At 64.8% G+C, this 347,583-nt stretch carries 368 protein-coding genes, 2 tRNA genes, 6 pseudogenes and 2 riboswitches; of the genes and pseudogenes, 215 read left to right on the top strand and 161 right to left on the bottom strand.

Annotated elements, in window-relative coordinates; all coding sequences use genetic code 11:
* Window positions 1-241: 241 nt before the first annotated feature.
* From ACWGPT_RS11340 to ACWGPT_RS11300, 9 genes are all read left to right on the top strand, one after another.
* Window positions 242-373, top strand: a complete 132-nt coding sequence (locus tag ACWGPT_RS11340; RefSeq protein ID WP_452605697.1) for a hypothetical protein — start codon at window positions 242-244, stop codon at window positions 371-373.
* Window positions 373-1,032 carry a hypothetical protein gene (locus ACWGPT_RS11335; RefSeq protein ID WP_452605696.1) on the top strand — a complete coding sequence of 220 codons (660 nt, stop codon included), beginning with the start codon at window positions 373-375 and terminating at the stop codon, window positions 1,030-1,032. Before ACWGPT_RS11340 ends, ACWGPT_RS11335 begins: the two co-directional genes overlap by 1 nt.
* 142 nt (window positions 1,033-1,174) lie before the next feature.
* On the top strand, window positions 1,175-1,489 hold the full coding sequence (locus ACWGPT_RS11330) for a hypothetical protein (RefSeq protein WP_452605695.1): 315 nt from the start codon (window positions 1,175-1,177) through the stop codon (window positions 1,487-1,489).
* Window positions 1,490-2,351: 862 nt separating this feature from the next.
* Entirely contained in the window at window positions 2,352-3,197 is an 846-nt protein-coding gene (locus ACWGPT_RS11325) for an SH3-like domain-containing protein (RefSeq protein WP_452605694.1), read from the top strand.
* A 32-nt stretch (window positions 3,198-3,229) separates the two neighbouring features.
* Window positions 3,230-3,991 carry a thiocyanate hydrolase subunit gamma gene (gene scnC / locus ACWGPT_RS11320; protein ID WP_452605693.1) on the top strand — a complete coding sequence of 254 codons (762 nt, stop codon included), beginning with the start codon at window positions 3,230-3,232 and terminating at the stop codon, window positions 3,989-3,991.
* A complete protein-coding gene (locus ACWGPT_RS11315) occupies window positions 3,988-4,365 on the top strand; it encodes a hypothetical protein (protein ID WP_452605692.1) in 378 nt (125 codons plus the stop codon). The genes scnC and ACWGPT_RS11315 overlap by 4 nt, the downstream gene beginning before the upstream one ends.
* A 71-nt stretch (window positions 4,366-4,436) precedes the next feature.
* A complete protein-coding gene (locus ACWGPT_RS11310) occupies window positions 4,437-4,619 on the top strand; it encodes a CbtB domain-containing protein (protein WP_452605691.1) in 183 nt (60 codons plus the stop codon).
* A 13-nt stretch (window positions 4,620-4,632) separates the two neighbouring features.
* Window positions 4,633-5,358 (top strand): CbtA family protein, encoded by a 726-nt coding sequence (locus tag ACWGPT_RS11305; protein WP_452605690.1) that lies wholly within the window; start codon window positions 4,633-4,635, stop codon window positions 5,356-5,358.
* A gap of 200 nt (window positions 5,359-5,558) precedes the next feature.
* Entirely contained in the window at window positions 5,559-5,861 is a 303-nt protein-coding gene (locus ACWGPT_RS11300) for a DUF1488 family protein (protein WP_452605689.1), read from the top strand.
* A gap of 79 nt (window positions 5,862-5,940) precedes the next feature.
* On the opposite strand, the gene clcA is transcribed toward ACWGPT_RS11300, so the two are convergent.
* Both clcA and ACWGPT_RS11290 read right to left on the bottom strand, forming a co-directional pair.
* Window positions 5,941-7,377, bottom strand: coding sequence for a H(+)/Cl(-) exchange transporter ClcA (gene clcA / locus ACWGPT_RS11295; protein ID WP_452605688.1), 1,437 nt, complete (start codon window positions 7,375-7,377; stop codon window positions 5,941-5,943).
* A 71-nt stretch (window positions 7,378-7,448) separates the two neighbouring features.
* Window positions 7,449-7,547 carry a DUF2776 family protein gene (locus ACWGPT_RS11290; protein ID WP_452605713.1) on the bottom strand — a complete coding sequence of 33 codons (99 nt, stop codon included), beginning with the start codon at window positions 7,545-7,547 and terminating at the stop codon, window positions 7,449-7,451.
* Between the two features lie 242 nt (window positions 7,548-7,789).
* Here ACWGPT_RS11290 and ACWGPT_RS11285 point away from each other — a divergent pair, with 242 nt between their 5' ends.
* The 18 genes and pseudogenes from ACWGPT_RS11285 to ACWGPT_RS11200 all read left to right on the top strand — a co-directional run bounded on the left by ACWGPT_RS11285 (window position 7,790) and on the right by ACWGPT_RS11200 (window position 24,136).
* The gene (locus tag ACWGPT_RS11285) at window positions 7,790-8,101 is read left to right on the top strand and encodes a hypothetical protein (RefSeq protein ID WP_452605687.1); all 312 of its coding nucleotides are present in this window, start codon (window positions 7,790-7,792) and stop codon (window positions 8,099-8,101) included.
* A 306-nt stretch (window positions 8,102-8,407) separates the two neighbouring features.
* A complete protein-coding gene (locus ACWGPT_RS11280) occupies window positions 8,408-9,220 on the top strand; it encodes a sulfite exporter TauE/SafE family protein (RefSeq protein ID WP_452605686.1) in 813 nt (270 codons plus the stop codon).
* Window positions 9,221-9,353: 133 nt separating this feature from the next.
* Window positions 9,354-10,022: a tyrosine-type recombinase/integrase gene (locus ACWGPT_RS11275; protein ID WP_452605712.1), complete on the top strand. Its 669-nt coding sequence runs from the start codon at window positions 9,354-9,356 to the stop codon at window positions 10,020-10,022.
* Window positions 10,023-10,238: 216 nt separating this feature from the next.
* Window positions 10,239-11,618: pseudogene (locus ACWGPT_RS11270) on the top strand (transposase).
* A gap of 371 nt (window positions 11,619-11,989) precedes the next feature.
* A complete protein-coding gene (locus ACWGPT_RS11265; protein ID WP_452605685.1) occupies window positions 11,990-12,232 on the top strand; it encodes a hypothetical protein in 243 nt (80 codons plus the stop codon).
* A 9-nt stretch (window positions 12,233-12,241) separates the two neighbouring features.
* On the top strand, window positions 12,242-12,958 hold the full coding sequence (locus tag ACWGPT_RS11260) for a branched-chain amino acid ABC transporter permease (RefSeq protein ID WP_452605711.1): 717 nt from the start codon (window positions 12,242-12,244) through the stop codon (window positions 12,956-12,958).
* Window positions 12,959-12,968: 10 nt separating this feature from the next.
* On the top strand, window positions 12,969-13,847 hold the full coding sequence (locus ACWGPT_RS11255) for a branched-chain amino acid ABC transporter permease (RefSeq protein WP_452605684.1): 879 nt from the start codon (window positions 12,969-12,971) through the stop codon (window positions 13,845-13,847).
* On the top strand, window positions 13,844-14,542 hold the full coding sequence (locus ACWGPT_RS11250; protein WP_452605683.1) for an ABC transporter ATP-binding protein: 699 nt from the start codon (window positions 13,844-13,846) through the stop codon (window positions 14,540-14,542). The genes ACWGPT_RS11255 and ACWGPT_RS11250 overlap by 4 nt, the downstream gene beginning before the upstream one ends.
* Before the next feature lies 1 nt (window position 14,543).
* Window positions 14,544-15,284 (top strand): ABC transporter ATP-binding protein, encoded by a 741-nt coding sequence (locus ACWGPT_RS11245; protein WP_452605682.1) that lies wholly within the window; start codon window positions 14,544-14,546, stop codon window positions 15,282-15,284.
* A gap of 85 nt (window positions 15,285-15,369) precedes the next feature.
* Window positions 15,370-16,650 carry an amidase gene (locus ACWGPT_RS11240; protein ID WP_452605681.1) on the top strand — a complete coding sequence of 427 codons (1,281 nt, stop codon included), beginning with the start codon at window positions 15,370-15,372 and terminating at the stop codon, window positions 16,648-16,650.
* Window positions 16,644-18,119 (top strand): class I adenylate-forming enzyme family protein, encoded by a 1,476-nt coding sequence (locus ACWGPT_RS11235; protein ID WP_452605680.1) that lies wholly within the window; start codon window positions 16,644-16,646, stop codon window positions 18,117-18,119. The genes ACWGPT_RS11240 and ACWGPT_RS11235 overlap by 7 nt, the downstream gene beginning before the upstream one ends.
* Window positions 18,116-19,285, top strand: a complete 1,170-nt coding sequence (locus ACWGPT_RS11230; RefSeq protein ID WP_452605679.1) for a thiolase family protein — start codon at window positions 18,116-18,118, stop codon at window positions 19,283-19,285. Before ACWGPT_RS11235 ends, ACWGPT_RS11230 begins: the two co-directional genes overlap by 4 nt.
* Window positions 19,286-19,314: 29 nt before the next feature.
* Complete coding sequence (locus ACWGPT_RS11225; protein WP_452605678.1) at window positions 19,315-20,520, top strand: amino acid ABC transporter substrate-binding protein; 1,206 nt, start codon at window positions 19,315-19,317, stop codon at window positions 20,518-20,520.
* 15 nt (window positions 20,521-20,535) lie between these two features.
* Entirely contained in the window at window positions 20,536-21,351 is an 816-nt protein-coding gene (locus tag ACWGPT_RS11220) for an IclR family transcriptional regulator (RefSeq protein ID WP_452605677.1), read from the top strand.
* On the top strand, window positions 21,348-22,139 hold the full coding sequence (locus ACWGPT_RS11215; protein WP_452605676.1) for an SDR family NAD(P)-dependent oxidoreductase: 792 nt from the start codon (window positions 21,348-21,350) through the stop codon (window positions 22,137-22,139). Before ACWGPT_RS11220 ends, ACWGPT_RS11215 begins: the two co-directional genes overlap by 4 nt.
* A gap of 32 nt (window positions 22,140-22,171) precedes the next feature.
* Entirely contained in the window at window positions 22,172-23,065 is an 894-nt protein-coding gene (locus ACWGPT_RS11210) for an NAD(P)-dependent oxidoreductase (protein ID WP_452605675.1), read from the top strand.
* Between the two features lie 10 nt (window positions 23,066-23,075).
* Entirely contained in the window at window positions 23,076-23,657 is a 582-nt protein-coding gene (locus ACWGPT_RS11205) for an amino acid synthesis family protein (RefSeq protein ID WP_452605674.1), read from the top strand.
* A 248-nt stretch (window positions 23,658-23,905) separates the two neighbouring features.
* Complete coding sequence (locus ACWGPT_RS11200; RefSeq protein ID WP_452605673.1) at window positions 23,906-24,136, top strand: hypothetical protein; 231 nt, start codon at window positions 23,906-23,908, stop codon at window positions 24,134-24,136.
* A gap of 212 nt (window positions 24,137-24,348) precedes the next feature.
* On the opposite strand, the gene ACWGPT_RS11195 is transcribed toward ACWGPT_RS11200, so the two are convergent.
* Entirely contained in the window at window positions 24,349-25,572 is a 1,224-nt protein-coding gene (locus tag ACWGPT_RS11195; protein WP_452605672.1) for an NADP-dependent isocitrate dehydrogenase, read from the bottom strand.
* A 40-nt stretch (window positions 25,573-25,612) separates the two neighbouring features.
* Window positions 25,613-26,287 (bottom strand): FadR/GntR family transcriptional regulator, encoded by a 675-nt coding sequence (locus ACWGPT_RS11190; protein ID WP_452605671.1) that lies wholly within the window; start codon window positions 26,285-26,287, stop codon window positions 25,613-25,615.
* A gap of 265 nt (window positions 26,288-26,552) precedes the next feature.
* Between ACWGPT_RS11190 and ACWGPT_RS11185 the strand changes: the two genes are divergently transcribed.
* The 6 genes from ACWGPT_RS11185 (at window position 26,553) to ACWGPT_RS11160 (ending at window position 31,594) form a co-directional block, all read left to right on the top strand.
* Window positions 26,553-27,542 (top strand): ABC transporter substrate-binding protein, encoded by a 990-nt coding sequence (locus ACWGPT_RS11185; RefSeq protein ID WP_452605670.1) that lies wholly within the window; start codon window positions 26,553-26,555, stop codon window positions 27,540-27,542.
* A 1-nt stretch (window position 27,543) separates the two neighbouring features.
* On the top strand, window positions 27,544-28,389 hold the full coding sequence (locus tag ACWGPT_RS11180; RefSeq protein WP_452605669.1) for an ABC transporter permease: 846 nt from the start codon (window positions 27,544-27,546) through the stop codon (window positions 28,387-28,389).
* A gap of 1 nt (window position 28,390) precedes the next feature.
* The gene (locus ACWGPT_RS11175; protein WP_452605668.1) at window positions 28,391-29,197 is read left to right on the top strand and encodes an ABC transporter ATP-binding protein; all 807 of its coding nucleotides are present in this window, start codon (window positions 28,391-28,393) and stop codon (window positions 29,195-29,197) included.
* 6 nt (window positions 29,198-29,203) lie between these two features.
* Window positions 29,204-29,956, top strand: a complete 753-nt coding sequence (locus ACWGPT_RS11170; RefSeq protein WP_452605667.1) for an ABC transporter permease — start codon at window positions 29,204-29,206, stop codon at window positions 29,954-29,956.
* Window positions 29,956-30,663 carry a fumarylacetoacetate hydrolase family protein gene (locus ACWGPT_RS11165; RefSeq protein WP_452605666.1) on the top strand — a complete coding sequence of 236 codons (708 nt, stop codon included), beginning with the start codon at window positions 29,956-29,958 and terminating at the stop codon, window positions 30,661-30,663. The genes ACWGPT_RS11170 and ACWGPT_RS11165 overlap by 1 nt, the downstream gene beginning before the upstream one ends.
* A gap of 97 nt (window positions 30,664-30,760) precedes the next feature.
* On the top strand, window positions 30,761-31,594 hold the full coding sequence (locus ACWGPT_RS11160) for a sulfite exporter TauE/SafE family protein (RefSeq protein ID WP_452605665.1): 834 nt from the start codon (window positions 30,761-30,763) through the stop codon (window positions 31,592-31,594).
* A gap of 72 nt (window positions 31,595-31,666) precedes the next feature.
* Here the strand turns inward: ACWGPT_RS11160 and ACWGPT_RS11155 are convergent, their stop codons facing one another.
* From ACWGPT_RS11155 to ACWGPT_RS11140, 4 genes are all read right to left on the bottom strand, one after another.
* Entirely contained in the window at window positions 31,667-32,122 is a 456-nt protein-coding gene (locus ACWGPT_RS11155) for an FCD domain-containing protein (protein ID WP_452605664.1), read from the bottom strand.
* Between the two features lie 338 nt (window positions 32,123-32,460).
* Window positions 32,461-33,363 (bottom strand): LysR family transcriptional regulator, encoded by a 903-nt coding sequence (locus ACWGPT_RS11150; RefSeq protein WP_452605663.1) that lies wholly within the window; start codon window positions 33,361-33,363, stop codon window positions 32,461-32,463.
* Between the two features lie 3 nt (window positions 33,364-33,366).
* Complete coding sequence (locus ACWGPT_RS11145) at window positions 33,367-33,534, bottom strand: hypothetical protein (RefSeq protein ID WP_452605662.1); 168 nt, start codon at window positions 33,532-33,534, stop codon at window positions 33,367-33,369.
* Window positions 33,528-34,202, bottom strand: coding sequence for an acyl-CoA thioesterase (locus ACWGPT_RS11140; protein ID WP_452605661.1), 675 nt, complete (start codon window positions 34,200-34,202; stop codon window positions 33,528-33,530). Before ACWGPT_RS11140 ends, ACWGPT_RS11145 begins: the two co-directional genes overlap by 7 nt.
* A gap of 98 nt (window positions 34,203-34,300) precedes the next feature.
* Window positions 34,301-34,504: riboswitch (cobalamin riboswitch) on the bottom strand.
* Window positions 34,505-34,780: 276 nt separating this feature from the next.
* Here ACWGPT_RS11140 and ACWGPT_RS11135 point away from each other — a divergent pair.
* The 10 genes from ACWGPT_RS11135 to nikR all read left to right on the top strand — a co-directional run bounded on the left by ACWGPT_RS11135 (window position 34,781) and on the right by nikR (window position 42,910).
* On the top strand, window positions 34,781-35,764 hold the full coding sequence (locus tag ACWGPT_RS11135; RefSeq protein ID WP_452605660.1) for a DUF1852 domain-containing protein: 984 nt from the start codon (window positions 34,781-34,783) through the stop codon (window positions 35,762-35,764).
* A 26-nt stretch (window positions 35,765-35,790) separates the two neighbouring features.
* Window positions 35,791-36,819 carry a methionine synthase gene (locus ACWGPT_RS11130; RefSeq protein WP_452605659.1) on the top strand — a complete coding sequence of 343 codons (1,029 nt, stop codon included), beginning with the start codon at window positions 35,791-35,793 and terminating at the stop codon, window positions 36,817-36,819.
* Window positions 36,820-36,844: 25 nt separating this feature from the next.
* On the top strand, window positions 36,845-37,351 hold the full coding sequence (locus ACWGPT_RS11125) for a flavin reductase (protein ID WP_452605658.1): 507 nt from the start codon (window positions 36,845-36,847) through the stop codon (window positions 37,349-37,351).
* Between the two features lie 187 nt (window positions 37,352-37,538).
* Window positions 37,539-38,747, top strand: a complete 1,209-nt coding sequence (locus ACWGPT_RS11120; RefSeq protein ID WP_452605657.1) for an ABC transporter substrate-binding protein — start codon at window positions 37,539-37,541, stop codon at window positions 38,745-38,747.
* Window positions 38,748-38,750: 3 nt separating this feature from the next.
* On the top strand, window positions 38,751-39,113 hold the full coding sequence (locus ACWGPT_RS11115; RefSeq protein WP_452605656.1) for a hypothetical protein: 363 nt from the start codon (window positions 38,751-38,753) through the stop codon (window positions 39,111-39,113).
* A gap of 9 nt (window positions 39,114-39,122) precedes the next feature.
* Window positions 39,123-40,127, top strand: a complete 1,005-nt coding sequence (locus ACWGPT_RS11110) for an ABC transporter permease (protein ID WP_452605655.1) — start codon at window positions 39,123-39,125, stop codon at window positions 40,125-40,127.
* Window positions 40,124-40,981 (top strand): ABC transporter permease, encoded by an 858-nt coding sequence (locus tag ACWGPT_RS11105; protein ID WP_452605654.1) that lies wholly within the window; start codon window positions 40,124-40,126, stop codon window positions 40,979-40,981. The genes ACWGPT_RS11110 and ACWGPT_RS11105 overlap by 4 nt, the downstream gene beginning before the upstream one ends.
* Window positions 40,978-41,775, top strand: coding sequence for an ATP-binding cassette domain-containing protein (locus ACWGPT_RS11100; protein WP_452605653.1), 798 nt, complete (start codon window positions 40,978-40,980; stop codon window positions 41,773-41,775). The genes ACWGPT_RS11105 and ACWGPT_RS11100 overlap by 4 nt, the downstream gene beginning before the upstream one ends.
* Window positions 41,772-42,365 carry an ABC transporter ATP-binding protein gene (locus tag ACWGPT_RS11095; RefSeq protein WP_452605652.1) on the top strand — a complete coding sequence of 198 codons (594 nt, stop codon included), beginning with the start codon at window positions 41,772-41,774 and terminating at the stop codon, window positions 42,363-42,365. Before ACWGPT_RS11100 ends, ACWGPT_RS11095 begins: the two co-directional genes overlap by 4 nt.
* Window positions 42,366-42,484: 119 nt before the next feature.
* Window positions 42,485-42,910 carry a nickel-responsive transcriptional regulator NikR gene (gene nikR / locus ACWGPT_RS11090; RefSeq protein WP_452605710.1) on the top strand — a complete coding sequence of 142 codons (426 nt, stop codon included), beginning with the start codon at window positions 42,485-42,487 and terminating at the stop codon, window positions 42,908-42,910.
* Between the two features lie 236 nt (window positions 42,911-43,146).
* Here the strand turns inward: nikR and pdxA are convergent, their stop codons facing one another.
* The 9 genes from pdxA to ACWGPT_RS11045 all read right to left on the bottom strand — a co-directional run bounded on the left by pdxA (window position 43,147) and on the right by ACWGPT_RS11045 (window position 53,675).
* Complete coding sequence (gene pdxA / locus ACWGPT_RS11085; protein WP_452605651.1) at window positions 43,147-44,103, bottom strand: 4-hydroxythreonine-4-phosphate dehydrogenase PdxA; 957 nt, start codon at window positions 44,101-44,103, stop codon at window positions 43,147-43,149.
* Window positions 44,104-44,431: 328 nt separating this feature from the next.
* The gene (locus tag ACWGPT_RS11080; RefSeq protein WP_452605650.1) at window positions 44,432-44,851 is read right to left on the bottom strand and encodes a Rid family hydrolase; all 420 of its coding nucleotides are present in this window, start codon (window positions 44,849-44,851) and stop codon (window positions 44,432-44,434) included.
* A 74-nt stretch (window positions 44,852-44,925) separates the two neighbouring features.
* Window positions 44,926-46,383 (bottom strand): aldehyde dehydrogenase, encoded by a 1,458-nt coding sequence (aldA, locus tag ACWGPT_RS11075; RefSeq protein ID WP_452605649.1) that lies wholly within the window; start codon window positions 46,381-46,383, stop codon window positions 44,926-44,928.
* A 61-nt stretch (window positions 46,384-46,444) separates the two neighbouring features.
* Window positions 46,445-47,149, bottom strand: coding sequence for an SDR family NAD(P)-dependent oxidoreductase (locus ACWGPT_RS11070; protein WP_452605648.1), 705 nt, complete (start codon window positions 47,147-47,149; stop codon window positions 46,445-46,447).
* A gap of 2 nt (window positions 47,150-47,151) precedes the next feature.
* Window positions 47,152-48,477 carry an NAD(P)/FAD-dependent oxidoreductase gene (locus ACWGPT_RS11065; protein ID WP_452605647.1) on the bottom strand — a complete coding sequence of 442 codons (1,326 nt, stop codon included), beginning with the start codon at window positions 48,475-48,477 and terminating at the stop codon, window positions 47,152-47,154.
* Between the two features lie 33 nt (window positions 48,478-48,510).
* A complete protein-coding gene (locus tag ACWGPT_RS11060) occupies window positions 48,511-50,334 on the bottom strand; it encodes an ABC transporter ATP-binding protein (protein ID WP_452605646.1) in 1,824 nt (607 codons plus the stop codon).
* A gap of 25 nt (window positions 50,335-50,359) precedes the next feature.
* A complete protein-coding gene (locus ACWGPT_RS11055; protein WP_452605645.1) occupies window positions 50,360-51,169 on the bottom strand; it encodes an ABC transporter permease in 810 nt (269 codons plus the stop codon).
* On the bottom strand, window positions 51,166-52,101 hold the full coding sequence (locus ACWGPT_RS11050; protein WP_452605644.1) for an ABC transporter permease: 936 nt from the start codon (window positions 52,099-52,101) through the stop codon (window positions 51,166-51,168). The genes ACWGPT_RS11055 and ACWGPT_RS11050 overlap by 4 nt, the downstream gene beginning before the upstream one ends.
* A gap of 77 nt (window positions 52,102-52,178) precedes the next feature.
* Window positions 52,179-53,675: an ABC transporter substrate-binding protein gene (locus ACWGPT_RS11045; RefSeq protein ID WP_452605643.1), complete on the bottom strand. Its 1,497-nt coding sequence runs from the start codon at window positions 53,673-53,675 to the stop codon at window positions 52,179-52,181.
* 399 nt (window positions 53,676-54,074) lie between these two features.
* On the opposite strand from ACWGPT_RS11045, the gene ACWGPT_RS11040 reads away from it, so the two are divergent.
* The 3 genes from ACWGPT_RS11040 to ACWGPT_RS11030 all read left to right on the top strand — a co-directional run bounded on the left by ACWGPT_RS11040 (window position 54,075) and on the right by ACWGPT_RS11030 (window position 58,576).
* Complete coding sequence (locus ACWGPT_RS11040; RefSeq protein ID WP_452605642.1) at window positions 54,075-56,126, top strand: hydantoinase/oxoprolinase family protein; 2,052 nt, start codon at window positions 54,075-54,077, stop codon at window positions 56,124-56,126.
* On the top strand, window positions 56,126-57,742 hold the full coding sequence (locus tag ACWGPT_RS11035; RefSeq protein WP_452605641.1) for a hydantoinase B/oxoprolinase family protein: 1,617 nt from the start codon (window positions 56,126-56,128) through the stop codon (window positions 57,740-57,742). Before ACWGPT_RS11040 ends, ACWGPT_RS11035 begins: the two co-directional genes overlap by 1 nt.
* Before the next feature lie 72 nt (window positions 57,743-57,814).
* Entirely contained in the window at window positions 57,815-58,576 is a 762-nt protein-coding gene (locus ACWGPT_RS11030; protein ID WP_452605640.1) for an IclR family transcriptional regulator, read from the top strand.
* A 107-nt stretch (window positions 58,577-58,683) separates the two neighbouring features.
* On the opposite strand, the gene ACWGPT_RS11025 is transcribed toward ACWGPT_RS11030, so the two are convergent.
* On the bottom strand, window positions 58,684-59,574 hold the full coding sequence (locus ACWGPT_RS11025) for a helix-turn-helix domain-containing protein (RefSeq protein WP_452605639.1): 891 nt from the start codon (window positions 59,572-59,574) through the stop codon (window positions 58,684-58,686).
* A 329-nt stretch (window positions 59,575-59,903) separates the two neighbouring features.
* Here ACWGPT_RS11025 and ACWGPT_RS11020 point away from each other — a divergent pair, with 329 nt between their 5' ends.
* Window positions 59,904-60,371, top strand: a complete 468-nt coding sequence (locus ACWGPT_RS11020; protein WP_452605638.1) for a cupin domain-containing protein — start codon at window positions 59,904-59,906, stop codon at window positions 60,369-60,371.
* Window positions 60,372-60,514: 143 nt separating this feature from the next.
* Window positions 60,515-61,312 carry a class I SAM-dependent methyltransferase gene (locus tag ACWGPT_RS11015; protein ID WP_452605637.1) on the top strand — a complete coding sequence of 266 codons (798 nt, stop codon included), beginning with the start codon at window positions 60,515-60,517 and terminating at the stop codon, window positions 61,310-61,312.
* Between the two features lie 120 nt (window positions 61,313-61,432).
* Here ACWGPT_RS11015 and ACWGPT_RS11010 read toward each other — a convergent pair whose 3' ends face one another.
* The 4 genes from ACWGPT_RS11010 to ACWGPT_RS10995 all read right to left on the bottom strand — a co-directional run bounded on the left by ACWGPT_RS11010 (window position 61,433) and on the right by ACWGPT_RS10995 (window position 65,214).
* A complete protein-coding gene (locus tag ACWGPT_RS11010) occupies window positions 61,433-62,779 on the bottom strand; it encodes a UDP-glucose dehydrogenase family protein (RefSeq protein ID WP_452605636.1) in 1,347 nt (448 codons plus the stop codon).
* Complete coding sequence (locus ACWGPT_RS11005; protein ID WP_452605635.1) at window positions 62,776-63,756, bottom strand: UDP-glucuronic acid decarboxylase family protein; 981 nt, start codon at window positions 63,754-63,756, stop codon at window positions 62,776-62,778. Before ACWGPT_RS11005 ends, ACWGPT_RS11010 begins: the two co-directional genes overlap by 4 nt.
* Before the next feature lie 38 nt (window positions 63,757-63,794).
* A complete protein-coding gene (locus tag ACWGPT_RS11000; RefSeq protein WP_452605634.1) occupies window positions 63,795-64,511 on the bottom strand; it encodes a sugar transferase in 717 nt (238 codons plus the stop codon).
* Between the two features lie 562 nt (window positions 64,512-65,073).
* The gene (locus ACWGPT_RS10995) at window positions 65,074-65,214 is read right to left on the bottom strand and encodes a hypothetical protein (RefSeq protein ID WP_452605633.1); all 141 of its coding nucleotides are present in this window, start codon (window positions 65,212-65,214) and stop codon (window positions 65,074-65,076) included.
* 235 nt (window positions 65,215-65,449) lie between these two features.
* Here ACWGPT_RS10995 and ACWGPT_RS10990 point away from each other — a divergent pair, with 235 nt between their 5' ends.
* Both ACWGPT_RS10990 and ACWGPT_RS10985 read left to right on the top strand, forming a co-directional pair.
* Window positions 65,450-66,154: a GntR family transcriptional regulator gene (locus tag ACWGPT_RS10990; RefSeq protein ID WP_452605632.1), complete on the top strand. Its 705-nt coding sequence runs from the start codon at window positions 65,450-65,452 to the stop codon at window positions 66,152-66,154.
* 113 nt (window positions 66,155-66,267) lie between these two features.
* Window positions 66,268-67,230 (top strand): dihydrodipicolinate synthase family protein, encoded by a 963-nt coding sequence (locus tag ACWGPT_RS10985; protein ID WP_452605631.1) that lies wholly within the window; start codon window positions 66,268-66,270, stop codon window positions 67,228-67,230.
* A gap of 99 nt (window positions 67,231-67,329) precedes the next feature.
* Here ACWGPT_RS10985 and ACWGPT_RS10980 read toward each other — a convergent pair whose 3' ends face one another.
* Window positions 67,330-68,364, bottom strand: coding sequence for an Ldh family oxidoreductase (locus tag ACWGPT_RS10980; RefSeq protein ID WP_452605630.1), 1,035 nt, complete (start codon window positions 68,362-68,364; stop codon window positions 67,330-67,332).
* Window positions 68,365-68,513: 149 nt separating this feature from the next.
* On the opposite strand from ACWGPT_RS10980, the gene ACWGPT_RS10975 reads away from it, so the two are divergent.
* Window positions 68,514-69,515: a 4-hydroxyproline epimerase gene (locus tag ACWGPT_RS10975; RefSeq protein ID WP_452605629.1), complete on the top strand. Its 1,002-nt coding sequence runs from the start codon at window positions 68,514-68,516 to the stop codon at window positions 69,513-69,515.
* On the top strand, window positions 69,512-71,206 hold the full coding sequence (gene lhpI, locus ACWGPT_RS10970) for a cis-3-hydroxy-L-proline dehydratase (protein ID WP_452605628.1): 1,695 nt from the start codon (window positions 69,512-69,514) through the stop codon (window positions 71,204-71,206). Before ACWGPT_RS10975 ends, lhpI begins: the two co-directional genes overlap by 4 nt.
* A 23-nt stretch (window positions 71,207-71,229) precedes the next feature.
* Here lhpI and ACWGPT_RS10965 read toward each other — a convergent pair whose 3' ends face one another.
* Complete coding sequence (locus ACWGPT_RS10965) at window positions 71,230-72,141, bottom strand: transglycosylase SLT domain-containing protein (protein WP_452605627.1); 912 nt, start codon at window positions 72,139-72,141, stop codon at window positions 71,230-71,232.
* A 144-nt stretch (window positions 72,142-72,285) separates the two neighbouring features.
* Complete coding sequence (locus tag ACWGPT_RS10960; protein WP_452605626.1) at window positions 72,286-72,642, bottom strand: hypothetical protein; 357 nt, start codon at window positions 72,640-72,642, stop codon at window positions 72,286-72,288.
* 227 nt (window positions 72,643-72,869) lie between these two features.
* On the opposite strand from ACWGPT_RS10960, the gene ACWGPT_RS10955 reads away from it, so the two are divergent.
* A tRNA-Pro gene (locus tag ACWGPT_RS10955) sits at window positions 72,870-72,946 on the top strand.
* 104 nt (window positions 72,947-73,050) lie between these two features.
* Here the strand turns inward: ACWGPT_RS10955 and ACWGPT_RS10950 are convergent.
* The gene (locus ACWGPT_RS10950) at window positions 73,051-73,257 is read right to left on the bottom strand and encodes a hypothetical protein (RefSeq protein ID WP_452605625.1); all 207 of its coding nucleotides are present in this window, start codon (window positions 73,255-73,257) and stop codon (window positions 73,051-73,053) included.
* A 142-nt stretch (window positions 73,258-73,399) separates the two neighbouring features.
* Between ACWGPT_RS10950 and ACWGPT_RS10945 the strand changes: the two genes are divergently transcribed.
* The 6 genes from ACWGPT_RS10945 (at window position 73,400) to ACWGPT_RS10920 (ending at window position 78,931) form a co-directional block, all read left to right on the top strand.
* The gene (locus ACWGPT_RS10945) at window positions 73,400-73,879 is read left to right on the top strand and encodes a hypothetical protein (RefSeq protein WP_452605624.1); all 480 of its coding nucleotides are present in this window, start codon (window positions 73,400-73,402) and stop codon (window positions 73,877-73,879) included.
* 234 nt (window positions 73,880-74,113) lie between these two features.
* Window positions 74,114-74,327: riboswitch (cobalamin riboswitch) on the top strand.
* Between the two features lie 247 nt (window positions 74,328-74,574).
* Window positions 74,575-74,796 (top strand): glutaredoxin-like protein NrdH, encoded by a 222-nt coding sequence (gene nrdH / locus ACWGPT_RS10940; protein WP_452605623.1) that lies wholly within the window; start codon window positions 74,575-74,577, stop codon window positions 74,794-74,796.
* A 10-nt stretch (window positions 74,797-74,806) separates the two neighbouring features.
* Window positions 74,807-75,205, top strand: coding sequence for a class Ib ribonucleoside-diphosphate reductase assembly flavoprotein NrdI (gene nrdI / locus ACWGPT_RS10935; protein ID WP_452605622.1), 399 nt, complete (start codon window positions 74,807-74,809; stop codon window positions 75,203-75,205).
* Entirely contained in the window at window positions 75,193-77,346 is a 2,154-nt protein-coding gene (gene nrdE / locus ACWGPT_RS10930) for a class 1b ribonucleoside-diphosphate reductase subunit alpha (protein ID WP_452605621.1), read from the top strand. Before nrdI ends, nrdE begins: the two co-directional genes overlap by 13 nt.
* Before the next feature lie 98 nt (window positions 77,347-77,444).
* Complete coding sequence (gene nrdF, locus ACWGPT_RS10925; RefSeq protein WP_452605620.1) at window positions 77,445-78,434, top strand: class 1b ribonucleoside-diphosphate reductase subunit beta; 990 nt, start codon at window positions 77,445-77,447, stop codon at window positions 78,432-78,434.
* A gap of 140 nt (window positions 78,435-78,574) precedes the next feature.
* Entirely contained in the window at window positions 78,575-78,931 is a 357-nt protein-coding gene (locus ACWGPT_RS10920; RefSeq protein WP_452605619.1) for a hypothetical protein, read from the top strand.
* Between the two features lie 125 nt (window positions 78,932-79,056).
* Here ACWGPT_RS10920 and ACWGPT_RS10915 read toward each other — a convergent pair whose 3' ends face one another.
* From ACWGPT_RS10915 to ACWGPT_RS10905, 3 genes are all read right to left on the bottom strand, one after another.
* Complete coding sequence (locus tag ACWGPT_RS10915) at window positions 79,057-80,346, bottom strand: rhodanese-like domain-containing protein (protein ID WP_452605618.1); 1,290 nt, start codon at window positions 80,344-80,346, stop codon at window positions 79,057-79,059.
* Window positions 80,347-80,467: 121 nt separating this feature from the next.
* A complete protein-coding gene (locus ACWGPT_RS10910; protein ID WP_452605617.1) occupies window positions 80,468-81,187 on the bottom strand; it encodes a cytochrome c biogenesis CcdA family protein in 720 nt (239 codons plus the stop codon).
* Window positions 81,184-81,606 (bottom strand): TlpA family protein disulfide reductase, encoded by a 423-nt coding sequence (locus ACWGPT_RS10905; protein WP_452605616.1) that lies wholly within the window; start codon window positions 81,604-81,606, stop codon window positions 81,184-81,186. The genes ACWGPT_RS10910 and ACWGPT_RS10905 overlap by 4 nt, the downstream gene beginning before the upstream one ends.
* A 194-nt stretch (window positions 81,607-81,800) precedes the next feature.
* Here ACWGPT_RS10905 and ACWGPT_RS10900 point away from each other — a divergent pair, with 194 nt between their 5' ends.
* From ACWGPT_RS10900 to ACWGPT_RS10870, 7 genes and pseudogenes are all read left to right on the top strand, one after another.
* Window positions 81,801-83,012: a YeeE/YedE family protein gene (locus ACWGPT_RS10900; RefSeq protein WP_452605615.1), complete on the top strand. Its 1,212-nt coding sequence runs from the start codon at window positions 81,801-81,803 to the stop codon at window positions 83,010-83,012.
* On the top strand, window positions 83,009-83,281 hold the full coding sequence (locus ACWGPT_RS10895; RefSeq protein ID WP_452605614.1) for a hypothetical protein: 273 nt from the start codon (window positions 83,009-83,011) through the stop codon (window positions 83,279-83,281). The genes ACWGPT_RS10900 and ACWGPT_RS10895 overlap by 4 nt, the downstream gene beginning before the upstream one ends.
* A complete protein-coding gene (locus tag ACWGPT_RS10890; RefSeq protein ID WP_452605613.1) occupies window positions 83,281-83,859 on the top strand; it encodes a DUF6969 family protein in 579 nt (192 codons plus the stop codon). The genes ACWGPT_RS10895 and ACWGPT_RS10890 overlap by 1 nt, the downstream gene beginning before the upstream one ends.
* Window positions 83,860-83,968: 109 nt before the next feature.
* A complete protein-coding gene (locus ACWGPT_RS10885; protein WP_452605612.1) occupies window positions 83,969-85,870 on the top strand; it encodes a heavy metal translocating P-type ATPase in 1,902 nt (633 codons plus the stop codon).
* A 3-nt stretch (window positions 85,871-85,873) separates the two neighbouring features.
* Window positions 85,874-86,296, top strand: a complete 423-nt coding sequence (gene arsC / locus ACWGPT_RS10880; protein ID WP_452605611.1) for an arsenate reductase (glutaredoxin) — start codon at window positions 85,874-85,876, stop codon at window positions 86,294-86,296.
* Between the two features lie 162 nt (window positions 86,297-86,458).
* Window positions 86,459-87,724 (top strand): arsenite efflux MFS transporter ArsK, encoded by a 1,266-nt coding sequence (arsK, locus tag ACWGPT_RS10875; RefSeq protein ID WP_452605610.1) that lies wholly within the window; start codon window positions 86,459-86,461, stop codon window positions 87,722-87,724.
* 5 nt (window positions 87,725-87,729) lie between these two features.
* A pseudogene (locus ACWGPT_RS10870) lies at window positions 87,730-87,933 on the top strand (sel1 repeat family protein); the annotation flags it as partial.
* 24 nt (window positions 87,934-87,957) lie between these two features.
* On the opposite strand, the gene ACWGPT_RS10865 reads toward ACWGPT_RS10870, so the two are convergent.
* The 6 genes from ACWGPT_RS10865 to blh all read right to left on the bottom strand — a co-directional run bounded on the left by ACWGPT_RS10865 (window position 87,958) and on the right by blh (window position 92,382).
* A complete protein-coding gene (locus tag ACWGPT_RS10865) occupies window positions 87,958-88,956 on the bottom strand; it encodes an NAD(P)-dependent oxidoreductase (RefSeq protein ID WP_452605609.1) in 999 nt (332 codons plus the stop codon).
* A gap of 175 nt (window positions 88,957-89,131) precedes the next feature.
* On the bottom strand, window positions 89,132-89,908 hold the full coding sequence (locus ACWGPT_RS10860; protein ID WP_452605608.1) for a sulfite exporter TauE/SafE family protein: 777 nt from the start codon (window positions 89,906-89,908) through the stop codon (window positions 89,132-89,134).
* 2 nt (window positions 89,909-89,910) lie between these two features.
* Window positions 89,911-90,342 (bottom strand): DUF6691 family protein, encoded by a 432-nt coding sequence (locus ACWGPT_RS10855; protein ID WP_452605607.1) that lies wholly within the window; start codon window positions 90,340-90,342, stop codon window positions 89,911-89,913.
* The gene (locus ACWGPT_RS10850; RefSeq protein ID WP_452605606.1) at window positions 90,339-90,749 is read right to left on the bottom strand and encodes a YeeE/YedE family protein; all 411 of its coding nucleotides are present in this window, start codon (window positions 90,747-90,749) and stop codon (window positions 90,339-90,341) included. Before ACWGPT_RS10850 ends, ACWGPT_RS10855 begins: the two co-directional genes overlap by 4 nt.
* The gene (gene bigR / locus ACWGPT_RS10845) at window positions 90,746-91,087 is read right to left on the bottom strand and encodes a sulfite-sensing transcriptional repressor BigR (protein ID WP_452605605.1); all 342 of its coding nucleotides are present in this window, start codon (window positions 91,085-91,087) and stop codon (window positions 90,746-90,748) included. Before bigR ends, ACWGPT_RS10850 begins: the two co-directional genes overlap by 4 nt.
* Complete coding sequence (gene blh / locus ACWGPT_RS10840) at window positions 91,084-92,382, bottom strand: bifunctional sulfur transferase/dioxygenase Blh (protein ID WP_452605604.1); 1,299 nt, start codon at window positions 92,380-92,382, stop codon at window positions 91,084-91,086. The genes bigR and blh overlap by 4 nt, the downstream gene beginning before the upstream one ends.
* 276 nt (window positions 92,383-92,658) lie before the next feature.
* Between blh and ftsH the strand changes: the two genes are divergently transcribed.
* A complete protein-coding gene (gene ftsH, locus ACWGPT_RS10835) occupies window positions 92,659-94,518 on the top strand; it encodes an ATP-dependent zinc metalloprotease FtsH (protein WP_452605603.1) in 1,860 nt (619 codons plus the stop codon).
* A 51-nt stretch (window positions 94,519-94,569) separates the two neighbouring features.
* On the opposite strand, the gene ACWGPT_RS10830 is transcribed toward ftsH, so the two are convergent.
* A complete protein-coding gene (locus tag ACWGPT_RS10830) occupies window positions 94,570-94,776 on the bottom strand; it encodes a hypothetical protein (protein ID WP_452605602.1) in 207 nt (68 codons plus the stop codon).
* A gap of 335 nt (window positions 94,777-95,111) precedes the next feature.
* Between ACWGPT_RS10830 and ACWGPT_RS10825 the strand changes: the two genes are divergently transcribed.
* From ACWGPT_RS10825 to cysN, 3 genes are read left to right on the top strand one after another with little or no spacing between them, the layout of a single operon-like run.
* On the top strand, window positions 95,112-95,873 hold the full coding sequence (locus tag ACWGPT_RS10825; protein ID WP_452605601.1) for a phosphoadenylyl-sulfate reductase: 762 nt from the start codon (window positions 95,112-95,114) through the stop codon (window positions 95,871-95,873).
* A gap of 30 nt (window positions 95,874-95,903) precedes the next feature.
* Complete coding sequence (gene cysD, locus ACWGPT_RS10820) at window positions 95,904-96,857, top strand: sulfate adenylyltransferase subunit CysD (protein ID WP_452605600.1); 954 nt, start codon at window positions 95,904-95,906, stop codon at window positions 96,855-96,857.
* 1 nt (window position 96,858) lies between these two features.
* Window positions 96,859-98,346 (top strand): sulfate adenylyltransferase subunit CysN, encoded by a 1,488-nt coding sequence (gene cysN / locus ACWGPT_RS10815; RefSeq protein ID WP_452605599.1) that lies wholly within the window; start codon window positions 96,859-96,861, stop codon window positions 98,344-98,346.
* 17 nt (window positions 98,347-98,363) lie between these two features.
* Here the strand turns inward: cysN and ACWGPT_RS10810 are convergent, their stop codons facing one another.
* A complete protein-coding gene (locus ACWGPT_RS10810) occupies window positions 98,364-99,392 on the bottom strand; it encodes a LacI family DNA-binding transcriptional regulator (RefSeq protein WP_452605598.1) in 1,029 nt (342 codons plus the stop codon).
* Between the two features lie 219 nt (window positions 99,393-99,611).
* Here ACWGPT_RS10810 and ACWGPT_RS10805 point away from each other — a divergent pair, with 219 nt between their 5' ends.
* Window positions 99,612-99,995 carry a DUF6152 family protein gene (locus ACWGPT_RS10805; RefSeq protein ID WP_452605597.1) on the top strand — a complete coding sequence of 128 codons (384 nt, stop codon included), beginning with the start codon at window positions 99,612-99,614 and terminating at the stop codon, window positions 99,993-99,995.
* Window positions 99,996-100,015: 20 nt separating this feature from the next.
* Complete coding sequence (locus ACWGPT_RS10800; protein WP_452605596.1) at window positions 100,016-100,489, top strand: DUF2214 domain-containing protein; 474 nt, start codon at window positions 100,016-100,018, stop codon at window positions 100,487-100,489.
* Between the two features lie 6 nt (window positions 100,490-100,495).
* On the opposite strand, the gene betA is transcribed toward ACWGPT_RS10800, so the two are convergent.
* From betA to betI, 3 genes are read right to left on the bottom strand one after another with little or no spacing between them, the layout of a single operon-like run.
* Window positions 100,496-102,145 carry a choline dehydrogenase gene (betA, locus tag ACWGPT_RS10795; RefSeq protein WP_452605709.1) on the bottom strand — a complete coding sequence of 550 codons (1,650 nt, stop codon included), beginning with the start codon at window positions 102,143-102,145 and terminating at the stop codon, window positions 100,496-100,498.
* A gap of 29 nt (window positions 102,146-102,174) precedes the next feature.
* Entirely contained in the window at window positions 102,175-103,638 is a 1,464-nt protein-coding gene (gene betB, locus ACWGPT_RS10790) for a betaine-aldehyde dehydrogenase (protein ID WP_452605595.1), read from the bottom strand.
* Window positions 103,639-103,677: 39 nt separating this feature from the next.
* Complete coding sequence (gene betI, locus ACWGPT_RS10785) at window positions 103,678-104,277, bottom strand: transcriptional regulator BetI (protein WP_452605594.1); 600 nt, start codon at window positions 104,275-104,277, stop codon at window positions 103,678-103,680.
* Between the two features lie 185 nt (window positions 104,278-104,462).
* Between betI and ACWGPT_RS10780 the strand changes: the two genes are divergently transcribed.
* Complete coding sequence (locus ACWGPT_RS10780; RefSeq protein ID WP_452605593.1) at window positions 104,463-105,467, top strand: NAD(P)H-quinone oxidoreductase; 1,005 nt, start codon at window positions 104,463-104,465, stop codon at window positions 105,465-105,467.
* A 481-nt stretch (window positions 105,468-105,948) separates the two neighbouring features.
* Window positions 105,949-106,095 (top strand): DUF1127 domain-containing protein, encoded by a 147-nt coding sequence (locus ACWGPT_RS10775; RefSeq protein ID WP_452605592.1) that lies wholly within the window; start codon window positions 105,949-105,951, stop codon window positions 106,093-106,095.
* A gap of 67 nt (window positions 106,096-106,162) precedes the next feature.
* On the opposite strand, the gene ACWGPT_RS10770 is transcribed toward ACWGPT_RS10775, so the two are convergent.
* Window positions 106,163-106,900, bottom strand: a complete 738-nt coding sequence (locus ACWGPT_RS10770; protein WP_452605591.1) for a DUF3750 domain-containing protein — start codon at window positions 106,898-106,900, stop codon at window positions 106,163-106,165.
* A gap of 71 nt (window positions 106,901-106,971) precedes the next feature.
* Between ACWGPT_RS10770 and ACWGPT_RS10765 the strand changes: the two genes are divergently transcribed.
* The gene (locus ACWGPT_RS10765) at window positions 106,972-107,979 is read left to right on the top strand and encodes an asparaginase (protein ID WP_452605590.1); all 1,008 of its coding nucleotides are present in this window, start codon (window positions 106,972-106,974) and stop codon (window positions 107,977-107,979) included.
* A 94-nt stretch (window positions 107,980-108,073) separates the two neighbouring features.
* A complete protein-coding gene (locus ACWGPT_RS10760; protein ID WP_452605589.1) occupies window positions 108,074-108,700 on the top strand; it encodes a glutathione S-transferase family protein in 627 nt (208 codons plus the stop codon).
* Between the two features lie 2 nt (window positions 108,701-108,702).
* Here the strand turns inward: ACWGPT_RS10760 and ACWGPT_RS10755 are convergent, their stop codons facing one another.
* Window positions 108,703-108,909: a hypothetical protein gene (locus tag ACWGPT_RS10755; protein ID WP_452605588.1), complete on the bottom strand. Its 207-nt coding sequence runs from the start codon at window positions 108,907-108,909 to the stop codon at window positions 108,703-108,705.
* A 100-nt stretch (window positions 108,910-109,009) separates the two neighbouring features.
* Here ACWGPT_RS10755 and ACWGPT_RS10750 point away from each other — a divergent pair, with 100 nt between their 5' ends.
* Window positions 109,010-109,942, top strand: coding sequence for a LysR substrate-binding domain-containing protein (locus tag ACWGPT_RS10750; protein WP_452605587.1), 933 nt, complete (start codon window positions 109,010-109,012; stop codon window positions 109,940-109,942).
* On the opposite strand, the gene ACWGPT_RS10745 is transcribed toward ACWGPT_RS10750, so the two are convergent.
* Both ACWGPT_RS10745 and ACWGPT_RS10740 read right to left on the bottom strand, forming a co-directional pair.
* Entirely contained in the window at window positions 109,902-110,561 is a 660-nt protein-coding gene (locus ACWGPT_RS10745) for a glutathione S-transferase family protein (RefSeq protein ID WP_452605585.1), read from the bottom strand. The genes ACWGPT_RS10750 and ACWGPT_RS10745 overlap by 41 nt on opposite strands.
* Before the next feature lie 94 nt (window positions 110,562-110,655).
* Window positions 110,656-112,065 (bottom strand): TIGR03808 family TAT-translocated repetitive protein, encoded by a 1,410-nt coding sequence (locus ACWGPT_RS10740; protein WP_452605584.1) that lies wholly within the window; start codon window positions 112,063-112,065, stop codon window positions 110,656-110,658.
* A gap of 142 nt (window positions 112,066-112,207) precedes the next feature.
* On the opposite strand from ACWGPT_RS10740, the gene ACWGPT_RS10735 reads away from it, so the two are divergent.
* Genes ACWGPT_RS10735 through ACWGPT_RS10725 form a run of 3 tightly spaced genes read left to right on the top strand, consistent with a single transcriptional unit; the run spans window position 112,208 to window position 116,410 of the window.
* A complete protein-coding gene (locus tag ACWGPT_RS10735; RefSeq protein ID WP_452605583.1) occupies window positions 112,208-113,713 on the top strand; it encodes a diguanylate cyclase domain-containing protein in 1,506 nt (501 codons plus the stop codon).
* A gap of 55 nt (window positions 113,714-113,768) precedes the next feature.
* On the top strand, window positions 113,769-114,779 hold the full coding sequence (locus ACWGPT_RS10730) for a ligase-associated DNA damage response exonuclease (protein WP_452605582.1): 1,011 nt from the start codon (window positions 113,769-113,771) through the stop codon (window positions 114,777-114,779).
* Complete coding sequence (locus tag ACWGPT_RS10725; RefSeq protein WP_452605581.1) at window positions 114,779-116,410, top strand: cisplatin damage response ATP-dependent DNA ligase; 1,632 nt, start codon at window positions 114,779-114,781, stop codon at window positions 116,408-116,410. Before ACWGPT_RS10730 ends, ACWGPT_RS10725 begins: the two co-directional genes overlap by 1 nt.
* A gap of 80 nt (window positions 116,411-116,490) precedes the next feature.
* Here the strand turns inward: ACWGPT_RS10725 and ACWGPT_RS10720 are convergent, their stop codons facing one another.
* Window positions 116,491-118,449 (bottom strand): methyl-accepting chemotaxis protein, encoded by a 1,959-nt coding sequence (locus ACWGPT_RS10720; protein WP_452605580.1) that lies wholly within the window; start codon window positions 118,447-118,449, stop codon window positions 116,491-116,493.
* Between the two features lie 282 nt (window positions 118,450-118,731).
* Here ACWGPT_RS10720 and ACWGPT_RS10715 point away from each other — a divergent pair, with 282 nt between their 5' ends.
* Together ACWGPT_RS10715 and ACWGPT_RS10710 are read left to right on the top strand one after the other, a co-directional pair.
* A complete protein-coding gene (locus ACWGPT_RS10715) occupies window positions 118,732-119,562 on the top strand; it encodes a L,D-transpeptidase (RefSeq protein WP_452605579.1) in 831 nt (276 codons plus the stop codon).
* 147 nt (window positions 119,563-119,709) lie between these two features.
* A complete protein-coding gene (locus tag ACWGPT_RS10710; RefSeq protein ID WP_452605578.1) occupies window positions 119,710-120,435 on the top strand; it encodes a L,D-transpeptidase in 726 nt (241 codons plus the stop codon).
* A gap of 12 nt (window positions 120,436-120,447) precedes the next feature.
* Here ACWGPT_RS10710 and ACWGPT_RS10705 read toward each other — a convergent pair whose 3' ends face one another.
* Window positions 120,448-120,915, bottom strand: a complete 468-nt coding sequence (locus ACWGPT_RS10705) for a MarR family winged helix-turn-helix transcriptional regulator (protein WP_452605577.1) — start codon at window positions 120,913-120,915, stop codon at window positions 120,448-120,450.
* Window positions 120,916-121,057: 142 nt separating this feature from the next.
* Here ACWGPT_RS10705 and ACWGPT_RS10700 point away from each other — a divergent pair, with 142 nt between their 5' ends.
* The 3 genes from ACWGPT_RS10700 (at window position 121,058) to ACWGPT_RS10690 (ending at window position 122,670) form a co-directional block, all read left to right on the top strand.
* Window positions 121,058-121,480 (top strand): organic hydroperoxide resistance protein, encoded by a 423-nt coding sequence (locus ACWGPT_RS10700; protein WP_452605576.1) that lies wholly within the window; start codon window positions 121,058-121,060, stop codon window positions 121,478-121,480.
* An 82-nt stretch (window positions 121,481-121,562) separates the two neighbouring features.
* Window positions 121,563-121,949: an MbcA/ParS/Xre antitoxin family protein gene (locus ACWGPT_RS10695; protein ID WP_452605575.1), complete on the top strand. Its 387-nt coding sequence runs from the start codon at window positions 121,563-121,565 to the stop codon at window positions 121,947-121,949.
* Window positions 121,909-122,670, top strand: a complete 762-nt coding sequence (locus ACWGPT_RS10690; protein ID WP_452605574.1) for an RES family NAD+ phosphorylase — start codon at window positions 121,909-121,911, stop codon at window positions 122,668-122,670. Before ACWGPT_RS10695 ends, ACWGPT_RS10690 begins: the two co-directional genes overlap by 41 nt.
* Here ACWGPT_RS10690 and ACWGPT_RS10685 read toward each other — a convergent pair.
* Window positions 122,663-123,106, bottom strand: coding sequence for a MarR family winged helix-turn-helix transcriptional regulator (locus ACWGPT_RS10685; protein WP_452605573.1), 444 nt, complete (start codon window positions 123,104-123,106; stop codon window positions 122,663-122,665). The two genes, ACWGPT_RS10690 and ACWGPT_RS10685, sit on opposite strands and share 8 nt — an antisense overlap.
* A gap of 51 nt (window positions 123,107-123,157) precedes the next feature.
* On the opposite strand from ACWGPT_RS10685, the gene ACWGPT_RS10680 reads away from it, so the two are divergent.
* The 8 genes from ACWGPT_RS10680 (at window position 123,158) to ACWGPT_RS10645 (ending at window position 127,920) form a co-directional block, all read left to right on the top strand.
* Window positions 123,158-123,904, top strand: coding sequence for a DUF899 domain-containing protein (locus ACWGPT_RS10680; protein WP_452605572.1), 747 nt, complete (start codon window positions 123,158-123,160; stop codon window positions 123,902-123,904).
* 46 nt (window positions 123,905-123,950) lie between these two features.
* Window positions 123,951-124,418 (top strand): DUF1579 domain-containing protein, encoded by a 468-nt coding sequence (locus ACWGPT_RS10675; RefSeq protein ID WP_452605708.1) that lies wholly within the window; start codon window positions 123,951-123,953, stop codon window positions 124,416-124,418.
* Between the two features lie 49 nt (window positions 124,419-124,467).
* Window positions 124,468-125,280 carry a VOC family protein gene (locus ACWGPT_RS10670; protein ID WP_452605571.1) on the top strand — a complete coding sequence of 271 codons (813 nt, stop codon included), beginning with the start codon at window positions 124,468-124,470 and terminating at the stop codon, window positions 125,278-125,280.
* A 143-nt stretch (window positions 125,281-125,423) separates the two neighbouring features.
* Window positions 125,424-125,753, top strand: a complete 330-nt coding sequence (locus tag ACWGPT_RS10665) for a hypothetical protein (RefSeq protein ID WP_452605570.1) — start codon at window positions 125,424-125,426, stop codon at window positions 125,751-125,753.
* A gap of 95 nt (window positions 125,754-125,848) precedes the next feature.
* On the top strand, window positions 125,849-126,088 hold the full coding sequence (locus ACWGPT_RS10660) for a hypothetical protein (RefSeq protein ID WP_452605569.1): 240 nt from the start codon (window positions 125,849-125,851) through the stop codon (window positions 126,086-126,088).
* A gap of 66 nt (window positions 126,089-126,154) precedes the next feature.
* Window positions 126,155-126,679, top strand: coding sequence for a sigma-70 family RNA polymerase sigma factor (locus ACWGPT_RS10655; RefSeq protein ID WP_452605568.1), 525 nt, complete (start codon window positions 126,155-126,157; stop codon window positions 126,677-126,679).
* A 57-nt stretch (window positions 126,680-126,736) separates the two neighbouring features.
* Entirely contained in the window at window positions 126,737-127,537 is an 801-nt protein-coding gene (locus ACWGPT_RS10650) for a potassium channel family protein (RefSeq protein WP_452605567.1), read from the top strand.
* Window positions 127,538-127,617: 80 nt separating this feature from the next.
* On the top strand, window positions 127,618-127,920 hold the full coding sequence (locus ACWGPT_RS10645) for an alkylphosphonate utilization protein (protein ID WP_452605566.1): 303 nt from the start codon (window positions 127,618-127,620) through the stop codon (window positions 127,918-127,920).
* A 41-nt stretch (window positions 127,921-127,961) separates the two neighbouring features.
* Here ACWGPT_RS10645 and ACWGPT_RS10640 read toward each other — a convergent pair whose 3' ends face one another.
* The gene (locus tag ACWGPT_RS10640) at window positions 127,962-129,509 is read right to left on the bottom strand and encodes a helicase HerA-like C-terminal domain-containing protein (protein WP_452605565.1); all 1,548 of its coding nucleotides are present in this window, start codon (window positions 129,507-129,509) and stop codon (window positions 127,962-127,964) included.
* Between the two features lie 100 nt (window positions 129,510-129,609).
* On the opposite strand from ACWGPT_RS10640, the gene ACWGPT_RS10635 reads away from it, so the two are divergent.
* Complete coding sequence (locus ACWGPT_RS10635) at window positions 129,610-130,590, top strand: YihY/virulence factor BrkB family protein (RefSeq protein ID WP_452605564.1); 981 nt, start codon at window positions 129,610-129,612, stop codon at window positions 130,588-130,590.
* Between the two features lie 130 nt (window positions 130,591-130,720).
* A complete protein-coding gene (locus ACWGPT_RS10630) occupies window positions 130,721-131,110 on the top strand; it encodes a hypothetical protein (RefSeq protein WP_452605563.1) in 390 nt (129 codons plus the stop codon).
* A gap of 61 nt (window positions 131,111-131,171) precedes the next feature.
* Here ACWGPT_RS10630 and ACWGPT_RS10625 read toward each other — a convergent pair whose 3' ends face one another.
* On the bottom strand, window positions 131,172-131,996 hold the full coding sequence (locus tag ACWGPT_RS10625; RefSeq protein WP_452605562.1) for an aldo/keto reductase: 825 nt from the start codon (window positions 131,994-131,996) through the stop codon (window positions 131,172-131,174).
* A 203-nt stretch (window positions 131,997-132,199) separates the two neighbouring features.
* Between ACWGPT_RS10625 and ACWGPT_RS10620 the strand changes: the two genes are divergently transcribed.
* The gene (locus ACWGPT_RS10620; RefSeq protein ID WP_452605561.1) at window positions 132,200-132,586 is read left to right on the top strand and encodes a hypothetical protein; all 387 of its coding nucleotides are present in this window, start codon (window positions 132,200-132,202) and stop codon (window positions 132,584-132,586) included.
* A 21-nt stretch (window positions 132,587-132,607) separates the two neighbouring features.
* On the opposite strand, the gene ACWGPT_RS10615 is transcribed toward ACWGPT_RS10620, so the two are convergent.
* On the bottom strand, window positions 132,608-134,074 hold the full coding sequence (locus tag ACWGPT_RS10615; protein WP_452605560.1) for a phospholipase D-like domain-containing protein: 1,467 nt from the start codon (window positions 134,072-134,074) through the stop codon (window positions 132,608-132,610).
* Between the two features lie 106 nt (window positions 134,075-134,180).
* Here ACWGPT_RS10615 and ACWGPT_RS10610 point away from each other — a divergent pair, with 106 nt between their 5' ends.
* The 3 genes from ACWGPT_RS10610 (at window position 134,181) to ACWGPT_RS10600 (ending at window position 135,720) form a co-directional block, all read left to right on the top strand.
* Entirely contained in the window at window positions 134,181-134,339 is a 159-nt protein-coding gene (locus ACWGPT_RS10610) for a hypothetical protein (RefSeq protein WP_452605559.1), read from the top strand.
* 151 nt (window positions 134,340-134,490) lie between these two features.
* Entirely contained in the window at window positions 134,491-134,649 is a 159-nt protein-coding gene (locus ACWGPT_RS10605; protein WP_452605558.1) for a hypothetical protein, read from the top strand.
* 192 nt (window positions 134,650-134,841) lie between these two features.
* Window positions 134,842-135,720: a branched-chain amino acid aminotransferase gene (locus tag ACWGPT_RS10600; RefSeq protein ID WP_452605557.1), complete on the top strand. Its 879-nt coding sequence runs from the start codon at window positions 134,842-134,844 to the stop codon at window positions 135,718-135,720.
* A gap of 37 nt (window positions 135,721-135,757) precedes the next feature.
* Here ACWGPT_RS10600 and ACWGPT_RS10595 read toward each other — a convergent pair whose 3' ends face one another.
* A complete protein-coding gene (locus ACWGPT_RS10595) occupies window positions 135,758-136,519 on the bottom strand; it encodes a sulfite exporter TauE/SafE family protein (RefSeq protein WP_452605556.1) in 762 nt (253 codons plus the stop codon).
* Between the two features lie 82 nt (window positions 136,520-136,601).
* Entirely contained in the window at window positions 136,602-136,925 is a 324-nt protein-coding gene (locus ACWGPT_RS10590) for a hypothetical protein (RefSeq protein WP_452605555.1), read from the bottom strand.
* Window positions 136,926-137,092: 167 nt separating this feature from the next.
* Between ACWGPT_RS10590 and ACWGPT_RS10585 the strand changes: the two genes are divergently transcribed.
* Window positions 137,093-137,695, top strand: a complete 603-nt coding sequence (locus ACWGPT_RS10585) for a superoxide dismutase (RefSeq protein WP_452605554.1) — start codon at window positions 137,093-137,095, stop codon at window positions 137,693-137,695.
* A gap of 58 nt (window positions 137,696-137,753) precedes the next feature.
* On the opposite strand, the gene ACWGPT_RS10580 is transcribed toward ACWGPT_RS10585, so the two are convergent.
* Entirely contained in the window at window positions 137,754-138,188 is a 435-nt protein-coding gene (locus tag ACWGPT_RS10580; protein ID WP_452605553.1) for a DUF2799 domain-containing protein, read from the bottom strand.
* A 237-nt stretch (window positions 138,189-138,425) separates the two neighbouring features.
* Window positions 138,426-139,169, bottom strand: a complete 744-nt coding sequence (locus ACWGPT_RS10575) for a helix-turn-helix transcriptional regulator (protein WP_452605552.1) — start codon at window positions 139,167-139,169, stop codon at window positions 138,426-138,428.
* A gap of 124 nt (window positions 139,170-139,293) precedes the next feature.
* Between ACWGPT_RS10575 and ACWGPT_RS10570 the strand changes: the two genes are divergently transcribed.
* A complete protein-coding gene (locus ACWGPT_RS10570; RefSeq protein ID WP_452605551.1) occupies window positions 139,294-139,923 on the top strand; it encodes a LysE family translocator in 630 nt (209 codons plus the stop codon).
* On the opposite strand, the gene ACWGPT_RS10565 is transcribed toward ACWGPT_RS10570, so the two are convergent.
* Window positions 139,898-141,106, bottom strand: coding sequence for a glycosyltransferase family 87 protein (locus tag ACWGPT_RS10565; protein ID WP_452605550.1), 1,209 nt, complete (start codon window positions 141,104-141,106; stop codon window positions 139,898-139,900). The two genes, ACWGPT_RS10570 and ACWGPT_RS10565, sit on opposite strands and share 26 nt — an antisense overlap.
* A 197-nt stretch (window positions 141,107-141,303) precedes the next feature.
* Here ACWGPT_RS10565 and ACWGPT_RS10560 point away from each other — a divergent pair, with 197 nt between their 5' ends.
* From ACWGPT_RS10560 to ACWGPT_RS10540, 5 genes are all read left to right on the top strand, one after another.
* On the top strand, window positions 141,304-141,744 hold the full coding sequence (locus tag ACWGPT_RS10560) for a c-type cytochrome (RefSeq protein WP_452605549.1): 441 nt from the start codon (window positions 141,304-141,306) through the stop codon (window positions 141,742-141,744).
* A 170-nt stretch (window positions 141,745-141,914) separates the two neighbouring features.
* Window positions 141,915-142,367, top strand: a complete 453-nt coding sequence (locus tag ACWGPT_RS10555; RefSeq protein WP_452605548.1) for a c-type cytochrome — start codon at window positions 141,915-141,917, stop codon at window positions 142,365-142,367.
* A gap of 69 nt (window positions 142,368-142,436) precedes the next feature.
* The gene (locus tag ACWGPT_RS10550) at window positions 142,437-143,354 is read left to right on the top strand and encodes a c-type cytochrome (protein ID WP_452605547.1); all 918 of its coding nucleotides are present in this window, start codon (window positions 142,437-142,439) and stop codon (window positions 143,352-143,354) included.
* A 205-nt stretch (window positions 143,355-143,559) separates the two neighbouring features.
* A complete protein-coding gene (locus ACWGPT_RS10545; RefSeq protein ID WP_452605546.1) occupies window positions 143,560-146,211 on the top strand; it encodes a cation-transporting P-type ATPase in 2,652 nt (883 codons plus the stop codon).
* A 77-nt stretch (window positions 146,212-146,288) separates the two neighbouring features.
* Window positions 146,289-147,272, top strand: coding sequence for a cation diffusion facilitator family transporter (locus ACWGPT_RS10540; RefSeq protein ID WP_452605545.1), 984 nt, complete (start codon window positions 146,289-146,291; stop codon window positions 147,270-147,272).
* On the opposite strand, the gene ACWGPT_RS10535 is transcribed toward ACWGPT_RS10540, so the two are convergent.
* Window positions 147,166-147,864 carry a DJ-1/PfpI family protein gene (locus ACWGPT_RS10535; RefSeq protein ID WP_452605544.1) on the bottom strand — a complete coding sequence of 233 codons (699 nt, stop codon included), beginning with the start codon at window positions 147,862-147,864 and terminating at the stop codon, window positions 147,166-147,168. The two genes, ACWGPT_RS10540 and ACWGPT_RS10535, sit on opposite strands and share 107 nt — an antisense overlap.
* Before the next feature lie 19 nt (window positions 147,865-147,883).
* Entirely contained in the window at window positions 147,884-148,372 is a 489-nt protein-coding gene (locus tag ACWGPT_RS10530; protein WP_452605543.1) for an N-acetyltransferase family protein, read from the bottom strand.
* A 259-nt stretch (window positions 148,373-148,631) separates the two neighbouring features.
* Here ACWGPT_RS10530 and ACWGPT_RS10525 point away from each other — a divergent pair, with 259 nt between their 5' ends.
* Together ACWGPT_RS10525 and ACWGPT_RS10520 are read left to right on the top strand one after the other, a co-directional pair.
* Window positions 148,632-148,907, top strand: coding sequence for a type II toxin-antitoxin system ParD family antitoxin (locus ACWGPT_RS10525; RefSeq protein WP_452605542.1), 276 nt, complete (start codon window positions 148,632-148,634; stop codon window positions 148,905-148,907).
* Window positions 148,904-149,233 carry a type II toxin-antitoxin system RelE/ParE family toxin gene (locus tag ACWGPT_RS10520; RefSeq protein ID WP_452605541.1) on the top strand — a complete coding sequence of 110 codons (330 nt, stop codon included), beginning with the start codon at window positions 148,904-148,906 and terminating at the stop codon, window positions 149,231-149,233. The genes ACWGPT_RS10525 and ACWGPT_RS10520 overlap by 4 nt, the downstream gene beginning before the upstream one ends.
* Window positions 149,234-149,258: 25 nt before the next feature.
* Here the strand turns inward: ACWGPT_RS10520 and ACWGPT_RS10515 are convergent, their stop codons facing one another.
* Window positions 149,259-149,672, bottom strand: a complete 414-nt coding sequence (locus ACWGPT_RS10515; RefSeq protein WP_452605540.1) for a MerR family transcriptional regulator — start codon at window positions 149,670-149,672, stop codon at window positions 149,259-149,261.
* An 85-nt stretch (window positions 149,673-149,757) separates the two neighbouring features.
* Between ACWGPT_RS10515 and ACWGPT_RS10510 the strand changes: the two genes are divergently transcribed.
* Window positions 149,758-150,510, top strand: coding sequence for a cation transporter (locus ACWGPT_RS10510; protein WP_452605539.1), 753 nt, complete (start codon window positions 149,758-149,760; stop codon window positions 150,508-150,510).
* Between the two features lie 54 nt (window positions 150,511-150,564).
* On the opposite strand, the gene ACWGPT_RS10505 is transcribed toward ACWGPT_RS10510, so the two are convergent.
* From ACWGPT_RS10505 to ACWGPT_RS10490, 4 genes are all read right to left on the bottom strand, one after another.
* On the bottom strand, window positions 150,565-150,855 hold the full coding sequence (locus ACWGPT_RS10505) for a hypothetical protein (protein ID WP_452605538.1): 291 nt from the start codon (window positions 150,853-150,855) through the stop codon (window positions 150,565-150,567).
* A gap of 204 nt (window positions 150,856-151,059) precedes the next feature.
* Entirely contained in the window at window positions 151,060-153,180 is a 2,121-nt protein-coding gene (locus ACWGPT_RS10500) for a S9 family peptidase (RefSeq protein WP_452605537.1), read from the bottom strand.
* Window positions 153,181-153,469: 289 nt separating this feature from the next.
* A complete protein-coding gene (locus ACWGPT_RS10495) occupies window positions 153,470-154,630 on the bottom strand; it encodes an AI-2E family transporter (RefSeq protein ID WP_452605536.1) in 1,161 nt (386 codons plus the stop codon).
* 56 nt (window positions 154,631-154,686) lie between these two features.
* Window positions 154,687-155,547 (bottom strand): VOC family protein, encoded by an 861-nt coding sequence (locus ACWGPT_RS10490; RefSeq protein ID WP_452605535.1) that lies wholly within the window; start codon window positions 155,545-155,547, stop codon window positions 154,687-154,689.
* Window positions 155,548-155,745: 198 nt separating this feature from the next.
* Here ACWGPT_RS10490 and ACWGPT_RS10485 point away from each other — a divergent pair, with 198 nt between their 5' ends.
* From ACWGPT_RS10485 to ACWGPT_RS10470, 4 genes are all read left to right on the top strand, one after another.
* The gene (locus ACWGPT_RS10485) at window positions 155,746-156,156 is read left to right on the top strand and encodes a universal stress protein (RefSeq protein WP_452605534.1); all 411 of its coding nucleotides are present in this window, start codon (window positions 155,746-155,748) and stop codon (window positions 156,154-156,156) included.
* Between the two features lie 36 nt (window positions 156,157-156,192).
* Complete coding sequence (locus ACWGPT_RS10480) at window positions 156,193-156,513, top strand: TraR/DksA family transcriptional regulator (protein WP_452605533.1); 321 nt, start codon at window positions 156,193-156,195, stop codon at window positions 156,511-156,513.
* Window positions 156,514-156,600: 87 nt separating this feature from the next.
* Complete coding sequence (trhA, locus tag ACWGPT_RS10475) at window positions 156,601-157,269, top strand: PAQR family membrane homeostasis protein TrhA (RefSeq protein WP_452605532.1); 669 nt, start codon at window positions 156,601-156,603, stop codon at window positions 157,267-157,269.
* Window positions 157,270-157,421: 152 nt separating this feature from the next.
* The gene (locus ACWGPT_RS10470) at window positions 157,422-157,922 is read left to right on the top strand and encodes an N-acetyltransferase family protein (RefSeq protein WP_452605531.1); all 501 of its coding nucleotides are present in this window, start codon (window positions 157,422-157,424) and stop codon (window positions 157,920-157,922) included.
* On the opposite strand, the gene ACWGPT_RS10465 is transcribed toward ACWGPT_RS10470, so the two are convergent.
* Window positions 157,919-158,080, bottom strand: coding sequence for a hypothetical protein (locus ACWGPT_RS10465; RefSeq protein ID WP_452605530.1), 162 nt, complete (start codon window positions 158,078-158,080; stop codon window positions 157,919-157,921). The two genes, ACWGPT_RS10470 and ACWGPT_RS10465, sit on opposite strands and share 4 nt — an antisense overlap.
* Window positions 158,081-158,259: 179 nt before the next feature.
* Here ACWGPT_RS10465 and corA point away from each other — a divergent pair, with 179 nt between their 5' ends.
* Together corA and ACWGPT_RS10455 are read left to right on the top strand one after the other, a co-directional pair.
* Complete coding sequence (gene corA, locus ACWGPT_RS10460; RefSeq protein WP_452605529.1) at window positions 158,260-159,225, top strand: magnesium/cobalt transporter CorA; 966 nt, start codon at window positions 158,260-158,262, stop codon at window positions 159,223-159,225.
* A gap of 86 nt (window positions 159,226-159,311) precedes the next feature.
* The gene (locus tag ACWGPT_RS10455; RefSeq protein WP_452605528.1) at window positions 159,312-159,662 is read left to right on the top strand and encodes an ethanolamine utilization protein; all 351 of its coding nucleotides are present in this window, start codon (window positions 159,312-159,314) and stop codon (window positions 159,660-159,662) included.
* 74 nt (window positions 159,663-159,736) lie between these two features.
* Here ACWGPT_RS10455 and ACWGPT_RS10450 read toward each other — a convergent pair whose 3' ends face one another.
* Together ACWGPT_RS10450 and msrB are read right to left on the bottom strand one after the other, a co-directional pair.
* The gene (locus tag ACWGPT_RS10450) at window positions 159,737-160,366 is read right to left on the bottom strand and encodes a LysE family transporter (RefSeq protein ID WP_452605527.1); all 630 of its coding nucleotides are present in this window, start codon (window positions 160,364-160,366) and stop codon (window positions 159,737-159,739) included.
* A gap of 80 nt (window positions 160,367-160,446) precedes the next feature.
* Entirely contained in the window at window positions 160,447-160,857 is a 411-nt protein-coding gene (gene msrB / locus ACWGPT_RS10445; RefSeq protein ID WP_452605526.1) for a peptide-methionine (R)-S-oxide reductase MsrB, read from the bottom strand.
* Between the two features lie 163 nt (window positions 160,858-161,020).
* Between msrB and ACWGPT_RS10440 the strand changes: the two genes are divergently transcribed.
* From ACWGPT_RS10440 to ACWGPT_RS10395, 10 genes and pseudogenes are all read left to right on the top strand, one after another.
* Window positions 161,021-163,396: a putative monovalent cation/H+ antiporter subunit A gene (locus ACWGPT_RS10440; RefSeq protein WP_452605525.1), complete on the top strand. Its 2,376-nt coding sequence runs from the start codon at window positions 161,021-161,023 to the stop codon at window positions 163,394-163,396.
* Window positions 163,393-163,812 carry a Na+/H+ antiporter subunit B gene (locus ACWGPT_RS10435; protein ID WP_452605524.1) on the top strand — a complete coding sequence of 140 codons (420 nt, stop codon included), beginning with the start codon at window positions 163,393-163,395 and terminating at the stop codon, window positions 163,810-163,812. Before ACWGPT_RS10440 ends, ACWGPT_RS10435 begins: the two co-directional genes overlap by 4 nt.
* A complete protein-coding gene (locus ACWGPT_RS10430; RefSeq protein WP_452605523.1) occupies window positions 163,812-164,189 on the top strand; it encodes a Na+/H+ antiporter subunit C in 378 nt (125 codons plus the stop codon). Before ACWGPT_RS10435 ends, ACWGPT_RS10430 begins: the two co-directional genes overlap by 1 nt.
* Before the next feature lie 17 nt (window positions 164,190-164,206).
* Window positions 164,207-165,775, top strand: a complete 1,569-nt coding sequence (locus ACWGPT_RS10425) for a Na+/H+ antiporter subunit D (RefSeq protein WP_452605522.1) — start codon at window positions 164,207-164,209, stop codon at window positions 165,773-165,775.
* Window positions 165,772-166,248, top strand: a complete 477-nt coding sequence (locus ACWGPT_RS10420) for a Na+/H+ antiporter subunit E (protein WP_452605521.1) — start codon at window positions 165,772-165,774, stop codon at window positions 166,246-166,248. The genes ACWGPT_RS10425 and ACWGPT_RS10420 overlap by 4 nt, the downstream gene beginning before the upstream one ends.
* Window positions 166,245-166,514: pseudogene (locus ACWGPT_RS10415) on the top strand (cation:proton antiporter); the annotation flags it as partial. The gene ACWGPT_RS10420 and the pseudogene ACWGPT_RS10415, both read left to right, overlap by 4 nt.
* Window positions 166,515-166,930: 416 nt before the next feature.
* Window positions 166,931-167,272 (top strand): monovalent cation/H(+) antiporter subunit G, encoded by a 342-nt coding sequence (mnhG, locus tag ACWGPT_RS10410; RefSeq protein WP_452605520.1) that lies wholly within the window; start codon window positions 166,931-166,933, stop codon window positions 167,270-167,272.
* Window positions 167,273-167,666: 394 nt separating this feature from the next.
* Window positions 167,667-168,095, top strand: a complete 429-nt coding sequence (locus ACWGPT_RS10405; RefSeq protein ID WP_452605519.1) for a MucR family transcriptional regulator — start codon at window positions 167,667-167,669, stop codon at window positions 168,093-168,095.
* 223 nt (window positions 168,096-168,318) lie between these two features.
* The gene (locus tag ACWGPT_RS10400; RefSeq protein ID WP_452605518.1) at window positions 168,319-168,756 is read left to right on the top strand and encodes a helix-turn-helix domain-containing protein; all 438 of its coding nucleotides are present in this window, start codon (window positions 168,319-168,321) and stop codon (window positions 168,754-168,756) included.
* On the top strand, window positions 168,753-169,553 hold the full coding sequence (locus ACWGPT_RS10395; RefSeq protein ID WP_452605517.1) for a DUF6456 domain-containing protein: 801 nt from the start codon (window positions 168,753-168,755) through the stop codon (window positions 169,551-169,553). Before ACWGPT_RS10400 ends, ACWGPT_RS10395 begins: the two co-directional genes overlap by 4 nt.
* Before the next feature lie 4 nt (window positions 169,554-169,557).
* On the opposite strand, the gene ACWGPT_RS10390 is transcribed toward ACWGPT_RS10395, so the two are convergent.
* Together ACWGPT_RS10390 and ACWGPT_RS10385 are read right to left on the bottom strand one after the other, a co-directional pair.
* On the bottom strand, window positions 169,558-169,980 hold the full coding sequence (locus tag ACWGPT_RS10390) for a SufE family protein (RefSeq protein ID WP_452605516.1): 423 nt from the start codon (window positions 169,978-169,980) through the stop codon (window positions 169,558-169,560).
* Window positions 169,981-170,179: 199 nt separating this feature from the next.
* Window positions 170,180-170,620, bottom strand: a complete 441-nt coding sequence (locus ACWGPT_RS10385) for a DUF5330 domain-containing protein (protein ID WP_452605515.1) — start codon at window positions 170,618-170,620, stop codon at window positions 170,180-170,182.
* Window positions 170,621-171,073: 453 nt separating this feature from the next.
* On the opposite strand from ACWGPT_RS10385, the gene ACWGPT_RS10380 reads away from it, so the two are divergent.
* The 3 genes from ACWGPT_RS10380 (at window position 171,074) to ACWGPT_RS10370 (ending at window position 174,014) form a co-directional block, all read left to right on the top strand.
* Window positions 171,074-172,633: a sensor histidine kinase gene (locus ACWGPT_RS10380; RefSeq protein ID WP_452605514.1), complete on the top strand. Its 1,560-nt coding sequence runs from the start codon at window positions 171,074-171,076 to the stop codon at window positions 172,631-172,633.
* Window positions 172,602-173,600: a peptidoglycan-binding domain-containing protein gene (locus ACWGPT_RS10375; protein ID WP_452605513.1), complete on the top strand. Its 999-nt coding sequence runs from the start codon at window positions 172,602-172,604 to the stop codon at window positions 173,598-173,600. Before ACWGPT_RS10380 ends, ACWGPT_RS10375 begins: the two co-directional genes overlap by 32 nt.
* A gap of 66 nt (window positions 173,601-173,666) precedes the next feature.
* A complete protein-coding gene (locus tag ACWGPT_RS10370) occupies window positions 173,667-174,014 on the top strand; it encodes a DUF1491 family protein (RefSeq protein ID WP_452605512.1) in 348 nt (115 codons plus the stop codon).
* Window positions 174,015-174,044: 30 nt separating this feature from the next.
* On the opposite strand, the gene ACWGPT_RS10365 is transcribed toward ACWGPT_RS10370, so the two are convergent.
* Window positions 174,045-175,061, bottom strand: coding sequence for a DUF2336 domain-containing protein (locus ACWGPT_RS10365; protein WP_452605511.1), 1,017 nt, complete (start codon window positions 175,059-175,061; stop codon window positions 174,045-174,047).
* A gap of 484 nt (window positions 175,062-175,545) precedes the next feature.
* Here ACWGPT_RS10365 and ACWGPT_RS10360 point away from each other — a divergent pair, with 484 nt between their 5' ends.
* Window positions 175,546-175,734 (top strand): hypothetical protein, encoded by a 189-nt coding sequence (locus tag ACWGPT_RS10360; RefSeq protein WP_452605510.1) that lies wholly within the window; start codon window positions 175,546-175,548, stop codon window positions 175,732-175,734.
* A gap of 27 nt (window positions 175,735-175,761) precedes the next feature.
* Here ACWGPT_RS10360 and ACWGPT_RS10355 read toward each other — a convergent pair whose 3' ends face one another.
* The 3 genes from ACWGPT_RS10355 to ACWGPT_RS10345 form a co-directional block, all read right to left on the bottom strand.
* Window positions 175,762-176,325: a DUF1254 domain-containing protein gene (locus ACWGPT_RS10355; RefSeq protein ID WP_452605509.1), complete on the bottom strand. Its 564-nt coding sequence runs from the start codon at window positions 176,323-176,325 to the stop codon at window positions 175,762-175,764.
* Entirely contained in the window at window positions 176,318-176,905 is a 588-nt protein-coding gene (locus ACWGPT_RS10350; RefSeq protein ID WP_452605508.1) for a DUF1214 domain-containing protein, read from the bottom strand. Before ACWGPT_RS10350 ends, ACWGPT_RS10355 begins: the two co-directional genes overlap by 8 nt.
* A gap of 67 nt (window positions 176,906-176,972) precedes the next feature.
* Window positions 176,973-179,177, bottom strand: coding sequence for a transglycosylase domain-containing protein (locus ACWGPT_RS10345; protein WP_452605507.1), 2,205 nt, complete (start codon window positions 179,175-179,177; stop codon window positions 176,973-176,975).
* A gap of 170 nt (window positions 179,178-179,347) precedes the next feature.
* Between ACWGPT_RS10345 and ACWGPT_RS10340 the strand changes: the two genes are divergently transcribed.
* From ACWGPT_RS10340 to ACWGPT_RS10325, 4 genes are all read left to right on the top strand, one after another.
* Window positions 179,348-179,812 carry a YcgN family cysteine cluster protein gene (locus ACWGPT_RS10340; RefSeq protein WP_452605506.1) on the top strand — a complete coding sequence of 155 codons (465 nt, stop codon included), beginning with the start codon at window positions 179,348-179,350 and terminating at the stop codon, window positions 179,810-179,812.
* Between the two features lie 200 nt (window positions 179,813-180,012).
* Window positions 180,013-182,430: a heavy metal translocating P-type ATPase gene (locus ACWGPT_RS10335; protein WP_452605505.1), complete on the top strand. Its 2,418-nt coding sequence runs from the start codon at window positions 180,013-180,015 to the stop codon at window positions 182,428-182,430.
* On the top strand, window positions 182,427-182,849 hold the full coding sequence (gene cueR / locus ACWGPT_RS10330; RefSeq protein WP_452605504.1) for a Cu(I)-responsive transcriptional regulator: 423 nt from the start codon (window positions 182,427-182,429) through the stop codon (window positions 182,847-182,849). Before ACWGPT_RS10335 ends, cueR begins: the two co-directional genes overlap by 4 nt.
* 57 nt (window positions 182,850-182,906) lie before the next feature.
* Window positions 182,907-183,101, top strand: a complete 195-nt coding sequence (locus ACWGPT_RS10325) for a heavy-metal-associated domain-containing protein (RefSeq protein ID WP_452605503.1) — start codon at window positions 182,907-182,909, stop codon at window positions 183,099-183,101.
* Window positions 183,102-183,166: 65 nt separating this feature from the next.
* Here the strand turns inward: ACWGPT_RS10325 and ACWGPT_RS10320 are convergent, their stop codons facing one another.
* Window positions 183,167-183,571, bottom strand: a complete 405-nt coding sequence (locus ACWGPT_RS10320) for a response regulator (RefSeq protein ID WP_452605502.1) — start codon at window positions 183,569-183,571, stop codon at window positions 183,167-183,169.
* A gap of 335 nt (window positions 183,572-183,906) precedes the next feature.
* On the opposite strand from ACWGPT_RS10320, the gene ACWGPT_RS10315 reads away from it, so the two are divergent.
* Entirely contained in the window at window positions 183,907-184,623 is a 717-nt protein-coding gene (locus tag ACWGPT_RS10315) for a Crp/Fnr family transcriptional regulator (RefSeq protein WP_452605501.1), read from the top strand.
* Window positions 184,624-184,691: 68 nt separating this feature from the next.
* Window positions 184,692-184,940, top strand: coding sequence for a DUF6894 family protein (locus ACWGPT_RS10310; protein WP_452605500.1), 249 nt, complete (start codon window positions 184,692-184,694; stop codon window positions 184,938-184,940).
* Here the strand turns inward: ACWGPT_RS10310 and ACWGPT_RS10305 are convergent.
* On the bottom strand, window positions 184,937-185,650 hold the full coding sequence (locus ACWGPT_RS10305) for a Crp/Fnr family transcriptional regulator (RefSeq protein WP_452605499.1): 714 nt from the start codon (window positions 185,648-185,650) through the stop codon (window positions 184,937-184,939). The two genes, ACWGPT_RS10310 and ACWGPT_RS10305, sit on opposite strands and share 4 nt — an antisense overlap.
* Before the next feature lie 365 nt (window positions 185,651-186,015).
* Here ACWGPT_RS10305 and ACWGPT_RS10300 point away from each other — a divergent pair, with 365 nt between their 5' ends.
* Both ACWGPT_RS10300 and ACWGPT_RS10295 read left to right on the top strand, forming a co-directional pair.
* Window positions 186,016-186,207 carry a hypothetical protein gene (locus ACWGPT_RS10300; protein ID WP_452605498.1) on the top strand — a complete coding sequence of 64 codons (192 nt, stop codon included), beginning with the start codon at window positions 186,016-186,018 and terminating at the stop codon, window positions 186,205-186,207.
* A 103-nt stretch (window positions 186,208-186,310) separates the two neighbouring features.
* Window positions 186,311-186,595: an acylphosphatase gene (locus ACWGPT_RS10295; RefSeq protein WP_452605497.1), complete on the top strand. Its 285-nt coding sequence runs from the start codon at window positions 186,311-186,313 to the stop codon at window positions 186,593-186,595.
* Window positions 186,596-186,713: 118 nt separating this feature from the next.
* Here ACWGPT_RS10295 and ACWGPT_RS10290 read toward each other — a convergent pair whose 3' ends face one another.
* On the bottom strand, window positions 186,714-187,343 hold the full coding sequence (locus ACWGPT_RS10290; RefSeq protein WP_452605707.1) for an outer membrane protein: 630 nt from the start codon (window positions 187,341-187,343) through the stop codon (window positions 186,714-186,716).
* Window positions 187,344-187,651: 308 nt separating this feature from the next.
* On the opposite strand from ACWGPT_RS10290, the gene ACWGPT_RS10285 reads away from it, so the two are divergent.
* Entirely contained in the window at window positions 187,652-189,223 is a 1,572-nt protein-coding gene (locus tag ACWGPT_RS10285) for a protein adenylyltransferase SelO (protein WP_452605706.1), read from the top strand.
* On the opposite strand, the gene ACWGPT_RS10280 is transcribed toward ACWGPT_RS10285, so the two are convergent.
* From ACWGPT_RS10280 to ACWGPT_RS10270, 3 genes are all read right to left on the bottom strand, one after another.
* Window positions 189,224-189,856: a carboxymuconolactone decarboxylase family protein gene (locus ACWGPT_RS10280; RefSeq protein ID WP_452605496.1), complete on the bottom strand. Its 633-nt coding sequence runs from the start codon at window positions 189,854-189,856 to the stop codon at window positions 189,224-189,226.
* Window positions 189,857-189,948: 92 nt separating this feature from the next.
* Window positions 189,949-191,268 carry a solute carrier family 23 protein gene (locus tag ACWGPT_RS10275; protein ID WP_452605495.1) on the bottom strand — a complete coding sequence of 440 codons (1,320 nt, stop codon included), beginning with the start codon at window positions 191,266-191,268 and terminating at the stop codon, window positions 189,949-189,951.
* A gap of 185 nt (window positions 191,269-191,453) precedes the next feature.
* A complete protein-coding gene (locus ACWGPT_RS10270; RefSeq protein ID WP_452605494.1) occupies window positions 191,454-192,359 on the bottom strand; it encodes a dihydrodipicolinate synthase family protein in 906 nt (301 codons plus the stop codon).
* Window positions 192,360-192,535: 176 nt separating this feature from the next.
* On the opposite strand from ACWGPT_RS10270, the gene ACWGPT_RS10265 reads away from it, so the two are divergent.
* Window positions 192,536-193,018 carry a VOC family protein gene (locus ACWGPT_RS10265; RefSeq protein WP_452605493.1) on the top strand — a complete coding sequence of 161 codons (483 nt, stop codon included), beginning with the start codon at window positions 192,536-192,538 and terminating at the stop codon, window positions 193,016-193,018.
* Window positions 193,019-193,027: 9 nt separating this feature from the next.
* Here the strand turns inward: ACWGPT_RS10265 and ACWGPT_RS10260 are convergent, their stop codons facing one another.
* Complete coding sequence (locus tag ACWGPT_RS10260) at window positions 193,028-194,011, bottom strand: cupin domain-containing protein (protein WP_452605492.1); 984 nt, start codon at window positions 194,009-194,011, stop codon at window positions 193,028-193,030.
* 97 nt (window positions 194,012-194,108) lie between these two features.
* On the opposite strand from ACWGPT_RS10260, the gene ACWGPT_RS10255 reads away from it, so the two are divergent.
* Window positions 194,109-194,852, top strand: a complete 744-nt coding sequence (locus ACWGPT_RS10255; RefSeq protein ID WP_452605491.1) for an SDR family oxidoreductase — start codon at window positions 194,109-194,111, stop codon at window positions 194,850-194,852.
* A gap of 237 nt (window positions 194,853-195,089) precedes the next feature.
* Here ACWGPT_RS10255 and ACWGPT_RS10250 read toward each other — a convergent pair whose 3' ends face one another.
* The 5 genes from ACWGPT_RS10250 to ACWGPT_RS10230 all read right to left on the bottom strand — a co-directional run bounded on the left by ACWGPT_RS10250 (window position 195,090) and on the right by ACWGPT_RS10230 (window position 200,417).
* Entirely contained in the window at window positions 195,090-195,356 is a 267-nt protein-coding gene (locus ACWGPT_RS10250; protein WP_452605490.1) for a hypothetical protein, read from the bottom strand.
* Window positions 195,357-195,475: 119 nt separating this feature from the next.
* Window positions 195,476-196,618, bottom strand: coding sequence for a catalase family protein (locus ACWGPT_RS10245; RefSeq protein WP_452605489.1), 1,143 nt, complete (start codon window positions 196,616-196,618; stop codon window positions 195,476-195,478).
* Complete coding sequence (locus ACWGPT_RS10240) at window positions 196,615-198,867, bottom strand: xanthine dehydrogenase family protein molybdopterin-binding subunit (RefSeq protein ID WP_452605488.1); 2,253 nt, start codon at window positions 198,865-198,867, stop codon at window positions 196,615-196,617. The genes ACWGPT_RS10245 and ACWGPT_RS10240 overlap by 4 nt, the downstream gene beginning before the upstream one ends.
* A gap of 12 nt (window positions 198,868-198,879) precedes the next feature.
* Window positions 198,880-199,899, bottom strand: a complete 1,020-nt coding sequence (locus ACWGPT_RS10235; protein ID WP_452605487.1) for an FAD binding domain-containing protein — start codon at window positions 199,897-199,899, stop codon at window positions 198,880-198,882.
* Window positions 199,896-200,417 carry a (2Fe-2S)-binding protein gene (locus ACWGPT_RS10230; RefSeq protein WP_452605486.1) on the bottom strand — a complete coding sequence of 174 codons (522 nt, stop codon included), beginning with the start codon at window positions 200,415-200,417 and terminating at the stop codon, window positions 199,896-199,898. The genes ACWGPT_RS10235 and ACWGPT_RS10230 overlap by 4 nt, the downstream gene beginning before the upstream one ends.
* Window positions 200,418-200,691: 274 nt before the next feature.
* Here ACWGPT_RS10230 and ACWGPT_RS10225 point away from each other — a divergent pair, with 274 nt between their 5' ends.
* Complete coding sequence (locus tag ACWGPT_RS10225) at window positions 200,692-200,928, top strand: DUF2798 domain-containing protein (RefSeq protein WP_452605485.1); 237 nt, start codon at window positions 200,692-200,694, stop codon at window positions 200,926-200,928.
* Between the two features lie 175 nt (window positions 200,929-201,103).
* Window positions 201,104-201,337, top strand: a complete 234-nt coding sequence (locus ACWGPT_RS10220; protein ID WP_452605484.1) for a hypothetical protein — start codon at window positions 201,104-201,106, stop codon at window positions 201,335-201,337.
* A gap of 25 nt (window positions 201,338-201,362) precedes the next feature.
* Here ACWGPT_RS10220 and glsA read toward each other — a convergent pair whose 3' ends face one another.
* Window positions 201,363-202,343: a glutaminase A gene (gene glsA / locus ACWGPT_RS10215; RefSeq protein ID WP_452605483.1), complete on the bottom strand. Its 981-nt coding sequence runs from the start codon at window positions 202,341-202,343 to the stop codon at window positions 201,363-201,365.
* A gap of 105 nt (window positions 202,344-202,448) precedes the next feature.
* A complete protein-coding gene (locus ACWGPT_RS10210; protein WP_452605482.1) occupies window positions 202,449-202,736 on the bottom strand; it encodes a DUF3892 domain-containing protein in 288 nt (95 codons plus the stop codon).
* 512 nt (window positions 202,737-203,248) lie between these two features.
* Here ACWGPT_RS10210 and ACWGPT_RS10205 point away from each other — a divergent pair.
* Together ACWGPT_RS10205 and ACWGPT_RS10200 are read left to right on the top strand one after the other, a co-directional pair.
* Window positions 203,249-204,007 (top strand): hypothetical protein, encoded by a 759-nt coding sequence (locus ACWGPT_RS10205; protein WP_452605481.1) that lies wholly within the window; start codon window positions 203,249-203,251, stop codon window positions 204,005-204,007.
* A 244-nt stretch (window positions 204,008-204,251) separates the two neighbouring features.
* Window positions 204,252-205,526: a DNA-packaging protein gene (locus ACWGPT_RS10200; protein WP_452605705.1), complete on the top strand. Its 1,275-nt coding sequence runs from the start codon at window positions 204,252-204,254 to the stop codon at window positions 205,524-205,526.
* A 1-nt stretch (window position 205,527) separates the two neighbouring features.
* Here ACWGPT_RS10200 and ACWGPT_RS10195 read toward each other — a convergent pair whose 3' ends face one another.
* A complete protein-coding gene (locus tag ACWGPT_RS10195; protein ID WP_452605480.1) occupies window positions 205,528-205,662 on the bottom strand; it encodes a hypothetical protein in 135 nt (44 codons plus the stop codon).
* 202 nt (window positions 205,663-205,864) lie between these two features.
* On the opposite strand from ACWGPT_RS10195, the gene ACWGPT_RS10190 reads away from it, so the two are divergent.
* The 14 genes and pseudogenes from ACWGPT_RS10190 to ACWGPT_RS10125 all read left to right on the top strand — a co-directional run bounded on the left by ACWGPT_RS10190 (window position 205,865) and on the right by ACWGPT_RS10125 (window position 214,071).
* The gene (locus ACWGPT_RS10190) at window positions 205,865-206,512 is read left to right on the top strand and encodes a hypothetical protein (RefSeq protein WP_452605479.1); all 648 of its coding nucleotides are present in this window, start codon (window positions 205,865-205,867) and stop codon (window positions 206,510-206,512) included.
* A gap of 20 nt (window positions 206,513-206,532) precedes the next feature.
* Window positions 206,533-207,723: a phage portal protein gene (locus tag ACWGPT_RS10185; RefSeq protein ID WP_452605478.1), complete on the top strand. Its 1,191-nt coding sequence runs from the start codon at window positions 206,533-206,535 to the stop codon at window positions 207,721-207,723.
* Window positions 207,724-207,790: 67 nt separating this feature from the next.
* The gene (locus tag ACWGPT_RS10180) at window positions 207,791-208,069 is read left to right on the top strand and encodes a CopG family ribbon-helix-helix protein (RefSeq protein WP_452605476.1); all 279 of its coding nucleotides are present in this window, start codon (window positions 207,791-207,793) and stop codon (window positions 208,067-208,069) included.
* Window positions 208,066-208,377: a type II toxin-antitoxin system RelE/ParE family toxin gene (locus tag ACWGPT_RS10175; protein WP_452605475.1), complete on the top strand. Its 312-nt coding sequence runs from the start codon at window positions 208,066-208,068 to the stop codon at window positions 208,375-208,377. Before ACWGPT_RS10180 ends, ACWGPT_RS10175 begins: the two co-directional genes overlap by 4 nt.
* A gap of 288 nt (window positions 208,378-208,665) precedes the next feature.
* The gene (locus tag ACWGPT_RS10170) at window positions 208,666-208,983 is read left to right on the top strand and encodes a DUF6107 family protein (protein WP_452605474.1); all 318 of its coding nucleotides are present in this window, start codon (window positions 208,666-208,668) and stop codon (window positions 208,981-208,983) included.
* Between the two features lie 49 nt (window positions 208,984-209,032).
* Window positions 209,033-209,641, top strand: a complete 609-nt coding sequence (locus ACWGPT_RS10165; RefSeq protein ID WP_452605473.1) for an HK97 family phage prohead protease — start codon at window positions 209,033-209,035, stop codon at window positions 209,639-209,641.
* A gap of 5 nt (window positions 209,642-209,646) precedes the next feature.
* A pseudogene (locus ACWGPT_RS10160) lies at window positions 209,647-210,902 on the top strand (phage major capsid protein).
* Between the two features lie 501 nt (window positions 210,903-211,403).
* On the top strand, window positions 211,404-211,973 hold the full coding sequence (locus ACWGPT_RS10155; RefSeq protein ID WP_452605472.1) for a head-tail connector protein: 570 nt from the start codon (window positions 211,404-211,406) through the stop codon (window positions 211,971-211,973).
* Window positions 211,973-212,308 (top strand): phage head closure protein, encoded by a 336-nt coding sequence (locus tag ACWGPT_RS10150; RefSeq protein ID WP_452605471.1) that lies wholly within the window; start codon window positions 211,973-211,975, stop codon window positions 212,306-212,308. The genes ACWGPT_RS10155 and ACWGPT_RS10150 overlap by 1 nt, the downstream gene beginning before the upstream one ends.
* A complete protein-coding gene (locus ACWGPT_RS10145) occupies window positions 212,305-212,718 on the top strand; it encodes a DUF3168 domain-containing protein (RefSeq protein WP_452605470.1) in 414 nt (137 codons plus the stop codon). The genes ACWGPT_RS10150 and ACWGPT_RS10145 overlap by 4 nt, the downstream gene beginning before the upstream one ends.
* Window positions 212,719-212,758: 40 nt before the next feature.
* Entirely contained in the window at window positions 212,759-213,166 is a 408-nt protein-coding gene (locus ACWGPT_RS10140) for a phage major tail protein, TP901-1 family (protein ID WP_452605469.1), read from the top strand.
* The gene (locus ACWGPT_RS10135) at window positions 213,166-213,546 is read left to right on the top strand and encodes a gene transfer agent family protein (RefSeq protein WP_452605468.1); all 381 of its coding nucleotides are present in this window, start codon (window positions 213,166-213,168) and stop codon (window positions 213,544-213,546) included. The genes ACWGPT_RS10140 and ACWGPT_RS10135 overlap by 1 nt, the downstream gene beginning before the upstream one ends.
* The gene (locus ACWGPT_RS10130) at window positions 213,543-213,758 is read left to right on the top strand and encodes a rcc01693 family protein (protein WP_452605467.1); all 216 of its coding nucleotides are present in this window, start codon (window positions 213,543-213,545) and stop codon (window positions 213,756-213,758) included. The genes ACWGPT_RS10135 and ACWGPT_RS10130 overlap by 4 nt, the downstream gene beginning before the upstream one ends.
* On the top strand, window positions 213,748-214,071 hold the full coding sequence (locus tag ACWGPT_RS10125) for a rcc01693 family protein (protein ID WP_452605466.1): 324 nt from the start codon (window positions 213,748-213,750) through the stop codon (window positions 214,069-214,071). Before ACWGPT_RS10130 ends, ACWGPT_RS10125 begins: the two co-directional genes overlap by 11 nt.
* Window positions 214,072-214,140: 69 nt before the next feature.
* On the opposite strand, the gene ACWGPT_RS10120 is transcribed toward ACWGPT_RS10125, so the two are convergent.
* The 3 genes from ACWGPT_RS10120 to ACWGPT_RS10110 all read right to left on the bottom strand — a co-directional run bounded on the left by ACWGPT_RS10120 (window position 214,141) and on the right by ACWGPT_RS10110 (window position 215,705).
* Window positions 214,141-214,482 (bottom strand): hypothetical protein, encoded by a 342-nt coding sequence (locus tag ACWGPT_RS10120; protein WP_452605465.1) that lies wholly within the window; start codon window positions 214,480-214,482, stop codon window positions 214,141-214,143.
* A gap of 80 nt (window positions 214,483-214,562) precedes the next feature.
* Complete coding sequence (locus ACWGPT_RS10115) at window positions 214,563-215,051, bottom strand: alpha/beta hydrolase family protein (protein WP_452605464.1); 489 nt, start codon at window positions 215,049-215,051, stop codon at window positions 214,563-214,565.
* Between the two features lie 261 nt (window positions 215,052-215,312).
* Window positions 215,313-215,705 (bottom strand): RidA family protein, encoded by a 393-nt coding sequence (locus tag ACWGPT_RS10110; RefSeq protein ID WP_452605463.1) that lies wholly within the window; start codon window positions 215,703-215,705, stop codon window positions 215,313-215,315.
* Between the two features lie 384 nt (window positions 215,706-216,089).
* On the opposite strand from ACWGPT_RS10110, the gene ACWGPT_RS10105 reads away from it, so the two are divergent.
* From ACWGPT_RS10105 to ACWGPT_RS10015, 19 genes and pseudogenes are all read left to right on the top strand, one after another.
* Window positions 216,090-216,785 carry a proteasome protein gene (locus ACWGPT_RS10105; RefSeq protein WP_452605462.1) on the top strand — a complete coding sequence of 232 codons (696 nt, stop codon included), beginning with the start codon at window positions 216,090-216,092 and terminating at the stop codon, window positions 216,783-216,785.
* Window positions 216,786-216,950: 165 nt separating this feature from the next.
* The gene (locus ACWGPT_RS10100) at window positions 216,951-217,487 is read left to right on the top strand and encodes a phage tail tape measure protein (RefSeq protein WP_452605461.1); all 537 of its coding nucleotides are present in this window, start codon (window positions 216,951-216,953) and stop codon (window positions 217,485-217,487) included.
* A 168-nt stretch (window positions 217,488-217,655) separates the two neighbouring features.
* A pseudogene (locus ACWGPT_RS10095) lies at window positions 217,656-218,293 on the top strand (phage distal tail protein, Rcc01695 family).
* Window positions 218,290-219,177, top strand: coding sequence for a DUF2163 domain-containing protein (locus ACWGPT_RS10090; protein ID WP_452605460.1), 888 nt, complete (start codon window positions 218,290-218,292; stop codon window positions 219,175-219,177). The pseudogene ACWGPT_RS10095 and the gene ACWGPT_RS10090 overlap by 4 nt, the downstream one beginning before the upstream one ends.
* Window positions 219,174-219,641, top strand: coding sequence for an NlpC/P60 family protein (locus ACWGPT_RS10085; RefSeq protein ID WP_452605459.1), 468 nt, complete (start codon window positions 219,174-219,176; stop codon window positions 219,639-219,641). The genes ACWGPT_RS10090 and ACWGPT_RS10085 overlap by 4 nt, the downstream gene beginning before the upstream one ends.
* A gap of 563 nt (window positions 219,642-220,204) precedes the next feature.
* Window positions 220,205-223,999, top strand: coding sequence for a baseplate multidomain protein megatron (locus ACWGPT_RS10080; protein WP_452605458.1), 3,795 nt, complete (start codon window positions 220,205-220,207; stop codon window positions 223,997-223,999).
* 141 nt (window positions 224,000-224,140) lie between these two features.
* On the top strand, window positions 224,141-224,953 hold the full coding sequence (locus tag ACWGPT_RS10075) for a class I SAM-dependent methyltransferase (protein ID WP_452605457.1): 813 nt from the start codon (window positions 224,141-224,143) through the stop codon (window positions 224,951-224,953).
* A gap of 158 nt (window positions 224,954-225,111) precedes the next feature.
* Entirely contained in the window at window positions 225,112-225,372 is a 261-nt protein-coding gene (locus ACWGPT_RS10070) for a hypothetical protein (protein ID WP_452605456.1), read from the top strand.
* 58 nt (window positions 225,373-225,430) lie between these two features.
* Entirely contained in the window at window positions 225,431-226,102 is a 672-nt protein-coding gene (locus ACWGPT_RS10065) for a response regulator transcription factor (protein WP_452605455.1), read from the top strand.
* Window positions 226,103-226,106: 4 nt separating this feature from the next.
* The gene (locus tag ACWGPT_RS10060; protein WP_452605454.1) at window positions 226,107-227,513 is read left to right on the top strand and encodes an ATP-binding protein; all 1,407 of its coding nucleotides are present in this window, start codon (window positions 226,107-226,109) and stop codon (window positions 227,511-227,513) included.
* 97 nt (window positions 227,514-227,610) lie between these two features.
* Window positions 227,611-228,030, top strand: coding sequence for a hypothetical protein (locus ACWGPT_RS10055; RefSeq protein ID WP_452605453.1), 420 nt, complete (start codon window positions 227,611-227,613; stop codon window positions 228,028-228,030).
* Window positions 228,031-228,170: 140 nt separating this feature from the next.
* Window positions 228,171-229,310: a c-type cytochrome biogenesis protein CcmI gene (gene ccmI, locus ACWGPT_RS10050; protein WP_452605452.1), complete on the top strand. Its 1,140-nt coding sequence runs from the start codon at window positions 228,171-228,173 to the stop codon at window positions 229,308-229,310.
* A complete protein-coding gene (gene ccmE, locus ACWGPT_RS10045; protein ID WP_452605451.1) occupies window positions 229,307-229,762 on the top strand; it encodes a cytochrome c maturation protein CcmE in 456 nt (151 codons plus the stop codon). The genes ccmI and ccmE overlap by 4 nt, the downstream gene beginning before the upstream one ends.
* Window positions 229,759-231,747 carry a heme lyase CcmF/NrfE family subunit gene (locus ACWGPT_RS10040; RefSeq protein WP_452605450.1) on the top strand — a complete coding sequence of 663 codons (1,989 nt, stop codon included), beginning with the start codon at window positions 229,759-229,761 and terminating at the stop codon, window positions 231,745-231,747. The genes ccmE and ACWGPT_RS10040 overlap by 4 nt, the downstream gene beginning before the upstream one ends.
* On the top strand, window positions 231,744-232,202 hold the full coding sequence (locus ACWGPT_RS10035; RefSeq protein ID WP_452605449.1) for a cytochrome c-type biogenesis protein: 459 nt from the start codon (window positions 231,744-231,746) through the stop codon (window positions 232,200-232,202). The genes ACWGPT_RS10040 and ACWGPT_RS10035 overlap by 4 nt, the downstream gene beginning before the upstream one ends.
* 130 nt (window positions 232,203-232,332) lie before the next feature.
* Window positions 232,333-233,880, top strand: a complete 1,548-nt coding sequence (locus tag ACWGPT_RS10030) for a Do family serine endopeptidase (RefSeq protein WP_452605448.1) — start codon at window positions 232,333-232,335, stop codon at window positions 233,878-233,880.
* A gap of 89 nt (window positions 233,881-233,969) precedes the next feature.
* Window positions 233,970-234,725: a response regulator transcription factor gene (locus tag ACWGPT_RS10025; RefSeq protein WP_452605447.1), complete on the top strand. Its 756-nt coding sequence runs from the start codon at window positions 233,970-233,972 to the stop codon at window positions 234,723-234,725.
* 25 nt (window positions 234,726-234,750) lie between these two features.
* Entirely contained in the window at window positions 234,751-236,142 is a 1,392-nt protein-coding gene (locus ACWGPT_RS10020) for a sensor histidine kinase (RefSeq protein ID WP_452605704.1), read from the top strand.
* A 25-nt stretch (window positions 236,143-236,167) separates the two neighbouring features.
* The gene (locus tag ACWGPT_RS10015; RefSeq protein WP_452605446.1) at window positions 236,168-239,116 is read left to right on the top strand and encodes a bifunctional [glutamine synthetase] adenylyltransferase/[glutamine synthetase]-adenylyl-L-tyrosine phosphorylase; all 2,949 of its coding nucleotides are present in this window, start codon (window positions 236,168-236,170) and stop codon (window positions 239,114-239,116) included.
* Here ACWGPT_RS10015 and ACWGPT_RS10010 read toward each other — a convergent pair.
* Window positions 239,109-241,448: a PAS domain-containing sensor histidine kinase gene (locus ACWGPT_RS10010; protein WP_452605703.1), complete on the bottom strand. Its 2,340-nt coding sequence runs from the start codon at window positions 241,446-241,448 to the stop codon at window positions 239,109-239,111. The two genes, ACWGPT_RS10015 and ACWGPT_RS10010, sit on opposite strands and share 8 nt — an antisense overlap.
* 162 nt (window positions 241,449-241,610) lie before the next feature.
* A complete protein-coding gene (pepN, locus tag ACWGPT_RS10005) occupies window positions 241,611-244,259 on the bottom strand; it encodes an aminopeptidase N (RefSeq protein ID WP_452605445.1) in 2,649 nt (882 codons plus the stop codon).
* A 403-nt stretch (window positions 244,260-244,662) separates the two neighbouring features.
* On the opposite strand from pepN, the gene ACWGPT_RS10000 reads away from it, so the two are divergent.
* A complete protein-coding gene (locus ACWGPT_RS10000; protein WP_452605444.1) occupies window positions 244,663-245,601 on the top strand; it encodes a DMT family transporter in 939 nt (312 codons plus the stop codon).
* Window positions 245,602-245,608: 7 nt separating this feature from the next.
* On the opposite strand, the gene ACWGPT_RS09995 is transcribed toward ACWGPT_RS10000, so the two are convergent.
* From ACWGPT_RS09995 to ACWGPT_RS09975, 5 genes and pseudogenes are all read right to left on the bottom strand, one after another.
* The gene (locus tag ACWGPT_RS09995; RefSeq protein WP_452605443.1) at window positions 245,609-245,761 is read right to left on the bottom strand and encodes a hypothetical protein; all 153 of its coding nucleotides are present in this window, start codon (window positions 245,759-245,761) and stop codon (window positions 245,609-245,611) included.
* A 23-nt stretch (window positions 245,762-245,784) separates the two neighbouring features.
* Window positions 245,785-245,973: a hypothetical protein gene (locus ACWGPT_RS09990; RefSeq protein ID WP_452605442.1), complete on the bottom strand. Its 189-nt coding sequence runs from the start codon at window positions 245,971-245,973 to the stop codon at window positions 245,785-245,787.
* A 152-nt stretch (window positions 245,974-246,125) separates the two neighbouring features.
* Entirely contained in the window at window positions 246,126-246,980 is an 855-nt protein-coding gene (locus tag ACWGPT_RS09985; RefSeq protein ID WP_452605441.1) for a uracil-DNA glycosylase, read from the bottom strand.
* A 38-nt stretch (window positions 246,981-247,018) separates the two neighbouring features.
* Window positions 247,019-248,312 (bottom strand): annotated as a pseudogene (locus tag ACWGPT_RS09980) (Hsp70 family protein).
* A gap of 141 nt (window positions 248,313-248,453) precedes the next feature.
* Window positions 248,454-249,338, bottom strand: coding sequence for a LysR substrate-binding domain-containing protein (locus tag ACWGPT_RS09975; RefSeq protein ID WP_452605440.1), 885 nt, complete (start codon window positions 249,336-249,338; stop codon window positions 248,454-248,456).
* Window positions 249,339-249,440: 102 nt separating this feature from the next.
* Here ACWGPT_RS09975 and blaOXA point away from each other — a divergent pair, with 102 nt between their 5' ends.
* Window positions 249,441-250,265, top strand: coding sequence for a class D beta-lactamase (gene blaOXA, locus ACWGPT_RS09970; protein ID WP_452605439.1), 825 nt, complete (start codon window positions 249,441-249,443; stop codon window positions 250,263-250,265).
* A 15-nt stretch (window positions 250,266-250,280) separates the two neighbouring features.
* Here the strand turns inward: blaOXA and ACWGPT_RS09965 are convergent, their stop codons facing one another.
* From ACWGPT_RS09965 to ACWGPT_RS09955, 3 genes are all read right to left on the bottom strand, one after another.
* Window positions 250,281-250,469 carry a hypothetical protein gene (locus ACWGPT_RS09965; protein ID WP_452605714.1) on the bottom strand — a complete coding sequence of 63 codons (189 nt, stop codon included), beginning with the start codon at window positions 250,467-250,469 and terminating at the stop codon, window positions 250,281-250,283.
* Window positions 250,470-250,495: 26 nt separating this feature from the next.
* The gene (locus ACWGPT_RS09960) at window positions 250,496-250,750 is read right to left on the bottom strand and encodes a hypothetical protein (RefSeq protein WP_452605438.1); all 255 of its coding nucleotides are present in this window, start codon (window positions 250,748-250,750) and stop codon (window positions 250,496-250,498) included.
* A gap of 138 nt (window positions 250,751-250,888) precedes the next feature.
* Window positions 250,889-251,677, bottom strand: a complete 789-nt coding sequence (locus tag ACWGPT_RS09955) for an SDR family oxidoreductase (protein ID WP_452605437.1) — start codon at window positions 251,675-251,677, stop codon at window positions 250,889-250,891.
* Window positions 251,678-251,871: 194 nt separating this feature from the next.
* Between ACWGPT_RS09955 and ACWGPT_RS09950 the strand changes: the two genes are divergently transcribed.
* The gene (locus ACWGPT_RS09950) at window positions 251,872-253,986 is read left to right on the top strand and encodes a DEAD/DEAH box helicase (RefSeq protein ID WP_452605436.1); all 2,115 of its coding nucleotides are present in this window, start codon (window positions 251,872-251,874) and stop codon (window positions 253,984-253,986) included.
* Between the two features lie 9 nt (window positions 253,987-253,995).
* On the opposite strand, the gene ACWGPT_RS09945 is transcribed toward ACWGPT_RS09950, so the two are convergent.
* Complete coding sequence (locus ACWGPT_RS09945; protein ID WP_452605435.1) at window positions 253,996-255,405, bottom strand: FAD-binding oxidoreductase; 1,410 nt, start codon at window positions 255,403-255,405, stop codon at window positions 253,996-253,998.
* Window positions 255,406-255,662: 257 nt separating this feature from the next.
* Here ACWGPT_RS09945 and ACWGPT_RS09940 point away from each other — a divergent pair, with 257 nt between their 5' ends.
* Window positions 255,663-257,327 carry an electron transfer flavoprotein-ubiquinone oxidoreductase gene (locus ACWGPT_RS09940; protein WP_452605434.1) on the top strand — a complete coding sequence of 555 codons (1,665 nt, stop codon included), beginning with the start codon at window positions 255,663-255,665 and terminating at the stop codon, window positions 257,325-257,327.
* A gap of 777 nt (window positions 257,328-258,104) precedes the next feature.
* Window positions 258,105-258,722, top strand: coding sequence for a L,D-transpeptidase (locus tag ACWGPT_RS09935; protein WP_452605432.1), 618 nt, complete (start codon window positions 258,105-258,107; stop codon window positions 258,720-258,722).
* Window positions 258,723-258,788: 66 nt separating this feature from the next.
* Here the strand turns inward: ACWGPT_RS09935 and ACWGPT_RS09930 are convergent, their stop codons facing one another.
* Complete coding sequence (locus ACWGPT_RS09930; protein ID WP_452605431.1) at window positions 258,789-259,805, bottom strand: zinc-binding alcohol dehydrogenase family protein; 1,017 nt, start codon at window positions 259,803-259,805, stop codon at window positions 258,789-258,791.
* A gap of 208 nt (window positions 259,806-260,013) precedes the next feature.
* Between ACWGPT_RS09930 and ACWGPT_RS09925 the strand changes: the two genes are divergently transcribed.
* Complete coding sequence (locus tag ACWGPT_RS09925) at window positions 260,014-260,982, top strand: diacylglycerol/lipid kinase family protein (protein WP_452605430.1); 969 nt, start codon at window positions 260,014-260,016, stop codon at window positions 260,980-260,982.
* 4 nt (window positions 260,983-260,986) lie between these two features.
* Here the strand turns inward: ACWGPT_RS09925 and ACWGPT_RS09920 are convergent, their stop codons facing one another.
* Window positions 260,987-262,318, bottom strand: coding sequence for a glutamine synthetase family protein (locus ACWGPT_RS09920; RefSeq protein WP_452605429.1), 1,332 nt, complete (start codon window positions 262,316-262,318; stop codon window positions 260,987-260,989).
* Window positions 262,319-262,402: 84 nt separating this feature from the next.
* Here ACWGPT_RS09920 and ACWGPT_RS09915 point away from each other — a divergent pair, with 84 nt between their 5' ends.
* The gene (locus ACWGPT_RS09915) at window positions 262,403-263,770 is read left to right on the top strand and encodes an aspartate aminotransferase family protein (protein ID WP_452605428.1); all 1,368 of its coding nucleotides are present in this window, start codon (window positions 262,403-262,405) and stop codon (window positions 263,768-263,770) included.
* A gap of 67 nt (window positions 263,771-263,837) precedes the next feature.
* Here ACWGPT_RS09915 and ACWGPT_RS09910 read toward each other — a convergent pair whose 3' ends face one another.
* The 9 genes from ACWGPT_RS09910 to ACWGPT_RS09870 form a co-directional block, all read right to left on the bottom strand.
* A complete protein-coding gene (locus tag ACWGPT_RS09910; protein ID WP_452605427.1) occupies window positions 263,838-265,340 on the bottom strand; it encodes an AMP nucleosidase in 1,503 nt (500 codons plus the stop codon).
* A gap of 57 nt (window positions 265,341-265,397) precedes the next feature.
* Entirely contained in the window at window positions 265,398-265,595 is a 198-nt protein-coding gene (locus ACWGPT_RS09905) for a hypothetical protein (RefSeq protein WP_452605426.1), read from the bottom strand.
* Complete coding sequence (locus ACWGPT_RS09900; RefSeq protein ID WP_452605425.1) at window positions 265,592-265,759, bottom strand: hypothetical protein; 168 nt, start codon at window positions 265,757-265,759, stop codon at window positions 265,592-265,594. The genes ACWGPT_RS09905 and ACWGPT_RS09900 overlap by 4 nt, the downstream gene beginning before the upstream one ends.
* 199 nt (window positions 265,760-265,958) lie before the next feature.
* Window positions 265,959-266,225 (bottom strand): hypothetical protein, encoded by a 267-nt coding sequence (locus tag ACWGPT_RS09895; protein ID WP_452605424.1) that lies wholly within the window; start codon window positions 266,223-266,225, stop codon window positions 265,959-265,961.
* Window positions 266,226-266,580: 355 nt separating this feature from the next.
* Window positions 266,581-266,820: a hypothetical protein gene (locus tag ACWGPT_RS09890; protein WP_452605423.1), complete on the bottom strand. Its 240-nt coding sequence runs from the start codon at window positions 266,818-266,820 to the stop codon at window positions 266,581-266,583.
* A gap of 76 nt (window positions 266,821-266,896) precedes the next feature.
* Window positions 266,897-267,136 (bottom strand): hypothetical protein, encoded by a 240-nt coding sequence (locus tag ACWGPT_RS09885; protein WP_452605422.1) that lies wholly within the window; start codon window positions 267,134-267,136, stop codon window positions 266,897-266,899.
* 91 nt (window positions 267,137-267,227) lie between these two features.
* Complete coding sequence (locus ACWGPT_RS09880; RefSeq protein ID WP_452605421.1) at window positions 267,228-267,464, bottom strand: hypothetical protein; 237 nt, start codon at window positions 267,462-267,464, stop codon at window positions 267,228-267,230.
* Window positions 267,465-267,550: 86 nt separating this feature from the next.
* Complete coding sequence (locus tag ACWGPT_RS09875; protein ID WP_452605420.1) at window positions 267,551-267,796, bottom strand: hypothetical protein; 246 nt, start codon at window positions 267,794-267,796, stop codon at window positions 267,551-267,553.
* Window positions 267,797-268,273: 477 nt separating this feature from the next.
* Entirely contained in the window at window positions 268,274-268,609 is a 336-nt protein-coding gene (locus ACWGPT_RS09870; protein WP_452605419.1) for a DUF2147 domain-containing protein, read from the bottom strand.
* Window positions 268,610-269,106: 497 nt separating this feature from the next.
* On the opposite strand from ACWGPT_RS09870, the gene ACWGPT_RS09865 reads away from it, so the two are divergent.
* Complete coding sequence (locus tag ACWGPT_RS09865; RefSeq protein ID WP_452605418.1) at window positions 269,107-269,373, top strand: sel1 repeat family protein; 267 nt, start codon at window positions 269,107-269,109, stop codon at window positions 269,371-269,373.
* Window positions 269,374-269,410: 37 nt separating this feature from the next.
* Here the strand turns inward: ACWGPT_RS09865 and ACWGPT_RS09860 are convergent, their stop codons facing one another.
* The 3 genes from ACWGPT_RS09860 to ACWGPT_RS09850 form a co-directional block, all read right to left on the bottom strand.
* On the bottom strand, window positions 269,411-270,520 hold the full coding sequence (locus tag ACWGPT_RS09860; protein WP_452605417.1) for a pyridoxal phosphate-dependent aminotransferase: 1,110 nt from the start codon (window positions 270,518-270,520) through the stop codon (window positions 269,411-269,413).
* A 71-nt stretch (window positions 270,521-270,591) separates the two neighbouring features.
* Window positions 270,592-271,452 (bottom strand): LysR family transcriptional regulator, encoded by an 861-nt coding sequence (locus tag ACWGPT_RS09855; RefSeq protein ID WP_452605416.1) that lies wholly within the window; start codon window positions 271,450-271,452, stop codon window positions 270,592-270,594.
* Window positions 271,453-271,780: 328 nt separating this feature from the next.
* Window positions 271,781-272,131: a hypothetical protein gene (locus tag ACWGPT_RS09850; RefSeq protein ID WP_452605415.1), complete on the bottom strand. Its 351-nt coding sequence runs from the start codon at window positions 272,129-272,131 to the stop codon at window positions 271,781-271,783.
* A gap of 215 nt (window positions 272,132-272,346) precedes the next feature.
* Here ACWGPT_RS09850 and ACWGPT_RS09845 point away from each other — a divergent pair, with 215 nt between their 5' ends.
* From ACWGPT_RS09845 to ACWGPT_RS09835, 3 genes are all read left to right on the top strand, one after another.
* Entirely contained in the window at window positions 272,347-273,564 is a 1,218-nt protein-coding gene (locus ACWGPT_RS09845; RefSeq protein ID WP_452605414.1) for an NAD(P)/FAD-dependent oxidoreductase, read from the top strand.
* Between the two features lie 10 nt (window positions 273,565-273,574).
* Entirely contained in the window at window positions 273,575-274,378 is an 804-nt protein-coding gene (locus ACWGPT_RS09840; protein WP_452605413.1) for an aldolase/citrate lyase family protein, read from the top strand.
* Between the two features lie 101 nt (window positions 274,379-274,479).
* A tRNA-Ser gene (locus ACWGPT_RS09835) sits at window positions 274,480-274,570 on the top strand.
* Window positions 274,571-274,712: 142 nt separating this feature from the next.
* On the opposite strand, the gene ACWGPT_RS09830 is transcribed toward ACWGPT_RS09835, so the two are convergent.
* The gene (locus ACWGPT_RS09830; RefSeq protein WP_452605412.1) at window positions 274,713-275,813 is read right to left on the bottom strand and encodes an FAD-dependent monooxygenase; all 1,101 of its coding nucleotides are present in this window, start codon (window positions 275,811-275,813) and stop codon (window positions 274,713-274,715) included.
* 341 nt (window positions 275,814-276,154) lie between these two features.
* On the bottom strand, window positions 276,155-277,039 hold the full coding sequence (locus tag ACWGPT_RS09825; RefSeq protein ID WP_452605411.1) for an alpha/beta fold hydrolase: 885 nt from the start codon (window positions 277,037-277,039) through the stop codon (window positions 276,155-276,157).
* A 281-nt stretch (window positions 277,040-277,320) separates the two neighbouring features.
* Between ACWGPT_RS09825 and ACWGPT_RS09820 the strand changes: the two genes are divergently transcribed.
* Entirely contained in the window at window positions 277,321-278,181 is an 861-nt protein-coding gene (locus ACWGPT_RS09820) for an SDR family NAD(P)-dependent oxidoreductase (protein WP_452605410.1), read from the top strand.
* A gap of 83 nt (window positions 278,182-278,264) precedes the next feature.
* On the opposite strand, the gene ACWGPT_RS09815 is transcribed toward ACWGPT_RS09820, so the two are convergent.
* The 4 genes from ACWGPT_RS09815 to ACWGPT_RS09800 form a co-directional block, all read right to left on the bottom strand.
* On the bottom strand, window positions 278,265-279,086 hold the full coding sequence (locus tag ACWGPT_RS09815) for an SDR family oxidoreductase (protein WP_452605409.1): 822 nt from the start codon (window positions 279,084-279,086) through the stop codon (window positions 278,265-278,267).
* Between the two features lie 278 nt (window positions 279,087-279,364).
* Window positions 279,365-280,102, bottom strand: coding sequence for an NYN domain-containing protein (locus ACWGPT_RS09810; protein WP_452605408.1), 738 nt, complete (start codon window positions 280,100-280,102; stop codon window positions 279,365-279,367).
* A 130-nt stretch (window positions 280,103-280,232) separates the two neighbouring features.
* Window positions 280,233-280,508 (bottom strand): hypothetical protein, encoded by a 276-nt coding sequence (locus ACWGPT_RS09805; RefSeq protein ID WP_452605407.1) that lies wholly within the window; start codon window positions 280,506-280,508, stop codon window positions 280,233-280,235.
* 253 nt (window positions 280,509-280,761) lie between these two features.
* Entirely contained in the window at window positions 280,762-281,217 is a 456-nt protein-coding gene (locus ACWGPT_RS09800) for a hypothetical protein (protein ID WP_452605406.1), read from the bottom strand.
* Between the two features lie 535 nt (window positions 281,218-281,752).
* On the opposite strand from ACWGPT_RS09800, the gene ACWGPT_RS09795 reads away from it, so the two are divergent.
* Together ACWGPT_RS09795 and ACWGPT_RS09790 are read left to right on the top strand one after the other, a co-directional pair.
* Entirely contained in the window at window positions 281,753-282,817 is a 1,065-nt protein-coding gene (locus ACWGPT_RS09795; protein ID WP_452605405.1) for a porin, read from the top strand.
* Window positions 282,818-282,986: 169 nt separating this feature from the next.
* Window positions 282,987-284,018, top strand: coding sequence for a porin (locus tag ACWGPT_RS09790; protein ID WP_452605404.1), 1,032 nt, complete (start codon window positions 282,987-282,989; stop codon window positions 284,016-284,018).
* Window positions 284,019-284,108: 90 nt separating this feature from the next.
* On the opposite strand, the gene ACWGPT_RS09785 is transcribed toward ACWGPT_RS09790, so the two are convergent.
* Window positions 284,109-286,214 (bottom strand): lytic transglycosylase domain-containing protein, encoded by a 2,106-nt coding sequence (locus tag ACWGPT_RS09785; RefSeq protein WP_452605403.1) that lies wholly within the window; start codon window positions 286,212-286,214, stop codon window positions 284,109-284,111.
* 225 nt (window positions 286,215-286,439) lie between these two features.
* Here ACWGPT_RS09785 and dapA point away from each other — a divergent pair, with 225 nt between their 5' ends.
* The 3 genes from dapA to ACWGPT_RS09770 all read left to right on the top strand — a co-directional run bounded on the left by dapA (window position 286,440) and on the right by ACWGPT_RS09770 (window position 288,997).
* Entirely contained in the window at window positions 286,440-287,324 is an 885-nt protein-coding gene (gene dapA, locus ACWGPT_RS09780) for a 4-hydroxy-tetrahydrodipicolinate synthase (protein ID WP_452605402.1), read from the top strand.
* 102 nt (window positions 287,325-287,426) lie between these two features.
* Window positions 287,427-287,903, top strand: coding sequence for an SsrA-binding protein SmpB (gene smpB, locus ACWGPT_RS09775; protein ID WP_452605401.1), 477 nt, complete (start codon window positions 287,427-287,429; stop codon window positions 287,901-287,903).
* Window positions 287,904-288,028: 125 nt separating this feature from the next.
* Window positions 288,029-288,997, top strand: a complete 969-nt coding sequence (locus ACWGPT_RS09770) for a lysylphosphatidylglycerol synthase transmembrane domain-containing protein (protein WP_452605400.1) — start codon at window positions 288,029-288,031, stop codon at window positions 288,995-288,997.
* Between the two features lie 9 nt (window positions 288,998-289,006).
* Here ACWGPT_RS09770 and ACWGPT_RS09765 read toward each other — a convergent pair whose 3' ends face one another.
* A complete protein-coding gene (locus ACWGPT_RS09765) occupies window positions 289,007-289,582 on the bottom strand; it encodes a LabA-like NYN domain-containing protein (protein WP_452605399.1) in 576 nt (191 codons plus the stop codon).
* Between the two features lie 285 nt (window positions 289,583-289,867).
* On the opposite strand from ACWGPT_RS09765, the gene rpoZ reads away from it, so the two are divergent.
* The 7 genes from rpoZ (at window position 289,868) to era (ending at window position 295,909) form a co-directional block, all read left to right on the top strand.
* On the top strand, window positions 289,868-290,281 hold the full coding sequence (rpoZ, locus tag ACWGPT_RS09760) for a DNA-directed RNA polymerase subunit omega (RefSeq protein ID WP_452605398.1): 414 nt from the start codon (window positions 289,868-289,870) through the stop codon (window positions 290,279-290,281).
* Between the two features lie 103 nt (window positions 290,282-290,384).
* A complete protein-coding gene (locus ACWGPT_RS09755; protein ID WP_452605397.1) occupies window positions 290,385-292,598 on the top strand; it encodes a RelA/SpoT family protein in 2,214 nt (737 codons plus the stop codon).
* A gap of 120 nt (window positions 292,599-292,718) precedes the next feature.
* The gene (locus ACWGPT_RS09750) at window positions 292,719-292,871 is read left to right on the top strand and encodes a DUF3563 family protein (RefSeq protein ID WP_452605396.1); all 153 of its coding nucleotides are present in this window, start codon (window positions 292,719-292,721) and stop codon (window positions 292,869-292,871) included.
* A 146-nt stretch (window positions 292,872-293,017) separates the two neighbouring features.
* A complete protein-coding gene (acpS, locus tag ACWGPT_RS09745; protein WP_452605395.1) occupies window positions 293,018-293,422 on the top strand; it encodes a holo-ACP synthase in 405 nt (134 codons plus the stop codon).
* Between the two features lie 76 nt (window positions 293,423-293,498).
* Complete coding sequence (lepB, locus tag ACWGPT_RS09740; RefSeq protein ID WP_452605394.1) at window positions 293,499-294,245, top strand: signal peptidase I; 747 nt, start codon at window positions 293,499-293,501, stop codon at window positions 294,243-294,245.
* Window positions 294,246-294,962 (top strand): ribonuclease III, encoded by a 717-nt coding sequence (gene rnc / locus ACWGPT_RS09735; protein WP_452605393.1) that lies wholly within the window; start codon window positions 294,246-294,248, stop codon window positions 294,960-294,962. It abuts the gene before it with no gap.
* An 8-nt stretch (window positions 294,963-294,970) separates the two neighbouring features.
* The gene (gene era / locus ACWGPT_RS09730; RefSeq protein WP_452605392.1) at window positions 294,971-295,909 is read left to right on the top strand and encodes a GTPase Era; all 939 of its coding nucleotides are present in this window, start codon (window positions 294,971-294,973) and stop codon (window positions 295,907-295,909) included.
* Window positions 295,910-295,915: 6 nt separating this feature from the next.
* Here era and ACWGPT_RS09725 read toward each other — a convergent pair whose 3' ends face one another.
* Window positions 295,916-296,287, bottom strand: coding sequence for a hypothetical protein (locus tag ACWGPT_RS09725; RefSeq protein WP_452605391.1), 372 nt, complete (start codon window positions 296,285-296,287; stop codon window positions 295,916-295,918).
* A 149-nt stretch (window positions 296,288-296,436) separates the two neighbouring features.
* On the opposite strand from ACWGPT_RS09725, the gene recO reads away from it, so the two are divergent.
* The gene (gene recO, locus ACWGPT_RS09720) at window positions 296,437-297,189 is read left to right on the top strand and encodes a DNA repair protein RecO (protein ID WP_452605390.1); all 753 of its coding nucleotides are present in this window, start codon (window positions 296,437-296,439) and stop codon (window positions 297,187-297,189) included.
* On the opposite strand, the gene ACWGPT_RS09715 is transcribed toward recO, so the two are convergent.
* From ACWGPT_RS09715 to ACWGPT_RS09695, 5 genes are all read right to left on the bottom strand, one after another.
* Window positions 297,190-298,419, bottom strand: coding sequence for an MFS transporter (locus tag ACWGPT_RS09715; RefSeq protein WP_452605389.1), 1,230 nt, complete (start codon window positions 298,417-298,419; stop codon window positions 297,190-297,192). It lies immediately after the preceding gene.
* 100 nt (window positions 298,420-298,519) lie between these two features.
* Complete coding sequence (locus ACWGPT_RS09710) at window positions 298,520-299,416, bottom strand: DMT family transporter (protein WP_452605388.1); 897 nt, start codon at window positions 299,414-299,416, stop codon at window positions 298,520-298,522.
* Between the two features lie 124 nt (window positions 299,417-299,540).
* Entirely contained in the window at window positions 299,541-300,389 is an 849-nt protein-coding gene (locus ACWGPT_RS09705) for an MOSC domain-containing protein (protein WP_452605387.1), read from the bottom strand.
* 9 nt (window positions 300,390-300,398) lie between these two features.
* Window positions 300,399-301,049 carry an HD domain-containing protein gene (locus ACWGPT_RS09700; protein ID WP_452605386.1) on the bottom strand — a complete coding sequence of 217 codons (651 nt, stop codon included), beginning with the start codon at window positions 301,047-301,049 and terminating at the stop codon, window positions 300,399-300,401.
* Window positions 301,046-303,748, bottom strand: a complete 2,703-nt coding sequence (locus ACWGPT_RS09695) for a DUF2339 domain-containing protein (RefSeq protein WP_452605385.1) — start codon at window positions 303,746-303,748, stop codon at window positions 301,046-301,048. The genes ACWGPT_RS09700 and ACWGPT_RS09695 overlap by 4 nt, the downstream gene beginning before the upstream one ends.
* 251 nt (window positions 303,749-303,999) lie before the next feature.
* Here ACWGPT_RS09695 and ACWGPT_RS09690 point away from each other — a divergent pair, with 251 nt between their 5' ends.
* From ACWGPT_RS09690 to ACWGPT_RS09680, 3 genes are all read left to right on the top strand, one after another.
* A complete protein-coding gene (locus ACWGPT_RS09690; RefSeq protein WP_452605384.1) occupies window positions 304,000-305,031 on the top strand; it encodes an ABC transporter substrate-binding protein in 1,032 nt (343 codons plus the stop codon).
* 111 nt (window positions 305,032-305,142) lie between these two features.
* Window positions 305,143-305,931, top strand: coding sequence for an ABC transporter ATP-binding protein (locus ACWGPT_RS09685; protein WP_452605383.1), 789 nt, complete (start codon window positions 305,143-305,145; stop codon window positions 305,929-305,931).
* Window positions 305,928-306,746, top strand: coding sequence for an ABC transporter permease (locus ACWGPT_RS09680; protein ID WP_452605382.1), 819 nt, complete (start codon window positions 305,928-305,930; stop codon window positions 306,744-306,746). The genes ACWGPT_RS09685 and ACWGPT_RS09680 overlap by 4 nt, the downstream gene beginning before the upstream one ends.
* Before the next feature lie 54 nt (window positions 306,747-306,800).
* Here ACWGPT_RS09680 and ACWGPT_RS09675 read toward each other — a convergent pair whose 3' ends face one another.
* The 8 genes from ACWGPT_RS09675 to ACWGPT_RS09640 all read right to left on the bottom strand — a co-directional run bounded on the left by ACWGPT_RS09675 (window position 306,801) and on the right by ACWGPT_RS09640 (window position 311,856).
* A complete protein-coding gene (locus ACWGPT_RS09675) occupies window positions 306,801-307,694 on the bottom strand; it encodes a mechanosensitive ion channel family protein (protein WP_452605381.1) in 894 nt (297 codons plus the stop codon).
* A gap of 126 nt (window positions 307,695-307,820) precedes the next feature.
* A complete protein-coding gene (locus ACWGPT_RS09670) occupies window positions 307,821-308,342 on the bottom strand; it encodes a tyrosine phosphatase family protein (RefSeq protein WP_452605380.1) in 522 nt (173 codons plus the stop codon).
* Window positions 308,339-308,917 carry an HD domain-containing protein gene (locus ACWGPT_RS09665; protein ID WP_452605702.1) on the bottom strand — a complete coding sequence of 193 codons (579 nt, stop codon included), beginning with the start codon at window positions 308,915-308,917 and terminating at the stop codon, window positions 308,339-308,341. The genes ACWGPT_RS09670 and ACWGPT_RS09665 overlap by 4 nt, the downstream gene beginning before the upstream one ends.
* Before the next feature lie 29 nt (window positions 308,918-308,946).
* A complete protein-coding gene (ygfZ, locus tag ACWGPT_RS09660) occupies window positions 308,947-309,789 on the bottom strand; it encodes a CAF17-like 4Fe-4S cluster assembly/insertion protein YgfZ (protein ID WP_452605379.1) in 843 nt (280 codons plus the stop codon).
* A gap of 75 nt (window positions 309,790-309,864) precedes the next feature.
* Complete coding sequence (locus ACWGPT_RS09655; protein ID WP_452605701.1) at window positions 309,865-310,596, bottom strand: hypothetical protein; 732 nt, start codon at window positions 310,594-310,596, stop codon at window positions 309,865-309,867.
* Between the two features lie 22 nt (window positions 310,597-310,618).
* The gene (locus ACWGPT_RS09650) at window positions 310,619-310,876 is read right to left on the bottom strand and encodes a hypothetical protein (protein WP_452605700.1); all 258 of its coding nucleotides are present in this window, start codon (window positions 310,874-310,876) and stop codon (window positions 310,619-310,621) included.
* A gap of 101 nt (window positions 310,877-310,977) precedes the next feature.
* Window positions 310,978-311,397, bottom strand: a complete 420-nt coding sequence (locus ACWGPT_RS09645) for a TIGR02301 family protein (RefSeq protein WP_452605699.1) — start codon at window positions 311,395-311,397, stop codon at window positions 310,978-310,980.
* A gap of 33 nt (window positions 311,398-311,430) precedes the next feature.
* The gene (locus tag ACWGPT_RS09640; RefSeq protein WP_452605378.1) at window positions 311,431-311,856 is read right to left on the bottom strand and encodes an NUDIX hydrolase; all 426 of its coding nucleotides are present in this window, start codon (window positions 311,854-311,856) and stop codon (window positions 311,431-311,433) included.
* A gap of 73 nt (window positions 311,857-311,929) precedes the next feature.
* Here ACWGPT_RS09640 and ACWGPT_RS09635 point away from each other — a divergent pair, with 73 nt between their 5' ends.
* From ACWGPT_RS09635 to ACWGPT_RS09625, 3 genes are read left to right on the top strand one after another with little or no spacing between them, the layout of a single operon-like run.
* Complete coding sequence (locus ACWGPT_RS09635; RefSeq protein WP_452605377.1) at window positions 311,930-312,253, top strand: YnfA family protein; 324 nt, start codon at window positions 311,930-311,932, stop codon at window positions 312,251-312,253.
* 42 nt (window positions 312,254-312,295) lie between these two features.
* Complete coding sequence (locus ACWGPT_RS09630; protein WP_452605376.1) at window positions 312,296-313,051, top strand: SOS response-associated peptidase; 756 nt, start codon at window positions 312,296-312,298, stop codon at window positions 313,049-313,051.
* A gap of 28 nt (window positions 313,052-313,079) precedes the next feature.
* Window positions 313,080-313,691 carry a LysE/ArgO family amino acid transporter gene (locus ACWGPT_RS09625; protein ID WP_452605375.1) on the top strand — a complete coding sequence of 204 codons (612 nt, stop codon included), beginning with the start codon at window positions 313,080-313,082 and terminating at the stop codon, window positions 313,689-313,691.
* 7 nt (window positions 313,692-313,698) lie between these two features.
* Here ACWGPT_RS09625 and ACWGPT_RS09620 read toward each other — a convergent pair whose 3' ends face one another.
* The 6 genes from ACWGPT_RS09620 to ACWGPT_RS09595 all read right to left on the bottom strand — a co-directional run bounded on the left by ACWGPT_RS09620 (window position 313,699) and on the right by ACWGPT_RS09595 (window position 319,546).
* Window positions 313,699-313,830 carry a hypothetical protein gene (locus tag ACWGPT_RS09620; RefSeq protein ID WP_452605374.1) on the bottom strand — a complete coding sequence of 44 codons (132 nt, stop codon included), beginning with the start codon at window positions 313,828-313,830 and terminating at the stop codon, window positions 313,699-313,701.
* A 147-nt stretch (window positions 313,831-313,977) separates the two neighbouring features.
* Window positions 313,978-314,799, bottom strand: coding sequence for a CDP-diacylglycerol--serine O-phosphatidyltransferase (pssA, locus tag ACWGPT_RS09615; protein ID WP_452605373.1), 822 nt, complete (start codon window positions 314,797-314,799; stop codon window positions 313,978-313,980).
* 16 nt (window positions 314,800-314,815) lie between these two features.
* Entirely contained in the window at window positions 314,816-315,514 is a 699-nt protein-coding gene (locus ACWGPT_RS09610; RefSeq protein WP_452605698.1) for a phosphatidylserine decarboxylase, read from the bottom strand.
* A gap of 106 nt (window positions 315,515-315,620) precedes the next feature.
* Entirely contained in the window at window positions 315,621-315,749 is a 129-nt protein-coding gene (locus ACWGPT_RS09605; protein ID WP_452605372.1) for a hypothetical protein, read from the bottom strand.
* A gap of 12 nt (window positions 315,750-315,761) precedes the next feature.
* Window positions 315,762-317,651, bottom strand: a complete 1,890-nt coding sequence (locus tag ACWGPT_RS09600) for an ABCB family ABC transporter ATP-binding protein/permease (protein ID WP_452605371.1) — start codon at window positions 317,649-317,651, stop codon at window positions 315,762-315,764.
* A 143-nt stretch (window positions 317,652-317,794) separates the two neighbouring features.
* Window positions 317,795-319,546, bottom strand: coding sequence for an Ig-like domain-containing protein (locus tag ACWGPT_RS09595; protein ID WP_452605370.1), 1,752 nt, complete (start codon window positions 319,544-319,546; stop codon window positions 317,795-317,797).
* Between the two features lie 156 nt (window positions 319,547-319,702).
* Here ACWGPT_RS09595 and ACWGPT_RS09590 point away from each other — a divergent pair, with 156 nt between their 5' ends.
* A complete protein-coding gene (locus ACWGPT_RS09590) occupies window positions 319,703-320,311 on the top strand; it encodes an LOG family protein (protein ID WP_452605369.1) in 609 nt (202 codons plus the stop codon).
* Window positions 320,312-320,339: 28 nt separating this feature from the next.
* On the opposite strand, the gene rarD is transcribed toward ACWGPT_RS09590, so the two are convergent.
* Window positions 320,340-321,251 (bottom strand): EamA family transporter RarD, encoded by a 912-nt coding sequence (gene rarD, locus ACWGPT_RS09585; protein WP_452605368.1) that lies wholly within the window; start codon window positions 321,249-321,251, stop codon window positions 320,340-320,342.
* A 135-nt stretch (window positions 321,252-321,386) separates the two neighbouring features.
* Here rarD and ACWGPT_RS09580 point away from each other — a divergent pair, with 135 nt between their 5' ends.
* A complete protein-coding gene (locus tag ACWGPT_RS09580; protein ID WP_452605367.1) occupies window positions 321,387-322,262 on the top strand; it encodes a protein-L-isoaspartate O-methyltransferase family protein in 876 nt (291 codons plus the stop codon).
* On the opposite strand, the gene cimA is transcribed toward ACWGPT_RS09580, so the two are convergent.
* The 12 genes from cimA to ftrA form a co-directional block, all read right to left on the bottom strand.
* Window positions 322,263-323,879 carry a citramalate synthase gene (gene cimA, locus ACWGPT_RS09575; RefSeq protein ID WP_452605366.1) on the bottom strand — a complete coding sequence of 539 codons (1,617 nt, stop codon included), beginning with the start codon at window positions 323,877-323,879 and terminating at the stop codon, window positions 322,263-322,265.
* A gap of 38 nt (window positions 323,880-323,917) precedes the next feature.
* Window positions 323,918-324,889: a prolyl aminopeptidase gene (gene pip, locus ACWGPT_RS09570; protein ID WP_452605365.1), complete on the bottom strand. Its 972-nt coding sequence runs from the start codon at window positions 324,887-324,889 to the stop codon at window positions 323,918-323,920.
* A 10-nt stretch (window positions 324,890-324,899) separates the two neighbouring features.
* The gene (locus ACWGPT_RS09565) at window positions 324,900-325,580 is read right to left on the bottom strand and encodes a hypothetical protein (RefSeq protein WP_452605364.1); all 681 of its coding nucleotides are present in this window, start codon (window positions 325,578-325,580) and stop codon (window positions 324,900-324,902) included.
* Between the two features lie 235 nt (window positions 325,581-325,815).
* Window positions 325,816-326,298: a GFA family protein gene (locus ACWGPT_RS09560; protein WP_452605363.1), complete on the bottom strand. Its 483-nt coding sequence runs from the start codon at window positions 326,296-326,298 to the stop codon at window positions 325,816-325,818.
* On the bottom strand, window positions 326,295-326,777 hold the full coding sequence (locus tag ACWGPT_RS09555) for a GFA family protein (protein ID WP_452605362.1): 483 nt from the start codon (window positions 326,775-326,777) through the stop codon (window positions 326,295-326,297). The genes ACWGPT_RS09560 and ACWGPT_RS09555 overlap by 4 nt, the downstream gene beginning before the upstream one ends.
* Window positions 326,774-328,159, bottom strand: coding sequence for a cysteine--tRNA ligase (gene cysS, locus ACWGPT_RS09550; protein WP_452605361.1), 1,386 nt, complete (start codon window positions 328,157-328,159; stop codon window positions 326,774-326,776). The genes ACWGPT_RS09555 and cysS overlap by 4 nt, the downstream gene beginning before the upstream one ends.
* A 218-nt stretch (window positions 328,160-328,377) precedes the next feature.
* On the bottom strand, window positions 328,378-329,118 hold the full coding sequence (locus ACWGPT_RS09545; RefSeq protein ID WP_452605360.1) for an SDR family NAD(P)-dependent oxidoreductase: 741 nt from the start codon (window positions 329,116-329,118) through the stop codon (window positions 328,378-328,380).
* Window positions 329,119-329,215: 97 nt separating this feature from the next.
* The gene (gene purF, locus ACWGPT_RS09540; RefSeq protein WP_452605359.1) at window positions 329,216-330,718 is read right to left on the bottom strand and encodes an amidophosphoribosyltransferase; all 1,503 of its coding nucleotides are present in this window, start codon (window positions 330,716-330,718) and stop codon (window positions 329,216-329,218) included.
* A 134-nt stretch (window positions 330,719-330,852) separates the two neighbouring features.
* A complete protein-coding gene (locus ACWGPT_RS09535) occupies window positions 330,853-331,455 on the bottom strand; it encodes a CvpA family protein (protein WP_452605358.1) in 603 nt (200 codons plus the stop codon).
* 84 nt (window positions 331,456-331,539) lie between these two features.
* The gene (radA, locus tag ACWGPT_RS09530) at window positions 331,540-332,943 is read right to left on the bottom strand and encodes a DNA repair protein RadA (RefSeq protein ID WP_452605357.1); all 1,404 of its coding nucleotides are present in this window, start codon (window positions 332,941-332,943) and stop codon (window positions 331,540-331,542) included.
* A gap of 89 nt (window positions 332,944-333,032) precedes the next feature.
* Window positions 333,033-334,193 carry an alanine racemase gene (alr, locus tag ACWGPT_RS09525; RefSeq protein ID WP_452605356.1) on the bottom strand — a complete coding sequence of 387 codons (1,161 nt, stop codon included), beginning with the start codon at window positions 334,191-334,193 and terminating at the stop codon, window positions 333,033-333,035.
* A 183-nt stretch (window positions 334,194-334,376) separates the two neighbouring features.
* Window positions 334,377-335,390 (bottom strand): transcriptional regulator FtrA, encoded by a 1,014-nt coding sequence (ftrA, locus tag ACWGPT_RS09520; protein ID WP_452605355.1) that lies wholly within the window; start codon window positions 335,388-335,390, stop codon window positions 334,377-334,379.
* 86 nt (window positions 335,391-335,476) lie between these two features.
* Between ftrA and ACWGPT_RS09515 the strand changes: the two genes are divergently transcribed.
* Entirely contained in the window at window positions 335,477-335,872 is a 396-nt protein-coding gene (locus tag ACWGPT_RS09515) for a rhodanese-like domain-containing protein (protein WP_452605354.1), read from the top strand.
* A gap of 40 nt (window positions 335,873-335,912) precedes the next feature.
* Here the strand turns inward: ACWGPT_RS09515 and ACWGPT_RS09510 are convergent, their stop codons facing one another.
* From ACWGPT_RS09510 to ACWGPT_RS09485, 6 genes are all read right to left on the bottom strand, one after another.
* A complete protein-coding gene (locus ACWGPT_RS09510) occupies window positions 335,913-336,569 on the bottom strand; it encodes an amino acid ABC transporter permease (RefSeq protein WP_452605353.1) in 657 nt (218 codons plus the stop codon).
* Window positions 336,566-337,237 carry an amino acid ABC transporter permease gene (locus ACWGPT_RS09505; RefSeq protein ID WP_452605352.1) on the bottom strand — a complete coding sequence of 224 codons (672 nt, stop codon included), beginning with the start codon at window positions 337,235-337,237 and terminating at the stop codon, window positions 336,566-336,568. Before ACWGPT_RS09505 ends, ACWGPT_RS09510 begins: the two co-directional genes overlap by 4 nt.
* A gap of 58 nt (window positions 337,238-337,295) precedes the next feature.
* Window positions 337,296-338,093 carry a transporter substrate-binding domain-containing protein gene (locus ACWGPT_RS09500; protein WP_452605351.1) on the bottom strand — a complete coding sequence of 266 codons (798 nt, stop codon included), beginning with the start codon at window positions 338,091-338,093 and terminating at the stop codon, window positions 337,296-337,298.
* 150 nt (window positions 338,094-338,243) lie between these two features.
* Entirely contained in the window at window positions 338,244-339,746 is a 1,503-nt protein-coding gene (locus tag ACWGPT_RS09495; RefSeq protein WP_452605350.1) for a replicative DNA helicase, read from the bottom strand.
* A gap of 216 nt (window positions 339,747-339,962) precedes the next feature.
* A complete protein-coding gene (locus tag ACWGPT_RS09490) occupies window positions 339,963-342,011 on the bottom strand; it encodes a TRAP transporter permease (RefSeq protein WP_452605349.1) in 2,049 nt (682 codons plus the stop codon).
* Window positions 342,012-342,095: 84 nt separating this feature from the next.
* Window positions 342,096-343,070, bottom strand: coding sequence for a TAXI family TRAP transporter solute-binding subunit (locus ACWGPT_RS09485; RefSeq protein ID WP_452605348.1), 975 nt, complete (start codon window positions 343,068-343,070; stop codon window positions 342,096-342,098).
* A 282-nt stretch (window positions 343,071-343,352) separates the two neighbouring features.
* Between ACWGPT_RS09485 and ugpB the strand changes: the two genes are divergently transcribed.
* From ugpB to ACWGPT_RS09465, 4 genes are all read left to right on the top strand, one after another.
* Window positions 343,353-344,663, top strand: coding sequence for a sn-glycerol-3-phosphate ABC transporter substrate-binding protein UgpB (ugpB, locus tag ACWGPT_RS09480; protein WP_452605346.1), 1,311 nt, complete (start codon window positions 343,353-343,355; stop codon window positions 344,661-344,663).
* A gap of 68 nt (window positions 344,664-344,731) precedes the next feature.
* Complete coding sequence (gene ugpA / locus ACWGPT_RS09475; protein ID WP_452605345.1) at window positions 344,732-345,613, top strand: sn-glycerol-3-phosphate ABC transporter permease UgpA; 882 nt, start codon at window positions 344,732-344,734, stop codon at window positions 345,611-345,613.
* Between the two features lie 9 nt (window positions 345,614-345,622).
* The gene (gene ugpE / locus ACWGPT_RS09470) at window positions 345,623-346,471 is read left to right on the top strand and encodes a sn-glycerol-3-phosphate ABC transporter permease UgpE (RefSeq protein WP_452605344.1); all 849 of its coding nucleotides are present in this window, start codon (window positions 345,623-345,625) and stop codon (window positions 346,469-346,471) included.
* Complete coding sequence (locus tag ACWGPT_RS09465) at window positions 346,471-347,526, top strand: sn-glycerol-3-phosphate import ATP-binding protein UgpC (protein WP_452605343.1); 1,056 nt, start codon at window positions 346,471-346,473, stop codon at window positions 347,524-347,526. Before ugpE ends, ACWGPT_RS09465 begins: the two co-directional genes overlap by 1 nt.
* Window positions 347,527-347,583: the final 57 nt, after the last annotated feature.

The following is a 347,583-nucleotide window of genomic DNA, read 5'->3' as shown; positions in this document are numbered from 1 at the left end:
CCCCGGCCAGCGCCGGGCAGGCCAAGCGCTGATCGTCTGTAGGAGGGGTCAATATTGGACGCCGATAAGGGGTCAATATTCCGCGCCGATTGACAGGTGCCGGACATGACGGTCGTCGACACCCTCAGCGAAGAGGCAACGGCGCCGCGTCCGCAGGCGAAGCCTGAAGCACCTCGTCGGCCAGTCCCGCCGACACCTGCCGTGACCACCGAAGTTCAGCATGAAGAGGGAGACACCACAGATGCCTGACAAGACCAGAAAGGCCGGCGCGGTAGCGCCGGCCACCAAAAAGAATACCAGCGAAGTCAAACAGAAACGGCGCCCGAAAAACCTGCCCTTCGCCGCCGCACCGCCAAAGAAAGGGAAGCGCTGATGCCTGTTGTGGCAGAGCTGCTTCAGCGGACCCGCACACAGCCCTCCGAGGTGATGGAGCATCTCGGGGCGTTCGAGCGCATGGAACTGGTTGCCCGCCCACTGGTACGCGGCACCGATGTTGCGCTGGCCATCCGAGGCCGTTCGGCAGATCTGTTCCATGAGCCCATGCCGGAGGACCACCAGGTCGCCCTGCTGACAGAGGTGCAGCATTATCTGCGAACAATCCTGACCGAACTCGGAAAGGTAGACGACGGTGTCATTCTCACCGGTCGCTGGGCAAACCTCGATAGCTGTCGCACTGGTGGCCGCGCCATCTACACGCCATTCCACCCCGACGGCCGTGGCGGCTACATCGGCCGTCCGGTGGATGGTCATCGCTGGACCGTAGCAAGCATGATGGTGCTGCGTTCGAGCAGTGTCACGCTGCAGTCGCAAGACATCCTTTCCAAGCTCGGTGACCGGACGGAGCGGTTGGTCGAGAAGGCCAACGCGGCAAACTACTTCGCAGACGGAATTCCAGTCGTCGAGGGGGTGCATTGGCACTTCAGGAACCAGTCCACGACGGACGCTCCGCCGATCTTCCAGACGATGTCGCAGAGGCACGATTGGCAGAGGCGGCTTCGGGCTTCTCCCGTTCCGGATCCCGGATGGAGGTGAGGGCGATGGCAGCCAGAGCTTTCGCTCTAGGCCGGCCGCGAACGATCAGGCTTACGTCCGCCAACTTGGCGCAGGGAGAACCGGATGCGGAAATCATTTCCGCATTCAGCATGGAACACCAGCCGCCTCAGAGGAAAGACACATGACCCGGAAATCAAAGAAGCAGCGCAATGCAGAGCAGGCTATCCGTCAGCGGCTTGTGCGAGAGGCAGCGCGGGAGAAGCGGCGCCCGACGAGAGATGACATCGCTCGGATGTTTTTCTGGAAAGTAATTTACGACGCACACTGCAACGGCGAGAATGGGCGCACTCTGATCAGCAAGCTAGCCGACAAGATCGTTGACGGGTTGGAGATCCAAGGCTTCGATGCTCAGGAAGGCTATGACGTCTATGATCAACTCGTTCGGAAATACTCTAACGGTGTCTTTCCGTTTCGTATCAAGCGGCATCTCAACTGAGAGCCCGAATAGTGGGTACAGTGTGAGCCGGTTGGGCCTATATGCCTCAGAGAGACCTATGGAACCGTTCTGCACGAGTGGACAGATCGCCTGTCTGACATGCAACTCGGACACTTTACGGGTAACCTGGGCCCCAATCCCCCAACCTACTCCCCACGACCAGTTTTTGCGATCGGCGCCAGGGGGAGTGGCACAAGGTTTCACCCCAGAGGCGTCACCAAGTGCTAATATCCACATGCGCTCGATGCTCGGTGAGGTGCGTTTGCCAATGACGGCTTAGCGCCTCAGTCCGGCCGTTCGACCGACACTCGGGAATTCCTCAAAGCCGACATTGCTTATGGCGTATCCGCCGGATTTTGGTCGACCCAACCTCCACGCCGAATCAATTAATCTGAATATCCCCTAAGTTCGTGGACGCCTTCCTCCCTATGGCTGATGCGCGAAAACCTTCATGGCAAAGCCAATTAAGCTCGGGGCCGTTCATCTCACCTGTCCAATCGGCCCAGGTCGAACCGCCGATGGAGCGTGTTGCCTATCGAATGCCGGGACCTGATAAAGGCCGAATTGTCCTCTGGTCCTAAGACGAGGGTTCAAACGCGCAACCCGTCGGCCAGCCCATATTGCCTGGATTAAGGAGGTTGTGATGTGGGCGCGATGACCGAACGGCCCTTCTCTTTTCTCACGCGCGCTCGAGCGAACGGTCGCCTATCTTACGTCATGTCCTAGAAATTGATCCCACGCAACGCGGCCTCCCTCCTCCTGCAGTAGAACCGTTCGGACTGCACCGAGCAGGGTGGAAGCCGATGTTGCGGCTGATGCAGAGCCTCCCTCTCGCGACTCCACAAACAAAGGAGAAAGCGTGATGCCATCGCCGAAAGAAACACGGAAGATTTACGACACCGGCTCCCATTTGATGCCTGCGATCCATCAAGCTCAAGATTGGCCCTACGAGGTCCCCCATACGCTGTACGAGGCGTATATATGGCCAACACACGATGTCGGGGGGCAGCCTTACGCGCCGCAAATATTCGAGGAAAAAGAGGACGAGGAGTGGGAGAACAACGTCTACATCACCTGCGAAGTCCTGGGTTTCAGGGGCATGTGGAACGCTGAAGAGAGGCGTAGGATCTACGCCAACGACATTGGCATGACCCTCTATTACGGCTTCCCGTACAACGCACGTTGGATTTGGGGCGCCGCGAAAATGCTCGTCGACAAGAAGTATATTTCGCTGCTCGAACTGCAGGGGAAGATCGGTGAGATCAGGGAAAGACTGGGAGTAAATTCCAGCCGCCGCGGTCACGCTCCGTCAAACATCAACCACGGCTCTCCTGCCAACATTCACACCAAGACTGGTAAGCCCACATCCGGCCAATACATTGACTATGGGCCAAAGCCACCGTGGGAACCCACCAGTGGAATCCAGCCCGGTCGCTTCAAGGTTGGCGACCGTGTTCGGGTGAAAGACCTGCCGGCGATCTTCTACACCCGCACCCAGATGTATGTCCGGAACATGACCGGGACGATCGCTGCCCTGACATATCCGGACCTGGTTCCCGCCGACGAGGCATGGGAGCGGTACGACGCCCCTCAGGAGCAATATTACATCGTTCGGTTCCAGCAGAAGGATCTTTGGGCCGAATACCCATTTGAGAACGATACCCTCCAGAGCGAGTATCCGGACATGTGGCTCGAAGCCGCAGACTGACCGAGGATTGGACCTAGCCATAGGAGCAGAAAATGGCAAATCCACATAACCACGACGGCCATGACCATTCGGAAGACGGCGGCCACGACCATTCGGCGGCGCCGATGGTCGATGAGATCTCCGACTTCGAAATCCTTGAACTGGCCGTTCGTGAGTTGGCAATCGAAAAAGGCCTGTTCACCGCCGAAGATCACAGGGCGTTCTCCGAGTGGAACGACGCGAGAACGCCGGCCGCAGGGTCGCGACTGGTGGCAAAGGCGTGGACTGACCCGGAATACAAGGCTCGGGTATTCGCCGATCCCCTCGCTGCCAGCAAGGAGATCGGCGTCGACTGGAGCGAGCCGTCCGGCTTCGGGACCACAAGCGACTACATGCACCTGACCGTACTCGAAGATACGCCGAAGCTGCATCATGTGATCGTGTGCACTCTGTGCTCATGTTATCCGCGGCCGATACTCGGGCACTCGCCGTATTGGTATCGCGCGCCCAACTACCGTCGCAGAATCGTCCGGTGGCCGCGCGAGGTGCTTGCGGAGTTCGGACTGATCATCCCGCCCGAGGTCGAACTGCGGGTGGAGGACTCCAACGCAAAGAGCCGCTTCATGGTCCTACCCGTAAGGCCCGAGGGTACCGAGGGCTGGACGGAGGAACAACTCGCTGAAATCGTCACCCGCGACACCATGATCGGCATTGCCCTGCCGAAGCCCGGCAGGACAACGGACGGTCCTCGGCCGATCCACAAGGCCAGCCGGCCGGTCCATAGCGGTGGCAGGCCAAGGGAGGCCGCGTTATGAGCAGCAACGTCGGTATCCCGGATCGGGCCGAAGGGCAGTATGTCGACCTTCGTCGCATCGGGTTGCTGGAGGCCATCCAGAACGAGGATCAAACCTGGGAAAAGCTTGCACCGCGTTGGTGCGTCACCAATCCAGAGCCGCCATGGAAGGTGTGCCTTGATGCAACTTGCGACGCTCTGTCAGCGGGCGGCGCTCTTGACTCACTTGAGCGGCGACACGCTGAGGATGAGCTTGAGACAATGTACAGCGAAATTCCGAATCCGGAACGTCAGCTTGTGGCATTGGCTCATATCATGCTCAGCCGAGGCCTCATGACCGAGGAGGAACTCGCCCGCCAGATGGAGGCCGTCCGGGCCCGGCTCGAAGCCGTCTAGGAGAATTTGAGGAAGACGATCAGCCACAAAGTCCTCGGGTGTAGGACAAAGGATAAGTAAAGGAAGAAGCCATGAATACTCATCAGACAACGCTGCCAGTCCAGTCGTCGGCAACATCTTCTCGCTTCATCCAGATTTGTTTCGCCGCCTTCCTTGGCCTTTTCGTCATTGGCGGCGCCGGACTATCGCAGATCGACGCGATCCATAACGCCGCGCATGATGTGCGGCACTCGCTCGGCTTCCCCTGCCACTGAGGATTTTTGCGCGATGTCAGTCTTTCGTAATATTGTCTTCATCGCCGCGCTCGCAGGACTCGTGGCGGGTCTCGCGATGACCGCCATGCAATATGCCGGCACCGTTCCGCTAATTCTCAAGGCTGAAACGTTCGAGGGCGCTGCGCCGGCTCACAATCACGCTTCTCATGATAATGCCGCCGCACAGGATACAGCGGCTGCCTCTCCCTCGCACGATCACGACGAAGAAGGCTGGGCTCCCGCGGATGGCCTCGAGCGCTCCGCCTTTACGGCATTCGCCAATATTGTGACCGCTATGGGATTCGCGCTGCTGCTCGTAGCCCTATCGGAACTGAAGGGCGGCATGACCGGCTGGCGCCAGGGCGTGTTTTGGGGCTTGGCAGGCTTCGTCGTGTTCACGCTTGCTCCGGGTCTTGGCCTTCCGCCCGAACTCCCGGCTATGCCTGCTGCAGATTTGGGCCTACGCCAGATGTGGTGGGGTGCTACAGCTGTCGCCACCGGCATCGGCCTTGCTCTCCTTGTCTTCAAACAGTCGTTGCCGCTCGCCATTCTCGCCGTCGCATTCCTCGTTGCCCCGCACCTTGTGGGCGCGCCTCAGCCGGAAAGTTTTGCGTCTCCGGTTCCGCACTCATTGGCACAGGCTTTCATTGTCATGGCCTCCGTAACCAGCTTCGTTTTCTGGGTGGTACTCGGCGGCGTCGCCGGATTCGCGCGCTCGCGCGTGCAAGAGTTTGAATGACGAAAGGCGTTTCGCGCTTGCTTACCGGGCTTTGCACAGCGTCCGCCAAGGGCGCTGTTCTGTCTTGGGCTGCACGCCCCCCCCCTCGCCAAGGACCCGCGGCACGAGGTCCGCGTAGTGGGTCAAATTACGGGAAGTCGGTGCTGCCGAGGATGAAAGTCGGATATGATCCTCGGCTCCCCTCCTGAATAAGGCGAGCAATGACCGTAGGAGTCCACTCGATCACCGAGGGTGTTATGACGGCCAATGAAATGACGTGGCGGCATGACGTCGACGCTTTAGTGTTCCGGCCGGACTGGCATGAGGGCGACTGCTTCGTCCACCGACTAGCCCTTCGCACAATGAGCGGGGAGTCGGATCAGGAAGCCTGCGAGGCGTATTTTCGCGTCCATAGGGAAGTGTTTGAACGAGCTGCCCGATCCAAGATCCAACGCGCTGGCCTGGCACCGGAACAGAATTTCCATCTAACCAGTCGGGATGTCAGGCGTGCGCTCACCGAGTAAAGGTGGCGTGCAAAGCGCCGTCCATCGTGGCTGTTTGGGCTTCGAGGAAAGAGAGTTTCATCCCCACATGTCCAGAAGCTCAGTCGTGGCGTGAAGCATTTCCCTCATGGGGTTCCACGGATGCTCCGCCCGCGCTCAGGAGGCGTTCGCGCAAGGAATCGTAGATCGGCGCGCTGCCAAAGAGGGTCGGGATCACCATGGCAATAGCGCATGCCGCCAGCATGGGAAGCACGAGCGTGACACTGCCCGTCATCTCGGCCGTCAGTATGATCCCGGTCAGCGGCGCCCTCACGATGCCGGTGAAAAGCGCAGCCATGCCGACGATGGCGAAGCTTTCCGGCTGAATGCCGCTGCCGGGGAATATTGCCTCAACGACAAGGCCGAAGAAGAGGCCGCTCTGCGCGCCAAGCACCAACATAGGCGCGAACAGGCCTCCGGGTGTGCCTGCGGCATAGGATGCGGTGCTTAGTACTAGTCGGATGGCGTACAAGATAGGCAGCATCGTGAGGGTGCCGGCCCCGGTCAGCACGCCTTGGGTGATAGCGTCTCCCCCACCCACGATTGCCGGTGCAAACCATGCAAGCGCTCCGACGGCCGCGCCAATCACGCCGGCGCGCAGTTCCACCGGGACGCGGGACAGCCGGTCAGCGATGGCGAGCGCCCCAAGCAGCATGGAGTTGTATAAGACAGCAAGCAGGCCGGCAATTACGCCAAGCAGAAAGAACAGCGGCTGGGTGATAGTGGCGACGGAGGACTCCGACACGTTGAAATCGGGGGCGTCACCGAGAAGCAGCCGGGAAACGCCAATCGCCGTGACGGATGCAGTGAGTGCGGCAACGGCGATCCGAATTTCAAATCTTTTGTAGAGCTCTTCGAGTACAAAGATCGCACCCGCCAGTGGCGCGTTGAAGGCGGTGGCGAGGCCAGCCCCGGCCCCGGCCGCGATGAGTGCTCGATGGTCGGGCCAGCTTCTCCTGCTCAATTCGGACATAAAGTGGCCGGCACTGGCGCCCATCTGGACGCTCGGGCCCTCTCGTCCCAGCGCCAGGCCCGAACCGATAGCAAGGACGCCGCCGACAAACTTGATCGGTATCAGGATCATGAAGGCGGCTGGTCTCAGACGCTGATCCAGCGCTGCTTCCACGTTGGGGATCCCGCTGCCAGCTGCCGAAGGGGCAAAGCGTCTGACCAGCCATGCCGCGAAGGCGACCAAGATCGCCGCCCCGATGACGACCGTGGGGAGACCCGCAGTGCCGAGACCATGGGCCCTGTCGATCAGGGCACTTCGCCATATGTCGGCGTGAACGAGCAGCAAGCGGAACAGTCCGCCCAGCAGCCCCGCGAATACCCCTGTGATTAATGCCAAGGATACGAGGGCCAGGAAATGACCACTCCCGTCAGTCGTATAAGTGGACTTCTCTTGTGAGTGGTTCATGGACTCAACTAGGTTGAAGACCGCAATCGAGTAATAAACGCTTTCCGCCCGAATTGTTCCCCGAGCAGCCCGGATGGCCAAGATGCTAGACCCGACGCGATGGCGGTCCCTCCCGCAACGGCTGAACTCGCTGGGCCGTAACCGCTCCAAGGTCAGAACCGGAATGAGCGGGGCCCTTTCGCTAGCGGGAATCCCCGCCGCCAAACCGAAGCGAGCAACCACACCTTCGAGCAGATGCCGAAGCAGTTCATCTCGAGCCCCATCGAGTGGCAGCGACGGAACCAATTCTGCAACGGCGTCTCGGTGCGAACCTGTCCGCGCCTGCTTTACCCGGCCGCAGCGGAGCAAGGTGTTGCCGTCCGAATTCCAGGAAATCAAAATTGATCACGAGCAACGCTCAGTCCCCCCTCCTGCTGTAGCATCGGACGCATACCCCACCCCGTTGCATGGGGTGCCGGACGTCCACGGGGCTTACTGAGAGAGGAGTTGGAATATGGCGGAATTTGAAAAGAGACTGGCTTGCGTGATCAAATCCGATGGATCGATCGCTCGCGGCTATATGATCGACAAGTGCGAACTCAAGGGCGAGAACGAGTACACTATTACCTGGAAGATCCCTCTCCAGGGTGAGGCCAAGACCAATTTCGCGGCCACGATCGGCAGCGCCATGGAAGAGGACGTCCAGCCTGGCTTTATCACCGTCGGACTTACCCAAGATCCAAGTCAGATGCGGGTACACACATACGACGTGGCCGGCAAGCCTGCGCGTCGTTCATTCCATATTGCATGCTTCAGAGACCAGTGAGCGCTATGACGGGCGTGCGAGGGCCGGAGGGATCCGGCTCGTCCGCTCCCTTCCTAAGGATACATGACTAAAAGCCTGGCTTAAGCCGACGCGACATCCCGTCCTGCTTTTGACCGCCGCAACCTCCTTGATGACCCGGCTTCCGGACCCGGATTATGTAACGATCAAGGTTTTCAAAAGAACACTGACCGCAGAGTGCGGTACGAGCACAAGGACGGCGTGTCCGCCACCACTGGCCGCACGACCAGTCTCCATCATCACCTCGACCAACACGTACTCGGGGAAGGGCAGAGGGAATACCGCGCTATGGATGACCTCCTGCTCCGCATTCTCATTTTTGCTGCTGTCGGTCTGGTGTCCGGCTTCTTCGCGGGGCTGTTCGGTATCGGCGGAGGCACCATCCGCATGCCGATCTTCATCTATTTGTTTCCGTGGCTCGGCGTTGCCCACGCCGTGATGATGCATGTGGCCACCGCGACCTCAATGGCGCTCGTCATACCGAGCGCGATCTCTTCGACCCGCAAGCATTATAAACTAGGCGATCTCGACCTTGGAATATTCAAGACCTGGGCGCTTGGCCTGGTTTTCGGCGTCGCCATCGGTTCGATCCTGCTGCCGTTCGTTTCCACTGGAATTCTCCAGACCCTGTTCTCGATCTATATACTTCTGGTGGGGTTCTATATCGCGCTCAATCATGGCCGCTTTTATTTCGGTCAGAAGCCGCCGGAGGGTGTCAGGATGGCTGGCATCTCCTCGGTTGTCGGCGTCATCGCCGCAATGACCGGCACCGCCGGTGGCACGGTAGCAACACCGATCCTCTCGGCCTTCAACATGCAGCTGGAACGTGCGATGGCGATTTCGGCCGCTACCGGTCTGATCACTGGCACGGGGGGCACAATCGGATCTATCATCAGCGGCTGGAACGCGAAGGATCTGCCTTCCTACTCGCTTGGCTATGTCGACGTTGTCATCTTCCTTGTGATGGTGCCGACCGTCATGATTGCCGCGCCGATTGGCGTGAGGATCGGCCACAAGATGAACGAGCGGACATTGCAGCTCACCTACGCGCTTCTGCTCATCGTCATTGGCATTGATCTTCTGCGGCGTCTCTACGTCTGATCAGTCTGGCGGAGTCCGAAATGAACCTCGGTCAGATCGATCCCAACCCACGTCGGGCAAGCAGGCGGGGTGGAAGATTAAGGCGGTGGAAGCCGTCTCGTACCCAGTGCAGAGCGGGGAAATCGATCCCGCTATGCCCCGCTGTACATCTGCGCGCCTACACTGCCAGCAATCATGCGTTCTGCCTGATCCTACCGCACTCGGTGGGCCGGCTTGGAACGCCGGTCGCCAGGTAGGCGTCAAGAAACCCCTGAAGCAGCGCCAGATTTGGGCAATTCGCTTCTTCTTGGATCGAGAAGGACGAATGAGAGATCGTGCGCTGTTCGATCTCGCCATCGATAGCAAGCTCCGCGGCTGCGATCTGGTTAAGATGAAGATCGGGACCCTCGTCACGGGCAAGGACATTCGAACTCGTGCCATGGTCGTGCAGCAGAAAACTGGACGTCCTGTCCAGTTCGAGATTACGAGCGAGGTAAGGGCAAGCCTGCTTGCCTGGCTTCGGCGGAGAGGAGGTACAGTTGATGACTATGCCTTTCCCAGTCGAATTGATCCTGCCGAACATCTCAGCACTCGCCAGTACGCCAGGCTAGTCGATGAGTGGGTCACTGCGATCGGGCTTTGTCGGGAAGGCTACGGCACGCACTCGCTTCGACGCACAAAAGCTGCGATGATCTACAAGGCCACGGGCAACCTGCGTGCAATCCAGATCCTGCTTGGACACACCAAGATCGAGAACACCGTCAAGTACTTGGGGGTCGACATAGAGGACGCGCTGGAACTGGCAGAGCATACAGAGATCTGAAAAATGCGCGGCCTCGCGCCGAGCGGGGCCGCCCCTCTCAGAAGCAGCTATGCGCCTCCATGTCGGCCATGGAAGCCTTCGTAGTGCTTTCCCGGAAGCGGACATAGCTCAGGCGAGGTGAAGTCGCCTCTGCGCCGATGCCGTTGAAAAACTCGGCGTTGTCGGTGCTGCGTTGTCATGATTCAAGCGCCGCGTTGATTTGCGGAGGATTGAGTGATGATGGGATGTCAGGCAGTTCCGGCGCAGCTCTTCTACGACTTCTGCCTTTGATGATCACGTTCCTGCAGATCACCTGCTGCGCGGGATGACCGACATCTCGAACTGGACAGGGTTCGAGCGCAGTTGAAGCCTTTCTACAGCACCACCGGTCGCCCTCGATTGATCCAGAACTGATGATGCGGATGCTGATCATCGGCTATTCCATGGGTATCCGCTCGGAGCGGCGGCTCTGCGACGAGGTCCACCTTAATCTCGCCTATCGCTGGTTCTGCCCCCTCGGACTGGATGGCAAGGTTCCTGATCATTCCAGCTTCTCGAAGAACCGTCATGGCCGGTTCCGTCAGAGCGACATCCTGCGGCATATGTTTGAGACAGTGGTGGAGCGATGTCTTGCGCAAGGGCTGGTTGGTGCGGAAGGATTTGCTGTCGATGCCAGCTTGATCGCAGCGGATGCCAATAAGCATCGCTCAATACCGGGAGCGGAGTGGGAGGCCAAAGAAGACGCTGGTCGTTCAGTGCAGGAATATCTGGCTGTTCTCGATGATGCGGCTTTCGGGGTTGCCTCGCCAGTGACGCCGAAGTTCATCTCTCCGTCCGATCCGGCCGCTCAGTGGACAGGTGCCCACAAAGGCCATGCCTTCTTCGCCTATGCTACCAACTAACTGATCGACACAGACTACGGTGTTATACTCGACGTCGAGGCGACACGAGCAATCCGGCAGGCGGAGGTCGGAGTATCTCGCACGATGCTCGACCGAACGAAGAACCGCTTCGGCCTGCGATCTGGTTATCTGGCGGCAGACAGTGCCTACGGTTCCGCAGACAATCTTGCCTGGCTGGTCAAGGAGAAGAACATCGCGCCGCACATTCCGGTCTTCGATAAGTCGAAGTGGACGGACGGCACCTTCTCCCGCTCAGACTTCTCATGGGAGGCCGAGAATGACCGCTACATCTGCCCGGCGGGTAAGGAGCTGAAGCAGTTCCATCGCACTTATGCGACACCAAGATCAGGGATCACCGCCGAAGGAACGCGGCTTTACCGTGCCAGTAAAAGGGGACTGTGATCGCTGCGACCTGAAGCTTCGCTGCTGCCCGAACACACCGATGCGCAAAGTGCCGCGCGATCTCAACGAAGATCCCCGTGATGTTGCCCGAGCAATAGCCGCAACACCGGAATACGTGCAGTCACGGCATCGCCGAAAGAAGGTCGAGATGCTCTTTGCTCACCTCAAGCGCATTCTCCAGATGGCGCGCCTGAGACTGCGAGGTCCATGCGGTCCCCGTGATGAATTCCTGCTTCCAGCGACCGCCCAAAACCTCAGGAGGCTTGCCAAGCTGAGGCCACTGCGAACACCGCAAGGCACTATCGCCGCCTGACGGCGGCGGAGATGAAACCCTGCGCCGAGGCGCGGGGATCAAAAACGCATAACCCTCATTCCAAAAGGCAAAAGCGGCAGGACGAGCGGCAAATCAGCCGACTTTTTCAACGATATCCGCCACTTGCGGGCATTGCATCTGGGTAGAATGGTAGCGTTAGCGAACCGATTACGGCAAGCGTTGCTGCAGGGTATGCCGTCATTGGCCTGATCAATCTGAGCGGCTTTTACCGGCGTGGGCGCTTAGCGCGGTGCGGATTGCATTTCATCCCGCAGTTCTTTCCCACCGAGACAACCTCGACTGCGCGTTTCGAATTTAGAGCTTGATCAACATATTTTTTGAAATAGCCTCTACCGCTAGGGAGTGTTGACATGCCGAAATTCACCAATGATCAGGCAGAGCGTCGAGGCAATCGAGGGGTCTTGCTTGCCTATGCTGTTGTACTGACTGCAGGGACCGCCTGTCTTTCCGTCATCCCGGTCCTGACCGGTTCTTACTCGTTTTATTTCTATCTGCTGATGTGGATCGCGCTGGCGGCCGGCATCAACATCATGGCGGGCTTTACCGGTTACGTCGCCTTTGGCTATGTCGCGTTTTTCGGGCTTGGTTCGTAGTCGACGGCCATTCTCACCGGAAAGCTTGGGTTGCCGCTGGTGCTTGCGCTTTTTGGCGCGCTGGCGGTCGGCCTCACGGCAAGTCTGATGTTTTCGCGCATTCTCTCATTGCGCGGCATTTATTTTTCCATGGTCACGCTGGCGATCGCGGTGATCTGCCGCGCCCTGATTTCGATCGCGCCGACGGATTTCGCCGGTGGCGCCCACGGGTTAAGCCTGGTTTCCTCGATCAATCCACGTCTCGCCTACTACGCTATGCTGGGTATCGCGCTTGCGACGGTAGCGATCGCATTCTGGATCCGCCTATCCCGTTTCGGAAATCATCTCGCCGCAATGCGCGACGATTTGGAGGCGGCACAGGTGGCGGGCCTGAACGTCAAGCGGCTGCGGCTCTACGCCTGGATGATTTCGGCCGGCGTCGCCTCGCTCGTCGGCGGGGTGGAGGCATGGTATTCGAGCGTGATCGACCCGGAATCCGCCTTCAATCTTCTGACCAGTACCAAGGCGATCATTTTCGCAGCCTTCGGAGGCTTCGGTACGGCCATCGGTCCGGTGGTCGGCGCCGTGCTGATGTTCAGCGTCGATAACTATATCTGGGAACGCTATCCCAGCCTGAACAATCTGGCTCTCGGTGTCGTCATCGTAGCGCTGATGGTCTTCTTCCCGAAGGGCATCGTTGGAACCATCGCCATGCGCTGGCAGCGCGTGCGCAAGTGGCTGATTTGAGGGGGCGTACATGACCGGATTGCTTCTCCAGACAATTCTGAACGGCCTTATCATCGGCATGATCTACGGCATCATCGGATGCAGCCTCGCCATCATATACGGCACGATGAAGATCGTGAACTTCGCTCATGGCGAGTTTGTGATCAGCGGCAGCTACCTGACCTATGTCGTCCTGACGGTGTTCGCTCTTCCGATGGTATTCGCCGCGCCTGCCGTCATCCTGGTATTCGGCGTCGTCGGCGCTGCGGTCTACTTCCTGATCGTGCCGCGGCTGATGAAGAACGACGATTACGAACTGCCGTCCTTCCTCGCCATGTATGGCGTATCGCTCATCATAGGCTCGCTGCTTCTGCTGTTCTTCGAAGCGGATACGCGCTCTATCGATCTCGGCTTCACGCCAGCCTATGTGAAATTCGCAGGGCTGATCGTGCCGAAGGCGCGCCTCGTTGCATTGGCGTTCGGTATCGTGCTGATCGTGCTGATCTGGTGGATCCTGTACCGGACAATCTATGGCAAGGCGTTGCGCGCCACGATCATGAACCGTCCGGCCATGGCCGTAATCGGTCTACCCTACAAGCGGGTCACGGCGATCGCGTTTACCGTCTCCATCATCCTCGCGGGACTGACCGGCATCCTGACGGCTTTGGTCTTCCCCGCCTTCAATCCCTCGGGCGGAATGGAACTGACGCTGATCGCCTTCGTGGTGATCGTGATCGGAGGTCTGTCCAACCCCGTCGGGGCGATTCTCGGCGGCGTCCTTTTCGGACTGGTGGAGCAGTTGACCATCCTCTACGGCGGGCAGACGCTGGCCCAGATCATCAGCTATCTCGCGCTAATCGTGGTCGTTTACGTGCTGCCGCACGGCATAGCGGGAGGTCGCAGCGAATGAGCGAAGGGCTGAAAGTCAACAATATCCGTAAGGCATTCGGCGGGCTGGTGGCGCTCAACGGCGTCAGCTTCTCCGCGAAGCCCGGCACGATCACCGGCATCATCGGTGTGAACGGAGCCGGAAAGAGTACTCTTCTGAACTGCCTCTGCGGGCTCTACGCGGTTTCGTCGGGAGAGATCCTGCTGAACGGACGGGCTATCCACAATATGCCTGCCGACAGGGTGACGAGGCTGGGCGTGGGGCGCACTTTCCAGGTTCCGCGGCTGTTCAAGTCGCTGACCCTGACCGACAACATCGCCATCGGCGAAACGGGTCCGACCCGCCACGAAGAGATCGACCGTCTTCTGGAGCAGGTCCATCTCTACCGGCTACGGGACAACATGGCGAACGAGCTGTCCGGTGGACAGAAGAAGCTGATCGAGTTGTTGCGCATCCAGTATCATGATGCCGGACTCATCCTGTTGGACGAGCCATTCGCGGGCGTCCATCCCGACCTGATCAGGGTGTTTCTGGACCTGATCAAGGGGTTCCGCGAAGCCGGCAAGACCGTGCTGCTGATCAGCCACGATCTCACCTCGATCTACGAACTCAGCGATAACATCATCGCACTAAATCAGGGTGAGATCATCGCCGAGGGCGACGCCGGGGTCATCCAGAACTCGACGGCTGTCGTCGAGGCCTATCTGGGGGAGTGACATGACCGACACCATGCTTGAACTGCGTAATGTCAACGTCTCCTATTCGGGCGATATCACCATCCTGAAGGACTTGACGATAAAGGCCCAGAAGGGCCGCATCACCGGCGTGATCGGCCCGAACGGAGCGGGCAAGTCCACGGCGTTGAAGACCATGTACAGGATGCTGAATGTCGCCGCGGGAGACCTGCTCTATCAGGGCGAGACCATCACCCGCATCGACCAAACGGAATTGATCCGCCGCGGCATTGCCTTCGTCCCACAGAATCACAGCATTTTCGGCGGCTTGAGCGTTCGCGACAATCTCGTTCTCGGCGCGTGGAGCATCCGCCGCGACAAGGCGCGCATCCGGACGGCTATCGACCGCATTTATGAAATCTTTCCGATGCTGGCAGAAAAGGACAATGCCGCGGCCGGGACCTTGTCCGGCGGGCAGCAGCGGTTCCTGGAAATCGGCCGTTCGCTGATGACCGATCCACAGGTGATCCTGTTCGACGAGCCCAGCGCGATGATCGCCCCGAAATATTCAAAGCAGATCTATCAGTTCCTGACGTTAATGCGTGATCGCGGCAAGACGATCCTCCTGGTCGATCAGAACGTACGCCAGTGCGTCAACGTCGCGGACCATCTCTACGTACTGGAGCTTGGACGCAACAGGATCGACTGCCCCACTGCTGCGATGAACGGAAATGCGGAGATGACCGACCTCATCTCCGGTTGGATTGCGCACAAGGTAGACTGATAGAACCATGTCATGTCAGCAAAAAACACCGACGGCTCTTGAGGTTTCCGGAGCGATCCAGGCGCATAGGCAGAGCGTATCCGACGTGGTGGATATCTATCTGGCGCGTATCGAAATTGAAAACGGGTTCCATCATGCGTTCAAGTCGGTCTTTGCCGACGACGCCCGCCGTCAGGCGCGCGTTCTGGACGAGGAGCTTGCCGCCGGCAAATGGCGCGGCCCGTTGCATGGTGTTCCGGTCGCGGTGAAGGACAATATCGATATCGCGGGCCGGAAAACCACGGCAGGCTCGCTAGCGCGTGAGGTGACCGCGGCCATAGCAGATGCACCGGTGATCGAACGTCTGCGCGCCGCCGGCGCCGTCATCATCGGCCAGACCCATATGGTCGAATTCGCCTTTGGCGGTTGGGGCACCAACAGCGCCATGGGAACGCCGCGCAACCCGCTGGATCGGCTGCATCACCGTGTGCCGGGCGGATCATCCAGCGGTTCGGCGGTTGCCGTCGCGGCCGATCTTGCGCCGCTTGCTCTCGGCACAGACACCGGTGGCTCGGTTCGTATCCCTTCGGCAATGACCGGCCTGGTCGGGTTCAAGCCAAGCTGGGGACTGACGCCCGATGAAGGGCTGACGACGCTTTGCCGCCGGTTCGACGTGATCGGCCCGATGGCGCGCAATGTGGAGGACTGCTGGGCATTGTTCGACGTGATGACGGCGGCGTCCGGATCGGAAGCCCGCAAGCTCCCGGTTCTGGATCGGCCGCTGCGCATCGGCATCGCAGACCCGGTCGCATACGGCAGCTATTCGATGCGTGTGCTGACAGCCTTTTACGAGGTTTGCGATCTTCTGTCCCGCAGTGGCCTTCATCTGGCACCGTTTACCCTCCCGGTCGACGTCAGTGAGGTACTGGCCCGGACCGGCTGCCTGATCGGCCATGAAGCCGTGCGGGAATTCGGCGCAACATTGTCCTCCACGCCTGACGCGCTGGATCGGGGCGCCCATTACCGCCTCAGTGACGCCCGGCGCTTCACGCCGGACGATTACGAAAGGGAATGGGGCATTCGCAACCAGCGCTGTGCCGAGATGCTGCAGGCGATGACCAGCTTCGACGCCCTTCTTTTCCCGACCGTGCCGGTTTTGCCGCCACGTCTGGACGAAATCATCGAGCGCGCCATGCCGCTTGGCGATCTGACACGCGTTGTCAACTATCTCGACCTCTGCGCCATGGCTCTGCCCACCCAGCATACGCCGGAAGGCTTGCGCCACTCGTTGCAGGTGATCGGCCGCAAAGGCGGCGACAATCTGATCTTTGCGCTCTCGGCGGAGATAGAGCGCATTGTCGCCGACGCGGAAGGAGAGGTTTGTTGACCCCCATTTGCGATCTGCTCAAGAACTGCCGCAAGTACGGCGACCGGCCGGCATTGACCATCGGCGACCGGCATCTCTCCTATGCCGACCTTGGCGATGCGATTGCCGAACAGGCGCGACAACTTGCATCTCGGATGCAGCCCGGCGACCGGCTGGCGCTTCTCTGCTCGAATTCCCTAGAGTTCGTCACCCTGTCGCTCGCGGCCGAATCAATCGGCGTCATCCGGGTGCCGTTGAACATCAAATCGACTGCTGCCGAGATTGCCATGCTGCTGGAAGATTGCGATCCGGCGCTCGTGGTTTTCGAAGAGGAGACGCGAGCGCTCCTGTCGGAATCGCCCTCGGCAAAAGCGATGCCGGCAGTCGAGCTTTGCCGGTCCAGCCTCTCCGCGCCGCCGCCGGCCCCTCCGGCTGCAATGGAACGCTGCTCCATAACCTATACGTCCGGCTCGACCGGCAGGCCAAAGGGCGTGGTGCTCACCCATTCGAACTGGCATTATGTCTTCGTCAATATGCTGATCGACCGCGAGATTGGGTCGACGGATACGATCGCCTTCATCGGACCATTGACGCACGCGGGCTGGAGCTATCTGTATGCGGGGCTTCTCCGTGGCGCGCAGGCGGTGGTGTTCGCCGCCGGTGATGTCGAAAGCATGCTCGCGCATGCGATGAAGCAGGAAATCCATATTGTCACATGCGTTCCGACGACGCTTTCGCGTATCGTCGCGCAAACGGAGCCGGGGCATCCCTTGCGCCGTAGCCTGAAATGGATCGGCGTCGGCGGTGCGCCGACCAGTCCGGCGCTTCTTGAACGGGCAATGGAAGCGTTCGGTCGCCGTATCGTGCTGAATTTCGGCCAAACCGAAGCGATGATGACCTGCGCCTTCTACGACTTTGCCCGCGAGCCCGACCGCCGCGACGCTGCCGGCTTCATCGGTCGTCCCTATGTCTTCTCGGATATCGCGATCGCCGGAACGGACGGACAGCCGCTGCCGCTCGGTGAGGTCGGTGAGATCTGCGTTCGCGGAGCTCATACGATGCTGGAATATTGGGGCCAGCCCCAACTGACGGCAACGACTTATCGAGACGGTTATATTCTGACCGGCGATCTCGGTGTCGAGGAAGAGCCGGGTCTCTTCCGCATTGTCGGCCGTGCCAAGGAAGTCATCATATCGGGCGGCTTCAACATCTATCCACAGGAAGTCGAATCTGCCGTCGCCGCGCTGGAAAGCGTGGAGGAAGTCGCGGTGTTGGGCATGCCCTGTGAGGAGTGGGGGGAGAAGGTCGTGTGCTTCTTCTCGACCACGCACGGTCGGCCGATCAGCGCCGAAGTCTTGAAGTCGGCGGTGAAGCCGCGGCTCGGCATCAAGACGCCGAAGGTCTTTCATCACATGCCGGTCCTGCCGAAGGCGGGGACGGGCAAGATCGACAAGAAGGCGCTGAAACTGTGGGCGGAGGAAAAGCGATGACGCGCGTTTTCGTTACTGCCATGGCGCGTACGCCATTCGGCAAGTTCCGCGGCATGCTTTCAGGCTCGGATTCGATCGATCTCGGAGCGGCACTACTGAACGAACTCGTCCGCCGCGATGGCGGCGGTCAGGCGGTGGATGTCGTCTTTGGCGGTTCTGGTCTCCTCGCTGGAAACTACCTGACCAGCCTCCGCCAGATGCTGATTCGTTCGAGCCTCCCCAACAACACCGTTTCGCTCGCTGTGGATCGCGCCTGCTGCACCGGGATGACGGCCGTCTCGGCGGGCTTCTCGCACATCAAGGCAGGCGGCGGCGTAAAGGCCATGATTGCCGGCGTCGAGAGCCTTTCAACGACGCCGGTGCTGATGTCGCGCGGTAACGATCGCCGCATCGCCAGCATGACCGCCACGGATCCATTGCTGCTTTCGGGCCTTGTGTCGCCGAAGACCATCGCCCAGTACACGTCCGAAGAGGCGCTGAAATACGGCGTTTCACGAGAGATGCAGGATGACTGGGCGTTTGGCAGCCACCAGAAATATTTCGAGGGGCTAGGCCGCGGCATTCACGAAGGACAGTTGTTCGCACTGCCGCATCTGGCCCTGCCCAATCTGCGAGACGAAGGGCCGCGTTCGAATTCGGATCGGGCGAAACTGGCGCAACTGCCCACCGTAAACGGCAGCAGCACGATCACTGCCGGCAATGCGCCGGGACTTTCGGACGGCGCTGCCGGCATGGTTCTGATGGAGGAGGCGGCCATGACGAGCGATGGCATCGACCCTCTGTGCGAAATCCTCGACTGGATACAGGTCGCCGGCGACATTCAAGAGGGCACGTCGGTGCCGCAGCAGGCCCTATCGCGCCTTATACGGCGCAACGAGCTCAAGCTGGAAGACATTGCGCTGTTCGAAATCAACGAGGCGTTTGCCGCCACACCCTTGGTCAGCATGCGTCTTCTCGCCAAGGATCTCGGCGTCGATGAAACGGCCTTGCATTCCAGAACAAATCTCTATGGCGGCTCCGTGGCGATCGGCCACCCGCTTGGAGCGTCGGGCGTCAGGGTGGTGATGCAGGCGATATCTATCCTTCGCCAACGCGGCGGGGGCCTGGCGCTTTGCGCCATATGCGGGGGGTTCGGTCAGGGTGAAGCGGTCCTGATCAGGGTCTGACCCAAACAACAAGCAACGGGAGAACGAAAATGGCAGGAAAACATCTTTTTGGTATGGCGGCTCTGGCCGCCTCACTGGTAGGCCTCAGCGTACAGGCGCAGGACGCCGAGCCGCTCAAGGTCGGCATCACCGTATCAAACAGCGGCGCGTTCATGCTGGCCTCGCAATCGGGCGAGCGCGGCGTTCGTATCTGGGTCGATGACGTCAACCGCCGCGGCGGCCTCGATTTCGACGGCCAGAAGCGCAAGGTGGAACTCGTCGAGCTTGACGATCGCAGCGACAAGCAGATGGTGCCGCGCGTCTACGAAACGTTGATCTCGGACAACGATGTAGACGTTCTCATCGCTCCCTTCGGATCGACATTGACCAGCGTGGCTGCCACCGTGGCGGAGCGCAACGACAAGTTCATGATCTCGTGGTCGGCTTCGTCGGACGGCATCTACGAGCAGGGCTTGAAGAATATCGTGTCCGCTGTCGTGCCGTCGTCCCTGATCCCCGGCACCAACCTGCGCCTGCTCAAGGACGCCGGCGTCAAGAAGATCGCCATCGTCTATGTCGATGAGGCCTTCCCCGCCAGCCTTGCCGAAGCGGCCAACGAAGAAGCCGTCAAGATGGGCTTCGAGGTGGTCATGAACGAGACCTATCAGAAGGGCACCAAAGACTTCTCGGTCATCTTGCAGAAGGCCAAGGCCCTTGGCGCCGAAGCGTTTTATCCGCACAGCTACGAGGTCGACAGCATCCTGATGGTCAGGCAGATGAACGAACTCGATATCAAGTTCGACAACGTCTACATGATGTACGGATCGACGCCTCAGTTCATGGAACTGGGCAAGGCGGCTGAATACATCACCAGCCATACCCAGTATGATCCGGCCGTGACCTGGGCCATTACCGATGGTCTTCAGAACGACGTCTTCGTCGCGCGCTACAAGGAACTCTTCCCGACGGTGTCCTATTCGGAAGACTTCCAGACCGTGCTTGCTTATGGAGCCGGCGTTGCGCTGGAACGCTTGCTCGGCGAAGCGAACTCGACGGAGCCTGCGAAGCTAAAACAGGCGGCGCTCGACCTCAGCGGCAAGATCACCACCATCAGCGGCAAGTTCGCTATCGACGAAACGGGAAAGCAGGTCGGCATGGAAGCCGTTGTGCTACAGAACCAGCCGGGTAAGGGTCTCGTTCCTGTCGCCCCGCCGGAAGTGGCTAGCGAAAAGCTGATCTATCCGATCCCGCAATAAGCCGGAGCAAGGCCTATGGCCGTGAACAAACCCTCTCAATTTTCGGCGGTCAACAAGGGAGCGGCGCGTTATGCGCTGCTCCTCGATTGTCTGGCGGATCACTATCCAGGCATGCTGAGCCTTGCCGAGATAGGTCGGCTGACCAACCTGCCGAAGCCTACCGCGTTTCGCCTGATGAAAGCGCTGCAGGAGGTGGGCTTCGTCTCTTACGATACAGAGCAGGAGGTCTATGTGCTCGGCGGCAAGATGATGGAACTTGGCGCCAAGGCGCTCGCCCAGAATTTTGCCGTGATCGCGCGGCCGTCGCTGATACGCATAGCCGACGAGACCCGCGACACCGCTTTCGGTGTGCTGGCCGAAAACGATCATATGCAATGCCTGGTGCGGATCACTGGGACCTATCCGCTACGAACTCTTTCGCTGGATGTCGGAGATATCTGGCCGCTTGGCATCGGCGCGGCTGGCATGGCGTTACTGGCGGCACATGACGACGATTTCATTGAACGATACCTGGAAAGTCACCTGTCGCTGGTCGCCAATTTTTCGCCGCTGACCGCGGAAACGGCGCGGGAACGGGTAAGGCGCACGCGCGACGAGGGTTATGCCATGAGCGAGGGCGAGTTGCTTTCCGGCATGTCGGCAATGGGGGTGGCGATCCGATTTCCGGGAACGGGAAGACCGATGGGCGCGATCAGCGTCGCCGCTCTTTCGGCAAGGCTGGACAAGCCAAGGCGTTTGGAGGTTGCCGGGTTGTTGCAGCGCGAGGCGAAGGTGATCACCAGCACGCTATCTTCGCGGGGATCGGCTGTTACAGAGGAAGACGGACGTTGAGGATCGATCTTTCAGGCAGACATGCGCTCGTGATCGGCGGCGGTGTGATCGACGGGGGCAATGGAATAGGGCAGGCGATTTGCTGTAGTTTCGCCGCCTGCGGTGCGTCTGTCATCGTTGCGGATCGCAATGTGGAAGCCGCCGAGGTAACCTGGAAGCGCATTCGCGACGCCGGCGGCCGGGCCGAGGTCATGGTGCTGGACGTCACCGATACGGCGGCGACCGAGGCCTCGATTGCGGACCGGGCGATCGATGTCCTTCATTATAATGTCGGGATCGGCTTCGCTTCCGAGACCCAATCGCTGCAATCCGACCGGTTTACTTCCGTGCTCGACGCCAATCTCGTTGGATTGCACAGCGCGGTTCGTGCGGTCCTGCCCGGGATGCGAGAGCGTCGCAGGGGCGTGATGCTTGCGACCAGCTCGGTCTGGGCGCATCGGCATCTCGGATATCCGCATAGTTTCTACGCCGCCTCTAAGGCCGGCATGGAGCATTTCATCCGGCTGATCGCCCAGGAGAACGCGCCCTTTGGCATCCGTGCGAACTCGATCGCGCCGGGCTTCATCGATACGCCGCGTATCCGGCAGAACCTGGCCCGGTCGTATGGCGAGAGTAGTTTTGACGAAATCATCGCTCGCCGCGCCGGGCAAGTCCCTCTTGGACGTCTCGGCAAGCCCGAGGAGGTCGCATCCATGGCGGCCTTTCTAGCCTCCGACCTTGCTGCTTATGTTACCGGCGGCGCCTTTCCGGTCGACGGCGGCCTGATTGGCGCGGCGATCGCATCCTGAAAAACAACGGCGACAAATCAAGGGAGAGAGAGATGAGGATCGGTTTCCTTGGGGCGGGCAAGATGGGACTTCCGATTTGCTGGAATATCGCGCGCAAGCTGGAACAGTCCGTTCTCGTACATGATTTGCAGCCGCCGAATTTGCCGCCCGAAGCGCAGGCCGCCGAGCATCTCCTGCGCTTTGCAGCGGACATGGCCGAGCTGAAGGACTGCGATGTTGTCGTACTGTGCCTGCCCGACAGCAAAGCCGTTTCGACGGTGGTCGAGGGACGAGAAGAGAAGCCGGGCCTGATTGACATCCTGCGGCCTGGCTGCTCGATCGTCGACAGCGGCTCCTCGATACCTTCGGAGACGCTTCGTCTGGCGGAGTGCCTCGCCGATCGCGGAATCACGCTGAACGATGCCCCGGTATCGGGCGGTCTCGCGCGGGCCTGGAAGGCGGAATTGACCGTCATGGCCGGCGGCGTCGCCGACGATAATCCGGTCCTGCCGGTACTGGAGGCGTTTGCGAGCAAGATCGTCCGTTTGGAAAACGTCGGGGATGGCCATGTGATGAAAGCCGCCAACAACTACCTTCTGGCGGCCAATATCGTAAGCTTTGCCGAAGCCTTGCGCTTCGCCCGCACGGCCGGCATTTCTTTCGAGAAGTTTGGCGAAGTGGTGAACAGTTCGAGCGGCGCCAGCTATGTTTCGGCCAACAAGCTGGAAACGGTGCGGCGCAACGATGACAGCGTCAGCTTCACCTCGGCGCTCATAGCCAAGGACGTGCGCAACTTCATCGATAGCTGCGATCGCCTGGGGCTCTCGCTGCCGATGGTCGGCCATGTTCTGGAAGCTTGGGAGACCGCCATCGAAGCCGTGGGCGGCGAGGTCGACAGCATGAAAATCTATCACAGTATCGGCCATGGCAGGCCCACCGGAACTTGAGGAGAATACCATGTCGCTTGTCCATATCCGCAAGAAAAGCCTGACAATCGAGACCATCTATCACGAAATGGGGCCGGCGCCGGCTGTTCCGTTGAAGATGGCCGCCGCCTGCGCAGTCGTCGCCAATCCCTATGCTGGGACCTATTGCGAAGACCTGCTCCCCTTCATGGCAGAACTGCGCGGTCTCGGACATGAACTAGCCATAGACCTCCTCGATGCACTTGGTGGCAAGGACCAGGTGGAAGTTTACTCCAAAGCGGCTATCGTTGGACTGAACGGGGAAATGGAGCACGGCGCGGTATGGCATGAGGCTGGCGGATGGGCCATGCGGGAAGTTTTAGCCCAGCCGAAGGCAATCGTTCCGGCCAACAAGGCCGTCGCTCAAGCAGGATATCGCATCATGGTGCCGGTGCATTATATGCACGCTTGCTACGTCCGCAGTCATTTCAACAGCATGGAAATAGGCATACAGGACGCGCCCAAGCCGAATGAGATTCTCTTCGCGCTGGTGATGGGAACAGGCGGGCGCCTTAATCCGAGACTCGGTGGGCTAGCACTGGAAAGGGTGAAAGGCGAGGATGGTCAGCGTTAGCAAAAAAAGCCACTAGCTTGAACCAGTCACAACGTCGCGCACCGATTTGAGAGGGGCAGGGCCGGAACCTTGTCGCACGGTGGGATGATTTCGATGCGGCAGCTCCCCACCTTAGATTGCGACTTCGGGTTTGCGCCTCCATACCAGTCTTTAAAGCAGCGCGGCTGACTACCCAGAAGCTGCCATTTGTCTGTCGGTGAGACAGGCGACAAAATCGGTCTGTACAGCCTGGTATATCTAAGGGAGTGGTGGATGCGCATCTTGCCGATCTGATGGTTCTTCTGGACGTCGCCCAACGCCGACCCTTCGGTTGTCTCAAGAACGAGAAGCTCACCGTCAGCTTCTATGGGGCCGTGACAGACGGTACAGATCGGCTGCGTGATGCGGCAGGTGCTGACGCTGCGGAGATTCTCTCTAATCGCGTCAACACAGACTGTGCAACCTTCTTCGGCAGCGTCCGGGCGCTATTTGGCCTGTGATCATGCTGAGGTTACTCCGCCTTGCTTAGCGAGGCGGAGTAATGCAAAAGCAAAATCATGATCGGCCTTGAAAATCCCATGCACAATTCGACCTATGCTGCTGATACGAGCTGGCGGATGTCTGGGTGTTGTGCGCCCGGAGGCGCAATGAATTACCGCAAAGGGCCGACGCCGTCATGGCGCTAAAGCGCCACAAGCGGTCATGAGACAGGCTACGCGGCTGCCTCAAGGAAGGTCGCGCGGAGGTTGTCGTTAATCTTCTCAAGGAAGGCGGTCGTCGAGAGCCACGGCTGGTCGGGACCGATGAGAAGGGCGAGGTCCTTCGTCATGAAGCCGGATTCGACCGTCTCGATGCAGACGCGCTCGAGCGTCGAGGAGAACCGCGCAAGGGCGGCATTGTCGTCGAGCTTCGCACGGTGTGCGAGGCCGCGGGTCCAGGCGAAGATCGACGCGATCGAGTTGGTCGAGGTCTCCTGGCCCTTCTGGTGCTGGCGGTAGTGGCGGGTCACCGTGCCGTGGGCGGCTTCGGCTTCCACCGTCTGGCCGTCCGGCGTCATCAGGACCGAGGTCATCAGGCCGAGCGAGCCGAAGCCCTGCGCGACGATGTCGGACTGGACGTCGCCGTCATAGTTCTTGCAGGCCCAGACGTAGCCGCCGGACCACTTCAGGGCTGCCGCGACCATGTCGTCGATCAGGCGGTGCTCGTACCAGATCTTCTTGGCTTCGTACTGTTCCTTGAACTCGGCGTCGTAGATCTCCTGGAAGATATCCTTGAAGCGGCCGTCATAGGCCTTCAGGATGGTGTTCTTCGTGGAGAGGTAGCAGGGAACGCCGCGCATCAGGGCGTAGTTCAGCGAAGCGCGGGCGAAGTCGCGGATCGAATCGTCGAGGTTGTACATCGCCATCGCGACGCCGGCCGACGGAGCGTCGAACACGTCGTGCTCGATCGTCTGGCCGTCCTCGCCGACGAACTTGATCGTCAGCTTGCCCTTGCCGGGGAACTTGAAGTCGGTGGCGCGGTACTGGTCGCCGAAGGCGTGGCGGCCGACGATGATCGGCTGCGTCCAGCCCGGGACGAGGCGCGGCACGTTCTTCATGATGATCGGCTCGCGGAAGATCACGCCGCCGAGGATGTTGCGGATCGTGCCGTTCGGGCTCTTCCACATCTTCTTGAGGCCGAATTCCTCGACGCGGCCTTCGTCGGCGGTAATCGTCGCGCACTTGATGCCGACGCCATGCTTCTTGATCGCATGGGCAGCGTCGATCGTGATCTGGTCGTCGGTCTCGTCGCGCTTCTGGATGCTCAGATCAAAGTATTTGAGATCGATGTCCAGATAGGGGTGGATCAGCTTGTCCTTGATGAATTGCCAGATGATACGGGTCATCTCGTCGCCATCGAGTTCGACGACCGGATTGGCGACCTTGATCTTATGCATGTAGTCCTCCCAATGGTGACGGCCCTCCGCCGCCACGTGTTCAGCGCATGTCGCGCATGTGGCTTTCGACGCTGCGAAGATGACGCCGCATCGCGTCGGCTGCAGCTGCGCCGTCGCGATCCGCGATCGCTTCGACGATCTGTTCGTGTTCGGCAAAGCTGTGATGGTCCGCGGGCGGGCGAACGGGGGTCTGGCGCAACCTGCCCCAGGTGACGGCCCGACGCACGGCATTCAGCGTGTCAAGGAGCCCAAGCAGCAGTGAGTTCTGCGAGGCCTCACCGATCGTACGGTGCAGGCGGTTGTCCCATTGCTCATATTGCCGCCATGTCGGTGCCTGCTGTGCCTTGATCATGCAGTTGCGGATCTCGGCAATCTGAGCGCCCGTCGCATTGAGGGCAGCACAGCGCGTTACCTCGGGTTCGAATGCAATTCGTGCTCCCATAACCTCAAGCGGATTGGTGCGCTGGACCATGGCGTGGATGTCGGCAACCGTATCGATAGGGCGGTCACCAACGAAGGTACCCTTGCCGACATGTCGCCAAACCGTGCCTTCCGCCTGCAAGGTCGCGAGCGCCTTGCGCAGTACGGCGCGGCCGACATCCAGCGATTGAGCCAGCTCCCGCTCCGGCGGGAGGCGCCCATCGTCCGGTAGCTCTGCGGTGGCAAGGAAGCCCTTAAGCTTAGCCAGCACTTCCATTTCCAAGTTCTGATCCATTTCGAAACCAATATCTCAATTGGTTGATGGATAGCTGGCATGTGTTGCGGTGTCAATACGCGGGCGTGTTCTTGTTGGGAGGAGTGTCTGCATACGATAACGCCAGGGTATTAATGTCTATTTTTGAGGAGAGCGAGTGGATTCCGCCTTCTTCCGCCTCCGCCCAACGGAGGCGAAAGAAGAAATTGGTTGACAGAAAGCTGAGTTAATAGATGATTGGTTTGTAATTGGGTTCTGGGGAGGGCCCAATAAAGGGAGGAACGAAATGAATATGTTTGCCAGGAAGATCCGGGCGTCGGTGTCTGTCGCCGCCCTCTGCTTTGCTGTTGCTGTGCCAGGCTTCGCCTGGGCAGATCCCATGCGCGTCGCCTTCGGCGACATCGCAACGGTGGAATCGCTTCATCTCCTTGCGGCCTTCGAGCGCGCCAAGGAAAACGGCGTCGATGTCCAGATCACCTATCTGAAGAGTGAGGATATTGCAGCACAGGCAGTCGTCAGCGGCCAGGCCGATATCGGCGTGGGAGCGCCATATGCCCTGCTTCAGAAGGTGAAGGCGCCGATCCGCATCTTCATGCAGTTGAGCAAGCTGCAGTTCTATCCGGTGGTCAATACCGAATTCTACAAGGAGTGGAAGGATCTTGATGGCCAGGAGGTCGCGGTCCATTCGCGTGGATCCGGCACCGAGGCGATCATGCAACTGATGGCCGGCAAGAACGGCATCAAGTATTCCAGCATAGCTTACGTTCCAGGCGCTGAAGTGCGCACGGGTGCACTGCTGCAGGGTAACGTGAAGGCGACGATCGTGGACTCGTCTGGAAAGCGCGTGCTGGAGGATAAGGCGCCCGGCAAGTTCGCGTTCCTGCCGCTCGGCGAGGTCGCCGCAACGGATGAGGCGCTCTTTGCAAACACGGACTATCTTGCCGCCAATACCAAGGACGTGGAGATACTCATCGAGGCGATCCTAACAACTTGGCGGGAAGTGGCTGCGGATCCGAAGTCGGTCGCGGCGCTGAAGGAAAAGTACAATCTTCTTCCCGACGCCACACCCGAAATGGTCGCCGATATCGAGCCATATTTCACGGAGGCCGCGCCGAACATGCCGCTCAATGGAGGGGGTGAAGATGCTGCGCGCGATGACTTCGATTTCTACACGATTTCCGGGGCGCTTGAAGGGGAAGCAAAGGACCTGAAGGTGGAAGACTTCTGGGACCTTACGGCGCTCAACAATGTGCTCTCGAGGGTCGGTACGAAGTAAGATGCAGATGTCAATTTCGCCAGCAAAAATCGATAACGGGATCGGAGCCTCGCAAGAGGTTCCACCCACCACCGCCGAGATGATCCGGAAATTCGCCGACGAGCGGCGGTCGTTCTGGATTGTCGTATCGCTCGCAGTACTCTTCGCTTCCTGGGAGATCGCGGGACGGATCCCGATCAGCTTCGCGTTTCCGACCTTTCTCGAAACCCTTTCTGCCTTCGGCGAGATGGTTGCGGACGGCAGCATGCACCGGGCCTACTTCCTGACACTGCAGCCGCTGGTCCTCGGTGTCGTGATTTCGGCGGCCGTCGGGATCGGTCTCGGCGTCGCAATGGGGCTTTCCGACAAAGCGGAGTGGCTGCTGGCACCTGTGTTCATCGTCCTCCAGGCAGCTCCGATGGCTGCGCTTGTTCCGCTTGTCACCTTCGTCTACGGGATCGGCCTGACGGCGAAGACGCTCGCGGTCATCATGCTGGCCCTGCCGGTCATCGTGCTGAATTCCTACAAGGCTGTGCGGCACGTTAATCCCTCGCTGGTGGACATGTGCCGCTCCTTCCAGGGCTCGCGCATGCAGCAGATCTTCAAGATCATCATTCCCGACGCATCTCCTGTTCTGTTTGCTGGCCTTCGCCTCGGCATCGCCGCAGGGTTCATCGGCGTTATGCTGGCAGAACTGCTGATTACGCCTACTGGTATCGGCGACCTCATCACCTACCACCGTTCGGTTGCCAACTATGCGCACATGTATGCGGCAGTTGCTTCGATCATTGCTGTCTCGACATTGACGCTTGCGGGCCTGCAATACGTGGAAATCCATCTGCTGCGTCCTGAGAAGAGGAGAAAGTGACATGGCCAATCCTGCTTTGGCACGTAGCGGCAGCGTGACTTCCGCCACCAGTAACGATGCGGTCGTTCAAGTCCGCGAGATCTGCAAGAACTACGGCGACGTCGAAGCGCTCCGCGGCATCAATCTCGAATTCGAGCGTGGCAAGCTCACGACGCTGCTGGGCCCTTCAGGTTGCGGAAAAACAACACTGCTCAAGATCATCGCCGGCCTCGTCCCCGCTACCTCCGGTGAAATCCGCGTGAATGGACGTGTCGTGACAGGCCCCGGCCCGGAACGGGCCTTCGTCTTCCAGGATTTCGCGTTGATGCCCTGGGCGACCGTAATTCGCAATGTCCGCTTCGGCCTCGAACTGAAGGGTGTGCCGGCAGCGGAGCGAGACCGGACGGCTCGACGTTATATCGAGCAGGTGGGGCTTTCGGGTTTCGAGCAGAAGTACCCGCATGAACTCTCCGGCGGCATGCGCCAGCGCGTGGGGATTGCCCGAGCCTTCGCGGTAAATGCCGACGTGCTTCTGCTGGATGAGCCCTTCTCCGCTGTCGATGAGCAGAATCGCCGTAAGTTCCAGGAGGATCTGCTGCGTCTGGTCGAGCTCGAGAAGAAGACGTTCATCTTCGTGACTCACTCCATCGAAGAGGCAGTCTATGTCTCGGACCGGATCGTTCTCCTGTCTCCTCGGCCGGGCCGCGTTTCCCAAGTTATCGATCCGATGATCGATCGCAGTGCTTCCCCGGATGATATTCGCCGCGATGCCAGCTACCTCGACGTAGTTGAGGAGATCTGGCAGGGGTTGCGGCAATATGCGGAGTGATGCGCCATGACCTTATTCGGCACACGCATTCCCATGATGGCGTCTCTGCTTTTCTGGTTGCTTGTCTGGGAAATCGTCGGGCAACTCGACGTCATGTTCCTAATCCCACCGTTCACCTCCATCGTCAGCGCGGGATTCGGACTTATCCAAACCGGCTCCTGGCAAAGCGCATCGATGATTACGCTGCGCTCTTTCCTGTACGGCATGGCCCTTGCAATCGTCGTTGGCGTGCCGCTTGGGGTCCTCATGGGACGCTTCAAGGTTATCGACAACATCTTCGGCCTGTGGGTGAACATGTTCGTCAGCGCTCCGCTGTCGGCGCTGGTGCCCATTCTTATGATCCTGTTCGGAATGGGAGAGACGACGGTCGTCGTTACCGTGTTCCTGTTCGCCGTCTGGATTATCGTTCTGGATGCACGAGCCGGGGTCATGCAGGTCCCGACATCGCTCATCGAGATGGGGCGCAGTTACGGCGCATCCCGATGGACCATCTTCACCAAGATTATCCTTCTCTCAGCGCTGCCAGAAATACTGGCCGGCATCCGGATCGGTCTAATCCGAGGTGTCAAGGGGGTGGTCATCGGCCAGATCCTGGTCTCCATCATCGGCTATGGAGAGCTTTTCGAACTCTACTCGAGAAGCTTCGACATGGAGCGGTTCTGGGCTCTTACCATGCTTCTCTTCGCGGCAGCTATGCTGTTGTCCGCCGGAGTCGAATACTTTGAAAAACGCATCGAATACTACGCAGGAGCGCGATAATGAACGAAATGCCTCAACTCAAGAACTACGTCATCAAGCCGGCGCCGGTGCCGACGCTGGCGGTCGCGGGAAGCGATGCGCTCTTCCCCATCCACCGCATCTACTGCGTCGGCCGCAACTTCGCCGACCATGCCATCGAGATGGGCCATGATCCCAACAAGGAGCCGCCCTTCTTCTTCCAGAAGAACCCGGACACCGTTGTTCCGCTAGGCCAGGACTTTCCCTACCCGACGGAAACCAGCGACGTTCATCATGAGATCGAGCTGGTCGTGGGACTGCAGAAGGGCGGCACCAACATCCCGGTCGAGAAAGCACTCGACCACGTCTACGGCTATGCCGTCGGCCTCGACATGACCCGCCGCGATCTGCAGGGAGAGGCAAAGAAGCTTGGACGCCCGTGGGAAACCGGCAAGGCGTTTGAGGCATCGGCGCCGTGCGGGCCCCTGCATCCTGTCAGCGAGGTCGGGCATCCGACGGAAGGGGAGGTCTGGCTGAAGGTGAATGGTGAGACGCGCCAGAACGGCGACCTCAACCAGATGATCTGGAAGGTGCCTGAGATGATTTCCTACCTGTCGCGCCTGTTCGAACTGAAGGCAGGCGACCTGATCTTTGCGGGAACCCCAGCGGGCGTTGGCGCGGTCGTCAAGGGCGACGAAATGGTAGGCTACGTGGCCGGCGTCGGCGAGATCCGCTTCCGGGTCAGCTGACCGCGCGGGCGCACATCCAATGGACAGGGTGCGCTTCGCACACCCTGTCCCTCAAAGAGCCCTTTCGGGCACCATCACCTCATTTTCCGGACACGCCATGCCCGCATCGATCATGCTGCTGACTTCGTTTGCCCTCGTCCTCGGTTTGGTGGGATGCGTGTCCGGCTTTCTGGCCGGCCTCCTGGGGATCGGCGGCGGGATTGTCGTCGTGCCGGTCCTCTACCATGTGCTTGCGGCATTCGATGTCGACGTGGCCCTGCGCGCGCACATAGCCGTTGGGACATCGCTGGCAACGATCATCCCCACATCGGTTCAGTCCATCCGCGCTCACAAGGCGAAGGGGGCGGTCGATACGGAGCTTCTGAAGCTCTGGGGCCCATTCGTCGGCCTTGGCGTCCTTTGCGGCGTTGTGGTCGCAGGTTATGCCTCTGGGTCGCTGCTGACTGCCGTCTTCGGGGTCGTTGCAGCATTGGTGGCGCTCTACATGCTGTTCACACGTGAAGGCTGGCATCCGGTCAAGGGGCTACCCGGCCGTCCCGGGCAGGCAGGCATGGCGACGGCTATAGGCACAATCTCGACGCTCATGGGGATCGGCGGCGGCACCTTGACGGTTCCCACGCTGAGCATCTTCAGCTACCCCGTCAGAAGGGCCGTCGGCACCGCCTCGGTGATCGGACTGATCATCGCGGTGCCCGGGACGGTTGGCTACATCTTGAATGGCTGGGGCAGGGCCGGCCTGCCCGCGTTCTCGCTGGGTTATGTGAATCTGGGAGGGATGATCGCCATCGTCGTGACCAGCATGTGGTTCGCTCCACTGGGTGCTCGCACCGCGCATTCGATCGAGCCACGCATTCTGCGCATCCTCTTCGGCGCCTTCCTCACGGTCACGGCCACCAAGATGTTGTTCGATAGCTACCGCCTGTTGTTCTAGGAGTACGGACTTTGAGTGGTACATGCGGATTGATGTCCCTAGATTTCTCTCGGTTGACGGGGCCGGCAGTGACTACGACCGTGATTCGGCCGAGCTGAGCGTGGAGCGGAACCGCATTTTTGAGCGCTCGACGTGGCGGAAAAACGCCTCCTGCGCGTGTTCGCGATTGCCGGAGGCGAGCGCATCGACCATTTCGCGGTGCTCGCGGTTAGAGACCGATAGACCGCCTGCCTGGACAAGGCCGCGGGCACGCGCAAGGTGCAGCTTGTTGACGAAAACCCTTGTATTCCCTGACCAGTGTGTTGTTGCCGGTGGAGGTGACGAGATAGTCGTGGAATGCCAAGTTGACGGGATATTAATCGTCGAAGTTCTTGCTGGCCGCGATCTCGTCCATCTGGTCGAGGAAACACTGAGCTTGGCCAGCATCTGATCGTTGACGAGATCGGCGAGCAGGCGTCCGGCAAGGCCGAAGATCGCCGCACGGACGTCGTAGATTTCAAGTGCCTCCGCTGGCGAACCCGAGCGCACAAAGACGCCGCGGTCGCGGATGCTCTTGACGAGGCCCTTGGCCTGGAGGCTCCGTGTCGCCTCCCGCGGGGGCCCACGGGCTGGTGCCGAAGCGGGTCGAAATCTGGATCTCGTTCAGCCCATCCAATACAAGAAGCTGCTCCAGCGCGCCATTGATCGAGAGAGATAAAAATATGTCCGGACTGTCGTTCCAGGATGTAGTACAGGATTGTCGTACAACAACATCAAGTGAGCGCGATATCCAAGCTTCTTCAAGGGCTTGAAAACGGCAGAAACCTTAGCTGGGAATCCAGGCGCCCCAGCCAAGACTTCCTTTCCAGGCCAGCAATCCAGGTCCTTCACGCTGCCGTCTGGTCAGGCCGGGATCTGCGGGATGTCTCGAGGAAGCCGGCTATGAAATCGACGGTGTCGTCGCCATCCCGCAAGCCGAGATGGATGCTTTTCTGGATGCCGGTCTTACCCATCCGGACCGGGCGGACCCCAAGTGCGGCCGCTTCCCGATGCACAAGCCAGTTCGGAACAGCGCTGACCCCGCGGCCTGCCCCCACGAGTTGAAGCATCATTTCGGTGGTTTCGACACTGCGGTGATGGCGGGGGCGGGAATTGGCGGGCACCAGAAACTGCGTGAAGACATCCAGCCGCTCCGCCGGTACCGGATAGGTAAACAGCGTCTCCTCCACGAGGTCCGCGGGCTCGGCATGGCGTTTTTGCGCCAGCGGATGATCGGCCGGAACGGCGAGCACAAGTTCGTAGTCGAACACCGGCAGGTAATGGATGCCGGGTGCCTCGATCGGATCCGGCGTGATCAGAATGTCGATCTCGTATCCGCTCACCGCCGCCACACCGCCGAATGCGAACGATGTCGTCAGGTCGAGGTCAACGTCCGGCCAGTCGAGGAGATAGGGTCTCGTGACGCCCATCAGCCATTGATGACAGGGATGGCATTCCATGCCGATCTTGAGGAAGCCGCGCTTGCCGCGGCGATAATCCGACAGGACACCCTCGGCCCTTTCGATCTGCGGGAGAACACGTTGCGCCAGCCTCACGATGTAGCGGCCGGCCTCGGTGAGGCGGAGGTTGCGGCCATCCTTCTCCCACATGGCGACGCCACAGCGTTCCTCCAGCTTGCGGATCGTGTGGCTGAGCGCGGACTGGGACACGTTCAGCCGCTCGGCCGCAGCAGTCAGGCTGCCCAGGCGATCGACTTCGTGCAAGATCGACAGATGTTGCCTGTCCAGCATGGTCTACACGCCCCTCTTGCCGCTCGGCAGAACGTCTGCCGGGGAGATGTCGCGAACCGGGACGGGCCGATGATCTTCGGCGACCGCCACCATGGTGAAATGTCCGGTGGCAGTGATATGCCTCTCGCCGGTGAGGAGGTTTTCGGACCAGAGCTTCGTTTCGATCAGCATCGACTGCGGCCCACGCGCTCGACACGCGCTTCCGCCTCGACGATTTCACCGATCTCGATTGCCCTGGCGAAATCGATGCGTTCTGACGAGGCGAGGACCACCAGCTTACCGCAGTAGCGGGACGCGACGACGAAGGCTGCCTTGGTCATGTAGGCGATTGCCTCGCCCCCGAACATCCGGCCGACGCTGTTCGCCTGATCCGGAAATACGATCTCGACCATGGCAACGCCATCGCTCCTGCGGGACGCCTCCTCAGGAGGCAGTTCGGGCAAGACACGGTGCCTGGCGTCTTCGCCCTCGGGTATGGCGACCATGTTGAAAATGCCGCGTGTACAGGTGTGCCGCTGCCGACCGACAATGGTTTCCGCCACCATCTCGACCTCGACGGTCAACGAGCGACGACCGGCCTTGATAGGTCTTGCCGTGAAAACGACGATGTGCCCCATGCGGGCCGGCTGCCTGAAATCGATACGCTCGCAGGACGCGGTCACGAAAGGCATCCGTCCGAACCGGGTCGCCGCGATGAAGGCTACCCGATCCATGAGGGCGAGCCCGGCTCCCCCGAAGAGGGTGCCGTGATGGTTGGTATCGCCGGGGAAAACGATGTCGACGAGACAGGTGCTCGATCCCGGCCGGGCAGGAATTGTTTCGGGGGAAATCTCGGTCATGGGCCCTGCCATCGCGTTGCGGCCGGGCGATGGGATGACGCAGAGACGACGGCACGGGAGGCCTGTCGCGAAAGCGGCACTCCGGGACACCCCGCCCGTGGACGTTATCTATCGCGGCAGGTCTCCTGGCTTGCGGGTCTTCGCTCCGGTCCGTCTTCCCGAGGCATGGCCTCAGTGACTTGGATGGACTTTCGCTCGCCGCTTACAGTTGCGGGGGCAGCTTCGGCCTCAGGCAGAGCCTTCACCGAATTCCCTCTTAGCTCCGGACTTTCGCCCGCAGAACCACGATGACGCACCAATGTCGCATGTCGCCTAAGCGGTCAAGGCGTCTCCGTTCGACATGGCACGCGGGGATGTGCGGGGTTCTTCGCGCTTCCGCCGTTTCTCAGGCTGGCGGAGAGGCTTCGATGTTCATGTCCAATGATGAACACGGCTCATGCTTGGGTGAGAGAATACCAATTTTTCCCGATCAACGGCTCAGGCATACAGCAGGCCCGGCTCTCGACGACCGGGAGCATTGAACTGCTGACCGATGGAACCGATGAGGTTCGATCTCGGAACGAGGACGCCAGATCGCGATGAGCCAGGACTTCACCTTCATCATTAAGAGCATCCCGTTCGATGAGGATTACTGCCCGTCGGAGAATACCCGGATTACGACCAACTTCGCCAATCTGGCCCGAGGCGAGAACCGGAAGGACAATCTCCGCAATGCCCTGCGAATGATCGACAACCGGTTCAACGCGCTCGCGCACCAGAATAATCCGAAGGGCGATCGTTATACCGTAGAACTCGAAATCGTTTCCGTCGGAATGGTCGTCGAAGCTGGGGCCCGGAGCGATCCGTTCCCTCTCATCGAAATCCTGAAGACGACGATCCGCGACCGGAAAACCGGCGAACGGATCGAGGGCATCGTCGGAAACAACCTCTCCTCCTATGTCCGGGATTATGACTTCAGCGTCGTTCTGCCTGAGCACAACAAGGGGCGGCCCGCTTTCGATACGCCAGAGGATTTCGGCGAACTGCACGGAAAGCTGTTCAAATGTTTCCTGAATTCGGAAGCCTACAAGGAGCAGTTCAGCAAGCCGCCGGTCATATGCCTGAGCGCCTCGTGCAGCAGGACATATCACCGCACGGAAAACCAGCACCCCGTGCTGGGGGCCGAGTACGTCCAGAACGAATTCTCGTCGACCGACCAGTACTTCGCAAAAATGGGACTGAAGGTGCGGTTCTTCATGCCGCCGAACAGCGTTGCGCCTCTTGCATTCTATTTTGCCGGCGATCTGCTCGCGGACTACACCGATCTCGAACTTATCAGCACCATCAGCACGATGGAGACGTTTCAGAAGATCTACCGCCCCGAGATCTACAACGCAAATTCTGCGGCAGCAGCCTGCTACCAGCCAAGCCTCAAGCATCAGGACTATTCAGTGACCCGGATCGTCTATGATCGCGAAGAGCGTAGCCGGCTGGCCTTCGAGCAGGCAAGATTTGCCGAAGAGAAATTCATCAAGCCATACAGGGCCGTTCTCGAGCAGTGGTCTGCAAACTACGCCCTCTGACGAACCGAAAACACAAGGTGCCTATCATGAAGACATTGTTGCCCACGTCGACCGCCGGCAGCTTGCCGAAACCCTCCTGGCTCGCGCCGCCCGAGAGGCTCTGGTCACCCTGGAAGCTGCGGGACGAAGAACTGATCGAAGGCAAGCGTGATGCCCTGCGCCTGGCGCTCGACGATCAGCGACAGGCAGGTATCGATATCGTCAGCGATGGCGAGCAGACCCGCCAGCATTTTGTCACGACATTCATCGAACACCTCGCCGGCGTCGATTTTGAAAAACGTCAGACCGTCAGGATTCGCAATCGGTACGATGCGAGTGTTCCAACGGTCGTTGGCGCAGTGTCGCGGCAGAAACCGGTTTTTGTCGAAGACGCCAAATTTCTACGCCAGCAGACGACGCGGCCGATCAAATGGGCCCTGCCGGGTCCTATGACCATGATCGACACGCTCTATGACGCGCACTACGGGAGCCGGGAAAAGCTCGCCTGGGAATTCGCAGCAATTCTCAATGAGGAGGCCCGGGAACTGGAAGCCGCCGGCGTCGACATCATCCAGTTCGATGAACCGGCCTTCAATGTCTTCTTTGACGATGTCAATGATTGGGGTGTTGCAACCCTGGAAAGGGCGATCGAAGGCCTGAAGTGCGAAACCGCCGTGCATATCTGCTACGGATACGGCGTCAAGGCAAATACCGACTGGAAGAAGACCCTTGGGTCGGAATGGCGGCAATACGAGGAGTCCTTCCCGAAGCTGCAGCAGTCCGGTATCGACCTGATCTCGCTGGAATGCCACAACTCGCATGTCCCCATCGATCTGATCGAACTCCTTCGCGGGAAGAAGGTGATGGTGGGCGCCATCGACGTGGCAAGCGATACAATCGAGACGCCGGAAGAAGTTGCCGAAACGCTTCGCAAAGCCCTTCAGTTCGTCGATGCCGACAAGCTCTATCCCTGCACCAACTGCGGTATGGCCCCCCTGTCTCGCCAGGTCGCCAGAGGCAAGCTTGCTGCTCTGGGAGCAGGTGCCGAAATTGTCCGTCGAGAGCTTTCGGCCTAGGCGCGGCCCGCGGCGGGAGGCCGACGTGAATATAGCGAACGACCGATTTGAAGCCGTGGACAAAGCCACGTTTCGCAACGGCATGTCGCGTCTCGGGTCGGCGGTGAATGTCGTTACTACCATATGCGGTGGCCGACGTTTCGGTTTCACGGCTTCGGCGGTGTGCAGCGTCAGCGACACACCGCCGACGCTTCTCGTCTGCATCAATCGTGGAAGCTCCTGTTTTCGTGCGTTCGAGAAAACCCGTCATTTCGGCGTCAACACGTTGATGCCGGGGCAGGAGGACATATCGGATGCTTTTGGCGGAAGGACGGTCTTGCAGGACAGGTTCGAGCTTGGCGAATGGGGCTGCGGCACTACCGGCATCCCGATCCTCTCGAACGCATCGGTGAGCTTTGAATGCGAGGTCACCAATTCCATCGACGAGGCGACCCACCGCATCTTCTTCGGACGCGTCATTGAAATGCGTGAGAACGAAAATCAGGCAGCGCTGCTTTATTGCATGCGGCGCTACCTCGGCCATCCGCGATGACGCCGTTCGTGGTCCCTGACGACATCGCACTTGGCCAAGCGGTGGCGAGGCCTTTCCATGCCTGAGTCGGAGCGTTTTAGAGAAGCGGGAGCGGGCGAATGTGCAGAATTGATTGTAAGCATTTCTCCGAAAGACATCATACCGTAACGTATCTCCGGAACACCATTGATCGTGGAGTATTCGGATCATGCTTGCACGGAAGCTCTCGATTATTGCAGGTGTTTCTGCCCTGTGCTTGACGGGGCCGCAGGTTCTGGCGGCCGGCAAAAGTGAGCTGATACTGGCTATCGGCGGTGAGCCGGATACCGGATATGATCCGTTGTTCGGCTGGGGTCGCTACGGCCATCCCCTCTTTCAGTCGACGCTTCTCGTGCGCGACGCCGGTCTGGCGACGAAACCCGACCTTGCATCCGAGTGGACGCTCTCGGATGACAAACTAACCTGGACCATATCCATCCGTGACGACGTGAAATTTTCAGACGGTACCTCCCTGACTGCGAAGGATGTCGCATTCACGTTCGAGCGGGCAGCCAAGGCCGGAGGACCCCTCGATCTCACCGAGATGGCGTCGGTCGAGGCAGTTGACGACAAGACCGTGGTCATCAGGCTCAAGCGGCCATGGATCACCTTCGCGGATAATTTCTACTCGTTGGGCATCGTACCCGCCGGGAAATACAGCCCAGGATACGCACGTGACCCGCTCGGGTCCGGTCCATATAGACTCGTCTCCTGGACACAGGGCGAGCAACTGATCGTGGAGGCAAATCCGCACTATTACGGAAGGAAACCGCCCTTCACCCGTCTCACCTTCCTGTTTGCCGGCGAGGACACGAGCCTGGCCGCCGCCGGGGCCGGCGAGGTCGACATGGTCTCCGTCCCGGCAACGCTCGCCGATGCCGTTCCCGAAGGCTTCAGGCCGGTGGTGGTCGATTCCGTCGACAATCGGGGGATTCATTTTCCCATGGTCCCGAAGGGCGCAAGGATGGACGCTGACGGAAATCCCGTCGGCAACGACGTGACGGCCGATCTTGCCGTCCGCAGGGCCATCAATCTCGGCATCGACCGCCAAAAGATCGTCGATGTGGCGCTCCAGGGACACGGCACGCAGGCCTTCGGACCCGCGGACGGGTTGCCCTGGTCGAACCCCGAGGCTGCGGTGACGTTCGATCTTGCGGCAGCGAAGGCAATGCTCGACCAGGCCGGCTGGATACCTGGTCCGGACGGCATTCGCGAAAAAGGCGGAACACGAGCGGCTTTTCCCATCAACTATTCCGCCTCCGATTCCACCCGGCAGGCGATTGCGATCGTGGTGTCCGAGCTGCTGCGGCCGCTCGGCATCGAAGGCAGGCCGAACGGCACGACGTGGGAGGTCATCGACCGCGTGATGCATACCTAACCCGTGGTCTTCGGATGGGGAAGCCACAGCCCGGTCGAATTGTACAGCCTCTACCAAAGCGGGCGGGCAGGCGTCGAATATTACAATCCGGGCTTCTTCTCCAATCCGGTCGTCGACCAGTACTTCGACGAAGCGCAGCGCGCCCCCAGCCTCGAAGCATCCTATCCCGACTGGCAGAAGGCGGAGTGGGACGGTGCCACCGGCTTCGGCCCCAAGGGGGAAGCCGGGTGGGCCTGGCTGGTCAATCTCGATCACATCTACTTCGTCAGCAAATGCCTCGACGTCGGAGACCCCCAGGTCGAACCGCATGGCCATGGATGGCCGATCACGGCCGGCATCCAGGATTGGACCTGGACCTGTAACTGAGGAACGGCAATGCTTTCCTGGAAGGCTTTCGCCATCACCCGGCTCGTCCGCCTTGTCCTTGTACTGGCGGGCGTGGCGGCTGTTGCGTTCATCCTCGCGAAACTCTCGCCGGTCGATCCGATCAATGCCTATCTTGGACCCGATATCGCCCGCGTCGGACCCGAGCAGCGGGCGCTGATCGCGCAGAAATGGGGATTGGACCAGCCGGCAGGTATCCAGTTCCTCAAATGGCTGACGGCATTGCTGAGGGGCGACCTCGGCTGGAGCGTGACCTATAATGCGCCGGTTGCCGATATCATCTCCGAGCGTTTTCAGTCCTCCCTGATTCTCATGGGGCTCGCCTGGGCGTTCTCCGGGATCATCGGTTTCTCCCTCGGCATATGGGCCGGCGCCCACCCGGGAAGCTGGAGTGATCGCGTAATCCGCCTGTATTCCTACGTGCTGGCCGCCACGCCGACATTCTGGATCGCCATCCTGCTTCTGATCGTCTTCTCCGTTGGGCTTCGGTGGACGCCCGTTTGCTGTGCCACGCCGATCGGCGTGCTGCCGGAAAACGTCACGCTGCTGCAACGGCTGCATCATCTTCTGCTGCCGCTGCTGGCGCTCTCGATCCTCGGGATTGCGCAGATTGCGCTTCATACGCGCGTCAAGATGATCGAGATCATGCAGTCCGACTTCGTACTCTATGCCCGTGCCCAAGGGGCCGGGCCGCTGGACATCATCCTGCGCCATGGCGTGAGGAATGCTGCCTTGCCGGCGATAACGGTTCTCTTCGCCTCTCTTGGCGAGCTTTTCGGAGGCTCGATACTGGCGGAAACCGTGTTTTCCTACCCCGGGCTCGGAAGCGCAACGATCGAAGCCGGGATTCGCGGTGACGTGCCCCTGCTTCTTGCCATCGCGATCATGACGACCCTTCTCGTCTCGGTCGGCAATACGATCGCCGATGTTCTCTATCGCGTGGCAGACCCGCGCATTTCAGCCCTGAACCGTGCGCGGCAGGAGATGCTCACATGACGATGGCAATTGAAAAACCCGCTGTTGCGGTCCCGTCGATCAACAATGCGGGGATGGTGGTGATCGGCGCGGGGATCGCGACGCTTCTGCTTGCGGCGATCGTGCTGGCGGCCCGGCTTACGGGACCGGATGGGCTCACCAGCAACTTTTCCGCACGGCTCCAGCCGCCGTCCTGGCTGCACCCGTTCGGCACGGACATGCTCGGACGCGACATGCTCGTGAGAACGGTGAAGGGGCTGGCGCTGAGCTTCCAGGTCGGAATGGTCGCCGCCGGGATTTCGGCGGTGATTGCGACCTGCCTGGCAGTCGTCGCAGCAAGCGGTTATCGGCTGGCCGACGCAATCGTCTCCTTCCTCGTCGACATGACCATGGGATTGCCGCACCTGGTGCTCCTGATCCTGATTTCCTTCGCACTCGGGGGAGGGACGGGAGCCGTGATCGTTGCGGTCGCCATAACCCATTGGCCACGACTGACGCGCGTCCTGCGGGCCGAAATCCTGCAGCTTCAGAATGCCGAGTACGTGACCGTTTCCCGCAATTTCGGAAAGTCCCGCTGGTTCATCGCGCGGCATCATTTCCTGCCGCATCTCGTTCCCCAGATGATCGTCGGCTTCGTCCTGCTTTTCCCGCACGCCATCCTGCACGAGGCGGGTCTGACGTTCCTCGGCTTCGGAATAGAACCCAGCAAGCCTGCGATCGGCATCCTTCTGTCGGAATCGATGCGGTCCCTCACGGCGGGCAACTGGTGGCTCGGACTGTTTCCGGGACTGATGCTTCTCGTTGCTGTCCTCTGCTTCGATTTTGTCGGCAACGGGCTGAGGACGCTGACCGACCCGAGGGGAAGCCAGCAATGAGTCTTCTCGAGATAGAGGGGCTAAGCGTCTCGTTCCGTCGCTATCGGAGTCCGGTTCGCCAGGTCGGCGTCAAATGCGTGAGCGACATTTCTCTGGATGTGTATCCGGGCGAGGTTCTGGCCCTGTTCGGCGCATCCGGCGCGGGTAAAAGCCTGCTGGCCCACGCCGTCATGGGGCTCTTGCCGCAAAATGCCATTGTCGGCGGTGTCATGCGCTTTGAAGGACGTCTCCTCGACCGCAAGGAGCAGGCGAGAATGGCCGGCAGCCGCATCGCTCTCATCCCCCAATCCGTCAGCCATCTCGATCCGCTCGCGACCGTCGGGCAGCAGCTGCGTTGGGCCGCCCGCCGCGCGCGCCGTCCGATGGCCTCGGCAGGGGACATGCAACGGACACTGGCCCGGTTCGATCTTGAGCCCGGCGTGTCACGGGCCTTTCCGCACATGCTGTCGGGTGGCATGGCGCGACGTATCATGCTGGCGATGACGACGGTTTGCCAGGCCGATCTCATCATCGCCGATGAGCCCAGCAACGGACTGGATGCGGAAAACACGGCGATCGTCTTCCGCTGGCTGAAGTCATTTGCCGAGGCGGGGAAATCGGTGATCGTGATATCCCACGATCTTGCCGCGACCCTGCAGATCGCGGACCGGGTGATCATCCTGCGGGATGGATATGTCGCCGCCCACGAGCATGCGGACGCGTTTGACGGAGATGGCAAGAGGCTTCTGGCACCCTATGCCCGCTCGGTCTGGAAGGCGTTGCCCCAGAACGGTTTTGCGGAAGTCGAGGCATGAAGCTTGCGGCATCATCGGTGGGTTTCAGCTTCAACGGACAGTCGCCCGTTCTGGAGGGCGTGGATATCGAGATTGACGGCGGCGAGATCGTCGGGCTGACGGGAAAATCAGGTCGGGGAAAATCCACGCTCGGAAAGATACTGGCCCGTCATCTTTTCCCCACAGCGGGCAAAGTTCTGATCGACGGTGCTCCCTACGGCGGGCAGGGGTTCAACCCCGTGCAACTCGTGCATCAGACGGCGGTCTTTGCGGCAAACCCGCGTTGGAAGGTGGGAAGGATCGTCTCGGAGGCATGCACCCCGGACGAAGGCATGTGCCGGACCCTGGGAATCCGCGGGGAATGGCTGGACCATTATCCGCATGAACTGTCAGGCGGAGAATTGCAGCGCGTCGCGCTCCTTCGATCACTTACGCCGAAGACCCGTTTTCTTATCGCCGACGAAGTCACCTCAATGCTCGATCCGATCGCCCAGCGCGAGGTCTGGCGTGCGCTCATCCGGATTTGCGCCGAGCGGAACATCGGCATCCTCGCCATCAGTCATGATCTGGCTCTTCTGGAAAAGGTGGCGTCCAGGACAGTATGGCTGTAGCTGGGAGAGTGGCCGGCGGGGTCCGTATCTACCAGGGTACGGTCGACGATCGGCTGGTCTGGACAATGAAATCTCTGATCCCAAGTATTGATTCAGTGCGGGAAGCGGAAGGCAGTTCAGTGCACCGGATCACGATCACCATTGATGATGACCTCATGGCCGAACTGGATCGGATGATTGAGGTGAAGGGATATCAGAACCGCTCAGAGGCGATCCGCGATCTCGCACGCGCGGGACTTCAGCAGGCCTCGCTTGAGGAGGGAGAGTTGGACTGGTGCGTCGGCGTCCTGAGTTACACCTACGATCACACCGCCCGCGACCTCGCCAAGAGGCTCACGAATGCCCATCACGATCACCACGACATGTCGGTCGCAAGCATCCATGTACACCTTGATCATCAACGGTGCCTGGAGGTCAGTATCCTGAAGGGGAAGACAGATGATGTGCGGCATTTTGCCGATCACATGAAAGCGGAACGGCGCGTGACGCACGGGACCCTGACTGTGCTGCCCCTCAAGGGAACTCCGTCCCTCGACGTCAAGTAATGGTTGTGCCGTAAACTCGCTAGGTTTGCAGGGGCATCCGAAGCATATCCGTCACTTGAACCTACAACAGTAGGACCGTCCGGCAGAATAGACCGGAGAGCTTCCCTTTTCAGGCAAGCAATCCAGGCCTCCCGGCAGAGGCGGCCATGTCCCGCCCCATATGCAGGGTCGGCATGGCATCGATTCTGCACGTCTTCCAAGGCTGTCGGCCCGAGGCGCGTGGCATAAGAAGAGGATCAATCCTGCTCGGAGCGCCCGGCTACCAGCTTGCGGGCATATGCGATGGCGGATTTCATGTTGCCGTGATTGGCAATCCCCTTGCCGGCGATGTCGAAGGCGGTGCCGTGGTCGACCGAGGTGCGGTCGATCGGCAGTTCTACGGACACGTTGACCGCCGTATCGAAGGCGACGAGCTTGATCGGGATATGGCCCTGGTCGTGATACTGGGCGACGACGAGATCGAAGGCACCGGAATAGGCGCGGTGGAAGACGGTGTCGGCGGAGATCGGGCCATGGACGTCGATACCCTCGGCGCGGGCGGCCGCGACGGCCGGGGCGATCTGGTCGTCGTCTTCGGTGCCGAAGAGGCCGTTCTCGCCGCAATGCGGGTTGATCCCGGCGACCGCGATGCGCGGCCTTTCGTAGCCGATCCGTTTCAAGTGGTCGTTGCCGGCCTTGATGGTCGCCAGAACACGCTCGGTGGTCGCCCGGCGGATTGCGTCCTGCAGCGAGACGTGGGTCGATACATGGATGACCTTCAGGCGCTCCGATGCAAGTAGCATGTAGGCTGCCTTGGAACCCGTCAGGCTGCGCAGCATGCCGGTATGGCCGTCGTAGTGATGGCCCGCGAGGTTCAGTGCTTCCTTGTTGATCGGAGCCGTGACGATGCAGCCGATCGTTCCGGCCTCGGCATCGCGTACCGCCCTTTCGATGAAGCGAAAGGCCGCGTCGCCGGCGACCGGGCTCAGCGTGCCCCAGGGCAGGGGGGCGCCTTTTACCTCGATGTCGACGACGTGAGGAGCGAGGTCCAGGTCGAGCCCGAGCGCCTTGCGCGCCGCTTCGAGCGTCGGCAGGTTTCCGTAGATACGCGTTGCGGCGCGATCCTCGGGCGACATTTCGGCCAGGGCCCGGACCGAGATCTCGGGACCGACGCCGCAGGGATCGCCCATGGTGATGCCGATAATGCCGCTCATGTCATTCTCCGTTCTTCGACGCTTCCTGGCCAGTGCAGGACGGCGCTGCGATGGCCGCGGGCGATGCCTGCTCCACAGGCCCGGACAGGCATGTTCTGGCGCAGTTCGTCAACCGGCTCCTTGCAAAGCGGGCTCGTCCGCAGAGATCAGGCGGGCCGATGTCGCTTCTGATCAAATCCCGCCGGAGAGGAGACCGGCGGGTGTGGTTGCCGAGGACCGGCCCACACCCGGCAGTTGGCTGGCAAGCAGGTACTATCCGACACCTGCCTGGATCGTCTTTGACCAGACGAGGCACTGTCGGACGACCGTCAGTGCCTCGTCGCCGAGATCAGGCGAGCGAGATCGCTTCGCGTTCCCAACCGTCGTTGCGGGCACCCTTGTAGGCCGTGACTTCAACCTCGACGAGGTAGATTTCCGAAGCCAGGGTGCCGGCGGTGATGGTCACGACCGGGTCGATGCCGCGGAAAACCTCGCCCCAGTGGTCGAGCAGTTCCGGATGGTGCTGGCGGTTCGGGATGTAGATGCGTGCGCGCACGACATCCTGGAGATCGGCACCTGCAGCCTGCAGGGCCTTCTGGATGTTGTGGATGGTCATCTTCATCTGCTCGAGCGGGTCGCTTGGCATTTCCTTGGTGGCATGGTTGCGCCCAGCCGTGTTGGAGACGAGCACCCAGTCGCCGATAACGATGGCGCGGCTGTAGGAATACTTCTCTTCATAGGCGGAACTGGACTTGATCTTCTTCAGCATTGTTCTCTCTTGCTTGGGGTGGGAAGGGGCGCCAGCGGCTGGCCGTCGGCGCGGATCTCTTCGCGGTCGAACGCCTAGCCGGCGATGTAGACCACATGGGTCTCGGTGAACTCGTAGAGGCCGTGCTTGCCATCGGCGCCGCCGATGCCGGACTTCCGGCGGCCGGCATGAAAGCCCTGCATCGCCTCGAAGTTCTCACGGTTGATGTAGGTTTCACCGAACTTCAGCTCGCGCGAGGCCTTCAGCGCTGCCGACAGGTCCCGGGTGTAGATGGAAGACGTCAGGCCGTATTCGGAGTCGTTCGCAAGCGCGATCGCCTCATCGAGGCTGTCGACCGCCTGCACGGGCAGCACCGGTCCGAACGTCTCGCGGCGCATGATGTCCATGTCGGCAGTTGCATCGACCAGCAGCGTCGGCTCGTAATGAAAGCCCTGACGGCCCTCCGCCTTCTTGCCTCCGGTGATGACGCGGGCGCCCTGCGTTCGGGCGAGATCCACGGCGGCAGCCACCTTATCGAGGCCTGCCTGGTTGATGAGAGGACCCATCTCGAGCTCGGTCTCGACGGACGGATCGCCGTAGCGGGTCGCCTTGAATAATGAGGCCAGCTTCTCGACGAGCGCATCATGTACTTCGCGCTCGACATAGACGCGCTCGGCGCAGTTGCAGACTTGCCCCGTGTTGATGACGCGCGAATCGTAGATTGCCTTGGCCGCGAGATCGAGATCGGCATCCTTCAGGACGATGGCCGGAGCCTTGCCGCCGAGTTCCAGATTGACGCGGGTGAGGTTCTTGCCGGCAAGCTGCATGATATGGGAGCCGGTGCCGACTGATCCGGTGAAGGTGATGAGGTCGACGCCGGGGTGAGCCGCAAGCGCCTCGCCGGTTGTGCGGCCACGGCCGCCGACGAGATTGAACACGCCTTTCGGGAGACCGCATTCTGCGGCAAGCTCGGCGAAGATGAAGGCGTTGACGGGCGTTTCTTCGCTGGGCTTGATGACGATGGTGTTGCCGGTGACGAGGGCCGGAGCCAGCTTGCGGGCGATCAGGAAGAAGGGGAAGTTCCACGGCAGGATGCCTGCCACCACGCCGACCGGCTTGCGCAGCAGCAGCATGGTCTCGTTCGGCCGGTCGCTGGTGAGCACCTCGCCCTCGATGCGGCGCGCCCACTCGGCCATGTAGTCCAGGTAATCGGCGGTGAAATCGGCCTCGACCTGGGCAAGCCCGCGAACCTTGCCCTGCTCCTGGACGATGATGTCGGCGAGGTCGGTACGGTGTTCGCGCAGTTTTGCAGCGATCTTGCGCAGGTAGCCGGCACGCTCGATGGCCGGCAGGCGCTCCCAGTCCGCCTGGGCGGCGCGGGCGGCAGCAACCGCACGATCGACTTCGGCAGCATCGCTTTCCGGAATCCGCGCGATGACCTGGGTGGTCGCCGGGTTCATGACATCGATCAGGTCGCCCTTGGGATCGACGAAGCTTCCGTCGATATAGGCGCGATAGGCGCGATCCGGAGAGACGAAAGGATTGTTGGCCATGTTAACTCCTCCATGGACCGGGAAGAGCCTCTTCCCGGCGTTAGCCTTTTAGATCGAAGTGTTAGAGCGAGGGCTCGAGCGAGCAGTTGATGGCAAACTCCGCCACCACTGCTTCATTCGGCAGGTCCAGGATCATCGACACGATGCGCGCGATGTCCTCCGGCTGCGTCATGTCTTCGGGTGGCATCGTCGTCAGCGCGGTCGCCATCTCGGTGGCGACGAAACCCGGGCAGACGGCGGTGGCGCGAATACCCTTCTCGAAGCCTTCATGCCGGATGCCATGGGTCAGTGCGACGGCGGCAAACTTCGACATCGCGTAACTGCCAGACGCGGCTGTCTTGACACGCTTGCCGGAGAGCGACGCGAGAATGACGACGCGTCCGCGCTTGCTGGCCGCCAGCGGCTCCCATGCCGCCTTGACCAGCCGGCGCGGGGCGAGGACGTTGATCTCCATCATCTCGCGGATTTCATCGTCACTGGCGTCGAGCGCGCTCTTGCCGGCAGAGATGCCGGCGCTGGCGACGATCGCGTCGATGCGGCCAAACCTTTCCATGGCGCTGGCGACCCAGGCCGCCTCCGCTCCGGCATCGGCGGCTTCGTAATGCTGGCAGTGGATGCGATCCGGGGCCAATGCCCCCGCCCAGTCGGGCAAGGCCCCGCCACGAATCCCGAGCGACAGCGACCAGCCCTCGGCGAGCAGCTTCTGCCCGATGGCAGCGCCTATCCCCCGGCGACCGCCGGAAATGAGTGCGACCCGTGCTGACATGATCACCCTTTCGAGGCGTATTTCGGCCGCAAGCGGCTGATGTCGAAGACTTTGGCATCGACCTTGGTGGTCGATCCGGTGACGAGGTCCGCCATCAATTCCCCTGCGGCCGGGCCGATACCGAAGCCGTGGCCGGAAAAGCCCGACGCGAGATAGAAGCCGGGTACCGGGTGAAGGGGGCTGATAACCGGGATCGCGTCGGGGGTCGCATCGATAACGCCCGCCCATTCGTGAACCACGCGCGCATTGGCGAAGGCCGGGAAGTTGCGTGAGATGTTGCGGAGTGCCTTCGCGGTGAAGCCCGCATCCGGCTTGGGGTCCATCGTGCGGCATGCCTCGAACGGGGTTTTCTCGGCACCCGTCCAGCGGCGTTTCGTCATCAGTTCCTGGAAGAACGTCGCGTTGAACTGCAGGCTGAGCTCGCGCCATGTCGTGAGATAGGTCGGGGCGAATTCAAACAGCAGCCGGAAATGATCCGGCGTGATAGGGGCAAGGTTCTTGTTGCGGACTGCGATAGTGAAGCTGCCGTCCAGCCGCTGGCGATAGGCGAAGTCACCCGCACCGACAGGCATGTTCGTAACGCCCTGGACATTGTCGACCTGCGTTACCGGCCCAATCACTTTCAACTGAGGAAAATCGAAACCCATGTTGCCGGCAAACAGGCGGGACCAGATGCCGCCCGCCAGGACGACCGCCTGGCACCTGATCTCGCCACGCTCGGTGATGACGGAGCTTACGGCGCCGGCAGCGGTCTCCACCGTGCGGACGGCGCAATTGGTGAGGATCCTTGCACCTTTCTCCCTTGCATACTCGGCCATGGCTGGAACGGCGATCCATGGCTCGGCGCGACCGTCACTGCCGGTATGCAGTACGCCGAGAAGCTTCCCATGGTTTCCGGGGATCTTCTCTTCGATCTCGGCCGAGCTGAGCATGCGGGCATCGAGGCCGTGTCGTTTGCCGATCTGCTCCCACTCCAGCCACCCTTTCAGGTCACGTCTGGTGTAGGAGAGGTAGCTGATGCCGGTGCGGCGCCAGCCGGTATCGCGGCCGATGCGCTCGTTGAGACGCGACCACATGTCGACCGAATGGATGCACAGCGGCAATTCCCGTTCGTCGCGGCCCATCTGGCGCGTCCAGCCCCAGTTTCGGCTCGACTGCTCGCCAGCGATCACGCCCTTCTCGCAGAGCGCTACCGAAATGTCGCGCTCGGCAAGCTCCATCGCGGTGGTCACCCCGATGATGCCACCACCGATGACCACGACATCGACTTTCTCGGGTAATTCCGGATCGCCCTGGAACGGTTTCACGGGAATTGAAAGGCTGCTCATGATGAAACTCTTTGTTGGGCTGCAGCGACGGGATCAGGCCCACTCGGGCCCGGGGACTTGGACGAAGTGTCCGGGCGAGGCCTCGATGTAATCCCGCTCGGGCGGCTGGTAGTCGCGGGGGCGAACGGGGCTGTTCAGTTCCAGCACCGGCGGCGGGTTGCGTTGGCCGCGCAGCGAAGGATCGGGCACCGGTACCGCGCTCAGCAATCGCTTCGTATAGGGATGCGCCGGATTGCCGAAGATCGCCGCGCGTGGACCGATCTCGACGATCTCTCCGAGATACATCACGGCGACCGTGTGGCTGATGCGCTCGACCACCGCCATGTCGTGGCTGATGAAAAGGAAGCCCAGGCCCATTTCCTGTTGAAGGTCCATCATCAGGTTGACGATCTGGGTCTTCATCGTCACGTCGAGCGCGGAAACGGCCTCGTCGGCGACGATGACGCTCGGCTTCATCACCAGCGCACGGGCGACGCAGATGCGCTGGCGCTGGCCGCCCGAGAACTCGTGCGGGTATCGGCTCGCCATCTCTGCCTTGAGCCCGACCCGTTCGAGCAGGGAAGCGGCAATCACCTGCTCCTCCTCACGAGTGGCAAGTCCATGGATTCGAAGCGGCTCGGTGATCGCCTCGCCGACCCGAAGGCGTGGGTTCAGGCTTGCATAGGGATCCTGGAAGATCATCTGGATCTCCCTGGCCCGGTCGGGAGCGCTGATCGAGCGCAGCTCGCGGCCGTTCAGCTTCACGCTACCGCTCTGGTAGTCGTAGAGGCCGGTAATGACGCGACCTGTTGTAGACTTGCCGCAGCCGGATTCTCCGACGATCGACAATGTCTCGCCGCGCCGCAGCGTCAGCGTCACGTTCTCGACCGCATGAACGCGGGAGATCACCCGCTTCAGGACCGGCGATGGCTGGTCGAAGCGTTTGGTCGCCCCCTCGACCTCAAGCAACGGGGGCTCATCCGGCCGCAACGTGTCCGGGCGTTCGGGCGCCGGTGTCATCTTCCCGCTGGCCAGGTCGAAGCTGGCATAGGGGAGCGGAGCAGGAGCGTCGTTCATCGAGCCGAGCTTGGGCACCGCCGCAAGCAGGGCGCGGGTATAGGTCTTGGCCGGCCTGTCGAAGATCTGGAGAGTGCTGCCGGTCTCGATGACGTCGCCGTGATACATGACGAGGGTTCGGTCGGCGACTTCGGCGACAACGCCCATGTCGTGGGTGATGAAAATCACCCCCATGCCCGTCTCCGCCTGCAACTCCTTGATCAGTTCGATGACCTGGGCCTGTATCGTAACGTCCAGCGCCGTCGTCGGCTCGTCTGCGATCAGCAGGTCCGGCTTGCAGGCAAGGGCCGCGGCAATCATGACGCGCTGGCGCATTCCGCCCGAAAACTGGTGCGGAAACTCGTTGAAGCGCGTTCTTGCCGAGGGGATGCGCACGCGCTCCATCATGGCCAAGGCCTCCTCCTTGGCTTCTGCGCGGCTTACCTTGCGGTGGACGCTGATGGCTTCGGCGATCTGTGCGCCGATGGTCATCACCGGGTTCAGCGACGTCATCGGTTCCTGGAAGATCATGGAAATCCGGTCGCCGCGAACCTTCTCCATCTGCTGTTCGGTGAGGTCGAACAGGTTCTGGCCGCGGAATATCGCTTCGCCGCTCACTCTGGTGACATCGGCCGGCAACAGCCGCGTCAGCGCAAGCGACGTCACGGATTTTCCGGATCCCGATTCCCCGACGATCGCCACGGTCTCGCCGGCGGATACCGAGAAGTTGACATCGCGGACGACATTGCGCCAGTCGCCGCCGCTGTTGAAGGACACGGCAAGGTCCGACACCTGCAGCAGTTCAGAACCCACATTCGTCATAGTCGTTACCTCCTGTGGGGACATGTCAGTTTTGGCTGCGACGCGGGTCGAGCAGGTGGCGCAGGTGGTCGCAGAAGGCGTTCAACAGTACGATCACGATCGTCAGCAGCAGGCAGGGCGCCAGCAGAAGCCAAGGCTCGTCAATGAACGTCGCACGTGCCGCCCCGACCATCATTCCGAGCGAAGGTTCGGGTGGAAGGACCCCCAGGCCGAGATAGGAAAGCCCCGATTCAAGCACCACCGACATGGCGACCACGAAGCTGAACTGGACGAACAGCGGTCCGGCGATGGCGGGAAGGATGGTGCGCCACAGGATGTGCTGCGTCGAAGCGCCCATAAGGCGGACGGCGTCGACATAGTCCATCGTGCGAACCGTCATGACCGAAGCATGGGCTACACGCGTGAAGCTCGGGACGAATACGAGCGCGAGCACCGGCACCAGTGTCTGCGGACCCGCCCCGTAGAGCGTCGCCGCCAACATGGCGAGCAGCAGCGGCGGGAAGCACAGGATCACGTCCATTACGCGCAGCGACAAAGCCTCGGAGAAGCCCCGCACATAGCCTGCTGCGACGCCGATCGCAGTTCCGATGGCAGCTGCGAGCAAGGCAGCAGAGCCGGAGATCAGGATCGCCGACCGCAGCGCGAAGAGGAGCCGGGAGAAGACGTCGCGTCCATATTCGTCCTGGCCGAACCAATGCCGTGCCGACGGCCCCGCAAAGCGGTTGGCGACGTCCATAGCCAGCGGATCGTGCAGCGGCAGGACCGGCGCCAGCAATGCACCGACGACCAGGATGCTCAGCAGTATTGCCGAAGGGGTAGAGAAGATCTGTTTCATTTGCGCACCCGCGGATCAGTCAGGCCGTAGATGATGTCGACCAGCAGGTTCAGACCGATGTAGCAGGCTGCAACGACGACAATGACGCCGGTCACGACGGGGTAGTCTCGCGCGTTGACGCCGCTGACCAGCATTCCGGAGAGGCCGGGCCAGTTGAAGACGGTCTCGACGAGCACCGTTCCGGCAAGAAGGCCGCCGAGCTGCAGCGCGAAGACGGTGATGACCGGCATCAATGCGTTGCGCAGCGCATGACGGATAACCACCCGGCGGGCCGGAACGCCCTTGGCGCGGGCGGTGCGGATGAAGTCGAGCGGCAGGACCTCCAGCATCGAGGCCCGCGTGATACGGAATACCACGGCGGAGAGGCCGATCGCGATTGTCGCCGCCGGCATGATCAGTAGCAGCATGTGCTTCGCGGGATCGCGACTGAAGGGGACAAAGCCGCCGGCCGGAAGCCAGCCGAGGAACTGCGCGAACAGGATGACCATCAACGTGCCGAGAACGAAGACGGGAACCGACTGCGCGGTCCCTGCGACGAGCATCGCGCCGCGACTGAAAAGGCTCTTTGGCGCGCGCGCGGCAAGGACACCGGCGGGCAGTCCGATGAGCAGGCTGATGATCGCAGCCGCGCCGATCAGCTCCAGGGTTCTCGGCAGACGCCGGGAAACCTCGGTCGCGACGGGGCTGTAATCGACGATGGATGTGCCGAGGTCGAAGCGCAGGAGCTCGGTCATCTTGTCGATATACTGTTCATGCAGCGGTCGGTTCAGACCGAGCTGATCACGGACCATGGCCACCATCGCCGGATCCGGCGCAGCGCCGTCCTGTGCCAGCAGCAGTTCGACCGGGTCACCGGGAACGAAGTGGATCGACAAGAATACGAGTGAAACCACGATCCAGAGCATGATCAAGCTCTGGACAATGCGGCGCATGAACCATCCCATGCAGCAGTCCCTTATGCGTTGTGCACTAGGAGGAAGACCCGGCGATGCCGGGTCTCGTGTGAATGTTAGCCGAGGCTGATCTGGTCGAAGTTGGTCGCCGAGTAAACCGAGATCTGGTCGGGCAGCAGCGGCAGCTTTTGAACGGACGCGCTCGTCGCGTAGCCCTGCGCGCGGTAGGCAACGCCGCAGATCGCCGTGTTGTCCAGCACCAGCTGGTCCGCCTGCCTGTAGATCTCGACGCGCTTCTCGTCGTCGAGTTCGGACCGCCCTGCCTGATAGAGTTCAGTCAGGCCCTCGATCTCGAAGTTGCGGCTTCGCAGATAGGTCGGCGTCAGGGACGGATCGACGATGGAATGCGTCGCATCCGGATCAATGATGTCGAGGGCGTTGCCCTGTACGGCGAAATCACCGATGCCGTTGTTGCCCATGGTGATCCGGGTTGCCCAGTCAGGCAGGACGAGGTTCACCTTGATACCGATCTCGGCGAGCTGGCTCTGGATGAGGACGGCCGTGTCGCGGTGCATGGAATACTGCGACGTCGCGAGCAGAGTGACCTCGAAGCCGTTCTCGTGGCCGGCTTCCTTCATGAGAGCCTTCGACCGTTCCGGATCGTAGCCCCAGAATTTCGCCTGGTCCTCATTGTGAAAGGCGGTGCCGGATGCCCGCGGCAGGCCATTCATCGGGGCGCCGAAGCCGAAGAAGACCGACTTGACGAACTCCTCGCGTCGAAGGCCGAAGGCCACAGCCTGGCGGAGGCGAGCGTCTGCGAAGGGGCCGCTTCCGTTGAAGCTGAGATACATGAAGGGACCTGCGTCCTTCTTGAACAGCTTGAGCGCGGGATTGGCGTCGATAGTGGCCATTGCCGACCATGGCACGTAGTCCACCAGATCGACGTCGCCGGCCGTCACGGCGGCGACCCGCGCGCTCTCGTCGGCATAGGCCGTCACGGAAATGCCGGCGAGCGGCGGTTGACCCTTGAAGTAGTGCTCGCTTGGCTCCAGTTCGATGCCGACACCCTTCTCGGCGTAGACGATCTTGTAAGGCCCGGCGCCGATGCCCTGCGGCTCGACATCGGTCGACCCCGCCTTGAGGATGGTGAAGAAGGGAAAAGCCATCAACGCGGGAATGGTCGCAACCGGTCCGTCGGTACGCAGGCGGAAGGTCCGGTCGTCTACGATCTCGACATCCTTCACCACCTTGAGCGCGTCGTACATGTAGGCGCCCGACTGTTCCTTCGCGATTTCCTCGAAGTTCCACTTCACGTCTGCAGAGGTCACGGGGCTGCCGTCGTGGAACTTCACGTCGCGCAGCTTGAACTCCCAAGCGTCGTCTTCCACTGCCGACCAGCTCTCGACAAGCTCGCCCACCAGATTGCCCTGGTCATCGTAATTTATGAGGTTGCGGTTCACCAAAGAGAACAGCAAATGGCCGGACCACCCGATGTTCACCCACGGCCGGAAATGCGGGGGGTAGGTCGAGAGCCCGATCCGCAATGTCTGCGTGCCCTGAGCGGCTGCAAATCGTCCGCCGAGCAGCGTCGCCGCGCCCATCGCAGTCGCCATTTGAAGCAGGTTTCGTCTGGAAAGATGCATCGTGTAACCCTCTGAAATTTAGCGGCTGAGCTCGAGAACTTGCCGCATTTTTGATGGTTGCTGGTTGCTGCTGCAACTGGTGCTGACGTTAAGAACCGACTCCGGCGCCGGTCAAGTCAATTCCCATAGTCGTTATTATTTTTCGCTATTGTTCCTATTATAGGTCAGTGAGGGGGTGGAGATGCAAATTTGAGCGACATATTTCAGCAAAAACGGACATAAAATCCGATAAACGGAATAAAATTCATTTCTTATTGCAATAGAACGAATAAGATTGACACCAGACATTTCCTTGGCAGGTTTTAGTCGTGAACGGGACGCTCAAGGGCGGACCTCTCGACAACAACTCGACATCCTTGAGGGAACAGCATGGCCTGGCGTATCGGCGTAGACTCTGGCGGCACTTTTACAGACGTATGCCTCTTCAATGACCTCACCGGCGAAGTAAGGATCTGGAAGGTCTCTTCGACGCCTGACGACCCTTCGCGCGGGATCACCCAGGGCGTTACCGATGGCCTCGAGAATGTGGGGGCAACGGCTGCCGACGTCGGTTTCCTGGGCCACGGCACCACCGTCGCAACGAATGCCCTGATCCAGGGGCGCGGCGTGAAAACCGGCCTCATCACGACGGAAGGCTTCCGGGATCTGCTCGAGATCGGCCGTCAGAAACGCCCTGATCTCTACGACCTTCAGGCCGACAAGCCGGAAACGCTGGTGACGCGCGACCTGCGTATCGGGGTAGCCGAGCGCCTGACCCATGAGGGCAAGGTCGAGGAAGCACTGGATGAAGACGCATTTCGCCAGGCTGTCCGTGAACTGAAGGCGCAGGACGTCAAGTCCATCGCCGTTTCCTTTCTCTACAGCTTTCTCAATGATGTTCACGAGCGCCGGGCGGCGGAGATCATCCGCGAGGAATTCCCGGAAGCTTTCGCGGCCATCTCGTCGGCGATCGCGCCGGAGTTTCGCGAGTATGAGCGGCTTTCGACCACCGTCGTCAACGCCTATCTCGGTCCAGTCATGCAAGGCTATGTCCGGGCGCTGAAGGGCAAGCTGCAGGAGATCGGTTTCAAGGCCGCGCCGCAGTTGACCCAGTCGAACGGTGGCGTCATTGCTTTCGACACGGCCGCCGACAACCCCGTCCGGACCGTCCTTTCGGGACCATCGACGGGTGTCGTCGCCGCGCAGGCCATCGGCCAGATGACCGGCATCGAAAACCTGATCACCTTCGACATGGGCGGCACCAGCTCGGACGTCGCGCTGCTGTCGCAGGGCCGTTGCCGCGTGGTCAACGAAGCCATCGTTCATGGCTATCCGCTCAAGGTGCCGATGCTCGACATTCACACGGTGGGTGCCGGTGGCGGGTCGATCGCCTATGTCGACAATGGCGGCCTGCTCAAGGTAGGTCCGCGCTCTGCCGGCGCGAACCCGGGCCCTGCCTGCTATTGCCTCGGCAACACCGAGCCGACCGTAACGGACGCCAACGTCGTTCTCCAGACGCAGAACCCGGAATACCTGCTCAACGGCCGCATGAAGATCGACCGCGAGCTCTCGGTCGCGGCGGTGAAGACGCTTGCCGACAAGCTTGGGCTCGGCGTGCTGGAAGCGGCAAACGGCATCCTCGAGATCGTCATCGCCAACATGGCAAAGGCCATCCGCGTGATTTCGGTCCAGCGCGGCCATGACCCTCGGGATTATACGCTCGTCGCCTTCGGTGGCGCAGGCCCGGTCCAGGCCGCCCGCCTCGCACGCGAGCTTGGGATGTCGCGCGTCCTCATCCCCCGGACACCGGGTGTGCTTTGTGCCCTCGGTCTGCTGATGACGGACCTGCGCAGCGACTTCTCGACGACGAGCCTCATCCAGCTCGACAAGGTTGTCGAAGGCGATCTCGCCGCGATCTATGACGACCTGGCTGCCCGCGCGACGGAATGGTTCGACCTGGAGCAGATCGCATCTTCCGCCCGCAGGATCGAGCGCAGCGTCGACGTGCGCTATGCCGGCCAGAACTACGAGATCAACGTCCCGGTCCCGGATGGAGCGATCACGCGCGACACCTTCAAGGCGATCGAGGAAGGATTTGCCGCGGCTCACCGGCAGCTTTACGGCTTCGTAGCTGAGGGCGAGGCGATCCAGCTGGTCACGTTCCGCGTCGCCGCGAGCGGCCTGGTGCCGAAGGCTGAATTCCAGCCGCAGCCGATCGAGGGCCTCGATTCGTCTGCAGCCGTCACCGGCAGCCGCCCCGTCTGGATGGCAGAGGTCGGCGATTTCATCGAAACGAAGCTCTACAACCGCGACCTGCTGCGTCCAGGCAATGTCGTGGAAGGTCCTGCCATCATCGACCAGATGGATTCCACCACCGTTGTACCGCCGGGGCAGTCGGCAACCGTCGATGCCTATTTCAACCTCATCCTCGAGGCGAAGTGATGAACCAGATCATTCCCGTTCCCGCGTCAAGCAAGCTGAACCCGATCACGGTGGAGGTCATCAGTTCGGCCTTTGCCTCCACCGTGGAGGAAATGGGGGAGGCGCTGGTTCGTGCCTCCTATTCCACCAACATCAAGGAGCGCCGCGACTGCTCGACGGCACTGTTCGATGCCAAGGGCCGCATGCTGTGCCAGGCAGAGCACATCCCGATGCATCTGGGCAGCTTCATCGGCTTCGTCCCCTATATCCTGCAGCATGTGGATATGTCGACGATTGCGGCCGGTGACATCTTCATCGGCAATGATGCCTACGAGGGTGGCGGCACCCACCTGCCGGACATCGTCCTGGCGGAGCCGATCTTCTTCGAGGGACAGCTGGTTGGCTGGGCGATCAACACGGCGCACCACTCCGATTTTGCCGACCGTGGCCATGCCCACATCTATCAGGAAGGCCTGCGGATTCCGCCGGTCCGCCTCTACCGCAAGGGTGAACTGCAGGAGGACATCCAGAAACTGTTCCTCCTGAACTGCCAGGTCCCGCACGAGCGTGTTTCGGACTTGCGGGCTCAGGTCGCGGCGAACCGCCTTGGCGTGTTGCGACTGCAGGAACTGTGCCGCAAATACGGGACGGACACCGTTCTGGCGGCTGGCGATGAGCTCATGGACTATGCCGAGCGGAAGATGCGTGCGGGCATCGCCCAGATCCCGGATGGCGTCTACAAGTTCTCCGATATCTTCGACAGTGAAGCCCTGCCGGAGCCGATGAACCTGTCGGTGACGATCGAGGTGAGGGGGGACGAGATCTCGCTCGATTTCGTCAGCCCGCCGCAGGTTCGCGCCGGTCTCAACGTTGTTTATACCGCGCTGCTCGCAACCGTCTATTACGCGGTAAAGACCGTCGTCGATCCGACTGTCCTGCCGAATGCCGGCCTGGCGCGTCCCATCACCGTCACGGCCGAGGAAGGCACGCTGCTACGCTGCTCGCATCCGGCCGCTGTCGATGGCCGCATCACCGCCTGCCAGCGCGTCGTTGACCTGATCCACGGCGCCTTCGCTCAGGTGGTCCCGCATCGCGTCACCGCAGCTTCCAACGGCGCGGTCAGCGTCGCCCATTTTGACGGCCGCCGCGATGATGGCTCCATATGGGTCTACCTCGAAACGATCGGTGGCGGGTTCGGCGCCCGCTACAACAAGGACGGTCTCGATGGTGTTCATTGCCACATGACCAATACCTCCAACCTTCCGGTCGAGGCGCTGGAAAACGAGTATCCGATAACGCTCCGTCGCTATGAACTGGTCGATGGGTCGGGCGGTGACGGCGAGTTCATCGGCGGAATGGGCCTGCGTCGCGTCTATCGCGCAGAAAAGAAGTGCCGCGTCGTGGTGATGGGTGCACGCCTCCAGTCCAGGCCCTGGGGGCTTGAAGGCGGCAAGCCGGGTGCGTCGGGATACTTCACCCTCAACGGCGAGCGTTCCGGTTTCGAGCGGGACGCGGTGGAGTTGCAGCCCGGCGACGTGCTCGAGATCGTGACACCGGGCGCCGGTGGCTATGGAGAGCCGGCGAGACGCGCCCCCGCACGTCGGGAGCAGGACCGTCGCGAGAAAAGATTTGCCTAACCGGTCGTGAGATAGGAAATACTCCGCCTGCGAAAGCGGGCGGAGTATTTCGTTGATGGAGGGCTGCATTTCTTGGCGAGACAATCTTCTTCCAATGCCGGGCGCGCGGCAGAGTTGTTGATCATGCTGTCCCAGGCCGGATCCAAGGGAATGTCGCTTGGCGAACTTGCCGAGTTGATCGGCGAAGCACGCTCCAGCGTCCATCGGGCCTTGGTCGCCTTGGCGGATTACGGCCTCGTCGTCCAGAGTGGCAACCGTGGCCGCTATCGACTTGGACCCGGTGCCTATGGACTTGCCCTGCGGACTCCCTCGGTCAACGAGGTCGTCGATTTCTACAGACCTGCGCTGATCGAGATCACCGGGCAAACGCTGCTGTCGACCTTTCTCATGATGCGCAGCGGCCTCGACATGATCTGCGTGGATTCGCAGGTGGGGCAGATCGTTGCCCAGCCTCTCGTCTCGGGGATCGGCGGAAGGATCCCGCTGGGCGCCGGGGTGTCCGGCTCCTGCATCCTGGGCATGATGGAGGAGCGCGCTCGAGCACGCTGCATCGAGCAGCTATCTGAAAAATTTCCCGAGTGGGATGTGTCGCTCGACAAGATACAGGCGGAGATCGCCTGCCTTCACAGCCGGGGCTATGTTGCGAGCTACCGCAGCAACCGCGGCATCGAGACGCTGACCCTCGCTCTACCCCTGATCAACGAGAACTGGAGCGGGCTTGAAGTTGCGCTGTCCGTTCTGGCGCCGCCGAACATGCTGGACGAGAAGGCGCAAGAGAAGATGGTTCGTGACATGTGGGACTGCATTCGCAGGAACGGCTCTCCCTCCAAGTAGGGAGTAACAGCTCACGATTTGAAGAACGGCGTGGGACCGACCACAGTAAGACACCATCGGGCAATCCAGGCGCCCCAGCCGAGACCTCATGAGATCCGGGCCTCGGCCTAACGCGTCGCCCGCCGGTATGCGCCGGGGGTCTGGCCCGTGACGGACTTGAAGACGCGGGTGAAATGGCTCTGGTCGGCAAAGCCGCTTTGAAGGGCGACCTCGGCGAGCGGCAGCCTTTTGTCGGCAAGCAGCCCGAGTGCCATGTCGATCCGCCGCGCCTGCAGCCAGGCATGCGGCGTCCACCCCGTAGACGTCTTGAAGGCCCGCGAGAAATGGGAGGTGGATAGGCCGCAGGCCTCCGCGACGTCAGGGAGCGAGGTGCGACCGTCGAGGTCGGCCGCGAGGATCTCCTGCGCCCTTCGAAGCTGCCAGGGTGCAAGTGTGCCGCGGCGCAGAAGGCCCCGCCGCATCCCGCCATACTGTTCAGCGACATGCGTTGCCGCCGCCAGGATGAGGTGGTCCAGGAACGGCTGCGTGGCGTGCCGGCGAGCATCGATCGCCGCGACCAGCAGGGGCGTGAGCTGGCGGAAAACCGGATCGTCCGGGGTCCAGCCCGTCCATCCGCCCCCGACCACCAGGCCCGCGACGGGCACCGCTCCGACATCACGTGCCAGATCGTCCAGCGCCTCCTTGGGCAGGTGGAGATGCAGGCTGTCGAGCTCGGAGTTGAAGATCGCCTTGCAATCCGTCCTCAGGTTCAGGAGACCCAGCGTCCCTTCCCGTGTCGGAGGCATCCGGATGTGGCGGCCGCCGGCCCAGAAATCATGCGCCGGGTGGTCCCTCAGCTGCAGGACGAGGAGATCGGCATCCTGGGCGGGTGCTTCCGCCTGCGTGCTTCGCGGCTCCAGGAGCCGATGCCGCGACACGCCGATCCAGGAGCGTCGCGTACGTGTGCCGACCGCCCCATGTTTCTCCACCGAGGGATCATGCAGGATCTGCCTGTCCATGCGTCACAACTCCCGGCCAACGTTGAGGGCGGAGGACGTCCGGGCGTCGCCCCGCCTTTTGCCTCATGCTTCATACAGGTCAGGAACCGGGTGAATTCATGGCGGCGGCGCGCAGCGGGAAATGTCGTCCAGGCCATGGAGCGGTCGGCCTCATGACAGTGCGGGCGCGCACCGGACCGGTGCTCAGTCGTCGCTTCACGCGACGGAAACGATGCCATTGCAGCAAGATCCGACAAGGGGCGGCAAGATCATCCAATCGGTGACCATCGCCTTCGGATAGCTCAGGGGCACCGGCACGTGACGCCGGCATCCAAGGCAGAGGACCGATCATGACACCTTCCGCGATCGCCCGCGGCTATTACCGCGCCCGTGCAGATAATTCCTGGATGGATCCGTTTCCCGGAGAGCGGGTTGCGTTTCACGCGACCGGCAGGGAAACCGGCGGGAAGTTCGCCTGCGGCGAGGCACTGCTCGAGCCAGGTGCCGGACAGCCCTTGCACATCCATCACAACATCGACGAACTGCTTTACGTCCTCGAGGGCGAGATCGATTTCTTCCTCGAGGGTGAGCGCTTTCGAAGCGGGCCGGGAGGCGTGCTCTTCATCCCGCAAGGCAATATCCACGCTTTCCGCAATCTCGGTGAAACCCGGGCCCGCATGCTGGGCATTTTCAGCCCGCCCCACCTCGACGGCATGTTCGAGGCGATGCTGGGACAGCCGATTGAGGCGTTCCCCGCGATTGCGGAGGGGTTCGGTGTCGAGTTCGTCGGACCGATGATCGAGCCGACAACGCCGTAACCTGGATGGCCGTGGATCGCTCCGCTGTCGGCCTGATCCTTTCGCGTATCGAAATCCCGCTATTTCGGAGAGGCGTGTATGGATTCCTCCGCGTATCGTATAGAAAGAGGTACGTACATCAGAGTGAGCGAGGCGAGCCAGTCATGGAAAATGCACAGGTCGACTTCAGCCGGATCGGTCTTTACGAGCGGATGGGCGAGCGCACGACGCAGCCTTTCGCGCTCCAGGTTCTTGATGAACTGGGTCCCCTCGCGGGTCGCTCGATCATCGATGTCGCCGCGGGGACAGGGGGCCTTGCGGTGGTCGCATCGGAGCGGGGTGCTTCTGTCCTGGCGATCGACCTCATGCCGGCGATGGTCGAACGCACGGGCGAACGCCTGAAGGCGTTCGGGAATTCGCGCGCCGAGATAATGGATTTTCTCGCGCTTCAGGTTGCCGATGCAAGCTTCGACGCGGCAATATCGAATTTCGGGATTCTCGCCTATCCCACCTGGAAGGATGGGCTCGAGGAGATGGTTCGCGTCGTCAAGCCGGGCGGTCGCATCCTGCTCACCATGTGGACGCAGGAGGACGATTGTTCGCCGGCGCATGTCCTTCATCGCGTCTTCCGCCAGCTCTTCCCGGGGAGGGCGCTGTGGCCCCCGGGCCTCTTTCCGGTTTTCTCCCGCCAACTCCTGGAAGAAAGCTTGCGGGAGGCTGGCTGCACCAACGTCAGCGTCCGCGAAACAGAGGCCGAATGGACGCCGATATCGTCGGGCGACGTGGTGCAGGAATGCGATCCGATGTTCAGGAGCTTCCCCGGCTATGCGAGCCTCGGTGACGACGAGATGCTCGACCTGCAGGGCCACCTGAGGAGGGCATTCCAGGGCTACGCATCCTCCGACGGCACCATTCGCCTGCCCACCCGCGCTTTCCTGGTGGTCGCGACAAGGCAGGGCTGATCGACGAGCCGGCGTTGCGGGCTCGATCTTGCCAGACCGCGCCGATCCTGCCGGCACCCCGGTTGGAAATCGACGTCGCAGCCAGGGCATTCCTTCCGGAATGACCGAGGCGGTCGAGCGTCACTCCGCCGCGAGCAGCTGCTTTTCCCGGCGCGGACCGGTCGAACTCCTGCCGACGCAGCAATAGCTGAAGCCGGCATCGATGACCGCATCCTCCGACATGATGTTGCGAAGGTCGATCATCAGCGGCTCCGTCATGACCGCCTTGAGGTGCCCGAGATCCAGCTCCCTGAACTGCGGCCATTCGGTCAGGATCACGACCGCGTCGGCGCCCGTTGCCGTGTCCAGAGCATCACTGCAGAAGGAGACGTTGGTGAGCAGCCTCGACGCATTGTCCATCGCTTCCGGATCGTGGGCGCGAACCGTCGCGCCGAAATCCTGGAGGGCCTGGATGATCGGGATGGAGGGGGAATCCCGCATGTCGTCCGTATGGGCCTTGAAGGCGAGACCGAGGACCGCGATCGTCTTGCCGCGCACCGAACCGCCGCAGGCGTCCAGCACACGCAGCGACATCGCCCGCTTGCGGTTGTCGTTCACCTGTATGACGGTTTCGACCGTGCGTAACTGCACCCGGTAGTCCCGCGCCGTCTTCGAGATGGCGAGCGTGTCCTTCGGGAAGCACGAGCCGCCATAGCCGGGGCCGGCATTGAGGAACTTGCCGCCGATGCGGCTGTCCAGTCCCACTCCGTGGGCGACATGGCGGACATCGCCGCCCACGGCCTCGCAGAGATCGGAGATTTCGTTGATGAAGGTGATCTTCATCGCGAGGAACGCGTTGGCCGCATACTTGATCAGTTCGGCGGAGCGGCGCGACGTATGGAGGATGGTGGCGCCGCCAAGTCGATCGACCTCGTAGATGTCGGACACGACCTTGCGGGCCCACTCGTTCTCGCTGCCGATGACGATCCGGTCGGGACGGAGGAAGTCGTCGATGGCAACGCCTTCGCGAAGGAATTCCGGATTGGAAACCACCGAGAACCGGAAGGGCCGGCGGGCGGCGAGAAGGATGTTCTCGACCTCGTCCCCGGTTCCGACCGGTACGGTGGATTTGTTGACGACCACGAGGTCTCCGGTGGCCTTCTCCGCGATGGCATGGGCAACCGCATGGACATATTTCATGTCGGCGTGCCCGTCGGTCGCCCGCGGCGGCGTGCCCACCGCGATGAACGCGGCATCGGCCCCCTTGAGGGCGGATTCCAGGTCGTCCGTGAAGGAGAGACGGTCGCTCTCGATGTTCTGCGACACCAGGTCGTCGAGGCCCGGTTCGTAGATCGGCACGACGCCCTGGCGAAGCTTCTCGATCTTGCTCCGGTCGCTATCGACACACACCACGCTGTGGCCGATGTCTGCGAAGCAGGTGCCCGCCACCAGGCCGACATAGCCGGATCCGACGATCACGATCCTCATGCGCTTGCCTCCAGGCGGGATTTGCCTTCCATGCCCGACGCATCGGCATCCAGGTCGCTGAAATAGGCGATCGTCCTGAGGACACCCTCTCTCAGCTGAACGGTAGGCTCCCAGCCGAGAACTTCCTTGGCCCTCGAAATATCCGGGCGGCGCTGGGTGGGGTCGTCCTGGGGCAGGGGCAGCGACACGAGACGGGATTTCGATCCGGTCAGCTCGAGCACGAGTTCCGCAAGCTGCTTCACGGTGAATTCGTTCGGATTGCCGATATTGACCGGGAAGGTGACGTGGTCGGGCGCATTCATCAGCCGGATGATGCCCTCGACGAGGTCATCCCGGTAGCAGAAGGAACGTGTCTGGCTTCCGTCGCCATAGACGGTCAGGTTGTCGCCGCGAAGGGCCTGGACGATGAAATTCGACACCACCCGGCCGTCGTCCGGGTTCATGCCGGGACCGTAGGTGTTGAAGATGCGTACGACGCGGATCTTGGTGCCGTGCTGGCGGTGAAAGTCGTAGAAAAGCGTCTCGGCGGCGCGCTTGCCCTCGTCATAACAGGCCCGGATGCCCGTCGGATTGACGTTGCCCCAGTAGGATTCCGTCTGCGGATGCACCAGCGGGTCGCCATAGATCTCCGAAGTGGAGGCCTGCAGGATCTTGGCGTCGTACTTGCGCGCCAGTCCCAGCATGTTCAGCGCACCCTGGAAGCTGATCTTCATCGTGCGGATCGGGTCCGCCTGGTAGTGGGGCGGAGAAGCCGGGCAGGCGAAGTTGTAGATCTCGTCGACCGCAATGTCGATCGGATCGCACAGGTCCCACTCCACCAGCTTGAACCGGGGATTGGCGAGAAACGGGGCGATGTTGCTTCGTGATCCGGTGTAGAAATTGTCGAGGCAAATAACCTCATGCCCGCTGTCCAGCATCCGTGCGCAGATATGCGCGCCCAGAAAGCCGGCGCCACCGGTGACCAGTATTCTCTTCATTATGCGTCCTTGGTCTAAAATGACGATGTTTCGAGAAACTACAGGCCGGTTCCGCCGCGAATCTCGGAAAGTAGTGTCCAGTAGATAATTTTTAAGTCCAGCCATAGGCTGAAGTTTTCGACATAATGAATATCTGCGGCGATGCGCGCCCTGGCCTTGGCCGGGCGGGTGGTCGGGCCGCGCAATCCCCTTGCCTGCGCCAGACCGGTGATCCCGGGCCTCATCACATGGCGTTCGTGGTAGTTCGCAACGAGGTTCTCGTAGATCACGCCCGCTGCAAGCATGCCGAGCGGATGGCAGCGCGGGCCGACAAGCGACATGTCGCCTTTCACAACGTTGAACAGTTGCGGGAGTTCGTCGATATTGGTCCGGCGAATGAAGCGCCCGATCCGGGTGATGCGGGGATCGCGCTCGATCGTCTGGTTCACGCCCGTGGGGTCGCAGTGTTCAAGCCGCATGGACCGGAACTTGAGGACGTGGACCACCTTGCAATCCTTCCCCCATCGCGCTTGGCGGAAGAAGACCGGGCCGGGGCTCTCCAGCTTGATCAGCGCAGCCACCGCGAGCAGGAGCGGCAGCAGGACAATCAGGGCGACAAGCGATACGGCGATATCCATCGCCCTCTTGGCGCCAAGTTCCAGTGATCGCGCACGAAATTCGGTTCTGGGCAGTATTGCGGAGGGGGAATCTGGGTCTGCGGCGGCATACTGCTCGAAGTGCGCCACGGGCACTCCCAAGGATAAACTTGCTTTCATGACCCAGCACTCATGGAAAGTTAACTAACTGTTAATCTAACTTAGTCCTCGCTGCATTGCAAACAGAACATCTGCAAGCTTGCTGATCTGGTTAATGCAAGTCGCTTCTTTTCTTGTCTTCGCGGCTCTAGGGCTCGTAAAAATGCTTGTTGGGCGTCTGTTTTGCTTTTTCAAAGGCCGGAAAGTCGATGACGCCAAGTGTCGGTGGGCCGCTTGTCAGGCGAAATTCAGCGGCCGTCCGAGCGGAAATCGCCGTCAGCCACGGTCCCGGATCGTCCATTCATGGTGCGCTGCAGCAAAGCTGCATCTTGCGGAATGGATATGTTCGGATGCCAAGCATCATCATTCCATTTTAAAGCAGAAGTATGTCAGCGCCGGCTTTATTTGTGCGATCGACGCCGGTCGATACCGGAACAGATCTTCGGCAGCGCCATCGCGAAGGCCGGCGCGGGTTCTTGGCTAGGGGAGTATTTCTTGAAGCTCACGCCGTTGCTTGAGCAGTATCCGTTGTCCCGGCAGGCTTCATCGACCGGAAACGCGAAGGAGCCGCTGGACGGGATCTCTAGTCTACGCTCGCCGTCGTGACCGGGTCGAGGCCGGGGCCGAAGTTTCCGTAGAGAGCGACGGACGCATAGATGATGATCGCCCACATCGACAGGGAGAGGGCCAAAGCGAATAGCAGATTGTTCAGACGCCGCGACATGGGTCCATCCTTCCGATAGGACCATCATCCGGGGATGACGTTGTGCTGCGGTGAATTTCTATGGTTAACCATCGTCATGCTTGAGAAAGCCTGAACGACTGCCTCGTCCGGAGACACTCCGGCCACTGTCCGGGCATAGCGCGTCGTCGCTTGCGCCTCTTCCGGCATGTCGAGGGCATCCGGTTGCTCGCGGCACGAGGAAATGTATTTTGCGTGTCGACAAGAAGGATCTCCCATGGCTGACCCCGCATCTCCCCCTGCCTCCCGCCGCAAACGGGGCTCCGGCGCAAAAATGGTCTACGACCTGCTGCGCGACGAAATCCTCGACCTGAAGCTCGCGCCGGGCAGCCCGGTCGACGAGGTGCAACTTGCGGAACGCTTCCGGATGTCGCGCACGCCGATCCGCGAGGCGCTCGTGCGGCTGGCGGGCGAGGGGCTGATCGAGACCCTCCCCAACCGCTCGACCATGGTGTCGAACATCGATTTCCTCAACCTCGCTCCCTTCTTCGATGCGCTGGTGCTCATGTACCGGGTGACGACGCGGCTGGCGGCGCAGAACCATCGGGCCGAGGATCTCGCCGTCATCCGCGCCAAGCACCAGGAATATGCGGTCGCCGTCGCCGCGCGCGATGCGCTTGCGATGATCGCCACGAATGCGTCCTTCCACGCGGCGATCGCCGAGGCTGGCCGCAACCCCTATTTCACCGGCCTGTTCCGGCGGCTCCTGGACGAGGGACGGCGCATCCTGCGTCTCTACTACCGCTCCTACGACGAGAATTTTCCCCAGAGCTTCGTCGACGATCACGCGGAGATCATCTCGGCGATCGAGGTGCGCGACGTCGAGGCGGCCGACCGCCTTGCGCGGTTGCATGCGGAGCAGATCGTCGCGCAGGTGCAGAAACTGTTCAGCCGCAGCGACGGGGTGGACATCACGCTCTGATTTTGTATTCTATTTGTCGACAAGTAGAATGCAGGCGCGGCGCTCCGATCCGGACTGGCCCGCGACAGAAGAATCCAGGGCGGCCGCCGCAGGCCGGCGAAAAGGAGACTGACGTGAAGGCGAACGTATTTTCCGGTGTCATTCCCGCACTGATGACCCCCTGCAAGCCGGACAGGTCGCCGGATTTCGATGCGCTTGTCCGCAAGGCCAGGGAATTGGTCGGGAAGGGCATGTCCGCCGTCGTCTATTGCGGATCCATGGGGGACTGGCCGCTGCTGACCGATGAGCAGCGGATGGAAGGGGTGGAGCGACTGGTCAAGGCGGGCGTCCCCGTCATCGTCGGCACCGGCGCCGCCAACACCGCGTCCGCGGTCGTGCACGCCGTCCACGCCCAGAAGGTCGGCGCCGCGGGCCTCATGGTCATCCCGCGCGTCCTCTCCCGGGGCTCGGTCGTCGCCGCCCAGAAGAACCATTTCAAGGCGATCCTGTCCGCCGCTCCCGACCTGCCGGCGGTGATCTACAACAGCCCCTATTACGGCTTCGCCACCCGTGCCGACCTGTTCTTCGCCCTGCGCGCCGAGCATCCCAACCTCGTCGGTTTCAAGGAATTCGGCGGAGCGGCCGACATGCGCTACGCCGCCGAGAACATCACCAGCCGCGACGATGGCGTGTCGCTGATGATCGGGGTCGATACCTGCGTGTTCAACGGATTCGTCAATTGCGGCGCGACCGGCGCCATCACCGGGATCGGCTGCGTCCTGCCGAAGGAAGTCCTGCATCTGTGCAACCTCGCCCAGGCGGCGGCGAAGGGCGATCCGGATGCCCGCCGGCGTGCGCTGGAGCTGGAAGAGGCACTGGCGGTCCTGTCGTCCTTCGACGAGGGGCCGGACCTCGTCCTCTTCTTCAAGTACATGATGGTGCTGAAGGGCGACGAGGAATACAGCCTGCACTTCAACGAAACGGACGAGCTTTCGGAGAGCCAGCGCGGCTATGTCGAAGGCCAGTTGAAGCTCTTCGACACCTGGTATGCCGAGTGGAGCAAGCTGCCAGGCGCGGTGCAGGCCTGCAAGGCGTAGCTCACAGCGCACCGTCATGTGAAAAGGCCCCCGCAAGGAGGGCCTTTTTTGTTGGAGCCAGGCCGCGGAAGCGCGCGCCCGGAAGATAGGCGCCCCTGATCAGACCGCGTCGATACCCAGTTCCAGAAGGCGGTCTAGCTGTTCCATTTCGGCGGCGGTCAGCGTGACGCCTTCCGCCTCGGATGTCTTGCGGGCGAGGAAGCGGCGCTGCGAGGGCAGGCGGGCTCCCTGGCCGACGATGCTCTCGAACAGGTTTTCTGCCCGCGCGAACGGGTTTCCGGGGCGGCCGGCGGAGAACTTTTCCGGCGAGAAGGCGAGGATAAGCTCGCCATGCATGGGCGCCAGCGTCGTGGTCCCCAGGTAGTCGAGAACCTCCGGGCTTGTCAGGTCGCCGATCATGATGCCGGCGAGAAGCTCGATCATCGTGCCGATCGCCGAGCCCTTGTGGCCGCCGAAAGGCAGCATGGCGCCGGCAAGTGCTGCTTCCGGATCGGTGGTCGGCCGTCCCTCGGCATCGACAGCCCAGCCCTCCGGCAGCGGCTTGCCGGCGCGCCGATAGAGTTCCAGTTCCCCGCGCGCCGCCACGGACGTGGCGAAGTCGAAGACGTAGGGCGCGCCGTCCGGGCGCGGCCAGCCGAAGGCGAAGGGGTTCGTGCCGAGAAGCGGCTTGCTGCCCCCCGTCGGCGCCACGGTTGCATAGCTCGGGCACATGACGAGCGCGGCGAGGCCCTGCTCCGTCACGGCCTCCACTTCCGGCCAGAGCGCGGAAAAATGGCTGCAGTCGTTGATGACCAGCGCGGCGAGGCCGAGTTCGCGGGCCCGCTCGGCAAGCGCCGGCAGGCCGAGTTCGAAGGCCGGATTGGCAAATCCGCCATTCGCCCTGACGCGGACGATGGCCGAGCCTTCGTTGCGGTCGAGTTCGGGCACCGCGTCCGGTTTGACCTTGCCCGCCTTGACCGTCCTGAGTGCGCCTTCGATGCGGTAGATGCCGTGCGACTTGCATGCGTCGCGCTCGCCCGCAACGATGACGCGGGCCAGCGCCCCTGCCTGAAGCGCATTGAGGCCAGCCTTCCGGAATATGGCTTCGACCCGCTGGTAAAGAGCCTCAATGGTAAGGGTGGAGGTCTGCGTCATCGTCTGTCTCTTCAAAGTTGGGCCGCCGGGTCGGCGGCAGTTGTCAGTCTGCATACATATAGTATACAAAATCGCGCGGACGCAATTCGGGCCCGCGCGCCTCTTTATCACGTCTTTCGACTGCCATGGTCCGACGGAGTATGAAAACAATGGCCTCCCATACCTTCTCCTGCATCGACGGGCATACCTGCGGAAACCCCGTCCGCCTCGTTTCCGGCGGAGGTCCCCGCCTGGAGGGTGCCAACATGCTTGAGAAGCGGGCGCATTTCCTGCGCGAGTTCGACTGGATCCGCACCGGCCTGATGTACGAGCCGCGCGGCCATGACATGATGTCGGGCTCGATCCTCTATCCGCCGACCCGGCCGGATTGCGACGTGGCCGTCCTCTTCATCGAAACCTCCGGCTGCCTGCCCATGTGCGGCCACGGGACGATCGGCACGATCACCATGGGGATCGAGAACGGCCTGATCACGCCGCGCGAGCCCGGGAGGCTCTCCATCGATGCCCCGGCCGGCAAGGTGGACATCACCTACCGCCAGGAGGGACGCTTCGTGGAGGAAGTGCGCCTCACCAATGTCCCCGGCTTCCTTTACGCGGAGGGACTGACGGCCGAGGTCGAGGGCCTGGGCGAGATCGTCGTCGACGTCGCCTATGGCGGCAATTTCTACGCCATCGTCGAGCCGCAGAAGAACTTCCGCGACATGGCCGATCACACGGCCGGCGAGTTGGTGGGCTGGAGCCCGAAGCTGCGGGCGGCGCTGAACGGGAAATACGAATTCGTGCATCCGGAGCATCCGGAAATCCGCGGCCTCAGCCATATCCTGTGGACCGGCAAGCCGACCGTCGAGGGCGCGCATGCCCGCAACGCCGTCTTCTACGGTGAAAAGGCCATCGACCGCTCGCCCTGCGGCACCGGCACCTCGGCCCGCATGGCGCAGCTGGCGGCCAGGGGCAAGCTCACGGTCGGCGACGAATTCTGGCACGAATCGATCATCGGCTCGATCTTCAAGGGCCGGGTCGAGGCCGCGACGACGGTGGCCGGCCGGAATGCGATCATTCCGTCGATCGCCGGCTGGGCCCGGCAGACCGGCATCAACACGATCTTCATCGACGACCGCGACCCGTTCGCGCACGGCTTCGTCGTCAAATGACGGGCGGGGAGGGCGCTGTCGCCATCCTGGCCGGCGAGGCCGAGGGGCCGGTGCTCTTCAGCGACGAACCCCTGAGCTTCTGGGGAGGGGTGTCGCCGGACGACGGGCGGGTGATCGATGTCCACCATCCGCTGCACGGGGCCTTCCTTGCCGGGACCATCCTGCTGATGCCCGCAAGCCGCGGCTCCTGTTCCGGCTCGGGCGTGCTGCTCGATCTCATCCTGTCCGGCCGCGCCCCGGCCGCTCTCGTCTTCAGCGGTCCGGAGGACGTCCTGACGCTCGGCGCGCTCGTCGCCGCGATGATGTTCGACAAGCCGATCCCGGTGATCCGCGTGCCCGACCAGGTCTTCCGCGTCCTCTCGGAGACCGACCGCGTCCTCGTCGCGCGCGATCGGCTGGAGGCGAACGGCCAGACCTTTCCCCTCGCTCCGGCGCCGACGTCCCAGCTGGAACTGACGGCCGAGGACCGCGCCATGCTGGCCGGCGAGGCGGGCCCCGGTGTGCGCCAGGCGATGGAGATCGTCTCGTCCATGGCCGGACAGCAGGGCGCGCGCCGGCTCGTGGACGTGACCCAGGCCCATATCGACGGGTGCATCTATGCCAGCCGCGCCAACCTTCTTTTCGCGCAGAAGATGGCGGCGACGGGCGCACGCGTCCGTATCCCCGCCACCATGAACGCAATCTCGGTCGATCATGCGAACTGGCGTGCGCAGCGCGTGCCGGAAGACTTCGGACAGCCGGCGCAGGAACTCGCCGACGCCTATGTCCGTATGGGCTGCCGTCCGACCTATACCTGCGCTCCCTACCTGCTGGAGAGCGCGCCGACTTACGGCGAGTGCATTGCCTGGGCGGAATCCAACGCAGTTATCTTCGCCAATTCCGTGCTCGGCGCGCGCACGCCTAAGCATCCTGACTTCCTCGACCTTTGCATCGCGCTGACCGGCCGGGCACCGCTCTCCGGCGTCTATCTGGATTTGAACCGCAAGCCGGGTCTGGTCGTCGATATCGAGCTTCCGCAGGATTTCGACGACGCGCTCTGGCCGCTGGTCGGCTACCTTGCCGGAAAGCTCTCGCCCGATCGCATTCCGCTTCTGCGAGGCCTCGAGGGAGGAGCGCCGTCCATGGACGACCTCAAGGCGCTCTGCGCGGCCTTCGGCACCACTTCCGCCGCGCCCATGCTGCATATCCAGGGCGTTACCCCCGAGGCCGACGCGGCCCCAGCCGCCGGCCTGCCGCGCCACCGGATCACGCGAGAGGACATGGCGGGTGGCTGGCGCGAACTCTCTTCCGGCCCCGAACGGGTCGATCTCGTCGCGATCGGAAGCCCGCATGCCTCGCTCGGCGAATGCCGGGCCCTCGCCAAAGCCCTTGCCGGGCGCCGGTGCCGCCCGGATGTCGCGGTGATCGTGACCGCCGGGCACGACGTCATCAGGGCGGCCGAGGAGGAAAGAACGCTGCCGCTCCTCAGGCAGTCGGGCGTGACCGTCCTGCCGGATCTGTGCTGGTGCTCGATCAGCGAGCCGGTCTTTCCGCCGCAAGCGAGGTCCGTCCTCACCAATTCCGGCAAATATGCCCATTACGGCCCGGGCCTGAGCGGGCGGACGGTCCGTTTCGGCAGCATTCGCGATTGCGCGGAAGCGGCCGTCACGGGGGTGGCCCCCGACCGGCTTCCCGCCTGGCTCGGCGGTTAGTTTGGACGGCTAGTTCCGGGCGGTTAGTTCCGGAAGACGGTGCATGCCTCCCCGGCGGACCTGATCGTCGCGCAGAGCTTTTCCGCCTCTGCGCGGGTCTCCCGCCCGATCCGCGCCGCATAGCGGCCGCGATGGCCGAAATTGCCGCGCGTCTGGTGAACCATGAGCGGCAGTTCCCGGTCGAGGGGCGAGGGCAGGCGGGCAACCCTGCCGGCAAAGAGCTTCCTTGCGACCTCGGGGCTGGCATGCGCGGCGATCTGCACGCCCCAGGGCGCCCACGGCCCCTCGGCGAGCATCGATCCCGCCGAAAGCCGCCTGCTTTCGGCAAGCGCCACGCAACTGTCCAGGAACGTCTTGTCCGCGTCGAGCGGCGCGGCCGCGGCGTCCGGAGGCTCGCTCGTCCACTCTTCGATCGAGTAGCCGGTGATCGAGCGCACATAGTCGCGCGTCTCGAACGGCAGAAGGCCCAGCTGGAGGAACCGCTGCAGGCCCGCCTCGCCGGCATTGTAGGCGGCGGCGGCATATCCGTAGCTGCCGAACCGGCCGTTGAGTTCCTTGAGATAGGCGGAGGAGGCGCCCAGCGCCGGCAGGATGTCGAAACTGTTCGAGAGCCCTCTCAGCCTTGCGGTGCCCGGCATGAACTGGGCGATGCCCTGCGCCCCCTTGGGACTGACGGCATCGGGCCTGAAGAGGCTTTCCTTCCAGATCAGCCGCGCGAAGAAATCCGCCGGGATGTCCTGCGTGCGGGCAAAATACTCGATGCCGCCGCACAGATCGTGGTTGAACGTCTCGCGGCGGATGCAGAGCGCGTCACCGGATGTCTCGTCCACCCAGGAAGACAGGCATTCGCCTTCCTCTTCGCCGGGCTGCCCTGTGGCAGGGCTCTCGGCGGTGAAGGCGAGGAAGAGCAGCAGCGAAATCGCCAGTCTGGCCATGGTCTATGCGCGCGGTCGTCCGTCTGACGAACCATTCTGCCATGAACCGCGGCGAAGGGCCATCGTGGGCCATCGTCGCGCGACGGCAGCGGATGGAGGGCCCGCGGACGGTGGGTCTGCCGCCCGCGTGCCTCGAGGCGGCTGCTACTCCTGGGTCAGCAGTTCCTGGCAATAGCTCGGGCCCGTGGCGCCCTGGCGGTCGGCGGTGATGCGGATGGCGCGGATATTGTAGTCGGCATCGACCGTGATCTGGGCAGCGCAGCTGACATTGGCCGTGCGGCCGTTCTGCAGCTTGATCCGCTGGTAGCCGCCCCGCCAGTTGTAGAGCGTCGTCGATCCGGTGGCCGTGTCGCTGAGGGGCGGGCTGTATCTCGCGAAGAACTTGCCCGCCGACTGCCCCAGCCAGCGGGCCTCGATCGGGTTGGCCGGCGCGCGCGTCGTGGTGCAGGCGGAAAGCACGATGGCGATGACGGCTGTGGATGCGATGATGCGGCGGTTCATGTCCTGTAGACCCTCTTCTCTGCTCGTCCGACACGTTGCGGGGCCGCACTAGCAGATTCCCACGGTGCGGCGCAGCACCGCGTCGCCTCGCTCTCGAAATATCCCGTCACCGCCACCTTTTTGCCACGCCCGCTGCCGATGCTTTATTGGCAAGGCAGAGGCCGCAAATTTTGCATCCGACCGCTTGTCGAAGCCGAATGGCTGGTCTATAGAGGCGCCGCTGGTCACGGAGTGTAGCGCAGTCTGGTAGCGCACCACGTTCGGGACGTGGGGGTCGCAAGTTCGAATCTTGCCACTCCGACCAGCTGAAAAGCCCGCAGTTGCGGGGTTTTTCTTTGTCGACCTTTCGATCGCAACTCCTCCTTCGGCAATGATTGCGGCAACCCGTGTGCTGCCGTGTCGAATGCGTCAGTATCCTGAACCGCCGCCGTACAGACATCGCCTGGCTAAACTGCGGTGTCCCTTGCCGCCCTGTCCTGCCGTAGGCAATTCGACGACATCCGCATGGGCGGTGGGTTCTAGGTGGTCGAGGAATTCACTGATTTCGTCGAAGTTGTTTTTTGCACTCGTCGAACGCCACCCGGAGCGCGTCGCCCGTTCTGTTTGCTTGGCCACCGGGGTTCCTAGAAACGAAACGCCTGCGCGCTCGCGGGCATGAATTGGAAGCGGGGTTTCTGATTTTGCACCGATGATTTCCGCGAGTTGACGAGCCTCTCGGCCAATGCGATTTGGGCGCGGACAAGGGGGAGATACCGAATTGAAAATCATCGTAGGGGTCGCGGCGGCAGCGCTCGCGCTAACGTCGTGCGTGCAATCAAGCGCGATGCGCGTTTCGAAGAACGAGATCATCATTCAAACGAGCGCCGAGTCGATGTGCGGGTCCACCGGCGCATTGAAAGCTGCTGAGAAGTCAGCCGCGGTCGAGACGATCAAGGCGGGCTACGACCGTTACGTCATCACATCCGCCTCGGCAGCAAACAACACGTACGCCACCCAAATGCCCGGAACCTACAGCACCCATGGTTCCGTGAACTCGTATGGGCGGTTCGCCACCGTGAACGCGATCACCACCTACACGCCAGGCCCGACAATTTACGGCGGCAGCCATGATCAGGCCATAGGCGTACGCATGTTTAAAGAGGGCGAGCCCGACGCAGCCAACGCGGTCTCGGCGCGCGAGACGCTGGGGCCCAAGTGGGAGACGATGGTCAAAGGCGGCGTTCGCATCTGCAACTGAGGCCTGTGGCCGTTCGGCCCCCGCCTTAGCGTCCTTGCCCGCCTTTTTGCACGCGTCCGACCAGCTCGAAGCCCCGCAATGCGGGGTTTTTCTTTTCCCGGCCGCGGATCGCCATGCGAGATTGCCCTGCCAGACGGTCTGTTGCGCCGCCGCGAAGCCTCCGCCCGTCGTACTTATCCCCGCCGTATTCCTCACCCACCGTTCATAGCCGTTGACGGGGATTTCATCTCGTCTACTATATCTAGTGTTCGAGGTTCCTTCGATTCGGTTTTCGGATCGGGGCTAAGACGGGAATTCGGTAGCGGACATAGGTCTGTGAAGCCGAGGCTGCCCCCGCAACTGTGAACGGCGAGTGCCTGCTCCATCGCGCCACTGGGTTTGACCCGGGAAGGCGGATCAGGCGTGACGACCCGTAAGCCAGGAGACCTGCCTTGATCGAAACGTCCGCCGGCGGGGTGCCGGGCAGGGTTTGGTCGCTCGTGTCCGGATTTTGCCGGGCAGGCCGCCTTCCTCGCGCCCCCGTCAATTCGTCTGCATCGGGGTCAAGGCCATGAACACGCCATTCCACGTCATCGCTGACCCGTAGTCGCTTTCGACTGCGGCATTCGCACGTCTTTTCCCCTTGGCGTCGGTCCGGGCCTGGTGCGGCCCCGGTCCGACAATGCCTTCCTGCGCCCAATTTCCACGAGGAACCCATGTCGATCACCGTCTATTCCAAGCCCGCCTGCGTCCAGTGCGCTGCCACCACCCGCGCTCTCGACCGCCAGGGCATCCATTATACCGTCGTCGACGTTTCCGAGGACATGCAGGCCTTCGCCCTCGTCCAGGGGCTCGGCTACCGGCAGGTGCCCGTCGTGATTGCCGGCGAACAGCACTGGGGCGGGTTCCGCCCCGACATGATCAGCGCGCTTTCGTAAGGGGCCGGAAATGGCCGGCCTCGTCTATTTCTCCAGCCGATCGGAAAACACCCGGCGCTTCGTGGAGAAACTCGGGCAGAGCGCAGTGCGCCTGCCCGTCGAGGCGGATGCCGTGCGGCCGCTGGCAGACCGGCCCTATGTGCTCGTCACGCCCACCTACGGCGCTGGCGGCGACAGGGGAGCGGTGCCGAAGCCGGTCATCCGGTTTCTCAACGATCCCCGCAACCGCCATCTCCTCCGCGGCGTGATCGCGGCGGGAAACACCAATTTCGGCGAGGCCTACGGGCGCGCCGGCAGGATCATCGCCGACAAATGTGGCGTGCCGCTCCTCTACCGGTTCGAGCTTCTCGGAACCGCGGAAGACGTCATCGCCGTCAGACAGGGACTGGAACGATTTTGGACACGCTGACCCAGACGAAAACGAGCGCCCCGGCAGAAGCGCCGCTCGATTATCATGCGCTGAACGCCATGCTGAACCTCTATGACGATCAGGGGAGGATCCAGTTCGACCGCGACCGCCAGGCGGCGAAGCAGTATTTCCTGAGCCACGTCAACCAGAACACCGTCTTCTTCCATAACCTGCGGGAGAAGCTCGATTACCTGGTGACGGAAGGCTATTACGAGCAGGAAGTCCTCGACCAGTATTCCTTCAACTTCGTGCGCGACCTCTTCGACGAGGCCTATGCGCGGAAGTTCCGTTTCCCGACCTTCCTCGGCGCCTTCAAGTATTACACGTCCTACACGTTGAAGACCTTCGACGGGAAGCGCTATCTCGAGCGCTACGAGGACCGTGTCTGCATGGTGGCGCTGACGCTTGCGGCCGGCAACGAGGAGCTTGCCCGCGATCTCGTCGACGAGATCATCTCGGGCCGGTTCCAGCCGGCGACCCCGACCTTCCTCAATGCCGGCAAGAAACAGCGCGGCGAGCTTGTGTCCTGCTTCCTGCTGCGCGTCGAGGACAACATGGAGTCGATCGGCCGCGCGATAAATTCCGCCCTGCAGCTTTCGAAGCGCGGCGGCGGCGTGGCCCTGTCGCTCACCAACCTTCGCGAGATGGGCGCGCCGATCAAGCAGATCGAGAACCAGTCGTCGGGCGTCATCCCGGTGATGAAGCTCCTGGAGGACAGTTTTTCCTACGCCAACCAGCTCGGCGCGCGGCAGGGCGCCGGTGCGGTCTATCTCCATGCCCACCACCCCGACATCATGCGCTTCCTCGACACCAAGCGGGAAAACGCCGACGAGAAGATCCGCATCAAGACGCTGTCGCTCGGCGTCGTCATCCCCGACATCACCTTCGAACTCGCCCGCAACAACGAGGACATGTACCTCTTCTCGCCGCATGACGTGGAGCGGGTGTACGGCGTGCCCTTCACCGAAACCTCGGTGACCGAGAAGTATCAGGAGATGGTCGAGGATTCGCGCATCCGCAAGAAGAAGATCAAGGCGCGCGAGTTCTTCCAGGTCATCGCCGAGATCCAGTTCGAGAGCGGTTATCCCTACATCATGTTCGAGGACACGGTGAACCGCGCCAACCCGATCGCCGGCCGCATCACGATGAGCAATCTCTGCTCCGAGATCCTGCAGGTGAGCGAGGCGAGCCTGTTCAACGAGGACCTGTCCTATGCGCAAATGGGCAAGGACATTTCCTGCAACCTCGGCTCCCTCAACATCGCAGCCGCGATGGACAGCCCGGACTTCGGCCGCACGATCGAGACCGCGATCCGTGCGCTGACCGCGGTCTCCGACATGAGCCACATCTCGTCGGTGCCTTCGGTCGCCAAGGGCAATGACGAGAGCCACGCGATCGGTCTCGGGCAGATGAACCTGCACGGTTACCTCGCCCGCGAGCGGATATTCTACGGCTCGCAGGAAGGGGTCGATTTCACCGACATCTACTTCCTGACGGTGACCTATCATGCCCTTCGCGCCTCCAACCGGCTGGCGGTGGAGCGCGGGCAGAGCTTCAAGGGCTTCGAGAACTCGAAATACGCCTCGGGCGAATATTTCGACAAGTACACCGAGGTCGAGTCGCTGCCCGCGACCGAGAAGGTGAAGGCGCTCTTCGAGGACGCCGGGATCCGCATTCCGACCCGGGACGACTGGCAGGACCTGAAGACGGCGGTGATGGAGGGCGGCCTCTATAACCAGAACCTGCAGGCCGTGCCGCCGACGGGCTCGATCTCCTACATCAACCACTCGACCTCTTCGATCCACCCCATCGTCTCGAAGATCGAGATCCGCAAGGAAGGCAAGATCGGTCGCGTCTATTATCCGGCAGCCTACCTGACGAACGAAAACGTCGAATACTACCAGGACGCCTACGAGATCGGCCCGGAGAAGATTATCGACACCTACGCGGCGGCAACCCGGCATGTCGACCAGGGCCTGTCGCTGACGCTGTTCTTCCGCGACACGGCGACCACCCGCGACATCAACCGGGCTCAGATCTACGCCTGGAAGAAGGGCATCAAGACCATCTACTACATCCGCCTTCGCCAGATGGCGCTGACCGGCACGGAAGTGCAGGGCTGCGTTTCCTGCGCGCTCTGATCTTCAGCCATGTGCCGGTGCTTGCCCCTCATCCGCCCGCGCCGAACAGAGCGGAGGCGGGGTGAGGGGCAGCCCCGATCTTCCAAAGGACATTACCGATGAACATGCAAAGCAAGGCGAAGGCCCAGAAGCCCGCCGCCGCCATACGCGCCATCAACTGGAACCGCATCGAGGACGACAAGGATCTCGAAGTCTGGAACCGCCTGACCTCCAATTTCTGGCTGCCTGAGAAAGTGCCGCTGTCGAACGACATCCCCTCCTGGGCGATGCTGAAGCCGGAGGAACAGACGCTGACGATCCGCGTGTTCACCGGCCTGACCCTGCTCGACACGATCCAGAACGGCGTCGGGGCCGTCCGGCTGATGGCGGATGTGCAGACCCCGCACGAGGAAGCCGTGCTCTCCAACATCTCCTTCATGGAGGCGGTGCATGCGCGCTCCTACTCGTCGATCTTCTCCACCCTGTGCTCGACCCCCGACGTCGACGACGCCTATCGCTGGTCGGAGGAAAACGAGTTCCTGCAGAGGAAGTCCGCCCTGATCATGGAACAGTATGACGGCGCCGATCCCCTGAAGAAGAAGGTCGCCTCGGTTTTCCTCGAAAGCTTCCTCTTCTATTCGGGCTTCTACCTGCCGATGTACTGGTCGAGCCGCGCAAGGCTCACCAATACCGCCGACCTGATCCGCCTGATCATCCGCGATGAGGCGGTGCATGGCTATTATATCGGCTACAAGTTCCAGCGTGCGCTGGACCGCGAGCCGGAAGCGCGGCGACAGGAGATCAAGGACTTCGCCTTCGACCTGATGCTCGAACTCTACGACAACGAGGCGCGCTACACGGAAGATCTCTACGACGGCGTCGGGCTGACCGAGGACGTCAAGAAATTCCTGCACTACAACGCAAACAAGGCGCTGATGAACCTTGGCTACGAGGCGCTGTTTCCGCCGGAGGCGTGCCGTGTCAATCCGGCGATCCTGTCCGCCCTCTCACCCAATGCCGACGAGAACCACGATTTCTTCTCGGGCTCCGGCTCGTCCTACGTCATCGGCAAGGCGGTCGCGACCGAGGACGAGGACTGGGACTTCTAGGCAAGGCGTGCCGCAGGGCCTCGCGGTGTGGCGATAGCCCGCCGCTCCGCGAGGCGATCGCCGGGGGAGGAAATGCCGCGTGCCCTGGAACAAAGGAATTGTCGCAGGGTTAGCCGCTCAGGGAAGAGGAGGATCAAGTCATGAAGACGCTCGCCACGATTACGGCTGCCGTCACCCTGGCAGCCTTTAGCCACACGCCAGGCCTTGCCGACTGCCACGACGTTGCCGGCTCCGCGAAGACGCAGGAGACCGCCGGCATCGCCAAGGACGGAACCCAGGCTCCGCTTGAGGGTGATTCCGGCTCGCAGGTGAAGACGGAAAGCGCCACCGGCACCACGACGACCAGCGCGGACGCCCTCGCGAAAGCGCCCCAGAAGGACGGTCAGACCATGCCGATGGGCGAGACCAGCAACCTCGCGACATCGGGCCAGGATGCCGCCGCACAGCAGGACGGCGGCAAGACTGCGGCCGCCAGTGCCGGCGCAAAGTGTAACTGACCGGCAGGTCCTGGATAAAGATAGAGAAAGCCTCGACGCGCGGTCGCCTTGCCGCCGAGGGTGGTTGGTCCCATGGCGCAAGCGGGAGGCACTTGCGCCATGGATATTGTTCGGCTGCCGCGCGGTCAGCCGCGCTTCAGCGCACCGTTTTCCCAGCCCTCGAACTTGCCGGTGAAGAAGTCGACGTTCTTGAAGCCCAGGAGCGAGAGCACCGTGTAGCTGTGGGTCAGCTGGACGCCGCCGCGGGTAAATAGCACGACCTTCTTGTCGGGCGTCACGCCGACTTCCTCGTAGAGCTTGCGAAGCTCGTCCGTGCTCTTCAGCGCCCGGTTGTCGTCGAGGGTGGAATCCCAGAAGACGTTGACCGATCCGGGGATCTGTCCGGCGCTGTAGTCGGAGGGCGAGCGGACGTCGACGACGACCACGTCCGGAGTGGCGGCGAGTTCCTTGACCTGTTCGGCCGTCAGGAACTTCGGACCTTCGGAATTGCCGAGGTCGGCACCGGCAAAGGCGTAGTTGCCGAGCGCCAGCGACTGGCCGGCCGCAGGATCGCGGCTCCACTCGTCCCAGCTTTCGTCATAGATGCGGACGTTCGTGTAGCCGAGGTTCTTGAGCGCGATGTAGTTATTCGCCGCAGCGACGCCGCTGCCGCAATAGGAGAGGATTTCCTTGTTCTTGTCGACGCCGCGCGACGCCAGCAGGTTGTTGATGACGTCCTGCGGCAGGATCTTGCGGTCTTCGGTCAGGAGCCTCGCGGCCACCACCGACTTGGCGCCCGGAATATGGCCGTCGACGAAGGCGTCGGAGTTGCGTCCGTCGATGATCACGGTGTCCTGGCTCTTCAGCTTCGACTGGACATAGGCCTTGTCGACGCGGACATCGTTCTTTTCCGTCAGCTTGAAGTCCGACTTGGCGACCTCGACCGGATCGGTCGACAGCTCACCGGTGAAGCCGGAAATGCCGCCATCCAGCACGTGGATGTTCTTGAAGCCCGCATACTCGAGCGCGATGAATGCGCGGCCCGGCAGGGAGTTGCTGTCGTAGATCAGCAGCGTATCGCCGGCCTTGAGCCCGCCAGCCGCGATGACGTCCTCGAAGACCGCGTCCTCGGCGAACTCGTTGCGGATGCCGTCACGCTCGGAAACGTTGAGCTTGGCCCAGGGGATGTTCACCGCGCCGGGGATATGCCCCTTCTCGAAGGCAGCGGGCTGGCGCGAATCGACGATCTTCCCGCCCTTCTCGGCCAGTTCCTTGAACTGCGCCTCGTTGACGATGATCGGGTAGCCTTCCGTCTGGGCAAACGCCTCGGCGTGGTGGCTGCCAGGAAGGACCTGCTGCAGCGCCGGCGCGGCTGCCACGACGAAGAGCGAAAGGGCGCTGGCGGCCAGTAGACGTTTGACGATGGTATGAGACATGTATCACTCCTTATTCTCGCCCTTAGGGTTCGATATTCGCCGCGAAAGCACAATCAATTCAGTGCCAAACAATGGCCGGTCGGGAGCAAAATTTGCTCCCGGTGAAGGTTCCTTGGAACAATCAGTCTGTCACGGCGCGTTCCCAGCCGGTAAGCGCCTGGTCCCAACCGGGAAACCAGGTGAGCAGCCAGACCTGGACGGTGCGGTCGGCGCCGAGAAGGATGGCAAGACCCACGAGAAGGATGCAGAGCCCCATCGCCTGCTGGAGCCGGGAACTGTGTCGTTTCAACCAGTTGGTCCGGTCGTAGAGCCTCTTGCCGAAGGCGACGGCCAGCCCCATGGGCAGGGCCGTTCCGAGGCTGAAGAAGGCGGCCGTCAATGCCGACTGGGCGGTCGTTTCCTGGTTGAGGGCAAGCGTGATGACCGATGCCATGATCGGGCCGACGCATGGCGTCCAGGCGAGGCCGAGGCCGGCGCCGGTTAGCATCCCCCCGAGAAAGCCCGTCGTCCGCCGCGGTCCGAGATCGAGCGACCCGATCACGCCGGACGCGGCGTATTCGAAACGGTGCTTGAGGACGGGCAGGGTCAACACCGCGCCCATCGCGACGAAGATGACGCCGGCGGCGATCCGGTGAATGTCGGGCGAAACCGCGAAATGCCGCACGAGCAGGCTGAGCGCCAGCGTGATCCCCGTGAAGAAAAGGGCAAAGCCCAGGATCAGGCCGGCAGCCCGGAAGCGTCCCTCCAGCGTGGAACTGGCCAGGATGACCGGCAGGAGCGGCAGGACGCAGGGCGAGGCGATTGTCGCCACGCCCGCCAGAAACGCAAAAAGGAAGGTCATTTCCCGCGAAGGTTCTCGTTGAGGGTGGCGATCCCTCCGGCGTTCCAGAGCTTGGCCGCGCCGGCATCGGCGTCGAGAAGCACGAACGTGTCCTGGTAGGTCACGCCGTACTTCGCCTTCAGCTCGGTTTCCCGGTCATAATCGGCGATCACCACCGTCGCGCCGGGATCGATCTGGTCCCATTTTTCCGACAGTTCCGTCAGCGTCAGGATGCAGTTGGGGCACCAGGTTGCGAAGAAGAAGATGACGGTCGGGCCCTTCTTCGCCAGCGCGGCAAGATCGGTCGTCTCGGAATATTCGACCAGGCGCGCCTGCTGTTGCTCGGCCTGTGCGGCCTTGAGAAGAGGCGAGGGGGCGAGGCTCGTTACCGCCACCAGGGACAGGGCCAGGGCGACCTGGCGTATTGCTGCGAAAGACAATCCGTATTTCCTCAAGAGATTCTATCCGGGCAAACTATCTTTGCCCAACCGGGGCCGAAAGAAACAGGAGTTCCAAATGCGCCATGATCCGGGTCGCTAATTCTCAAAACCGCCGTGGAATGAGACGTTGATGATTTTCCATCGGCATGCCGACTGTGACATAACGGCGGCCCTGTGCATATGGAATGAACTTGATGGCAATATCCCTTCCCGGCGGGCACGTTTCTGAAGCCCGCTCCGACCTTTCACCCCTCCTCGTCGTCCTTGCGACCTTTATCCTCGGGGCGGCCTTCATCGCTTCGGAGGTATCGACCACCCAGTCGCTCCTGTTCCTGAACGGCGGGCTCCTCGGTGCCGCCCTCTATCATGCCTCGTTCGGCTTCACCGGCGGCTGGCGGCGCTTCGCGACCGAGGGCCGCAGCCGCAGCATGCGGGCGCAGTTCCTGATGATCGCCATCACGGCCCTCGTCTTCATCCCCCTGATGAGCGGCTTCTGGGAGGTTGACCGGACCTTTTCCGGTGCCTGGGCCCCGGTCGGCGTCTCCGTCGTCGTCGGTGCCTTCATGTTCGGGCTCGGGATGCAACTGGGAGGCGGCTGCGGCTCGGGAACCCTGTTCACGGTCGGCGGCGGAAGCAGCCGGATGCTCGTCACCCTCATCGGTTTCATCGCCGGCGCGGTGATCGCAACCGCCCACCTGCCGTTCTGGCTGGGTCTGCCATCCATGCCCGCCGTCAAGCTCGGCGAATATCTGGGCCCGCTGCCGGGAACTGCTGCAACGCTCGTCGCGCTCCTCGCGGTCATCCTGGTCCTCGCACTTGTCGAGCGCAGGCGCCACGGCAATGTCGAGCCGGTGTTCCAGGGGCTTTCCGCCCTGCGGCCCGCCCGGATCCTTCGCGGACCGTGGCCGCTGGGGCTCGCGCTCCTCGTTCTGGCGCTCGGCAACGTGATCACCCTCCTGCTTGCCGGCCATCCCTGGTCCGTGACCTACGGGTTCGGGCTCTGGGGAGCGAAGGTCCTCGATGCCATCGGAGTGCCGGTCGCCAGCTGGCAATTCTGGCAGGTGCCTTTCCAGGCACGCGCACTGGAGCAGAGCGTCCTCTTCGATGTGACATCGGTCATGAACTTCGGGATCATTCTCGGCGCGGCGCTTGCGGCCTCGCTCGCGGGCCGCTTTGCCGAAGGCGCAAGGGTTCCGCTTGCATCCTACGCCGCCGCCATCCTCGGCGGACTGCTGATGGGCTACGGGGCGCGGCTGTCCTTCGGGTGCAATATCGGCGCGCTGTTCAGCGGCATCGCCTCCGGAAGCCTTCACGGCTGGCTCTGGCTGGTCATGGCGTTCGGCGGCAGTCTCCTCGGCATTTTGGCGCGTCCGGTATTCGGGCTAGACGGATTCAAGAAATCATGAGCAGAAACACCATCCTTTTCGGCGCCTCCCTGCTGGCGGCCGTCGGCGCGGTCGCGGTCGACCACGCCACCAGCGAGGCACCGCGCCCCGTGCTAGCCCATCAGGAAGAAGACAGCCCGTGCGCCGCGGCAATCCCCGCCACGTCGGGGGGCCGCAGCTACGATGATCTCGCCGACGATTACAGCGGGGCGCCCGCCGCGCCGGCGGCCGCGCCCGCACCGGCGCCGAGTCCGTCGGACGGCAACCCCTGCTCGGCAGGCGTCCTCTGATGGACGAGGAAGCGCGCAACCGGGCCAGGCAGGAGCAGGCATATTGCCAGGCGATCCTTGCAAAGTCGGGCAGCAGCATCCTTCTCAAGGTCCTTCCGCCGCAGGGAGTGACGACCTGGAAGCACTATCCGGAACCGGAGGTCTGCGATCATGTCTCCGGGGCGCAATGGTACTACCATTGCCACGAAGACAGCACCGCGCTGGGCGAGCACGGCCACTTCCACTGCTTCGTGCGCCCCGAGGGCAAGGAGAGCCCCGCCTGCCATCTGATCGCCGTCGGGGTCGATCCGCATGGTCGGCTCACCCGTCTCTTCACCGTCAACCAGTGGGTGGTCGGCGGCACCTGGTACGGCGCCGAGGAGACCAACAGTCTCCTCGAGAGGTTCAACGTCGAACTGGCGGAGCCCGACTATCTGGTCAACCGCTGGCTGACGGCCGTCGTGACCCTTTACGACGCGGAGATCAGGACGCTGAACCTTGAACGCGATCGAAAGCTGCTGTCGCTCGGAGGCGATCCGGAGGCTCTTCGCCTCGATCGTAGCTACGAGGTGCTGAGCGAACTGTCGCTCCGCGCCTGAGGCGAAACGCAGTCATTCCCCGTGGATTGCTGCCGCGAATTTGCTCGCGGCAGTTTTCGCCATCGTTGTCGAGACGCTACAATCCCATGTGGCCGGTGGGAGGGAATGCGTGGTGCAAGGCTATTCGATTGCGGAAAAACTGAAGATCGGACTTCTGGCGATAGGGATCGGCGGCCTCGTGGGCGGCCTCCTGCTCGCCTACGGGATCGGTAGGGGCGATCTCGCCGCCACCGTCTGGACCCTTGGCGTCCTCCCGGTCCTCGCGGCCCTTCTGATCGAGATCGTCCGCAGCCTTTTGCGGGGCGAGGTGGGCCTCGATATCGTCGCCGCCCTTTCCATGTCGTCCGCCCTGCTTTTCGGGGAAACGCTCGCCGCCGCCGTGGTCGCGGTCATGTATTCCGGCGGCACGTTTCTGGAAAGCTTCGCCGAGGGCCGGGCCCGGCGCGAGATGCGCAGCCTGCTCTCGCGCGTCCCCCGCACGGCAACGCGCTACGCAGACGGGGCACTGGAAGAGGTGCCGCTGGACGCGATCGCGCCGGGCGACCGGCTGCTGATCCGCCAGGGCGATGTCGTCCCCGTCGACGGAACTGTGGGATCGGGCATCGCCTTCCTGGACACGTCGGCCCTGACGGGGGAATCGCTGCCGGTCAAGGTGGCGGAGGGCCGCGAAGCCATGAGCGGCTCCACCAATTCCGGCGAGGCCTTCGACCTCGTCGCGACACGGCCTGCCAGGGAGAGCACCTATGCGGGTATCGTGCGCCTTGTCGAGCAAGCCCAGGCGTCCAAGGCGCCGATGTCGAGGCTCGCCGACAAGTGGTCGCTCGCCTTCCTGCTGGTCACGGTGGCGATCGCCTTTTCGGCCTGGTGGCTGACGGGCGATCCCATTCGAGCCGTTGCCGTCCTCGTGGTTGCGACACCGTGCCCGCTGATCCTCGCCGTGCCCGTGGCGCTGGTGGCGGGCCTTTCCCGCGCCGCGCACTACGGCGTGCTGATCAAGGGCGCCGGACCGCTTGAAGCGATGGCGCGCGCCCAGACGCTGATCCTTGACAAGACCGGTACGCTGACGGACGGGCGCCCGCGGATCGCCACCATGGAAGCCACCGGCCCCGTGCCGGCGAGCGACATGCTGAGGCTCGCCGCCGCCCTCGAGCAGGCGAGCAAGCACCCGGTGGCGCAGGCCTTGGTCGAGGAGGCGCGCGAGCGCGGTGTCCCCCTGTCGATTCCCACCGAGGTGACGGAGGTCCCGGGAGAGGGGCTCCTGGGTCGGGTGGACGGTCGCTCCGTCGTCGTCGGCGGATACCCGTTCGTGGCCGCTCATGTGGGGCCGACGACGGTCGGGCATCCGCCGCTGGAAGCGGGTTCCGTGCTGGTCGCCGTCGGTATCGACGGCGCCTTCGCCGGCTACCTGGTCATGGCCGATCGTCTGCGTGACGACAGCCAGGCAATGCTTTCCGGCCTGCGCGGGGAGGGGATCGGACGCATCCTGCTGGCGACGGGGGACCGCCAGGAGGTCGCCACGCGCATCGCGCAGGGCCTCGGTCTCGACGGCATCCGCGCCGACCTCCGTCCGAACGACAAGGTGCTGCTCGTGCTCACCGAGCGCAAGCATGGCCCGGTGATGATGGTCGGCGACGGGGTCAACGACGCGCCGGCTCTTGCCGCGGCCGATATCGGCGTCGCCATGGGCGCGCGCGGGGCCGCCGCCTCCGCCGAGGCTGCGGACGTCGTCCTCCTTGTCGATAACATTGACAGGGTGCGGACGGGGGTGGAGATTGCGCGGGGCGCACGGCGCATCGCCATGGAGAGCGTGGTGGTCGGCATCGGACTATCCGTCATCGGCATGATCGCCGCGGCGCTCGGCTACCTTTCTCCCGTCCAGGGCGCGCTCATCCAGGAGGCGATCGACGTCGCGGTCATCCTCAATGCGCTCCGCGCGCTTCGCATCGATCCGAAGCCGGTAGCCGGGCAGGCTCTCCCGCTGTCCCGTGATATTGCCAGAGAAAAGGCATGAACCATGGATGTCACCATCTACCACAATCCGGCCTGCGGCACGTCCCGCAACACGCTCGCCCTGATCCGGGCCGCCGGGATCGAGCCGAGGGTGGTCGAGTATCTCGCGACGCCTCCGTCCCGCGATGAATTGGCGAGGATGATCGCCGATGCCGGTCTCACGGTGAGCCAGGCGATCCGGGAGAAGGGCACGCCCTATGCGGAGCTCGGTCTCGACAGCCCGGACCTGACGGATGGGCAGTTGCTGGACGCGATGCTGAAGGAGCCGATCCTCATCAACCGGCCCTTCGTGGTGACGCCGCTCGGGACGCGGCTCGCACGGCCTTCGGAAGCGGTCCTCGACATCCTGCCGGATACCTTCCGCGGCCCCTTCTTCAAGGAGGACGGCGAGCAGGTGCTCGACGAGACGGGAAAGCGCATCACCTGAGGCATCCCGTCGACCAGGCATGGCCGGGATGCCGGCCTCCCTCCATTGACTTCCGCGGGGTCCGGATGCTGTGTTGGCTCCGCCGGAGGTTCCCGCAGCCTCGCCGGCGTGGAGGGGGCGGGAAAGTCGGGCCGCGGCAGCGGCAGACTTCGAGCGAGGGTGATGCCGAACGAACAGAAACTCCCGCCTTGGGCCTTGATCGGCCTCGGCACCTCGCAGGTCATCGGCTACGGCACGCTCTTTTACGCCTTCAGCGTCCTTGTTCCCGCGATCGCGCGTGACATCGGTAGATCCGAGCAATGGGTGTTCGGCGCGTTCTCGGCCGCATTGCTCGCGGGGAGCCTTGCCGCGCCCTTGTCCGGAAGCCTTGCCGACAGGGTCGGCGCCGGACGCCTCATGGCGGCAGGGTCGGTGCTTGCGGCCGTCCTGCTGGCGGCGCTGTCGATGTCGCCCGGCCCTCTCGGCTTCGCCGTCGTTCTGGCACTGACTCAGATCGTATCCTCAACGGTCCTCTACGCGACCGCATTTACCGCCATCGTCCAGGCGGGCGGCAGGAAGGCGCAGACCTCGATCGTGCACCTGACGCTGATTGCCGGCTTCGCATCGTCGATCTTCTGGCCCCTGACCTCATGGATGCACGGCCTTCTCTCGTGGCGTGAAGTCTACCTCGTCTTTGCCGCCATGAACCTCCTCGTCTGCCTGCCCGTCCACCTCGCCATTTCGCGCCTGACGACGCGCGCGGTGAAAAGACCCGCATCCCGGGACCCGTCCGGGCCGCCTGCCGGTCCGGACGGACGGACGTCCCCGCTCTTCTTGCTGATGCTCTTCGGCTTTGCCGCGGAGGGCTATGCGCTGTCGGCCATCCTCGTCCACATGGTGCCGCTCACCCAGGCGCTCGGAATGGGTGCGGCGGGGCTTTTCGTCGCCTCCCTGTTCGGACCCTCGCAGGTGGCGAGCCGCCTGATCAACCTCGTCTTCGGCGGACGGCTGCCGCAGCGGTGGCTCGCCGTCATCGCCGCGGCGCTCATCCCGGTTGCCCTTGCCATCCTGATGATGACGACGCCATCGATTGCCGGTGCGGCCGCGTTTGCCGTGATCTTCGGTTTGGGGTCAGGCCTGAGCAGCATCGTCAGCGGAACGCTGCCGCTGGAACTCTTCGGACGGCAGGGCTACGGCGGCCGCATGGGCTGGGCGACGTCCGCGCGGCAGATGACGGCGGCGGTCGCGCCGATCGCCATGTCGCTCTCGCTTGCCGGGATCGGCGTCGCGGGTTCCATCTGGCTGACGGCGGCGATCGGGATCACGGCAGTGGCGGCCTTCCTCTGGATCGCCGTCTCCGTCCGCCGGGCAGGAGGCAATGACCTGTCGGAAGTTCCCGCCTGGCGGCCGGAATGCGGACGCGACGTTCCCGGCAGAGCCGAGGACTAGGTCCTGTCTTCTTCGAAATGGGGCTCATGTATGCGACCGGTCGCGGCTGCGCCGTTGATTTCATCGCCGCCCACAAGTGGCTGAACATCGCCGCCATCAAGGGCTCCGACCGGGCTGCAGCATTGCGCGGTCACCTTGCCCAGACGATAAGCAAGGCCGAACTCGCCGCTGCACTACGCGCCGCCCGCGAATGGATGACGATGCACTGATGAGGGATACAAGCTCGGACGCAATTAGAGCCGTGGGCTGTCCTGTTTTCCCAGCCACGTTTCGATCACAGACGGATTGACGACGTATTCAGGCACCCGCCACTCTGCCACCGCGAGAAGGTTCTCGCAAAATGCCTCCCGCAGGCGCATCTGCGACTCGACCGTATGTCCCACCATGTGTGGGGTGAGGATGGCGTTCGGAAGGTCGCGCAGCGGACTATCCTCTTTCAACGGCTCCGGGTCGAACACATCGAGGGCAAGGCGCATAGCCGGTCGCTCTGCGGCGAGCGTGGCGAGTGTATCGTCGGGGATGATGCCGCCCCGCGTGATGTTGACAAACACCACGTCCGGTTTCATTCGGCGCAACGCGTCAAGATCCAGCATTCCCCGTGATTCAGGAGTGAGTGCAGCCGCCATGATAACGACATCGCTTGTCGCGAGCACTTCATCGAGGCTCTGGGAGGTGACGTAGGCGGGCATCGATCGCGTCGTGCGCACCGAAGCGACGAGCCTCACGCCCCATACAGACAGCCGTTCCGCGATAGCCTGTCCAATTTTGCCAAAGCCTATCAGGCCAACTGTCTTTCCCATGAGCATGCGCGCACGGACCTGCGAGGGACGCGGCAGGTTTTCGCGAAGGTAGCGCTCCGTGCCATGAAGGTCATAGAGCGAAGCCAGGGTGAAGAGGACTGCGGCCTCGGCCATGCTGACGGTGTTTTCCGCAATCTGGCCATTCGCCACGAGGATGCCGTTTTCCGTCGCGGCCGAAACATCGAACCCTTCGACCCCTGTGAACGGAGAAACCAGTGCGCGCAGACGCGGCATCCTGGCAAACAGCTCCCGGTCGGCTGCAAAGCTTGAGGTCGCGCCAAGGATTTCCAAAGACTGCAGTGCATCAACGGCCGCTAGCAGTTCCTCGCGCGTGACGAACCGTGCCACACCATGGCCGCGCCGTTGCAACGCGTCATGGGCTGGATTGAAGAACCGATCAAAGGACGACGTTCCCACCAAAGCAACAGTCAAGATTTTAGCCTCCAAATGAGTTACCCCGACAAACCTGGGTCTTGTTGACAACAGTATGGCAACCATATTTTGCGGCGGCCAGGGCGAGGAAGCCCTCGAAAGACTTTCGGGTCTTGTCATATCGGGTCTTGAATCGTGCTTCCACTGATTTGGGAATCCACTTTGTCAACAGGACCTAGCCTGGCATCACGGTGCCCGAGGAGCGGTAGAGCATGTATGCCGCCATCACGAAGATGAGCCCTGCAAAAAGGCGGTTGAGGACATTCCTGTAGCCGCTGAGCCGGCTTGCGAGAAGCGTGCCCATCGCGCCGCCGATCACGCCGCCGCCGATGAATTCGCCGGCCAGCCACCAGTCCACCAGGCCCGAGCTCGCATAGTTCAGGGCGGTCGCCAGGCCGAACGTACCGACCGACAGAAGCGAGGTGCCGATCGCGTTGATCATCGGCATGCCGGTCGCCAGCATCAGGCCCGGGACGATGAGGAAGCCTCCGCCTATTCCGAAGAAGCCGGATGCACCGCCTGCCGCGAGCGCCACCACCCCCGTGACGAGACACATCCTGAGGTCGACCGGACGCCTCTGGGTAGGAACGGGCTTCCGGGGCTTCAGCATCAGGATGCCGACAACGATCATCAGGATGCCGAACAGGAAGACCAGCTTGTCTCCGTCCATCGCCTTGCCAAGGCTGGAGCCGGCAAGCGCGCCGAGAACGCCGAGCGCGGAAAAGACGATGGCGCACCGCCACCAGACCTGCCCCCTGATCGCATAGCCGGCGAAGTTGGCGAAGGCGTTCACCGAGACCGCGAGCGCGCCCGTGCCGATGGCGATGTGCGGCTGGCTCACGCCGACGACGTAGAGGAGGAGCGGCGTCGCCAGGATCGAGCCTCCGCCGCCGAGCAGGCCGAGCAGGAACCCGACGATGCCGCCGGACCCGACTGCCGTAAGGATCGACATGCTCACCTCCGCCTGGTCCAGACCCTGTCATGCAGGGCCATGCCGGCGAGCATGGCGACGACGAACAGCGCCGTCTGCGGAATGCCCATCGAAAGGGCGGCGACCGCCGGGCCGGGGCAGAAGCCGCCGATCCCCCAGCCGAGGCCGAAGAGGGCCGAGCCGACGACCAGCGGCGGGTCGATCCGGCGGCTGGTCGGCAGGTGGAAACTGTCGTCGAAGGCAGGATGCCGCATCCGCTTCATGACCTGCACGCCGATGAATGCGACGACGACGGCGCCGCCGAGAACGAAGGCAAGGCTCGGGTCCCACGCGCCGAAGACGTCGAGGAAGCCCTGTACCTTCGCGGGGTTCAGCATGCCGGAAAGCGACAGGCCAAGGCCGAAGACGATGCCGGAGGCAAGCGCTGCTCCGGACTGGAGAATGTTGCGGTTCACAGCCCGAGACCCCGCAGGACCGCGACCGCGAGGACGCCGGTCGTCAGGAAGGTGGCGACCGCCACCATGGAGCGCGGCGACAGGCGCGCGAGCCCGAGCACGCCGTGGCCGCTGGTACAGCCCGATCCCATCCGCGAGCCGAAACCGACGAGCAGGCCGGCGACGATGACCAGCGGCCAGCCGGCGCTGATCTGAACCTCTGGCCAGGCGTCGAACAGGAAGAGGTAGGCAAGCGGCCCGAGCAGCAGTCCGAGGACGAAGGCGAGGTTGGTGGCGAGCCCCACGCCTTGAGCCAGGCGCCCGACGATGCCGCTGATACCGGCAATCCGGCCGTTGAGGATGAGAAGCATGACGGCGGATGCGCCGATCAGCATGCCCCCCGCCAGAGGGGCGATATAGATGTTCATGTGTCGTCCTTCACGCAGAAGATGTCATAGAGGGCGGCAACCAGCCGGGCGACCTTCTCCTCGGTCAGGCGGTAGAAGATCTGTTTTCCTTCCCGCCGCGTCTCGACGATGCCCGAGCCCCGCAGCACCGTCAGGTGCTGCGAAAGATGCGGCTGGTGCAGGTCGAGTTTCTCCTCGATCTCGCCGACCGAATGCTCGCCCTCGATCAGCGTGCAGACGATCATCAGCCGCGCGGGATGCGACAGCGTCTTGAGGAGGTTCGCCACCTCACCGGCCCGCCCCGCCATTTCGAGAGGGGAAAGGCCTGCCTTTACCCTGGTGTCGAGATCGCTGTTCATTCCCACGAGGCTCCCTGCAAGGCATCGAGCGGAAACTTGAGGTAGCGCTTGCCGTTCGGCTCGGGTTCCGGCAGCCGTCCGCCGCGGATGTTCACCTGCAGGGCGTGCAGGATGAGCTTCGGCATTGGCAATGTCTTGTCCCGCCTCGTCCTGAGCGCCACGAAGTCTTCCTCGCCGACGCCGGCAAGATGGGGGTTGGACTTCTTCTGCTCCGCCACTGTGCTCTCCCAGCGTGGGGCACGCCCGTTCGGTTGATAATCATGGCCCGTGAAAATCCTTGTCTCGTCGGGAAGCGCCAGGATGTCCTGGATCGACCTCCAAAGGACGCGGGCGTCGCCCCCGGGAAAATCGGCCCGCGCCGTGCCGCCGTCCGGCATGAAGAGCGTGTCGTGCACGAAGGCTGCGTCGCCGATCACGTAGGTGATGGAGGCGAGCGTATGTCCGGGGGAGAACATCACCTTCGCATCGATCGACCCGACCTTGAAGCTCTCGCCATGGGCGAACCGCCGGTCCCACTGGGAGCCGTCGGCGGCCAGTTCGGGCCAGTTGTAGATCCCTTTCCAGAGTTTCTGCACGTCGACCACGCGCTCGCCGATCGCGGTTCGTGCGCCGGTCTTCTCCTTCAGATACTGGGCGGCGGAGAAATGGTCCGCATGCGGGTGCGTGTCGAGGATCCATTCGACGGTCAGGCCCTCGCTGCGGACATGATCGAGGATCGCGTCGGCATTGATGGTCGCCGTCGATCCCGATTTCTCGTCGAAATCGAGGACCGGGTCGATGATGGCGCATTTGCCGGTCGCCGGATCGGAGACCACGTACTGGATGCTCCAGGTGCGCTTGTCGAAAAAGCCCTTCACTTGCGGTCGACGCGCGAAATGCCTTTCGAGCCAACGGGCCGCGCCGCTGGTATCGAGGTCGCGGCTGCGCCCGAACTCGACGACCTGCTCCGCAGACATGCGCCCGTCCAGCCCTTCGCCGATCAGGTAGAGCATCAGCGATCGCCTGCCCGTCTGGCAGTGCGCAAGGACAGGTCCCTCGGCGGTTTCGATGGCTCGCTGGAATTCGCGCACATCCGCTTCAGTAATGGTATCGGCGGCAACGGGGATGAAGGCATAGGACAGGCCGGACTGCCCGGCTGTCGCGGCTTCCGCCTGCGTTCCCGGCTGCGAGCCTTCCTCGGCGTCCGGCCGGTTGTTGACAAGGGCCGCGAACCCCTTGTCGCGAAGGGACTGGATGTCCTCGACGGTCGGCTGCGATGACACGGACAGCCTCTGGGAAATGGTGGTGATCCTCACGCCTCGCTCCATTCTCGTAATCAATATACGATCTAATATAATGTATATTATTTATTTTCAATATGCCTTAGCCGCCTTGCGCCGGCCTGAGGGCGAAGCCCGGGGGAGATATCCGGGCACTCTCGATATGCCGCCTACCCACCAGGCGCATTTAGGAAAAGCTGAAGTTGGGATATGAAGGGCGTGTGAGGCGCAGGGCACGGTCTTGCAACCATCGCGGATGGGAACTGCCTTTGCCCGGTGTCGCCTGGTGGAAACGGATCGGGGTGATCTGCCATGCAAGGCAACATGAAGTTCAACATCTGGTACGGCATCGCGGCCGTCTTCGGGGTGTTGCTGATCCAGTATTTCTTCGCCTATTCCCAGCAGGTCACGGAGATCCCCTACAGCGAGTTCGAGACCTATCTCGCCGAGAAGAAGATCGCCGAGGTGGCGATCTCCGACAATTATGTGCAGGGAAAGTTCAAGCAGCCGCTGCCGAGCGGCCAGACGATGTTCGTGACCACGCGCGTCGATCCTGACCTCGCCGATCGCCTGCAGGAAAGCGGTGTCGTCTATACCGGCCGCATCGAAAGCAACATCATCGGCAACATCCTCTCCTGGACGCTGCCCATCCTGCTCTTCTTCGGCATCTGGTATTTCATGATGCGGCGCATCAGTGCGGGCGGTGGCGCCGGCGGGCTGATGCAGATCGGCAAGAGCCGCGCCAAGGTCTATGTCGAGACCGACGTGAAGGTGACCTTCGATGACGTCGCCGGCGTTGACGAGGCGGAGGACGAACTCAAGGAGATCGTCGATTTCCTGCGCAATCCGGAAGAATACGGCCGGCTCGGCGGGCGCATGCCGAAGGGCGTGCTGCTGGTCGGCCCGCCGGGAACAGGCAAGACGCTGATCGCCCGCGCGGTCGCCGGCGAGGCGAAGGTGCCCTTCTTTTCCATCTCGGGCTCCGAGTTCGTGGAAATGTTCGTGGGCGTCGGCGCCGCGCGTGTCCGCGACCTCTTCGAGCAGGCGCGCGCCAAGGCGCCTGCGATCATCTTCATCGACGAACTCGACGCGCTCGGCCGGGCCCGCGGCGCCGGGCCGATGTACGGCGGCCATGACGAAAAGGAACAGACGCTCAACCAGCTGCTGGTCGAACTGGACGGCTTCGACCCCACCCTCGGCGTCGTGCTGCTGGCGGCCACCAACCGGCCGGAAATCCTCGACCCGGCGCTTCTGCGCGCCGGCCGTTTTGACCGCCAGGTCCTCGTCGACCGGCCCGACAAGAAGGGCCGCATCCAGATCCTCAAGCTTCACATGGCCAAGGCCAAGCTCGCGCCCGACGTCGACACCGAGCATCTGGCTGCGCTGACCCCCGGCTTCACCGGCGCCGATCTCGCCAACCTGGTGAACGAGGCGGCGCTCCTCGCGACGCGCCGCAAGGCGGATGCGGTGACGATGGAGGATTTCAACAATGCCATCGAACGGATGATCGCAGGGCTGGAGAAGCGCAACCGGCTGCTCAACGCCAAGGAGAGGCGCATCGTCGCCTATCACGAAATGGGCCATGCGCTGGTGGCGCTGTCGCTTCCGGGCGTCGATCCGGTCCACAAGGTGTCGATCATCCCGCGCGGCGTCGGCGCCCTCGGCTATACCATCCAGCGGCCGACCGAGGACCGCTTCCTGATGACGCGCGAGGAACTGGAAAACAAGATGGCGGTGCTCCTGGGTGGGCGCGCGGCCGAGTTCATCGTGTTCCACCACCTGTCCACCGGGGCGGCCGACGACCTTGCCAAGGTCACCGATATCGCCCGCGCCATGGTGACCCGCTACGGCATGTCGGAAAAGATCGGCCACATCGCCCTGGAAACGGACCAGCGCTCCTATCTGGCACAGGATCCGCTCATGGGCGGTCCGCGACCGCATGACTACGGCGAACACACGGCCGATGCGATCGACGAAGAGGTCAGGAAGATCGTCGACCACGCCTTCGATAGCGCGGTGAAGATCCTCACCGAACGGCGCGATGCGCTGGGACAGACCGCGGCACGGCTGCTCGAAGTCGAGACGCTGGGCGAGGATGACCTGCGGCCCCTGCAGCTCAATCCGCCGGCTGACGATACGCGAAAGACACCCGGGGAGGTCGCCGTCAACTGAGAGGCAGGCCGCGGGCGACCTGCCTCCGTCGTCGGGGAATGGCTGGTGGCGTCAGTGCGTGCTTTCCAGCAACTCGCGCTTGCGCAGGTCCTCGATCGCGGTCACGGCATCTTCCGCAGACCATCCGGCACGCACCGCCGCATCGATGATCCGTACCTCGCACTCGAGTGCCAGCTGGTGGTAGACCGGCTCGATCGCTTCCTGGATCGTCAGGATATGTTCCTCGGGCTTGACGTGGATATGCGCGGACATTGCCATGATGCTCTCCATTTTCGAGGGGGACAGCAGTCGAATCCCTGCCGGCGGAATTTGTTCCCGATTTTGTCACGATCTTGTCATCGGAGGGGACGGGGTGGGTTCGCCAGTGCCGCGATCGGTGAAGGTCGATGCCCCACTCCGCCGGCAAAGCAACGCGCAAGTATAGGGGATCATGCAGCCGCATATTTCGCGCGTCGCGAAGATCGTCTCAGCTTTTCTGCCGGATAGCGGCTTTCGAGTGAGATTTGCTCTTCATCGCCGGGTCATGAAACCGCTGTTTCTGTTCTTCCGGGTACCCAGCTTTCATAATCCGTCAAAGAGCATGGAAAGCCCTCATGACCATCCACGACGCCTCCGGCCGCAACCTGGCCGAAATCGCCGCAACCCTCGATGCGCAGTTTGAAAAGCTCGATCTCGCGGCTCGCCTTTCGCTTGCCGCCGGTCTCGGCCGGGCGGTCTTCACCACCAGTCTCGGGGTCGAGGACCAGGTCATCACCGCAGCGATCGGCGGCGAACGGGTCGATATCGTGGTGGCAACGCTTCAGACGGGGCGCCTTTTTCCCGAAACGCTCGCTCTCATCGACGAGACGGAAGACCGGTTCGGGATCGAGATCAGCCGGTTCGGACCCGAGCAGGCGGATGTCGACGGATATGCGGCGCGCTACGGGCTCAACGGTTTCTACGACAGCGTCGAGGCCCGCCATGCCTGCTGCCACGTGCGCAAGCTGAAGCCGCTTGCCCGCGCGCTGGAAGGGGCGGTTGTCTGGGTGACCGGCCTTCGCCGCGGCCAGTCCGGCAATCGCGCCTCCACTCCCTTCGCCGAGTATGATGCCGAGCGCGGCCTCCTCAAGGTCAATCCGCTGGCCGACTGGTCGCTCGACCGGATCAATCGATATGTCGAGGACCATGCCGTTCCGGTCAACCCGCTCCACAAGCGCGGCTACCCCTCCATCGGCTGTGAGCCCTGCACGCGGGCCATCAAGCCCGGCGAGCCGGAACGCGCCGGTCGCTGGTGGTGGGAAAACGACGAGAAGCGCGAATGCGGTCTCCATGTTCCCGAGCCCACCGTTTCCTCCCTGAATGCAAGTCCCCTTTGATCGGCGGCTGAAAGGCCCCTGGAGTTCCTGATGTCCGATGTCCTTCACGCAGCCGAGCCAAGGGCTGCGTCGTCCGCAAAGTCTCCTCTCGACCCGCACCTGAAGGCGCTGGAAAACGAGGCGATCCATATCTTCCGCGAGGTTGCCGGCGAGTTCGAGCGCCCGGTCATGCTCTATTCCATCGGCAAGGACTCCTCCGTCCTGCTGCACCTGGCGCGCAAGGCGTTTCACCCCGGCCGCGTGCCGTTTCCGCTCCTTCACGTCGATACCACCTGGAAGTTCAGGGAGATGATCGAGTTTCGCGACCGGATCGCGGAGGAATACGATCTCGATCTCGTCGTCCATACCAACCCGCGCGGCAAGGCCGAGGGCATCACCCCCTTCACGCACGGCTCGGCCCTCTACACGGACATCATGAAGACCGAAGCGCTGCGCCAGGCCCTCGATGCCGGCGGCTACGATGCGGCCTTCGGCGGCGCGCGGCGCGACGAGGAGGCGAGCCGGGCAAAGGAACGCATCTATTCCTTCCGCACGCCCGACCATCGCTGGGACCCGCGCAACCAGCGGCCGGAACTGTGGAACGTCTATAACGGTATGGTCCGCAAGGGTGAAAGCGTCCGCGCCTTCCCCCTCTCCAACTGGACCGAGGTCGATATCTGGCGCTACATCCAGGCGGAGGATATCCCGCTCGTGCCGCTCTACTTCGCCGCCGAGCGCCCCTATGTCGAGCGGGACGGCATGATGATCCTGGCGGAGGATCCGCGCCTTAAGCTCCTGCCCGGCGAAACGGTGCAGCACGGCTTCATCCGCTTCCGCACCCTCGGCTGCTTCCCGCTCACCGGCGCGATCCGTTCGCGCGCCACCACGCTCGACGAGGTGATCGCGGAACTCGAGATCGCCACCGTTTCCGAACGCCAGGGACGCGCCATCGACCGCGACCAGTCCGGTTCGATGGAAAAGAAGAAACGTGAAGGATATTTCTGAGATGACCGCATCCGCCACCGCCACCTCGGCCGCCGTTCATCCCGCCGCGGAAGCGCTGCCGCTGGCGCGCGACACGCGTCCCTTGCGGCTCATTACCTGCGGTTCGGTCGATGACGGCAAGTCGACGCTGATCGGCCGGCTGCTCTGGGACACCAAGGCCGTCAAGGAAGACCAGGCGGCGACCCTGCAGCGGGATTCGGGCCAGCAGAACGATCTCGGCCTGCCGGATTTCGCGCTCCTTCTGGACGGCCTGCAGGCGGAACGCGAGCAGGGCATCACGATCGATGTCGCCTACCGCTACTTCGCCACCGACCGCCGCTCCTTCATCGTCGCCGATACGCCCGGCCACGAGCAGTATACGCGCAACATGGCGACCGGGGCCTCGACGGCGGACCTCGCCGTCCTCTTGGTGGATGCCCGCGCCGGCCTCCTGGAGCAGACCCGCCGCCATGCGACGATCGCCTCGCTGATGGGCATCCGGCAGTTCGTGCTGGCCGTCAACAAGTTCGATCTCGTCGGCTACGACCGGGCCGTGTTCGACAGGATTTCCCACGAGTTCAAGGAACTGGCGCTGTCGCTCGGCGTCCGGCAGATCACCGCGATCCCGATGTCGGCGCTGAAGGGCGAGAACGTCGTTTACCCGGCGGGTACGCTCATGCCCTGGTATGACGGCCCGACGCTGATCGAGACGCTGGAACTGGCGACCGTCCGCTCCGCCCAGACCGGCGGCTTCCGCCTTCCCGTTCAGCGGGTCTCGCGTCCGGGAGAAAGCTTCCGCGGCTACCAGGGGACCGTCGCCGGCGGCTCGCTCAAGCCCGGCGATCCCGTGGTCGTCCTGCCCTCCGGAATGGTTGCCAATGTCCGGCAGATCGTCACCTTCGACCTCGTGCGCAACGCCGCCGTGGCGGGCGATGCGATCACGCTGGTGCTCGACCGACAGGTCGACGTCTCGCGCGGCGACATGATCGTCTCGCTCGACGCCCAGCCGATGACGGGCCTCGAATTCGAGGCGCAGATCGTGGCGATTCAGCCGGACGGGATAGAGCCCGGAAAGCGCTACTGGCTGAAGAGCGGTTCGCGGCGGCAGCGGGTTTCCGTCAGGCCGACGTCGCAGCTCCACCTCGCCACCGGCTCCTGGCGTCCGCACGACGAGCGTCTGCCGATGAATGCGATCGGCAAGGTCCGGCTCTCCTTCGACGAACTGGCGATCTTCGACGCCTACGAGCAGAACCGCTCCACCGGCGCCTTCATCCTGATCGATCCGGATACGCACAATACCATTGCCGGCGGCATGATCACCTCCAAGCGCAGCGGCGGCATCGGCATCCGCTACGAGGGCGAGCGCGTCGTGCTGTCCCTGCCGGCCGATCTTGCCGATCAGATCATGGCGAGCGAACTCTTCGCCAGCCGGCGCGACGAGACCGATGTGCGCCGCATGAGCGCCTCGCAGGCGTCGGACATCTTCGCCAACGCCGCGCAGGATATCTGACCCGCGCCCGGGCCTCGCTATCGCGGCGGACGGGTCGTCCCACGCGGGACGACCTCGAAGCCGAGGTCGATCGGCGCGTCGGGGGCAGGTTCGCCGGCAAGCACACGGATCAGCAGGTCGATCGCCCGATAGCCCATCTCGAACCGCGGCACCCTGACGGTCGTCAGGGGCGGCTGGCTGAAGGCGGCGAAACCGAGGTCGTTATACCCGCAGATGCCGAAATCGGGGACGGAGAGACCGAGCCTCTGTGCCTCGAAAAAGGCGCCGATCGCCAGGTCGTCGTTCTGGCAGAAGACGCAATCGAGATCGGGCACCTGCCGTATCATGCGCTGGAGGAGGTGGCAGCCGAGCTGGACGCTCGTCGGCTCGTCCTCCGAGGCAATCAGCACGGGATCGCCAAGGCCGGCCTCCTGCATGGCGAGGCGATAACCCTCCAGCCTCCGCTCCGAGCGCACATCCCGGGTCCCGCCGAGAAGGCCGATGCGGCGATAGCCGCAGGCGACCAGATGACGGATCGCCGCCGCCGCCGCCTCGCAGTGGTTGACCCCGACCCCCAGGCCGCTCGGCGTCAGGTGCAGGTCGACGATCTGCACCACGGGGCAGGTTGCCGACTTCAGGAGTTCCAGCGTCCCCTCCGGCTGCTGCAGGCCGGATAGCAGGATGCCGGCCGGATGCTGCGACAGGAAGAGGCGGATCTGCCTGCATTCCTCCGCCGGGTCGTAATGGGAGGTCGCGTACTGGATGCGCAGGTCCGAGGTCCGGACGCGCTCCTCGATGCCGCGCATGACGCCGAGATGCGCATGGCTCGTCAGCGCCGGCGCCAGGACGCCGATGACGCCGTTGTGGTTGCTGGCGAGCGCCCGTGCCGCGAGGTCGGGCACATATCCCATCTTCTCCACCTGGGCGACGATCCGCTGGCGAAGGTCGTCCGACACCTTGTCCGGCTGCCGCAGGGCCCGCGAGACGGTGATCGGACTGATGCCGAGCGCCTGGGCGACATCCTGTAGCGTCACTCGTTCTGACCGGCTGCGGTGATAGGGCATCATTCTCTCGCTCGCCGGGGTGTCTGGGGCTTGGCTCAGGCCCAACAACTAAGTCTCTTCCTTCAATCGGCAAGTCCGTCCGCCAGTCCGACGAGCAAGGGAATTTGCGCCTGCGCGGGAACAATTCCCGATGGCGGGAAGGCGTTCACTTCCCGGTGAGGGCTATGGCGTTTGCAAGGGCCGGGGACATCTTCATGCGGATCACGTCGAGGAGGATTGAAGATGACACGCTTTCTCTTGAGGTCGGCGCTCGTTGCCGGCGTCCTCTTGCCCTTCGCAGGCACTGCCGTCCTGGCGCATCACGGCTGGTCCTGGGCCGAGGACGCACAGATAGAACTCACCGGGACCATCACCGCGATCTCTTTCGCCCCGCCTCATCCCTCCATGCAGGTCCAGGCCGGCGACGGCGTCTGGACGGTCGAGCTGAGCAATCCCGGAAAGACCGAGCGTTCCGGCTTCGTCGAAGGCGTGGCCGAGGTTGGTGACCCGGTGATGCTGATCGGCAACCGCTCGAAGGATCCCGACGAGCGCAGGATGAAGGCCGTCCGCGTCATCGTCGGCACCAGGACCTATGACATCTATCCGGAACGCATCCGGACGGACTAGGGCCGCCACGTTTGGCCCCCTTGTCCGAGTGGCTCGCCACCCTGGCCGCGACCCCGCTCGCCCGGGCACTTGTCGGATCGTCGACGCTCTATCTCCTCGTCAACGCCGCCCATGTCATGGGGATAGGCCTCCTGTTCGGGTCGGTGATTGCGCTCGACCTCAGGCTCATCGGATGGGCGAGGATGCTGCCGATCGCGCCGGCGGCGGTCTACCTGTCGCGCCTTGCCGCGGCCGGTCTTGCCCTGGCGATCGTGACCGGCCTCTGCCTGTTCTCCGTGCGGCCCATGGAATATGCCGGCAATCCGGCCTTCCTCGCCAAGCTTGCCCTGGTCGGGCTCGGCCTCGCCAACATCCTTGCCGTGCATGTCTCGGCCGGATGGCGCGCGGTTCGTTCCGGCAGGGAGCCCGGGATCGCGCTGCGGCTCGGAGCGACGCTTTCCATCCTCATCTGGGGCGGGGCGATCGTCGCCGGTCGGTGGATCGGTTTTCTTTGAACCGGCTTACCGGTCGCTCACGGCCGCCCGCGGATTGACCCAGGGCTGCTGGTTGGAGCGGGGCAGGGGCTGCCTGCCGAGGATGTGGTCGGCGGCCTTCTCCCCGGTCATGATCGAGGGCCCGTTGAGATTGCCGTAGGTGATGTGCGGGAAGATCGAGGAATCGGCGACCCTCAGGCCTTCGACGCCGATCACCCGGCATTCCGGGTCGACCACGGCCATCGGGTCGGACCTGTCGCCCATCCGGCACGTGCCGCAGGGATGGTAGGCGCTTTCCAGGTGGTCGCGCAGGAAGGCGTCGATCTCCTCGTCAGATTGGACCCGCTCGCCCGGCTGGATTTCCGGCCCGCGATAGGGATCGAAGGCCTTCTGGCCGAAGATCTCGCGCGTCAGCCGCACGCAGTGGCGGAATTTCTCCCAGTCTTCCGGATGGCTCATGTAGTTGAAGCGGATCACCGGGTCGGCCGCGGCATCGGGCGAACGCAGGGTCACGGCTCCGCGCGATTTCGACAGGTTGTACCCGACATGGACCTGGAAGCCGTGGCTCCTGGCGGCTGCCTTGCCATCATAGGAAATGGCGACGGGCAGGAAGTGATACTGGATGTCCGGCTGCGCGAGGCCGGCCGCCGAGCGCACGAAGGCGCAGGCCTCGAACTGGTTGGAGGCCCCGAGCCCCCCTTTCGACAGCAGCCACTGGGCGCCCGCCACGCCCTGCCAGAACCAGGGAAGCCACGAATAGAGCGAGACCGGCTTCCGGGAGACCTGCTGGAAGTAGAATTCCATGTGGTCCTGCAGGTTCTGGCCGACGCCGGGACGGTCGGCGACAACCTCAAGACCCATCTCCCTCAGGTGCCCGGCAGGGCCTATGCCGGAAAGCATCAGCAGTTTCGGGGAATTGAAGGAGGAGGCCGCGACGATCACCTCGCGGTTGGCACGGATCACCTCCGTTGCGCCGCGCCGCTCGATCTCCACCCCGACCGCCTTGCCGTTCTCGATCACGATCCGCCGCGCGAACCCGTGCACAAGATCGACGTTCTGGCGCCGCAGCGCCGGACGGAGATAGGCATTGGCCGCCGACCAGCGCCGTCCCATGTGGATGGTCTGCTCCATCAGGCCGAAGCCTTCCTGCTTGGAGCCGTTGTAGTCGTCCGTCAGTTCGAAGCCGGCCTCCTTGCCTGCCTCGATGAAGGCGTGGAAGAGCGGGTTGACGAAGGGGCCGCGGCGCACGTGCAGCGGGCCGTCCTTGCCGCGCCAGCCGTCCTCGCCGCCGTGCGAATGCTCCATCCGCTTGAAATAGGGAAGCACGTCCGCATAGGCCCAGCCGTGGGCGCCGAGTTCCTCCCACCGGTTGAAGTCCTGCGAATGGCCGCGCACGTAGACGAGCCCGTTGATGGAGGAGGAACCGCCGATCACCTTGCCGCGCGGCGCCGTGATGCGGCGCTTGTTGAGGTTCGGCTCGGGTTCGGAGAGATAGCCCCAGTTGTAGCGCTTCATGCTCATCGGCCAGGCAAGCGCCGCCGGCATCTGGATGAACGGTCCGAAATCCGATCCGCCCGCCTCGATGACGATCACCGAATGCCTGCCGTCCTCCGACAGCCGGTAGGCCATGGCGGAGCCTGCCGAGCCCGAACCGACGATGACGAAGTCTGCCTGCATCATGGCGAATTGCCCCTGTCTTTGCCGGTTCAGTAAGGTGCCTCGACCGGCCCCATCGCCACGTAGATCGTCTTCAGTTCCGTATAGTGTTCCAGCGCCGCGGCGGAGTTCTCGCGCCCGAAGCCGGACTGCTTGGAGCCGCCGAACGGGATCTCGACCGGGCAGAGATTGTAGGTGTTGATCCAGAGCGTCCCGGCCTGCAGGCGGTCCGCCACGCGGTGGGCGCGCGTAAGGTCGGCGGTGAACACGCCGCCGGACAGGCCGAACTCGGTGGCGTTGGCGCGGGCGATGACCTCGTCCTCTCCCTCGAAATCGAGCACGCACATGACGGGCCCGAAGATCTCCTCCCGGGCGATCGTCATGTCGTCGGTGACGTCGGAAAAGACGGTCGGCTGGACGTAGCAGCCTTCACCCTGAACGTCGTTCGGGATGCCGCCGCCGGTCACCAGCCTGGCGCCCCCGGCCTTGCCCTGCTCGATATAGGCGAGCACCTTTTCCCGCTGCGCCCGGGAAACGAGCGGCCCCATCTGCGTCGCCTCGTCGAGCGGGTCGCCGATGACGATCCGCTCCGTGCGGGCCTTGAGCCGCTCCAGGAAGGCGTCCTTGATCCGCTTCTGCACGAAGACGCGCGTGCCGTTCGAACAGACCTGCCCGGTCGAGTAGAAATTGCCGAGCATCGCCCCGCCGACCGCGCTGTCGAGATCGGCGTCGTCGAAGACGATGAGCGGCGACTTTCCGCCGAGTTCCATGGTCACGTGCTTCAGCTGACCGGCGGCGGCCGCCGCCACCTTGCGACCGGTCGGCACCGATCCGGTCAGCGATATCTTAGCGACATCCGGATGGTCGACGAGGAGCGGCCCGGTTTCGCGGTCGCCCTGCACGACGTTGAACACGCCCTTCGGCAGGCCCGCCTCGGTCAGGATTTCGGCGATCTTCAGCGCCCCGAGCGGCGTCGTCTCGGACGGCTTGAACACCATGGCATTGCCGGCCGAAAGAGCCGGCGCCGCCTTCCAGCAGCAGATCTGCTGCGGATAGTTCCAGGCCCCGATGCCGACGCAGACGCCGAGCGGCACGCGCTTGGTATAGGCCCAGTCCGCGCCGAGCGGGATGTGGGCTCCGTTGAGCGCGGTGGCGGCAATGCCCCCGAAGAACTCCAGGCTGTCGGCCCCCGAGGTCGGGTCCGCGACGATCGTCTCCTGGATCGGCTTGCCCGTATCGAGCGTCTCCAGTTCGGAAAGCTCGCGGTTGCGCTCGCGCATGATCTCGGCTGCCCGCTTCAGGACACGACCGCGGGCCGACGGGGTCATCGCCGCCCACTCCGCCTGCGCACGCCTGGCGGATGCGACGGCCTTCGCGACGATTGCCGGCGTCGCGGCATGGAGGCGTGCGATCACTTCTCCGGTCGCCGGATAGATGCTCTCGATCACGGTGCCCGTTGCGTCCTCCACGTACTCGCCGTCGATGTAGTGGCTGGCCGTCGGTTGTGCGCGCATCTTGTTCTCCTCGGCGGGTGTGGTGTTCGGCGACGATCGTCAGGAATGTTTCGCGGGCAGGAAGGGGCGAAGCTGGAGGTCCAGGTAGTCTTCTGTCAGCGCGATCGAGGCATTGGTGCCGATCGGCGCCGAGCGCAGGCTCTGGCGGATGTAGAGCCCGTCGATCATCGCCGCGACGCCCTCGGCGATCCGCGCCGCGTCATCCGGCGGGCAGAGACGTTCGAGGCTGTGCAGCAGGTTCGACCGCAGCCGGCGGGAATAGATGACGAGGAGCCGGCGCACCTCCTCCGAACGCTGCGCCTCAACGTAGAAGGCGAGCCAGGCGGCGACGGTCTCGGGAGCGAACTGGTCGGCCTGGAAGGAGACGCGAATGATCGCCGACAGCCTCTCGCGCGGGCCGGAGAGGTGCTCCATCGCGGCCACGGCATCGGAACGCAGCCGGGTCAGCAGGCTGCGGATCGTCGCCACGAGCAGTTGCTGCTTGCTGCCGAAATAATGATGCGCGAGTGCAGGCGAAACACCTGCCTCCCGCGCGATGTCGGACATCGTCACGTCCAGCGAGCCGTGCTGGCCGATGGTCCGCAGCGCTGCGTCTACCAGTGCCTTGCGCCGCAAGGGCTCCATTCCGATCCGGGGCATGTCGGGAAACTCCGTGTGGCTGGAGATTATAATTGATTGACCGATCAATCAACCCGACACGCGGCCCGGTGGGAGGGGCCTGAAATGCCATTGGCGAGACAAATTGACACCGCGACGAGGGTCCGGCTTCCCAGCGTCGGCGCGTCGCTCTAAGTCTCGGTCTCCCGTGAAGATGAGGAGACCGAATGTCGCTGCCCAATGAAATGCGTTACGTCGAGCTTTCGGGCTTCGGAGGTCCGGAAGTGATGCAACTGGCAACCGGTCCGGTGCCCCAGGCGCGGCCGGGCGAGGTGGTCATCCAGGTGGAGGCGGCCGGCGTCAATCGTCCCGATGTCGCCCAGCGCAGCGGAACCTATCCGCCGCCGAAGGACGCAAACCCCGTTCTCGGCCTGGAGGTCGCGGGCAGGGTGGTCGCGGTCGGCGAAGGAGTGAATGACGTCGCGATCGGAGATCAGGTCTGCGGTCTCGCCAATGGCGGCGGCTATGCGGAATTCTGCGCGCTGCCGGCCGGCCAGGTCCTTCCCTTTCCGAAAGGCTATGACGCGGTAAGAGCGGCCGCCCTGCCGGAAACCTTCTTCACAGTCTGGGCCAATCTCTTCCAGATGGCAGGACTGACGGAAGGCGAGAGCGTTCTCATCCACGGCGGTTCCAGCGGCATTGGCACGACCGCGATCCAGCTCGCCAGGGCCTTCGGCGCGACGGTCTACGCGACGGCGGGCTCGGCGGAGAAATGCCGCGCCTGCGAGACGCTCGGCGCCAGGCGGGCGATCAACTACTGCGAGGAGGACTTCGTCGAGGTCGTCAAGGCCGAAACCGGCAAGAAGGGCGTCGATATCATCCTCGACATGATCGGCGCCGACTACTTCAACCGGAACCTCACCGCGCTTGCCCGCAACGGCTGTCTGTCGATCATTGCCTTCCTCGGCGGTTCGCTGGCGGAAAAGGCCAATCTCTCGCCGATCATGGTCAAGCGCCTGACCGTGACCGGTTCAACGATGCGCCCGCGCACGGCGGAGGAAAAGCGTGCCATTCGCGATGAGTTGAGGAGTGAGGTCTGGCCCCTGCTGGAGGCGGGCACCGTGGCACCCGTTATCCACGCCGTCCTGCCGTTCGAGGAGGTGAGGGAGGCGCACCGGCTGATGGAAACGAGCAGCCATATCGGCAAGATCATCCTCGACCTGCGCCGCTGATTCAGGGGAGCGTGCGAATGGTAAGCGCGTCCGGTTGCGGCGCAACTCACTTACCTGCGGGCCTGTTTACATATCGTGCCTTGCATGCGTGCGCCGCAGCACCTACCTTCAGGTTGTGTTCAACGTAATGAAAGGAAGGTGATCCAATGTCGAGTGAGATTTCGGTCTGCGTTTCGAACTTTGGAAAGGTGACGGTCTCGACGGGGCAGCCCTCGACCTGAACGCATCTTCCTGCGGGCGCCTCGCGCGTCCGGGTTCGCTTAACCGGACCAAGCTCATGGAAGGGCCGCTCGCGCGGCCCTTTTCCGTTTCTGCCCTCTGGCGGGTCCGGCAACGCAACCAATGCGTTTAATGCATGGCTGGACTGATTATTGTGCGCTTTTTGCGCAGCTCGTCCCGATCTATAGAGACGTCATCGAAGCAGACGTGAGGGTCGATCCTTGGCCGTCATGCTTCGGAACGCCCATGAAAGGGGTCTGTCATGAACGTCCTTCGCAGTTTCAACACCTGGCGCCAATACCGCCGCACCGTAGCCGAACTGAGCCGGATGACTCCGCGTGACCTCAGTGACGTTGGAATTTCCCGGTCCGATATCCATCGCGTCGCCCGTCAGGCTTCCGGCCTCTGATCGAGCGCTCCGCGCATGGTTCTGTGAACGCCCGCAGCCGCGGGCGTTTTGCATTTCCGGCTTGCCGCTAAAGCCCGATCCGCCCCACCGCCGGAAGCTTGATGCCGGACCTCGAAATGTCGAGACCTGCCACGAGGCCGAGGAAGTGAAGCTCCAACCCGCTGCGAACGCCGGCAGAGACGCCGAGCAGGCCGCCGAGCGTCAGGTGCACGTCGCGCCAGTCCGCATCCACATGGATAAAATCCCCGTCCGGCAGGTAGTCCCGTCCCACCGCGTGCGGCGGCAGCACCGTGTCGAGTTCGGGCACGTTGCGCAGCACGAAGGCGACGAAGGTGTTCGAGTTCGGCCCCGGGAAGATCCGGTATCCGCCCGGTTCCGCGTAGGGGTAGGCGGCAATGGCGCCTTCCACCTTCGGGATCAGCAGCTCCGCCTCCACCCCCGTCACCGACGTCACGAGCTGCGGAGGATTGGAGTACCAGTAGGCGTCCGGCGGCCGATGATTGCGTCGGATCGGCAATCCCCATCCGACCTTGTCGTAGCGCGTATAGCTTTCAGCCCCCTTTTCCTTGGTGACGATCCAGGCATGGCTGGAGACGGCGCCCTTGAGGCCGCCGGTCGTCGCCGAGAAGACGTAGATCGCGGCCTCCCCGCTGGCGGCGGGTTCCGGAAGAAGACCGGCGGACGACCAGCGGGCCTCGCTCCAGCGCCCCGGTCGATCCTGGATCGCCCACCATCCGGCCGATGCGAAGGTCGGCAGCAGGTAGACGACGAAGATGACCAGAAGCAGCCGCTTCACTGATTTCATGCAAGTACCCCGTGCAAGTGGCGCCGCAGTCGGCTAAGACCGATTGAAACCAAGAATTCCAGGGCCGGCCAATGCAAAACCCCGTTACCGTCGAAGTCACCCGCGGCAGCATCGTCGAGAGCCGCCATCGCGGCATGGGCATCGTCGTGGACGGCGACGGCAGGACGGTCTTCTCCTTCGGCGAGACGGACAGCGCCGTCTTCCCGCGGTCGGCCTGCAAGGCGATGCAGGCGCTGCCGCTGGTGGAAAGCGGCGCGGCGGACGCGTTTTCCTTCGGCGACCGCCAACTGGCGCTCGCCTGCGCCTCCCATTCCGGCGAGGACGAGCATGTCGCGCTCGCCGCCTCAATGCTGGAGCGCGCCGGCCGTGATGCCTCCGCGCTGGAATGCGGCGCCCACTGGTCGACCGACCAGGCGACGCTCATCCACCAGGCCCGCACGCGCGACAAGCCCACGTCCCTGCACAACAACTGCTCCGGCAAGCACTCGGGCTTCGTCTGCACCTGCGCCCATGTCGGCTACGAGGTCGAGGGCTATGTCGGTTACGACCATCCGCTCCAGGCCGATATCCGCGGCGTCATGGAAAGCCTGACCGGCGCCACGCTCGGCCACGACAACTGCGGCATCGACGGCTGCTCCATCCCCACCTATGCGGTTCCCCTGAAGGGGCTTGCCCACGGCTTTGCCCGCATGCTGACCGGGACGGGGCTGGAACCCGATCGCGCCCGGGCCTCGCGCCGCCTGATCAATGCCTGCATGGCGGAGCCCTTCTATGTCGCCGGCACCAAGCGCGCCTGCACGAAGCTCATGAAGGTCGCTCCGGGCAGGATATTCGCCAAGACCGGCGCCGAGGGCGTGTTCGTCGCCGCACTTCCCGAACAGGGCCTGGCCATGGCCGTGAAATGCGAGGACGGCACGACGCGCGCCGCCGAGGCGATGATCTTCGCGCTGATCGCCCGCTATTTCGACAATGCCGGCGAGACCCACCAGACGCTGATGGCGATGGCGAACAAGTCCATGAAGAACTGGAACGGCATCCATGTCGGCGACATTCGTGTCACCGACGCGCTGTTTGCCTGAACGGCGGCGGTACCTTCATCCCGCCGCCTCGCGTCGGGTCTTGATCCGGGCTCCGATGACGCCAGATGATCGGCATCACGGATGGAGGATCTTGATGTACACGCTGTTCTATTCCCCGCATGCCTGTTCGCTCGCCAGCCACATCGCACTGGCGGAATCCGGTCTTCCCTACGAGGTGCGGCGGGTAAACTTTGCCGAGAACGAACAGCGTTCCGCCGAATACCTGAAGCACAATCCGAACGGGCGCGTCCCGGCGCTGGTGACGGAGAGGGGCACGCTCATCGAAAACCCCGCCATCCTCGCCTTCGTCGCCCAGGCGGCGCCGCAGGCAAGGCTGGCGCCGCTCGACGACCCGATCGAGTTCGCCCGCATGCAGGGCTTCAACAGCTTCATCGCCTCGTCGCTGCACGTCGCCTACGCCCACAACAAGCGCGGCTACCGATGGGCCGACGGGCAGGAGGCGCTGGAAGCCATGAAGCGCAAGGTCGTGCCGAACATGCGCATGTATTTCGGCATGGTGGAGAACGATTTCCTGAAGGGCCCCTGGGTGCTGGGCGAGGCCTATTCCGTCGCCGACGCCTACCTCTTCACCATGTCCGAATGGCTCGAGGGGCTCGGGATCGACATCAACGAATTCCCGAGGGTCGCCGATCACTTCCGCCGGATGAACGAGCGTCCGGCGGTCCGGCAGGCGATCGCCGCCGAGCGGCCCGGAGACTGACGTCAGGCGCAGCGCTTAAGGTCGATACCATCGCCGCCGATCCCGCCGGGGCCATCCTGCGGCCCGCGCGGGAACGGCAGGTCGGCCAACTGGCGCGGCGTCATCCGCACCAGTTGGGGGTGGAAAAGCACGTCGCCGGCCACCTCGCCGGGAATGTCCGGCGATCTCAGCCATTCGGTTGCGGTGAAGATTGTCTGGAGCGGGAACATGGGCATCACCTCCGGGTAGCGCATGCTTGCAGGGCGAGATTGCGCGTTTCGGGCGGGGCCTTCAATTGAGTTATTCAGCGACGTCCTGTAGAAATTCTATATGAGGAACCTGAACACGCTGCATCTCAACGGCCTGAGGGCGGTGGAAGCTGTGGCTCGCCTCGGCTCGTTGCAGGCGGCCGCCGAGGAGATGGGCGTCACCATCGGTGCCGTCAGCCAGCAGGTCATCAAGGCGGAAGCCCAACTGGGGCGGCCGGTCTTCCTTCGCCAGCCGAAGGGCATGGTGCCGCTCGATACCGCAAGGCCGATGCTCGCCCGGCTGAGCGAAGGCTTCCGCGCCCTTTCGCAGGGCGTGGCGCTCGGCCGGCCGGGTGACGAGAACCTCCTGACCGTATCGGTGGCGCCGGTCTTCGCGGCGCGCTTCCTCGTCCACCGGCTGGACAGCTTCTCCAGGCTCCATCCGTTGATCCGCCTGCGCATCGAGGCGACCACGGCGCTTGCCGACCTCGACGGCGGTGACGTGGATATCGGCATCCGCGTCGGGCGCGGCACATGGCCGGGCGTCGATGCGGAGCTGCTGATGGAGCAGCGCGTCTTTCCGGTCTGCACGCCGGAGCTTGCGGCGGAACTCGTCGAGCCGGCGGACATCCTCCGCCTGCCTGCGATCATCGATGGTCCGTCGCTGTTCTCCTGGGACGTCTGGCTGCGGCAGGCCGGGCTTTCCGACCGCCAGATGACGACGCGGCATGTCTTCAACGACGCCTCCCTCTGCCTCGACGCGACCATGGCGGGGCAGGGGGTCATGCTCGCCTGGCAGACGCTCGCGGGCTTTGCGCTGGAGCAGGGCCGGCTTGCGAAGCCCTTCGCCATAGAGGCGGCGACGGGCATGGGCCACTATCTCGTGACCCGCGCCGGCGCCCGCCAGCCCGCGAGGGTGCGGGCCTTCGCCGACTGGCTCCGGGCGGAAATGCAGGCGCTCGACAGGGCCGTCGTCACGCCGGTTCCCGCATCCTCTTCTCCCACATCGCCCTGAAGGCAGGTCGCGCCTGGCAGGTTTCGAGCCATGTCTTCAACGCCGGCCGCGGCGTAAAGAGCGGCGCGTGGTCCTGCGCGTAGCGCACGATCTCCGCCATGATGATGTCGGCGGCCGTGAACCGGTTGCCGACCATGTAGGCGTTCGCCTCCAGATGCGCCTCGAGAACGCCGAACGGCCGCTCGAGGCGGGCGGCGGTGGCGGCGATCTTCTCCCGGCCCTCCGACGTTTCCATGCCGCCCTTGCCGATCGCCGTCTGGAGGGCGAGCGCGTCCGCCTCGATGCTGGTGGCGGCAAAAAGCGCCCACTGCACCATCAGTGCCTCCTCCTGAATGTCCTTCGGTCCGAGGGCGCCGCCGTGCTTCCTGGCGAGGTAGAGCGTGATGGCGAGCGACTCGTGCAGGACGAAGCCGTCGTCATCCATCGACGGGATGGAGCCCATCGGGTTGATCGCCATGAATTCGGGCGAGCGGCTGTTGAGCGGTGCGCCGGGCGCGGAACTGTCGGCGAGCCGGTAGGCCTGGATCACCGGCACCAGCTTGAAGGGAAGGCCGAGCTCCTCGATGAGCCAGAGCGGCCGGGTGGCGCGGGAGCGGTAGACCCCGTAGATCGTCAGCATATGCATCCTCCTGAAAAGCCATCGCAGGCTAAGGGTGCAGGCGGCCGAGCGGAAGATCGCTCTGCGTTATCCTGCCATGAAAAGTTTCGATCGTTCAGGAAAGCCGGTTGCCCTCGATGGTGAGGTGCGCGAAGCGCTCCTTTCCGCCGATGAGTTCGCCCGTCGCGCGGTCGTGCCAGCGGTATCCGAGAATGGCGCCGTCCTCCATGCCGTCGAAGATGTTGTCGCTGACGAGCGCGCCGCCCGCCTCCTCGACGACCGACACGGCGCAGCCGACCCGCGCCTGCCGGACTATGTTGCCGGTCACCGAGACGTTGCGCAGATAGGGCCCCCAGCCGACGAGCATCGCGAAGCGCGGCACGTTCTCGATGACGTTGCCGGAGACCACCGTGTCCGCCTCCACGCCGATGCCGATCCCGAAGCCGACGCTGTCGTGTTCGTAGGGACCGACCGGCGAGATGTTGCGGACGATGTTTCCGGAGACGATCGCCAGCCGGCCGCCCTCGTTGAAATTGGCGATGCTGATGCCGTTTGCCGCGCCGTCCACGAGGTTGCCGGTCACCAGCGCGCCCTCGAAGCCGAACTCGGAATAGATCGCCGTCTCGCCGGATCGCAGGCAGTGGTTGTCGGAGATCCGGATGCCGGAGGCGGCGTTGGCGCGGATTGCGGTGAAGGCGCTGTCGGTGATGTGGTTGCCCGATACGATCACACCGTCGGCGCGGTAGAGGTTGATGGCATTGCCGAACTGCCCCGTGCCCCCATAGCCCGCGCCGGTGCCGCTGATGCGGTTTCCGGTGACGATCGTGTCGTCCTCTCCCTTCTGCCTGCGGTGGACGAGGATGCCGCCATTGCCGCAACCGGAAAGGACATTCTCCCGGATCGCCAGCCCCGTGCTGTCGATTGCCAGCACGCCGTATTCGCCGATCGCCCAGAACCGGTTGCCCCTGAGCGTCCCGCCGCAGCGCTCGATCTGCAGGCCGGTCTTTTCGCAGCCCGTGAAGCCGCAGTTCTCGATCCGCAGGTCGGAGACCTCGCCAAGGTGGATCAGGGCCGGCGCCTCCTCGGGCAGCGGCCGGCCGGCGCCGTCGAAGACGATCCCGTCGAGCTCGATGCGCCGGGCGCCGGGATCGCCGTCGATGAACGGGCCGGCGCCGCCAAGAACAAGGGTCGTCGCGCCGGCAATGCCGGTCAGCCGGGTGCGGTCCGGCAGCTTCAGCCCCGTCACCTCGTAGCGCCCCGGGGGCAGGAACACCCACTGGTCTGCCCGGCTTGCCTCCGCGATCAGGTTTTGCAGCCTGCCGGTCTGGTCCTCTCCCGTATCCGCCTTCAGCCCGGCGGCGCCCGCATCGATTGCGCCGCGAAGGTCCGTCAGCCAGACCGCCGGGCCTGCCGGCACCCTGTCCGGACCGGCGACGACGGCGCAAGTCGCCGAGAGGCCCACCAGGAGCGCTCGTCTTGAGATTGTCGGCCGGCTAGAAAATAAGCAGGAACTTATATTCGCCATGGATTTGACTCACGGTTGCGAGATGAACAATTGTTACGATTAAATTAAAGAAGATTAAGGAATTGTGCTTCAAGCTCCGGAGGACTTTGGGGCATTTCAGTTCAAGCAAGTGGTTTGGGAGAGACATCGGATGAACCGTCCAATGTCAGGGAAAGCTTACTCGCAGGATTCCTCGGTCACGCTCGAGATGCTCCGTCAGCGATTGCTGGCGGTCTCCACCGATGCCGAAATGTCGGATACGGTGGAGGTTCTCGATCGGATCGACGCCTATTCCTTCGTCGATCAGTTCCCCGAATTCATCTACGTCAAGGATCGCCGCAGCCGCTTCGTCATGGCCAATGCCGCGACCGCGCTCGCCAATAACGTCGACCATCCGATGGACCTGGTCGGCAAGACCGACTTCGACCTTTTCGACCCCGAGGCCGCCGACGAGCTCTTTCTCGCCGAGCAGGAGATGATGTCGGCCGGCGAGCCGATGACGGACTTCGAGCATCATCTGGTCTTCTGCGGAGCGCCGCGCTGGCTGCAGTCGACCAAGACGCCGCTCAGGGATGCGCAGGGCCGCATCATCGGCCTGATCGGGATTACCCGCGACATTACCGAGCGCAAGCGGGAGGAAGACATGCGGCGGGGTCATGCCCGCCTGCTGGAGATGATCGCCCGCGGGGAACCGCTCGACGGGGTCCTGCTCGCCCTCGTGAACCTCGTCGAGGAGGAGCTGGACGACGTGGTCGCCTCGGTCCTGCTGCTCGACGAAGGGTCCGACCGGCTGCGGCACGGCGCGTCATCGAACCTCCCCGGGCCCTATCTCAGGATGATCGACGGTCTCCGGATAGGTCCCAAGGTCGGGTCCTGCGGCACGGCCGCGTGGCGGAGCGAACCCGTCATCGTGCGGGACGCCACGGAGGATCCACTCTGGGAGGACTACCGCGACCTGCCGAAGGAATTCGGCTTCCGCTCCTGCTGGTCGACGCCGATCATCGGTCCGGAAAGACGGGTTCTCGGCACCTTCGCGCTTTACTCCAGGTCCGTCCGCGAGCCGACCGCCCTCGAGCTCGAGCTGACCGCCATGGCGACGGACATCGCCGGCATCGCCATCGAGCGCAGCCGCGCGGAAGAGCGTATCCGTCACATGGCCCACCACGATGCGCTGACGGGGCTGCCGAACCGGACCCTCTTCTGGAACCAGTTCAACCGTGTCCTTGCGGAGGCGCGACGGGAAAACCGCAACGTCGCCGTCGCCTATATCGACATCGACAATTTCAAGCAGATCAACGACCGGCTGGGCCACGGCGCCGGCGATGCGGTGCTTAAGGCCATCGCCCAGCGCCTGCCGCGCTGCATCCGCGCCAGCGACCTGATCGTCCGGCTGGGCGGCGATGAATTCGCCATCGTCTTCTCCCTGCTCGGCCAGGACGACGAGGGCGTGGTGAGGCGCATGGACGAGCTACGCTCGGTCATCTCGCTCCCCATCGTCTACGAGACCGAAGAACTGCACGTGACCTGCAGCATGGGCGCGGCCTTCTATCCCCATGACGGCGACACGCCGGAATCGCTGCTCGCAAGGGCCGACCGGGCCATGTACGGCGCCAAGAACGAAGGTCGCGACCGCCTCCATGTCTGGAAGGACGCGCCCTCGCAGGGGTAGCCCCGTAGGACGCGGCGATCTTTCAACCGGCGTCTCGCGCCCTATCTCACCGGGCATGAGACCAGAGGCGCTGCTTCATCCCACCCCGGCCGGGCTCTTCTGCCCCATCGGCCGCTTCCATGTCGATCCGGTGCGGCCCGTGGAACGGGCGCTCATCACCCATGGCCATTCCGACCACGCCCGCGCCGGGCACGCAAAGGTGCTCGCCACCCGCCAGACGCTCGACATCATGCGCATCCGCTACGGCGATGATTTCTGCGGATCGGAACAGGCGGTGGCCTTCGGCGAGACGGTGGATATCGACGGCGTCACCGTCTGCTTCCACCCGGCAGGGCATGTCCTCGGCTCCGCCCAGATCCTTATCCGGAAGGATGGCCTGAGGATCAACGTATCCGGCGACTACAAGCGCGGCACGGACCCCACCTGCGCCTCCTTCGAGCCGGTGGCCTGCGATGTCTTCATCACCGAGGCGACCTTCGGCCTTCCGGTCTTCCACCATCCGGACCCGCGGGAGGAGATCGGCAAGCTTCTCACCTCGCTGAGGCAGTTTCCCGAGCGCACCCACCTGGTCGGCGCCTATGCGCTCGGCAAGGCGCAGCGCGTCATCCGGCTGATCCGCGACTGCGGCTACGGGGAGCCGATCTTCATCCACGGCGCGCTCGCGAGGCTCTGCGACTATTACCGCGAGCAGGGCATAGAGCTTGGCGACATCCGCCCCGCGACGCTTGAGAAGAAGGAGCCGGGCGCCTTCAAGGGCGCCGTCGTGGTCGGCCCGCCCTCCGCCTTCCAGGACCGCTGGGCGCGCCGCTTCAATGATCCGCTGATCGCCTTCGCCTCCGGCTGGATGCTGGTCCGCCAGCGCGCCCGCCAGGGCGGCGTCGAGCTGCCGCTGGTGATCTCCGACCACTGCGACTGGCCGGAACTCCTGTCCACCATCAGGGAGATCGGGCCCTCGGAGGTCTGGGTGACGCACGGCCGGGAGGAGGCGCTGGTCCGCTGGTGCGAGCTGCAGGGCATCCCCGCCCGTCCGCTGCATCTCGTCGGCTACGAGGACGAGGGAGACTGATGAAGGCCTTCGCCACCCTCCTCGACCGCCTGGTCCTCACCCCCTCGCGCAACGGCAAGCTCAAGCTCCTCGCCGACTATTTCCGCGATACCCCCGATCCCGACCGCGGCTATGGCCTGGCTGCACTCGCCGGCACGCTGGATCTCAGGAACATCAAGCCCGCGCTCCTGCGCGAACTCGTCCTGGAACGGCTCGATCCGGTGCTCTTCCAGTATTCCTACGACTATGTCGGCGATCTTGCCGAGACGATTGCGCTCGTCTGGGACGGTGGCGAGAAGGATGACACGACCGACGAGGAGCAGCCGCGGCTCGGGCAGGTGGTGACGATGATGAACGCCCTCGGCCGCACGGAAGTGCGCGCCGCCGTCCGCGACCTGCTCGACCACCTCGATCCCTCCAGCCGCTTCGCCTTCCTGAAGCTGGCGACCGGATCGCTCCGCATCGGTGTCTCCTCGCGGCTCGCCAAGCAGGCGCTCTCGGAGATGAGCGGCAAGGACGTCACCGAGATCGAGACGCTGTGGCACGGCCTGACGCCCCCCTATGAGCCGCTGTTCGCCTGGCTGGAGGGCAGGGCGGAGAAGCCGGTCCTCGCCACGCCGGCGATCTTCCATTCCGTCATGCTTGCCAATCCGGTGGAGGAGGGCGACCTCGACAGGCTCGACCCCGAGGACTATGCGGCGGAGTGGAAGTGGGACGGCATCCGCGTCCAGATGTCGAGCTATGGCGGCACCCGGAAGCTCTATTCCCGCTCCGGCGACGACATTACCGGCGCCTTTCCGGACGTCGTCGCCGCGATCAACTTCGAGGGCGTGGTCGACGGCGAACTGCTTGTCGGCGGCACGGTGCGCTCCAACAGCCCGACCCGCACCTTCTCCGATCTCCAGCAGCGCCTCAACCGCAAGACCGTCACCAACCGCATGCTGGACGACTATCCGGCCTTCGTGCGCGCCTACGACCTGTTGTTCGAGGGCGACCAGGACATCCGCGCCCGCAGCTTCTTCGACCGGCGCGAACGTCTCTCCGGCCTGATCGGCAAGGCGCCCCATGACCGGTTCGACCTGTCGGACCTCGTCCCCTTCACCGACTGGCAGGAACTCGACCGGCTGCGGCTGGCGCCTCCCGATCCGGTGATCGAGGGCGTGATGATCAAGCGCAAGGACAGCGCCTACCAGGCCGGTCGGCTGAAGGGGCCGTGGTTCAAGTGGAAGCGTGATCCCTACAATATCGACGCGGTCATGCTCTATGCACAACGCGGCCACGGCAAGCGCTCCAGCTATTATTCCGACTTCACCTTCGGTGTGTGGGCGCAAACGCCGGACGGCGAGCAGCTGGTGCCGGTCGGCAAGGCCTATTTCGGCTTTACCGATGCCGAGCTCGAAGTCCTCGACAAGTTCGTCCGCGACAATACCGTGGAGCGTTTCGGGCCGGTTCGCGCGGTGCGGGCGGAACCGGATTTCGGCTTCGTCCTGGAAGTCGCCTTCGAAGGCATCAACCGCTCGACGCGCCACAAGTCCGGCGTCGCCATGCGCTTTCCCCGCATCGCCCGCCTGCGCATGGACAAGCTGCCGCGCGATGCCGACCGGCTCTCCACGCTGACGGCAATGATCGAGGCGCAATCACCGGCGGCCTGAGCCGGGGAGAACCGGAAGGCAAAAAGGAAAAAGGCGCCCGGCTTTCGCCGCGCGCCCTTCGAGTGTCAGGGGAGGAGACCTCAGAACTCTTCCCAGTTGTCGTGGCTTACCGCGACGGCCGCTGATCCCTTCGAGGAGAAGGCATTGGCGATCTTGCCCATCATGCTGCGCGCCGGCGAGGCGACCGGGGCCGATCTGGACCCGGCCCTGGCGACAGGAGCGGCAGTCCGCTTCGCGGCCGGCTGGTAGGAAACCGGCGCGCCGACCTGGAACTGGCCGATCAGGGCGCGCAGGCGACCCGCTTCGTTGGCAAGCGTCGCACCGGCGGCATTGGCTTCCTCGACCATGGCGGCGTTCTGCTGGGTCACCTGGTCCATCTGGTTGACGGCGGTGTTGACTTCCGAGAGGCCGACCGACTGTTCGCGCGCCGAGGTGGCGATCGCGTCCATGTGCTGGTTGATCGTGACGATATAGCCCTCGATCGTCTTCAGCGCCTCGCCGGTATCGCTCACCAGCTTCACGCCGTTGCCGACTTCGGCGGACGAGTTGCGGATCAGGTCCTTGATCTGCTTGGCGGCCGTTGCCGAACGCTGCGCCAGTTCGCGGACTTCCTGGGCGACGACGGCAAAGCCCTTGCCGGCCTCGCCGGCGCGTGCCGCTTCGACGCCCGCGTTGAGCGCCAGCAGGTTGGTCTGGAAGGCGATGTCGTCGATCACGCCGATGATCGAGGAGATCTGGTTCGACGACTGCTCGATCTTGCCCATGGCATCGACGGCATTGGCGACCACCGCGCCGGAATGGCGGGCGCTGTCGTTTGCCTGGATCGCCACCGTGCGTGCCTCTTCGGCGCGCTTGGAGGAGTTGGCGACATTGGTGGTGATCTGGTCGAGGGCGGCGGCCGTTTCTTCCAGCGATGCGGCCTGCTGCTCGGTGCGCTTGGAAAGGTCCTCGGCGCTCTGGCTGATTTCACGCGAGCCGGAATCGATCGAACCGGTGGCTTCCGCGACGGAGGACATCGTCTCCTTCAGTTGCACCACGGCGCGGTTGAAGTCTTCGCGCAGGGTTTCGAACTCCTCGGCGAATTCCTGGGTAAGCTGGAAGGTCAGGTTGCCGGAGGCAAGCTGCTTCAGGCCGTCGGCAAGCCCCTTCGTCGCCTGCGCCATGGCTTCGGCGCGCATGTGCTCCTGCTCGGCGGTGCGGCGGCGCTGTTCTTCGGTCTGGCTGCGCTGAACTGCCGCTTCCTGCTCGAGTTCGCGATTCTTCAGCGCGTTCGTGCGGAAGACTTCGACGGCGGCAGCCATCTCGCCGATCTCGTCGGCGCGGCCGGCATAGGGGATCGCGGCATCGGCGTCGCCCCTGGCAAGGTCGTTCATCGAGCGCGTGATGGCCTGGATCGGCTTGGCGATGCCGGTGACGGCAAACCAGATCGCGGCGGCAACGAACGCGGCCAGCAGGCCGATTGCCACGATGGTGACGGTCAGGGTCGTCGAATAGGTTTCTTCGGCACTCTTCTGGGCGGCGATGGCGTCGGAAATACCGCCCTTCGTCAGGGAGGCGAGGCTGGCGGCGGCTGCTTGCGCCGGCCCGACCATCTCCGTCCGGAGGATGTTCTCGGCAGCGTGGATGTCGCCTGCCGTGGAGAGGGCGAGCACGCGCTTGCCGATCTCCATGTAGTTCCTCATCCCTGCCTCGATACCTTCGAGCAGCTGGATTTCGGCGTCGGTCGGCTCGAGCTTCCGGAAGCGCTCACCCTTTTCCAGGAGCAGGTTCCAGGCAGTCTCGATCGCCTTGTGCTCCTCCGCCTGGACCCGGGCGTCTTCACTGAGCAGATGGCTGCGGTAGCCGTTGCGGATCGTCATCACCTGGACTTCCATGTCCTTGACGGCGGCGATCGTCGGCATTGCGAGGCCGGCGATCTCGTTTATATGGCGATCGATTGCGGCAAGCCGGTTCACGGAAAAGGTGGCGAACATTGCAAATGCAGCGCCCAGCAGGATGAGAATCCCCGCAAGGGCGGTCTTGACTTTGGGTCGTGTCATGGGAGGTCCATTTCAAGGCGAGAGGGCGAGGACATGGAACGGCAATGTCCTCGAGTGACGCATCCCTAGCCGGCCAAGTCTTACGAAAAGCAAACGCCCCTATCATTAGTTCTTGCCGATGAAATTTAGTGATTCGTGATAAATGACAGATCTCGCTTGAGGCTGGGCTTCCGGGCTTTGCCTCCTTCTGTCCGGCGAATCCGAAATCGCCTCGGGGGCCAGCTTCGCACCAGCCGCGAGGCCCATTGTATCGGCGGTCTCATCAGCCGGAATCGGGTCGTCATGCCGCTCTTGTCTCAGTCTCTGCGCCGAATGCTTTCTCTCTCGGGCGCCCTCTCCACGGCCGCCGGCCTTGCGGGCTGCGTCCTGGTGACCGATACGAGCCGAATGAACCCGGACGTCTTCGTGCAGCAGACGGCGCCCGTCTTCCACGTGCCGCCCTATGCCGATCCGCCGAGCAACCAGCCACCGCCGATGCCGGGCAGCATTCCGCAGAAGCGCCAGCTCTATCCGACCTATTTCCACCAGAAGTACCGGCCGACCTATGGCATGCCGGTCTCCAATCCTGTGCATCGGACGATGTACGGGACGGTCAACGACGAGGGCAGGATGCTGCCCGCCATTCCCTATTCGCGCATCGAGCCGCGCTTCCTGCGCCAGGAGGTCTCCTACCAGACCAACGAGGCGCCGGGCACGATCGTCGTCGATACGAGCCAGAACTATCTCTACCTCGTCCAGCCGGGCGGCAAGGCGATCCGCTACGGCGTCGGGCTCGGCAAGGACGGTTTCGCCTGGTCGGGTCGCGGCACCATACAGCGGAAGGCCAAGTGGCCGCGCTGGACGCCGCCCTCCGACATGGTGGCCCGCCAGCCGGAGCTTCGCCAGTTCGCCGCATCCGAGGGCGGTGCGAACCCCGGCCTCAACAACCCGCTCGGCGCCCGCGCGCTCTACATCTTCAAGGACGGCAAGGACACGCTCTACCGTGTCCACGGCACGCCCGACTGGCAGTCTGTCGGCAGGGCGACCTCCTCCGGCTGCGTGCGCATGCTGAACCAGGACGTCATCGATCTCTACGAGCGCGTCCCGGCCTCCGCCCCGATCGTCGTCATCTGATCGATCCCGTTCTGGACCGCCCGTCCGACCCTTCCTGTAGGGAAGCGTAAACGTTCCCGTGATAGCGCAGGCGGGTCATGGAACCTTTGCATTCGGGTTCCCGTTGATCGGCCTAGTCAGAAGAACAAGTCGGGCGGTTTTCCGAACATGAGTATGAACATTCCCTATTCCCGCCGGGGCGTGCTGTCGCTTCTTGCGGCGGGCGCGGCCTCGACCCTTGCCGGATGCGCATCCAGCAGCCCGTCGCCCTATGGCGGGCGCATCATCTCGGCGACGCCGGTCGCCTTCGCGCCGCCGACCGTTTCGCCGACCGGCCGCACACCCGAACTCGACGCCATGTACGGGCAGATCGTCGACGGCGACTTCGTCATTCCGGCCATCCCCTACTGGAACATCAACCCGCGCTATTATCGCCAGCGCGTCCTCGATCCGACCGGCGAGCGCCCGGGAACGGTGGTCGTCGACACGGCGTCGCGCTTCCTCTACCTCGTCGAGCCGGACGGCAGCGCCATGCGCTACGGCGTCGGCATCGGCCGCGAGGGCTTTGCCTGGGAAGGCGAGGGGGTCATCCAGTGGCGCCAGAGATGGCCGAAATGGACCCCGCCGGCCGAGATGATTGCCCGCCAGCCGGAACTTGCGAAATATTCCGCAGAGAACGGCGGCCAGCCGCCCGGCCTCAACAATCCGCTCGGCGCCCGCGCGCTCTACATCTTCCGGAACGGCCAGGACACGCTCTATCGCCTGCACGGCTCGCCGGAATGGAGCTCGATCGGCAAGGCCGTCTCCTCGGGCTGCGTCCGCCTGATGAACCAGGACATCATCGACCTCTACGAACGCGTCCCCGAGCGGGCCCGCATCGTCGTCTGGCAGTAGCGGTGGATATCCTCAGGCAGGCTGCTGTTGCTGCAGCCTGCCGGTGAGGCCGCGCAATCCGTCCCGCAGCCCCTCCATCTCCTCCAGGCTGCACTGGGTCGCCGCGGCGATGGCGCGGGTGACGTCGGTCGCCCTGGCGGCGAGATCCTGCCCTTTTTCCGTCAGCGATATCCGCACCAGCCGCTCGTCCTCGTTGTCGCGCCTGCGGGCCACGAGGCCGCCCTGTTCGAGCCGCTTGAGGAGCGGCGAAAGCGTGCCGGAATCGAGCCCCAGCCGGGCGCCGATCGCCCGCACCGGCTGGTCGTCCTCTTCCCACAGCACCAGCATGACGAGGTATTGCGGATAGGTGAGGCCAAGCGGTTCGAGCAGCGGCTTGTAGGTGCGGGTCAGCGCATGGGCGGCGCCATAGACCGCGAAGCACAGCTGCGTCTCCAGCCGGGCCGGTCGCGGGCTTGCGTCGCTTTCCTGTTTTTTCGCCATCACGCACCTGACTTTGGGGGCTTTGGGACTATCTGGCAATTATCCACCATCCCGGCGAATTATCAACGCGCAAAATTATATTGCGCGCAATTGAAATGGCGGTTATGGTTCGCGATATCGACAACCTGAAGGAGTGAAGACGATGGCAATCCTGTACACGACCAAAGCCTCCGCTACGGGCGGCCGTTCCGGTCGCGCCGTATCCGAAAACGGCGTCCTCGACGTCACCCTCACGGTCCCGAAGGAGCTTGGCGGCGACGGCGCCACCGGCACCAATCCCGAGCAGCTTTTCGCCGCAGGCTATTCGGCCTGCTTCCTCGGCGCGCTGAAGAACGTCGCGGCTAAGCAGAAGGTGAAGATCCCTGAAGACGCCACGGTGACCGCGACGGTCGGCATCGGCCCGCGCGAGGACGGCGGCGGCTTCGGCATCGAGGTCTCCCTCTCTGTCGACATTCCGGGCCTGGACAAGGCACAGGCCGAGGATCTCGTCGCCAAGGCGCATATCGTCTGCCCGTACAGCCATGCCATGCGCACCTCCACCGAAGTTCCGGTCTCGGTCGCCTGATCCTGGGAAGGGGAGCGGTCCAGGCCGCTCCCCTTGACCATCCAGCCCATCGGGATTATCTTTCCATGGAAAGGAATTTCAAATGGTCTTGCTGGAGAAACAAAGAGAGCCCCTCGTGGTCTCGGAAGCGCAGGTGGTCACCAAGGCCACCGTTGCCGCAGCCGAACGCCTTGGCCTCAACGCCCGCAGCCTTGCCGCCGTGCTCGGCGTTTCCGAAGCGTCCGTCTCGCGCATGAAACGGCTCGACCATCTTCTGGAAAAGGGAACCAAGCCCTTCGAACTGGCGCTCCTGCTGATCCGGCTGTTCCGCTCGCTCGATGCGATTGCCGGCGGCGACGAGACTGTCGCGCGCAAGTGGCTGCGCAATTCCAACACCGCGCTCGGCGGAGTGCCGGCCGACAGGATCACCACCATTACCGGCCTCACCGATGTCCTTGCCTATCTGGACGCCCGCCGCGCTCTCGTCTGAGGCGCGCTCGGTCGCCGGGGACTTCTGGCGGCTGGTCGAGGCCCAGCACCGCGTCTCGACGATGAAGCTCGTCGAGACGGTGGAGGAGCAGGCGCTGTTGGAGACCCTGCTGGAGGAGACGAAGCCCGCCTTTCCCCCCGAATGCGCCGGGCTCGACTACCTGCTCGCCACGCCCTTCCGCTATGGCGCAAGCTATCCGCAGGGATCGCGCTTCCGCCGCGCCGGGCGAACCCCCGGCGTCTTCTATGCGGCGGCCCGGGTGGAGACGGCGATCGCCGAAATGGCCTTCTACCGCATGCTGTTCTTCGCGGAATCTCCCGATACGCCGCTTGCCGTCAATGCGGCCGAATACACCGCCTTTGCGGCATCCGTCGCAACGCAGGCCGCAATCGACCTGACCGTCCCGCCGCTCGACCGGGACCGTCCCGCCTGGGAGCATCGCACCGATTACGCCGCCTGCCAGGCGCTCGCCGACAAGGCGCGCGAGGCGGGGCTCGAGGCAATCCTCTACCGTTCCGTGCGCGATCCGGAAGGCGGCCTCAATCTCGCGCTCCTGTCGGCGGGAGCGTTTGCGAAGCGTGAGCCGGTGGAGCGCCAGACATGGCGCATGCGGCTCTCGGTGGCCGGCGTCCAGGCGATGCGCGACTTTCCGCTCCTGCGCATCGGTTTTTCCATGCGGGGCTTCGCCGCCGATCCGCGGATTGCCGCGCGGCTTACCTGATCGACGCGAGCGTCTCCCGCAGCGGCGCAATTGCATCGCCAAGTTCCTCGTCGAGTTCGCCATGCACCCGCTGCCAGACCGGTACGGCCTGCGACAGGACCGCGGTTCCCTCGCCGGTCAGCCGCATCAGCCGGCTGCGCCTGTCTTCCGGATGGGGGATGGTCTCCACCAGGCCGCGCCGCTCCAGCACCTTGACGGCGGCCGTCAGCGTCGTGCGGTCCATGGCCAGCAATTCCGCCACCGGGCCCATCGGCACCGGCTGCGGCCGGTTGAGCGCCATCATCAGCGAGAACTGCCCGTTGGTGAGGCCGAGCGGCTTCAGAGCATGGTCGAAGCGGCGCGCCAGCGCCCGGGCGGCCCGCTGCGCATGCAGGCACAGGCAGTTATCGCGAACATGAAGGGTGGTGGAGAAGGGAATCGGCATGGCGTTTGACATGGATTAGTTATGTTGATATCAACGTAAATGTCAAGCCAGAGGAGGATGAGCATGAACGCGATCACGTCGCCGGAAAATGCAGTCGTGTCCCGGGAGGAATGGCTGGAGGCGCGCCGCAGGCTCCTTGAACTGGAGAAGGAAGAGACCCGGCTGCGCGACCGGGTGCGGGCGGAACGCCGTTCGCTTCCCTGGGTGAAGATGGAAAAGGACTATGTCTTCCACGCGCCGGACGGGGAGAAGCGGCTCGCCGATCTCTTCGACGGCCGCAGTCAGCTGGTCGTCTATCACTTCATGCTCGGCCCCGACTGGGATGCCGGCTGCACCGGCTGCTCCTTCCAGTCGGACCATATCGATGGCGCGCTCGTCCATCTCAACAACCACGACGTCACCTATGTCGCCGTCTCGCGGGCGCCGATCGAGAAGATCGAGGCCTACCGCAGGCGCATGGGCTGGAAATTCCCCTGGGTCTCCTCCCACGGTTCGGACTTCAACTACGATTTCCACGTGTCCTTCACCCCGGAAGATCTCGCGAGCGGCAGCGTCCGCTACAATTTCACCGAGATCCCGCGCGAGCAGGCCCATGACGAGCTTCCGGGCCTCTCGGCCTTCTACAGGAACGGCAAGGGCGAGGTCTTTCATACCTATTCCGCCTATGCCCGCGGCGGGGAGGAACTGATCGGCACGCTGATGATCCTCGACCGCGCCCCCTTCGGCCGCAACGAGGACGCCACCATGGACTTCGTCAAGCGGCACGACGAGTACGAGCAAAAGCCAGACGCTTCATCCTCCTGCCACTAAGCCGTCGCAGGATATTGCCCCGTCAACAGGAGGAATGGCCATGGGAATGGAGATGGCGAAGCCGCGGACCGAACACGGCTTCCTGCAGAAGCTCGTCGGCACCTGGAGCGTAACCTCGCCGGACATGGCCGGCGCGCCGGCCTGGACCGAACTCGTCCGCTCGCTTCACGGCATCTGGTTCGTCGCGGAAGGCAGCGGCGAGATGCCGGGTGGCGGTGATGCCACCACGGTGATGACCCTCGGCTACGATCCGGACAGGGGCAAGTACGTGGGCAGCTGGATAGGTTCGATGATGACCCATATGTGGGTCTACGAGGGCGAGGTCTCCGACGACGGCACGACCCTCAGCCTCTATACGACCGGGCCGGACTTCGAAAACCCCGGCAGCACCGGCCGGTATCGCGAGCAGATCGTCTTCCGGGACGATGACAACCGCATCTTCAATTCCAGCCTCCTGCAGCCCGACGGCAGCTGGAAGCAGTTCATGGAAGCCCATTACAGCCGCATGTCCTAGATCGGGCACGGCCACGCGAGCCCGGCGGATCGCCGGGGAGGAGGAAGACATGCTGCAGACCTCGCCGGAAACGCGAAGCGAAACCCACGGCAAGTTCATCTGGTGCGAACTGATGACCTCGGACACCGAGGCGGCCGGGCGCTTCTATTCGTCCGTTCTCGGCTGGTCCGTCAGGCCCATGCCGATGGACGGTGGCGCGTCTTACGACCTTTTCCAGCTAGGGGAGGGCGAGGGATGCCCCGGCATCGGCGGGATGATGCCGCTGCCCGCCCATCTCGCCGGCCATGTCCCGCCCAACTGGACGGGCTATGTCGCCGTCGATGACGTCGACGGGACGGCGCGCGAGTTCCAGGAAAGCGGCGGCACCGTGCATCGCCAGCCGGAGGACATCCCCCAGGTCGGGCGCTTTGCCGTGGTCGCCGATCCGCATGGCGCCGTCCTCGACATCATGACGCCGCTGCCGATGGACGACATGCCTCCCGCGCCGCCGGAGGGCACGCCCGGCACGGTCGGCTGGCACGAACTCTACGCGGCCGACCTCGAGGAGGCGTTCGACTTCTACGGCCGCGTGTTCGGCTGGACCAAGGACCGCGACATCGACATCGGGCCGATGGGCACCTACCGGATATTTTCCGAACACGGCAAGCAGACGGGCGGCATGATGACGCGGCCGGAGAGCGTTCCGGCGCCCTGCTGGGTCTACTATTTCAACGTCGAGAGCGTCGAGGCCGCGGCCGGCCGTGTCACGGCAGGCGGAGGCCAGGTGGTGAGCGGGCCGATGGAGGTTCCCGGCGGCGGCTGGATTGTCCAGTGCACCGATCCGCAGGGCGCCTTCTTCTGCCTCGCTTCCATGCAAAAATGATAATACACCGGGGGCAGCGCCCCGCTGTTTCCATCGCCGTTAAAACTGGGTTCATGGAACTGCTGCTACAGGCGTCGGTTGGAGCGCATGTGGAAGCGTGCGGCACCCTGTACGAAAGGCGATGGATGCGCAGGATCAGGCTGATGGTGATTGGACCGCCACCATATCTATCTCCCGCCGTCCGTCAGGCGTGGAACCGCGCCGGGATCGATCTCGAAGGACCCTACAGTTCGAGAGAGTTTGCCTCGAAGCTCGTCGAGGCATCCTTCGATGGTGCCGTAATCGACGTTGATTACGATGCGCCCACCCTCCTGCAGGTGGTCGAGGTGCTGGATGCCTTCGGGGTGCCGGCGATCTTTGCCGGTTGCAGGCGGGCCCCCGCGGCTGGCGGCTATACCCTCTCCAGCAATCCGGAAGCGATCAATGCGATCGTCCGCAGCCTGCTCGGCTCGGAGGCGAGCACCATCCAGTAACATTTGTAATTGCCGTGTAACGCGGGCGTTCTATGGTTGCCGTCTAGTCTTGTGGCGCGGCTTCGGCTGCCATCCCCCGCCAGCGGAGATTGCCCATGCCCGATCGGTACTTCTATCCTGGGATCCTCGCCTCCGATGACCTGAAGCTTCTCCAGGACACGGTTCGCGACGTGCTGACCCTCGAAGCCGGCCTCGGTGCCGTGCGCGATCCCGAAATGGTCGCGAGGATCGTCCTTCGGCTCTACAGGACCGGTCTCACCGAACGGGGCAAGCTGATGGAACTCGCCGGCCTGATGGTCGACCGGCGGGCGCTGGTCGGTAGTCCCGCATTCTGATCCGGTCCCGTCATCCGGGAACCAAAACGCCCTGTGCGGATTGACTAGGTTCAGGAGGAGACCCCCATGCAGGATACAGCAGGTGACGCCCGCACGCGGGTGGACATCGTCGAGTTGATACCGGTCTTGAAGAGTTTCGCGAGGCGCTTCTACAGCAATTCTCACGACGTCGATGACCTGGTGCAGGAAACCGTGCTGCGCGCACTCGCCAATCTCGACAAGTTCCAGCCGGGCACGAGCATGAAGTCCTGGACCTTCACGATCATGCGCAACACGTTCTGCACGCGCTACGGTCGCGGCAAGCGGGAATTCGTCGGTGCCGGCGAATGCGCCTCGCTGCAGCGATCCATCGATGCCCCGCAGGAATGGGCGGTCCGGGCCCGGGAATTCGACCGCGCCCTGGCCGGCCTTCCCGATCACTACCGCGAGGCGTTCGAGATCGTGCTGATGCGCGGCGAAAGCTACGAGACGGCGTCGTCGCTCTGCAGATGCCCGGTCGGCACGATCAAGAGCCGGGTCAACCGCGCCCGCATGGCCATCCTCAAGAGCCTCGGCGAAGACGGCGCCTGTGGCACCGTCGACGTGCAGTGATATCCCGCCGCCTTTGTCTGGCCTGATGCCTTCGTCCCGGCCGCCACGGTCTCTCGCATGACAGTCTCTCCCTCCGCCGACAACCGGCCCACCTATCTCCAGGATCTGCGACAGTTTCTCGTGCGGGTGGAGCGCGGGGAGGGCAAGGCCGCCCTGCGTTGGCAGGCGACCTTCGCGATCGTCGACATCGCCATCCTCGCCTTCTTCCTCTTCGGCCCCTACCTGCGGGCCGGACCTTCCTACCTGATCATCGACTATCTCATCGCCGTCTGGATCGGCATCGAACTGACGGCGAGGGCGCTTGTCGCCCCCACATGGCGGGTCTTCTTCCGGCGCTTCATGACCTGGATCGACATCATCATCCTGGCGACGCTGCTCTTTCCCGACGTGCTGTTCAATTTCGCCTTCCTGAGGGTCATGCGCCTCTGGGCGATCGGCAGCAGTCCGCTCCTGCGGCACGCTCTGCGGCGGGCGGGATATGCCCATCTGCTCGAGGTCGTGCGGGCGCTCATCAACCTCCTGGTCTTCCTCTTCATCGCGACCGGCTTCGTCTATACGAGCTTCTTCTATCACCGCCGCGGCGAGGAAGGCTTCGTCGACGCCCTCTACTTCACCGTCGCCACCATCACGACGACCGGCTTCGGCGACATCACCCTTCCGGGCACCGCCGGCAAGCTGACCTCCGTCGTCACCATGATCGTCGGCATATCGCTCTTTGTCCGCCTCGCCCAGGCGGTGGTGCGCCCCTACAAGGTCCACTTTCCCTGTCCGCGCTGCGGCCTGCAGCGGCACGAGCAGGACGCCGTCCACTGCAAGGCCTGTGGCGAAATCCTGAGGATCCCGGACGAGGGCGACTGAGGAACATCGCCGGCCGTCCAGTCCGTGTTTGCCCCCCGAGCGTTGAAGGCATAGAAGCGGGACCAGCAAGGAGAACGACCATGGCTGATGCTGACGACGAATATGTTTACGACGAGGCGACCGGTGAATGGCGCCCCGCCTCGGAGATCGCGGCGCAGGCCGCAAGGTCCGCGGAAGTGCGCGACGCCTCCGGCAACGTGCTGAAGGACGGCGATTCCGTCACGCTCATCAAGGATCTCAAGGTCAAGGGCGCCGGCCAGACCCTGAAGCAGGGAACGGTCATCCGCTCGATCCGTCTCACCGACAACCCGGAAGAGATCGACTGCCGCCACGACACCATAAAGGGCCTCGTGCTGCGCACCGAATTCGTCCGCAAGCGCTAGGTCGCACCGGCCGGTCGAAGCCGGCCGGTCGGGCAGCCCGCCTACCGCTTGAGGCTGCCGAGGATGCCGCGCACGATCGCGCGACCGAGCGAGTTGGCGACCGAGCGCGCGGCGCTCTTCATCGCCGCCTCGACGACCGTTTCGCGCTGGCGGGTGGACGTGCGGCGCGCCGCCGGCTTCTTCGCCGGCTCGTCGTTGCCGAAGCCCGGGAGCGTCCAGCGGCCGGCCGCGCTGCCGTCTTCCTGCTCTTCTTCCTGCCGCCGCGCCGCTTCCGCCCTGGCCGCCTGTTCGGCGCGCGCCATGAGGATCTCGTATGCGGACTCGCGGTCGATGTCCCGGTCGTACTGGCCGGCGATCGGGCTCCGGTTGATGATGTCGCGGCGCTCGGCATCGGTGAGCGGCCCGATCCGCGAGGAGGGCGGGCGGATCAGCGTCCGCTCGACCATGGAAGGCGCGCCCTTGCCCTCGAGCGTCGATACCAGCGCCTCGCCGGTGCCGAGCGCGGTGATCGCCTCCTGCGTGTCGAAGGCCGGGTTGGTGCGGAACGTCTCGGCAGCCGTCTTCACCGCCTTCTGTTCGCGCGGCGTATAGGCGCGCAGCGCATGCTGCACCCGGTTGCCGAGCTGCGCCAGCACCGTCTCCGGCACGTCGAGCGGGTTCTGCGTCACGAAATAGACCCCGACGCCCTTCGAGCGGATCAGGCGCACCACCTGCTCCACCCGTTCGATGAGCACCTTGGGCGCCTCGTCGAAGAGCAGGTGCGCCTCGTCGAAGAAGAAGACGAGCCGCGGCTTTTCCGGATCGCCCACTTCCGGCAGTTCCTCGAAAAGCTCGGAAAGCAGCCAAAGCAGGAAGGTCGCGTAGAGGCGCGGATTGTTCATCAGCTTGTCGGCCGCAAGCACGCTGATCACGCCGCGCCCGTCGGGGCTCGTGCGCATCAGGTCGCGGATGTCGAGCGCGGGTTCGCCGAAGAAATACTCCGCGCCCTGCTGCTCGAGCACCAGAAGCGCGCGCTGCAGCGAGCCGACCGATGCCTTGGAGACGAAGCCGTAGCGGGTCGAGATCTCGCTTGCATGTTCGCCCATGTAGTTGAGGAGCGCCTGCAGGTCTTTGAGGTCGAGGAGCGCCATCCCGCCTTCGTCGGCGATCTTGAAGGCGATGTTGAGCACGCCTTCCTGCGCCTCGGTGGCGTTCATCAGGCGGGCGAGCAGCAGCGGCCCCATTTCCGCGATCGTGCTGCGCACCCGATGCCCCTTCTCGCCGTAGAGGTCGAGGAAGATCACCGGCGAGGCGGCAAAGTCGTAATCCGCAAAATGGATCTGCTCGGCGCGCTTTAGCAGGTAGTCCTTCTCCTCGCCGGGCGCGGCAATGCCGGAAAGGTCGCCCTTGATGTCCGAGCAGAACACCGGCACTCCGGCATTCGAGAAGCTCTCGGCCAGGGTCTGCAGCGTGACCGTCTTGCCGGTCCCCGTGGCGCCGGTGATGAGGCCGTGCCGGTTGCCGAACTTCAGTTCCAGGTACTCGGCCTTGTTGAAGGAATCGTCGGGGTTCCGGCTGCCGCCGAGAAACAGTTTTCCTTCATTCGTCATGCAACTGGCGCTCCCTCGCAGCGTTACGGCTTTCGAGACTTATAGATGGCGTCGGGAACCGCGGCAACGGAAACGGCGGCCCCCCGGCAGGGAGCATGCGGTGACGGACGTGCCGGAAACGGTCGCGGTGGGTGAAGAGGGCAGGGGGCGCGAGGCGGAGCGTCCCGGCCAGATCCCCGCGGTCGGTCTGAAGGACGTCTTCTGGCGCCTCTACGCGGCCATCAACCAGGATCGCGTCATGCTGATCGCGGCCGGTGTTACCTACTATCTCCTTCTCGCGCTCTTTCCCGCCATGACCGCGCTGGTGTCGATCTACGGCTTCGTCGCAAGCCCCGCCGATATCGTCGAGCGGATCGGCTTCCTCAGCACCGTCATGCCGTCCGATGCCCTGACCATCGTCGTCAACCAGTTGAAGTCGCTTGCCTCCCAGGACAGCTCGACGCTGAGCATCGGCCTGATCGGCGGCCTCGGCGTTGCGCTCTGGAGCTCCAACAACGGCATGAAGGCGCTCTTCGAGGCGATGAACGTCGCCTACCAGGAAGACGAGAAGCGCAGCTTCCTCAAGCTCAACGCCATCTCTCTCCTCTTTACCTTCGGCTCGCTGATCCTCGCCGTCGTGCTGATCGTGGCGATCGGGGTGATCCCCGCGCTGCTGTCCTTCCTGAGGCTCGACGGCTCGGCGCAGACGATCATCGGCATGACGCGCTGGCCGCTGACGGTGCTCTTCGTCGCCGTGGCGATCGCCATCCTCTACCGCTTCGGGCCGAGCCGCGAGCCGCCAAAGACCCGCTGGCTCACCTGGGGAACGGCGTTTTCCACCATCCTCTGCCTGGTCGCCTCGGCCGCCGTCTCCTTCTACCTTTCGCACTTCGCCAACTACAACGCCACCTATGGCGCGCTTGGCGCCATGATCGGATTCATGGTATGGATCTGGATATCGGTCATCATCGTCATCATCGGCGCCGAGATAAACGCCGAACTGGAGCACCAGACGGTGAAGGACACGACGACCGGACCGCCCGAGCCGCTCGGCGCACGCGGCGCCTACATGGCGGATACCGTCGGCAAGGCTTCGACCTGACCTCACCGGAATGCGTCGGGCGCGGGCTTCGCTTCTCGTGCACATCGCCCGCCTCCGCGCATTTGACGCTGGACGACTCCCGACGGATTGTATTACCTTGACGTCAACGTCAAACCTCGAGGAGACAATGATGAACGAACTCGTAACCCGCGTCGCCGACAACGTCGGCATCGCCCCCGATACGGCCGAGAAGGCGGTCGGCATGATGCTCGGCTTCCTGCAGCGCGAGGCCGATGACGGCGCGGTTGCCACGATGATCGAATCCATCCCCGGCGCGCCGGAACTGGTTGCGAAGTTCAACGGCGAAGGCCAGGGCGGCGGCGGCCTGCTCGGCAGCCTGATGTCCAGCTTCGGCGGCGGCGTCATGGCGCTCGGCCAGCAGCTCATGGGCCTCGGCCTCGGTATGGGCGAGATCACCTCGCTCGCGAAGGAAACCATCAAGGTTGCCCGCGAACATGCTGGCGACGAGGTCGTCGACAAGGTCGTCTCCTCGGTCCCGGGCCTCGGCCAGTTCGTCTGATCTCCCGAGGTTCACCAGGTTGAGAAGGCCGCCGGCGCTCCCGGCGGCCTTTTTGTTTCCGTCAATCCCATTCCGGCGCAAGCTGGGCGGGGTTGACGATCCGGCCGTCCGGGCGGGCGAGCCTGTGGATCTCGGCCATTTCCCCGTCGCCCAGCGCGAAGTCGAAGATGTCGAAATTCTCCGCGATCCGACTTTCGGTCGCGGTCTTCGACAGCGCGATCACGTCCTCCTGCTGCACGGCCCAGCGCAGCACCACCTGCGCGGCGGTCTTGCCGTGCCGCGCGCCGATCTCCCGCAGCACCGGATCGCGCGGCACCTTGCCGTCCGCCATCAGGTGATAGGCGGTGACGGACATGCCGGTCCTGTGCGCCTCGCCGATCACCTTCGTCTGGTCGAGATAGGGATGGTATTCGACCTGGTTGGTGGCGATCGGCGCCTCCGAAAGCCGGACGGCCTCGGCCATCAGCGCGGTCGAGAAGTTGGAGACGCCGATATGCTTGACCTTGCCGGCCCGCCGCAGCTCGTTCATCGCGCCGATGCGGTCGGCAAGCGGCATCCGGCTCTGCGGCCAGTGCAGGAGAAGCAGGTCCACGTGATCGGTCCTCAGCCTGGCCAGGCTCTCGTCCACCGAGGTGATGAAGGCGTCGTGCCCGACGCGGTCGACCCAGACCTTCGTCGTCAGGAAGATGTCGGCCCGCGGGATGCCCGAAGCGTGTACCACGTCCCCGACGGCCGCCTCGTTATTGTACATCTGCGCCGTGTCGACATGGCGAAAACCGGTCTTCAGGGCCTGCGGAAGAATTCTGCGCACGTCCGCATCAGGCATGCGGAAGGTCCCGAAACCGAGGGCAGGAATGTTGGCGCCGTTTGCGCTGACTGAGTGCATGGGACTGCTCCTGTGGCAGGCGGGCGGAAGAGAAGTTCCATTAACATGGGACCCGGGCCGTGAGCTTCAACCGTCGCCGACCGCCATCGCGACGCGCATGCGCAATACGGTGGAAAGGCCGCTTTGCTTTCGGGAATTTGATCGGCGCAATGCTTGCCTCGGCGCCGAAAAGTCTGGATTTCTCCCTGCCTGGAGAGAATCACATGACAGACAAGACCGCCGATATCGTCGAACGCCTGCGCATCGTCCTGGGCGATCAGGACCGGGAAACCGGTTCGCAGGCCGCCTTGCCGCTCGCGGAACTTCGCTCGCTGCTGGAGCGTGTCGAGGCGCTGCAGGACGAGAACGAGGAACTGCACCGCCGGGCGGCAAAGGGCGGCGAGATGCTCGACGCGGCCTCCAACTTTCTCGAAGCCTACGGCCGCAAGTACCGGAACCTTGCCGGTGGCGGGATGCGCCCGACCGCCATCCTGTTCAGGGAGGTGGAACTGATGTGGGCGATCCACAACGATTTCCGCACCCTGACGGAGAATGCCTCCCGGCCCGCGCCCCGGTCCCTGTCCGCCGGAAGGATGTACCGGGTGCGCTAGCCTTCCGCCGTGCCCGCGCTCTCACTCGCCGGGGTGTAGGATCGCGGTCTCGGCGAACCTCCGGCGCAACAGCTTCGGCGTCCGGTAGCGAATGCCGGCCGGGCGTTCCGGATCGGCAAGGTCGGATTCTGCCATCAACTCCTCGTCCGCCGTCAGTTCGCGGATCGGGATCGGACGAAGGCCCCGGCCCGTGTCGCGGTTCAGGAGTTCGATCGCGCGGATCAGCGATCCGCCGGCGCGGCGTAGGCCGTCCTCGATCTCCTCGACCGGGCGGCCCAGATGTTCCGAGAGGAGCGTGTTGCGCTCCTTGACGATGCCGAGGCTGAGGTCCGGCCGGTCCTCGCCCGCCTCCATTATCAGGTCGCATTCGGTGTCGTAGCCCATCGACCGGTTGTTGAGATTGGCCGAGCCGATCTTCATGATGCGGTCGTCGGCGATCATCAGCTTGGCATGCACGTAGATCGGCGTGCCGGCGTCGTTGACGGGATGGTAGATGCGGAAGCGGTCGTGCAGGTCGGAGTCGCGGACGAGCTTCATCAGCCGCACGCGTGCCGAATCCATTGCCTTCGCCTCCAGCCAGCCGTTCGCCCCCCTGGGGTTGACCAGCACGACCTCCGGTCCGTCCGGTTCCCTGAGCCGCTTGGCGATCGCCTCGGCGATCCGGCGCGAGGCGAAGTACTGGCTTTCGATATAGAGTGACTTTCGGGCGGCCGCGATGATGGCGAGCTTCGCCGTCTCGATCTCGACCACCTGTTTGCGCTCGCCGTATTCCGGCGCGGTCCGGGCAATGCCGACGTCGACGTCCCGGTATTCCACCTCAAGGTCGTCCGGCCAGGGGTCGCCCTCGGCGTCGGGGGGCGGCAGGGCCTCTCCCGTCGCAAGCTCCCAGCGCTGGCGCGCGAGGTCCCCCAGGGCCGCGGCCGCGGCGCCGGAACAGCAACTCGTCGCGTCATGCCAGGGGTTTTCCGCAAACCCGAAGGGAGATCGCCGGGCCGGGTCGTCCTCGCGGTGCTCCGGCGTGTCCCACCGGCCGACGGTCATGTCGATGCCGCCGCAGAAGGCGACCTTGTCGTCGATGACGAGCAGCTTCGTGTGATGCGCCGACATCGCCGGATGGGCGCTGTCGAGCTTGAGGTGGATGCGGCTGTTGAACATCCAGCTGAGGATGTAGAACGGCGTTTCCCCGCGCGTCAGCGAACTGATCAGCCCGACGTCCCATTTGAGGATGCGGATGTCTATCGCCTCGTTCCGGCGCGCCAGCGAATTCAGGAACCGTCCGAGCTTGTCCGGGCGCTTCGCATGCGGGTTGCCCGGTTCCAGCCGGATGCGCGTGTCGAAGTCCCAGCCGATGAGATAGATCGACCGCTTCGCCTTCAGCATCGCCTGCTTGGCGTGCTTGAAAAAATCCGCGGCGTCGATGATGACCGAAAGACGGTCGGCACGCGCCACGCGCCAGCAGCTTTCGCCCTCCGAAAGGATCGACGTCATTTATTGCCTGCCCCGTTTGTCCTGTTCTGCCCGGCATGCCGGTCATGCTGCACAGGTGCTGGAACGATTCAGCCGGGACGCGGTTCCGTCCGAAAAGAAGAGGGGAATGTCCATGCAGTTCGCGCTCCCGATGATCCTTCTCATCCTCATCATGGTCGTGCTGGCAATCCTGCTCGCGGTATCGCCGGAAACCGGCGCCACCCGGGACATGCTGACCAGCGCGGCGATCTCCCGCACCGAAAATTCCGGTCCGTCACCTCCGTGAAACGCCGCGTCGGTTATGATGCCGGACGGGCGCCGCCTGGCCCTCGCCTTGAGCAGGACTCATTTCTGACGTTTCTGTCCCCGTCCGCCACGGCTCCGGCCGGAAGCGGAATCTGTGGATCAGTTTTGCGTTGTTCATCCCGGAGATTGCCATGCGCCTGCCCTTCCTGTGCTTCATGCTGTTCCTGCTCGGCTGTATCCTGAGTATCGTCCTGCTCGACCGGTTAGGGTCGAGGGGCGTGCCGGAAAGCCTGATCGAGGCCGTTCGGCCGCAGCAAAATCCCCTGCTTCCGCCGCCCTCGCGCTCCTGACCTCCGCCCCGCGGGTCGATGATATTTTGTGATCGACCCATTCGGTCTGTTACAGTGTCCCGCGGAAAAACGAATGAATTCAATGACAGGGGAGCGTGGCCGTCTGCGCCCTCCCATGCGTTCGCGGCGAAATTTGACTTGACCTTGCCGGCTGTCGGGTCCTTCACTCCCGCGAAACGCAAGGAGTCGAAAATGCCCGTGAATACCGCACCCCGCACCGCAACCTGGACCTATGTCGAGGGAGAATGGCTGGAAGGAAATCCGCCGCTCCTCGGTCCGACGTCCCATGCGATGTGGCTCGGCTCGACGGTGTTCGACGGTGCCCGCTGGTTCGACGGCATCTCGCCCGACCTTGACCTGCACTGCCAGCGCGTCAACCGCTCGGCGGTCGCCATGGGCATGAAGCCGACCATGCGGGCCGAGGAAATCGAGCAGCTGGCGCTGGAAGGCGTCCGGAAGTTCGACGGCAAGACGGCGATCTACATCAAGCCCATGTACTGGGCCGAGCACGGCACGCCCTACAGCGTCGTCGCCCCCGATCCGGAATCGACCCGCTTCGCGCTCTGCCTCTTCGAGGCGCCCATGCACACGGCCAGGCCCTCGTCGCTGACCGTCTCTCCCTATCGCCGCCCCAACCCGGAAGTGGCGATGACCGGCGCCAAGACCGGCAGCCTCTATCCCAACAGCGGCCGCATGATCATCGAGGCCCGCTCGCGCGGCTTCGACAACGCGCTTGCCCGCGACATGAACGGCAATGTCGCCGAAACGGCGTCCTCCAACGTCTTCATGGTCAGGGACGGCGTCGTCATGACCCCGGTCGCCAACGGCACCTTCCTCTCCGGCATCACCCGCGCCCGCATCATCGGCCTGCTGCGCGAGGCGGGCCACGAGGTCCGGGAAGTGACGCTGACGGTCGAGGATTTCCGCAGTGCCGACGAGATCTTCACCTCCGGCAACTATTCCAAGATCGTGCCGGTGACGAAGCTCGACGATCTCGACTTCCAGGAAGGCCCCATCGCCCGTCAGGCGCTGCAGCTCTACATGGACTGGGCCCGCTCCACCGCGGGGTGAGGCCAATTCCGACTGGTCGGGCCGCCGCCTTGGCGGCCTAGATCAGCCGGGCGGCGGCCGTGCCGATGATGATCAGCGAGACCGCGATCATCAGCGGTCTCACCGGCAGGCGCTTGAGGATGAGGGCGCCAAGCGGCGCGGCGAGCACCCCGCCGATGATCAGGCCGACTGCGGCGGAAAGCTCCGACCAGCCGAGCGCCAGGATGAAGGTGAGCGAGATCACCGTCGTCACCGCGAATTCGGTGAGGTTGGTGGAACCGATCACCTTCTTCAGGGCATGGCCGCGGCCGACCAGCGTGCTGGTGACGATCGGTCCCCATCCGCCCCCGCCCATCGCATCCAGCAGCCCGCCGACACCGCCGACATAGGGCACGATCCAGTCGCGCACGTCGCGCGGCCATTTGGGGCGGAAGGCACGCAGCAGGATGAAGCAGCCGATGCCGATCAGGTAGAGCGAGATGAAGGGCGCGATCACCGAGCCGTCGATGCTGGTCAGCACATAGGCGCCGATCGCTCCGCCGATCATGCCGGCCGGTGCCAGCCGCGCCACGAGCCGCCAGTCGATGTTGCGGTGATAGACGTGCGACAGGCCCGAGGCGGCCGTGGTGAAGCATTCGGTGACATGGACCATGGCGCTCGCCACCGCCGGCGGCACGCCGATCGAAAGAAGGATCGTCGTGGTCAGGACGCCGAAGGCGAGGCCCAGCGCTCCATCGACGATCTGCGCGAAAAAGCCGATGGCGATGAAGATCAGGAGTTCATTGCTGAAGAAGTCGCCCACGCCGTTTCCCTGTCCCACGCCGTTTCCCGTCATTGTGCGCGCGCACACTGCCGCAAGGGGTGGCTGTTTCGCAAGTGCTTCCCGGTCTCCGGTCCGACCGTCAGTCGCCGGCCGCCGCGCGCACCTGATCCTCCGAAAGCTCGCTCCCGAGTTCGACGCTCTGGCTCTGCTTGTCCATCACGCAGATATGGCTGATCGTGGCGTCGGCGCCCCTGGCCTTGCCGGTGACGATGGCGAGCCCGAAGCGCTCGCTGCCGAAGGGATCGACGACGGCGCGCGGATTGTCGATCATGTCGGCCGCCGCCGCGAGGCACTTCTCCTCGACGGTCCTGGCAAACGCCTCCCAGGCGTCGTCGGAAGCGGCAGGCACGCTGCCGGCTGCAAGAATGAGGGCGAGGGTGGCAGGCGTGATGCGGTGTGGCATGGCTGGCTCCGTTGGGGGGCGGGCTGTTCCCCGGCAGCGGAGAGTGCCGCAAGTCTTTGCCCCGTTCCACCTGATTTTTGGCAAGCGGGCCGTTGCCTCCCGTTCGCTTGGAACCTATGTTCCGGCCCGACGCTGTTCACGGTATTTTGCCGAAAAGGAGTAAGATCATGGCCTTTGTACTTCCCGAACTCCCCTATGCCTACGACGCGCTGTCGCCCTACATGTCGGCGGAGACGCTGGAATTCCACCACGACAAGCACCACAAGGCCTATGTGGACACCGGCAACAAGCTGGCCTCCGAAGCGGGCATGGGCGATCTCTCGGTGGAAGAGGTCATCAAGAAGTCCTATGGCACCCACCAGACCCTGTTCAACAATGCCGGCCAGCACTACAACCACATCCACTTCTGGAACTGGATGAAGAAGGATGGCGGCGGCACCAAGCTGCCCGGCAAGCTGCAGGCGGCCATCGACAGCGATCTCGGCGGCTATGACAAGTTCAAGTCCGATTTCGTCGCCGCCGGCACGACGCAGTTCGGCTCCGGCTGGGCCTGGCTGTCGGTGAAGAACGGCAAGCTGGAAATCTCCAAGACCCCGAACGGCGAAAACCCCCTCGTGCACGGCGCCGAACCGATCCTCGGCGTCGATGTCTGGGAACACTCCTACTATATCGACTACCGCAACGCCCGCCCGAAGTACCTGGAGGCTTTCGTCGACAGCCTGATCAACTGGGACTACGTGCTCGAGCGCTACGAAGCCGCCACGAAGTAATTCCTGCCGCGGCAGGACGAAAAAGGGCTCCGGCGTCGCCGGGGCCCTTTTTTCATGGTCAGTAGCCGGAAAGCGGCGGCGCGGCCGGGTTCTGGCGGAAGAAGGCGAGGTCGCGCTCGGCCTCGCCGAGTTCGTAGCCAAGGTCGTCCGCCTCGCGGCGTGCCCGGCGCCGGTCCCGCTCCAGGTCGTCGATCCGGTCGCGCATGTCACGCCTGTCCTTGTCGGACGCCTTCTTCATGTCGTCGTACAGCCGGTCGCTCTCGTATTCGCTGGAGCTGGCGCTGGAATTCAGCGAGTCTATGCGCAAGCGAAGATCGTAGACGCGCTGGCCGAGGCTGTAGCCCCGCATGAAGCCGGGAGCGAGTCCCGGCGGGCAGACATTGTGGTAGCTGCGCCCCGCTTCGCCGGCGGATGCGCCGGAAAGCGGCGTGCAGTAGCGCCGGAGCCCCCGCCTGATAGCCCTCGTACCAGCGCGTCTGGTCCGGCACGGCACCGCTCTTGGCGCAGGAGCGCACGTGGTCGGCGAACCGGCCCTGCGGCTCGCGGCCGGCAGCGCCGTCCGTATCGCCGACGACCGCCCAGTCGGCGACGCGGCATTCTTCCTTGGACATGGAATTGCAGGAGGCGAGCGACGCCACGAGGGCCGCCATTCCCAGAAGAGGCAGGTAACGCATTCTCGAAAGTCCCCGTTCACGTTTCCGTGACGCATTAAGCACGATTTCCGTGCGCCTCATAGGGGAGGGGGCGTGGTGCGCCGCAGGGAGGAGGCGTTGACTTCCTGGGAGGCGTCGGGATCGGCCTGCCAGCCTTCCACCCATAGCCTGCGCAGGCGCTCGCCTTCGCCGCTGAAGAAGTCGTTGGCGGGCTCGCACTGCGCCACCCGGTCGGCGCGGAAGTTGCGGATCGCCTGCCTGAGTTCGCACCAGGCGACGATATTGGCCGTCTGCGAATAGTAGACGAGCGCGATCGGCCGGATCGTCCGCTCCGTCAGTCGTCCGAGTTCGTCGCGGTAGTCGAGGCGGAGCTTCTCCTCGTCGCGGATCGCGCGGCGCACCATGGCGAGGTCGACCGCCTCCGGGGCCGGCGCGACGCTTCCCCAGGCATGCAGGGCATTGGCGCTGAAGGTTGCGGCAAGCGGCGGCGGCACGGCGGCGGCGATCTTGCGGTTCACCTGCTTGGCGGCATGCCTCAGGCCCGTGTCGCCCGTCCGCTCCAGGAGCGCCAGCGACAGCACGATCGCCTCGGTCTCCTCCACCGTCAGCATCAGCGGCGGCAGCGTGAAGCCCGGCCTCAGGATATATCCGATGCCGCGTCCGCCCTCGACCGGCACGCGCATCGCCTGCAGTTCGGCGATGTCGCGATAGATCGAGCGCGCCGTCACCTCCAGCTGTGCGGCGATCTCCGCCGCCGTCACCGGGCGGCGCGCGAGCCTCAGGATCTGGATGATCTCGAACAGCCGAGACGCCTTGCGCATGCTTCCTCCCGGCAATCGCAACTGACAGAACGGTGTCAGTAGGCATGCCGTATATCGCCCCGGATTGGATGGAAAAACAAGTCGCTGGTCTTGCGGGACAGGGTGACGGAAACGGGCAACTGACATGACCTATGGCGAGAACCTCTGGCTTTTCTTCACCCTCCTGTTCGGCATCATCATCGTTCCGGGCATGGACATGATCTTCGTGCTCGCCAGTTCGCTCTCCCGGGGCAGGCCCGCCGGCATGGCCGCGACGGCGGGCATCATGGCGGGCGGAGCGGTGCATTCGCTCTACGGGGCGCTCGGCGTCGGGCTCCTGGCAAGCTTCATGCCCGTCCTGTTCGGGCCGCTGCTGATCGCCGGCTCGCTCTACATGGCATGGATCGGCTACACGCTGACCCGCAGCTCGATCGTCATCGAGGGGGTGGATGCGGGGCAGGCCGCCGGCCACGGCCAGGCCTTCCGCCGCGGCGCCATCACCTGCCTGATGAACCCGAAGGCCTATCTCTTCATGCTGGCCGTCTATCCGCAGTTCCTGCGCCCGGAGTTCGGGCCGCTCCTTCCGCAGGCGATCGTCATGGCGCTGATGACGGCGGCGACGCAGCTTGTCGTCTACGGAGGCCTGGCGCTCGCCGCCGGCAGGGCGCGGCAGGCGATCGTCGGCAATGCCACCGCCACGATCTGGATCGGCCGCGGCGCCGGCCTCCTTCTGCTCACCGTCGCGCTGGTCACCCTTGCGGAAGGGCTGCGCTGACCGGTCGTCGAGTGGGAAGGGATGCCGTGGCCGCCATCCAGCCGAGAACGAGGACGGCAGGGGCGATCGGCAGGCCGCCGAGCGAGAAGGGAAGGGCGAGGACCGGCAGCAGGCAGACTGCCGCAAGCAGCAGGAGGCGCAGGCGCCGGATGGGCGAGCCGGACGGGCGCACTCGTTCCCGCGCGTGCTCGACCGCGGCCAGCGCGCAGAGCGCCCCCAGATCGTAGATGAGCGAGTAGGGCGCGATGCAGAAGGTCGCAAACATGAGCGACAGGCTTCGCGCAGCCGGCGTCTCGATGCGCCAGGTTCCGTAGAGGAAGGCCGCGAGCGCAAGCCCGGCCAGCGGAAGATGGAGCGCCAGCGCCGTCGCCGCATCGACGTCGAGGCTGCGGGCCGCCCCGTAAAGCGACGGCATGAGGTGCAGGAAATAGCCCCCGAACTCAGTCATCACGACCGTCTGGTAGGGGAGGTTGTGGGCAATGTAGCCGGTCCAGGCATCGACCCCGAAGAGAAGGGCGGAAAGTGCCGCTGCCGCGATGGCCGTCAGCGCGGCGGCAAGGATCGTCCGCCAGCGGCCTTCCATGACCAGCAGGAAGGGCAGGAGAAGGCCGACCTGCGGCTTGATCGTCAGCAGCCCGATCGCGATGCCGGCGATGATCGGTCGGCGATAACGCAGCGATAGCCCGTAGAGCATCAGCGCCGCGGTCAGGAAGCCGTTCTGCGCAAGATGCAGGTTGCAGGCGATGATCGGCAGGAGGAGCAGCCAGTAGCCGCTCGTTTCCGGTGGCCGGGCAAGTCGCGCCGCGTGCAGGAAGAGCGCCAGCGTGACAAGCTCGAAGACGATCCCGCTTTCGAGGTAGGGCAGGTAAGCGAGCGGCAGGATGAGCATCACATAATGGGGCGGATAGCTCCAGTTGTGCCAGGGATAGTCCGGGCCGAACACCTCCCGCATGCTGGCGAAATAGACGTCCTGGCCGCGGAAGAGGTCGAGGACTCGCCCCTCCAGCGCAAGCTTCGAGGCGATCCAGTAGTTGGCGAAGTCGCGATCGGTCCAGAACAGCGACGAGAGGTTCTGCCCGCTCAGGTGGAGCCAGAAAAGCAGCGCGCACGCAAGGAGGGCCAGGTATGCGAACAGGCCCGTCTCGACATCGGCATGGCGGGCGGCGCCCGTGTTCTTCTCCATGGCAGCTTTCCTTCACCGGCGGCAGGATCGCATGCGCAGGTGAACAAAAGACTTCCGCCGACCGGGCGTTCGCTGCCGTCGATTCCTGCATTTTTCCCGTTGAAATCACCGGGTTGTTACTTTGTTCCAGACGTCGAAGCAGCCATGTTGCGGCGCATCATCAACGCTGCTTCGCGGCGTAACAAGGAGACCACTGCATGCACCTTAAGTCCCTCGCTCTGGCAGCCGTGATCGGCTGTCTTGGTATGTCCGCTGCCGTCGCCCAGGAACCGCAGGTCGTGCGGCAGGAGCAGATGAAGGCAATCGGCAAGTCGATGGGTGCTTTGGGCGCGATCGCCAAGGGCGAGAAGCCCTATGATGCGGAGGTCGTGAAGGCCGCACTCCAGACGATCAGCACGGATGCCAAGGCGTTCCCGAACCAGTTCCCGGCCGGCACCGAGACGGGCTCCGATTCGGAAGCCGCCCCGGCCATCTGGGAAAACATGGCCGACTTCACCGAGAAGTCCGACAAGCTCGGCGCCGCCGCCGATACGCTTCTCGCCTCCCTTCCCGCCGATCAGGCCGGTGTCGGCGCGGCCATGAAGACGCTCGGCGCCACCTGCGGCGACTGCCACGAAACCTATCGCGTCAAGCGCTGAGTCAGGGCCGGCAGGGTGGTGGCGCGGCTGTCGCCCTGCCGCCGCCCTGCCGTGCGACGCAGCGTCGTGGCGAGGCTTCACCGCCTTGTGACTTTCTCCCCTCCGCCGCCGGGGGCATCGTGGGCCGTTTTCAACGGCCGGCGCTGCCGGCGCTTCGGGAGGAATAGCGAATGCTGAGGTCCTGTTTGATTGCCGCTTCCGTCTGTCTCTTTCTCACCCCCGCCCTTTCCCCGGCGCTGGCCCAGGAGGCGCCGCAGGTCGTGCGGGAGAAGCTGATGAAGGGGATAGGCCAGGCGGTCGGTGCGCTCGGCGCCATCGCCAAGGGGGAGAAACCCTATGACGCCGCGGTGGTCCAACAGTCGCTGACCACGATCAGCACCAATATCCAGGCCTTCCCGGACCAGTTCCCGCCGGGCACGGAAACCGGCCACGAGACCGAGGCGCTGCCTGCGATCTGGGAAAAGCCGGAGGAATTCCGCGCCGATGCGGAGAAGCTTCACACCGAGGCCCAGGCGCTGCTTGCGTCCCTGCCGGCCGATCAGGCAAGTGTCGGCGCGGCCATGAGGACGCTCGGGGCCACCTGCTCGGACTGTCACGAGACCTTCCGGGCGAAGAAACAGTAATTGCCTACCCCGATGCCGGCGGCGGCACCGTCGCGCCGGCATCGGACCGAATAATTGGAGAGACATGAAATGGCGTTGCGTTGGAGACGGGTGCTCGGTGCCGGAGCGGCGGTGGTTGCGGTTGGCGTGGCGGCGGCCTGGTTCCTGACGAAACCGGGCCCGCTGCCGCAGGAGACCTTCGCCAATCTCGGCGAGCCCGATCTCGCCCGCGGCGAGATGCTGTTCTGGGCCGGCGGCTGCGCTGGCTGTCACGCGGCCAAGGGAGCCACCGGCGAGGACGTCAAGGTCATGTCGGGCGGGCTTGCGCTCACCAGCCCCTTCGGCACCTTCCACGTGCCGAATATCTCCCCCGATCCGCAGGCCGGCATCGGCAGCTGGACGCTGGCGGAATTCGGCAATGCCATGCTGCGCGGCGTCGGACGGCAGGGAGAGCACCTCTATCCGTCCTTCCCCTACACGTCCTATGCCCGCATGAGCCCGCAGGAGATCAACGATCTCTTCGGCTACATGCAGACCCTTCCGGCCAGCAGCAATGTCGCGCCGGCGCACGAGCTTTCCTTCCCCTTCAACATGCGCGCCGCCCTCGGCGGCTGGAAGTTCCTGTTCTTCGGCGACGAGCCGCGGGTCGAGTTCGCCTCCGCCGACGAGAAGCTGAAGCGGGGCCAGCACCTCGTCGAGGGACCCGGCCACTGCGGCGAATGCCACACGCCCCGCAACGCGCTTGGCGGCCTTCAGGCCGGGCAATGGCTCGCCGGCGGCCCCAATCCGGAAGGCGAGGGCCGCATTCCCAACATCACCCCCGGCTCGCGGTCGGTCGGCTCCTGGAGCGAGGGCGATCTCGTCAGCTACTTCCAGACGGGCTTCACCCCGGATTACGATTCCGTCGGAGGCTCCATGGTCGAGGTGCAGAAGAACCTCTCGCACCTGCCGCAGGAGGATCTCGAGGCGATCGCCGCCTACCTGAAGGCCGTTCCTGCCATCCAGTGACGGAACGCAGGGCGGCGGGCCGCGCCTGTCGCCTCGTCCGCCCTCGGTCCCGTCCGGCTGCCGCCGCTCCTGTCGCCCGCATCGTCCGACCCCACCGGGCGCCGCTCAATTCCGTTGATTTCAGTCAACCGCCGTTGACGGGCCTTCGCTATAGTGCGGAATGTAGGGGAAGCGGTACCATCGATGCCGCAAAGGACAGGACGCCATGCCGGATGAAGTTTTCGCCGTCTCCAACGCCCATGCCCGTCCGGCTGAGGAATGCCTTGCCGCTCTGAAGACGCAAGCCGACGGGCTCGCCGCGACGGAGGCGGCGCGCCGGCTGGCCGTCGTCGGTCCGAACAGGCTTCCGGCTGCGCAGGGGCGCAGCGCGCTCCGAAGGTTTCTCGGCCAGTTCAACAATGTCCTGATCTACGTGCTGATCGGTGCTGCCATCGTCACCGCTCTCCTGCAGCACTGGGTGGATACCGGCGTCATCGTGGCGGTCGTGATTGCAAACGCGGTGATCGGCTTCATCCAGGAAGGCAAGGCGGAATCCGCCATGACGGCGATCCGCAACATGCTGGCACCGAATGCGGCGGTCCTCAGGGACGGTCGCCGGGTCACGGTGGATGGCACGGACCTCGTCCCGGGCGACGTCGTGCTGCTGGAGGCCGGCGACAAGGTTCCGGCCGACCTGCGGTTGCTGGAGGCGCGCGGTCTGAGTGCCCAGGAAGCGGTGCTGACCGGTGAATCCGTCCCGGTCGACAAGGCTGTCGGACCGGTTGCCGAGGACGCAGCCCTCGGCGACCGCCGTTCCATGCTCTGGTCCGGCACGCTGGTCACCAAGGGGACGGCCCGCGGCGTTGTCGTCTCCACCGGACGGGCGACGGAAATCGGCCGGATCGGCGGTCTTCTCGCCGAGGTGGAAGAGATCACCACGCCGCTCGTCCAGCAGATGGATCATTTCGCCCGCTGGCTTACCTTCCTCATCCTCGTCGCCTCGGGCCTGCTCCTCGTCTACACCTACTATGTCGGCAATCGCGACTTCTCGGAGACCTTCATGGTGGTGGTCGGTATCGCCGTCGCCGCGATCCCCGAGGGCCTTCCGGCCGTCATGACGATCACGCTGGCGATCGGCGTGCAGGCCATGGCGCGGCGCCACGCGATCGTCCGGCGTCTTCCCGCCATCGAGGCGATCGGCTCCGTTTCGGTGATCTGTACCGACAAGACCGGCACGCTGACGCGAAACGAGATGGTGGTGGCAGCCGTCGAGATGCCCGAAGGTGCCTTCGAGGTCTCCGGCGACGGCTATGCGCCCGAGGGCGCCATCACCCCGGCCGGCGACCTGTCCCGTCTCGCCGCCGCCGCGGCCCTCTGCAACGATGCGGCCCTGACCTTCCGCGGCGACCACTGGACGGTGGAGGGCGATCCGATGGAGGGGGCCCTCCTGGCCTTCGCCGGCAAGGCCGGTCACACGAACGACGCACGACGGATCGATGCCGTCCCCTTCGACAGCCGCCACCGCTACATGGCCGTCCTTGTCGAGGAGGCAGGCAACCGCATCACCTATGTGAAGGGGGCGCCGGAACGCGTGCTGCGCATGTGCGGCGGCATCGACTACGACCGCTGGCACGAGCGCGCCGAGGCGATGGCCATGCGCGGCCTTCGCGTTCTGGCGTTTGCCGAGCGGCAGGAGGCGGGCCGGGAGATCGACGAGGCGGGCCTGCCCGGCAGCCTGGCCTTCCTGGGTCTCGTCGGGCTGATCGATCCGCCGCGCCAGGAAGCCGTCGCCGCCGTCGCCGAATGCCGCTCCGCCGGCATTCGCGTGAAGATGATCACCGGCGACCATGCCGGCACCGCGCTCGCGATCGCCGGCCAGATCGGGCTGCAGAATTCCGGCCGCGTCCTCACAGGCGCCGATATCGACAAGCTGGACGACAGCGAGCTTGCGAGCGAGGTGCAGACGGTCGACGTCTTTGCCCGCACCAGTCCCGAACACAAGCTGCGGCTGGTGAAGGCGCTGCAGGCGAACGGCCTGTCGGTCGCCATGACCGGCGACGGCGTCAACGACGCGCCGGCCCTCAAGCGCGCTGATGCCGGCATCGCCATGGGCCTCAAGGGGTCGGAGGCCGCCAAGGAGGCCGCCGACCTCGTGCTCGCGGACGACAACTTCGCGACCATCGCCGCGGCGGTGCGCGAGGGCCGTACCGTCTACGACAACCTGCGCAAGGTCATCAGCTGGACGCTGCCGACCAATGCCGGCGAGGCGGTGACGGTCATTCTCGCGCTTCTCGCCGGCCTCGCCCTGCCGGTCACGGCGGTCCAGATCCTCTGGATAAACCTGATCACGGCGGTGACGCTCGGCCTCGCGCTCGCCTTCGAGCCGACGGAGGCCGGAACCATGGATCGCCCGCCGCGCCCGCGCGAGGCGCCGATCATGTCCGGCGCGCTGGTCTGGCACGTGGCGCTGGTTTCCGTGCTTTTCCTCGCCTCCATCTTCAGCCTCTTCAGCTATGCGCTCGGTCGCGGCTATCCGTTAGCGCTCGCCCAGACCATGGCGATGAACATGATCGTGGTGCTGGAGATTTTCCACCTCTTCTTCATCCGCAACATGCACGGGACCTCGCTCACCTGGGCGGCGGTTCGCGGCACGCGCGTGGTCTGGATCGTCGTCGTCATCGTCGTCGTCGCCCAGTTCGCGGTCACCTACCTGCCGCCGCTTCAGCAGGTCTTCGGCACCCGATCCATTCCTCTCGACGACGGTTTCCTCATTGTGGCGATCGGCGCGGCCTTCTTCGCCATCCTCGAGATCGAGAAGCAGATCAGGCTGGGGCTGACGAAGCGCAAGCCCGGCAAGCCGGAGGCTTCGGATGGTTGAACCATTTCCGCGCCGCCCGATATAGCGTCTGAACCCGGCGCCTGTTGCAGGTCGAGAAGCCGCGAAGGGAAAACCGGATGAGCCATCATCATCCTCCTCATCGCCACCACCACCATCACCACCACCACGGCGGCGAGTCAGGCGACCGCCGCATGGTCTGGGCGATCGGCGTCAACGTCGTCCTCACACTGGTGCAGATCGTCGGCGGCATCGTGTCGGGCAGCCTGTCGCTGATCGCCGATGCGCTTCACAATTTCAGCGATGCGGCGTCGCTCGTCATCGCCACCTTCGCGCGCCGTATCGCCCGCCGGCCCTCCGACGAGACGATGACCTTCGGCTATGTCCGCGCCGAAGTGGTCGCGGCCCTCATCAACTACACGACGCTGATCGTCATCGGCCTCTACCTCGTCTACGAGGCGGTGATGCGCTTCATCAATCCGGAGCCGATCGAGGGCTGGATCGTCGTCGCCATCGCCGCCGTCGCGCTGGCGATCGATCTGGTCACCGCGCTTTTGACCTACTCGATGTCGAAGGAGAGCATGAACATCCGCGCGGCCTTCGTCCACAACGTGGCGGATGCGCTGGGCTCCGTCGGCGTCATCGTCGCCGGCACCCTCATTCTCCTCTACGACTGGCAGATCGTCGATCCGATCGTCACGCTCCTGATCGCCGCCTACATCCTCTGGCAGGCCTTCGCCGAGATCGGCGGCTCGATACGCATGCTGATGCTCGCCACCCCTCCGGAGATCGACGTGCCGCGGCTGATCGTGCGGCTTTCCGACGTCGAGGGCGTGGTCGACATCCATCACGTCCACGTCTTCGCGATCGACGAACGGCTGACGGCCATGGAGGCCCATGTGGTGATTGCCGAGGGGCAGGCGGGCGAGGAGGTCAAGAAGCGCCTGAAGGAGATTGCCAACACCGAGTTCGGCATCGCCCACTCGACCCTCGAACTCACGGCGGGAAAGCCGTGCTGCGCTCCGGGCGAGGCGACCGCCATCGGCCACCGCACGGGCCGACTGCCGGACCGGGATGCCGTGGGGCACCATAACCACGGATAACCGTCGGGAGCGGCGGGTGCGGTGGCCGATGGCGGTCGCGGGAGAAGGCGGCGATCTCCGCCTCGGCCTCCGGTCCCCAGAGATGGAGCGCCTTGAGGATTTCCATCGTGAAGGTCACCGGCGAACTGCCCGGCGCGGTTATGACGCCCACATGGGAGACCGCCTGCGGCTGGTCGCGGTAGAGCGCATCGCCGCGATAGGCGGCCTGCCGCTTGTGGGCGGCAAGCGAATTGCCGGTATGGGCGACGCTGTTGAGGACGCCGGTCGCCGCCAGCGCGCTCGCGGCCGCGCAGATCCCCGCGACCACTTTTCCCTTGGCGTGGAATTCCAGCACCTGCGGCGTGAAATCGGGGGCTTCGTCCGTCTCCCAGGCAAGTCCGCCGGGGATCACCAGGGCGTCGAAGACGGCGGGATCGAGCACGTCATAGGCGAGGTCCGGCGTGACCCTCAGTCCGCCCATGGAGACGATGGCGTCGCCGTCCGGGGAGGCGGTGACGACGTCGGCCTCCAGGTAGCTTCGGGCGATCGCCATCAGCATTGCGCATTCCCAGTCCGCGAAGTGGGGCGTCAGCGCGATCGCGATCCGGGTCATTGCGGGATCCTTCTGCCTGTCAGGCGATTGCCTGCGTGTAACGCATGCCGGTGACCGGGCGGGGCAGGAAGTCCAGCTGCTCGTAGAAGCGGTGGGCTGCGAAATTGCCGGTGGCGGCGCTGACGGAAAGATAGTCGCAGCCGGCGGTGCGGGCAATCTCGCGGGCGCGGGAAACCAGGTGATGGCCGATGCCGTTGCCGCGCTGGCCGTCGCGCACGAAGAGCTGGTGGAGATCCATGCCGCGCGTTCCGGTATCGGCCCTGTAGAGCGGCACGAGGATGGCATAGCCCATCAGCCCGTCGCTGCTGTCGGCCACCAGCGCCTGGATCCAGGGCATGGCTCCGAACAGGTCGCGCTCCAGCTTCTCCGGCGTCATCGCGGCCGCATCGCCGTGATGGGCGGCGAGAAGCGCGATCATTTCGTTGAGCTGGGGCAGGTCATGGCGCTTGGCGGCGCGGATGGTCACGACCGCCGGGCGGGGAAGGGTGGCTTCGCTGTCTTCGGTCATCTTGGCTTCCTCTTGGTTCTTTCGCCGTCAGGAGGAGCCGTCTTGGAACAACAAAGCCGCCTGACGGCGGCTTGTTGACATTGTGATCTGTCGAGCCGCCCGTTACCGGTAGGCCCAAAAATACGTGCAGCAGATGGGTGCGCGTGCGTCGATCATGAGAATTAGATGCGCCGCTTTCGGCCCCTTGTCAAGCCGACACGATCAGCTGTCATCATGGTCTTCTTCTGCTATTGTCTATGGGTCGAACAGGAAAACGTCCATGACGGTCAGACTTGCGCTCAGCGAGCAGGATGAGAAGGCGATAGAGAAGCAGTTGGCGACCGGACGGTTCTCCGATGCTTCCGAGGTCGTGCGGGCTGGACTGCAGATACTGGAAGAGATGAACACGCACGAGGAGCGCTGGCTGGAAGAGGAAGTTGCGCAACGGGTGATCGACGCCGAGCGCGATCCGTCCAGTCTCCTTTCGGTCGACGACGTCTTCCTGCGCGCAGAAACTCGCCATCGGGAGCGGCAGGGACGCAGCCGGAGCGAATGAGCTATTCGCTCGTTATCCACAAGGCGGCGGTCGCCGAACTGGAGGCGATCTACGACTATATTGCCGATCGTGCGGGTCCGGACGTCGCTTGGGCGTATATCGATGGAGTGCGCAGGTTCCTGACGGCATTGCGCGAGTATCCCGAACGTGGGACCTTGCGTGTAAGCGGGCCCGCCGCCGGTCTTCGGGTGGTCGGCTACCGACGCCGGCTGAGCATAGCCTTCAAGGTCGGAACCGGATCGGTGATCGTGTTGGGGTTTTTCTATGCCGGCCGCAATATCGAGAAGACGGTTCTGTCAGGCCGGCAGACTTCGACCTCCGAATAGGTACCAATGTCCCTGATGCTCGCCGTCAATGCTCCGCCTCGCAGAGCTCGTGGTGCGAAAGCGCGCGGATGACGTAGCAGTCCTCGACCGAGTCTCCGCTGCAGTGGGAGACGATGCGCTCCAGTTCGTGCTCGAGCTTGCGGAGCTTGGCGATCTTCTCCCGCACGGCCGCCAGGTGGTTCTCGGCGATCCGGTCGGCCCCGGCGCAGGGCATGTCCGGATGGGTGCTGAGCGCGATCAGGTCGCGGATCGCCGGAATGTCGAAGCCGAGGTCGCGCGCGTGGCGGATGAAGGCCAGCCGCTCCAGGTCCGCCTTCTCATAGCGCCTCTGGTTTCCCTCCGAGCGGTGCGCCGGGGAAACGAGGCCCATCTGCTCGTAGTAGCGGATGGTCGGCACCTTGACCCCGGTGCGCCTGGAAAGATCGCCGATCGAGTACATTCCGTGAAATTCCCTCTTGAACCTATAGTGGCTAGAGGGATTAGCTATGCCGTCACCGACATCAGTGCAAGAGGTAGGCGACATCATGAGTGCATCCTGCGGCCATCACCACGGAACCTTCGAGGGGCTTTCCCCGGATTATCGGCGCCGGCTCTGGGCCGTCATCGCCATCAACGCGGCCATGTTCGCCGTCGAGATGACGGCGGGCCAGATGGCGCGCTCGCAGGCGCTCCAGGCGGATGCGTTGGATTTCTTCGCCGACGCGGTCACCTACGGCATCTCGCTTGCCGTCATCGGCGCGTCGATCCGCGTCCGCACCGGGGCCGCCGCCGCCAAGGGGCTCAGCCTCTTCCTCATGGGGCTCTGGGTCTTCGGCTCGACGATCTGGCGCGTCTTTTACGGCGGTGTCCCGGAGGCGCCGGTCATGGGCGTCATCGGCATCCTCGCGCTTGCCGCCAATCTCGCGAGCGTCCTCCTGCTGGTGAGCTACAAGGACGGCGATGCCAATGTCCGCTCCGTCTGGCTGTGTTCGCGAAACGACGCGATCGGCAACGTCATCGTCATGCTCGCGGCGGTCGGCGTCTGGGGCACGGCCAGCGCATGGCCAGACCTCCTGGTCGCTGCGATCATGGCGGGCCTCTTCCTGTCCTCCGCGATCCAGATCCTGCGGCAGTCCTGGCGGGAATGGCAGTCGGGCGGGGCCCAGCCGCTCGATCCGCATCCCGGCCACGCCCACGGCGGCGCTGCGGAAGACGGTCACGGCGAGCCGCAGGTCCGCCCGGTCGCAGACGCCTGCTGCGGGCACGATCACGCCCATGCCGAAAGTGCCTTGCATTGATAGGGGAAAATGGAGGCGGCAAGGCCGCCGGTCCCCGTCGCGGGGACGGGGAGATCAGAACTCGCTGAACTCGCGGTAGCGCTCCTCGACCCATTCCTCGCCAAGCGGGGAAATGGTAGAGGCATGCGATGCCTCGGGTTCGGCGCGGTTGCTGCTGCTTCCGTCGCCAACAATCCACAAGGCATTGGCAAGCGAGGTCGACAGCAGCGTGCTGCTCTCGACGGTCGAAGCGCTCAGCCGCTTCGGGGCTTCGTTCTCCCGCAGCGACGCTTCCTCCGCCCGCCGCTCAACGTCGGACGGCCGGCTCTGGTAGTTGTAGCCGCTGAGGCCGCTCTCGATCTTCATGGAAGACCTCCGGATTCAATCGTTAATAAATGGTTAACGATGGAACCTTGCGCGAAACTTGCCGCGGTCGCGCCCGAAGCGAATCGGACTCTTGACAGATTCATGAATGCGAAAACGCGGGTGATTTGCGCCGTCTCGTCCGAATTCCGGGAGCGAGCATTTACCTCTAAAAAGGAAGGGGGGCGATCTGCGCCCCCCTTTGGCCTACATCTTCCCCGCCACCTTGATGGCGAAGGCGTATTCGAAGGCGATCTCCTCGAGCCGCTGGAACCGCCCCGACTTGCCGCCGTGCCCGGCCGCCATGTTGGTCTTCAGGAGATAGGGACCGGCCTCGGGCGCTTTCTCGCGCAGCTTGGCGATCCACTTCGTCGGCTCCCAGTAGGTGACGCGCGGATCGGTCAGGCCGGAAATCGCCAGGATCGGCGGGTAGGGCAGGGCCGCGACATTGTCATAGGGCGAATAGGCGGCGATCCAGCGGTATTCCTCTTCCGAATCGATCGGATTGCCCCATTCCGGCCATTCCGGCGGCGTCAGCGGCAGGGTGTCGTCGAGCATGGTGTTGAGGACGTCGACGAAGGGCACGGCGGCGATGATGCCGGCGAACTTCTCCGGCGCCATGTTGGCGATCGCCCCCATCAGCATGCCGCCGGCGGACCCACCTTCGGCGATGATGTTCTCGTAGGAGGTGAAGCCCTCGTTCACCAGATGGTCGGCGGCCGAGATGAAGTCCCGGAAGGTGTTCTCCTTCTTCTCCATCTTGCCGTCTTCGTACCAGGTGAAGCCCTTGTCCTTGCCGCCGCGGATATGGGCGATCGCATAGACGAAGCCGCGGTCGGCGAGCGACAGCGCATTGGTGGAGAAGCTTGCCGGGATGGTGATGCCATAGGCGCCGTAGCCGTAGAGCAGGCAGGGTGCCGTGCCGTCGAGCGGCGTGTCCCCGCGGTAGAGAAGCGAGACCGGCACCAGTTCGCCGTCATGCGCCGGCGCCATCACCCGGCGGGTCACGTAGTCGTCGGGGTTGTGGCCGGACGGCACTTCCTGCGTCTTCAGGAGCACCCGCTCGCGCGTCGCCATGTTGTAGTCGAAGAGCTGGCTCGGCGTGGTCATGGAGGAATAGGAGAAACGGATCACGTCCGTCTCGTATTCCGCCGCGCCCTGCAGCCCGAGCGAATAGGCCTCCTCATCGAAGGCGATGGCGTGCTCCTCCCCCGTCCTGCGGTCGCGGACGACGATCTGCGGCAGGCCGTCCTTGCGCTGCAGCCAGACGAGGTGGCGGGCATAGGCCATGTGCGACAGGATCAGCCGGCCGGGTTCATGGGCGACGACCTCGCGCCAGTTCTCCTTGCCCGGTGCATGAACCGGCGCCTCCATGATCTTGAAATCCTTGGCGCCGCCGTCATTGGTGAGGATGTAGAAGACGTCGCCGCCCTCCGTCATCGAATATTCGATCCCTTCGACCCGTTCGGCCACCACGACCGGTTCGGCGGAAAGGTCGCCGGTGGGGATGAGCCGGTATTCCGATGTCTCGTGGTCGTGCACGTCGATATAGATGAAGTCGTCCAGCAGCGAGCCGCCGACCCCCATGAAGAAGCCCGGGTCCTTCTCCTCGTAGACGAGGCGGTCCTGCGATTGCGGCTGTCCCACGATGTGGTGGAAGACCTTCGAGGGCCGGTGGTTCTCGTCCTGCAGCGTATAGAAGAAGCTCTTCCCGTCGGGCGCCCAGGCGCCGCCGCCGCCGGTGTTCTCGATCACGTCCGCAAGGTCCTCGCCCGTTTCCAGGTCGCGGATGCGAAGCGTGAAATATTCCGATCCCTTGTCGTCATAGCCCCAGATGCCGAACCGGTGGTCGGTGCTGTGGTCGAGCCCCGCGAGGCGGAAATAGTCCTTGCCGGCAGCCTCCCGGTCGCCGTCGAGGAGGAGCTTGCGCTGGCTCTCGTCCCTGTGGTCCGCGTCGCGCGGAATGCGGAAATAGCGCGGCTGCTCGCCGCCGGTCACGTAGGCGGTGCCGTAGGCGAAGGGGCCGTCCTTCATCGGCACGGAGGAATCATCCTCCTTGATGCGGCCCTTCATCTCGGCAAAGAGCGTCTTCTGGAGGTCCTTGGTGTCGGCCATGGCCGCTTCCATGTAGGCGTTCTCGGCCTCCAGGTGGGCGCGCAGTTCCGGGTCCAGCAGGCTCGGATCCTTGAACATCGCCTGCCAGTTCTCCGCCCGCATCCAGGCATAGTCGTCGGTGCGGGCGATCCCGTGGCGCGTATCGCCGACCGGCTTCTTCTTGGCGACGGGCGGGGAGGGGAGATTGTGGAAGAGGGGCTTGCGGGAAACCAAGGAGGCGCTCCGGATTTTGCTGAGAGGGAAGAGCCCCAGAGATAGGCGCCCCGCCGCCGCGGGGCAAGGCGGCGCCCGAGACTTAGCTGACTTCAGGGGCAGTGGGGGAGGACGTTGCAGCAAGCATGGGCTTCGTCGGACGATGCCAGCTTGTTGCTCGATATCGGGGATCAGGCCTGGATATCGAGTTCAAGGACCAGATATCGGGTCCTTAGAGCACGGGCCTCGTTGAGAGCTGTAGACCCGCAGGGATGCCCTCCGGTCGCGTCCTTCGCTTTCGCTCCGTGCCTCACCCCGGCAGGTGGGGCACGGTCTTGCGGTCCGGGAAGAGTTCGTGGGCGATGGTCATGGCGATCAGTGACAGCGGCAGCGCGAGCATGGCGCCGACCGCACCCCAGAGCCAGGTCCAGAAGAGGATGGCGATGAACACCAGGAAGGGGTTGATCTCCCACTGGCGCCCCATGACGGCCGGGAAGATCAGGTTCTCCATGATCAGGTGGACGAGGAAGAAGACGACGGCCGGCGCGAGCCCGAGGAACAGTGTGTCGTGGGTCAGCACGCCGCCGAGCGCGATCGCGAAGGTCATCAGCGTGATGCCGAGATAGGGGATGAAGCTCGAGATGAAGGCGAAGAGCCCCCACATCACCGGCGCCGCAAGCCCGCCGAGATAGGCGATGACGGTCATCGACACGCCGAGCCCGAGATAGAGCATCGAGGCCGTGGCGAAGTAATAGCCGAGCACTTCTTCCATCGAGTTGAGGACGCGGATCGCCACCAGCCTCTGGCGGCGTTGCGGGAAGGCCATGATGACGGTCCGGCGCAGGCGGGCCCGGCCGTAGAGGAAGAGCAGGAGAGCCGCAAAGAAGATCAGTGCCTGGACGATGGCGGGCGCCAGGCTGGCGCTGAGGATGGCCAGCACGCTGCTGCTGTTTTCCAGGAGCTTTTCCATCGACATCGGGCCGGTCTCGAAGGTCGCGGCGCTGATGTTCAGCCATTCGATGCGTTCGAGGTAGGGCAGGATGCGGTCGATCGTCTGCCGGGCAAGGTCCGGGCCGCTGTTGATGAAGAAGGCGATGGGCTCGGCAAGCGCGTATGCGATGAGAAGGAGCGTTCCGGCCACCGCCGAGGAGAGGGTAAGCGCGATGCCGAAGCGCGGCACGCCGAGTTCCCCCAGCCGTTCGGCGGCCATGCCGAGGATGATGCCCACGACCATCGCCAGCGTGATCGGGATCAGCAACAGCTTCATGTAGGAGATGACCGCGACGCCGAGCAGGCAGAAAATGCCGATGACGGCCCAGCTGGCGGCCACTTCCAGTGCCGCCCGCCCGAGCGAGGAGAATTCGGTCGGATCCGCCTCGTCCTCGATCCTCGCGGTCTCGGTCTTCGCGACGGCGAGGTCTGCGGCTGTTCTCTTCGGCTTGCGGCCGTTGCTGGTGTCTGACGTCGCCATTTGTCGGGTCCCCGGTGCGCGCCGTCAACGCACGGCGGCAGCACCGGTTCCGGACCTCATGTCGAAAGCGTGATGCCGATGTTCCACGGGTCGCTGATCGCGAAGCCGGACGCCGTCTGGCGCACCGGAATCTGGCTCTGCCCGAGCGCCGCGAGCGTGGCCTCCAGCTTCGCCGCATCGTTATAGTGCAGGCGGTAGCCGGAAAGCCCCCTCATGGTCCCGTGCCGGGGCTCCGCCCTGCGGCTGTTCCAGACATTGGCGGCGACGTGATGATGATAGCCGCCGGTCGCCATGAAGCTTGCGCCGGGATAATGCGCCATCACCGTCATGCCGAGAATGTCGCGGTAGAAGCCCTCCGCTTCCGCGACGTCACCCACCTGGAGGTGGATGTGGCCGATCGCCGTTCCGGCCGCCATTCCCGTAAACGGCCTTTCCGGAGCCTCGGAGAGAAGGTCCTTCAGGTCCAGCCGCTCCGTCGCCATCTCTACCATGCCGTCGTCGTGATAGTCCCAGTCCTCCGGCTGGCGGTCGCGGTAGATCTCGATCCCGTTGCCCTCCGGATCGGACACATAGAGCGCCTCGCTGACGAGGTGGTCGGATGCCCCTTCGAGGCGAAGGTTCAGCTCGGCCGCATGGGCGAGCCAATGGGCAAGGTCCGCGCGGCTCGGCACCAGGAAGGCGATGTGGAACAGCCCGGCTGCCGTCTTCGGCGCGGGCGTCGCGTCGCGGCGTTCCGTCAGCGTGAGGAGCGGGCGTCCGGAAACGCCAAGCACCGCGCGGCCGGGTTCCTCTTCCAGGACCGAGAGCCCGACGACGTGCTGGTAGAATGAAGACATGCGCGGAAGATCACCGACGACCAGGTCCACATGGTCGACGAAGGCGGGCGTGGTAAGGGCAAAGGGCGTGCCTTCGGTCATGGGAAGTCTCCTGCATGCGATTGTCTTTCCCAATTATGGCGAGTGTATGCCGTTCAATAAAGAGCACCAATCGTAGACGCGTCGTTCAGAAATCATTGACGATCGTCGCCGCGGCGTTGATCGGGATCAATGCGGGATGCCGCAAAACGCGAAGGAATGGCAGGGCCGCATGAGCGGCACGCTCAGGGAGAGTCCGTCATGTACAGCACCATCATCGTCGCGGTCGACGTCGGAGCCATCGAGAAGGCGGACCGGATCGTTCCGCGCGCCATGGAACTGCTGCGGGAGGGAGGGCGGATCGTGCTGGTCAGCGTCGTGGAGGACCTGCCCGGCTACATCATTGCCGAGGTCCCGCCCAGCATTCCGCTCGATGCCCGGCGCGAGGCGGGCGAGACGCTGGAGGCGCTGCGCCGCAGGCACGGCCTCGACGCAGAGGTGGAAGTACGCCAGGGACCGCCCGCGCGCCAGCTTCTCGACGCCGCGGCCGATCACGGGGCAGACCTGATCGTCCTCGCCTCGCACCGCCCTGATCTCTCCAACTACTTCCTCGGCGCCACGGCCGACCGCGTGGTGCGCCACGCCCAGTGCTCGGTGCTCGTGGACCGCTGAATCCGAAACGCAGGAACAAGACAAGGATTTCGACCGATGGACATCGCAAGGTACAGGGCCATTCTCACCGAGCGGCAGCGCGAACTGAATAAACGCCTGCACAGGATCGAGGAGGATTTCGAGCAGCCGCGCAATCCCGACGACGACGACCGCGCGCTGGAGCGCAACAATGACGAGGTCCTGGAGGAACTGGGCGAGGCCGGTCAGAAGGAACTCGCCGCCATCGACGCGGCACTGGAGCGCATCTCCGCCGGCACCTTCGGGACCTGCGTCAGGTGCGGCGGGCCGATCTCCGCGGAGCGCCTCGACGCCGTGCCGCACACGCCCTTCTGCAAGACCTGCGCGGCCGCTCTTTGACAGGTTGAAATTCTTTTTGAATCAACAGCCTCTTGCCTCGCGGCGAAGGAGCGATCATCTTGGTCGCACTGGTGCCGCGAGGATTGCATGACCGAGTTCTTCAACTTCGGAAGGAAGTATGATTTCCACGAGATCGTTGCCGACGGGATTGTCCACGGCATCGGGATCGTGCTGGCGCTGATCGGCGTCACGGCGCTGATTTTCTACGCCACCCTGTGGGCGAGCCTCGGCGAGATCGCCGCCGCCTGGGTCTACGGCCTCGGCCTGCTTCTCTGCCTGTCGATCTCGTTCACCTACAATATCTGGCCGCATACGCGCACCAAGTGGGTGCTGCGCCGCCTCGACCATTCGGCGATCTTCGTGCTGATCGCCGCCACCTACACCCCCTTCCTCGAGCGGGGCGTCCATGACCCGCTGATCCTCTTCATGCTCGTCGCGATCTGGGCGACGGCGATCGGCGGCATTACCCTGAAATGCCTCTTCCCCGGCCGCTACGACCGGCTGGCGATCCTCCTTTACCTCGCCATGGGCTGGAGCGGCGTCATCGTCGCGGTGCCGATCTCCAGCTACCTGCCGGCCGTCACCGTCTGGCTGATCGTCGCAGGCGGCATCATCTATTCGCTCGGCGTCGTCTTCCATGTCTGGGAGCGGCTGCGCTTCCAGAACGCCATCTGGCACGCCTTCGTCGTCGCCGCCTCAGCGGTGCACTATGGCGCCGTCCTCACCAGCTTCAGCCTGTCCGGTACGGGCTTCTAGGCGCCACTCCGGTGACCACCCCGGTCCGCTTCCGCCTCTCGTCGGCCGCCGCGCCGGCAATGGACAGCCGTGCCCGTGCCCGGTAATCAAAAGGGACGATCCGGCATCGGACGATCCCGCCACAGGCGATCCCGCAAGAGACGAGTGCTCCCATGACATCCGCCCCCATCATCCGCGACGCGACCGAGGCCGATCTTCCCGCCATTCTGGAAATCTACAACGACGCGGTGGCCAACACGACGGCGATCTGGAACGACACCCAGGTGGACCTCGCCAATCGTCGGGCCTGGTTCGAGGCCCGCGGGGCGCGCAATTTCCCGGTCCTTGTCGCCGATCTGGACGGTGAGGTGGCCGGCTACGTTTCCTACGGCGACTGGCGCGCCTTCGACGGCTTCCGCCATACCGTCGAGCATTCCGTCTACGTGCACCCGGACCATCGCGGCGCCGGGCTCGGCCGCGACATGATGCGGGCGCTGATCCGGGTTGCCGGCGAGCGCGGCGTTCACGTGATGATCGCCTGCGTCGAGGCCGGCAATGCCGCCTCGATCCGGCTGCACGAGAGCCTCGGCTTCCGCAATGTCGGGACGTTTTCCGAAGTCGGCACCAAGTTCGGCCGCTGGCTCGACCTCACCTGCCTGGAACTCAAGCTCTAGAGCGGCGCAGCGCCACCGCCCGCATACTGGAAATAGGCCCAGGCAAGGGCGAACGCGGCGATGACGGCGATCGCCGTGACGAGCTTGCGCAGCCCGGGATTGGGCTTTTTCGGCTCCTGCGGCTGCGGCGGTTTCTTGAACTGGACGACGTTGGACATCTTGCTCCCTGCGGGTGTGGCTCGTCTCTTGCGCGGGCGAAGTTAAGGCTTCTCTCATGCGATGCCCAGCCCAAATCGCAGGACGGCGGTCGCGCCGCCGCAGGTGACGGCGGGTGGGCTTGGAAGGGCGCGCGCCTGTCCTATCTTCCCGCTCGGTCGTTCCGCCTGAAAGGATCATCATGCCTGTCATCGCCTCGTTCGTGTACCGCAATGGACGGCGCGGCGAGCCCGTTACGGCCGACCGTCCTCCCCCTGAACTGGATACGAACGATTTCGTCTGGATCGGCCTGCTGGAGCCGGTTGCGAACGAGATCGAGGGGCTGGCGAAGACCTACGGGCTGCACCCGCTGGCAGTCGAGGACGCGCTTAAGGCCCACCAGGTGCCGAAGGTCGAGGTCTATGGCGACCAGCTGTTCGTCATCGCCAAGACCGCCCATCTCGAACGCGACAAGATCCGCTACGGGGAAACGGCGATCTTCGTCGGGCGAAAGCACATCATCACCGTGAGGCACGGGTCGGTGCGCGACCATACCGAACTGCGCTCCCAGCTTGAATCCTCGCCGACCCTTCTCGCCCAGGGCCCGGACTACGTCCTTCACGCCATCCTCGATTTTATCGTCGACGGCTACCTTCCAGTCGTGCAGGAGGTCGAGGACAGGGTGCTGAAGATGGAAAAGCACATGCTGGCCTCCTTCCTGGAGCGCGAGCAGATCCGCCGGCTGTTCCGGCTGCGGCGGCAGCTGATCCTCTTCGGGCGCATCCTGGGGCCGATGTCGGACGTCACCAGCAAGCTCGTCAATCTCGATCTTCCCTGCATCGACGTGAACGCCAGGCCCTATTTCCGCGACGTGCACGATCACGTCAGCCGGGTGGCGGGAATGGTCGGCGGGCTGCGGGAAGTCATCACCTCCGTCTTCGAGACCTCCAACCTCCTGGAACAGCAGCGGCAGGGCGTGATCACCCGCCAGCTCGCCGCCTGGGCGGCGATCCTCGCCGTGCCGACCGCGATCGCCGGCATCTACGGCATGAACTTCGCCAACATGCCGGGCGTGGGGAGCCCCTACGGCTACTATGTCGTGCTCGCCGTCATCGCCGTTCTCTGCGGGCTACTCTATTACAGCTTCAGGAAGACCGGCTGGTTGTGATCTTCGCGCCTTCCTGACGGTGCGGATGAACTTCCGCCCGTCTGCGACGTTTGGCAGGTCTTGCTTGTCGACTTTGGGAGATACCGATGGAATTGCAGAAGTTCGCAGTCGCCGATGCGCCGTTCCGACGTTCGCCGGGACAGGAGGCCGACATCTTCGTCGCCAACATGGTCGACCAGCGCCATGGCGGCCCCGTCACCATCGGCTTCGGCCGCTATGGCCCGTTCCAGACGCTGGAGGAGACGATGGCGGTGGACGACACCATGATCGTCCTGGAAGGCCGCCTCGCGGTCTCGACCCCGAGCGTGTCGCTGGAAGCCGGCCCCGGCGAGGTCGTCTACATGCCGAAGGGGGAGGCGATCACCATCCGCTCGCTGGAGGAGGGGGCCGTCACCGCCTACGTCACCTATCCGCACTGGGAGGAGGCGCGCGGCTGATCTCGCGGGTCTTCCAAGGAGGTCACGGAAATACCCCTTAAATGACGGGGGATTTTCCGGCGGTCTCGCGCGGTTCAGAGCTTCTCCGCCACCAGCCGCACGCCGAAGGCGGCCAGCGCCGTCCCGATCAACCGCTCGATCCAGCGGCCGAAGCGCTGATAGCCGCGCCTCGCGGGCGCCGTCGACAGGAGAAGGATCACCATCCCGTACCAGAGGAGCTCGAGCATGAAGCCGCCCGCAAGGATTGCGAGCTTCGCCCAGAGCGCCGTGTCCGGCGGGACGGTCACCGCGTAGAGGCTGACGAAGAAGGTGATCACCTTGGGGTTCGACAGGTTGACGATGATCCCCATGCGGAATCCCCGCGCCATTTCCGCGCCGGGCGAGACCGGATCCCCGTTCCCGGCGGCAAGCGGTGTCTCGGCGAACCAGGCCTTCAGGCCGAGATAGACGAGGTAGCAGCCGCCGGCGATCTGGATGAGGGTGGCGAGCCAGCCGATCTGCGACAGGACGAGCGCAAGCCCGGTCATCGTCAGCACGGCATAGAAGGTGGCCGCCAGCGCGAGCCCGAAGGTTGCCGACGTCGCCGCCCGGCGGGAGCCGGAGATCGCGAGCCGCGACACCAGCGCGAAGTTGGGGCCGGGGCTCGCCACCGCGATCGCGTAGAGCGTCAGCGTGGTGGCGACGATGTAAAGCTCCTGCGTCATCGGCATATCCTTCCCTGGACATCGCCTCTAACGCCGGTCGGCCCGCAATGTGCCATCGCGGGCCCCGGAAAATGCGCCTGTTACTCAATCGGCTCGAACACCATCGAGTGGCCGTTGATGCAGTAGCGCAGCCCGGTCGGCGGCGGGCCGTCCGGGAAGACGTGGCCGAGATGGCCGCCGCAATTGGCGCAACGCACCTCCGTGCGCACCATTCCGTAGGAAACGTCGCGATGCTCCGTCACGGCGCCCGGCTTCACCTGCTCGAAATAGCTCGGCCAGCCGCAGCCGGCGTCGAACTTCGTATCGGACACGAAGAGCGGTTCGTCGCAGGCCGCGCAGCGGTAGAGGCCCTTCTCGGTACTGTCCCAGTAGGGCCCGGTAAACGGCCGCTCGGTGCCGTGCTCGCGCAGGATCCGGTATTGCTCCGGGGTCAGCTGCTCGCGCCACTCGGCCTCGGTCTTGTTCATCCGCGGTGTCGTCGTCTCTGTCATGGGGTGCACCTTTCTTCGACTAAAGATAGGTTGCATCGACCGTTGGTAAAAGCCTCAACTAACTGTGGGTATGCCGTTAATGTCTTGAGACAGGGGATTCTTTGTCCTAAGGGGGTTAAGGCTTACGTCCGCTGGGGGCGATCCGCGAATAACGGGAGACGAAATGGCCGATCCGACGGCATTGACGTTCTTTTGTCTGCTGCTGCCATTCATGGCCGCCATTCTCGCGCCGGCTGCGGTGGGCAGGCTGGGTCACACGGCATCCTGGGTGCTCGCGCTGGCGCCCTTCTTCGCCTTCCTCCACTTCCTGACATACCTGCCCGAGATAGCCGATGGCGGCGTCGTCACCGGCGGCTATGCCTGGGTTCCCAGCCTCAATCTCTCCTTCTCCTGGTTCCTCGACGGCCTGTCGCTCACCTTCGCGCTACTGATCACCGGCATCGGCACGCTGATCGTGCTCTATTCCGGCGGCTACATGAAGGGTCATCCGCAGCAGGGCCGCTTCCTCTGCTTCATTCTTCTGTTCATGGGCGCGATGCTCGGGCTGGTCGTTTCCGACAGCTTCCTGATGCTCTTCGTCTACTGGGAGCTGACCTCGCTCACCTCCTTCCTGCTGATCGGCTTCGATCACGAGCGGGAAGCGGCGCGCCGCGCCGCGCTGCAGGCGCTGGTGGTCACCGGGATCGGCGGCCTGTCGCTGCTCGCCGGCCTGATCTTCCTGTGGAACATGACGGGCGTCACCCAGCTGTCGCTTCTCGTCAACGTCGACGATACCCTGCGCAACAGCCCGTTCTACCTGGCGGCCCTGCTTCTCCTGCTCGGCGGCGCCTTCACCAAGTCGGCGCAGTTCCCTTTCCACTTCTGGCTTCCGAACGCCATGGAAGCCCCGACCCCGGTTTCCGCATACCTGCACTCCGCCACCATGGTGAAGGCCGGCGTCTATCTCCTGATGCGGCTGAACCCGGTCATGGGTGGCACGGCCGCCTGGGAAATCCTGCTGCCCTTCTTCGGCGGGGTCACGCTGGTCGCGGGCACGCTGCTGGCGATCCGCCAGACCGACCTCAAGCTGATGCTCGCCTATACGACCATGGCCTCGCTCGGCCTGCTCGTCATGCTGACGGGCTTCGACACTCCGCATGCGGTGGAGGCGGCGGTCCTCTATCTCGTGGCCCACTCCCTCTTCAAGGGCGCCCTCTTCATGGTGGCGGGCCTCGTAGACCACGAAGCGGGCACCCGTGACGTGACGAAGCTCGGCGGGCTGAGGAACGCAATGCCGATCACCTTCGCGGCGGCCCTTCTCGCAGCGCTGTCGATGGGCGGCGTGCCGCTCTTTATCGGCTTCCTCGCCAAGGAGGAGATCTACTACGCGCTCGCCCATGGCGACATCCGCTCGATCGTATTCACGCTGGTGGCGATTGCCGCCAATGCCCTGATGTTCGCGGTCGCCTTCGCCGTGGCGCTGAAGCCCTTCCTCGGGCCGCATGTGGAAACGCCGAAGCATGCGCATGAGGGACCGCTCCTCATGTGGATCGGCCCGGCGCTGCTCGCAGCCCTCGGCCTTCTCGGCGGCATCCTGTCCGGCGTCGCCCACCGCTTCATCTCGACCCCCATGGCAAGCGCCGTCGCCGGCGAGCCGCGCATGGTCGAGATCTCGACGATCCCGCATTTCGGCGTGCCGCTCCTGCTGTCGGTCGTCACCGTCGTGCTCGGCATCCTCATCTACCGCAAGCTCGATCTCGCCCGCGACATGATGGTGCGCCTGCTCGCCGCCATCGGCAGCGGCCCGGATCGCGGCTTCGACCACGTCGTCTCCGGCATCGTCCGCGTTTCCGTCGCGATCACCCGCGTCATCCAGCCCGGCCGGCTCGAGATCTACATCACCGTCAGCTTCATCCTCGTGGCGGCAGCCCTGCTGGTGCCTGCCATCGTCTACGGCGAACTGCCGGACATGCCCGCATGGCCGACCGGCGTCCTCTTCCAGGAATGGACCTTCTTCATACTGGCTCTGGTCGGTGTCTTTGCGGTGCTGCGCGCCAGCGATCGCCTGACCGCGATCGTCTCGCTCGGCATTCAGGGCTTTGCGGTCGCCGTCATCTTCCTGCTCTTCGGGGCGGCCGACCTCTCCTTCACCCAGTTCATGGTGGAGACCCTGTCGGTCGTCATCCTCGCGCTGGTCATGACGAGGCTAAGGCTTTCGCCGCGCGATCATCGCCCCTTCTGGCAGATGCTCCTCGACGCGGTGATCGCCATCGCCTGCGGCCTCGGCTTCACGCTGCTGCTGATCAAGGTGACGCAGCTGCCGTTCAACACCGCGCTCACCGAATTCTTCAACGCCTATTCCAAGATCATCGCCCACGGCGCCAATGTCGTTAACGTCATCATCGTCGATTTCCGCGGCACCGATACGCTCGGCGAAATCTCCGTCGTGATGATCACCGGCCTTGCCGTCCTGGCGCTCATCCGCGTGCGGGTGCGCAACACCCTTCCGGATACGACGGGCACGGCCACCGGAACCGCCGGGGAGGGGGAACGTCCATGAACACGATCATCCTGCGCACCGTCGCGCCGCCGATCACCGCCCTGATGCTGGTCTTCTCCATCTTCGTGCTCCTGCGCGGCCATAACGAGCCGGGCGGCGGCTTCATCGGCGGACTGATCGCGGCCTCAGCGCTCGCCATCTACGGCATCGCCTACGGTGTGTCGGCTGTGCGGCGGGCGATCTACTTCCACCCGCTGGCGCTCGCCGGCTTCGGACTGCTGATCGCGACGCTCTCCGGCTTCCTGTCGCTCTTCGTCGACATGCCCTTCATGACGGGCCTCTGGATCTATCCGAGCCTGTTCGGCGTGGAGGTTCCGCTCGCCACCGTCATCTCCTTCGACGTCGGGGTCTATTTCGTGGTCGTGGGCGCCATCTCGTCGATCGCGCTCGCGCTCGAGGAAAGGGAGACCGACTGATGGAAGCGATCTTTGCGATCCTGATCGGCGTCTTCTTCTCCGCCGCCATCTACCTCATGCAGTCCAAGTACAGCGTCCGCATCCTGCTTGGCATCGCCATCTTCGGCAACGCGGTGAACCTTCTTCTCTTCACAGCCGGCCGGATCACCCGGGAAGTGCCGCCGATCATCCTGCCGGGGACCGACGTCCTGCCGATGACGACGGCGAACCCGTTGCCGCAGGCGCTGATCCTGACGGCCATCGTCATCTCCTTCTCCTTCTTCTGCTTCCTGCTCGTGCTCACCTATCGCGGCTACCAGGAGCTTGGCACCGACAATACCGACGAGATGCGGCTTGCCGAACCGGAGAACGAGCCGCTCCCGCCGCTCGGTTACTGACAGGATAGGCTGACGCGATGGCTGCCCCGACGACTGCCCCGATTGATCTTTCCGCCGCGCTCATCATGGCGCCGACGCCGCTTGCCGACTGGCTGGTCATCGCCCCCATGGGCCTGATGATCGGGCTTGGCGCCATCCTGGTCATGGTGCGCCACAGGGTGAACCTGCATGGCTGGATCGCCATTCCGGGCCTGGTCGCCCTCGTCCTGCTGGACGCCATGCTGCTCTGGCGCGTCGCCCATCACGGGCCCTTCACCATGACGGCCGGCCGCTGGCTGCCGCCCTTCGGCATCTCCTTCACCGCCGATCTTCTGGGCGCGCTGATGGCCTTCGTCTCGGCGCTGGTGGCGCTCGCGGCCGGCATATACGCGCTGCGCGACATCGATTCGACGGGCCGCCGCTACGGGTTCTTCCCGCTGCTGATGATGCTGATGGCCGGCGTCACCGGCGCCTTCCTGACCGGCGACATCTTCAACCTCTATGTCTGGTTCGAGATCCTGCTGATCTCGTCCTTCGGCCTTTTGATCCTCGGTTCGGAACGCCGGCAGATCGACGGCGCGCTGAAATACGCGATCCTCAACCTGATGGCGACCACGCTCTTCCTGATCTCGGTCGGCTATCTCTACGCGATCTTCGGCACGCTCAACATGGCCGATATCGCCCGCCAGGCCGGCGCCCACGCCGGCACGGCGCCGCTGGTCACGCTGAGCGCGCTGTTCATCCTCGCCTTCGCCATGAAGGCGGCGGCCTTCCCGGTGAATTTCTGGCTGCCGGCCTCCTATCACACCCCCCGCATCGTCGTGGCGGCGCTCTTCGGCGGCCTTCTCACCAAGGTCGGCGTCTACGCGATGATCCGCGTCATGGTCATGCTGTTCCCGCTGCAGCGCGAGGAACTCAGCCTCGTCATCGCCGTCTCGGCCGCGCTGACGATGATCGTCGGGGCGGTGGGCGCGCTCGCCCAGAACGACCTGAGGCGCATGGCGGGCTTTGCCGTCATCGCCGGCATCGGCAATGTCATGGCCGGGATCGCCATCGGCGGCACGGCCGGCACCGGCGGCGCGATCCTCTACGCCCTGCACTCGATCATCGCGATGACGGCGCTCTATCTTCTCGTCGGGGAGGCGGCCCGGGTCGGCGGTTCCTGGTCGCTGCAGACGCTGGGCGGCATCTATCGCCAGGCGCCCTGGCTCGCCGCCGCCGCCTTCGTCGTCTTCTTCGCGGCCGCCGGCCTTCCGCCCTTCTCGGGCCTGTGGCCGAAGATCGTGCTCCTGAAGGCCGCGCTCGACATCGGCGCCTGGTGGCTCTCGGCGGCGATCCTCGTCTCCGCCTTCCTGCTGACGCTCGCGCTGGGTCGCGTCTTCCTGCTCGCCTTCTGGCGTCCGCGCCCCGTGGAGGGCGCGCTCGAGGTTCCGTCCTCGCCGGGGGTCTGGCAGCGAACGGCGCCGCTTGCCGGCCTCGTCGCCCTGCTGTTCTTCTTCGGCGTCTTTCCGGAGGTCCCGGTGAGCCTCACCCAGGGCGCGGCTGCAGGCCTCGCCGATCCGGCCGCCTACATCGAGTCGGTCTTCCCGGCGGGAGGTGCTGAATGACGATCTTTGCCCTCAACCTGCTCTTCGCCTTCGTGTGGGTCGCCGTCACCGGCAGCGCCACCGTGCTCAACCTCGTCTTCGGCTTCTTCCTGTCGGCCGCCGCGCTGTGGATCGTGCGGGGAGAGATGAAGGAGAAGGACTACTGGAAGCGTGTCCGCTCCGGCCTCTCGCTCCTCGTCCTCTTCCTCAAGGAACTGGCGCTTTCGGCCTACAAGGTCGCCGTCATGGTGTTCAGCCCGCGGCTGGAGCTGAAGCCGGGCATCTTCGCCTTTCCGCTGACGGTGACGCGCGACTTCGAGATCACCCTCCTCGCCAACCTGATCACGCTGACCCCCGGCACGCTGTCCGTCGACGTCTCCGCCGACCGCAAGACGCTCTATGTCCATGCGATCGACTGCGCCGATTCGGAAGCCACGCGTCGCGACATCGCCGACGGCTTCGAACGCAAGATACTGGAGACCTTCCGCCGATGACGGGCCAGTCCATCACCCAGTTCGCCGTCCATGCCGGCCTTATCGTTCTCGGGATTTCCTTCCTGCTCACCGCGTGGCGCGTCATCAAGGGGCCTACGCTGCCGGACCGGGTCATCGCCCTCGACATGCTGGTCGGCATCGTCATGGGCTTCATCGCGCTGATCGCCATCCGCACCGGCTACACGCTCTATATCGACATCGCCATTTCGCTCGGTCTCGTCGGCTTCCTCGCGACCGTCGCCTTCGCCCGCTTCATCCTGTCGCGCAAGCTGCGGGGAGGGGAGGACGGCTCGCCGCCCGACCCCCGTCCCCGATCGCTGCCCCAACCCTTGCCGCAGGCGACCTTGGCTGAGCCCGCCCCGCTGGCTCCCGCGCCTGCCGCAGAGCCGGCACCCGCCAAACCCGTGCTGCGCAAGGCCGACCAGACGAAGGCGAGTGCCGCCAAGGTGAAGATCGCCAAGGCCAAGGCCGCCGGCAAGGCTGCGGTCGTCGCCGAGACGGCGGCAGCGGAGGGCGCGCGCAAGGGCAGGAAGCCGGAGGCGGCCGCAAAGCCCGCCAGGACTGTGAAGCCTGCCACAACGGCCACGCCCGCCGAGCCTGTCCAGCCAGCCAAGACAGCCAAGGCCGTCAAGCCCGTCAAGCCCGCAAGGCCGGCAAAGCCGGCAAAGAAGGAGACGCCGTGATGGAAATCCTGCTCGCGCTCGTCACCGCCGCGCTGATCTTCGTCGGCGCCATCTTCGTCCTTGCGGCGGCCCTCGGCATCAACCGCTTTCCCGATCTCTACTCGCGCATGCATGCGGCCTCCAAGGCCGGCACCGTCGGTTCGGCGCTGATGCTGATCGCGGTCGGGATACATGCCGCCGACATCGCCATTCTGGCGCGTTCGCTGGCCGGCTTCTTCTTCTTCGTGCTCACGGCCCCCGTCTCGGCGCATCTTCTTGCCAAGGCCGCGCATGACACCGGTTATCCGCTATCGGATATCTCGGTTCAGGACGACATGCGAAAAGACGAAGAAAAGGTTTAGCGCCACAAGATTCAGGGGAAAATTGTCGCAGTCTGCATGTGACAAAAGTTCACAGGGTCCGCTCGACTTGTGGTAAAATCGGAAAAACTTCCCCAAGACTGAACTTAGTTCTTTGAATTTCCGTTTACTTGGTGGTACGTGAATATCAGCCAAGCGTGATGCTTGCTTGAAAGATGCGTGTCTCCGGTGCGGAGACGAGGCATTCCCAATCGCTAGGTTTTCCGGCCGGGTTCCGTTGCTTCTTTCTGCAGTGCGTTCAAGCTCTACTGCGGTTCGGGCCGCGGATGAGCGGGCATCTTCGGGTGCCTCGTCTCTGGCGACATTGAGAATCTTCATGTGGCGCGGCTTTCCACAACGCGCCACTCCAACAATAAGAAAAGACAGGAGACGTCCTATGACTGATGTGGCACCGACCAAGGCAGACAGCCTTCTGGTCGAACTGACGGCAGATATCGTCGCGGCCTATGTAAGCAATCACGTAGTTCCGGTGGGCGAATTGAGCCACCTCATTTCGGACGTTCACGCGGCCCTCAGCAACACCTCGGCCCCGGCGCCGGTTGCTGTTGTTTCGGAAAAGCCGAAGCCGCCCGTGCCGATCAAGAAGTCTATCGAGGAAGATTACCTGATCTGCCTCGAGGACGGACAGAAGTTCAAGTCGCTGAAGCGGCACCTGATGACCCATTACAACATGACGCCCGAGGAATACCGGGAGAAGTGGGGCCTCCCCGCCGACTACCCGATGGTGGCACCCGCCTATGCGGAAGCCCGCTCGCGTCTCGCCAAGCAGATGGGCCTCGGACAGCGCCGCAAGCGCGGCAAGTAAGCCGAAGCTCGACTGACTGCATTTCAAAGGGCCGGACGCCTCGCGTCTGGCCCTTTCTTTTTGCGGGTATGCGGGGATGGAGAGAGGAAGAAATTCACATATGCGCGTCGCGCTGCGACGAAAATACCGTTTGAAATCAGAGACGGATCCGGCGGCCGCATAAATTTCATATCCCCGCCTCTGATTACGGATGTATGAATAAATTCCTATCGAGGGAGTTGTCATGTCATCCGAAAGAGAATTCCACGCCGTTGCCGCCGGTCCGCCATTGCCGCCGGTGGAGGTCCGCTGGCCTCCGCACACCATTCATTCCGCCCCGCTGAAGACCACCTGCCGCATCGTCCGCCAACTGGTGGGGGAGATGGTCCTGCTGTTCGGCGACCGCGTGCTCATCCGCCGCGACCGGCGCCGGATGGCCTGCCATGTCCGGCAGATCGCCATGTATGTCTGTCATGTGGCGCTGAGGATCTCGCAGACCGATATCGGCGAGGCCTTCGGCCGCGACCGCACCACCGTCCGCCATGCCTGCCACGTGGTCGAGGATCGCCGCGACGATCCCGTCTTCGATGACTTCATCACCGCCGTGGAGCGGATCGTCGTCGCCGTCTTCGGAACCCTGGAGGTCGCCGGCCATGAGGGTCGGCCAGAGGGTCGGCCATGACCAATGACTGGACGAAGACCGAGCGGCGGGAACTCCTTCGCCTGCTCCGCCGCCTGCTGCGCGGCCCCTGCGAAATGACCGCCGGTGAGGGCGCTACGCTTCATCTGGGCGAGGATGCCGGAACCTTTTCCGCCGCCGTGGTGGCGCGCGCCGAAAGCCACGGGCTCCTTTCCCGCAGCGGCAGCCGGGTGGCGGCGACCGATGCGGCAGCGCCCTTCCTGCGCCGCGCCATGCTGCCCGACGACGGCTTTGCCGGGCAGCACCGGATCGAGGTCGGACAGTCGGTGGAATACGAGGGGCGGCGCCAGCCCGTCCGCCGCAACCTCGCCGAATCGCCGCTCTCGCTGCTCGCCCGTCTCAAGGATCGGTCCGGCGAGGACTTCTTCCCGGAAGAGGCGCGGGCAGCCGGCGAGCGGCTCCTGTCGGACTTCCATCGCGCCCAACTGCGTCAGAGCGTCACCGCCCGCTGGGAGCCTCGGCTTTCCAGCCGTGGCAAGCGCCAGGCCGGCGGGCAGGCGGACCTTGCCGACTGCGCCATTGCCGCCCGCGAGCGCTTCTCGCGCGCCATCGAGGCCATGGGGCCGGAACTATCCGGTGTCGCCGTGGATGTCTGCTGCTTCGAGAAAGGCCTGGAAACGGTGGAGCGGGAGCGGCAGTGGCCGGCGCGCTCCGCCAAGCTGATGCTGCGGGCGGCCCTGCAGGCGCTCGCCCGCCATTACGCGCCGCCGGTCTCGCAGCCCCGCAGGAGCCACCATTGGGGAACGGACGGCTACCGTCCGCCGCTCTCCAGGCCGTGAACCGTCAGGCGGCCGTCTTCAGCCGCGCCTCGTCGCGGATGCGATTGACCATGGAGCGCAGACCGTTGGCGCGCTGCGAAGACAGATGCTCCACCAGGCCGATGCGGTCGAAGATCTCGATCGCGTCGGTGCTGGCGATCTCGGATGCGCGCTTGCCGGAATAGACGGCGAGCACGATCGCCACCAGGCCGCGTACGATATGGGCGTCGGAATCGCCTTCGAAGGTGAGGACAGGGTCGGCGCTGCCGTCTTCCGGATGGCTGACGAGCCAGACCTGGCTGGCGCAGCCATGGACCTTGTTCTGGGGGGTGCGCTTGTCTTCCGGCAGTTCCGGCAAGGCCTTGCCCAGTTCGATGACATACCGGTAGCGGTCCTCCCACTCGTCGAGGAAGGCAAAGTCGTCGATGATCTGCTCGAGCGTCGCCATGGAAATGCTCCATCCTTGTCTTGCCACGCATATAGGGATGATCGGTCCCCGGGTGAACAGAAAAAAGGCCGTGAGGCGTTAAACCTCACGGCTCAGTAAGGGCTGAAGCTGGGCAGGCAGTCCGGCGCCGGAGCCGGGAAGGCTGGTTTGCGGCGCAAGGAGGGAAATTCGAATGGCCGAGCTTGGCGCTAGTACTGCGCTAGTTCTGGGCCGGGCGCTTCATCGGAACCGGCACGCCTGCGGCAGGCGCGGCGTCGGTCGGGGCATCGGTCGGGGCGGCGACGGGCCGGGTGGAAGCAGTGGTGAGCGGCTTTTCCGGCATCGGCTGGGGATCGGCGACGGCTGCGACCGCCGGGGTCTCGTCGGCGAACTGCTGGTCAAGCAGTTCAAAGGCGACGCGGGCGCCCTCCTTGGCGCGCTGGCCGAGAACGGTCAGCGATTCCGCGCCCTTCTCGCAGACCTGCGGCTTCTCGATGCAGATGGCGCTGAGATACTGGTAGGCCTGGGCGGCGGCCGAGACGGCGTCCTGCATCTCGATCTGCTGGCTGCCGGCGACCTCTTCGGCCGGCCGGCCGCTGAAGTAGGAAAGGCCCACCAGCACCATCGCGAATGTCATACCGGTCTTGATAACGAACCACATGTTCCTGTCCACCACCCGTAAATGCCCGTGAATGCCCTTGAACACACCTGGGCCGCCGGGTCGCTCCCGGTCTTGAAGCCAACCTAGCCGCGAGAAGCGAATCGGCCTTTGACGCGGGTCCGACAATTTTCGAGGAATTTATCTAAAATGCGATCTATTCCCCGCTTCGGACATCGGCCTGGAGCATTCGTCGCAAATCCTGCGCTGCATCGTTAAGCATAATGGCGGCCGGGCTGCGGCGTTCCCGGGGGTTTTGCCGCCCGGTGTCGCCACAATCGTTAACGTGATCTGAAAAATGCAACCAATTCCGTCGCTTACGCCCCGTTAACCACGACGGGAATTGCTCGGCGGAATGCGTTCCAAATCGGGAAATCGGGGTCCCGGGGGGTGGCCGGGAGCCCCTTGTTTTATACTTTCCTTAAGCCGGCCGGCAGTAAGGTCGGGCTGTATCAAATGGCGTCAGGGTATTGCGTGCGCACAGTTGCAGACATCGCTGGAGGGGCGGTCGCGGAGATCGACCGGATCGCCGCCCGCTGGCTTGACGGCCTCGGGCAGCCGCGCGAAAGCCGCGTGCGCGACGTGTATCTTCTGCGCATGATGGTTCTCGGTGCGGTCGCCTGCGCGCTCGCGGCGCCTGCCGTCCTTACCCTCGTCCTGCCCACCTCTCTCGCCATTCCGGTCGGCGCGACGCTCGTCGCCGCCGTCTTCCTGGCGCTCGTCGCGGCAACCTTCGCCTGCGTCCGCACGCCGGCTGTTGTGGCCGCCCCCGATGCCATGGAAACGCTGGTCTTCGATGCCTGCGCGGGCCTCTCGCTCATGCTCGACAGCCGCGGCGTGGTGACGAAATGCGGCGGTCGCGACCGCAAGAGCTTCCCGCCCGCGCTGCAGCAGCCCTGCGGTCAGCGCCTCGCCGAACTCGTCCACGTCTCCGACCGCATCGCCCTCGTTCATGCCTTCGACACGCTTCGCCAGGGTGCCGGGTCCGCTTCCGCGGCGGTGCGCGTCCAGGGTCCCTACAGCGCGTCAGAGGGACGCCAGTTCCTCCATCTCGGCCTTGAACTGACGGCTCTGCGCCACGCGGACGGCGAACTCGCCGCCGTCTTCGCCCAGCTGCGCGACATTTCCGCTGATGAGGCGCTCCGCCGCGAGGCTGCCGAGCGCATCTCGGAAGCCCGCTCCGCCCACGAGTCGAAGTCGCGCTTCCTCGCCGCCGTCAGCCATGAGCTGCGCACGCCGCTCAACGCCATTCTCGGCTTCTCGGATGTGCTGGCCGGCGAATATTTCGGCCGGCTCGAAACCGACCGCCAGAAGGAATATGTCGGCCTGATCCGCCAGTCGGGCGCGCATCTCCTGTCGATCGTCAACACCATGCTCGACATGAGCAAGATCGAGGCCGGCCATTACGAACTGCTGGCCGAGCCCTTCGCCATCGCCGACGTCGTGGAATCCTGCCGTGCCATGCTCGACCTGCAGGCAAGGGGCAAGGGCGTCACCCTCACGGCGCGCACCGCCAAGGGCCTCGGCGAGGTCGTCGCCGACCGCCGCGCCGTCAAGCAGGTGCTGATCAACCTGGCCGGCAACGCCATTAAGTTCACCGGCGACGGCGGCATCGTCACCATCGACGCCACGCAGGCCGGCAGCGACTTCGTGCTCACCGTCAGCGATACCGGCATCGGTATCCCCGCCGACAAGCTCGAACTCCTCGGACGGCCCTTCATGCAGGTCCAGGACGGCATCACGCGCCAGTACGAGGGAACCGGGCTCGGCCTCGCGCTGGTGAAGGGACTTGTTGCATTGCACGGCGGACGGCTGCATATCAGGAGCACGGCCGGCGAGGGGACAGTGATCACCGTGACGCTTCCCGCCGACGGCCGCGGAATTGCAGCCCCGGGCGAAGCGGGAGAAGGCTCTTCGGTGGAGTTTCCACCACGCCTGCGCAATACCACCCCATCGACCATGAAGGACGTACAGGACATTCGCAATGACGACGCCGCGAAAGCGAAAATCGCCTGACAGGAAGAAGAAGGTCCAGGAACCAGGTGTCCTGACCCGGATCTTCCAGGCAACCGGGCGGGTGGCGGCGCGTCACCCCCGGCTGGTCTTCGGCGTGTCCGGTTTTGCGGTCGTCTTCGGCTTCGTCGCCGCCAATGCGCTCTGGTACCAGCCCTATACCCATCCGGCGCCCTTCCTCGCGACCCGCGATCCCGACGATCCGAACGGCATTGCCGGTTTTCGTCCGGCCCGTCCAGTGCCGCCGCAGGAGATGACGACCTTCCGCATCGCCCGCGAGGACCCGGCAGCCGCCACGACCTCGCGGTCGCCGGAACCCGTGTCTCCCGCCGCGACCTCCGTCCCGCCGCGCGAACTCGTCGCCGAGGTGCAGCGCCAGCTCATCCGCCGCGGCCTCTACCAGGGCGCCGACGACGGGCTGGTCGGCCCGCAGACGACGGCCGCCATCCTGTTCTTCGAGGAGGCCGAAGGCCTGCCGCAGACGGGCCAGCCGACGCCCGAACTTCTCGCCGCTCTTGGTGCCCCCCTGGGTGCCCCGCTCGATGCCGCCCCCGCTTCACCGGCCCCTTCCGCGCCGGTGGCGATGCCCGTGTCCGCAGGCTCGCCTTCGCCGAACGTCGTCGCCGTCCCGGCCATGCGTCCGCGGGAAGACGTTAGCCCGACGATCGAGGATCCGGTCGCCGCGGCGATCCGCGCGGCCGAAGAGGGGCGCAGCGGCGCCCGCTCCGCGCCGGCCCGTCCGTCCGCCGCCGGCGAACTGGCCACCGCCATTCCCGCATCCGGCGACCTGGTGATCCAGATCCAGCGCGGCCTGTCGAACATCGCCTATACCGACATCGCCGTCGACGGCGTTGCCGGCAGCCAGACGAAGGCGGCCATCCGTCGCTTCGAAAAGCACTACCGGCTTCCCGAGACCGGCGAGCCGAACGAACTGGTGCTGAAGAAGCTGAGATCGATCGGCGCGCTCTGACACCTGCCGGGCGGCGGACCACCAGCGCGCTCCCGGCCATGACCGGCCATTACCCGGGGATAACCCATGCGTATCCGCTCCGACATCTTCGTTTCCGCCCTGATGCGGCGCGTCTTTTCCGCCGGCGGGTTTGCCGCCGTGGAGCACAAGGGGGCCGAGGAGGCGGGCGCCGTCTTCGTCCGCCAGCACTTCCGCGACGGCACGGAAACGCTTTACGGGCCGGCACCGCAGAATGTCTTCGAGGATGCCGAGGACGCTTCCGACCGCCGCTTCGAGAAGCGCCTGGACCGGCAGGAGCCTGCCCGCGTCTCCGAACTCCTGGAGCGCGAACGGCGCTTCGACGGCGATCTCTGGGTGGTGGAAGTGGAAGTGGACGATATCGACGGTCTGCTCGACGTCGTCGATCCTGGCTGATCTGTCAGGCCATCGACCCGGCCCGATCGTTTACGCCTGGCGCAGCACCGTCCGCGAACGCAGCGGGCGGGGTAACGGGCGGTTTTCCGGCGCGTCCTGTCCCGACTGACCGGCAAGCTCGCTCTCGCGGTTGGCGTAACCGTCGGCGCGACGCCAGGCTTCGACGCGGCGGCCGCATTCGTCGGCGTCCAGGCTGTCCCAGAGAAGCTCGACCCGCGATGTCTCGTTCGCCGGGTCGGCAAGGTGGGGATAGAAGCGCTCGAGCACCCGCACCGCGTCCGTCCGCTCCATGGCGAGCGCCTTGAGCGTCGTCGCCAGCTGCTGGCCGGAAATGTCGAGGAGGATGCGTTCGGCAAGCCAGCGGCTGCTCGACAGGCTGTCGGCCAGCACGCTTGCGAACATGCCGCCGTCGCGGCTGCGGGCAAAGCGGACCAGGAGCGCCTCCTGGACCGGGCTCAGGGTCCTGAGCCCCAGGCGGTCGTCGTGGATGCGGTGGACATGGGCTGCGAGCGCCTTGATGCGCTGGCGCAGTTCCTCCTCGCGCCAGCGGCGTTCGGCTTCATGGGCGGCCGTGGCGGAAGGCGAGGCCGCATCCTCCACCTTGGCGTTTTCGCTGGCGCGGGTGGTCGCCGGCTGGTCCTGCCGCAGGCTCACCAGCGCATCGATGACCCGCGGTGAAAGGTTCTCGCGGCGCACGATCGCACGCGCATGCGCGGCCCCTTGCGTCCTCGCGATCGCGATCAGCGTCTCGTCGTCGAGGCAGGGCGAGGAGGCGAGGAAGGGCGCGGATGTCGCGATCGGCTGGCTGGCGATGAAGAAGACGACGGTCGGCGGCACGGTGCGGCAGCGCGACAGTGCCGCGACCGCCTGGCGGCGTGCTTCCGGGCTGGACTGGCTGAAAAGCGGGCCGAACAGTTCGGCGAACTGCCTGAGTTCGCTTCGCGACGGATGTGGCAGGGCCTCGAAGCTCGTCACCGTGGCCATCAGCACGACATCCTTCCTGCGCATGGCGGAGGGCCTTTCAAGATCTCGAAACTGGTCCGTCACGGCCACACTCACGTTACGCAATACACTGTAGCGGCAGAAACTCCGGCGACGCCCGGACGCGGGCACTTGCCCTCGCTCCCGGCAGACCCGGACCGTCATGGTAAACCGAACGGTAACCCGGGACGGTTAATGGCAGGTGAATCTGTCCCACGCCGAGACGTTTCCCCTCAAAATTGATGGTGTGCGCCTTTTGCCACGCCCCCCGTGTTTCGAGGCCGCTCGTAAGGCCCGATGCGCCGAGCGCCGGTGTCGTTAACCTATGGTTTACCCAGAATCGGCTGAATGAACCCGTTTCGCAGCGGGTGGGGGGAAATGATTCTTTTCGCGGACCTGCCAAAAATTGCTGCGGCTCGTGGTTGAGCGGGGCTGGGTCTGATACCGTAGCGGCCAGAAAGGCGCAGTTCCCGGGGGAGGGAGCGGTGTCTTTCGGGGAAGGGTGAAGCGGGACCGCCTTTCATCCATCTCGAATTGTGAGGAGACGAGCATGGCAGAGATAGTGACATTGCAGAATTGGCGCGACCGGCTGCCCAGGCGTCCTGAGATCCTGATCGGCAAGCGGGATGACCTGGCTTCGGGCCGGCTCCTCCTGTTCACGGGTATCCGCTACGAGCGCCTGGACCAGGCTCCCGCCGCGCGGACGGCGCCGATCGTCATCGAGCACGGCCAGAGCTGAACGGCGTCAAGGCCGTCATGTTTGCCGTCAGAACTGGTGGCGCGGCCGCCATTCGAACGGCGCGCAGACGGCCTGGGACAGGAATGCGGTCGCGGCCGCCTCGAAGCTCTTCTGCGGCACCATCGTCCGCAGCACCATGTAACCGTCGGCCTGCTGCGTTTCCACCAGGATCGCCTCGCTGATCGCCTCCGGCAGCGCCTTGCGCAACAGCGTCAACTGCACCGGGGTCGCGAGCACCACGTCGAGGACGCCCCCCGAGGAGGTCCGGTCGTTGATGCTGAACACCTCGTTTGAGGCGGCGTCGTAGATGCCGAGCGACCAGAACGGCACCTCGCCCCGCGCATAGATCCGGATCGGCCCCTGCGAGATGTCGTAGGCGCAGACCGACAGTTCCACGAACGGATCGTCCTGCACCAGCCCGGCGCGGTCGCGTATGTCGGGAAGCCGGTGGAAGCCGTGCCGCAGCCCCTCGGCCAGAACCCGCGTATAGGCATCCTTCTCGCTGAAATAGGGAAGCGAGAGGATGATGATGAAATGCAGGAGTGCGGCGCCGACAAGGCCTATTACGATCGCGAGGATAAGCCTAGCCATTGCGGCATCCGGTCTGCTGGATCGACGGCATGGAGAGGTCGATCAGGCCGGAACTGCCGGCCGCCGGGGTATCGAGAAGTGTCAGTTGCAGCCGCAGCCGCCCGCTTCCGCTGACCGCCAGCCAGTTGCCGGGCTTTGCCCCCGAGGAAACCTCGATGTCGAAGGAACCGTCCGGGTGGCGCAGGATGGAGCGCGAGTTGAGCGCCACCGGAAGCCCTTCGCCCTCGGCCTTGCGCACCGCCTCCGTCCGCGCGCTGTGCAGCGTCCAGAGCCTTGTCGGCGGTGTATGGCCGGAAATGCGGTAGGAGCACTCGCCCCTCAGCGCCGCGCCGCTGTCGTCCACGGTCGCGGTGAACTGCAGCCCCTCGGCGGTTGCATAGAGAAGCGCGCCGGCGCTTGCCCGGTGGGATTTGGCATAGGGGTCCGCCGCCGCCGTCTGGGCGTTCGGGAAGGCTTCCCATGCGCCGAGGCGGATCGCGCCGAAGCCCGCCGTCGCCTCCAGGGCCCGAAGCGTCGACCAGATGCCGCCTCCGAAGGCGATGGCAAGCGCGATGGCGACAAGGAATGGCACACGAAACACGGAAAGGCTGTCCTCAAGGATTGCGGTCGAGGGTTACCACTGATTCCCCGCGAAAGGAACGCCCCGGCTAACGTGCCGGCGCGGCCGCGGGCGTGACGCCCACCGCGCCGGTCACCGTCAGGTCGGCGGCCTTGGCGGTTGCCGGCAGGAGCGGCGCCGCCGTCTTCAACTGGTCGGCAATCCGCCTGAGGACCCGGGTGGATTCTGCCGACATGGAGCGCGGCCGCACCAGCGGCGGAAGCGCCTCCTCGTCCGTCGCCTTGTCGGCCACGACCTCTTCCTTCTTCTTGTCGGTGGCGGGGAAGGGGTTCTCGATGCCGGGGATCGGCTTCAGCTCTATCCCCTGGTGGGCATAGTCCATCAGCTTCTTGAAGGTCATCGCCGGAAGCGAGCCGCCGGTCATGTTGTTCATCGGCGAATAGTCGTCGTTCCCGAACCAGACGGCCGCCGTGTAATTGCCGGTGAAGCCGACGAACCAGGCGTCGCGATAGCTCTGCGAGGTGCCGGTCTTGCCGCCCGTCAGGACCCCGTCGACCGCCGCCCGCCGGGCCGTGCCGTTATAGGGGATGTTGGTGAGGATGCGGTTCATCGACGACGTCGCCTGCTCGGAGAGCACGCGGCGCGGCTCCGGCTCGTCGCGGCGGAAGTCGTAGAGCACCTCGCCGCCGTAGCCCATCGCCTGGGCGATCCCGTGGCGGCGCGATTGCAGCCCGCCCGCCGGCATCACCGCATAGGCCGTCGCCTGGTCGAGCACCGTCACTTCCGACGTGCCGAGCGGAATGGTCTTGTCGGTCCTGAGCGGCGTCTCGATGCCCATGTCCTTGGCAAGCTGGGCGATCCGCTCGGTGCCGAGCTCGTCCTTGGCAAGCCGCACCGGCACCGTATTGTAGGACTGCGACATCGCCGTCATCAGCGTGACCTTGCCCTTGTAGGAGCGGCCGTAGTTCTGGGGCGACCAGCCGCGCCAGGTGACCGGCGCGTCGGAGACGACGGATTCCGGCGTAAAACCCTTCTCCATCGCCGCCGCATAGGTATAGAGCTTGAAGGAGGAGCCCGGCTGCCGCAGCGCCCGGGTCGCGCGGTTGAACTGGCTCTCGCCGTAGTCGCGTCCGCCGACCATGGCCCGCACCGCGCCGCCGTTCTCGATCAGCACCAGCGCCCCCTGCTTGGAGCGGTAGCTGTCGCCATATTCGCGAAGGCTCGATTCCACCGCGGCTTCTGCGGCCTGCTGCAGGCCCATGTCCAGCGTCGTGCGGACGATGACCGAGCGTTCCCTGATCTTGCCGGCCTTGGCCAGCCGCTGGACCTCGTCGAAGCCCCAGTCGAGAAAATAGTCCGGCGCCTTCACCTCGGCCCGGTCGATGACGGTGGCGGGATTGCGCCTTGCGCCGATCACCTGGCCCTCGCTCATCATCCCGCCCTGCACGAGATTGGTCAGCACCTCGTTGGCGCGGGCGCGCGCGGCCGGCAGGTTGACATGCGGCGCATATTTCGCCGGTGCCTTGAAGAGCCCCGCAAGCATGGCGCTTTCGGCGAGGTTCACCTCGGTAATGTTCTTGCCGAAGTAGAACTGCGCCGCGGCCGCCGCGCCGAACGTGCCGCCGCCCATGTAGGCGCGGTCGAGATAGTAGGCGAGGATTTCCTTCTTGGAGAGGTTCGCCTCGAGCCAGAGCGCCAGGAAGGCCTCCTTGATCTTGCGCTCGATCGACCGCTCGTTGGAGAGGAACAGGTTTTTGGCGAGCTGCTGGGTCAGCGTCGAGCCGCCCTGCACCACACCGCCCGCCTTGGCGTTCTCGTTCATGGCGCGCGCAAGGCCGAGGAAGTCGATGCCGAAGTGGTCGAAGAAGCGCCGGTCCTCGGTCGCCAGCACCGCCTTGATCAGGTGGTCCGGCAGCTCGTCGATCGGCACGGAATCCTCGTGTATGATGCCGCGATGGCCGATCGTGTTGCCGTAGCGGTCGAGGAAGGTGACGGCGAAGTCGCCACGATTGCGCCAATCTTCCTTAGTTTCCTCGAAGGCCGGCATGGCAAGCGCCAGAAGCACGACCGCGCCGGCGGTGCCGAGCGTCATCGCTTCGCCGGCGACCTCGAAGACGCCCTTCTTCCAGCCGCGGACGCGGAACCTGCGCGAAAATATGGTAATCTCTTCCCATATCTCGCCGAGCCGGAAGCCGAGGTTCCAGACGGTGGAGTCGATCCAGGAGTCGATGCGCAGCAGCAGGTGGCGCTTCTTGCGCGGCTGCTCGTGGCTCTCTCTTCGATCGTCCTGCACCCGTGTATCCCCCGATGGTCATGCCCGCGTGCTTGACCTCGCCATCACGAGCGGCCAGAGCATAGGGCATGTATGATCAGCATTAGCTGATGAAAATTTGAAATGCGATGACAGAATCGCAACATGCAAAAGCGGCGACCGCCAAATCGGTTCCCGGCACGGATAAGTGAATGAACGAATTGCCCTTCTGGAAGACGAAATCACTGGAGGAAATGGACCAGCGCGAATGGGAAAGCCTTTGCGACGGCTGCGGGCTTTGCTGTCTGAACAAGCTGGAGGACTGGGAGACCGGCGAGGTCGTCTTCACCTCCGTCCGCTGTCGGCTGATGGACGGCACGAGCTGCCGGTGCACCGATTACGAGAACCGCCAGGCGACCGTGCCGGAATGCATCCAGCTGACGCCCGCCGCTGTCGACGAGATCGTCTGGCTGCCGCCGACCTGCGGCTACCGGCTGGTCCGCGAGGGCCATGATCTCTACTGGTGGCACCCGCTGGTCTCCGGGGACCCGGAAACCGTCCACCAGGCCGGCATCTCGGCCCACGGCCACGAGACCGTCAGCGAGACCGAGGTGCCCGTCGAGGACTTCGAGGACTACGTCGTCGACTGGCCGTGGAAAGTGGGCGAGGAAGCGTAAGCCCCAACCGGTTCATCGGCCGGCCGCATCGCTGACGTCGCAGTACGCAATCCCGCGGCATCCTTATCGATTGTCCCGCCTCGTATGGGACCGAAACGCCTCTCCCTGGTTCTGGCATCTAAGACCACCCCCATGAATCGGGGGTCTTGACCTTCCCACGATGGGAAGGTGCACCTATATGCGGAACAGAGGATTTCGCCATGAACCAGACCGTCCGACCGAGTCACCATCCCGAACCCATCACCATCCCCGTCGAAGGCATGACCTGTGCCTCCTGCGTACGCCGGGTCGAGACCGCGGCCGCCAGGGTGCCGGGGGTGGCGTCGAGTTCCGTCAACTTCGCCACCAAGAAGCTGACCGTCGAACCCACCGATGACTTTTCTCCCGAGGCGCTGACCGCGGCGATCGAGAAGATCGGATACGAGGTTCCCGCCGGCGCCATGCAGCGGGCCCTTCGGGATGCCGGCTATTCCGTGCCCGGCGCGGGCGCCCCGTCCGGTCACGACGCCCATGACCACGGTTCCGGTGACCACGCGCACGGGGACCACGCCCACGGCGACCACAAGGGCGCCGACCATGCCGGCGGCATGCATGGCGGCCACGACCACATGCACATGCATTCCGACGGCACGCTGAAGCGCGACCTCGCGGTCGCGGCAATCCTGACGCTGCCGCTCTTCGTGCTGGAGATGGGCAGCCATGTCTATCCGCCCCTGCATCACTGGCTGATGGGCGTCATCTCCACGCAGAACCTCTATTATCTCTATTTCGCGCTGGCGACCGTCGTCATCTTCTGGCCGGGATACCGGTTCCTCAGGACCGGCCTGCCGGCGCTCTTCCATGGCGCGCCGGAGATGAACTCGCTGGTCGCCGTCGGCGTGCTGGCAGCCTACGGCTATTCGCTGGTCGCCACCTTCATGCCCGGCCTGCTGCCGGAAAACGCCCGCTACGTCTATTACGAGGCGGCGACGGTGATCGTCACCCTCATCCTCTTCGGCCGCATGCTGGAGGCCCGCGCTAGCGGTCGCGCCAGCCAGGCGATCTCCAGGCTCGCCAGCCTGCAGGCCAAGACCGCCCGCGTCGAGCGCAACGGCAGCGCAATCGACATCCCGACCGAGGACGTCGTCGTCGGCGATATCGTCGTCATCCGTCCGGGCGAGCGCATCCCGGTCGACGGGACCGTCATCGACGGCGCTTCCCATGTGGATGAATCGATGATCTCGGGCGAGCCCGTGCCTGTCGAGAAGACAGCGGGCGCCACCGTCGTCGGCGGCACGATCAACAGGACCGGCTCCTTCCGCTTCCGGGCCGAAAAGGTCGGGCGCGACACCATGCTGGCGCAGATCATCCGCATGGTGGAGCGGGCGCAGGGCGCCAAGCTGCCGATCCAGACACTGGTCGACAAGGTGACGGCCTGGTTCGTTCCGGCGGTGATCGCGCTCGCGCTCCTTACCTTCGTCGCCTGGTTCGTCTTCGGCCCCTCGCTCAGCCACGCGGTCGTCGCGGCCGTCGCCGTTCTGATCATAGCCTGCCCCTGCGCCATGGGGCTTGCCGTGCCGACCTCCATCATGGTCGGTTCCGGCCGCGCCGCCGAACTCGGCGTCCTCTTCCGCAAGGGCGACGCGCTGCAGGAACTGCGCTCGGTCGAGATCGTCGTCTTCGACAAGACCGGCACGATCACCAAGGGCCAGCCCGAACTGACCGATCTCGTCACCGCCGAGGGCTTTGCCGATGACGAGGTCCTGGCGCTGGTCGCCGCCGTCGAGGCGCGTTCGGAACACCCGATCGCCGAGGCGATCGTCAGGGCTTCAGGCGAAAAGGGGCTTTCAGTCCCCGCGTCCACCGGCTTCCAGGCGACCGCCGGCTACGGCATCGAGGCGGAGGTTTCCGGCCATCGCGTCGCCGTCGGCGCCGATCGCTTCATGGAAAAGCTGGGCCTTTCCGTCGCGTCCTTCGCGGATGCCGCCGCCCGGCTGGGCGACGAGGGCAAGACGCCGCTTTATGCCGCGGTCGACCGCAAGGTCGCGGCCGCCATCGCCGTCGCCGATCCGATCAAGCCCGGCAGCGCGCCGGCGATCGCCGCAATGAAGGACATGGGGCTCACCGTCGCAATGGTGACCGGTGACAACCGCCGCACGGCCGAAGCCGTCGCCCGCCAGGCGGGTATCGACCGGGTCGTGGCCGAGGTCCTGCCGGACGGCAAGGTCGCCGCCATCGACGAACTGCGCGCCGGCGGCCGCAAGATCGCCTTCGTCGGCGACGGCATCAACGATGCGCCGGCGCTCGCCGCAGCCGATATCGGCATCGCCGTCGGCACCGGCACGGACGTGGCGATCGAAAGCGCCGACGTCGTCCTGTCCGGCGGCGCGCTCTCGGGCGTCGCGGATGCGATCGCCGTCAGCCGCGCGACGATCCGCAACATCAAGGAGAACCTGTTCTGGGCCTTCGGCTACAACGTGGCGCTGATCCCGGTCGCCGCGGGCGTGCTCTATCCCGGCTGGGGCATCGAGCTTTCGCCGATGATCGCCGCCGGCGCCATGGCCTTCTCCAGCGTCTTCGTCGTCCTGAACGCGCTCCGGCTGCGCACCGTCAAGGTTCGTGAGGGAGCAAGGCCATGAACATCGGGCAGGCATCGGATGCCTCGGGCGTTTCGGCCAAGATGATCCGCTACTACGAGGAGATCGGCCTCATCCGGCCGATGGGCCGCACCGGCAACAACTACCGCGTCTACGGCGAGGACGAGGTGCATTTGCTGCGCTTCATCAAGCGCGCCCGCAACCTCGGCTTCTCGCTGGAGGAAACGGAAACGCTGCTGAAGCTCTGGCAGGACAAGGACCGCACCAGTGCGGCCGTCAAGGAGGTGGCGCAGGTCCACATCGCCGACCTCGAGCGCCGCATCGCCGAGATGAAGGGCATGGTCGAGACGCTGCGGCACCTGTCGGATTGCTGCAGCGGCGACAACCGGCCGAACTGCCCGATCCTCGACGATCTGGCGGGTGCGGCACCTTCTTCTGCTCCCGCGAAGAAAAGCGCTTGACCTTCCCATCGTGGGAAGGTGCAGAAGGTCCGGAAACAACAGGAAGGAGATGATCCCATGACCACGACTTTCAACGTTCCGGACATGACCTGCGGCCACTGCGAGAAAAGCGTCCGCGCCGCCCTCGGCGAAGCACTGCCGGGTGCCGCCGTCACCGTCGACCTCGCCGCACGGCGCGTCACGGTCGAGGGCAATGCCGCCGATGCCGAGGAAGCGATCCGCGAGGCAGGCTATACGCCGACCAAGGCCTGAGGCGCCTCAGCCTCAGCCACACCTTCAGCCCCCAGCCCCCGGCCCCCAGCCCCTTGGCCCCGGCCTCAGGCGGGGGCCTTCGCGGCCATGAACGGGGCGAGCACGTCCAGCACTTCCTCCGGGCCGAACGGCTTGCTGAGACACGGGCTGCCGCGGAAGGGCTCCGGCAGGAAGTGGCATTCGTAGCCGGTCAGGAAGACGAACGGGATCTTGTCGTCCCGGAGACGCTCCGCCAGCGGAAAGACATCCACCCCGCCGAGCTTGATGTCGAGCGTCGCGGCATCCACGCGGATGCCCGGGTTGTCCAGCATGTCGAAGGCGACGCCCATGTCCGACACCGGCCCGACGATCTCGGCGCCGGCGTCCTCGAAGGCATCCATGATCATCGACGCCACCAGGTATTCATCCTCGACGATCAGGATGGCTTTCCCCGCAAACACGGAACTGGTCTCGTCGGCCTTCGTCTTCATATGCGCGCCTCTCGTTTCTCGGTCGCAGCCTGCTGGAACAAGATTGTGTCGAAACCATAAGCAGAAAAGAGCAGGGCTGTTTCCTGTACGCTAGCGGACAAAAGGATCGCGCGCCGTCAAGCCCACCATTATCCGCCCCGAAGCCCGCGCGGAGACCGTTTTATCGCCCGGTAACGCACTGTAACCTCACGGCTTCCCCGCTTGCGGGCGATCCGCGGGCCTTGGCCGGCCTTGCCGCGATACCCTCCGCCCCTATCTCCGTCCCATCGTCTGCAGACGAACAGGGCGCAGACGGCTGAGGGACCAACGCGCTCTTGCCCCCGATCGGAGGCGCCATGGACATCCCTCTCCAGACTGCCATATCGAACAAGCTTCTGGCACTTCTGCCGGCCGCCGACTTCGAGGAGGTCGCGGGCGACCTGCAGCATGTCTACCTGCCGCGCGGAACGCCGATCGGAACATCCGGCGAGCCCATCGACTATCTCTACTTCCTGACCTCCGGCATCGGTTCGGTCATCGCCCGGACTCCCGATGGCCACCGCGCCGAAGCCGGCCTGTTCGGCTTCGACGGCTATGTGCCGACCTCCGCCGTCGCCGACGTCGAGCTTCACTCGCATGACATGAACATACAGGTGGATGCCGAGGCCTATCGGATGACCTATGCCGATTTCCGGCGGGCCATGGAGACCAACAGGAACTTTTCGCGGGTCGTCGTGCGCGCCATGGAGGCCTTCTCGATCCAGCTGGCCTACACGCTGGTCTCCAACGCCATCCACGACGTCACCGTGCGCCTCGCCCGCTGGCTGCTGATGTGCCATGACCGGGTGCAGGGAGACGAGATCGCGCTTACGCACGAATACCTGGCAATCATGCTCGCCGTCCGGCGCCCCAGCGTCACCACCTCCCTTCATCTCCTCGAAGGCAGCGGCTTCATCACATCCGGGAGAGGCAAGGTGACCATCCGGAACAGACCCGGCCTTCAGATGTTCGCACGGGATGCCTATGGGCGGCCGGAAGAGGAATACCGGCGCCTGATGAAGAACCTGTTCTAGTATCGTCGCCCCGCAGATCCCCGGTCTGCCCGGCGCAAGCAGAGACAAAAGCAAAAGCCAGGGCGGTCATGCGGTATTTCTTCCATATCCGGGATCACGGCGAGACGATACTGGACGAGGAGGGCGACGAGTTCGACCATCCCGAAGACGCCGCGGCAAGCGCGGTCCAGGCCGTCCAGGAACTGGCCTCCGCGCGGATCAAGGACGGCCTCGTCATCGACGACCAGCGTCTCGATCTCTGCGACGAGAACGGCGTCCTCCTGCTCAGCCTGTCCTTCCAGGATGTCGTCCGCAAGCAGCTGAAGCCGCAGGCCTAGATCTCGCCGATCAGCCGCCGGTATTCCTCTTCCGGCTTGCCGTAGGCCGTCGTCGCGAAATCCTGCAGCCCCTTGCGATCGCGTATGGTAATGCGGCCGCGCTCGGCATTGATGAGCTTGCGCCCCTCCAGCACGTGGAGCGCCGTCGTCACGCTCGGACGCCGCACGCCGAGCATCAGCGAGATGAAGTCGTGCGTCAGCAGGATCTCGTCGCCGTCCACCCGGTCGTGGCACATCAACAGCCACCGGGCCAGCCGCTCGTCCACCTGGCAGGTGACGTTGCAAAGGGCCGTGAACGATATCTGCGAGGAAAAGGCCTGGATGAAGCGGGCGAGCAGGTTGGAGAAGACGGGGTGCCGGGACAGGAGGTCCTTCGCCTTGTCGAGCGGCATCCGGAAGCCGTGGCCTTCCACCTGTATCAGCACCTGGTGGACGCTGATCGTGCCGCCGACGCCGGCGGATGTCGGCGCAAATCCCTCGCGGCCGAACATGCCGGCCTCGGCCCGCTGGCCTTCGGTCGCCACGGTCACCACCGAGCCGATGCCGCTGCACAGGAAGTAGATGTGTTCGATGTCACCGTCGGCGCCGACGATCTCGAAGCCGCGCGGAAGGTCCACCGGCTCCAGAAGGCGCGACACCTCGTCGAAATCGTGTTCGGGCAACAGGGCTAGCAATCGGTTTCGCGCGGCCGGGTGGTATGCGATGGACATGGTTCTCATTGATGGTCGGGCGGAGGGTCCGGCCGCCATGCCCGTGAGTCCCCTGGCGGTTCCAGATCGTATAGCACCCCGATTTTTCTGCGGATTTTGGGTACGGTGGCGGACAATCCCTGCGCGAACCCCGTCCCGGCAAGGTTGCCGAAACCGGGAGGGGGCGGGCGCGGGCCTTTGTCCTCTACCGTACGGAGCCGCACGGTCCGGAAGTTTCCTGATAGGCTCTCATATTGGCGCCGACGACCATTCCGGCGCCCTGGGTGGAGCCGCGAAAAGGGAGGTGCGGCGTGTTGACGAGACAGGACGGACTTCGCGAAGGAGTCTTCACTCCACATGATCTGGAGGTGATGCGGCGCGCTTTCTTGTTCGCGCTCATATCGGATTCCAATCTGGATACGGGCGACGGAGAGCGCGCCCTTGGACGGTCGATCGTCCGGCTCTACCGGATGGGACTGGTCGAGCCGCAGAAGCTCGGCGCCGTGGCGGCGCTGATGACCTTGAGCCCGGCCGTGACGTGCTCCCGGGCGCCTGCGGAATTCCTCAACGCCTCCTGAAGCCGCAGGCCGTCATGCGAGCGGCGCCCCCTTTGCCACGGCGCCCCTTGTCACGGCGTCCGCCGCTCCCACCTCATCTCCTGAGACGGAGCGGAGAAGCGCCATGACGCAAGACCGGCGTGTGATCGGAGCCAGGATCAGGGGCAGGGTGCAGGGTGTCGGCTATCGCGCCTGGACGCGGAGCGAGGCAGAGCGGCTCGGCCTTGCCGGCTGGGTCCGCAACGAGCCCGACGGGACGGTCGCCGCACTCCTTGCCGGACCAGCCGAAGCGGTCGACGCCATGATCGAGCGCCTGCGGAATGGCCCTCCCGGCGCCTCCGTCTCGGCGGTCGAGACATGGGACGAAAAGGGGGCCGGACTGTCGGCCGATTTCCGCATCACCCGCTGAGCATCACCGCACAATCCTGAAGCGCGAACCTTGGCTCCGCGCCTCGCGTTGGAGGACCGGCCTCGCGCCATGAAAAAAGGGCCCCTTGCGGAGCCCTTTTTCCTGCTGATCGGGTGGATCAGAACTTCACACCGATACCGACCTGGACAACGTGCTGGTCGAAGTCGACGTCGAGACCGCCGACATCGCCTTTCGTGTAGTCGTTGTAGCGGTACTCGAGCCGGCCGAAGACGTTGTCGGTGAAGGCATGGTCTACGCCTGCGCCGAGCGTCCAGCCGTGCAGCGTGTCGCTTTCATCGAAGCCGGGGCCTTCGACCTTGGCGCGGGTCGCCGTCCAGCCGCCTGCTGCGTAGATCAGCGTGCGGTCCAGGGCGACACCGACGCGACCGCGTACGGAGCCGTTGAAGCCGGTTTCGCCGTCGAAGCCGCCACCGATGTCTTCCTTGTTCCAGTCGTAGTTCACGTCGCCTTCGATACCGGCGACGAAGCCGTTTGCCATCTGCCAGTTGTAGCCGACGAAGCCGCCGAAGCGCCAGCCGTCGAAGTTGCCGGCATCAAGACCCTCGACATCAGCGTTGCCCCAGCCGTGCCCGCCGTGGATACCGATATAGGGGCCGCTCCAGGTGAAGACGGCCGGCATTTCGACGGCGATCGGAGCTTCCGGAATGGTCTCGACAGCGTCGGCAGCGAAAGCCGACGTGGATGCAAGCATTGCGACGCTGGCTGCCAGGATCAGAGTTCTCTTCATCATGTGTCTCCTTGCTCGAATGCAGATGGATAAGATGTAATCGATCTCACTGATAAAGCTGTAGCTGAATTACAACAGCTTTTTGTAAATGAGAAGTTACTGTGTCTTGCCCTGCGGTCTGTAGTTGATGATGACCTTGGAAACGAAGCCGAAGACTGGCCGTTCCACCGGTTCCGGCCCCATGCGCCAAACAACTTCCGCTGTTGCAGAAATGCATCATGACGGAGGCCGGCCGGGGGCGGATAGGCCGGCGCGGGGAGGGCGAATCATCAGGTTCCCCGGTTGGCTGGCCGGTCGGCAGTACCCATATTGAATGGGCGGAGAGGCGAAGGAGCTTGCCCTTGTTTCAGTTCGACAATTCCTATGCGCGCCTGCCCGAGCGTTTCTATGCCCCGGTCTACCCCGAGCCGGTCGAGGGACCGGTGCTCCTGAAATTCAACGAGCCGCTTGCCCGGGAGCTCGGCCTTGACGCGGACCTGACGGACCCGCAGCGGCTGGCGGCGATCCTCGCCGGCAATGTCGTGCCGCAGGGTGCTGCCCCGCTTGCCATGGCCTATGCCGGCCACCAGTTCGGTTCCTTCGTGCCGCAGCTCGGCGACGGGCGGGCGATTCTCATCGGCGAAGTGGTGGACCGCAACGGCATCCGCCGCGACATCCAGCTGAAGGGAGCCGGACCGACGCCCTTCTCCCGCCGCGGCGACGGCCGCGCAGCGCTTGGCCCGGTGCTTCGCGAATACATTCTCTCCGAGGCCATGCACGCGCTCGGCATTCCGGCGACGAGGGCGCTCGCCGCCGTCGCGACCGGCGAGGAGGTCTATCGCGAGACCCCGCAGCCCGGCGCCATCTTCGTGCGCGTCGCCTCCAGCCATGTGCGAATCGGCACTTTCCAGTATTTCGCCGCCCGCCAGGACGTCGAGGGGCTGAGGACGCTTGCCGACTACGTGATCGATCGCCATTACCCCGAGATCAGGCAGGCCGAGCGGCCCTATCTCGAACTGCTGCGCGCCGTCGCCTTCGCGCAGGCGGATCTCGTCGCCCGCTGGCTCGGCGTCGGCTTCATCCACGGCGTGATGAATACCGATAACATGACCCTTTCCGGCGAGACGATCGACTTCGGCCCCTGCGCCTTCCTAGACGAGTACGACCAGATGAAGGTCTTCTCCTCGATCGACCAAGGCGGCCGCTACGCCTATCGCAACCAGCCCGGCATCGCCCAGTGGAACATTGCACGGCTCGCAGAATGCCTGCTGCCGCTGATCGACGAGGACCAGGACAAGGCCGTCCTCGTCGCCAACCACGTGCTCTCGGAGTTCGGCCAGCGCTTCCAGGCCGCCTGGCTCTCGGTCTTCCGCCGCAAGATCGGCCTCTCCCGCGAGGAGGAGGGCGACGGCGAACTGGTCCAGGCGCTGCTCGCCGCCATGCAGGAGGAGGAAGCCGACTTCACCCTGACCTTCCGGCGGCTCTGCGACGTCGCGGCAGGGGCAGGGTCAGGGTCAGGGTCAGGGCCAGCGGCAGGGTCAGGGGCAACGAGCGGGGCAGGGGAGCCGGAATCGGGAACAGGCGAGAAAACCTTCCTCTCGTCCTTCCGCCAGCCGGCCAGGGCATCCGCCTGGCTGGAGACGTGGCGGGGAAGGCTTGACCTGGAGAGAACCTCGCCGCAGGAACGGGCGGCCGCCATGCGCGCCGTCAACCCGGCCGTCATCCCCCGCAACCACAAGGTGGAGGAGGCGCTGGCGGCCGCCAACTACGGCGATCTCGGCTTCTTCAACCGGCTGCTGGAGGCGCTGGAAAGACCCTACGAGGACCGCCCGGAATTCCAGGCCTACACCGTCCCCCCGCGCCCGGAGGAACGCGTCCTGCAAACCTTCTGCGGGACTTGATCAGGGGGCCGGCGCGGCGGCGGCGGCGGCGGCGGTGGGCTGGAAGCCGCCTTCGATCTTGCGGCCGACGGCAAGCGCCTGGGCGAGGTTCGGCGGCATCCGTTCCCGGTAGGCGGAATCCGGCTCAGCGCCCAGTGCATCGAGCATCTTGCTGAAGAAGCAGCGGACGGAGGCCGCCGCGGTGATGTCGAAGATCTCCGCGTCGCTGAACCCCTGCGCCTTCAGCCTGCCGACGTCCTCGCGGGTAATGGAGGTCGCGTCGCGCACCACCTTGGAGGCAAAGCGCATCATTTCCCGTTCCGCCTCGTCGAGCGGCGCATGGGCGCCGTCGGTGGCCGTGTCGGCAAGCTGCGCCTCGCTGAAGCCTTCGCGTAGAAGCACCGAGCCGTGCGCCAGCATGCAATAGGAGCACTTGAGTTCGCGCGCGGCGGCAAGCGTCACCAGTTCGTAGCGCCGAAGGTTCATGTGCCCGCGCACGCTCGCAAGCAGGGCGCCCCACTTCTCCATCACCTCCGGCCGGTGGCCGAAGACGCGGTACATGTTCGGCAGGTAGCCGTAGCTCTCTTCCGCCGTGACATACATGGCGGCGGTGGCATCGCCCGCTTCGGGGCCGGGAGTGGAGATGAAGGCCATCGGAATTTCTCCCTCAAAGCGGGGAGTATACGCGAAATCCGCATCGATGGGAACGCGGTCGGGGCATGCCCGACCGCCATGGGGAGCCGTTTTTAGGCCTTGTTCGGGCGCGCCCAGCCGAGCGCGTGGTAGAGCGCGATCGCCCCGATCGTCGCCGTGCCGATGCCGTCCAGCGTGAAGCCGGCGATCTCGAGCTTGAAGTTGCCGGCGCCGAGCACCAGCGCCACGCCGACCGTGATGAGGTTGCGCGGCTCGGCGAAATCCACCTTGTTCTCGACCCAGATCCGGCCGGCCGTTGCGGCGATGAGGCCGAAGACGACGATCGACAGGCCGCCGAGCACCGGGCCGGGAATGGTCTGGATCAGCGCGCCGAACTTCGGCGAGAAGCCGAGCAGGATGGCGATCGCCGCGGCGACGAGGAAGACGAGCGTGGAGAAGATGCGGGTCACCGCCATCACGCCCATGTTTTCCGCATAGGTGGTCATGCCGGTGCCGCCGAAGGAGCCGGATACCATGGTCGCGACGCCGTCGCCGACGAAGGCGCGGCCGAGATAGGGGTCAAGGTTGCGGTCGGTCATCGCCCCGATCGCCTTGATGTGCCCGAGGTTCTCGGCGACCAGGATGACGACGACCGGCGCGATCAGCGTGATCGCCGGGACGGAGAAGACCGGCGCGGTGAAGCGCGGAAGGCCGAACCAGGCGGCAGCCGCGACGCCGGAGAAATCGATCGGCGTGCCCATGCCGAAGCCGTTGGCAAGCACGAGATAGGCGAGATAGGCAAGCGCGCCGCCGATCAGGATCGGCAGGCGGCGGGTCATGCCGGGGGCGTAGACGGCGATCAGGCCGACGGCGGCGACGGTCAGGATGGCGACCCAGCGGGAAAGCTGGCTTCCGTCCGGGCTGTCGGGCCCGGTCCCCGAAGCACTCGCGATCGCGATCGGCGCCAGTACCAGGCCGATCGCCGCGACGATCGCGCCCGTCAGCACCGGCGGCATCAGTCGCTCGATCCAGCGGTGGCCGGCCGCCATGACGATCAGTCCGATCAGCGCATAGAGCGCGCCTGCGACGATGATGCCGCCGAGCGCAAGCGCGATATTGGGGTTCGGCGCGCCGGCCGTCGCGGCGGTTGCCACCAGCACCGGCCCGATGAAGGCGAAGGAGGAGCCGAGATAGCTCGGCACGCGGCCGCCCACGGCGATGAAGAAGATCAGCGTCGAGATGCCGGAAAACAGGATCGAGACGTTCGGGTCGAAGCCCATCAGGATCGGGGCCAGGACCGTCGAGCCGAACATCGCCACGACATGCTGCAGTCCGAGCACGAGCGTCTGTCCGGTCGGGAGCCGTTCATCCGGCAGGATGCGCCCTTCCGTCTTCAGCCGCCACCGCGGAAAATAGCCGTTTGTCTCGCTCATCGTGACGCCCCTTGCTTGCCGAGCCTGGCATCGCACCGGGCAGGCTGCGGCCCGGCGTGCCGGACACGTCGTTAGCGGCAATGGCGCCCGCTGTCATGGGGCCTGCGCAATTTCCCACAGGCGGCGAATGCCCGCATGCCCGTCCCATGCCGGTTTCGGTGGCTCCCACCGGCCGGCTGCGGGCGTCAGGTCTCGCCGATCGCGGCGATCGCCGCCTCGATCTCGGCCACGATTGCGGGGGAGAGCGGCAGGAGAGGGCGCGGCGGATCGGATTGCGACAGGCCGAGAAGCCCTGCCGCGGCATAGATGACCCGCAGGCTTCCATGCGTCTTGAAGAGGTCCCAGAGCGGCGAGAAGGCAAGGTCGAGCCGCGCCGTCTCGGCCCTGTCGCCGGCCATGGCGGCTTTCGCAAGCGCTGCGGCCGGTCTGGGAAGGAGCCCGCCGACGACGCTGTACCAGCAATCGGCGCCGGCAAGCATGGCCTCCGCCGCTCCCCAGTCGCCGCTGTAGCCGATGGCGAAGTCGCCGGGCGCGTTGGCGCGCAGCCGGCCGATCTCGCCGGAGAAATCCCCGTCGCCGGGAAGCGGCATCTTCACCGCCTTTATGCCCGGATGCGCGGCGAGACGGCCGAGAAGGTCCTCGCCGAAGGTGAAGCGGGTGGTTGACGGGTTGTTGTAGATGCAGAGAGGCAGTCCGGTCGCCGAGGTGACGGCCCGGTAGTGCTCCAGCGCCTCGTCCTGCGTCAGCGGGGTATAGGAGACCGGGGCGAGCAGGAGAGCGTCCGCACCCGCCTTTTCCGCATCGCTCGCGTTCGCCATCGCCTCGTCGGTACGGAGCGAGCCCACCCCGACGATCACCGGCAGCCTGCCGCCGACCACCTCGACCGCGGCCTCGATCGCGCGGCGCCGCTCCGCCCGCGGGAGATACATGTAGATGCCGGTGCTGCCGAGGAGCCCGATGGACTGCGCCCCGCCGTCGACGATCCGCTCCAGCAGCTGCTGCAGCGCCTCGATGTCCACCCGCCCGGAAGGATCGGCCGGCGTCAGGGGAAAGGCGGAAAGGCCGGTGAAGAGCGGCATGGGCTGGCTCATGAACAGCTCGCGGAAGGACAGGAACTACCCTGGGTGAGTATCGGGCCCGCAGGCTCACGGCAAGCGGGAAGGGCAGGGTTTTTCGCAACCCTTCTGTAGGCCCGGTATCCGCCGGATCGTCCTCGGGTTGCCGGATGTCGGCGCAAGAGCGATCATGCTGCGAGAGGAGACCTGCTATGGCGAAGAACACGATCTGCCTGTGGTACGACAAGGACGCCGAGGAGGCCGCGCGCTTCTATGCCGCGACCTTTCCCGACAGCAGCGTCGGGGAGGTGGTGCTGGCGCCCGCCGACTATCCCTCCGGAAGAGCGGGGGACGTGATCGTCGTGGAATTCACCGTGGCCGGCATTCCCTGCGTCGGCCTGAACGGCGGCCCAGCCTTCACCCATAACGAATCCTTCTCCTTCCAGGTCTCCACCGAGGACCAGGAGGAAACCGACCGCTACTGGAACGCCATCGTCGGCAATGGCGGGCAGGAAAGCGAATGCGGCTGGTGCAGGGACCGCTGGGGCATCTCCTGGCAGATCACGCCGCGCGTGCTGATGGAGGCGCTTTCGGCCGGCGGCGACGAGGCAAGGCGCGCCTTCGAGGCGATGATGACCATGCGCAAGATCGACGTTGCCGCGATCGAGGCCGCCCGCCGCGGCGAGGCCGCGTGACGGCCGGCGTCAGGCGCCGTCTCCCCCGACCCGCTCCGCCGCCCCTGTTGTCGCCCCTGTCGCCGCCCCGGTCGATCGCGGCCCTGCCGCCCGCCGGCCCTCGCGCCGGGCAAAGGCACCCGGCGCCAGCCCGACCTGGCGGCTGAAGGCCGTGCTGAACGTGCTCGCCGAGCCGTAGCCGACACGCTCCGCCACATGGTCGAGCGGCGTGCGTCCACCCCGGAGAATCTCCTTTGCGACCGCCATGCGCCAGCCGAGGAGATAGTCCATCGGGCTCGTGCCGACGACGCGGGCGAACCGGTCGAAGAAGGTCGTGCGGGACATGCCGGCGAGCCGGGAAAGGTCCGCCACCGTCCACGGGCGGGCGATGTCGGCATGCATCGCCCTCAGCGCTACGGCGACGCGGGCGTCCGACAGACCCCGCAGAAGGCCTGGACCGGTCTCCTGTGGCGGCGCGGCGCGCAGCGCCTCGACCAGCAGGATCTCCACCAGCCGCTCCAGGATGAGGTCGCGGCCCGGGTCCTCGCGTCCCGCCTCCTCTCCCAGAAGCTGGACAAGCTGCGTCAGCCGCGGCACGCCCCGGATATGGATCGCGGTGGGCAGCAGCGAGACGAGCATCCCGGCATCGGGGGAATCGAAGCGAAAGTGGCCGCCGAACTGGCGCATGTCGGGCGGCCCGTCGGCGCGCCCGTGGCGGACCTCCGACAGCCCCGGGCCTGCGGTCTTCGGATCGACGTGGACGGGAGGCCCCGGCTCCGGGCTGGACATGGTGAACGCGGGCGTGCCGGGCAGGAGCACGAAATCGCCCTTTGCGAGCAGGATCGGCGGCTTGCCGTCGACCGCCAGCCGGCAACTCCCCTCGGTGACGGCGCAGAAGCCCGGATGGCCGAAGGCGGAATAGCGGACGGCCCACCGCCCGGCGCCGCTGATCCCTTTCGAGAACACCGCGCGCGGCCGCAAGAGCCGGATCATCTCGGTAAGCGGATCGGACATGCTCGGACTTCCGCCAATAAAATCCGGACTCCTTGCCGGCGAAAGTACGGGTTAGGCCGGTTACACGGGGCCGTCAACGTAAACCAGGAAACCGACCATGAAGACCGTCCTCATTACCGGCTGCTCGTCCGGCTACGGGCTCGAGACCGCCCGCCACTTCCACCGGCGCGGCTGGAGCGTCATCGCCACCATGCGCAATCCCCGCAGCGACCTGCTTCCCGCCTCGGCCCGCATCCGCGTGCTGCCGCTCGACGTCACCCGCCCGGAAAGCATCGAGGCGGCGCTTGACGATGTCGGAGCGATCGACGTCCTCGTCAACAATGCGGGAATAGGCGTGGTCGGCGCGTTCGAGGCGACGCCCATGTCCCATGTCCGCAAGGTGTTCGAGACCAATACCTTCGGCGTCATGGCCATGGTCCAGGCTCTGGTGCCCCGGATGCGGGAGCGCCGCTCGGGGGCGATCGTCAACGTCACGTCCAGCGTCACCCTCGCGCCCATGCCGCTGACGGCCGCCTATACCGCCAGCAAGCAGGCGATCGAGGGATTTACCGGGGCGATCGCCCATGAACTGGCGGCCTTCGGCATCCGGGCCAAGCTGGTGGTGCCGGGCTATGCGCCGACGACGCGATTTGCCGTCAACACCGACATTCCCGTCACGGATCTCGTTCCCAGGGCCTATGCCGCCTTTGCGGAAGCGGTCTTCGCGGGGTTCGCCTATCCGGCCCTGACGACGCGGGAGACGGATGTGGCGGAGGCGGTCTGGCATGCGGCAAACGATATGTCCGATCGGCTGCGCTATCCGGCCGGCGCCGATGCGGTCGCCCTTGCAGGCGCGGCGTGAGCGCGACCGGGCGGGAGGAACCTCCGGCCGGGACGCTGCGTTGTGGCTTCGATGCAAAGGAGGAACATTATGCTTAAAGGTATCGTGCTGTGGGCGATGGGAGTTCCCATCTTCGTCATCATCCTGCTCTACATGTTCGTCTTCTAGAGCGCCTGGCCGGGCAACCGCAGCACAGCGATGCGGTTGCCGCCCACGGTCTTTAAAGGGTCGGGCCGGAGACGGGACGCGTGTCCGGATCTAGTGGACCGACCCGCCGTCCTCCTCGCCGTCAAGAAACGAGCGGATGCCGCCCTTCTCGGTGGTCGCGAGGAATTCCTCCCAGGCATCCTTGTCGGTCTCGAACGTGCCTTCCCAGGAGGTCACGTCCTCTTCCTGCGAGATCACCTCCAGCGTCCAGCCACCTTCGCTGCCTGCCGGCCGGTGGATGTCGACGAGCACGGTGATGCCGTCATCCTCGAACTCACCGGAAAAATCCGAATATTCCAGCTTCGGCTCTTTGGCCATCGGGATGCTCCTTCATCGATTCCGCGCGGGGTCGGGCCGCCCCGATTCTGGCGGCCTCGTACCATAGGGCAATTTCCTCCCGCAACGATACCGGTTGACACAAGTGCGATGCCGGCCGCTCACGCGCCCCGGCCGGGCCTGCTTTCCCCGCCGTCCGCAATGCCGTGGCCGAAGGGACAGCGCAGCGGTTCGCGCACCGGCGTCTCGTTGCGCTCCGAGCGGAAGGCGGCGGATCGCTCGTAAGAGAGCTTGCGAAGCCGCATGATCTGGCCGAGCGGCTGGTGGGCGGCAAGGCCGTTCCAGGGGCTGAAATGCATGCCGTCGTCCACGAGCCGCGACAGTTCCTCGCTCCAGGCTTCCTGCGGCCCGGCGGTGAGCGTCGCGACGGTGACGAACGGGCTCTGCTTCTCGTCCCAGGCGTCGACGCCCTCGACGGGCATGGCGTCGAGGTCGGTGCAGAGCTGGACCTGCAGGTGCCAGACGGCGGTTTCCGTCTCGAAGAAGTTCTCCGTCTCGTGGCGGATCACGTCCGGGTCCTCCGACGTGTCCACCGTCCGCCCGGCCAGCGCCTTGAGGTTGTCGGAGGCGGGAACGACGGCGATCTTGGCGATGAAGTCGCCGTAGCGCAGCGGCAGCTGGGCGAAGAAGCTCTCGCCGATAATGTTCGTCTCCGGACTGCCGCCGAGCGATTTCAGCACCGCACTTTCCCGGCCGACGCTTTCCAGCGCCCCCTCGACGGTCTTGAACACGCTGGAGATCACCTCCTTGGCGCCCTCCATGCGGTCGGTCGTGGCGGCAAGAAGCCTCGCATTGTTGAGGAAGGCCTTGCCGGACGGGGAGGCGAACTCCTTTCCGTTGACCATCACGAAGTCCTGGCTGGTCGACTGCGCCGAGCCCGGCAGGCGCGGGCCCTTCACGTCCAGCACCTTGAGGGCCATGCCGCGCGGGGTCGAGACGCTGTCGTGCAGGAGATCGCCCGGCGTGGTCGACAGGCGCACGACCGCCTCGTAGCGGCCAGGCGTCGCGAACAGGCCCTGCGCCAGTTCCGGCGGCAGGTCGTCCAGCACCTCGAAGCGGGCGGCAAGCAGGCCGTGGCTCTTGGCGTGGACGGCGCGGATCGCATGGCCCGAATGTTCGTAGGTGGTCTCGCAGATCTCCAGCATGGTCTCGGCGATCCGGCGGCTGGTCTCCGCCTCGTCGGGTTCGACCCGCTCGACATGCGGGCCATAGCGGACGGGCGTGACGGCAAGGTGGCTGGTCATCGCCGGGGTAGTCCTTCCATGATCTTGTCGATGGTAATGGGGAAATGCCGGTGGCGGGTGCCGGTGGCGTGGAAGATGGCGTTGGCGACCGCTGCCGCCAGCCCGACGATGCCGATCTCGCCGAGGCCCTTGACGCCGATCGGGCTTGCCCGGTCGTCGTGCTCCTCGACGAAGATGACGTCGATGTCCTCGACATCGGCATGGGCCGGCACATGGTATTCGGCGAGGTTGTGGTTCATGATCCGGCCGGTGCGGTGGTCGATCATGCCTTCCTCGTGAAGCGCCATTCCGAGCCCCATGACAACGCCGCCGAGGACCTGGCTGCGGGCCGTCTTCGGGTTGATGATCCGCCCGGCGGCGACCGCGTTGACCACCCGCGTCACCCGCGGCACGCCGAGTTCGGCATCGATGCGGACCTCCACGAACATGGCCGAATGGGTGTAGCTGGCATGGGTCTTCGCCTGCTGCTCGTCGGGCGCGACCTTGCCGTGGCCCTCGACCGAGGACATGCCGTGATGGCCGAGGATATCGGCGATCGCGACGCCCAGCTGGTCGTTCGCCTCGAGCACGAGCCGGTTGTCGCGGATCGCCAGTTCCTCGACCTCTGCGGCGGCGAGCGGCGAATTCTCCATCTTCTTCGCCAGCGACAGGAGCGTCCTGCGGATCTCCAGGCAGCCGGCCTGCACGGCCGAACCGGAGGAGGCGGCCGTCCACGAGCCGCCCTCGACGGCGGTCTTCGGCAGGGTGGAATCGCCGATCAGCACGCTGACCCGGTCGGCCGTCTGGCCAAGGCCTTCGGCGGCAAGCTGCGCGAGGATCGTATAGGTGCCGGTGCCAATGTCGGAGGCCGCGGCCAGCACTGCGATCTTGCCGTCGGCAAAGAGGCGGACCTTGGCTTCCGCGGGCGTCAGCATGGCCTCCCAGATCCCGGTCGCAACACCCCAGCCGATCAGGTCGTTGCCGTCCCGCATCGAGCCAGGCTCGGGCGAACGTCCCGACCAGCCGAAACGCTCCGCGCCCTCGCGGTAGCAGGCGTGCAGCGCCTTGGAGGTAAACTGCAGGTCCTGGTTCTGGTCGTAGGTGGCGAAGTTCTTCACCCGGAACTCGAGCGGATCGATGCCCGCCGCATGGGCGAGCTCGTCGATCGCCGACTCAAGCGCCAGGAAGGCCGTCGCCGCGCCCGGCGCCCGCATGTCGCCCGGCGTCGAGAGCGTCGTCTTGGCGATCTCGTAGGAGAGCCTGACATTGTCGCAGCTGTAGGCGAGGCCGGACCAGTTGACGACGTTTTCCTGGTAATCCTCGTGAAGCGAGGTCGCCTGCACGGCGTGGTGGCGGACGGAGACGAGCCGGCCCTCCGCATCGGCCGCGACCTGCATCCGCTGGACCGTCGCCGGGCGCCAGGTGAGGTAGAACATCTCCCGCCGGCTCATCTCGACCTTCACGGAGCGCTTCAGGTCGAGGCTCGCCATCACCGCGAAGAACAGCTGGTGCTTGGGCCGCAGGCCGGCGCCGAACCCGCCGCCGACATAGGCATTGACCACCCGGACCTTCTCGGGCTTGAGGCCGAAGACGTTGCAGACATAGTCGTGGCTGTTCTGCGAGCCCTGCGTCTTGTCGTAGACGGTGAGGACGCCGTCTTCCTCAGGGATGACCGTGGTGGCGAAGAGCTCCATCGGATTGTGGTACTCGCCCTCCTGGACATATTCGGCGTCGATCCTGAAGGGGGCTGCCTCGTAGGCGGCCTCGGCATCGCCGCGCGGCGCAATCGGCACGAAGGCCTCCCGGCGCGGCTCCGGCGGCACGTAGCTTTTCTCCTGCTCGACCATGATGTCGGTGCGTGGCTCGTCCCGCTCGTATTCGACCCGGACGAGGTCGGCGGCGTCGCGCGCGGCCTCGAAGCTCCTGGCGACGACGAGCGCGATCGGCTGGCCGTCGAAGAGGATGCGGTCGCTTTCCAGCGGCCGGAAAGGATGGCCGGGAAGTGCTACCTCGTCCTTCCACTTCGCGTCACGCCGGGCGGTGGAGGGGCGGTTGCGCCAGGTATAGACCTTGACGACGCCGGGAAAACGCTCGGCCTCGGTCGTGTCGATCGAGGCGATGCGGCCGGCGGCGATCGTCGCCTGGACGGCATGGCCGTAGAGCATGCCGGGATCGTTGTACTCGGCGGCATAGGGCGCGGTGCCGGTGACCTTGAGGGGGCCGTCGATGCGCGGAAGGGCAAGTCCGACGACGTTCTTTTCGGTGAGCATGGCCGGTCTCCCTCAGCGGATGCGCTTGTCTGACTGGACCTGCGGCGTGCCGGCCGCGGCCTGGATGAGGGCGCGCACGATCGCCTTGCGGGCCATGGGGATCTTGAAGTCGTTGTCGCCCTGGCCCTCGGCCTCGGCGAGGAGCCGGTCGGCGAAGGCCTCGAAGGTCTCGGCGCTTGCCGCCCGGCCGGCAAATTCCGCCTCCGCCAGCTCGTCGCGCCAGGGCTTGTGGGCGACCCCGCCAAGCGCCACCCGCATATCGACCACCGTGCCGTCGTCGCCGACGTCGAGGGCCGCGGCGACCGAGACGAGGGCGAAGGCGTAGGCGAGCCGGTCGCGCAGTTTCAGGTAGCTGTGGTGCCGTGCGAAGTGGTTTCCTTCGAGCCGCACGGCGACGACGATCTCGCCGTGATGCAGGGTATTGTCCCGCTGCGGCTGGTCGCCGGGCAGGCGGTGGAAGTCGGCGAAGTGGATGTCGCGGCGGCCCCCCGGTCCCTCGACCTCGACGATGGCGGAAAGCGCCGCAAGCGCCACGCACATGTCGGACGGGTGGGTGGCGATGCAGTGCTCGCTTGCGCCGAGGACGGCATGGATGCGGTTGACGCCGCCGATCGCGCCGCAGCCGGAGCCGGGCTCCCGCTTGTTGCAGGGCGTCGAGGGGTCGTAGAAGTAATAGCAGCGGGTGCGCTGCAGGAGGTTTCCGCCCGTGGTGGCGGCGTTCCTGAGCTGCGGCGAGGCGCCGGCGAGGATGGCGCTGGCAAGCAGCGGATAGCGCTCGACGACCGCCGGATGATAGGCGACCGCGGCATTGGAGGCGAGCGCGCCGATCCGCAGCGTGCCGTCCGGAAGGTCCTCGATCTCGCGCAGCGGCAGCCGGTTGATGTCGACGATCCGCGCCGGCCGCTCGACGTCGTATTTCATCAGGTCGACGAGGTTGGTGCCGCCGGCAAGCACGCGGGCGTCGGGATCGGCGGCGAGCGCCTGCACGGCCTCGCCGAGGCTCTCGGCGCGGGTATAGGCGAACGGTCTCATTCGGCAGCCTCCCGCATCCCGGCCTTCACCTCCTGGTCCATGACGTCCTGGATGGCATCGGCAATGTTGGTATAGGCGCCGCAGCGACAGAGATTGCCGCTCATCATCTCGCGGATCTCGGCCCGGCTCCTGGCGTGACCCTCCCGCAGCAGGGCCACGGCGGAACAGATCTGCCCCGGCGTGCAATAGCCGCACTGGTAGGCGTCGTGCTCCACGAAGGCCTTCTGCACCGGGTGCAGGTTTTCCGGCGTGCCGAGGCCCTCGATCGTGGTGATCTCGGCGCCGTCGAGGGTGACGGCGAATTTCAGGCAGGAATTGATGCGCTCGCCGCCGATGAGGACCGTGCAGGCGCCGCACTGGCCGTGGTCGCAGCCCTTCTTGGTGCCGGTGAGCACCATGGGCCCGCGCAGAAGGTCGAGCAGCGTGACCCATGGGTGGATTTCGAGGTCCTGGCGATGGCCGTTGATCGTCAGCGCGATCCTCGTCTTCGGCTGCGCGCCGGCCGTGGCGATGTCCATGGAGAGCCCTTTCGCGAGAAGTGTCGCCGACTAACGGAGGGCTTGGCCGATTGTTCCTGTGGCGGGTTGACACTGGCGGCGGCAAGCGGCATTCACCGCCCGTCGAAAAGATTAAGAGGCCGGTTTGGTTATTCCGGCCCCCGCGAAAGCGGGATCCAGTCGCGGCCCGGCCCGCGAACCCGCGGCACCACCCTCAACGGGGAAATGGTGCTATGGCGGGTTCTTCGACGCCGCCATTCTCCGTTCCCCGCACACGCGCCCCACGGAGAATTTTATGGCCGACACGAAAACCGTCCTCATCGCCCAGTTCCTCATTTCCATGACCATGGCCTTCCTGATGACCGGAATATTCAGCCTGATCGAGCTTGGGATTTCCGCCCGTCCGCTGGGGATATGGATGCAGAACTTCCTGACCGCCTGGCCGATCGCCTTCGTGCTGTCGATCATCGTCGGCAAGGTCGCCTTCGGCCTCGCATTCCGCATCCGGGCGCTCGGCCGGAAGGCTGCCTGACCGGCTTCCCGCTGGTCCCCGTGGCCTCCCGGCGGGGCCACGGACACGGGGCGCGGGATCGTCCCGACCCGGCGCTTTCCCCCTGTTCGCGGCGCTTTCCACGGAACCTAGACTTTAGTATAGTGTTTTTCTGCGGCATCACCCTCCTGCGAACATGGTGACCGAGATGCTTCGATTGAGCCAAATCGGATTTTGCGCGCTGGCCTTCATCGCGCTGCAGCTTGCCATCGGCACCGGCCTTCGCGTCGGCGGATGGACCGGGTTCTGGATGGCCGCCGTCTCCATCTACCTCCTCTATCTCCTGGTGAGCGACGAGCTTTCGGGCATCGACCTGAAGAAGGTGCTGACCCCGCGCAACCCTTCGGAGGAGGAGCGGCGCCGGCGCGAACGGGACCACGACGAGTGGTAGGCGAGAGCCTGAAACGCGTTACCGTTCAATGCCTTGCGCGGCCGAAGACGGACCAGTCGGTCCTCTTCGACAGGAGTTCCAGCCCGAGCGTTCCGAGCCAGCTGTTGCCCATCGGATCGAGCGCCGGCGACCATGCGGCGATCGAGGCCCGGTGCGGCGCGATCGCCAGGATGCCGCCGCCGACGCCGGATTTGGCCGGCAGCCCGACGCGATAGGCGAAATCGCCCGAGCCGTCATACTGGCCGCAGAGCATCATCACCGCGAGGATGCGCCGGGCCCGCCGGGCGGCGGCGACCGTGACCTCGTCGCCGTCGTCGGGATCGTCCAGCATCAGGAAGGCGCCCGCCCGGGCAAGCCCCCGGCAATCGAGCCGGATGGCGCACTGGTGCACATAGGCCTCCATCACCCTGTCGACGTCATGCTCGAGATTGCCGAAATGGCGGGCCATGAACATCAGCGAGCGGTTGAGATCGCCGCCGGTGCGGTCGCTTTCCATCACGGTCTCGTCGAATTCGAGCGTCTCGCCGCCGAGAAGCCTTTCCAGGCGCCGCGCCACGTGGCGGTTCGGCCCGGCCCTGCCGCCGAGCCCGACGAGGATGTCGCAGACCACCAGCGCGCCGGCATTGATGAAGGGATTGCGCGGGATGCCGCGGTTGCGCTCCAGGTCGATGATCGAGTTGAAGGGGTCGCCCGACGGCTCGCGGCCGATCCGCTTCCAGAGGCCTTCCCCGACCGCCTCCAGCGCCACCTCGAGCGCAAACACCTTGGAGATCGACTGGATCGGAAAGCCGGCCCCGGCATTGCCGGCGGAGACGAGCTCGCCCATGCGGGTATGGACCGCGATGCCGAACTTCCGGAAGTCGCCCTCGCGCGGCTTCGGCTTGCCAGCCGCCTCCGCCTCTGCGACCGCCTTTTCATGGAGGCCGGGCGCGGCCCTGCGGACATCCTCGACCACCTCTTCCAGCACCGCCTTCAACGCCTTCGTATCCTCCAAGAGACCGCTCATGCCATGCCCGCCTTTCGTTTTCGGGCGGGCATTTAGGGCAGGCTGGGGGAGGGGGTAGGGTTGGGGGAGGCCGGGCGACGGCTGTCGCCCGGCCTCAGTCCATGCCTAATTGGGGCACTCGGGCAGGTTTAGAAGGTTGTTTGGCTCGTCCCCGTCGCTTTGCGTCTTCAGATATTTGTTTCCGTAACGCGAGACAGCCACTTCGACCCAAACACGATCTCCTTGGGGCCTCTCGACATAGAAGTTCCATTCATTCCGTTCGATTTTCCGAATGGCGTCGTCCAATGTCAGCTTCCACGCGCTGGGCGTAGAGCCGCCTACGTGAGTAATTGCGTGATATGGATCCAGTCGCGGGTTCCTATTGATGCATTTTATCTGCGCTGTATTGGGCATTTCTTCTGTCCTCGTTTTGCCAAAGCAGTGGCTTGACGAGACTCATCCGGAGATTAAAAGTCAGCTTGTTCATATCGAGCCGCCATTTGGCTTGGTTGCAGGGGTGACGGCGAATTCCAACTTCGTTCGTCACCCCTATTCGCATCTGATTCCTTTCTGAAAGCAACGAATGCCACTGAGGGAGTCTTTCCTCTCCCCGTTTTCCACAACCTGCGGTGCAAAAGTTTAGAGAATTCCCGTCTCTCCGGAAGTGGCGTTGCGTACCAACGAACACAGCCCCTCCCATAAAATCCGCGTGATAGGAATTTAATCCTTGACGGCGTTACGGTCGTCTGGTAGGGTTCAGGCATAGTCGAAGATCTGTAGCCGGCGGCAAGCCGGTTGCAGGCCTTCCAGTCAAAGCTGGCCCGGCCCCCCTGCGCCGGGCCTTTTTTCGTTCAGACGCCGGATGTTTCTCGCTGCGGGCCCTTTTCGGGCTCGGAGGCGCCGGCGCGTGGACCCCGGGATCTGCCATGCAAGCGCTCGATCATTCTCCCGCCGTTTCTCCGGATCGATCCAGGGCCGTCTTCGATCCGCTGGCGGTCGACCTTGCGCTGTTCGGCTGCTGGGAGGCAGCACCCGGCTATCGCGTCGCGATGCCTGCGGACGATCCGCTGGCAGACGAGGTGCGGGGTCTGGTGCTGGAGACGAAGTCGGCCGAGGCGGTGCCTGTTTCCGCCTCCGAAGAGCTGCGGCGGCTCCTGAACGAGATGACCGTGGAGATGCGCAGCCAGTTCGAGGGATTTCGCGACATGCGGGTCGCCGCCGAACGGCTGCTCGACAGCGGCGACGAGGCGGCGGGCAAGCTTGCCCGTGCCGACATCAAGGCCGCCACCGACGCCATGTCGCTGATCGTCCGGACGCTGGAAAAGGTCGACAGCCTGCAACGCCAGCTCGCCCGCGACCGTGCGGACGAGGCGGAGCGCACCGCCGACGCGAGCGGATACGGGGAGGCGAAGGAACGGCTCCTGAGACATATCAAGGAGCGGGTGCGTGAAGAAGCGGCCTTACTATTTCACAGCTGGCAGCGTGACGGTCCACCGGCTGACCTTTCCGAGCTCGTGGCGGCCGCCGGACGTCGTGCAGGCGGATCGGGGACCCTCGAAAACCTCGGCAGCCCGGGCGACGCCGGCGGGCCGGACGATCGGGGCGAACAGATCGTCCGGAGCGAACAGATCGACCGGGGCCAGCCTGACGACCGGGGCAAACCCGGCGAGCAGTCGCCCGGATGACGCCCTGACCAAGCGTGTGACGGGGCGGTACAACGAGACGCGCAAAGGGCATGCAAGCCAGATGGCGGGGATCGACCGGAGGCATGAGGCGGAGTGCGCCAGCGAGACGCGCATCCTCGACAGGGCGGCAAGCCACCTGGCCCCGGCGGCAAAGCCGGCGACTGGGCCGGTTGGCGGGCCGATGACGGGGCAAGTGACGCCGCCGGCCGCGCCGGCGATCATCTCGATGACCGGACATGTGGCCATGCCGGGCGATGACGTCGATCTCGACGGCCTGCTGGTTGCGGCCGGGCATGTTTGCCCGCTCGCAAGGGATTGGGGCATTTCCGGACGCGGCGAGCAGAAGCCGCCCGAGGGCGACTGGCGGACATGGCTGGTCATGGGCGGGCGCGGCTCCGGCAAAACCCGGGCCGGGGCGGAATGGGTGCAGGCGCTGGCTTCTGATGGCGTGAGGTCGGACCTGCGGATCGCGCTCGTGGCGGAAACGCTGGGCGAGGCCCGCGAGGTGATGGTGGACGGCGTTTCCGGCATCTTCCGGATTGCCCGTGCGGACAAGCGGCCCGAATTCGAGATCTCGCGCCGGCGGCTCGTCTGGCGCAACGGCGCGGTGGCGCAGATCTTCTCCTCGGAGGATCCCGAAAGCCTGCGCGGCCCGCAGTTCCACTATGCCTGGTGCGACGAGCTGGCGAAGTGGAAGCATGCGGAGGAAACCTTCGACATGCTGCAGTTCGGCCTGAGGCTTGGCCGCGACCCGCGCCAGCTGGTGACGACGACGCCGCGGCCGGTGCCGCTTCTCAAGCGGCTGATGGCCGAGGCGGGCACGCGGCTCGTCCGGATCGACACGCGCGCCAATGCGCAGAACCTGGCGCCGGGCTTCGTCGACGAGTTGCAGAAACGCTACGGCGGAACGCGGCTCGGGCGCCAGGAGATCGACGGCGAGCTGATCGAGGATCGCGAGGACGCGCTGTGGAAGCGCGCCGACATCGAGACCTCGACGGTGCGCGTGACCGACGCGCTGCGGCGCATCGTCGTTGCGGTCGATCCGCCGTCCGGCTCCGGCGAGCAGTCCTGCTGCGGCATCGTCGTGGCGGGGCTCGACGGCACCGGCCGCGCGGTGGTTCTGGCCGACTGTTCCGTCGAAGGGCAGTCGCCGGCCGGCTGGGCGCTCGCGGTGGCCTCGACCTACCGGCGCTTTGCCGCCGACCGGATCGTCGCCGAGGTGAACCAGGGCGGCGAGATGGTGGCGGCGATGCTGAGAAGCGTCGACGTTTCGCTGCCGCTGACGCTGGTGAGGGCGACGCGCGGCAAGTATCTCCGCGCCGAGCCGGTCGCGGCGCTCTACGAGCAGCGGCGCGTCGTGCATGCGGGGCGGTTTACGAAGCTCGAGGACCAGATGTGCGATTTCGGCCCGGAGGGACTGTCCTCGGGCCGCTCGCCCGACCGGCTGGACGCGCTGGTCTGGGCGCTGACGGCTCTCCTCATCGAGGGGCAGGAAGAGCCGCGGGTGCGGGGGATCTAGATTATTCGGCGGCCTGCAGGCGCTGCGGCGGTGCCGCGTTCTCGCGCATCTGGCGCCATTCGGATTCAAGACGGTCCAGGACGTCCTGGGGGATCGGCTGCTGCTTGGGCTGCTGGGCCGGAGCTTGTGGGTGCATCTTCATGATCTCCATCTCGAAAAGGCCGACCAGAACGTATCGTGGACCAGTTGGTTCCACACCGTGAACGAATTGTAAATGCGGCCCTAAGCAGTTCAAACGATTTAGTTTTTCTAAACCGATTGAAAGAGTGCGGTTTTTCTACAGCGGAGTTAACCGACATGGTTTCCAGGGGTATCGACCGCCGGGCGTTTTTGCGCGCGTGCGGCAGAGGCCGTTTCGCGGCCGGCTGACGCAGCGGCAGGTGGACGGGCTTTCGGCCATTCTCGACGGCTGGGGCGCCCATACCGGCGACGACGGCGCCGGGGACGGGGCAGGGGGCGGGACGCGGGCAGGGGCCGGCTCGGGGATCGGAACCGGGCGGCAGGAGCTTGCCTATGTGCTGGCGACCGCCTTCCACGAGACGGCGGCGACCATGCAGCCGGTCCGCGAGACGCTGGCAAGAAGCGATGCCGAGGCGATACGCAGGCTCGACCGGGCCTTTGCCGAAGGCCGGCTGAAGGCGGTGCGCACGCCCTACTGGCGGCGCGACGAGGAGGGCAAGTGCTGGCTCGGACGCGGCCTGGTGCAACTCACCCACCGGCGGAACTACGAGGCGATGTCGCAGCTGACGGGCGTCGACCTTCTCGCCGATCCGGGACGGGCGCTCGACATGGACGTCTCCGTGGCGATCCTGATCGGCGGCATGCGGCGCGGCAGCTTCACCGGCCACCGGCTGGAGGACTATTTTCGCCCCGGCAGGCCGGAAGGGCCCGACTGGGTCGGCGCCCGACGGATCATCAACGGGCGCGACAGGGCCGAACTCGTGGCGGGACATGCCCGCGAATTCGCCCGGGCGCTCGACCGCTGACGGACAAAGGGACAGGACCGATGAGATCTCCATTCAGGCTGCCCTGGAAGACGATGGCGGCAGGTGCCGGCGCGGGTGCGACCGGCGCAAGCGCGCCGAGGCCCGCGGAAACGAAGGCGCAGGGCGGCTTTGCCATCCTTTCGGGCGAGGGAACGGCCCGCTGGTCCGGACGCTCCTACGCGGCGCTTTCCCGCACCGGCTTCATGCGCAACCCGGTGGCGCACCGGGCGGTGCGGCTGGTGGCGGAAGCGGCCGCCTCCGTGCCCTGGCTCGCCTATCGCGACGATACGGAACTCGCCGGCCATCCGGTACTTTCGCTGCTGGCGCAGCCCAATCCGCGCCAGGCCGGGCCCGATTTCTTCGAGGCGCTCTACGGCGACCTTTCGCTTTCCGGCAACGCCTATGTGGAGCCGCTGGTGCTGGGCGAGCGGCTTCGCGAACTCCACCTGCTGCGGCCGGACCGGGTGAGCGTGGTGGAGGGACGCGACGGTTGGGTGGCGGGCTACGACTACCGGGCGGGCACGGTGACGCGGCGGCTCCCCGCGGACGGCGAGGGGCGGCTCTCGCTCCTCCACCTGAAGCTCTTCCATCCGCTCGACGACCATCTCGGCTTTCCGCCGCTGGCGGCGGCGGGTGCGGCACTCGACCTCCACAATGCCGCAGGCGAGTGGAACAAGGCGCTTCTCGACAATTCCGCGCGGCCCTCCGGCGCGCTCGTCTACCAGCCGAAGGATGGCGGCAACCTTTCCGCCGACCAGTACGAGCGGCTGAAGGCGGAACTGGAAAGCGGCTATTCGGGTGCCGTCAACGCCGGGCGGCCGCTGCTTCTGGAAGGCGGGCTGGACTGGAAATCCATGGGGCTTTCGCCGAAGGACATGGACTTCATCGAGGCGAAGAACGCCGCCGCCCGCGACATTGCGCTGGCGCTCGGCGTGCCGCCCATGCTGGTGGGCATCCCCGGCGACAACACCTATGCCAACTACCAGGAGGCGAACCGCGCCTTCTACCGGCTGACCGTGGTGCCGCTTCTCGTGCGCACCGCGGCGAGCCTCTCGGCCTGGCTGTCGCAGGCGCACGGCGAGGCGATCCGCCTCGAACCCGACCTCGACCGGATCGCCGGCCTCTCCGCCGAGCGCGACGCACTCTGGGCCCGGGTGGGCGCGGCGGAGTTCCTGACGGAGGAGGAGAAGCGGCAGGCGGTGGGGTATTGAGGGGATTTGCGGGAGAGGAGTATTGGGAGTAGGATTGTAATACGTCGTATTACAAAAGGTGCCGATCATGGCCGACAGGAAGACGCCCGAAAAGCCTACCCTTTCCGATCCCATCACCCTTCGACTGCCGCTCGACATCCTCGAAGAGGTCGAGGCGATTGCCGAGACTGCCGACCGCAGCCGCTCCTGGGTGATCGTGCGGGCTCTCAAATATTACCTCATGGCGGAGGGCAATGACATCCTGCAGATCCGCAAGGGGGAGGAGCAGGTCGCGCGCGGGGAAACGGTGGACGCGGAAGAGCTGTTTGCGGAACTCCTCGGTGAACGGGAGAGCGATGCCGCATGATGCGGATCAGGCTTTCCAGGAATGCCGCGACCTTTCTCAAGGGTGAGAAGCGCTACCTGGAACAGTTCAATCCGAGGGCGGCCGAAACTGTGCTCAGGCAGTTGCGTGACGCGCTTCGGCTGCTTTCGGAATATCCGCAGGCGGGAATATCCGACGGCCTGCTGGACGGACGGCGCCGGTTCGTTTCGGGAGATTACGTGATCCACTATCGGGTCGAAGGGATGCTCCTGCAGATCTCCCATATCCGACATGGGCGGCAGTTGCCGCCTGGCCTCGAGAAGGACGAGGACCTGCCCGAGGACCGCTGACTTCGCGTGATGCGTGAAGGCGTTGAATCGGATTGGTAAGCGGTTCAACCACTGCGTGAACGACCGGAATCGACACGCGAAGGTGCGCGTGCAAGCGATTCAAATGAATCGGCAATCCGGCGGTCACCGGGCCGCGGCCGGGATGCGGACAGGTCGTCGCCGGCTTTGTCGCCAGCGGTCGGACAATCGTCATCTTGTTTCGTGCAGGGGCCGGAAAGGCGGCCGGGGGAACGCATCGCGTCCCTCTTCCTGTTTATGCGCTCCCTCTAATGAATAAAAGGTTAACAAATGACTGACCTTGGCAACGAGGCCGGCGTCCTGGCGGTGAAGGCGGCCGGGGCGGCGGCGGGTGCGGGCGTATCGCTCATCTATCTTCTGCCCAAGAGCCGTCAGGAAGCGGCGAGCCGCTTCTTCACCGGGCTCTGCTGCGGCCTGATCTTCGGCAAGCCGGCCGGTCTCTGGCTTTCCGAGAACATGGGGATCGCCGACGACCTGACAGGGCTCGAGATTTCGCTCACCGGCTCGGCGGCATCGAGCCTCCTGGCCTGGTGGGTGCTCGGCGCGCTGGTGCGCGTCGCCGGGCGATGGGGAAAGCGGGCGGGATAACTCCCGGCCCCGCAACAGGAAAAATCGGACATATCGCAGGAGAGATTTCATGCACGCTGATCGCGGGCGCCGCGCCCCCTTGCGCGCCATTTCGCGCCCCATGCTCCGGCCGGACGCGCGCAAGTTCGCCAATCTCGAGATCGCCGGGATTTCCGGCGACGGGACGTTTTCCGGCTATGCCTCGGTGTTCGGCGAGGTCGATCTCGGCAAGGACCGGATCGAGCGTGGCGCGTTTGCCAATTCGCTCGTCGAGCGGGGCGCGCGCGGCGTGCGCATGCTCTACCAGCACGACCCGGCCGAGCCGATCGGCGCCTGGACGCTGATCCGCGAGGATGCCCGCGGGCTCTATGTCGAGGGACGGCTGGCGCCCGGCGTCGGTCGCGCGGCGGAGGTCTTCTCGCTGATGAAGTCCGGGGCGCTCGACGGCCTGTCGATCGGCTTCCGGACGGTCAGGGCGCGCTCCGACCGCAAGAGCGGCGTCCGGCGCATCCTCGAGGCCGACCTCTGGGAGATCTCGGTGGTGACCTTCCCCATGCTGCCCTCGGCGCGCGTCTCCGACGTCAAGCATGCGCGGTTCTTCCGCGACCGGGAAACCGAACTCGTCCGCCAGATGCGGCGGGCGGCGAAGATGATGTTGAAACCCAGCTTCAAAGGATAAGCGACATGACGGACATGCTGACGACGGCGCCCGAGGTGAAGGGCGTGCCGGAAACGGTGACGGCGGCCTTCGACGAGTTCATGGAGGCCTTCGAGGCCTTCAAGGACGTCAACGACCGCAGGCTGGGCGAGATCGAGCAGAAGCTCACCGCCGACGTCGTGACCCGCGACAAGATGGACCGCATCACCGGGCGGTGGACGAGCAGAAGAAGCTCATCGACCAGATGCTCCTGAAGAAGGCGCGCCCGGCGGTCGGTTCGGGCGGGGGCCGCGAGCTTTCGCCGGAGGCCGAGGAGCACAAGGCCGCCTTCGACGCCTATGTGCGCCGCGGCGACGAGGCGGGGCTGCGCGAACTGGAGGCGAAGGCGTTTTCCGCCGGCACCGGCGCCGACGGCGGCTATCTCGTGCCGCCGGAGACGGATACGGAAATCGGCCGGCGGATCTCGATCGCTTCGCCGATGCGGGCGCTTTCCACTGTGCGCACCGTCTCGACAGCGGTCCTGAAGAAGCCGTTCGCCGCCTCCGGCCTTTCCACGGGCTGGGTGGCGGAGACGGCGGGACGGCCGCAGACCAACACGCCGCAGCTTTCCGAACTCTCCTTCCCGACCATGGAACTCTACGCCATGCCGGCCGCCACCCAGGCGCTGCTCGACGATTCTGCGGTCGACATCGAAGCCTGGATCGCCGGCGAGGTGGACCTCGTCTTCGCCGAGCAGGAAGGCGACGCCTTCATCCGCGGCGACGGCATCAACCGGCCGAAGGGCTTCCTCTCCTATACGGCCGTGGCGGAAGGCGCCTGGACCTGGGGCAATCTCGGCTACGTGGCGACCGGTGCCGCCGGCGCCTGGAAGACGACCGGGCCCTCCGACACGCTGGTCGACGTCATCTACGCGCTCAAGGCCGGCCACCGCCAGAACGGCACCTTCATGATGAACCGCAAGACGCAAGCCGACGTGCGCAAGTTCAAGGATGCCGACGGCAACTACCTGTGGCGCCCGCCGGCAAGCGCCGGCCAGCCGGCCTCGCTGATGGGCTTCCCGATCGCCGAGGCGGAGGAAATGCCGGATGTCGGGGCAAACGCGCTGGCGGTTGCCTTCGGCGATTTCCGCGCCGGCTACCTGGTCGTCGACCGGGCGGGCGTGCGCATCCTGCGCGACCCCTATTCCGCCAAGCCCTACGTGCTCTTCTACACGACCAAGCGCGTCGGCGGCGGGGTGCAGAACTTCGAGGCGATCAAGCTGGTACGGTTCGCCGCGAGCTGATCGCGTTCTTACCCCCTCACCAACAAAATCTAAGACTTAGCTGCGCTAAGATCATGATTTTGTAACCTCTCCCGCCAGGGGAGAGGGTTGCCGCCGAGTTCGCCGCGCCGCTCCTCTCTCCATGTGGGAGAGGAAGCAATTTCGACATCTTAGCCGTCGGCTAAGTGTCAGAAACTGCAGTTGAGGGGATCAATTCAAGTTTCTCCTTATCCGGAGTGACCCATGACCTATGCCCGGACCATTACGGTTTTCCCCGAGCTGATCGCGGGGTGGTTCGCCGGCCCCTCACTTGCGATTTCTAACACTTAGCCGATGGCTAAGATGTGGAAATCGCTTTCTCTCCCACAAGGGGAGAGATGCCGCTGCCGCACCCTCGACATTCTACCTCTCCCCTGGTGGGAGAGGTTACAAAATCATGATCTTAGCGCAGCTAAGTCATAGATTTTGTTGGTGAGGGGGGCACGGCCGCAGTCCCTCCCGATCATCCCTGAAGGCTTGCCCATGACCTATGTCCGGACCACTTCGCCTGCCGCGGAGCCGCTGACGCCTGCCGAGGTGAAGGCGCATCTGCGCCTCGACGGGAGCGAGGAGGATGCGCTGCTGGCCGCTCTGGTGGCAACGGCGCGCGAGCACCTGGAGCGGGAGACGGGACTGTGCCTGATGGCGCAGGCCTGGCGGCTCCATCTCGACGACTGGCCGGCGGACGGCATCGTGCGGATCGCGAAATCGCCGGTGCGGGAAATCCAGTCGATCACGGTCTTCGATCACGCCGGCGCGCCCCTCGACGTGCCGCCGGGCGATCACCTTCTCGACGGGGAGGGCAGGCCCGCGAGGCTCTGGCTGCGGCACCCGCCGCCGCCAGGCCGCGCGATGAACGGCATCGAGATCGACTTTGCCGCCGGTTACGGCGAGGCGGGAACCGACGTGCCGGACACGCTGAAGCGGGCCATGCTCATGCATGTCGCCCACATGTTCGCCTATCGCGGCGCGATTTCCCCCGACCGGCAGCCGGCCGGCATTCCCGATGGCTACGAGCGGCTGGTCGCGCCGTTCCGGATGCGGAGGCTCTGATGGCGACGCTCATGCTCGACCCCGGCGAGATGACGGCGCGGCTTTCGATCGAGGCGCCGCAGCCGGCGCCCGACGGGCAGGGCGGCGCGAGCCTTTCCTGGACGGAGCTCGGTTCCGCCTGGGCGCGGATCGAGCCGGTGAGGGCGGATTTCGGCGAGGAGGCGTCCGCCGGGACCGGCACCGTCACCCATCGCGTCTGGCTGCGGTTCCGCGAGGACCTGGCGGCCGGGCAGCGCCTGCGCAAGGCAAGCCGGATCTTCCGCGTGAAACTGGTGCGCGACCCCGACGAGACGCGCCGTTTCCTGGTCTGCCACTGCGAGGAGGCCGCGAAGTGAGCGCCGCGAACGCACTCCTGGCCGCCATCCATGCGCGGCTTTCCGCCGACGCGACGCTTGCGGCGATGACGGGGCCGGGCGCGATCCGCGACCGTCTCCTGCCGCGTCCGCTCCTGCCGGCGATCGTCATCGGCGAGGTGGAGACGCGCGACCATTCGACCGGAACCGAGCCGGCGGAGGAACACCGGCTGACGATCGAGGTCTGGTCCGAGGCGGAAGGCCGCCGGCAGGCGGGCGAGATCGCCGAACGGGTTCGCGCGCTGCTCCACGATGCGGCACCCGGCATTGCGGGCCACGCGCTGGTGAGCCTTGCGCACGAGCGCACGCGCACGCGCCGGCAGCCGGGATCGCGGCTCTTCCTTGCGGAACTGCGGTTCCGCGCGGTGACGGAGCCCGTCGCCTCTCCATGACGCATGGATTTCAACCAGCACTCTCGAAAGGACCAGGACCATGGTGGCGCAGAAGGGCAAGGACCTGCTGCTAAGGATCGGCAATGGCGGCAGCTACCAGACGGTGGCGGGCCTGCGCTCCAGGCGGCTGGCATTCAATGCCGAGACGGTGGACGTGACGGATGCCGAGAGCGCCGGGCGCTGGCGCGAGCTTCTGGGTGGGGCAGGCGTCCAGCGCGCCTCGCTGACGGGCGCGGGCATCTTCAAGGACCAGGCGAGCGACGGGCTGGTGCGCGGCGCCTTCTTCGCCGGCACGATCCTTTCCTGGCAGGTGCTGATCCCGGATTTCGGCACGGTGACGGGCCCTTTCCAGATCACCGCGCTCGAATATTCCGGCGACCACAACGGCGAGCTGCGCTTCGAGCTGGCGCTGGAATCGGCCGGCAGCCTGAGCTTCGGGGCGCTGTGATGGAAACGGGGACGGGAATGGGGCCGGGAATGGGGACCACGGGACGCGCAAACCGGCGGCGCGGCGAGGTGGAGGCGGTGATCGATGGCGAGCGCCGCGTGCTCTGCCTGACGCTGGGCAGCCTGGCGGAACTGGAAACGGCCTTCGGTGCCGGCGATCTCGGCGGGCTGGCCGCGCGCTTCTCGTCCGGCCGCATGAAGGCGGCCGACATGATCCGCATCCTCGGCGCCGGGCTTCGCGGCGGCGGCAACCTCTATTCCGATGACGAGGTGGCGGCGATGAGCGTGGAAGGCGGGATCGCCGGCTGCGCGAAAATCCTCGGCGAACTGCTGCTTGCCACATTCGGGACCCCGCAGGAGGCGGCCTCGCCGGACCCTTGACGGCCGCAGCCGGCGGGCGGGAGGCGGAGCCGTTTCCGTGGGAGGCGGTCATGCATGCCGGCCTCTGCCTGCTGCGGCTTACCCCGGACGTATTCTGGCGCCTGACGCCGGTGGAGTTTTTCGCGATGACCGGCGGTCTGCGGCCCAGTCCGTCCGAGATGGGGCGGGAGGGGCTGGAGGGGTTGATGGGGAGGTATCCGGATGGGGGCTAGGGCTGCCCCTCACCCTAGCCCTCTCCCCGCCTGCGGGGAGAGGGGACGTGCCCCGCTTGGGCGCCGAGCATGTCGCGCGGGTCCTTCTCCCCGCCTGCGGGGAGAAGGACCCGGCAGGCGGGAGGCCCAACCCTTTCCCTGGGAGGCGGTCATGCATGCCGGCCTCTGCCTGCTGCGGCTTACCCCGGACGTATTCTGGCGCCTGACGCCCGTGGAGTTTTTCGCGATGACCGGCGGTCTGCGGCCCAGGTCGCCCGAGATGGGGCGGGATGGGCTGGAGGGGCTGATGGGGAGGTATCCGGATGGGGGCTAGGCGTCTGCCCCTCACCCTATCTGCCATATAACTTCCCGAACAATCTGCCAATTTCTACTCGCGTGCGCTTCATCTGAGCCATTTGTGAAGGGCTTCGCTGGTGGCCTTAATAAGCTCCTGGTGGACTTTCGTGCGTGTGTGCCCACTACCATCTGAGCAGATTGGCTCCTCTATGCCGTCCGCTTTGGCCAACGTCGGCGCATCCGGCTTACAAACTCCAAACATGCTAAAGTGGTTTGCGTCTGTAAGAATTGCGTATCGACCCGCTGGAATTGCTGCTGCCACACCAGAGGCGAGGGCCGTCGAAGGTATCTCGTCCGGTTGACCGAGATTTATGATCTCTACGGGGATCGAAATCTCCTGGAACGACGCCATCTCGAAGACATCGACAGGTGCAGGATCAATCGCCATCGCAAACGTGATCCTGCCATCCCGGTTATCCCGGCCAGCGGATGTCACGTCCATCTGGTGAAGATCAACGCCGCTTTGCTTCATCCAGCCGCAGAGCGAGGGGTTAGTAGCAAGGTTGTCACAGTATTTTGCAAGACGAGACGGATCGATCCTGGCTCCCGCCAACGACAAGGCGGTGCTTCCACCATCGAGAGGCCAAGTACGCCAACGCTTCCCAGCTGAAGGTGATTTTCCAGGAACGGCTGTCTTTGCAGCACGTCCAACGTTGCGCTGATATCGGGAGGCCTCAGCCAAAGCTTGATCGTCTCTGTCGCCGACCTGTCGATCCCTCCGTTGCCGAGATGAAGGGGCGCTGCCACGACGTATCCCTGTTTAGCCAGTGGCACGGCAATCCAGCTCATAGCTTCCGGAGTTCCCGCCAAACCTGCCCCATGAGACAGCAGGACCACCGGATACTGACCTTCGGCGATGGGTGCGTTGAGCATGGCTTCGGTGCCCATAAAGAGCGGACTCTCCCCGAGAGTGACGTTCTTTCCGCCAGGGCCGGCCGGATACCAGACGGTCACCATAATGTCTCGGCCGCGCTCTTTCGAGGCTGTTGTGAACTGCCGCACGCCGGAAGGACTGCCGGCTGCAGCCAGAGGCCAGGCCGTTGTGAGAACTATAACGCATAACAACGCCGGCAATTTGCAAAGGGCTCTCATCGGCGTTCCTCGTGGCTGTCAAGTCACTGGAACTTGTCATGCATCGGAATATTCAGCAACGACCGCTCTATGGCGCAATGCGGACGAGCCGCGACATGACGGCTACCGGCCCGAAGCAGACGTCTCTCAGCTACCGATAAGCGATGCAATTACTTTGATCTCTACCACCGCCCCCTCTCTTCGAAGGCCCGCGACCTCAACCGCTGTCCAAGCGGGAAATGGGTCCGAGACATACTCCGAACGGACTGCGCAGAACCTATCGAAGTGCTCGCGAAGACCCACATGATATGTCGTCATCTCAACAATGGCATCGAAACCTAGGCCAGCCTCCCGGAGAACTGCGCCAATCTTCTCAAAAGCTTGCCGAAACTGATCCTCGATGTTCTTCGGCATTTCGCCGTCCGGCCCGCTACCGGTCATGCCCGTGAGAAAAACATGCTCACCAGAGATGATGCCGGGCGACAATTTGATTTGGTCGGCGGAGGTCCGTCCGGAGGGAAAGAGTGCTATTCGCTTCATATTCGTCCTCGATCCTATTCGTCTGAGGATGACGATACACACCCAGTCCGTCAACGTCCGCTGCTGGCGCAAACCAGGCACTCGCGATGTCACGGCGGGGCGTTAAAGGTCGATCGGCGGAGCCGGCGGAGTGTCGCGGCCCGACGCAGGAACCGTGAACGTCCCAGGGCGGTACCCCTCGCACGCTTATCCTCACCCCCCATGGTGCGTGGAACCCAGGCCAAAAATCCGAAATGGAACGCCGGGAGGGGCGAAGGCGTATAGGTGGGCGGGCAGGCGTTAGGTCGCGTTGTCCGGATCATCGAGGCATGAATGTCGGGGCCGCCATCCGGTCCTGCTCCGACGGGAATGCCCAAGACACCTGGAGCCTGAAAGGAATGCTGTATGACTGTCGTGCTTGCCACCGTATGTGAAGATGGAGTGGTCATCGGCTCCGACTCCCAGATCACCGACAAGGGGCGCGGCATGACCTATCCGGCCGAGAAGCTTCATCCTCTCGGGGAAACGGCGGCCTGGGGCGGCAGTGGGGCGCGGTCCGTGCTGACGGATGTGAAGCGCTGTTTCAACGAGAAGAGCGCCGCGATCCTGGAAGCACCCGACATCGGCCGGGCCTTGCAGGCGCAGGTTCTGCCGATCCTTCGCTATCACTACGAGACCTTCATCGAAGACGTGCCGGGCGAGGAAGACGGCGGGACGCCATCGGCCTATGTGATGGCGGCGGGATGGCGGGACGGCGAGCCCTGGATCATCGAAATCACCCCCTCCGGCATGATCGGGCACTATGCCGATATCGGTTTCCACGCGATCGGCAGCGGCGCAGCCATGGCCCAGCAGGCCGGTTCCCTCCTGTCGCACTTCCGTCTGGAGAAACGCTCGGTGCGTTTCGGCTGCGCGGCGGTGCTGCGGGTCCTGCAAGCGCTCGACCTCACCTCCGCCAGCGTCGGCAAGCCGTTCAGCCTGTGCCGGATCGATGCGAAAGGGGCTCACCACCTCGGTGACAAGGAAATCGAGGACGTGAGCAAGATCGTTCGCCAGTGGGAGAAAGCTGAACAGGACGTCATCGCAAGGCTGTTCGATTGACGAGGCCGAGTGGCCGGCGGCACGGCGTCTCCGGAGAGGCCGCCATATGAGACTGACCGGAAGGCGCAATTTATAGCCCCGGCCTGCAGGCCGGATCGCGCGCGGCCGCACGGAGCGTGACTGTCCGCGAGCCGGCCACCTTTGCCACAACGAAAGGCAATCCCGATGGAAGATGACGACATTTCCCTTGCCGATACGCGCGGCGAGGCGGAGGAGCTTGCGCGGGTGATGGGGGACCTGGAGGCGCGCTCGCAGCGGTTCGGGGCGGCACTCACGGGGGCTTTGCGTTCCGCGACGGTCGGCGGCAAGGGGCTGGAGGACGTGCTGCGCGGGCTCGGCAACCGGCTGACTGATATCGCGCTTTCGGCGGCGCTGAAGCCGCTCGAAGGAGCGCTCGGCAATGCGATCGGCGGCTTTGCGGGCTCCGTCGTGCCATTTGCGCAAGGTGGCGTCGTGCGCAGTCCGAGCTTCTTTCCGATGGGCGGCGATCTCGGGCTGATGGGCGAGGCCGGCGCGGAGGCGATCCTGCCGCTGAGGCGCGGGCCGGACGGGGCGCTCGGCGTCGCCGCAGGCGGCGGCGGGGCGGCGACGCAGATCGTCTTCAACGTGACCGCGACGGACGCGGCAAGCTTCCGCAAGAGCGAGGGGCAGATCGCCGCCATGCTGGCGAGGAGCGTCGGACGCGGCCAGCGCGGGCTCTAGCGGCGAGGGCGGGGCGGGAGCGCTGTCGGTCTCCGGCCATGCCCGTCGGCGTATCGGGACGCGGGCGGGATGGCGGCAAAAGGTAGAAGCCGCAGCGGGGGAACGGAACCGGCCCCTGCCGGAGGCGCTTCAGGCCGACTTTTCGGCCCATGAGAACGAGGATAATCCATGACGGCTTTCCATGAGGTCCGCTTTCCGCTGCGCCTTGCGCTCGGAACGAGCGGCGGCCCGGTGCGCCGGACCGATATCGTCAACCTGTCGAACGGGCGGGAGAACAGGAATGCCCGCTGGCGGGATTCGCGGCGGAGCTACGACGCGGGTTCCGGCATCCGGTCGGTGGCCGATCTCTATGCGGTGCTGGAATTCTTCGAGGCGCGGCGCGGGCGGCTGCACGGCTTCGGCTTCCGCGATCCCTGGACTGGAAATCCTGCCCGCCAGGCGAGGCGGTCTCGGCCGCCGACCAGGAGATCGGCACCGGCGACGGCACGACCGCGACCTTCCGGCTCACGAAGCGGTATGGCGATCCGGCGACCGGCTGGTCGAGGCGGATCGCAAAGCCCGTCGAGGGGACGGTGCTGGTCTCGGTCGACGGCGTCGCGAAGGGGGCGGCAAGCCATGCGGTGGATCCCGTGGCCGGCACGGTGACCTTCGTGCCCGGCCACGTGCCGGCGGCAGGTTCGGTGGTGCGCGCGGGCTTCGAGTTCGACGTTCCGGTGCGCTTCGACACGGACCGCATCGACGTCGATCTCAGCCACTTCGATGCCGGGCGCATTCCGGCCATTCCGCTGACGGAGATCCTGCCATGAGGACGATACCGGCGGGGCTTGCCGCGCATCTTGCGGGCGACGCCACCACGACCTGCCATTGCTGGCGGGTGACGCGGCGCGACGGCGCGTTGCTGGGCTTCACCGACCACGACCGAGACCTCTTCGTCGACGGCACGCTGTTTTTGGCCGCCAGCGGATTCCAGGGCGGCGAGGTGGAGGCGGCCGCGGGCCTCGGCGCAAGCGTCGACGCGGTGACGGGCGGCTTTTCCAGCGAGGTGATCTCGGAGGAGGATCTCGCGGCAGGGCTATACGACGGGGCGCGCGTGGAACGCCATCTCGTCAACTGGGCAGCGCCGGAGGAGCACATGCTGCTCGACATGCGGGAAGTGGGCGAGGTGACCCGCTCGGGTGCCGCCTTTTCCGCCGAGCTGCGCAGCATCGCCCATCGTCTCGCCCAGCCGCAGGGGCGGGTCTACAACCGCCGCTGCGACGCCGTATTCGGCGACGCGCGGTGCAGGGCAGATCCCGCCGCCTGGCAGGCAGGCGGCAGCGTGCTCGCAGTCCTGGACGCAAGCACGCTCCGCGTCGGCGGGCTGGACGGGTTTGCGGACGGCTTCTTCCGCCTCGGCATGCTGACGCTCGGCGACGGGCGGCGGATCGACGTCGAGGACGATCGCCTGATGCCGGACGGTTCGCGGCAGTTCTCCTTCTGGCTGCCGCTGGAGGGGGCACCCGGGGAGGCGCTGGCGCCGGGGCAGGGCTTTACCGTAATGGCCGGCTGCGACAAGACATTCGCGACCTGCCGGGGGCGATTTGAAAACCAGCTGAACTTCCGCGGCTTTCCGCACGTGCCGGGCAGCGACTTCGCCTATTCCTACGCCGGCGGCGAAGGCCGGTACGACGGCGGGACGATCTTTCCATGAGGGAGGCAGTGCGCGAGTCCGGGAACGTGCAGGGTGCGCGGATCGTGGCGCTGGCGGAGGGCTGGATCGGCACGCCCTACCGGCACCAGGGCGCGACCAAGGGGGTGGGATGCGACTGCATCGGCCTCGTCCGCGGCATCTGGCGCGATCTTTACGGCGACGAGCCGGAACCGGTGCCGGCCTATGCGCCTGACTGGGCCGAGCGCAGCGGCGAGGAGCGCCTGCTCGACGCGGGACTGCGGCTGTTCGGCCCGCCGCTGCCTCTTCAGGTCGCCGGGCCGGGCGACCTCCTTCTGTTTCGCTGGCGGCCGGATTGCGCCGCCAAGCACGCCGGCATCCTGGCCGGCCCCGGGGCCTTCATCCACGCCTACGAGCAGGCCGCGGTGATCCGCTCCACGCTGGTCCCCTCCTGGCGCCGGCGGATCGTCGCGGTGCACAGGTTTCCCGCTTCGCCCGCTGATTGAAAACCGCGCGGGCGTGGATATACTGCAGGAGTGGTGAGCGAGGCTGCTAACTCGCCCACCGTTTCTGCTTATGTTTTGAAATAGACCCGGACGGCGATCGACCAGCCCGTTCGGGTTGTCCTCAAGGCACCTCCAGGTTCGAGAGCAAGGCCCTTGCCGAGGCCGGGAGGTCCGTCATCGCCGGCGGTTTGTCGCGGTGTACAGGTTTGCCTCGGTTCGGCCGCAGATTGAAAAAACGGATTGCCTGGGATATATTGCAGGAGTGGTGAGCGAGGCGGCTACCTCGCCCACCGTTTGCTTATGTTTTGAAATAGACCCGGACGGCTATGGACCAGCCCGTCCGGGTTTTTCTTATCATAAGCACGACGCCGCTCAGCATAAGCTTCATGGCATCCTCCTCGATTGCAGGCAGGGCCTCTGCCAAGGTCGGTGTTGCCCATCGCCACCGACGCACCGGCTGGCTCGGTGCTTTCTGCTTCTGCTTGCAACCGTTCACTTCATAACACGCAGCCAATACGAGTGGCGAGAAGATTGCTCGCCTCATGCGATAGGGATTTCGCGTCATGGCCACCATTCTCTTCCAGGCGGCGGGCGCGGCGCTCGGCGGCGTGTTCGGTCCTGTCGGCGCGATCCTCGGGCGGGCGGCGGGCGGACTGGCCGGCAGCTATGTCGACCGTGCCCTGATCAACGGCGGCAGGACGATTTCCGGGGCGAGGCTCGCAACGGCGAGGATACCGGGGGCCGACGAAGGCGCGCCGGTCAGCCGCGTCTACGGGACCGCCCGCGTCGGAGGCACGCTGATCTGGGCGACCCGCTTCGAGGAAGAGGTTCGCCGCGAGCGTTCCGGCGGCAAGGCGACCGGCCCGAAGGTGGAGAGCTTCCGCTATTTCGCGAACCTCGCGATCGGGCTCTGCGAGGGCGAGATCGCCGGGATAAGGCGGGTATGGGCGGACGGTCGCGAACTCGACCTGACGGACGTGGAAATGCGGGTCTACCGCGGGGGCGAGGATCAGCTGCCCGACCCGCTGATCGAGGCGAAGCAGGGGGCGGGCAATGCGCCGGCCTATCGCGGGCTCGCCTACGTCGTCTTCGAGCGGCTGCCGCTCGACGGCTTCGGCAACCGCATTCCGCTGCTGCAGTTCGAGGTGATGCGCCCGGTCGGCGCGCTGGAGCGGCAGATCCGCGCCGTGACGATCATTCCCGGCGCGACCGAGCATGGCTATGCGACGGTGCAGATGACAGAGAAGACGGGGGAAGGCAGCGCCCGGATCATGAACCGCCACGCGCTTGCCGCCGCGACCGACTGGCAGGCCTCGCTGGATGAGCTGACGGCGCTCTGCCCGAACCTCGAGAGGGTGGCGCTGGTCGTCAGTTGGTTCGGGACGGACCTGCGGGCCGGGCACTGCCGGATACTGCCCGGCGTGGAAGTGACGCATCGGGACGAGGAGAGCCGGCCCTGGTCGGTTGCCGGCATCACGCGCGCCGATGCCCATCAGGTCAGCCAGCACGGCGGCGGTCCGGCCTATGGCGGCACGCCGAGCGACGCGAGCGTGCGCCAGGCGATCGCCGACCTCAAGGCGCGCGGGCTGGACGTCTTCCTCTATCCCTTCCTGATGATGGACATCCCGCCGGAAAACGGCCTGCCGGACCCGCATGGCGGGGAGGAGCAGGCGGCCTATCCCTGGCGCGGCCGCATCACCTGCCATCCGGCGCCCGGCCTGCCCGGAACGGCGGACCGGACGTCTGCGGCCCGAGCCCAGGTGGCGGCATTTGCCGATGGCGCGGACGGCTACCGGCGCATGGTCCTGCACTATGCCGGGCTGGCAGCGGAGGTGGGCGGGGTCGACGGCTTCCTGATCGGTTCGGAACTGCGCGGGCTGACGCAGGTGCGGGACGAGGCAGGCCTTTTCCCCTTCGTCGACGAGTTGGTGCAGCTTGCGACGGAAGTCCGGGCCGTTCTCGGCGCGGCGACGAAGCTCACCTACGGCGCCGACTGGAGCGAGTATTTCGGCTATCACCCGCAGGACGGGTCGGGCGACGTCTTCTTCCACCTCGATCCCTTGTGGGCCTCGCCGGCGATCGATGCGGTCGGCATCGACAATTACATGCCGCTTGCCGACTGGCGCGACGACGACCTGACGGCCGCGAGCCCCGACGGGTTTCGCGGCGCCGAGGACGGCGCGGCGATGCGGGAGCAGATCGCCTCCGGCGAGCGGTTCGACTGGTATTACGCAAGCGATGCCGACCGCATCGCGCGCCTGCGCACGCCGATCTCCGATGGCGCGGCGGGCAAGCCCTGGGTGTTCCGCCCCAAGGACATCGGCGGCTGGTGGTCGAACCCGCATCACGAACGGATCGCCGGCGAGGAGCGGGCGCCGCCGACCGCGTGGCAGGCGCGGATGAAACCCATATGGTTCACCGAACTCGGATGCCCGGCGGTGGACAAGGGCGCCAACCAGCCGAATGTCTTCGTCGATCCCAAGTCGGCCGAAAGTGCCGCGCCTCATTTCTCGAGCCGCGCCCGGTCCGACGCGATGCAGCGGCGGTTCCTCGAGGCCCATCACCGGCACTGGCAGGGCGAGGGCGGGGAGACGGGGCCGGTCGATCCGGACCATGTCTTCGTCTGGACCTGGGACGCGCGTCCCTATCCGGCCTTTCCCGCCGATCTTTCGGCCTGGAGCGACGGCGGCAACTGGCGCGCCGGCCACTGGCTGAACGGGAGGCTCGGCGCCGGGACGCTCGCCGACACGATCGGGGCGATCCTGGCCGATCACGGTTTTGACGACTTCGACGTCTCCGAAGTGAGCGGCGACCTGATCGGCTACGTCCAGGCCGAGGTGACGCCGGCCCGCGCCCTGCTTGCGCCGCTTCTCGACGTCTTCCGGATCGACGTGACTGAGGAGGCGGGGCGCCTCAGGTTCAGGTCGCGCGGTTCCGCGAGCCTTCCGCCGCGGACGATCGAGGTCCTGGCCGATATCGAGGATGAGCCGGCGTGGAGCGAGACGCGCGGCCATGACAGCGATTTTGCCGCCGAGGTGGTGATCGGCTCCAGCAATCCCGCCCTGGACTACGAGCAGGCAAGCGCCCGCTCGCGCCGGACGCGAACGGCGAGCAACCGGGTGCTGGGCTACGACCTGCCCGCCGTGCTGGCCGAGGAGACGGCTCTTTCTGCCGCCGAGGCTGCCGTCCGTGATCAGTGGCTGTCGCGGCGGATGCTGAGCTTCGCGCTCTCCCCGGCGGAGGTCGGCCTCCAGCCCGGAGACGCCATCCGCCTGCCGGAGGCGGGCGGGACCTTTCTCGTCTCGCGCGTCGAGGAGGGCGCTGTCCGCCGGATCGAGGCACGCCAGCACGCCGCCGCCGGCCCGGCCAGCCCGGCCCCGGAAACGCCCGGACATGGCGGGGGAGGGAGCGCCTCGGATGCATTTGCGCCGGTTCTCCATCTTCTCGACCTGCCGCGCTTCTCGGCCGGGCCGGGCGAGAGCTTTGCGCGGGCGGCCGGTCATGCGCGGCCCTGGCAGCGGATCATGCTCTCCTCGTCGCCGGGAAGCGAGGGATATGCGCTTCGCGCCGTTCTCGACCGGCCGGCCCGGGTCGGCCGGCTGGCGGGGTCCTTTCCGCCCGGCGCGATTTCCGGTCGCTTCGACCATCGCTCCCGCATGGAACTCGACCTCTTCTTCGGCGGCCTGTCTTCCGCGGCAATGGGCGCGGTCCTCGCGGGCGAGAACCGGCTGGCGGTGAGGGCGGCAAGCGGGATCTGGGAGATCGTCAGTTTCCTCGAGGCACTGGAAGTGGCGCCCGGACGCTGGCGGCTATCGACGCTGCTGCGCGGGCTGGCGGGAACCGAGGACGCCATGTCCGAAGGTGCCGCGCCGGGATCGCCGGTCGTCCTGCTGGACGACGCGACGGTGCCGCTCGGCCTCTCCGCCGACGAACGCGGCCGCCGGCTGAACTGGATTGCCGAAGGCGCCGGATCCGCGGGCGGGCGCGTCGGGCCGCTGGTGTTCGACGGGGGTGCCCGGGCCGAGACGCCGCTTTCGCCCGTCCACCTTCGCGGCCGTCGGCTGGCGGACGGCAGCCTGCTCCTGTCGTGGATACGCCGCGGCAGGATCGAGGCGGACGACTGGGATGCCGCCGAGATACCGCTCGACGAGGCGGAGGAGCGCTACCGCGTCGATATTCTCGACGATGCGGGCGGGACGCGGCGCTCGGTCGAGGTTGCGGCGCCGCAGTTCCTCTACAGCGCTGCGCAGGAGATCGACGACTTCGGCGGGCCGCAGCCGGCGCTTGCCGTTCGGATTCGGCAACTGGGGCGGGCGGTGCCGCTCGGCCTGCCGGCAATGGCGTCCATCCACCTCTGATCCCGCGAATGGAAATGCCTGTGGCGGTATTCAAGCCCGGCTGTATACTTCGTGACCGACGGGTTGCCGGGACAGGCGGCGGCGCCGACCACGGCGTGTGACAGCTACGCCTGTCTTCCCCTCGACGATGAAGGACCGGGGATGAGCCTTGCCGACGAGAACCAGGTCGATTTCGGCAGCCTCGTGGCCTTCTACGAGCGCATCGTCGATCCGCTGACGCTGCCAATGGGACGGCGGGCGCTTGACATGGTCTCCTTGGCGGCGGGCGATGCGCTCATCGATGTCGCTGCCGGCACGGGCGCGCTGGCGGTCGAGGCGGCGGAACGCGGGGCGAAGGTGCTGGCGATCGACCTCGAGCCGAAGATGGTCGCCCGGGCGCTAGCACGGCTCGGCCCCTATGCGGGCTGCGAGGCCGCCGTGATGAATTTCGAGGCGCTGGACGTTCCGGACGCTTCGTTCGACGCGGCCATATCGATCGCCGGCGTCCTCTCCTTCGCCACGGGTGAAGACGGGATGCGCGAGATGGTTCGCGTCACGCGCCCCGGCGGCCGGGTCGCGGTCGCCACCTGGGACCAGGAAGACGCTGCCGCACCGCAATATCTTGCCCGCGAAGTGTTCGCCCGGACGTTCCCCGGCCGGGAGCTCTGGCCGGAAGACTTCTTTCCCGCCTGGACCAGGGACGCCGTCGACCGCGCGCTCCGCGCCATGGGCTGCGACGACATCCGGACAGCCGGCGTCGAGGGCGTCTGGACCGTCGAAACCCCCGGAAACGTCATGACGGAGAGCGGGCAATCCATCCGCATGTTCCCGGGCTACAGGGCCCTGAGCGATGCCGACAGGAGCCGCTTCGACGAGGCCTTTACGGCGGCAGTCGCCGGCCAGGCCGGGGCGGACGGCATGGCGCACATCGCGACAAGAGCCTTCGTGGTGGCGGGACGGGTCGCGCCGGGCTGAGCCGAAGGCGGCGCGAGATTGGCCTCCCGCTCGACCTCCCGGGCCGCTCGCCTGCACCTCCCCGGAGCATTCATTTGCCATTCACACGTGCTTGGTTACATATTCCATCACATGCACTGGATCTGTTCGATCCGTTCTGAATATGGAATAGTAACACGATGGCGCGACTGCCGATCCCTGCGATGCTTATCGCCGGCCTTGCCGGTCTGACTGCCTTCGAGACCCCCGCGCACGGGGAATACATCTTTCTGGCCGCTGCGGATTGCGGTGCGGCAGCGAGCCGCGTCGTCAACGAGACGGGTGGCCAGCTTCTCTCCGCCCAGCCGTCCTCCGACGGCCAGACCTGCGTCGTCACCGTTCTCGTACAGGGCAATGGCAATGAGAGGCCGCGCAAGGTAACGGTGCGGGTGCCGATGTAATGACGCCAATGTAGTGAAAGGGGGCGGCGAGCCGGCATCGCCGCGAAACGGGGCAATCATGCGCATTCTCGTAGTCGAAGACGACGTCAATCTCAGCCGGCAGCTGACCGATGCGCTGAAGGAGGCCGGCTACGTCGTCGACCAGGCATTCGACGGCGAGGAGGGGCATTTCCTCGGCGAGACGGAGCCCTACGACGCGGCGATCCTCGATATCGGGCTCCCGGTCATCGACGGGATCACGGTCGTCGAGAAATGGCGGGCCGAGGGCCGGCGCATGCCGGTTCTGATGCTGACGGCGCGCGACCGCTGGAGCGACAAGGTCGCCGGCATCGACGCTGGCGCCGACGACTATGTCGCCAAGCCTTTCCACGTGGAGGAAGTGCTGGCCCGCGTGCGGGCGCTGATTCGCCGCGCCGCAGGCCATGCCTCGTCCGAACTCGTCTGCGGCCCGGTGCGTCTCGACACCAAGGCGTCAAAGGCGACCGTCGACGGCAAGCCCCTCAAGCTCACGTCCCACGAATTCCGGCTGCTCTCCTACCTGATGCACCACATGGGGCAGGTGGTCTCGCGGACCGAACTGGTCGAGCATATGTACGACCAGGATTTCGACCGGGATTCCAACACGATCGAGGTGTTCGTCGGTCGCCTCAGGAAGAAGCTGGGCGTCGATCTGATCGAGACCGTGCGCGGCCTCGGCTACAGGATGCAAGCCCCGACAGACGCCGGCTGACGCGATGACCGGGCCGAGATCCCTTACCGCCCGCGTTCTCCTTCTCGCCACCCTCTGGTCCGGACTGGCGCTGGTGGTGATCGCGCTGGTGATCTCCGCCCTCTACCGGCAATCGGCCGAGCGTGCCTTCACCGACCTCCTGAGGGCGCAGCTCTACAACGTCATCAATTCCGTCTCGATCGGCGAGGGCAACAACCTCGCCGGCAATCCGCAGCTGGGCGACCTGCGCTATTCGCAGCCGGAAACGGGCTGGTACTGGATCATCGAGCCGCTCGGCACCTTCGCCGCAGCACCGCTGTCCTCGCCCTCGCTCGGCGTCTCCAAGATCGCCGTGCCGAGCATCCTCAACGTCCCCTTCAACAACCGCTACGAGCGCTTCTATCCGGTGGTCGATGCCTTCGGGAACAATGTCCTGGTGGCGGAGACCGAGGTGGTTCTCGACAGCCAGGGACGGGCGGCGCGCTTTCGCGTCGCCGGCAATCTCGACGCCATGGAGGAAGATATCGCGGCCTTCGACCGCAGCCTCTACATCGCGCTCGGCGTGTTCGGCCTCGGCAGCCTCGTCGTCAACGGCGGCGCCATCCTCTTCGGCCTGCAGCCGCTAGACCGGGCCCGCCGCGCGCTCGGACGGATCCGCCGCGGCGACGCAGAGCGCCTCGAAGGCGAGTTTCCGCGCGAGATCCTGCCGCTCGTCAACGAGATCAACGCACTGATCGAGAGCAATCGCCGCATCGTCGACCGCGCCAGGATGCAGGTCGGCAACCTCGCGCATTCGCTGAAGACGCCGCTCGCTGTCCTCCTGAACGAGGCCCGCGCGCTCGAACCCGCGCACGGGGAGCTGATCCGGTCGCAGGCGGAAGCCATGCAGGCGCAGGTGCAATCCTATCTCAACCGGGCGCGGATCGCCGCCCAGCGCGAATCCGTCCTGGTGCGCACGGAGGTCGAGCCGGTGCTGGAGCGCCTCGTGCGGGTGATGCGCCGCCTCAACCCGGAGACGGAATTCAGCCTCTCGGTCGATCCGGACGCGGTTCTGGCGATGGAGCAGCAGGATGTCGAGGAGACGGTCGGCAACCTTCTGGAAAACGCTGCCCGCTTCTGCCGGACCGGCGTCTGGCTGAGCGTCACCGCGGCCCCGGGGCCCCCGACGGGCGAACCGGTGGACGGGATCCGCCGGTCGTGGCTGGAAGTATCGGTCGAGGATGACGGACCGGGACTGGAGCCCGGCCAGATCGGCGAGGCGATGAAACGCGGCCGTCGCTTCGACGAAAGCCGGCCCGGTGCCGGCCTCGGCCTCTCCATCGTGCGCGAGATCGCCGCCGAATACCAGGGGCGGTTCGAACTCCATCGCAGCGACAAGGGTGGCTTGCGCGCAACACTTCTCCTCCCGTCGGTGACGAAGGATGTTGCCTGATGCGGGCAAAGGCTCCATATCCCCAGAGCGGGTCCCGGCGGGCGATGGCCGACGCGCGACTTCGATGCGGGAAAATACTCCAACCGGTGTTGAACACATGCGTTCCAGAAGTATGCAGCTTGGTGTGACGTTCACGGCCCTGGCGGTCGTCGCGGGATGTTCGACGACATCCGGGAACGGCGGCGGCCTGATGTCGGCGAGATCGTCGGGTTCGACGCCCTATATCGCGGCGCTCGAGGGCGGCATCGTCAGCCGCAGCGGGGTCCCGATCAGCAACAGCGACCGCGCGAGGGCGCTGGAGGCCGAATATCGTGCACTGGAGGCGGCCGCGGTCGGCCAGCCGATCAGCTGGAACGGCGGGGACGTCAGCGGCCAGGTCGTCGCCGCGGCTCCCTACCAGGTCGGTTCGCAGAACTGCCGCCAGTACAGGCACACGCTTGCGACGGGCGGACGGCAGGTGATCGCGCGCGGCGCCGCCTGCCGCAACAAGGACGGCAGCTGGACCCCGCTCACCTGACGATTTGACATGCGTCAAGGCGGGGATGGCGGGACGGGTGCATCTGGCGAGCATCAAAGCTTGCGGCCAAACGCCTCAAATCCGCGTCATCACCGGCTTTCCCGTTGGAAAGGAAGGCCGGTTCCAGTAATTGGACCATTATGTTCTTGTGGATCGTACTCGCCGTCCTGACCGCCGCCGTTGCGGCCATCCTGCTCGCCACGCTGGCGCGCAGTGCCAAAACCACGACTCCGGACCGCGCCGGCGAGATCGCCGTCTATCGCGACCAGCTGGACGAGCTCGAGCGTGACCGCAACCAGGGCCTGATCTCCGCCGAGGAAGCCGAATATGCCAAGGCCGAGATCGGCCGCAGGCTGCTGTCCGTCGCGGGCGAGGCGGAAACGCGCGGCAAGGGTTCTACCGGCCGTGCCGGCATGACCGCGAGCGGCGTTACCGTGACGCTCCTCGTCCCCGCCGTCGGATTGTCGCTCTATCTCCTCCTCGGCAGCCCGCAGATTCCCGACCAGCCGCTTGCCGCCCGGCTCGAGAACCCCGGCCAGAACATGGCCCTGCTGGTCGCCAAGGCGGAGCGCCACCTTGCCGAGAACCCGAACGACGGGGCAGGCTGGGACATACTGGGGCCGATCTACTTCCGGGCCATGCGGCTGGGCGATGCGGAAATGGCCTTCCGCAACGCGATCCGCCTGCTCGGAACCAGCCCCGAGCGGCTCGACGGTCTCGGCGAAACGCTCGTCGCCGCCAATGACGGCATCGTCACCGAGGATGCGCGGCTCGCCTTCGAGGAGAGCCTGCGCCTCAAGCCGGTCAATGCGCGCGCCCGCTTCTATGTCGGTCTCGGCCTCGAACAGGTCGGGCGCCACGACGAGGCCCGCGCGATGTTCGAGGAGATCGCCAAGGATTCGCCGCCCGACGCGCCGTGGATGGACCTGATCCGCCAGCACATCGCCGCAACAGGCGGCGCGTCCGCCGCAGCGGCCGAGGCGCCAAAGAACCCGTCCGCCGACGACGTGGCGGCCGCAGGGGAGATGGAAGAGGGCGACCGCCAGGACATGATCCGCGGCATGGTCGAGAGCCTCGCCGCCCGGCTGCAGGAAGACCCGAACAATATCGAGGGCTGGCTCCGCCTCGTGCGGTCCTATTCGGTTCTCGGAGACAAACAAAAGGCCGAAGAAGCACTTAAAACCGGCCTGCAGACTTTCCCGGCGGAAGGCGACGAGGGGCGGCAACTGATCGCTCTTGCCCATGAGGTCGGCCTGACCGTCGAAGGAGTGACCCAATGACACGCAAACAGAAACGGCTGACGATCATCGCGGGCGGCATGAGCTTCATCCTCGCCGCGGTGCTGCTGGTCATGTTCGCCTTCAGCCAGTCGGTCGCCTATTTCTACATGCCGGCCGATCTCGCCACGACCGAGGTTTCTCCCGGCACGCGCATCCGCCTCGGCGGGCTCGTGGCCGAAGGATCGGTGAAGCGCGGCGAAGGCTCGACGGTCAGCTTCTCGGTGACCGACGGCTCGAACACCGTGCCGGTGAGCTACACGGGCATCCTGCCGGACCTCTTCCGCGAGGGGCAGGGCGTGGTGACCGAAGGCTCCTTCGACGTCGCGACCCATTCCTTCGTGGCCGATTCCGTGCTTGCCAAGCACGACGAGAACTACATGCCGAAGGAAGTGGCCGACCGGCTCAAGGAGCAGGGCGTCTGGAAGGACGGCGAAGAGGCGGCGACCCAATGATCATCGAGGTCGGACACTACGCACTCGTCCTGGCGCTCGCCACCGCGCTGATCGTGTCGATCGTGCCGCTCATCGGCGCGCGCCGCAACGACGCGGCGATGATGGCGCTGGCGCCGGTGGGCTCGATCCTGATGTTCGTGCTGGTGCTGTTTTCCTTCGCGGCGCTGACCTGGGGCTACGCGGTGTCGGACTTCTCGGTGCGCAACGTCTGGGAGAATTCCCATTCGATGATGCCGATGGTCTACAAGTTCTCCGGCGTCTGGGGCAATCACGAAGGCTCCATGCTGCTGTGGCTGCTGATCGTCGTCTTCTTCAGCGCGCTCGTCGCCTTCTTCGGGCGCAACCTTCCTGACACGCTGCGGGCGAACGTGCTGGCCGTGCAGGCCTGGATCACCACCGCCTTCACGCTGTTCATCCTCCTGAGCTCCAATCCCTTCCTGCGCCTCAGCCCGGCGCCGGCCGAGGGCCAGGACCTCAATCCGGTGCTGCAGGATCCGGGGCTCGCCGTGCATCCGCCGCTCCTCTATCTCGGCTATGTCGGCTTTTCCGTCTGCTTCTCCTTCGCGGTCGCGGCGCTGATCGACGGCCGCATCGATGCGGCCTGGGCGCGCTGGGTGCGCCCGTGGACGCTGGCCGCCTGGACCTTCCTGACGGCCGGCATCGCCATGGGATCCTACTGGGCCTATTACGAACTCGGCTGGGGCGGCTGGTGGTTCTGGGATCCGGTCGAGAACGCCTCCTTCATGCCGTGGCTCGCCGGTACGGCGCTGCTGCATTCGGCGCTGGTGATGGAAAAGCGCGAAGGCCTGAAGATCTGGACCGTGCTGCTCGCCATCATGACCTTCTCGCTGTCGCTGCTCGGCACCTTCCTCGTCCGCTCCGGCGTGCTGACCTCGGTCCATGCCTTCGCCACCGATCCGACGCGCGGCATCTTCATCCTCGCCATCCTGATGATCTTCATCGGCGGCGCCTTCGCGCTCTTCGCGTGGCGCGCGCCGATGCTGAAGGCGGGGGGCCTCTTCGCCCCGATCTCGCGCGAGGGATCGCTCGTCCTCAACAACCTGATCCTGACGGTCGCGACCGCGTCGATCCTGATCGGCACGCTCTATCCGCTCGTCCTGGAGACGCTCACCGGCGAGAAGATCTCGGTCGGCGCACCGTTCTTCAACATGACCTTCGGGCTGCTGATGATCCCGCTCCTCATCGCGGTGCCCTTCGGTCCGATGCTGGCCTGGAAGCGGGGAGACCTCCTCGGCGCGCTGCAGCGGCTCTACGGCGCCGCCGGCCTGGCGCTCTTCGCCGGACTTGCCCTCTACTACATCGAGAACGGCGGCCCGGTGATGGCGGTCTTCGGCCTTGCGCTTGCCTTCTGGGGCATGTTCGGCGCGCTCGCCGACCTCTGGTATCGCGCCAACTTCGGCAAGCTGCCGTTCAACGTCGCCTGGCGGCGGCTGGCCGGCCTGCCGCGCTCGGCCTTCGGCACGGCACTTGCCCATTTCGGCCTCGGCGTGACCGTGCTCGGCGTCGTCATGGTGACGACCTACGAGACCGAGACCGTCGTCGAGATGAAGCCGGGCATGACCGCGGAAGCGGGCGGCTATTCGCTGGTCTTCGACGGCATGCGCGAGGCGGTCGGCCCGAACTTCACCGAGGAGCGGGGCCATTTCACCATCAGCCAGGGCGGCGTCGTGGTCGCCGACACATGGTCGTCGAAGCGGCTCTATACCGCGCGGCGCATGCCGACGACGGAAGCCGGTATCCTGACCTTCGGCCTCAGCCAGCTCTACGTGTCGCTCGGCGACCCGATGGCCGACGGCGGCATCGTGGTCCGCATCTGGTGGAAGCCCTTCATCCTCTGCATCTGGGGCGGATCGCTGATCATGATGCTGGGCGGCTTCGTGTCGCTTTCCGACCGCAGGCTGAGGGTCGGTGCGCCGACGCGCCGCGCCCGCCCCGTCCGGCCTGCACTGGAGCCTGCCGAATGATGCGCGGATTTCTCCTTGCCCTCTTCGTCATGCTGGCGCCGCTTCCGGCTCTGGCGGTCAATCCCGACGAGATCCTCGCCGATCCGGTGCTCGAGGAGCGGGCGAGGAACCTGTCGGTCAACCTGCGCTGCATGGTCTGCCAGAACCAGTCGATCGACGATTCCAATGCCGAGCTTGCCCGGGACCTGCGCGTCCTGGTCCGCGAGCGGCTGCAACAGGGCGATACGGACGAGCAGGTGATCGATTACGTCGTCTCCCGCTACGGCGAGTTCGTGCTCCTGAAGCCGCGCCTTTCGATGCGCACGGTGCTTCTGTGGACGGCCCCGGCAGCGCTTCTCCTGATCGGCGGCATCGTGCTGGTGCTGATGGCCCGCGGCCGCCTCCAGGCACGCGCCCCCGCACCGCTTTCGGCCGAGGAGCAGGCGCGCATCGACGAGCTTCTCGACAGGCGCTGAGCGGCCAACATTACGAATTTTTCATCCTGCCGACACATGCAGTTAAGGTGAGCCTTCCTATATCTCTTCGCATCCACCGCCTTCCGGGCGTTTCCGGAAAGATCATTACGAAGAGAAGAAGGTATTCACGATGCTCAACAGCAAATTTGCACGACCCTCGCTGAAGACCGTGTTGAAGACCACGACGGTCGCCGGCCTGGCTGCGGTGATGCTGTCGACCGGCATTCCGGGACAGGTCATCGACTCGTTCGCAGACCCGGTAAAGGTTCAGGCGCCGGAAGCTCCGAGCTTCGCCGACGTCGTCTCCGCGGTCTCCCCGGCAGTCGTGTCCGTGCGCGTCCAGTCCGAGACGCAGATGGCCAACGATAACGGGAATTTCTCGTTCAACTTCGGCGGCCAGGGCTTCGAGGACCTGCCCGACGACCATCCGCTGAAGCGTTTCTTCCGTGAATTCGGCGGCCCGCAGTCCCGCGGCGCCCCCAAGGGCGAGAATAACGACAAGGCAGACGGCCCGCGCCAGCTGCGTCCGACCTCGCAGGGGTCCGGCTTCTTCATCTCCGAGGACGGCTACCTCGTCACCAATAACCACGTCATCGCCGACGGCGCCGCCTACACGGTGGTTCTCGACGACGGCACCGAACTCGACGCCAAGCTGATAGGCGCCGACAGCCGCACCGACCTCGCGGTCCTCAAGGTCGATGCCAACCGCGACTTCACCTATGTCGACTTCGCTGACGATTCCAAGGCCCGCGTCGGCGACTGGGTCGTTGCCGTCGGCAACCCGTTCGGCCTCGGCGGATCGGTCACCGCAGGCATCATCTCGGCTCGCGGCCGCGACATCGGCTCCGGCCCCTATGACGACTACATCCAGATCGACGCAGCCGTGAACCGCGGCAATTCCGGCGGTCCCGCCTTCAATCTCGAAGGCGAGGTCATCGGCATCAACACCGCGATCTTCTCGCCGTCGGGCGGCAATGTCGGCATCGCCTTCGCCATCCCGGCCTCCGTCGCCCGCGATGTGGTGTCCGAACTGATCGAGAACGGCAAGGTCGAGCGCGGCTGGCTTGGCGTGCAGATCCAGCCGGTCAACAAGGACATCGCCGAATCGCTCGGCCTGTCGGAGCCGCAGGGCGCGCTCGTCGTTGCCCCGCAGGAAGGTTCTCCGGGCCAGAAGGCCGGCATCAAGGAAGGTGACGTGATCACCGCCCTGAACGGCGAGCCGATCAAGGACGCCCGTGACCTTGCCCGCAAGGTCGCCGCCATCGGCCCCGACACCAAGGTCGACGTCGCCGTATGGCGTGACGGCAAGTCGCAGAGCCTCGAAGTGACCCTGGGCAACCTGGCGAGCGAAGCCTCCGAGCGTGCCGAAGCAACGACGCCCGAGACCCGCAAGCCCGCGACCGAACAGGCGCTGGCAAGCCTCGGCATCACCGTTGCGCCTGCCGAAGACGGCGCCGGCCTCTCGGTCGTCGAAGTCGATCCGAACTCGGAAGCCGCAGGCCGCGGCCTGCGCGCCGGCGAGAAGATCGTCTCGGTCAACAACCAGTCGGTAAAGTCTGCCGGCGACATCGAGAAGGTGATCGAGCAGGCTCGCAAGGACGGCCGCACCCGCGCCCTGTTCCAGATCGAGTCCGAGAACGGCAGCCGCTTCGTCGCCCTGCCGATCAACGAAGGCTGATCCTCCCAAATCAGCATCAGGAGGGCGCCGCCGGTAACGTCGGCGCCCTTTTTCATTCCCGCCGCCGTACTGCGATCGAAGGAGCGAAGATGGATACGCCCACATACCGTGCCGATGCCGGCGAATCCGATAGTGCAAAAGGTGCCGCCGGCGCTATTGTGCCGCGCATGAAGATACTGGTGATTGAAGACGATCTGGAAGCGGCCGCATACATGACCAAGGCCTTTCGCGAGGCCGGCATTGTCGTCGACCATGCAAGCGATGGGGAAAGCGGCCTCTTCATGGGCAGCGAGAACAGCTATGACGTGATGGTCATCGACCGCATGCTGCCGCGTCGCGACGGCCTGTCGGTGATCAGTGAACTGCGCCAGCGCGGAATCGAGACGCCGGTGCTGATCCTCTCCGCGCTCGGGCAGGTGGACGACCGGGTGACGGGGCTGAGGGCCGGCGGCGACGACTACCTGCCGAAGCCCTATGCGTTTTCCGAGCTTCTGGCACGGGTGGAGGTGCTGGGGCGCCGCAAGGGCAAGCCCGAGCAGGACATGGTCTATCGCGTCGGCGACCTGGAGCTCGACCGGCTGTCACACGAGGTCAAGCGGGCGGGCCGCGAGATCCTGCTGCAGCCGCGCGAATTCAGGCTTCTCGAATACCTGATGAAGAACGCCGGCCAGGTTGTGACCCGCACCATGCTTCTCGAGCATGTCTGGGACTACCATTTCGACCCGCAGACCAATGTCATCGACGTGCATGTCTCGCGGTTGCGCTCCAAGATCGAGAAGGACTTCGACAAGCCCCTCCTGAAGACGATCCGCGGCGCCGGATACATGATCAAGGACGAGGCGTGAGCCCGTGCTGACCCGTGTCCGCCTGATGTTCCGTTCGACCGCCGTCCGGCTGTCGGCCCTCTATATCCTTCTGTTCTCGATCTGCGCCGCCTTCCTCGTCGTCTACGTGACGGGGATGTCGGAGCGCATTCTCGCCCAGCAGACGAAGGAGAACCTCGTCCAGGAGGTCGGCGACATCCAGCGCGCTTTCGATCGCGGCGGCCTGAACGGCATGCTGCGGCTGATGGAGCGGCGGTCGCGCCAGCCGGGCGCCAATCTCTACGTCGTCGCCGGAACCAATGGCGAGATCCTTGCCGGCAACGTCGCGTCGCTCGAACCCGGCGTGCTGGACGAGCAGGGCTGGACCCGCTTCCCCTTCGCCTACAATCCCTATTCGGAGACGGGATCGGGGCGCGAGCACATGGCGATCGCCAACGTCGTGGTGATGGAAAACGGCCTGCGGGTGATGGTCGGCCGCGATCTCGGCGAGCCCGGCCGCTTCCGGGGCATCGTCCGTCGCGCCCTGATGCTGGCCCTGACGATCATGGGGGTCGGCGCGCTGGTCATCTGGTTCGGGATCGGGCGCAACGCGCTGAAGCGCATCGACCGCATGTCGGCCGCGAGCCAGAAGATCATGGCGGGCGATCTCTCGCAACGCCTGCCCGTCGGCCGCTCGGGCGACGAGTTCGACCGCCTGTCGGAATCGCTGAACGCCATGCTCGGGCGGATCGAGAAGCTCAACGAGGGCCTGAGACAGGTCTCCGACAACATCGCCCACGACCTCAAGACGCCCCTGACGCGGCTTCGCAACAAGGCGGCGGAGGCGGTGGAGGACGAGGATCCGGAAAGCCGCCGCGCGGCGCTGGAAGGCATCATCGCCGAGTCCGACCAGCTGATCCGCACCTTCAACGCGCTGCTGATGATCTCCCGCGTCGAGGCGGGGTCGATCGCGGCCGAGATGAGCGAGGTCGATCTTTCCGCCATTTCCGCCGACAGCTGCGAACTCTACGAGCCCGTGGCCGAGGAGGCGGGGCTGAAACTGGAAACCGAGATCGAGCCGGGGCTCAGGATCAAGGGCAACCGCGAACTGATCGGACAGGCGATCTTCAACCTCCTCGACAACGCGATCAAGTATGGCGGCGAGGGGAACGGCGCCGGCGAGATCCGCCTTGTGCTGAGGATGGAGGACGGCTCGCCCCGGCTTTCCGTCTGCGACAGCGGCCCCGGCGTTCCCGAGGACAAGCGCCACGAGGTGACGAAGCGTTTCGTGCGCCTCGATGCCAGCCGGTCGAAGCCCGGCACGGGGCTCGGCCTCTCGCTGGTGGAAGCGGTGATGGACCTGCACGGCGGCTCGCTCACGCTCTCGGCAACCCACCCGGAGCGGGAGAATGCGCCGGGGCTGACGGCCACGATGGTATTCCCGCCCTTCAGGCCCTAAGAAGGGCTGGTTGAGGGAGGACGCCGTGGGAGAGACTGCAACCTATCTGAAGGACGTTGCCGCAAGCGCGCTGCGACCCTACAGCCAGACCGAGGCGAAGGCCGTCACCGCGATCCTGAAGGACGCCGGCAAGCAGGAGCCGGCGCTCTCGCAGGTGATGGCCGAGGACGGCCCGCTGAGGCATTTCCTCATCGCGGCGCTCACCCTTTCTCCCTACCTGCGCGACGCTGCCGCCGTCTCGCCGCAGCTCCTGGCCACGGCGGTGACGGAGCCGCTGCAGCCGACGCTGGAACGGCTGATCGCCGACGCCCGCGACTGCTGGAAGCCGAAGGACGGCCGTGCGCCGACGGAAGCGGAGGTGATGACGACGCTGCGGACGCTGAAGCGGAGCGTCTCCTTCCTGGTGGCGCTTGCCGATCTCGCCCGGCTGTTCACCGCCCGCGACACGACGCGCTATCTGACGCTCCTTGCCGATGCCGCGGTGGCGGCCGCGATCGATCATCTGCTGCTGGCGGCGCACGAGACCGGCAAGCTGGTCCTGAAAGACCCGGGAGAACCGAGCGCCGGCTCCGGGCTTATCGTGCTCGGCATGGGCAAGCTCGGCGGCTACGAGCTCAACTATTCCTCCGACATCGACCTCGTCGTCTTCTTCGACCCGGAAAGCGGCATCCTGCCGGACCCGCTGGACGGCTCGGAAATCTACGGCCGGATGATGCGCCGGCTGGTGCGCATACTGCAGGAGCGGACCGCCGACGGCTATGTCTTCCGCACCGACCTGCGGCTTCGTCCCGACCCCGGCTCGACGCCGCTCGCCGTGCCGGTGGAGGCGGGGCTGCTCTACTACGAGAGCCGTGGCCAGAACTGGGAACGGGCCGCCTTCATCAAGGCGCGCGCCGTGGCGGGCGACCTTGCGGCCGGCGAATGGTTCCTGCGCCAGCTCGTTCCCTTCGTCTTCCGCAAGTATCTCGACTATGCGGCGATCGCCGACATCCATTCCATCAAGCGGCAGATCCACGTTCACAAGGGACACGGCGCAATCGCCGTCAAGGGGCATGACGTCAAGCTCGGCCGCGGCGGCATTCGCGAGATCGAGTTCTTCGCCCAGACCCAGCAGCTGATCGCCGGCGGCCGCATGCCGCCGCTGCGCACTCGCCAGACCGAAGTCGCGCTGGAGAAGCTCGCGGAAGCGAACTGGATCACGCCTGCGATCGCCGCCGAACTGACGGAAGCCTACTGGTTCCTGCGCGACGTCGAGCATCGCATCCAGATGGTGCGCGACGAGCAGACCCACCGCCTGCCGGACACCGAGGCGGAACTGAAGCGCATCGCCTACATGATGGGCTTTGCGGACACTGCGACCTTTGCCGCGAGGCTGGAGAAGGTGCTGCGGACGGTCGAGAAGCGCTATGCGCGGCTCTTCGAGCAGGAGACGAAGCTTTCCGGCGTCGAGGGAAACCTCGTCTTCACCGGGCAGCAGGACGATCCGGAGACGCTGAAGACGCTCGCCTCCCTCGGCTTCGAACGGCCGGCCGACATTTCCCGCGTGATCCGCACCTGGCACTATGGCCGCTACCGCGCCACCCAGTCGGTGGAGGCGCGAGAGCGGCTGACGGAACTGACGCCGGATCTCCTCAAGGCCTTCGGGGAAAGCAGCCGGGCCGACGAGGCGCTGCTGCGGTTCGACAGCTTTCTCTCGGGCCTGCCCTCCGGCATCCAGCTGTTTTCGCTGATCGGCAACAACCCGGCGCTGCTGTCGCTGATCGTCAAGGTCATGTCGTCTGCGCCGCGGCTGGCGGACATCATCTCGTCGCGCCCGCATGTCTTCGACGGCATGCTCGACCCCGGCCTGATGGCGGAGCTTCCGACGCGCGACTACCTGTCGGAACGCCTTTCCACCTTCCTGACCGCCGCCCGCCACTACGAGGAACTGCTGGACCGGCTGCGCATCTTCGCCGCCGAGCAGCGCTTCCTGATCGGCATCCGCCTGCTGACGGGCGCAATCGACGGCATGCAGGCCGGACGTGCCTTCACCGACCTCGCCGACCTGTTGATCGAGCAGGCGCTGGCGGCGGTGGAGCGCGAGATCGAATCCGCCCACGGCCACTATCCGGGCGGCAGGGTGGCGCTGATGGGCATGGGCAAGCTCGGCAGCTTCGAGCTGACAGCCGCCTCCGACGTCGACCTGATCCTGCTTTACGACCACGACGACGATGCGACCGAATCCGACGGTGCAAAGCCCCTCGACAGCACGCGCTACTTCACCCGGCTGACGCAACGCCTGATCGCGGCACTCTCGGCCCCGATGTCGGAGGGCGTGCTCTTCGAGGTGGACATGCGGCTGAGGCCCTCCGGCAACAAGGGGCCGGTCGCGACCCGCATCCGCGCCTTCCGCAAGTATCAGCAGGACGAGGCCTGGACCTGGGAGCACATGGCGCTCACCCGCGCCCGCATGGTCTGCGGCGATCGCGGACTGGTCGACGAGGCCTGCGCGGTCGTCGCCGAAACCCTGTCGCGGCAGCGCGACGAGGAGAAGATCAGGGCCGATGTGCGGGAGATGCGCGACCTGATCGAGCAGGAAAAGCCGCCGCGCGACATCTGGGACCTGAAGCTGATCCCCGGCGGGCTCATCGACATCGAGTTCATCGCCCAGTACCTGCGGCTGGTCGCTCCCGCCCGCGGCATCTCCATCGACACGAGCGGCATGAGCACGATGCAGGCGCTCGATGCGCTCGGCGAGAAAATGCTGCAGCCCGACGACCTTTCGACCGTGCGCGAGGCGCTCCGGCTCTTCACCGAACTCTCGCAGATCATCCGACTCTGCATCGATGGCCCCTTCTCCCCGAAGGAGGCGCCGGCCGGCCTTGTCGAGCGTGTCGCAAGGGCAGGCGACTGCCCCGACATCCGCACGCTGGAAGGCGAGGTGAAGCGCCTGTCGAAGGCGGTGCGTGCGGTGTTCCGGAAGCTCGTCAGCTGACCGACGGGCGCGGGACGGCGAAGGTCGGGCAGTCGGGGACGCTGATCGAGACGACGGTTCCCTTGCCGATGCAGGAGCGGATCCGCATCGAGCCGCCGTGGAGCGCAACCAGCGAGCGGGAGATCGCGAGCCCGAGGCCGGAACCGCCCTTGCTCTTGGCGTACTGGCTCTGCACCTGCTCGAAGGGCTGGCCGATCTTGCCGAGCGCCGCCTTCGGAATGCCGATGCCGGTATCGGCGATCGTCAGCAGGTAGCCGGATTCCGAGCGGCGGGCCCGCACGATGATCCGCCCGCCCTCGTTGGTGAACTTCACGGCATTGGAGAGAAGGTTCAGCATGACCTGCTTCATGGCGCGGCGGTCGCCCACCATGGCCAGGTCGTCGGAGAGGCGCTGCTCGATCGTGATCGTCTTTTCCTGGGCGGAAATGGCGGTGAGGCGCAGGCTTTCCTCGATGAGCGGCACGAGGTCGATCGCCTCGCACTGGATCTTCATGTGCCCGGCCTCGATCTTCGACATGTCGAGGATGTCGCTGATCAGGTTTAGGAGATGCTTGCCGCTGTCGTGGATGTCGCGGGCATATTCGCCGTATTTCGGGGAGCCGACCGGACCGAACATCTCGTTGACGAGGATTTCCGAGAAGCCGAGGATGGCGTTGAGCGGCGTGCGCAGCTCGTGCGACATGTTGGCGAGGAATTCCGACTTCGCCTTGTTGGCCGCCTGGGCGCGTTCCTTTTCCGCCTGGTAGTTGGCGTTGGCGGTCGACAGTTCCTCCTTCTGCTTCTCCAGCTTCTTCTGGGAGGCGGAAAGGTCGCCGACAGTCGCCATCAGGCGCCGTTCGGATTCCCGCAGCCGCTCCTGCTGGCGCTTCATGAGGGTGATGTCGGTTCCGACCGAGACCATGCCGCCGTCGCGGGTGCGGCGCTCGTTGATCTGCAGCCAGCGCTCGTCCGCGAGCTGTACTTCCGTCGTCCGCGAAAGACCGTGCTGGTCGGCGTCGGCGATCCGGCGCTCGATGACCGGGCGGGCGGCGGCGGCATTCACCACGGCGCGCTCCGTGCCGGGCACGAGCACGCTGTCGGGAAGCCCGTAGGCCTGCTGGAAATGCGTGTTGCACATGACCAGACGGTCGTTCTTGTCCCACAGGACGAAGGCTTCCGACGTGCATTCGATGGCATCGGCGAGCCGCTGGTCGGCTTCCGCGTAGCGCTGCGCCAGCCGGTGCTGCTCGGTGACGTCCATGGCGATGCCGATCACGTGGGTGCGGCCGGCTGCGGTGCGCACCACCTGGGCGCGGGCGCGCATCCAGACATAGTGGCCGGCGGCGTGGCGCATGCGGAAGATCTGGTCCACCTGCTTGGCATTGCCCCGGCTGATGGCGCGCGCCAGCGCGTAGAGATTGCCATCGGTCGGGTGCATCATCCGCGCCGCATCGGCAAACGACATGACATTTCCTGCCGCCGGATAGCCGAGCATCTCGTACATGGAGCCCGACCAGAACAGGCGGCGGTTGGCGACGTCGAAGTCCCACAGCCCGCAGCGGCCGCGCGACAGGGCGGTTTCAATGCGCAGGTTGGATTCCAGGAAGGTCTCGTCCGCCTCGCGCGCCCGCTTCACCTGCATGTAATAGGCATAGAGGATGACGAGCAGGATCGCCGAGATGCAGGCGAACAGCGTCACGTTGAGCGAGACTTCGTGCCGCCAGAAATATTTCATCGGTGCGAGCGACAGGGCGGCGACGACGAGGCCGCCATCATTGCCGAGCGGCTGGATGGAGGCGTAATGCGCGTCCTCGCCTATGGTCGTCTCGATGAGGCCGGAACCGCCGAAGCGGCGGAGCGCCGCCGTCTCCGGAAGAAGCGACGTCAGCCGGTGCCCGACATAGGGTGCCGCACCGATGCCGCCGAAGATCCGGCCGGAGGGATCGACCAGCAGAAGGAACGCATCGGAAGGAAGGCGGTCGGGGGACAGGAAGCCTGCCAGGCGCGCCTCGGCGGCCTTCCGGTCGCCGGTGCTGATCGCCGCATCATGGCCGGTGAATGCGGCGACCGCCGTGGTGGCGACCAGCGCCGTTGCCTGGCGCGCGCCTTCCTGAAGCCGGTCGTATTCGGAAACCAGCCCCATGCTGCGCGAGGTTGCGACGACGGCGAGGAACGCGAGGATGAGAAGGGGAATGGAGCGCTTGAGGACCATCTCGACGCGCGGCATCTGCCGGGAGATCGGCGTAACCGTCAGGTTGGGGCGGCCCGAGAAGAGCCTCGATGCCCCGTTGCGCCCCGGAAATTTGAGACGCAACCATCCTTCGCCGGCGGTGTCCCGCCGCACGTCCGCCATCGTTTTCATAAAAACCCTCATGGAAATCCGGCGCGCCGCTCGCCCGAATCTGACCTAATGAATCACGAGTGATTCGCCGTGTCCAGAGGCAGTTAAGACTTTTTTAATCCCTTAATTCCGTGGGATTCCAAAACGGAATCAAGGGTTGCAGCAAAGAGGGGTTCAACCCTTCAGCATGCGGTCGACGATGTCGCGGACATCGCTGGAGAGATTGCCGCTGCGGTCGATGGACATGAGAGCCGAGCGCGCGTGATCGGCCCTGAACGGCTCCAGGGACCGCCAGGATCGCAGCGACGTCAGGAGACGCGCCGCAAGCTGCGGGTTCTTCGGGTCGATCGCGAGAATCCGTTCCGCGAGGAAGCGGTAGCCTTCGCCGTCGGCGCGGTTGAAACCGGTCGGATTGGCGAAGACGAAGCTGCCGACCAGCGCGCGGACGCGGTTGGGATTGCTGGCGACGAAGTGGCGGTTGTCCATCAGTCCCTTGACGCGGTCGAGCGTGCCGGCACCCGGGATGGTCGCCTGGACCGACAGCCACTTGTCGATGACGAGCGGATTGTCGTCGAAGCGGGTGACGAAGGCGCCGAGCGCCGCATCGGCCTCGTCCGTTTCCGGGAAGCGGTGGACCAGGACCGAGAGGGCCTGGACGAGGTCGGTCATGTTGTCGGCCGAGGCGAAGGCGACGGCGGCGCGAACCGGCGACTGCTCCGCATAGGTGAGGTAGGCAAGCGCGCTGTTGCGAAGCGCGCGCCTTCCGGCGCTGGCGGCATCCGGGCTGAAGCCGCCCTCGTTCCCCATCGTGTCGAAGAGGTGCTGGAAGACGGTGTTGCCGACCTCGGCGATCGCTGTCATCACGGCGGTGCGCGCCGTGTGGATGGCGTCCGGGTCGTTGTTGCTTCCAAGTTCGCGGGCGATGTCCGCCTCGCTCGGCAGCGCCAGGACCTGGGCCCGGAAAGCGGGCTCCAGCGCCTCGTTGCCGGCCGTCTCGATCAGCGCGGAAATGACGGACGGCGGGCAGGTGATGCCGTCGCCGTCGCGGACATCGCGGGCGCCCTGCATGAGGACGGGCAGGATCAGGTCGTTCAACGCCTGCCAGCGGGAGAAGAGGTCGCTGTCGTGGCGGGCGATATGCACCAGGTCATCGATGCTGCGGTCGAGATGCAGGTTGATCGGCGCCGAAAAGCCGCGGTTGAGCGACAGGACCGGACGCGACGAGATGCCCGAGAAGGTGAAGGTCTGGGCGCGTTCGGTGAGGTGGAGCACGTCGCCCGTCACCTCTCCGCCGGCAACGGCGGCGGGTGTCGCGGTCGATCCGTTGTCGAGAATCAGCGCGAAGGAGAGCGGAATGTGCATCGGCTCCTTGTTCGGCTGCCCCGGCGTTGCGGGGATCATCTGCTCAAGCGTAAGCGTGAAGGTGGCGGCCGTCGGATCGTATGCGCCCGACGCGGTGACCAGCGGCGTGCCGGCCTGGCGGTACCAGAGCGAGAACTGCGAGAGGTCGCGACCGGTCGCGTCCTCGAAGCACTTGACGAAGTCCTCGACGGTCGCAGCGTCCCCGTCATGGCGTTCGAAATAGAGATCCATGCCCTTCTTGAAGCCTTCCGGCCCCAGGAGCGTGGCGATCATCCGGGTGACTTCGGAGCCCTTCTCGTAGACGGTCGTCGTGTAGAAGTTGTTGATCTCGCGATACTTCGTCGGGCGGACGGGATGCGCGAGCGGTCCGGCGTCCTCGGGGAACTGCTCGGCCTTCAGGTGGCGGACCTCGGCGATACGCTTGACGGCGCGCGAGCGCATGTCGGCCGAGAACTCGTGGTCGCGGTATACGGTGAGGCCTTCCTTCAGGCACAGCTGGAACCAGTCGCGGCAGGTGATGCGGTTGCCGGTCCAGTTGTGGAAGTATTCGTGGGCGATGATCGCCTCGATATTGGCATAGTCCTGGTCGGTCGCGGTCTCGGGATCGGCAAGGACGTACTTGTCGTTGAAGACGTTGAGACCCTTGTTCTCCATCGCCCCCATGTTGAAGTCGGAGACGGCGACGATCATGAAGATGTCGAGGTCGTATTCGCGCCCGAAGCGCTCCTCGTCCCATTTCATGGAGCGCTTCAGCGCATCCATCGCGTAGGCGGCGCGCGGCTCCTTGCCGTGCTCCACATAGATCTTCAGGGCGACCTCGCGGCCGGACATGGTGGTGAACCGGTCCTCGACGACGCCGAGATCACCCGCGACCAGCGCGAACAGGTAGCTCGGCTTCGGATGCGGGTCGAACCAGGCCGCGAAATGCCGGCCCTCGTCGTAATTGCCGCCGCCGAGGAAGTTGCCGTTCGAAAGCAGCAGCGGGTTGGCGGTCTTTTCGGCGATGATGGTGATCGTATAAGGCGCCAGGACGTCCGGGCGGTCGGGGAAATAGGTGATGCGGCGGAAGCCCTCCGCCTCGCACTGGGTGCAGTAGACACCGTTGGTGCGGTAGAGCCCCATCAGCTGCGTATTGGCTTCCGGGTTGATGAAGGTGGTGACGGTGATCTCGAAGGGAGTGTTTTCCGGAAGGTCGCGGATCGTCAGGCGTCGCGGGCTGGCCTCGTACTGGGCGGGTGGCACTTCGATCTGGTCGAGAAGCAGGCCCGAAAGCGCCAGTTCGTCGCCGTCGAGCACGAGCGGTGCCGAAGGATCGACGCCTTCGCGGCGATGGAAGATCAGCCGGGCATCGACCTTCGTGTTCGTCGGGTCGAGTTCGAAGGTGAGGTCGACGCGCTCCAGGACGAAATCGGTCGGGCGATAATCGGCAAGTTCAACCGTCTTGGTATCGGATGTACCCATGAATACAGATATTCCTGTGGTGCTTGGCAATGCAAGGGGCCGCGGTGCGAGCCTGCGTGCTCAGTCGGAACTGGTGTTTCTGGACGTCAGTCCCGCTGGTGATGGATGCCTCGCCGAGGGCTGTCGATATGCCGAACACTGCAAGGGCGGGATCCTTCCGATAAACGAGATGCGGATACGATAACAATGGGTTGCTAACAGCATCCTAACGCATTGACTCTTGTCGGGAGCGCCCTATCGCGACGAGGCGGTTCGCCCCCGGTCAAATCACCGGGTTTGATCGAGTCATCAGCAAGATTGATGCTCTTCCGGAATTATTTTCTTTAATCTCAACTCTGCTTCGCTAGGTTTGCTGTTTCCCGTCCGCTTGTTTCCTCGAGACTTCAATGCCCAAGAGTGCCAGATGACCGCTGAAGCGGGCAACTCCCTGCGCGGGATAATGTGCAAGATCGTCTCCGTGGCGATCTTCGTGCTGATGCAGACCTTCATCAAGGCGGCCGGAAGCGGCGTTCCTGCGGGCCAGATCACCTTCTACCGCTCCGCCTTCGCGCTGATCCCGATCATCGCCTACCTCGCCTGGCGGCGGGAACTGCGCACCGCGGTCCATACCGATCACCCGTTCGGGCATTTCAAGCGCAGCCTGTTCGGGATCATCTCAATGGCCTTCGGTTTCTACGGCCTTGTCCACCTGCCGCTGCCGGAGGCGATCGCGATCGGCTACGCCTCGCCGCTGATGGCGGTGGTCTTCGCGGCGGTGGTCCTGGGCGAAAAGGTGCGGCTCTACCGCTGGAGCGCCGTCGTCGCGGGCATGGTCGGCGTGCTGATCGTCTCCTGGCCACAGCTTACCCTCTTCAGGCAAGGCGGGTTTGCATCGACGCAGGCGCTGGGTGCCGCGGCGGTCCTGATGGCGGCGGTGCTGAGCGGCTTCGCCATGGTGCAGGTGCGCCAGCTGGTCAGGACCGAACGGACGCCGACGATCGTCTTCTACTTCTCGCTCCTCGGCGCGCTGCTGTCGCTTGTGAGCCTGCCGTTCGGCTGGACGGTGCTTACGGGCGAGCAGGCCATGCTGCTGATCGCCGCCGGCATCTGTGGCGGGATCGCCCAGATCTTCCTGACCGAGAGCTACCGGCACGCGGACGTCTCGGCAGTGGCGCCGTTCGAATACACGTCCTTCATTCTCGGGATCGCGATCGCCTTCGTCATATTCGACGACGTGCCGACCGCGCCGATGATCATCGGCACGGCGATCACGGTTTCGGCCGGGATATTCATCGTCTATCGCGAGCGCCGGCTGGGGCTCGAGCGAAAGGCGGCGCGCAAGGCATCGGCGCCGCCGGGTTGAACGGCGCTCAGAGCGGGATGTCTGCCGTCGCCGGATTGGCGGGACGCGCACACCCGCGGCGCACCGCGCCGGCATCGCGATATTCACGCGCCGCGCTGACGGCGGTGGAAACGCCCTCGAGGGTCTCGCGCAGCATGCGGATCGGCAGAAGACGGGTCATGACCTTTTCCTTTCCTGGCTGGTTCAGCGCTCGCGGAAATCGGTGAAGATCGCGGAGGGGCGGGTGATGCTGCCCGGCCGGCTCAGGCCGCGAGCGGTGATCTGCTCGTTGGTCGCGGAGCCGAAGCGGTGGTAGCCCTGCGTCGAGCGCGGGGACAGGCCGGCGACGCGGAGGCTTTCAAAGCCGCAATGGGTGGGACGGATACGGGGCATCGCCTTGGTTCCTTGACGTACGGTTCCTCCCAAGACACCCGATGAATATTGCGGTGCAGCATCGATTTGACAAGCCGACATAAGAGAGCGCTGCCATGCATGGATTGCATGGCACGAGCCGTGCGGTTTTCGAATTGATCAAACGGCAGGCATCACGCCCTGGAGAGCGCCTGCGAGAACATCAGCAGGTCGTGCCAGGCGAGCGCCTTGTTGGCGGGCGCCATCAGCAGTTCCTGCGGGTGGAGGCTCGCGAGCGCGCGGATCGTCCGGCCGTTCACGGAGACATCGCGCCATTCGCCGCGCAGGCTGTGGATCGTGCCGGTATTGCCGAAGAAGAAGCGGGCCGGGAAATTGCCGAGGAGCAGCAGGTGCTCCGGCTCCGAAAGGGCGATCTGCCTTTCGATGAAGGGCCTGCAGATCGCCGTCTCGGCCACCGAGGGCATGCGGTTGCCGGGCGGGCGCCAGGGAATGATGTTGGTGAGCAGCACCGTTTCCCGCGACAGGCCGATCGCCGACAGCATGCGGTCGAGCAACTGGCCGGCACGACCGGAGAAGGGCAGGCCGTCGCGGTCGTCGTCGGCGTTTGGCATCGGGCCGATCACCATGATCCGCGAGCCGGGATCGCCGCTGGCGAAGACGGTCGAGCGGGCGCCGTTCTTCAGGTTGCAGCCGGAAAAGGCCTCGATCGCGGTCTTCAGTTCGGCAAGCGAACGGGCGCCGTCCGCGGCAAGCTGCGCGGCGGCGACCGCTTGGTCGTCCGGAACGGCGACGGGCGGCGAATTGAGCGACTGGGATGCGGCGGCGGCCCGGTCGGGAGCCGGCCGTTCCTGCCGCTGCGGACTTGCCGGCTGGGACTGCCGTGCCTGCTCGCGCGCCGCCTTCTGCACCTCGAACTCCGCGACGCGGTCGATCGGCGCATCCTCGAGCAGCCATTCGACGCCGGAATCCGCATAGAAATGCAGGAGTGCGGAGAGTTCGCTGGCCTCGAGATCTTTCGCCTGGATCATCAGGCCACTCTAGCGAACCGGACGGGGCGGGGGAAGCGTCAAGCGGCCCAACGTGACATGTCGCCGCTCTCGCCGATCAGCGAAAGGCCGTGGGCGATGGACAGAAGCTCGCCGCCGGTCTCGATGCGGTCGCCGTCGAAGCGGCGGGTGAAGATGTCGCGCACGGCGGGCACGAAGGACGTGCCGCCGGTGAGGAAGACCTTGTCCACGGCCGAAGAGGAGGTTTGCGTCTGCGCCAGCACCTCGTCGAGCGCGCCCTCGATGCGGGCGATGTCGTCCGCGATCCAGCCCTCGAAATCGGCGCGTCGGACCGTCTTGCGGCCGGTACTCCCGAGCGGGGAGAAGTTGAACTCCGCCTCGTCCGCCGCCGACAGCGCCATCTTGGTCGCCGATACCGCCTGGTAGAGCGGGTAGCCCTCCGTCGTGCTCGACGAGATCGACGAACATCTCCAGCTTCTCCGGCTCCAGCGCCGAGCGGACCAGCGATTTCAGGTCGGCGAACTCCTTCGATCCCTTGAAGATCGACAGCTGGTTCCAGCGCGAGAAGCTCGTGTAGTAGTTGCTCGGCACGTCGAGCACCTTGTCGAAGCTCTTGAACTTGCTGCCCCTGCCGATTTCCGGCGCGACCAGATGCTCGATGATGCGGGCGTCGAACTGGTCGCCGGCGATGCCGACGCCGGAATGTCCGATCGGGGTCGCTACGAGCTGCCCCGCATGGCGTTCGAATCGGATCAGCGAATAGTCCGTCGTGCCGCCGCCGAAATCGGCCACCAGGACATTGGCGTCCCGCTCGAGCGTCTGTGCGAAATAATAGGCCGCCGCGACCGGTTCGTAGACATAGCTGATCTCGGGAAAGCCGAGCCGCTGAAGCGCCGCGTCGTAGCGTTGCAGCGCGAGCGCCGGATCCGCGCTGGCGCCGGCGAACTGCACCGGGCGGCCGACGACGATGCGCGAAATGTCCTGCGGCCAGGCATCGCCCGCATAGGCGGAGAGCCGGCGCAGGAAGATCTCCATCAGGTCCTCGAACTGGTGGCGCCGCGCGAAGATCAGCGTGCCCTGGAAGAGCGGGCTTGCCGCGAAGATCTTGATCGACTGCAGGAAACGGCAATCGCCCGGATTGTCGATGAAGGCGCGGATCGCCGCCTGGCCCGCCTCGACCTTCAGCGCCTGCGCGCCGAGCTGCCTGTCCTTCATGAAGGACAGCGCCGTGCGCATCGTGTCGGCGGTCCCGGCACTGCTGGTGAAGGGCATCGACTGCGTCGAGCCATCGCCCTCGGCAAGCGCGATGACGGTATTGGTCGTGCCGAAATCCAGCCCCAGCGCCCGTGCCATGGCGGTGCTCCTTGTCCAGTCGTGATCGTTGAGCCCGGAGCATCGAGCCCGGAACGCAAAAGGGCGCCTGCCGCGCCCGGTGATAATCGAGAGCGGGCCTGATGGCACACGGAAGGGGGGATGGCAAGCGGAAGAGGCGGCCTAGGCCGTCACTCGCATCTCGGCCGCCATCCCTGCCATCCAGTCGGAAAACGCCTTCATCGCCGGCGTCGGGTCTCGGGATTTGAGGCGCGTCAGCCAGTAGCTGCCCTTGGAGACATAGACGGGGAAGGGCTGTTCCAGCGCGCCGGATGACAGGTGGCGGGAAAACATCAGCGGCGGGGCGAGCGCCACGCCGGCGCCCTGCAGGGCCGTCTCCACCATCAGCACGGAGGAATCGAAGACCGGGCCGCTGATCGGCGGGGCAGGGGTGCCGGCGGCGTCGAACCAGCCGGGCCACTCGTCGGCGCGGTAGGAGCGGAGCAGCGTCTCGCGCTTGACGTCTTCAGGTGACTTCAGCCGGGCGGCGATCGCCGGGACGCAGAGTGCCGAGAGCGGCGCCTCGAACAGGCTCTCCGCATGCGTGTCGTGCCAGGCGCCGTTGCCGAAGCGGATCGCATAGTCGAGCCCTTCCGCCGCGATGTCGACGCGGTTGTTGTTGGTGGAGAGCCGGACGTCGACGAACGGATGGCGGGCGCGGAAATCGGCAAGGCGGGGCAGCAGCCAGCCGATGGCGAAGGTTCCGACGACCCCGAGCACCAGCACCTCGCGCATGTGTCCGCCCTCGAAGCGTTCCAGCATGTCGGCCATCCGGTCGAAGCTCTCATTCAGCGTCGGCAAAAGCGCCAGTCCTTCCTCCGTGATCATCAGCCCGCGCGGCAGGCGGCGAAAGAGGGTGACGCCGAGCCGCTGCTCGAGTTGCTTCACCTGATGGCTGACGGCGGCCTGGGTGACGTTGAGCTCGATTGCCGCGCGGGTGAAGGAAAGGTGCCGGGCGGCGGCCTCGAAGGCGCGCAGCGCGTTCAGCGGAAGATGCGGCCTGACCATGCAATGCCCCAGTTTTTCTAATGGCTCCTGCCAGTTATCATCGTTTGCGGCGCTCCCGCAACGACGCCTAGAAAGAGGCGGTTCACATCGAGGGAGCCAATCATGTTCTTGAAGAGACGCGGCCTGATGGCCGCCGCCATCGGGGTTTTCACCGCATTCGGCGCAGCCGGGACGGCCTCTGCCGCCGATGCGCTGCGTTGCACGGTCGTTCTCGACGTCGAGACCGGCGAGACGATCCACCGCCAGGGAAGCTGCGACGAGCAGGTCTATCCCATGTCGACCTTCAAGCTGCCCTTGGCCATGATGGGCTATGACGCCGGCATCCTGAAGGACGAGACGACGCCGCGCTGGGACTACCAGGAAAAGTTCGGCGGTCCGGCGCGGGTGAAGAAGGCCTTCGATCCGACCGGCTGGGAGCGGGAATCGATCGTCTGGTATTCGCAGGAGATCACCCGCCGGCTGGGCGATGAGCGGTTCGCGGACTATGTCCGCCGCTTCGGTTACGGAAACGGCGACGTGTCGGGCGGACCGGGCGGGCTCGACGGGCTGACGGAATCCTGGCTGATGTCGTCGCTGAAGATATCGCCGGACGAGCAGGTGGCCTTCCTCCGCCGCTTCCTCAAGGGCGAACTGCCGATCTCCGGCCATGCTGCGGCGATGACGCAGGCGATCACGCCCAGGTTCGAGGCGGCGGACGGCTGGATGGTCCACGGCAAGACCGGTGCCGGACGGATGCGCGATGCCGGCGGCAAGCCGGACAGCAACCGCCCGATCGGCTGGTTCGTCGGCTGGGCCGACAAGGACGGTCGCCAGCTGGTCTTCGCGAGGCTCCTCGTCGATGATAAGCCGCACGACGAGCCGCCGATCAGCTTCGTCGTGCGCGATTCGCTGATTGCCGACCTGCCGGGACTGGCAGCCGGAAGGTGAGGGCCGGGCGGCTTTCTAGCGCCGCCGACCCCACCAGATCGCCGCGAGCCCGGCGAGCGCGAGGATCGCGCCGTAGAGGATCCACGGCGACTGGTCGATCATGACGCTCGAGGCGGGATAGGGAAAGACGCCGCTGCCCTGCGCCATCCAGAGGAGGCCCATCAGGATGGCGAGGGTGCCGAGCACGAGGGCGAGGCGCTTCACGGGCGGTGTCCTTTCCGGCGGGCGCCTCAGGGTTCGCCGAGGAAGTGGTCGTCGCCGAAGCCCGTCTCGCGCGGCTGGTCGCGCAGGAGCTTCCACGAGCCAACGAGAACGATGAGGCCGAAGGCGATCGCCAGCGAGCCGTTGATCGTCCAGACGCTGAGTTCGTTCATGAAGCCCGTCGCCGGCAGCCGGATTACGCCGGTTCCGTGAGCGACCCAGGCCGCTCCGACGATGACGATCGCAAGCCCTGCCGCGACCATCCAGGTCCTGATCTTCTCCAAGGCTCCCCTCCCGTGGAACACATTGTCGCACCCACGATAGCAGAGACGCGGCCGGATTCCAGAGATTTCGGGGAAGGGGCTTCGGGGAGAGGCGATGAAGAGCGTCCCGCGCGATCGGCCACGCGGGACGCGGAGTGCTCAGATCGACTTCGACGCGCCGCCATCGACGCGCATCATCGTGCCGGTGACGTAGCTCGCCGGCACCGAGCAGAGGAAGGCCGCGGCGGCGGCGAATTCCTCCACCTTTCCGAGGCGGCCGGCCGGGATGGACTTGACGGAGGCAGCCCGGATTTCCTCGACCGGCTTGCCCTGGCGCTTGGCATTGGCGCCGTCCAGCTCGTCGATCCGGTCGGTGTGGATGCGGCCGGGCAGGATCATGTTGGAGGTGATGCCGTGGGAGGCGACCTCGGCCGAGAGCGATTTGTTCCAGCCGACCAGGGCGCCACGCAGCGTGTTGGAGAGCGCAAGGTTGGGGATCGGCTCGAAGACGCCGGAGGAGGCGACCGTGAGGATGCGGCCGAAGCCCTGGTTCTTCATCTGCGGCAGGAGCGCGTTGGTAAGCGTGATGACCCGCACCACCATGGACTGGAAGAAGTTGTAGAGCTTTTCCGCGTCCATCTCCTCGGCCGTGCCCGGCGTCGGGCCGCCGGTATTGTTGACCAGGATGTCGATGCCGCCGAGCTTTTCCTCGACCGCCTTCAGCATGGCGTCGACGAAATGCGCATCGGCGAGATCCGCCTCGACCCAGTCCGCCTTGCCCTTGCCGGCGGCATTGATCGCATCCGCATTGGCCTTCAGCTTGTCGGCGCTGCGGCCGCACAGCAGCACATGCGCGCCTTCGTCCGCGAGCGCCCTGGCGATGCCGAGGCCGAGGCCGCGGGAGGAAGCGAGCACGAGCGCGCGTTTGCCGGCTAGTCCGAAATCCATGGTGATGTCCTTCCAGTACTGATTTGCAGAGCGACGCTAGCAAGCCCGCGGGCCGCTTGCAAAGCCCGTCGCGGCCGAAAGCCGGCGCCTTCTCTTTGACATTTGCGCTTTCCCTCATTAGGAAACGGGCCATGTAGTGCTGCGAGAGTTGCAGCCGGCGCAAAGGCGCAAGAAACATCCGAAAGACCAGATATATGACCGATTACGAAGGCGCCGTCCCGGCGATCGCCAAGGCATTGGCGAAACGCGGCTACGCGACGCTCACCCCCGTCCAGCAGGCCATGCTCGACCCCGCTCTCCAGACCTCCGATGCGCTGGTCTCGGCCCAGACGGGTTCCGGCAAGACCGTTGCCTTCGGCATCGCCATGGCGCCGACGCTCCTGGATGACGGCGAGCGCGTCGGTCGCGCCGGCCCGCCGCTGGCCCTCGTCATCGCGCCGACGCGTGAACTCGCCATCCAGGTCAAGCGGGAGCTGGAATGGCTCTACGAGATGACCGGTGCGGTGATCGCCTCCTGCGTCGGCGGCATGGACATCCGCAACGAGCGCCGGGCGCTGGAACGCGGCGCCCATATCGTCGTCGGCACGCCGGGCCGCATCTGCGACCACATCCGCCGCGGCGCGCTCGACATGTCCGAACTGCGCATCGCCGTGCTCGACGAGGCCGACGAGATGCTCGACCTCGGCTTCCGCGAGGACCTCGAGTTCATTCTCGAAGCCGCTCCCGAGGGCCGGCGCACGCTGATGTTCTCCGCCACGGTTTCCTCCGGCATCGCCAAGCTCGCCAAGCGCTACCAGCGCGACGCGGTGCGCATCTCGACGACGACCGAAGAAAAGCAGCACGCCGACATCGAGTACCGGGCGCTGCTCGTCGCGCCGTCCGATCGCGAGAACGCCATCATCAACGCCCTGCGCTTCTACGATGCCAAGAATGCTATCGTGTTCTGCTCGACGCGCGCGGCGGTCAATCACCTGACGGCACGCTTCAACAACCGCAACTTCGACGTCGTGGCGCTCTCGGGCGAACTGACTCAGAACGAGCGGACGCACGCCCTGCAGGCCATGCGCGACGGCCGTGCCCGCGTCTGCATCGCGACCGACGTCGCCGCCCGCGGTATCGACCTGCCGGGCCTCGACCTCGTCATCCATGCCGACCTGCCGACCAATTCCGAGACGCTCCTGCACCGTTCGGGCCGCACCGGCCGCGCCGGCAACAAGGGCGTCAGCGCGCTGATCGTGCCCGTCAACCAGCGCCGCAAGGCCGAGCGCCTGCTCTTCGGCGCCGACGTGACCCCCACCTGGACGCATCCGCCGACGGCGGACGAGGTGATCGCCCGCGACCAGGAACGGCTTCTGGCCGATCCGGTCTTCGACGAGGCACCGCGGGAGGAGGAACAGGATCTGATCGCCCGGCTGGTGGAAATGTACGGCGCCGAGAAGCTGGCCGCCGCCTTCGTGAACCTCCACCGCGCAAACAACGCCGCCCCGGAAGACCTGATCCCCGTTTCGCTGGAGCAGGGCGCCGGTCGCAAGACGCGCGACGGAAAGCCGGGCGACCCGGCGTCGCGCCCGCTGACGCCGCGCGGCGATTTCGGGCCGGCGGTCTGGTTCTCGCTCTCGGTCGGCCGCAAGCAGCGCGCCGAGCCGCGCTGGCTGATCCCGACGATCTGCCGCAACGGCGATCTCACCAAGAACGAGATCGGTGCGATCAAGATGCAGGCCGACGAGACCTATGTGGAGATCGCCGCCGAGCACGCCGACCGCTTCATGGACAAGCTCGGCAAGGACCGCATGATGGAGCGCGGCATCCGCGTGACGCGCCTCGATGCCGCTCCCGATTTCAGCAAGTTCTCGCGCGGAGACGACGAGGGGTTTGCACGCCGCGATGGTCCGCGCATGGACAAGCCGTGGAAGAACAAGAAGGCCGACGGTGACGCCGGCGACCGGCCGCGTCGGGACGCCCCGTTCCGCGAGCGGCCGGCCGGAGAGGCACCGCGCAAGGACTGGAAGTCGAAGGACCGCTCGAACGACGCGCCGCGCGACATGCGCAACGTCGACAGCGAAGTCTGGGGCGATACCGGCCCGAAGGCCGGCTTCGGCAAGGGCAAGCCTGCCCGCAGCGGCGATGCCGGGGCAAAGCCCTACGGAAGGGGTGGCGGCAAGCCCTTCGGCGACAAGCCGTTCAAGGGCAAGCCGGCCGGCAAGGAAGGCGCAGGCAAGCCGTTCGGGGGCAAGCCCTTTGGCGGCAAGCCGAAGTCGGACGGCGGCAAGGGCGGCCGGTTCGGCAAGGGCAACGACCGGGCACGGTGACCGGTGCCGTCAGAACGGCACCTTTCCGCGGTTGAAGAGGCCCTTGGGATCAAGCGCCCGCTTGAGCGCAAGGGCCATCGCCTGCCTTGCGGGTGAGGTGAAGGTCTCGTAGCCGAAGCGCTTCTCCATGCCGACGCCGTGCTCGGCCGAGAAGCTGCCGCCCGCTTCGGGGATGCCGGTATAGACGGCCTTCTCGACGGCCCGCAATTCCTCTTCCGGCAGCGGCCCGCGCCGGATCAGCGTCAGGTGCAGGTTGCCGTCGGCGATGTGGCCGTAGACATAGGCCGCATAGGTCGGGTCGATCGCCTTCAACCGGCTATCGAGCCCGGCGACATAGGCGTCGAGCGCCGTCGGCGGGACGGAGATGTCGAACGAGGCAGCCTCCGGGATTTCGGCATAATAGAAGCCGGAATCCTCGCGAATGTCCCAGAACCGCCCCGCCTGGTCGAGCGACCGGGCGACGATGCCGCCCTTCAGAGCCAGCGGCTCCCAGAGTTCGGCGAGCTCTTCCTCCAGGGTATCCGTCGCCGCATCGACGCTCTCCGCCGATATCTCGATCAGCAGGGCCGCCGCATCCTCTTCCAGCCGTGAAAGATCGAGGCCCTTCAGGCGCGCATGGTCACGGATGTAGCGCGGCCACATCATTTCCGCCGCCTCGAGCGTCACGCCTGGCAGGCCGCGCAGGTGGCGGATGACGGAAAGAGCGGTGCGGGCATCGGCGACGCCGACGAGGGCGGTCGCCCGGCAGGGGCGCTGCGGTTCGAGCTTCAGGACGACCTTCGTGACGAGCCCGAAAGCGCCTTCGCCGCCGATGAAAATCTGCTTCAGGTCGGGCCCCGCCGACACCTTCACGACCCGCGTCAGGTCGGAGAGGATCTCGCCCGACGGCAGCACCGCCTCGATCCCCAGCACCTGATGGCGCATCACGCCGTTGCGGAAGGCGAGGATGCCGCCGGCATTGGTCGACACCATGCCGCCGATCGTCGCCGAGCCGCGCGAACCGAGGTCGATGCCGGTCGTGAGACCGTGTTCGGCGGCCGCCTGCTGCAGGGCTTCGAGCGTGACGCCGGCTTCCACCGTCGCCGTCATCTCCTCCGGCTCGATCGCCAGGATGCGGTTGAGGCGCGACGTCGAGACGATGACGTCCCCCGGGACGCTGACATTGCCGCCCACCAGCCCCGTGAGCCCGCCCTGCGGCACAAGGGGAACGTCATTCTGCCCGCACCATGCGACGAGTGCCGCCGCGGATTGCGTAGTCGCCGGCTGCGCCATCACGCCGGCGCCGAAGTTTTGCGGATGCTCGCCGGGATGGCGCCCCTTGAGATCCTCCTGCGACAGGACCGTCAGCTCCGGATGAAGCGTCGCAAGGTGCCCATGAAGTTCCGTGGGGGTAAGTGCTGCAGGCCGTGCTAGGATCATTCCCGATCTCTCTGTTGAGGCGATGCCCGCCGTCTTAGCAGGGCCGCGGCGCCGGGCAAGGTGGATCGAGGCATCCGATTGCGGCAACTTGATTTTCGCCGACAGCTGGTTATCTTACGTTCACGTAAAGGTAAGTGACGCATCCGCCGACGGCGGGGAGGGGCTGTCGCTTTGGAGGTCGACAACGGCTGCGGCTTTTGCCAATGAGGTTGTCAGACAACTGGGTGCCGGAGCGGAGCCGGCGAGCGGAGTAGGTGATGAGCGAGCAAGTGGAACTTCCCGAGCGCGAAAGCATGGAATTCGACGTGGTGATCGTCGGGGCGGGGCCGGCCGGACTGTCGGCGGCGATCCGCCTCAAGCAGGTCAATCCGGAGCTTTCCGTGGTGGTGCTGGAAAAGGGGCCGGAAGTCGGCGCCCACATCCTGTCCGGCGCCGTGGTCGATCCGATCGGGATCGACAAGCTTTTGCCCGACTGGCGCAAGGAGGAGGGGCATCCCTTCACCACGCCGGTGACCGACGACCAGTTCCTGTTCCTCGGGCCGGCCGGCTCTGTCCGCCTCCCGAACGCCTTCATGCCGCCGCTGATGAACAATCACGGCAACTACATCGTCTCGCTCGGCCTCGTCTGTCGCTGGCTGGCCGAAAAGGCCGAGACGCTGGGCGTCGAGATCTATCCGGGATTTGCCGCGACCGAGGTCCTCTATGACGAAAACGGCGCCGTGCGCGGCGTGGCGACCGGCGACATGGGCGTCGAGCGCAATGGCGAGCCCGGCCCGAACTTCACCCGCGGCATGGAACTCATCGGCAAGTACGTGCTGATCGGCGAGGGCGCGCGGGGCTCGCTCGCCAAGCAGCTGATTGCCCGGTTCGACCTGCAGAAGGACCGCGAGCCGCAGAAATACGGCATCGGCCTCAAGGAACTGTGGGAGGTAAAGCCGGAGAACCACAAGCCCGGTCTCGTGCAGCACTCCTTCGGCTGGCCGCTCGGGATGAGCACCGGCGGCGGCTCCTTCCTCTACCACCTCCACGACAACCTGGTTGCCGTCGGCTTCGTGGTTCACCTCAACTACAAGAACCCCTATCTCAATCCCTTCGAGGAATTCCAGCGCTTCAAGACCCACGAGACGATCCGCGGCACGTTCGAGGGCGCCAAGCGCATCTCCTACGGCGCGCGCGCGATCACCGAGGGCGGCTACCAGTCGGTGCCGAAGCTCTCCTTCCCGGGCGGCGCGCTGATCGGCTGTTCCGCCGGCTTCGTCAACGTTCCGCGTATCAAGGGCAGCCACAACGCCGTCCTCTCCGGCATGATGGCCGCGGAGAGGATCGCGGAGGCGCTTGCCGCCGGCCGCGCCAATGACGAAGTGGTCGAGATCGAGAACGACTGGCGCGACAGCGACATCGGCAGGGACCTCAAGCGGGTCCGCAACGTCAAGCCGCTCTGGTCGCGCTTCGGCACGGCACTCGGCGTCGGGCTCGGCGGTATCGACATGTGGACCAACCAGCTCTTCGGCTTCTCGGTCTTCGGGACGCTGAAGCACGGCAAGACCGATGCCGCAAGCCTTGAGCCGGCAGCCAGGCACAAGCCCATCGCCTATCCGCGGCCCGACGGCGTGCTGACCTTCGACCGCCTGTCCTCCGTGTTCCTGTCGAACACCAATCACGAGGAGGACCAGCCGGTCCACCTGCAGGTGAAGGACATGGACCTTCAGAAGCGCTCCGAGCTCGGCGTCTACGCCGGTCCCTCGACCCGCTACTGTCCGGCCGGCGTCTACGAATGGGTGGAGAAGGATGGCGAGGAGGTCTACGTCATCAACGCGCAGAACTGCGTCCACTGCAAGACCTGCGATATCAAGGACCCGAACCAGAACATCAACTGGGTGCCGCCGCAGGGCGGCGAGGGGCCCGTCTACCCGAGCATGTGACGCGAGCGTCCCGTTCCACAAGAACCCCTCAGGCCCGCCGCGGCCGGAGGGGTTTTTCGTTCGGGACGGTGACAGGCGGCTGGGACCGGCGTCTCGGTTGAGTGGACGCTGCGGGTTGACTGGACGCCCGGGTTGACTGGACGCAATGTCACGATCCCGGCGAGGCATACGATGTGCATGGCGGCGCTGCCCGTGGCCTGAGGCCTGCTGCGCGGTTTCCGATCCTTTGCGGGAGGAATGCACATGAAAAGGCACGTGAATATTCCGGTAGTCGTCGTTGCGGCGCTCGTCGCGGGCGCTGCATCCGCCCAGCCCGTCGGCGGTCCTGGCCCGGAGGTCGGTCCCGGGCCGGTTCCGGCTCCCGTTCCTGCTCCGCCGCCACCACCGCCGCCGCTCGTCCCGCCGGCCCCGCCGCCGGGGCCCGGGCCGCTGCCCCCGCCGGAGCCGGGTCCGATTCCGCCTCCTCCGCCGCCGGTTCCTGATCCCTGCGTCCCTCCCGGACCTGATCCCGGTCCGGGTATGGGACCGGGTCTCGGGCCAGGTCCCGGGCCAGGGGGTGTACCCGGAGTGGATTGCGGAATCGACCTGGCCGCGGTGGGCGCATCACCACCCTCTACGATGCGCGGCCGGCAACGGATCTAGGTTCCGCTGCCGCTGATTTTCCAAGCCGTTCGCGAAAGGTCGCGAACGGTATTGACGACCCGCGTCGCTAACGCTTCATTAACCATAAACTCCGTAACTTCGTGCCATCAAGCCGACACATTGAGGACACGATTCATGTCGATCTCCCGCCGCGGGTTTCTGTTCGGACTGCCGCTTTTCGTGACCGGGTGCGCCTCGAGCGGACCGGACCACAGGGCAAACTATGCAGCACTTCCGGGCGAACTTCATCCGCTGAACGCGGTTCCGCTGGAGAAGATCAAGCCGGAGCTTCGCCGTCAGGTCGTGGCCTACGAGACCAAGTACAAGCCGGGCACCATCGTCGTCGATACGCCGGCCCGACGTCTCTACCACGTCATGGAGAACGGCCAGGCGATGCGCTACGGCGTCGGCGTCGGCCGGGCGGGCCTCGCTCTCTCCGGCACCGCCTATGTCGGCCGCAAGGCGGAGTGGCCGAACTGGACGCCGACCGCGAACATGATCCGCCGCGACCCCGAGAAGAACCTGAGATATGCCGGCGGCGTCCCGGGCGGGCCGAATAATCCCCTCGGCGCCCGCGCCATCTATCTCTACCGCAACGGCAACGACACGCATTTCCGCATCCACGGCACCAATCAGCCGCAGACCATCGGCTACGCCATGTCGAGCGGCTGCGTGCGGATGATGAACCACGACGTGATCGACCTCTACGAGCGCGTCAGCGTCGGCGACCGGGTGGTCGTGCTGCAGGCCTGACCGGAGGCCTGCAGACGCTTGACGCGCACGGATAGCCGTGGCGCGGTCTGCGGCCCATGAGCCGGGCTAGAAGCCGGAGAGGACGATCTTGCCTTTCGTCCGGCCGCTCTCGATCATCGCATGGGCGCGTTTGAGGTTGGCGGCATTGATCGTGCCGTAGGTCTCGTTCAGCGTCGTCCTGATGTCGCCGGCATCCACCATGTCGGACACGTGGTTCAGGAGCTTGTGCTGCTCGATCATGTCGGCCGTCTGCCAGACCGGGCGGGCGAACATCATCTCCCAGTGGATCGAAAGCGCCTTGCGCTTGAAGGGACGCAGGTCCATCGGCTCCTTCGGATCGTCGATCAACGAGAACCGCCCCTGCGGCGCGATCAGGTCCAGGACGTCGGCGACATGCCTTTCCGTCTGGGTGGTGGAGAAGACGAAGGCCGGCGCGCCGATCCCCAACGCCTCGACCTGCGGCGCCAGCGGCTGGCTGTGGTCGATCGCATGCTGGGCGCCGAGTTCGCCGACCCAAGCCCTGGTCTCCGGCCGGGAAGCGGTCGCGATCACCGTGAGATCCGTCAGACGGCGGGCAAGCTGGATGGCGATCGACCCGACGCCGCCCGCGCCGCCGATGATGAGGATCGCATTGGCGGCACCCGGGACGGGGTCCTGGACCTTCATGCGGTGGAACATCGCCTCGTAGGCGGTAATGGCGGTGAGCGGCAGGGCGGCCGCTTCCTCGAAGCCGAGGCTCTTCGGCTTCCTGCCGACGATCCGCTCGTCGACGAGATGATATTCGGCATTCGTGCCCTGGCGATTGATGGCGCCCGCATAGAAGACCTCGTCGCCGGGCTGGAAGAGAGTGACGTCGCTCCCCACGGCCCTGACGATCCCCGCCGCATCGTAGCCGAGGACGCGGTACTCCCCGCCTTCCACCGCCGCCGATGCGCGCACCTTGGTATCGACCGGATTGACCGAAACCGCCCGGATCTCGACCAGCAGGTCGTGGCCGGTCGCTTCCGGCATCGGCAGTTCGATGTCGAGGAGGGAGGTTTCCGCTTCGATGGGCTGGGGTCTGTTGAAGCCGACGGCGCGCATCCGGTTCTCCTTTTCAAGATTGCGGTCACGATACTTGCAGCCAATGCGGCCGGCCCGCAAGGACGGAAATGGGCAATCACGGCCATCTCAACAAAGCCCCAATGGGCGGAAACATTCGCAAACCGGCCGGCAAGCACGCAGCCGGGCAACCATTTGCGCGATGGCCCGTTGTTTGGCGGCTGACGAGAAGGCGGAGCGAGAGCACCAGATGAATCTTGTTGCGGTCTTCAACCGCGAGGGCGGAACCTTCAAGACCACCGACATGGACGCATACGGCGCCCATGCCACCGAAGTTTTCACCAGGGCCGGCCATCGGATCGAGTGCCATGTGGTTTCCGGCAGCGAGATCGTTTCGACGATGCAGCGCGTGGCCGCACTCCCGGGCGTGGAAGGATTGATCGCCGGAGGCGGCGACGGCACCATTTCCGCCGCCGCCGACATCGCCTGGAAGAACGGCCTGGTGCTCGGCATCGTCCCGGCCGGCACGATGAACCTCTTTGCCCGCTCCCTGAAGCTGCCGCTCGATATCTGGGCGGTGCTCGATGTCCTGGCGCAGGGCAGGGTGGAGAATGTCGACATCGCGAGCGCCAATGGGCGGAGCTTCGTCCACCAGTTTTCCGCCGGCCTCCACGCACGCATGGTGCGCTATCGCGATTCCATGAGCTTCGCATCGAGGCTGGGCAAGATCCGGGCGAGCACGCGTGCGGCGCTCGGCGTGATGTTCAATCCGCCGGAGTTCGAGGTGGAGTTCAATGCCAAGGGCAAGACCGGACATCGCAAGGTGTCTGCCATTTCGGTCTCGAACAACGAATTCGGCCAGGATGCGCTTCTCGTTGCTCCCGACGTCACGGGCGGCCATCTCGGTTTCTACATTGCCGACCCGCTGTCGCCGGCAGGCGTGGCGCACCTTGTCTTCGACATTCTGCGCGGCCGCCTGAAGGAGAATGCCGCGGTGACCGCCATGACCACGACCGAGGTCGAACTCCATTTTCCCCGCGCGCGGCATGACGTGCGCTGCGTCATCGACGGCGAACTCCTGCCGATGGACCGTGACGTCAAGCTGCGCATCCACGCAGGCGAACTCAAGGTCCTCGTGCCGCCTCAGGTCGGGCAGGCGACGGGGAAGGCCACGGGGACGGCCACGGCCGAAGAGGAGAACGCGGGAAGCGGGATCTGATCGGTCAGAGCCGCGGCAGGTAGGTGCGATAGTCGAAATCGGAAACGGTGCGCAGGAACGTCAGCGCTTCCTTGCGCTTGGTATCGGCGTAGAGCTTCCGGTAGCGTTCCCCGAAGACGTCGGCGATGAAGGCGGATGCCGCGAAGTCCTCCACGGTCGTCAGGAAATCATGGGTCAGTCGGCGGTTGCCGGGCGCCGGCTCGCCGGGCTGTGTATCAGGTCCCGGGTCGAGCGTCCCGTCGATCCCGAGCAGCATCCCTCCCAGGATCGCGGTCAGGAGGAGATAGGGATTGGCGTCGGCTCCGGCGACGCGGTGCTCGATGCGCGCACCCGGGCCGTCCTTTTCGGGAATGCGCACCGCCGTCCCGCGATGGCCGTGGCCCCAGTCGATGTCGACCGGCGCGAAGGAGCCCGGCTGGAACCTGCGATAGGAATTGGCGAACGGCGCGAAGACCAGCTGCGCCTCGCGCATGGTATCGAGCATTCCCGCACAGACGGACCTGAGGAGCACCGGTTCGCCGCCACCGGCATCCAGGATGTTCCTGCCGTCGCGGTCGATGATGCTCGCATGGACGTGCAGGCCAGACCCGGCATGCTCCGAATAGGGCTTGGCCATGCAGGTTGATTTGAGGCCGTGGCGCCTTGCGGCCTGGTCGGCGATCCGCTTGAGATAGAGACAGTCGTCGGCGGCGGCCATGGCATCGGCACGGTGCAGAAGGTTGATCTCGAACTGGCCCGGACCGAACTCGGCAGTGGTCGCGTCGGCTGGAATGTCCTGCGCCTTCGCCCAGGCGCGGACGGTCTGCAGGTACTCGTCCAGCGCATCGACCGCGCTCATGTCGTAAAGCTGGAAGCCGTTCGGTTCGCCCCGGCAGGTGAGGTTCTGCGGCGGACGCGGCCGGCCGGTCTCGCGCCAGTCCGGCTCCATCACGTAGAATTCCAGTTCCGTCGCCACCACCGGCGTCAGGCCGCGCTCCTCGTAACGCTTGAGCAGGGCCGCGAGGATGGCGCGCGGATCCATGAAGCTCGGGCTGCCGTCCAGCTCGTGCATGGTGGAAAGAACCTGCCGCGATCCTTCCGGCGCCCAGGGCATGGGTGCAAGGCTGCGGCGATCGGGAATGCAGACGCCGTCCGGGTCGCCGATCGACAGCGACAGGCCCGTGATGTCGTCATTGTCGTCGCCCCAGATATCGAGCGACTGGGTGGAGGACGGAAGCCGCACCGCTCCCTCCCAGACCTTCTTCTCCGCCTCCAGCGGGATCTGCTTGCCGCGCAACTCGCCGTTCATGCCGACGAGCAGGATTTCGATGCGGGGTGGGGCATTCTCGACGGTCATGGGAGGGTCTTCAGAAGGGAGTTGCGGAGCTCCGTTCGTAGCCGATAAGACTTGGACAGACAATCTCGCCGCCGGAAGACACAGATGACCTCCACGACCACCCTCTCCAATCTCGGCGCCATCGACGCCGCCCATCACCTGCATCCCTTCTCCGACATGAAGAAGCTGAATGCGGCCGGGACGCGGGTCATCGAACGGGCAGAGGGCGTCCATATCTTCGACAGCACCGGCAGGAAATACCTGGACGCCTTTGCGGGCCTGTGGTGCGTCAACGTCGGCTACGGGCGGCGGGAGATCGCCGAGGCTGCCTATCGCCAGATGAACGAGCTGCCCTATTACAACAGCTTCTTCGGCACGACGACGCCGCCGGCGACCCTGCTTGCCCAGAAGATCGCCTCGCATGCGGGCTCCCGGATGAACCGCGTCTTCTTCACCAATTCCGGCTCGGAAGCCTCGGACACGTGGTTTCGCATGGCGCGCGTCTACTGGAAGGCGCTTGGCAGACTGGAGAAGACGCAGGTCATCGCCCGCCGCAACGCCTATCACGGCTCGACCGTCGCGGGTGCCTCGCTCGGCGGCATGAAGTGGATGCACGAGCAGGGCAACCTGCCGATCGAGGGCGTCCACCATATCGGCCAGCCCTACTGGTATGCGGAAGGCGGCGACCTCTCCCCCGCCGATTTCGGCCTCAAGGTCGCCCGCGAACTCGAGCAGAAGATCGACGAACTCGGCGAGGACCGCGTCGCCGCCTTCGTGGCCGAGCCCATCCAGGGGGCGGGCGGCGTCATCATCCCGCCCGAGACCTATTGGCCGGAAATCGCCCGCATCTGCCGCGAGCGCAATATCCTGCTCGTCTCCGACGAGGTGATCTGCGGCTTCGGGCGGCTCGGCTCCTGGTTCGGGTACCAGCATTACGGCGTGGAGCCGGATCTTGCGCCGATCGCCAAGGGCCTGTCCTCCGGCTACCTGCCGATCGGCGGCGTCATGGTGAGCGACCGGGTGGCGGACGTGCTGACCGAGGAAATCGGCGATTTCTACCACGGCTTCACCTATTCGGGGCATCCCGTCTGTGCCGCCGCCGCACTGGAAAACCTGCGCATCATCGAGGACGAGGGCCTGGTCGAGCGCATCCGCGACGATGTCGGTCCCTATTTCTCCGCCGCATGGAAAAGCCTCGCGGACCATGAAGTGGTCGGCGAGGCGGAAAGCGTCGGCCTGATGGGCGGCCTGCAGCTCGCTGCCGACAAGGCGACCCGCCGGCGCTTTGCCAAGCCCGACGACATCGGCACGCTGGTGCGCAACCACTGCCTCGAGAACGGCCTGATCATGCGCGCCACCGGCGACCGCATGCTGGCCTCGCCGGCCTTCACCATCAGCCGCGCGGAGGTCGACGAGGTGGTCGACACCCTGCGCAAGGCGCTCGACCACCTGCGGGATACTGTCAGCGAGTAGGGGGCAGCGAGTAGGAGCCGGCCTCCCGCCCGCGAGACCCGACGGCGGCCGGTAGTTGCGCGACGCCTTACTGGAAGGCGGTCTCGTAGAAGCTCCGGAGCTTGCGGGAATGCAGCCGTTCCACCGGCATGGCGGCGAGCTTCTGCACGGCGCGGATGCCGATCTGCAGGTGCTGGCTGACCTGCGTGCGGTAGAAGGCCGTCGCCATGCCCGGCAGTTTCAGTTCGCCGTGCAGCGGCTTGTCGGAAACGCAGAGCAGCGTCCCGTAGGGCACGCGGAAGCGGAAGCCGTTGGCGGCGATCGTCGCCGATTCCATGTCGAGCGCAATCGCCCGCGACTGCGACAGCCGCTTCACCGGCCCGCGCTGGTCGCGCAGTTCCCAGTTGCGGTTGTCGATGGTCGCCACCGTGCCGGTCCGCATGATGCGCTTCAGTTCGAAGCCCTCGTAGCCCGTCACCTCCTCGACCGCGTCCTCGAGCGCCTGCTGGACCTCGGCAAGTGCGGGAATCGGCACCCAGACGGGCAGGTCGTCGTCGAGCACGTGGTCCTCGCGGACATAGGCATGGGCGAGCACGTAGTCGCCCAGCCGCTGGCTGTTGCGCAGGCCGGCGCAGTGGCCGACCATCAGCCAGGCATGCGGACGAAGGACCGCGATGTGGTCGGTAATGGTCTTGGCGTTGGACGGGCCGACGCCGATGTTGACGAGCGTGATCCCGGCATGGCCCTTCTTCTTCAGGTGATAGGCCGGCATCTGGGGCAGGCGCCCGACGACGGCGGTCTCCTCGCGCGGCTCGCCGGCGAGGGTCACGACATTGCCGGGCTCGACGAAGGCCTCGTAGCCCTCGCCGCCATTGGCCATCATCTCGCGGGCCCAGGCGGCGAATTCGTCGATGTAGAACTGGTAGTTGGTGAACAGAACGAAGTTCTGGAAGTGATCGGCGCTGGTGGCCGTATAGTGGCTGAGGCGCGCCAGCGAATAGTCGATGCGTTGCGCCGTGAAGGGCGCAAGCGGCGCCGGCTCGCCCGCCACCTGGTCGTATTCGCCGTTGGCGATGAGGTCGTCGGTATTGTTGAGGTCCGGCGTGTCGAAGAGATCGCGCAGGTAGACGTCGGCAAGCCCTGCGGTCGCCGATGCCTCCACGTGGGCGCCCTCGCCGAAGGCGAAGTGCAGCGGGATCGGCGTCGACGATTCGGAGACCTTCACCGGCACGTTGTGATTGCGCATCAGTAGTTCGAGCTGTTCCTTCAGGTAGTGGCGGAAGAGCTTCGGACGGGTGATCGTCGTCGTGTAGATGCCGGGCGAGGTGACGTGGCCGTAGGAAAGCCGCGAGTCCGCATGGCCGAAGGATGTCGTCTCGATGCTGACCTGGGGATAGCAGGCGCGGTACCGGCCGGTGACCGGACTGCCGTTCGACAACGCCCCGAAGGCGTCGATCAGGAACCCGGTATTGCGCTCGTAGAGTTCGGTCAGGACGTCGACCGCTTCGGCGGCGTCATCGAAGACGCGCGGCTCGTATGGGCTCGGGCTGATGAAGGGGAGGGGGGAGACTGAAAAGGTTCGCTTGCTCATGGGCCATTATAGGATGATGTCATTAACAAGCAAAAGACGTCATTCTGCAGGACGGCGTCAAGTCATCGACTGGCGCTGGAGGCTGACGAACAGAACAAAGCCCGCGCCCTGCTTCGGCAGGAGACCGCCGACCTTCGACGGAATGGTGACGGCGGCCAGCGGCCCGACCAGCAGCAGGGCGGCAAGCGTCATCCGCAAGAGGGTTGGGACCAGCCGCACGGACCGCGTGGATCTGGGAGCGCGGCCCGCCCTCATAGCACGGCTCCGCAGAAGGCGGATTGTCCGGCGCACATGCCGGGAAAGCCGAGCGAGGAGCGTTTGGTGCGCATGTCACCGGTCGTCGCCAGCGCGCCGAACAGGATCGCGAAGTTCACGCAGATGAGCGTGACGATTATGAAGCGGCGAACAAGGACGGACATATCTTCCCCCGGAGCGTGTGGGGCAAAGAATATGCACGCCGGCTGAACCCCGTCTGATGCGGCGGTTCATCCTGGGTTCAGCGTCGAGAAAAGGATGCGGATCGAGCCCCGGACGAAGAAAAAGCCGGGAAGGCCCGGCTTTTTCAATCTCCGCTCCGAACTTTGCGACCGGGCGGAAACGGTGGCTTGAATGAACCGGTCAGTCGGTCGGACGCAGGGCGCCGTCGTAGTAGTCGCCGGTATCCTGGCTGCCGTCGACCTTGGTGTCGGCCATGTTATGGGCACGAACACGCCAGTTGTCGCCGTGAATGCTGCCGGTCGACATGGTATCGACGCGGCCGTCGTCAAGGCTCGGCGGGGATTCTGCGTAGGGCTCGTACTGTGCCGACTGGGCAAATGCAGCCCCGGCAAAAGCAGTAGAAGCGATGACTGCGGCAACAAAGCCGGAGGTAAGGGAGGTTTTCATGTCCTGTCCTTTCTTTTTTCAGTCTTGGAAGTCTTTTGGTAGTCCTGAAAGCTTTGCCTTACGGCGCGGCTTGCAGGACAGAAACCCGAAAGGCGGGACATCGTTCCGAAAAAGGTCAGGGCCGGTATTCACAAAAGACACAGAAGAGCATCAAGCGGATGTGATCGTTGCCTCCGCTCTTCATTGATTCGTCTTTACGCTTCGTCTATCATGCAAGAAGCGATGGAGGGGCCGAGGGCTTGTGCATCGTGTCAGGTGGAGGGCGATTGCGACCCGCCGTCCAGCCGGTGTCTTGAATGAACTGCAAAGACCAGCCGCGCGAGCGGCTGGTCTTCTGTTTTAGGGGCAGGGGAGCCTAGTTGCGGACGTCGAAGCTCGGGCGGAAATTTCCCTGGTCATCGAACGGCAGCCGGTTGTCTCGGGAGGTCTTGAATCTCATGTCGCCGCGGTTTTCGATGCTGCCCGTGGTGGAGCGGTCGATGGACACGGCACCTTCGCGGACGGTAACGTCAGAATAGCGGCCTTCGTCTGCCATTGCAGCGCCTGCCGAACCGACCGCCGCGACGGCGATCAAGGTCATGAGTATCTTACGCATTGTCGGTATCCTTTCTTGCGAGGCGGTTCACCGTTGGCGGTGGATCAAGCGCGGTGAACCGTCCTGGCTGAGGCGGTTACTGCGGGCGGTTTGCGCCCTCGTAGTAGTCGCCGTGGTCGGGTGTCTGCCGGACGTCCTGGCGGACGAAGTCGGCGTTGTTGTTGTTGTTGATGCTGCCCGTCTGCACGCGGTCGACGCGGCTGTGGACGGGGGTCTTTGAGGCGCCTTCGTAATAGTCGCCTGCGGCGAGTGCTGCGCCACCAAAGGTGACGGTGGCTACGAGGGCTGCGGCAAGGGTCGTGAACGACTTGGTCATGATATGTCTTCCTTCTCGGATAGGGCTGTCGTCCTCGGAAATTGCGACCTGAGGCACGACCAGCCGGTGTCTTGAAAATGAACCGTCGCGATTACTGCGGACGGTTTGCGCCGGTGTAATAGTCACCGTTGTCAGGCGTCTGGAGGACATCCTGGTGAACGGTGCCGGCACGGTCATGGATGCTGCCGGTATGGGCGCGGTCGAGGCGCGATGCTTCCGCGTTCTTGGAGGCGCCTTCGTAATAGTCGCCGGCGGCAAGCGCTGCGGTACCGAAGGTGGCCGAAGCGATGAGAGCTGCGGCAATGGTGGTGGTAAGGGACTTGGTCATTGTAGCGTTCCTTTGCTGGTCAGGTCCTCGTGCCTCAAGTTTGCGACCTGGCACGACGATCCGGGGTCTTGAATGAGCTGCGGTTGTTACTGCGGACGGTTTGCGCCCTGGTAGTAGTCGCCGGTGTCGACGCTCTGGCTGGCAAGCTCAACCGTCGAAGCGTCCTTGGAAACGGCGGACTGCCGGTCGATGCTGCTGGTCTGGAACGTATCCACCGCTGCCGGAGCTTCGGAGGAAACGCCGGGATAATAGTCGCCGGAAGCGAGGGCTGCGCTGCCGAAGGCGGCAGAGCCGACGAGGGCGGCAATAACGGTCAATGCGGACTTGGTCATTTCAAATACTCCTTCATATATCGAGCGAAGCAGTGCGCTTGCTGATGCTGAATATCGGATCGAAACGATCGGTTCGGAAGGTCAGAAATCGGAACCCGCTGTCAACGCGTCGTTGACAATCCGATGGAATTTGCCCGGCACGCACGGATGAGTTGAGTTTCCGGGGCGTCCCGGCGGTCGCCGCCTTGCCCGCAATGGACGGCCGGCGGGGGCGCTAGGCCCTGATTTTACTGGAGTCTCGAATATCAGAAGATATGAATGTGACTGGAGGTGGCAGGCGGAAAATGGCCGCTTTGAAATTGTGGCGTTTGCGGGGCCCACGCAATCCGGGAGGGTCTTTCAAGGGGCTTCACGAAACTGTTACGACCAAAAAAAGTGCCACCGAAGCCTTCCGGCAGCCCTTGTCATCCGTCAATTCCGCCGCCGGGCGATGCGGGAGGGCGCCGCAGATCACCGCGGCGCCGCAGCTAATGTGGATCAGAGACGGGTCCAGGTCTGCGTCTTGCACAGGACCTTCATGACGCAGCCTTTCATCTTCAGCGAATTGCCGCTCACGGTGCCGGAGCCGCTATAGGTCTTGTTGGCGGCCGGGTCGGTGATCTCGCCCGTATAGGTGTCGCCCGTGCCCGCCAGCTTGCCGATCTGCTTGCCTGCGTGCTGGCCGGTCTTCAGCGTGACGCAGAAGGCGCCGCCGCATTTGCTGATCGCCGCGGTTTCGCCGCTTGCGGTCTTCCAGTTGCCTTCCAGCGGTTCGGCCGCATTGGCAAGGCCGGCCGACAACACCAAAGTGGCTGCGATTAGTAGATGACGCATGATCGAATTCTCCATCCCAGTGCCGGCGCTGCCGGCAGCTCTTCCTCCAACCCGCCCTTGGGCGAGCCCGACGAAGTTAGCTTACGCGCACGTAAAGGTAAACATGGCCGCGCGGCGCGCGTGACGGGTTTTTTGGGGCGAGCGGAAGCCGCTTTCTGTGGTCATGCCGTCCGGTCGTCGTGCGGGGATGGTTAGGAAAGGGTTGAAGCGGAAAACTATACTTTTCGTAAAATTTTGTCCGGATTCTCGGCGCCGCAGGCCCTCCGATGTTTAACGAAAAGCCAATTTTACCAAGCATTTGTATTTTGTTTTCCTGCAATTAATCATGCCTTTTAGCCGACTGTTTGAAGATCTGCCGCATAGTCCGACACAGCAAACGAGCGGAACAATCCGCCGGCCTGACGGGACAAGCCGCTCAAAGACGGCACCCGGAAGGACCCCGCAAGGGGGCGAAAGACAGGGCAAGTTCTAAGGCACTTCAAACAGGGACAATGGCAATGGCACGCTTCGAAATTCAGAATTCCGGATATGCCGCCACGGGTGGCGAAAACCGCGCTGATACCTTCTGCGAAATGGGACTGATGTACGCGACCGGCCGCGGCTGCGCGGTCGATCTCGTCGCCGCCCACAAATGGCTGAACATCGCCGCCATCAAGGGCTCCGACCGGGCGGCCGAACTGCGCGCCGACCTGGCCCAGACGATGAGCAAGACCGAACTCGCCACCGCGCTGCGCGCCGCCCGCGAATGGATGACGATGCACTGAACGGCCGCTTGCTGGCGGCCAGTTCCTCAAAGCGACCTCAGAGCGTCCTGAGGACCTGCGGCAGGGCCTCTTCGAGCAGCGCCATGTCGGCCTCGACACCGGCGCTGATGCGGATGCACCGGTTGAGCGGTGCGACGCCCGGCATGCGGATGAACACGCCGTGCTCCATCAGGCCATCGACGATGGCCTTGGAATAGGCGCCGTCGCGACCGCAGTCGATGGCGACGAAATTGGTCGCCGAGGCAAGCGGGACGAGACCGTTCCGGCGGGCGATCGCGGCGATGCGGTCACGTGAGCGGCCGATATTCTCCACCACTTCCTTCAGATAATCCTGGTCCTCGAGCGCGGCCAGCGCTGCCTCGGTGCTGATCCGGGCCATGCCGAAATGGTTGCGGATCCGGTCGAAGGCCGCGGCGGTTCCGGGCGTCGAGATCGCATATCCGATGCGGGCCCCGGCCAGTCCGTAGGCCTTGGAGAAGGTGCGGGTGCGGATGACGTTAGGCTGGTCGATGAGTTCTGCGATTGCCGGGGTGGAGCCTGCGGGCGCCGTCTCGCAATAGGCCTCGTCGAGGATCATGAGCGTCGTTTCCGGCAGCGCGCGGGCAAATGCAACGATGCTCTCGGCATCCCACCAGCTTCCCATCGGATTGTCCGGATTGGCGAAATAGACGAGCGGCGGGTTTTCGCGGCGCACGGCGGCGATAAGGCCGTCGAGGTCCTCGCGGTCGCCGGCATAGGGAACGGTGACGAGCCGGCCGCCGAAGCCGTTTACGTGGAAATTGAAGGTCGGGTAGGCGCCGAAGGACGTGACCACTGGCATTCCCGGGTCGATCACCAGCCTTACGATCTGGCCGAGCAGGGAATCGACCCCTTCGCCGATGGCAAGATTCTCTGGGCGGCAGCCGAGATGGGCGGCAAGCGCCTGCTTCAGCGCGTGGTTTTCCGGGTCGTTGTACTTCCAGGTGTCGGAGGCCGCCTCGGCGATGGCGCGAAGCACGGACGGTGCGGGGCCGAAGCCATTCTCATTGGCGCCGATGCGTGCCTTGACCTGTCGGCCCCGGCTGCGCTCGATCGCCTCCGGCCCGACGAAGGGAACGGTTGCGGGAAGCGACTGGATGAGCGGCGTGAAGCGGGAGAATGCGGACATGTGAGTGGGACCTGCTGCTGGAATCGGCTCACCATAGGGCCGAATCCGGCATACGCAAGCCTGCGCACGGGTCAGCCGGTTCGCCCGGAAAGGTCGTCCGCCAGCCGCCGGAAGAGGGCCGCCAGGCGGTCCATCACCAGCCGCATTTCCGGCCGGTGCCGGTCGTCGTCATTGGCGACGATCCACAGCGTATAGGTGAGTTCGTCGAGGATCGGGCCGTCCCGTTCGAGCTCCGGCTCCGCATCGCCGACGAAACACGGAAGCACGCCCCGGCCGTTGCCGGCGCGGATCAGCCGCAGGAGGAGGTCGGGCGAATTCGCCCAGGTCATGATGTCTGCCTCGTGGCGCTCGAAGACCCACCGGTCCGCCGGCGAATGGGCGCTCTGCGTCCCGAGCGAGACCCAGGGGAGGGGCGTGCCGCCCGGCCCCGCCGCCCTGTAGACGGCATGGGCGACCGGCACCGACTTCAGAACCGCGAGATTGCCGGTCCGGGGCGGCGCGGAAACAAGCCCGATATCCGTTTCCCGATAGGTGAAGTCGATGCCGTCGTGGCGCATCTGGCAGCAGAGGCGGAAGGGATCGGACGCGCCTCGGATCGACGGGGTCTCGCGCGCCACGAGGCCGGAAAGCCACGCATCGGCGCCGATCGAGACGATCGGCAGGGCAAAGGCCCGGCCGCGCCACTCGGCGATCTTCTCCGCCGATTTCCGCATGGCCTCCACATGCGCGAGCAGCACCTCGCCGTCCGGCGCCAGCCGGTAGCCGCGCTGGCTGCGCACGAAGAGCGTCCGCCCGGTGGCGCGCTCCAGCGACAGCATCCGCCGTCCGATCGTCGGTGCGCTGATGCCGGTGCGCTCCGACGCGCCGCTGAGGCCGCCGGCGCTGGCGACATGCAGGAAGAGCTTGAGGTCGTCCCATTCCGGTTCGGTCATCGCTTTTATTGTAGCGCACACGGCGCCGGCGGCATCCTTCACCGGTGAAAAACGGCTTTCGTTTGCGCCTCTACAAGTGCAGTCCGCGGCGATCCAGCTGAATGGCATGTTCCGCTGGAGACCAGGGCCATGCTTCTGAACTGGACCATCATCTGGATAAGGCTTCGCGATCAATCGCGGAGGAGGCGCACCTCGCCGCTCGACGATCCGCTCGACGGACCCGAATGGCGGCCGTTCCTCTGGACGGTGCAACCGGTCGCATTTCTCACGCGCCGGCAGGGGCCGGCCGGCGTGCCGGTGCGCAGGCGCGACAGCCTTCGCGCCGCCCTCAGGTGGTCTCGAAGCCGAGCCGGATGACGTGGTGCAGGAATTCGGCGGCGATCAGCATGTTGAAGCCGACAGTCACCTTCTCCTCCTCGCGGCGGATCACCGTGCAGCCGATCTCGTCGTGGATGCCGAGGATTTCCAGGAAGAAATTGCTCGGAACCGGCAGATGCGGGCTGACCTCGAGTTCGGCTCCATAGAGCGACATGGTACGGATCAGGCAGCGCAGATGCGTCTTGGTGCTGAGATGATGGCCGACGAAGATGATCTTGCCCGGACGATCGATCGTGAACTTCTCGAAGACCTGATCGCGGGGAATGCTCTGTTTCGAGTCTCGGTCCGTGTGCAAGGGCATCACACCCTCCTCTGTCTCCTCACGCCACGATCCTAGGCGTTTTCGCCTAATACTTCCTGAATGCCTGCGGTCGAATTGGTGCGATGTGGGTGAAATCGCCGCAGCCGTGTTTGCGCGGTTTGGAGACGTACCCCCGTAGATCGGTTGACGTCGCGACGGGGCGCGGCTACCCCTGCCGGAAGAAGGATCGATAAGGCAGCAGGAGGAGCAGGTCTTTGGCAGGCAGGCTGGTGATCGTCGGGGCAGGGCAGGCGGGTTTCGCGGTGGCGGCAAAGCTGCGCAGCCTGAAGGACGACCGCGCGATCACCATCGTCGGCGCCGAGGACGTGCTGCCCTACCAGCGGCCGCCGCTTTCCAAGAAATACCTGCTGGGCGAGATGGAGTTCGACCGCCTGACCTTCCGGCCCGAGAGCTGGTATGCGGAAAACGCCGTCGACATCCGGCTTTCCACCTATGTGGAACGCATCGACCGGGACACCCGCCACATCGTCATGCAGGACGGCTCCTCGCTCGACTACGAGACGCTCGTCCTTGCGACCGGCGCCTCGCCGAGGACCCTTCCGGGGGCGATCGGCGGCGATCTCGAAGGCGTCCACGTCATGCGCGACAAGCGCGACGCCGATGTGCTGGCGGGCGAGATGCGTCCCGGCCGGCGCCTGCTGGTGATCGGCGGCGGCTATATCGGGCTCGAGGCGGCCGCGGTGGCGCGCACCCGCGGCGTCGAGGTGACGCTGATCGAGATGGCCGAGCGGATACTGGCCCGCGTCGCTGCTCCGCAGACGTCGGAAATCTTCCGCACCATACACCTGCAGCACGGCGTGACGATCCGCGAGAACACCGGCTTGATGCGGCTGATCGGTCGGGACGGCCGGCTCCGCGCCGCCGAGCTTTCCGACGGCAGTATCGTCGACGTGGATTTCGCCATCATCGGCATCGGCGTGACACCGAATGACGGGCTTGCCCGGCAATGCGGGCTGGAGGTCGGCAACGGCATCGTCGTCGATGCCTTCGGGCGCACCTCCGATCCGGCCATCCACGCCGCGGGCGATTGCACGCAGCTGCCGTGGAAGGGCGAGCGCATCCGCCTCGAATCGGTCCAGAACGCCGTCGACCAGGCCGAGGCCCTTGCCGCGGTCCTCGCCGGCGGAAGCGAGCCCTACCGGCCGAAGCCGTGGTTCTGGTCCGACCAGTACGACGTCAAGCTGCAGATCGCCGGCTTCAACCTCGGCTATGACGAGACCCTCGTCAGGCCCGGCATGCGCGACGGCAGTGTCTCCGTCTGGTACTTCCGCGAGGGAAAGCTGCTTGCGGTCGATGCCATCAACGACGCAAAGGCCTATGTCACGGGAAAGAAGCTCCTCGACATGGGCATCGAGCCGGACCGCGCGATCCTCGCCGATACGGCCGCGGACCTGAAGCAACTTCTCTCCTAGGAAATATCGAATGCCCGCACCGAAGAATCAGTTCAAGGCAGCCCTGCGCGAGGGCGGCAGGCCCCAGATCGGCCTCTGGCTCAATACCGGCGAACCGCTCCTGGCCGAGCTTGCCGGGACGGCCGGCTACGACTGGCTGGTGATCGACGGCGAGCACGGCCCGAACGACGTGCGCAGCATCATGCGCCAGTTGCAGGTCCTGTCGGCCTCTTCCGCCGAGGCGGTCGTGCGCCCGCCGATGGGCGAGACATGGATGATCAAGCAGCTGCTCGACGTCGGCGTGCGGACCCTTCTGGTGCCGATGGTCGATTCGGCCGAACAGGCCCGGGAACTGGTGCGGGCGGTGCGCTATCCCCCGCACGGCATCCGCGGCGTCGGCGCGGCCGTCGCCCGGGCCTCCGCCTTCAACACAATTCCCGACTATGCCGATACGGCCGCCGACGAGATCTGCCTGCTGGTGCAGGCCGAGACCCGCGCGGCGATCGCGGACCTGGAGAATATCGCGGCCGTCGACGGCGTGGACGGCGTCTTCATCGGGCCGGCCGACCTTTCCGCCGACATGGGCTATATCGGCCGCATCGAGGCGCCGGAGGTGCAGGAGACCATCGAGAAGGCGATCGGTACGATCAACGCCGCCGGCAAGGCCGCCGGCATCCTCACCTTCAATGAGGCGCTGAACATGCGCTACATCGACCTCGGGGCCCGCTTCGTAGCCGTCGGATCGGACGTGGCGGAATTTGCCGGCGCATTGCGCAGCCTCGCCGGCCGCTACGGCCGCGGCACGCCCGGCACCGGCGGCTCCTCGGGCTACTGAACCGCGCATCCCGGCGCTTTCGCAATCTCCGGCCGGCAAATCGCCGGTCGGCCGTAAAAGACCTTGCAATCCCCCGGCATCTTAAATAATCAGGCCGCACCGGAGAGGTGGCCGAGTGGTCGAAGGCGCTCCCCTGCTAAGGGAGTATACGTCAAAAGCGTATCGAGGGTTCGAATCCCTTCCTCTCCGCCATTGTTCATCGTAATCGATTGAATTTGTTGGGTTAATGCTGATCAGACTAGTTTCTGACCGGAGGTCACCCTGCCACGAGATTTCGATTCGCAATCGCGCCCGTTCGCCGGTCCGAATAGCCCTGCAGCCGCGGCCGATAAGGTCAGCTCCGATCGGGGTCCGCGTCGAGGTCCATCGCATTCTTGGCGAGATCGATACCCCTGCCGGTCGCGGCATCGATTGCTTGGTTGGCGGTGACGAATGCGCGAAGCCTGTGCTCATAGCGCGTCATGCGATCTTCGATCCTCCCCCCGCGCGCAAGCTCCTGTGCAAGAACATAGGCGCCGACGAGAGCCAGGCTGGTACCTTGTCCGGTAAGCGGCGACGGGCAATAGGCCGCATCGCCGACCAGCACGACGCGCCCCTTGGACCACCGCTCCATTTGCACCTGCGCCATGGGGCTCGCGTAAACGTCCTCGGCACGGTCGATCGCCTCCACAGCGGCCTCGAACGGCCCGCCGATTCCCCCGCAATGGTTCTTGAAAAGCTCACGCTGGCGCCGCGGATCTCCGGAAGCCGGGTCCAGTTCCCCGGTGGCGAAGTACAGGCAAACCCGGAGCTCGGCATTGTTCCGGCTGGGATAGAGTATCACGCCGCGCTCGCCGGTGCGAACGACCAGCTGCCAACCCTCCAGGCGCGGGATATTCGGTCTGGAATAAAAGCCGCCGTAGAAGCCCAGATGGCGGAGCAACGCGGCGTCGGTCCCGAACACCAGACGTCTGAGGCCGGAGTTTACACCATCGGCCCCGACGACGAAGTCCGCCTGAAGCTCTCGCCCACTGGCCAGGGTGACCTGAACGCCGGAGGAGCTTTCATGCAAGCCTGCAATCTCGTCGCCGAAAATGAAGGTAGGGGCATTGCCCACGCCGGCATAAAGTGTTCGCGATAAATCATCGCGGAACAGTTCAATGTCCCCATCCTCCGGCCGGCTGCCAATCGTCCGGTTGGCGACGCGCTCAAACTCATGGCCCTTTTCGTCGTATACCAACATCCCGAGGAAGCGGGTGCGCTGGGCGTTGAGCTCATCCAGGAGATCCATCCTGGCAATCACCTCGAGCGCTGTCCCGCGGACGTCGACGGCCTGACCTCCGCTGCGCGGCCTGGCCGAGCGTTCGACAAACGTGATCGCAAAGCCCAGCCGCTGCAGCCAAAACGCCAGTACGGCTCCGGCAATACCCGCGCCCTGGATGAGAACATGCTGCATCTGGCTTCTCCCGGACATCGGTCGGATGGTCGGCTGCAACTTGGTGGACACGAGATTACTGGCCGGGCTCGCCACGGAACCTGCGGGACAGGAGACCCCTCGGCAGGGTGGACCCAGGCAGTTTCCCTTGTATTGCGGGAGACGCGTTCGTGTTTCAGCTTAAACATTGGAAGTGGGATGCATGGCGGGATCAAGGGGAGCGCCGCGGCGGCTAGCATCCTGCGTCCCCTTCATCCTTGCGGAAGATCAGCCTCGCTCGCCATCCGGCTTATCGCCGCGATCAGGACGCGGGAGAGGCGGCAACGGACCGCCCGGTCGCGACTCCCGCCTTTGACACCGCCTTATATTTCAGTCTGACCCGCGCCGAGCGCTTGCCTGATTGCGGCGGCGGAACGGACCGGCTGTTCCCAGTGGGGGTAGTGACCGAGCCCGTCCAGCTCATGGACTTCGGCGTCCGGCATGCGCTTGCGGACCTCGGCCAGCATATGGGCGCCCGACACGGGATCGGCCGGTCCCCATACGAACGCGCTTCGGCTGGCGGCTGCCTCCATCGCTGGTTCCCACGTGGCGCCGTGACGGCGGCGATCGTCGATATAGTGGAGGAGCTGGGGCAGGCGGGCCAGGCCGTCGGCATGCGCGATCTCCCGCCAGTGCGCCTCGGCGTCCGCCTTGGTCCAGGCGTCGGGTTCACCGGCCAGTGCGTTCAGGCCGTTCCGCAGCGACGCAGAGGTCATCCGGCGGGCCACGAAGGGACCAAGCATGGGCGTGCGCAGTATCCGCTGGATCAGCCGCTGCCGGTGCAGGCGGGCATATAGGCCGCCGTTGAGGTAGACGATCCGGTCGATGCGGAACGGAACGACGCCTTCCGCTTCCCGGCGTAGCAATTCCTGTACTAGGGTAACCGCATAGTCGTGCGCCACCACGCGCACACGCTCGATACCGAGCTGCTCGATCAACGCGGTAATCAGGTCGGCCTGGAGCGGATAGCTGTAGCGGATGCTGGGCTTGTCCGACCGCCCGAAGCCGAGAAGGTCGGGCGCAATCGCGCGATAGTCGCCAAGGAGCGGCAGGATAGGTGTCCAATCGAGCGAACTGGTCGGAAAGCCGTGGAGAAACAGTATGACCGGCGCATCGGCGCCCCCCTTCTCCCTCACGTAAAGGGAGTAGTTTCCGCGCTTGGTCTCGAGGGAGACCCGCCGTGTGGACCCGCTCTGATCATCGCTCATCACGGGAAGTTAGCAGCTATACCGGCGAGAACAAGCGGTAGTCGTTGACCTCCCGCCGCCGCCGGGCCGCTTTCGCCTTGAAGGGATTGGCCAGGTAAGGTCATCTGTTTCCGTCTCCTGGAAAACCTTACCGGCCAAATCGCAGGAACAAGATTCGGCGGACGCGGTTAGTCTGTCAGCCCCGCCGGCGACAGGTAGAGGAGCGGCCCTGTGGATGCCGGGGTTATCCACGGGGAGAGGGTAGCGCCCCACACCTTCGCTATCGAGGAAGGAACAGGCAGATGTCCTCGCAGCGTCTTTCAGGAAAGATTGCCGTGGTCACCGGGGCTGCGCGGGGCATCGGCCGCGCGGTTGCAGTGGCATTTGCAAGCGAAGGTGCCGCCGTCGTGGGGCTCGATATCGCTGGACCGGTGAGCCCGACAATGGAAGTCGAGCCCGCCACGCCCGGGCAACTGGAGGAAACCGGACGGCTTGTGGAGACGGCGGGCGGCCGATGGGCGGCGCGCCAGCTTGACCAGCGCGACCTGTCCGCCTTGCGGGAGGCGGCGGCATGGACGGTGGAGACCTTCGGCAAGATCGACATCCTCTTCGCCAATGCCGGCATACAGTCGTTCAAGCCCATCCTGGCTATGGAAGACGCGGACTGGCACGACCATATCGACGTCAATCTTACCGGCACCTGCAATGCCATTCGCGCGATCGCGCCCTATCTCGTCAGGAATGGCGGGGGCCGCATCATCGTCACGTCCTCGACGCAGGGAAGGCACGGCACCAAGGATGGCGCCGCCTATTCGGCTTCCAAGTGGGGCATCATCGGGCTGATGAAGTCCGCTGCCCTGGAACTGGGGGAGCACGGGATAACCGTCAACGCCATCGTTCCCGGCCTGATCGATACGCCGCTGACACGTCATCGACAGCGCTATGCACAGGCTGTCGGCGATCTGGCCAATGCCGAACCGCTGGAAAGGCTCGAGGCCGAAGCAAGGCAAAAGCTTATCGCCAGGACACCCCTCGGAGTGCCTTGGCTGCCGCCGGAAGCCGTGGCTCCGGCCGTCGTCTTTCTCGCGAGCGATGACGCCTACATGGTGACCGGCGCAACTTATGACGTGACGGCTGGCGACAGCGCGAACAACGCAGCCTAGTTTCGCAATCTCGGGGTCTCCGCCACGCGTCCGCGTCCCGGAGGAACCGGTGGCGATCGATGTCGCCATTCCGGGCTTGCCCGTCATGGATGGCCGGTTTCGGGTCCGTAGAAGAAGTTGGCCGTCGCGCCTCCGTCGATCAGGAAATCGCTGCCGGTGATGAAGTCTCCCTCGGGCCCCATGATATGCGCGGCGAGGGCCGCCACTTCGTCAGGCGTGCCGGCGCGCCCGGCGGGCATCTTCTTCAACATTGATTGATAGAATTCGGCGCGCTCGCCGTGCAACTCGTCATTCGCGAGCGGTGTCACGATGATGCCGGGGCTGATCGCATTGACCCGCGCGCCGCGTTTCGCCCAGTTGACTGCCTCGCCGCGCACCCTGAGCGAGTTGCACCGTTTCGACATCTGATAGGCATGCAGCGTGTCCGTGACCCCCCTGACGAAATCGAGTTTCAGCAACTCCTCGGCGGGGGTGGTGGCCAGGAGCGCGTCTTGCTCCGCCGACAGCGCGGGCATGCGGTAGCCGGATTGCGAAGAGACAACGAGACCGGAGCCGCCCGGCGCGATCACCTTTCCGAATTCCTCGAGCAGGACCGCTGTGCCGTAAAGATCGACCCGAAGGATCGCCTCGATGGGCGCCTGCGAGGGGGAAACCCCGGCTGCCTGCACCATCGCCTTGATCGGCCCGAGCGCTGCTGCCCGTGCGGCCACGGCCCGGCACGCCGCGCGGTCCGCGATGTCGGCCTGCATTGCGGTCACCTCGAATCCTGCCAGCGACAGCACCTCTGCCGCTGCATCGGCGGAGGGCTGGGTGTGATTGGCAACGAGGACGTGCCGGCTGCTGCTGATACGGCGGGCGATGGCCTGACCGATCCCTCCCGCACCGATGATGACGGTGACATCCATGTCATACCTCCATCCGCAGCATCGTCTCGATGGTGAGACGTTCATCCCTGGGCATACAGCCCCGAAGTTCGCCCGCGCGCTTCTGCATGACGAGTGTCCGGTCCTTGGATCCGGGTGGAACCTGGCTCGGTTAAAACACGGCCGTTTGCCGACGGTTCCGGCTGTGGTTCATTTATACGCAACCCGTCAACCAGGCGGGCGGGAAACGATTGATGCGGTGGAGCGAAATATTGGGACGCGGAAGAATGTTCCTGCGCGTCCTCGCCTGGTCGCGCTGATCAACCCGCCTTGCGTGCGGGCTGCTTGATGCGGATGCGCAGGGGCTTTCCCTCCGGCGTGTCGATATCGAAGGCGTTGGTCTTCTTGACGAGATCGCTGAGCTTGCGCGAGCCGTAGGTGCGCGGGTCGAAGTCGGAGGCGAGGTTGGCGAGCTGGGTGCCGACGGCTCCGAGCGGAACCCAGCCGTCCTCGCTTTCCATCTGGGCGATCACCTTCTTGATGATCGGGGTCGCAGCACTCGGCCTCTGCAGCGACCGGGCGGCTTGCGTCTCGTCCGTGCCGTTGACCGGATCCTGGGGGAGGAGGTTCTCCGTATAGATGAAGCGGCGGCATGCCTGACGGAAGCTCTCCGGCGTCTTCTGTTCGCCGAAGCCGAAGACGTCGACCCCCTGCTCGCGGATGCGTGACGCAAGCCTTGTGAAATCGCTGTCGGAGGAGACGAGGCAGAAACCGTCGAAGCGGCCGCTGTGGAGAAGGTCCATCGCGTCGATGACCAGCGTGATGTCCGAGGCGTTCTTGCCGGTCGTATAGGCGAACTGCTGCTGCGGGATGATCGCGTGGCGGGCAAGAACGTCCGTCCAAGCCTTCGAGCGGGCGCTGGAAAAATCGCCGTAGATCCGCCGCACGCTGGCCTCGCCGATCTTGGCGATCTCCTCGAAGAGCCCGTCGACGATCTTCGCCGACGCGTTGTCGGCGTCGATGAGAACCGCAAGGCGGGGCGAGCGTGGTTCAGCCATGGTCTTTGTTCCGTGATCCAGGTCCGCCGCAGGTCTGAAGTAGAAGAGAGCGATTCGTCGTCAGGCCGCTTTGCGTCCCAAAGTGTAGCGCGCTTCCGCGCCCCCATGCCAGTTCCCGCCATCGGTCCTTCTAGTGAAGCACCTGCGCCGGCGGGGAAGGTTCGCTGGCGACGCAATAGTTGATGCCGAGTTGCAGCAGCAGTTCGGCGGAGGCCATGTCGCCCCTTTCGTCGAGGCTCGCGAGGCCGCGGATGGCGGCCGCAAGGCTGAAATTGTTTGCCGCATCGCGCTGACAGCCTGTGTCGAGTGCGGCCTCCGCCTTGTATTCCAGCGCCCCGGCGACGGTTTCGATCAAGTCGAGGCGCTCGCGCGCGGTCATCTCGTTGAGTGTCTTCGCGGTTTCCATGATGCGTCTCCTTGTTCTTGTTCTTCAGGGAGAATTCCGGCGCCGCTACGCAACGCCGATCCGTACGGCGCCGAAGCTACGCGCGGATATTATCGTATGAATGGATGGCACCCCGCAGATGGGTGCGAGATCCTGCCATTGCAAGGATAGCGATGAAGTCCGGACAGGCTAGAACTCTGAGGTCCCACTGAACCAGGCAACGATGATGCCCGATGAAACGCCATGCGAGGCTGTTCGGATGGATAACTCCCGTTCACGTCTGGAGGGGCGTGATCGTGTCCACCCGGACGTCGCCTTCGATCAGTCCCCGCTGGAGATCGGCACGGCCGCGTTCCACCTCTATAACCGTGTAGGCCTTCTCGTCGCGGAAGAGGCTGGCATGCCGTGTCGTTACGTCCTCGCCCGGCGCCGCGTCCACTTCCATGTAGTCCAGCTCGCTCCCGGCCGCGACGATCCGCGCATCGCCGGCCGTCCGCGCCGCAACCGTCACCTCCCGCCTCTCCGGCGCATTGTGCCAGCGCGCGTCCTCGGGCGGGGCGACAGGCACGAGCCGGTATATATTGAGTGCCTCGCCGCCGACAGTCGAGCCCGCGGTCGTCGCGGCGTCCGCAATCTGCGCCTGGCTTTCCGCCGAGAGGCCGAAGCTGGTGGAACTTGTGCCGGAATTGAAGTGCTCGTTGCCGGTGCCGTGATTGGTCGCGTTGGACATTGTCGGTCCTTTCCATCTTCAATCCGGAAAACGCCGCGCCGGCGCTCCTTGTTCCAGCGGACGCGGAACGCAGGGGAACCTCTGGAAGAATCACGGGGGGAAGCGAATCGGGAGGCCGGGACGACTCGGGACCCGAAAGCGGGAACCTGGCCCTTGCGCCGACGCCGGTCGCCGGTGGCTGACTGCCCGTTTATGGCACGAATCGGGCGGAAAAAGCCGGGATTCCGCGCTGACCGGTCCCGTATTTCAGCCGTAAGTGCCTGCCGCATAAGCGGTTTCTTAAGAGAGCCTTAACCTTTCGGCGGGGTCTTCGCCACATTTGTGTCCTTTCCGCAACAGGGCTGCCGTAAGCGGACGCGGTAACGTGGAATGGCCCAGTTTCCGGATTGCATGGCGGACCACCTCTTGTATTTTCACTCTCGGAAGCGAGGCGGTGGATCGTCCGTCTTCTGGAAATCGACGGGGATGGGGCAGGGAACGCTGTCCTTCAGCAAAAAAACCCAGACCCATACGAAACTTTGACTGGAGGTCAAAAATGAACATCAAGAGCCTTCTTCTCGGCTCCGCTGCTGCCCTCGCAGCAGTCTCCGGCGCACAGGCTGCCGATGCTATCATCGCTGCCGAGCCCGAGCCCATGGAATACGTTCGCGTTTGCGACGCATTCGGCACCGGCTACTTCTACATCCCGGGCACCGAAACCTGCCTGAAGATCGGCGGCTACGTTCGTTTCCAGGTTGACTTCGATGACCGCGGCTACGACTTCGTTGGCGGCGACGAGTGGGATGCCTGGACGCGTGGTCGTCTCGAAGTTGTTTCCAAGAGCGACACCGAGCTCGGCGAACTGACCGGCTTCATCGCCATTCATGGCGACGCTTCCGAGCGTCTCGACTCCAGCTCCGTCGACTTCTACTTCGACGAAGTCTACCTGCAGCTCGGCGGCTTCAAGGCCGGTACCTACCTCAACTGGTGGGATAAGGGCATCAACGGCGAAACCGACGTTCTCTCGGCCAGCACCCGTTACACCTCGATCGCCTACATCTACACCGGCGACGCCTTCACCGCTGGTATCCAGCTCGACGAGCTGACCAACGATGAAGCAACGGCTATCTCGGCTACCGACTCCGTCACGCTCGGCGGTGGTCAGAACCTCGGTCTCGAAGGTATCGTAACGGTTTCGCTCGGCGCTGCTGCTCTCGACGTTCTCGGTTCGTACGACTTCGGCAACGAAGAAGGCGCTATCCGTGCCCTCGTTTCGGCTGAAGTTGGCCCCGGCGTCCTGCAGCTGGCTGGTATCTGGGCTTCCGGCTACAACACCTACTACAACGCTTCGGAATGGACCATCGCTGGTTCGTACGCCTTCGCAGCAACCGATCGCTTCACCATCACCCCCGGCGTTCAGTACTTCTCGAACACCGGTCTCGATGCTGACGGCGGCTTCGACGGCGACGACGCATGGCGCGCCGGCGTGACCGTGGACTACGCCATCACCACCGGCATGTCCATGAAGGTTACGGCTAACTGGAACGACGAAAACGTTCGCGGCAACACCAGCGGCGACGACTTCTGGAACGGCTTCGTTCGCCTGCAGCGTTCGTTCTAATATCGCTAAGGCTCCCCCGGTTCTCCGGGGGAGCTTTTTCGCATAACGAGACGACCCAAAGAAGGTCATCCGGTTGGGGGTAATTCCAGGGAAGCAGGTCGCCATTGGCGGCTGTTTTTCGTTCCGCCGTGCATGCGGATGCGTACTCAATTCTGACTGGAGCACTAACATGAACATCAAGGGCCTTCTTCTCGGCTCCGCTGCTGCTCTCGCAGCAGTCTCTGGCGCACAGGCTGCCGATGCAATCATCGCTGCCGAGCCCGAGCCCATGGAATACGTTCGCGTCTGCGACGCATTCGGCACCGGCTACTTCTACATCCCGGGCACCGAAACCTGCCTCAAGGTTGGCGGTTACATCCGTTTCCAGGTTGACTTCGGCGAAAACATCTTCGGCGATGATGACTGGGATGCGTGGACGCGCGGCCGTCTTGCCGTCACCTCCAAGAGCGACACCGAGCTCGGTGAGCTGACCGGCTTCATCGCCATTCACGGCGACGCTTCCCGCGAGCTCGACTCCAGCGAAGTCGACTTCTACTTCGACGAAGTCTACCTGCAGCTCGGCGGCTTCAAGGCCGGTACCTACCTCAACTGGTGGGATGCCAACGATCTGCCGGGCGAACTGGACGATCTCGGTTCCAACCGCCTGACCTCGATCGCCTACATCTACACGGGCGACGCCTTCACGGCCGGCATCCAGCTGGACGAACTGACCAACGACGAACTGGTTGGCCTTGACGCCGATGGCGACGCCATCGTCGGCGGCGGCCAGAACCTCGGCCTCGAGGGTGTCGTTCAGGTTTCGATCGGCCCGGCCGCACTGGAAGTCCTCGGTTCGTACGACTTCGGCAACGAAGACGGCGCCGTCCGCGCGATCGCTTCGGCTGACGTCGGCCCCGGCACCTTCTACCTCGCAGGTATCTACTCCTCGGGCTACAATATCTACTTCAGCTCCGCTGAGTGGACCGTTGCTGCCGCCTATGCCTGGAATGCAACCGAGAAGCTTCAGATCATTCCGGAATTCCAGTACTTCTGGGGTTCGAGCTACGACGCTGAAGGCGATTTCGGCGGCGACGACTACTGGAAGGCCGGTGGTACGGTCAACTACACGATCGTCGAAGGCCTGGCATCGAAGGTTTCGGTTGCCTACGACGACTCGTCTGAAAACTGGGGCGGCCTCGTCCGTCTGCAGCGCGACTTCTGATCCTCGTCGATCAGGTTACGTGCTTGAAGGAGCCCGGCGGAAGCCGGGCTTTTTCGTTGCCGGGATGGGCGTTGTCCTGCGGCGGGAGGATCAGTTTTCGGCGAGGTTCACGCCGGGACGCTGCGGCGCGGGAGGCTCGGTGACCCGGCCGTAGCGCAGGTCTGCGACGATATCGGCACTCTGGCCGAGCCGTGCCTTGTAGACCTGGTAGTTTTCCATGATCCGCTGCACGTAGTTGCGGGTCTCGGGGAAGGGTATCCGCTCGATCCAGTCGATCACCTCGTCGATCGGCCTTCCCCGCGGGTCGCCGTAGCGGGCGATCCATTCGCTCACCCGTCGCGGGCCCGCATTGTAGGCAATGAAGGTGAGGATATAGGAGCCGCCGAAGGATTCGATCTGGTCACCGAGATAGTGCGCGCCGAGCGTGGCGTTGTAGCCGGGGTCGCTCGTCAGCCTTTCGGCCGCGTAGGAAAGCCCGTGCCGTTTCGCGACCGCCTTGGCGGTGCTCGGCAGCAGCTGCAGCAGGCCGCGGGCATTGGCGGGCGAGACGGCCGCCGGATTGAAGGCGCTTTCCTGTCGGGCGATGGAATAGGCGAGCGCCTTGCCGGAACCGGCAATGTTGGCGCCCGCAGGGATTGCCCCCATCGGGAAGGCGAGTGCGGCCACGTCCCGGCCCTTGTAGAAGGCCGACTTGCCGATCTGAAGCGCGAGGCTGTGGTCCTTCCTGCGCTCGGCCCGCTCGGAGAGGAGCGCGAGTTCGCCGGGGCTTTCCAGTTGCTCGGCAAGCGCCTCCAGCAGCATGGGGATGCGTTTCTCATGGCCGCTCGCCTCCAGCCGGTCGAGCGCGGCGACGGCGGCACGGCTGTTGAACCTGTTGCGGTCCTCATCGGTGGGCGAGGGCGCCTCCACCGAGAGTGCCGGCATGTCGAGACGTGCGGCGGCGAGCTGTCCGTAGAAGGTGCCGGAATAGGCCGCGGCGCTGCGGAAATGCGCTTCCGCCTCGCCGGACTGCTCCGCCTCGGCCGCCCGGCCGAGCCAGTAGAGCGCGCGCGATGCCGAGATCGGCCTGCTGGAGGCCTCGACGATTCGGCGGAAGTGGGTGGCGGCCTTCCGCGGATCCTTCAGGTTGCGCAGCGCATACCAGCCGGCATGGAATTCGGCATCGGCGATGTCCGCCGGCTTGGTGGCCGAATGTTCGGATACGATCGCATAGGCCGCCTCGTAATCTCCCTTGTCGGCAAGGCCACGGGCAATGATCCGCTGCTCGTTCCACCACTCGGAGGGATCGATGAGGCGCGCGGCGTCGCGCGGCGCCTTTGCAAGCAGCGCGGCGGCCTCGCGATACTTGTCCTTGCGGCGAAGCGCCTCGATCCGCAGGTAGAGGAAGGCCGGGTCGTCCTTCCAGGAGGGATCGACGGCCTTCAGGAGCGCCTCGGCATTTCCCGCCCCGTTTATCCTCGCGGCCCACGCATTGTAGAGGGACTGGGCCTCGCCCAGGCGCGAGAAGCGCTTCGCCTGGCTGACGCGGCCCCTGTACATCAGAAAGTCCATCCGGGCCTTGTGATCGGCCACCGTCAGGAGCGACGCGAACTCCTTGAGGATGCGGTTTTCAAGGGCGACATAGAGCACGTCGGACGTCCAGAGCCGGCGGATCGTGGCACCCGCTTCCTCGCCGCCGAGATCCATCTGGGCTTTTGCCCGCAGGTAGAGGCCCTCCGGCGTCTGCGGTTCGGCGGCCCGGAACTCGGCCATCACCCTTTCGGGGCCAGGGTTTTCGCGAAACAGGGCGCGTTCGTAGCGCAGGCGCAGATCGGTAAGTCCCGGCCAGTCCTTCAGTTCCTCGCGCGCCTCCTCGATATCCCCGGAGGAAACGCCCGGAAGGCCGGACATGGCGAGCGCCCAGGTCAGCATCTGGCGTTCCACCGAGCCGGCCTCCAGGCTGTCGCGCACGACGAATGCCCGCTTCACGTCATTGTCCGACAAAGCGTCCAGCCCGGCCTTCAGCACGGGTGCCGGCGCAAGGCGGCCGCCGCGCGAAGGGACCGTGATTTCGAGGGCCATGGGGAAGGCTGCGGCGGCGCTGTCCGGTCTCGCATAGGGCAGGGGAGCCGGGCCCTTCGGCAGGGGATCGGCGACCGCAAGGGGCCCCGAAAGACAAAGGCCGACTGCGGTCATCAACAGGACAGGCTTGTTCATGCGGCGACTCGCGACAAGAAAGCGATTCCTTATCTATATTAGCTACTTCGTAGATTAACGAAGGCTTACCAGCATCGTTGAAATTGCGCCCGGTCGGCGCCGCGGTTCACCATCAGAAATCGCGTCAGCATCCGCTTGTCGTCGCATTCCCACCGCTCTATTGTGCGCCACCTTAATCACGGAATGCGGCCGAAGCGTGAACTGCCGGCCGGTGGGAGTTTATGCATGTTCAAGGGATCGATGCCCGCACTCGTCACGCCTTTCACGGCGGAGGGAGCGGTGGACGAACGCGCTTTCGCCGATCATGTGGAATGGCAGATCGCCGAAGGCAGCAGCGGCCTTGTTCCCGTCGGTACGACCGGTGAATCCCCCACTCTTTCCCATGCGGAACACAAGCGTGTCGTCGAACTCTGCATCGAGGTTGCGGCCGGACGCGTTCCGGTGATCGCAGGCGCCGGCTCGAACAACACCCGGGAAGCGATCGAGCTTGGGACCCATGCCGAGAAGGCCGGCGCCGCCGCGCTCCTGGTCGTCACCCCCTATTACAACAAGCCTACCCAGAAGGGGCTTTTCGCCCATTTCTCCGCCATCGCCGAGGCCGTGTCGCTGCCGATCTTCATCTATAACATCCCGGGCCGCTCGGTGATCGACATGACGCCTGAAACCATGGGCGCGCTCGCAAAGGCCCACAGGAATATCGCCGGCGTCAAGGATGCCACGGGCAAGATCGAGCGCGTTTCGGAACAGCGCATCGCCTGTGGCAAGGATTTCATCCAGCTTTCCGGCGAAGACGCGACGGCCCTGGGCTTCAACGCCCATGGCGGCGTCGGATGCATCTCGGTCACGGCGAACGTCGCCCCGCGGCTCTGTGCCGAATTCCAGGCGGCGATGCTTGCCGGCGATTTCGCCAAGGCGCTGGAATACCAGGACCGGCTGATGCCGCTCCACAAGGCGATCTTCCTCGAGCCGGGCGTCTGCGGCGCCAAGCACGGGCTGTGGCGGACGCGAGGCGTCAACCGGACGGTCCGCTCGCCGCTGATGTCGTCGGTCGAGCCGTCGACGGAGGCCGCGATCGATGCGGCCCTTCGCCATGCGGGCCTCCTCAACTAGTCCGGGCTGCTTCACTTTCGTGCGCGCCCGCATTACATGACGCATGGCCCGGGAATGCCCTCCCGCGGCGATACCAGCTAGGGAAGGGCACGGTGGAGACAGATGGCCCCCAAAGGCAGCCAGAGAACGGTGAACAAGATTGTCGCGGAAAACCGCAAGGCCCGCTTCAACTATGAAATCATGGACACCTATGAGGCCGGCCTTGTCCTGACCGGGACGGAGGTCAAGTCGCTGCGCGAGGGAAAGGCGAACATCGCCGAGTCCTATGCGTCCGACGAAGGCGACGAGATCTGGCTAATCAACGCCTATCTCCCGGAATATCTCCAGGCCAACCGCTTCAATCACGAGCCGCGCCGCCGCCGCAAGCTCCTGCTCAGCAAGCGGGAGATCAACCGGCTGCGCTCGGGCATCAACCGGGAAGGCATGACGCTCGTGCCGCTCAAGGTCTATTTCAACGACCGCGGCAGGGCGAAGCTCGAACTGGCGCTCGCCAAGGGCAAGAAGCTCCACGACAAGCGGGAGACGGCGAAGGAGCGCGACTGGAACCGCCAGAAGAGCAGGCTCCTGAAGGAGAACTGAGACCGCCGCTTCCAGGCGGTCTCTCCCGGGCGCAGGCTTCGTCGCCACCTGGCGCCCCTGCGGCACGAGCGGGAACAAAAGCCCGGTCCTGCCGTTGTCGGCCACATTCTCACGTGAGCCGGTTCATGAAGCGCAAAACGATATTGACCTACGGCACCCTCGTCTTGGGTCTCGGCCTTGCGGGCTATCTCCTCTGGAATATCTTCAGCGAATACACCTGGGCTGACATCGTGCAGTCGGTTTCGGACATCCCCGCAGGCAACCTTGCGGCGGCCGGGGGCTTCTGTGCCGCGTCCTATCTCTGCCTCACCGGCTTCGACTGGGCCGGCGTGCGCTACGTGAAGAACGACCTCGCCTATCCGAAGATTGCGCTTGCCTCCTTCGTCAGCCTGTCCATCGGGCAGAGCGTCGGGCTGGCGGGCCTGAGCAGCGGCGGCCTCCGGTACCGCTATTACGCGCACTGGGGCATGAATGCCGAGGACGTGGCGAAGATCGTCCTACTTTCCGGTGTCACCGTCGGGATGGGCCTTGCGATGCTGACGGGCATCGTCATGCTGATCAACCCGGCCGATGCCGCCGAGGTGCTGCGCGTCAACGAGGCCACGGCCATGGCGATCGGCGCCGCCTGCCTGGCAACGGTTGCCGCCTATCTCGCGTTGGCGAGGTTCGCGAGGGCGCCCGTGCGGATCCGGAAGTGGACGTTCAAGATGCCGACGCTGCGGCTCGCCCTTGCTCAGGTGGTGATCGGGACGCTCAACTTCGCGCTGGTCGCCGCAGCCCTGCGGGAGGTGATGGCGGCCGCCTCCGACGTCAGCTACCTCAAGGCGGCGACGGCCTACGTGCTTGCCAATGTCGCGATCATCGTCACGCATGCGCCGGGCGGGCTCGGCGTGCTGGAGGCGACCGTGCGCCATGTGATGGGCGATCAGGCCTCGATCGGCTCGCTCGTCGCCTTCAGGGTCATCTACTTCCTCATTCCGCTGGCGATCGGCATTCCCGTCGCCCTGGTGACGGAGGCCGTGTTCCGTGCCCGCAAGCGGTCGTCGGCGGGAGCATCGACGGGGTCTCTTCAGAAGGCCGGATCGGCCGGGTGAGGAGAGGTCTCAGTCTGCCGAGGGTTCGCTCGGCTCCGCGGTCCTTTGCGGGCGCTCGGAAGGATCGCGACCGATCTCCGCCCTCAGCGAGGCGAGGTCGATGAAATGGTCGGACTGGCGGCGTAGGTCGTCGGCGATCATCGGCGGCTGCGTCGTCATGGTCGAGACGACGGACACCTTTCGGCCCTTGCGTTGCAGCGCCTCCACCAGCGTGGTGAAATCGCCGTCGCCCGAAAACAGCACGAGATGGTCGACGGTTTCGGACTGCTCCATCGCATCGATCGCGAGCTCGATGTCCATGTTGCCCTTGATCTTCCGGCGCCCCATGGAATCGGTGAATTCCTTGGCGGGCTTCGTGACGACCTTGTAGCCGTTGTAGTCGAGCCAATCGATCAGGGGACGGATGGAGGAGTATTCCTGATCCTCGATCAGGGCGGTGTAGTAATAGGCCCGCAGCAGATAGCCGCGCTTCTGGAAGGCCTTGAGCAGCTTGCGGTAGTCGATGTCGAAGCCGAGGCTTTTTGAGGCGGCGTAGAGATTCGCACCGTCTATGAAGAGCGCAATCTTCTCTCTGGGGTCGAACATTTTTCCTCCGTCAGGTTTTATCGTTGCCTGGCTGTGCAGGGTTGCATCGTCCCGTCGGGGGAGACGGTGGGATGAATAATGTCTGGGTAAATTACGAATACTTGATATAACCGCATTTACGGCACGATTCGGATTTCTCCAAGGACTTTGAAGTCACAGGCCTTCCGCGCCGCGGCACGAAGGCGGCGATCTGGCGGGTCGCCGATCAGGAAAAACTTGAATTCGCCGGTCAATCCCTGTATCGGGCGTCTGAATTCCCGAGATAACGACCGCAAAGGACAGGCAATGGCCCGTGTCACCGTAGAAGATTGCATCGATAAAGTCGACAACCGCTTTGAGCTCGTGCTTCTGGCCAGTCATCGTGCACGTCAGATCTCGCAGGGTGCGTCGATCACGGTAGACCGCGACAACGACAAGAACCCGGTTGTCGCTCTGCGCGAGATCGCCGACGAGACCCTGTCGCCCGACGACCTCAAGGAAGACCTCATCCACTCCTTGCAGAAGCATGTCGAGGTTGACGAGCCCGAGCACGACGCGTCGTCGCTCCTGCCAGCCAATGCCGGCGCCACGAGCGGCGCGGCAGGCGGCGAGGAAGAGGAAGATGCTCCGGAAGCCGTGACCTTCGACCAGATGTCGGAAGAAGAGCTCCTGGCCGGCATCGAAGGACTTGTTCCGCCGGAAAAGAGCGACGATTACTAATCGTTCATCTTCTGGCCTCAAAAAAGCTTATCTGAATTAAGATGGCCGCGCCGGTGTCAATCCGGCGCGCCTTTTCGTTTTTCTAGTAAGGATCGTTTCCGGCATGATGCGGCAATATGAGCTTGTTGAGCGGGTTCAGAAGTACAAGCCCGATGCCAACGAAGCTCTGCTCAACAAGGCCTATGTCTATGCGATGCAGAAGCACGGGCAGCAGAGGCGCGCGAGCGGCGATCCCTATATCTCGCATCCGCTGGAAGTCGCGGCCATCCTCACCGACATGCATCTCGACGAGTCGACGATCGCAGTCGCCCTGCTGCACGACACGATCGAGGATACGACGGCGACGCGTGCCGAGATCGACGAGCTCTTCGGGGAGGATATCGGTCGCCTCGTCGAGGGGCTGACGAAGCTCAAGAGGCTCGATCTCGTCACCAAGAAGGCAAAGCAGGCGGAGAACCTCCGCAAGCTGCTGCTGGCCATTTCCGACGACGTGCGCGTCCTGCTCGTCAAGCTGGCCGACCGGCTCCACAACATGCGCACGCTGGAGCACATGAACCCGGAGAAGCGGGCGAGGATATCCGAGGAAACCATGGATATCTACGCGCCGCTTGCCGGGCGCATGGGTATGCAGGATGTCCGCGACGAACTGGAAGACCTGTCCTTCCGCTACCTGAACCCCGAAGCCTACGAGACGGTGACGAACCGGCTTGCGGAGCTTTCGACGCGAAACGAAGGCCTGATCACCAAGATCGAGGACGAACTTCGCGATCTCCTGGTGGCGAACGGCCTGACCGATGCGGTCGTGAAGGGCCGCCAGAAGAGGCCCTATTCCGTCTTCCGCAAGATGCAGTCGAAGTCGCTGTCGTTCGAGCAGCTGTCCGACGTCTATGGCTTCCGCATCATTGTTGGCGACGTGCCGGCCTGCTACCGGGCTCTCGGCATCGTCCACACCCGCTGGCGTGTCGTTCCGGGCCGGTTCAAGGATTATATCTCGACGCCGAAGCAGAACGACTACCGGTCGATCCACACGACCATCGTCGGTCCCTCGCGCCAGCGCATCGAGCTGCAGATCCGCACCAAGCGCATGCACGAGATCGCCGAATACGGTATCGCGGCCCACGCGCTCTACAAGGACGGCGGCGCCAACGAACTCCTCTCCAAGGAGTCCAGCGCCTATTCATGGCTGCGCCATACGATCGAGGCGCTCTCGGAAGGCGATAACCCGGAAGAGTTCCTCGAGCACACTAAGCTCGAGCTTTTCCAGGACCAGGTCTTCTGCTTCACCCCGAAGGGCAAGCTGATCGCCCTGCCGCGGGGCGCGACGCCGATCGACTTCGCCTATGCCGTCCACACCAATATCGGCGACACCACGGTCGGGGCCAAGATCAACGGCCGCATCATGCCGCTGGTGACCCGGCTGAACAACGGCGACGAGGTCGAGATCATCCGTTCCGGCGTGCAGGTTCCGCCCGCCGCCTGGGAGGAGATCGTCGTGACCGGCAAGGCGCGCGCCGCCATCCGCCGGGCGACGCGCATGGCCATCCGCAAGCAATATGCCGGCCTCGGCTACCGGATACTCGAGCGCACCTTCGACCGCGCCGGCAAGATCTTCTCCCGCGAGGGCCTGAAGCCCGCGCTCCATCGCCTCGGCCAGAAGGACGTGGAGGACGCGATCGCCGCCGTCGGTCGCGGCGAGCTGTCGTCGCTCGACGTCATGCGTGCGGTCTATCCCGACTACAAGGACGAGCGCGTGACCGTGAAGCCGTCGACCGACGAGGGCTGGTTCAACGTGCGCAGCGTCTCCGGCATGATGTTCCGCGTCCCGAGCCGCTCGGCGGGCGATGCCGGGAGCGAAGGACACGAACGTTCTCCCGTTCCCATCCGCGGCCTCTCCAGCAGCATGCAGGTGAAGTTCGCGCCGAACGGGGCCGTGCCGGGCGACCGCATCGTCGGCATCATGGAAGAGGGGGGACGGATCACCATCTATCCGATCCAGGCGCCCGCGCTGCAGCACTTCGACGACCAGCCGGAACGCTGGATCGACGTGCGTTGGGACCTCGACGACGACAACAAGTCCCGGTTCACGGCGCGGATACTGATGAACGCCCTGAACGAGCCGGGCACGCTTGCAACGGTCGCCCAGACCATCGCCGGTCTCGACATCAACATCCGCAACCTCGACATGGGCCGCGTCGCCGCAGACTTCTCCGAAATCGTCATCGATGTCGAAGTATGGGATCTCCGCCAGCTCAACCAGCTGCTCACCCAGCTCAAGGACCTCGACTGCATCTCGACGGTCAAGCGCCTCTACGACTGAGCCTTCTCCTGCTTCGTCGGCATGCCGGCAGAGCAGGGCAGGCGCAATCTCTCTGCATTGGTGGACGGACGCGAATGTCCCCATATTGGCGCGGGAGGTTATCGGTTTAGAGAGAAGAAGATGTTTGGACCCGTCAAGAGAGTGGCCCGCGCACTGCGGGGCCGGAGCGTCGAAGAGCGCGAACTCGCATACCTGAACGATTCCGTCGATCGCGTTGACCTGGAATACCGCCAGCGCCAGATCGATCGCGGCCTGTTCCGCAAGGGTTTCTAGAGCGCTTCCCCGCGCCGGTTTCAGGTGGCATCCCGTCGCCGCCGCGCGGCTGATGCGACGACGCGCTTGACGTTGCGTTCCTCAATGCTCAATTCATGGGCCTGAAGCATCCGCATACGCCGGGACCCCTCCCGGAAGGAGGGGCCGTGATCATAGGCATGGGCAGCGACCTGATCGACATCCGTCGCATCGAGAAGTCTCTGGAAAGGTTCGGGGAGCGGTTCACCCAGCGCTGCTTTACCGAAATCGAGCAGGCGAAGTCGGACCGCCGGCGCAATCGCGCCGCCTCCTACGCGAAGCGCTTCGCCGCCAAGGAAGCCTGTTCGAAGGCGCTGGGCACCGGTCTTGCGCAGGGCGTGTTCTGGAAGGACATGGGCGTCGTCAACCTGCCGAGCGGAAAGCCGACCATGGCGCTCACGGGCGGGGCGGCCGCCGTTCTGGCCGAGCTGATGCCGCCCGGCCACCAGGCCGTGATCCACCTCACCATCACCGACGAATACCCTTACGCGCAGGCCTTTGTCGTCATCGAAGCCCGCCCGGCGACCGATTGAACCATTGCCGCCGCCCGGCGAAGGGGCTAGAGAGTGCCACACACCCGCAAGAAGTGACCGAAGAGAAAGACCGCCAGTGTCCGACAGAGCCGACAAGAAGCAGCAAAGCGCCCTCTGGGAAAACATCAAGGTGATCATCCAGGCGCTGCTGCTGGCGATGGTGATCCGCACCGTCTTTTTTCAGCCGTTCACCATTCCGTCCGGTTCGATGATGCCGACGCTTCTTGTCGGCGACTACATCTTCGTCAACAAGTTCGCCTACGGCTATTCGAAATACTCGCTCCCCTTCTCGCCGGATATTTTCGACGGCCGGATCTTCGCCAGCGAGCCGGAGCGCGGCGACGTCGTCGTCTTCCGCCTGCCGACGGACACGGACGTGGACTACATCAAGCGGGTCGTCGGTCTTCCGGGTGACCGCATCCAGGTCCTGAACGGCGTGCTCCATATCAATGGCGAGCCGGTCAGTCGCCAGGCGAACGGCGGCTTCACCTCCGACTACCGCCTCGATCCCGGCTCCGACGTCCCGGTCTTCCGCGAGACGCTGGACAACGGCGTCTCCTACGACACGCTGGACCAGGTGCCGAACTCGCGCGGCGACGACACCCGCGAATTCATCGTCCCCGAGGGCCATTACTTCTTCATGGGCGACAACCGCGACAATTCGCTGGACAGCCGTTTCGACGTCGGCTTCGTGCCCGCCGAGAACCTGATCGGCCGTGCCTCGATCATCTTCTTCTCCGTCGGCAACGACACGTCCTTCCGCGAATTCTGGAAGTGGCCGGCCAACATGCGCTGGGACCGCCTCTTCAAGGGTGTCGAGTGAATGAAGGCGAAGGCGCTTTCGGCTGACGACAGGTCGAAGCTCGAGGAACTGATCGGCCATCAATTCTCCGACAAGCAGCGGCTCGACCGCGCGCTGACGCATGCGAGCACCGGCTCGGCCAAGGCGTCGAACTACGAGCGGCTCGAGTTCCTGGGCGACCGGGTGCTCGGCCTCTGCGTCGCGGAAATGCTCTTCCAGACCTTTCCGGCGGCGACCGAGGGAGAGCTGTCGGTCCGTCTCAACCAGCTCGTCAGCGCCGAAAGCTGCGCGCAGGTGGCCGACGAACTCCACCTCCACCGGTTCATCCGCACCGGCGCCGACGTTAAGAAGCTGACCGGCACCCGGATGTTGAATGTCCGTGCCGATGTGGTCGAAAGCCTGATTGCCGCGCTCTATCTCGACGGCGGGCTGGATGCCGCACGCCAGTTCATCCTGCGCAACTGGAAGGAACGCGCGGCGCGGGCCGACGGCGCCCGGCGGGATGCCAAGACCGAACTGCAGGAATGGGCGCATGCGAAATTCGCCGTGACGCCTTCCTACCATGTCGAAGACCGCAGCGGACCGGATCACGACCCTCGCTTCACGGTGAGGGTGGAGGTCAGGGGAGTGGCGCCCGAAACGGGCATCGACCGCTCCAAGCGCGCCGCCGAGCAGGTGGCCGCCACGAAAATGCTTGAACGCGAAGGCGTATGGCAGAAGAATTCTGCCGAAGGTTGATTGGGATTATGACAGATAACGAGAACATCACCGCTTCCGAAACCGACGCAGCCGGAACCCGCTCAGGTTTCGTGGCGCTCATCGGCCCGACGAATGCGGGCAAGTCGACGCTGCTGAACCGTCTGGTCGGCGCCAAGGTATCGATCGTCAGCCACAAGGTCCAGACGACGCGGGCGATCGTCCGCGGCATCGCGATCCACGATAACGCGCAGATCGTCTTCATGGATACGCCCGGCATCTTCAAGCCGAGACGCCGCCTGGACCGTGCGATGGTGACGTCCGCATGGGGCGGCGCCAGGGATGCCGATGTCATTATGCTGCTGATCGACAGCGAGCGCGGCCTGCGCGGTGACGCGGAGGCCATCCTGGAGGGGCTGAAGGAGGTCAAGCAGCCCAAGATCCTGGTGCTGAACAAGATCGACCGGGTGAAGGCGGAGGATCTGCTCAAGCTTGCGGCCACCGCGAACGAAGCGGTCGAGTTCGAGCGCACCTTCATGATTTCCGCGACCACCGGCTCGGGCTGCGAGGACCTGATGGACTTCCTCGCCGAACGCCTGCCGGAAGGACCGTGGTACTACCCCGAGGACCAGATATCGGACCTGCCGATGCGCCAGCTCGCCGCGGAGATTACTCGCGAGAAGCTCTTCCTGCGCCTTCACCAGGAACTCCCCTACGCCTCCCACGTGGAGACGGAGAAGTGGGAAGAGCGCAAGGACGGCTCCGTCCGCATCGAACAGGTCATCTACGTGGAGCGCGAGAGCCAGAAGAAGATCGCTCTCGGCAAGGGCGGCGAGGCCATCAAGGCGATCTCGACGGCCGCCCGCAAGGAGCTGTCCGAGATCCTTGAACAGCCCGTCCACCTCTTCCTCTTCGTCAAGGTCCGCGAAAACTGGGGCGACGATCCCGCCCGCTTCCGCGAAATGGGGCTCGAATTCCCGAAGGGCTGAGGCCGGCTATTTCTGCCGGTCCATCAGCGCCTTCACCTCGAGGTAGCGCCGGCGGTTCTCCGGCTCCTGCTCGTTTTCCGAATAGCATGTGTCGGAGATGCAGAAGCGGGTGAGGGCAAGGGGAGGCGTCGCGCTGCCGAACTCGCAGACGATCTCGTTGGTGAAATCGCTCTGCTGGGGATTTTCGCGGGTGGAATAGGTCAGCCTTGCGCCGGGCGGATCGAGCTCGGGAAAGGACTGGACCACTCCGGTCTTGATCGCGGGAACGAGAAGGAAGTTCTGGGCCACGGAAACGCAGGCCTTTTCCAGGTCCGGAGACTGGGCGAGGGCCAGGGTCGGGGAGGCGGCGATCAGGAAGGCGAACGGAAGATACTTCATGGAAGCTCCTGGGGTCGGAATTCGCCGGGGCAATTCCGCAGCCCCGCACTTTGTTCCCGCCAGGGCCGATAATGTGGCGAGAAATGTGATTCGGCAGCAGGGACTTATCGGCTAGAATTGAAGCCGTCGGTAAAGCGGTCCAGATATCGATGCAGTGGCAGGACGAGGCGATCATAATCGGGGTCAAGCGCCACGGCGAGACAAGCGTCATCGCCGAGGTGATGACGCGCTCGCGCGGCCGGCATCTCGGCCTTGTCCGCTCCGGCCGATCGCGCAGCATGCAGCCCGTCCTCCAGCCCGGAAATCGCGTCGAAGCGGTCTGGCGGGCGAGGCTCGACGAACATCTCGGCGAATTCAAGCTGGAGCCGCTGCGCCTGCGGGCCGCCCGGCTGATGGAGCGGGCGACGTCGGTCTATGCCGTGCAGGCCATGGGCGCCCTCCTGCGGCTCCTTCCGGAGCGTGACCCCCATCCGCACCTCTACGAGGCGCTCGACGTCATCCTGGAGACGATGGACGACCCCGCCGACGCCGGCGAACTGTTCATCCGCTTCGAACTGGCGATCCTCAACGACCTCGGCTACGGCCTCGACCTGACGGAATGCGCCGCCACCGGCTCGCTGGAGGACCTGCGATACGTCTCGCCGAAGTCCGGTCGGGCGGTCTGCGGCGCGGCGGGCGCTCCCTATGCGGACCGTCTTCTAGCGCTGCCGGGCTTTCTGCGCGACGGCGCGACGAACGCGGCCGATGCCGCCAGCATGGCCCAGGCCTTCCGGCTCACCGGCTTCTTCCTCCATCGACACATCTACGAGCCGCGCGGGATCGTCGAGAACGCCGCACGCGACGGCTTCGTCCAGGCGGCCCTCAAGGCGCTGGCGCTCGACGAGGAAAAGCGGGCCGGCTGATCAGGCGGGCTGGGCCTCGGGCAGGGGGCGCGTCACCGCCTTCTCGCGGATCGGCCAGTGAACGATCGCGGCGAACAGGCCGAGCACCACGCCGAACCACCAGACCGGATCGTAGGAGCCGAAGCGGTCGTAGAGATAGCCGCCCATCCAGACACCGAGGAACGACCCGACCTGGTGGGAGAGGAACACGATGCCGCCGAGCATACCGAGATGACGTGTGCCGAACATGATCGCCACCAGCGCGTTCGTCGGCGGCACGGTGGAGAGCCACAGAAGCCCCATGACGATCGAGAACACGATGACGGAGAACGGCGACTGCGGAAGCAGGAGGAAGGCCGTCACCGCGATCGACCGGCCGATATAGATATAGGCGAGGAAATGCGGCTTCGAGTAATGCTGGCCGATCACCCCGGCCGCCAGTGAGCCGATGATGTTGAAGAAGCCGATCAGCGCCATGGCGATCACCGCATAGCTGGCCGCAATGCCGATATCGCCGAGATAGGCCGGGAAATGGGCCGTGATGAACGCCACCTGGAAGCCGCAGACGAAGAAGCCGCTGACGAGAAGAAGGTAGCTCTGGTGGCCGAACGCTTCGCGCAGCGCCTCGCCGGTGGTCTGCTTGAACTCCGCCTGCGACTGCGTGCCGGAGGAGGCGTTGCCGCGCAGGGGATAAGCGAGAAGCGGCACGAGCAGCATCAGCCCGGCCATGATCACGAGGCTGTCCGACCATCCGTAGGTGGAGATCAGGCCCTGGCTCAGCGGGGCGAACAGGAACATGCCCGCCGATCCCGCGGCCGTTCCGATGCCGAATGCGAAGGACCGCTGCTGCGGCGTCACGTTGCGCGCGAATGCCGACAGGATGACGCCGAACGAACCGGCCGCGACCGCAAGTCCCACAAGCACGCCGCCGCCGATATAGAGCCCCACGATCGACGTCCCAGTCGCCATGAGGACGAGGCCGACCGCGTAGAGGACGCCGGAGAGCGCGAGCATGCGGCCCGTGCCGTACCTGTCGGCGAGCGCCCCGAAGATCGGCTGGCCAAGACCCCAGCTCAGGTTCTGGACGGCCATGGCGAGTCCGAAGGTCGAGCGGTCCCAGCCGGTATCGGCAAGCATGGGAAGCTGGAAGAAGCCCATGGCCGAGCGCGGCCCGAAGGTCAGGACGGCAATCAGCGAACCGGCGACGATGATCAGCCAGGGCATCGGGTTGTGTTGGGCGGGCTGCGTCATCGGATCGCTCCAGCTTGAGTCACGTCAGGCACCATATCGCCGCGGCGGATGGCGACAAAGTCAGTTTTCCTCAGTCATTCATCATCGAAATTGATGGATGTCAGAGTTCGCCGGGCGGGTCGATCTTCACAGCGCGGCGCCCCGACCGCGCTTCCCGGTAGATGGTGAAGAGGCCCGCGGCGACGACGATGATCGAGCCGGCGACCATGTTGAAGCCGAGTGTCTCGCCGTAGATGAAGACGCCGATCATGGTGACCAGAACCAACTGCAGGTAGGACATCGACTGGACGATCACCGCGTCGATGTAGTCGAAGGCGCGGATCAGCAGGTAATGCCCGGCCACGCCCAGGACGCAGAGGAGAAGCATCAGCCAGCCGTCGTTGCCTTCGAAGCTCGTCCAGTAGAACGGCCCGATGAGCGAGATCGCCACCGCCCCGGCAACCCCGGTGTAGAAGAAGCTGGTATTGGCGGTGTCGGTGCGGCTCGCAAGCCGCGTGGTGATGGAATAGAGGCTGTAGATGACGGCGCCGGCGATCGGCAGCAGCAGGCCGACGTCGAAGCCGCCCGCTTCCGGCTTGAGGATGAGGAGCACGCCGAGAAAGCCGACGCCGATCGCGGTCCAGCGGCGCCAGCCGACGCGCTCGCCCAGAAGCGGCATGGACAGGAGCGCCACCATCAGCGGGGCCGACTGGAAGATCGCCTGGCTCTGGGCAAGGCCGACGACGGCAAAGGCGGTTATGGCGACGACGATCTGGGCGGCGAGCAGCACGCCGCGAAAGACCTGCAGCCAAGGTCGCGGCGTGGTCGCCGTGCCCCTTATCCCCCCGCGGGAGCGGCTCGCGAAGGCCAGGGCGAAGGCCGCGAAGGCCCAGTAGCGCATCATGGCGATGAAGACGGCCGGATAGTTGTCGGCAAGATGCTTGGAAACACCGTCCTGGATGGAGAAGATCGTCACCGCCATCAGCGCGAAGACGAGACCGGTCGCCCGAGATGTCATGTAGAATGCAGTCCCTGAAGAGCCGCCGGGCTATCCCCCGCTACGGCCATGAACGGAGGAGGCAGGTTGTCTGACAACTCCGCGATCGAGGATACCGATCACCCGATCTCTGGCAAGGGCAGATTCAGCGTCTTTTTAACTGCCAGGGCATTTCCTTGCGCGATATCACCCGGACTTCTTCGCCGAGGCGGATGCGGCCGGTCTGGCGCGGCACGGCGTTCCAGCCGAAGAGCGGGCCGGGAACCCGGCGGTCCGCCGACATGCGGATGCGCCCCATGGCCGCCATCGGGCTTGCGACTTCGCGCGAGCCGGTCTGCTGGTCCTGTGTCGTCATGATGCAGCGGGCGCAGGGCTTGACCAGATCGAAGGTGATGCCCGCGATCTCGACCGCGTCCCAGCCGTCCTCCGCCCAGGCTTCGTCGGTCTCGACGACGATGTTCGGGCGGAAGCGCTCCATGCCGATCTCGCCCTCGCCATGCGCGCGCATGTCGGCATTGATCGCCGCAAGCGAGGCAGTCGTGGTGATCAGCACCTGGTATCCGTCCGCGAAGGTCACCGGCGTGTCCTCGCCCGCCCAGTCGCTGCTGGCCGTGCGGCGGGACTGGTTGTCGAAGAAGACGAGCCGCACGTCCCGCCCCAGCCAGCGGGAAAGCGTCCTGTTCGCCTCCTCGCCGGCAACCGCCGCCGAAACCGGGGATTTCCACACGACGACGTCCATGCGCCGGGCCGGATCGGGCCTGTCGACCGTGATGCTTTCCGCGCCGTCCATCCCGATCTCGACCGAGGATGCCTGCGGCGTGACGCGGAGGCGGGCAAGCGCCGGCAGTTCGCGCTGGGTGATGAACATGCCGTCTGGACCCGTCACCATCATAACGCGGTCGCCTGGAATGCCGGCCGGGCCGATTTCGGCCTCCGTCAAGGCGATCCCGCGGCCGCTCTTCAGGGGGTAGACGTTGAGTTCGCTGACCTTCATGGAAAACCTTCAGATTTCGTCGAGGAAGAGTTCCAGCACGTGGGCGAGGCGCTCGTGCCGCTCCTCGGCGAGACGGCGTCCGGTCTGCGTTCGGAACCCGTCGGCAAGCCGGAACAGCTTAGCCTCGAAATGGTCGATGGCAAAACGCCTGTCGTCGAGCGGCCTGTCCTTCGCGAGCGGATCGGCGGGGTCGTAGAGGCCCGAGCCCATCCGGCCCGCGATATAGAAGCACCGGGCGGCGCCGATCATGCCGATCGCATCCAGCCGGTCGGCATCCTGCAGCACCCTGGCTTCGATCGTCTCCGGCTCGACCTTGGCGGAAAAGCTGTGCGCGGTGATGGCGTGGGCAACGGCGGCGATGTCGGCCGCCACCCATCCCAGCGTTTCGAGGATGGCGGAGGCCTTTTCGGCGGCCAGGCGGGAGGCTTCGGCGCGCAAGGGCGAGTTCTTCTCGACGGCAACGCAGTCGTGCAGCATGACGGCCGCGGCAAGGATACGCTCGTCCCCGCCTTCCACGGCGTGGATGCGCATGGCATTGCGGAAGACGCGGATCAGGTGAGCGACGTCGTGGGACCCATCGTCCCCTTCCGTGGCATGCGGCAGAAGCGCTTCGGCAAGCGCCTCGTGGGGCGCGAATGCCTGTGCGAACGAGCCGCTCATGACTTGCTCTCGGACGTCGGCGGCGGTTCCGGCGGGGAGGCCGGGCGGCGGGCGAGGATCTTCTGGTAGAAGAGGCCGATCCCCATCAGCACGATGCCGAGCCCGATGAAGGAAAGCGCCCGCAATATGCCCTCGAGGTTGGACATGTCGATCAGGAAGACCTTCAGCACCGTGATGATGACCAGCCCCGCGGAGGCAAGCCGCAGGCTCCTCGCGTCAAGCCGCGATCCGACGACCAGCAGCACGACGCCGATCAGCAGCCAGACGACGGAATAGGAGTAGGTCTCGTTCGGCAGGAAATCCTTCCAGCCGGCGATGTTCTCGCCGTGCCAGAAGCGGCGGACCGAAAGCGTCGCCCACAAGAAGCCGAGCAGCGAACCCGCGAGGGCCAGCATCATGACATAGGGTGCGGGACGCTTGTCGCGGGCGTCATAGGCAATCCCCGCATAGCAGAGAGCCGGCATGAGGTAGCCGATCAGAAGCAGGTTCACGAAGGGCCATTCCCCGGTGCTCTCGCCGCTGAAATACGGGTTGAGCGCGAAGACGTGGAGCGACAGCACGTTCACGGTGGCGATCACCCCGGCAAACATCGAGCCGTAGCGGAAGACGGGACTCGGGGCGCGCGTGTCGAGCGTCATCAGGGTTGCGGCGAGGCCTATCGTCAGCAGCGTGTAGATCGATTGCTCGCCGAGCGTCGGCACCCGGTCGTCGAGAACGCCGCCGTTCATCGCATGGCGCACGAGGACGGCAAGCGCCGTCATCACCATCAGCGCGGCGAGCGCCTGGAGGAAGTTCAGCGCCCGTCGGCCCGGCCAGTCACGCAGCAGGTAGGCGGCGAGAACGGCGAGGACGGCCGGAATGCCGTAGCCCGGCAGGAGCGCATTCCAGAACGGCGTGGTGCCGAGCTGGTCCGGACCGACCAGGGTCGGATCCCAGGCGATGCGGGCGAACACGAGGAGGATCGCCGCGCCCATCACCCACGGAAAGGCCGGCCACGGCCGCCAGCGCGTCGCCAGCACATAGGCGAAGCCGGCAATCGCGACCAGGATCGTCGTCGCGGCGCCGGTCGTCAGCGCATGGAGGCCGAAAGCGATTGCGCCGAAGGAGCCCAGCGCCACGAGATTGGCGGCCCGGTCCGCTTCGCCCGCATGGCTCTGCCCCATCCGCAGCCGGGCGATGGCGAGCAGCACGGCTCCGAGCGCCAGTCCGTAGAGACCGTGCACCCAGTCCGTGGACAGGTTGCCGAAATTCAGGAGGCTGATCGTCGCCAGCGCGACCGGCACCGCCGACATGGAGAGTGCCCAAAGGGCCGCGAATTTCGGCTCCCGGTCGCCGGCGCGACGCAGGAAGACGTAGCCGAGGAAGGTGAAGAGCGCGCCGAGGCCAAGGCTTATCGCAATCTCCAGGCCGAAGGTGAGGGGCGGCGCCGTCCCGCCATCGACCATCGGTATCGGAGCGTTGTCGAGGAGGATGATCGTCATCAGCCCGATGCAGGCGACGGCGCCGACCGCTGAAAGCACCGCCGGCCAGACGGCGTAGGATCGCGCCGCGCCGAGCGCCGCAAGGGCCGCGACAAGCGAGGCCGCGGCGAAGGGCGGGATGATCGACCATACGTCGTTGGCGGCCATCATGGTGAGCGCCGAAATCACCGTGACGATCGACAGCGACAGGCTGATCCCGAGCGGACGACGCCGGAGGAAGCGCCACCAGGTCTCGGCGGCAGGCGGCTCGTCAGTCCCGCGGCCCGGCCAGACGAAGGCCGTCCCGGCGATCATCACCAGCAAGGCGAGCGTCGGCTGCGTCACGTCCGGCGGGTAGGTCTCGAAGAGATAGAGAATGATCCATGCGCCGAGGCCAAGATTGGCCAGCATCGGCACGAGCGTCCAGCCGCGCAGCCGGGCGGCGGCGGCCGTTCCGAGCCAGGCCAATGCGAGGAAGCCGAAGAATATCCACGGATCAGGAGCGCTGGAGGCGACGAAAGCGGGCGTCAGCAGCGATCCCGCCAGTCCCAGTCCGGCGAGCGCCTGGCCGTGCAGCAGCGACAGGGCAAGGGTTGCGAACGAGATCACCGCAAGCAGCAGGAAGGCCGGCGTCGGTCCGATGAAACCGTAATAGCCGTGGGCGGCATAGGTGGCGCCGAGAAGCGTGATCGCGCCGGCGGCCGTCAGTGCCCCCGGGATCATCGCATTGCCGTAGCGTTCCGCGATCGATGTCGCCATCCGGCGGCGGATGGTTTCTCCGGCGCCGACGAGGAGGAGGCCGAACAGTCCTGCCAGGACGAGACGTGCCCGGGGTCCGATCAAGCCGCTCTCGATCGAGTAGCGGATGAGGAAGACGCCCCCGAGCGCCAGCGCGACGCCGCCCACCCACACGGCCCAGCGCGCGCCGAGATTGCTCTCCAACGTGTCCCGTGCCGCCTTGTCGACGACAGGAGGCTGAACCTTGCCCGCCGGTTCCTGGACCGTCAGCTGTGCGCCTGCTGCGGCTACCTCCACGCTCTGCTCGGGCGAAGGCCCGGCGACATCGGCGATTTCGGCAATGCTGTCCCGGCTTTCCGTGTTCTCACGGGGCAGGGGAGCGAGCGTGTCGATTCGCTTGCGCACCGCGACAAGTTCGTCCTCGACCCTGGCGAGCCGGTGCGAGGTCTTCCTTTGCCAGACGATTGCCAGCACGACGGCGATGAGCAGAAGCAGTTCCATGAATGTCGCCCGGTCCCGAAAATGTTCCTGCTTATACATGCCGGCGGCGAAAACCAAAACCGTGGAGGGGACCGATAAACGTCGGCCGCGTGCCTCCGTCGCGGGCACGCTGCACCTGCGCAGTGCGCGCAACTGTTCAAACAATGTGCGACTAAAGTTTTGGTGAAAATCTAGGCAGATATCGCTTGCACACGGATCGTCTTGCTGTTTTGAATGAGGCATCAAGACACCAGCAGGGGGACCACAAAAAAATGTTCACGCGCAGACACATCACCAAGCTCGCGACCGCCGCGGTCGTGGCCGCCGGCCTCGGCCTGCCTTCGGCCGCGCTTGCGGAGACCGCCATCAAGTTCACGCTCGACTGGAAGTTCGAAGGCCCGGCTGCCGGCTTCCTGCTTGCGGCCGACAAGGGCTACTTCAAGGAGGAAGGCCTCGACGTGACCATCGACACCGGCAATGGCTCGGTGGAGGCGATCCCGCGCGTGGCGACCGGCACCTACCAGATGGGCTTCGGCGACATCAATTCGCTGATCAAGTTCCTCGATGAGGATCCGTCCCAGAAGGTTCGGGCGGTCATGATGGTCTATGAACGTCCGACGTTTGCCGTGGTCGGGCGCAAGTCGCTCGGCGTCACCGAGGATCCGAAGTCGCTGGAAGGCAAGAAGCTCGGCGCCCCGCCGCCGGATGGCGCGTTTGCGCAGTGGAAGGCCTTCAAGGAGGCCGCCGCGATCGACGACAGCAATATCGTCATCGAATCGATCGGCTTTCCCGTGCGCGAGCCCATGCTCGCCAAGGGCGATGTCGACGCGGTCTTCGGCTTCGCCTTCTCGGTGATCCTCAACCTCAAGGCGCAGGGCATCGGCGACGACGACATCGCCACCATCCTGATGGCGGAGAACGGTCTCAACCTCTACGGCAACTCCGTGATGGTGAACACCGACTTCGCGGCCGAAAACCCCGAGGCGGTCAAGGGCTTCCTCCGGGCGCTGGCCAAGGGCTTTGCCGATGCCGTCGCCAATCCGGAAGAAGGTGCGGCTGCCGTCCTGAAACGCAACGAGACGCTCAACGTCGACATCGAGGTCGAGCGCCTCGGTATGGCGAACGCCATGAACATCAAGACGCCCTATGTCGTCGAGAACGGCTTCGGCGGCGTCGACATGGATCGCCTCGGCGCCTCCATCGAGACCCTCAAGGTCTCCATGGGCCTGAAGGGCAATGTGAAGGCGGACCAGGTGTTCGACCCGAGCTTCCTGCCCGCCAAGGAAGACCGGATGCTGCCGTAATCGGCGCGACGTCCCATCCGTCACCAGGACCTTCCCCCGGGGTTTCGGGGGAGGGTGCCCATAGGGCGAACCGGGGCGCCAGGGCGCTCCCATGAGCAGAAGAAGAAGACGATGTCCTACCTCGTTTCCATCGACGACGTCGACATGCGGTATGGCGGCGCGGAAGGCACGCTCGCCGTCTCGGGCCTCACCATGCGGGTCGGCAAGGGCGATTTCGCCGCCGTCGTCGGACCGTCGGGCTGCGGCAAGTCCACCCTGATGAAGCTCGTCACCGGGCTTCACATCCCGCAGAAGGGGACCGTCATCGTCGCGGGGCGGCAGGTCACGCAGCCGGTCTCGATCGTCGGCATGGCGTTTCAGAACCCGACCATGCTTCCGTGGCGCACCACGCTCGAGAACATCCTCCTGCCGCTGGAGATCGTCGAGAAGCACCGCCACCGCCTGCGGGCAAACAAGAAGGAATATGTCGCGAAGGCGGAGCATCTCCTGGAACTCGTGGGCCTCAAGGGTTTCGGCGCCAAGTTCCCCTGGCAGTTGTCCGGCGGCATGCAGCAGCGCGCCAATCTCTGTCGCGCGCTGATCCACGAGCCGGAACTCCTCATGCTCGACGAGCCCTTCGGCGCGCTCGACGCCTTCACGCGCGAAGAACTCTGGTGCGTGATCCGCGACCTGCACGCGGCGCAGGGCGTCACCATCGTCCTCGTCACGCATGACCTGCGCGAGGCCGCCTTCCTCGCCGACAAGATCTTCGTGATGAGCGCGCGCCCCGGCCGCATCCTGCGCGAGCACCACGTCCCCTTCGAGCGACCCCGCGATCTGGAGGTCATGTACGAGAAACGCTTCAACGACCTCGTCCACGAACTGCACGGCGAAATCGCCAGCGCGAGGGTGGCGGCATGACCATCGTCACCGAAACCACCACGCCAACCGTGCCGCCCAAGGCAAAGCCGCTGCGCATCAACTGGGTGCGGGCTGCCCCCTGGCTCTACACGCTCGGCCTGTTTGCCGGCTGGGAACTGCTGGTGATCGCGCTCGATACCCCGGTCACCGTATTGCCGGCGCCGAGCCGCGTGTTCGAGGCCGTCGTGCAATACTGGTCGGCGATCTGGAAGAACTCGCTGCAGACGCTGTTCACCACCACGCTCGGCTTTGCCCTTGCGGTCGCCGGCGGATTGGCGCTTGGCCTCTTCATCGGCTGGTCGAAGACCATCTATGCCGGGCTCTACCCGCTGATGATCGGCTTCAACGCGATCCCGAAGGTGGCCGTGGTACCGATCCTCGTCATCTGGTTCGGCATCGGCACCATCCCGGCGGTGATCACCGCCTTCCTGATCTCCTTCTTCCCGATCGTCGTCAACGTCGCGACCGGGCTCGCCACGATCGAGCCGGAGACCGAGGATGTGCTGCGGGCGCTGGGCGCGCGCAAGATCGACATCATGCTGAAGGTCGGCATCCCCCGTTCGATGCCCTACTTTTTCGGATCGCTGAAGATCGCCATCACGCTCGCCTTCGTGGGCTCCGTGCTGAGCGAGACGGTTGCCGCCAACTACGGTCTCGGCAACATGATGAGCTCGGCCCAGAGCCAGTTCAACGTCCCGCTGGTTTTTGCCGGGCTCCTCGCGCTCGCCGTCGAGGGGATCGCCATGTACGCGCTGATGGCGTGGATCGAGAAGCGGATGACCGGTTGGGCGCACCGCTCCACCATGGCGAACTGATTAAACGGCAAGGGCCCGGGCGCTCGTCCCCGGGCCTTATTTCGACTGCCGGCCTCAGTTCCTCGTCGGCGGGGCTTCTTCGGCCCGGTCCAAGAGCGGCGGATACTGCTCCTCGTTGCGGGCGCGGTAGGTCACCTGCGGATAGGGGATGGTGATGCCCTGCGCGTCGAACGCTTCCTTCACCCCCTTGGTCACGTCTCGCGTGGTGTTCCACCACACGTCGCTGTTTGCCCAGTAGCGGAGCGTCAGCACCACGGAACTGTCGCCGAAAGTGTCGACATAGGCGGTGGGGGCCGGATCCTTCAGCACCCGCCGGTCCTTGTTCACGAGGTCGAGCATGATGCCGAGCGCCTTGTCGATGTCGTCCTCGTAGGCGATGCGCACCTTGAAATCATGCATGCGGGTCTTGAGCCGGCTGTAGTTGGTGATCGGCACGTTCCAGAGTGTCGAATTGGGCGCCAGCCGGTAAAGCCCGTCATAGGTCCGCAACTCGGTCGCGAAGAGGCCGATATCGACGATCGTGCCGTTGACGTCGTTGGTCTCGATCGCCTCGCCGACGCGGAAGGGCCGCAGCACGAGCAGCATGATGCCGGCTGCGATGTTCTGGAGGGTCCCCTGGAGCGCGAGGCCGATCGCAAGGCCGATCGCCCCGAGCGCCGCCAGGATCGAGGCCGTCTGCACGCCGAACTGGCCGAGCACCATGACGATGACGATGACGAGGACCCCGTAGCGCACCACCTGCGAGAAGAAATGGGCGAGCGTCACGTCGATCCCGCGGATGCGCGATACCCCGTCGAACGCCCATCGGCTGAGCAGCCGCGATGCGATCCAGCCGACGGTCAGAAGCACGAGCGCGCCGATGATCGAGAAGGAATACTGGACCGCCAGCGCCATCAGTTGCGCAAGGGCCGCGCGCGTGGCGACTACTGCATCGGATGCCTGTTCCATTCGCCTGTCTACTCCGTGTCCTTAAGCCTGCCCGCTAATTGGGGCAGGCAGGAGGGAGGTCAAGCAAGTTGAGCGGACTTTCGAGGAACCGGCGTTTTCGCGTTGATTATGTTGATTTTCTCGGTGCTAGGGATGGCGGAGCGGCAGCACGAACGAGGCTCGCCCGTCGGTCTCTGAGCCCCGTCCGATCGCCTTGATCGCGGCGATCAGGCGGCCGTCGCGTCCAAGCAGGCGGTCGCCGAATTCGATCAGTCGGGGGTTCGGCGTCGCATGCGGCGCGACCCGCCGCAATCGCCCGGCAAGCTCGAAATCGTCCTCCTCGGGATCGATGGCGAGCGAGGCGATTGCCGCCGCGGCCGGCGAGCGGGACACGCCCATCCAGCAGTGGATCACCATGGGAGAGGTCCGGTCCCAGCGCCGCACGAAGTCGATCAGTTGCACGACATGCTCTTCGGCCGGCGCCACGAGATCGCCGGTCCCGGCAAAGGCGATGTCGTTCATCTTCAGCACCAGGTGACGGTCCGCCGAGATGAGGCCGGGACGGTGGAAGTCGTGCTTCTCCGCCATCAGGCTGATCAGATGGCTTGCCCTGTGGCGTGTCGCGAGTTCGGCGATGCTGCCGAGCGGACAGACGATGATCGCGGTCACGGGCGTATCTCCGACATGCGCTCAGCATCGAGTTCCGTGAAGCGCCGGAGGAACAGCGACTGAGCCTCCAGCGCCGGCATCGGCTCCAGCGGCAGCATCTCCCGCGTAATGCTCCGCGGCTGCCCGAAGAATTTTCGGGCCTCCTCGACCGAAAAGCCGGCAAGCTCGGTGGCCTCGAAGAAGGCGGCGATCGTGTCGGCCTTCTTGATCTGCGCCTTCAGTTCGCGACCGGGATGGGCGGGCAGGCCGAAACGCAGGTGGATGGCCGCCTCAAGGCGGTGCTCTACGGTCTTGTAGCCGCCGCCGACCACCGACTTGAAGGGCGATATCATGTCGCCGATGACATATTCCGGCGCATCGTGCAGCAGGACCATCATGAGGTTCTGGCAATCGCTGTCGGTGCAGCGCCGGTAGATTTCCTCGACGACGAGGCAATGCTGGGCGACGGAAAACGCGTGGTCGCCGCGGGTCTGGCCGTTCCAGCGGGCGACGCGGGCAAGCCCGTGGGCGATGTCGGAAATCTCGATGTCGAGCGGCGAGGGATCGAGCAGGTCGAGCCGCCGACCGGACAGCATCCGCTGCCAGGCACGGTGCGAGTTCCGGCTCACGGCTCATCCCCTTCCTGCGCGGGGAAGGCGAGGCCGCTCCAGTCGGGAAGGCTTGCTGTCAGGGTAACCTCGCCGGCGAGCAACGGGATGCCCGCCGCGACCGCGGCGCCCACCCGGTCCGTGCGAACGATCGCAAGCGCCTGCCTGTCCCGGACGGTGCCGAGCCTGCCGACGGGTTTGCCCGCGGCTGTGATCTCCGTGCCCGTCGGCGGAAGCGGCGCTTCGGCCTCGATCCTGACCAGCCGGCGTCTCGCGGTGCCGCGATGCTGCATGCGGGACACAACCTCCTGGCCGACATAGCAGCCCTTGCGGAAGGAAAGCCCGCCGTTCAAATCCATCAGCACGTCGTGCGGGAAGGCGTCCTGCAGGTCGAAGTCGGCCCCTGATGCGGCGATACCCGCCTCCACCCGCAGGAGGTCGTAGTCGCCTTCAGGCACGTCGGCTTCCACCTGTCCGGCGAGCCGGACCAGCCGGATGCCGGCCCTGGAAAACCGGACGTCCTCCGGACCCGCGACTGAGGCCCCATCCCCCCAAATTAGGGTCGCGCCATGCTCGTCCATTGCCGAAATCTCGACCGCCGCGCGCAGCTTGTACATGGTCAGCCGCCGGACCAGCGCCTCCATCTGATCCGAATCGGTCTCGAGGACGAAGGCGTCGCCGTCGCGCCAGACCATGAAATCGAAGAGGATCTTTCCCTGCGGCGTCAGCAGTGCTCCCGGGCGCGCCTCGCCGGGCGGCAGGGAGGCGATATCCGTCGTGATCAGGTTCTGGAGGAAATGCTCCCCCTCCTGTCCGGAAATCCGGATGAAGCGTCGGTTCTGGAGATAGGCAGCGGGCATGAAGGGACTCGGCGGTTCTTGCTGCTACCAGTTAGGCATTTGCCGCCGGCACAGCAAGGGATCATGAGGCTGCGCTCAGTCTCCGCCGGTGAACGACTTCCATTCTCCGTCCGGCGTGATAGCCAGGCGGTAGAAGTTGTAGTTGCCGCTTTCCTCCATCCCCATCAGGTCTCCGGCAGTGACGATCCTGAGCAGTTCAACCCGCTCGGGCGGCGTCAGGGAGGCGAGCGGACGTCCCGCGAAATAGGGCCAGACATAGACTTCCTCCTCGGTGCCGGCATCCATCCGGGCAGCGCCGGTCGAGAGGATGTCGAGGAGGATGGCGAGGATTTCCAGCCCTTCCGGGTCGCCCGAATAGCTTCTCATCGCATCGATCGGATCGCTGATCTCGCCGTTGATGATCGTCTGGCGCGGCCCGGTCGTCAGCGGCCGGAGCCGTTCGATGTCACCGGAGGCGGCGGCCTCGGCGATCAGTTCGCGCATCCGGCGAACCGGCTCCGGAAGGAGCGCGGCATCGTGAATGATTTCGGCAGCGGGTTCGGCGGGTTCTGCTGCCTCGGGCTGGTCGGCTTCCTGCGCTTCGCCGTCGCGCGGCGCGGATCGGTTGACGAGGGGTTCGGGAAGAGGCAGGCCGGGGGCCATCTCATCTTCCTCCTCGGCGGATGGGCTCTTCTGCTCGAGGTCGCGATTCGGGGCGATGTCCGAGAGCGCCTCCGCGGGTGCGGGAAGGAGCGCAAGCATCAACAGGATCGCGGCGAACGCGCGGCCGCCGACAGTGTAGCTCCGTCTGAAGCTGCCCGGTGCCATGTGCATCGGAACGCTCCGCGCTTTATTGAAGACTGCGTTCCGGGGAGAATTCGCCTGCCAGCATCCTCTCGCGGAGGGTCTCCAGCATGGCTTCGGCGCCTATTTCGCCGTGAATCCGGATCGTCTCGCGCATGGCGAGCGCGAACGCGGCATCAGCAATGATCTCGGGTTCGATTCCGTCGGCCATTCCGTCCGCCCAGGCCTCGTTCTGGTATTCCAGCGCGACCTGCATCTTCTCGTGGACAATCATGTCGTCGATATCGTTGCGGCCTGTCTGCATCATGTCTTCCTCGGTGACCCGTGGGTTACTTTGTCGTTAAGAACTGTAGCAGCCTTTTACCAAAACGACACGGCCTGCCAGAAAAGGAGGTAAATAATGCCCTAATTTCCGAAGCGGGCGGCAATTTCTCCGGCGAGTGTTGCGCCTTCGTTACGGTGACGCTCTTCCGCCGTCCTGGCTGCGTCGGTGCATGTGGTATGAATCGCTGCAAATGAACGGTAGCCGCGATTGAAGGCAGCCGTAAGGCGCTCGCGCCGGTTGGGTTCGCTGGCCGTGTCGGCTTTCAGCAGGTCCTGCATGACGGTGCGCCAGTCGTCCGATGTCTGGCCGCAGAGCGTCCGCAGATATTGCAGCGATCCGAGGATTTCGGCCAGCCGCGAGAGCTGCTGGTCATATGGAGCGGGCTTGTCTTCCGGCGCGGGGGCGGCCGTTGCCGGGGGAGGGGCGGTTTCCTGGGCCGAGAGCGGCGGTACGGCGAACGCGAACGTGATCAGGCTCAGGATCGTCGCACAGGCTCGCATTTGTTGACGCATGGTTTTCTTGCTCTCGCTGCTTCAGGGGCCCGCGGCAAGCTTCTCGACGCAGTCGAGAACGCTTTCCGGAACCGGGAGTGCCCGAATCTCATCCAGCGTATACCAGCCCTGGTCCGCCGCATCATCCCCTGCGACGGCTTCCGTCGTGGCGTCGGCAGAAACCCGGAAGACGGAAAGCAGGAAATGCGTTCCCGTTTCACCGTCCGCACGCTCTGTCCTGATGTCGTAGGTAGCAAACAGCCGCGGATCGCGCGCCTGGATACCGGTCTCCTCGAAGAACTCCCGCAGCGCCGTCCGCTCCGGCGTTTCTCCCGGCTCCGCGCGCCCGCCCGGAAAGGCGTAGAGGTCTGCTGAGGGCGGATGGCGCCGGCGAATCAGCAGGTAGCGGCCGTCTCGTTCGAGAATGGCGGAGGAGGCGAGCGCGGGCGGCGCGTAAGATGCGGTCATGCGGATTTGGTCCCTGGTCGCCGGCAGGGTAAAACGAATCGCGACGAACCGGAACAGGACGGACCAGACATACATGAAGGCATACCTTCTCTTCGCCGTTGCCGCCCTTGCCGAAATCGCCGGGTGTTTCGCCTTCTGGGCCTGGTGGCGGCTGGACAAGCCCGCATGGTGGCTGGCGCCCGGCATGGTCTCGCTTGCCCTCTTCGCCGCCGTGCTTGCGCTCGTTCCGAGCGAGGCGGCCGGCCGGACCTATGCCGCCTATGGCGGCATCTACATCGTCGCCTCCATCCTCTGGCTCTGGCTGGTCGAGGGACGCCTTCCCGACCGGTGGGACGTGACCGGCGGCCTCGTTTGCCTCGCCGGTGCGACGCTGATCCTGTTCGGGCCGCGGTCCTGAGCCTTCCTTGACCGCTTCCGAAGGGGGTGCGATGACAACCGCATGTGTGGACGCTATGCGCTGACCGCGACGCCCGAGGAGATCCTGCATTTCCTGAGCGTCATCGACATCGAGGATTTCCCGGCGCGCTACAACATCGCGCCGACCCAGCCGATTCTCGTGGTCGCACCCGCCGAACATCGCCAGCCGGGCAGCAACCTGCCGGACCGGCGTGCGCTTCACGCCCGCTGGGGCTTCATCCCCGGCTGGGTGAAGGACATGAGGGACTTCCCGCTGCTGATCAACGCCCGCGCCGAGACGGCGGAGGGCAAGGCTTCCTTCCGGGCCGCCATGCGCCACCGGCGCATCCTCGTTCCCGCCTCGGGCTTCTACGAATGGCGTCGCCCGCCCAGGGAGACCAGTCTGAAGGCGCAGCCCTACTGGATCAGGCCGCGAGACGGCGGTCTCGTCGCCTTCGGAGGGCTGATGGAGACCTACGCCTCGGCCGACGGCTCCGAGCTCGATACGGCCGCCATCCTGACCACCAGGGCGAACGCCGTCATTCGCGGCATCCATGACCGCATGCCGGTTGTCATCCCGCCGCAGGAGTTCTCGCGATGGCTCGACTGCAGGACGCAGGAGCCGCGGGACGTGGCCGACCTGATGCGGCCGGCGCCCGATGACCTTTTCGAAGCAGTGCCCGTGTCAGACCTCGTCAACAAGGTGGCCAACATGGGCGCCGACCTCCAGAAGCCGATCGCCCTGGCGGAACCGCAGGACCCGCCTCCCAAGCCCGCCGCGCAGATGTCGCTCTTCTGACCTTTCCTCGAGCTCTCGGACCTTGCCCATGTTCTCAGCGTCACTCTCCGGCTTTGCTCTCGGCGCCTCGCTCATCATGGCGATCGTCGCGCAGAACGCCTTCATTCTGCGGCAGGGCCTGATCCGCAGGCATGTCTTCGTTCTCTGCCTGATCTGCGCGCTCTCCGACGCGCTGCTGATCACCGCCGGCGTTGCGGGGCTCGGGACGATCATCGCCCAGTCCCCGAGGCTGATCGTGGCGGTGACGGCCGGTGGGGCGGTCTTCCTCGCAGCCTACGCCTTCATGGCCTTTCGCCGGGCCATGCGGCCGGCTGCCATGGTGGCGGACTCGTCGCAGGGGATGGGGCTGAAGGCGGCGGTGCTGACCTGCCTCGCCTTCACCTTCCTCAACCCGCACGTCTATCTGGATACGGTCGTACTTCTCGGAAGCCTCTCAGCCGCCTTCGAGGGAGCCGAACGGGTCGCCTACGGCGCGGGGGCCGTGGTCTCGTCCTTTGTCTGGTTCTTCTCGCTCGGCTATGGCGCCCGCCTGCTTGCGCCATTGTTCGCAAGGCCCGCCGCATGGCGGGTCCTGGACGTGATCATCGGGCTCGTCATGAGCTTGCTGGCGGCCGGGCTGCTCTTCAGCCTCGTCGATTGAGGCTTGCTCAGCGGGCGGGCTTCAGGACCTGCTTGGGCTTCAGCATCAGTGCCGCGGCGACCACGGCCTTCAGGGCCAGCGGACGGTAGGGAGGGGTCTGCTCCTGCTTTGCCGGGGCGGTTGCGGGGTCGTTGCTCATGGGTATGTCCTCGCCTTACGATCTTGTCGTGCGCAAGGATTTCTCCGCTAAAATCGGCGGAATAGTGGCGGCGAAATAAATTGCCCGCAGCTGTCCGGGGAGCCGATCTAATCCAGGTTCGAGGTGATGCAAACCCGCCGCATCACCTCAGACCGAGGCGTTCTCGTCCTCGATGGTGAAGGTTCCGTAGCGGCGCTGCCACAGGCGGGCGCTGAACGGCAGGAAGGCGAGATAGGCAAGGACGCTCACCACCAGCACCTGCCACGTATAGCTCATCAGCAGGGCCACGTAGAGGACGACGACGAGGAGGAAGGGCAGCATCAGGTCGCGCCTGACCTTGGTCTGCGACTTGCCGGACCATACGGGCAGGCGGCTGACCAAGAGATAGCCGATCAGGATCGTGTAGGCGACGCTGCCGTAGACAAAGAGCGGCGAAGGCCCGACCCCGAGGAAGCCCAGGTAGACCGGTAGCAGCACCAGCACGGCGCCGAGCGGCGCCGGCACACCGACGAAGAATTCCGACTGCCAGGCGGCCTTCTCCTGGCGCTCTTCCATGACGTTGAACCGCGCCAGCCGCAGCCCGGCGGCGATCGCATAGATCAGCGCGGCGATCCAGCCCAGGGAGCGTGCGTGGTCGAGCAGGAAGGCATAGGAGACGAGCGCCGGGGCGACGCCGAAATTGATGATGTCGGCGAGCGAATCCATCTGCACGCCGAACCGGGATGTCGCCTTGAGGAGCCGCGCGATGCGCCCGTCGATGCCGTCGAGGAAGGCGGCCAGCAGCACCATGGCCACCGCCAGTTCGTAGCGTCCCTCGAAGGCGAGCCGGATGCCCGTCAGCCCGGCGCAGATGGCGAGAACCGTGATCAGGTTCGGCACCATCAGGCGGACCGGTATTTCCCGCAACCGGGGGCCCCGTCCGCTCGTGTCAGACCGTGGTGTCTCGGGCGGGGAAACGGGGCTCTCCATGCGCTCTCCTCTGGGCTTAGCTGCGGCGGCTGATGGTCGGGCCCTTGGACGAGCCGAATTCGGCGATGACGGTTTCGCCGCCGTAGGTCATCTGGCCGACGGAAACGCGCGGCTGCGCGCTTGCCGGCAGATGGACGTCGAGGCGGGAACCGAAACGGATGAGGCCGAAGCGCTCGCCGGCATTGAGGGGCTCGGTCGGCTTGACCCAGCAGACGATGCGGCGCGCCACGAGACCGGCGATCTGCACGACGCCGATCTTGCCGTGATGGGTCTCGATCACGATGCCGTTGCGCTCGTTGTCCTCGCTCGCCTTGTCGAGTTCGGCGTTGACGAACTGGCCGGCCCGGTACTGGATTTCCGTCACCTGGCCGCGCATCGGGGCGCGGTTGATATGGCAGTCGAAGACGTTCATGAACACCGAGATGCGCAGCATGGGCTCGGTGCCGAGGTTCAGTTCGGCCGGCGGAACCACCATCTGCACGGAGGAGACGCGACCGTCCGCCGGGCTCAGCACGAGGTCGTCGTCCTGCGGCACCACCCGTTCGGGGTCGCGGAAGAAATAGGCGCACCAGAGCGTCAGCACGAGACCGATCCAGAACAGCGGCTCGGCAATCCAGCCGAGGATCAGCGATGCGATGAAGAAGGCAGCCACGAAGACGTAGCCTTCCTTGTGGATCGGCACGAGCGTGTTGCGGATGGTGTCGAACAGATTGATCAACCCGGATCTCCTCAAGATGTCAGCGTTTGCTGACTACAGGCAAACAGTCTGGGGGGCAATGCGGTTCCGCGGCAGGCGGGAACACTTGGACCCGCGGGCCTCGTTATTGCGGATCGACCCAGCCGAGCCACGTCGTCAGCGCCAGAAGGGGCGAGCCGTAGAGCATGAGCACGAGCGCGTAGGCAAGCGCGACGGCGAGGGCAAACATCATGCGTTTGGTCGAGTATCTCAAAAGTCCTGTCCTTCATTCACCGGCCGGTGCGCCGCGCGCCACGACGCCGAGGTCGTCGCTCTCGCGCACCTTCCGGAGCTGTTCCTCCGCCTGCGTCGCTTCGCGCTGGCGGTTCCACATCGAGGCATAGAGGCCGTTCTGCGAAAGCAGTCCGGCATGGGTGCCGCGTTCGGCGATCCCGCCATCACGCAGGACGATGATCTCGTCCGCGTTGATGACCGTCGAAAGCCGATGGGCGATCACCAGCGTCGTGCGGTTCTTGGAGACGACGTCGAGCGCCGCCTGGATTTCGTGTTCGGTCGTCGTGTCCAGCGCCGAGGTGGCTTCGTCGAGGATGAGGATCGGCGGCGCCTTGAGGATCGTCCGGGCGATCGCCACGCGCTGCTTCTCGCCGCCGGAAAGCTTCAGGCCGCGTTCGCCGACCATGGTGTCGTAGCCGTGCGGCAGGCGCTCGATGAAGGAGCCGATCTGCGCCACCTCTGCGGCGGCGCGCACCTCGTCCTCGGTCGCGCTCGGGCGGCCGTAGCGAATGTTGTAGGCGATCGTATCGTTGAAGAGGACCGTATCCTGCGGCACCATGCCGATCGCCGCCCGCAGCGATTTCTGGGTGACGTCGCGGATGTCCTGTCCGTCGATCGAGATCGTCCCCTGCTGGATGTCGTAGAAGCGGTAGAGCAGCCGCGAGATCGTCGACTTGCCGGCACCCGAAGGTCCGACGATGGCGACGGTCTTGCCGGCCGGGACCTCGAACGACACGCCCTTCAGGATCGGCCGCTCCGGATCGTAGAAGAAATGCACGTCGCGGAAGGAGATCGCGCCCTGGCGGATCTGCAGGGGGCGGGCGTCCGGCTTGTCGACCACTTCCGCCTCGACCTGCAGGAGGTCGAACATCTGCTCGATATCGGTCAGGCCCTGGCGGATTTCGCGATAGACGAAGCCGATGAAGTTGAGCGGCACGGAAAGCTGCAGAAGCAGCGCGTTGATGAAGACGAAGTCGCCGATGGTTTGCTCGCCGCGCTGCACCGCCAGCGCCGACATCACCATCATCACCATCATGCCGAGGCCGAAGATGACGCCCTGGCCGAAGTTCAGCCAGCCGAGCGACGTCCATACCTGCGTCGCCGACTTCTCGTAGCGGGCCATGGAGGCATCGAAACGCCTGGCCTCCATCTCCTCGTTGCCGAAATACTTGACCGTCTCGAAGTTGAGGAGCGAGTCGATCGCCTTGGTGTTGGCGTCCGTGTCGCTGTCGTTCATCGAGCGGCGGATGGCGATGCGCCAGTCGCTCGCCCGAACCGTGAACCAGACATAGGCCCAGACCGTCACCGCGGTGATCGCGACGTACGAGAAGCCGTAGGTGAACCAGAAGATGACGGCAGTGAGCAGGAACTCGATCAGCGTCGGCACCGAATTGAGGATGGTGAACCGGACGATCGTCTCGATGCCCTTCGTGCCGCGCTCGATGATGCGGGAAAGCCCGCCGGTCTTGCGCTCGAGGTGGAAGCGCAGCGACAGCTGGTGCATGTGCACGAATGTCTTGTAGGCGAGCTGCCGCACGGCATGTTGGCCGACGCTCGCAAACAGCGCATCGCGCAGCTGGTTGAGGCCGACCTGGAAGATGCGCGTCAGGTTATAGGCGATCACCAGCACGACGGCGCCGAGCAGGAAGGCCGGCAGGATGCCCGCCATGTCGAGCCTGCCGTTCAGCGCGTCCGTCGCCCATTTGAAGAAATAGGGAACGCCGATCAGGACGAGCTTGGCGAGGAACAGGAAGACCGTTGCCCAGACGACGCGTCGCTTCAGGTCGGCGCGTCCGTGCGGCCACATGTAGGGCCACAGGTTCACCAGCGTTCCGAGCGGATTGCTGGAATCCGCCGAAACGGTCTTCTTCGTCGCTGCCATCTGAATCTCCGGAGGGCCCGCTGCCTGATGCGCACTTAGGACGCGGGCGCCGGCGATGCAATAGGGCTAAGGGGGAAGCGGGGGAGCGGGGGGAAGCCGGGCCGGCGCTCTTGCCGGTCCGGAAAGACTTCCGCGGTCGAGGGTTAGAGCTGCTGCTTCTGCAGGCGCTTGCGATGAAGCTCCTCGGCATCCGGGAGCGCCTCGTCCGGCACGCCGAAGATCTGGCCAGGTTCGATCAGGTCCGGATTGGCGATCTGGTCCTGGTTGGCGAGGTAGATGGTCGTGTAGCGGACGCCCTGGCCGTAGACCCGCCGGGAAATCTGCCACAGCGTGTCGCCGCGGCGGATGATCACGGAGGTGCGCGCCTGCGTGAGCGGTGCCTGCTCTATGGTCTTCGGGCCTGCCTCGGCTGCCTGCTCGGCACTCGGCGCACCGGCCTCGGCGCTTTCCGGGGTCGCGGGGCCGACGGCTGTCGAGATTGCCGCGGCAAGTTCGGGAAGCGCGGCCTGCAGGGCGTCCGGCTGCGGAGGCAGGACGTCGATGGCCGCAAGGGCGGCGCCCGCCTGCTTTACCGTCTGTTCGACGGTGTCGCGTGCAGCCGCGCTGGCGCCGGCCGGGAGGCGGTATTCCGACAGCGACCTGAGGGCGATGACCGTGCCCGAGCGCGCCGCGGCGACTTCCTCGGCGGACGGCTGCCCGCCGTTCTCGTAGAGCCCCTGCAGCAGGGCGAACGCCCGGGCCGCCTCGTTGCGAAGCCTGTCGAAGGCACCGCCGTCGATCTCGGAGATCGAGGCTTGGCCGTCCTGGCCGGCGACCGCCGCGACCTGCGCGCCGGCGGGCCGGTCGAACGGAACCTCGACGCGGAGCGCCGTCTTGCCGGCGCCGTCCATCAGTTCGACCGCGATGGTGTGGGTGCCGACCGGCAGGTCGATCGTCCCTTCGATGACGAAATTGCCCTCATTGGTGGCCTTGGCGCGTCCGACCGTCTGGTCGTCGGCAAAACCGAGCAGCGAGGCCCCGGAAGGTGCGCGCCCGGCGATGAACAGCCGGCTGCCCTCGATCTCGACGGCGCTGATCTGGATGCCGGCCGCCGAGGTGGGCGCCGCCGGTGCCTCGGGCGAGGCGGCCGGGGGAACAGGCGCCATCGGCGGGGCGGCGGCGACCAGGTCCGATGCCGCCCCGGGAAGCTCGGGAAGCGTCGTCGCGGCGCTGTCCGCGCCGGCGGGCGCCGTATTGCTGGCGTTGTTTTCGGCGTCCGGAAGGGCAATCAGCCGGCTCGCCTTGCCGGGCTTGGTGACCATGGCGAGCAGCTTTCCATCCTTGCTTTCGGGGACGGAGACGGTCGCCGTTTCTTCCGAGACCACCGTTTCGCCGCCCTTGCTCGTGGCGCGCAGGACAAGCTGATGGTCGCCGGCCGGCAGCGGCTGGTCGAGGACGATCGCGAAGTCGCCGCTCGGGCCCGCCTTGATGGCGGCGACGATGTTGTCGCCGGAAGCGACCTCGACCGTGGCATCCGGTTCCGCGCGGCCGGCGATGACGGTCGAGCCGTTCGGCTCGACGCGTAGGACGTCGAAGGCGGGTGTGACGGAGCCGGCTGCTGCACCGGATCGGGCGCCGGGGGCAGCGGAGGAGGGCTCGGTCGCGTTCGGCGCGCCGGCCGCCGGAGCAGCGGATGCCATGTCGGTGGCGGCGCCCTCTGACGGCTTGCCGGCCGTATCACCGGTTGCCTGCGTCGGGGCTACAGCCTCCTTGACCGTCTCGCCGGCGGCATTGATGTTGTCGCTGAGTTGCTGCCCTTCGTCGGAGATTCTCGGGAGCACGAAGAAGACCATCAGCAGCGTTGCGACTGCGAGTACGGAAAGGGCCAGCCAGCCGGCGCGGTTTCTCATGTTCATTCATCTCCGGGCGGATGTGCCACCCCTTCGGATTACCCGTTTCTGGCTTGTTTCACAAGCTTTTCGCGCTTTGCGGGCTTGCCGTTCCGGGCGTTTCCCTCCACTTTTGCGAAGCACCGCGTCGGCGGTTCGCGCTCACGAATGTCTCTGGAGTTGATGGTGTCCATTCAGTCGATCTGTGTCTATTGCGGTTCCCAGCCGGGCCGTGATCCTGCCTATCTCGCAGCCGGCCGCGCGCTCGGAAAATCGATCGCCGCACACGGCCTGCGCCTCGTCTATGGCGGCGGCACCAAGGGCATCATGGGAGCGGTCGCCGCGGGCGTGCTCGCCAACGGCGGGCAGGTGACCGGCATCATACCGGAATTCCTCGTGGATATGGAGGCCACCCGTCATTCGCTCGGCCAGCTGGACGAACTGATCGTCACGGAGGACATGCATGCGCGCAAGCACGCCATGTTCGAGCGCGCCGATGCGTTCGTCACCCTTCCCGGCGGTATCGGTACGCTGGAGGAGATCGTCGAGATCATGACCTGGGCGCAGCTAGGCCGTCACGAGAAGCCGATGGTCTTCGCCAATATCGGCGGCTTCTGGAAGCCGATGCTCGATCTGGTCGACCACATGCGCGACCAGGGCTTCATCCATCGCGCCCACCTCGTGCGGCCGCTGGTGATCGACGACGTCGAGGACATCGTCCCGGCGATCCTGGACCAGGCCGCCGAAGTCACTCCCGCCTCGGGCGAGGAAGCGGTGATCTCCCGCCTGTAGCGGGCATTCCCCTCAGGCCGCGGCGACTTCAGTTGCCGCGCGCCTGTGCCAGCATGGCCCAGCTGTAGATGGCCAGAGCCGCCCAGATCAGCACGAAGGCCCCGAGCTTCACCATGCTGAGCGGCTCGTGGAAGATGAAGACGGCGATCAGGAAGATCATCGTAGGAGCGATGTACTGCATGATGCCGATGGTCGAGAGCCGCAGAAGCTTGGCGCCGTTCGCATAGATCATCAGCGGCCCGGCGGTGATCACGCCGCTCACCGCCAGCAGGAGCGTGTCCGATAGGCTGCCGTGGAAGAGATGGCCGCCGCCCGACATTTCCGTGTAGATGATGAAGGCGAGGGCGAACGGCGCGAGGATCAGCACTTCCAGGAAGAAGCCCTGGTTCGGTCCGACGGGCAGGGTCTTGCGGAAGAAGGCGTAGAAGCCCCAGGTGACCGTCAGGATCAGCGACGCCCAGGGAAGCCCGCCGGCGTCATAGGTCAGGATCGCGACGGCCGCGGCGACAAGCGCGATCGCGACGAGCTGCACCGGCTGCAGCCGCTCCTTGAGGAGGATCGCCGCAAGGAAGATGCTGAACAGCGGGTTGATGAAATAGCCGAGAGCGGTGTCGAGGGCACGGTCGACGGAGATTGCCCAGACATAGATGCCCCAGTTCACGGTGATCAGCGCGGCGGTCAGGCCGGCCATCATCAGCGTCCGCGGCGAACGGAAGGCCGCCTTCAGTTCCGAGGTATTGCGCAGGATCAGCAGCACGAGGCCGGCGATCGGCACCGACCAGACGATTCGGTGCGCCAGCACTTCGAACGGCGATATGTGCGAGACCGCCTTCATGTAGATCGGCAGGAAGCCCCACAGCACATAGGCCGTGAGCGCAAAGGCGAAACCGCGGGCGGAATCCTCGTTCTTCGCCGGGACGGGCGCTTCGGTGGTGGCCATGGATGCTTCCGATCGTCTTCTGTGCCTTATGCCTGCCCTCTACTCCCGAGGCGGGGAGGGGACCAATTCATTTGCGTGAAGAATTGATCGCGGTCATGAATTTGAACTGTCTTATCCAGGGACGCCGGAGGCTGAATGACGTTCGATAACCAGCCGTATCACCGCCAGCTCTTCGCGCGCCAGGTCCTGGCCAAGGCCGGCGTGGCCGACAATCAGCGGCTGCTCGAGGCCCTGGCCAGCGTCCCCCGCGAAAACTTCTTCGGGCCCGCTCCCTGGTTCTACAATGATTTCTCGACCTACCGGGAACTCGCCTCCAGCGACCCCCAGGTGCTTTATCAGGACATGCTCGTGGCGCTGGATCGCGCCCGCCACGTCAACAACGGCGTTCCCTCTCTGCACGCCGCCGCGCTCGCCCGGCTGGGAATAAAGCGCGGAGAGCGGATCGCCCATCTCGGCGCCGGGACCGGTTACTACAGCGCCATACTTGCTGAAATGGTGGGGCCTTCGGGCCATGTAACCGCGGTGGAGTATGACCGGGAACTGGCCGCAAGGGCGGGTGAAGCGTTGATGGGGCGCGGCAATGTCAGCGTCGTCCATGGAGACGCTCTCCGGTTGCCGCGAACGGAGGTCGACGTCGTCTACGTCAATTTTGCGCTCGACCATCCTGCCGCGGCCTGGGTGGACCATCTCGCGCCCGGCGGCCGGCTCCTGTTCCCGCTGGGCATTCCTGCCCTGGATGACGGTGGAACGCCCTTGTCGTTCACCGGCATGGCGGGCTTCCTTCTGGTCGACCGGCGCCCAACGGGCTACGGCGTCCGCTTCCTGCAGCGGGTGTCGTTCGTCTTCGCGGAGGGAGGCGACGCGCCGCCGCCCGGCCGACGGCAGGGGTTGGAGGCGGCATTCCGGAGAAGGACCGCCGATCAGGTCCGGCAGTTGCGATGGCGCCGGGCGCCGCAGGATGACGAATGGTATGGCGAGGAAGGCTGGGGTCTCTTAACGCTGGATCCGTGATTACTCCGCCGCCATCCGCCCTGCCATGTGGCGGTTCTTCATCAGCTTGTAGACGATGGAATCCGTCAGCGCCTGGAACGAGGCGTCGATGATGTTCTCCGACACGCCGACCGTCCACCAGCGCGTCCCCTCGCCGTCGCTCGATTCGATCAGCACCCGCGTGATTGCCGCCGTGCCGCCGTTCAGGATGCGCACCTTGAAGTCGGCGAGCACGAGGTCGGCGATCTCGGCCTGGTACTTGCCGAGGTCCTTGCGCAGGGCAAGGTCGAGCGCGTTTACGGGACCGTCACCCTCGGCGACCGACATGACGCATTCACCGTCGACGTCGAGCTTCACGACCGCCTCCGAGACCGTCTTGATACGGCCGTTGGCATCGAAGCGGCGTTCCACCATGACCCTGAAGCTGTCGACGGTGAAGAATTCCGGAATGGTGCCGAGCGTGCGGTGGGCGAGGAGTTCGAAGCTCGCATCGGCGCCTTCGTAGGCGTAGCCGGTGGCCTCGCGTTCCTTGACGATCGAGATCAGCAGGTCGAGCTTCGGATCGTCCTTGGAGACCTCGATGCCGCGCCGCTTCAGGGCATTGATGAAGTTCGACTTGCCGCCCTGGTCGGAGACCATCACCTTGCGGAAATTGCCGACGCTCTCGGGCGGCACGTGCTCGTAGGTCCGCGGATCCTTCAGGAGCGCGGAAGCGTGGATGCCCGCCTTGGTGGCGAAGGCGGAGGCGCCGACATAGGGCGCCTGGTGGTTCGGCGACCGGTTCAGGAGTTCGTCGAAGGCGTGGCTGAGATTGGTGAGCCCTTCCAGTCCGGCCTGGTCGATGCCGGTCTCGAAGCGGTTCGAATAGCTCTCTTTCAGCGACAGGGTGGCGATCAGCGTCACCAGGTTGGCGTTGCCGCACCGCTCGCCGATGCCGTTCAGCGTGCCCTGGATCTGCCGACAGCCCGCCTCGACGGCGGCAAGCGAGTTGGCGACCGCCTGTCCGGTATCGTCATGGGCATGGATGCCGAGCGACGATCCGGGAATGCCGGCGGCGATGACGGCCTCGACGATCTGCCGGATCTCGGCCGGCTGCGTGCCGCCGTTGGTGTCGCAAAGAACGATCCAGCGGGCGCCGGCTTCATGCGCCGTCCTCGCGCAGGAAAGCGCGTAACCGGGATTGGCCTTGTAGCCGTCGAAGAAGTGCTCGCAGTCGACCATGGGCTCCCTGCCGGCGGCGCGGGCGGCCTCGACGCTTTCGCGGATCGACTGGAGGTTCTCCTCGTTGGAACAGCCGAGCGCGACACGGACATGGTAGTCCCAGCTCTTCGCGACGAAACAGACGGCATCGCTTTTCGCCTGCAGGAGCGTCGCAAGCCCCGGGTCGTTGGACGTGGAAATGCCCGCCCGCTTCGTCATGCCGAAGGCGACGAAGCGGGCCTTCTGCGTCCGCTTCTCGGAGAAGAAGGCGGTGTCCGTGGGATTGGCCCCGGGATATCCCCCCTCCACATAGTCGATGCCGAAATTGTCGAGCATCGCGGAGATCGCAATCTTGTCCTCGACGGAAAAATCCACGCCGGGCGTCTGCTGCCCGTCCCGCAGGGTCGTGTCGAAGAGGTAGATGCGTTCGCGCGTCATGTGTCGTCCTCCGCAGCCGCCCGTGGCGGCGAGTGATCCTAGGCCGTCTTTCCCGCGAAGCGGTCGGTCGCACTGATCAGCTGGTCGGTGATGCCGGGTTCCAGATAGGCGTGGCCGGCCCCTTCGATGATGTGGAAATCGGCCTTGGGCCATGCCTTGTGCAACTGCCAGGCGTATTTCAGCGGGCAGGGCATGTCGTAGCGGCCATGGATGATGACGCCCGGAATATCCTTGAGCCGGTGTGCGTCGCGCACGAGCTGGCCTTCCTCCAGCCAGCCCGCATGCACGAAATAATGGTTCTCGATGCGGGCGAAGGCGATCGCATAGTCGGGGTCGTGGAACTGGGCGGAATAGTCCGGGTTCGGCAGGAGCGTGATCGTCTCGCCTTCCCATATGCTCCAGGCGACGGCGCATTCGCGCTTCTTCGCCTCGTCGTCGCCGGTCAGGTACTTGCGATAGGCGGCCATCAGGTCGCCGCGCTCGGCTTCCGGGATCGGCGCGATGAAGCGCTCCCACTTGTCGGGGAACATCTCCGAGACGCCGAACTGGTAGTACCAGCTGAGTTCGCCGCGGGTCAGCGTGTAGATGCCGCGAAGGACGAGTTCCGTCACCCGTTCCGGATGGGTCTCGGAATAGGCGAGCGCCAGCGTCGAGCCCCAGGAGCCGCCGAAGACCTGCCAGCGCTCTACGCCCATCATCTCGCGCAACTTTTCCATGTCCGCGACGAGGTCCCAGGTCGTATTGGCCTCCAGCGATGCGTAGGGCGTCGACTTTCCGCAGCCCCGCTGGTCGAACAGCAGGACGTCGTAGAGCGCCGGGTCGAAGAGGCGCCGGTTGCCCGGCCCGAACCCGCCGCCCGGCCCGCCATGCACGAAGACTGCAGGCTTGGCGCCGCGCGTGCCGACGCGCTCCCAGTAGATCGAATGGCCGTCGCCGACATCGAGATGGCCGCTCTCGTAGGGCTCGATCTCGGGGTAGAGCGTGCGCAGGATTTCGGTCGAAACGGACATCGTCAGGATCTCACTTGAGGGGTTGGGGCGCGGTTTTTTCGATGCGGACGGAGGCAATCACGGCGACCAGGAACATCAGGGGTATACCCAGTTCCAGCAGTTCCTCCAGGACGACCATCATCAGCGAGGTATCGGCGTCGAGCGTGATCCCGAACGGGGCGAGTTTCCGGCCGATGCCGTCCACGAGCTTCGACAGGACCGCGAAGCCCGCGCCCATGGCGAGCGCCCATACCCAGAGCGCGCGGTGCCGCAGGCCGTCCAGGAAGGCCCGGCCGTTGAGGGCGATCAGGCGGAAGGCCGCGGTGGCGACGAAGGCAAGCACGATCACCCCGAAGATGCGCTCCACGGGCGACGCCATGTCCGTCAGGTAGAGATCGCTGCGGAGAATGCCGACGCTGGTCAGCTTCTTGTCGAGGTCGAACTCGCGTCCCATCATCATGAAAATGATCGCCGGCACCTGCCAGGACGCCTTCCACGTCGCGCCGGGGCGGGTCCACAGCCAGGTGATCGCCGCGAAGGCGTAGAGAAGCGCTGACGAGGTCTCGATTGCGCCCCTCTCGCGCACCAGATCGAAAGTGAAGCCCGTGCTCCAGATGTCGATCGCGATCAGAAGCGCGTTGCCCCCGAGCGCCCAGGCGAGCAGATACCATGGCCGGGTGGCGGAAACGGGGTTCATGGGTTCATTCGTCATGGTCGTGCCCCTTGCACCATGGCTGGGAGGCTTGTCCGGGCCGCGCCGGTCCTGCCGGCTGCGACGGAAAACATGTCGTACATTCAAACGGTCCTTGTCCGTGATGAAAGTGCCCGGGCCGGTGATGCCGGCAACGCGCATGCGAGGATCGACGCCGTGGCAATGAGCGCCGGGCTGCCTTTTACGGCCAGCTCGTCGGGGAGCCGGTCCGGGTCGGGCATGTCAGGGTGCCGGGTCATGACCCGCGGCTCCCCGGCCAGCTATCGGTATCGTGGTCGGGATGCTGGTTGGAGACGATGTGCTTCAGGAACGGTGCAGAGCCCGCGTCGTCCATCGTTACACGGACGGGAAGTTCGTGGATATGGTCGACAAATCCGATCTTCCGCTCGACGCCGTACTGGATGACCGGCGGGACGGCGGAGGGGTCGTCGAACGCCCCGGTGGCGATGGCGATGCCGTCGGCGGCCTCGTAGGTGAGGGGCGTTCCGCATTCCGGGCAGAAGCCCCGCTTCACGTGGTTGGACGACTGGAAACGCTTCGGCTCGCCGCGGGTCCAGGCGAGTTCGGCCTCTCCGATGTCGACGAGCGGCGCATAGAAGGCGCCGAACGCCTTCTGGCACATCCGGCAATGGCAGACCGAGGAACTCTTGAGGTCGCCGGTGATCCGGAAGCGCGTCGCCCCGCACTGGCATCCACCCGTGTAGACTGGACCTGTCATGGCTTTGTCTCCGCTGGCCATGCCTGCGTATCGTGATCGGGATGCTGTCGGGTGCTCCCGGCAACCTCGGCTGCGTCTTCCGCCGATGCGTCCATGCGAGGGTCGAGGGGAAGGGTGTCGAGGTCGCCGAACCAGGCTATCTTGCTGGAAAGGTTGATCTGCACTCCGGGCTTCACGCTCTGCGGATCGTCAAGCGAGCCGAGGGCAATGCTGATATGGCCGTGCCCGCCATCGTAGAAGAGGGGTGTGCCGCACTGGCTGCAGAAGCCGCGGCGAACGGTGGCGGAAGACTGGAATGACGCCGGCTCCCCGCGGGTGAAGGAGAAATTCTCGTACATCACGCCGCCGAACGGCATGAAGTAGTTGCCGGACGCCTTCTGGCACATGCGGCAGTGGCAGACGTGCGGAAGCCCGATCTCGCCCTCGGCGCGATATCGCACCGCGCCGCACTGGCATCCGCCCGTGTGGACCTGCGTCATCTCTTCACCTCCCACGTCGTGACCCGCTCGCCCGTGGCCGGGTCCTTGCCGTCCTTGAGCTGGATGCCCCTGGCCGCGAGATCATCGCGTATCTTGTCGGCCTCTGCAAAGTTCCTGGCCTTCAGCATTTCGAGCCGCATTGCCACGAGTGTATCGACGGCGGCCGCGACGGCCTCGTCGATCTCGGTCTTCCTTGGTACTACGCCGAGAAGGGCGGCACTAGCGGCGAACGCAGGCATCCGTTCAGGATCTGCCTTGGCCGCATGCGCCAGCGCGTGCAGTTCCTGGACGGCCGCAACGGTGTTGAGGTCGTCGCAGAGCGCTTCGACGATGGCCGGATCGGGTTCGCCCTCGAATGTTTCCGGCGTCGGCCATTTGGCGATGAGGCGCTCTGCCTCCTCCAGCCGCTTCACCGAAAAGTCGATGGGTTCCCGGTAGTTCGTCATCAGCATGGCGAGCCGCAGCACTTCGCCCGGCCACTGCCGCCCGCCGAACTTTTCCGTATGCAGAAGATCGTAGATGGTGACGAAATTGCCTTCCGACTTCGACATCTTGCGGCCTTCGACCTGCACGAAGCCGTTATGCATCCAGACATTCGCCATCACGTCCGTGCCGTGGGCGCAGCGCGACTGGGCAATCTCGTTCTCGTGATGGGGGAAGATCAGGTCCAGCCCGCCGCCGTGGATGTCGAAGACCTCGCCGAGATATCGACCGCTCATCGCCGAGCATTCGATGTGCCAGCCGGGCCGTCCGCGGCCCCAGGGGCTTTCCCAGCCCGGCTCGCTGTCGGAGGAGAGCTTCCAGAGCACGAAGTCCCCGGGGTTCTTCTTGTGCGCGTCGACCGCGATGCGGGCGCCCGCCTGCTGCTCGTCGAGAGGACGCTTGGAAAGCTGGCCGTAATCGGCCATCGAGCGGGTATCGAAGAGAACCTCGCCGCCCGCCACATAGGCGTGGCCGTTGGCGACCAGCTGCTCGATGATCTCGATCATCTGGGGAATGTTGTCGGTCGCGCGCGGTTCGACACTCGGCTCCAGGCAGCCGAGCGCCCTGACGTCCTCGTGGAACTGCGTCTCCGTCTTTTCCGTCACCAGGCGGATCGCCTCGTTCAGCGGCAGGCCGGGATGGTCCCGCAGTGCCCGCGCGTTTATCTTGTCGTCGACGTCGGTGATGTTGCGGGCATAGGTGACGTGCTCGGCGCCGTAGACGTGACGCAGCAGCCGGAAGAGAACGTCGAACACGATGACCGGCCGTGCATTGCCGATATGGGCGTAGTCATAGACCGTCGGGCCGCAGACATACATGCGCACATTGGTCGGATCGATCGGCCGGAACTCGGCCTTTTCTCGGGTCAGCGTGTTGTAGAGCTTGAGCTTGACGCTCATCGAAATTCTCCTGACGGCAAGCCACCGGCGGGACCGGGTCGTCTGTCTTCAGGCTTTTCGAGAGACGAAAACGGCCGGGCCAGCGCGATGCACTAGCGAATGATGATCCCGCAAATGGAAATCGCCGTTTTCATGCGGCTGTTATGGCGCGGGGCGGGTCCGCGGTCAAGGCAGGCGTGAACAGTATTGCGGGCCCCGCGGGGCGGACCCGCAACCCATCACTCCGGCATGCGGTAATCGAAGAAGCGGTTTTCGCGCACCACGAAGAGGCGTCCCGTTTCCGTCATTTCGGGGGAGGCGAGCGGCAGGATCGCGCGGGCGACGTCGGAAGGGTGCGGCAGGGTCGTGGGGTCCTCGCCGGGCATCGCCTGGGCGCGCATCGCGGTGCGGGTGGCGCCGGGATCGATGGAATTGACGCGCAGGGCGGTGCGCTGCTGTTCGCCGGCCCATGTCCGGGCGAGTGCCTCGACGGCGGCCTTGGAGGCGGAATAGGCTCCCCAGAACGGCCGGCACTTGTGGGCGGCACCGGAGGAGAGGATCAGCGCCCGGCCGGCGTCCGATCTCAGGAGCAGCGGCTCGACGGAGCGGATCAGCCGCCAGGTGGCCGTCACGTTGGTCAGCATCACCTTTTCGAAGACCTTGGCCTCGATGTGGCCAACCGGCGAGATCACGCCCAGGATGCCGGCATTGGCGACGAGGATGTCGAGCTTTCCCCAGCGTTCGAAGATCGATGCGCCCAGCCGGTCGATCGCCTGCATGTCGGTCAGGTCGAACGGCACCAGCGTTGCGGATCCGCCTTCGGCCTTGATCGCATCGTCCAGCTCTTCCAGCCCGCCGACGCTGCGCGCGCAGGCGATGACATGCGCACCCGCCTTGGCCAGTTCCAGTGCGGTGAAATAGCCGATGCCGCGCGATGCGCCGGTCACCAGCGCGACCCTGTCCTTCAGGTTGATCGTCATGTGCTGTCCCGTTTCCTGCCGCGGCAAGCAAAAAGGCCGCGTTGCCGCAGCCTTCTAGTGCCTTTGGGTCCTGATGGGAACAGGCGAGTTGCCGCGGTCAGCCGTTGCTGGCCAGCATCGACACCTTGTTGCCCATGGACTCGCCGTTCTTGTCGAGAAGGCGGGTCGGATAGTCGCCGGTGAAGTAGTGGTCGGTGAACTGCGGCCTTGCCGGGTTGCGCGGCTCGCCGCCGACGGCGCGGTAGAGGCCGTCGATCGACAGGAATTCCAGCGAATCGGCGCGGATGTATTCGCACATCGCCTGCAGGCTGTCGTACTGGTTGGCGAGCAGCTTGTCGGCGTCCGGCGTGTCGATCCCGTAGAAGTCCGGATAGTAGATCATCGGGCTGGCGACGCGGATATGGACTTCCTTTGCGCCGGCATCGCGGATCATCTGGACGATCTTCAGCGAGGTCGTTCCGCGCACGATCGAATCGTCGACCAGCACCACGCGCTTGCCCTCGATCATCGCGCGGTTGGCGGAATGCTTGAGCTTCACCCCGAACGCGCGGATCTGCTGCGTCGGTTCGATGAAGGTACGCCCGACATAGTGGTTGCGGATGATGCCGTATTCGAACGGGATGCCGCTCTCCTGGGCAAAGCCGAGGGCAGCCGGCGTGCCCCCGTCCGGCACCGGCACCACGACATCGGCCTCGACTGGGGCTTCCTTCGCGAGGTTGATCCCCATGTTCTTGCGGGCGACATAGACGCTGCGGCCGCCGACGACGGAATCCGGCCGGGCGAAGTAGACGTATTCAAAGAGGCAGAGACGCTCGGGCTGCTGGTTGCCCGCCTTGCGGGCGTCGATCTCGATGGACCCGTCCGGCTGGATCTCGCAGATGATGACTTCGCCGTTCTCCACGTCGCGGATGTATTTCGCGCCGATGATGTCGAGCGCGCAGGTTTCCGAACAGAAGATCGGCTTGCCGTCGAGCTCGCCCATGACGAGCGGCCGAATGCCGGTCGGGTCGCGCGCGGCGATCAGCTTGGTGCGGGTCATGGCGACGGTCGAATAGCCGCCTTCCATCTGCCGGATCGCGTCGATGAAGCGGTCGGCGGTCGAGCTGTAACGGGATCGGGCAATGAGGTGGAGGACGACTTCGGTATCCGAGGTCGACTGGCAGATGGCGCCCCCGGCGATCAGCTGGCGGCGGAGCGTCAGGCCGTTGGTGAAGTTGCCGTTATGGGCGATCGCGATGCCGCCGACCTCAAGTTCGGCGAAGAGCGGCTGGACGTTGCGCAGCGCTACTTCCCCGGTGGTCGAGTAGCGTACGTGGCCGATGGCGATGGTGCCGGGCAGTTTCGCGATCGTCACCGGGTCGGTGTAATGGTCGCCGACGAGGCCCATTCGGCGTTCGGAATGAAAGCGCTTGCCGTCGAAGGAGACGATGCCGGCGGCTTCCTGTCCCCGATGCTGCAGGGCATGCAGGCCGAGCGCCGTCAGCGTGGCCGCTTCGGGATGGCCGAGGATGCCGAAGACGCCGCATTCCTCGTGAAGCGTGTCACCGTCGAGATCGCCACGGAGGTCGTCTGCGATCGTCTGCGAAACCGGCTCGTTCATCTGCTGGTCCTTGCCTCTGGGGAAAAATGGAGAGCCGGCCCGGTATTCACGTCCCGCTGCCAGCCCATTCCCTTGAATTCTCGAATGTTAGCACAAATGGTGATGCCGCGCCGCGCATCAAGCGCGACAAAACGTCAATTGTTTGTTGCAGGCGCGTCGTCGGCCGGCGCGGTCTCTGCAGGCGGCTGCCCCTGGGCGGGGGCGCCATCGACGGGAACCTCTTCCTGGCCGGTGATGCGGGCGCGGATCTGCGGCTCGATGTCTTCCGGCAGGACGGCCTGCAGGCGCCCGACCATCGTGTCGAGGAAGGGTTTGGACTTCGACTGGCTGACCCATTCCGGCTGCGAGCGGACGTCCACGAGCCAGTTCCAGAAGGCCACGGCGACGACGAGCAGCAGGATGCCGCGGGCCGCCCCGAACAGGAAGCCGAGCGTCCGGTCGAGCGCGCCGATGCGGCTGTCGATGATGAAGTCCGCGATCCGCGACGTGATGAAGGAGATGATGATCAGCGCGACGAGGAAGATGATGCCGGCGGAAGCGGCGATCGCGATCCGGTCGTCCGTCGTGTAGTTCTGCGCATAGGGCACGAGCAGCGGGTAGAGGTAGTAGGCCGCAGCGACCGAGCCGACCCAGCTTGCGATCGACAGCACCTCGCGCGAAAAGCCGCGAACCATGGCGAGCACGGCGGAAAACAGCGTAACGCCGATGACGATGCCGTCAAAGATCGTGATGGGCATGTAAGATGTACTCCAAGACTTGGCCGCGGGCACGGCCCCCCGTATTCCGCAGTCTCTTACAACAGCGGTGCGGGTAACGGAAGATCAATCGTCCTCTTGCGTTTTCGCAAGCCGGGCGGCCGAGCCTGCGATGCGGCTGACGAGGTCGGGAAGGTCCTCGATCTCCGTCCAGCGACCGGCGGACGACTTGGGAAGCTCCGCCGAACTCGCCGGCAGCAGCGCTCCCGCAAAGCCCAGTTTTTCCGCTTCCTTCAGCCGCTGCGCCGTCTGCGAGACGGGGCGGACCGCGCCGGAAAGGCTGATCTCGCCAAAATAGACGCAGTCGGAGGGAAGAGCGGTTCCGGCAAGCGACGAGACGAGCGCCGAGGCGATCGCGATATCCGCGGCGGGCTCCGAGATCCGGTAGCCGCCGGCGACATTGAGATAGACGTCATGCTGCCCGAGACGCACCCCGCAATGCGCTTCGAGCACGGCGAGGATCATCGCAAGCCGCGACGAATCCCAGCCGACCACGGCCCGGCGAGGCGTGCCGAGCGACGTCGGCGCCACCAGTGCCTGAACCTCCACCAGCACCGGCCGCGTCCCCTCCATGCCGGCGAACACCGCCGCCCCAGGGGACTTGGCGTTCCGTTCGCCGAGAAAGAGTTCCGAAGGGTTGGTGACCTCGCGCAGGCCGATATCGGACATTTCGAAGACGCCGATTTCGTCCGTCGGCCCGAAGCGGTTCTTGACGGTCCGCAGGATCCGGTAGTGGTGGCCGCGGTCTCCCTCGAAGTAGAGAACGGCATCGACCATGTGCTCGACCACGCGCGGCCCGGCGATCTGGCCTTCCTTGGTCACGTGGCCGACGAGCACCATGGCGGCCCCCGTCTGCTTGGCGAAGCGGATCATCGCCTGCACGCCCGTCCGCACCTGGGTGACCGTTCCGGGGGCGGAATCGGCCGTGTCGCTCCACAGCGTCTGGATCGAATCGATGATGACGAGGTCGGGGCGCTTGCCTTCCGAAACGGTGGCCAGGATGTCCTCGACATTGGTCTCGGCGGCCAGCAGCACGTCGGAATCGGCCGCTCCCAGCCGCTGGGCCCGAAGCCGCACCTGCGCCACGGCCTCTTCGCCCGAGACATAGATGATCCGGTGCCCGCGCCGCGACAGTGCCGCGGCCGCCTGCATCAGAAGGGTAGACTTGCCGATGCCCGGATCCCCGCCGACGAGCACCGCCGAACCGCGGACGAAGCCGCCGCCCGTGACGCGGTCGAGTTCGGAAATTCCGGAATGGATGCGCGGCGCCTCTTCCGTCTCGCCGGAAAGGGTGGTGAGTGCGACCGGACGCCCTTTTTTCGGCGCCCGCGTCGGACCGCCGCCGATCCCGCCCATGGGATCTTCCTCGACGATCGTGTTCCACTCCCCGCAGCCCTCGCATTTCCCCGCCCAGCGGGTGTGCACCGTGCCGCAGTTCTGGCAGACGAATTGGGTCTTGGGTTTGGCCATGGCTCAGCTGACGCCTAAGGTTGGGAAGGGGAACAAATATGGAACATTGTTCCTGTATCCGGCTTGGCGGCGCCTTGCAAGAGCGCTGGTCATTCCGCGTCGAGGTAACGCCGCTCGTGGCGCAGGCCGAGGCTCGTCAGCATTTCGTAGCCGATGGTCCCGGCGGCACGCGCGGCATCGTCGAGCGGCATGTTCGGACCGAAAAGCTCGATATAGTCGCCGCTGCGGACGGCGCCCTCGGGCAGCTCCGTCACGTCGAAGATGGTCAGGTCCATGGTGATGCGCCCGATGACGGGGACGCGATGTCCGGCGATATGGCCGAAGCCGCCCGGTGTGCCGCCGGCCCTCAGCGGGACGCCCGACCCGGAGAGCGAGCGCAGGTATCCGTCGGCATAGCCGACCGCGGCGATCGCCAGCCTGCTCGGACGGGTCAGCGCATGCGTCGCCCCGTAGCTGACGGTGCATCCGCTCGCCGCCTCGCGGGTCTGGATGATCCGCGCTTCGGCGGTCGCCACCGGCCTCAGGGGCTTCATGCCGTTGACCGCCTCGCCGCCGTAGAGGGCGATGCCCGGGCGGGTCAGGTCGAAGTGGTAGTCGGGGCCGAGGAAGATGCCGGCGGAGGCCGAAAGGCTCGCCTCGATCCCCTCGAAGGCGGCGCTCACCTGCCGGAATGCGGTAAGCTGCTCCTTGTTGCAGGGCGCCGACGGCGTGTCGCCGCTGTGCAGATGGGACAGGACCAGGACCGGCGAGAAGCTTGCCGGACGCGAAACGTCGTTGGCGAGATGAAGCGCATCCTGCAGCGGCAGGCCGAGCCGGTTGAAGCCGGTATCGACCTGGAGCGCGCAAGGATAGTCGCCGAATTCCGCAAGCACGCCCATCCAGTAGGCGAGCTGTTCCTCCGACGCGATGACCGGTACGAGGTCGTTTTCGAAGAACATCCGCTCCTGTCCCGGCCAGATGCCGGAAAGCACGAAGATGCGCGCGTCAGGCGCGTAGGCGCGCAGGGTCACGCCTTCCTGCACGACGGCGACGAAGAAATCACGCGCCCCCGCCTCGTAGAGCGTGCTGCCGCAGTCCTCCACCCCGAGACCATAGGCATCGGCCTTGACGACGGCGGCCGTGCGGGCACTTCCCGAGCGTCTCGCCATCTCCCGCCAGTTGTCGGCAAGTGCCGCAAGATCGACGGTCAGTCGGACGGGGGCGATCTCGAAGGGATCGGGGAGGGGGAGTTCGTTCTGGAAGTCTAACATGTCGGCTCGCGGTAATGGTATTTTGGGCGACCTTAGCGGTTTCGAAGGCGGGAGGAAGGCAGTCCACCAGATTCCTCGCCGCTGCACAGCAATTTTGACCGCTATTTACCCCTTCAGGGCCTGATTGCGACCTTATCACCCACCACTGGCGCGATGGCTGGCGGCCCGTCGTGAAAATCGAGGCTAGGCCGTCCTTGCCTGACCCTCCGCCATGAAGCGCGCCCGGTATTCCGTCGGGCTGATGCCGAGCCGGCGCCGGAAGTGGTGGCGCAGCGTGTAGGCGGACCCGAAGCCCACGGCCGCGGCGATCTCCTCCATCCCGGCAATGCCGTCGCAGAGCATGAGCTTTGCCGCCTCGACCCGCTCGCCGACCAGCCATTCGCCCGGCGCATTTCCCGTCGCCTCGGCAAAGCGGCGGAGGAAGGTCCGCTGGCTCATCCGGCAGCGATCGGCCATGGCCGAAATGGTCCAGTCGGCCGCGGGATCGCGCCTGATCTCGTCGAGAAGCGGGCCCATCTCCGTTCGCGGGCGAAGCGCCACCGGCCGCTCGAGAAACTGCACCTGGCCGCCGGCCCGGTGCGCTGGCATGACCAGCCGCCGCGCCACCGAGTTTGCCGCGACCGGGCCGAAATCCTGGCGAACGATCTCGATCAAAAGGTCGATGCCGGCCGCACTTCCGGCCGCCGTGTGGATGCGGTCGGCGCTCCGGTAGAGCGAGGCCTCGTCCACGGTGACCATCGGATGCGCCCGGCGCATCGCGTCGGCATAGCGCCAGTGGGTGGTCGCCACCTTTCCGTCGAGCAGCCCCGTTGCCGCCAGCACGAAGGCGCCCGAACACAGCGAGACGAGCCGGGCGCCGCGCGCATGTGCCGCCCGCAGCCGCGCGCAGATGGCTTCGGGAACCGGTGCATCCACGCCTCGCCACCCGGGAACGACGATGATGTCGGCGCTGTCGAGAAGCTCCGGTCCGGAGTCCGCCGTCACGCTCAGTCCGCCCTGCGCGCGCAACCGGCCGGGCTCGATCGCGGCGCTGGCGAACCGGTACCAGCCCCGTCCCATTTCCGGTCGGGCGAGCCCGAAGATCTCGCTCGCGATGCCGAACTCGAACGTGCAGAGCCTGTCGTAGACGAGTGCGACGACGAGCGGCCCCTCGGTCCGTACATCTTCCGCCACAGCTGCGATCGGGTGGTTTGTCATGATGTTTACGGATATTGGCGAATCCGCCAGTAGGCAAGAGGGCAGCGGACGGGGATCATGCGGCTGCCAACCGAAGGAGGATGCCCATGCCCACCGCCGTAACCATGATCGCGCCCGCACCGAGCGAGCTTGCCCGGCAGCACTTTGCCGAGGAGTTCAGCTTCGAGACCGACTGTTCGGACGTGCGCGACGCACTCGCCAGGGGAGCGGATTTCGTCCTCATCGACGTTCGCTCTCCCGCCCTTTACGCGACAGGACACGTCCCCGGCGCCATCAGCCTCCCGCACGGCAAGATCACCGCGCACCGGATGTCGCAATGGCCGGAGGACACGGTCTTCGTCACCTACTGCGCCGGGCCTCACTGCAACGGCGCTGCGCGGGGCGCCCTCCGGCTGGCTGAGCTTGGCCGGCCGGTGAAGCTCATGGCCGGCGGGATATCGGGCTGGATGGACGAGGGCTTCGATCTGGCCGTCTCGGAATGACCACCGGAAAGCAGGCGAGGCGACGCAGGAACCCGTTCGCTCACCGGGCGTAGGCCATCGCCATGCGGAACTCGAGCCACTTGCTGAATTTCGAGAGCGGAAAGCTGATCGCGAAGTAGATCAGCGCGACGAGGCCGTAGACGGTAAACGGCTCGAAGGTCGCATTGGTGACGATCGTGCCGGCCTTGGATACTTCCACGAAGCCGATGATCGAGGTGACGGCCGTGCCCTTCACAACCTGGACAGAAAAGCCGGTCGTCGGCGGGATGGCGATCCGCAGGGCCTGCGGCAGGATGATGAGCCGCATCTGCTGCGGGCGAGTCAGCGCCAGGCTGCTTCCCGCCTCCCACTGGCCCTTCGGGATCGATTCGACGCAGCCGCGCCAGATTTCGGCGAGGAAGGCGGCCGTCCAGCAGACCAGCGCCAGTCCCGCGGCGAGCCAGGCGGGCACGTCGAGACCGAACAGCCCGAGCCCGAAGAAGATCAGGAAGAGCTGCATCAGGAGGGGCGTCCCCTGGAAGAGTTCGACATAAAGGCGCGCCACATGCTGCCCGATCCGCGATTTTCCGATCCGCATCGAGAGGATGACCAGTCCCAGCATGCCGCCGCCGACGAAGGAAACGACGGAGAGGACGATCGTCCAGCGGGTGGCCAGCAGCAGGTTGCGCAGGATGTCCCAGGTCGAGAAATCGGTCATCGCGTCTGCACCCTGGGGAAGATCCAGTTCCCGAGTTGATTGAGGAATTGCCGCAGCAGGATCGCGAAGCCGAGATAGATGCAGGTCGAGACCATGTAGGCCTCGAAGGCCCGGAAGGCCCGCGACTGGATGAAGTTCGCCGCGAAGGTCACGTCTTCGGCTGCGATCTGCGAAACGACGGCCGAGCCGAGCATGACGATCACGATCTGCGACGAGAGCGCCGGCCATATCCGCTCAAGCGCCGGCAGCAGGATCACCAGGCGGAAGATCTGCAGGGGGCGAAGCGCCAGCGCCGCACCCGCCTCGACCTGCCCCTTGGGTGTCGCTTCGATCCCCGCGCGGATGATCTCGCAGCTATAGGCGCCGAGATTGATGATCATCGCCAGATTGGCGGCTTCCAGCTCCGACAGCCGCAGCCCGAGCGATGGCAGTCCGAAGAAGATGAAGAAGAGCTGGATCAGGAAGGGCGTGTTGCGGATCAGTTCGACATAGGCGACCACCGGCGGGCGCAGCCACGTCGGGCCGAGCGTCCTGATCCAGGCGCAGAAGATGCCGAAAGAGACGCCCACCACTGCGCCGACCACGGTCAGCTGCAGGGTGACCAGAAATCCCTGGAGCAGGATCGGATAGTAGTCGGCGATCCAGCCGAAGTTGAAGATGTACTGCAATGTCCCGGTCGCCCTTCGAGGTCATGCCCGCCTCCGCAAGGGGGCGGGCACGCGTTGATTAGAGAGAGGCCGGCAGCGACGTGCCGAGCCATTTCTCGGCGATCTTGCCGAGCGAGCCGTCGGCCTTGGCATCGGCGATGATGCCGTTGACGGCTTCGAGCAGCGCGGGCTCGTTCTTGTTGAGGCCGATATAGCAGGGCGAATCCTTGATCAGGAATTTCGGCTCCGGCCGCTTGGGCGGGTTCTTTGCAAGAATGGCGGCGGCGACCACGTTGCCGGTCGCGACTGCCTCGACCTGCCCGGAGAGGAAGGCCGAGATCGTGCCGTTATTGTCCTCGTAGCGCTTGATGGTGAGACCTTCGGGGGCAATCTTCGTCAGTTCCAGGTCTTCGATCGAGCCCTGCGTCACGCCGATCGTCTTGCCGGCGAGGTCGGCTGCGGAGGCGATCTCGATATCGGCAGGAGCAAAGACGCCGTTGTAGAACGGGGCATAGGCACTCGTGAAATCGATGACCTGCTCGCGCTCGGGATTCTTGCCGAGGCTGGAGATCACCAGGTCGACCTTGTTGGTCTGCAGGAACGGCACGCGGTTGGCGCTCGTGACCGGCACGAGTGCGACCTTGACGCCCAGCCTCTCGGCGATCAGCGCCGCCATGTCGACGTCGTAGCCCTGCGGTGTCATGTCGGAGCCGACGCTGCCGAAGGGCGGGAAGTCCTGCGGGACGGCGACCCGGAGCGTGCCGCTGGACTTGATGCTCTCCAGCGCATTGGCCATCGCCGGGAGCGTGGCACCCATTGAGGCAACGACGAAGGCCCCGGCGGCGAGGCTGCGGATGATGACGTTTCTGCGTAGCATTTGGTACCCCCTGTTATGATGGGGGGAAGGAGCAAGTGGCGTGCCACTTCCGGCCGCTCTCCCAAAATGCCCGGCAGCCGGGAACAGGAACGGGCGCCCCCGGTGTTGCCTTGGGGCGCCCGCTCACAAAATAAGCAGTGATCGCAAGGATCAGGGCTCTTCATAGGCTGTGAACGAAGGGTCGGCGAGATCCGTGAAGCGGGTGTATTCCGACTGGAAGGCGAGCTTGACGGTACCGGTCGGTCCGTGACGCTGCTTGGCGATGATCACGTCGGCCGTGCCCTTCACCTTCTCCATGTGCGCTTCCCATTCCGGATATTTCGGATCGTGGAGATCGCGCGGTTCCATGTTCTTCACGTAGTATTCCTCGCGGAACACGAAGAGCACGACGTCGGCGTCCTGCTCGATCGAGCCGGATTCACGAAGGTCGGAAAGCTGCGGGCGCTTGTCCTCGCGGCTTTCGACGCCACGGGAGAGCTGCGACAGTGCGATGATCGGCACGTTCAGTTCCTTGCCCAGCGCCTTCAGGCCGGTGGTGATCTGGGTGATTTCCTGCACGCGGTTCTCGCCCGATTTGCCCGAGCCGGTCATCAGCTGGATATAGTCGACCACGAGGCAATCGAGGCCGCGCTGGCGCTTGAGGCGCCGGGCGCGGGCGGAAAGCTGGGCAATCGAGATACCACCCGTCTGGTCGATGAACAGCGGCACTTTCTGCATCATCTGGCTGCAGGCCACCAGCTTCTCGAAGTCGGCCTCGGTAATGTCGCCGCGGCGGATTTTCGAGGACGAGACTTCGGTCTGCTCGGAGATGATACGGGTTGCCAGCTGTTCGGCAGACATTTCGAGCGAGTAGAAGCCGACGACGCCGCCGTTCTTCGCCTTGAACGACCCGTCCGCCTGAACTTCCGGCTCATAGGCGGCGGCGATGTTGTAGGCGATGTTGGTGGCAAGCGAGGTCTTGCCCATGCCCGGGCGTCCGGCGAGCACGATCAAGTCGGAACGCTGAAGCCCGCCCATCTTGCCGTCCAGCGACATGATGCCCGTGGAAATACCGGAAAGATGGCCGTCCCGCTCGTAGGCCGCGCCGGCCATGTCGATCGCCTGCGCCACGGCATCGTTGAACGACTGGAAGCCGCCGTCGTAGCGACCGGTCTCGGCCAGTTCGAACAGGCGTCGTTCCGTATCCTCGATCTGCGACTGCGGCGGCATGTCGAGCGGCGCGTCATAGGCGATGTTGACCATGTCCTCGCCGATGGTGATCAGCGCGCGCCGGAGCGCCAGATCGTAGATGGCGCGGCCGTAGTCCTCGGCGTTGATGATCGACACCGCCTCGGCGGCGAGGCGCGCCAGATACTGTGCCACCGTCAGGTCGCCGACCCGCTCGTCGGCGGGCAGGAAGGTCTTGATGGTGACGGGGTTCGCCGTCTTGCCCATGCGGATGATGTCGCCGGCGACCTCGAAGATCTTCCGGTGCAGCGGCTCGTAGAGGTGCACCGGCTTCAGGAAGTCGGAGACGCGGTAATAGGCATCGTTGTTGACGAGGATGGCGCCGAGCAGCGCCTGTTCCGCCTCGATATTGTTGGGAGCCTCCCGGTAATGGGGCTCCGCATCCTTGTTGCTGAGCGCGGTCAGCTTGCGTGCTACGTCCTGCATGTCTTCCAATCGATGTCTTCGGGTCCGGCGCGATCATACAGGAGTTTGCGGCAGGGCAATCCTCGGCGGGCGAACTATCCGACGCCATAGCCGATCTCCACAGCCGCAGCCGACCTGTGGATAAATAATCAGACAAACCGAACAAGATGATTTGACCGTGGCGGATCGGTCAGAACCGCCACGGCTTGCCCCAAGGATAAGGCGTCGGCTGATTCGCTACAAGGCGAAGGCAGCGCTGCGATAGCTGGAGAACTGCCGGACGAGCACCGGTACCGCGAGCGCGATCCCGATCAGCGAGGACGTCAGTTCCGGAACCACCAGCAGGATTGCCGCGAGCACGAGGAGCGGCCGCTCCCAGTAGACCGTGCGGACCAGCATGAAGCCGGAGAGTGCCGCGCCGAGGAAGGTGATGCCGAGCGTGCAGCCGATGAAGGCCACGAAGAAATTGCTCCAGGTGAAATCGGCGGTGACCAGCAACAGCGAGGGCGAGAAGACGAAGACGAAGGGCACGAGGATCTTGCCGAGCCCCAGCCGGAAGGCGGTATTGCCCGTCTTGAACGGATCGGCACCCGCCATGCCCGCCGCCGCATAGGCGGCGAGCGCCACCGGCGGCGTGATGTCGGCGAGCACCCCGTAGTAGAAGACGAAGAAGTGGGCGACGATCGGCTCCACGCCGAGCATGCCGAGCGTCGGCGCGGCGATGGTCGCCATGATGATGTAGTTGGCCGTGGTCGGGATGCCGCAGCCCATCAGGATGCAGACGACGCCCGTCATGATCAGCGTGAACAGGAGCGTCAGCGACTGCGGCCCGAACCAGTCGGCCGGCATGAAGGTGCCGATGAAGGCGGCGATCTGCGCGGCGGTCGTAGTGACGATATAGGAGATCTTGAACCCGACGCCTGTCAGCGTGACGACGCCGACGACGATCCCGACGGTGGCAGCCGCGGCGCCGACGGCAAGCGCGTACTTCGCGCCGTCGCGCAGGCTTTCGAAGATCTCCATCAGCGTCATGCGCCGGCGCGGGTTGAGGAGGCCGACGAGCACGCAGAGCGTGATGCCCCAGAAGGCGGCGAGATAGGGCGTGTAGCCGGAAAGCAGCACGCCGATGAGGACGATGAGCGGGATGACCGTCGGCCAGTCGCGCTTGAAGGCTTCCGTCAGGTCCGGCATCTCCTCGCGCGTCATGCCGCGCATGCCGGAACGCTTGGCCTCGAAATGCACCTGCACCAGCACGCCGAAGAAGTGCATGAAGGCCGGCACGATCGCCGCCAGGATGATCGTCGTATAGGGCAGGTTGAGGAATTCGATCATCAGGAAGGCGGCGGCCCCCATGATCGGCGGCGTGATCTGGCCGCCCGTCGAGGACGCGGCCTCGACAGCTGCGGCGAAGTTGCGCTTGTAGCCCATCCTGATCATCGCCGGGATCGTCAGCGAACCGACCGTCACCGTGTTGGCGACGGAGGAGCCGGAGATCATGCCGAACAGGGCGGAGCCGAAGATCGAGACCTTTGCCGGCCCGCCCGCATAGCGTCCGGCAACCCAGGCAGCACAGTCGAGGAAGAGCTGGCCGAGGCCTATGCGGGTCGCGAAGACGCCGAAGAGCACGAAGTGGAAGACATAGGTCGCCACGACGCCGAGCGCGATGCCGTAGACGCCCTGGCTCGTCAGGTAGAGATGGTTGATCAGCTGCGAGACCGTCGCGCCCGGATGGACGAGGATGCCGGGCATGGACGGCCCGTAGAGCGAATAGGCCATGAACAGCAGAGCGATGATCGGCAGCGGCCAGCCGACGGAGCGCCGCGTCGCTTCAAGGAGCACGATGATCAGGATGCCGCCCAGGATGACGTCCGTAGTGGTCGGATTGCCGACGCGGAAGGCAAGGTCGTCCAGCGGAATGAAGGGGACGTGCATGACGGCGATCACGGCGCCGATGCCGAGCGCCCAGTCGAACAGGGAAATCCCAAGCGGCCGTATCAGGGTCGGCCGGGCCGGCTCGTCATAGCCTTTGCGCGAGAACGGAAAGACGAGGAAGATGAGGCCGAGCACGAAGGAAAGATGGATGCCGCGGTGCAGGACTTCCGAAAGCAGCCCGAAGCCGGCGGTGTAGTAGTGGAAGACCGACAATGCGACCAGCAGCACGCCCACGAGGCGGGCCGCGAACGGCGCCAGCGGCCTGAAGCGGATCTCCGAGTCGAACTTTTCCTCCAGTTCGCGCGCCTTCGCCTCGTCCAGCTCCATCGGAGCAATCTTGTCGCCTTCGGCCATGGTTTTCCCCGGTCTGTGTCTTTCAACGGAAAGCGGCGGTCAGCTCCGGGCGGACCGCCGCTGTATCTGGCGAGCGCGAGGCGCTTATTTCAGGACGCCGGCTTCCTTGTAGAAGCGCTCTGCACCGGGATGCAGCGGAATGCCGAGGCTGGTCGTGGCATTCTCGAGCGTGATCATCTTGCCCTTGGCATGGCCCGCATCGAGCTCCTTGCGGGAGTTCTCGTTCCACAGCGTCTTGGTGATGTTGTAGACGAGGTCGTCGGACTGCTTGGCGCTGGTCACCCACTGGGCCGCAACCGAGATCGTCGGCGTTTCGCCCACGCCGGTATAGGTTTCCGCCGGGACCGTGTCCTTGGAGAAGAAGCTGTACTGCTCCAGCAGCTTGTCCACTTCCGGACCGCTGATCGGCACGAGCGAGATGCCTGCCGAGGTCGCAAGTTCGGAAACGGCGCCCGTCGGATAGCCGCCGACGAAGAAGTAGGCGTCGAGGCCGCCGTCGCGCAGGAGGTCGCCGGCCGGGCCGGGCTTCAGGTGTTCCGCCTGGATGTCGTCTTCGGTCAGGCCGAAGGCGCCGAGAACGATTCGGGCATCGACGATCGTGCCGGAGCCGGGCTCGTCGATCGAGACGCGCTTGCCCTTCAGGTCGGCGATCGAGTTGATGCCGGCATCCTTGCGGGCGACGACATGGATCGTCTCGGGATAGAGGGTCGCGATCAGGCGCAGGTCGTCGACCTTGCCCTTGCCCTCATAGAGGCCGGTTCCCGTGTGCGCCCAGTAGGCGACGTCCGACTGGGTGAAGCCCGATTCCATCGAGCCGCCCTGGATGGCGTTGATGTTGGCGACGGAGCCGTTCGAGGCGACCGCCGTCGACACCAGGCCCTCGACGCCCTTGCCGTCCGCGCCGGAGATCGCGTTGGCGATCAGGCCGCCGATCGGGTAGTAGGTCCCCGCCGTGCCGCCGGTGCCGATGCGGAAGAATGTCGGCGATTGGGCAAATGCGACGCCCGCGCCGACGGCGAGCACGCCGACCATCGCGAGAAAACTCTTCTTCAGTTTCATTGGGGGTCCCTTTCTCCTGTTTTGGCCAACATGGAGAAGTTCTCCGGCCCCTGTCAACTGCCGCTCGCCGGGTGGTTGCGATCTCCTGTCAATCTTGGTTATTACGAGCAGGAACGAGCGTGTGCGAAAAGAAACGAAAGCAGTTCGAAACCAAACTTGGTTGTCCCATTGTCAAAGTGCGCATTTTTGGGTTAGCTGATTTAGGTTTGAAGAATGCGGTGACCGGGAGGTAACGCGGCCCACCGTGCGAACAAAACAGTCGTCTGCAAAGGGAGGAATGACATGTCCACAACGAAGACCGCTATTTATGCGACCACCGCCGGCCTCGCGCTGCTCTGGGCATCGAGCGCACTCGCAGTTACCGAATTGCAGTGGTGGCACGCCATGACGGGCGCCAATAACGAGGTCGTCGACACGCTTGCCAAGGAATTCAACGAGAAGCAGAGCGAGTACAAGATCGTGCCCGTTTTCAAGGGCACCTACCCGGAAACCCTGAACGCCGGCATCGCCGCGTTCCGCGCCCGGAGCGCGCCGGCCATCATCCAGGTATTCGACGTCGGCACCGGCGTGATGATGGGCGCCGAAGGCGCCGTGGTTCCGGTGGCGGAAGTGCTCGAGAAGGGCGGCTACACCTTCGACAAGTCGAAGTACCTGGCCGGCATCGTCGCCTATTATTCCAAGCCTGACGGCACCATGCTGTCCTTCCCGTACAACTCGTCCTCGCCGATCCTCTATTACAACAAGGACGTCTTCGAAAAGGCGGGCCTTGACGTCGACAATCCGCCGAAGACCTGGCCGGAAGTCTGGGAAGCCGCGCGCAAGATCAAGACCAGCGGTGCCGCCGAATGCGGATATACCTCCACCTGGCTGACCTGGATCCAGACCGAGAACTTCGCCGCCTGGAACAATGCCTCCTACGCGACGAACGAGAACGGCCTTGCCGACACCAATGTCGAGCTGAAGTTCAACGCGCCGCTGTTCGTCGAGCATTTCCAGTCGATCGCCGACCTCGCCAAGGAAGGCGTGTTCCGTTACGGCGGTCGCACGTCGGAAGCCAAGCAGCTCTTCCTCTCCGGCGAATGCGGCATCCTGACGGAATCCTCCGGTGGTCTCGGCGACGTCGTCAAGAGCGGGATAAACTACGGGATCGGTCAGCTGCCTTACTACGAAGGCGAGGGGCGCCCGCAGAACACCACGCCCGGCGGCGCCAGCCTCTGGGTCTTCGGTGGCAAGTCGGACGAGGAATACAAGGGTATCGCCGAGTTCTTCAACTTTCTGTCCCAGGTCGAGATCCAGTCTCGCCTGCACCAGGTTTCCGGCTACCTGCCGGTCACCATGGAAGCCTATGACGTGACGAAGGAGTCCGGCTTCTACGAGAAGAACCCTGGCCGCGAGACGCCGATCCAGCAGATGATGGGCAAGGAGCCGACCGAGAACTCCAAGGGCGTGCGTCTCGTCAACCTGCCGCAGGTTCGCGACATCATGAACGAAGAGTTCGAGGCGATGCTCGCAGGCCAGCAGGATGCGCAGGCCGCTCTCGACAAGGCTGTTGAGCGCGGCAACGCCGCCATCCAGCAGGCGCTCGGCAACTAAGCCCTCCTCGATAATGCCGCCCGGACACCCCGTCCGGGCGGCCTTCTGTTTTCCGAAGGGTCGCGCTTTTGCAGAACGTCGTCTTTCCCCACAGGATACTGCCGTATTTTCTGGTCGCCCCCCAGATTATCCTGACGGTGGTCTTCTTCTTCTGGCCGGCAAGCCAGGCTCTCTACCAGTCCGCCATGCGCGAGGACCCGTTCGGGCTGCGAAGCGCGTTCGTCGGCCTCGCCAACTTCACCGCGATATTCAATGATCCGAATTACCTGCATTCCGTGCAGGTGACGATCGTGTTCAGCATGCTCACTGCCTTGCTGGCGATGGGAACGGCGCTCCTGCTCGCGACGGCCGCAGATCTCGTCGTGCGCGGCCGCAGCTTCTACCGGACCTTCATGATCATACCCTATGCGGTCGCGCCTGCCGTGGCCGGCATGCTGTGGCTCTTCATGTTCAATCCGGCGATGGGCACCTTCGCCTATATCCTGCGTCGCAACGGTATCATGTGGGATCCGCTTCTCGACGGAAACCAGGCGATGCTGCTCGTCGTCGTCGCGGCGGCGTGGAAGCAGATCAGCTACAATTTCCTGTTCTTCGTGGCAGGCCTCCAGGCGATCCCGAAGTCGCTTCTGGAGGCGGCGGCGATCGACGGCGCACGCGGCACGCGCCGCTTCTGGACGATCATCTTCCCGCTGCTCGCCCCGACCACCTTCTTCCTGCTGGTCGTCAACACCGTCTACGCCTTCTTCGATACCTTCGGCATCATCCATGCCGTCACCGGCGGCGGCCCCGCCAAGGCCACGGAGACGCTGGTCTACAAGGTCTACAACGACGGCTTCGTCAACCTGAACCTCGGTTCCTCGGCGGCCCAGTCCGTCGTGCTGATGGTGATCGTTATCGCGCTGACGGCCTTCCAGTTCCGCTTCGTGGAAAAGAAGGTGCACTATGGCTGAGGTCCGCCCATGATCGAGAACCGTCCCCTCGCGAGGCTGATGGCCCACCTGATGCTGGTCATCGGCATCATCATCGTCGCCTTTCCGATCTACTACACCTTCATCGCCTCGACGATGACCTCGGTGGAAATCATCCGTCCGCCGATGTCGCTGCTGCCGGGCGACCACCTGATCGAGAACTATTCGGGCGCCATGTCCGGAGGACTGGAGCAGGTCGTCGGCGTCAGTCTGGAACGCCTGCTCTTCAATACCTTCGTGGTGGCGATGGCGATCGCCATCGGAAAGATCGTCATTTCCTTCCTGTCCGCCTTTGCGATCGTCTTCTTTCGCTTCCCGTTCCGGATGGGCTTCTTCTGGATGATCTTCATCACGCTGATGCTGCCGGTGGAGGTCCGCATCCTGCCGACCTACAAGGCGATCGTCGATCTCGGCCTGCTCGATACCTATGCCGGCCTGACGCTGCCGCTGATGGCCTCGGCGACGGCCACCTTCCTGTTCCGGCAGTTCTTCCTGACGATTCCGGGAGAAATGGTCGAAGCCGCCCGCATCGACAATGCCGGGCCCTTCCGCTTCATGAAGGACATCCTGCTTCCCCTGTCGAAGACCAACATCGCGGCGCTCTTCGTCATCCTCTTCATCTACGGCTGGACGCAGTATCTCTGGCCGCTTCTCGTCACCAACGACGCGAAGATGAACACCATCATCATCGGGCTGCGGCGCATGGTCGATTTCACCGACGCGTCCACCCCGTGGAACTACGTCATGGTCACCGCGGTGCTCGCGATCATCCCGCCTGTGCTGGTGGTGGTCCTGATGCAGCGCTGGTTCGTCAAGGGTCTTGTGGAGACTGAAAAGTAATGGCCGGAATTGAACTGAAGGATGTCCGCAAGGTCTATGGCGGCAATATCGAGGCGATCAAGGGTGTCTCGCTGAAGATCGAGGACGGCGAGATGATCGTGCTCGTCGGCCCGTCCGGCTGCGGCAAGTCTACACTCCTGCGCATGATCGCCGGTCTGGAAAGCATCTCGGGAGGCGAGATCGTCATCGGCGACCGCGTCGTCAACCAGCTCGAGCCGTCGCAGCGCGACATCGCCATGGTGTTCCAGAACTACGCGCTCTATCCGCACATGACGGTCCGCCAGAACCTCGCCTACGGGCTCAAGAACCGCAACACGCCGAAGGACGAGATCGATCGCCGCATCACCGAGGCGGCGAAAGCGCTGGAGATCGAGCAGTTCCTCGAGCGCAAGCCCCGGCAACTGTCGGGCGGACAGAGGCAGCGCGTGGCCATGGGGCGGGCGATCGTCCGCAAGCCGGCCGCCTTCCTGTTCGACGAGCCGCTTTCCAACCTCGATGCGAAGCTGCGCGTCCAGATGCGCGTGGAAATCCGTCGCCTGCAGCGGTCGCTGGCGACGACCAGCGTCTACGTGACCCACGACCAGATGGAGGCGATGACGCTGGCAGACCGGCTGGTGGTCCTCAATGGCGGAAGGATCGAGCAGGTCGGCACGCCGATCGAACTCTACGAGCGGCCTGCCTCCACCTTCGTCGCGACCTTCATCGGGTCTCCATCCATGAACCTGCTGAAGCGCCAGTCGGGCGAGGGGAGCGGCTGGGCGCTTTCCGAGACCGCGGGAATTGCCGGCAAGGTCGATACGGTCGGCATCCGCCCGGAGGACATCGTCATCGCCGACGCTGCCGCTCCCTCCGATTTCAAGGGCCAGGTACGGGTGGATGCGGTCGAACTGGTCGGAGCCGAAAGCTACGTCTACGGCTCGTTCGCCAATGGCGAGACGGTCGTCTTCCGCGTGCCCGGACGGTCCGGTATCGCCGTCGGCGCAACGATCGCCATCTCGGCCGGTCGGGCGGCGATCCACGCCTTCGACGCCGCTGGCAAGCGCCTGGCGGCTTGAGCGGGCACCTCGTCCCGGTCATCGCTCTAAAAGAAAAGGCCCCCGGCGGTATCCGCC

The sequence above is a fragment of the Pseudorhizobium sp. NPDC055634 genome (assembly GCF_053618655.1).
This window is presented reverse-complemented; position numbering and strand designations above follow the sequence as displayed.

Coding starts and splice junctions, on each gene's coding strand:
- ACWGPT_RS11340 (WP_452605697.1), top strand. CDS start 242: ATGCCTGACAAGACCAGAAAGGCCGGCGCGGTAGCGCCGGCCACCAAA.
- ACWGPT_RS11335 (WP_452605696.1), top strand. CDS start 373: ATGCCTGTTGTGGCAGAGCTGCTTCAGCGGACCCGCACACAGCCCTCC.
- ACWGPT_RS11330 (WP_452605695.1), top strand. CDS start 1,175: ATGACCCGGAAATCAAAGAAGCAGCGCAATGCAGAGCAGGCTATCCGT.
- ACWGPT_RS11325 (WP_452605694.1), top strand. CDS start 2,352: ATGCCATCGCCGAAAGAAACACGGAAGATTTACGACACCGGCTCCCAT.
- scnC (WP_452605693.1), top strand. CDS start 3,230: ATGGCAAATCCACATAACCACGACGGCCATGACCATTCGGAAGACGGC.
- ACWGPT_RS11315 (WP_452605692.1), top strand. CDS start 3,988: ATGAGCAGCAACGTCGGTATCCCGGATCGGGCCGAAGGGCAGTATGTC.
- ACWGPT_RS11310 (WP_452605691.1), top strand. CDS start 4,437: ATGAATACTCATCAGACAACGCTGCCAGTCCAGTCGTCGGCAACATCT.
- ACWGPT_RS11305 (WP_452605690.1), top strand. CDS start 4,633: ATGTCAGTCTTTCGTAATATTGTCTTCATCGCCGCGCTCGCAGGACTC.
- ACWGPT_RS11300 (WP_452605689.1), top strand. CDS start 5,559: ATGACCGTAGGAGTCCACTCGATCACCGAGGGTGTTATGACGGCCAAT.
- ACWGPT_RS11290 (WP_452605713.1), bottom strand. CDS start 7,547: ATGAACTGCTTCGGCATCTGCTCGAAGGTGTGGTTGCTCGCTTCGGTT.
- ACWGPT_RS11285 (WP_452605687.1), top strand. CDS start 7,790: ATGGCGGAATTTGAAAAGAGACTGGCTTGCGTGATCAAATCCGATGGA.
- ACWGPT_RS11280 (WP_452605686.1), top strand. CDS start 8,408: ATGGATGACCTCCTGCTCCGCATTCTCATTTTTGCTGCTGTCGGTCTG.
- ACWGPT_RS11275 (WP_452605712.1), top strand. CDS start 9,354: ATGCCCCGCTGTACATCTGCGCGCCTACACTGCCAGCAATCATGCGTT.
- ACWGPT_RS11265 (WP_452605685.1), top strand. CDS start 11,990: ATGCCGAAATTCACCAATGATCAGGCAGAGCGTCGAGGCAATCGAGGG.
- ACWGPT_RS11255 (WP_452605684.1), top strand. CDS start 12,969: ATGACCGGATTGCTTCTCCAGACAATTCTGAACGGCCTTATCATCGGC.
- ACWGPT_RS11250 (WP_452605683.1), top strand. CDS start 13,844: ATGAGCGAAGGGCTGAAAGTCAACAATATCCGTAAGGCATTCGGCGGG.
- ACWGPT_RS11245 (WP_452605682.1), top strand. CDS start 14,544: ATGACCGACACCATGCTTGAACTGCGTAATGTCAACGTCTCCTATTCG.
- ACWGPT_RS11230 (WP_452605679.1), top strand. CDS start 18,116: ATGACGCGCGTTTTCGTTACTGCCATGGCGCGTACGCCATTCGGCAAG.
- ACWGPT_RS11225 (WP_452605678.1), top strand. CDS start 19,315: ATGGCAGGAAAACATCTTTTTGGTATGGCGGCTCTGGCCGCCTCACTG.
- ACWGPT_RS11220 (WP_452605677.1), top strand. CDS start 20,536: ATGGCCGTGAACAAACCCTCTCAATTTTCGGCGGTCAACAAGGGAGCG.
- ACWGPT_RS11210 (WP_452605675.1), top strand. CDS start 22,172: ATGAGGATCGGTTTCCTTGGGGCGGGCAAGATGGGACTTCCGATTTGC.
- ACWGPT_RS11205 (WP_452605674.1), top strand. CDS start 23,076: ATGTCGCTTGTCCATATCCGCAAGAAAAGCCTGACAATCGAGACCATC.
- ACWGPT_RS11195 (WP_452605672.1), bottom strand. CDS start 25,572: ATGCATAAGATCAAGGTCGCCAATCCGGTCGTCGAACTCGATGGCGAC.
- ACWGPT_RS11190 (WP_452605671.1), bottom strand. CDS start 26,287: ATGGATCAGAACTTGGAAATGGAAGTGCTGGCTAAGCTTAAGGGCTTC.
- ACWGPT_RS11185 (WP_452605670.1), top strand. CDS start 26,553: ATGAATATGTTTGCCAGGAAGATCCGGGCGTCGGTGTCTGTCGCCGCC.
- ACWGPT_RS11180 (WP_452605669.1), top strand. CDS start 27,544: ATGCAGATGTCAATTTCGCCAGCAAAAATCGATAACGGGATCGGAGCC.
- ACWGPT_RS11175 (WP_452605668.1), top strand. CDS start 28,391: ATGGCCAATCCTGCTTTGGCACGTAGCGGCAGCGTGACTTCCGCCACC.
- ACWGPT_RS11170 (WP_452605667.1), top strand. CDS start 29,204: ATGACCTTATTCGGCACACGCATTCCCATGATGGCGTCTCTGCTTTTC.
- ACWGPT_RS11165 (WP_452605666.1), top strand. CDS start 29,956: ATGAACGAAATGCCTCAACTCAAGAACTACGTCATCAAGCCGGCGCCG.
- ACWGPT_RS11160 (WP_452605665.1), top strand. CDS start 30,761: ATGCCCGCATCGATCATGCTGCTGACTTCGTTTGCCCTCGTCCTCGGT.
- ACWGPT_RS11150 (WP_452605663.1), bottom strand. CDS start 33,363: ATGCTGGACAGGCAACATCTGTCGATCTTGCACGAAGTCGATCGCCTG.
- ACWGPT_RS11145 (WP_452605662.1), bottom strand. CDS start 33,534: ATGCTGATCGAAACGAAGCTCTGGTCCGAAAACCTCCTCACCGGCGAG.
- ACWGPT_RS11140 (WP_452605661.1), bottom strand. CDS start 34,202: ATGACCGAGATTTCCCCCGAAACAATTCCTGCCCGGCCGGGATCGAGC.
- ACWGPT_RS11135 (WP_452605660.1), top strand. CDS start 34,781: ATGAGCCAGGACTTCACCTTCATCATTAAGAGCATCCCGTTCGATGAG.
- ACWGPT_RS11130 (WP_452605659.1), top strand. CDS start 35,791: ATGAAGACATTGTTGCCCACGTCGACCGCCGGCAGCTTGCCGAAACCC.
- ACWGPT_RS11120 (WP_452605657.1), top strand. CDS start 37,539: ATGCTTGCACGGAAGCTCTCGATTATTGCAGGTGTTTCTGCCCTGTGC.
- ACWGPT_RS11110 (WP_452605655.1), top strand. CDS start 39,123: ATGCTTTCCTGGAAGGCTTTCGCCATCACCCGGCTCGTCCGCCTTGTC.
- ACWGPT_RS11105 (WP_452605654.1), top strand. CDS start 40,124: ATGACGATGGCAATTGAAAAACCCGCTGTTGCGGTCCCGTCGATCAAC.
- ACWGPT_RS11100 (WP_452605653.1), top strand. CDS start 40,978: ATGAGTCTTCTCGAGATAGAGGGGCTAAGCGTCTCGTTCCGTCGCTAT.
- ACWGPT_RS11095 (WP_452605652.1), top strand. CDS start 41,772: ATGAAGCTTGCGGCATCATCGGTGGGTTTCAGCTTCAACGGACAGTCG.
- pdxA (WP_452605651.1), bottom strand. CDS start 44,103: ATGAGCGGCATTATCGGCATCACCATGGGCGATCCCTGCGGCGTCGGT.
- ACWGPT_RS11080 (WP_452605650.1), bottom strand. CDS start 44,851: ATGCTGAAGAAGATCAAGTCCAGTTCCGCCTATGAAGAGAAGTATTCC.
- aldA (WP_452605649.1), bottom strand. CDS start 46,383: ATGGCCAACAATCCTTTCGTCTCTCCGGATCGCGCCTATCGCGCCTAT.
- ACWGPT_RS11070 (WP_452605648.1), bottom strand. CDS start 47,149: ATGTCAGCACGGGTCGCACTCATTTCCGGCGGTCGCCGGGGGATAGGC.
- ACWGPT_RS11065 (WP_452605647.1), bottom strand. CDS start 48,477: ATGAGCAGCCTTTCAATTCCCGTGAAACCGTTCCAGGGCGATCCGGAA.
- ACWGPT_RS11060 (WP_452605646.1), bottom strand. CDS start 50,334: ATGACGAATGTGGGTTCTGAACTGCTGCAGGTGTCGGACCTTGCCGTG.
- ACWGPT_RS11055 (WP_452605645.1), bottom strand. CDS start 51,169: ATGAAACAGATCTTCTCTACCCCTTCGGCAATACTGCTGAGCATCCTG.
- ACWGPT_RS11050 (WP_452605644.1), bottom strand. CDS start 52,101: ATGCGCCGCATTGTCCAGAGCTTGATCATGCTCTGGATCGTGGTTTCA.
- ACWGPT_RS11045 (WP_452605643.1), bottom strand. CDS start 53,675: ATGGCGACTGCGATGGGCGCGGCGACGCTGCTCGGCGGACGATTTGCA.
- ACWGPT_RS11040 (WP_452605642.1), top strand. CDS start 54,075: ATGGCCTGGCGTATCGGCGTAGACTCTGGCGGCACTTTTACAGACGTA.
- ACWGPT_RS11035 (WP_452605641.1), top strand. CDS start 56,126: ATGAACCAGATCATTCCCGTTCCCGCGTCAAGCAAGCTGAACCCGATC.
- ACWGPT_RS11025 (WP_452605639.1), bottom strand. CDS start 59,574: ATGGACAGGCAGATCCTGCATGATCCCTCGGTGGAGAAACATGGGGCG.
- ACWGPT_RS11020 (WP_452605638.1), top strand. CDS start 59,904: ATGACACCTTCCGCGATCGCCCGCGGCTATTACCGCGCCCGTGCAGAT.
- ACWGPT_RS11015 (WP_452605637.1), top strand. CDS start 60,515: ATGGAAAATGCACAGGTCGACTTCAGCCGGATCGGTCTTTACGAGCGG.
- ACWGPT_RS11010 (WP_452605636.1), bottom strand. CDS start 62,779: ATGAGGATCGTGATCGTCGGATCCGGCTATGTCGGCCTGGTGGCGGGC.
- ACWGPT_RS11005 (WP_452605635.1), bottom strand. CDS start 63,756: ATGAAGAGAATACTGGTCACCGGTGGCGCCGGCTTTCTGGGCGCGCAT.
- ACWGPT_RS11000 (WP_452605634.1), bottom strand. CDS start 64,511: ATGAAAGCAAGTTTATCCTTGGGAGTGCCCGTGGCGCACTTCGAGCAG.
- ACWGPT_RS10995 (WP_452605633.1), bottom strand. CDS start 65,214: ATGTCGCGGCGTCTGAACAATCTGCTATTCGCTTTGGCCCTCTCCCTG.
- ACWGPT_RS10990 (WP_452605632.1), top strand. CDS start 65,450: ATGGCTGACCCCGCATCTCCCCCTGCCTCCCGCCGCAAACGGGGCTCC.
- ACWGPT_RS10980 (WP_452605630.1), bottom strand. CDS start 68,364: ATGACGCAGACCTCCACCCTTACCATTGAGGCTCTTTACCAGCGGGTC.
- ACWGPT_RS10975 (WP_452605629.1), top strand. CDS start 68,514: ATGGCCTCCCATACCTTCTCCTGCATCGACGGGCATACCTGCGGAAAC.
- lhpI (WP_452605628.1), top strand. CDS start 69,512: ATGACGGGCGGGGAGGGCGCTGTCGCCATCCTGGCCGGCGAGGCCGAG.
- ACWGPT_RS10965 (WP_452605627.1), bottom strand. CDS start 72,141: ATGGCCAGACTGGCGATTTCGCTGCTGCTCTTCCTCGCCTTCACCGCC.
- ACWGPT_RS10960 (WP_452605626.1), bottom strand. CDS start 72,642: ATGAACCGCCGCATCATCGCATCCACAGCCGTCATCGCCATCGTGCTT.
- nrdH (WP_452605623.1), top strand. CDS start 74,575: ATGTCGATCACCGTCTATTCCAAGCCCGCCTGCGTCCAGTGCGCTGCC.
- nrdI (WP_452605622.1), top strand. CDS start 74,807: ATGGCCGGCCTCGTCTATTTCTCCAGCCGATCGGAAAACACCCGGCGC.
- nrdF (WP_452605620.1), top strand. CDS start 77,445: ATGAACATGCAAAGCAAGGCGAAGGCCCAGAAGCCCGCCGCCGCCATA.
- ACWGPT_RS10920 (WP_452605619.1), top strand. CDS start 78,575: ATGAAGACGCTCGCCACGATTACGGCTGCCGTCACCCTGGCAGCCTTT.
- ACWGPT_RS10915 (WP_452605618.1), bottom strand. CDS start 80,346: ATGTCTCATACCATCGTCAAACGTCTACTGGCCGCCAGCGCCCTTTCG.
- ACWGPT_RS10910 (WP_452605617.1), bottom strand. CDS start 81,187: ATGACCTTCCTTTTTGCGTTTCTGGCGGGCGTGGCGACAATCGCCTCG.
- ACWGPT_RS10900 (WP_452605615.1), top strand. CDS start 81,801: ATGGCAATATCCCTTCCCGGCGGGCACGTTTCTGAAGCCCGCTCCGAC.
- ACWGPT_RS10895 (WP_452605614.1), top strand. CDS start 83,009: ATGAGCAGAAACACCATCCTTTTCGGCGCCTCCCTGCTGGCGGCCGTC.
- ACWGPT_RS10890 (WP_452605613.1), top strand. CDS start 83,281: ATGGACGAGGAAGCGCGCAACCGGGCCAGGCAGGAGCAGGCATATTGC.
- arsC (WP_452605611.1), top strand. CDS start 85,874: ATGGATGTCACCATCTACCACAATCCGGCCTGCGGCACGTCCCGCAAC.
- arsK (WP_452605610.1), top strand. CDS start 86,459: ATGCCGAACGAACAGAAACTCCCGCCTTGGGCCTTGATCGGCCTCGGC.
- ACWGPT_RS10860 (WP_452605608.1), bottom strand. CDS start 89,908: ATGTCGATCCTTACGGCAGTCGGGTCCGGCGGCATCGTCGGGTTCCTG.
- ACWGPT_RS10850 (WP_452605606.1), bottom strand. CDS start 90,749: ATGAACATCTATATCGCCCCTCTGGCGGGGGGCATGCTGATCGGCGCA.
- bigR (WP_452605605.1), bottom strand. CDS start 91,087: ATGAACAGCGATCTCGACACCAGGGTAAAGGCAGGCCTTTCCCCTCTC.
- ftsH (WP_452605603.1), top strand. CDS start 92,659: ATGCAAGGCAACATGAAGTTCAACATCTGGTACGGCATCGCGGCCGTC.
- ACWGPT_RS10830 (WP_452605602.1), bottom strand. CDS start 94,776: ATGGCAATGTCCGCGCATATCCACGTCAAGCCCGAGGAACATATCCTG.
- ACWGPT_RS10825 (WP_452605601.1), top strand. CDS start 95,112: ATGACCATCCACGACGCCTCCGGCCGCAACCTGGCCGAAATCGCCGCA.
- cysD (WP_452605600.1), top strand. CDS start 95,904: ATGTCCGATGTCCTTCACGCAGCCGAGCCAAGGGCTGCGTCGTCCGCA.
- cysN (WP_452605599.1), top strand. CDS start 96,859: ATGACCGCATCCGCCACCGCCACCTCGGCCGCCGTTCATCCCGCCGCG.
- ACWGPT_RS10810 (WP_452605598.1), bottom strand. CDS start 99,392: ATGATGCCCTATCACCGCAGCCGGTCAGAACGAGTGACGCTACAGGAT.
- ACWGPT_RS10805 (WP_452605597.1), top strand. CDS start 99,612: ATGACACGCTTTCTCTTGAGGTCGGCGCTCGTTGCCGGCGTCCTCTTG.
- betA (WP_452605709.1), bottom strand. CDS start 102,145: ATGCAGGCAGACTTCGTCATCGTCGGTTCGGGCTCGGCAGGCTCCGCC.
- betB (WP_452605595.1), bottom strand. CDS start 103,638: ATGCGCGCACAACCGACGGCCAGCCACTACATCGACGGCGAGTACGTG.
- betI (WP_452605594.1), bottom strand. CDS start 104,277: ATGCCCCGGATCGGAATGGAGCCCTTGCGGCGCAAGGCACTGGTAGAC.
- ACWGPT_RS10780 (WP_452605593.1), top strand. CDS start 104,463: ATGTCGCTGCCCAATGAAATGCGTTACGTCGAGCTTTCGGGCTTCGGA.
- ACWGPT_RS10775 (WP_452605592.1), top strand. CDS start 105,949: ATGAACGTCCTTCGCAGTTTCAACACCTGGCGCCAATACCGCCGCACC.
- ACWGPT_RS10770 (WP_452605591.1), bottom strand. CDS start 106,900: ATGAAATCAGTGAAGCGGCTGCTTCTGGTCATCTTCGTCGTCTACCTG.
- ACWGPT_RS10765 (WP_452605590.1), top strand. CDS start 106,972: ATGCAAAACCCCGTTACCGTCGAAGTCACCCGCGGCAGCATCGTCGAG.
- ACWGPT_RS10760 (WP_452605589.1), top strand. CDS start 108,074: ATGTACACGCTGTTCTATTCCCCGCATGCCTGTTCGCTCGCCAGCCAC.
- ACWGPT_RS10755 (WP_452605588.1), bottom strand. CDS start 108,909: ATGTTCCCGCTCCAGACAATCTTCACCGCAACCGAATGGCTGAGATCG.
- ACWGPT_RS10750 (WP_452605587.1), top strand. CDS start 109,010: ATGAGGAACCTGAACACGCTGCATCTCAACGGCCTGAGGGCGGTGGAA.
- ACWGPT_RS10745 (WP_452605585.1), bottom strand. CDS start 110,561: ATGCTGACGATCTACGGGGTCTACCGCTCCCGCGCCACCCGGCCGCTC.
- ACWGPT_RS10740 (WP_452605584.1), bottom strand. CDS start 112,065: ATGGCGAATATAAGTTCCTGCTTATTTTCTAGCCGGCCGACAATCTCA.
- ACWGPT_RS10735 (WP_452605583.1), top strand. CDS start 112,208: ATGTCAGGGAAAGCTTACTCGCAGGATTCCTCGGTCACGCTCGAGATG.
- ACWGPT_RS10730 (WP_452605582.1), top strand. CDS start 113,769: ATGAGACCAGAGGCGCTGCTTCATCCCACCCCGGCCGGGCTCTTCTGC.
- ACWGPT_RS10725 (WP_452605581.1), top strand. CDS start 114,779: ATGAAGGCCTTCGCCACCCTCCTCGACCGCCTGGTCCTCACCCCCTCG.
- ACWGPT_RS10720 (WP_452605580.1), bottom strand. CDS start 118,449: ATGACACGACCCAAAGTCAAGACCGCCCTTGCGGGGATTCTCATCCTG.
- ACWGPT_RS10715 (WP_452605579.1), top strand. CDS start 118,732: ATGCCGCTCTTGTCTCAGTCTCTGCGCCGAATGCTTTCTCTCTCGGGC.
- ACWGPT_RS10710 (WP_452605578.1), top strand. CDS start 119,710: ATGAGTATGAACATTCCCTATTCCCGCCGGGGCGTGCTGTCGCTTCTT.
- ACWGPT_RS10705 (WP_452605577.1), bottom strand. CDS start 120,915: ATGGCGAAAAAACAGGAAAGCGACGCAAGCCCGCGACCGGCCCGGCTG.
- ACWGPT_RS10700 (WP_452605576.1), top strand. CDS start 121,058: ATGGCAATCCTGTACACGACCAAAGCCTCCGCTACGGGCGGCCGTTCC.
- ACWGPT_RS10695 (WP_452605575.1), top strand. CDS start 121,563: ATGGTCTTGCTGGAGAAACAAAGAGAGCCCCTCGTGGTCTCGGAAGCG.
- ACWGPT_RS10690 (WP_452605574.1), top strand. CDS start 121,909: ATGTCCTTGCCTATCTGGACGCCCGCCGCGCTCTCGTCTGAGGCGCGC.
- ACWGPT_RS10685 (WP_452605573.1), bottom strand. CDS start 123,106: ATGTCAAACGCCATGCCGATTCCCTTCTCCACCACCCTTCATGTTCGC.
- ACWGPT_RS10680 (WP_452605572.1), top strand. CDS start 123,158: ATGAACGCGATCACGTCGCCGGAAAATGCAGTCGTGTCCCGGGAGGAA.
- ACWGPT_RS10675 (WP_452605708.1), top strand. CDS start 123,951: ATGGAGATGGCGAAGCCGCGGACCGAACACGGCTTCCTGCAGAAGCTC.
- ACWGPT_RS10670 (WP_452605571.1), top strand. CDS start 124,468: ATGCTGCAGACCTCGCCGGAAACGCGAAGCGAAACCCACGGCAAGTTC.
- ACWGPT_RS10665 (WP_452605570.1), top strand. CDS start 125,424: ATGGTGATTGGACCGCCACCATATCTATCTCCCGCCGTCCGTCAGGCG.
- ACWGPT_RS10660 (WP_452605569.1), top strand. CDS start 125,849: ATGCCCGATCGGTACTTCTATCCTGGGATCCTCGCCTCCGATGACCTG.
- ACWGPT_RS10655 (WP_452605568.1), top strand. CDS start 126,155: ATGCAGGATACAGCAGGTGACGCCCGCACGCGGGTGGACATCGTCGAG.
- ACWGPT_RS10650 (WP_452605567.1), top strand. CDS start 126,737: ATGACAGTCTCTCCCTCCGCCGACAACCGGCCCACCTATCTCCAGGAT.
- ACWGPT_RS10645 (WP_452605566.1), top strand. CDS start 127,618: ATGGCTGATGCTGACGACGAATATGTTTACGACGAGGCGACCGGTGAA.
- ACWGPT_RS10640 (WP_452605565.1), bottom strand. CDS start 129,509: ATGACGAATGAAGGAAAACTGTTTCTCGGCGGCAGCCGGAACCCCGAC.
- ACWGPT_RS10630 (WP_452605563.1), top strand. CDS start 130,721: ATGAACGAACTCGTAACCCGCGTCGCCGACAACGTCGGCATCGCCCCC.
- ACWGPT_RS10625 (WP_452605562.1), bottom strand. CDS start 131,996: ATGCACTCAGTCAGCGCAAACGGCGCCAACATTCCTGCCCTCGGTTTC.
- ACWGPT_RS10620 (WP_452605561.1), top strand. CDS start 132,200: ATGACAGACAAGACCGCCGATATCGTCGAACGCCTGCGCATCGTCCTG.
- ACWGPT_RS10615 (WP_452605560.1), bottom strand. CDS start 134,074: ATGACGTCGATCCTTTCGGAGGGCGAAAGCTGCTGGCGCGTGGCGCGT.
- ACWGPT_RS10610 (WP_452605559.1), top strand. CDS start 134,181: ATGTCCATGCAGTTCGCGCTCCCGATGATCCTTCTCATCCTCATCATG.
- ACWGPT_RS10605 (WP_452605558.1), top strand. CDS start 134,491: ATGCGCCTGCCCTTCCTGTGCTTCATGCTGTTCCTGCTCGGCTGTATC.
- ACWGPT_RS10600 (WP_452605557.1), top strand. CDS start 134,842: ATGCCCGTGAATACCGCACCCCGCACCGCAACCTGGACCTATGTCGAG.
- ACWGPT_RS10590 (WP_452605555.1), bottom strand. CDS start 136,925: ATGCCACACCGCATCACGCCTGCCACCCTCGCCCTCATTCTTGCAGCC.
- ACWGPT_RS10585 (WP_452605554.1), top strand. CDS start 137,093: ATGGCCTTTGTACTTCCCGAACTCCCCTATGCCTACGACGCGCTGTCG.
- ACWGPT_RS10575 (WP_452605552.1), bottom strand. CDS start 139,169: ATGCGCAAGGCGTCTCGGCTGTTCGAGATCATCCAGATCCTGAGGCTC.
- ACWGPT_RS10570 (WP_452605551.1), top strand. CDS start 139,294: ATGACCTATGGCGAGAACCTCTGGCTTTTCTTCACCCTCCTGTTCGGC.
- ACWGPT_RS10565 (WP_452605550.1), bottom strand. CDS start 141,106: ATGGAGAAGAACACGGGCGCCGCCCGCCATGCCGATGTCGAGACGGGC.
- ACWGPT_RS10560 (WP_452605549.1), top strand. CDS start 141,304: ATGCACCTTAAGTCCCTCGCTCTGGCAGCCGTGATCGGCTGTCTTGGT.
- ACWGPT_RS10555 (WP_452605548.1), top strand. CDS start 141,915: ATGCTGAGGTCCTGTTTGATTGCCGCTTCCGTCTGTCTCTTTCTCACC.
- ACWGPT_RS10550 (WP_452605547.1), top strand. CDS start 142,437: ATGGCGTTGCGTTGGAGACGGGTGCTCGGTGCCGGAGCGGCGGTGGTT.
- ACWGPT_RS10545 (WP_452605546.1), top strand. CDS start 143,560: ATGCCGGATGAAGTTTTCGCCGTCTCCAACGCCCATGCCCGTCCGGCT.
- ACWGPT_RS10540 (WP_452605545.1), top strand. CDS start 146,289: ATGAGCCATCATCATCCTCCTCATCGCCACCACCACCATCACCACCAC.
- ACWGPT_RS10535 (WP_452605544.1), bottom strand. CDS start 147,864: ATGACCCGGATCGCGATCGCGCTGACGCCCCACTTCGCGGACTGGGAA.
- ACWGPT_RS10530 (WP_452605543.1), bottom strand. CDS start 148,372: ATGACCGAAGACAGCGAAGCCACCCTTCCCCGCCCGGCGGTCGTGACC.
- ACWGPT_RS10525 (WP_452605542.1), top strand. CDS start 148,632: ATGACGGTCAGACTTGCGCTCAGCGAGCAGGATGAGAAGGCGATAGAG.
- ACWGPT_RS10520 (WP_452605541.1), top strand. CDS start 148,904: ATGAGCTATTCGCTCGTTATCCACAAGGCGGCGGTCGCCGAACTGGAG.
- ACWGPT_RS10515 (WP_452605540.1), bottom strand. CDS start 149,672: ATGTACTCGATCGGCGATCTTTCCAGGCGCACCGGGGTCAAGGTGCCG.
- ACWGPT_RS10510 (WP_452605539.1), top strand. CDS start 149,758: ATGAGTGCATCCTGCGGCCATCACCACGGAACCTTCGAGGGGCTTTCC.
- ACWGPT_RS10505 (WP_452605538.1), bottom strand. CDS start 150,855: ATGAAGATCGAGAGCGGCCTCAGCGGCTACAACTACCAGAGCCGGCCG.
- ACWGPT_RS10495 (WP_452605536.1), bottom strand. CDS start 154,630: ATGGCGACGTCAGACACCAGCAACGGCCGCAAGCCGAAGAGAACAGCC.
- ACWGPT_RS10490 (WP_452605535.1), bottom strand. CDS start 155,547: ATGACCGAAGGCACGCCCTTTGCCCTTACCACGCCCGCCTTCGTCGAC.
- ACWGPT_RS10485 (WP_452605534.1), top strand. CDS start 155,746: ATGTACAGCACCATCATCGTCGCGGTCGACGTCGGAGCCATCGAGAAG.
- ACWGPT_RS10480 (WP_452605533.1), top strand. CDS start 156,193: ATGGACATCGCAAGGTACAGGGCCATTCTCACCGAGCGGCAGCGCGAA.
- trhA (WP_452605532.1), top strand. CDS start 156,601: ATGACCGAGTTCTTCAACTTCGGAAGGAAGTATGATTTCCACGAGATC.
- ACWGPT_RS10470 (WP_452605531.1), top strand. CDS start 157,422: ATGACATCCGCCCCCATCATCCGCGACGCGACCGAGGCCGATCTTCCC.
- ACWGPT_RS10465 (WP_452605530.1), bottom strand. CDS start 158,080: ATGTCCAACGTCGTCCAGTTCAAGAAACCGCCGCAGCCGCAGGAGCCG.
- corA (WP_452605529.1), top strand. CDS start 158,260: ATGCCTGTCATCGCCTCGTTCGTGTACCGCAATGGACGGCGCGGCGAG.
- ACWGPT_RS10455 (WP_452605528.1), top strand. CDS start 159,312: ATGGAATTGCAGAAGTTCGCAGTCGCCGATGCGCCGTTCCGACGTTCG.
- ACWGPT_RS10450 (WP_452605527.1), bottom strand. CDS start 160,366: ATGACGCAGGAGCTTTACATCGTCGCCACCACGCTGACGCTCTACGCG.
- msrB (WP_452605526.1), bottom strand. CDS start 160,857: ATGACAGAGACGACGACACCGCGGATGAACAAGACCGAGGCCGAGTGG.
- ACWGPT_RS10440 (WP_452605525.1), top strand. CDS start 161,021: ATGGCCGATCCGACGGCATTGACGTTCTTTTGTCTGCTGCTGCCATTC.
- ACWGPT_RS10435 (WP_452605524.1), top strand. CDS start 163,393: ATGAACACGATCATCCTGCGCACCGTCGCGCCGCCGATCACCGCCCTG.
- ACWGPT_RS10430 (WP_452605523.1), top strand. CDS start 163,812: ATGGAAGCGATCTTTGCGATCCTGATCGGCGTCTTCTTCTCCGCCGCC.
- ACWGPT_RS10425 (WP_452605522.1), top strand. CDS start 164,207: ATGGCTGCCCCGACGACTGCCCCGATTGATCTTTCCGCCGCGCTCATC.
- ACWGPT_RS10420 (WP_452605521.1), top strand. CDS start 165,772: ATGACGATCTTTGCCCTCAACCTGCTCTTCGCCTTCGTGTGGGTCGCC.
- mnhG (WP_452605520.1), top strand. CDS start 166,931: ATGGAAATCCTGCTCGCGCTCGTCACCGCCGCGCTGATCTTCGTCGGC.
- ACWGPT_RS10405 (WP_452605519.1), top strand. CDS start 167,667: ATGACTGATGTGGCACCGACCAAGGCAGACAGCCTTCTGGTCGAACTG.
- ACWGPT_RS10400 (WP_452605518.1), top strand. CDS start 168,319: ATGTCATCCGAAAGAGAATTCCACGCCGTTGCCGCCGGTCCGCCATTG.
- ACWGPT_RS10395 (WP_452605517.1), top strand. CDS start 168,753: ATGACCAATGACTGGACGAAGACCGAGCGGCGGGAACTCCTTCGCCTG.
- ACWGPT_RS10390 (WP_452605516.1), bottom strand. CDS start 169,980: ATGGCGACGCTCGAGCAGATCATCGACGACTTTGCCTTCCTCGACGAG.
- ACWGPT_RS10385 (WP_452605515.1), bottom strand. CDS start 170,620: ATGTGGTTCGTTATCAAGACCGGTATGACATTCGCGATGGTGCTGGTG.
- ACWGPT_RS10380 (WP_452605514.1), top strand. CDS start 171,074: ATGGCGTCAGGGTATTGCGTGCGCACAGTTGCAGACATCGCTGGAGGG.
- ACWGPT_RS10375 (WP_452605513.1), top strand. CDS start 172,602: ATGACGACGCCGCGAAAGCGAAAATCGCCTGACAGGAAGAAGAAGGTC.
- ACWGPT_RS10370 (WP_452605512.1), top strand. CDS start 173,667: ATGCGTATCCGCTCCGACATCTTCGTTTCCGCCCTGATGCGGCGCGTC.
- ACWGPT_RS10360 (WP_452605510.1), top strand. CDS start 175,546: ATGGCAGAGATAGTGACATTGCAGAATTGGCGCGACCGGCTGCCCAGG.
- ACWGPT_RS10355 (WP_452605509.1), bottom strand. CDS start 176,325: ATGGCTAGGCTTATCCTCGCGATCGTAATAGGCCTTGTCGGCGCCGCA.
- ACWGPT_RS10340 (WP_452605506.1), top strand. CDS start 179,348: ATGAACGAATTGCCCTTCTGGAAGACGAAATCACTGGAGGAAATGGAC.
- ACWGPT_RS10335 (WP_452605505.1), top strand. CDS start 180,013: ATGAACCAGACCGTCCGACCGAGTCACCATCCCGAACCCATCACCATC.
- cueR (WP_452605504.1), top strand. CDS start 182,427: ATGAACATCGGGCAGGCATCGGATGCCTCGGGCGTTTCGGCCAAGATG.
- ACWGPT_RS10325 (WP_452605503.1), top strand. CDS start 182,907: ATGACCACGACTTTCAACGTTCCGGACATGACCTGCGGCCACTGCGAG.
- ACWGPT_RS10320 (WP_452605502.1), bottom strand. CDS start 183,571: ATGAAGACGAAGGCCGACGAGACCAGTTCCGTGTTTGCGGGGAAAGCC.
- ACWGPT_RS10315 (WP_452605501.1), top strand. CDS start 183,907: ATGGACATCCCTCTCCAGACTGCCATATCGAACAAGCTTCTGGCACTT.
- ACWGPT_RS10310 (WP_452605500.1), top strand. CDS start 184,692: ATGCGGTATTTCTTCCATATCCGGGATCACGGCGAGACGATACTGGAC.
- ACWGPT_RS10305 (WP_452605499.1), bottom strand. CDS start 185,650: ATGTCCATCGCATACCACCCGGCCGCGCGAAACCGATTGCTAGCCCTG.
- ACWGPT_RS10295 (WP_452605497.1), top strand. CDS start 186,311: ATGACGCAAGACCGGCGTGTGATCGGAGCCAGGATCAGGGGCAGGGTG.
- ACWGPT_RS10290 (WP_452605707.1), bottom strand. CDS start 187,343: ATGAAGAGAACTCTGATCCTGGCAGCCAGCGTCGCAATGCTTGCATCC.
- ACWGPT_RS10280 (WP_452605496.1), bottom strand. CDS start 189,856: ATGGCCTTCATCTCCACTCCCGGCCCCGAAGCGGGCGATGCCACCGCC.
- ACWGPT_RS10275 (WP_452605495.1), bottom strand. CDS start 191,268: ATGAGCGAGACAAACGGCTATTTTCCGCGGTGGCGGCTGAAGACGGAA.
- ACWGPT_RS10270 (WP_452605494.1), bottom strand. CDS start 192,359: ATGAGCCAGCCCATGCCGCTCTTCACCGGCCTTTCCGCCTTTCCCCTG.
- ACWGPT_RS10265 (WP_452605493.1), top strand. CDS start 192,536: ATGGCGAAGAACACGATCTGCCTGTGGTACGACAAGGACGCCGAGGAG.
- ACWGPT_RS10260 (WP_452605492.1), bottom strand. CDS start 194,011: ATGTCCGATCCGCTTACCGAGATGATCCGGCTCTTGCGGCCGCGCGCG.
- ACWGPT_RS10255 (WP_452605491.1), top strand. CDS start 194,109: ATGAAGACCGTCCTCATTACCGGCTGCTCGTCCGGCTACGGGCTCGAG.
- ACWGPT_RS10250 (WP_452605490.1), bottom strand. CDS start 195,356: ATGGCCAAAGAGCCGAAGCTGGAATATTCGGATTTTTCCGGTGAGTTC.
- ACWGPT_RS10245 (WP_452605489.1), bottom strand. CDS start 196,618: ATGACCAGCCACCTTGCCGTCACGCCCGTCCGCTATGGCCCGCATGTC.
- ACWGPT_RS10240 (WP_452605488.1), bottom strand. CDS start 198,867: ATGCTCACCGAAAAGAACGTCGTCGGACTTGCCCTTCCGCGCATCGAC.
- ACWGPT_RS10235 (WP_452605487.1), bottom strand. CDS start 199,899: ATGAGACCGTTCGCCTATACCCGCGCCGAGAGCCTCGGCGAGGCCGTG.
- ACWGPT_RS10230 (WP_452605486.1), bottom strand. CDS start 200,417: ATGGACATCGCCACGGCCGGCGCGCAGCCGAAGACGAGGATCGCGCTG.
- ACWGPT_RS10225 (WP_452605485.1), top strand. CDS start 200,692: ATGGCCGACACGAAAACCGTCCTCATCGCCCAGTTCCTCATTTCCATG.
- glsA (WP_452605483.1), bottom strand. CDS start 202,343: ATGAGCGGTCTCTTGGAGGATACGAAGGCGTTGAAGGCGGTGCTGGAA.
- ACWGPT_RS10210 (WP_452605482.1), bottom strand. CDS start 202,736: ATGCCCAATACAGCGCAGATAAAATGCATCAATAGGAACCCGCGACTG.
- ACWGPT_RS10205 (WP_452605481.1), top strand. CDS start 203,249: ATGCAAGCGCTCGATCATTCTCCCGCCGTTTCTCCGGATCGATCCAGG.
- ACWGPT_RS10200 (WP_452605705.1), top strand. CDS start 204,252: ATGCCGGGCGATGACGTCGATCTCGACGGCCTGCTGGTTGCGGCCGGG.
- ACWGPT_RS10195 (WP_452605480.1), bottom strand. CDS start 205,662: ATGCACCCACAAGCTCCGGCCCAGCAGCCCAAGCAGCAGCCGATCCCC.
- ACWGPT_RS10185 (WP_452605478.1), top strand. CDS start 206,533: ATGAGATCTCCATTCAGGCTGCCCTGGAAGACGATGGCGGCAGGTGCC.
- ACWGPT_RS10180 (WP_452605476.1), top strand. CDS start 207,791: ATGGCCGACAGGAAGACGCCCGAAAAGCCTACCCTTTCCGATCCCATC.
- ACWGPT_RS10175 (WP_452605475.1), top strand. CDS start 208,066: ATGATGCGGATCAGGCTTTCCAGGAATGCCGCGACCTTTCTCAAGGGT.
- ACWGPT_RS10170 (WP_452605474.1), top strand. CDS start 208,666: ATGACTGACCTTGGCAACGAGGCCGGCGTCCTGGCGGTGAAGGCGGCC.
- ACWGPT_RS10165 (WP_452605473.1), top strand. CDS start 209,033: ATGCACGCTGATCGCGGGCGCCGCGCCCCCTTGCGCGCCATTTCGCGC.
- ACWGPT_RS10155 (WP_452605472.1), top strand. CDS start 211,404: ATGACCTATGTCCGGACCACTTCGCCTGCCGCGGAGCCGCTGACGCCT.
- ACWGPT_RS10150 (WP_452605471.1), top strand. CDS start 211,973: ATGGCGACGCTCATGCTCGACCCCGGCGAGATGACGGCGCGGCTTTCG.
- ACWGPT_RS10140 (WP_452605469.1), top strand. CDS start 212,759: ATGGTGGCGCAGAAGGGCAAGGACCTGCTGCTAAGGATCGGCAATGGC.
- ACWGPT_RS10135 (WP_452605468.1), top strand. CDS start 213,166: ATGGAAACGGGGACGGGAATGGGGCCGGGAATGGGGACCACGGGACGC.
- ACWGPT_RS10125 (WP_452605466.1), top strand. CDS start 213,748: ATGGGGGCTAGGGCTGCCCCTCACCCTAGCCCTCTCCCCGCCTGCGGG.
- ACWGPT_RS10120 (WP_452605465.1), bottom strand. CDS start 214,482: ATGGCGATTGATCCTGCACCTGTCGATGTCTTCGAGATGGCGTCGTTC.
- ACWGPT_RS10115 (WP_452605464.1), bottom strand. CDS start 215,051: ATGGTGACCGTCTGGTATCCGGCCGGCCCTGGCGGAAAGAACGTCACT.
- ACWGPT_RS10110 (WP_452605463.1), bottom strand. CDS start 215,705: ATGAAGCGAATAGCACTCTTTCCCTCCGGACGGACCTCCGCCGACCAA.
- ACWGPT_RS10105 (WP_452605462.1), top strand. CDS start 216,090: ATGACTGTCGTGCTTGCCACCGTATGTGAAGATGGAGTGGTCATCGGC.
- ACWGPT_RS10100 (WP_452605461.1), top strand. CDS start 216,951: ATGGAAGATGACGACATTTCCCTTGCCGATACGCGCGGCGAGGCGGAG.
- ACWGPT_RS10090 (WP_452605460.1), top strand. CDS start 218,290: ATGAGGACGATACCGGCGGGGCTTGCCGCGCATCTTGCGGGCGACGCC.
- ACWGPT_RS10085 (WP_452605459.1), top strand. CDS start 219,174: ATGAGGGAGGCAGTGCGCGAGTCCGGGAACGTGCAGGGTGCGCGGATC.
- ACWGPT_RS10080 (WP_452605458.1), top strand. CDS start 220,205: ATGGCCACCATTCTCTTCCAGGCGGCGGGCGCGGCGCTCGGCGGCGTG.
- ACWGPT_RS10075 (WP_452605457.1), top strand. CDS start 224,141: ATGAGCCTTGCCGACGAGAACCAGGTCGATTTCGGCAGCCTCGTGGCC.
- ACWGPT_RS10070 (WP_452605456.1), top strand. CDS start 225,112: ATGGCGCGACTGCCGATCCCTGCGATGCTTATCGCCGGCCTTGCCGGT.
- ACWGPT_RS10065 (WP_452605455.1), top strand. CDS start 225,431: ATGCGCATTCTCGTAGTCGAAGACGACGTCAATCTCAGCCGGCAGCTG.
- ACWGPT_RS10060 (WP_452605454.1), top strand. CDS start 226,107: ATGACCGGGCCGAGATCCCTTACCGCCCGCGTTCTCCTTCTCGCCACC.
- ACWGPT_RS10055 (WP_452605453.1), top strand. CDS start 227,611: ATGCGTTCCAGAAGTATGCAGCTTGGTGTGACGTTCACGGCCCTGGCG.
- ccmI (WP_452605452.1), top strand. CDS start 228,171: ATGTTCTTGTGGATCGTACTCGCCGTCCTGACCGCCGCCGTTGCGGCC.
- ccmE (WP_452605451.1), top strand. CDS start 229,307: ATGACACGCAAACAGAAACGGCTGACGATCATCGCGGGCGGCATGAGC.
- ACWGPT_RS10040 (WP_452605450.1), top strand. CDS start 229,759: ATGATCATCGAGGTCGGACACTACGCACTCGTCCTGGCGCTCGCCACC.
- ACWGPT_RS10035 (WP_452605449.1), top strand. CDS start 231,744: ATGATGCGCGGATTTCTCCTTGCCCTCTTCGTCATGCTGGCGCCGCTT.
- ACWGPT_RS10030 (WP_452605448.1), top strand. CDS start 232,333: ATGCTCAACAGCAAATTTGCACGACCCTCGCTGAAGACCGTGTTGAAG.
- ACWGPT_RS10025 (WP_452605447.1), top strand. CDS start 233,970: ATGGATACGCCCACATACCGTGCCGATGCCGGCGAATCCGATAGTGCA.
- ACWGPT_RS10020 (WP_452605704.1), top strand. CDS start 234,751: ATGTTCCGTTCGACCGCCGTCCGGCTGTCGGCCCTCTATATCCTTCTG.
- ACWGPT_RS10010 (WP_452605703.1), bottom strand. CDS start 241,448: ATGGCGGACGTGCGGCGGGACACCGCCGGCGAAGGATGGTTGCGTCTC.
- pepN (WP_452605445.1), bottom strand. CDS start 244,259: ATGGGTACATCCGATACCAAGACGGTTGAACTTGCCGATTATCGCCCG.
- ACWGPT_RS10000 (WP_452605444.1), top strand. CDS start 244,663: ATGACCGCTGAAGCGGGCAACTCCCTGCGCGGGATAATGTGCAAGATC.
- ACWGPT_RS09995 (WP_452605443.1), bottom strand. CDS start 245,761: ATGACCCGTCTTCTGCCGATCCGCATGCTGCGCGAGACCCTCGAGGGC.
- ACWGPT_RS09990 (WP_452605442.1), bottom strand. CDS start 245,973: ATGCCCCGTATCCGTCCCACCCATTGCGGCTTTGAAAGCCTCCGCGTC.
- ACWGPT_RS09985 (WP_452605441.1), bottom strand. CDS start 246,980: ATGATCCAGGCGAAAGATCTCGAGGCCAGCGAACTCTCCGCACTCCTG.
- ACWGPT_RS09975 (WP_452605440.1), bottom strand. CDS start 249,338: ATGGTCAGGCCGCATCTTCCGCTGAACGCGCTGCGCGCCTTCGAGGCC.
- blaOXA (WP_452605439.1), top strand. CDS start 249,441: ATGTTCTTGAAGAGACGCGGCCTGATGGCCGCCGCCATCGGGGTTTTC.
- ACWGPT_RS09955 (WP_452605437.1), bottom strand. CDS start 251,677: ATGGATTTCGGACTAGCCGGCAAACGCGCGCTCGTGCTCGCTTCCTCC.
- ACWGPT_RS09950 (WP_452605436.1), top strand. CDS start 251,872: ATGACCGATTACGAAGGCGCCGTCCCGGCGATCGCCAAGGCATTGGCG.
- ACWGPT_RS09945 (WP_452605435.1), bottom strand. CDS start 255,405: ATGATCCTAGCACGGCCTGCAGCACTTACCCCCACGGAACTTCATGGG.
- ACWGPT_RS09940 (WP_452605434.1), top strand. CDS start 255,663: ATGAGCGAGCAAGTGGAACTTCCCGAGCGCGAAAGCATGGAATTCGAC.
- ACWGPT_RS09935 (WP_452605432.1), top strand. CDS start 258,105: ATGTCGATCTCCCGCCGCGGGTTTCTGTTCGGACTGCCGCTTTTCGTG.
- ACWGPT_RS09930 (WP_452605431.1), bottom strand. CDS start 259,805: ATGCGCGCCGTCGGCTTCAACAGACCCCAGCCCATCGAAGCGGAAACC.
- ACWGPT_RS09925 (WP_452605430.1), top strand. CDS start 260,014: ATGAATCTTGTTGCGGTCTTCAACCGCGAGGGCGGAACCTTCAAGACC.
- ACWGPT_RS09920 (WP_452605429.1), bottom strand. CDS start 262,318: ATGACCGTCGAGAATGCCCCACCCCGCATCGAAATCCTGCTCGTCGGC.
- ACWGPT_RS09915 (WP_452605428.1), top strand. CDS start 262,403: ATGACCTCCACGACCACCCTCTCCAATCTCGGCGCCATCGACGCCGCC.
- ACWGPT_RS09910 (WP_452605427.1), bottom strand. CDS start 265,340: ATGAGCAAGCGAACCTTTTCAGTCTCCCCCCTCCCCTTCATCAGCCCG.
- ACWGPT_RS09905 (WP_452605426.1), bottom strand. CDS start 265,595: ATGAGGGCGGGCCGCGCTCCCAGATCCACGCGGTCCGTGCGGCTGGTC.
- ACWGPT_RS09900 (WP_452605425.1), bottom strand. CDS start 265,759: ATGTCCGTCCTTGTTCGCCGCTTCATAATCGTCACGCTCATCTGCGTG.
- ACWGPT_RS09895 (WP_452605424.1), bottom strand. CDS start 266,225: ATGAAAACCTCCCTTACCTCCGGCTTTGTTGCCGCAGTCATCGCTTCT.
- ACWGPT_RS09890 (WP_452605423.1), bottom strand. CDS start 266,820: ATGCGTAAGATACTCATGACCTTGATCGCCGTCGCGGCGGTCGGTTCG.
- ACWGPT_RS09885 (WP_452605422.1), bottom strand. CDS start 267,136: ATGACCAAGTCGTTCACGACCCTTGCCGCAGCCCTCGTAGCCACCGTC.
- ACWGPT_RS09880 (WP_452605421.1), bottom strand. CDS start 267,464: ATGACCAAGTCCCTTACCACCACCATTGCCGCAGCTCTCATCGCTTCG.
- ACWGPT_RS09875 (WP_452605420.1), bottom strand. CDS start 267,796: ATGACCAAGTCCGCATTGACCGTTATTGCCGCCCTCGTCGGCTCTGCC.
- ACWGPT_RS09870 (WP_452605419.1), bottom strand. CDS start 268,609: ATGCGTCATCTACTAATCGCAGCCACTTTGGTGTTGTCGGCCGGCCTT.
- ACWGPT_RS09865 (WP_452605418.1), top strand. CDS start 269,107: ATGGCACGCTTCGAAATTCAGAATTCCGGATATGCCGCCACGGGTGGC.
- ACWGPT_RS09860 (WP_452605417.1), bottom strand. CDS start 270,520: ATGTCCGCATTCTCCCGCTTCACGCCGCTCATCCAGTCGCTTCCCGCA.
- ACWGPT_RS09855 (WP_452605416.1), bottom strand. CDS start 271,452: ATGACCGAACCGGAATGGGACGACCTCAAGCTCTTCCTGCATGTCGCC.
- ACWGPT_RS09850 (WP_452605415.1), bottom strand. CDS start 272,131: ATGCCCTTGCACACGGACCGAGACTCGAAACAGAGCATTCCCCGCGAT.
- ACWGPT_RS09840 (WP_452605413.1), top strand. CDS start 273,575: ATGCCCGCACCGAAGAATCAGTTCAAGGCAGCCCTGCGCGAGGGCGGC.
- ACWGPT_RS09830 (WP_452605412.1), bottom strand. CDS start 275,813: ATGCAGCATGTTCTCATCCAGGGCGCGGGTATTGCCGGAGCCGTACTG.
- ACWGPT_RS09825 (WP_452605411.1), bottom strand. CDS start 277,039: ATGAGCGATGATCAGAGCGGGTCCACACGGCGGGTCTCCCTCGAGACC.
- ACWGPT_RS09820 (WP_452605410.1), top strand. CDS start 277,321: ATGTCCTCGCAGCGTCTTTCAGGAAAGATTGCCGTGGTCACCGGGGCT.
- ACWGPT_RS09815 (WP_452605409.1), bottom strand. CDS start 279,086: ATGGATGTCACCGTCATCATCGGTGCGGGAGGGATCGGTCAGGCCATC.
- ACWGPT_RS09810 (WP_452605408.1), bottom strand. CDS start 280,102: ATGGCTGAACCACGCTCGCCCCGCCTTGCGGTTCTCATCGACGCCGAC.
- ACWGPT_RS09805 (WP_452605407.1), bottom strand. CDS start 280,508: ATGGAAACCGCGAAGACACTCAACGAGATGACCGCGCGCGAGCGCCTC.
- ACWGPT_RS09800 (WP_452605406.1), bottom strand. CDS start 281,217: ATGTCCAACGCGACCAATCACGGCACCGGCAACGAGCACTTCAATTCC.
- ACWGPT_RS09795 (WP_452605405.1), top strand. CDS start 281,753: ATGAACATCAAGAGCCTTCTTCTCGGCTCCGCTGCTGCCCTCGCAGCA.
- ACWGPT_RS09790 (WP_452605404.1), top strand. CDS start 282,987: ATGAACATCAAGGGCCTTCTTCTCGGCTCCGCTGCTGCTCTCGCAGCA.
- ACWGPT_RS09785 (WP_452605403.1), bottom strand. CDS start 286,214: ATGAACAAGCCTGTCCTGTTGATGACCGCAGTCGGCCTTTGTCTTTCG.
- dapA (WP_452605402.1), top strand. CDS start 286,440: ATGTTCAAGGGATCGATGCCCGCACTCGTCACGCCTTTCACGGCGGAG.
- smpB (WP_452605401.1), top strand. CDS start 287,427: ATGGCCCCCAAAGGCAGCCAGAGAACGGTGAACAAGATTGTCGCGGAA.
- ACWGPT_RS09770 (WP_452605400.1), top strand. CDS start 288,029: ATGAAGCGCAAAACGATATTGACCTACGGCACCCTCGTCTTGGGTCTC.
- ACWGPT_RS09765 (WP_452605399.1), bottom strand. CDS start 289,582: ATGTTCGACCCCAGAGAGAAGATTGCGCTCTTCATAGACGGTGCGAAT.
- rpoZ (WP_452605398.1), top strand. CDS start 289,868: ATGGCCCGTGTCACCGTAGAAGATTGCATCGATAAAGTCGACAACCGC.
- ACWGPT_RS09755 (WP_452605397.1), top strand. CDS start 290,385: ATGATGCGGCAATATGAGCTTGTTGAGCGGGTTCAGAAGTACAAGCCC.
- ACWGPT_RS09750 (WP_452605396.1), top strand. CDS start 292,719: ATGTTTGGACCCGTCAAGAGAGTGGCCCGCGCACTGCGGGGCCGGAGC.
- rnc (WP_452605393.1), top strand. CDS start 294,246: ATGAAGGCGAAGGCGCTTTCGGCTGACGACAGGTCGAAGCTCGAGGAA.
- era (WP_452605392.1), top strand. CDS start 294,971: ATGACAGATAACGAGAACATCACCGCTTCCGAAACCGACGCAGCCGGA.
- ACWGPT_RS09725 (WP_452605391.1), bottom strand. CDS start 296,287: ATGAAGTATCTTCCGTTCGCCTTCCTGATCGCCGCCTCCCCGACCCTG.
- recO (WP_452605390.1), top strand. CDS start 296,437: ATGCAGTGGCAGGACGAGGCGATCATAATCGGGGTCAAGCGCCACGGC.
- ACWGPT_RS09715 (WP_452605389.1), bottom strand. CDS start 298,419: ATGACGCAGCCCGCCCAACACAACCCGATGCCCTGGCTGATCATCGTC.
- ACWGPT_RS09710 (WP_452605388.1), bottom strand. CDS start 299,416: ATGACATCTCGGGCGACCGGTCTCGTCTTCGCGCTGATGGCGGTGACG.
- ACWGPT_RS09705 (WP_452605387.1), bottom strand. CDS start 300,389: ATGAAGGTCAGCGAACTCAACGTCTACCCCCTGAAGAGCGGCCGCGGG.
- ACWGPT_RS09700 (WP_452605386.1), bottom strand. CDS start 301,049: ATGAGCGGCTCGTTCGCACAGGCATTCGCGCCCCACGAGGCGCTTGCC.
- ACWGPT_RS09695 (WP_452605385.1), bottom strand. CDS start 303,748: ATGGAACTGCTTCTGCTCATCGCCGTCGTGCTGGCAATCGTCTGGCAA.
- ACWGPT_RS09690 (WP_452605384.1), top strand. CDS start 304,000: ATGTTCACGCGCAGACACATCACCAAGCTCGCGACCGCCGCGGTCGTG.
- ACWGPT_RS09685 (WP_452605383.1), top strand. CDS start 305,143: ATGTCCTACCTCGTTTCCATCGACGACGTCGACATGCGGTATGGCGGC.
- ACWGPT_RS09680 (WP_452605382.1), top strand. CDS start 305,928: ATGACCATCGTCACCGAAACCACCACGCCAACCGTGCCGCCCAAGGCA.
- ACWGPT_RS09675 (WP_452605381.1), bottom strand. CDS start 307,694: ATGGAACAGGCATCCGATGCAGTAGTCGCCACGCGCGCGGCCCTTGCG.
- ACWGPT_RS09665 (WP_452605702.1), bottom strand. CDS start 308,917: ATGCTGTCCGGTCGGCGGCTCGACCTGCTCGATCCCTCGCCGCTCGAC.
- ygfZ (WP_452605379.1), bottom strand. CDS start 309,789: ATGCCCGCTGCCTATCTCCAGAACCGACGCTTCATCCGGATTTCCGGA.
- ACWGPT_RS09655 (WP_452605701.1), bottom strand. CDS start 310,596: ATGGCACCGGGCAGCTTCAGACGGAGCTACACTGTCGGCGGCCGCGCG.
- ACWGPT_RS09650 (WP_452605700.1), bottom strand. CDS start 310,876: ATGCAGACAGGCCGCAACGATATCGACGACATGATTGTCCACGAGAAG.
- ACWGPT_RS09645 (WP_452605699.1), bottom strand. CDS start 311,397: ATGCGAGCCTGTGCGACGATCCTGAGCCTGATCACGTTCGCGTTCGCC.
- ACWGPT_RS09640 (WP_452605378.1), bottom strand. CDS start 311,856: ATGACCGCATCTTACGCGCCGCCCGCGCTCGCCTCCTCCGCCATTCTC.
- ACWGPT_RS09635 (WP_452605377.1), top strand. CDS start 311,930: ATGAAGGCATACCTTCTCTTCGCCGTTGCCGCCCTTGCCGAAATCGCC.
- ACWGPT_RS09630 (WP_452605376.1), top strand. CDS start 312,296: ATGTGTGGACGCTATGCGCTGACCGCGACGCCCGAGGAGATCCTGCAT.
- ACWGPT_RS09625 (WP_452605375.1), top strand. CDS start 313,080: ATGTTCTCAGCGTCACTCTCCGGCTTTGCTCTCGGCGCCTCGCTCATC.
- ACWGPT_RS09620 (WP_452605374.1), bottom strand. CDS start 313,830: ATGAGCAACGACCCCGCAACCGCCCCGGCAAAGCAGGAGCAGACCCCT.
- pssA (WP_452605373.1), bottom strand. CDS start 314,799: ATGGAGAGCCCCGTTTCCCCGCCCGAGACACCACGGTCTGACACGAGC.
- ACWGPT_RS09600 (WP_452605371.1), bottom strand. CDS start 317,651: ATGGCAGCGACGAAGAAGACCGTTTCGGCGGATTCCAGCAATCCGCTC.
- ACWGPT_RS09595 (WP_452605370.1), bottom strand. CDS start 319,546: ATGAACATGAGAAACCGCGCCGGCTGGCTGGCCCTTTCCGTACTCGCA.
- ACWGPT_RS09590 (WP_452605369.1), top strand. CDS start 319,703: ATGGTGTCCATTCAGTCGATCTGTGTCTATTGCGGTTCCCAGCCGGGC.
- rarD (WP_452605368.1), bottom strand. CDS start 321,251: ATGGCCACCACCGAAGCGCCCGTCCCGGCGAAGAACGAGGATTCCGCC.
- ACWGPT_RS09580 (WP_452605367.1), top strand. CDS start 321,387: ATGACGTTCGATAACCAGCCGTATCACCGCCAGCTCTTCGCGCGCCAG.
- cimA (WP_452605366.1), bottom strand. CDS start 323,879: ATGACGCGCGAACGCATCTACCTCTTCGACACGACCCTGCGGGACGGG.
- pip (WP_452605365.1), bottom strand. CDS start 324,889: ATGTCCGTTTCGACCGAAATCCTGCGCACGCTCTACCCCGAGATCGAG.
- ACWGPT_RS09565 (WP_452605364.1), bottom strand. CDS start 325,580: ATGACGAATGAACCCATGAACCCCGTTTCCGCCACCCGGCCATGGTAT.
- ACWGPT_RS09560 (WP_452605363.1), bottom strand. CDS start 326,298: ATGACAGGTCCAGTCTACACGGGTGGATGCCAGTGCGGGGCGACGCGC.
- ACWGPT_RS09555 (WP_452605362.1), bottom strand. CDS start 326,777: ATGACGCAGGTCCACACGGGCGGATGCCAGTGCGGCGCGGTGCGATAT.
- cysS (WP_452605361.1), bottom strand. CDS start 328,159: ATGAGCGTCAAGCTCAAGCTCTACAACACGCTGACCCGAGAAAAGGCC.
- ACWGPT_RS09545 (WP_452605360.1), bottom strand. CDS start 329,118: ATGACGATCAACCTGAAGGACAGGGTCGCGCTGGTGACCGGCGCATCG.
- purF (WP_452605359.1), bottom strand. CDS start 330,718: ATGAACGAGCCGGTTTCGCAGACGATCGCAGACGACCTCCGTGGCGAT.
- ACWGPT_RS09535 (WP_452605358.1), bottom strand. CDS start 331,455: ATGCCCATCACGATCTTTGACGGCATCGTCATCGGCGTTACGCTGTTT.
- radA (WP_452605357.1), bottom strand. CDS start 332,943: ATGGCCAAACCCAAGACCCAATTCGTCTGCCAGAACTGCGGCACGGTG.
- alr (WP_452605356.1), bottom strand. CDS start 334,193: ATGTTAGACTTCCAGAACGAACTCCCCCTCCCCGATCCCTTCGAGATC.
- ftrA (WP_452605355.1), bottom strand. CDS start 335,390: ATGACAAACCACCCGATCGCAGCTGTGGCGGAAGATGTACGGACCGAG.
- ACWGPT_RS09515 (WP_452605354.1), top strand. CDS start 335,477: ATGCCCACCGCCGTAACCATGATCGCGCCCGCACCGAGCGAGCTTGCC.
- ACWGPT_RS09510 (WP_452605353.1), bottom strand. CDS start 336,569: ATGACCGATTTCTCGACCTGGGACATCCTGCGCAACCTGCTGCTGGCC.
- ACWGPT_RS09500 (WP_452605351.1), bottom strand. CDS start 338,093: ATGCTACGCAGAAACGTCATCATCCGCAGCCTCGCCGCCGGGGCCTTC.
- ACWGPT_RS09495 (WP_452605350.1), bottom strand. CDS start 339,746: ATGCAGGACGTAGCACGCAAGCTGACCGCGCTCAGCAACAAGGATGCG.
- ACWGPT_RS09490 (WP_452605349.1), bottom strand. CDS start 342,011: ATGGCCGAAGGCGACAAGATTGCTCCGATGGAGCTGGACGAGGCGAAG.
- ACWGPT_RS09485 (WP_452605348.1), bottom strand. CDS start 343,070: ATGAAACTGAAGAAGAGTTTTCTCGCGATGGTCGGCGTGCTCGCCGTC.
- ugpB (WP_452605346.1), top strand. CDS start 343,353: ATGTCCACAACGAAGACCGCTATTTATGCGACCACCGCCGGCCTCGCG.
- ugpE (WP_452605344.1), top strand. CDS start 345,623: ATGATCGAGAACCGTCCCCTCGCGAGGCTGATGGCCCACCTGATGCTG.
- ACWGPT_RS09465 (WP_452605343.1), top strand. CDS start 346,471: ATGGCCGGAATTGAACTGAAGGATGTCCGCAAGGTCTATGGCGGCAAT.